This window comes from Actinorectispora metalli, from assembly GCF_056323685.1.
In genome coordinates, this window is sequence record NZ_JBREYE010000001.1 from 2,101,466 (window position 1) to 2,552,435 (window position 450,970).

Annotated in this window: 434 protein-coding genes, 10 tRNA genes and 2 pseudogenes (1 of these 446 only partly in view); 203 read left to right on the forward strand and 243 right to left on the reverse strand. The window is 68.8% G+C overall.

The genetic code is table 11. The annotated features are described in order from the left end of the window. Positions 1-36 precede the first annotated feature (36 nt). Positions 37-1,200 carry an alpha-hydroxy-acid oxidizing protein gene (locus tag ACU6XJ_RS09780; RefSeq protein WP_476308796.1) on the reverse strand — a complete coding sequence of 388 codons (1,164 nt, stop codon included), beginning with the start codon at positions 1,198-1,200 and terminating at the stop codon, positions 37-39. A gap of 111 nt (positions 1,201-1,311) precedes the next feature. Here ACU6XJ_RS09780 and ypfJ point away from each other — a divergent pair, with 111 nt between their 5' ends. Next, positions 1,312-2,250, forward strand: a complete 939-nt coding sequence (gene ypfJ, locus ACU6XJ_RS09785; protein ID WP_476308799.1) for a KPN_02809 family neutral zinc metallopeptidase — start codon at positions 1,312-1,314, stop codon at positions 2,248-2,250. Between the two features lie 60 nt (positions 2,251-2,310). Here the strand turns inward: ypfJ and ACU6XJ_RS09790 are convergent, their stop codons facing one another. Together ACU6XJ_RS09790 and ACU6XJ_RS09795 are read right to left on the reverse strand one after the other, a co-directional pair. Continuing rightward, on the reverse strand, positions 2,311-3,900 hold the full coding sequence (locus ACU6XJ_RS09790; RefSeq protein WP_476308802.1) for a M28 family metallopeptidase: 1,590 nt from the start codon (positions 3,898-3,900) through the stop codon (positions 2,311-2,313). 113 nt (positions 3,901-4,013) lie between these two features. Then, positions 4,014-4,673, reverse strand: coding sequence for a GNAT family N-acetyltransferase (locus ACU6XJ_RS09795; RefSeq protein WP_476308805.1), 660 nt, complete (start codon positions 4,671-4,673; stop codon positions 4,014-4,016). Between the two features lie 56 nt (positions 4,674-4,729). Here ACU6XJ_RS09795 and ACU6XJ_RS09800 point away from each other — a divergent pair, with 56 nt between their 5' ends. Continuing rightward, on the forward strand, positions 4,730-5,710 hold the full coding sequence (locus tag ACU6XJ_RS09800; protein WP_476308807.1) for an NAD(P)H-quinone oxidoreductase: 981 nt from the start codon (positions 4,730-4,732) through the stop codon (positions 5,708-5,710). Here the strand turns inward: ACU6XJ_RS09800 and ACU6XJ_RS09805 are convergent. Further along, positions 5,707-6,906 carry a cysteine desulfurase-like protein gene (locus tag ACU6XJ_RS09805; RefSeq protein ID WP_476308809.1) on the reverse strand — a complete coding sequence of 400 codons (1,200 nt, stop codon included), beginning with the start codon at positions 6,904-6,906 and terminating at the stop codon, positions 5,707-5,709. The genes ACU6XJ_RS09800 and ACU6XJ_RS09805 overlap by 4 nt on opposite strands. Before the next feature lie 210 nt (positions 6,907-7,116). Here ACU6XJ_RS09805 and ACU6XJ_RS09810 point away from each other — a divergent pair, with 210 nt between their 5' ends. Next, positions 7,117-7,695 (forward strand): bacterial proteasome activator family protein, encoded by a 579-nt coding sequence (locus ACU6XJ_RS09810; protein WP_476308812.1) that lies wholly within the window; start codon positions 7,117-7,119, stop codon positions 7,693-7,695. Here the strand turns inward: ACU6XJ_RS09810 and ACU6XJ_RS09815 are convergent. The 5 genes from ACU6XJ_RS09815 to amiA form a co-directional block, all read right to left on the reverse strand. Next, positions 7,692-8,876 carry a nitroreductase family protein gene (locus ACU6XJ_RS09815; protein ID WP_476308814.1) on the reverse strand — a complete coding sequence of 395 codons (1,185 nt, stop codon included), beginning with the start codon at positions 8,874-8,876 and terminating at the stop codon, positions 7,692-7,694. The genes ACU6XJ_RS09810 and ACU6XJ_RS09815 overlap by 4 nt on opposite strands. Beyond that, positions 8,873-10,228: a YcaO-like family protein gene (locus ACU6XJ_RS09820; protein ID WP_476308816.1), complete on the reverse strand. Its 1,356-nt coding sequence runs from the start codon at positions 10,226-10,228 to the stop codon at positions 8,873-8,875. The genes ACU6XJ_RS09815 and ACU6XJ_RS09820 overlap by 4 nt, the downstream gene beginning before the upstream one ends. Before the next feature lie 10 nt (positions 10,229-10,238). Then, entirely contained in the window at positions 10,239-11,003 is a 765-nt protein-coding gene (locus ACU6XJ_RS09825; protein ID WP_476308818.1) for a hypothetical protein, read from the reverse strand. Continuing rightward, positions 11,000-12,442 carry a CocE/NonD family hydrolase gene (locus ACU6XJ_RS09830; RefSeq protein ID WP_476308820.1) on the reverse strand — a complete coding sequence of 481 codons (1,443 nt, stop codon included), beginning with the start codon at positions 12,440-12,442 and terminating at the stop codon, positions 11,000-11,002. Before ACU6XJ_RS09830 ends, ACU6XJ_RS09825 begins: the two co-directional genes overlap by 4 nt. Positions 12,443-12,509: 67 nt before the next feature. Next, positions 12,510-12,617 carry a streptamidine family RiPP gene (gene amiA, locus ACU6XJ_RS09835; protein ID WP_476308821.1) on the reverse strand — a complete coding sequence of 36 codons (108 nt, stop codon included), beginning with the start codon at positions 12,615-12,617 and terminating at the stop codon, positions 12,510-12,512. A gap of 114 nt (positions 12,618-12,731) precedes the next feature. Here amiA and ACU6XJ_RS09840 point away from each other — a divergent pair, with 114 nt between their 5' ends. Then, positions 12,732-13,988: an MFS transporter gene (locus ACU6XJ_RS09840; RefSeq protein ID WP_476308824.1), complete on the forward strand. Its 1,257-nt coding sequence runs from the start codon at positions 12,732-12,734 to the stop codon at positions 13,986-13,988. Here ACU6XJ_RS09840 and ACU6XJ_RS09845 read toward each other — a convergent pair. From ACU6XJ_RS09845 to ACU6XJ_RS09860, 4 genes are read right to left on the reverse strand one after another with little or no spacing between them, the layout of a single operon-like run. Then, entirely contained in the window at positions 13,970-14,755 is a 786-nt protein-coding gene (locus ACU6XJ_RS09845; protein ID WP_476308826.1) for an ABC transporter ATP-binding protein, read from the reverse strand. The genes ACU6XJ_RS09840 and ACU6XJ_RS09845 overlap by 19 nt on opposite strands. After that, complete coding sequence (locus ACU6XJ_RS09850) at positions 14,752-15,759, reverse strand: FecCD family ABC transporter permease (protein WP_476308829.1); 1,008 nt, start codon at positions 15,757-15,759, stop codon at positions 14,752-14,754. The genes ACU6XJ_RS09845 and ACU6XJ_RS09850 overlap by 4 nt, the downstream gene beginning before the upstream one ends. Beyond that, on the reverse strand, positions 15,756-16,739 hold the full coding sequence (locus ACU6XJ_RS09855; RefSeq protein ID WP_476308832.1) for a FecCD family ABC transporter permease: 984 nt from the start codon (positions 16,737-16,739) through the stop codon (positions 15,756-15,758). Before ACU6XJ_RS09855 ends, ACU6XJ_RS09850 begins: the two co-directional genes overlap by 4 nt. Beyond that, complete coding sequence (locus tag ACU6XJ_RS09860) at positions 16,736-17,731, reverse strand: ABC transporter substrate-binding protein (protein WP_476308834.1); 996 nt, start codon at positions 17,729-17,731, stop codon at positions 16,736-16,738. Before ACU6XJ_RS09860 ends, ACU6XJ_RS09855 begins: the two co-directional genes overlap by 4 nt. A 219-nt stretch (positions 17,732-17,950) precedes the next feature. Here ACU6XJ_RS09860 and ACU6XJ_RS09865 point away from each other — a divergent pair, with 219 nt between their 5' ends. The 7 genes from ACU6XJ_RS09865 (at position 17,951) to ACU6XJ_RS09895 (ending at position 22,443) form a co-directional block, all read left to right on the forward strand. Continuing rightward, positions 17,951-18,817: a class I SAM-dependent methyltransferase gene (locus tag ACU6XJ_RS09865; protein ID WP_476308837.1), complete on the forward strand. Its 867-nt coding sequence runs from the start codon at positions 17,951-17,953 to the stop codon at positions 18,815-18,817. Positions 18,818-18,850: 33 nt separating this feature from the next. Beyond that, positions 18,851-19,723, forward strand: a complete 873-nt coding sequence (gene wzm, locus ACU6XJ_RS09870; protein ID WP_476308839.1) for a galactan export ABC transporter permease subunit Wzm/RfbD — start codon at positions 18,851-18,853, stop codon at positions 19,721-19,723. A gap of 15 nt (positions 19,724-19,738) precedes the next feature. Then, entirely contained in the window at positions 19,739-20,548 is an 810-nt protein-coding gene (gene wzt / locus ACU6XJ_RS09875; RefSeq protein WP_476308841.1) for a galactan export ABC transporter ATP-binding subunit Wzt/RfbE, read from the forward strand. Beyond that, positions 20,545-21,468 carry a galactofuranosyltransferase GlfT1 gene (gene glfT1 / locus ACU6XJ_RS09880; RefSeq protein WP_476308843.1) on the forward strand — a complete coding sequence of 308 codons (924 nt, stop codon included), beginning with the start codon at positions 20,545-20,547 and terminating at the stop codon, positions 21,466-21,468. Before wzt ends, glfT1 begins: the two co-directional genes overlap by 4 nt. 99 nt (positions 21,469-21,567) lie before the next feature. Then, positions 21,568-21,726: a hypothetical protein gene (locus tag ACU6XJ_RS09885; protein WP_476308846.1), complete on the forward strand. Its 159-nt coding sequence runs from the start codon at positions 21,568-21,570 to the stop codon at positions 21,724-21,726. A gap of 135 nt (positions 21,727-21,861) precedes the next feature. Continuing rightward, positions 21,862-22,086, forward strand: coding sequence for a hypothetical protein (locus ACU6XJ_RS09890; RefSeq protein ID WP_476308849.1), 225 nt, complete (start codon positions 21,862-21,864; stop codon positions 22,084-22,086). 126 nt (positions 22,087-22,212) lie between these two features. Further along, positions 22,213-22,443: a hypothetical protein gene (locus ACU6XJ_RS09895; protein WP_476308851.1), complete on the forward strand. Its 231-nt coding sequence runs from the start codon at positions 22,213-22,215 to the stop codon at positions 22,441-22,443. A gap of 4 nt (positions 22,444-22,447) precedes the next feature. On the opposite strand, the gene ACU6XJ_RS09900 is transcribed toward ACU6XJ_RS09895, so the two are convergent. Next, the gene (locus ACU6XJ_RS09900; protein ID WP_476308853.1) at positions 22,448-24,388 is read right to left on the reverse strand and encodes a glycosyltransferase; all 1,941 of its coding nucleotides are present in this window, start codon (positions 24,386-24,388) and stop codon (positions 22,448-22,450) included. 72 nt (positions 24,389-24,460) lie between these two features. After that, entirely contained in the window at positions 24,461-25,687 is a 1,227-nt protein-coding gene (glf, locus tag ACU6XJ_RS09905) for a UDP-galactopyranose mutase (protein WP_476308856.1), read from the reverse strand. Positions 25,688-25,849: 162 nt separating this feature from the next. Here glf and ACU6XJ_RS09910 point away from each other — a divergent pair, with 162 nt between their 5' ends. Beyond that, positions 25,850-27,817, forward strand: coding sequence for a DUF6541 family protein (locus tag ACU6XJ_RS09910; RefSeq protein WP_476308859.1), 1,968 nt, complete (start codon positions 25,850-25,852; stop codon positions 27,815-27,817). 455 nt (positions 27,818-28,272) lie between these two features. Here ACU6XJ_RS09910 and ACU6XJ_RS09915 read toward each other — a convergent pair whose 3' ends face one another. The 3 genes from ACU6XJ_RS09915 to ACU6XJ_RS09925 all read right to left on the reverse strand — a co-directional run bounded on the left by ACU6XJ_RS09915 (position 28,273) and on the right by ACU6XJ_RS09925 (position 30,387). Continuing rightward, positions 28,273-28,680 carry a DUF2304 family protein gene (locus ACU6XJ_RS09915; RefSeq protein WP_476308861.1) on the reverse strand — a complete coding sequence of 136 codons (408 nt, stop codon included), beginning with the start codon at positions 28,678-28,680 and terminating at the stop codon, positions 28,273-28,275. A 1-nt stretch (position 28,681) separates the two neighbouring features. Next, a complete protein-coding gene (locus ACU6XJ_RS09920) occupies positions 28,682-29,368 on the reverse strand; it encodes a glycosyltransferase family 2 protein (protein ID WP_476308863.1) in 687 nt (228 codons plus the stop codon). An 80-nt stretch (positions 29,369-29,448) separates the two neighbouring features. After that, complete coding sequence (locus tag ACU6XJ_RS09925) at positions 29,449-30,387, reverse strand: NAD-dependent epimerase/dehydratase family protein (RefSeq protein ID WP_476308866.1); 939 nt, start codon at positions 30,385-30,387, stop codon at positions 29,449-29,451. A 99-nt stretch (positions 30,388-30,486) separates the two neighbouring features. On the opposite strand from ACU6XJ_RS09925, the gene ACU6XJ_RS09930 reads away from it, so the two are divergent. After that, positions 30,487-31,713 (forward strand): MFS transporter, encoded by a 1,227-nt coding sequence (locus tag ACU6XJ_RS09930; RefSeq protein ID WP_476313900.1) that lies wholly within the window; start codon positions 30,487-30,489, stop codon positions 31,711-31,713. Beyond that, positions 31,697-32,452, forward strand: a complete 756-nt coding sequence (locus tag ACU6XJ_RS09935) for a MerR family transcriptional regulator (protein WP_476308868.1) — start codon at positions 31,697-31,699, stop codon at positions 32,450-32,452. Before ACU6XJ_RS09930 ends, ACU6XJ_RS09935 begins: the two co-directional genes overlap by 17 nt. Here ACU6XJ_RS09935 and ACU6XJ_RS09940 read toward each other — a convergent pair. The 5 genes from ACU6XJ_RS09940 to ACU6XJ_RS09960 form a co-directional block, all read right to left on the reverse strand. Beyond that, positions 32,449-33,261, reverse strand: a complete 813-nt coding sequence (locus ACU6XJ_RS09940) for an HAD family hydrolase (protein WP_476308871.1) — start codon at positions 33,259-33,261, stop codon at positions 32,449-32,451. The genes ACU6XJ_RS09935 and ACU6XJ_RS09940 overlap by 4 nt on opposite strands. Positions 33,262-33,567: 306 nt before the next feature. Further along, complete coding sequence (serS, locus tag ACU6XJ_RS09945) at positions 33,568-34,830, reverse strand: serine--tRNA ligase (RefSeq protein ID WP_476308873.1); 1,263 nt, start codon at positions 34,828-34,830, stop codon at positions 33,568-33,570. A gap of 77 nt (positions 34,831-34,907) precedes the next feature. Further along, complete coding sequence (locus tag ACU6XJ_RS09950; protein WP_476313902.1) at positions 34,908-35,360, reverse strand: DUF350 domain-containing protein; 453 nt, start codon at positions 35,358-35,360, stop codon at positions 34,908-34,910. A gap of 116 nt (positions 35,361-35,476) precedes the next feature. Continuing rightward, positions 35,477-36,643 carry a glutathionylspermidine synthase family protein gene (locus ACU6XJ_RS09955; protein ID WP_476308876.1) on the reverse strand — a complete coding sequence of 389 codons (1,167 nt, stop codon included), beginning with the start codon at positions 36,641-36,643 and terminating at the stop codon, positions 35,477-35,479. A gap of 6 nt (positions 36,644-36,649) precedes the next feature. Then, positions 36,650-37,261: a hypothetical protein gene (locus tag ACU6XJ_RS09960; protein WP_476308879.1), complete on the reverse strand. Its 612-nt coding sequence runs from the start codon at positions 37,259-37,261 to the stop codon at positions 36,650-36,652. A gap of 121 nt (positions 37,262-37,382) precedes the next feature. Between ACU6XJ_RS09960 and ACU6XJ_RS09965 the strand changes: the two genes are divergently transcribed. The 4 genes from ACU6XJ_RS09965 (at position 37,383) to ACU6XJ_RS09980 (ending at position 40,088) form a co-directional block, all read left to right on the forward strand. Next, positions 37,383-38,405, forward strand: a complete 1,023-nt coding sequence (locus tag ACU6XJ_RS09965) for a septum formation family protein (protein WP_476308881.1) — start codon at positions 37,383-37,385, stop codon at positions 38,403-38,405. A gap of 11 nt (positions 38,406-38,416) precedes the next feature. Beyond that, positions 38,417-38,761, forward strand: coding sequence for a metallopeptidase family protein (locus tag ACU6XJ_RS09970; protein WP_476313903.1), 345 nt, complete (start codon positions 38,417-38,419; stop codon positions 38,759-38,761). Positions 38,762-38,838: 77 nt separating this feature from the next. Continuing rightward, positions 38,839-39,495 (forward strand): hypothetical protein, encoded by a 657-nt coding sequence (locus tag ACU6XJ_RS09975; RefSeq protein WP_476308884.1) that lies wholly within the window; start codon positions 38,839-38,841, stop codon positions 39,493-39,495. A gap of 5 nt (positions 39,496-39,500) precedes the next feature. After that, positions 39,501-40,088, forward strand: coding sequence for a class F sortase (locus ACU6XJ_RS09980; RefSeq protein ID WP_476308887.1), 588 nt, complete (start codon positions 39,501-39,503; stop codon positions 40,086-40,088). Between the two features lie 3 nt (positions 40,089-40,091). Here ACU6XJ_RS09980 and ACU6XJ_RS09985 read toward each other — a convergent pair whose 3' ends face one another. Together ACU6XJ_RS09985 and pheA are read right to left on the reverse strand one after the other, a co-directional pair. Further along, positions 40,092-40,712, reverse strand: coding sequence for a histidine phosphatase family protein (locus ACU6XJ_RS09985; RefSeq protein WP_476308890.1), 621 nt, complete (start codon positions 40,710-40,712; stop codon positions 40,092-40,094). Continuing rightward, positions 40,709-41,623 (reverse strand): prephenate dehydratase, encoded by a 915-nt coding sequence (gene pheA / locus ACU6XJ_RS09990; protein ID WP_476308893.1) that lies wholly within the window; start codon positions 41,621-41,623, stop codon positions 40,709-40,711. Before pheA ends, ACU6XJ_RS09985 begins: the two co-directional genes overlap by 4 nt. Before the next feature lie 131 nt (positions 41,624-41,754). Between pheA and ACU6XJ_RS09995 the strand changes: the two genes are divergently transcribed. Next, positions 41,755-42,345, forward strand: a complete 591-nt coding sequence (locus ACU6XJ_RS09995; protein WP_476308896.1) for a macro domain-containing protein — start codon at positions 41,755-41,757, stop codon at positions 42,343-42,345. Positions 42,346-42,388: 43 nt separating this feature from the next. Here the strand turns inward: ACU6XJ_RS09995 and ACU6XJ_RS10000 are convergent, their stop codons facing one another. After that, a complete protein-coding gene (locus ACU6XJ_RS10000) occupies positions 42,389-42,877 on the reverse strand; it encodes an Hsp20/alpha crystallin family protein (RefSeq protein ID WP_476308898.1) in 489 nt (162 codons plus the stop codon). 160 nt (positions 42,878-43,037) lie between these two features. On the opposite strand from ACU6XJ_RS10000, the gene ACU6XJ_RS10005 reads away from it, so the two are divergent. Both ACU6XJ_RS10005 and ACU6XJ_RS10010 read left to right on the forward strand, forming a co-directional pair. Further along, the gene (locus tag ACU6XJ_RS10005) at positions 43,038-43,616 is read left to right on the forward strand and encodes a DoxX family protein (protein WP_476308900.1); all 579 of its coding nucleotides are present in this window, start codon (positions 43,038-43,040) and stop codon (positions 43,614-43,616) included. A 30-nt stretch (positions 43,617-43,646) separates the two neighbouring features. After that, a complete protein-coding gene (locus ACU6XJ_RS10010; RefSeq protein WP_476308902.1) occupies positions 43,647-44,291 on the forward strand; it encodes a response regulator in 645 nt (214 codons plus the stop codon). Here the strand turns inward: ACU6XJ_RS10010 and ACU6XJ_RS10015 are convergent. Genes ACU6XJ_RS10015 through ACU6XJ_RS10030 form a run of 4 tightly spaced genes read right to left on the reverse strand, consistent with a single transcriptional unit; the run spans position 44,283 to position 51,323 of the window. Further along, on the reverse strand, positions 44,283-45,449 hold the full coding sequence (locus ACU6XJ_RS10015; RefSeq protein WP_476308905.1) for a GAF domain-containing sensor histidine kinase: 1,167 nt from the start codon (positions 45,447-45,449) through the stop codon (positions 44,283-44,285). The two genes, ACU6XJ_RS10010 and ACU6XJ_RS10015, sit on opposite strands and share 9 nt — an antisense overlap. Before the next feature lie 8 nt (positions 45,450-45,457). Then, positions 45,458-48,799 carry a thiol reductant ABC exporter subunit CydD gene (gene cydD / locus ACU6XJ_RS10020; protein WP_476308907.1) on the reverse strand — a complete coding sequence of 1,114 codons (3,342 nt, stop codon included), beginning with the start codon at positions 48,797-48,799 and terminating at the stop codon, positions 45,458-45,460. Further along, positions 48,796-49,803 (reverse strand): cytochrome d ubiquinol oxidase subunit II, encoded by a 1,008-nt coding sequence (gene cydB, locus ACU6XJ_RS10025; protein WP_476308910.1) that lies wholly within the window; start codon positions 49,801-49,803, stop codon positions 48,796-48,798. The genes cydD and cydB overlap by 4 nt, the downstream gene beginning before the upstream one ends. An 11-nt stretch (positions 49,804-49,814) precedes the next feature. Continuing rightward, positions 49,815-51,323, reverse strand: coding sequence for a cytochrome ubiquinol oxidase subunit I (locus ACU6XJ_RS10030; RefSeq protein WP_476308912.1), 1,509 nt, complete (start codon positions 51,321-51,323; stop codon positions 49,815-49,817). Between the two features lie 337 nt (positions 51,324-51,660). Between ACU6XJ_RS10030 and ACU6XJ_RS10035 the strand changes: the two genes are divergently transcribed. Next, on the forward strand, positions 51,661-52,257 hold the full coding sequence (locus ACU6XJ_RS10035; RefSeq protein ID WP_476308915.1) for a TMEM165/GDT1 family protein: 597 nt from the start codon (positions 51,661-51,663) through the stop codon (positions 52,255-52,257). 4 nt (positions 52,258-52,261) lie between these two features. Here ACU6XJ_RS10035 and ACU6XJ_RS10040 read toward each other — a convergent pair whose 3' ends face one another. The 3 genes from ACU6XJ_RS10040 to ACU6XJ_RS10050 all read right to left on the reverse strand — a co-directional run bounded on the left by ACU6XJ_RS10040 (position 52,262) and on the right by ACU6XJ_RS10050 (position 55,118). Then, positions 52,262-52,948, reverse strand: coding sequence for an IclR family transcriptional regulator (locus ACU6XJ_RS10040; RefSeq protein WP_476313905.1), 687 nt, complete (start codon positions 52,946-52,948; stop codon positions 52,262-52,264). Positions 52,949-53,022: 74 nt separating this feature from the next. Continuing rightward, a complete protein-coding gene (gene fahA / locus ACU6XJ_RS10045; protein ID WP_476308918.1) occupies positions 53,023-54,228 on the reverse strand; it encodes a fumarylacetoacetase in 1,206 nt (401 codons plus the stop codon). After that, on the reverse strand, positions 54,225-55,118 hold the full coding sequence (locus ACU6XJ_RS10050; RefSeq protein ID WP_476308920.1) for a hypothetical protein: 894 nt from the start codon (positions 55,116-55,118) through the stop codon (positions 54,225-54,227). Before ACU6XJ_RS10050 ends, fahA begins: the two co-directional genes overlap by 4 nt. A 69-nt stretch (positions 55,119-55,187) precedes the next feature. On the opposite strand from ACU6XJ_RS10050, the gene ACU6XJ_RS10055 reads away from it, so the two are divergent. The 3 genes from ACU6XJ_RS10055 to ACU6XJ_RS10065 all read left to right on the forward strand — a co-directional run bounded on the left by ACU6XJ_RS10055 (position 55,188) and on the right by ACU6XJ_RS10065 (position 58,270). Next, a complete protein-coding gene (locus ACU6XJ_RS10055) occupies positions 55,188-56,381 on the forward strand; it encodes a homogentisate 1,2-dioxygenase (protein WP_476308923.1) in 1,194 nt (397 codons plus the stop codon). 237 nt (positions 56,382-56,618) lie between these two features. Then, a complete protein-coding gene (locus ACU6XJ_RS10060) occupies positions 56,619-57,407 on the forward strand; it encodes a DUF2470 domain-containing protein (protein WP_476308925.1) in 789 nt (262 codons plus the stop codon). A gap of 104 nt (positions 57,408-57,511) precedes the next feature. Next, entirely contained in the window at positions 57,512-58,270 is a 759-nt protein-coding gene (locus ACU6XJ_RS10065) for a CPBP family intramembrane glutamic endopeptidase (RefSeq protein WP_476308928.1), read from the forward strand. Here the strand turns inward: ACU6XJ_RS10065 and ACU6XJ_RS10070 are convergent, their stop codons facing one another. After that, positions 58,271-59,185, reverse strand: a complete 915-nt coding sequence (locus ACU6XJ_RS10070; protein ID WP_476308931.1) for an SDR family NAD(P)-dependent oxidoreductase — start codon at positions 59,183-59,185, stop codon at positions 58,271-58,273. It lies immediately after the preceding gene. Between the two features lie 13 nt (positions 59,186-59,198). Then, complete coding sequence (locus tag ACU6XJ_RS10075) at positions 59,199-59,711, reverse strand: DM13 domain-containing protein (protein ID WP_476308934.1); 513 nt, start codon at positions 59,709-59,711, stop codon at positions 59,199-59,201. A gap of 224 nt (positions 59,712-59,935) precedes the next feature. Between ACU6XJ_RS10075 and ACU6XJ_RS10080 the strand changes: the two genes are divergently transcribed. Next, on the forward strand, positions 59,936-61,123 hold the full coding sequence (locus ACU6XJ_RS10080) for an arginine deiminase (protein ID WP_476313907.1): 1,188 nt from the start codon (positions 59,936-59,938) through the stop codon (positions 61,121-61,123). A 205-nt stretch (positions 61,124-61,328) separates the two neighbouring features. After that, entirely contained in the window at positions 61,329-61,877 is a 549-nt protein-coding gene (locus ACU6XJ_RS10085) for a ferritin (RefSeq protein ID WP_476308937.1), read from the forward strand. Positions 61,878-62,086: 209 nt separating this feature from the next. Here ACU6XJ_RS10085 and ACU6XJ_RS10090 read toward each other — a convergent pair whose 3' ends face one another. The 4 genes and pseudogenes from ACU6XJ_RS10090 to ACU6XJ_RS10105 all read right to left on the reverse strand — a co-directional run. Further along, positions 62,087-62,878: a hypothetical protein gene (locus ACU6XJ_RS10090; protein WP_476308939.1), complete on the reverse strand. Its 792-nt coding sequence runs from the start codon at positions 62,876-62,878 to the stop codon at positions 62,087-62,089. Continuing rightward, on the reverse strand, positions 62,875-63,375 hold the full coding sequence (locus tag ACU6XJ_RS10095) for a SigE family RNA polymerase sigma factor (protein WP_476313909.1): 501 nt from the start codon (positions 63,373-63,375) through the stop codon (positions 62,875-62,877). The genes ACU6XJ_RS10090 and ACU6XJ_RS10095 overlap by 4 nt, the downstream gene beginning before the upstream one ends. Before the next feature lie 246 nt (positions 63,376-63,621). Further along, complete coding sequence (locus ACU6XJ_RS10100) at positions 63,622-64,581, reverse strand: DUF5926 family protein (RefSeq protein WP_476308942.1); 960 nt, start codon at positions 64,579-64,581, stop codon at positions 63,622-63,624. A gap of 148 nt (positions 64,582-64,729) precedes the next feature. Next, positions 64,730-65,500 (reverse strand): annotated as a pseudogene (locus ACU6XJ_RS10105) (glycerophosphodiester phosphodiesterase); the annotation flags it as partial. A 26-nt stretch (positions 65,501-65,526) separates the two neighbouring features. Here ACU6XJ_RS10105 and ACU6XJ_RS10110 point away from each other — a divergent pair. Further along, positions 65,527-66,741, forward strand: a complete 1,215-nt coding sequence (locus tag ACU6XJ_RS10110; RefSeq protein ID WP_476313911.1) for a cytochrome P450 — start codon at positions 65,527-65,529, stop codon at positions 66,739-66,741. Here ACU6XJ_RS10110 and ACU6XJ_RS10115 read toward each other — a convergent pair. The 4 genes from ACU6XJ_RS10115 to ACU6XJ_RS10130 are packed head-to-tail and all read right to left on the reverse strand — an operon-like array spanning position 66,665 to position 69,282. Continuing rightward, the gene (locus tag ACU6XJ_RS10115) at positions 66,665-67,522 is read right to left on the reverse strand and encodes a DUF4328 domain-containing protein (RefSeq protein ID WP_476308944.1); all 858 of its coding nucleotides are present in this window, start codon (positions 67,520-67,522) and stop codon (positions 66,665-66,667) included. The genes ACU6XJ_RS10110 and ACU6XJ_RS10115 overlap by 77 nt on opposite strands. 32 nt (positions 67,523-67,554) lie before the next feature. Continuing rightward, positions 67,555-67,905: a rhodanese-like domain-containing protein gene (locus tag ACU6XJ_RS10120; protein ID WP_476308946.1), complete on the reverse strand. Its 351-nt coding sequence runs from the start codon at positions 67,903-67,905 to the stop codon at positions 67,555-67,557. Between the two features lie 43 nt (positions 67,906-67,948). Continuing rightward, positions 67,949-68,767, reverse strand: coding sequence for a hypothetical protein (locus ACU6XJ_RS10125; RefSeq protein ID WP_476308948.1), 819 nt, complete (start codon positions 68,765-68,767; stop codon positions 67,949-67,951). Between the two features lie 5 nt (positions 68,768-68,772). After that, the gene (locus ACU6XJ_RS10130; protein ID WP_476308951.1) at positions 68,773-69,282 is read right to left on the reverse strand and encodes a SigE family RNA polymerase sigma factor; all 510 of its coding nucleotides are present in this window, start codon (positions 69,280-69,282) and stop codon (positions 68,773-68,775) included. Positions 69,283-69,479: 197 nt separating this feature from the next. Here ACU6XJ_RS10130 and ACU6XJ_RS10135 point away from each other — a divergent pair, with 197 nt between their 5' ends. Continuing rightward, positions 69,480-70,376: a serine hydrolase gene (locus ACU6XJ_RS10135; RefSeq protein WP_476308952.1), complete on the forward strand. Its 897-nt coding sequence runs from the start codon at positions 69,480-69,482 to the stop codon at positions 70,374-70,376. A 42-nt stretch (positions 70,377-70,418) separates the two neighbouring features. Here ACU6XJ_RS10135 and ACU6XJ_RS10140 read toward each other — a convergent pair whose 3' ends face one another. From ACU6XJ_RS10140 to ACU6XJ_RS10180, 9 genes are all read right to left on the reverse strand, one after another. After that, positions 70,419-72,047, reverse strand: coding sequence for a solute symporter family protein (locus ACU6XJ_RS10140; RefSeq protein ID WP_476308955.1), 1,629 nt, complete (start codon positions 72,045-72,047; stop codon positions 70,419-70,421). Next, the gene (locus tag ACU6XJ_RS10145; RefSeq protein WP_476308957.1) at positions 72,044-72,403 is read right to left on the reverse strand and encodes a DUF485 domain-containing protein; all 360 of its coding nucleotides are present in this window, start codon (positions 72,401-72,403) and stop codon (positions 72,044-72,046) included. The genes ACU6XJ_RS10140 and ACU6XJ_RS10145 overlap by 4 nt, the downstream gene beginning before the upstream one ends. Before the next feature lie 132 nt (positions 72,404-72,535). Then, a complete protein-coding gene (locus ACU6XJ_RS10150; protein WP_476308960.1) occupies positions 72,536-74,302 on the reverse strand; it encodes a sodium/solute symporter in 1,767 nt (588 codons plus the stop codon). A 15-nt stretch (positions 74,303-74,317) separates the two neighbouring features. Then, positions 74,318-74,653, reverse strand: a complete 336-nt coding sequence (locus ACU6XJ_RS10155) for a hypothetical protein (protein ID WP_476308963.1) — start codon at positions 74,651-74,653, stop codon at positions 74,318-74,320. A 102-nt stretch (positions 74,654-74,755) separates the two neighbouring features. Further along, positions 74,756-75,568, reverse strand: coding sequence for a LytR/AlgR family response regulator transcription factor (locus tag ACU6XJ_RS10160; RefSeq protein ID WP_476308965.1), 813 nt, complete (start codon positions 75,566-75,568; stop codon positions 74,756-74,758). A gap of 288 nt (positions 75,569-75,856) precedes the next feature. Continuing rightward, positions 75,857-76,750 carry a S49 family peptidase gene (locus ACU6XJ_RS10165; RefSeq protein ID WP_476308966.1) on the reverse strand — a complete coding sequence of 298 codons (894 nt, stop codon included), beginning with the start codon at positions 76,748-76,750 and terminating at the stop codon, positions 75,857-75,859. A gap of 46 nt (positions 76,751-76,796) precedes the next feature. Next, a complete protein-coding gene (locus tag ACU6XJ_RS10170) occupies positions 76,797-78,050 on the reverse strand; it encodes a sensor histidine kinase (protein WP_476308969.1) in 1,254 nt (417 codons plus the stop codon). A 141-nt stretch (positions 78,051-78,191) separates the two neighbouring features. Continuing rightward, positions 78,192-79,055, reverse strand: coding sequence for an Fpg/Nei family DNA glycosylase (locus tag ACU6XJ_RS10175; protein ID WP_476308973.1), 864 nt, complete (start codon positions 79,053-79,055; stop codon positions 78,192-78,194). 36 nt (positions 79,056-79,091) lie between these two features. Then, positions 79,092-79,529 (reverse strand): DUF983 domain-containing protein, encoded by a 438-nt coding sequence (locus ACU6XJ_RS10180; protein WP_476308976.1) that lies wholly within the window; start codon positions 79,527-79,529, stop codon positions 79,092-79,094. A 388-nt stretch (positions 79,530-79,917) separates the two neighbouring features. Between ACU6XJ_RS10180 and ACU6XJ_RS10185 the strand changes: the two genes are divergently transcribed. Together ACU6XJ_RS10185 and ACU6XJ_RS10190 are read left to right on the forward strand one after the other, a co-directional pair. Then, positions 79,918-79,993: transfer RNA gene (locus tag ACU6XJ_RS10185), tRNA-Gly, on the forward strand. An 89-nt stretch (positions 79,994-80,082) separates the two neighbouring features. Next, a complete protein-coding gene (locus tag ACU6XJ_RS10190) occupies positions 80,083-80,430 on the forward strand; it encodes an MmcQ/YjbR family DNA-binding protein (RefSeq protein ID WP_476308979.1) in 348 nt (115 codons plus the stop codon). On the opposite strand, the gene ACU6XJ_RS10195 is transcribed toward ACU6XJ_RS10190, so the two are convergent. Then, positions 80,401-80,928: a DUF1990 family protein gene (locus tag ACU6XJ_RS10195; protein WP_476308982.1), complete on the reverse strand. Its 528-nt coding sequence runs from the start codon at positions 80,926-80,928 to the stop codon at positions 80,401-80,403. The genes ACU6XJ_RS10190 and ACU6XJ_RS10195 overlap by 30 nt on opposite strands. Positions 80,929-81,007: 79 nt before the next feature. Here ACU6XJ_RS10195 and ACU6XJ_RS10200 point away from each other — a divergent pair, with 79 nt between their 5' ends. Together ACU6XJ_RS10200 and ACU6XJ_RS10205 are read left to right on the forward strand one after the other, a co-directional pair. Next, positions 81,008-81,355 carry a PadR family transcriptional regulator gene (locus ACU6XJ_RS10200; protein WP_476308985.1) on the forward strand — a complete coding sequence of 116 codons (348 nt, stop codon included), beginning with the start codon at positions 81,008-81,010 and terminating at the stop codon, positions 81,353-81,355. After that, positions 81,355-82,338 (forward strand): hypothetical protein, encoded by a 984-nt coding sequence (locus ACU6XJ_RS10205; protein WP_476308987.1) that lies wholly within the window; start codon positions 81,355-81,357, stop codon positions 82,336-82,338. The genes ACU6XJ_RS10200 and ACU6XJ_RS10205 overlap by 1 nt, the downstream gene beginning before the upstream one ends. Positions 82,339-82,397: 59 nt before the next feature. On the opposite strand, the gene ACU6XJ_RS10210 is transcribed toward ACU6XJ_RS10205, so the two are convergent. The 3 genes from ACU6XJ_RS10210 to msrA form a co-directional block, all read right to left on the reverse strand. Next, positions 82,398-82,862: a HEPN domain-containing protein gene (locus ACU6XJ_RS10210; RefSeq protein WP_476308990.1), complete on the reverse strand. Its 465-nt coding sequence runs from the start codon at positions 82,860-82,862 to the stop codon at positions 82,398-82,400. A gap of 36 nt (positions 82,863-82,898) precedes the next feature. Next, the gene (locus tag ACU6XJ_RS10215) at positions 82,899-84,041 is read right to left on the reverse strand and encodes a DUF262 domain-containing protein (protein ID WP_476308993.1); all 1,143 of its coding nucleotides are present in this window, start codon (positions 84,039-84,041) and stop codon (positions 82,899-82,901) included. Positions 84,042-84,113: 72 nt separating this feature from the next. After that, positions 84,114-84,776 (reverse strand): peptide-methionine (S)-S-oxide reductase MsrA, encoded by a 663-nt coding sequence (msrA, locus tag ACU6XJ_RS10220; RefSeq protein ID WP_476308995.1) that lies wholly within the window; start codon positions 84,774-84,776, stop codon positions 84,114-84,116. 125 nt (positions 84,777-84,901) lie between these two features. Here msrA and ACU6XJ_RS10225 point away from each other — a divergent pair, with 125 nt between their 5' ends. Both ACU6XJ_RS10225 and ACU6XJ_RS10230 read left to right on the forward strand, forming a co-directional pair. Continuing rightward, positions 84,902-86,023: a hypothetical protein gene (locus ACU6XJ_RS10225; protein ID WP_476308998.1), complete on the forward strand. Its 1,122-nt coding sequence runs from the start codon at positions 84,902-84,904 to the stop codon at positions 86,021-86,023. Continuing rightward, complete coding sequence (locus ACU6XJ_RS10230) at positions 86,016-89,741, forward strand: FkbM family methyltransferase (protein ID WP_476309001.1); 3,726 nt, start codon at positions 86,016-86,018, stop codon at positions 89,739-89,741. Before ACU6XJ_RS10225 ends, ACU6XJ_RS10230 begins: the two co-directional genes overlap by 8 nt. Before the next feature lie 49 nt (positions 89,742-89,790). On the opposite strand, the gene ACU6XJ_RS10235 is transcribed toward ACU6XJ_RS10230, so the two are convergent. Together ACU6XJ_RS10235 and ACU6XJ_RS10240 are read right to left on the reverse strand one after the other, a co-directional pair. Beyond that, the gene (locus tag ACU6XJ_RS10235) at positions 89,791-90,039 is read right to left on the reverse strand and encodes a DUF397 domain-containing protein (protein WP_476309004.1); all 249 of its coding nucleotides are present in this window, start codon (positions 90,037-90,039) and stop codon (positions 89,791-89,793) included. Further along, positions 90,036-90,893, reverse strand: a complete 858-nt coding sequence (locus ACU6XJ_RS10240; RefSeq protein ID WP_476309006.1) for a helix-turn-helix domain-containing protein — start codon at positions 90,891-90,893, stop codon at positions 90,036-90,038. The genes ACU6XJ_RS10235 and ACU6XJ_RS10240 overlap by 4 nt, the downstream gene beginning before the upstream one ends. A gap of 372 nt (positions 90,894-91,265) precedes the next feature. On the opposite strand from ACU6XJ_RS10240, the gene ACU6XJ_RS10245 reads away from it, so the two are divergent. Further along, positions 91,266-91,421, forward strand: a complete 156-nt coding sequence (locus ACU6XJ_RS10245) for a hypothetical protein (protein WP_476309009.1) — start codon at positions 91,266-91,268, stop codon at positions 91,419-91,421. Positions 91,422-91,892: 471 nt separating this feature from the next. Further along, entirely contained in the window at positions 91,893-92,141 is a 249-nt protein-coding gene (locus ACU6XJ_RS10250) for a hypothetical protein (RefSeq protein WP_476309012.1), read from the forward strand. 56 nt (positions 92,142-92,197) lie between these two features. Here ACU6XJ_RS10250 and ACU6XJ_RS10255 read toward each other — a convergent pair whose 3' ends face one another. Beyond that, positions 92,198-94,000, reverse strand: a complete 1,803-nt coding sequence (locus tag ACU6XJ_RS10255; protein WP_476309014.1) for a gamma-glutamyltransferase family protein — start codon at positions 93,998-94,000, stop codon at positions 92,198-92,200. A gap of 17 nt (positions 94,001-94,017) precedes the next feature. Then, on the reverse strand, positions 94,018-95,328 hold the full coding sequence (locus ACU6XJ_RS10260; RefSeq protein ID WP_476309017.1) for a UDP-glucose dehydrogenase family protein: 1,311 nt from the start codon (positions 95,326-95,328) through the stop codon (positions 94,018-94,020). 225 nt (positions 95,329-95,553) lie between these two features. Between ACU6XJ_RS10260 and ACU6XJ_RS10265 the strand changes: the two genes are divergently transcribed. Together ACU6XJ_RS10265 and ACU6XJ_RS10270 are read left to right on the forward strand one after the other, a co-directional pair. Then, the gene (locus ACU6XJ_RS10265; protein ID WP_476309021.1) at positions 95,554-96,516 is read left to right on the forward strand and encodes an aldo/keto reductase; all 963 of its coding nucleotides are present in this window, start codon (positions 95,554-95,556) and stop codon (positions 96,514-96,516) included. A 348-nt stretch (positions 96,517-96,864) separates the two neighbouring features. Next, complete coding sequence (locus ACU6XJ_RS10270) at positions 96,865-97,623, forward strand: SDR family NAD(P)-dependent oxidoreductase (RefSeq protein WP_476309024.1); 759 nt, start codon at positions 96,865-96,867, stop codon at positions 97,621-97,623. Position 97,624: 1 nt separating this feature from the next. Here the strand turns inward: ACU6XJ_RS10270 and ACU6XJ_RS10275 are convergent, their stop codons facing one another. Next, entirely contained in the window at positions 97,625-99,508 is a 1,884-nt protein-coding gene (locus ACU6XJ_RS10275) for a TM0106 family RecB-like putative nuclease (protein WP_476309027.1), read from the reverse strand. Between the two features lie 227 nt (positions 99,509-99,735). On the opposite strand from ACU6XJ_RS10275, the gene ACU6XJ_RS10280 reads away from it, so the two are divergent. The 5 genes from ACU6XJ_RS10280 to ACU6XJ_RS10300 all read left to right on the forward strand — a co-directional run bounded on the left by ACU6XJ_RS10280 (position 99,736) and on the right by ACU6XJ_RS10300 (position 103,239). Next, entirely contained in the window at positions 99,736-100,212 is a 477-nt protein-coding gene (locus ACU6XJ_RS10280; RefSeq protein ID WP_476309030.1) for a DUF6474 family protein, read from the forward strand. Positions 100,213-100,306: 94 nt separating this feature from the next. Continuing rightward, positions 100,307-100,867, forward strand: coding sequence for a hypothetical protein (locus tag ACU6XJ_RS10285; RefSeq protein ID WP_476309033.1), 561 nt, complete (start codon positions 100,307-100,309; stop codon positions 100,865-100,867). Positions 100,868-100,948: 81 nt separating this feature from the next. Beyond that, the gene (locus ACU6XJ_RS10290; protein WP_476309036.1) at positions 100,949-101,668 is read left to right on the forward strand and encodes a YcnI family copper-binding membrane protein; all 720 of its coding nucleotides are present in this window, start codon (positions 100,949-100,951) and stop codon (positions 101,666-101,668) included. After that, positions 101,665-102,195, forward strand: a complete 531-nt coding sequence (locus tag ACU6XJ_RS10295; RefSeq protein ID WP_476309038.1) for a copper resistance CopC family protein — start codon at positions 101,665-101,667, stop codon at positions 102,193-102,195. The genes ACU6XJ_RS10290 and ACU6XJ_RS10295 overlap by 4 nt, the downstream gene beginning before the upstream one ends. A 21-nt stretch (positions 102,196-102,216) precedes the next feature. Then, the gene (locus ACU6XJ_RS10300) at positions 102,217-103,239 is read left to right on the forward strand and encodes a copper resistance D family protein (protein WP_476309041.1); all 1,023 of its coding nucleotides are present in this window, start codon (positions 102,217-102,219) and stop codon (positions 103,237-103,239) included. Between the two features lie 221 nt (positions 103,240-103,460). Here the strand turns inward: ACU6XJ_RS10300 and ACU6XJ_RS10305 are convergent, their stop codons facing one another. The 3 genes from ACU6XJ_RS10305 to ACU6XJ_RS10315 all read right to left on the reverse strand — a co-directional run bounded on the left by ACU6XJ_RS10305 (position 103,461) and on the right by ACU6XJ_RS10315 (position 106,305). Further along, positions 103,461-103,766, reverse strand: coding sequence for a hypothetical protein (locus ACU6XJ_RS10305; protein WP_476309042.1), 306 nt, complete (start codon positions 103,764-103,766; stop codon positions 103,461-103,463). A gap of 248 nt (positions 103,767-104,014) precedes the next feature. Continuing rightward, the gene (locus ACU6XJ_RS10310; RefSeq protein WP_476309044.1) at positions 104,015-104,926 is read right to left on the reverse strand and encodes a phosphotransferase; all 912 of its coding nucleotides are present in this window, start codon (positions 104,924-104,926) and stop codon (positions 104,015-104,017) included. Further along, entirely contained in the window at positions 104,923-106,305 is a 1,383-nt protein-coding gene (locus ACU6XJ_RS10315) for a helix-turn-helix domain-containing protein (protein WP_476309047.1), read from the reverse strand. The genes ACU6XJ_RS10310 and ACU6XJ_RS10315 overlap by 4 nt, the downstream gene beginning before the upstream one ends. A 224-nt stretch (positions 106,306-106,529) precedes the next feature. Here ACU6XJ_RS10315 and ACU6XJ_RS10320 point away from each other — a divergent pair, with 224 nt between their 5' ends. From ACU6XJ_RS10320 to ACU6XJ_RS10330, 3 genes are all read left to right on the forward strand, one after another. After that, a complete protein-coding gene (locus tag ACU6XJ_RS10320; protein ID WP_476309049.1) occupies positions 106,530-106,796 on the forward strand; it encodes a hypothetical protein in 267 nt (88 codons plus the stop codon). A 4-nt stretch (positions 106,797-106,800) separates the two neighbouring features. Then, positions 106,801-107,148: a hypothetical protein gene (locus ACU6XJ_RS10325; protein WP_476313913.1), complete on the forward strand. Its 348-nt coding sequence runs from the start codon at positions 106,801-106,803 to the stop codon at positions 107,146-107,148. A 653-nt stretch (positions 107,149-107,801) separates the two neighbouring features. Continuing rightward, positions 107,802-108,455 carry a TetR/AcrR family transcriptional regulator gene (locus tag ACU6XJ_RS10330; RefSeq protein ID WP_476309051.1) on the forward strand — a complete coding sequence of 218 codons (654 nt, stop codon included), beginning with the start codon at positions 107,802-107,804 and terminating at the stop codon, positions 108,453-108,455. A 13-nt stretch (positions 108,456-108,468) separates the two neighbouring features. On the opposite strand, the gene ACU6XJ_RS10335 is transcribed toward ACU6XJ_RS10330, so the two are convergent. Beyond that, positions 108,469-109,680, reverse strand: coding sequence for an amino acid deaminase/aldolase (locus tag ACU6XJ_RS10335; protein ID WP_476309054.1), 1,212 nt, complete (start codon positions 109,678-109,680; stop codon positions 108,469-108,471). A gap of 131 nt (positions 109,681-109,811) precedes the next feature. Between ACU6XJ_RS10335 and ACU6XJ_RS10340 the strand changes: the two genes are divergently transcribed. After that, positions 109,812-111,134, forward strand: coding sequence for a D-arabinono-1,4-lactone oxidase (locus ACU6XJ_RS10340; RefSeq protein ID WP_476309057.1), 1,323 nt, complete (start codon positions 109,812-109,814; stop codon positions 111,132-111,134). Between the two features lie 57 nt (positions 111,135-111,191). On the opposite strand, the gene ACU6XJ_RS10345 is transcribed toward ACU6XJ_RS10340, so the two are convergent. Further along, positions 111,192-111,821: a hypothetical protein gene (locus ACU6XJ_RS10345; RefSeq protein ID WP_476309060.1), complete on the reverse strand. Its 630-nt coding sequence runs from the start codon at positions 111,819-111,821 to the stop codon at positions 111,192-111,194. 510 nt (positions 111,822-112,331) lie between these two features. Beyond that, positions 112,332-112,414: transfer RNA gene (locus ACU6XJ_RS10350), tRNA-Leu, on the reverse strand. A 195-nt stretch (positions 112,415-112,609) separates the two neighbouring features. Between ACU6XJ_RS10350 and ACU6XJ_RS10355 the strand changes: the two genes are divergently transcribed. From ACU6XJ_RS10355 to ACU6XJ_RS10390, 8 genes are all read left to right on the forward strand, one after another. Further along, on the forward strand, positions 112,610-113,761 hold the full coding sequence (locus ACU6XJ_RS10355) for a DUF3662 and FHA domain-containing protein (protein WP_476309063.1): 1,152 nt from the start codon (positions 112,610-112,612) through the stop codon (positions 113,759-113,761). A 51-nt stretch (positions 113,762-113,812) separates the two neighbouring features. Then, positions 113,813-114,262, forward strand: coding sequence for an FHA domain-containing protein FhaB/FipA (locus tag ACU6XJ_RS10360; RefSeq protein WP_476309066.1), 450 nt, complete (start codon positions 113,813-113,815; stop codon positions 114,260-114,262). After that, the gene (locus ACU6XJ_RS10365) at positions 114,259-115,626 is read left to right on the forward strand and encodes a PP2C family protein-serine/threonine phosphatase (protein ID WP_476309068.1); all 1,368 of its coding nucleotides are present in this window, start codon (positions 114,259-114,261) and stop codon (positions 115,624-115,626) included. Before ACU6XJ_RS10360 ends, ACU6XJ_RS10365 begins: the two co-directional genes overlap by 4 nt. Beyond that, positions 115,626-117,071 carry an FtsW/RodA/SpoVE family cell cycle protein gene (locus tag ACU6XJ_RS10370; protein WP_476309071.1) on the forward strand — a complete coding sequence of 482 codons (1,446 nt, stop codon included), beginning with the start codon at positions 115,626-115,628 and terminating at the stop codon, positions 117,069-117,071. The genes ACU6XJ_RS10365 and ACU6XJ_RS10370 overlap by 1 nt, the downstream gene beginning before the upstream one ends. Next, positions 117,068-118,546, forward strand: a complete 1,479-nt coding sequence (locus ACU6XJ_RS10375) for a peptidoglycan D,D-transpeptidase FtsI family protein (protein WP_476309074.1) — start codon at positions 117,068-117,070, stop codon at positions 118,544-118,546. The genes ACU6XJ_RS10370 and ACU6XJ_RS10375 overlap by 4 nt, the downstream gene beginning before the upstream one ends. Positions 118,547-118,549: 3 nt before the next feature. Continuing rightward, on the forward strand, positions 118,550-120,124 hold the full coding sequence (locus ACU6XJ_RS10380; RefSeq protein WP_476309076.1) for a serine/threonine-protein kinase: 1,575 nt from the start codon (positions 118,550-118,552) through the stop codon (positions 120,122-120,124). Next, positions 120,121-121,995 carry a Stk1 family PASTA domain-containing Ser/Thr kinase gene (gene pknB, locus ACU6XJ_RS10385; protein ID WP_476309079.1) on the forward strand — a complete coding sequence of 625 codons (1,875 nt, stop codon included), beginning with the start codon at positions 120,121-120,123 and terminating at the stop codon, positions 121,993-121,995. The genes ACU6XJ_RS10380 and pknB overlap by 4 nt, the downstream gene beginning before the upstream one ends. A gap of 92 nt (positions 121,996-122,087) precedes the next feature. Then, positions 122,088-122,477: a nuclear transport factor 2 family protein gene (locus ACU6XJ_RS10390; protein WP_476309082.1), complete on the forward strand. Its 390-nt coding sequence runs from the start codon at positions 122,088-122,090 to the stop codon at positions 122,475-122,477. Between the two features lie 90 nt (positions 122,478-122,567). Here the strand turns inward: ACU6XJ_RS10390 and ACU6XJ_RS10395 are convergent, their stop codons facing one another. Genes ACU6XJ_RS10395 through ACU6XJ_RS10410 form a run of 4 tightly spaced genes read right to left on the reverse strand, consistent with a single transcriptional unit; the run spans position 122,568 to position 125,289 of the window. Further along, positions 122,568-123,215: an aminodeoxychorismate/anthranilate synthase component II gene (locus ACU6XJ_RS10395; RefSeq protein WP_476309084.1), complete on the reverse strand. Its 648-nt coding sequence runs from the start codon at positions 123,213-123,215 to the stop codon at positions 122,568-122,570. 49 nt (positions 123,216-123,264) lie between these two features. After that, a complete protein-coding gene (locus ACU6XJ_RS10400; protein ID WP_476309087.1) occupies positions 123,265-123,423 on the reverse strand; it encodes a hypothetical protein in 159 nt (52 codons plus the stop codon). 10 nt (positions 123,424-123,433) lie between these two features. After that, a complete protein-coding gene (locus ACU6XJ_RS10405; protein ID WP_476309089.1) occupies positions 123,434-124,558 on the reverse strand; it encodes a class E sortase in 1,125 nt (374 codons plus the stop codon). Next, positions 124,555-125,289, reverse strand: a complete 735-nt coding sequence (locus tag ACU6XJ_RS10410; RefSeq protein WP_476309092.1) for a DUF881 domain-containing protein — start codon at positions 125,287-125,289, stop codon at positions 124,555-124,557. Before ACU6XJ_RS10410 ends, ACU6XJ_RS10405 begins: the two co-directional genes overlap by 4 nt. Positions 125,290-125,468: 179 nt before the next feature. Here ACU6XJ_RS10410 and crgA point away from each other — a divergent pair, with 179 nt between their 5' ends. Together crgA and ACU6XJ_RS10420 are read left to right on the forward strand one after the other, a co-directional pair. Then, positions 125,469-125,735 (forward strand): cell division protein CrgA, encoded by a 267-nt coding sequence (gene crgA, locus ACU6XJ_RS10415; RefSeq protein WP_476309094.1) that lies wholly within the window; start codon positions 125,469-125,471, stop codon positions 125,733-125,735. 319 nt (positions 125,736-126,054) lie between these two features. Beyond that, positions 126,055-126,468: a PH domain-containing protein gene (locus ACU6XJ_RS10420; protein ID WP_476309098.1), complete on the forward strand. Its 414-nt coding sequence runs from the start codon at positions 126,055-126,057 to the stop codon at positions 126,466-126,468. An 11-nt stretch (positions 126,469-126,479) separates the two neighbouring features. Here the strand turns inward: ACU6XJ_RS10420 and ACU6XJ_RS10425 are convergent, their stop codons facing one another. Together ACU6XJ_RS10425 and ACU6XJ_RS10430 are read right to left on the reverse strand one after the other, a co-directional pair. Then, the gene (locus ACU6XJ_RS10425) at positions 126,480-127,361 is read right to left on the reverse strand and encodes a rhomboid family intramembrane serine protease (RefSeq protein ID WP_476309101.1); all 882 of its coding nucleotides are present in this window, start codon (positions 127,359-127,361) and stop codon (positions 126,480-126,482) included. An 18-nt stretch (positions 127,362-127,379) separates the two neighbouring features. After that, entirely contained in the window at positions 127,380-127,919 is a 540-nt protein-coding gene (locus tag ACU6XJ_RS10430) for a peptidylprolyl isomerase (RefSeq protein WP_476309103.1), read from the reverse strand. 105 nt (positions 127,920-128,024) lie between these two features. Between ACU6XJ_RS10430 and ACU6XJ_RS10435 the strand changes: the two genes are divergently transcribed. Both ACU6XJ_RS10435 and ACU6XJ_RS10440 read left to right on the forward strand, forming a co-directional pair. After that, positions 128,025-128,555, forward strand: a complete 531-nt coding sequence (locus ACU6XJ_RS10435; RefSeq protein ID WP_476309106.1) for a hypothetical protein — start codon at positions 128,025-128,027, stop codon at positions 128,553-128,555. A gap of 179 nt (positions 128,556-128,734) precedes the next feature. After that, positions 128,735-129,292 (forward strand): DUF2020 domain-containing protein, encoded by a 558-nt coding sequence (locus ACU6XJ_RS10440; RefSeq protein ID WP_476309109.1) that lies wholly within the window; start codon positions 128,735-128,737, stop codon positions 129,290-129,292. Positions 129,293-129,630: 338 nt separating this feature from the next. Here ACU6XJ_RS10440 and ACU6XJ_RS10445 read toward each other — a convergent pair. The 6 genes and pseudogenes from ACU6XJ_RS10445 to gyrB all read right to left on the reverse strand — a co-directional run bounded on the left by ACU6XJ_RS10445 (position 129,631) and on the right by gyrB (position 136,149). Next, a tRNA-Ala gene (locus ACU6XJ_RS10445) sits at positions 129,631-129,703 on the reverse strand. 35 nt (positions 129,704-129,738) lie between these two features. Then, positions 129,739-129,855, reverse strand: a pseudogene (locus tag ACU6XJ_RS10450) (DLW-39 family protein); the annotation flags it as partial. A 288-nt stretch (positions 129,856-130,143) separates the two neighbouring features. Further along, positions 130,144-130,218 (reverse strand) — tRNA-Ile (locus ACU6XJ_RS10455). A 61-nt stretch (positions 130,219-130,279) separates the two neighbouring features. Then, positions 130,280-131,101, reverse strand: coding sequence for a DUF3566 domain-containing protein (locus ACU6XJ_RS10460; RefSeq protein WP_476313915.1), 822 nt, complete (start codon positions 131,099-131,101; stop codon positions 130,280-130,282). Between the two features lie 517 nt (positions 131,102-131,618). Beyond that, the gene (gyrA, locus tag ACU6XJ_RS10465; protein ID WP_476309111.1) at positions 131,619-134,135 is read right to left on the reverse strand and encodes a DNA gyrase subunit A; all 2,517 of its coding nucleotides are present in this window, start codon (positions 134,133-134,135) and stop codon (positions 131,619-131,621) included. A gap of 43 nt (positions 134,136-134,178) precedes the next feature. Next, complete coding sequence (gene gyrB / locus ACU6XJ_RS10470; protein ID WP_476309114.1) at positions 134,179-136,149, reverse strand: DNA topoisomerase (ATP-hydrolyzing) subunit B; 1,971 nt, start codon at positions 136,147-136,149, stop codon at positions 134,179-134,181. A gap of 292 nt (positions 136,150-136,441) precedes the next feature. Here gyrB and ACU6XJ_RS10475 point away from each other — a divergent pair, with 292 nt between their 5' ends. Beyond that, positions 136,442-136,903, forward strand: a complete 462-nt coding sequence (locus ACU6XJ_RS10475; RefSeq protein ID WP_476309117.1) for a pyridoxamine 5'-phosphate oxidase family protein — start codon at positions 136,442-136,444, stop codon at positions 136,901-136,903. A 1-nt stretch (position 136,904) separates the two neighbouring features. Here ACU6XJ_RS10475 and ACU6XJ_RS10480 read toward each other — a convergent pair whose 3' ends face one another. The 3 genes from ACU6XJ_RS10480 to ACU6XJ_RS10490 all read right to left on the reverse strand — a co-directional run bounded on the left by ACU6XJ_RS10480 (position 136,905) and on the right by ACU6XJ_RS10490 (position 139,063). Further along, entirely contained in the window at positions 136,905-138,122 is a 1,218-nt protein-coding gene (locus ACU6XJ_RS10480) for an RNA polymerase sigma factor (RefSeq protein WP_476309121.1), read from the reverse strand. Between the two features lie 4 nt (positions 138,123-138,126). After that, positions 138,127-138,480 (reverse strand): YciI family protein, encoded by a 354-nt coding sequence (locus ACU6XJ_RS10485; protein WP_476309123.1) that lies wholly within the window; start codon positions 138,478-138,480, stop codon positions 138,127-138,129. Between the two features lie 67 nt (positions 138,481-138,547). Further along, entirely contained in the window at positions 138,548-139,063 is a 516-nt protein-coding gene (locus tag ACU6XJ_RS10490; RefSeq protein ID WP_476309126.1) for a GbsR/MarR family transcriptional regulator, read from the reverse strand. Between the two features lie 93 nt (positions 139,064-139,156). Here ACU6XJ_RS10490 and ACU6XJ_RS10495 point away from each other — a divergent pair, with 93 nt between their 5' ends. After that, positions 139,157-140,050, forward strand: coding sequence for an ABC transporter ATP-binding protein (locus ACU6XJ_RS10495; RefSeq protein ID WP_476309129.1), 894 nt, complete (start codon positions 139,157-139,159; stop codon positions 140,048-140,050). Further along, on the forward strand, positions 140,047-141,651 hold the full coding sequence (locus tag ACU6XJ_RS10500; RefSeq protein ID WP_476309132.1) for an ABC transporter permease: 1,605 nt from the start codon (positions 140,047-140,049) through the stop codon (positions 141,649-141,651). Before ACU6XJ_RS10495 ends, ACU6XJ_RS10500 begins: the two co-directional genes overlap by 4 nt. A 19-nt stretch (positions 141,652-141,670) precedes the next feature. Here ACU6XJ_RS10500 and ACU6XJ_RS10505 read toward each other — a convergent pair whose 3' ends face one another. The 7 genes from ACU6XJ_RS10505 to dnaA all read right to left on the reverse strand — a co-directional run bounded on the left by ACU6XJ_RS10505 (position 141,671) and on the right by dnaA (position 149,355). Continuing rightward, positions 141,671-142,255, reverse strand: a complete 585-nt coding sequence (locus ACU6XJ_RS10505) for a maleylpyruvate isomerase N-terminal domain-containing protein (protein ID WP_476309135.1) — start codon at positions 142,253-142,255, stop codon at positions 141,671-141,673. A 17-nt stretch (positions 142,256-142,272) separates the two neighbouring features. Then, complete coding sequence (locus tag ACU6XJ_RS10510) at positions 142,273-142,809, reverse strand: DciA family protein (RefSeq protein WP_476313916.1); 537 nt, start codon at positions 142,807-142,809, stop codon at positions 142,273-142,275. Between the two features lie 166 nt (positions 142,810-142,975). Continuing rightward, on the reverse strand, positions 142,976-144,145 hold the full coding sequence (gene recF, locus ACU6XJ_RS10515) for a DNA replication/repair protein RecF (protein ID WP_476313918.1): 1,170 nt from the start codon (positions 144,143-144,145) through the stop codon (positions 142,976-142,978). Positions 144,146-144,210: 65 nt separating this feature from the next. Continuing rightward, positions 144,211-145,197, reverse strand: a complete 987-nt coding sequence (gene gnd / locus ACU6XJ_RS10520) for a phosphogluconate dehydrogenase (NAD(+)-dependent, decarboxylating) (RefSeq protein WP_476313920.1) — start codon at positions 145,195-145,197, stop codon at positions 144,211-144,213. Between the two features lie 37 nt (positions 145,198-145,234). Then, positions 145,235-146,377: a DNA polymerase III subunit beta gene (gene dnaN, locus ACU6XJ_RS10525; RefSeq protein WP_476309137.1), complete on the reverse strand. Its 1,143-nt coding sequence runs from the start codon at positions 146,375-146,377 to the stop codon at positions 145,235-145,237. Positions 146,378-147,021: 644 nt separating this feature from the next. Next, complete coding sequence (locus tag ACU6XJ_RS10530) at positions 147,022-147,633, reverse strand: GrpB family protein (protein ID WP_476309140.1); 612 nt, start codon at positions 147,631-147,633, stop codon at positions 147,022-147,024. Between the two features lie 42 nt (positions 147,634-147,675). Then, on the reverse strand, positions 147,676-149,355 hold the full coding sequence (gene dnaA, locus ACU6XJ_RS10535) for a chromosomal replication initiator protein DnaA (RefSeq protein ID WP_476309143.1): 1,680 nt from the start codon (positions 149,353-149,355) through the stop codon (positions 147,676-147,678). 799 nt (positions 149,356-150,154) lie between these two features. On the opposite strand from dnaA, the gene rpmH reads away from it, so the two are divergent. The 9 genes from rpmH to ACU6XJ_RS10580 all read left to right on the forward strand — a co-directional run bounded on the left by rpmH (position 150,155) and on the right by ACU6XJ_RS10580 (position 157,072). Next, positions 150,155-150,292 carry a 50S ribosomal protein L34 gene (gene rpmH / locus ACU6XJ_RS10540; protein WP_476313922.1) on the forward strand — a complete coding sequence of 46 codons (138 nt, stop codon included), beginning with the start codon at positions 150,155-150,157 and terminating at the stop codon, positions 150,290-150,292. Positions 150,293-150,309: 17 nt separating this feature from the next. Further along, positions 150,310-150,747, forward strand: a complete 438-nt coding sequence (gene rnpA, locus ACU6XJ_RS10545; protein WP_476309146.1) for a ribonuclease P protein component — start codon at positions 150,310-150,312, stop codon at positions 150,745-150,747. After that, positions 150,744-151,025 carry a membrane protein insertion efficiency factor YidD gene (gene yidD / locus ACU6XJ_RS10550; RefSeq protein WP_476309148.1) on the forward strand — a complete coding sequence of 94 codons (282 nt, stop codon included), beginning with the start codon at positions 150,744-150,746 and terminating at the stop codon, positions 151,023-151,025. The genes rnpA and yidD overlap by 4 nt, the downstream gene beginning before the upstream one ends. 132 nt (positions 151,026-151,157) lie before the next feature. Then, the gene (gene yidC, locus ACU6XJ_RS10555; protein ID WP_476309150.1) at positions 151,158-152,204 is read left to right on the forward strand and encodes a membrane protein insertase YidC; all 1,047 of its coding nucleotides are present in this window, start codon (positions 151,158-151,160) and stop codon (positions 152,202-152,204) included. Between the two features lie 69 nt (positions 152,205-152,273). Beyond that, the gene (locus ACU6XJ_RS10560) at positions 152,274-152,852 is read left to right on the forward strand and encodes a Jag family protein (protein WP_476309153.1); all 579 of its coding nucleotides are present in this window, start codon (positions 152,274-152,276) and stop codon (positions 152,850-152,852) included. Positions 152,853-154,107: 1,255 nt separating this feature from the next. After that, entirely contained in the window at positions 154,108-154,851 is a 744-nt protein-coding gene (rsmG, locus tag ACU6XJ_RS10565) for a 16S rRNA (guanine(527)-N(7))-methyltransferase RsmG (protein WP_476309155.1), read from the forward strand. Between the two features lie 104 nt (positions 154,852-154,955). Next, complete coding sequence (locus tag ACU6XJ_RS10570; protein ID WP_476309158.1) at positions 154,956-155,852, forward strand: ParA family protein; 897 nt, start codon at positions 154,956-154,958, stop codon at positions 155,850-155,852. A 96-nt stretch (positions 155,853-155,948) separates the two neighbouring features. After that, the gene (locus tag ACU6XJ_RS10575) at positions 155,949-156,914 is read left to right on the forward strand and encodes a ParB/RepB/Spo0J family partition protein (RefSeq protein ID WP_476309161.1); all 966 of its coding nucleotides are present in this window, start codon (positions 155,949-155,951) and stop codon (positions 156,912-156,914) included. A gap of 83 nt (positions 156,915-156,997) precedes the next feature. After that, positions 156,998-157,072: transfer RNA gene (locus tag ACU6XJ_RS10580), tRNA-Arg, on the forward strand. A gap of 879 nt (positions 157,073-157,951) precedes the next feature. On the opposite strand, the gene ACU6XJ_RS10585 is transcribed toward ACU6XJ_RS10580, so the two are convergent. Both ACU6XJ_RS10585 and ACU6XJ_RS10590 read right to left on the reverse strand, forming a co-directional pair. Continuing rightward, positions 157,952-158,911, reverse strand: a complete 960-nt coding sequence (locus ACU6XJ_RS10585; protein ID WP_476309164.1) for a D-alanine--D-alanine ligase family protein — start codon at positions 158,909-158,911, stop codon at positions 157,952-157,954. Positions 158,912-158,963: 52 nt separating this feature from the next. After that, entirely contained in the window at positions 158,964-160,292 is a 1,329-nt protein-coding gene (locus ACU6XJ_RS10590) for an aminotransferase-like domain-containing protein (protein WP_476309167.1), read from the reverse strand. 203 nt (positions 160,293-160,495) lie between these two features. Between ACU6XJ_RS10590 and ACU6XJ_RS10595 the strand changes: the two genes are divergently transcribed. Next, the gene (locus ACU6XJ_RS10595; protein WP_476309169.1) at positions 160,496-161,134 is read left to right on the forward strand and encodes a GNAT family N-acetyltransferase; all 639 of its coding nucleotides are present in this window, start codon (positions 160,496-160,498) and stop codon (positions 161,132-161,134) included. Positions 161,135-161,271: 137 nt separating this feature from the next. Here ACU6XJ_RS10595 and ACU6XJ_RS10600 read toward each other — a convergent pair whose 3' ends face one another. The 9 genes from ACU6XJ_RS10600 to ACU6XJ_RS10640 form a co-directional block, all read right to left on the reverse strand. Continuing rightward, positions 161,272-162,414, reverse strand: coding sequence for an N-acetylmuramoyl-L-alanine amidase (locus ACU6XJ_RS10600; RefSeq protein WP_476309170.1), 1,143 nt, complete (start codon positions 162,412-162,414; stop codon positions 161,272-161,274). Positions 162,415-162,668: 254 nt separating this feature from the next. Next, positions 162,669-162,989, reverse strand: coding sequence for a thioredoxin (gene trxA / locus ACU6XJ_RS10605; protein WP_476309173.1), 321 nt, complete (start codon positions 162,987-162,989; stop codon positions 162,669-162,671). A gap of 46 nt (positions 162,990-163,035) precedes the next feature. After that, the gene (trxB, locus tag ACU6XJ_RS10610) at positions 163,036-164,046 is read right to left on the reverse strand and encodes a thioredoxin-disulfide reductase (protein ID WP_476309176.1); all 1,011 of its coding nucleotides are present in this window, start codon (positions 164,044-164,046) and stop codon (positions 163,036-163,038) included. Positions 164,047-164,153: 107 nt separating this feature from the next. After that, on the reverse strand, positions 164,154-164,954 hold the full coding sequence (locus tag ACU6XJ_RS10615) for a hypothetical protein (RefSeq protein WP_476309178.1): 801 nt from the start codon (positions 164,952-164,954) through the stop codon (positions 164,154-164,156). Next, complete coding sequence (sigM, locus tag ACU6XJ_RS10620; protein ID WP_476309180.1) at positions 164,951-165,562, reverse strand: RNA polymerase sigma factor SigM; 612 nt, start codon at positions 165,560-165,562, stop codon at positions 164,951-164,953. Before sigM ends, ACU6XJ_RS10615 begins: the two co-directional genes overlap by 4 nt. Positions 165,563-165,617: 55 nt before the next feature. Next, positions 165,618-167,192 (reverse strand): protein kinase family protein, encoded by a 1,575-nt coding sequence (locus tag ACU6XJ_RS10625; protein ID WP_476309183.1) that lies wholly within the window; start codon positions 167,190-167,192, stop codon positions 165,618-165,620. A gap of 131 nt (positions 167,193-167,323) precedes the next feature. Next, positions 167,324-169,042, reverse strand: a complete 1,719-nt coding sequence (gene murJ, locus ACU6XJ_RS10630; protein ID WP_476309185.1) for a murein biosynthesis integral membrane protein MurJ — start codon at positions 169,040-169,042, stop codon at positions 167,324-167,326. A gap of 55 nt (positions 169,043-169,097) precedes the next feature. Continuing rightward, a complete protein-coding gene (locus ACU6XJ_RS10635) occupies positions 169,098-171,290 on the reverse strand; it encodes a DUF6049 family protein (protein ID WP_476309188.1) in 2,193 nt (730 codons plus the stop codon). Continuing rightward, a complete protein-coding gene (locus tag ACU6XJ_RS10640; RefSeq protein WP_476309189.1) occupies positions 171,287-171,811 on the reverse strand; it encodes an NUDIX hydrolase in 525 nt (174 codons plus the stop codon). Before ACU6XJ_RS10640 ends, ACU6XJ_RS10635 begins: the two co-directional genes overlap by 4 nt. Positions 171,812-172,000: 189 nt before the next feature. On the opposite strand from ACU6XJ_RS10640, the gene ACU6XJ_RS10645 reads away from it, so the two are divergent. Together ACU6XJ_RS10645 and ACU6XJ_RS10650 are read left to right on the forward strand one after the other, a co-directional pair. Continuing rightward, positions 172,001-173,440 (forward strand): CCA tRNA nucleotidyltransferase, encoded by a 1,440-nt coding sequence (locus ACU6XJ_RS10645; RefSeq protein ID WP_476313924.1) that lies wholly within the window; start codon positions 172,001-172,003, stop codon positions 173,438-173,440. A gap of 72 nt (positions 173,441-173,512) precedes the next feature. Further along, positions 173,513-173,692, forward strand: coding sequence for a hypothetical protein (locus ACU6XJ_RS10650; RefSeq protein ID WP_476309191.1), 180 nt, complete (start codon positions 173,513-173,515; stop codon positions 173,690-173,692). Here ACU6XJ_RS10650 and ACU6XJ_RS10655 read toward each other — a convergent pair whose 3' ends face one another. After that, complete coding sequence (locus ACU6XJ_RS10655) at positions 173,693-175,009, reverse strand: MFS transporter (protein ID WP_476309193.1); 1,317 nt, start codon at positions 175,007-175,009, stop codon at positions 173,693-173,695. It abuts the gene before it with no gap. Between the two features lie 69 nt (positions 175,010-175,078). Between ACU6XJ_RS10655 and ACU6XJ_RS10660 the strand changes: the two genes are divergently transcribed. After that, positions 175,079-175,651, forward strand: a complete 573-nt coding sequence (locus ACU6XJ_RS10660) for a YqgE/AlgH family protein (protein ID WP_476309195.1) — start codon at positions 175,079-175,081, stop codon at positions 175,649-175,651. Positions 175,652-175,950: 299 nt separating this feature from the next. Here ACU6XJ_RS10660 and ACU6XJ_RS10665 read toward each other — a convergent pair whose 3' ends face one another. Next, positions 175,951-176,364: an SdpI family protein gene (locus ACU6XJ_RS10665; RefSeq protein ID WP_476309197.1), complete on the reverse strand. Its 414-nt coding sequence runs from the start codon at positions 176,362-176,364 to the stop codon at positions 175,951-175,953. Between the two features lie 321 nt (positions 176,365-176,685). Here ACU6XJ_RS10665 and leuS point away from each other — a divergent pair, with 321 nt between their 5' ends. Next, positions 176,686-179,562: a leucine--tRNA ligase gene (leuS, locus tag ACU6XJ_RS10670; RefSeq protein WP_476309199.1), complete on the forward strand. Its 2,877-nt coding sequence runs from the start codon at positions 176,686-176,688 to the stop codon at positions 179,560-179,562. Between the two features lies 1 nt (position 179,563). Here leuS and ACU6XJ_RS10675 read toward each other — a convergent pair whose 3' ends face one another. After that, on the reverse strand, positions 179,564-180,301 hold the full coding sequence (locus tag ACU6XJ_RS10675) for a TetR/AcrR family transcriptional regulator (protein ID WP_476309201.1): 738 nt from the start codon (positions 180,299-180,301) through the stop codon (positions 179,564-179,566). A 125-nt stretch (positions 180,302-180,426) separates the two neighbouring features. Between ACU6XJ_RS10675 and ACU6XJ_RS10680 the strand changes: the two genes are divergently transcribed. Next, positions 180,427-182,607: an MMPL family transporter gene (locus ACU6XJ_RS10680; RefSeq protein WP_476309203.1), complete on the forward strand. Its 2,181-nt coding sequence runs from the start codon at positions 180,427-180,429 to the stop codon at positions 182,605-182,607. Between the two features lie 70 nt (positions 182,608-182,677). Here the strand turns inward: ACU6XJ_RS10680 and ACU6XJ_RS10685 are convergent, their stop codons facing one another. Further along, on the reverse strand, positions 182,678-183,076 hold the full coding sequence (locus ACU6XJ_RS10685) for a VOC family protein (RefSeq protein WP_476309204.1): 399 nt from the start codon (positions 183,074-183,076) through the stop codon (positions 182,678-182,680). A gap of 33 nt (positions 183,077-183,109) precedes the next feature. Next, complete coding sequence (locus ACU6XJ_RS10690; protein ID WP_476309206.1) at positions 183,110-183,988, reverse strand: helix-turn-helix domain-containing protein; 879 nt, start codon at positions 183,986-183,988, stop codon at positions 183,110-183,112. A 59-nt stretch (positions 183,989-184,047) separates the two neighbouring features. On the opposite strand from ACU6XJ_RS10690, the gene ACU6XJ_RS10695 reads away from it, so the two are divergent. Then, a complete protein-coding gene (locus tag ACU6XJ_RS10695) occupies positions 184,048-184,968 on the forward strand; it encodes a ribokinase (protein ID WP_476309209.1) in 921 nt (306 codons plus the stop codon). A 32-nt stretch (positions 184,969-185,000) separates the two neighbouring features. Next, positions 185,001-186,647 (forward strand): phosphoenolpyruvate--protein phosphotransferase, encoded by a 1,647-nt coding sequence (ptsP, locus tag ACU6XJ_RS10700; protein ID WP_476309211.1) that lies wholly within the window; start codon positions 185,001-185,003, stop codon positions 186,645-186,647. Between the two features lie 347 nt (positions 186,648-186,994). On the opposite strand, the gene ACU6XJ_RS10705 is transcribed toward ptsP, so the two are convergent. Together ACU6XJ_RS10705 and macS are read right to left on the reverse strand one after the other, a co-directional pair. Further along, positions 186,995-187,654 carry a response regulator gene (locus ACU6XJ_RS10705; protein WP_476309213.1) on the reverse strand — a complete coding sequence of 220 codons (660 nt, stop codon included), beginning with the start codon at positions 187,652-187,654 and terminating at the stop codon, positions 186,995-186,997. Then, the gene (gene macS, locus ACU6XJ_RS10710) at positions 187,651-188,835 is read right to left on the reverse strand and encodes a MacS family sensor histidine kinase (protein WP_476309215.1); all 1,185 of its coding nucleotides are present in this window, start codon (positions 188,833-188,835) and stop codon (positions 187,651-187,653) included. Before macS ends, ACU6XJ_RS10705 begins: the two co-directional genes overlap by 4 nt. Positions 188,836-189,058: 223 nt before the next feature. Here macS and ACU6XJ_RS10715 point away from each other — a divergent pair, with 223 nt between their 5' ends. Next, positions 189,059-190,258, forward strand: coding sequence for a diguanylate cyclase (locus tag ACU6XJ_RS10715; RefSeq protein WP_476309216.1), 1,200 nt, complete (start codon positions 189,059-189,061; stop codon positions 190,256-190,258). Between the two features lies 1 nt (position 190,259). Here the strand turns inward: ACU6XJ_RS10715 and ACU6XJ_RS10720 are convergent, their stop codons facing one another. Further along, positions 190,260-191,462, reverse strand: a complete 1,203-nt coding sequence (locus tag ACU6XJ_RS10720) for an AI-2E family transporter (protein ID WP_476309219.1) — start codon at positions 191,460-191,462, stop codon at positions 190,260-190,262. Positions 191,463-191,609: 147 nt separating this feature from the next. Here ACU6XJ_RS10720 and ACU6XJ_RS10725 point away from each other — a divergent pair, with 147 nt between their 5' ends. From ACU6XJ_RS10725 to ACU6XJ_RS10735, 3 genes are all read left to right on the forward strand, one after another. Further along, positions 191,610-193,886 (forward strand): hypothetical protein, encoded by a 2,277-nt coding sequence (locus tag ACU6XJ_RS10725; protein ID WP_476309220.1) that lies wholly within the window; start codon positions 191,610-191,612, stop codon positions 193,884-193,886. 215 nt (positions 193,887-194,101) lie between these two features. Further along, entirely contained in the window at positions 194,102-194,875 is a 774-nt protein-coding gene (locus ACU6XJ_RS10730) for a hypothetical protein (RefSeq protein ID WP_476309222.1), read from the forward strand. A 213-nt stretch (positions 194,876-195,088) separates the two neighbouring features. Next, the gene (locus ACU6XJ_RS10735) at positions 195,089-198,907 is read left to right on the forward strand and encodes a beta strand repeat-containing protein (protein WP_476309224.1); all 3,819 of its coding nucleotides are present in this window, start codon (positions 195,089-195,091) and stop codon (positions 198,905-198,907) included. 134 nt (positions 198,908-199,041) lie between these two features. Here ACU6XJ_RS10735 and ACU6XJ_RS10740 read toward each other — a convergent pair whose 3' ends face one another. Then, positions 199,042-199,899 carry a GGDEF domain-containing protein gene (locus ACU6XJ_RS10740; protein WP_476309227.1) on the reverse strand — a complete coding sequence of 286 codons (858 nt, stop codon included), beginning with the start codon at positions 199,897-199,899 and terminating at the stop codon, positions 199,042-199,044. 71 nt (positions 199,900-199,970) lie between these two features. Here ACU6XJ_RS10740 and ACU6XJ_RS10745 point away from each other — a divergent pair, with 71 nt between their 5' ends. The 5 genes from ACU6XJ_RS10745 (at position 199,971) to ACU6XJ_RS10765 (ending at position 202,617) form a co-directional block, all read left to right on the forward strand. After that, complete coding sequence (locus ACU6XJ_RS10745; protein WP_476309229.1) at positions 199,971-200,261, forward strand: hypothetical protein; 291 nt, start codon at positions 199,971-199,973, stop codon at positions 200,259-200,261. Positions 200,262-200,541: 280 nt separating this feature from the next. Beyond that, a complete protein-coding gene (locus tag ACU6XJ_RS10750) occupies positions 200,542-200,850 on the forward strand; it encodes a hypothetical protein (RefSeq protein ID WP_476309232.1) in 309 nt (102 codons plus the stop codon). A 74-nt stretch (positions 200,851-200,924) separates the two neighbouring features. Next, entirely contained in the window at positions 200,925-201,347 is a 423-nt protein-coding gene (locus ACU6XJ_RS10755) for a helix-turn-helix domain-containing protein (RefSeq protein ID WP_476309234.1), read from the forward strand. Continuing rightward, positions 201,344-202,222, forward strand: a complete 879-nt coding sequence (locus ACU6XJ_RS10760; protein ID WP_476309236.1) for an alpha/beta fold hydrolase — start codon at positions 201,344-201,346, stop codon at positions 202,220-202,222. Before ACU6XJ_RS10755 ends, ACU6XJ_RS10760 begins: the two co-directional genes overlap by 4 nt. Beyond that, entirely contained in the window at positions 202,219-202,617 is a 399-nt protein-coding gene (locus ACU6XJ_RS10765) for a DUF4180 domain-containing protein (RefSeq protein WP_476309239.1), read from the forward strand. Before ACU6XJ_RS10760 ends, ACU6XJ_RS10765 begins: the two co-directional genes overlap by 4 nt. On the opposite strand, the gene ACU6XJ_RS10770 is transcribed toward ACU6XJ_RS10765, so the two are convergent. The 14 genes from ACU6XJ_RS10770 to ACU6XJ_RS10835 all read right to left on the reverse strand — a co-directional run bounded on the left by ACU6XJ_RS10770 (position 202,589) and on the right by ACU6XJ_RS10835 (position 214,095). Beyond that, the gene (locus ACU6XJ_RS10770; RefSeq protein ID WP_476309241.1) at positions 202,589-202,882 is read right to left on the reverse strand and encodes a YciI-like protein; all 294 of its coding nucleotides are present in this window, start codon (positions 202,880-202,882) and stop codon (positions 202,589-202,591) included. The genes ACU6XJ_RS10765 and ACU6XJ_RS10770 overlap by 29 nt on opposite strands. A gap of 16 nt (positions 202,883-202,898) precedes the next feature. After that, the gene (locus ACU6XJ_RS10775) at positions 202,899-203,702 is read right to left on the reverse strand and encodes an alpha/beta hydrolase family protein (RefSeq protein ID WP_476309243.1); all 804 of its coding nucleotides are present in this window, start codon (positions 203,700-203,702) and stop codon (positions 202,899-202,901) included. Between the two features lie 73 nt (positions 203,703-203,775). Further along, on the reverse strand, positions 203,776-205,002 hold the full coding sequence (locus ACU6XJ_RS10780; protein ID WP_476309245.1) for a cytochrome P450: 1,227 nt from the start codon (positions 205,000-205,002) through the stop codon (positions 203,776-203,778). A 29-nt stretch (positions 205,003-205,031) separates the two neighbouring features. Further along, positions 205,032-205,841 carry an ABC transporter permease gene (locus ACU6XJ_RS10785; RefSeq protein ID WP_476309248.1) on the reverse strand — a complete coding sequence of 270 codons (810 nt, stop codon included), beginning with the start codon at positions 205,839-205,841 and terminating at the stop codon, positions 205,032-205,034. Next, positions 205,838-206,797, reverse strand: coding sequence for an ATP-binding cassette domain-containing protein (locus ACU6XJ_RS10790; RefSeq protein ID WP_476309251.1), 960 nt, complete (start codon positions 206,795-206,797; stop codon positions 205,838-205,840). Before ACU6XJ_RS10790 ends, ACU6XJ_RS10785 begins: the two co-directional genes overlap by 4 nt. Before the next feature lie 28 nt (positions 206,798-206,825). Further along, positions 206,826-207,671, reverse strand: a complete 846-nt coding sequence (locus ACU6XJ_RS10795; protein WP_476309254.1) for a DUF4097 family beta strand repeat-containing protein — start codon at positions 207,669-207,671, stop codon at positions 206,826-206,828. Positions 207,672-207,743: 72 nt separating this feature from the next. Further along, on the reverse strand, positions 207,744-208,265 hold the full coding sequence (locus tag ACU6XJ_RS10800; protein WP_476309257.1) for a YlcI/YnfO family protein: 522 nt from the start codon (positions 208,263-208,265) through the stop codon (positions 207,744-207,746). 135 nt (positions 208,266-208,400) lie between these two features. Next, positions 208,401-209,453 carry an LLM class flavin-dependent oxidoreductase gene (locus ACU6XJ_RS10805; protein ID WP_476309260.1) on the reverse strand — a complete coding sequence of 351 codons (1,053 nt, stop codon included), beginning with the start codon at positions 209,451-209,453 and terminating at the stop codon, positions 208,401-208,403. Positions 209,454-209,613: 160 nt separating this feature from the next. Further along, positions 209,614-210,987: a replicative DNA helicase gene (gene dnaB / locus ACU6XJ_RS10810; RefSeq protein ID WP_476309263.1), complete on the reverse strand. Its 1,374-nt coding sequence runs from the start codon at positions 210,985-210,987 to the stop codon at positions 209,614-209,616. A gap of 519 nt (positions 210,988-211,506) precedes the next feature. Further along, entirely contained in the window at positions 211,507-211,959 is a 453-nt protein-coding gene (rplI, locus tag ACU6XJ_RS10815) for a 50S ribosomal protein L9 (protein WP_476309266.1), read from the reverse strand. A 19-nt stretch (positions 211,960-211,978) separates the two neighbouring features. Then, positions 211,979-212,218, reverse strand: a complete 240-nt coding sequence (gene rpsR / locus ACU6XJ_RS10820; RefSeq protein WP_476309269.1) for a 30S ribosomal protein S18 — start codon at positions 212,216-212,218, stop codon at positions 211,979-211,981. A 95-nt stretch (positions 212,219-212,313) separates the two neighbouring features. Beyond that, the gene (locus tag ACU6XJ_RS10825; protein WP_476309272.1) at positions 212,314-212,805 is read right to left on the reverse strand and encodes a single-stranded DNA-binding protein; all 492 of its coding nucleotides are present in this window, start codon (positions 212,803-212,805) and stop codon (positions 212,314-212,316) included. Positions 212,806-212,825: 20 nt separating this feature from the next. Next, positions 212,826-213,122: a 30S ribosomal protein S6 gene (gene rpsF / locus ACU6XJ_RS10830; protein WP_476309275.1), complete on the reverse strand. Its 297-nt coding sequence runs from the start codon at positions 213,120-213,122 to the stop codon at positions 212,826-212,828. Positions 213,123-213,252: 130 nt separating this feature from the next. Next, on the reverse strand, positions 213,253-214,095 hold the full coding sequence (locus ACU6XJ_RS10835; RefSeq protein WP_476309278.1) for a hypothetical protein: 843 nt from the start codon (positions 214,093-214,095) through the stop codon (positions 213,253-213,255). Between the two features lie 52 nt (positions 214,096-214,147). Between ACU6XJ_RS10835 and ACU6XJ_RS10840 the strand changes: the two genes are divergently transcribed. The 3 genes from ACU6XJ_RS10840 (at position 214,148) to ACU6XJ_RS10850 (ending at position 216,551) form a co-directional block, all read left to right on the forward strand. Then, positions 214,148-214,303, forward strand: coding sequence for a hypothetical protein (locus ACU6XJ_RS10840; RefSeq protein ID WP_476309280.1), 156 nt, complete (start codon positions 214,148-214,150; stop codon positions 214,301-214,303). Between the two features lie 137 nt (positions 214,304-214,440). Further along, positions 214,441-215,211 carry a deoxyribonuclease IV gene (locus ACU6XJ_RS10845; protein WP_476309283.1) on the forward strand — a complete coding sequence of 257 codons (771 nt, stop codon included), beginning with the start codon at positions 214,441-214,443 and terminating at the stop codon, positions 215,209-215,211. Then, the gene (locus ACU6XJ_RS10850) at positions 215,208-216,551 is read left to right on the forward strand and encodes a glycosyltransferase family 87 protein (protein ID WP_476309286.1); all 1,344 of its coding nucleotides are present in this window, start codon (positions 215,208-215,210) and stop codon (positions 216,549-216,551) included. Before ACU6XJ_RS10845 ends, ACU6XJ_RS10850 begins: the two co-directional genes overlap by 4 nt. Here ACU6XJ_RS10850 and ACU6XJ_RS10855 read toward each other — a convergent pair. Both ACU6XJ_RS10855 and ACU6XJ_RS10860 read right to left on the reverse strand, forming a co-directional pair. Then, complete coding sequence (locus tag ACU6XJ_RS10855; protein WP_476309289.1) at positions 216,520-216,852, reverse strand: hypothetical protein; 333 nt, start codon at positions 216,850-216,852, stop codon at positions 216,520-216,522. The genes ACU6XJ_RS10850 and ACU6XJ_RS10855 overlap by 32 nt on opposite strands. A gap of 44 nt (positions 216,853-216,896) precedes the next feature. Further along, positions 216,897-218,480 (reverse strand): glycosyltransferase family 87 protein, encoded by a 1,584-nt coding sequence (locus tag ACU6XJ_RS10860; protein WP_476313926.1) that lies wholly within the window; start codon positions 218,478-218,480, stop codon positions 216,897-216,899. A gap of 1,176 nt (positions 218,481-219,656) precedes the next feature. Between ACU6XJ_RS10860 and ACU6XJ_RS10865 the strand changes: the two genes are divergently transcribed. After that, positions 219,657-220,106: a hypothetical protein gene (locus tag ACU6XJ_RS10865; protein ID WP_476309292.1), complete on the forward strand. Its 450-nt coding sequence runs from the start codon at positions 219,657-219,659 to the stop codon at positions 220,104-220,106. Positions 220,107-220,180: 74 nt separating this feature from the next. Here ACU6XJ_RS10865 and ACU6XJ_RS10870 read toward each other — a convergent pair whose 3' ends face one another. Together ACU6XJ_RS10870 and ACU6XJ_RS10875 are read right to left on the reverse strand one after the other, a co-directional pair. After that, entirely contained in the window at positions 220,181-222,481 is a 2,301-nt protein-coding gene (locus tag ACU6XJ_RS10870; protein WP_476309295.1) for a transglycosylase domain-containing protein, read from the reverse strand. 569 nt (positions 222,482-223,050) lie between these two features. Further along, a complete protein-coding gene (locus ACU6XJ_RS10875) occupies positions 223,051-223,455 on the reverse strand; it encodes a DUF5318 domain-containing protein (protein WP_476309297.1) in 405 nt (134 codons plus the stop codon). A gap of 193 nt (positions 223,456-223,648) precedes the next feature. On the opposite strand from ACU6XJ_RS10875, the gene ACU6XJ_RS10880 reads away from it, so the two are divergent. After that, positions 223,649-224,209 (forward strand): PadR family transcriptional regulator, encoded by a 561-nt coding sequence (locus ACU6XJ_RS10880; protein WP_476309299.1) that lies wholly within the window; start codon positions 223,649-223,651, stop codon positions 224,207-224,209. A gap of 79 nt (positions 224,210-224,288) precedes the next feature. Then, positions 224,289-225,380: an inositol-3-phosphate synthase gene (locus ACU6XJ_RS10885; protein WP_476309301.1), complete on the forward strand. Its 1,092-nt coding sequence runs from the start codon at positions 224,289-224,291 to the stop codon at positions 225,378-225,380. A gap of 49 nt (positions 225,381-225,429) precedes the next feature. On the opposite strand, the gene ACU6XJ_RS10890 is transcribed toward ACU6XJ_RS10885, so the two are convergent. Then, positions 225,430-226,863, reverse strand: a complete 1,434-nt coding sequence (locus tag ACU6XJ_RS10890; protein ID WP_476313928.1) for an amidase — start codon at positions 226,861-226,863, stop codon at positions 225,430-225,432. Positions 226,864-227,138: 275 nt separating this feature from the next. On the opposite strand from ACU6XJ_RS10890, the gene ACU6XJ_RS10895 reads away from it, so the two are divergent. The 3 genes from ACU6XJ_RS10895 (at position 227,139) to ACU6XJ_RS10905 (ending at position 231,552) form a co-directional block, all read left to right on the forward strand. Continuing rightward, positions 227,139-228,353 (forward strand): MFS transporter, encoded by a 1,215-nt coding sequence (locus ACU6XJ_RS10895; RefSeq protein ID WP_476309302.1) that lies wholly within the window; start codon positions 227,139-227,141, stop codon positions 228,351-228,353. A gap of 236 nt (positions 228,354-228,589) precedes the next feature. After that, positions 228,590-230,641, forward strand: a complete 2,052-nt coding sequence (locus ACU6XJ_RS10900) for a PhoX family protein (protein WP_476309305.1) — start codon at positions 228,590-228,592, stop codon at positions 230,639-230,641. Between the two features lie 224 nt (positions 230,642-230,865). Continuing rightward, positions 230,866-231,552 (forward strand): SDR family oxidoreductase, encoded by a 687-nt coding sequence (locus ACU6XJ_RS10905; protein ID WP_476309308.1) that lies wholly within the window; start codon positions 230,866-230,868, stop codon positions 231,550-231,552. A 119-nt stretch (positions 231,553-231,671) separates the two neighbouring features. On the opposite strand, the gene ACU6XJ_RS10910 is transcribed toward ACU6XJ_RS10905, so the two are convergent. Next, a complete protein-coding gene (locus tag ACU6XJ_RS10910) occupies positions 231,672-233,000 on the reverse strand; it encodes an amidohydrolase family protein (protein ID WP_476309311.1) in 1,329 nt (442 codons plus the stop codon). Between ACU6XJ_RS10910 and ACU6XJ_RS10915 the strand changes: the two genes are divergently transcribed. Continuing rightward, positions 232,999-233,184 carry a hypothetical protein gene (locus ACU6XJ_RS10915; protein WP_476309313.1) on the forward strand — a complete coding sequence of 62 codons (186 nt, stop codon included), beginning with the start codon at positions 232,999-233,001 and terminating at the stop codon, positions 233,182-233,184. The genes ACU6XJ_RS10910 and ACU6XJ_RS10915 overlap by 2 nt on opposite strands. A gap of 5 nt (positions 233,185-233,189) precedes the next feature. Here the strand turns inward: ACU6XJ_RS10915 and ACU6XJ_RS10920 are convergent, their stop codons facing one another. The 3 genes from ACU6XJ_RS10920 to ACU6XJ_RS10930 all read right to left on the reverse strand — a co-directional run bounded on the left by ACU6XJ_RS10920 (position 233,190) and on the right by ACU6XJ_RS10930 (position 235,645). Beyond that, positions 233,190-234,221 carry a nitric oxide synthase oxygenase gene (locus tag ACU6XJ_RS10920; protein WP_476309316.1) on the reverse strand — a complete coding sequence of 344 codons (1,032 nt, stop codon included), beginning with the start codon at positions 234,219-234,221 and terminating at the stop codon, positions 233,190-233,192. Positions 234,222-234,377: 156 nt separating this feature from the next. After that, positions 234,378-235,019, reverse strand: a complete 642-nt coding sequence (gene trmB / locus ACU6XJ_RS10925; RefSeq protein WP_476313930.1) for a tRNA (guanosine(46)-N7)-methyltransferase TrmB — start codon at positions 235,017-235,019, stop codon at positions 234,378-234,380. A 134-nt stretch (positions 235,020-235,153) separates the two neighbouring features. Then, complete coding sequence (locus ACU6XJ_RS10930) at positions 235,154-235,645, reverse strand: hypothetical protein (protein ID WP_476309318.1); 492 nt, start codon at positions 235,643-235,645, stop codon at positions 235,154-235,156. Between the two features lie 251 nt (positions 235,646-235,896). Between ACU6XJ_RS10930 and ACU6XJ_RS10935 the strand changes: the two genes are divergently transcribed. After that, entirely contained in the window at positions 235,897-236,409 is a 513-nt protein-coding gene (locus ACU6XJ_RS10935; protein ID WP_476309320.1) for a universal stress protein, read from the forward strand. A 20-nt stretch (positions 236,410-236,429) separates the two neighbouring features. On the opposite strand, the gene ACU6XJ_RS10940 is transcribed toward ACU6XJ_RS10935, so the two are convergent. Together ACU6XJ_RS10940 and ACU6XJ_RS10945 are read right to left on the reverse strand one after the other, a co-directional pair. Further along, positions 236,430-237,185, reverse strand: coding sequence for a hypothetical protein (locus ACU6XJ_RS10940; protein WP_476309323.1), 756 nt, complete (start codon positions 237,183-237,185; stop codon positions 236,430-236,432). A gap of 5 nt (positions 237,186-237,190) precedes the next feature. Further along, the gene (locus tag ACU6XJ_RS10945) at positions 237,191-238,153 is read right to left on the reverse strand and encodes an ABC transporter ATP-binding protein (RefSeq protein ID WP_476309325.1); all 963 of its coding nucleotides are present in this window, start codon (positions 238,151-238,153) and stop codon (positions 237,191-237,193) included. A 325-nt stretch (positions 238,154-238,478) separates the two neighbouring features. Here ACU6XJ_RS10945 and ACU6XJ_RS10950 point away from each other — a divergent pair, with 325 nt between their 5' ends. Further along, positions 238,479-238,913, forward strand: a complete 435-nt coding sequence (locus ACU6XJ_RS10950; RefSeq protein ID WP_476309328.1) for a PPOX class F420-dependent oxidoreductase — start codon at positions 238,479-238,481, stop codon at positions 238,911-238,913. Here ACU6XJ_RS10950 and ACU6XJ_RS10955 read toward each other — a convergent pair. From ACU6XJ_RS10955 to ACU6XJ_RS10970, 4 genes are all read right to left on the reverse strand, one after another. Continuing rightward, entirely contained in the window at positions 238,910-239,716 is an 807-nt protein-coding gene (locus ACU6XJ_RS10955; protein WP_476309331.1) for an HAD family hydrolase, read from the reverse strand. The two genes, ACU6XJ_RS10950 and ACU6XJ_RS10955, sit on opposite strands and share 4 nt — an antisense overlap. A gap of 34 nt (positions 239,717-239,750) precedes the next feature. Beyond that, the gene (locus ACU6XJ_RS10960; protein ID WP_476309333.1) at positions 239,751-240,410 is read right to left on the reverse strand and encodes a response regulator; all 660 of its coding nucleotides are present in this window, start codon (positions 240,408-240,410) and stop codon (positions 239,751-239,753) included. A 45-nt stretch (positions 240,411-240,455) separates the two neighbouring features. After that, positions 240,456-241,658, reverse strand: a complete 1,203-nt coding sequence (locus ACU6XJ_RS10965; RefSeq protein WP_476309335.1) for a sensor histidine kinase — start codon at positions 241,656-241,658, stop codon at positions 240,456-240,458. Positions 241,659-241,790: 132 nt separating this feature from the next. Next, positions 241,791-242,246 carry a hypothetical protein gene (locus tag ACU6XJ_RS10970; RefSeq protein ID WP_476309337.1) on the reverse strand — a complete coding sequence of 152 codons (456 nt, stop codon included), beginning with the start codon at positions 242,244-242,246 and terminating at the stop codon, positions 241,791-241,793. A 168-nt stretch (positions 242,247-242,414) separates the two neighbouring features. Here ACU6XJ_RS10970 and ACU6XJ_RS10975 point away from each other — a divergent pair, with 168 nt between their 5' ends. The 6 genes from ACU6XJ_RS10975 (at position 242,415) to ACU6XJ_RS11000 (ending at position 250,820) form a co-directional block, all read left to right on the forward strand. After that, positions 242,415-243,920: a dynamin family protein gene (locus ACU6XJ_RS10975; protein WP_476309338.1), complete on the forward strand. Its 1,506-nt coding sequence runs from the start codon at positions 242,415-242,417 to the stop codon at positions 243,918-243,920. Next, positions 243,917-245,737, forward strand: a complete 1,821-nt coding sequence (locus tag ACU6XJ_RS10980; RefSeq protein ID WP_476309341.1) for a dynamin family protein — start codon at positions 243,917-243,919, stop codon at positions 245,735-245,737. The genes ACU6XJ_RS10975 and ACU6XJ_RS10980 overlap by 4 nt, the downstream gene beginning before the upstream one ends. Positions 245,738-245,846: 109 nt before the next feature. Beyond that, positions 245,847-246,605: a DUF6802 family protein gene (locus ACU6XJ_RS10985; RefSeq protein WP_476309344.1), complete on the forward strand. Its 759-nt coding sequence runs from the start codon at positions 245,847-245,849 to the stop codon at positions 246,603-246,605. 439 nt (positions 246,606-247,044) lie between these two features. Then, positions 247,045-248,859, forward strand: a complete 1,815-nt coding sequence (locus ACU6XJ_RS10990) for a phosphoenolpyruvate carboxykinase (GTP) (RefSeq protein ID WP_476309347.1) — start codon at positions 247,045-247,047, stop codon at positions 248,857-248,859. A gap of 109 nt (positions 248,860-248,968) precedes the next feature. Further along, on the forward strand, positions 248,969-250,180 hold the full coding sequence (locus ACU6XJ_RS10995; protein ID WP_476309349.1) for a helix-turn-helix domain-containing protein: 1,212 nt from the start codon (positions 248,969-248,971) through the stop codon (positions 250,178-250,180). Positions 250,181-250,436: 256 nt separating this feature from the next. Beyond that, on the forward strand, positions 250,437-250,820 hold the full coding sequence (locus ACU6XJ_RS11000; protein WP_476309351.1) for a hypothetical protein: 384 nt from the start codon (positions 250,437-250,439) through the stop codon (positions 250,818-250,820). Here ACU6XJ_RS11000 and ACU6XJ_RS11005 read toward each other — a convergent pair. Then, positions 250,786-251,454: a response regulator transcription factor gene (locus tag ACU6XJ_RS11005; protein ID WP_476309354.1), complete on the reverse strand. Its 669-nt coding sequence runs from the start codon at positions 251,452-251,454 to the stop codon at positions 250,786-250,788. The genes ACU6XJ_RS11000 and ACU6XJ_RS11005 overlap by 35 nt on opposite strands. After that, the gene (locus tag ACU6XJ_RS11010; RefSeq protein ID WP_476309356.1) at positions 251,406-252,647 is read right to left on the reverse strand and encodes a sensor histidine kinase; all 1,242 of its coding nucleotides are present in this window, start codon (positions 252,645-252,647) and stop codon (positions 251,406-251,408) included. The genes ACU6XJ_RS11005 and ACU6XJ_RS11010 overlap by 49 nt, the downstream gene beginning before the upstream one ends. A 156-nt stretch (positions 252,648-252,803) precedes the next feature. Between ACU6XJ_RS11010 and ACU6XJ_RS11015 the strand changes: the two genes are divergently transcribed. After that, positions 252,804-253,952: a serine hydrolase domain-containing protein gene (locus ACU6XJ_RS11015; RefSeq protein ID WP_476309360.1), complete on the forward strand. Its 1,149-nt coding sequence runs from the start codon at positions 252,804-252,806 to the stop codon at positions 253,950-253,952. Between the two features lie 20 nt (positions 253,953-253,972). Then, positions 253,973-255,460: an alpha/beta fold hydrolase gene (locus tag ACU6XJ_RS11020; RefSeq protein ID WP_476309363.1), complete on the forward strand. Its 1,488-nt coding sequence runs from the start codon at positions 253,973-253,975 to the stop codon at positions 255,458-255,460. An 878-nt stretch (positions 255,461-256,338) separates the two neighbouring features. Here the strand turns inward: ACU6XJ_RS11020 and ACU6XJ_RS11025 are convergent. Both ACU6XJ_RS11025 and ACU6XJ_RS11030 read right to left on the reverse strand, forming a co-directional pair. Further along, positions 256,339-257,904, reverse strand: coding sequence for an alpha/beta hydrolase (locus ACU6XJ_RS11025; protein ID WP_476309365.1), 1,566 nt, complete (start codon positions 257,902-257,904; stop codon positions 256,339-256,341). A gap of 136 nt (positions 257,905-258,040) precedes the next feature. Next, positions 258,041-258,937, reverse strand: coding sequence for a septum formation family protein (locus ACU6XJ_RS11030; RefSeq protein ID WP_476309368.1), 897 nt, complete (start codon positions 258,935-258,937; stop codon positions 258,041-258,043). Positions 258,938-259,193: 256 nt separating this feature from the next. On the opposite strand from ACU6XJ_RS11030, the gene ACU6XJ_RS11035 reads away from it, so the two are divergent. Then, on the forward strand, positions 259,194-259,484 hold the full coding sequence (locus tag ACU6XJ_RS11035) for a DUF3311 domain-containing protein (protein WP_476313932.1): 291 nt from the start codon (positions 259,194-259,196) through the stop codon (positions 259,482-259,484). Then, on the forward strand, positions 259,481-261,142 hold the full coding sequence (gene mctP / locus ACU6XJ_RS11040) for a monocarboxylate uptake permease MctP (protein WP_476309371.1): 1,662 nt from the start codon (positions 259,481-259,483) through the stop codon (positions 261,140-261,142). The genes ACU6XJ_RS11035 and mctP overlap by 4 nt, the downstream gene beginning before the upstream one ends. Positions 261,143-261,171: 29 nt before the next feature. Here the strand turns inward: mctP and ACU6XJ_RS11045 are convergent, their stop codons facing one another. From ACU6XJ_RS11045 to ACU6XJ_RS11090, 10 genes are all read right to left on the reverse strand, one after another. Then, positions 261,172-261,849 (reverse strand): glycoside hydrolase family 25 protein, encoded by a 678-nt coding sequence (locus ACU6XJ_RS11045; RefSeq protein ID WP_476309374.1) that lies wholly within the window; start codon positions 261,847-261,849, stop codon positions 261,172-261,174. Between the two features lie 266 nt (positions 261,850-262,115). Next, positions 262,116-263,030, reverse strand: a complete 915-nt coding sequence (locus tag ACU6XJ_RS11050) for an ROK family protein (protein WP_476309377.1) — start codon at positions 263,028-263,030, stop codon at positions 262,116-262,118. Between the two features lie 33 nt (positions 263,031-263,063). Continuing rightward, positions 263,064-263,633, reverse strand: coding sequence for a DUF7158 domain-containing protein (locus ACU6XJ_RS11055; protein ID WP_476309379.1), 570 nt, complete (start codon positions 263,631-263,633; stop codon positions 263,064-263,066). A gap of 106 nt (positions 263,634-263,739) precedes the next feature. Further along, positions 263,740-268,068: a glycoside hydrolase family 38 N-terminal domain-containing protein gene (locus ACU6XJ_RS11060; protein WP_476309381.1), complete on the reverse strand. Its 4,329-nt coding sequence runs from the start codon at positions 268,066-268,068 to the stop codon at positions 263,740-263,742. 123 nt (positions 268,069-268,191) lie between these two features. Beyond that, positions 268,192-268,965, reverse strand: a complete 774-nt coding sequence (locus ACU6XJ_RS11065) for an amino acid ABC transporter ATP-binding protein (RefSeq protein ID WP_476309384.1) — start codon at positions 268,963-268,965, stop codon at positions 268,192-268,194. Next, on the reverse strand, positions 268,962-269,786 hold the full coding sequence (locus ACU6XJ_RS11070) for an amino acid ABC transporter permease (protein WP_476309386.1): 825 nt from the start codon (positions 269,784-269,786) through the stop codon (positions 268,962-268,964). The genes ACU6XJ_RS11065 and ACU6XJ_RS11070 overlap by 4 nt, the downstream gene beginning before the upstream one ends. A 61-nt stretch (positions 269,787-269,847) precedes the next feature. Then, a complete protein-coding gene (locus tag ACU6XJ_RS11075) occupies positions 269,848-270,678 on the reverse strand; it encodes a transporter substrate-binding domain-containing protein (protein ID WP_476309388.1) in 831 nt (276 codons plus the stop codon). Between the two features lie 227 nt (positions 270,679-270,905). Continuing rightward, complete coding sequence (locus tag ACU6XJ_RS11080; protein ID WP_476309390.1) at positions 270,906-271,706, reverse strand: transporter substrate-binding domain-containing protein; 801 nt, start codon at positions 271,704-271,706, stop codon at positions 270,906-270,908. 262 nt (positions 271,707-271,968) lie between these two features. Further along, positions 271,969-272,778 (reverse strand): ABC transporter substrate-binding protein, encoded by an 810-nt coding sequence (locus ACU6XJ_RS11085; protein ID WP_476309393.1) that lies wholly within the window; start codon positions 272,776-272,778, stop codon positions 271,969-271,971. 174 nt (positions 272,779-272,952) lie between these two features. Next, positions 272,953-274,380 (reverse strand): M20/M25/M40 family metallo-hydrolase, encoded by a 1,428-nt coding sequence (locus ACU6XJ_RS11090; protein ID WP_476309395.1) that lies wholly within the window; start codon positions 274,378-274,380, stop codon positions 272,953-272,955. 140 nt (positions 274,381-274,520) lie between these two features. Here ACU6XJ_RS11090 and ACU6XJ_RS11095 point away from each other — a divergent pair, with 140 nt between their 5' ends. Next, entirely contained in the window at positions 274,521-276,770 is a 2,250-nt protein-coding gene (locus ACU6XJ_RS11095) for a WD40/YVTN/BNR-like repeat-containing protein (protein WP_476309398.1), read from the forward strand. Here the strand turns inward: ACU6XJ_RS11095 and ACU6XJ_RS11100 are convergent. From ACU6XJ_RS11100 to ACU6XJ_RS11115, 4 genes are all read right to left on the reverse strand, one after another. Continuing rightward, the gene (locus ACU6XJ_RS11100; protein WP_476309401.1) at positions 276,749-277,771 is read right to left on the reverse strand and encodes an ABC transporter ATP-binding protein; all 1,023 of its coding nucleotides are present in this window, start codon (positions 277,769-277,771) and stop codon (positions 276,749-276,751) included. The two genes, ACU6XJ_RS11095 and ACU6XJ_RS11100, sit on opposite strands and share 22 nt — an antisense overlap. After that, complete coding sequence (locus ACU6XJ_RS11105) at positions 277,768-279,252, reverse strand: ABC transporter permease (protein ID WP_476309404.1); 1,485 nt, start codon at positions 279,250-279,252, stop codon at positions 277,768-277,770. The genes ACU6XJ_RS11100 and ACU6XJ_RS11105 overlap by 4 nt, the downstream gene beginning before the upstream one ends. 53 nt (positions 279,253-279,305) lie before the next feature. Next, complete coding sequence (locus ACU6XJ_RS11110; RefSeq protein WP_476309407.1) at positions 279,306-280,289, reverse strand: iron ABC transporter substrate-binding protein; 984 nt, start codon at positions 280,287-280,289, stop codon at positions 279,306-279,308. A 171-nt stretch (positions 280,290-280,460) separates the two neighbouring features. Beyond that, on the reverse strand, positions 280,461-281,438 hold the full coding sequence (locus tag ACU6XJ_RS11115; RefSeq protein ID WP_476309408.1) for an alpha/beta hydrolase: 978 nt from the start codon (positions 281,436-281,438) through the stop codon (positions 280,461-280,463). Between the two features lie 469 nt (positions 281,439-281,907). Here ACU6XJ_RS11115 and pdhA point away from each other — a divergent pair, with 469 nt between their 5' ends. The 4 genes from pdhA (at position 281,908) to ACU6XJ_RS11135 (ending at position 286,080) form a co-directional block, all read left to right on the forward strand. Then, a complete protein-coding gene (gene pdhA / locus ACU6XJ_RS11120; RefSeq protein ID WP_476309411.1) occupies positions 281,908-283,146 on the forward strand; it encodes a pyruvate dehydrogenase (acetyl-transferring) E1 component subunit alpha in 1,239 nt (412 codons plus the stop codon). Beyond that, positions 283,146-284,177 carry an alpha-ketoacid dehydrogenase subunit beta gene (locus ACU6XJ_RS11125; protein ID WP_476309413.1) on the forward strand — a complete coding sequence of 344 codons (1,032 nt, stop codon included), beginning with the start codon at positions 283,146-283,148 and terminating at the stop codon, positions 284,175-284,177. Before pdhA ends, ACU6XJ_RS11125 begins: the two co-directional genes overlap by 1 nt. A gap of 13 nt (positions 284,178-284,190) precedes the next feature. Next, entirely contained in the window at positions 284,191-285,552 is a 1,362-nt protein-coding gene (locus tag ACU6XJ_RS11130) for a dihydrolipoamide acetyltransferase family protein (protein WP_476309415.1), read from the forward strand. Positions 285,553-285,633: 81 nt separating this feature from the next. Next, entirely contained in the window at positions 285,634-286,080 is a 447-nt protein-coding gene (locus tag ACU6XJ_RS11135) for a YunG family protein (RefSeq protein WP_476309417.1), read from the forward strand. Positions 286,081-286,166: 86 nt separating this feature from the next. Here the strand turns inward: ACU6XJ_RS11135 and ACU6XJ_RS11140 are convergent, their stop codons facing one another. Continuing rightward, positions 286,167-286,784 (reverse strand): SCP2 sterol-binding domain-containing protein, encoded by a 618-nt coding sequence (locus ACU6XJ_RS11140; protein WP_476309420.1) that lies wholly within the window; start codon positions 286,782-286,784, stop codon positions 286,167-286,169. A gap of 95 nt (positions 286,785-286,879) precedes the next feature. Between ACU6XJ_RS11140 and ACU6XJ_RS11145 the strand changes: the two genes are divergently transcribed. Next, entirely contained in the window at positions 286,880-287,557 is a 678-nt protein-coding gene (locus ACU6XJ_RS11145; RefSeq protein WP_476309422.1) for a TetR/AcrR family transcriptional regulator, read from the forward strand. 43 nt (positions 287,558-287,600) lie between these two features. Here ACU6XJ_RS11145 and ACU6XJ_RS11150 read toward each other — a convergent pair whose 3' ends face one another. Together ACU6XJ_RS11150 and ACU6XJ_RS11155 are read right to left on the reverse strand one after the other, a co-directional pair. Further along, entirely contained in the window at positions 287,601-288,455 is an 855-nt protein-coding gene (locus ACU6XJ_RS11150; protein WP_476309425.1) for a MaoC family dehydratase, read from the reverse strand. A 19-nt stretch (positions 288,456-288,474) separates the two neighbouring features. Continuing rightward, entirely contained in the window at positions 288,475-289,824 is a 1,350-nt protein-coding gene (locus ACU6XJ_RS11155; RefSeq protein ID WP_476309428.1) for a 3-oxoacyl-ACP reductase, read from the reverse strand. 60 nt (positions 289,825-289,884) lie between these two features. Here ACU6XJ_RS11155 and ACU6XJ_RS11160 point away from each other — a divergent pair, with 60 nt between their 5' ends. Further along, positions 289,885-291,204: an acetyl-CoA C-acetyltransferase gene (locus tag ACU6XJ_RS11160; RefSeq protein WP_476309430.1), complete on the forward strand. Its 1,320-nt coding sequence runs from the start codon at positions 289,885-289,887 to the stop codon at positions 291,202-291,204. Between the two features lie 46 nt (positions 291,205-291,250). Here the strand turns inward: ACU6XJ_RS11160 and ACU6XJ_RS11165 are convergent, their stop codons facing one another. Both ACU6XJ_RS11165 and ACU6XJ_RS11170 read right to left on the reverse strand, forming a co-directional pair. Next, positions 291,251-291,865, reverse strand: a complete 615-nt coding sequence (locus ACU6XJ_RS11165) for an SIMPL domain-containing protein (protein ID WP_476309433.1) — start codon at positions 291,863-291,865, stop codon at positions 291,251-291,253. A gap of 113 nt (positions 291,866-291,978) precedes the next feature. Beyond that, entirely contained in the window at positions 291,979-293,796 is a 1,818-nt protein-coding gene (locus tag ACU6XJ_RS11170; RefSeq protein ID WP_476309435.1) for an APC family permease, read from the reverse strand. A 202-nt stretch (positions 293,797-293,998) separates the two neighbouring features. On the opposite strand from ACU6XJ_RS11170, the gene ACU6XJ_RS11175 reads away from it, so the two are divergent. The 4 genes from ACU6XJ_RS11175 to ACU6XJ_RS11190 all read left to right on the forward strand — a co-directional run bounded on the left by ACU6XJ_RS11175 (position 293,999) and on the right by ACU6XJ_RS11190 (position 301,207). Continuing rightward, complete coding sequence (locus ACU6XJ_RS11175) at positions 293,999-295,192, forward strand: AAA family ATPase (RefSeq protein ID WP_476309436.1); 1,194 nt, start codon at positions 293,999-294,001, stop codon at positions 295,190-295,192. A gap of 842 nt (positions 295,193-296,034) precedes the next feature. Beyond that, a complete protein-coding gene (locus tag ACU6XJ_RS11180; RefSeq protein ID WP_476309439.1) occupies positions 296,035-297,900 on the forward strand; it encodes an NHL domain-containing thioredoxin family protein in 1,866 nt (621 codons plus the stop codon). Between the two features lie 123 nt (positions 297,901-298,023). Then, complete coding sequence (locus ACU6XJ_RS11185) at positions 298,024-298,344, forward strand: GroES family chaperonin (RefSeq protein ID WP_476309442.1); 321 nt, start codon at positions 298,024-298,026, stop codon at positions 298,342-298,344. A 988-nt stretch (positions 298,345-299,332) separates the two neighbouring features. Further along, a complete protein-coding gene (locus ACU6XJ_RS11190; protein ID WP_476313934.1) occupies positions 299,333-301,207 on the forward strand; it encodes a VanW family protein in 1,875 nt (624 codons plus the stop codon). A 141-nt stretch (positions 301,208-301,348) separates the two neighbouring features. Here the strand turns inward: ACU6XJ_RS11190 and ACU6XJ_RS11195 are convergent, their stop codons facing one another. Then, complete coding sequence (locus ACU6XJ_RS11195; protein ID WP_476309445.1) at positions 301,349-303,193, reverse strand: acyl-CoA dehydrogenase; 1,845 nt, start codon at positions 303,191-303,193, stop codon at positions 301,349-301,351. 207 nt (positions 303,194-303,400) lie between these two features. On the opposite strand from ACU6XJ_RS11195, the gene ACU6XJ_RS11200 reads away from it, so the two are divergent. The 3 genes from ACU6XJ_RS11200 (at position 303,401) to ACU6XJ_RS11210 (ending at position 305,387) form a co-directional block, all read left to right on the forward strand. Next, the gene (locus ACU6XJ_RS11200; RefSeq protein WP_476309448.1) at positions 303,401-303,811 is read left to right on the forward strand and encodes a GNAT family N-acetyltransferase; all 411 of its coding nucleotides are present in this window, start codon (positions 303,401-303,403) and stop codon (positions 303,809-303,811) included. Positions 303,812-303,984: 173 nt separating this feature from the next. After that, a complete protein-coding gene (locus ACU6XJ_RS11205) occupies positions 303,985-304,941 on the forward strand; it encodes an esterase/lipase family protein (RefSeq protein WP_476309451.1) in 957 nt (318 codons plus the stop codon). Positions 304,942-304,988: 47 nt separating this feature from the next. After that, positions 304,989-305,387: a hypothetical protein gene (locus ACU6XJ_RS11210; RefSeq protein WP_476309452.1), complete on the forward strand. Its 399-nt coding sequence runs from the start codon at positions 304,989-304,991 to the stop codon at positions 305,385-305,387. Here ACU6XJ_RS11210 and ACU6XJ_RS11215 read toward each other — a convergent pair. Then, complete coding sequence (locus ACU6XJ_RS11215) at positions 305,378-305,617, reverse strand: hypothetical protein (protein WP_476309455.1); 240 nt, start codon at positions 305,615-305,617, stop codon at positions 305,378-305,380. The two genes, ACU6XJ_RS11210 and ACU6XJ_RS11215, sit on opposite strands and share 10 nt — an antisense overlap. Before the next feature lie 151 nt (positions 305,618-305,768). Here ACU6XJ_RS11215 and ACU6XJ_RS11220 point away from each other — a divergent pair, with 151 nt between their 5' ends. Continuing rightward, positions 305,769-306,518, forward strand: a complete 750-nt coding sequence (locus ACU6XJ_RS11220) for a maleylpyruvate isomerase family mycothiol-dependent enzyme (protein WP_476309457.1) — start codon at positions 305,769-305,771, stop codon at positions 306,516-306,518. Positions 306,519-306,835: 317 nt separating this feature from the next. Here ACU6XJ_RS11220 and ACU6XJ_RS11225 read toward each other — a convergent pair whose 3' ends face one another. Then, entirely contained in the window at positions 306,836-307,864 is a 1,029-nt protein-coding gene (locus tag ACU6XJ_RS11225) for a pentapeptide repeat-containing protein (protein ID WP_476309459.1), read from the reverse strand. A 521-nt stretch (positions 307,865-308,385) separates the two neighbouring features. On the opposite strand from ACU6XJ_RS11225, the gene ACU6XJ_RS11230 reads away from it, so the two are divergent. Together ACU6XJ_RS11230 and ACU6XJ_RS11235 are read left to right on the forward strand one after the other, a co-directional pair. Continuing rightward, positions 308,386-308,616: a hypothetical protein gene (locus ACU6XJ_RS11230; RefSeq protein ID WP_476309461.1), complete on the forward strand. Its 231-nt coding sequence runs from the start codon at positions 308,386-308,388 to the stop codon at positions 308,614-308,616. 302 nt (positions 308,617-308,918) lie between these two features. Further along, a complete protein-coding gene (locus ACU6XJ_RS11235) occupies positions 308,919-309,959 on the forward strand; it encodes a DUF6414 family protein (protein ID WP_476309462.1) in 1,041 nt (346 codons plus the stop codon). Positions 309,960-309,975: 16 nt separating this feature from the next. Here the strand turns inward: ACU6XJ_RS11235 and ACU6XJ_RS11240 are convergent, their stop codons facing one another. Then, a complete protein-coding gene (locus ACU6XJ_RS11240; protein ID WP_476313936.1) occupies positions 309,976-310,602 on the reverse strand; it encodes an HAD family hydrolase in 627 nt (208 codons plus the stop codon). Here ACU6XJ_RS11240 and ACU6XJ_RS11245 point away from each other — a divergent pair. After that, positions 310,492-311,232 carry a tyrosine-type recombinase/integrase gene (locus ACU6XJ_RS11245; RefSeq protein WP_476309465.1) on the forward strand — a complete coding sequence of 247 codons (741 nt, stop codon included), beginning with the start codon at positions 310,492-310,494 and terminating at the stop codon, positions 311,230-311,232. The two genes, ACU6XJ_RS11240 and ACU6XJ_RS11245, sit on opposite strands and share 111 nt — an antisense overlap. A gap of 94 nt (positions 311,233-311,326) precedes the next feature. On the opposite strand, the gene ACU6XJ_RS11250 is transcribed toward ACU6XJ_RS11245, so the two are convergent. Continuing rightward, positions 311,327-311,397: transfer RNA gene (locus ACU6XJ_RS11250), tRNA-Gly, on the reverse strand. A gap of 67 nt (positions 311,398-311,464) precedes the next feature. On the opposite strand from ACU6XJ_RS11250, the gene dcd reads away from it, so the two are divergent. Next, on the forward strand, positions 311,465-312,040 hold the full coding sequence (gene dcd, locus ACU6XJ_RS11255; RefSeq protein WP_476309467.1) for a dCTP deaminase: 576 nt from the start codon (positions 311,465-311,467) through the stop codon (positions 312,038-312,040). Here the strand turns inward: dcd and ACU6XJ_RS11260 are convergent. The 6 genes from ACU6XJ_RS11260 to ACU6XJ_RS11285 all read right to left on the reverse strand — a co-directional run bounded on the left by ACU6XJ_RS11260 (position 311,994) and on the right by ACU6XJ_RS11285 (position 316,757). Next, on the reverse strand, positions 311,994-313,007 hold the full coding sequence (locus ACU6XJ_RS11260) for a cation diffusion facilitator family transporter (protein ID WP_476309470.1): 1,014 nt from the start codon (positions 313,005-313,007) through the stop codon (positions 311,994-311,996). The genes dcd and ACU6XJ_RS11260 overlap by 47 nt on opposite strands. Positions 313,008-313,183: 176 nt before the next feature. Further along, entirely contained in the window at positions 313,184-314,326 is a 1,143-nt protein-coding gene (locus ACU6XJ_RS11265; RefSeq protein WP_476309474.1) for a glycoside hydrolase family 76 protein, read from the reverse strand. 27 nt (positions 314,327-314,353) lie between these two features. Then, the gene (locus ACU6XJ_RS11270; RefSeq protein WP_476309476.1) at positions 314,354-315,010 is read right to left on the reverse strand and encodes a TrmH family RNA methyltransferase; all 657 of its coding nucleotides are present in this window, start codon (positions 315,008-315,010) and stop codon (positions 314,354-314,356) included. Then, a complete protein-coding gene (locus tag ACU6XJ_RS11275) occupies positions 315,007-315,636 on the reverse strand; it encodes a LemA family protein (RefSeq protein WP_476309479.1) in 630 nt (209 codons plus the stop codon). Before ACU6XJ_RS11275 ends, ACU6XJ_RS11270 begins: the two co-directional genes overlap by 4 nt. A gap of 6 nt (positions 315,637-315,642) precedes the next feature. Further along, entirely contained in the window at positions 315,643-316,239 is a 597-nt protein-coding gene (gene pyrE / locus ACU6XJ_RS11280; RefSeq protein WP_476309481.1) for an orotate phosphoribosyltransferase, read from the reverse strand. A 254-nt stretch (positions 316,240-316,493) separates the two neighbouring features. Then, positions 316,494-316,757 carry a hypothetical protein gene (locus ACU6XJ_RS11285; RefSeq protein ID WP_476314113.1) on the reverse strand — a complete coding sequence of 88 codons (264 nt, stop codon included), beginning with the start codon at positions 316,755-316,757 and terminating at the stop codon, positions 316,494-316,496. Between ACU6XJ_RS11285 and ACU6XJ_RS11290 the strand changes: the two genes are divergently transcribed. The 4 genes from ACU6XJ_RS11290 to ACU6XJ_RS11305 all read left to right on the forward strand — a co-directional run bounded on the left by ACU6XJ_RS11290 (position 316,681) and on the right by ACU6XJ_RS11305 (position 319,776). Further along, on the forward strand, positions 316,681-317,214 hold the full coding sequence (locus ACU6XJ_RS11290) for a DUF4360 domain-containing protein (RefSeq protein ID WP_476313938.1): 534 nt from the start codon (positions 316,681-316,683) through the stop codon (positions 317,212-317,214). The genes ACU6XJ_RS11285 and ACU6XJ_RS11290 overlap by 77 nt on opposite strands. Before the next feature lie 248 nt (positions 317,215-317,462). Beyond that, entirely contained in the window at positions 317,463-318,098 is a 636-nt protein-coding gene (locus ACU6XJ_RS11295; RefSeq protein WP_476309483.1) for a DUF4360 domain-containing protein, read from the forward strand. A gap of 181 nt (positions 318,099-318,279) precedes the next feature. Next, positions 318,280-318,909, forward strand: a complete 630-nt coding sequence (locus ACU6XJ_RS11300) for a DUF4360 domain-containing protein (protein WP_476309486.1) — start codon at positions 318,280-318,282, stop codon at positions 318,907-318,909. A gap of 222 nt (positions 318,910-319,131) precedes the next feature. Further along, positions 319,132-319,776, forward strand: a complete 645-nt coding sequence (locus ACU6XJ_RS11305; RefSeq protein ID WP_476309488.1) for a DUF4360 domain-containing protein — start codon at positions 319,132-319,134, stop codon at positions 319,774-319,776. Between the two features lie 77 nt (positions 319,777-319,853). Here ACU6XJ_RS11305 and ACU6XJ_RS11310 read toward each other — a convergent pair whose 3' ends face one another. The 4 genes from ACU6XJ_RS11310 to ACU6XJ_RS11325 form a co-directional block, all read right to left on the reverse strand. Continuing rightward, positions 319,854-320,657 carry an SDR family NAD(P)-dependent oxidoreductase gene (locus ACU6XJ_RS11310; RefSeq protein ID WP_476309491.1) on the reverse strand — a complete coding sequence of 268 codons (804 nt, stop codon included), beginning with the start codon at positions 320,655-320,657 and terminating at the stop codon, positions 319,854-319,856. Positions 320,658-320,709: 52 nt separating this feature from the next. Next, positions 320,710-321,438, reverse strand: coding sequence for a type III secretion system chaperone family protein (locus ACU6XJ_RS11315; protein ID WP_476309493.1), 729 nt, complete (start codon positions 321,436-321,438; stop codon positions 320,710-320,712). Between the two features lie 192 nt (positions 321,439-321,630). Beyond that, entirely contained in the window at positions 321,631-324,237 is a 2,607-nt protein-coding gene (gene clpB, locus ACU6XJ_RS11320; RefSeq protein WP_476309495.1) for an ATP-dependent chaperone ClpB, read from the reverse strand. A 354-nt stretch (positions 324,238-324,591) separates the two neighbouring features. Then, a complete protein-coding gene (locus ACU6XJ_RS11325; RefSeq protein WP_476309498.1) occupies positions 324,592-325,347 on the reverse strand; it encodes a pyridoxamine 5'-phosphate oxidase family protein in 756 nt (251 codons plus the stop codon). Between the two features lie 509 nt (positions 325,348-325,856). Here ACU6XJ_RS11325 and ACU6XJ_RS11330 point away from each other — a divergent pair. Then, positions 325,857-326,960 (forward strand): globin domain-containing protein, encoded by a 1,104-nt coding sequence (locus ACU6XJ_RS11330; RefSeq protein ID WP_476309500.1) that lies wholly within the window; start codon positions 325,857-325,859, stop codon positions 326,958-326,960. A 292-nt stretch (positions 326,961-327,252) separates the two neighbouring features. Here ACU6XJ_RS11330 and ACU6XJ_RS11335 read toward each other — a convergent pair whose 3' ends face one another. The 6 genes from ACU6XJ_RS11335 to ACU6XJ_RS11360 all read right to left on the reverse strand — a co-directional run bounded on the left by ACU6XJ_RS11335 (position 327,253) and on the right by ACU6XJ_RS11360 (position 333,758). After that, positions 327,253-327,678 (reverse strand): heat shock protein transcriptional repressor HspR, encoded by a 426-nt coding sequence (locus tag ACU6XJ_RS11335; RefSeq protein WP_476309503.1) that lies wholly within the window; start codon positions 327,676-327,678, stop codon positions 327,253-327,255. After that, entirely contained in the window at positions 327,675-328,844 is a 1,170-nt protein-coding gene (gene dnaJ, locus ACU6XJ_RS11340; protein WP_476309505.1) for a molecular chaperone DnaJ, read from the reverse strand. Before dnaJ ends, ACU6XJ_RS11335 begins: the two co-directional genes overlap by 4 nt. 22 nt (positions 328,845-328,866) lie before the next feature. Continuing rightward, positions 328,867-329,592 carry a nucleotide exchange factor GrpE gene (grpE, locus tag ACU6XJ_RS11345; protein ID WP_476309508.1) on the reverse strand — a complete coding sequence of 242 codons (726 nt, stop codon included), beginning with the start codon at positions 329,590-329,592 and terminating at the stop codon, positions 328,867-328,869. After that, positions 329,589-331,439, reverse strand: a complete 1,851-nt coding sequence (gene dnaK / locus ACU6XJ_RS11350; RefSeq protein ID WP_476309511.1) for a molecular chaperone DnaK — start codon at positions 331,437-331,439, stop codon at positions 329,589-329,591. The genes grpE and dnaK overlap by 4 nt, the downstream gene beginning before the upstream one ends. 316 nt (positions 331,440-331,755) lie before the next feature. Beyond that, positions 331,756-332,796, reverse strand: a complete 1,041-nt coding sequence (locus ACU6XJ_RS11355; RefSeq protein ID WP_476309512.1) for a 5-oxoprolinase subunit C family protein — start codon at positions 332,794-332,796, stop codon at positions 331,756-331,758. Further along, entirely contained in the window at positions 332,793-333,758 is a 966-nt protein-coding gene (locus tag ACU6XJ_RS11360) for a 5-oxoprolinase subunit B family protein (protein ID WP_476309515.1), read from the reverse strand. The genes ACU6XJ_RS11355 and ACU6XJ_RS11360 overlap by 4 nt, the downstream gene beginning before the upstream one ends. Positions 333,759-334,270: 512 nt before the next feature. Here ACU6XJ_RS11360 and ACU6XJ_RS11365 point away from each other — a divergent pair. Next, complete coding sequence (locus ACU6XJ_RS11365; RefSeq protein ID WP_476309518.1) at positions 334,271-336,577, forward strand: (Fe-S)-binding protein; 2,307 nt, start codon at positions 334,271-334,273, stop codon at positions 336,575-336,577. Between the two features lie 56 nt (positions 336,578-336,633). On the opposite strand, the gene ACU6XJ_RS11370 is transcribed toward ACU6XJ_RS11365, so the two are convergent. The 3 genes from ACU6XJ_RS11370 to ACU6XJ_RS11380 form a co-directional block, all read right to left on the reverse strand. Continuing rightward, positions 336,634-337,539, reverse strand: coding sequence for an esterase/lipase family protein (locus tag ACU6XJ_RS11370; RefSeq protein ID WP_476309520.1), 906 nt, complete (start codon positions 337,537-337,539; stop codon positions 336,634-336,636). A gap of 342 nt (positions 337,540-337,881) precedes the next feature. Then, positions 337,882-338,649 (reverse strand): sugar phosphate isomerase/epimerase family protein, encoded by a 768-nt coding sequence (locus ACU6XJ_RS11375; protein WP_476309523.1) that lies wholly within the window; start codon positions 338,647-338,649, stop codon positions 337,882-337,884. A gap of 154 nt (positions 338,650-338,803) precedes the next feature. After that, on the reverse strand, positions 338,804-339,481 hold the full coding sequence (locus ACU6XJ_RS11380; RefSeq protein WP_476309526.1) for a DedA family protein: 678 nt from the start codon (positions 339,479-339,481) through the stop codon (positions 338,804-338,806). Positions 339,482-339,568: 87 nt separating this feature from the next. Here ACU6XJ_RS11380 and ACU6XJ_RS11385 point away from each other — a divergent pair, with 87 nt between their 5' ends. Continuing rightward, on the forward strand, positions 339,569-340,960 hold the full coding sequence (locus tag ACU6XJ_RS11385) for an FAD-binding oxidoreductase (RefSeq protein ID WP_476309528.1): 1,392 nt from the start codon (positions 339,569-339,571) through the stop codon (positions 340,958-340,960). Positions 340,961-340,969: 9 nt separating this feature from the next. Here ACU6XJ_RS11385 and ACU6XJ_RS11390 read toward each other — a convergent pair whose 3' ends face one another. The 4 genes from ACU6XJ_RS11390 to ACU6XJ_RS11405 form a co-directional block, all read right to left on the reverse strand. Further along, positions 340,970-341,635: a VTT domain-containing protein gene (locus ACU6XJ_RS11390; RefSeq protein WP_476309530.1), complete on the reverse strand. Its 666-nt coding sequence runs from the start codon at positions 341,633-341,635 to the stop codon at positions 340,970-340,972. 36 nt (positions 341,636-341,671) lie between these two features. Continuing rightward, positions 341,672-341,884: a hypothetical protein gene (locus ACU6XJ_RS11395; protein WP_476309532.1), complete on the reverse strand. Its 213-nt coding sequence runs from the start codon at positions 341,882-341,884 to the stop codon at positions 341,672-341,674. After that, positions 341,881-342,813: an ROK family protein gene (locus ACU6XJ_RS11400; RefSeq protein ID WP_476309534.1), complete on the reverse strand. Its 933-nt coding sequence runs from the start codon at positions 342,811-342,813 to the stop codon at positions 341,881-341,883. The genes ACU6XJ_RS11395 and ACU6XJ_RS11400 overlap by 4 nt, the downstream gene beginning before the upstream one ends. An 83-nt stretch (positions 342,814-342,896) precedes the next feature. Continuing rightward, a complete protein-coding gene (locus ACU6XJ_RS11405) occupies positions 342,897-343,490 on the reverse strand; it encodes a SigE family RNA polymerase sigma factor (RefSeq protein WP_476309537.1) in 594 nt (197 codons plus the stop codon). A gap of 85 nt (positions 343,491-343,575) precedes the next feature. Here ACU6XJ_RS11405 and ACU6XJ_RS11410 point away from each other — a divergent pair, with 85 nt between their 5' ends. Beyond that, positions 343,576-343,857, forward strand: coding sequence for a YciI family protein (locus ACU6XJ_RS11410; RefSeq protein ID WP_476309539.1), 282 nt, complete (start codon positions 343,576-343,578; stop codon positions 343,855-343,857). Between the two features lie 773 nt (positions 343,858-344,630). Here ACU6XJ_RS11410 and ACU6XJ_RS11415 read toward each other — a convergent pair. Then, positions 344,631-344,915, reverse strand: coding sequence for a DUF427 domain-containing protein (locus ACU6XJ_RS11415; protein WP_476309542.1), 285 nt, complete (start codon positions 344,913-344,915; stop codon positions 344,631-344,633). 153 nt (positions 344,916-345,068) lie between these two features. Between ACU6XJ_RS11415 and fbaA the strand changes: the two genes are divergently transcribed. The 5 genes from fbaA (at position 345,069) to ACU6XJ_RS11440 (ending at position 349,517) form a co-directional block, all read left to right on the forward strand. Continuing rightward, positions 345,069-346,103, forward strand: a complete 1,035-nt coding sequence (gene fbaA, locus ACU6XJ_RS11420) for a class II fructose-bisphosphate aldolase (protein ID WP_476309544.1) — start codon at positions 345,069-345,071, stop codon at positions 346,101-346,103. Positions 346,104-346,314: 211 nt separating this feature from the next. Beyond that, entirely contained in the window at positions 346,315-346,953 is a 639-nt protein-coding gene (locus tag ACU6XJ_RS11425; protein WP_476309547.1) for a TetR/AcrR family transcriptional regulator C-terminal domain-containing protein, read from the forward strand. 45 nt (positions 346,954-346,998) lie between these two features. Continuing rightward, complete coding sequence (locus ACU6XJ_RS11430) at positions 346,999-347,424, forward strand: DUF3151 domain-containing protein (RefSeq protein ID WP_476309550.1); 426 nt, start codon at positions 346,999-347,001, stop codon at positions 347,422-347,424. Between the two features lie 27 nt (positions 347,425-347,451). Further along, on the forward strand, positions 347,452-348,120 hold the full coding sequence (locus tag ACU6XJ_RS11435; RefSeq protein ID WP_476309552.1) for an SRPBCC family protein: 669 nt from the start codon (positions 347,452-347,454) through the stop codon (positions 348,118-348,120). A gap of 317 nt (positions 348,121-348,437) precedes the next feature. Next, on the forward strand, positions 348,438-349,517 hold the full coding sequence (locus ACU6XJ_RS11440; RefSeq protein ID WP_476309555.1) for an FUSC family protein: 1,080 nt from the start codon (positions 348,438-348,440) through the stop codon (positions 349,515-349,517). A 76-nt stretch (positions 349,518-349,593) separates the two neighbouring features. Here ACU6XJ_RS11440 and ACU6XJ_RS11445 read toward each other — a convergent pair whose 3' ends face one another. The 3 genes from ACU6XJ_RS11445 to ACU6XJ_RS11455 all read right to left on the reverse strand — a co-directional run bounded on the left by ACU6XJ_RS11445 (position 349,594) and on the right by ACU6XJ_RS11455 (position 351,446). Further along, positions 349,594-349,842 carry a hypothetical protein gene (locus ACU6XJ_RS11445; protein WP_476309558.1) on the reverse strand — a complete coding sequence of 83 codons (249 nt, stop codon included), beginning with the start codon at positions 349,840-349,842 and terminating at the stop codon, positions 349,594-349,596. 11 nt (positions 349,843-349,853) lie between these two features. Beyond that, complete coding sequence (locus ACU6XJ_RS11450; protein ID WP_476313940.1) at positions 349,854-350,453, reverse strand: HNH endonuclease family protein; 600 nt, start codon at positions 350,451-350,453, stop codon at positions 349,854-349,856. Between the two features lie 309 nt (positions 350,454-350,762). Continuing rightward, positions 350,763-351,446: a hypothetical protein gene (locus tag ACU6XJ_RS11455; protein ID WP_476309560.1), complete on the reverse strand. Its 684-nt coding sequence runs from the start codon at positions 351,444-351,446 to the stop codon at positions 350,763-350,765. Between the two features lie 89 nt (positions 351,447-351,535). On the opposite strand from ACU6XJ_RS11455, the gene ACU6XJ_RS11460 reads away from it, so the two are divergent. From ACU6XJ_RS11460 to ACU6XJ_RS11485, 6 genes are all read left to right on the forward strand, one after another. Next, a complete protein-coding gene (locus ACU6XJ_RS11460; RefSeq protein ID WP_476309562.1) occupies positions 351,536-352,825 on the forward strand; it encodes an adenylosuccinate synthase in 1,290 nt (429 codons plus the stop codon). A gap of 81 nt (positions 352,826-352,906) precedes the next feature. Further along, entirely contained in the window at positions 352,907-352,987 is an 81-nt protein-coding gene (locus ACU6XJ_RS11465; RefSeq protein ID WP_476313942.1) for a putative leader peptide, read from the forward strand. 151 nt (positions 352,988-353,138) lie between these two features. Continuing rightward, positions 353,139-353,978 carry an ABC transporter permease gene (locus tag ACU6XJ_RS11470; RefSeq protein ID WP_476309563.1) on the forward strand — a complete coding sequence of 280 codons (840 nt, stop codon included), beginning with the start codon at positions 353,139-353,141 and terminating at the stop codon, positions 353,976-353,978. Next, complete coding sequence (locus ACU6XJ_RS11475; protein ID WP_476313944.1) at positions 353,975-354,685, forward strand: ABC transporter ATP-binding protein; 711 nt, start codon at positions 353,975-353,977, stop codon at positions 354,683-354,685. Before ACU6XJ_RS11470 ends, ACU6XJ_RS11475 begins: the two co-directional genes overlap by 4 nt. Continuing rightward, on the forward strand, positions 354,672-355,700 hold the full coding sequence (locus ACU6XJ_RS11480) for an ABC transporter substrate-binding protein (protein WP_476309566.1): 1,029 nt from the start codon (positions 354,672-354,674) through the stop codon (positions 355,698-355,700). The genes ACU6XJ_RS11475 and ACU6XJ_RS11480 overlap by 14 nt, the downstream gene beginning before the upstream one ends. Next, positions 355,697-356,827: an LLM class flavin-dependent oxidoreductase gene (locus tag ACU6XJ_RS11485; RefSeq protein ID WP_476309569.1), complete on the forward strand. Its 1,131-nt coding sequence runs from the start codon at positions 355,697-355,699 to the stop codon at positions 356,825-356,827. The genes ACU6XJ_RS11480 and ACU6XJ_RS11485 overlap by 4 nt, the downstream gene beginning before the upstream one ends. Here the strand turns inward: ACU6XJ_RS11485 and ACU6XJ_RS11490 are convergent. The 3 genes from ACU6XJ_RS11490 to ACU6XJ_RS11500 are packed head-to-tail and all read right to left on the reverse strand — an operon-like array spanning position 356,781 to position 358,629. Continuing rightward, positions 356,781-357,215 (reverse strand): GNAT family N-acetyltransferase, encoded by a 435-nt coding sequence (locus tag ACU6XJ_RS11490; RefSeq protein WP_476309572.1) that lies wholly within the window; start codon positions 357,213-357,215, stop codon positions 356,781-356,783. The two genes, ACU6XJ_RS11485 and ACU6XJ_RS11490, sit on opposite strands and share 47 nt — an antisense overlap. 54 nt (positions 357,216-357,269) lie before the next feature. Beyond that, complete coding sequence (locus ACU6XJ_RS11495) at positions 357,270-357,482, reverse strand: hypothetical protein (protein WP_476309575.1); 213 nt, start codon at positions 357,480-357,482, stop codon at positions 357,270-357,272. 40 nt (positions 357,483-357,522) lie between these two features. After that, positions 357,523-358,629, reverse strand: a complete 1,107-nt coding sequence (locus tag ACU6XJ_RS11500; protein WP_476309577.1) for a glycerophosphodiester phosphodiesterase — start codon at positions 358,627-358,629, stop codon at positions 357,523-357,525. 267 nt (positions 358,630-358,896) lie between these two features. Between ACU6XJ_RS11500 and purD the strand changes: the two genes are divergently transcribed. Together purD and ACU6XJ_RS11510 are read left to right on the forward strand one after the other, a co-directional pair. After that, positions 358,897-360,159 carry a phosphoribosylamine--glycine ligase gene (gene purD, locus ACU6XJ_RS11505; protein ID WP_476309580.1) on the forward strand — a complete coding sequence of 421 codons (1,263 nt, stop codon included), beginning with the start codon at positions 358,897-358,899 and terminating at the stop codon, positions 360,157-360,159. A gap of 23 nt (positions 360,160-360,182) precedes the next feature. After that, positions 360,183-361,349 carry an aminotransferase class I/II-fold pyridoxal phosphate-dependent enzyme gene (locus ACU6XJ_RS11510; RefSeq protein ID WP_476309583.1) on the forward strand — a complete coding sequence of 389 codons (1,167 nt, stop codon included), beginning with the start codon at positions 360,183-360,185 and terminating at the stop codon, positions 361,347-361,349. On the opposite strand, the gene ACU6XJ_RS11515 is transcribed toward ACU6XJ_RS11510, so the two are convergent. Both ACU6XJ_RS11515 and ACU6XJ_RS11520 read right to left on the reverse strand, forming a co-directional pair. Beyond that, positions 361,333-361,971, reverse strand: a complete 639-nt coding sequence (locus ACU6XJ_RS11515; protein ID WP_476309586.1) for an HAD family hydrolase — start codon at positions 361,969-361,971, stop codon at positions 361,333-361,335. The two genes, ACU6XJ_RS11510 and ACU6XJ_RS11515, sit on opposite strands and share 17 nt — an antisense overlap. Positions 361,972-361,992: 21 nt before the next feature. Next, on the reverse strand, positions 361,993-362,934 hold the full coding sequence (locus ACU6XJ_RS11520; protein ID WP_476309589.1) for a threonine aldolase family protein: 942 nt from the start codon (positions 362,932-362,934) through the stop codon (positions 361,993-361,995). Between the two features lie 223 nt (positions 362,935-363,157). Here ACU6XJ_RS11520 and ACU6XJ_RS11525 point away from each other — a divergent pair, with 223 nt between their 5' ends. From ACU6XJ_RS11525 to ACU6XJ_RS11580, 12 genes are all read left to right on the forward strand, one after another. Then, on the forward strand, positions 363,158-363,676 hold the full coding sequence (locus ACU6XJ_RS11525) for a SigE family RNA polymerase sigma factor (protein ID WP_476309592.1): 519 nt from the start codon (positions 363,158-363,160) through the stop codon (positions 363,674-363,676). A gap of 623 nt (positions 363,677-364,299) precedes the next feature. Further along, positions 364,300-364,491 (forward strand): hypothetical protein, encoded by a 192-nt coding sequence (locus tag ACU6XJ_RS11530; protein ID WP_476309594.1) that lies wholly within the window; start codon positions 364,300-364,302, stop codon positions 364,489-364,491. Positions 364,492-365,544: 1,053 nt separating this feature from the next. Continuing rightward, on the forward strand, positions 365,545-366,132 hold the full coding sequence (locus tag ACU6XJ_RS11535; RefSeq protein WP_476309596.1) for a TetR/AcrR family transcriptional regulator: 588 nt from the start codon (positions 365,545-365,547) through the stop codon (positions 366,130-366,132). Positions 366,133-366,265: 133 nt separating this feature from the next. Then, on the forward strand, positions 366,266-366,796 hold the full coding sequence (locus tag ACU6XJ_RS11540) for an RNA polymerase sigma factor (RefSeq protein WP_476309599.1): 531 nt from the start codon (positions 366,266-366,268) through the stop codon (positions 366,794-366,796). Next, positions 366,793-367,494: a hypothetical protein gene (locus ACU6XJ_RS11545; RefSeq protein ID WP_476309601.1), complete on the forward strand. Its 702-nt coding sequence runs from the start codon at positions 366,793-366,795 to the stop codon at positions 367,492-367,494. The genes ACU6XJ_RS11540 and ACU6XJ_RS11545 overlap by 4 nt, the downstream gene beginning before the upstream one ends. Before the next feature lie 206 nt (positions 367,495-367,700). Then, complete coding sequence (gene purB, locus ACU6XJ_RS11550) at positions 367,701-369,131, forward strand: adenylosuccinate lyase (protein ID WP_476309604.1); 1,431 nt, start codon at positions 367,701-367,703, stop codon at positions 369,129-369,131. A 22-nt stretch (positions 369,132-369,153) separates the two neighbouring features. Beyond that, complete coding sequence (locus tag ACU6XJ_RS11555) at positions 369,154-369,969, forward strand: MOSC domain-containing protein (protein ID WP_476309606.1); 816 nt, start codon at positions 369,154-369,156, stop codon at positions 369,967-369,969. An 18-nt stretch (positions 369,970-369,987) separates the two neighbouring features. Continuing rightward, positions 369,988-370,806 carry an MOSC domain-containing protein gene (locus ACU6XJ_RS11560; RefSeq protein WP_476309609.1) on the forward strand — a complete coding sequence of 273 codons (819 nt, stop codon included), beginning with the start codon at positions 369,988-369,990 and terminating at the stop codon, positions 370,804-370,806. A gap of 171 nt (positions 370,807-370,977) precedes the next feature. Continuing rightward, on the forward strand, positions 370,978-371,826 hold the full coding sequence (locus tag ACU6XJ_RS11565; protein ID WP_476309611.1) for a helix-turn-helix domain-containing protein: 849 nt from the start codon (positions 370,978-370,980) through the stop codon (positions 371,824-371,826). Beyond that, complete coding sequence (locus tag ACU6XJ_RS11570) at positions 371,786-371,983, forward strand: DUF397 domain-containing protein (RefSeq protein ID WP_476309614.1); 198 nt, start codon at positions 371,786-371,788, stop codon at positions 371,981-371,983. Before ACU6XJ_RS11565 ends, ACU6XJ_RS11570 begins: the two co-directional genes overlap by 41 nt. Beyond that, positions 371,967-372,863, forward strand: a complete 897-nt coding sequence (locus ACU6XJ_RS11575) for a phosphoribosylaminoimidazolesuccinocarboxamide synthase (RefSeq protein ID WP_476309617.1) — start codon at positions 371,967-371,969, stop codon at positions 372,861-372,863. The genes ACU6XJ_RS11570 and ACU6XJ_RS11575 overlap by 17 nt, the downstream gene beginning before the upstream one ends. 104 nt (positions 372,864-372,967) lie before the next feature. Continuing rightward, positions 372,968-373,897: a DUF2334 domain-containing protein gene (locus ACU6XJ_RS11580; protein ID WP_476309618.1), complete on the forward strand. Its 930-nt coding sequence runs from the start codon at positions 372,968-372,970 to the stop codon at positions 373,895-373,897. On the opposite strand, the gene ACU6XJ_RS11585 is transcribed toward ACU6XJ_RS11580, so the two are convergent. After that, on the reverse strand, positions 373,839-374,477 hold the full coding sequence (locus tag ACU6XJ_RS11585; protein WP_476309620.1) for an MBL fold metallo-hydrolase: 639 nt from the start codon (positions 374,475-374,477) through the stop codon (positions 373,839-373,841). The genes ACU6XJ_RS11580 and ACU6XJ_RS11585 overlap by 59 nt on opposite strands. 21 nt (positions 374,478-374,498) lie before the next feature. Next, the gene (locus ACU6XJ_RS11590; RefSeq protein WP_476309622.1) at positions 374,499-375,500 is read right to left on the reverse strand and encodes an NAD-dependent epimerase/dehydratase family protein; all 1,002 of its coding nucleotides are present in this window, start codon (positions 375,498-375,500) and stop codon (positions 374,499-374,501) included. A gap of 123 nt (positions 375,501-375,623) precedes the next feature. On the opposite strand from ACU6XJ_RS11590, the gene purS reads away from it, so the two are divergent. The 3 genes from purS to purL are packed head-to-tail and all read left to right on the forward strand — an operon-like array spanning position 375,624 to position 378,855. Then, positions 375,624-375,863 (forward strand): phosphoribosylformylglycinamidine synthase subunit PurS, encoded by a 240-nt coding sequence (gene purS, locus ACU6XJ_RS11595; protein ID WP_476309625.1) that lies wholly within the window; start codon positions 375,624-375,626, stop codon positions 375,861-375,863. Next, the gene (purQ, locus tag ACU6XJ_RS11600; RefSeq protein WP_476309627.1) at positions 375,860-376,543 is read left to right on the forward strand and encodes a phosphoribosylformylglycinamidine synthase subunit PurQ; all 684 of its coding nucleotides are present in this window, start codon (positions 375,860-375,862) and stop codon (positions 376,541-376,543) included. Before purS ends, purQ begins: the two co-directional genes overlap by 4 nt. Continuing rightward, positions 376,540-378,855, forward strand: a complete 2,316-nt coding sequence (gene purL, locus ACU6XJ_RS11605; RefSeq protein WP_476309630.1) for a phosphoribosylformylglycinamidine synthase subunit PurL — start codon at positions 376,540-376,542, stop codon at positions 378,853-378,855. The genes purQ and purL overlap by 4 nt, the downstream gene beginning before the upstream one ends. A gap of 90 nt (positions 378,856-378,945) precedes the next feature. Here the strand turns inward: purL and ACU6XJ_RS11610 are convergent, their stop codons facing one another. Beyond that, entirely contained in the window at positions 378,946-379,968 is a 1,023-nt protein-coding gene (locus tag ACU6XJ_RS11610) for a pentapeptide repeat-containing protein (protein WP_476309633.1), read from the reverse strand. Between the two features lie 19 nt (positions 379,969-379,987). After that, on the reverse strand, positions 379,988-381,019 hold the full coding sequence (locus tag ACU6XJ_RS11615) for a pentapeptide repeat-containing protein (protein ID WP_476309636.1): 1,032 nt from the start codon (positions 381,017-381,019) through the stop codon (positions 379,988-379,990). A gap of 464 nt (positions 381,020-381,483) precedes the next feature. Here ACU6XJ_RS11615 and ACU6XJ_RS11620 point away from each other — a divergent pair, with 464 nt between their 5' ends. Beyond that, positions 381,484-383,574: a putative bifunctional diguanylate cyclase/phosphodiesterase gene (locus ACU6XJ_RS11620; protein WP_476309639.1), complete on the forward strand. Its 2,091-nt coding sequence runs from the start codon at positions 381,484-381,486 to the stop codon at positions 383,572-383,574. A 71-nt stretch (positions 383,575-383,645) separates the two neighbouring features. Here the strand turns inward: ACU6XJ_RS11620 and ACU6XJ_RS11625 are convergent, their stop codons facing one another. Continuing rightward, entirely contained in the window at positions 383,646-384,695 is a 1,050-nt protein-coding gene (locus ACU6XJ_RS11625) for a glucose 1-dehydrogenase (protein ID WP_476309642.1), read from the reverse strand. Then, positions 384,692-386,575 (reverse strand): glycoside hydrolase family 15 protein, encoded by a 1,884-nt coding sequence (locus ACU6XJ_RS11630; protein ID WP_476309645.1) that lies wholly within the window; start codon positions 386,573-386,575, stop codon positions 384,692-384,694. The genes ACU6XJ_RS11625 and ACU6XJ_RS11630 overlap by 4 nt, the downstream gene beginning before the upstream one ends. A gap of 192 nt (positions 386,576-386,767) precedes the next feature. Here ACU6XJ_RS11630 and ACU6XJ_RS11635 point away from each other — a divergent pair, with 192 nt between their 5' ends. The 4 genes from ACU6XJ_RS11635 to ACU6XJ_RS11650 all read left to right on the forward strand — a co-directional run bounded on the left by ACU6XJ_RS11635 (position 386,768) and on the right by ACU6XJ_RS11650 (position 389,347). Continuing rightward, positions 386,768-387,586 (forward strand): DUF2382 domain-containing protein, encoded by an 819-nt coding sequence (locus ACU6XJ_RS11635; protein ID WP_476309648.1) that lies wholly within the window; start codon positions 386,768-386,770, stop codon positions 387,584-387,586. A 99-nt stretch (positions 387,587-387,685) separates the two neighbouring features. Further along, on the forward strand, positions 387,686-388,063 hold the full coding sequence (locus ACU6XJ_RS11640; RefSeq protein ID WP_476309651.1) for a sterol carrier family protein: 378 nt from the start codon (positions 387,686-387,688) through the stop codon (positions 388,061-388,063). Positions 388,064-388,163: 100 nt separating this feature from the next. Further along, on the forward strand, positions 388,164-389,015 hold the full coding sequence (locus ACU6XJ_RS11645; protein WP_476309654.1) for a helix-turn-helix domain-containing protein: 852 nt from the start codon (positions 388,164-388,166) through the stop codon (positions 389,013-389,015). Then, on the forward strand, positions 389,012-389,347 hold the full coding sequence (locus tag ACU6XJ_RS11650; protein WP_476309657.1) for a hypothetical protein: 336 nt from the start codon (positions 389,012-389,014) through the stop codon (positions 389,345-389,347). Before ACU6XJ_RS11645 ends, ACU6XJ_RS11650 begins: the two co-directional genes overlap by 4 nt. A 34-nt stretch (positions 389,348-389,381) precedes the next feature. Here the strand turns inward: ACU6XJ_RS11650 and ACU6XJ_RS11655 are convergent, their stop codons facing one another. Beyond that, positions 389,382-391,373, reverse strand: a complete 1,992-nt coding sequence (locus ACU6XJ_RS11655) for an alpha/beta hydrolase (protein ID WP_476309660.1) — start codon at positions 391,371-391,373, stop codon at positions 389,382-389,384. Further along, positions 391,370-391,687 (reverse strand): hypothetical protein, encoded by a 318-nt coding sequence (locus tag ACU6XJ_RS11660; protein WP_476309662.1) that lies wholly within the window; start codon positions 391,685-391,687, stop codon positions 391,370-391,372. Before ACU6XJ_RS11660 ends, ACU6XJ_RS11655 begins: the two co-directional genes overlap by 4 nt. Positions 391,688-391,806: 119 nt before the next feature. Between ACU6XJ_RS11660 and ACU6XJ_RS11665 the strand changes: the two genes are divergently transcribed. The 3 genes from ACU6XJ_RS11665 to purM all read left to right on the forward strand — a co-directional run bounded on the left by ACU6XJ_RS11665 (position 391,807) and on the right by purM (position 395,544). Beyond that, complete coding sequence (locus tag ACU6XJ_RS11665; RefSeq protein ID WP_476309665.1) at positions 391,807-392,535, forward strand: maleylpyruvate isomerase N-terminal domain-containing protein; 729 nt, start codon at positions 391,807-391,809, stop codon at positions 392,533-392,535. Between the two features lie 204 nt (positions 392,536-392,739). Further along, positions 392,740-394,266 carry an amidophosphoribosyltransferase gene (gene purF / locus ACU6XJ_RS11670; protein ID WP_476313946.1) on the forward strand — a complete coding sequence of 509 codons (1,527 nt, stop codon included), beginning with the start codon at positions 392,740-392,742 and terminating at the stop codon, positions 394,264-394,266. Between the two features lie 189 nt (positions 394,267-394,455). Then, a complete protein-coding gene (gene purM, locus ACU6XJ_RS11675; RefSeq protein WP_476309668.1) occupies positions 394,456-395,544 on the forward strand; it encodes a phosphoribosylformylglycinamidine cyclo-ligase in 1,089 nt (362 codons plus the stop codon). Positions 395,545-395,867: 323 nt separating this feature from the next. Here purM and ACU6XJ_RS11680 read toward each other — a convergent pair whose 3' ends face one another. Then, entirely contained in the window at positions 395,868-396,059 is a 192-nt protein-coding gene (locus tag ACU6XJ_RS11680) for a DUF3073 domain-containing protein (protein ID WP_476309671.1), read from the reverse strand. A 264-nt stretch (positions 396,060-396,323) separates the two neighbouring features. Here ACU6XJ_RS11680 and ACU6XJ_RS11685 point away from each other — a divergent pair, with 264 nt between their 5' ends. Next, positions 396,324-397,202, forward strand: a complete 879-nt coding sequence (locus tag ACU6XJ_RS11685) for a DUF8083 family protein (RefSeq protein WP_476309674.1) — start codon at positions 396,324-396,326, stop codon at positions 397,200-397,202. 51 nt (positions 397,203-397,253) lie between these two features. Here the strand turns inward: ACU6XJ_RS11685 and ACU6XJ_RS11690 are convergent, their stop codons facing one another. From ACU6XJ_RS11690 to ACU6XJ_RS11700, 3 genes are all read right to left on the reverse strand, one after another. Further along, a complete protein-coding gene (locus ACU6XJ_RS11690; protein WP_476313948.1) occupies positions 397,254-398,201 on the reverse strand; it encodes an asparaginase in 948 nt (315 codons plus the stop codon). Continuing rightward, positions 398,198-398,761: an RsiG family protein gene (locus ACU6XJ_RS11695; RefSeq protein ID WP_476309676.1), complete on the reverse strand. Its 564-nt coding sequence runs from the start codon at positions 398,759-398,761 to the stop codon at positions 398,198-398,200. The genes ACU6XJ_RS11690 and ACU6XJ_RS11695 overlap by 4 nt, the downstream gene beginning before the upstream one ends. A 99-nt stretch (positions 398,762-398,860) precedes the next feature. Beyond that, positions 398,861-399,712 (reverse strand): beta-keto acid cleavage family enzyme, encoded by an 852-nt coding sequence (locus tag ACU6XJ_RS11700; RefSeq protein ID WP_476309679.1) that lies wholly within the window; start codon positions 399,710-399,712, stop codon positions 398,861-398,863. Positions 399,713-399,818: 106 nt separating this feature from the next. Here ACU6XJ_RS11700 and ACU6XJ_RS11705 point away from each other — a divergent pair, with 106 nt between their 5' ends. Continuing rightward, the gene (locus ACU6XJ_RS11705) at positions 399,819-400,499 is read left to right on the forward strand and encodes an HNH endonuclease family protein (RefSeq protein WP_476309682.1); all 681 of its coding nucleotides are present in this window, start codon (positions 399,819-399,821) and stop codon (positions 400,497-400,499) included. On the opposite strand, the gene ygfZ is transcribed toward ACU6XJ_RS11705, so the two are convergent. Beyond that, positions 400,496-401,578 (reverse strand): CAF17-like 4Fe-4S cluster assembly/insertion protein YgfZ, encoded by a 1,083-nt coding sequence (ygfZ, locus tag ACU6XJ_RS11710; RefSeq protein ID WP_476309685.1) that lies wholly within the window; start codon positions 401,576-401,578, stop codon positions 400,496-400,498. The two genes, ACU6XJ_RS11705 and ygfZ, sit on opposite strands and share 4 nt — an antisense overlap. Continuing rightward, complete coding sequence (locus tag ACU6XJ_RS11715; protein WP_476313950.1) at positions 401,575-401,946, reverse strand: Fur family transcriptional regulator; 372 nt, start codon at positions 401,944-401,946, stop codon at positions 401,575-401,577. The genes ygfZ and ACU6XJ_RS11715 overlap by 4 nt, the downstream gene beginning before the upstream one ends. A 141-nt stretch (positions 401,947-402,087) precedes the next feature. On the opposite strand from ACU6XJ_RS11715, the gene ACU6XJ_RS11720 reads away from it, so the two are divergent. After that, positions 402,088-402,936, forward strand: a complete 849-nt coding sequence (locus tag ACU6XJ_RS11720; RefSeq protein WP_476309688.1) for an aminodeoxychorismate lyase — start codon at positions 402,088-402,090, stop codon at positions 402,934-402,936. Here ACU6XJ_RS11720 and ACU6XJ_RS11725 read toward each other — a convergent pair. The 10 genes from ACU6XJ_RS11725 to ACU6XJ_RS11770 all read right to left on the reverse strand — a co-directional run bounded on the left by ACU6XJ_RS11725 (position 402,918) and on the right by ACU6XJ_RS11770 (position 409,169). Next, positions 402,918-403,772 carry a 5-oxoprolinase subunit C family protein gene (locus tag ACU6XJ_RS11725; protein ID WP_476313952.1) on the reverse strand — a complete coding sequence of 285 codons (855 nt, stop codon included), beginning with the start codon at positions 403,770-403,772 and terminating at the stop codon, positions 402,918-402,920. The two genes, ACU6XJ_RS11720 and ACU6XJ_RS11725, sit on opposite strands and share 19 nt — an antisense overlap. A 17-nt stretch (positions 403,773-403,789) precedes the next feature. Further along, positions 403,790-404,410, reverse strand: coding sequence for a 5-oxoprolinase subunit PxpB (gene pxpB, locus ACU6XJ_RS11730; RefSeq protein ID WP_476309691.1), 621 nt, complete (start codon positions 404,408-404,410; stop codon positions 403,790-403,792). Then, positions 404,410-405,051, reverse strand: coding sequence for a heme-binding beta-barrel domain-containing protein (locus ACU6XJ_RS11735; RefSeq protein WP_476309693.1), 642 nt, complete (start codon positions 405,049-405,051; stop codon positions 404,410-404,412). The genes pxpB and ACU6XJ_RS11735 overlap by 1 nt, the downstream gene beginning before the upstream one ends. 158 nt (positions 405,052-405,209) lie before the next feature. Next, positions 405,210-405,779 carry a peptidoglycan-binding domain-containing protein gene (locus ACU6XJ_RS11740; protein ID WP_476309696.1) on the reverse strand — a complete coding sequence of 190 codons (570 nt, stop codon included), beginning with the start codon at positions 405,777-405,779 and terminating at the stop codon, positions 405,210-405,212. A 144-nt stretch (positions 405,780-405,923) separates the two neighbouring features. Then, entirely contained in the window at positions 405,924-406,229 is a 306-nt protein-coding gene (locus tag ACU6XJ_RS11745) for a DUF1416 domain-containing protein (protein ID WP_476309698.1), read from the reverse strand. 2 nt (positions 406,230-406,231) lie between these two features. After that, on the reverse strand, positions 406,232-407,077 hold the full coding sequence (locus ACU6XJ_RS11750; RefSeq protein ID WP_476309701.1) for a sulfurtransferase: 846 nt from the start codon (positions 407,075-407,077) through the stop codon (positions 406,232-406,234). Positions 407,078-407,108: 31 nt separating this feature from the next. Continuing rightward, positions 407,109-407,537 carry a DUF4395 domain-containing protein gene (locus ACU6XJ_RS11755; RefSeq protein ID WP_476309702.1) on the reverse strand — a complete coding sequence of 143 codons (429 nt, stop codon included), beginning with the start codon at positions 407,535-407,537 and terminating at the stop codon, positions 407,109-407,111. A gap of 78 nt (positions 407,538-407,615) precedes the next feature. Beyond that, complete coding sequence (locus tag ACU6XJ_RS11760) at positions 407,616-407,711, reverse strand: putative leader peptide (RefSeq protein WP_476309705.1); 96 nt, start codon at positions 407,709-407,711, stop codon at positions 407,616-407,618. Between the two features lie 200 nt (positions 407,712-407,911). Then, the gene (locus ACU6XJ_RS11765; RefSeq protein ID WP_476309707.1) at positions 407,912-408,334 is read right to left on the reverse strand and encodes a TlpA family protein disulfide reductase; all 423 of its coding nucleotides are present in this window, start codon (positions 408,332-408,334) and stop codon (positions 407,912-407,914) included. A gap of 22 nt (positions 408,335-408,356) precedes the next feature. Continuing rightward, positions 408,357-409,169, reverse strand: coding sequence for an LmeA family phospholipid-binding protein (locus tag ACU6XJ_RS11770; RefSeq protein WP_476309709.1), 813 nt, complete (start codon positions 409,167-409,169; stop codon positions 408,357-408,359). 193 nt (positions 409,170-409,362) lie between these two features. Here ACU6XJ_RS11770 and ACU6XJ_RS11775 point away from each other — a divergent pair, with 193 nt between their 5' ends. The 6 genes from ACU6XJ_RS11775 to pstB all read left to right on the forward strand — a co-directional run bounded on the left by ACU6XJ_RS11775 (position 409,363) and on the right by pstB (position 415,312). Next, complete coding sequence (locus tag ACU6XJ_RS11775) at positions 409,363-410,178, forward strand: winged helix-turn-helix transcriptional regulator (RefSeq protein WP_476309711.1); 816 nt, start codon at positions 409,363-409,365, stop codon at positions 410,176-410,178. A gap of 20 nt (positions 410,179-410,198) precedes the next feature. After that, complete coding sequence (gene mshD, locus ACU6XJ_RS11780) at positions 410,199-411,155, forward strand: mycothiol synthase (protein ID WP_476309714.1); 957 nt, start codon at positions 410,199-410,201, stop codon at positions 411,153-411,155. Between the two features lie 220 nt (positions 411,156-411,375). Next, on the forward strand, positions 411,376-412,485 hold the full coding sequence (pstS, locus tag ACU6XJ_RS11785) for a phosphate ABC transporter substrate-binding protein PstS (protein ID WP_476309717.1): 1,110 nt from the start codon (positions 411,376-411,378) through the stop codon (positions 412,483-412,485). A 43-nt stretch (positions 412,486-412,528) separates the two neighbouring features. Further along, positions 412,529-413,608: a phosphate ABC transporter permease subunit PstC gene (pstC, locus tag ACU6XJ_RS11790; RefSeq protein WP_476309720.1), complete on the forward strand. Its 1,080-nt coding sequence runs from the start codon at positions 412,529-412,531 to the stop codon at positions 413,606-413,608. Next, complete coding sequence (gene pstA / locus ACU6XJ_RS11795) at positions 413,608-414,525, forward strand: phosphate ABC transporter permease PstA (protein WP_476309722.1); 918 nt, start codon at positions 413,608-413,610, stop codon at positions 414,523-414,525. Before pstC ends, pstA begins: the two co-directional genes overlap by 1 nt. A 10-nt stretch (positions 414,526-414,535) precedes the next feature. Continuing rightward, a complete protein-coding gene (gene pstB / locus ACU6XJ_RS11800; protein WP_476309724.1) occupies positions 414,536-415,312 on the forward strand; it encodes a phosphate ABC transporter ATP-binding protein PstB in 777 nt (258 codons plus the stop codon). 61 nt (positions 415,313-415,373) lie between these two features. Here the strand turns inward: pstB and ACU6XJ_RS11805 are convergent, their stop codons facing one another. The 7 genes from ACU6XJ_RS11805 to ACU6XJ_RS11835 form a co-directional block, all read right to left on the reverse strand. Then, positions 415,374-415,634, reverse strand: a complete 261-nt coding sequence (locus ACU6XJ_RS11805) for a hypothetical protein (protein WP_476309727.1) — start codon at positions 415,632-415,634, stop codon at positions 415,374-415,376. 652 nt (positions 415,635-416,286) lie between these two features. Continuing rightward, positions 416,287-416,943 carry a phosphate signaling complex protein PhoU gene (phoU, locus tag ACU6XJ_RS11810; protein WP_476309729.1) on the reverse strand — a complete coding sequence of 219 codons (657 nt, stop codon included), beginning with the start codon at positions 416,941-416,943 and terminating at the stop codon, positions 416,287-416,289. Positions 416,944-417,107: 164 nt separating this feature from the next. After that, positions 417,108-419,921 (reverse strand): LCP family protein, encoded by a 2,814-nt coding sequence (locus tag ACU6XJ_RS11815; protein ID WP_476309731.1) that lies wholly within the window; start codon positions 419,919-419,921, stop codon positions 417,108-417,110. A gap of 225 nt (positions 419,922-420,146) precedes the next feature. Further along, positions 420,147-421,040 (reverse strand): GGDEF domain-containing protein, encoded by an 894-nt coding sequence (locus tag ACU6XJ_RS11820; RefSeq protein WP_476309734.1) that lies wholly within the window; start codon positions 421,038-421,040, stop codon positions 420,147-420,149. A gap of 179 nt (positions 421,041-421,219) precedes the next feature. Continuing rightward, positions 421,220-421,696, reverse strand: coding sequence for a hypothetical protein (locus ACU6XJ_RS11825; protein ID WP_476309736.1), 477 nt, complete (start codon positions 421,694-421,696; stop codon positions 421,220-421,222). Beyond that, positions 421,689-422,828 carry a tRNA dihydrouridine synthase DusB gene (gene dusB, locus ACU6XJ_RS11830; RefSeq protein ID WP_476309738.1) on the reverse strand — a complete coding sequence of 380 codons (1,140 nt, stop codon included), beginning with the start codon at positions 422,826-422,828 and terminating at the stop codon, positions 421,689-421,691. The genes ACU6XJ_RS11825 and dusB overlap by 8 nt, the downstream gene beginning before the upstream one ends. A gap of 63 nt (positions 422,829-422,891) precedes the next feature. Continuing rightward, positions 422,892-423,458: a superoxide dismutase family protein gene (locus tag ACU6XJ_RS11835; protein ID WP_476309741.1), complete on the reverse strand. Its 567-nt coding sequence runs from the start codon at positions 423,456-423,458 to the stop codon at positions 422,892-422,894. Between the two features lie 105 nt (positions 423,459-423,563). On the opposite strand from ACU6XJ_RS11835, the gene ACU6XJ_RS11840 reads away from it, so the two are divergent. Next, a complete protein-coding gene (locus tag ACU6XJ_RS11840) occupies positions 423,564-424,043 on the forward strand; it encodes a DUF6328 family protein (RefSeq protein ID WP_476309743.1) in 480 nt (159 codons plus the stop codon). On the opposite strand, the gene lysA is transcribed toward ACU6XJ_RS11840, so the two are convergent. The 7 genes from lysA to ACU6XJ_RS11875 form a co-directional block, all read right to left on the reverse strand. Beyond that, entirely contained in the window at positions 424,040-425,380 is a 1,341-nt protein-coding gene (gene lysA / locus ACU6XJ_RS11845; RefSeq protein ID WP_476309745.1) for a diaminopimelate decarboxylase, read from the reverse strand. The two genes, ACU6XJ_RS11840 and lysA, sit on opposite strands and share 4 nt — an antisense overlap. Positions 425,381-426,253: 873 nt before the next feature. Further along, positions 426,254-426,751, reverse strand: a complete 498-nt coding sequence (locus ACU6XJ_RS11850) for a hypothetical protein (protein WP_476309747.1) — start codon at positions 426,749-426,751, stop codon at positions 426,254-426,256. Between the two features lie 391 nt (positions 426,752-427,142). Then, positions 427,143-427,811 (reverse strand): hypothetical protein, encoded by a 669-nt coding sequence (locus ACU6XJ_RS11855; protein WP_476309749.1) that lies wholly within the window; start codon positions 427,809-427,811, stop codon positions 427,143-427,145. Next, positions 427,783-428,409 carry an RNA polymerase sigma factor gene (locus tag ACU6XJ_RS11860; protein WP_476309751.1) on the reverse strand — a complete coding sequence of 209 codons (627 nt, stop codon included), beginning with the start codon at positions 428,407-428,409 and terminating at the stop codon, positions 427,783-427,785. The genes ACU6XJ_RS11855 and ACU6XJ_RS11860 overlap by 29 nt, the downstream gene beginning before the upstream one ends. Next, complete coding sequence (locus ACU6XJ_RS11865; RefSeq protein ID WP_476309754.1) at positions 428,399-428,644, reverse strand: hypothetical protein; 246 nt, start codon at positions 428,642-428,644, stop codon at positions 428,399-428,401. The genes ACU6XJ_RS11860 and ACU6XJ_RS11865 overlap by 11 nt, the downstream gene beginning before the upstream one ends. Positions 428,645-428,883: 239 nt before the next feature. Continuing rightward, complete coding sequence (locus ACU6XJ_RS11870) at positions 428,884-429,909, reverse strand: tetratricopeptide repeat protein (protein ID WP_476309756.1); 1,026 nt, start codon at positions 429,907-429,909, stop codon at positions 428,884-428,886. Positions 429,910-430,158: 249 nt separating this feature from the next. Continuing rightward, on the reverse strand, positions 430,159-430,593 hold the full coding sequence (locus tag ACU6XJ_RS11875; RefSeq protein ID WP_476309759.1) for an NUDIX hydrolase: 435 nt from the start codon (positions 430,591-430,593) through the stop codon (positions 430,159-430,161). Positions 430,594-430,754: 161 nt separating this feature from the next. On the opposite strand from ACU6XJ_RS11875, the gene ACU6XJ_RS11880 reads away from it, so the two are divergent. The 5 genes from ACU6XJ_RS11880 to ACU6XJ_RS11900 all read left to right on the forward strand — a co-directional run bounded on the left by ACU6XJ_RS11880 (position 430,755) and on the right by ACU6XJ_RS11900 (position 433,929). Then, positions 430,755-431,516, forward strand: coding sequence for a TauD/TfdA family dioxygenase (locus tag ACU6XJ_RS11880; protein ID WP_476309761.1), 762 nt, complete (start codon positions 430,755-430,757; stop codon positions 431,514-431,516). Between the two features lie 428 nt (positions 431,517-431,944). Then, a complete protein-coding gene (locus ACU6XJ_RS11885; RefSeq protein WP_476309764.1) occupies positions 431,945-432,286 on the forward strand; it encodes a hypothetical protein in 342 nt (113 codons plus the stop codon). A 13-nt stretch (positions 432,287-432,299) separates the two neighbouring features. Continuing rightward, on the forward strand, positions 432,300-432,653 hold the full coding sequence (locus tag ACU6XJ_RS11890; RefSeq protein WP_476309766.1) for a hypothetical protein: 354 nt from the start codon (positions 432,300-432,302) through the stop codon (positions 432,651-432,653). Between the two features lie 10 nt (positions 432,654-432,663). Then, positions 432,664-433,221, forward strand: coding sequence for a phosphotransferase family protein (locus ACU6XJ_RS11895; protein ID WP_476309768.1), 558 nt, complete (start codon positions 432,664-432,666; stop codon positions 433,219-433,221). A gap of 345 nt (positions 433,222-433,566) precedes the next feature. Further along, positions 433,567-433,929, forward strand: coding sequence for a tyrosine-type recombinase/integrase (locus ACU6XJ_RS11900; protein ID WP_476309770.1), 363 nt, complete (start codon positions 433,567-433,569; stop codon positions 433,927-433,929). 66 nt (positions 433,930-433,995) lie between these two features. Here the strand turns inward: ACU6XJ_RS11900 and ACU6XJ_RS11905 are convergent. Further along, positions 433,996-434,068, reverse strand: a tRNA-Lys gene (locus ACU6XJ_RS11905). 58 nt (positions 434,069-434,126) lie between these two features. Further along, entirely contained in the window at positions 434,127-434,777 is a 651-nt protein-coding gene (locus tag ACU6XJ_RS11910) for a TetR/AcrR family transcriptional regulator (RefSeq protein ID WP_476309773.1), read from the reverse strand. A gap of 91 nt (positions 434,778-434,868) precedes the next feature. Between ACU6XJ_RS11910 and ACU6XJ_RS11915 the strand changes: the two genes are divergently transcribed. Together ACU6XJ_RS11915 and ACU6XJ_RS11920 are read left to right on the forward strand one after the other, a co-directional pair. After that, on the forward strand, positions 434,869-436,089 hold the full coding sequence (locus ACU6XJ_RS11915) for a lipase family protein (protein WP_476309775.1): 1,221 nt from the start codon (positions 434,869-434,871) through the stop codon (positions 436,087-436,089). Then, the gene (locus ACU6XJ_RS11920) at positions 436,086-437,024 is read left to right on the forward strand and encodes an SMP-30/gluconolactonase/LRE family protein (protein WP_476309778.1); all 939 of its coding nucleotides are present in this window, start codon (positions 436,086-436,088) and stop codon (positions 437,022-437,024) included. Before ACU6XJ_RS11915 ends, ACU6XJ_RS11920 begins: the two co-directional genes overlap by 4 nt. 103 nt (positions 437,025-437,127) lie before the next feature. Here ACU6XJ_RS11920 and rox read toward each other — a convergent pair whose 3' ends face one another. Next, positions 437,128-438,555, reverse strand: a complete 1,428-nt coding sequence (rox, locus tag ACU6XJ_RS11925; RefSeq protein ID WP_476309781.1) for a rifampin monooxygenase — start codon at positions 438,553-438,555, stop codon at positions 437,128-437,130. A gap of 329 nt (positions 438,556-438,884) precedes the next feature. Between rox and ACU6XJ_RS11930 the strand changes: the two genes are divergently transcribed. After that, positions 438,885-439,727, forward strand: a complete 843-nt coding sequence (locus ACU6XJ_RS11930) for a poly(ethylene terephthalate) hydrolase family protein (RefSeq protein WP_476309783.1) — start codon at positions 438,885-438,887, stop codon at positions 439,725-439,727. On the opposite strand, the gene ACU6XJ_RS11935 is transcribed toward ACU6XJ_RS11930, so the two are convergent. Both ACU6XJ_RS11935 and fgd read right to left on the reverse strand, forming a co-directional pair. Then, the gene (locus ACU6XJ_RS11935) at positions 439,724-440,296 is read right to left on the reverse strand and encodes a cysteine hydrolase family protein (protein WP_476309786.1); all 573 of its coding nucleotides are present in this window, start codon (positions 440,294-440,296) and stop codon (positions 439,724-439,726) included. The two genes, ACU6XJ_RS11930 and ACU6XJ_RS11935, sit on opposite strands and share 4 nt — an antisense overlap. A gap of 10 nt (positions 440,297-440,306) precedes the next feature. Continuing rightward, positions 440,307-441,308, reverse strand: coding sequence for a glucose-6-phosphate dehydrogenase (coenzyme-F420) (fgd, locus tag ACU6XJ_RS11940; protein ID WP_476309788.1), 1,002 nt, complete (start codon positions 441,306-441,308; stop codon positions 440,307-440,309). A 104-nt stretch (positions 441,309-441,412) separates the two neighbouring features. On the opposite strand from fgd, the gene ACU6XJ_RS11945 reads away from it, so the two are divergent. Further along, the gene (locus ACU6XJ_RS11945; RefSeq protein WP_476313954.1) at positions 441,413-441,856 is read left to right on the forward strand and encodes a GNAT family N-acetyltransferase; all 444 of its coding nucleotides are present in this window, start codon (positions 441,413-441,415) and stop codon (positions 441,854-441,856) included. On the opposite strand, the gene ACU6XJ_RS11950 is transcribed toward ACU6XJ_RS11945, so the two are convergent. After that, complete coding sequence (locus ACU6XJ_RS11950; RefSeq protein ID WP_476309791.1) at positions 441,840-442,550, reverse strand: lysophospholipid acyltransferase family protein; 711 nt, start codon at positions 442,548-442,550, stop codon at positions 441,840-441,842. The two genes, ACU6XJ_RS11945 and ACU6XJ_RS11950, sit on opposite strands and share 17 nt — an antisense overlap. Positions 442,551-443,268: 718 nt before the next feature. Between ACU6XJ_RS11950 and ACU6XJ_RS11955 the strand changes: the two genes are divergently transcribed. Then, on the forward strand, positions 443,269-443,472 hold the full coding sequence (locus ACU6XJ_RS11955) for a cold-shock protein (protein ID WP_476309794.1): 204 nt from the start codon (positions 443,269-443,271) through the stop codon (positions 443,470-443,472). A gap of 152 nt (positions 443,473-443,624) precedes the next feature. Here the strand turns inward: ACU6XJ_RS11955 and ACU6XJ_RS11960 are convergent, their stop codons facing one another. Further along, entirely contained in the window at positions 443,625-443,939 is a 315-nt protein-coding gene (locus tag ACU6XJ_RS11960) for a hypothetical protein (protein WP_476309797.1), read from the reverse strand. A gap of 915 nt (positions 443,940-444,854) precedes the next feature. Between ACU6XJ_RS11960 and ACU6XJ_RS11965 the strand changes: the two genes are divergently transcribed. The 9 genes from ACU6XJ_RS11965 to ACU6XJ_RS12005 form a co-directional block, all read left to right on the forward strand. Continuing rightward, positions 444,855-445,094, forward strand: coding sequence for a hypothetical protein (locus ACU6XJ_RS11965; protein WP_476309800.1), 240 nt, complete (start codon positions 444,855-444,857; stop codon positions 445,092-445,094). A 624-nt stretch (positions 445,095-445,718) separates the two neighbouring features. Then, positions 445,719-445,791 (forward strand) — tRNA-Glu (locus ACU6XJ_RS11970). A 45-nt stretch (positions 445,792-445,836) separates the two neighbouring features. Continuing rightward, positions 445,837-445,910: transfer RNA gene (locus ACU6XJ_RS11975), tRNA-Asp, on the forward strand. A 40-nt stretch (positions 445,911-445,950) separates the two neighbouring features. Next, positions 445,951-446,024, forward strand: a tRNA-Phe gene (locus ACU6XJ_RS11980). 492 nt (positions 446,025-446,516) lie between these two features. Then, positions 446,517-447,929 (forward strand): sugar transferase, encoded by a 1,413-nt coding sequence (locus ACU6XJ_RS11985; protein WP_476309803.1) that lies wholly within the window; start codon positions 446,517-446,519, stop codon positions 447,927-447,929. Positions 447,930-447,982: 53 nt separating this feature from the next. Continuing rightward, complete coding sequence (locus ACU6XJ_RS11990; protein ID WP_476309807.1) at positions 447,983-449,263, forward strand: methyltransferase domain-containing protein; 1,281 nt, start codon at positions 447,983-447,985, stop codon at positions 449,261-449,263. Then, complete coding sequence (locus tag ACU6XJ_RS11995; RefSeq protein WP_476309809.1) at positions 449,260-450,048, forward strand: sugar phosphate nucleotidyltransferase; 789 nt, start codon at positions 449,260-449,262, stop codon at positions 450,046-450,048. The genes ACU6XJ_RS11990 and ACU6XJ_RS11995 overlap by 4 nt, the downstream gene beginning before the upstream one ends. Beyond that, positions 450,048-450,704 (forward strand): PIG-L deacetylase family protein, encoded by a 657-nt coding sequence (locus ACU6XJ_RS12000; RefSeq protein WP_476309812.1) that lies wholly within the window; start codon positions 450,048-450,050, stop codon positions 450,702-450,704. Before ACU6XJ_RS11995 ends, ACU6XJ_RS12000 begins: the two co-directional genes overlap by 1 nt. A gap of 1 nt (position 450,705) precedes the next feature. After that, on the forward strand, positions 450,706-450,970 hold the 5' end (the start) of the coding sequence (locus ACU6XJ_RS12005; RefSeq protein WP_476309815.1) for an NAD-dependent epimerase/dehydratase family protein. Its footprint extends 755 nt past the window's final position; the window shows 265 of its 1,020 coding nt (coding positions 1-265); the start codon lies at positions 450,706-450,708; its stop codon lies beyond the right edge, outside the window.

A 450,970-nucleotide genomic window follows, 5' to 3' on the forward strand; every position in this document is an offset into this window, starting at 1 on the left:
GACGGCGGCGCCCGTGGCGCCGCCCCGCCGCTCGTTTCAGACCAGCACCGTCCGGTCGAGCTTGTCGACACCCGCGATGCCCGCGTGGCCCAGCGTGATGTCCAGCTCCGCCAGCAGACAACGCAGCACGTGTTCCACTCCTCGTCTGCCGCCCATGGCGAGCCCGTAGGCCCACGGGCGTCCGATCAGCACCGCCTTGGCGCCGAGGGCGAGCGCGATCACGATGTCCGCGCCGCTACGGATGCCCGAGTCGAACAGCACCGGGGCGCGGCCGCCCACCGCGTCCACCACATCGGGCAGGCAGTCCAAGGCCGCGACCGCGCCGTCGACCTGGCGGCCGCCGTGGTTGGACACCACGATCCCGTCCGCGCCCGCGTCCAGCGCCGAGACCGCGTCCCGCGGGTGGCAGATGCCCTTGACCAGGATCGGCAGCTCGGTCCAGCTCTTGATGGTGGCCAGATCCGCGAAGGTCAGCCCCGGGTGGGCGAACATGCCGCCCCAGGCCGCGATGGCGGCGAAGCGGGCCTCGTCGCTGGTGTCCGGATCGCCCGGCAGCAGGTCGCGGAACACCGGATCGGACAGATAGTTGGCGACGCCGTTCAGCGAGAGGAACGGCAGGTGCGCGGTGGCCAGGTCGATGGGCCGCCAGCCGAGGCCCATCGTGTCCACCGTGACCACGATGGCCTGCGAGCCCGCCGTCTCGGCGCGCTTGACCAGCGACCGGGCCACCTCGGGGTTGTTCGGCCAATACAGCTGGAACCAGCGGGCACCCGCCTCGGGGGTGGCCGCGATCGTCTCCATGGTCAGTGAGCTCACCGTCGACACCACCGCGCCGACGCCCTGGGCGCCCGCGGCGGCGACCTGCCCGCCCTCGGCGTCGGCGTGCAGCATGCCGCTCACGCCGATCGGCGCCAGCAGCACGGGCGCGGCCAGTTCGGTGCCCAGCACGGTGGTGGCCAGTTCCCGCTCGGTGACCCCGGTGAGCATGCGCGGCATGATCCGGCGTTGTCCGAACGCGGCCCGGTTGGCCTCGTCGGTGCGCCCGGTTCCCGCGGCGGCGGCGACGTAGCCGAAGGCCTGGGCGGAGACCGCGCCGCGAGCGGCGTTCTCCCAGCCTTCCGCGGTCATCGGAAGATCGGGTCGCCTGCCCGCCAGTGAGCCGCCGTAGATCTCGTGCTGGAAGTTCGCGAAGTTGGCCACGGGCCATTTCTACCGCCAGGTAACAGCGAGTGGAACCACCTTCGTCCATCCGTCGCGTCGGCGCCTGCTGCCCTACGCTTTGGTCAACACGGCGAGGGCACGGGAGGAACTGTGCGCTTCAACGAGGATGCCGAGATCGACACCTCCCAGGTCGAGGACCTGCGCGGCAGCGGCGGCGGGATCGGCGGCCGGGTCGCGCTCGGCGGCGGCGGGGTGAGCCTGGTCGGGCTGCTGTTGTACTTCCTGCTTTCCGCACTCGGCGGCGGAGGGGGCGGTGGGGGCGGTTTCAACCTGCCTTCCGGCGGTTCCGGGCTGTTCCCCGATCTGCAATCGGGGCAGCAGGCGGACAACGCCCAGTTGGAGTCAAGCTGCCGCACCGGGGCGGATGCCAACAAGGACGAGGCCTGCGCACTGGCGGCGGTGATCAACTCGGTGCAGGGCTACTGGACCGATCAGTTCGCCCGCTCCGGGCAGACCTACCGGCCCGCGAAGACGGTGTTCTTCCGCGGCGCGGTGAACTCCGGGTGCGGCAACGCGACCTCCGACGTCGGCCCGTTCTACTGCCCGGCGGACGGCAAGGCGTATGTGGACCTGTCCTTCTTCGACGAGCTGACCACGAAGTTCGGCGCCGAGGGCGGCACCTTCGTGGAGGCCTATGTGCTGGCCCACGAGTACGGCCACCACGTGCAGAACCTGCTGGGCACCTCGGACCGGGTGGGCCGCGAGACGGGGCCGCGCTCGGACGGCGTCCGGCTGGAACTCCAGGCGGACTGCTACGCCGGGGTGTGGGCCAACCACGCGACCACGGTGCCGACCAAGTCGGGCAAGCCGCTGATCGCGGAGATCACCCAGGACGACATCAACCGGGCGCTGGATGCCGCCGGACGCATCGGCGACGACTTCATCCAGGAGAAGCTGGGCGGCGGACAGGTGGACCCCAGCAAGTTCAGCCATGGCACCTCGCAGCAGCGGCAGAAGTGGTTCACCACCGGCATCCAGTCCGGCGACCCGGCGCGCTGCAACACCTTCGACACCAACGACCTGGGCTGACACCCGAATGACAGCGGCGCCTGCCGAGAAGGCAGGCGCCGCTTCGTTGTCAGCTGTGGATCAGGCGACCGCGTGGTTGCAGTCCAGGCTGCCGGGGGCGTGGTTGTGCAGGTGGTTCTCCTGCACCTCCATCAGCCGGGCGCCAAGGCCCCGCTGCGCCGCCGTGCGCGACTCGATCCGCGACTGGCGGGACGGGACGCCGTTGACCGACTCCGTGGAGATGGCGTAGGTCGCCAGCACGAAGGCGACCGCCTTGGAGTTGCGCTCCAGCGCGGTCCGGTCAAGGTTGCCCAGGTTGTCGCAGGCCTGGTGGTAGCAGGGGTCGTAGGCGACGCCCGCCTTGCCGCCCCACTTGGCGGCCTGCGCCTCGGTCATGATGCCCTCGGCGCCGGTGAACAGACCACCGGAGGGGATGCCCGCCGCGATGAACGGGCCGTAGTCCGAGCGACCGCTGAAGTCGGTGCCTTCGGTCTGCACCTTCGTGGCCGCGAAGTAGTCCTGGAACGCCTTCTCGATCTGCGCGGAGCCGTACGGGCCGGGGCCCGCGCCGGACTTGTCGGAGTCGTCGCCGTCGTAGATGAAGTAGGCGGCGTTGGGCGAGCCGATCATGTCGAAGTTCAGGTAGAGCGCGATGTCCACCTGCTGCTCGAACGGCAGCGACTTGACGTACTCGGTGGAGCCGATGAGGCCGAGTTCCTCCGAGCCCCACCAGGCGAACCGGACCGCGTTCTTGACCTTCGGCGTGCTGCCGAGCTTGGTGGCGACCTCCAGCAGCGCGGCGGAGCCGGTGCCGTTGTCGTTGATACCCGGCCCTGCGGGCACGCTGTCGAGGTGGGCACCGGCGAACACCACGTCGTCGGTGCGACCGGTCCTGGTCTGCGCGACGACGTTGCGACCGATCTTGTCCTCGGTCTTGGACAGCACGATCAGCTTGACGTTCGCGCCCTCCTTGCCCGCCAGCGTGGTGCCGATGGCCTGGCTGACGCCCACCGTCGGGACCTTGCCCGCGTTCGGGTCGCCGAGGGTGCCCTGGAGGGCGCCTTCGACGTTGTTGGAGACGATCGTGCCGACGGCACCGGCCGCGGCGGCGTTCTGCTGCTTGACCGCGAAGGCGCAGCTGCCGCGGCGGACCAGCGCGATCTTGCCCGCGTAGCTCTTGCTCGAGAAGTCGGAGGCCTCACAGCCCGGCGTGGCGTCCTCGGGAACCACGGCCAGCGGCGCGGTGACACCGGCCGCGGGGGTGGCGGGCGAGTAGGTCATCACGCCGTGCTCGACCTTGGCGGCGTCGACCTCGAGGGAGGAGGACTCCACGGTGAAGGACTTGTACTTGTACTCCGGGGTGCTCACGTCGAAGCCGAGCGCCTTCATCTTGCCGACCACGTAGTCCACGCTGGCGTCGTAGCCGGTGGTGGCGGAGGCCCGGTTGCCGCCGTTGCGGTCGGCGATGCGTTGCAGAGCGATCAGGTGCCGGTTCACCCCGTCCCGGGTCACCTTCTTGGTCAGCGACTTGGCCAGCGCCGGACCGTCCGGCGTGGCCGCGGTGGGCGCCGCCGTCGCGGGCAGGCCAGCCACCAATGCGATCCCCGCGCATGCGGCTACTGCGACGCTGGCGATTTTGGGCGCGCTCAGCCGCCGTCTTGGTTGTTGCATGTCAGCTCCTGTGGCGATGCGGACAAGCCGGGGCGGGAGCGGATCTGTGTAGCAGGGAACACACTCCCGCCGGTCGGCCCACACTGACCTGAGAAAAAGCCGTGGTCAAGTAGCTATGGGAGCATGTTTCCCGCGCCCAACATCGGCAAACAGCCGGAAAGCGCGGCCACCTGCAATTTCCACTGTGGACGGTTCTTCTCGAACTGGTCACGGTCCAGCAACAGCCTGGTCTCGACCGCGGCTCGGCCCCGGCGGACTCTCGTCACGGTGCCGTCTTCGCGGTAGCCCAGCTTGCGGCTGACGGCGAGCGAGGCGGGGTTGTCGGTGAACGCTTCGGAGCGGGCGCTCCGCGCACCGAGATGGCCGAAGGCGAGATTCAGCACCGCCGTCCGCATCTCGGTGCCGTAGCCCTGTCCCTGGAACCGCCTGCCGAGCCAGGAACCCGAACTCACCTCGCGGAGGACGGCGAAGTTCTTCGCGGACAGGCCCTGGGTGCCGATGACCCTGCCGTCCAGCCGGACCAGGAAGTTGACCGTCCAGTCCTCGGCGGTGAGCCCCGCCCGCTGTGACCAGTGCCACCGGAGGATGCCCAGCCCCAGCTCCGCGGCGGGGACGTCCGTCCACGGCTCTATGAAGGGCATCTCCTCGGCCGGGTGGATACCGTCGAGGGCCAGCTTGGACAGCTCCAGCAGGCCCTCGTCCTCGTCGGGGCGCAGTTCGAGGCGCGGCGTGCGCAGCACCAGTCGGCGCAGCGGCCAGGGTTCGTGCTCCATGCCGCCCGAGTCTGGCCCGCCTGCATCCGGTTGGCAGCCGAATTAGGCTCGGGCCCGTGCATGCGATCTCTATCGTCGAACCAGGTGGGCCGGACGTTCTCCAGTGGGTCGAGCGGCCCGATCCTACGCCGGGGCCGGGTGAGGTGGTGGTGCGGGTCGCGGCGAGCGCGGTGAACCGCGCGGACCTGCTGCAACGGCAGGGCTTCTACCCTCCGCCGCCGGGTGCCAGCGAGATTCCGGGGCTGGAGTGCTCGGGCACGGTGGACGAGGTCGGCGACGGCGTGACGGACTGGAAGCCCGGCGATGAGGTGTGCGCGCTGCTCTCGGGTGGCGGCTACGCCGAGAAGGTCCTGGTGCCCGCGGGCCAGCTGATGCCGGTGCCCGAGGGGGTGGGGTTGGTGGAGGCCGCCGCGCTGCCGGAGGTGGTCTGCACGGTGTGGTCGAACGTGTTCATGATCGCCGACCTGCGGGCGGGCGAGGTGCTGCTCGCCCACGGCGGTGCGGGCGGCATCGGCACCTGCGCCATCCAGCTGGGCAAGGCGATGGGCGCGACGGTGGTGGTGACCGCGGGCTCGGCGGACCGGCTGGCCCGCTGCCGCGAACTCGGCGCGGACCTCGCCATCGACTACAAGACGCAGGACTTCGTGGCGCAGGTGCGGGAGAGCACCGGCGGTGCCGACGTCATCCTGGACAACATGGGCGGCTCCTACCTCGCCCGCAACGTGGACGCGCTGAAGACCGGCGGCAGGCTGGTGGTGATCGGCCTCCAAGGCGGCCGCAAGGGTGAGCTGGACCTGGCCAAGCTGCTGGGCAAGCGGGCTTCGGTGACCGCGACCGGCCTGCGTGGGCGTCCGGTGGACGGGCCGGATGGCAAGGCGGAGATCGTCTCGCAGGTGACCGAGCGGGTGTGGCCGCTGGTGGGCCAAGGCGCGCTGCGCCCGATCATCCACGCCAGGCTCCCCCTGTCGGAGGCCTCGAAGGCGCACCGGGCCCTGGACGAGGGTGGCGTGTTCGGCAAGGTGCTGCTGGTCGCCTAACGCAGTTCGGCGACGGCACGCACCAGCTGGTCGACCTCGACCGCGGTGGTGTAGTGCGCCAGGCCGACGCGGACGGCGCCGCCGACCTCGCCGACGCCCAGTGCCGCGAACACGCCGTGGTGGCCGGGGTCGGCGAAGGCGCAGACGCCCCGGTCGGCGAGGTGCTCGACCGCGTCGGCCGCCTTCACCCCGGACACGGTGAACGCCAGCGAGGGCACGCGGCGCATGGCGTCGCCGATGACCATCACGTGCCGGAGCGAGCGCAGTTCGTTGATCAGGTTGGCCAGCAGCCCGGCCTGGTAGGCCTTGACCGAGCTCAGCGAGGTGAGAATCCGCTCCCGGCGCGACCCGATGCCCGCGTCGTCCAGCCCGGAGAGGTAGTCCACCGAGGCGACCAGGCCCGCGAGCAGCGGGTAGGCGTGCGGGCCGAGTTCCAGCCGCTCCGGGCCGCGGGCGCCGGGCTCCAGGGCGGCGGCAGGCAGCCGGTCCAGCAGGCCCGCGTCGCGGAAGGCGAGCGCGCCGACGGGCGGGCCGCCCCAGGCGGAGGCGTTGAGCACGATGACGTCGGCGCCCATGGACGCCATGTCCAGCGGCACGAACGGCGCCGCCGCGGCGGCGTCCACCACGACCAGGGCGTTGACGTCCTTGGCGGCGTCGGCGATCTGGCGGATATCGGGCCGGGTGCCGACCGCGCCGGAGGCGGCGGTCACCGCGACCACCTTGGTGTGCCGGGCGGTGAGCTGGCGGTACTGCCAGCTGGGCAGCTCACACGTCTCGATGTCCACCTCGGCCCACCGGACGGTGGCACCGGCCCGCTGCGCGACGCGCTGCCATGGCGCGACGTTCGCTGGGTGGTCCAGCCGGGAGAGGACCACTTCGTCACCGAGCAGCCAGCCGTCGCCGAGCGCGTCGGCGAGGCGCTGGAGCAGGGCGGGCGCGCTGGGACCGAGCACCACGCCCGCGGGTTCCGCGCCCACCAGGTCGGCGATGGCCCTGCGGGCGGCGTCTACGATGGCTTCTGCACGCTGCGAGGCGGGGAAGATGCCGCCGGGCCCGGAGACCGGGGCGCGCAGCGCGGTGGACACCGCGGTCGCCACCTGTTCGGGGACCTGCATGCCCGCCGGGGCGTCCAGGTGGACCCATCCATCGCCCAGCGCGGGGAACAGACCGCGCACCGCAGCGACATCGAAGGCCATGGAGACACCGTACGTAGGAGGACTGGACCGCCATTCGCGGGGGCGGACAACGCTATCGGCGCAAGGCCCCGCTGGGAACGATTAGATTGGTGACGACACGGTCATCCACCCGTAAAGAGCACATTTCGACGGGTTTCGTTCGCGCGGCGTATGCGTGCGCACAAGGCGCCGGTCAGCGGTCCCCCACCTCGGATGAGGAAGTATGGACATATGAGCGACGAGGAGGAGAGCCGCAACGTGGAACGGGACGAGCAGGTCATCGTGATCGGCCAGGACGGCAAGCCGGTGGGTGCCATGCCGCTGCCGCCGAACATCGCGGCGCTCGCGTCGGGTGACGAGCAGGGCAACGGCGGGGCCGATGTCAGCGACATGATCGAACAGCCCGCGAAGGTCATGCGTATCGGCACCATGATCAAGCAGCTGCTGGAGGAGGTGCGGGCGGCTCCGCTGGACGACGCCAGCCGGAACCGGCTGCGGGAGATCCACAAGTCCTCCATCCGCGAGCTTGAGCAGGGCCTGGCGCCCGAGCTTCGGGACGAGTTGGAGCGGCTGTCACTGCCGTTCACCGATGACTCGACCCCGTCGGACGCCGAGTTGCGGATCGCGCAGGCCCAGCTTGTCGGCTGGCTGGAGGGGCTGTTCCACGGCATCCAGACGGCGTTGTTCGCGCAGCAGATGGCGGCCAGGGTGCAGTTGGAGCAGATGCGCCGCGGCGCGCTGCCGCCAGGCACCGGCGGCAAGGACAAGCCCGGCGCGGACGGCCCCGGCGGGCACGGCCAGTACCTCTAGCCGATCGCCAACGCGTGTAGCAGACGGTGCCGCCCGGCGGTGGTGTGCAGGACGACGTCCAGCCAGCACCCCGCCGGGCGGGCAGGCCGCCCCAGCCGCTGCGCGGCCAGCCAGGCCCGGTGCGCCGCGATGCCCGCCTCGATGTAGGCCGTCGCCTCGGGTTCGACGGCGCCGAGGATCAACAGCAGCGTGTTCACCGCCGCCACCTGCGGCTGCCCGCAGGATCTCGCCGCCAGCGCGTTAGCCAGGTCCGGGTGATCGGACGGGTGAACCAGCAGCGTCCGCACCCTCTCCAGCCCGCGCGCCTGCGCGGTGATCGACTTCTGCTCTTCTACGTTCGGCGCTGAGACGTCCACAGTGGACTTTGTCAATGCCGACCAGTCCGCGCTGTGGCGCCCGGCCAGGTTTTCTGGCACCCATGGCTGGTCCAGTCGGGGCGCCAGTGTGAATTCCTTCTCGGCGCCGCCGCACAGCTGCCGGAGCGCCGCCGACACGCCGTCCGGGACGGTGACGCGGTGGTCCGGGACCGGACGCTGCGTCTGTCCACTGTAGATATCCACAGGGCTGTGGATGAAATTGTGGATAACTTCGGTGTGGACCAGGGCGAGTGGGAATTCGCTTGCGGCACACGGCCAAAACACTTCGGAGCCGTTCCAGGGGAGCGCCGCGATGCGGGCGAGTTCGGCTCCATCCCCAGGCAGCTCAATGGAAGTATCCACAGCGCACACAGCGGCCGCCGCTTGGACCGCGGCGATGGCGTGACCGAGGTCGAGCAGCAGCACCGGAAGGGACCGGGGGCCGTAGCGCCACGTGGTTCGCTGCGGCACCAACGACAACACCAGCCCGGTCGACTCCGCCTCGGACGGGCCTGCCGGGATGAGGGTGTGGTCGACCGGGTCGTACCGGTATGCCCGGCCGTCCGTCAGCACATGCGCGTCGACCGGGTAGCGCCCGCCGGCCGAGGGCACCCGCCGCAGCCGCACGCCCCCTTGCGTCCGTTGCGGATCGCTCGCCAGCGAGAGGTCGAGCAGTCCGCCGATTCCGGCGTCCGGCCAGCGCGGCAGGGAGATGCCCGCCGCCTCCGTCCATCTGCGGCGTTCGGATGGTCGCCGGGTGAGGTCGGTGTGGCCGGGGTCGGCGCCGCGCCAGGCTTCGCGCAGCGCGGCGAGGACGTGGTTCACAGCATCGGCGGCGGGTCGAGCAGCAGTCCGTCCGGTCCGGCGAGCGGGTTCGCGCCCGCCGCCCAGCCGCGGCTGTCGATGGCCTGCCGCCAGCGCGGCAGGCCGAGGTAGCGGAATGCGGCCGGTGCGTTGGGCACCAGACCGGAGGCCGCGACCCGGACCACGCGCAGCGGTGTCTCGGCGATGTCGGGTGTGGTCAGGTCCGCGCGGATGACCCGACAGCCGCTCGCGTGCAGGCTCGCCAGCAGGGCAGGCAGATCGCCTCGCGGCAGATCGCCGACGCCGATCTCCTTGCCTGGCATGGTGAAGCGGGCGAGCAGGCGGTGCTGGGTGCGGGGGTCGAGCCAGACCTGCACCTGGGCGCCGAGATCGCGGACGCGGCCGAAATGGGTGCCCGCGTCGTCGCGGTAGTCCCGGTTCGGTCGGTGCTCCAGGTAGAGGCCTTCGGCGAGGACACCTGCCCTGATCGCGGCGAACACCCAGCCGTCCTGGTCCAGCAGGCCCTGGGTGAACACCCACGTGTGCACGGCCTCCAGCACGGCCTTCGTGCAGGCCGCGGCCGGGTCGAACCGGGCGGCGCCGCCGCCCGCAACGATGCCGGTCACCTCGTCGAGCACCACGGCGGCGACACAGGCCACCGGGTGTTCGGTGGGCAGTTCCACCAGGTGCACGCGGAGCCTGCTGCCCGCCAGTTCGGCGGCAAGACCCGGCACGGAGTCCACCGAGATCGCGGTGGTGGGACCGCCGAGGTGCCACCACAGTTCCAGCGCGTCCCGTTCCAGCAGTTCCAGCAGCCCGCGTTCGAAGGCGTCCTCGATGCCCTGGCCGGTGGCGATGCCCGCGTAGTTGAGGTGGTGTGTCCTCGGCCTGCCGCGCCGCTGTCCACTGTGGAAGTTCAGGTAGGCCCAGGAGGCCGGGAGGAAGCAGCGGTCGCCGGTGGCGACCTCCTCCCCAGCGACCCAGTCCAGTTCCTCCTCCGCGGTGAAGGGGCGATAGGGGAAGCCCGGCGACTCGTACTGCCAGTCGGCGAAGAACGGCAGGTCATCGGGGCCGAGTACGCGGTGCCCGTCGGCGATCAGCTGTTTGGCGCTGGTGCGCGGGAGATCCGGTGCCACCCGGTTGCCGCAGTAGCGTTCGACGGCCTCGCCGATGGCGGCGATGCGAGCACCGTCGGCGTCGCCGAAGGTGGTGCCAAGGCTGACCCGGTCCGCGGGCCAGGCGCCGAGCCTGCGGGCGTCGGCGACCTCGGCGGTGACGCCGCGGTAGCGGGCGGGCATGCCGGGCAGCGGGTCGACGTCCACCAACCTGCGCACGATGCCGGTCAGCGGATCGACCAGCGATTCGATGTCCATCCGTTCCTCCTCAGGGTGCGCTGGGCGGCACTGGGAACACCGGGTGGTCGGTGATCGCCGCGGTGTCCAGGTCCACCACCCGCAGTCGTCGGGCCACCGGCAGCGGCCTGGGGTTGAGCGATCCCGTCCTGGCGGGTGCCCGAGTGGCCCAGGCGCGTAGATCGGCGGTTGCCAAGGCGGCGACCAGGGTGATCTCCGCAGGCGTCAGGGCGTCGTCGCCGGTGACGGCGTTCTGCGTCCAGTAGGCGCCGAGCCGGGTGTGGCCGGAGCCCGCGGCGGCCAGCCTCCGCGCCTTCACGTCGCGGTGCGGGACGCCGATGGGTTCCAGCAGCAGGTGCCTGCCCTCGCGGCTGACGCGCTGCCAGCCGATGTCACGGTCCGCCAGGACATCCAGGTCCGACCACCAGTCGGGCGCCGGACCGTCGTGCAGGGCGCACACCGCGTGCACGCCCGCGAGCCGGTCCCCCTCGGCGGCCACCGGTCGGGCACCCGCGGCGAGCAGGTGGTCGATCACCGCGTCGGCCAGCCGCCGCTCGGCGAGCACGGCGACCAGCGCGCGGTCGGCAGGCCAAGGTTGCCGGGCGCCGAGGTAACCGGCCTGCCGGAACGGCTCCAGGTCGGGGCACGAGGTGCCGTCCGCCAACGAGTTCCTGATCCGGGCCAGGGTCTCCGCGGGCAGCGCCACGTCGTACAACTCGCCGTTGGGTGCGCGCAGGCTCGTGCCGCCGTCGGGCCCCCTGAACAGGGCTGCCCCCGGCACCAATCGGTCGGTCATCGGTCTCCTTGGGACAGCGCCGGTTCCGCGGCGATGGCATCGAGCAGTGCGTCCGCCGCCACGGCGTCCGCTCCTGGCGGGTACCAGGGCAGTTCGGCGGTGGCGCCGAGCACCTCGCGGCGGTCGGGCCGCAGCCGGGTCGCGGTGGCGGCGTCCTCACCGGTGTGTGGATTGCGGGCGAACTGCGGCCAGCAGTGGCCCGCCACCTGGGCGGTGAGCACTGTGCCGGGCGGCAGGACCAAGCCGACCGGCCCCAGGTCGATGTCCACTTCGGACACCTGTCCGGGCTGGTGGGATCGGCGGCAGACGGCCAAGCCGATCGGGGTGTCGCCCGCGGTCAGCCGGACGACCCAGTCGGCGTCCGGGCTGTCGGTGCGGACGCGGAGGCGGAAACGGCAGGTGCCGCGAAGCTCGCCTGCGGGCAGCGGCGCTGAGTGCAGCACCGCCGACGCGGTGTCGTTGGCAGGGAAGGGCCGGGTGGGGTCGGCGAGGAATCGGCCGCGCTCGACGCTCCACGCGACGGGCAGCGCCGGTTCCGAGATCGCGGCCGAGCGCCAGCCGCCGTGGGCGTCCACCGCGAGCCAGGACCGTTCGCCGGTGAGGCCGCCGCGCAGGCAGGCCCGCGCCCACCGCAGGTAGGCCGCGCCGATCCGCTTGCCCGCCAGCGCTGCGCCGGGGCGGTCGGCGTCCAGCCGGTGACCCCAGGGGCCCAGCAGCAACCGGGTCGGGCCGCCCCAGGTCCGCGCCAGTTCGACCGTGTCGGCGGAGAACGGGTCGTAGAGGCCGCCGACAGCAAGCAGCGGAACGTCCAGTGTGGACAGATCGGCCCACAGCGGGCCGCGACGGGATGCCTGCCAGAGGGCGGACCAGCCCGCGGGGGACTCGCCGAGAAGTCGAGCGGGCAGTTCGGTGACGGGAAGGCGTGCGAGCACCCAGGCGTGTTCGGGCGCGGGAGTCCGAGGCTGACTGCTGCCGCCGTGTTCGGTCCACCAGCCGACGCGGCAGGCCAGCTTGGCCGCACCGCCGTCGGATCTCGCCGTTTCGCCCGGTCCCAGTGCGGGCACGGCGGCGATGACGCCCGCGATCCGCCCCGGCAATGCGATCGCCGTGGTGATGGCGCAGAACGCGCCGTAGGAGGCGCCTGCCACCAGCAGCGGACCGCAGAAGTCCTGGGCAAGCGTCCACTCGCCGAGCGCGGCGCCATCCGCGCGCTCGTTGGCGTAGGGCAGAAAGTCGCCGGTGGAGTCGAAGCGACCGCGGACATCGGCGAGCACACAGGCGAAGCCGTTGCGGGCCCAGCCCTTGGCCTCGCCGAGCAGGTTCCGCCGTCCGTAAGGCGTTCTGATCAGCACCGTGGGATGACGGCCCTCGCCCGCGGGCAGCACGACGGTGGCCGCGAGGTGCGCCCCCGGCACCTCGATCCGCCGCTGCTGGATCACCGCTGTCCTCCCGGTAAGCGGTGGCCGCCGCACCCAGCGTGCGGCGGCCACCGGTGTTACCCGACCGTCAGTCCTGGTCGTCCGCGAACGGGTTCTCGACCAGCGCGTTGCTGTGGCTGGCGGAGTTGTGCGGCAGCTCGCGCTCCGCTTCGACCTTGACGAACACCTGCTCCATGTGGAGATCACCTCCTTGTCGGCTAACCCGTAACGAGCTAAACATAATGAAAGTCGTTTTCAACATAGGCCAACCGGAGTAATCATGACAACCATTGTCGATTAGGATGCCCGCATGACTGAACAGGCGTTGCGTCACGACGCGGACTTCCGGCGGTACCTGGCCGCCAGGGTGATCTCGGTGGCGGGCACCCTGATCACCGCCGTGGCGCTCCCGGTGCTGGTGTACCGACTCACCGGGTCGGCGGCGTGGACCTCGGCGGTCGCCGCCGCGGAAGCGCTGCCCTATCTGCTGTTCGGGCTGTTCGCGGGGGTGATCGCGGACCGGGTGAACCGGCGGGCGCTGATGGTGCTCGCCGATGTGGGCAGCGCGCTGCTGCTGGCGAGCGTGCCGCTGGCGTGGAGCATGGACGCCCTCGGCGCACCACACCTGCTGCTGGTCGCCTTCGGCACCCAGGCGCTGTTCGTGTTGTTCGACTCCGCCAACTTCGGCGCGCTGCCCACGCTGGTCGGACGGGCCCGCGTGACGGAGGGCTTCGCCACCCTGTTCGGCGCGACGACCACGGTCGAACTGCTGGTCCCGCCGCTGGCCGGACTGCTGGTGACCACGGTGGCGCCCGCTCCGCTGCTGGCGCTGGACGCGGTGAGCTATGTGGCCTCGGCACTGCTGATCCGGTCCATCGTGCGCCCGCTGTCCGCGCCGGACCGGGCCGGACGTCCGCGCTCGGTGTCCGAGGTGTTCGGCGATGTGCGGGAGGGCCTTGGCTTCCTGTGGCGGCACCGGTCGGTGCGGATCATGACCCTGGTCGGCACCGCGCACGCCGCCGCGGGCGGCGCGTGGCCCGCGATGATGGTGCCGTTCGCGGACACCGTGCTCGGCGTCCCCGCCGCTGGCGATCTCCGGCTGGCGGTGCTGGTCAGCGCCTGGGGCATCGGCGGTCTGGTGGCGGCCAAAGCGGTCGCGCCGCTGACGCGACGGTTCGGCGCAGCCCGGCTCGCCCTGTTCGCGCTGCCCGCCTCCTTCGGCTGCGGGCTGCTGGTGGTGTTCAGCACGCACTGGCTGCTCACCGCGGCACTCGCCACCACCTGGGGCGCCGCCTACGGCACCGTGGTGGTCAACGCCATCGGCTACCGGCAGCAGGCCACCCCCGATCACCTGCAGGCCAGGGTGAACACCACGGCCCGCATGCTGGCCTGGGGCGTCGGCCATCCCGCCGGTGCCGCGCTGGCCGGGGTGGTGGCCGTCGCGGCGGGGCCGACCGCGGGACTGGGCGCCGCGATCGGCCTGCTGGGCATCGGGGTGATCGCGGCCTGGCTCTCACCGCTGCGCACCGAGAAGCCCGCCGCGGTGCTTCAGAGCACGGCGTCGTAGGCGCAAAACGGAGCCCCGGAGTCCGCGTCCCGCCAGACCCGTCCGCGCACCCCGAAGACATCCGCCAGCAGCGTCGGGTCCACCACCTCGGCGGCCGGGCCGTCGGCGTGGACCCGGCCGTCGGACAACGCGATCACCCGCTCGGCGTACCGGGCGGCCTGCGCGAGGTCGTGCAGCACGGCGACCACGGTCAGGCCACGTTCGGCCCGCAGCCTGCCCACCAGGTCGAGCACCTCAAGCTGGTGCCGGACGTCCAGGTACGTGGTGGGCTCGTCCAACAGCAGGATCGGCGCGTCCTGGGCCAGCGCGAGCGCCAGCCTGACCCGTTGCCGCTCCCCGCCCGATAGCCGGTCCAACCGCGCGTCGGCGTAGGCATCCACCCCGGTCGCCGCCATCGCGCCGCGGACCTGCTGGTCCTCGTCCACGCGGAGCATGCCCAGCGGACCGCGTGCGGCATAGCGGCCCTGGCGGACCAGCTGCCGCACGGTCAGGCCCGGCACCGACGGCATCGCCTGTGGCAGCACGGCCACCCTGCGGGCGATCTCCCGGCGGGACAGGCTGGTCAGCGGTCTGCCGTGCAGGTCGACGGTGCCCGCGGTGGGCTGCTGAAGGCCTGCCAGCACCCGCAGCAGGGTCGTCTTGCCGCAGCCGTTGCGGCCGACCAACGCGACCGATTCGCCCTCCGCGATCGACACGTCCACTGTGGACAGCACGGTTCTGGTGGCGAAGGCGACGGTCACGCCTCGGGTGGCCAGCACCTCGGTCATCGGCTTCCCTCCATCAGGGACTGGGACATGCGGCGGGCCACGACCACCAGGACCACCGCGCCGAGCAGCGCGGTGATGGCACCGGTGGGCACCCCGATGCGCTGGGGGCCGTCGGCGGGGACGAACTCGGTGACGGCCTGCGCGAACGCGTCGGCCGCGCAGACCGCGGTGGCGCCGAGCAGGGCGGCGGCGGGCAGCAGCCTGCGATGGTCGGCGCCGAACAGCAGCCGCGCGGCATGCGGGGCGAGCAGGCCGACGAACGCGAGCGCGCCCACGGCGGCCACCGCGGCGGCGGTGGCCAGCACCGCCAAGCCCAGCACCAGGCTTCGCCAGCGGCCCACCGCGAGGCCGACGCCGCGGGCGTGGTCGTCGTGCACAGCAAGCACATCCAGCACGGGTGCCAGCAGCAGACCGCCGACGAGCACCACCGCCGACCAGGGCAGCACCGCGCTCGCGTGCTCCCAGGTGCGGCCGGACAGCGAGCCGACCAGCCAGCGGGCGGCATTGCCCGCAAGCTGCGGCTTCGCGGTGAGCAGCACCAGGCTCAGACCGGCGAGCACCGCGGAGACCATCACGCCGAACACCGTGATGCGCAGCGGATCGGCCCCGGTGCGCAGGCTGACCAGCCACAGCAGGCAGCCGCCGACGACACCGCCCGCGCCCGCGGCCAGGGTCAGTGCGACCGGCGAGGAATCCAGGCCGCCCAGCACCGTGCCCGCCACCGCGCCCAGCACCGCCCCGGAGCCGACACCGGTCACCTCGGGCGAGGCCAGCGGATTGCGCAGCACCGCCTGGAGCACCACACCGGCACAGCCGAGGCAGGTGCCCGCGGCGATGCCGACCAGCACCCTCGGCAGCCGAAGCTGCTGCACGATCATCACATCGAGGTCGGCGCCCACCCCGAACGCCGCCCGCAGCGCGGTCCACGGCGGCACCGCGATGCCGGTGGCCAGCGCCGCGGTCGCGGCCAGGGCGAGGAGCAGCACCAGTGCCGCCGTTCTCATACCGCCGCCTTTCCCCGCAGGAGCAGCACCGCGCCGCTGAGCACGGCGATGACGGCGGTCAGGCCGCCCACCGGAAGCTCCACCGGGTACAGGAGGGTGCGGGCGACCAGGTCGGCGATCACCACCAACAGCCCGCCGGTCAACGCGGAGAACACCAGCCACAGCCGGGCATCCGCCGCGGGCGCCAGTCGGCGGGCAAGTTGCGGTGCGAGGAAGCCGATCCAGGCGATCGGGCCCGCCGGGGCGACGGCCACCGCGACCAGCGCGCAGGCGATCACCAGGATCCGCAGCCGCGCCCGGTCCGGCCGCAGCCCCAACCCGGCCGCCGTCTCGTCACCGAGCCGGAGCACATTCAGCGCGGGCACCGCGAGCACCACCAGCGGCACCGCCGCGATCAGACCGGGCAGCGCCAGCCCGACCTGGTCCCAGTTGGCGCCGGTCAGCGAACCGAGCAGGTACTTGAACAGCAGCCCCTGCTCACGGGTGTCGGCCAGCGACACGGCGGTGAGCATCAGCGCCTGTAGACCGGCGCTGACCCCGGCACCGGTCAGCAGCACCGCCGCCGCTCCGCCCGCGCCGCGCACCGCGAGCAGCGTCAGCAGTCCGCCCAGCAGCGAACCCAGTAGGGCGGCGGCCACCGGTCCGCCCGGCAGCGGCAACCGCCAGACGAGACACGTCGCGACCGCGGCCGCCGCCCCGGCGGAGACCCCCAGCAGTTCCGGCACCGCCAACGGGTTGCGCAGCGACTCCTGCAACAGCAGCCCCGCCGCGCCGAGCGCGGCGCCCGCCACCAGACCGAGGACCAGCCGCGGCGCCCGCAGCAGCACCACCACCGCGTGCTCCAACGCCGTCTCCCCCGCGAACGCCGAGGGCAGTCGGTTCAGGCCCACCAGCGGCTGTCCGAGGCACAGGGCGGCGACGCCCAGCACCACCGTGACCGCCAGCAGCAGCAAAACCCACGAGCGGTGACCGATGTTCACCGAGAGGGGGCCGCGGAAACGGTGGTCAGTGCCTCGTTGACGATGGCGGTGAGGGAGCGGGTGCCGCGGCCGGAGCCCCACAGCTTCGGTGTGACCTCGTGCACCTGGTTGGCCTTCACGGCGTCGACCTGCTGCCAGACCGGGTTGGCGGTGAGCTGTTCGGAGAGCTTCTTGTCCTGCGGTGAGAACAGCAGCGAGTGGATGAACACCACCTGCGGCTGCTTGGCGAGGATCTCCTCGACGCTGAAGATGCTCGCCGTCTCCACATCGGTGCCCTTGGCGGACCAGGGATAGCTGAAGAGTTGGGCGAACAGCTTGCCGATGAGCGAGTCCGCAGTGTCCACGCCGATCGAGTCGGCGCTACCCCACAGGACCACCACCGTGCGGCGGTCGAGGCCCTTCTCCTTGCTCACCCGCACCGCGTCGGCGAGCGTGGTGCGGAACTTCCGCTCCGCCTCCACCGCCTGCGAGGTCCTGCCGGTCAGCGCCCCGAGGTTGCGGAGGTAGCCGACCGAGCCCTGCCAGTCCTTCGGGCTGACAGTCCACAGTGGAGCGAACTTCTCCACCGCGGGCCGCAGGGCGTCGTGCGTTCCGGACAGGCCGATCACCAAATCGGGCCGCAGCGCCGCGATGGCCTCGACGTTCTCACTGCCGAAGCTGCCCGGCACCACCGGAACGCTCTTGCCGTCCTCGCCGAGCAGCGCGGCATGCGTGATCAGCGTCGGGTTCGAGGTGCCCGCGGGCCGGATGCCCAACTCGGTGAGCGCGTCATCGCACAGTCCGGTGAGGCAGACGATCCGCTCAGGCGCCTTGGGCAGCGTGAGCTTGGTGCCCGCAGGGTCGGTGATACCGAGTGCTGGCTCCAGCGGTGCCACCGAAACGTCCACCGCCTCGGCGTTGCCCGCGACCGGCCGGTCCGGTGCGGGTGCCGAGGTGCACGCGGCCAGGACACTCGTCGCGAGCAGCACGGAAACGGCGAACAGGGACCGCACGGACAACCTCCGGAAATCGGGTGAGCCCGCGCCCATCGCGGGCGGGCTCGTCAGACCGTGACGATAACCGTTTTCAAATCCATTAGGCCAGAACGTTTGCTAGGCCGTTATGCGGGTGAGCCAATAGGCGGAGGCCACATTGCTACCCCGCGATGAGCGTCACAGCGGCTGCCATACGATTTGCCCCAATCCGCTTGTGGATTGCGAGAGGAGCCCCCCGTGCTCGACCGGATCCGCCACTCAGACGCAGTGGAATACGTCCGCCACGCGCTGCGCGGCAAACTGGTGCGCGCGATCGAGGACGCGATCCGGCCGTACCACCACGAGCAGTTGGCCGCCGTCGCCGACGCCCGCCACCAGCTTGACGAGCTGCGGATGGAGGTGTCCCAGCTGCGCCAAGAGGTGCGCGACACCGAGCACCGCTCCCGGCGGGACATCGAGGTCGCCGCCGAGCGCGAGGCCGCGGCGAGCACCTGGGAACTGGTGCGGGCGGAGATGCCCAAGGCGCCCACCTTCAAGGACATGCGCGGCACCCTGGAGTACGGCCTGTCGCTGGCCCCCGAGGAGGGCATGGCGCTGGAGTTCGGCGTGTTCACCGGCGGCACCCTCAAGCTCATCGCCACCGCCCGCGAGGGCCGCGGCGTCTACGGCTTCGACTCCTTCGAGGGCCTGCCGGAGACCTGGCGCAGCGGCTTCCCCACCGGCACCTTCGACACCGACGGCCTGCCCGACGTCTCGGGCGCCGAACTGGTGGTGGGCTGGTTCGACGACACGCTGCCCGGCTTCCTCGCCGAGCACCCCGGCCCGGTGTCGTTCCTGCACGTGGACTGCGACCTGTACTCCTCAACCAAGACCGTGCTGGAGCTGGTCGGGCCGCGGCTGCGGCCGGGCAGCATCGTGGTGTTCGACGAGTACTTCAACTACCCCAGCTGGCAGGAGCACGAGTACAAGGCCTGGATGGAATACGTCGAGGCCACCGGCATCGAGTTCAGCTACGAGGGGTACACGATCGACCACGAACAGGTCGTGGTGCGCATTACCAAGACGCCCACCGCCGGAAACGTTCCGGATACCGACCGCGCATAAAGCCGACAGCCCGCCGCCGGTACCCTCACGCCTGTGCAGTCAGCCAGCACCCTTCCCCATCCGGAAATTCCCGTGGTGTCCTCCAGTCGCACCTGGCGAATGGCGTTCACCGATCTGAAGCGCGCCTGGAACCAACGCGCCCTGTGGGGCCATCTCGGCCTGCAGGACATCAAGCAGGGCTACCGCCGCTCGGTGCTCGGGCCGCTGTGGATCACCATCAGCACCGGTGTGATGGCAATTGCCCTCGGCATCCTGTTCGCGGCGCTTTTCGACAAGGACATCGCCGAATTCCTGCCCTACGTCACGGTCGGTTTGATCTGCTGGACCTTTTTGTCCAACTGCATCAACGACGGCTCGATGGTGTTCATCTCCAACGAGGGCCTGATCAAACAGCTGCCCGCGCCGATCTGCACGCACGTCTTCCGGCTGGTGTGGAAGCAGGTGCTGCTGTTCGCGCACAACCTGGTCATCTACTTCGTGATGATGGCGGTGTTCTGGCGGCCGTTGAACCTGTGGACACTGCTGGCCATTCCGGCATTCGCGGTGCTCGTGCTGACCGGCACCTGGGTGTCGATTCTGATCGGTGTTCTCGCCACCCGGTTCCGCGATATCCCGCCGATCATCAACAGCCTGGTGCTGCTCGCGTTCTACATGACGCCGATCGTGTGGAGTTACGACGAACTGATCAACAGCGCCAGCGAGACGATTCGCGAACGCGCCAAGCTGGCGGAGTTCAATCCGCTCATGCACTTCATCGAGGTGATCCGGCAGCCGATGTTGGGTCATATCCGGTGGGAGGACTACGGACGTCACTGGATCGTCGTCGGAGCGTTTACGCTGGTCGGATGGGGACTGGCACTTGTCTTCCTGCGCAACTACCGTGCCCGCGTGTCGTACTGGGTCTGAGTGAGGCCGTAATTCATGGTCAGCATTGACGTCTGGAACGCATCGGTCGACTTCCCGATCTTCGACGCGAAGACGAGGTCGCTGAAGAAGGCCGTCCTGGGCAAGGTCGGCGGCAAGATCGGCACCGACCAGAAGGTGCCCGTCATCGAGGCGCTGCACGACATCACGCTCTCGTTGCGCCACGGCGACCGGGTCGGCCTGGTCGGGCACAACGGCGCGGGCAAGTCCACGCTGCTGCGGCTGCTGTCCAACATCTACGAGCCCACCCGCGGCAGTTCGCGGATCGTCGGCAAGGTGGCGCCGGTCTTCGACCTCGGCGTCGGCATGGACCCGGAGATCTCCGGCTACGAGAACATCATCATCCGCGGCCTGTTCCTGGGCATGAGCCGCAAGCAGATGGAGTCGCGGGTCGACGAGATCACCGACTTCACCGAGCTTGGCAACTACCTGCACATGCCGTTGCGCACCTATTCCACCGGCATGCGGGTGCGGCTGGCGCTGGGCGTGGTCACCTCGATCGACCCCGAGATCCTGATCCTGGACGAGGGCATCGGCGCGGTGGACGCCGCTTTCCTTGAGAAGGCAAGGGACCGGCTCAACGACCTGGTCAAGCGGTCGGGCATCCTGGTGTTCGCCTCGCACTCCGACGAGTTCCTGATGGAGCTGTGCACTACCGCCATCTGGATGGACGAGGGGCGGATGAAGATGCAGGGCGGTCTGCGCGAGGTGCTCACTGCCTACAAGGGCCGGGACCCCTTCGAGGGCATGCCGGCGGAAGCCCGTGCGCGGCTGGAAGAGCCGCTGACCGCAGGGAATGGTGCATGAGTACGAACGACAGCCAGCCCAGCGACGTGCTGCTGCCGACAAGCTCCGTGGTGGCGGTGGTCGTCACCCGGCACCGCAAGGAACTGCTGGCGGAATCGCTGAAGGCGATGGCCACCCAGACCCGGCTGCCCGACCACCTCATCGTGGTGGACAACGGCCCGGACGATCCGGCCTGCGAGATCGTGGAGTCCTGCCCGCTGCCCACCACCTACCTGCCATCGCACCGCAACCTGGGCGGGGCGGGTGGCTTCGCGCTGGGCATGCTGCACGCGTTGGCGCTCGGCGCGGAGTGGGTGTGGCTGGCCGATGACGACGGCCGTCCCGCCGAGGACACCGTGCTGGCCACGCTGCTGGACGTCGCCGAACGCCGCAAGCTCGCCGTCGTATCCCCCGTTGTGGTGAACATCGACCGCCCGCAGCAGTTGGCGTTCCCGCTGCGCCGCGGCCTGACCTGGAAGCGGCAGCGCAACGAGCTTGGCGTGGAGTTCCTGCCCGGCATCGCCTCGTTCTTCAACGGCGCCCTGTTCCGCGCGAGCACCCTCGACGTGGTCGGCGTGCCGGACTACCGGCTGTTCTTCCGCGGCGACGAGGTGGAGATCCACCGCAGGGTGGTCCGCTCCGGCCTACCGTTCGGCACCTGCCTGACCGCGGCCTACGCCCACCCGGACGGCTCGGACGAGTTCAAGCCGATGCTCGGTGGGCGGTTCCACGCGCAGGACCCGGACAACCCGGTCAAGCGCTACTACACCTACCGCAACCGCGGCTACCTGCTCTCCCAGCCAGGCATGCGCAAGATCGGCATGCTGGAGGTCTTCCGCTTCGGCCTGTACTTCATCGGCCAGAAGCGCGACCCCAAGGCCTTCCTCGAATGGCTGCGCTTGGTCCGGCTCGGTCGCCGGGAACGCTTCTTCCGCTTCTGACCCCAACCTCCTCCGCGTTCCGGCGTCTACCTTTCGGGTCGCACGAGCGTGCCGACAGGTCGATACAGTCGGCGGCGACCCGCGGGGGCTGGGGGTGTGATGCTGGAGTTTCGGCTGCTAGGGCCGGTGGAGGCCAGTCGCGACGGTCGCCGGGTCGAACTGGGCGGACCCAAACCCCGAACGCTGCTGGCCGCCCTGCTGCTGGCCAAGGGCAGGCTGGTGCCCGCCGCCAGGCTGGTCGACCTGATCTGGGGGTGACCGGCCGCCCAGCCGGGGCGCCGCCGTGTTGCACACCTACGTCTCCACGCTGCGCAGGCGGACACCTTCGGCACCGCGCTGATCCTGCGCACCCTCGGCGAAGCACTGCTGGCCCGCGGCGAGGCGGGCCGCGCCGTGGCCGAACTGAACGCCTCCCTGGCCATCTGGATCGAACTCGAACTCCCCGAATGGCAAGCCAGAACCCTCCACACCCGGGCAGCCGCCAACCAGGCGCTGGGCAACGCGGCAGAGGCGACAGCCGACCTCGCCGAGGCGATGTGCATCGCCGAACGCATCGGCAGCCGCGAGGCTGGCGAATGGAAGGGCACCCGAACCTGTGAACTACGGATTGTCCAGTAGGACCGCGAACTGCCTGCTACCTCCGCGAGAGGCTGGCTTTCCGTCAGCTTTGCGCTGAGGGCGCACGGCGTGCGCTGTCGGCGAACTTCACTGGCCGGGAGGTGATCTCGCTGGTGTGCTGGTGACATGGCGAAATCAGAGCGGAACCTCATCATCCATCTGGCGGGCGCGGGCGATCCGCTGGTGATCCCGCTGGATCAGCAGACCGCCGACGACCTCGGGCCGCGGCTCACCGAGTTGGTGTCGGCGGGCAGCACCGAGCAGCTCACCTCGGCCGACGACCGGCTGGTGACGATCAACTACGGCCGGGTGGCCGCGGTTCAGATCGAACACAGCCGACGCGGGCCGGGCTTTTAGAGGCCTACAGGTCGTAGAGCCGCTTCCAGTTGTCCCGGCTGGTCAGCTGGGGCAGGGCGGAGCGGTACCTGCGCTGGATGACGGGCGCCTGGCGGTAGAGCCTGCTGATGATCGAGGTGCCCTCGCGGGCCAGCGACAGCATCAGCTTGCGGTCCTGCCGCCGGATGCGCACGCCCTCCTGGGAGGCGTCGGTGACGACCGCGGTGTTGAACAGCGAGAGGTGCCACCAGGTGGCGTCCTTCTCCGACACCGCGCCGAGCCGGTGCGGGTACTTCGACATCAGCACGTTGATCAGGCGCTTGATCAGCACCGCCCGCTTGAGGGTCGGCTCGGGGCCGGCCGGGATCAGCGGGAAGTCGCTGGCCCGCAGCCCCGGTACCGAGGAGGCGGGGTGCCGGATGGTCTCCGGGTACTGGGCACGCAGCTTGCGGATCTCCGCCGCCGCGGCGACCCCGCCGTCACGCAGGATCTCGGGTCCGACCAGGAAGTCCTCCACCGCCTTGATCAGGGTGGCGGCCAGGCCGTACTGCATCGAGATCAGGTAGCGCACCAGCTGCGCGAGCAGCGTGCGGCAGACCTGCTTGGGCGGGAAGTCGCTGTGCATCGCCGCGGTGATCAGGGCGTTGCGCAGGTTGAAGTACCGGTGCCAGTCGTCCCAGTCCTTCCAGCTGAAGTCGGCGTGCCAGACGCCCGCTCCAGGCAGGGTGACGGTGGCGAAGCCGCGGGCGCGGGAGCGGTAGCCGTACTCGATGTCGTCCCACTGGAAGAACATCGGCAGCGGGTAGCCCGCGTCCTTGACGATCTCCGACGGGATCAGGCAGGACCACCAGCCGTTGTAGCCCGCGTCCACCCGGATGTCCTGGTGGTTGGGCAGGCCGGTCTCCTCATCCTCGCCGGTGAGGTCGGCGGCGGACAGCGCGTTCTCGGCGATCTGCGCCGGGGCCAGCCGCGGCAGGTTGGCGCTCTCCGCGCCGACGTGCAGCTGGTTCGGGTGCAGCAGGTACAGCATCTGCGCGCCGACGATCACCGGCTCCACCGTGCGGTTGGCGAAGGCGGTGGTGCGGATCATGGTGTCCGGCTCGACCAGCACGTCGTCGTCCATGAACAGGACGTTGGCGTGCTCGGCCTGGCTGATCTCGGTGACCTCGTACAGGCCGCGGGTGAAGCCGCCCGCGCCGCCCAGGTTGGGCTGGCGGATGTAGGTCAGCTTGGCGCCAAGGTCGGCCTGAAGCTCGGCGAAGCGCGGCCGGGACTCGACCGGGTCGGTGCCCTGGTCCACGACGTAGACCCGGTCCAGCATGTCCAGCGGCTCGGGGTCGCCCGCGATGGCGGCCAGCGTGTTGAGGCAGTCGTCCACCCGGTTGAAGGTGCAGATGACCACCGCGGTGGGCCGCAGCTTCTCGGGCGGCTCCACCGTCCAGCGCAGCTTGTCGACCGCAAGCTGCTCCTCACCGGTGGTGAACTCCAGCCAGATGCCGCCGCCGTCAACGAACTTGTCGATCTTCGCGGAGAGGGTGACCACGTGCTCGTGGGCCTTCTCGACATGCTCGACGGCAACCACGCGGGGCTGTGCCTCGCTGTCGGAGGCGACGAGCGAGAGGGTGCCGGAGCCGGTCACCCTGGCCTCGACCCTGACCTCGGGGATCGCCGTCCAGCGCTGCCAGTAGCTGGCAGGGAAGCGGCCGAAGTAGGTGTTGGTGGACACCGCGGCGTTGGGTTCGACGACGAGGCGGTGGCGCTCCCGCCTGGCCAGGCCCGCGGTCACCTCCGCGTACAGGTCGTCCGGAACGAGGTCCGACGGTCCAGAGAAGAGCCCTCGCTGGACGGTGAGTCGGGCTGGGGCGTCGTGTTCAACGAGCACGGGGGCTTCCTTCCCCGAGCCGGTGGGCTCGGGTGTGGCGTTCGAGGTCGGGTTCTTCGTGCTTGCTGAAGTCTTACCCGGCATCGGCTCCTCAATCCTTCGTCGTCTGCTTCGGTGCCGACATCACCTCTGTGGGGGTGACGTCCTGGCGTCGGTTCAGTCGTCGAGCGAACCGGTGAGCGCCTTGCCCTCGGTGAAGTACGGGGCGATCTTGTTGTCGTACATGCTCAGCGCCGACCCGATGGCCATGTGCATGTCGAGGTACTTGTAGGTGCCGAGCCTGCCGCCGAACAACACGTTGTTGGTCGCGGCCTCGGCCTTGGCCAATTCGCGGTACCGCTCCAGCTTGGCGCGGTCCTCGGCGGTGTTGATCGGGTAGTACGGCTCGTCGTCCTTCTCCGCGGCCCGCGAGTACTCGCGGACGACCACCGTCTTGTCCTGCGGGTACTCCCGCTCGGGGTGGAAGTGCCGGAACTCGTGGATCCGGGTGTAGGGCACGTTCTCGTCGGCGTAGTTCATCACCGAGGTGCCCTGGAAGTCACCGGTCGCCACGACTTCCTGCTCGAAGTCCAGCGTGCGCCAGCCCAGCCAGCCTTCGGAGTAGTCGAAGTAGCGGTCCAGCGGGCCGGTGTAGATCACCGGGGTGCCCGCCGGGATCTCGTCCTTGACGTCGAAGTAGTCCGTGCTCAGCCGAACCTCGATGTTCGGGTGGTCGGCCATCTTCTCCAGCCAGGCGGTGTAGCCATCGACCGGCAGACCCTCATAGGTGTCGTTGAAGTACCGGTTGTTGAAGTTGTAGCGGACCGGCAGCCTGCTGATCACCGCGGCGGGCAGTTCCTTCGGATCGGTTTGCCACTGCTTGGCCGTATAACCCCGAATGAATGCCTCATAGAGCGGGCGGCCGATCAGCGAGATCGCCTTTTCCTCGAAGTTCTGGGCATCCTTGGAATCGATCTCGTCGGCCTGCTCGGCGACGAGCGCGCGGGCCTGCTCCGGCGTGAGGTACTTGCCGAAATATTCACAGATGGTCGCGAGGTTCACCGGCATCGGATAAACCTTGCCCTGATAGATCGTGAACACGCGATGCTGGTAGTCGGTGAACTCGGTGAACTGGTTGACGTAATCCCACACCCGCTTGTTGGAGGTGTGGAAGAGGTGCGCACCGTAGCGGTGCACCTCGATACCCGTTTCCGGCTCCGCCTCCGAGTAGGCGTTCCCGCCGATGTGCGCGCGCCGGTCCAGAACCAGGACACGCTTATCCAGCTGACTGGCCACGCGTTCCGCGACCGTCAGGCCAAAGAATCCAGATCCAACAACAACCAGATCGAAGCCACCGAAGCTCACGGTCGTCGAGGCTACCCTGTGCCGCTTTGCGTCCGGCATTCAGGCATACCTGCACCTGCGTGAGCACAAATGGGCTGCTCATGTCCGCTCCGAGGTGGACGCAGCGTGATGAAGCGAGCCAACTAGCCTAAGCCGAGCGTGTTTTCGATCAGATGACCAGAGCGTTTCGTTTCACCCGCGAACCAACGAGGTGCCTCGACGATGAGTTGGCTGTCCGCCCTGCCCGTGGCGCTGGTCGCCGTCGGTGTCTTCGTGTTGCCGGGCCTGCCCGCGAGCTACGCGCTGGGTCTGCGCAGCCTCGCTGCCTGGGCCGCCGCCCCGGTGCTCACGGTGGCCATCGCGGGCCTGTCCGCGGTCGCCTGCGGCCTGGCGGGCATCGACTGGTCGGTGTTGCCGCTGCTGGTCGTCTCGGTCGGACTGGTCGCGGTGCTGTTGCTCGGCGCGCTGCTGGTCCGGCGCCGGTTCCGGCTCAGCCTGCCGCCCGACCCCTGGCGGGTCGGGGTCGGCGCCGCCGCCGGACTGCTGGTCGCCGTGGTGGCGGGCTCGATCGCGGTGGTCCTCGGCATGACCGCGCCGGACGCGCTCTCGCAGACCTACGACGCGGTGTTCCACTACAGCGCCATCAAGTTCATTGTCACCGAGGGCAACGGCTCCTCGCTGACCGTCGGCGGCATCGCGGCCTCGGGCACGCCGGATGTGTTCTACCCGGCGGCCTGGCACGACCTCGCCGCGGTCGTCGCCCAGCTTTCCGGTGCTCCGATCCCGGTGGTGGCCAATGTGGTGACGGGCGTGGTCGCGGTGGTGATCTGGCCGCTGTCCTGCATGTTGCTGGTCCGCCAGCTGCTGGGCCGCTCGGCCACCGCCGTCGGGGTGGCGGGTGTGCTCAGCGTCGGCTTCAGCGCCTTCCCGTGGGGGCTGCTCGGCTTCGGGGTGCTCTGGCCCAACACACTCGGTCTGGCGCTGGTGCCGGTCGGCTTGGCCGCGCTGGTGTCGGTGTGCGGGCTGGCGCGTGAGGACGCGCTGGGGCGCATCCGGTCGGTGTTCCTGCTGGCGGTCACCGCCGTTGCGGGCGCGCTGTCCCACCCGAACTCGCTGTTCTCGCTGGCCGCGATCAGCCTGGTGCCGGTGACCGTGACGGTGCTGGTGCGCGGTTGGCGCGGCTACCGCGCAGGCCGCCGCTTCCGGGCGGCGCTGCTGGTCGGCCTGTACTTCGGCGCGGGCATCCTCGCCGCGTTGGTGCTCAGCCGGTCCTCGCTGCTGGGCAGGGTCCGCGGCATGGACTGGCCCGCGTTCGAGACCCCGCCGCAGGCCATCGGCGAGGTGGCGCTCAACGCCACCAACGGCATGCACGCCTCCTGGGTGCTTTCGATCCTGGTGTTCGTCGGGTTCCTCGCCTCGTGGCGGGAGACCAGGCTGCGCTGGCTCGCTCCCGCGCACGCGGTCACCGCGCTGCTCTACATGTTCGCCGCCGCCCTGGACACGCCGCTGTCCTCGCTGCTCACCGGCTTTTGGTACAACGACTCGTTCCGGCTGGCGGCGATGGTGCCGATCACCGGGGTGCCGCTGGCGGTGATCGGCGTGGTGGCCATCGCGGAGTGGCTGCGCACCAAGACCGCGGTGCTGCTCCGCCACGACCCGCCCGGCTGGCTGCGACCCGGCGTGATCGGCGGTGCGCTGACCGCGGTGATGCTGCTGCTCACCGGCGGGATGTACGCCGCGGAGCACGGCAAGCGCGTGTCCGGCACCTATGCCTCTGGGGATGAGCGGGCCAGGACCGGCCTGATCACCGACCGCGAGATCGCCTTCTACGACCGGATCGCCCAGCGGCTGCCCGCCGACGCGGTGGTGGCCAACAACCCCTGGGACGGCAGCGCCCTGCTGTGGGCGCTGGACGACCGGCGGGTGCTGTTCCCGGTGCTGGACAACCTGATGAACGACGACACCCGCAAGCTCGCCGAGAACCTGCGCGAGGTCTCCCGCGACTCGAGCGTCTGCCAGGCCGCCCAGCGCGCGGGCGTGCACTGGCTGATCATCGGCGACCACTGGTTCTGGCCCAAGGACGGGCGGGTCAAGCTCTACCCGGGAATCACCGACCCGATGGGCCGCCCGGGCTTCCGCTTGGTCGAGCAGGACGGCCCGCTCAAGCTCTACGAGATCACCGCCTGCTGAACCAACGCTCGCGCCTTTAGGGGCTCGACCTGCGCATCCACTCAGAATCAGGTTTGGTGACACCGCTGGCCTAGCGTTGAAATCGAGTTCGCGACGCGAGGTGGATTTCCAGAACCGCCGCGCCACGACTCCGACGAGACGGAGGCGCTGATGTCATCGGCCACACATGATGAAAACGCATCCTGGCATGCGGTTTTGAGCTCTCTTAAACTCGCCGACAGCGAGCGGAACCATCTCGCGTCGCGTGTGTTGCGAACACACGACGAGCAGCGTCATCCAGGTCCTGCGAGATGGTGCGACCTGGATCCGGCCTGTCGGGCAGCGTGGGCCATCTCCAGGCGGTGCAGACCCGATGATGAATAGGCCACCGTGTCAGGTGTTCTGCCGAGAAACCGACGAGCGACCGGCCTGGTCGGCTGGTCGCTCGTGAGACGACTTTGGTGATGGGCCGAACTTCAGACGTCGCTGGTGTTGGGAACCGAGGGGGATGGCACGACGCGCTCGGTGGCGGGGATCAGGCCGCGGTCGCGGTTGAACTGTTCGGCGTCGCGCAGCGCGATGGCGCGGGCCAGGTCGGTGAGGCGCTGGTCGCTGCCGCGGAAGCGGAGGTAGGTGTTGAACACCGTGAAGACGAAGGCCATCACCAGGGCGTAGAGCACCAGGTCGGTGCCGCGGCCGACGCCGACGAAGTGGGCCAGCCTGGACACGTCGTCCGGGCGCAGCACCGCGTAGACGTTGATGCCAACGAAGATGATCAGGCCGATGCGCTTGGTGGCCTGCATGCGCACGCCGTGGCGGCGGCGGGCGAACAGCAGCAGCACACCCGCGGCGGCGACGATCAGCAGAAACTGGATCAGCATCATCTCAGGCCCCCCGCTGCCGCACGGACAGGTCGAACAGGATGTTCACACCGTTGACCAGCGACTGTCCCTTGGACATCGAGTACTCGGTGTAGAGGATCGTGATCGGCACTTCCTGGATCCGCCAGTCCGAGCGGGACAGCTGGGAGACGATCTCCGAGGCGTGTGCCATGCCGTTGAGGGTGATGCGCAGCCGGTCGGCGACGTGCCGGGTGAAGACCCGCAGGCCGTTGTGCGCGTCGGTCAGCTTGAGCTTGCGCGAGGACGGGCTGAGCGCGACCACGGTGCGCAGCACCACCCGCTTGAGCCACGGGATGTGTGCGTTGCGCTCGGCGAAACGGGTGCCGAGCACCACGTCCACCGTGCCGGTGCGGGCCACCTCGACCATGGCCAGCGCGTCCTCGACGCGGTGCTGGCCGTCGGCGTCGAAGGTGACGAAGTACTCCGCTCCCTCGCGCGCCCTGGCGTAGTCCATGCCGGTCTGCAACGCGGCGCCCTGGCCGAGGTTGACCGGGTGGCGCACCAGGTGCGCTCTGGTGGTGCTGATGGCCTGGGCCGACCCGTCCACGCTGCCGTCGTCCACACACACGATGTTCGGGAAGGTGGACAGCGCGTTGTTGACAACGTCGGCGATGACCTTCGCCTCGTTGTAGACGGGGATGATCAGCCAGACATCATGGTTGTCGGCCACCTGCTAACTCCCAAGTCGCAGTTCACACGGTGGAAACGACAGTAGCCAAGCTGCCGGGCGCGGCCGCCATCGGCCCGTTGCTAATTCTGCCCCCGGAAGTGCTCCACCGTCAGCCTCACGCCATCGGCGATGTCCACCGCGGGCTGCCAGCCGAGGTCGCGGCCCGCGGCAGAGCAGTCCAGCGCGGATGCCCGCAGGTCACCGAGCCTGGCCGGGGCGAACTCCGGCTCGTCTGGCACGCCCGCGGCCGCGGCGACCAGGCTGTGCAGTTGCCGGTCGGAGGTCTGCACGCCGGTGCCGATGTTGTACCGGCGGCCGCCACCCGCCTCGCCGGAGGCGGCGACGAAGGCGGCCACCACGTCCTCGACGAAGACGTAGTCGCGGGTGTTGCCTCCGTCACCGAAGACCTTGGTGGGGCGGCCGTGCAGCAGGTGCTCGGCGAAGATCGCGACCACGCCCGCCTCGCCGTGCGGGTCCTGACGGGGGCCGTAGACATTCGCCAGCGCCAGATGCGTGCACTCGATGCCGTACAGCTGGCGGTAGGTGTTCAGGTACACCTCGCCCGCCACCTTCGACGCCGCGTACTGCGACTTCGGGTTGATCGGTGAGTCCTCGGCGATGGGCAGCACCTCGGGGGTGCCGTAAATGGAGCCGCCGGAGGAGGCGAAGAGGATCTTGCGGGTGCCCGCCTCGCGGGCGGCCTCGGCGACGTTGACGGTGCCCAGCACGTTCTGCGTGGCGTCCATCAGCGGCTGCGCCACGCTGACCCGCACGTCGATCTGCGCGGCCAGGTGGAAGACCACCTCGGGCCGGGCCGCGGCGAAGACCTCGCGCAGCTTGGGCTCGGTGATGTCCACCTGGTGCAACTCGCACTTTCCGCTGCGCAGCGCGGCGGCGAGGTTGTCCTCCCGCCCGCGCCGCAGATCGTCCACCACGGTGACCTGGTGCCCATCGCGGATCAGGCGGTCGACCAGCGTCGATCCGATGAAGCCGGCTCCGCCGGTGACCAGGGCTTGCACGAAAGGCACCTTCCCGCAGACGTGTGACGCGTTCCGTGCGGGCCATCGTAGGCGAACGGCTTGACCCTGACGCCGCGTCAGGGTCGGACCGTGGACGGCATGAGAGTGATCGCGCTTTTCCTCGCAGGCGACGCGTTGTCCGCGCTCGGCAACGCCATCGCCGGGATCGCGCTGCCCTGGTTGGTGCTGACCAGGACCGGCGACGCATCGTCCGCGGGCGTGGTGGCCGCGGCGGTGGGGCTGCCCGCGCTGGCCGCGGCGGTGTTCGGCGGGGTGCTGATCGACCGGATCGGCAGGCGCCGGGTTTCCATCGGCGCGGATATCGCCTCGGCGCTCTGCGTGGCCGCGCTGCCGCTGGTGGACGCCGCGGTGGGGCTGACGCTGGGCTGGTTCGTGCTGCTCGGGGTCGCGGGCGCGATCTTCGACGTGCCGGGCATGACCGCGCGGGAGACGCTGATTCCCGCCGTCGCCCGCGGCGCGGGTCTGCCGGTGGAGCGGCTGGCCGGGCTGCGCGAGTCGGTGACGGGCACGATCATGCTGTTCGGGCCGGGTGTCGGCGGGCTGCTGCTCAGCGTCATGGACGGCTCGTCGGTGCTGTGGGTGACCGCGGGCTGCTCGGCGCTGGCCGCGCTGCTGACCTGGCTGCTGCCGAAGGCGGTCGGCGCGGCGCCCGCGGCGACGACCAGGGGCGGAAGCTGGATGGCGGATCTGCGCGAGGGATACCGGTTGCTGCGCCGCGACCCGGTGCTGGCAGGCCTGAGCGTGCTGACGACAGCCGCGGTGTTCGTGCTGGTGCCGTTGCAGGCACTGCTGCTGCCCGCGCACTTCAGCCGCACCGGCACCCCGCTTCAGCTGGGCGCGGTGGAGATGGCGATGGTGCTCGGCGCCATCTGCGGTGCCGCCGGGTACGCCTTCGCGGGCCACCGGGGGCGCCGCTGGTCCTGGTTCGCGGGCTCGCTGGTGGCCATCGCCGCCGCCATGTTCTGGCTGACCTCGCTGCCGCCGTTCTGGTGGCTGGTCGGCGCCGCGTTCACATTGGGGCTGGCGAGCGGGCCGTTGCAGCCGCTGCTCACCGCGGTCGACGCCGACCGGGTGCCGGACGCGGCCCGTGGCCGCGTGATGGGCTTGCAGAACGCCGCGGTGTTCGCCGTCGCCCCGGTCGGCATGCTGCTCGGCGGTTATCTGATCGACGGCGTCGGCATCGGCGCGGCAGGCTTGGCCATCGCGTTCGGCTGGGCCGCGGCCGCCGTGCTGGGGCTCGCGCTGCCGGGCCTGCGGCAGATGGACGCCGCCAAGGAGGTGAGCACCGGTGCTGACCATCGGTGAACTGGCGAAACGGGCGGGCACCACGGTGCGCGCGGTGCGGCACTACCACGCCCAAGGCCTGCTGGCGGAGCCCGAGCGCGACCACTCCGGCTACCGCCGCTACGGCGCGCGGGCGCTGGTGCGGCTCACCCGCATCCGCAAGCTGCGGGATCTCGGGCTGCCACTGGAGCGGATTCGGGAGCTGCTGGATGCGCCGTCGACCTGGCCGGACGAGCTCGCGGCGCTGGACGACGAGCTGGCCCGCAGGCAGGAGCAGTTGGCGCGGCAGCGAGCCAGGATCGCTGAGCTGCGGGCGGGCAACGTGGACCCCGAACTGCCCGCTGTCTTCGCGAAGGTGTTCGCCGAGGCGATCGCCGCAGGGGTGTCACCCGAGGTGATCGAGCAGGAGAAGGAGGCGATCCTGCTGGCGCTGGCGATGAACCCGGATTCGCTGGCGGAATTGACCGAGGAGTACACCGGCGTCACCGGTGCGGCCGCGGAACTCGGCTGGGAGCTCACCACCAGGGTGCATGCCGTCGGCGCCCTCGATCCGGACGATCCCGCGGTCTCGGAACTGGCCGACGAGCTGTACGCCTACGTCTGCGAGCACCAGCCGGATGTGGTGGCCCGCACCAAGGCCGAGCTGGATCAGCCCTCGAGCAGGCTGGCGGATTCGATCTGGCATGACTGGCTGACCGGCATGACCCCGGCGAGCAGGCGGCTGATCCAGCTGGTCGAGCAGCGAATGTCGAAGGGCTAGAACCAGCGCTCCAGCACCAGGGCGACGCCGTCCTCGGTATTGGGCGCGGTGATCTCATCGGCGATGGCCAGCAGCTCCTGGTGGGCGTTGGCCATCGCGATGCCGTGGCCCGCCCAGCGCAGCATCTCGATGTCGTTCGGCATGTCGCCGAAGGCCGCCACGCCTGCCGGGTCGACGCCGTGCAGTTCGGCGACCATCGCCAGCCCGGTGGCCTTGGTGACGCCGCGCCGGGACAGCTCGATCAGGCCGGAGCTGGTGGAGAAGGTGACGTCCACGGCGTCGGAGAGCACCGCGCGGGCCGCCTCCGCCATCGGCTCGCTGCGCATCCGCTCATGGCGGACCAGCATCTTGATCGCCGGGTGGCCGAGGACCTCGGCCCTGGATGCCGCGGAGTGGTCCGGTTCCGGCCAGGCGTGCTGGTAGCCGGGCTCGGCGAGGAAGTGGCGGTCGCCAAGCTCGTGGCCGGTGGCGCCGACCCGCTCGACCGCGACGGCGCAGCCCGGCAGCGCCCGGTGCAGCTCGTGCGCCGCGTCTTGAAGGAGCACCGCGTCCAGGGTCTCCGCGTGCACGATGCGGTCGCTCGCCAGGTCGTAGAGCACCGCGCCGTTGCCGCAGACCGCCATGCCGCTCAGGCCTGCGGCATCGGCCACCGGCGGGATCCACCGGGGCGGCCTTCCGGTGCACAGCACGAACGGAATGCCCGCGGAGATCACGCTCCGCACTGCCTTCGCGGTCCGATCGGTCACTCGCTCCATGGGGTCGAGCAGGGTGCCGTCAACATCGGAAGCGATCAACAGCGGCTGTTCCATCCTCCTATCCTCCATGCTCGGGGCAAGAGCTGAATGAACGTTTTGTAGCCGTTATGCGAGCAACGCTCAGCCACGCGGGAGGTTCCTCCGGTCGGCGGAAGCGCTGCCACCGAACGCGGCGCACCGGGCGAGGGCGCCAACTGTTACTCGACCGTTACCAAGGGGATCTACGGAAACCGCGAGACCAAGCCGATGAGAAACATGAAGCGCCTTCGAGATCTGCTCGGGAGTATCCCGGGTTGGTCCGGTGGGTGCCGACGTCTTCGGCCGCGCACAGCGGAACAAGCTCGTTGAATGAGTGCGCGGCTAGCCGCGCGGCTTGAGGATCTCCTGACCGCCGAGGAACGGGCGCAGAGCAGCGGGCACGCGCACCGAGCCGTCTTCAAGCTGGTGGTTCTCCAGGATTGCGACCAGCCACCGGGTGGTGGCCAGGGTTCCGTTCAGCGTGGCCGCCGTCTGCGGGCGGCCGTCCTCATCGCGGTAGCGGATGTTGAGCCGCCGTGCCTGGAACGTGGTGCAGTTGGAAGTCGAGGTCAGCTCGCGGTAGGTCTGCTGGCTGGGCACCCACGCCTCGCAGTCGTACTTGCGGGCGGCCGAGGCGCCGAGGTCGCCCGCGGCGACGTCGATCACCCGGTACGGCAACTCGACCTTGGCGAGCATCTCCTCCTCCCAGGCCAGCAGCCGCAGATGCTCCGCGGCGGCCTCATCGGGACGGCAGAAGGAGAACATCTCCACCTTGTTGAACTGGTGCACGCGGATGATGCCGCGAACGTCCTTGCCGTAGGAGCCCGCCTCCCTGCGGTAACACGATGACCAGCCCGCGAAGCGCTTCGGGCCTGCGCCGAGGTCGATGATCTCGTCGGCGTGGTAGCCGCCCAGCGGCACCTCCGAGGTGCCAACCAGGTACAGGTCGTCATCGCGCAGCCGGTAGACCTCAGACGCGTGCGCGCCGAGGAAGCCGGTGCCCTCCATGATCTCCGGACGCACCAGCGTCGGCGTGATGGCCAGCGCGAACCCGGCTTCCACCGCCTGCTGGGCGGCCAGGTTCAGCAGCGCCAACTCCAGCCGCGCGGCGTCGCCGGTGAGGAAGTAGAACCGCGAGCCGGACACCTTGGCGCCGCGTTCGGTGTCCACGCCGAGGGCATCGCCAAGCTCGACGTGGTCGCGGGGGGCGAAGCCGAACTCCGGGCGCTCGCCGACCTCGCGCAGCACCACGTAGTCGTCCTCGCCGCCGGGCGGAACCCCGTCGGAGACGACGTTGGAGACCCTGCGGTGGGCCTCGGTGAACGCCGCACCGGCCTCGTGCTGCTGGGCCTCGGCCGCCTTCACCTCGGCGGCCAGCTCCTTGCCCTTGGCCAGCAGGGCGTCCCGCTCATCGCCGCGCGCCTTGCCGACCTGCTTGCCAAGCTGCTTCTGCTCGGCGCGTAGGGAGTCGGCCCTGGACACCGCGGCACGCCGCCGCTCGTCGGCGGACAGCAGCGCGTCCACCAGCGTCGGGTCTTCACCCCGGGCTCGCTGCGACGCGCGCACGGCCTCGGGATTCTCACGAAGCGTCCGTAGGTCGATCACGGCTGGTCAGCCTAGCCCTTCCGAGCCGGCCATTTCGCACGCGGTGGGGCAGGCCGTGCCCGCCCCACCGCGCAAGATCATGAGATGGCGACCGCGACGACCAGTCCGAGGGCGAAGTGGGCCGCGGCCACGACCAGGCTGACCGGGGTGAACACGTCGGCGCGCAGCACCGCGCCGATGTCGATCCTGGTGACCCACTCCAGGACCCGCACCGCGAGCACCTGCACGATGATGCCGACCAGGCCGAAGACCAGCGACAGCAGCAGACCCTCCGCGAGCCTGCCGGAGGCCGACCAGATCGCCACCACCACGATCAGCGCCATGCTCAGCAGACCGGCCGAGGTCACCACAACCGCGTTCGGCGCGCCCGCGCGAACCAGCTGGTTGAGCTTTCCCGGGGTGGTCAGGTCGATGGCGTAGAAGCCCACGAGCATCAGCACCAGTCCGACGATGGCGTACAACGCGATGGCCCCGACGCCGCGCCCGAGGGCGCTCGCGAAGCCCGCGTCCAGCGCCAGGCTGCCCTGCACCGCAAGCGAGGAAGTCACCTGCTCGCCTCCCAATCCGTTTACTTATCCACTGTGGACGATTTGGCCGATGTGCCTTGATGCTGCCCGACTCGCCGACACCCAGCGAATCGGGTGGGTCACGAGTCTCTGAACAGGTGCGGAACGAACGCTGCCCCGTCGTCGGTGACCAAGCCGGTGGTCTCCCTGATGCCCAGCCCGGCCGCGGCGTCGCCGACGATCCAGGCACCGAGCACCGGGCGCATGCCGTCGAACTCGCCAAGCGGATCGAAAAGCTGGTAGACGAAACCCTCCTCGCCGTAGACGCCACCGGTCGCGGTCTCGTAGCCGGGCGCCACGATCTGGATGTTGGCGCCCTCCCGGCCCAGCTTGGGCTTGCGCACGTACTCGGTGAGCACGCCGGGGTGGTCGTTGAAGGTGGGCAGCAGGTTGGGATGCCCCGCATACATCTCCCACAGCACCGCCAACAGCGCCTTGTTGGAGAGCAGCATCTTCCACAGCGGCTCGACCCACAGCGTGGCGGGCAGCGTCTGCACGGCGTGACGGCCGAACGGGTCGTCGACCATCCACTCCCAGGGGTAGAGCTTGAACACCCCGAACATGGCCGCGTCCTCGAGGTCGACGAACCGGTTCAGCACCGGGTCCCAGCCGATCTCCTCGATGGCCAGCCCGATGGTGTCGATGCCGGCCTCGGCGGCGGTCTCCTGGAGGTAGGCCACCGTGATGTGGTCCTCGCCGGAGGCGTCCGCGGCGGACCAGGTGAAGTGCAGCTGACCGCTCGGCAGCGTGCCCGCCACCTCCCGCCAGCGCTGGACGAGCCGCTCGTGCAGGGAGTTCCACTGGTCGGCCTCGGGGTCGACCTCGGACAGCCAGTGCCACTGCACCACCGAGGCCTCCAGCAGCGCCGTCGGGGTGTCGGCGTTGTACTCCAGCAGCTTCGCCGGGCCGGTGCCGTCGTAGCGCAGGTCGAAACGACCGTAGATGTGCGGATCGCGGCGCCGCCAGGACTCGGCGATGCCGGGCCAGACCCATTCCGGGATGCCGAACTCCTTGTACCGCTCGGCGGTCACGATGGAGTCCACCGCCTCCAGGCACATCGAGTGCAGCAACTCGACATCCGCCTCAAGGCCGTCGATCTCGTCGGCGGTGAAGGAGTAGAAGGCCGACTCGTCCCAGTACGGCCGCACCGCGCCGCCGGGGCCGACGGCGGGGGTGTCGAAGACCAGGCCCTGCGCGCGGACCTTGGCGAGCCAGTCCTGGCGCGGGACGCGGCGTTCACGACGCACGAGGAGTCAGCTCCCGCTCTTGCCTCGGATGCCGAAGCCGCCGCGCTGGATCGAATTGCCCTTGGGGGTGGTGATGGTGGCGTCCTTGGGACGCACCGATGAACCCCCGGACACCTTCTGGCCGTAGCCACCGGAGCCGCCGTAGTGGTACCGGTACTGGCGACCGCCGGGCAGGAAGAAGATACCGCCGCTGTGATATCCGCCGTGCGACCGCACGTAATCGTCGTCGCAGTTGTCCTCGTCGATCACCACGTTGTTGTTGTCGACGCAGTGCGCCTGCACCTCATCCGGTGTGCTGGCGGCGGCATAGATGCCCGCGACCAGCACCGCGACGCCCGCGGTGGCGACACCGCCGATGACGTACTTGCGGCGCCGCTTGCGCTTGCGTTGCTCCTCTTCGGTGCGATGAAGCTCCGCCGCCTCGAACTGCTGCCGGGCGCGCTGCTCGGCGACGGTGGGCGGGCGGGGCTGCGCGGTCGCCGGGTCCTGGTAGCGGACCTGCCCCTGGCCGGGCGGCGGACCGGGCGGTGGCGGCACGAAACCGCCCGGGGCTCCAGGCGGCGGAACCTGCGGCTGATGAGGCGGCGGCCAACCGCCGCCGTGTGGTTGATCTGTCATACCCACCCTCCCGGCGCGGAGGCTACCGATAATCCCGACACTACGTGGCCCGATAACTCGAAATGAGATCTCAGCGCCTACGTTTCGAGTGAACCGGCCCGACCACGGCATGATGGACGTGATGACGCGACGCATGTTCGGCTCCCGAGCACCGGCCCAGGCGAAGGGGACTCGCCTGGTGATGGTCGGCGCCTTCGCGGGGGCGCTGGTGGTGCTGGCGATCAGCACGGTGCTGTCCTGGCAGGTCACGGGCGACGGCGCGGAACCGCGTCGCGGACCCCTGCTCGGCCGGGGGCCATCCACCCGGCCGATCGTGATGCAGGTCTCCATCGGGGACTGCCTCAACTGGACCAAGGCCGACTCCGGGGACATCGCGGCGGTCTCCTGCGACGAGCCGCACCTGTTCGAGGTGACAGGGGGCGCCGATCTGAAGGACTCCCACCCCTCGAACGCGCCCTACCCGACGGACAAGCAGTGGCAGGAGATCAAGCAGGAACGCTGCGGCCCGATCTCCACCCAGCACCTCGGCGGCAAGCTGGACCCGTACGGCAAGTTCAGCGTCGGCGCGTTCACCCCCAGCGAGGAGGGCTGGCGCGGCGGCGACCGGGCGATGCGCTGCGGGCTTCAGATGGCGGGCCCTTCAGGTGCGCTGTACCCGATCACCGGCAAGGTGGCGGGCCAGGACCAGTCCGACATCCAATCCCCCGGGGTGTGCCTCGGCATCGAGGGCAAGGCGCTGAGCGATCCCATCGCCTGCGCGAAGCCGCATGCCTACGAGGTCGTGGGCACCGTGGACCTCAAGGCGCTGTTCCCGCCGTCGGGCGGCTACCCGGCCGAGTCGAAGCAGGCGGTGGAGATCGAGAAGGTCTGCGCGAAGGCGGCCGCCGACTACGCGGGTGCGGAGAAGCTGCAGAAGGCGGTCACGGACAAGAAGATCACCGTCACCATGGACACCCGCAAGCAGGAAAGCTGGGAGGCCGGCTCGCTGAAGGTGAACTGCAAGATCGGCGCCGCGCTGCCGGACGGCAGCGGGCTGGCCCCGATCACCGGCAGCATCAAGGGCGAGGTCGTCGTGGGCAAGGAGGCCGCGCCCACCGGCCAGCGCTCGCTCGCGCCCGGCGTCCCCGCGAACCCCGGCGGGTGAGCGAGGTGCCGATGCAGGTCTCGCGGGCCGAGTTCGAGGAGCTTGTCGGCGAGGCATTGGACCAGTTGCCGCCGGAGTTCGCCGCCGCCATGGATAACGTGGTGGTGCTGGTGGAGGACCGCAACGCCGAGGACCCCGGTCTGCTGGGGCTTTACGAGGGCATCGCGCTCACCGAGCGGGACTCCTACTACGCGGGTGTGCTGCCGGACCGGATCTTCATCTACCGCGAGGCGATCCTGGACATCTGCCAGACGCGGGAGGACGTGGTGGACGAGGTGCTGATCACCGTCGTGCACGAGATCGCGCACCACTTCGGCATCGACGACGAGAAACTGCACGCCCTTGGCTGGGGCTAGCAGCGCGTTACAGCCCGCCACGTGCTCCTGATCACACCCACACGTATTTTGCCAGGCCACCGGCCTTGTGGTGAAGTTTGCTCACATTCATCCCCGCGCGGCCATCCCGCCGCGGGGTTCGTGATCTCACCCTGGGGGACGAGAACGTGCAGAAGCAGACCACCAGACTGGCGTCCGCGCTGATCGCGGGCGCTGTGCTCACCTTGGGCATGGTGTCCATCGCGGACGCGACCGCGCCCGCCGCGCCTGCCGCCGCGGTCGAAGCGCCCACCAAGACGCCCGCGGAGCGGGCCAAGGAGCTCAACGCCGCGGGGCTGAAGGTCAAGGCCGAGGCGGAGCAGGCCAAGGCGGCGGCCGAGAAGGCCGCGAACCCGGCCGAGGCGAAGGCGGCCATCGACGCCGCCACCAAGGCCAAGCAGGCGGCGGACAAGGTGCAGTCGGACGTCCAGGCCTTCCTCGACGAGAACCCGGCGGGCAGCACCCACCAGGACCGCATCACCGCGGGCCGGGGTCTGCACGCCGCCAACCTGGCGGAGGAGATCGCCGCCGAGGCCATCGCCATCGCCACGCCCAAGCTGACGCCCGCCCCCACCACCGCACCCACCGGTGCTCCCGTCCCGCAGCCGGAGCCGAGCACCACGCCCGCTCCGGGCAACGGCGGCACGGAGCCGCAGGTCAAGGTGAAGCCGGTGGGCGGCGTCGAGACCGGCGGCGGCGCCACCGCGCAGGGCTGAGGCGAATGCGCGTGTTCCTCGGCCAGGGCCGCCGCGTGATCGCGGCGGTCCTGCTCGCGTTCGTCCTCCCGATCGCAGGGTGCGGCGCTGCCGACAAACCCGCCGACACCCCGGCCGTCACCTCCGCGCCGTCCGAGACCTCGGCACGCGTCGAACCCGCCGAGGTGGAGGTGCCGCGGATCGCGGCGAAGTCCTCGCTGGTGCCCGTCGGCCTCAACCCCGACCGAACCATCGAGGTCCCGCCGGTCGACAAGCCGATGCAGGCCGCCTGGTACGACCAGGGACCCATGCCGGGCGAGACCGGCCCCGCGGTGATCCTCGGGCACGTGGACGGCAACAAGCAGCCCGGCATCTTCTTCCGCCTGCGCGAACTCGCGGTCGGCGACGAGGTTTTCGTCGGCCGCGCCGACGGCAGCAGGCTGCGGTTCACGGTGTACCGGACGCAGCAGGTGCCCAAGCGGGAGTTCCCCACCGACGAGGTCTACGGGGACACCGCCGGACCGGAGTTGCGGCTGATCACCTGCGGGGGCAGCTTCGACGCCGCCGCCCGCAGCTACCGGGACAACACGATCGTCTACGCCAGGCCCGCCTGAGCCTCAGCCCAGCTGCATGCCGGTCCAGGTGAGGCAGCGCCAGCCGCTTGGCTCACCGGGATCGGCCTCCAGCACGATGGTGCCGCAGTTGGGGATGTAGGCCATGCCCGCCAGCGACTGGAGGTTGCCCGCCAGCCGCGGCGCCGCCAGCCGGAGCGCGCCACCGTGGCTGACCACCACGATCACCCCGTCGGAGTGGTTCGCGGTGATGGCCTCGACGGCGGGCACGAAGCGGTCCAGCAGGTCCTGGCCGCTCTCGCCGCCGGGAATCCGGGCGTCCAGCTGGTCCTCGAGCCAACCCGCGAAGGTCGTCTCGAAGGTCTGGAGCGCCTCCAGGCCCTCCTCGCCCTCGAGGTCGCCAAGCTGGATCTCGTGCAGGCCGTCCCGCACCTGGACCTCCAGCGCGTGGCGGCGGGCCACCTCGGCCGCGGTCTGCTGGGCGCGGGTCGCCAGACTCGCGTAGACACCCACCACCGGCTCACCGGCCAGCGATTCGGCGAGGTCCTCCGCCTGGCGGCGGCCCTCGTCGGTCAGCGGCGGGCCCGGCGGGCGGGAGTCCAGGGCGCGAGCGACGTTGGCGGGTGTCTGACCGTGGCGGGCCAGAACCAGTCTCAGGGTGCTCACGCCTGCCGTCCCTCCCGCACTGACGACAGCCACTGCCGCGCCGATTCGAAGTCGCCGTCCCCGGCGCCACCGGCGTCGGGGTGGTCCGCCCTGGGATAGGAGCCCAGGAAGCGGATCTCCGTGCAGCGGCGGCGCAGCGCCATCAACGCCTCGCCGATTCCTGCCTCGGCCACATGGCCCTCCAGATCGAGGAAGAAGCGGTACTCCCCCAGCCTGCCCTTATAAGGTCGCGATTCGATGCGCGTGAGATTGATGCCACGGGTGGACAACTCGGTGAGCACCTCACCCAGCGCGCCCGGCCGGTCGGCGGTGACCGCCATCAAAGAGGTGCGGTCCGCGCCGGTCGCCTCGGGCAGCGCGGCTGGGCGGCGGACGAGCAGGAAGCGGGTCACCGCGTCGGACACATCGGCGATGTTCTCGGCCAGCCTCGCGAGCGGGAAAAGCTCGGCGGCCAGCGGGGAGGTGATCGCGGCGTCGACCTCACCGCGTTCGACGAGCTTCGCCCCGGCCGAGGTGGAGGCGGCGGGCAGCACCGCGGCCTCGGGCAGGTTGCCCGCCAGCCAGTCCCGCACCTGCGCGGCGGCATGAGGATGGGTCGCGACGGTGCGCACGTCGGCGGCCGCGGTGCCGGGGCGGACCAGCACGGTGAAGCGCACCGGCAGCAGCACCTCGGCCACCGCGACCAGCGGTTCGGCCGCGGCGAACGCGTCGAGGGTGGCGGCGACCGAGCCCTCCACGGAGTTCTCCACCGGAACCACGGCAGCGTCCGCCCGGTCGGCCCGCACGGCGTCGAAGGCCGCCGGGATGGTCGGGAACGGCAGCAGCGCCCGGTCGGCGATGTCGGCGGTGAGCAGTCGGGCCGCCTGCTCGGTGAAGGTGCCCTCCGGGCCGAAGTACGCGATGCGAGTCACAGCGATGAGCCTACGGTCCACCGATTCCGGTCCCGATGACGCACCGCGACAGCCAGGTCGGTGGAGATCACCCTGACGGCGGGCAGCTTTACCCGTTACCTGCGGCGTTGGTTTGATGCCATGCTTAGCGTGTGACCGCCGATTCGCACCCTGTCACGGACGGCGAGGGTTCTGAGTTGCGGCTCGTGCTGTGCGCGACCGATTCGACGCTCGCCGACGCCTGGCGTTCGGTGGCGCAGGGCAGACGCGGCCTGACCGTGCACGAGGGGTCGATCTTCGACCTCGAGCCGGACGCCGTGGTGAGCCCGGCCAACTCCTTCGGCTGGATGCGCGGCGGCATCGACGCGAGCTACGCGCAGGCCTTCCCCCAGATCGAGCAGCACGTGCGCAGCGCGGTGCTGGCCTACCACGGCGGTGAACTGCCCGTCGGGGACGCGCTGGTGGTGCCGACAGGGGTTGGCAGTCCGCCCTGGCTGATCAGCGCGCCCACCATGCGCACGCCCGGCGAACGACTGCCCGCCGACACCGTGCACCCCTACCTCGCGGCGCGGGCGGTGCTGCGGCTGTGGCGGGAGGGCAGGCTGGAGGACGGGCGGCCGGTCCGGCAGGTGATCAGGACCATCGCGATGCCCGGCCTTGGCACCGGGGTCGGCGGGGTGTCCGGGGGCATCTGCGCCCGGCAGGTGGCCGCCGCCTGGGACGAGGCCTTCGCCAGGGTATGACCGAGGGCGCCCACTCGGTGGACGCCCTCGACACTCGGGGCCGTTACTCGGCCGAGCCCTCGACCTGCTTCGGGGCCGCGGTGCTGCGGACCGGGATCTTGGCGGGCTGCGGTGCCGGGCGGTGCACATCGCGCACCCGCACCTTGAGCAGTCCGCGGTCGTAGTCGGCCTCGATCTGCTCGGCGGTGACCCCGTCGGGCAGGGTGAACTCGCGGCGGAACCGGCCGGTGCGGATCTCCCGCACCACGGAGCCCTCCTGCTCGGCGGTCTTCTCCTCGGTGCGCTGACCGCTGATGATCAGCCTGCCGTCGTCGACCGTGACGTCGACGTCGTTATCCACGTCGACCCCCGGCAGTTCCAGGGTGACGACCACATCGTTGCCGTCCTTGGCGATGTTGGCGGCGGGCACGAAACCGGCGCCCGCGGGGTTGCCCGCGAAGGCTCGACGGGCCAGTGCGTCGAACTCGGTGTCAAGCTGGCGGACCAGCGAGGTGAACGGATCCCAGACGGATCCCCGAACGGCAATCGCCATTGCGATCCTCCTTGTCGAACGCCGGCGTCGCAGCGTCGGCGTTAGCACTCGGCTGTCATGAGTGCTAACGGATGGCCGCGCCGCTGTGTTCCCGCCGCCGGCGAGCGGGTACCCGATCGGGGGGATACGTTCGGTACACCATCCGCAAGGGAGGCAGCACATGCTGATCCGCAGACTCGCCCGGCCGATGCTGGCGTCGATCTTCATCGCCGGTGGCCTTGAGACACTGCGCAATCCGAAGCCTCAGGTGGAAGCGGCGCGTTCGTTCCTGGTGGGTCTGGTCGAGGTGACACCGGAGCCGATCAGGGAACAGGCGCCGACCGAGCCGGAGTCGCTGGTGAAGCTGGACGCGGCGATCAAGGTGGCCGCCGGGGTCGCGTTGGCCTGCGGGTTCGCCCCCCGGGTGGCCGCGGTCGCGTTGGCGGGGAGCCTGGTGCCGACAACCCTGGCCGCCCACGCCTTCTGGCGGGTGGAAGATCCCGCGGAGCACTCCTCGCAGCGGGTCCACTTCCTGAAGAACCTCGGCCTGCTCGGCGGCTTGGCGTTGGCCGCGGTGGACACCGAGGGCAAGCCGTCGATGGGCTGGTGGGCCCGGCGATCCGCCCGCAAGCTGGGCGAACGATCGCAGCAGGCGCTGGACGCGCTGACCGAGGCGGGCGAGCGCACCTCGGACTCCGCGCAGCACGCGGTGCAGGTCACCTCGAAGCGGGCGCGGAAGTTGGCCCGCCAACTGACCTGACACGGCGGCGGTGCGTCGTACGGTAGTGCCATGCCGGTTCGGGTGCTGCTTGTCGACGACCACGAGGTGGTCCGGCGGGGCTTGCGTGATCTGCTCGGAGAAGAGACCGATATCGAGGTGGTCGCCGAGGCCGGGAGCGTGGCCGAGGCCATCGCCGCGGCGGGTGCCTGCGCGCCCGATGTGGCGGTGGTGGACATGCGACTGCCCGACGGGGACGGGGTCTCGCTCTGCCGGACCCTGCGTGACCTCGGCGAGCAGCCGCCGCGCTGCCTGGTGCTGACCGCGTTCGACGACGAGCAGGCCCTGATGGGCGCGATCCTGGCGGGCGCCAGCGGGTATCTGCTCAAACAGGTCCGCGGCCAGGACCTGGTGACGGCGATCCGCGAGGTGGCCGCAGGGCGGTCGCTGCTGGACCCGGTGACCACGGCGCGGCTGCTGGGCAGGATGCGCGACGCCGCCGAAGACCACGCCGAGACCGATGTGCTGGCGGGGCTGACCGAGCAGGAGCGCCGGGTGCTGGACCTCATCGGCGAGGGTTTGAGCAACCGGCAGATCGCGCAGCGGCTGTTCCTCGCGGAGAAGACGGTGAAGAACTACGTGACCTCGGTGCTGGCCAAGCTGGGCATGGAGCGGCGCACCCAGGCCGCCGCCTGGATCGCCCGCCACTCACGCTGAGAGCGGCACCTCCCAGGTCACCGTGGTGCCGCTGCGCGGTGACGAGGTGATCATGCACTTGCCGCCCGCCGCGGCGGCCCGCTCCTCAAGGTGTCGAAGGCCCCGGCGGGTCACGCCCCGCGGGATGCCGCAGCCGTCGTCGATGACCTGCAGCCGCAGACCTTCCTCGGCCTGCCGAAACCGCACCAGCACGGACCTGGCGCCGGAATGCCGCACCACATTGGACAGTGCTTCGCGCAGCGCCGCCCTGGCGTGGTCGGCGACGGGCACCGGCACCCCGTCGAAGGAGCCCGCGGTCTCCAGCCGCGGTGAGCGGCCGAGCAGTTCGGCGGCGATGGCCACCTCGGCGCGCACCGAGTCCAGCAGGTCGGGTGCCCGCGCCGGTCCGGTCGCCGGGTCGGGGTCGGCGCTGCGCAGGGCCTTCACGGTGGCCCGCACCTCGGCGATGGTCTGGTCGAGTTGGTCCACGGCGTCGGCCAGCCGCCGCTCCTCGCCTGGCTCCAGCCTGCCCTCCAGCCTGCGCACCAGCAGTTCCAGCTGCACGCCCGCCGCGTAGAGCCGCTGCACGATCACGTCGTGCAGGTCGCGGGCGATGCGTTCGCGTTCCTGGTAGACGTCCACCCTGCGGCGGGCGGTGGCGCCCTCGGCGAGCACCAGCGCCAGGCCCGCCTGCGCGGCGAACGAGGTCAGCACGTCGAGGTCGAGGTCGGTGAAGGTGGCGGCGCCGCGCCGCCGGTACACCGCGAGCGCGCCGAGCCTGCGTTCCCTGGTGCCGAAGGGGGCGACCGCGAACGGCCCGTAGCCGCGCAGCGTCAGCGGCACGAACGGCGCGGTGCGCGGGTCGCCTGTGAGGTCGTCCACGACGACGGACACCCCGCTGCGTGCGGCGCGGGCGGCCACCGAGCGAGGGGAGAGCACCTCGCCGACGGGGTCCTCGATATCGGTAGGGCTGCCGGGGCGCGGAATGCGGTGCGCCGCCTCCACGGTGAGGCTGCCGTCGGGGTTGCGCACCATGGCCAGCCCGAGATCGGCCTCGGCCAGCGCCGCGGCGTGGCGGACGACCAAGGGCAGCACCGCGTCCGGGTCCTCCCCGGACAGCGCTGCCGTGGTGATCTCGGTGGAGGCGGCCAGGGCCCTGGCCGCGAGCGTGGGATGCATGGTCAGTCTCAGCTTACGAGCTCTCCTTCCAGGTCGACCTCTGCCAGTTCGCAGTGTTCGGCCGGACCCAGTAGCAGCTCCGGCAGGCCGCGGTAGCCGCGGACCAGCCCATCCCGCACCTCGATCAGCTGATCGGCGGGCTCGGCCTCGATCGGCCGGTGTGTCACGTGGATCACGGTTCGCCCGGCCAGCGCGGTGCGCAGCCGACCCAGCAGCGCGCGGGCGGTCGGCTCGTCCAGGTGCGCGGTCGGCTCGTCCAGCAGCACCAGATCGGCCTCGCGGGCCCGCAGCACGGTGCGGGCGACGGCCAGCCGGGCAGCCTCCCCACCGGACACCGCCTGCCCGCCGACGCCGAGGTGGGTGTCGAGCCGGTCACCCCACTCGGGCAGCCCTGCGACGCGCAGCGCGTCCCGCAGCGTCTCGTCGTCGGCCGCCGGATCGCCCAGCCGCAGGTTCTCCCGCACGGTGGTGGACACCAGGTGCGCCTCCTGCGGGCACCACGCGACCCTGCGCGGCAGCATCGCCGTGCCCGCGGTGGGGCCGCAGAACCCGAGCAGCAGGGCCAGCAGCGTGGACTTGCCCGCGCCGGACGGCCCGAACACGGTGACCGCGCTGCCTGCGGGTATGGACAGGTCGATATCGCGCAGCAGCGGCGGCTGCCCGTTGCCCCAGGCCAGGTTCACGCCGCGCAGCAGCACCTGCGCATCGTCGTGCCGGTACACCGGCAGCCGGGGGTCCCGCCGGGCCCCGAGCACGCCGCCGAGCCTGCCGACCGCGGCCCGCAGCGGCAGCCACTGGGCGGCGGTGGCGGGTAGTCCCGACACGATCTCCGCCGCCGCCAACGGCAGCAGCACCACCAGCGGCGCGTACACCGGGTCCAAGGCGCCGCCCGCCACGGCCCGCGCGGCGAGCACCGCACAGCCGAGCACGGTGGCGCCCAGCACCAGCGTGACCAGGCCACCGGCGGCACCGACGCCGAGCGCGGCCCGGCGCGCGGTGCGGGCCAGCCCGCGGTCGGCGTCGGCCAGGTCCCGGCGGATGCCCCGATGCGCACCGGTGGCCAGCAGGTCCGCCGCCGCGTCCAGCAGTGTGTGCGTCCGCCTGGCCACCGTGGCGCGGCCGTCGGCGAGCCGCAGGCTTGCCCTGCGCTGCACGAGCAACGCCGTGGCGGGCCCCCCGAGACCCGCCACGGCCAGCCCGGCCGCCAACAGCAGGCCCGCCGAGGGCAGCACGGTCGCCTCGATCGCGACCGCCGCCATCCCGGCGAGCAGTGCCACCAGCGGCGGCAGGAAGACCCTCGGCACGCCGTCCCGCACGGCGTCCACATCGTCGGCGAGCTTTTGGGCGGTGCGGTGCGCCGAGCCCATGCCGAGCACCCGCACCGGCCCCAGGTCGGTGAGCTTGTCCCACAGGCGTTCCCGCAGCCGGTTCGCCAACCGGAAGGCGGCGTCGTGCGAGACCAGCCGCTCGGCGTAGCGCAGCCCGGCCTTGCCCAGCGCGAGCACCCGCACCGCGACCACGGCGACGGTCAGCGTCAGGATCGGCGGCTGGCCCGCGGCCTTGGCGATCAGCCAGGCCGCGGTCGCGGTGAGCGCGATGCCGCCGGTCACCGCGGCGGCGCCCAGCACGGCACCTGCCAGGCCGCGCCTGCTGATCAGCAGGCGCCACGGGAATCTGGTGCGCCGCCGGGCCGGGTGCTCCCGTCGCGGCGCGGTGATCGCGTCCTCGGTGGACGGCGCGAGCCCGCCCACCGCCTTGCGGTGGGTCGCCAGCAGCACCGCCACCCCGCCGGCCGCCGCCTGTTCGACAGCGGACATCACCCGGGAGGCGGTGCCCGCGTCGAGGTGGGCGGTGGGCTCGTCGAGCAGCAGCACCGTCGCGCCGCGCCGAACCCGCAGCAGCGCCCGCGCCACCGCGACCCGCTGACGCTCCCCTGTGGACAGTTCCGCGATCCGCCTGCCCAGCAGGTGCGTCGCGGCCACCTGCTTGGTCACGGCCACCAACTCGGCGGGCAGCGGCGGCCCGCCTGGTTGGTCGGCGATCGCCAGCTGCAACTCCTCGGCGACCGACACCGCGGCGAACGCAGGCCGCTGCGGTACCCACGCCAGCCGCGCCCGCCGGCCGTCCACATCGGACGGATCGGTGCCGTGCACGGAGATCCGACCGCTCTCCGGCGGCACGAACCCCAGGATCGCCGCGAACACCGTGGACTTCCCCGACCCCGACGGCCCCAGCCCCGCGGTGCCCGCCAGCCGCACGATCTCCCCCGCCCGCACGGCGAGGCTCAGGCCTTCCGGCACGGTCCGCCCCCGCCGCCGTACGCGAAGATCCTCCACCTCCAGCGCGATGTCACCGCCGGATCTTGTGCCGCGCTCACGCCCCTCGCGGCGGTCCTTGAGGAGCGTGTCGACTCGGGTGATGGCCTCCAAGCCGTCCTCGCTGGCGTGATGGGCGGCGCCCGCGGCACGCAGCGGCAGATAGCACTCGGGCACCAGAACCAGAACCAGCAGCCCGGTGGCGAGGTCGAGGTGGCCGCCCGCCAGACGAAGGCCGATGCCGACGGCGACCAACGCCACCGAGAGGGAGGCGAGCAGTTCCAGGACAAGCGCGGAGCAGAACGCGATGCGCAGCGTCTTGGTCGTGACCCGGCGGTGATCCTCGCCGAGGCGCCGCAGCAGCCCGCGCTGGGCGCCCGCCCGGCCGAAGGCGCTGAGCAGCGGCAGCACCCGCACCAGTTCCACCAGCCGCGTCGAGAGCCTGGCGGTGGTGTCGGCGACGCGGGCGGCTCGCTGCTCGGTGAAGCGGCCGATCAGGGCACCGAACAGCGGGATCAGCGGCACCGTCACCGCGACGATCACCGCCGAGGTGGGGTCGTCGCGCAGAATCCACAGCCCCACCAGCGGCGGGACCACCGCGGCCGTCACCAGGGCGGGCAGGTAGCGGGTGAAGTAGGCGTCCAGCGCGTCCAGGCCACGGGTCGCCAACTCGGTCAGCGCGGTCGGACCACCGCCGCGTTCGGGGTCGCCGATCCACTCCGGGCCTTCCCGCAGGGCGTGGTCCAGCAGCGCGGCGCGCAGTTCCTCCTTGGCGCCCACCGCGGCGCGAGCGGCCGCGGTCTCGGCCGCCCAGGTGCACAGCGAGCGCACCACGATGGCGGCGGCCAGCAGCCGCAGCCACTCGGCGAGCCGCGTCGAGCCGTGCGCGGTGACGAGGTCGGCGAGCAGTCCGGACATCGCGATCGCCTGGGCGATCAGCGCGACCGCGTTCAGCACCGAGAGGCCGCCGGTGACGCCGAGCGCCAGCCGGGCGGAGCGGGACAGCCGGGGCAGCGCGCCGAGCGGGCCGGTCATGGCACGTGGACCGGGGGCAGGTGCCGGGTGCTGATCCGGCGGCGGAACACCCAGTAGGTCCAGCCCTGGTAGACCACCACCGCGGGCGCCCCGATGGCGGCGATCCAGGTCATCACCGTCAGCGGGTAGTCGCTGGCCGCCGCACCGGCCACGGTGAGGGTGAACGCCGGGTCCAGTGTGGACGGCAGTACCGCGGGGTAGAGCGAGCCGAACAGCACCGCGATGGTGGCGGCGATGGTGAGGCCGAGCAGCCCGAACGACACGCCTTCCCGGCCGTTGCGCAGCGCGTACACCGCGAACAGGCCCGCGAGGACGACCAGCGCGGCGAGCAGCAGCGTCCCCCAGCCGCCGTGGCGCAGCGCGATGGCGATGACCAGCACGCCGACGGGCAGCAGCGCCACCGGACCCAGCCAGCCCGCCAGGCGGCGGGCGCGGTGCCGGATGTCGCCGTCGGTCTTCAGGCTGAGGAACACCGCGCCGTGGACCAGGCTGAAGCCGAGGAAGGCCAGCGCGCCCAGCAGGTTCTCCACCGTCAACAGTGCCGCCGGGCCGCCGATGAGGTCGCCGCGGGCGTTGATCGGCAGGCCGGTGACGGTCGCCGTGATCACCAGGCCCCAGCACAGCGGGGGCACCCAGGAGCCGATCTGGATGACGCGGTCCCAGTTGCGGCGCCAGCGGTCGCTATCGACCTTACCGCGGTACTCGAAGGCAACCCCGCGGCCGATCAGCGCCAGCAGGATGAGCAGCACCGGCAGGTAGGCGGCCGAGAGCAGGGTGGCGTACCAGTCGGGGAAGGCGGCGAAGGTGGCGCCGACGGCCACGATCACCCACACCTCGTTGCCGTCCCACACCGGGCCGATCGTGTTGATCATGACCCGGCGCTCGTTCTCTTCGCGGGGCAGCACGCCGAGCAGCATGCCGACGCCGAAGTCGAAGCCCTCCAGGAAGAAGTAGCCCAGCCAGAGGAGGGAGATCAGGCAGAACCAGAACGTGGGCAGATCCACGACAACCTCCCCTAGTAGGCGAACGCCAGCACGTCGTCGTCCTTCGGCTCGCGTTCGGCGGGCGGCTTGCCGAAGTCCGGCAGCACCCCGCCGACGCCCGCCTTGGCGTACCGCGCGATGAGGAACACCTCGACCACGAACAACACGGCGTACACCGAGGTCAGCGCGATCACCGAGATCAGCATCTCGGCGACCGAGACGCCGGAGGACACGGCCTGCGCGGTGTACATCCACACCCCGTCCACCCCCGACGGGTTGGGCACCACCACGAAGGGCTGCCTGCCGTACTCGGTGAACAGCCAGCCGAAGATGTTGGCCAGGAACGGCATCGCGATGCCCAGCAGCGCCAGCCGGGTGAACCAGCGGTTGGACGGCACCCTGTTCCGGCGGGTCAGCCACAGCGCCAGCGCCGCGGCGAGGGTGGCGACCGCGCCGAAGCCGATCATCAGCCGGAAGTTCCAGTAGGTGGCGGGCAGGTCGGGCACGTAGTTGATCGGCTTGCCCGCGTGCTCGCCGAGCCAGGGCTGGTCGGGGTAGTGCGTGCCGTAACGCTGCTGGTACTCCCCGACGAGGTCCTCCACGCCCTTGATGCGGGCGTCGAAGTTCCCGCTGGCCAGGAAGGACAGCAGGCCGGGCACGGTGATGCTTTTGACGTTCTCGCAGTTGGGGTCGCTCACGTCGCCGACGGCGAAGATGGAGAACCCTGCGGGCTCCTCGGTGTGGCAGAGCGCCTCGGCGGCGGCCATCTTCATGGGCTGCTGCTGGAACATCAGCTTGCTCTGGAAGTCGCCGGTGAGCGCCACCGCGGCGAAGGCGAACACCCCGACCCAGGCGCCCAGTCGCAGCGAGGAGAACCACACCTTGCGGTCGGGGTCGTCCACGGGGCTGTTGCGGTGCCTGCGGGCCAACTGCCAGGCGGCGATGCCCACCAGGAACGCCCCGGCCACCGCGAACGAGCCCGCGATGGTGTGCGGGAACGCCGCCAGCACCGTCGAGTTGGTCAGCATCGCCCAGATGGACACCAGCCGGGGCTTGCCTGCCTCGTCGATCACGACGCCGACCGGGTGCTGCATCCAGGAGTTGGCGGCCAAAATGAAGTAGGCGGAGGCCACCGAGGCCAGCGTCGCGGCCCAGATGCAGGCCAGGTGCACTCTCTTCGGCAGCCTGCCCCAGCCGAAGATCCACAGGCCGAGGAACGTGGACTCCACGAAGAACGCGACCAGGCCCTCGATGGCCAGCGGGGCGCCGAAGACGTCGCCGACGAAGCGGGAGTAGGCGTTCCAGTTCATGCCGAACTGGAACTCCTGCACGATCCCGGTCACGACCCCCATGCCGAAGTTGATCAGGAACAGCTTGCCCCAGAACTTGGTCATGGCCAGGTAGCGCTCGTTGCCGGTGCGGACCCAGGCGGTCTGCATCCCGGCGACCAGCACGCCGAGCCCGATCGTCAGCGGCACCATCAAAAAGTGGTAGACGGTGGTGATCCCGAACTGCCACCGCGCGATATCCAACACGTCCACGATGACCATGCTCCGGGGCGCGGACGGTCACCGGAAGGTGCGGGAGTCCTGTGGTGACGGGACCAACGTCCCGCACCCCCCATCGTGGGAATGGCGTGGGTCACGGCCCGGACGGGTAGCCGTATACGCAGGTTACGATGGGTGCGCCTGAGGGGAGTAGTTCCCGCGGCCACCGCTTGGACACGGGTGGCCCGGCGAGGTGATCGACACACTGATCCGCCATCGGATCCGGTCCCTCACCCAGCGCGTTCTGGGCGAACGAGACCTCCGGCCGAGTAGCAATGCTCGGTCGGGGTCACGATGCCCTCCCGTCCGAGCCCGGACGTTGGAGGTATGCGTGGAGTTCTCCGCAATCGCCCTGCTCAAGGCATTCGCCGTGGTGCTGCCCGCCGAACTGCCGGACAAGACCATGGTCGCCACCCTGATCCTCACCGCCCGCTACCGCGGCCTGCCGGTGTACCTCGGTGTGATCGGCGCCTTCGCGGTGCAATGCGTGATCGCGGTGGCCTTCGGCAGCGTGCTGACACTGCTGCCGGACTGGGCGGTGGCCACGGTGGTGGCGGTGCTGTTCGGCATCGGCGCGATCATCCTGCTGCGGGAAGGTTTCAGCCGGGAGGACGACGAGGAGGACGTGCGCACCACCGCCCCGGTCACCTCGGGCCTGCGGATCGCGGCGATCTCCTTCGGCGTGCTCTTCGCCGCGGAGTGGGGCGACGCGTCCCAGCTGGCCACGGCCGCGCTGACCGCGAGCACCGGCTCACCCGTCGCGGTCGGCCTCGGCGCGTTCCTGGCGTTGGCCACGGTCGCGGGGGCGGCGGTGCTGCTGGGCAAGCGGATCGCCGACCGACTGCCCAAGCACCTGCTGCAACGCATCGCGGGCGGTGTCTTCACCGTCTTCGCACTCATCGCCGCCGGGCAGGCACTGGGGGTGTAACGGACTACAGGAGTGCGGCGGCGACCCTGGCGGCGGCGTCGACCACATAGGGGCCGACCTCTTCGACGTCCAACTGCTCCAGGGTGACCACCCCGACGCTGGCACGCAGGCCCGGCACGCCGCGCACGGGAACGGCCAAGCCGTAGGCGCCGCTCTGCAACTCGCCCGCGGTGGCCACCCAGGACGGACCACCGGGCGGCAGGTCGATGGCGCGGCCCGCGGCGCCGCGCTTGATCGGGTGGCGGGCGCCGACCCGGTAGCCCACGTGGTAGGCCGTCCAGGACGGCTCCACCACGGCCACCGCCTGCGCCTCGCTGCCGTCGGCCACCGTCAGGTGCGCGGTGGCACCCGCCCGCTCGGCCAGTCCGCGCAGCACCGGCAGGGCGGCGAACCGAAGCTGCGGCAGCACCCTGGAGGCCAGCCGCAGCACGCCGAGGCCCAGCCGGACCCGGGAGCCCTCGCGGCGGACCAGGCCACGCGCCTGAAGCGGACCGAGCAGCCGGTAGACGGCGGCCCGGCTGGCGCCGATGGTGGTGGCCAGGTCGGAGATGTTGGGGGCGTCGCTGTCGGCGTCCGCCACGGCCTGCAACAGCGCGAGGCCGCGCTCCAGGGTCAGCGAGCTTTCCTTGCTCGGCGCGGGCGTCGGCGGCTCGCCGGGATCGCCGGATCTCGCCCGCCCGGCCGTTGCCAGCTGCGCGGAGCCGGGGAGCTCACCCGGCCGATATGGCCGGGCGGCTCGCCGGGCGGGCGGAGGGTTCACGTCGTCTACTCCTGCGTTTCCACTGCCGGCGCCACAGTGCCGACAACCTCGGACAGGCCAACGATCGAACCACCCTCGCCGGGTGCGGTTCCGGAGATCACGATCGTGTCACCATCGGCCAGGAAGGTGCGCTCGCTGCCGTCGGAGAGAGTCACCGGCTCCTTGCCGCCCCAGGTCAGTTCGAGGAAGCAGCCGCGCTGCTCCTTCTCGGGGCCTGAGACCGTACCGGAGGCGAAGAGGTCACCCGGCCGCACGGTCGCGCCGTTGACCGTCAGGTGCGCCAACTGCTGGGCGGGCGACCAGGACATCTCGGCGAACGGCGGCGTAGACACCACCGTGTCATTCCAGCGCACCTCAAGGCGCAGGTCGAGACCCCACGCCTCATCACCGGTCAGATAGCCCAACAGCGGGTTGGGCGGCGGGGGCGGGCTGACCTTGGCGTGTGCGAAGGCCTCCAGCGGGGTGACCCAGGCGCCGACGGAGGTCAGGAAGCTCTTGCCGAGGAACGGGCCGAGGGGCTGGTACTCCCAGGCCTGGATGTCGCGGGCGGACCAGTCGTTGACCAGCACCACGCCGAAGACGTGCTCGGTGAAGCGGGAGACCGGCACCCGCGAGGTCACCGGGCCGCCGCAGACGAAGCCGACCTCGGCCTCGATGTCCAGCCGCCTGCTCGGGCCGAAGGACGGCGCGTCCTCGTCCGGCGCCTTGCGCTGCCCCGCGGGGCGGACCACATCGGTGCCGGACACCGCGACGGTGCCCGCCCGGCCGTGATAGCCGACGGGAAGGTGCGTCCAGTTCGGCAGCAGCGGCGCGCCGTCCGGCCGGAAGATCCGTCCCACGTTCTCCGCGTGGTGACGCGAGGAGTAGAAGTCCACGTAGTCGGCGACCGTGAAGGCCAACCGCTCACGCGCCGAGGACAGCGGGACGAGTTCCGCGCCCCGCGGCGCCGAGTTCGCCGCCACCATCTCGGAGATCCGCGACCGCAGTTCGCTCCACAGCGGGCGCCCGGCGGCGAGCAGCGGATTCAGCGAGTCACCCGCCACCAGTTCGGTCAGGCGGTCGCCCAGCGCGAGGCCGCGCAGGGGCAACGCGGAGTCGCCGACGCGGACGGCGATGACCGCCGCGTCGTTCGTCTCCACCACGCCGTAGGGCAGGGTCTGCGGCCCGAACGGCTGGTCCTTGCCGAACGCGGGATCGGAAATCCAGCTCACAGGAGACCGAGTCCTTCCAGATCGTGCACGGGCTCCGCCAGCGAGCAGGAGCCGTAGGAGGCGAACACGCCGCGCACGGCCTGCGCGGCCTCATCGGACAGCGCCTTGGCCTCCGCCGCCAGCGCCTGCGCGTCTTTGCTCTCGAGCGCTTCCCGGACGTCCTTGCCCGCCAGTGCCCTTGCGGTGGCCACCAGCAGGTTCAGGAAGCCGTGGTGGGTGTACCCCGTCGTCTCGTCGGTGTGCCGCACCGCGTTGTGCAGGCCCGCGGTGGCCTTGAACGGGACGCCGATCCCGCTGGCCACGGCGAGGAAGTCGGCGACCTCGTCGACGCTCGGGAAGGCCTCGGCGGTGACACCGCCGCAGCGCAGCTTGGGCCAGCAGTTGTGCTCGGCGACCCTGGCGATGCCCGCCAGCCAGTCGGCCCGGTTACCGGGCTGTTCCGAGTTCACACTCGGACGCCGGGGCTCGACGACCCGGATGGCGTCCTCGGGAACGAACTCGCTCACCCGCTCCAGCCAGACATCGTCCACATCGGAGGGTGCGGGCATCTCGACCATGCGGAGCGCGAGCAGTTCGTTGCGCGATTCCACAATGGACACAGCCTTCGGCACACCCCCGAGGCCGGTGTCGATCACCAGCGAAAGGCCGACCGGCTTGACCGGCTTCGCCTTCACCAACTCGGTGATCAACTCGGGCAGGCGCGATGCGGGGCAGAGGAAAAGCCCCATCACCCCCGACCACGGACCGGTGCGTCCTTCGAGGTGGCCGCGGACCGCATCGGGCATGGGCGCACTGCCCGGCGGGAACAGCGCGGCATCGTCGACAAGCCTTGCCAACAGGGGCGGAGTACCGCGGGGACCGGGGGCACGGAGTTCTACGGCGCTTGACACGGGTGACACGCTAGTAGCGTACCGGGAACTGAACAAAGGTGTCCGACTATCGTACGCCTGGGAGGAGCCATGCCCTACTACCGCAGCGTCGGGGAGATCCCCCGCAAGCGGCACACCCGATTCCGCAAACCAGAAGGTGGGCTGTACGCGGAGGAACTAATGGGCGTGGAGGGCTTTTCCTCCGATTCGGCCCTTCTCTACCACCGCCACCTGCCCACCGCGATCGTCAACTCGGAGACCATCCCCGACATCCGCGGCGGCACCCAGGACAACCTCCCGCTGAAGCCGCGGCACTTCCGCACCCAGGATCTGAAGTGGGAGAACCCCACCGCCGTCGACGCGATCACCGGCCGCCGACAGCTTGTCGCCAACGCCGATGTCTCGGTGGGCTTCGTGGCGGCCACCGCGCCGAGCCCGCTCTACCGCAACGCGGCGGGTGACGAACTGCTGTACGTGCAGAGCGGTGCGGGCACCGTGGAGACGATCTACGGCGCGCTGCGGGTGTCCGACGGCGACTACGTGGTGCTGCCGACCTCATGCACCTATCGAGTCGTTCCGGACAACTCGGATGGGGAGCCGCTCCGGCTGCTCACCATGGAGGCGACCGGGCACATCGGCCCGCCGCGGCGCTACCTGTCCACCAAGGGCCAGTTCCTTGAGCACTCCCCCTACTGCGAGCGGGATCTGCGGGGCCCGGTCGAGCCGCTGCTCGCCGAGGGCAGCGATGTGGACGTGATCGTCCGGCACCGGGCGGGCCTGACCCGGTTCACCTACGCCGAGCACCCGTTCGACGTGGTGGGCTGGGACGGCTGCCTGTACCCGTGGGTGTTCAACATCCGGGACTTCGAGCCGATCACCGGGCGCATCCACCAGCCGCCGCCGGTGCACCAGACCTTCGAGGGCCCCAACTTCGTGGTCTGCTCGTTCTGCCCGCGCAAGGTGGACTACCACCCCGAGGCGGTGCCGGTGCCCTACAACCACGCCAATGTGGACTCCGACGAGTTCATGTTCTACGTAGGCGGCAACTACGAGGCGCGCAAGGGATCGGGCATCAACCTCGGCTCGATCTCGCTGCACCCCTCCGGCTGCACGCACGGCCCGCAGCCGGGAGCGGTGGAGGCCTCGCTGGGCGCCGACTATTTCGACGAGACCGCGGTCATGATCGACACCTTCCGCCCGCTCCAACTCGGCGAGGGCGCCGCTGCCTGCGAAGATCCGCGTTATGCCTGGTCCTGGGCCAAACGCGGTCCCGACTGGAGCTGATCAGCCAGGGCAACCACCGGCCGGTACGCATCCCGTACCGGCCGGTAGTTTTTAGCCCATTCCCAGTCGATCACTCGATCCGCTACGGCCGGTTGGGTTATTGACGACATAACCACGCACATCACTGGCAGACTGTTTGTGAACTCCGCACACCCACCCCTTTGCCAACCTCGTTCCGAAGGTCACTTCCCAACCCAACCCAAGTCAAGTTAGCCTTGCCTAACTTGGAGGTGAGTCGTGGCGCAACTCGATGATCGGCGCCCGCCGACGCCGGATGTGGCGGAGCGGGCCAGGACGATCGCGGCTCGCGGCGGCAAGGCATGTCTGCTGCCCGCGAGCGGAGGCGCGGGAGACCCTGCGAACAAGGTGGTGCCGATCCTGCACCATGTGCACACCGATGGCAGGGCCGCGCTGTTGCTGCCCGACGATGACCCGTTGGTGGCCACCGCGTGGCAGGCGCCGCGCGGCGAGGTCACCGTGATGCTGGAGATCGCCGACCAGGCGCCGGTGCGGTTGCGCGAGCCGGTCCGCGGCCTGCTGTGGATCACCGGGTGGCTGCGGCCGCTGAACCCGGTGAGCGCCCGCGCCAACGCCATCCGGGTCGCCGAGGAGCGCCCCGACCCACGGCTGTTGGACATCGGGCACGGTGCGACGCTGCTCCAGCTCATGCCGATCACCATGGTGCTGGCCGATGCCGAGGGCACCGATTCGGTCTGCCTGAGCGGTTTCGGCGCGGCGATGCCCGATCCGTTCTGCAGGCTGGAGGAGGGCTGGCTGCGTCATCTCGAAGTCTCCCACCGGGATGTGGTCGGGATGCTGGCCAGGCACCTGCCCGAGCACCTGCGCGGCGGCCATCTGCGCCCGCTGGGTCTCGACCGGTTCGGACTGCGGCTGCGCGTGGAGGCCGCGGGCGGCGATCACGATGTGCGCCTTGCCTTCTCGAAGCCCGTGCACACCCCGCAGGAACTCGCGGTGGAGCTGCGAAGGTTGGTGGGCTGCCCGTTCCTCGCGAACGTCGGCGGTTAGTGCCCCGCACAACGGAGTAACCAATCCGAGAGCTCGGGCCCCTGGTGCGCTTGCGGACCGGGGGCTCGATGCCGTGATCACCCTGATGGCCTACCGTCTGGCTGATGAGCACCGAGCAGGTCCCGCGGCGGGCGATCATCACCGAACTGGTGATCGTGTTCGCGGTGACGCTGGGGCTCTCCGCGCTGCGCAGCCTGCTGTCGCTGCTCAACTCGCTGTTGCAGCCCAAGCCGTTGAAGGACCAGTCGGTCGCGCTGCACGTCTCCCGCTCCAAGCTGGAACTGCTCGACCTGGCCATCCAGCTGACCGGGGTGATCCAACTGCTGGCCTGGGGCGCGCTCGGGCTTTACCTGCTCTGGCGCGCGGGCGTCGCACTGCGCGCCATCGGACTGGACCGCACCCGCCCGCTGCGGGACGCGGGCTGGGGTGCCGGGCTCGCGACGGTGATCGGCCTGCCCGGCCTCGGCCTGTACCTGGTCAGCCGCGCCGTCGGCGCCAACCTCACGGTGCTGCCCACGGCGCTGGACGACACCTGGTGGCGGGTGCCGCTGCTGATCACCTCGGCGATCGGCAATTCCTTCGCCGAAGAGGTACTGGTGGTGGCCTACCTGCTGACCCGCCTCGGCCAACTCGGCCTCGGTCGCGGCAGGTCGCTGCTGATCTCCGCGGTGCTGCGCGGCGCCTACCACCTGTACCAGGGCTTCGGCGGATTCGTCGGGAACCTGGTGATGGGCCTGGTCTTCGGCTGGTGGTGGCAGCGCAGCAGGCGGTTGTGGCCGCTGATCATCGCGCACGCACTGCTCGACATCGTGGCCTTCGTGGGGTACGCCCTGCTCCGCGGCAAAGTCTCCTGGCTGCCCTGATCAGTTCGCCAGGATCCCGTACCGCATCTTGGCCATCATGTTCTCCGCGCCCGCCGGAATCCCCGATGCGGTGAACAACTCGTCAACCCGGCCCGCCAACTCGGCGGGATCCCACCGCCGCCCGCCCGCGGTGATCTCGGCGACCGAGGTGAACGGCTGGTAGATCTCCACGCTGTCGCCCTGCACACCGAACACCTTGCCGCTGATGTGGCCCGCGCCCTCCGAGCAGAGGAAGGCCACCAGCGGCGCGACGTTCTCCGGCGCGAAGAAGTCGAAGTCGCCGCTCCCGACCGACTCCGCGCGTCGCGACCTGACCTCCGCGGGCAGCAGGTCCTCGGTCATCCGGGTGATCGCCGAGGGCGCGATCGCGTTGGAGGTCACGCCGTGCCGGGCCATCTCCATCGCGGTGATGGTGGACAGTGCCGCGATGCCCGCCTTGGCGGCGCCGTAGTTGGCCTGGCCGAAGTTGCCGAGGATGCCCGAGGTCGACGAGGTGTGCACGATCCGGCCCGCCCTGCCCTGCTCCCGCCAGTACTGGCAGGCGGCCCTGGTCGGCGCGAAGTGCCCGCGCAGGTGCACCCGGATGACCTCGTCCCACTCGGCGTCGCTCATCTTGGCCAGCGTGCGGTCGCGCAGGATGCCCGCGTTGTTCACCAACGCGTCCAGCGTGCCGAACTCCTCGACCGCGACCGTGATCAACTCGCCCGCGAAGGCGCTGTCCGAGACGTCCCCGGCCGCGAGCACGGCATCGCCGCCCGAGGCGGTGATCTCGTCCACCACCGCCTCGCCCGCCGCGTCGTCGAACTCGGCGACGACCACCGAGGCCCCCTGTGCGGCGCACTCCAGCGCCTCGCCGCGGCCGATGCCCCGGCCTGCGCCCGTCACGATCACGACCCTGCCGTTCAGAATCCCCATGCCGCTACTTCTACTACAGCGACAGCGGCGCGGACCCGAAGGAGACGTTGAACCGGTCGCACCAGATGCTCACGCTGCGCAGACCCGCCAGGTCGGCGTCGGCCGGAATCGCGTAGTTCTGGTTGCCGTTGGTGGCCTTGAGCTTGCCGAGCGAGACGTACCGGCCGTCGTCGTACTTCGCCCAGTCCCCGCCCGCGTCCTGGTCGGTCAGCCAGAGGTGCAGGTCCGGCCCGTCGCTGCTCGCCAGTCCCTCCAGCCGCAGCACGCGGGAGCCGTCGGCCAGCCTCACCACCCGCGCGCTGCCGGAGGTCTCGTGCTCTTGGCTGACGAACTGCCCGGAGGCCAGTTCGACCGGCTCCGCCGCGGGTGCCGCGACCGGCTGGGACGAGGTCTCCGACATCGGGGCCGACACCGGCGCCTGCACACCCGGCAGTGCCTCGTCGAGGGTGCTGCTGGTGAACAGCTTCCACGGCTGGAACGCCCACAGACCGACGCCGAGGACGGCTACCGCTGCGATTATCGCCACTCGGAACCAGGTTTTGCGCAACAAACCAGGCTTGAGGTCCGTTTTCTGGTTCACGATTCGCCTCTCGAACTTCCGTTCACTGTGTACAACCACAATTCTCGCCCGATCTGACGTCCAAAAACCCTTACCGGACGGTTACGCTCGCGATCGTGAGCTCTCATTCACTCGCCTCGAGCGGCCCGCTGACCAGCACCGTCGTCCGGAAGCCCGGCGTCGTGCCGAGAGTGGACAGCGAGGTCGGGACGCTGCGCACGGTGCTGCTGCACCGCCCTGGCGCCGAGCTCAAGCGGCTGACGCCGCGCAACAACGACCAGCTGCTCTTCGACGGCATCCCGTGGGTGGACCGCGCCCAGGAGGAGCACGACGCCTTCGCGCGCACCCTCTCCGGCCGAGGCGTCGAGGTGCTGCTGCTGGCCGACCTGCTCGTGCAGGCGCTGGACGACCCGAGGGCCAGGGCGGCCGGGGTGCACACCGCGGTGGACGAGAAGCGGCTCGGCCTCGACCTGGCCGACACGCTGCGCTCGCATCTGTCCACACTGGACGCCGCCGCGCTGGCCGATGTGCTGATGCACGGCATGACCTTCGAGGAACTGCCCGCCGCCGAGGGCGCCTCGCTGGTGCGTCGCATGCACCACCCCCACGACTTCGCCATCGGGCCGCTGCCAAACCTGCTGTTCACCAGGGACTCCTCGGTCTGGGTCGCGAACAGGGTGGCGATCACCTCGCTGGCCCTGCCCGCCCGCAACCGGGAGACCGCGCTCACCGACCTGATCTACGCCTACCACCCGCGGTTCGGCTCCACCCCACGTGCCTACGGCAAGCACTCGGCTCCGCTGGAGGGCGGCGACGTGCTGCTGCTGGCCCCCGGGGTGCTGGCCATCGGCGTCGGCGAGCGGACCACCCCCGCGGGCGCGGAGTCCTTCGCCCGGTCGGTGTTCGCCGACGGCCTGGTGCACACCGTGCTCGCGGTGCCCATCGCGCAGGAGCGGGCCAGCATGCACCTGGACACCGTGTGCACGATGGTGGACGCCGACGCGGTGGTGATGTACCCGGCGATCCGGGACAACCTCTCCGCCTACCCGCTCCGCCCCGACGAGGACGGCCGGGTGCTGGTCAGCGGCCCCGAGCCGTTCCTGGAGGCCGCGGCGAGCGCGATGGGCATCGACCGGCTGCGGGTGATCGACACCGGGCTGGACCCGGTGACCGCCGAACGCGAGCAGTGGGACGACGGCAACAACACCCTCGCCCTCGCGCCCGGCGTGGTGGTCGGCTACGAGCGCAACGTGGAGACCAACGCACGGCTGGCGGACGCCGGTATCGAGGTGCTGGAGATCAGCGGCTCCGAGCTTGGCTCCGGCCGCGGCGGCCCGCGCTGCATGTCCTGCCCGATCGACCGCGCCCCGCTGCGCTGAGCTCGAGTCGCGGCGTCGGAGAATTCGGTACATAATGGAATTTGCCGCCGTGCGCGAACGTCATTTAGGTAAGGCGAATATAAATTAGGGACGGCTAACCCAAGTAAGGTTTGACCAAACTAAGTCGGGTTATTTTTTACACCCGGGCGGCGGATCACAGCGGCATAAAGTCGCCCGGCATGCGCAGGTGGCGTATGGTGCGAACATGTCCCGAGCAACCACCACACTCACCAAGTTCCACGAGCTGCTTCAGGCGCAGATTCGGAATGAATTCACCGCCTCCCAGCAATACATCGCGGTCGCGGTCTGGTTCGACGACCAGGATCTTCCGCAGCTGGCCAAGCACTTTTACAAGCAGGCTCTCGAAGAGCGCAACCACGCGATGATGATCGTGCAGTACTTCCTCGACAACGACCTCCCGGTGACGATCCCGGGCGTTGACGAGGTGCGCAATGACTTCAGCAACGTGGTCGAGCCGGTCGAGTTGGCGCTGCAGCAGGAGCGCACCGTCACCGAGGAGATCACCTCGCTGGCGCGGGCCGCCCGCGAGGAGGGCGACTACCTCGGCGAGCAGTTCCTCCAGTGGTTCCTCAAGGAGCAGGTCGAAGAGGTCGCCGCCATGACCACGCTGCTCCAGGTCGTGGAGCGGGGCAAGGACAACCTGTTCCACATCGAGGAGTTCCTGGCCAGGGAGCACGTCGGCAACGGAGGGGACGACTCCACCGCGCCGCGCGCCGCGGGCGGCAAGCTCTAAGACCGGTGAGACGGGGGAGGGTGCCTGTCCGACAGGCACCCTCCGAACCCTGCCCCGACCGCAAGCCCAGGATGGGCCGCTGCCCGCTGCGCTCACGCTGTCCCGCGTGGGCGGGTGAGGCAGCACCCGGAGCCCATTGCGCTCGTCGGGATTTCGACTTGGGGTTCACCGCGCTGTTCGCACAACGCATCGGCGAACCAGCGGCGGTCTCAGCCGCCGCAGCCGTACTCCGTCATGCCCAGCGTGATCTCCTCGACCCTGCTCTGCCGCATCTGGAAGTTGTACAGCCGCTCGGGACCGAGTTCGACCACCCAGTTCCCATGCTCCGCATCACCGAAGTCGCCCTTGCGCAGCTTCGGGTACGCCGCTTTGAGCTGCTCCAGCGTCGAGCCGATGACCGCGCCCTCCGGGGTGCGCATTCCGGTCGAGGCGTGGATCCAGGTGACCTTTCCCCCGAGGACGAAGGTCGCCGTGCCGCGTGCCCCCGGCGGCCCGCTGTCCAGCAGTTCGAAGGAGACGCACGGCGTCTTCGAGGCAGGCGGCTTCGCAGGCGCGTCCACCTCGCCGCTGGACCGCAGCTGGTCGTAACTCATGCCGAGAGCGAGCCGTCCGTAGCCGTTGTGGCCAAGCACCTTGTCCGTCCTGGTCTGCCCGCTGGTCGGTGTGGTCGTGGTGCCGCGCGGCGCCGCCGAGGTCGGCGCCACGGACGAACCGCCGGGCGGGACGGCAGGCCCCGAACCGGGTGCGGCGCTCGGCGTCGAGGTCGGCGCGGAGGCGATGGCCTGCGGCATCGGCCCGTGCACCTGCCGCAGGTCCGCGACGGCGACGCCGCCCGCGATCACCGCGGCCACCGCCAGCGACACCCCGCCCGCGAGGCCCGCCTGCCTGCGCCTGCGCCGCTTCTTGGCGCCCGCGAGGATCCTGGCATCCGTTCCCGGTTGGGCGGTCACCGTCAACCGATCGTCGGTGAACAGCCGCCGCAACTCGTCATCGAGGTTCAACGCACAAAACTCCCCTCGCCCGCCAGCGCGCCGAGTTTGGACTTCAAGCTGCCCATCGCCTTGCTGGCCTGGCTCTTCACGGTGCCTTTCGTGACGCCGAGTGCATCCGCGATCTCCGCTTCCGACAGTCCTTCGTAGAACCGCAGGACCACCACCGCCCGCTGCCGCGGCGGCAACTCGCGCAGCGCCTGCCACAGCGGCTCGTGTTCCAACCGGTCGGCATCGGTCACCCCGCGAAGATCGGGAAAGTCCGCGACCAGGGTTTCCCGCCTGGTGCGCCGCCAGCGGCTGACCGAGGCGTTGGCCATCGACCGCCGCACGTAGGCATGCGGCTCCACGCCGGTGCGCATCAGCCCCGGCCAGCGGGAGCCGACCTTTTCCAACACGGTCTGCACCAGGTCGGCGGCATCATGCGGGTTCCCGGTCAGCGCGTGGCCGTACCTGAGCAGAGCGGGCAGCGCGGCCCGAACGAAGTCGGCGAAGTCTTCTTCCACCAGTTTCTTTCTGACCGAGTGGTCCGACTTCCCTGGGAGGGGTGCCGGAGCGAACGCGGCATCGCATCGCCCGGCGATTGGCACGCACCCCAGGACCGACACCGCGGCTCCCTCCCCCTGCTTCGGCGGGATGTTCCCACCGGTTCCGGTTACACCACGTTCGAAGCGGCGAAGAGGTTGCCATCGGCAATGAAATCGGCCCCCGCTTCAAGTTTTCTCAAAGCGGGGGCCGGTTCGTTCAGAAAGCGATCAGCGGATGGTGATCTGCCTGCCGCGCAGCCCGTCGCGGGCCCTGCGCTCGGCTTCGTTCAGCGGTTCGTCGGCCAGCGAGGCGACCGCGTCGGCCAGTCGCTTGCCGAGGTCGGCGGCGGGCTGGGCCCACTCGCGGGAGTGCAGCTCGCGGTCCAGGTCCCACACCGGCACCAGCAGACCGTGCGCGCGGAAAGAACCCGCGTACCGGCTGCCCTCGCCCAGCGCGAGCTCACCGCGGGCGGACAGCCGTGCCATCGCGGGCAGCAGCTGCTCCTCGGGCTCGGGCCGCACCCAGCGCAGGTGCGCCTTCTCCTTGGCGTCCACCCAGTACGCGGCACGCACGCCCTCGGCTTCCAGCCGCTCTGTGGGCAGGATCGCGGCGTTGGCCCGCTCCAGCGACAACGCCACCTCGCCAGTGGGCTCGGTGTCGCCCGGCACCCACCACGCGAAGTCCTTGTGCACCTCGACCTCGAGGTCGGCATCGGCGGACAGCAGGTCCTGCAGGCGTACCGGCTCGGTGTTGTCCGGGCCGACCACCGGCAGCACATCGCCGGGCTGCGCACCGCGCAGCCAGTGCAGTGCCCGCGCGACATCGGCGCTCACATCGCCGGAACGGGTCTGCACCTGAAGTCCGACGAACGCCGTGCCGTCGTTGCGCATGAGCGCGGCGGCGGCCATCGGCAGCACGGTCGCCAGCGTCACCGGCGCCGCTTCCGCGTCGGCCAGGGTCAGCTTCGCGATGGCCGACGGCACGAACTCGCGCAGCGCCACCAGTTCGCATTCGGCGGCGAGCCCGGCGAAGGGCCGGGTGACCATCACATCGCCGGTGCCGCCCGCGAGACCGTGGCACGCCTTGTACCGCTTGCCGGAGCCACAGGGGCAGGCCTGCCGCGGGTTGACCCCGTCGCCTTCCGTGCGGATCTTGCCCGCGCGCTTGACCGCCGTCCTCTTGGACACCGGTGTCCTCCTTGCCCATACCTCGAAGAATTCCTCGCCCAGCCGGGCTCAGGGCGGCAGCGGTCGGCTGTCGAGACTCGCGCCACACTGTGGCGACCGTAGCCGACCCGGCGGAGGTGAGCAGCGACCGGGTGGCGGCAGGAGCGTTGGTCGCCAAGTAGTCCACGCCCAGCCGCTCGCACAGGTCCACGTCCCGCGAATCGTCCACCGTCCAGCAGTAGCTGCGGTTTCCACGCGCCGCCACCCTGGCCGGATAGCCGGGGTCGGCGTGCAGCAGGTGGATGCCGGGGCCCGCGATATCGGCCCAGGGCGGCAGCGATCCGTCCCGGTACCGCGCGGGCAGCCGCTCGAACAGCAGCACGGTGGGCAGGGCGGGGGCGATCTCCCGCACCCTGCGGACGGCCCCCGAGGAGAAAGACATGACCACAACGGGTGAACTTCGCTTGCAAGTGGGCTTGGCGAGCCCGAACCGGGCCAGCAGCGCAATCAGCTTCGCCTCGACCAGCCCCGCGTAGCGCACCGGGTGCTTGGTCTCCACGAACAGCGTCAGCTCACGTCCGCCGTCCGCCCGCAGCCGGAGCAGGTCCTCCAGGGTGAGCAGCCCGTGCCGCCGCGCGTCGTCGGGGCCGTAATCATGCCTGCCGAGCGTGGCCAGGGTGGCGGCGCTGACCGCGCCGGTACCGTCGGAGGTGCGGTCCACCGTGCGGTCGTGCACACAGACCAGGTGCCCGTCGCGGGACAGCCGGACGTCGCACTCCAGTCCGTCCGCGCCCTGCTCGATCGCCAGCCGGTAGGCGGCCAGGGTGTGCTCGGGCGAATGCGCCGACGCACCGCGATGAGCGATGACGGCAGGCACGTCGTCGACAATGGTCGAGCCGGGTGTACAGCACGTGAAGACCGGCCCAAGCGCAGTCGACATTTCACCCGGGAGGACCGCTGACCACACTGTTCGACCCCGCCGACACCGAGTTCCTCGCCGATCCCTACCCCTGGTTCGCCCGCGCCCGCGAGGTGGCCGAGGTGCACCCGCACCCCGGGCTGGGGATGCCGGTGGCGGTTTCGCACCGGGCGGCGGCCGCGGTCCTGCGGCACCGCGGCCTCGGCCGGATCTGGGCGGACGTACAGCCCGCGGCGGACTTCCCGGCCTTCAACCTGCTGCACCGCAACTCGCTGCTGGAGACCTCGCCACCCCGCCACACCAGGCTGCGCAACCTGGTGTCGAACGCCTTCGCCCGCGGCCACACCGCACGGCTGGCGCCGCTGATCACCGCGGTGGCCGAACGTCTCGTGGCCGATCTGGCCGCGGCATTGGCCGACGGCGGGCAGGCGGATCTCATCGCGGGCGTGGCCGGGCCGCTGCCCATCGAGGTGATCGCCGACCTGCTGGGCGTGCCGCACGCCGACCGCGCGCTGCTTCAACCGTGGTCCAACGCGATCGTGAAGATGTACGAGTACGGCATCCCGGATGCCACCCGGCGCTCGGCCGAGCGGGCGGCCGCTGAGTTCGTCGAGTATCTGCGCGGCGTGGCGGCGCGACGGCGCCGGACGCCCGCCGATGACCTGATCAGCGATCTCGTCGCGGCGGAGGGCGACGGGCTCAGCGCCGACGAACTGGTAGGCACCGCGGCGCTGCTGCTGATGGCGGGCCACGAGGCGAGCGTGAACCTGGTGGGCAACGGCATGCTGGCGTTGTTGACCCGACGCGAGCAGTGGCAGCGGTTGGTGGCGGGCGAGGTCGCCGCGGAGACCGCGGTGGAGGAGCTGATCCGCTTCGATTCGCCGCTACAGCTTTTCGAGCGCACCGCCCTGGCGGACCTGGAGATCGGCGGCCACCCGGTGCGGGCGGGCGAGAAGATCGGCGCGCTGCTCGGCGCGGCGGCTCGCGATCCAGCGGTGTTCGCCGCCCCCGACGAACTGGACCTGGGCCGCACTCCGAACCCACACCTGGGCTTCGGCGCGGGCATCCACTACTGCCTCGGTGCCCCGCTGGCCCGCTTGGAGGCGCGGATTCTGCTGCTGGTTCTGGCCCGAAGACTCCCGGGGCTGCACCTTGGCGAACCGGTGGTGCGCAGGCCCGAATTCGTCATTCGGGGGCTGCGGTCGCTTCCGGTGTGGCTTGAGGTACGAAACAGAGCCTGCGCCCTGGCGCGACCGGACTGAGCAGCGTGGTGATCTTCCTGATGAACCGCGCCGTCAACACCGCCAGCGCCACCGACACCGCGTCGGTGACGATGTGCAGCACGATGCCGTCCGCCTTGGCCTGCGCCCCGTCGCGAAACGACCACAGCACGCACAGCAGCGCGAACCCTCCCGCGGCCACCCAGCAGGCCCACCAGCCCGCGAGCTGCCGCGAGGGCCGGGCCGGGTCGCTCGCGGGCAGGCCGAGCGCGGTGTGTTCCAGCTCGGTGAGGATGGCGCCCGCCAGCAACAGGTTCAGGCCGGGCACCAGCAGTGCGCAGTACACCTGCCAGTTGGGGCGGTAGGAGCTCAGCCGGGCCTGCTCCGCCGCGACCTGCCGGGCCCGCAGCACCCACAGCAGCACCGTGACCGCGGCCAGACCGGACAGCACAAGCGACAGCACGCCCGCGCTGGTCACCACCGCGTCGGAGAAGGCGACGGTGCCCACCGTCAGCAGCTCATCCCGGCTACGCAGGACCAGCACATACCGCCAGCCCTCGGCCAGGGTCAGGATGCCGAGGAACCCCGCCGCCAGCCACAGCGCCGGTACCGCGAGCCTGGCCAGCGCCTGCATGCGCTCCACCTCGGTGGGCGGCGGGTACAGCGCGCCGGGCGCCGCGGTGGGCCGCCGCCAGGCCAGCGGCGGAAATCCCCAGCGCGGGGTGGCCGGGTAGGACGGCGGTCCGAGGTAGGGCAGCCGCCGCCGGATCTCGCGCGGCGGCCGAGTGGGCGTCGGGATACTCGCCACCCACTCGATGCGCATTCTTCGCTGCTGCCCTGGGTGCATGGCGGTCCTCAGATGACCTCGGGCGTGCCGGAGTCGCTGACCATCGGCTTCCCCGCGGCAGCCCAGCCCTGCATGCCGCCGCCAACGTTGACGGCGTCCCAGCCGTTGGCGTTGAGGTAGGCGGTGACCCGCGATGAGCGGCCGCCGCCGCGGCAGACGGCGTAGATCTCGCCGTCGGCGGGCAACTCGTCCAGCCGCTGGGCCAGTTCACCGAGGGGGATGTGTACTGCGGTCGGCGCGTGCCCGGCGTCCCACTCGTCCTGCTCGCGCACATCGAGGAGCACGGCGTTCTCGGGCAACTCGGCGGGCAGGTCGGCGGCCTCCACGGTCGGCACCTGCTGACGGTCCTGGGGAATCACGCCCCGATACTCCCACGCCGCGGTGTTGCACCGGCGTGAGCCGTCACGCCCGTTGGGCCAGCGCCTCCGCCAGCGCCTTGATCTCGGTCTCGTTGATCGGGGGCGATACGGCGGTCGGCTGCCCGGGGAGGCGGCTCGTCACCGCGCCGATCCCCGCCTCCACGGTGACCTGGTACCGCGTTCCCGAGGGCTGGAAGACCTCCAGTTCCCACTGCCAGGTGTAGGGCTGGGTCACCGGGTAGAGCAGCAGCACGGAACCGTTCGCCGTGGTCTTGCGCTGCAGCGTGCAGGCCCGGCTCGCGAGCCCGCGCAGCGCGGCCTCCTCCGGGCGGCCGTCGAACTGGGTCTGGCTGAGCCGAAGCTCGGCGTCCTGCCCCCTGAACTGGAAGTAGGCGTATCGCCCGCCCTGGAGCAGCAGGCCGTCCTTGGACCTCACCAGTCGGGGGCCCAGCACCGTGGAACCGAGTGTCGCGGTGACCATGTCCACGAACGCCTGCTGCCCGTTCCTGGACAGGACCGGCGTCTCCTTCAAGGTGCGGATCGCCGACGGGCAGCCGTCGGGGGAGATCGTGTCCGTCGGGCGCGGCAGCTGCACCGCCGACCAGCCGTCGACGCCCGGGCTCGGCGGAGCGGAGGAGGACGCGGCGGGCACGGAGTCGGGGAACAGGCCCGCCCCCAGCGCCGCCGAGCCGAAGCCGATCCCCGCGACGGCCAGCACCACACCCGCCGAGGCCAGGGTGCGGTGCAGGGCGACACGTCGCTTGCCGCGCCGGATGACGTCGTGCACATCGGGACGCGGAGCGGGTGCCGGGCCGTCGGCGATCCGGCGGAGCCGCGCTCCGATCTCCTGCTCGTCCTGCATCCCCATCATCCTGCCTTGACCTCCCCCACCGACTCGATTCGCGCGTATGCCTGCCGCAGGGTCGCCAGCCCGCGGGCGGTCTGGCTCTTCACGTTCCCGATGCTGCACCCCAGTGCCGCGGCCACCTGCTCGACCGCGAGGTCCTGCACGAACCTCAGCACCAGCACCGCCCGCTGCTTGGGTGGCACCTCTTGCAGGGCCGTGAACAACACCTGTCTGTCATCGGTGCTCCGATCGCCTGCCTCCACCGGTGATTCGGGGATGTCCTCCATCAGCAGTTCGCGGGACCGCCGCCGCTTGCGGTCCTTGAGGAACAACCGGGTGAGCACCGTGCGCAGGTAGGCGTCCGCGGTCTCCATGCGGACATGCGGCCACCGCGCGTAGACCCGGACGAAGGCCGACTGCGCAAGCTCCTCGGCCTCGGTCCAATCTCCGCTCAGCGCGTAGGCGATACGACGCGCGTGGTCGAACCGAGCCGCGTAGTACTCGGTGAACTCGGCATCGCGCGCCCCCAACGCCCGCCTCCTGTTCTGTGCTCACCCGCTCATAGCCCGCAGGGCACCGACGGGTTGCACATCCGAGGCAGATCGCCCGGACGTCTTTGCGATCGCAAGGGTATCCGCTTTCCGATGCGGACGCAGTAGCCCGCGGACCGGGAAAAGGTTGCACCCCGATCGTGCAGCTTTCCCTGTTCACACCGGCTATCCGGGGTATGAGGAAGTCAACGCTGCGGATCGCGATCGGTCTGCTGGTGGGCGCGTTGCTCGTGACAGGCCTGTCCTACGCCGCTCTCGACGACACCGCCGCGCCGCAGTCCGCGGCGGCGGACGCTCCGTTCGCCGTGCCGGAATCCGCTGCCGCAGAGGCGCCGTCGCCGTCGCAGAAGTCGCCGACCCGGCCCGCGACACCACCACCCAGACCCCCAAGCACCAGCGCCGCGAAGGTCATGGCGGGCCACGCGGGGAGCAAGTACGGCATCGCGGTCTTCGACATGAAGTCGGGTCGGATGCTCGCCGAGCACAACAGTGGCCAACGCTTCAGTTCAGCGTCGCTGGTCAAGCTGCTGATCGCCCTCGACGCGCTGGACGCGGGCGCGTCGGAAGACCGGGTCCACCGCATGCTGGCGGCCAGCGACGACGGCATCGCCAGCGGGCTCTGGAGCAACCGCGGCCAAGGGTCGATCGTGACCCGGATGGCCTCCCGGCTCGGCCTGGACTCCGTCCGCCCGCCTGCCAGAGCGGGGTTCTGGGGCGATACCTCGATCAGCGCGACCGACCTGGTCACCGCCTACCGCTACCTGCTCGGCCGCGCGGCGCCCGAGCACCGCGCGCTCGTCCTGGACGCGCTCGACAAGGCGCCCGCGACCGCCGCCGACGGACTCGACCAGCACTTCGGCATCCCGCGGGCATCGGACGGCCTGCGGTGGAAGGTCAAACAGGGCTGGTCCTGCTGTTACGGCGGACGGATCGCGCACACCAGCGGGATCGTCGGCGCGGACAACCGCTACCTCGTGGTCGTGCTGAGCTCACACCCCCGGAGCCTCAGCCACGACCAGGCCGGACGCCGTCTGACCGAGGTGACCACCGCGGTGTTGGCGTCGCTGCGCTGAGTCCCGGTGGAGGCGCAGGGGCCTCCACCGGGGCTCTGCCGGTCAGTGCACCACGGCCTTCTCGGCACCCGCGCCGGTCAGCGCGCGCACCTCCATCTCGGCGAACTTCGCCTCGTCGGCGCGCTCCCTGGCCAGCACCGTGCCGAGGTAGCCGAACAGGAAGGACAGCGGGATCGAAATGATGCCCGGGTTGTTCAGCGGGAACCAGTGGAAGTCGACGCCCTTGATCATGGAGTCGGCGCGTCCGGAGACCACCGGCGAGAACACGATCAGGATCACGCACACCGCGAGGCCGCCGTAGATGCTCCACAGCGCCCCGCTGGTGTTGAACCGCTTCCAGAACAGCGAGTACAGGAGCGTGGGCAGGTTCGCCGACGCGGCGACGGCGAAGGCCAGCGCCACCAGGAAGGCGATGTTCTGCCCGTTGGCCAGGATGCCGCCGACGATCGACAACAGGCCGATGACCACCGCGGTGCGCCGGGCCACCTTCACCTCGGCGTCCTTGTCGTCCACCGTGCCGCCCTTGATCACGTTGGCGTAGATGTCGTGGGCGAAGGAGGCCGACGCGGTGATCGTCAGGCCCGCGACCACCGCGAGGATCGTCGCGAATGCCACCGCGGCGATGAACCCGAGCAGCAGCGTCCCGCCAAGCTCGAAGGCCAGCAGCGGCGCCGCCGAGTTCACCCCGCCGGGTGCCTTCTTGATCGCGTCCGGTCCCACCAGCGCCCCGGCTCCGTAGCCGAGTACCAGCGTGAACAGGTAGAAGATGCCGATCAGCCAGATCGCCCAGACCACCGAGCGACGCGCCTCCTTGGCGGTCGGCACGGTGTAGAAGCGCATCAGGATGTGCGGCAGACCCGCGGTGCCCAGCACCAGCGCCAGCGACAGCGAGACGAAGTCCAGCCGGGTGATGTCGGTCTTGCCGTACTGCTTGCCCGGCCCCAGGATCGAGGTGTCTCCGCCGACCTTGTCCACCGCGGCGCCCAGCAGCCCGGACAGGTTGCCCTTGAACATCGCCAGCACCCACACGGTCATCACCGCGGCCCCGCCGATCAGCAGCGCCGCCTTGATGATCTGCACCCAGGTGGTGCCCTTCATGCCGCCGACCAGCACGTAGAGGATCATCAGCGCGCCGACCAGCGCGATGACCAGCGACTGGCCGTCGAAGAAGGTGCTCTTGTCATCCGGCACGTTGAGCAGCAACGCGATCAAGCCGCCCGCGCCCGCCATCTGCGCCAGCAGGTAGAAGAACGACACCGCGAGCGTGGACGTCGCGGCGGCGGTGCGGACCGGCTTCTGCCGCATCCGGAAGCTGAGCACATCGGCCATCGTGTAGCGGCCGGTGTTGCGCAGCAGTTCGGCGACCAGCAGCAGGGCGATCAGCCAGGCCACCAGGAAGCCGATGGAGTAGAGGAAGCCGTCGTACCCGTTGACCGCGATTGCCCCGGCGATACCCAGGAACGAGGCGGCGGAGAGGTAGTCGCCGGAAATCGCGATGCCGTTCTGCGGTCCGGTGAATGCCCGGCCCGCGGCGTAGTAGTCGGCCGCGGTCTTGGTGTTGCGGCTGGCGCGGAAAACGATGACCAGGGTGATGGCCACGAACAGCAGGAAGATTCCGATGTTCAGCGCGGGAGTGCCGATCGCCTGGGCGAGAGTCGTGCCGGTGTTCACGGTGCTTCTCCTTCGACCCGCTCACGAATCTTCTTGGCCAGTGGGTCGAGCTTGGCGTCCGCATAACGCACGTAGAGCGTCGTGATGAGGAACGTCGACACGAACTGAAGCAGGCCGAAGACCAAGCCGATGTTGATGTTGCCGATCACCTTGGTGCTCATGAAGCCGTGCGCGTAGTCGGCGAGCAGGACGTAGAGCAGGTACCAGCCAAGGAACGCCGCGGCCATGGGAAACACGAACCGCCGCAGCCGCCTGCGAAGCTCGATGAAGTCCGGTCCGGCCGCCTCCTCGGTCCACGGCGTCGGTCCCGGCGGTGAGCCGCCGTCCTCCCCCGGTTCCCGGATGCTCTGACTCATCAGTCCTCCCAGCGCCGCATTGCGTATCCGAGGACCGAACTCTAAAGAGATCGCGTACACAAATCCAAGAGGGAAAGCGCTCATGGTTCAACCGCTGGCCCATCAGAGTGAACTGCGATCAAATTCCGGTCACTATTTCCGGTGTTTTCCACGCCGCAGCCGGTAGATCTCGTCCGCCACTCCGAAGCGCTTCACGTCCCGGTCCCGAATTTGCAGCCGCTCCGGGGCGTGCATCCGCAGCATCACCCTCGCCACGTCGGCGGGCCGGGAGTGCTGGGTCGCCCGCGACACCATGATCATCGTCAGGAACGCCGCGGGCACCGTGATCAACGCGGGCTGGGCGAGGAAACCCTGCCATCCGGTGCCGCCCCCGGTGACCAGCGAGATCGCCACGCACAGCAGCGCCAGCCCGCCGCCGACCACCATGCCGACGGCGACTCCGGTGGCGGTGAGCTTGCGCCACCAGATGCCCAGCACCAGCATCGGGCAGAAGGTCGACGCCGCCACCGCGAACACCAGCCCCACCGTCACCGCGAGGTCCTGGGTCGGCACCGTCAACGCGATCAGCACCGGCACCACGCAGGCCAGCACCGCGCCGATGCGGAAATCACGCACCACGCTCTCGGTGAGCACCCCCGCCACGCTGACCACCAGCCCGGACGCCGCCGAGGTGAACGCCGCGAACGCGCCAGCGGCGGTGAGCGAGGCCAGCGCGATGCCCGCCCAACCGTCCAGCATCGCACCGGGCAGCATCAGCACCGCGGCGTCGGTCTCACCGGTGATCAGCAGGTGCGGCACGTACATCCGGGAGAGCGCGCCGAAGATCGCGGGCGAGAAGTAGAAGACGCCGAGGAAGGTCAACACATACAGCGTGGTCCGCCGCGCCTGGGTGCCGTCGGTGTTGGTGTAGAACCTGGCCAGCACATGCGGCAGGCCCATGGTGCCGAGGAACGTGGCGATGATCAGCGAGTAGATCCGCAGCAAGGCGCCGAGATCACCCTCGGCGGGGCGCATCCAGTCGGCGTTGTCCATCTCCAGCGGCGCACCCACCACCGTGGGCACCTCGCCGCCCGCGGCGAAACGGAGCGTGGTGCCCGCCTTCACGATGAAGTTGTCCTGCGCCCAGATACCCGGGCCGGACGTCCGCTGCCCGTTGACCGTGCCGTAGCTCTCCACCAGCGTCGGCCGGTTCACCCGCAGCGCGACATCGGTCCGGACGTCGACGGTGGTGTCCTTGACGAACACCGGCGGCGCCTGCGCGGTCAGCGGACGGACCGGCGCGTCATCGGTGAGGAAGACGATGCACAGCACGAACGCGGGCAGGCTGATCGCGAACAGCTTCAGCCAGTACTGGAACGCCTGGACCAGCGTGATCACCCGCAGGCCACCGCCGAGGATGCCGACCACGACGATCATCACCACGATCGCCACACCCAGCCAGAACGGCCTGCCGGTGACCGCGCTCAAGGTCAGCCCGGCGCCCTGGAACTGCGGCACCAGGTAGAGCCAGCCGATGACCACCACGAAGCACGTGCACAGGTTGCGCAGCCGAGGAGAGTTCAGCCGGGCCTCGGCGAAGTCCGGCAGCGTGAACACCCCGGAGCGCCGCAGCGGGGCGGCTACGAACAGCAGCAGCGCGAAGTAGCCCGCGGTGAAGCCAACCGGGTACCAGAGCGCGTCGATGCCGTCGGAGAGCATCAGGCCCGCGATGCCGAGGAACGATGCCGCGGAGAGGTACTCGCCGCTGATCGCGGCGGCGTTGTAGCCGGCCCGGACTCCCTTGCGCGCCTGGATGAAATCCGAGGTGTAGGAGGAGTTGCGGGAACCGAAAAAGCTCAGGCTCAGGGTCGTCAGCGCGAACGCGCCGATGGTGACCAAAGTCCAGAGGTCGTGACCCATCCCGTTCGCACGCTCTCAGTTCTCCACCATGTTCACGAAGTCGCGCTCATGACGTGTTGCCCGCATGTTGTACCAGCGACCGGCGACGAACATCAAAGGGAACGGCAGCCCGATCAGCAGCAACCACGGTAGCCGAAGTGTGCCGATGCCTTTTTCCGCCACCATCGGAAGGAAGTGGAAAAGCGCCGGAAGCGCACCCAACAGCCCGAACACGAGCAGCGCCGCGGCCAATGAGGTCTTCAGCTGTGCCCTGACCAGATCGCGTACCAGCTTCTCCCCGATGCTGGTCTGCTCCTCGACATCGCTGAGCGTGCGCATGACCCTGCGGGCGCCACGCCGGTCGGCGAGCACCACCCGCACCCGGCGGGGAGCGCCGACACCGGACACGGCCCGGGGCGACTGCCGTCCCCTGACCGGCTCGCCACCCGAGCCACGGCCATCCCGATCCACGTGCTACCAACCACTGCGGGGTGCTCGGACGAGCCGGTCCTTCAGCTCACGAGTGTGCCGCCTGCTGACCGGGAGCTCCTTGGCGCTCGGGCCGTCGCCGACGATGACGGAGTAGCCGGACGATGACATGCGCAGCTCCCTGATCAGGGGCAACGCCACCAGAAACGACCGGTGGATGCGGATGAAGCCCAGTTCGCCCCAGGAGTCCTCAAGCTGTGCCAGCGGTATCCGCACCAGGTGGGTCCGACCGTCGGTGGTGTGCAGCCGCGCGTAGTCGCCCTGCGCCTCGACCCAGCGCACGGTGGACACCGGCACCAGGGTGGTCCGGCCGCCCAGTTCGACCGGGATGACCTGATCCGGTTGCGCGCCCTGCAACTCCTTGCCCTTGCCGAGCCGGGTGCGCTGGATGAGCCGCATGACGCGGTCGACCCGTTCTGGCTTGGGCGGCTTGACGATGTAGTCGAGTGCGCCGAGTTCGTAGGCGTTGAGCGCGAGATCCTCGTGTCCGGTCACGAACACCAGCGCGGGTGGCTCCTTGAACGCGGTGAGCACCCGGCCCAACTCCATGCCGGAAAGGCCGGGCATCTGGATGTCGGCGAAGACCGCGTCCACCGGGCAGCCGCCCGCCCGAGCCCGTTCCTTGAGTTCGGGGTCGTCGCTGCGAATGAGCCGAAGGGCCTCGGCCGCGTCAAAAGCCTTGAGCACACGCCGGACCAGCGAGTTCTGCTGCAATAGATGCACCAGCTCGCCAAGGCCATGGGCCTCGTCATCTACCGCGAGCACGATCAAGCCCGCGGTGCTGTCCTGAGTACTCACTGTAACGCGATCCTGCCAATCTTCGGGGGCCGCTGTCCATGGTCCCGCGCCAGCCCATCAGGGTGAGTCTGAAACACCTTCACCCAGTCATCACATCGAACTCGCACCCCTTCCTTTTGAGCACTCAGAAACATTCGGTCTGCTCAGCACCTACGTTCGCCGTCCACTTAAGACATTAGGCAATCGTTTTCCATTCCGGCAGGGGTGATCAACACCGAGAATGGGAATGTGACGCCGCCGTAACCCGTTCGGGGCAGCCAAACGCGGGGTCCATCGATTGCCGTTCGATTACAGACCGAACCGGGACCACATCGCACGGTGGTCAAGCTCCTCGAGAACGGCGATCGCCGCCGCGGCCATCCCCAGCTCACCGGTCCCCCTGCCCATCGCGGCCGCCGCATTGCCAAGACCCAGCTTGGCCAGCAACGGCTTCTTGGGCTCTACCATGGTGATCTCGACCTCACCGAACCGCTTGGCGATCACCTCGCGCAGGCCGCCCAGCCCGTCGACCAGGCCGTTCTCCGCGGCCTTCGCACCCGTCCAGACCTCACCGGAGAACAACTCCTCGTCGGAGGCCGTCCCGAGCTTGTCGCCGCGGCGGGACCGCACCCAGCCGACGAACTGCTCGTGCAGCTCACCCTGGAGTCCCTTGAGCCAGGCCACGTCCTCCGCCTTCTCGGCCCGGAACGGATCGAGCCGCACCTTGTGCTCGCCCGCGGTGTAGACCCGGCGCTCGACGCCGACCCGCTCCAGCAGCCCGGCCAGCCCGAACCCGGCGCTCACCACGCCGATCGAGCCGACCAGCGAGGTGGCGTGCGCGTAGATCTCATCGGCCGCGCAGGCCAGCCAATACCCGCCGGAGGCGGCGACGTCCTCGCAGAAGGCCAGCACCGGAACCTTCTTCTTCTCGGCCAGCCCGCGGATGCGGTCGGCGACCAGCGCGGACTGGGTCGGCGCCCCGCCGGGTGAGTTGATGGACAACGCGACGGCGGCCAGCCGGTCCTGCCCGAACGCGCGGGTCAGCGCGGATTCGACGTTGTTGAGGTTGATCGTCGCCCTGGCCATCGGCGAGGGCATCGGCATGATCGCCCCGTGCAGCTTCACCACTGCGACAACCGGGAGCCGCTCGACGCGGTCACCGAAGACGGGGAGTCGGGAGGCCAGCCTGTCCGTCACATTCATACGCCCAACCCTACGGCCGATTCCGCCGTCCTGTCGGGGTGAGGAGTCAACCGGCGCGCTCCGGCTGGCCCTCGGCGAAACGTTCCTCGGCGGCGGTCACCGCGGGGCGCACCCCGGGACTGAACTTGGGCACCCGGATGGTCACCTTCATGCCCGCGCCGATGTTGGTCTCCACGATCAGGCTGTAGTCGTTGCCGAACGCGGCCCTGATCCGGTGGTCGATGTTGCCCAGCCCGACGTGCGCACCCGTGAGGTGGCTGTTGGTGAGGTCTTCCTTGAGTTTGTCCGGGTCCATGCCGACCCCGTCGTCCTCCACACTGATCAGCGCCTCGGCCCCGTTGTCGGCGGCGATCACGCTCACCGTGCCGCCGCCCTTCTTCCCGGCGAGGCCGTGCCGGACGGCGTTCTCCACCAACGGCTGCAGCGCGAGGAACGGGACAACGACCGACAGCACCTCGGGCGCGATCTGCAACCGAACCCGCAGCCGGTCCGGCCCGTAGCGGGCCCGCTCGAGCGTCAGGTACCGGTCGATGTTGCGCAGTTCGTCGGCCAGCGTGGTGAACTCGCTGGAGGTCTGGAAGGAGTAGCGGGTGAACTCGGCGAACTCCTGCAACAGCTCGCGGGCCTGCTCCTGGTCGGTGCGCACCATCGAGGAGATCGTGGTGAGTGCGTTGTAAATGAAGTGCGGCGAGATCTGCGCCCGCAGCGCCCGAACCTCCGCGACCGCCAGCCGTTCGCGGGACTTCTCCAACTCGGAGAGCTCCAACTGCGCCGCGACATAGCGGGCGACGTCGTCGGCCGCGCGGATCAGCCGCTTGGCGCTGATCGCCGCCGCGGCCACCACGATCAGCGTGCCCGCCGTCTCGCCCTCGACGTCCAGCGGAGAGATCACCGCGTTGCGCATCGGGCACTTGGGCCGGGAGCAGTGCAGGTCACCGTGTTCGACGAACTCCCGCTTGCCGGTGGCCAGCGCCCGGCCCACCTGTCCGCGCAGGTCGTCGTAGTGGTGAGCGGCATCCCCCGCCCAGGTCAACAGCGTGCCCTCGGCATCGGTCACACCCACCGCGACGCAGGCCAGCAATTCGCGCAGGTGCGGAATGGCCTTGTCGGTGGCCGACTGCTCCAACCCGACCAGCCGCAAATCGTGCGCGGCCTTGGACATCCGGTCCAGCGTGGTGAGGGTGGCGTCCTCGACGGAGGTGCTGACCCGCCTCGCGCGGCACAGCAGGATGAACATGCTGAGCACGGCAAGGGCAGCGAAGGTGGACATCACCGTCCGCTCGGTCAGCAACTCGCGCATCGTTCAAGGCTCCGGCGTATCGGCCCTGTGTCCGCACTACTCACGGGGACTGCTCGTCTGGTCTGGTTTCACGCTGGTTATCCCGCGCGTGATGCAGTGTGACAGGCCATCGGCGGAGCGTGCTCTACCGGGCTGTGCCCGCTACTTCAGCAGTCGTGACATCCGCCGATCCGCCAACGGCTTTCCACCTGTCTGGCAGGTGGGGCAGTACTGGAGGGACCGGTCGGCGAAGGAGACCTCGCGGACGGTGTCCCCGCACACCGGGCACGGCAGCCCGGTGCGGGCGTGGATGCGCAGCCCAGACCGCTTCTCTCCCTTGAGCCGCGCGGCCTCCTGCCCGACGGACCGCTCCACCGCGTCGGTGAGGATGCGACCGATGCTCTCGTGCAGCCGGTCCAACCCGGCCTCGTCCAGCCTGCCCGCCGTGGCATACGGCGACAGCCGCGCCAGGTGCAGGATCTCGTCGGAATAGGCGTTGCCGATGCCCGCGATCACGTTCTGGTCGGTGAGCACGGTCTTGATCCGCTCGGTCCGCTTGGCCAGCAGTTCTTCCAGCTCATAGCGGCTCAGCGCCAACGCGTCCGGCCCGAGCCTGGCGATGCCGGGCACCTGCGCGGGGTCCTCGACCACGTACACCGCCAGCCGCTTCTGGGTGCCCGCCTCGGTGAGGTCAAAGCCCGGTGCGTCCCCGGGTTTGCCGAGGTGCACCCGCAGCGCGAGCGGTCCCTTGCCCTGCTTGGGCGGCACCGCGCCGAGGCCGTCCGACCAGCGCAGCCAGCCCGCCCTGGACAGGTGCACCACCAGATGCAGGCCGTCGCAGTCCAGGTCGAGGAACTTGCCGTGCCGGGCGGCGCCCGTGACGGTGCGGCCGTGCAGCGCCGTCCACGGCGGGTCCACGGTTTTGAGCACCGTCAGCGAGGCGACGTCCACCCGGCCGACGGTGCGACCTACCGCATGCTCGCCGAGGTAGTGGACGAGCGCCTGCACTTCGGGAAGTTCTGGCACCTGTCCAGTGTGACCACAGGGCGCCGCCGCGCGCGACTATTCGACGGGCTGCAGCGGTCCGCTCATGTCCGGCATCGCGTACACCTCGATGTTCCGCGCGATGCGGGACACCTCCTGGCGAACGGCGAGCACGCCGCGGACGATGCCGACCCAGCGCTCCGGCGGGTGGTCCTCCAGGTCGCCGGGTGTTTCCGCGACGACGGTCCACGGCCTGCGGAGTGCCCAGCGGGCCGGGAAGAAGAGGATCACGATCGCCAACGCCAGCAGCAGCCAGGGCGGCACCACGACCTGGTCGGGTGTCCACACCACGAACACGACCACGAGCAGGCCGACCAGGGAGCCCATGATGAGGCCCGGGGTCTGCCCGCCGTTGACGTCATGTTCGAAGTCGTCGGCGGTGGCGGGGTTCCGCCACTCCAATCGGGCGCGGACCGTCCACATACGACCGTCCGCCCCACGTACCAGCCGCGTCATCACCGCCTCCTCAACCGAGCACGTCTGTCACCGAGACGCCACGACCGGTTACTGCGCGTGATTCAAAGGTACCGTGTGAGCGGTAGGCCTCGAGGGTGAAACTCCGGCGCACGACACCTCCGACAAAACGTACTTGATGGATACAGGGCGTAAGCCCTTATCCTGCCCGTTCAAGATCACCGCGCATCAACCGGGGTGCGGTCATCCGGTCGGCGGCACGGCCATGCACGCGCCGTGACACACCGATCACCTTCCAGCCCACCAGATGTTGCCGCGGCCGGGAAGCCCCTGTGTCCCGGATCTCGGCGACCACCAGATGGCTACCCCACCGCCACCGGGTTAACGGCTGTTCCGCTAGAGTGGATGCCGCAGCGCCCCCGGGCCGCGTGCGGACGTAGCGCAGTTGGTAGCGCATCACCTTGCCAAGGTGAGGGTCGCGGGTTCGAGTCCCGTCGTCCGCTCCACGAAACCCCGCCGCTTTCCCGCGGCGGGGTTTTTTGTCGGTCCCCAAAGGCATCATGGTGCGAGACCCGCTGCCCCTGGAGTTCGCCACATGCCCGTCGACCTGGACACCGTCCGCCGCATCGCGCTGTCGCTGCCGGAGACCACCGAGAAGGTCGCCTGGGGCATGCCCACCTTCCGCGTCCGCGACAAGATCTTCGCCTCGGTCGGCGACGACGACACGACCATGGGCCTCCGCGCGAGCCGCGACGAGCGCACCGCACTGATCGCGAGCGAGCCCGAAAAGTTCTTCCTCAAAGCGGGCCACGACGACAACTACGACTGGATGCGCGTACGACTGGCCAGGCTCGATGCGGACGAACTCACCGAGTTGCTCACCGACGCTTGGCGCTCCCGCGCACCCAAGCGGCTAGTGCAGGCCTTCGACGCCGCGTCGTAGCGCCCGCACATAAGCCGCGGCGGCCATCCGCTGCGCGAGCCTGCCCACCGGCCCGGCCAGCCGGGTGTACCAGTTCGCGGGCCGGGAGAACGCCGTCACGGTGAACCACACCTCGTCCTCGTCGTCCAACTCCACGACAAAGGACTCCTCACCGGTCGCCGGATGCCCAGGCAGCGTCCCGTACCCGAACCCCGCCCGCCGCGGCTCGTCCACCACCCACACGACCCGGCACGGCGCGAGCACCGGCCCGATCGCGACCACGACCGTCACCCCAGGCCGCTGCTCGGCCTCCGCCGGATACACCGCGAGCCCCGCACCCCGATGCGCCGTCCACCTCCGCAGCAACCGAACCGCCGCCGCGAACGTCTCCGCTCCCCGCCCGATCGGCCCCCGCCGCAGTACGACGTTGAATCCCGCGGGCAGCGGCGCCGTCCTGGTCCCACCCACCGCCTCGTAGCTCAGCTCCGCCGCCAACGCCCGTTCATAAACCCGCTCCACCCGCCTCACCCCCACAGTCTCCCGGCAATCTCACCCGACGTCCTCCCGATATATATCGTCAAGAGGTATATTCGGTCTCATGAGCGGCCGAGGCCTCACCCAACAGGCATTCCTGGTGCTGACAGCACTCGCGGGCGAACCCCGCCACGGCTACGCGATCGTCCAGGAGATCAAGACACTCTCCGACGACCGCGTCCAGCTCCGGGTCGGCACCCTGTACGGGGTGCTGGACCGCCTCACCGCCGATGAGCTGGTGGAACGCGACCGCGACGAGGTGCACCAGGGCAGGCTGCGCCGCTACTACCGCCTCACCGACAAGGGCGCCCGCGAGCTCGCGCTGCACGCCGAACTCCTGGCCGCCGAGGCCCGCGAGGCAACCACAAGACTGGCCGCCCGCGGCCTGCGTCCGGCAACGGGAGGCCTGTGATGACCCGCCTGGAAGCCCGCTACCGCAAGCTCCTCCGCATCCTCCCCGCCTGGTACCGCGCCCAACGCGAAGAGGAAATGGTCGCCACCTTCCTCGCCGAGGAACACGATGAACTCGCCCTGGAATACGGCTGGCCAGGCTGGCCCGAGGCCGCAAGCATCGCCACCCTCGCCGTCCGCACCCGCCTGGCCGCCACCAACGCACCCCAAACCGCTGTGGCCTGGGGCTCTGCCATCCGCCTTTTCGCCGTCCTAGGCTTGGTCGTGCACGCGGTGCTCGCCCTGCACAACCACCTGTTGGCGGTGGCCCAGCACTACCTGTTCCCCCTGCCCGCCGACGCGGCCCTGCCCGACCCCGACCCCACCTGGCTGACCGTGACCTTCACGGTGCTGACCTTCATGCCACTCGCCGCCCTCGCGGCCCTGCACCAAGGCAACCGGACCGCGGCCAAGACGCTGGCCGCCCTGTCCCTGCTGCCCCCGGTCGTGGACGCGATCGCATTCAGACCGGCGTTCCCATTCAGCGTGCGGCTGAACCTCACGCTGCTGATCCCGGTGATCTGCCTGTTCCTCGGCTTCCACAAGGAAGCCCCCACCCCGCACCGGCCGTCCTGGCTGAAGATCGCCGCAGTGGTGGCAGGCCTCCTGGCGGCCGTCACCGCCGCCACCCTCGTCCTGGTACGCGCCGGCCTGACCTGGCTCCCGGTAGACACCCTCAGCGCCCTGCTGATCGTCGGCGCCCTGCTCTACCTGACCGGCCTCTTCGGCCCGCCGACCCCCGACTGGCTACTCGCCCTGTCCCTCTCGGCAGCCACCCTCCTGACCACCCAGCTCACCTGGCTCCCGTGGCTCCCCACCGAAAGCACGCCCATCCTGACCTTCTACGCCACCCAATTCGCCGTGGTCTCTACCCTGGCGGTGACCCTCTATACCCGAGCCCAAACCGAACTACGACGCAGCGAAGCCACAGCCGAATCGACCTGATCGGGCTAGTTCCGGTCAGCACAACGTCGGTTGAAGCAGCGGAGCGGACTGGGCAGGACCTAACGTGGATCAAATTTCTCGACGAACCACTCGACCACTCGATCCACCAGAGGTATGAAGTCAAGAGCTTTGCGGGCAGTTATGCCCTCAGGCTTCCCGTGCGCGATCTTATTTCGTTTCTCCACAAGCAAACCTATCTCGCGCTTGAGCAATTCATCGTCCGCCTGGAATATTGACTCAAGATCCTCGGCCCACTCGGCGTCGAACTTGCGAGCCGCATCCACCAAGGCCCTTGGGCTAGGATTTCTTCCACGCTCCAACCAACTGACCGCAAAAGAGGCCACCCTTGGGGCCGCCTTACTGCCGATTAACGCCTTGCTGCACTCGTCGACTGCCGCCTCCAAGTATCCACAAGTTCGAATTACCAGAAACGACGCCAAGGCTTGTGTCACCTCATCGGGTTGATCTCGAGCTGGGAGGCGCACCAGCTTCTCAACCTTCTCCAACCCACGTCTCAGGTTCACAAGCGTTTGACTAGGCCACGCACCCGACCACATGATTTACATCTCGGCCATTGCCGAGGTGGCAATGCTCAGCCGAGTTCTCACACTCTCCTCATCAGCCGTCGAGCGACTCGTCGCAACAAGCATGTCCTCGTCTTCTATGAGCCTCGAAACAACATCGGCCAACTCGCCGGGACCAGGCGCACCAGCTGATTGGTCCAGGCGACGCATCAACCCAACAAAGATCGCCTCGGTGAGAGCGGCGTTAACCTGAGCGCTGCGAGGGCGCAGTGCGCTTCTACCCGGCCCTTCAACCAGAAGCTGAGCCGCCTTGGAGAAGAGATTGCCCAGTCGCTCGGTATCGAGGCTAGCGAGTTTTCTGTTCGCTGCAGCGAATCTATTCAGAAAAGTCTTTAGTGGTCGAGCGTAGTGATCGGCAGATGTATAAAGTGCCAGTATGCGCAGGATGAGCTCTTGATCTCGAACCCGAGGCGATTTCCGACCGTAGAGCTCTCGCCAATACGGGTTTTGGTTGAGTTTCTCCAGATAGTCGATGAATTCGCCAGCATACAATGCCACCCGTATCTCATGCGGAGTAAGCTGCGTTCCCCCGGAGTTCAGTCTTTCAAAAATCTGATAGACAACTTCCAGCGACTCCTCGGTTGCGTCGCTGTCAACAATAGTTGCCTGGAAGAACGAGTTATCCAGGACACGTCTCTGATCATCCCGGAGGGACTTGTAAGTAAGCCCCTTGTACTGCTCCCCAACATTCTGCAGCGCGAACTCTTTCCCTGCGTACATTCCGCTGTAGAAGTGCTGCAATGTTCGTAGCCGCTGCTGCCCATCCAGCACGAGGTATCTACTGTCAGCCTGCTTTACGAGGAATATTCCTGGAATTGGATAGCCAAGCAGTAGAGATTCGACGAATCGATCCATCTGCGGCCGGTTCCACACAAACGAGCGCTGGAAGCCGGCAGACGATATGCGCTCGTCCTCGTGCCCGAAGGTCGGGATAAGAATATCTTCTTTGTTCAAGCGACGGACTAGTCCGTCGACGTCAAAATCCTGGGTCGAATAGATTACGGACGCGGGCTTATCCTCCGCATCATTAAGATCTTCCTTTTCTTGCGGGGTTAGCGCGTCAGGCTCCCGACCAGGATCATCGTTCTCTGACGTAGCGAGCGAAGCTTCGGCAGGCATGGCGCAACGATACGGCTCGTGGGAAGTAGGAGCACATCTGCATGCACCTGCCGGACGTCCGTCGGGATCACGTCAGTTCTGAGCGTTGCCTAGGCCGACCGGGCACGTCACGCCAGTTCCACCCACTCCGCAATACCCGTTCGGTACCTTCTTCAAATATTGCTGGTGGTAGTCCTCGGCGTAGTAGAACTCGGCCAGGGGTGCGAGTTCGGTGGTGATGTGGCCGTAGCCGGTGGTGGACAGGGCCTGTTGATAGGCCGTGCGGCTGGTTTCGGCGGCGGTGGGTTGGTCGTCGGCGGTGAAGTAGATCGCGGAGCGGTACTGGGTGCCGATGTCGCCGCCTTGGCGCATGCCTTGGGTGGGGTCGTGGTTTTCCCAGAAGACGCGGAGTAGGTCGGGGTAGCTCACGGCTGAGGGGTCGAAGACGACGAGGACTACCTCGGTGTGGCCGGTGAGGCCGGAGCAGACCTCTTCATAGGTGGGGTTGGGTGTGTGGCCGCCCGCGTAGCCGACAGCTGTGGAGTACACGCCCTGGGTCTGCCAGAACTTGCGTTCGGCGCCCCAGAAGCAGCCCATGCCGAAGACCGCCGTGGTCAGGCCGTCGGGGAATGGGGGTTTGATGCGACGGTCGGGGTACACGGCGTGGAACTCGGGCACGGCCAGCGGGTCGGCCCTGCCGGGTAGCGCGGTGTCAGGTTCAACCATTCGTGTCTTGTCTCGGCCGAAGATGCCCATGCCTCCACAGTAGTTCGGGTTCGGGCGGGGCGGAGGCGAAAACTTGACTAGTCGGGTGAGTGCCGGTTACGGGGCTGCGGCAGAATGTGGCGCGTCTACCCACAGACAGGGAAGGGGGTGCCAGGGTGACCTGGCAAGACGAGCTGCGGAAGCTTGACGAGGAGCTCGCGGCAGGCAGGGTTTCCGCCGAGGATTACCGCCGCCGTCGGGACGAGATCGTCAGCACAGCCTCCGGGGCGCCTGGTGCGCCACAGGCAGGCCAGCCGCAGAGTCCCTTCCCTCCCCCATTCAGGTGGGAGACCCAGACTCCCGGCCAGCAGCCGCAGGGTGCGCCCGGCGGCGCCGAGGCCACCCAGGTGTTTCCGGCCGCACAGCAACAGCAGCCTTCGGCTCCGAACTCCGATGCGACGCAGATCGTGCGGGGTCCGGGCGGACCGCCTCAGCAGCAGCCCAATGCCGACGCGACTCAGGTGGTGCCGGGGGGCACCAATCCCTACACCGGTCAGGGCGCGCACCAGTGGCAGGCCGAGGATGCCGCTCCGCCGTGGGCCAGTTCGGACATGCCTCCGTTGGACTCCGGTGCGGGCTGGATGCGGCAGGGGCCTGAGGTCTTCGAGTCCGACAAGAAGGGCGGCGCGGGCAAGGTCATCGGCATCGTGGTCGCCGTCCTCGCGGTGATCGCCATCGGCCTCGGCGTGTTCTTCGCCTTCGGCAACAAGGACAACGGCGGTGGCGGGAACACCACGGCCGCGTCGCCGACCTCGACCAGCCCCGCCAAGCCGGTCGACCCGTTGTTGGCCGATCTGCCGGGTCAGGCGTCGGTTCTGGGCAACGTCAAGACGTTCCAGGACTTCGCGAACCTCAAGGCCCTCACCGAAGAGGAAGTCGCCGCCTATCAGACCGGCAACGCCGGCAGCACCAGGGCGGCGCTGAGCCAGAACCCGAAGTATTCGGTGATCCTGATCGTCACCGAGATGAGCAGCGAAGCAGCCGCCCAGAAGGCGCGGGACGAGCTCGCCACCCTGCAAACCACCAGCTACGCGCAGACCGCGATCGAGCCGCAGCCCGGTGTCAAGGGCAGCACCACCGACACCTCGGAACCTGGGCCGTTCCTGCGGCGGGCGCACTATGCGAGCGGCAAGTACCTGATTCGCATCGAGGTGCGGGGTTCGGACAAGGCCGAGGTGGACCAGCACTTCAACCAGGTGATCGCGGACGAGATCCGCAAGAAGCGGGCCGATGCCTGATAGCGACGCGGGCCGGTGCGCGTGCACGATCGTCGCGCGCAACTATCTGCCGGCCGCCAGGGTGCTCGCGGACTCCTACCTCCGTGAACACCCTGGCAGGCGCTTCTTCGTGCTGCTGGTCGACGCGCTGCCCGCCGAGTTGGGCACCGAGGCCGAGGGGGTGGAACTGCTGGGGCCGGGCGATCTCGACCTGGACCCGGCCGAGTTCCGCCGGATGGCGACCGCCTACACGGTCACCGAGCTGTGCACTGCGGTGAAGCCGTGGCTGCTCCGCGGCCTGCTGTCGCGGTTCGACACCGTCACCTACCTCGATCCGGACATCGAGGTGTTCGCGCCGTTCCCCGAGGTCGATGAGCTGGCGGCGGAGCACGGCATCGTGCTCACCCCGCATGTGCTCGCGCCGATGCCACGGGACGGGCTGCGGCCGACCGAGGGCGACATCATGGCCTCCGGGGTGTTCAACCTGGGGTTCATCGCGGTGTCCAGGGCGGCGGGCGGGTTCCTGGACTTCTGGGCCGAGCGGCTGCGACACGACGCGATCTCCTCGATCACCGAACAGCTCTTCACCGATCAGCGCTGGGTGGACAACGTGCCCGCGATGTTCGGGCACACCGTGATCGGCGATCCCGGCTTCAACGTCGCCTATTGGAACGTCTACCAGCGCCCGCTCGAACGCGGTGCGGACGGCACGCTCACCGCGGGCGGGCGTCCGCTGCGCTTCTACCACTTCAGCGGCTACCGGCCGGAGAAGCCGTGGCTGCTCAGCACCCACTTCGCGGACAAGCCGCGGGTGCTGCTCTCGCAGCAGCCGGTCCTGGCGGGGCTCTGCGCGGGCTACCGGGACAAGCTGCTCGCCGCGGGCTACGCCGAATCGCTGGAGTCCATCCCCTACCGCTGGAACACCATGCGGGACGGCTCGCGGATCACACCGATGCTGCGCAGGACCTACCGCTCGGCATGGGTGGCCGCGGAGAAGAAGGGCGAGGACCTCCCGCCGACGCCGTTCGACGACATCGATCCCAAGGCCTTTCTGCGGTGGGCCGCCGAGGCTGCGACGCCGGAGCAGGCCGCAGTGGGCCAGAACCGTTGGGCGATGGCGGTGTGGCAGAACCGGGCCGACCTTCAGGTGGCCTTCCCCGATCCGCTGGGCCGCAACGCCGACACCTACCGACAGTGGTGTGCCACCTCGGGGGTGGTCGAGGGCGAACTGCACCTCGACGCCGTGCCGGTCCCGCCCGCCGTGGCGGAGGTTCCGGTCAAGGACGCCCTCGGCGTCAACGTGCTCGGCTACCTCACCGCCGAACTGGGTGTCGGCGAGATGGGCAGGCTGGTGCACGAGGCGATCGCCGACAGCGGGGTGGACGTCGCCACGGTGGTGGAGGAACACACCGTGGTCAACCGGACGGACCACCCGCTGCCCGAGCGGGCCCGGCCGGGCAGTCCGGACTTCCCGATCAGCGTGCTGTGCGTGAACGCGGACATGACCGAACCGACCCTGCGGCTGCATCCCGGGCTCGCCGAGGGCAGGCACGTCATCGGTGTCTGGTCCTGGGAGCTTTCCGAGTTTCCCGAGTGGATGCGCCGGGCGTTCGACCACGTCGACGAGGTCTGGACGATCAGCGAATTCTGCAGGCAGGCCATCGCCGAGCACGCTCCGGTACCGGTGAAGACCATCCCGGTCCCCGTCCGTGACCCCGGAACGCCCGCTCCGCGCATTCGCAAGCCGGGCGAGCCGGTGCGTTTCCTGTTCGCCTTCGACTTCAACAGCATCGGCGCCCGCAAGAATCCGTGGGGGTTGGTCGAGGCTTTCCGGCTGGCATTTCCGGAACGCGATGATGTCCGACTCGTCATCAAGGTCATCAATGGCAGGCTTCATCCGCAAAACGCGGAACGGCTGCGCGCCGCGGTGGCGGGTGACGAGCGTATCGAGCTGATCGAGTCCTACCTGTCCACGGAAGAACTCGCCGCCTTGTACGACCGGGCCGATGCCTATGTGTCGCTGCACCGCAGCGAGGGTTTCGGGCTGACGGTCGCCGAGGCGATGGCGCGCGGACTTCCGGTGATTTCCACCGGCTATTCGGGCACCGCGGAATTCCTGGACGCCACCACCGGCTGGCCGGTGCCCTACCGCCTGGTGAAGGTCGGGCCGGGCTGCTACCCGTATCCGGAGACGGCGGTCTGGGCCGATCCGGACCTTGACGCGGCGGCCGCGGCGCTGCGCGAGGTCGCGGACAACCCCGATGAGGCGCTGCGTCGCGGTCAGGCCGCCAGGGAGCACATCCTGCGCAGCAGGCCGATGAGCCGCACCGCCGCGTGGATGCGGCAGCAGCTGGACGAGGCTTACCGAAACAGGCAGCAGCGGCAGCCGGGCCTTCGGGTCGTCACCGGTGACGATCCGCTGGCGCCGCTGCGGTCGGCCAGAGAGGCGCTGCGCTGGCGCCCCGACACCGCGGCGCCGTCGAAGTCGCCGCTGGCGCCGGTGGTGCGCAAGGCCGTGCTGCGCGCGATCGACCACTACGACGTGCACCAGCGCAAGGTGATGGGCGCACTGGCCGACGGGGTCGAACACACGCTCGACGGGCTGGTCCGCAAAGTGGACGAGTTCCAGGCGGGCCTGACCTCGCTGCGCGCCAGCGGCACCGAGGAGCTCGACGCCCGCCTGTGCGCGGTGGAGTCCACGCTGCGCACCGAGATCGGCGAACTGCGTGCGGAACTCGCCCGGCAGGACACCGCATTGCAGTCCACCGAGGCCGGTCTGCACCGCGGTGCGGAGCTGCTTGATCAGCTGCACGCCCGGCTGGACGAGGCGGACAAGCACACCTTCGACCGGTTCGTCGACCGGGACCGGCGCTCGGATGAGCAGGACCGGCACGCCCAGGGGCTCACCGAGGCGATCCACCTGTTGAAGGGCGAGGTCGCGGCGCTGCACGAGGCGGCGGCGACCCGGCATGTGCCGATCCCGCCGGGCAGCGAGGTGGTGGTCTGCGACGCGGGTTCGCTGCTGCTGCCCGTCGACGATGTCGTGCTGCCCTGGCTCTCGCACCACCGCAGCTGGGAGCGGGCCGAGGCTGAGCTATTGGAGCGCCTGGCGGGCGACGGCACGTTCCTGGACATCGGCGCGCACGTCGGCTACCACACGCTGCGCCTGCTGCGGCGGACGCGGCAGTCCGGCCGGGTGGTCGCGGTGGAGGCCAACCCGACCACCGCCGACTACCTGCGGCGCAACCTGGCGGTCAACTTGCCGCCGTCGGTTCTCGAGCGGGTCACCGTGCTGCCGATCGCGGCCTGGGACAGCGACACCACGGTGACGCTGGAGCAGGGCGAGGCAGGCAACAGCGGTGACTTCAGGGTGCGGGTGGGGGACGCCGCGGCGTCGCAGGTGCCTGCTCACAGGTTGGATGCGCTGTCCGAGGTCACGGACGGGCGCGTCGGGCTGATCAAGGTCGACCTGCAGGGCCGCGACCACCGCGCGCTCGCCGGGCTCTCCGGGGTGTTGGAGCGCGACCGTCCACACGTGGTCTGCGAGTTCAGCCCGGAGGCGATGGTGGATCTCGGTGACGATCCCGCCGAGGTGCTCCGCCTCTACCGGAGCTGGGGTTACCGGATACTGCCGGTGGAGCCCGCGGCGGAGTCCGAGCAGGACGATGCCGAACTGGTGGCTGCCGCTCGGGCGGCCGAGGCCGGGTTCATCACGCTCTGGCTGCGCCCGGAACGGTAACGCCGAAAACGATGGCCGGACGTGCTGGCACGTCCGGCCTGTTCAGTTCTCAGAAACGAAACTCACCGTTCTTCGCCGCACCCACGAATGCTTCCCATTGCGGCGGCAGAAAGAGCAGCGCCGTCCCCAGGGGGTCCTTGGAGTCGCGCACAACCATTCGGCTGGTGAGAAAAGCAACCTCGACACACTCGCCTTGATTGCTACTTCTACTGCTTTTCCGCCAATTGATGGAACGGTACCTGGAGACATGCATCGCCTCCGTCAAAACGCCCTCCACCATCGGATTCAGCGTTCTCATTTCTCCTGCTCCTTCACTAGGCTGCGAATCAACGCGAGCGATTGGCCGGGAGATAGAGCTGACGCCTGCAAGTGGTCGAACAGCAGTGAATACCGGGCTATCTCGACCTCTTTTTCCAAGTAGAGGTTGCCGGTTTGCATGGGAAGGTAGACGACGTCCGGGTCACCCTGTTCGGGAAAACCCAGCACGCTGAACGGACCATCGATGGCCGGATGCGCGCCCGATTCGAAGGGCAGCACCTGGATGGTCACGTTCGGCTCGTCGGCGGTGGCGAGCAGCTGGCACAGCTGTTCGCGCATCACCTTCTTGCCACCGACCAGACGGCGGAGCACGGCTTCGTCGAGGATGGACCACATCCTCAGCGGATCGGAGCGAAACAGAACCTCCTGCCGGGTCATCCGGAGCTCCACCCACCGCTCCACATCGGTGGCGCGATGCGCGGGCTCCGCGACGGCGAGGGCATGTGCGTATGCCCGGGTCTGCAGCAAGCCCGGGACGAGTTGCGGCTGAAAGGTGCGGATCGAGCTCGCGGCCGACTCCAGCCCCACGTAGGCCCGCAGCGAGTCGGGCATAATCGAGGCGAAGGAATCCCACCAGCCCTTCTGCTTGGCGTCCTTGGCCAGCAACAGCAGCTGCTCGGCCTCCTCGCCGTTGACGCCATAGAGCTCAAGCATGGCCTTGACATCAATGGGGCGGGCAGCGACCCGAGCCATCTCGATGTGGCTGATCTTGGCCCGCGAGAAGCCTATTCCGAGGCGGTCGGCAACCTGCTGATGAGTGAGATTGGCGGCTTCTCGCAACCTACGCAGTTCAGCCGCGAGCCGCCTCCGACGCACGGTTGGGCTTGCGGCCACGCGTACCTCCTTGTATCGACGTGGGACCGGAGTAATGACTCTCGGCCCATCATTTGCAGCAGAGCGTTACAAGTCTGGCGTGGTTAGGCGTGTAACGCCAGTAACTGATACACGCTGAGTGACTTTCCACTTCGAGCGTTCGGAGTACTCTAATTCTGAGCGCTCAATGCTAGTATGAAAGCCCGTCTTCTCCACGCGCCGGAAACAATCTCCGATTAGGCGCTTGACCAGCCCTGTGAGCTGGCAATGTCGAGACGCTCCCAAGCCACCGAAGGGGCAATGATGTCCGGTTTTCCAGGTCGCCGATACGAAGTGCGCTGCCATGACGCCCTGGACCGGCTGAGCAAACTGCAGGTCCGCGGTGGCGCAAATGTGATCTTTATCCAAGCACCACCCGCCGAGTGCGCCATCCTCACGGTCCAGGAGGCCCAGGAGCTGTGCGCGGCCCTCCAAGCCGCCTGCCGCGACGCGGGTGTGACATCGGCGGGCGAGGCGACTTCCCAGGGCTCGAACGGCTTCCACGGCTGACACACACCGCTTAATACCATCCGTCGGAGTTGATCAGTGCGGCAAGCCGGGCCTTACCCGAGTCAAGCCGGGGACCAGCGGAAAGATTCCTTCCTGCCGTCGAACGGGCAGCGTGTCGAGGACTCGGCCACTCCCTCGCAACTCGCGACGGCCGACCTGCGAGGGGCGATCGTTACTTTAAGTTAATTTTTAATCCGTCAAGGGCCACTTATCGGTGACCAGCTGAGCGTTGTTCATATTTTTCCCCACCGCAGGTGGAAGTAGTTGCACGAAGCAGATCCCAGAATGACCCTTTCTGCGCTCCTTGATAACCCTTTTCGGGCTTATTAGTGGATCACTCTTCTGTGTTTCCGGTTTTTGTTCGGCCCGGGGTTTCGCACTAGCTTGACTCCGCCGAACCCAGTCAGCCTCCCGCAGGCTGGGCGGAAATTTCTTCTGCAGGAATTACACGAGAACTTGGAGAGTGCGGACATGCGCAAGATTGGTCGCGCCGCCGCCGGTGTGCTCGCTGCTACCGCCGGCTTGATGACCCTGGGTGCCCCGGCCTTCGCCGACAGCCACGACAACGACGGCGTCAACGCCGTCGACGACAACAACATCAACGCCGTCAACGTGCAGCTGTGCGGCAACGAGGTCGCGGTCATCGCCGTGATCGCGGACGTCCTTTCGCCTGAGGCCAACAACTGCGTGAACTCCCCGCTGCTGGACCACACCAAGTGATCTAGCCGCAAGTCTTTCGGGGCGCCAGGTGTCATACCTGGCGCCCCGAGATATTTTCAGCGCCCGACCGCGTATCCCTGCGCACCACGGGCATTCGCCGCGGCGCGCAGCAGACCCGTTTCCGGGTCGCGCGACACCGCCGAGAGCCTGCCCAGCGCCCACGGCCCGGCGTCGACCACCTCGTGGCCCCGCCCGCGCAGCGCCGCGAGGTTCTCCGCGCCGATCCTGGACTCCACGACCAGCCGTCCCGGCGCCCAGTTGCGCGGGTAGAACGAACTGGGGAAGGACAGCGAGTGCCAGGCGGGTGCGTCGATGGCCGCCTGCAGGTTCAGGCCGCCGACCGTGTGGGCGAGCCAAAAGCACACCTGCCACTGGTCCTGCTGGTCACCGCCGGGTGTGCCGAACGCCAGCACCGCCTTCCCACCGCGCAACGCGAGCGAGGGGCTGAGCGTGATCCGGGGCCGCTTCCCCGGCACGAGCGAACTGGCCAGGCCGGGCTCCAGCCAGCACATCTGCGCCCGCGAGCCGAGGCAGAACCCCAGTTCCGGGATCAGCGGCGAGGATTGCAGCCAGCCGCCCGACGGCGTCGCCGAGATCAGGTTGCCCCAGCGGTCCACCACATCGATGTGCACGGTGTCGCCCCGGGTCCGGCCGGTCGGCGAGACGGTCGGCTCGCCCAGCCCGCGCTCCGTCCCGCCCTCGGCGAGGCCCGCGCCGGCGCCGTCGGCGACGAACCCCGGCAGCCGCGGCGCGAGGCCGCCCGGGGAGCCGGGCCGCAGTTCCCGGTCGGCGCGGTCCCCGACCAGCCGCCGCCGGTCCGCGGCGTACTCGGCACCGAGCAGGGTCCGCAGCGGCACGTCAGGCACATCGCCGTACCAGGCCTCGCGATCGGCGAACGCCAGCTTCGCGCATTCCACCGCGAGGTGAACGGTCCGTTCCGTCGGAACGCCGTCCGCATAGGACAGGTCGGCGGCGAATCCGTCCAGCATGCGCAGCTGCTGGGCCAGCACGGGGCCCTGGCTCCAGGCGGGCAGCTTCGCCAGCGTCCAGCCGCCCGCCAGGTCGACGAGCACCGGGTCCTCATAGCTCGCCGACCACCGGGCCAGGTCATCGCCGGTGAGCACGCCCGCGTGATCCCGACCGGAGTCATCCCGCACCGGCTGCCGGCAGAAGCGGTCGATCTCCGCCGCGACGAACCCCTCCGACCAGGCCCGCCGCGCCGCCTCAAGCTGCCGCTCCCGATCCGCCCCGGCGGCCTCGGCCTCGCGCAGCAGACGCTCGAAGGTGTCCGCCAGCACCGGGTTGCGGAACCGGCTGCCCGCCGCGGGCGGGCGCCCGCCTGCCAGCCACAGCGCTGCCGAGGTGGGCCAGTGCTCGGTGAACATCGGCGCCACCGAGCCGATCGTCGTACAGATCCGCTCTACCAGCGGAAACCCGTTGCGGGCGTAACCGATGGCGTAGTCCAGTACCTCCCGCAGCGACAGGGTGCCGTAGTCGCGGAGCAGGACCAGCCAGCCGTCCCAGGCGCCCGGCACGGTGGCGGCCAGCAGCCCCGTGCCGGGCACCAGGTCCAGACCGAGGGAATCCCGGTAGTGCGCGATGGTCGCGTCCGCGGGCACGACACCCTGCCCGCACAGCACCCGCGGCGGTGCGCCCGCCGGGGCCAACAAGGCGGGCACCTCGCCACCAGGGCCGTTCAGATGCGGTTCGACCACCTGGAGCACGAACCCGGCGGCCACCGCCGCGTCGAAGGCGTTGCCGCCCTTCTCCAGCACCGCCATGCCTGCCGAGGAGGCCAGCCAGTGGGTGGAAGCGATCATGCCGTGGGTGCCGGTGAGTTCCGGTCGAGTGGTGAACACCCCTCGACGGTAGAAGCTCAGCGCACGGTGGCGCGACCCACTCCGGACCAGGAGATGCCGGAGCGGCGCAGCACATCGGGGTCCAGGTGGTTGCGGGTGTCCACCACGACCTTGCCGAGCAGTTCCTCGGCGAGCCGGGCCCAGTCCAGCACGCGGAACTCCGGCCACTCGGTGAGCAGCACCAGCGCCGCGGCGCCCTTGGCCGCCTGGTACGGGTCGTCCACCACTGTGACCATGTCCGTCGCACCCGCCACGGCGGCGGGCACCCCCGGGTCGTAGGCCGTGAGCTCGGCGCCCTCGGCGGCAAGTTGCTGCGCCACCGCCAGCGCGGGCGAGTCACGCAGGTCGTCGGTACCGGCCTTGAAGGTCAGGCCGAGCAGACCCAGCCGCACGCCATGGAGGCTGCCGCCGGGCTCGATGCCGCAGGCCGCCCGCACCTTGTCGACCATGCGGTCCCGCTGGCGGGTGTTGGTCTCGATGGTGGAGCGCAGCAGGGAGAAGTCGAAGCCCGCGGCCGCGGCCACCTGCATCAGCGCGTGGGTGTCCTTGGGCAGGCAGGAGCCACCCCAGCCCGGCCCGGGCTGCAGGAAGGACTGGCCGATGCGGCGGTCGTAGCCGATGCCCTCGGTCACGTCGGCGACATCGGCGCCAAGCCGCTCGCACAGTTCGGCGACGGCGTTGACGTAGGAGAGCTTCATGGCAAGGAAGCAGTTCGCGGCGTACTTGACCATCTCGGCGCTGGCCGCGTCGGTGAGCACCGTGGGCGCGCCGAGCCTGGCGTACAGGGCGGCCACCCGCTCCGCGGCATCCTGGGCGTCGGAGCCGACCACGATGCGGTCGGGGTTGAGGAAGTCGTGCACGGCGGAGCCCTCGCGGAGGAACTCGGGGTTGCTGACCACGGCGATGTCGTCGCGGCCGAGCAGGCCGCCGACCCGCGCCGCGGTGCCCACCGGCACCGTGGACTTGTTCACCACGACGCAGCCGCGCGGCAGCAGTTCCCGCACCTCGGCCGCGACCGACTCCACCGCGGCCAGATCGGCGGCGCCGCCCTCGCCCATCGGCGTCGGCACGCACAGGAACACCACCTCGGCGTCGTCGACCGCGTTGCGCGCCCCGACCACGAACCGCAGCCTGCCCGCGGCCAGTCCTTCGGCGACGAGTTCCCCGAGGCCCGGCTCCAGGATGCCGACCTGGCCATCGGCCAGCCGTGCCACCTTGGCCTCGTCCACATCCGCGCAGATGACCTTGTGGCCGAGAGAGGCCAGACACGCCCCCGTGGTGAGGCCAACGTAGCCGGTACCCACAACCGCGATCCGCCTGGCGAACACCCGAACACCACCCCGTCTTCTGCGCGCCGATTTCTGCCGATTACCGCGAGACACACCCAAGCACCCGGCCAAGGCGGGCGCATGGTGACACATCCAGGTGTCGTTTAGCCCAACTGGACACGACCATGATGCCCAGCGGCGAGGTCGGGTGGGCGGGATTCGGTGCTTGCTTCGGCAAAATCCGGCGGTGACGCGGATGTGACCTTGGACGTAGGGTCACGTCTCGTGGAGCAACGACGTCTCGGCGACTCCGGCCTCGCGGTCAGCGCGGTAGGGCTGGGCTGCAACAACCTCGGCAGGCCCGGCACTCCGACCGAGCACCTGGACGGGGTGCGGGCGCTGGTCGAGGCCGCGCTCGACGCGGGCGTGAACTTCTTCGACGTAGCCGATGTCTACGGCGCTCCCCGCGGTCAGAGCGAGGAACTGCTGGGCAAGGCGCTGGCGGGCCGCCGCGACAACGCGGTGATCGCGACCAAGTTCGGCATGGACATGCAGGGCGCCAACGGCGCGGACTTCGGCGCGCGGGGCTCGCGGCGCTACCTCCGGCGGGCCGTGGAGTCCTCGCTGCGCAGGCTCGGCACCGACTGGATCGACCTGTACCAGCTGCACCGGCCCGATCCTGCGACGCCGGTCGAGGAGACCCTCGGTGCGCTGGACGACCTGGTGCGCGAGGGCAAGATCCGCTACGCCGGGCACTGCAACCTGGCGGGCTGGCGACTCGCCGACGCGGCATGGACCGCATCCACCGCCCACCTCGCGCCCTTCGTATCGGCGCAGAACCACTACTCGCTGCTGGAGCGGGAGGTCGAGCGCGAGGTCATTCCGGCCTGCCGCCGCTTCGGTGTCGGCCTGCTGCCGTACTTCCCGCTGGCCAACGGGCTGCTCACCGGCAAGTACCGGCAGGGCGCCGCCGCGCCCGCCGGGAGCAGGCTGGTCGGTCGGCAGCGGCTGCTCAACGAGGCGCCCTGGGACCGCATCGAGCGGATCAGGGCGTTCGCCGACCAGCGTGGGGTCTCGATGCTGCGGGTCGCCATCGGCTGGCTGGCCGCTCAGCCCACCGTGTCCTCGGTGATCGCGGGCGCCACCACCGCGGCGCAGGTCAGGGACAACGCGGCCGCGGTGGAGTGGGTGCCGACGCCCGCGGACCTCGCGGAGATCGACGCCTGCTGCCCGCCGGGCACTCGGTAACGATCCGTGACAATCGGTTTCGCCCCGTGGTGCCGTCGTGGCACTCAACCGGCCGACGCGCGGACCGCAGCCCTCCGACCAGGCTTTTCGGCTATGGAGCTGTTGGGTGTCACCGCATTGTTCGTCGGGGCGTCGCTGTCCGTGAGCCTGCCGCTGATCGTCATTCACCTGCTGGTGGACCGCCGCAGAGACGCCGCTCCCCGCGACTGACGAGCAATCCACCACAACGCCGTTGTCGCCATTCGCCCACCAACTAGGGTCCTGACACGGACAGGCGGCTCGCCTGTCCGTTTCAGCGCGCCCGGGAGATCGACGGGTGGCAGGCGAGAAGGACAACGGAGGAGCGGAATGGAGATCACCACAACCGCGGCAGTCGTGACCGGCGGTGCCTCTGGCCTCGGCGGGGCGACCGCACGCGCACTGGCCGCGCGGGGCGCGCAGGTGTTCGCGCTGGATCTCCCGACAGCGGTGAAAGAGGCCGAGCCCGTCTCCGGCGTGACCTACGTCGAGGCCGACGTGACCGACACCGACCAGGTGCAGGCCGCCGTCGACCAGGCGGTCGCCTCCGGGGTGCCCCTGCGCGTCGCGGTGAACTGCGCGGGCGTCGGCTGGGCGGGCCGAGTGCTCGGCAAGCAGGGCCCGCACGATCTCGACCTGTTCCGCAAGGTCGTCGAGGTGAACCTGATCGGCACCTTCAACGTGCTGCGGCTGGCCGCCCAGGCCATCGCCGCCACCGAGGCCGACGAGCAGGGCCAGCGCGGCGTCGTGATCAACACCGCCTCGGTCGCCGCCTTCGACGGCCAGATCGGCCAAGCCGCCTACGCCGCGTCCAAGGGCGGGGTGGTGGGGATGACCCTGCCCGCCGCCCGCGACCTGTCCTCGGTGGGCGTCCGCGTGATGTGCATCGCACCCGGCATCATCGACACCCCCATGCTGGCGGGTGTGACCGAGGAGTTCCGCGCCACGCTGGCCTCCGGCGTGCCGTTCCCGAAGCGACTGGGCAGGCCCGACGAGTACGCCCAGCTTGCGGTCGCGATCGTCGAGCACGACTACCTCAACGGCGAGGTCATCCGCATGGACGGCGCCCTGCGCATGGCGCCCCGCTGAGCTACTGCGCGTCGTCGGCCGGCCGGGGCGCACCGCCCCGCCGCCTGCGGCGCCGGGTCGACGCGGGCTGGGGTTCGGTGGACGCCTCCGGCGGCTCGCCCGCCGCGTCGACCCGCTTGGTGGTCCGGCGGGCGGCGCCGTTGCGGGTCGCCGCGGAGGTGCGCTTGCGGGTGGGCGCCTTGACCGGCTGCACGGGCAGCGGCTCCGGGGCCGCGGGCTGCACGACCTCGGTCACCGGCACCCGGGGCGCGAGGTCGCCCGCGAAGGGCAGTTGGTAGACCGATTCGGCGCTCATCCACCGACGCAGGGTCCAGGTCGCCCGGACATCGTCCTCGTTGTACTGCAGCAACCGTTCCCGCTGGTCGAACCGGGGTTCACCGCCGTCGATGCCGACCGCGTCGCGGTACCAGCGCATGGAGTTCTCGCCGCCTGCCTCCGGATCCCGCCAGGCGAAGCCCGCGGCGGGCGCGATGGTCTTGAGGCCCTTGCCGTGGGCGCAGAGGAACTGCTCCCGCACGATGCCGAAGAGGTCCACCCACTGCGGCGAGGCGATGAACGCCTTGATCGTGTCCGACTGCGGGATACCGGGCTGTCCGGCGAAGCGCTCGGTGGAGGCCAGCATCCAGCGGTTCTCGGCCAGTTCGTTGTAGCAGTAGGCGCGGAAGCTGTAGCCGCGTGCCCTGGCCCGCAACCGGATCGAGGTCAGCCAGTTCCAGAACTCCGCGAAGGAGCGGCCCTCGTCCGCGCAGGGCAGCGGGTCCCAGGTGACGAAAGCGCGGTAGCCGTGCGGTTCACCGACATCGGCGCCGGAAAGCCAGCAGCCCCACATGTAGGCGCCGGAGTCACCGAAGCTCTCCATGTCCACGTCGACCTCGACGTCGGCCCTCGGCACCTCGACCCGCTCCACCCTGCGCACCAGGGTCAGGTCAGCGAGCCACGCCCTGGCCAGCAGCACCGCGTCCGCGAAGGGCATGCCCACCATAGGTGTCGGCGGCTCGCCCGCCGGGTCGAGTTCGGCCAGTCGGTCCACCGTGGTGATGCCGACGGCCCGCATCGCCACCGCGTCCTCGCCGCGCAGCACCAGACTCACATCCCGGGCCTCGCGCAGCGTCTGCTCGCAGCTTGCCCACCACGGGCAGGTGCGGCAGTCGACGATGCGGGACGCCCTGGCCAGCGGTTCGGCGCCGGTGGCCGCCGCGGCCGCCACCGCCAGCCGGTCGGCAAAGCGGGCGTCGTACTCGGCCAGAGCGGTGCGCCCGCCCGGCCAGGTGGGTGCCTCGAGGTCGTGCCAGAGCACGGTGTCGGCGTCCAACCCGATCACGCCCGCCAGCGCCCGGCCACCCGCGGCGAAACCCGCCGCTTGGAGCATGCGCACGGCGTGCGCCAGCCGAAGCTGGTCACGGGGCTGGGGTCGGGCCTTGCGCAGCGGGTCGGTCCGGGCGCCGCCGGGCAGCGGCTCGGACACCGGGGAGGTCTTCGCCCCCTGGCCGGGGTCGGTCACCTTGTGCCGCACCACAAGCACCGGCACATAGCCGTTGCCATCCCGCACCAGCAGGTCGATGCTGCCGCGGCGACCGCCGACGGCATCTCCCGGCAACGCGGCCGCCCAGATGTAGCGGGCGCCCGCCCGCATCGCCGACAGCGTGCCGCGTTCTCGGTCGGAAAAGGGCATGTCGGTGGGAATCTCGGTCCAGTCCGGACCCGCCAGGCGGGCCAACCGGTCGGCCACCGCCCTGCGGTGTGCCATGGCATCGGCTCGCCGTTGCAGCCCGGCCGGATCCGGTGGCGCCTTGTCCACATCGACCATCGCCGGATCGTGGTCGAGGTGCACTCGTCGACGGCATCTCGTCACGACACCGGAATCGAGCATCACCGCGGAACTCACGTCAGCAGCGTAAATGTCCACACCCTCGTTCGCGCCTGGCGGCACGGTGATCTTTTGAACCCGGTGCGGCCGGAAAGGCACGCTCTGTAGCGCTCATGCCCCGGTCGGCGCAGTGTCGATACGGATGCCGCACCATTCGCTCTGCGCCGCGCAGCGTGGCCTTCCCGCTCCAGCGGCGTTTGGCTCGCTACCCTGCCCGCAAGGCGAAGCTCGAGGAGGTGCCGATCATGGCAAGCGGTAAACGGCGGCTTCCGCAGCTCACGCCGGGACGAGCCAAGAACCTCGTCGGGCTGGCCAAGGTGCTCGGGCCGGTGCTGCTGCCGTTCGTGCTGCGTGCGGCGACGACGCTGCGGGAGGGCTACGACCGGCGGCGGGCCAGACAACTCGGCGTGGACATCGCCGAACTGGCCGCCTACTCCGGCCGCGGCGCGACGTTGCAGGCGAGGATGGCGGGAATCACAGCGGCCCTTGGCGACCTGCGCAAGCGGGAGAAGGAGGGCGCGCCGGGCGGGAACGGCAAGCCCGAGGACCTTGCCGACGCGCACCGTCTGATCACGCAGAGCGAGAACCGGTTGGCCGCGCTGTCCGCCGCGGTCGCCGCCGCCGAGCGGATGCCCAGCGGCCGCAGGCGTTCCACCCACCGCGCGGTCGCGGCCGAACTCGACCGCATCGAGCAGGACCTGCTCAACTGGCTCGGCGTCTGATCGAGCCGGGCTGATCACCGCGAGGCTGTCTCGCAACCCACCAGCAACCACCGCGGGCTGTCTGCGCGCCCTGTCGTCGGCATAGGCTGACCTCGTGCCCGCACCAACCCGCCGCAGTTCGCCGCCGGTCAGCGGCCCGCTGCGCGCGGGTCGCGGCATCCTCATCGCCGGGACCGCGGCCGCCATGTCACTGGCGGCGCACGCGCTCGCCGACGGGAACACGCCCAGCATCGCGGTGACCGTGCTCGTCGCGCTGCTGCTGGCGGGCGCGGGCACCGCGCTCGCCGACCGGCAACGCGGCATCGTCGCGGTCACGGTGACGCTCGGGACCTTCCAGTTGGTGCTGCACGCGGCGCTGGAGAGCATCGCGCACCGGCACGTCGCCGCGTCCGCGCTGGAGTCCTTCCTCCCCGGCCCGATGCTCGCGGCCCACCTCGTCGCGACGCTGCTCACCGCGGCGCTGGTCACCAGGGCGGAGACCCTGGTGTTCGCGGTGGCCGCCGCGCTGCGGATGCTGCTGCCGCGGCGGATGCCCGCCGCACCGGTGGCCGTGGCCTGCGGCGCCGTCATGGTCCGCACCACCGCCGTCGGCTACCTGCTGGCGGTGCTGTTCCGCCGGGTGCTCGGGCACCGTGGCCCTCCTATCACCTCCTGATCCCCAGTCATTCGTTAGTCACCGCGACCACGCCTGAGCCGTCGGTCGCGTCGAATCGAGCTTTGGAGATTACGGAGAGACATGTCCACGACAAGGATCGTGCGGATCGCCTCCGCCGCCACCGCAGGCCTCGCGCTGCTGCTCGCCACCGGCGGTATCGCCGCGGCACACGTGACCGTTCAGCCCGGTGAGGCCGCGAAGGGCGGTTACGCGAAGCTCGCGTTCCGGGTGCCCAACGAGTCCAGCACGGCGGGCACGGTCAAGCTGGAGGTCAAGCTGCCCGACGGGCACACGCTGACCTCGGTGCGGACCAAGCCGATGCCCGGTTGGACCGCCGCGGTCACCAAGCGGACCCTCGACAAGCCGATCGAGTCGCACGGCGCGCAGATCACCGAGGTGGTCGACACCATCACCTGGACCGCCCAGGCAGGCGTGCGGATCGGGCCCAACGAATTCAACGAGTTCGAGGTCTCCGCGGGCAAGCTTCCCGAGGATAAGGACCAGCTGGTGCTGGCGGCCACCCAGACCTATGACGACGGCAAGGTCGTGAAGTGGGACGCCCCACCGCCCGCCGAGGGTGCCGAGGAGCCGGAGTACCCGGCGCCGGTGCTCAAGCTGACCGCGAGCAAGGAGGCGGGCGGCGACCACCACGGTGGCACGACCGATGACGCCGCGGCGAGCGCCGCGGGCACGGATGACACGGCGCGGCTGCTCGGCGGCGCCGGCCTCGCGGTCGGGGCCCTCGGGCTGGGTGTCGGTGTCGGCGCGCTGCTCCGCAAGCGGGGTGGAGGCTCGGCATGAGGCGGTTGCTGACCGCGCTGGCCGTGGCCGGGCTCGCGTTCCTCGCGAGCCCGGTGCAGGCCTTCGCGCACAACACGCTGGTCAGCAGCGACCCGGCGAACGGAACGACATTGGCCGCCACCCCGCGCGAAGTGCGCCTGGTCTTCGACCAGCCCATTCAGCGGGGCTACAACCGGGTGTCGGTGACCGGGCCGAACAACACCTCGTGGGCCACCGAGGGCGCCGTGGAGGTCAACGGCAACGCGGTGCTGGCGAGGCTGGCTCCGCTGGGCCCGGTCGGCGAGTACACCATCGGCTACCGGATCGTCTCCGCCGACGGCCATCCCGTGATGGGCGGCGTCAAGTTCACGCTGGAGAATGCGGGCACCGGCCAACCGGTCACCACGACCGCGCCACCGTCACCGGCCGGTGACGATAAGCCAACGACAACGTCAACGGCCGCTCCTGTCTGGCCGTGGATCGTTGGAGCAATCGTGCTGCTGGCCGCGGGTCTGATCGCGGCACTCCGGTTCGGCCGGGAACGCTAACGAGCAAGGGACGGGAGTCGGGTGAACGCAGTCAGCCTCCTCACCGACCGCAGGTTCATGCTGGTCGGCGGCGTGGTCGCCGTGACCGGCCTCGGCCTGCTCGGCGGGACGCTGGCCACCGCGCCCGACCCCGTGCCCGGCATCGCGACGCCGAGCCCGGTGGTGACCGTCGGGCTGCCGGTGGCGAGGCTGCTGGTCAACGTCTTCGCGGTGGCCGCGGTCGGGTTGGGGGCACTGGGCTTCCTTCTCCGCGGCGAACGCGGCCGGAGCCGGGAGGCCGTGCTCACGCGGATGCGGCAGGCCATGGTGTGCACGGCCGCGGGCTGGGCGGTGGCCACCGTGGTGCAGCTATGGCTGCGGGCAGCCGAAATCGTGCCGTCGGGGCTGGGTCTGAGCAGCACCGAGTTCCTCCGCTACATCACCACGTTGGCGTTGGGCCGGGCGCTGCTGCTCACGTTCGTCTGCGCGGTCGCCTACGGGGTGCTCGCGGTGTTCTCGACACGGTCGAACAACCGGGTTCCTGCCGAGTTGAGCCTGGTGCTCGGCCTGCTCGGGGCCATGCCGGTCGCGTTGTCGGGGCATCCGGCCGATGCGGGCAACCACGAGCTGGCGCTGGTGTCGATGGGGCTGCACGTGGCCGCGGCCTCCGCCTGGGTCGGCGGACTGGGCACGCTGCTGTTGTTCGTCACCCCCTTCCGGGGGCTGCTGGCCTCGGTCATGCCCCGGTTCGCCAAACTCGCCGCACTGTGCCTGACGGTGGTGGCGATCAGCGGGCTGGCCAACGCCGCGGTCCGGCTGACCACCATCCCGGACATGCCGCTGATCTCGGCCCTGTTCGGCACCGGCTATGGGCAGTTGGTACTGGCCAAGGCCCTCTGCCTGTTCGCGCTGGTCGGCCTTGGCGGCTATCTGCGGGACAAAATGGTGCCCGCGATCGCGGCGCACCGGACCGTGCCGCTGCTGACCTGGGCGGGGGCCGAACTGGCCATCATGGGCCTCGCGATCGGCATCGCGTCGGCCATGAGCACGGCTCAGGTGCTCTGAATTGTTCAACGTGGAACTACCAGTCCACAGGACTGCCCACAGGTCTGTGGATAACTTCACGCGATCTGTGGATGTTTGTGGAGAATTCGGCGGGTTCAGCGCGACCGATTACCGCTCGGCGCAACAATCCGACCGTTCACCGATAGCCATCTCTCGAGACCTCAAGAACGTGGTTGGTCTCGTGGAGGCACACCGTCTCGACCCGCCCCATCGGCAAGTGGTCAGTCCCGTTCGGTGAGCTGAGCCGAGGGCCTGCGCTCGCGCAGCGACTCCAGGTCCAGCACGGCCCGCCTGCCTCGGTGCTCCAACTCCCGGCGGTCGATCCAGCCCGCGGCGTAGTGGCGGTAGGACTGGGCAAGCATGACAAGCTCGGCGAGGTACTCGGCGGAATGCCTGCGGTTGACCTCGGACAGCCCGGTGAGCAACGGCAACTGGCTGTCCACCACCTGGTCCAGCAGAGCGGCGGCACGCAGCGCTCGCCGCGCCCGCCAACCAAAGAGCCGGTAGCGCTGGCCGAACTTCGTCATCTGCCAACCCCCGTCGCGCAAACGGCCACCCCACCGCGGGAAACCGAAATGCAGGCCACCAGGAACCTGTAGCACCAAGTGCTACCAGTTTGTCTGACCATCGCCATCGGCTTTCAACGCGTTACGCGCGATCGTGTCTCGACTCCGCACATATCTCACGCAACGTCGCACGCCTGCGCAAGATCACCCGATCCTACCGCCACGATCGAGTCGGCGAGTCACCGATGTGAGGGTGGAGGCCGCGCAGGCTAGAACGGCGTCCAGCGGGTGACATCGTCGCCCGCGCGCAGGCAGTCCAGCCGTCGGCGCAGTTCGACCCGGACGTCGGGATTGCTGCGCAGGATGGGCAGCACGCTGGTGGCGAGCTTGAGTTCGCGCACCTCACGCAGCACCGCGAACCCCGGCCAGCCCAGCACGTCGAAGCCGTAGCCGTCGGCGAACTTCTGGTAGTCCGAACGCGGCCTGCCCAGCCGCAGGTGGCCGACCGCCATCGGGGTGAAGTCCCACTCCCTCGGCCCAAGGCAGGCCGAGTCGAGGTCACAGAGCACCGGCCCCGCCGGACTGGGAATGATGTTGCCCAGCCTGGCATCGCCGTGGATCACGCCCTCCCCCAACGCGTACCGCAGTTCGCGGAGCCTGCGCTCGGCCCGCAGGCAGCGCTGTTCAAGGAAGATGCGGTCGCCGGGGTCGAGTTCCTCGGCATCCGCCAGGCGCCGCCGGACATCGTCCAGCGGACGCCAGGTGGGCAGCGCGAAACCCGGACGCGGCAACTCGTGCATCTGCCGCACCAGCCTGGCCAGCCCGTCGGCCACCGGCCGAGGGCCGTCGTCCCGCACCGCCTGCCACAGCGTGGCCACGTGTGCGCCGACCCGCAGCGGCTGCGTGATTCCCGGCAGCAGCCGCACGGCGGGAAATCCGTGTTCGGCGAGCCACCGGGCCACATTCACCACGTTGGTCGCGCGATGTGCCAGCGAGGGCGTCAGCACTATGCGGACCACGACGGGGTGCCTGGCCAGGCGGAACACGCCGTTGTTCACGAATCTGAGCAGCCTGGCGCCAGAGGAGTCCAGACCGGCGACCTCACACACCGCGTGCAGGGCCGCGGTGAGCTTCTCCCTGGTGTACCGGCCGTTCAAGGTGGCCCCTGGCTGGGTGCTCACGTCGTCCTGAACTGCTTGATCCGCTCTGCGAGGTCGCGGGCGTCCCCGTTGTTCTTGTAACGGGCCGCTTCCAGCTGTAGCGGTTCGATGCGGTCGATAACCCGGTGCGACTTGACCTGCTCGCCGAGCCTGAGCGCCTGCTCACCGACGTGCAGACCCTCGTGCAGGTTCCCCGCCTTGATGTGGGAGGTGGCCAGCATGCTCAGCCCGAAGACGTGGCTGCGCTGCATGTTCTGCTGGTAGCCGTCGGTGCACTTGGACAGCGCGGTGACGGCCAACGGGGCCTGCTTGGCCCGGTTCTCGTCGAACTCGGCCAGCGAGTAGTGCACCGAGCCGATCATCCCGTACAGGTCCGGCTCATCGAAGAACCGCACCCAGTCCGGGGTGTCGTCGTTGCGGGTCGCCCTGGCGAACTCGTCCTTCGTCCGGCCAAGCATGGTCATCGCCTGGTCCGGCTTGTTGAGCATCGCGTACGCCCAGGCCTCGTTGGCACACAGCACCGCGACGGTCAGCGCCGAACCCGACTCCTGCGCGGCCAGCTGACCGAGCTGGAACAGCTTCAACGCGTCGTTGGGCGCGTCGTGGTGCAAATAGACCCTGCCCATCCGGTACAGGATGTTGGCCACCAGCGAATCGTGCTTCGCCTCCTTGGCGTAGCCGAGCGCCTGGCCGAAGTGATCCCGGGCCGGGTCGAGCAGACCGGTGTCGAACGACGTCCAGCCCGCCAGGCTGTGCAGGTCCGCAAGAGCCATGAACAGCCGCTTGCGCACCTCGTCCGTCCCGGGCCGCGCCTTGAGCAGCTGACGCGCCCAGGACAGCTGTGCCACCACCGCATCGCGGCAGAAACCACCGCCGTACTGGTAGTCCAGCGACCGCAGCGCCGTGGTGGCCGCCTGAATCTGCCGGACATCGGTCATCCCGATCCGGTTGGGGGCCGGGGTCTGCGCCGTACTCGGCACCCACGTTCCCTTGTCCGCGCCGAATACCGCAGCACCCATCGTGACTGCTGCGGCATGCGCGAGAAACTTCCTTCGCTTCACCGACTCGTCCTCCTCGGCCTCCTGGCATCCGCCCGATCCGGCACTCCGCGCTGCGGTGGTCTCGTCATAGGCCAGACCCATGTACCCACGGGGGACGCCAAGGCCGTCCGCGATCCGGGCCAGCACGTCGTAAGCCATGACCTGGCGGCCCTTCAAGATCTCCGACACCTCGGACTGTGACTGGCCAGTGAGCGCCGCTATCTGCCGCTGGGATACCCCATGGCGGCACAGCAACCGGTAGACAGAGCTGATGTCTCGGGCCGCGAGTACATCCCGCATCTCCTGCTTCTCCCAGACATCGGGTGTAACAGGAGAGTCCCCGGAACCGATTGTGTTCATTTAGCGCCCCTTCCGCTCCGCTGGGCGTCAACCGCAGAGTAAAGGCATGACTCTGGCTCGGTGAAGACCACATCGGCGTAGCTGATCGGCCGCACTGAAGTCAACTGACCGTTCGTCGTCAAACCCGCACCGGTTGGCGCTGGAACCATCCCCGTCTCCGGCCTGCGGCGGCAATGTAGTCATCCGTAAGCGATACGTACGAGAACTCCAGGAGAGCTTAGGTCGTGACGCGAGCCGCCCCGATTGCCTGCGAGGACGCCGAAGCGGCGTTCGACGACAGCGGGGAAGCAGCGCACGACCGGCCCGCCTGGCAGGTGGACTGCCGCGACGTCGGCAACCGCAGGCGCCTGCTGACCGTTCTCGTCGACGCGGACAGGGTGGTGCTGCTCGGACCACCTGGTGAAACCGCGGTGTTGTCGACGGACGAGGTCGACGGCCTGCGGGCAGCACTACGCCATGCGGCTGCGGAAATGAAAGGTGACGGTGACTGAAGTCGTGGACGAGATACTCGGCCAGGTACTGCGCAACGCGGTGTGGGAACGACTCGACCGGCTCACCGACCTCGCCAACCGCGCCGACGGGCCATCGCTGGTATCGGCGGCCCGCACCGAACTTCCCCGCATGACCGACTTCTGGCGTGAGCTACTGGCCGCGCACGAGGCGGACGGGCGGGGGAATTGCCCCGAGTGTTCGACTCGGTGGCGTCAGCACAGATCTCCCTGCTCGGTATGGCGCTCTGCCTACGAGCACCTGGTTGCCGGTGGGCTTGTCCGCAGGCCCGGCAGGCATCTTCGCCCCACCACCATCGAACCCCCGACGAGGATGGCGGTGGGAGCCAGGTAAGGGCGGACGGCACCGAGTCCCGGGCACCCCCCGAGCCTGGACCCGACTCGGCAAGCCGTCTCGTGGTGGCCGGCGGTCTTGTGATGCGCTCCCCCGACCGCAGGGCATTGACCGCCGGCCGCTGAAAACCTTGCTGACAACTGCATAGCGGAGACGGAGACCGCCGAAAGTTCTCGGCCCCGACCAGGTGACCGTTGCACGGTGCTGCCGAACCCCTCCCCCGACCAGTACCGGTATGCGGCCGCCTCGTGGCGGCGCCCATCCCCCGAGTGGGCGCCGCCACAGCTATCTCCTCGTCTTCGCGTCCAGTTGATCTCGTGGGCCCGTCCACGAGATATCGAGTGGGCAGTGGTCGCCTCCCGCGACCGCTGCCCACTGGCCTATGCGTTGCCGGGCGCGCCCGAAGGGGTCGGACGTCCGACTGGTGGGAAGATGGGCCAAACAGGTGTTTCGATTCAGTCACGAAGAGGAGTATCGACAGGACCATACGGAGTCAATGGGTCTACAAATGATCTAGCTGAAACGGCGTCGGGCCACGCTGCCCCCATGGGAGCGGTCAGGCTGCGCGGCAACACCGACGATCAACGCGATTCGCACTCACTTTGGATACTTCGGCTTCACGCGAAAGATATTCATAGCCTGAACGGGGCAAAATGAATTCCAAGCGCGCGCCTAAGGAGCAACCTGTGTCCGCTGACCTCGCCCCGCTACGCCGCCGACCGGTGCAACAGCGCAGCGCGCAGCGTGTTGAGAGAATGCTCGACGCCTGTGCCGAGCTGATCCAGGAGCTCGGCTACGACGGCGTGACGACCACCCTCATCGCCGAACGGGCCGGTGTCGCGGTGGGCTCGCTCTACCAGTTCTTCCCGGACAAGCGCGCCGTGGTCCAGGCTCTGACGCTGCGCAACCTGGAACGTTTCCTCGCGGGAGTCGAGGAGCGGTTCAGCAGCGAGAACTTCGCGCACTGGTGGGAGGGCATCGACGCGATGTTCGACATCTACATCGGGATGCACCGCGACGTGCCCGCCTTCGGCCAGCTGCACTTCGGCGACGTGGTGGACCTTCGGCTGCTGGACGAGGCCAAGGACAACAACACCGTCATCACCGACGGGCTGACGGCGCTGATCGCCGAGCGCTTCGACCTGCCCGCGGACAAGCTGCGGATTCCGATGGCGGTGGCGGTGGAGGCGGCCGACGCGGTGCTCAAGCTCGCCTTCCGGATGCATGCCGACGGGGACGAGACGGTGGTCGGCGAGGCCAAGGAGATCGTCCGCGGCTACCTGGCGAAGCGCTTCAGCGAGAGCTGACCGAGCATCGAATTCAGCCGAAGGCCTGTTGTTCGCCCCGGTAGGTGGGCACGCCTGCGACCAGCTCGCTCCCGCTGACCAAGTGGTAGGTCGCGAACCGCTCCGCGAGCTCACCGGCCTTGGCGTGCCGGAACCACACCCGGTCGCCGATCTCCAGCTCCCGTGCGGCCGCGCCCAGCACCGGGGTCTGCACCTCGCCCGCGCCTTCCATCTCCCGCAGCCGCAGCCCGGCAGGCAGGTACGGCGACGGCGAACGGTCCTCTCCCGGCGGCCCGGAGGCGATATACCCGCCCCCGAACAGCGTGGCCATCCCCGGTGCGGGCTTGCGGACCACAGGCAGCGCGAACAGTGCCGCGGGTTCTGGGCGGAACCGCCGGTAGTGGTCGAACAGAGTGGGGCCGATCAGCCCCGATCCGGCCGCGAGTTCGGTGACGGCGGGCTCGGCCGCGGTGAGGTGCAGGCTGCCGGTGCCACCGCCGTTGACGAACTCCAGATCCACCACCGAGCGGACCGCGGCCACCATCGCCGCCCTGCGCTCGGCCAACTCGGCGAACGACCGGCGCTGCATCGCCCTGATGGCCAGCCCCTTCAGCGGACGGCGCAGCGGCTCGTCGCCGAGGCCCGCGATCTGGCCCTCGTAGGCCATCAGTCCGACGAGGGTGAACCCCGCCCGCTTGGTGGCGGCGACGGCGAACTCCGCGGCCTGGGCCGGCGTGTGCACGGGGGAGCGCAGCGGACCGACATGGGGATTGCGCAGCCCCCACCGCTGGAACGGGCGCCAGGAGACATCCAGTTCGAGGCATATGCGCAGGTCGGGACGCGGCCGGTCGAGCACGCTGTCGATGTGATCCAGCTGTGCCACGCTGTCGACCATGATCGTGATCTTGTCGGCGGCATCCTGGTTGGAGGCCAGTGCGCGCAACGCGGCGCGGTCGGCGGTCGGATAGGCGACGACCACGTCGTCGGCGGTCCCCGTCTCGACAAGCCAGAGCGCCTCGGGCAGCGAGTACGCGAGCACACCGGAGTAGCCGGGGGCACGCAGGGCCCTGGCGATCAGCTCACGGCAGCGGACCGACTTACTGGCGATGCGGATGGGTCTGCCCGCGGCGCGGCCCGCCATCTCCGCCGCGTTGGCGTCGAAAGCGTCGAGGTCGACGATCGCGAACGGCGGCTCAAGCTGCCGGGTGATCGCGTCGTAGCGGAGGCGCTGCTGCGGTGCGGACACGAGGTCAACTTTGACAGGTCACCCTTCCAAAATGAAGGAAATTCACTTAATTTGTCCCGGTTGCAACCGTGTGGAGACCCGTCGCCGCCTGCCTGGTAGAGATGGGGCCTCGACGTCAGGGGAAGGTGGCCGTGACCCGATCTGCCACAGCGACTTGGACGAACTGGGCGCGCACGGCCGCCGCCATGCCCACCAGGGTCGCCCGGCCGGAGAGCGTCGCCGAGATCTCCGCGGTCCTCGCCGCGGCCGCCGCGGACAACCTCCCGGTCCGCGCGGTGGGCAGCGGCCACTCCTTCACGCCTGCCGCGGTGACCGACGGCGTCGCGGTCGACCTGTCCCGCTGGTCGGGCGTGGTGCACGCCGATACGGACACCGGGTTGGTGACGGTTCGCGCGGGCACCCCGCTGCACCGGTTGAACGCCGAACTCGACGCACTCGGCCTGGCCATGGCCAACCTCGGCGATATCGACCGGCAGACCATCTCGGGTGCGATCTCCACCGGCACCCACGGCACCGGCGCCCGGCTGGGCGGCTTGGCCACCCAGGTGGCGGCCCTTGAGCTGGTGCTCGCCGACGGTTCGGTGGTCGCCTGTTCGGAAACCGAGCGGCCCGCGTTGTTCAAGGCCGCCCAGCTCAGCCTCGGCGCCCTGGGCGTCATTTCCACGGTGACACTGCGCTGCGTGCCTGCCTTCGCCCTGGCCGCGGTCGAGCGCCCGATGTCGATGACGCGGGTGGTGGCGGAGTTCGACGCGTTGGCCGCGGCCAACGACCACTTCGAGTTCTACTGGTTCCCCTACGGCGACCAGGCGCTGGTCAAGCTGAACAACCGGCTGCCCGCGGGCGAGCGGCCGCGGCCGCTGCACCCGGCCCGCCGCTGGTTCGAGTACGAGCTTGTGGAGAACCGCCTGTTCGGACTGCTGTGCCGGATCGGACGGGCCGCGCCCGGCACGGTGGCCGGGCTGAACCGGCTGTCCAGCAAGGTGCTGTCGGAACGCGGCTACAGCGACCGCTCGCACCGGGTCTTCGTCACCCAGCGGAACGTGCGCTTCGTGGAAACCGAGTGGGCGATACCCCGGCCCGCCGTCCGCGAGGTGCTCGCCGAGTTGAAGGCCGCGGTGCCGCTGTTGCGGGACCCGGTGATGTTCCCGGTCGAGGTGCGGGTGGCCGCGCCCGATGACATCTGGCTGTCCACCGCCTACGAGCGGGAGACGGCCTACATCGCCGCGCACCAGTTCATCGGCATGCCCTACCGCGAGTGGTTCGACGTGGTGGCGCGAATCTGTGCGGCGGCGGGCGGGCGCCCGCACTGGGGGAAGCTGCATTCGCTGGGTGCCGGCGAACTGGCCGAGCGTTACCCCAGGTTCGCCGACTTCCAGCGGCTGCGCGCCGAACTCGACCCAGCGGGCCGGTTCCGCAACCCCTACACCGACCGCGTTTTCGGCGCGCCGGGCTGAGGAGAGCCTGCCGGGAAAGGAGGGGTCGTCCCCGGCAGGCTCAGGGCGCTTGGGCGCTCAGCCCAGCTTGGGCAGCGCGGCGATGAGCCGTTCGTAGACCTGCTCGTTGGCCAGCCTGGTCGGCGCGGTGTCGGTGGTCAACGCGTCGGTGGTGATCCGACCGGACAGCGACAGCTCCAGTTCGCCCCGCGGGCCCGCGCTGAGGATCGAGACGCCGTACTGCCTGGCCCGCGCGATGCAGTTGCCGAGGAAGTCATCGGTGCCGGTGACCTGCGAGGGCAGCACCAGCGCCGTGTTGGTGAATCGGGCGAAGGGCACCACCGCGGCCAGCGCGGTGCGCCAGTGCCTGCCGGGCATGACCACACCGGTGATCCGCACCGCGGGCGGCGGCACCTTCCCCACAAACTCGGGCCACACCCAGGTGGCCACCGTGGTGCGGTCGGTCATCGGGATCTGCTGGTGGCACAGCCGCTCGGCGTGTACTTCCGGAATCAACTCGGCGACCACCGCGACCCGGCGCCCAAGCAGATTCATCGGCGGCAGGACGGTGCCCGCCCACCCCATTTTCTTGACGGCCTGTCCGGCAAGCAGCTCGGGCGGCGCGGGCAGCTGAATCTGCCCCTGCGCCGCGCCTGCCGCCGACCGCGATGCCCCCTGAACCGCGGTAGGCCCGGTTGTCTGGCTCACGTGCTTCCTCCCCTCCCCTGCTCATCACGGCGGCCCAGCCACCATGACGACTCCTGGCGAACGAGTTGGTGCTCCCTAGTGGCTACCAGCTCAAATCGCCCAAGCCGTCCACCATTCGGCAACGCTGCGACCGACGGCACCTTGCGATCGATAACCGGTCGGCGAGCGGTCACCGGACTTCTGCCCGGCAATACGGCCATCCGTGTGAGCGCTAAAGCTGAACGGTCAACAACCCCACAACCCACCTCCCCGACGCCCGCCCCCAACACAACACCGAGCGCAACGCCAACGCGAAACTGCCACCCACGCAACGAAGATCCGACAGCACCAGCCGGGAGAAATGAATCACAACAAAACGACAACCAGAACCGTGCTGGTGTCAGAAGAAGTAACCACGCTGGAAGGCGAGAGCTCGCACCGTGGGGGTTTGGGGGGCTCGGCCCCCCAAAATAATCTAAGCCGACCCGGCGAAGTTGCGAAGCAACGAGCAGGGTCGGCCAGAGGCTTACGTGGGCGAGGAGGGAGTTGAACCCTCACGTCCTTACGGACACACGGACCTGAACCGTGCGCGTCTGCCATTCCGCCACTCGCCCAGAGTGGTGTCGTTCGGCACCGCCGAACGAGGCTGCGAAAGACTAACACGGGCGGGAGAGTGGTTTTCAGGGGGCCACCCGGCTTGTGCTCGTGCGTCCTATCAAGTGCGGGTATGCATGGGGTTGGGCTTCGGCCGTGTAGGGGCCCCTCCGGATCGATACGATCGGAGGGGAGTCATTCGTGTGGAGGTAGCCGTGGGAGTCGTCGAGCGCTTCGAGCGTCGGCTCGAGGGCATCGTGGGCAACACCTTCGCGCGGGTGTTCGGCGGAACGGTGGTCAAGCAGGAGGTGGCGCAGCGGCTGCAACGCGAGGCCGAGATACACATCCGGGAACTCGCGGGCGGCAGGCTGCTGGCACCGAACTACTACGAAGTGGTCCTCGCACCCGCCGATCACGAGCACCTGGCAGAAGGCGACGAACAGCGGATAACTCACCTGCTCTCCGAGTGTGTACGGGAGCATCTGCAGGAGCAGGGGTGGGATACCTATGGTGACGTCGTAGTCTCACTGGCACGCTCTGAGACGCTGCACACCGGACAGATCCGTATCAGCTCGACCGTCGACCCGGACGTGAAACCGGGTCAGGGGAGAGCACCACATCGCACTGCAGGAGACCGACCCATGAGCCAGCCACCCGGCCACTACCCTCCAAGCGACCCCTACGGGCAGCAGCAGGGACAGCAGGGCCAGCAAGGTTACGGTCAAGGCCAGTACGGAGGGGATCCGAACTACGGCGGCGGCCAATACGGCGGATACGACCAACAGGGCTACGGAGCACCGACGCCCGGGTACGGTCAGCCGCAGCAGCCGGGGTACGACCAGGGGTACGGCCAGCAGCAGCCGCAGCAGGGTGGCTACGCCCAGCCCGGCTACGACCAGGGGTACGGCCAGCAGCAGCCCGGCTACGACCAGGGTTATGGCCAGCAACAGCAGGGGTATGACCAGGGCTACGCCCAGCAGCCCGGTTACGACCAGTACGGCCAGCCGCAGCAGGGCGGCTACCCCCAGCAGGGCTACGACCAGGGTTACGACCAGGGCGGCTACGGCCAGCAGGCCGCGGTCAACCCGACGTTGGTGCTGGAGGACGGCTCGAACCGGTCCTACAACCTTCAGCAGGGCAACAACGTCGTCGGCCGCGGGCAGGAGGCGAACTTCCGCCTTCCCGACACCGGCGTGTCGCGGCGGCACCTGGAGATCAGCTGGGATGGCCGCAATGCCATGCTTTCGGACCTGGGCTCCACCAACGGCACGACCGTGAACAACAACCCCGTCCAGCAGTGGCAGCTGGTGGACGGCGATGTGATCCGGATCGGCCACTCCAGCCTGACGTTCCGGCTGCACGGCTGAGTCGGACGGTCGATCTGGAGGCGAGAAAGACGACAGGGGCGGTCCTCACACGTGCCAGAGCTGATCTTGCAGTTGACCAGAGCAGGGTTTCTCGCCCTGCTCTGGTTGTTCGTGCTGGCCGCTTTGCGCGTTGTCCGGTCCGATCTGTACGCCGCGTCCGGTCTGCGGGTGGCCTTCACGGGCTCCCGGCCGGGCAAGGTACGCGGTAAGTCCGCCCGCCAACTCGTGGTCACCCACGGCGCGCTGGCGGGCACCCGGATCACGCTGGACGGCAGGCCGATCCTCATCGGCAGGGCCGACGATTCAACGCTGGTGCTCGACGACGACTACGCATCTACCAGGCACGCGCGCATCTCGCTGCGTGGTACCGATTGGTACGTGGAAGATCTAGGCTCGACGAACGGCACCTACCTCGACCGAGCGAAGGTCACGGCTCCCACCCGCGTCTCGCTCGGAGTCCCGATCCGCATTGGTAAGACGGTGATCGAGCTGCGCTCATGACCTTGGTCCTCAGATACGCCGCCCGCAGTGACAGGGGCCTGGTTCGATCCAACAACCAGGACTCCGTCTACGCCGGTCCGCGGCTGCTTGCTATCGCCGACGGCATGGGCGGCCACGCCGCGGGCGAGGTGGCCTCCAAGGTCATGATCGCCGCGCTGGCCCCGCTCGATGACGATGAACCCGGCGAGGATCTACTCGGCCAGCTGCGGGAAGCGGTGCTGGCAGGCAACTCGGCCATCGCGGAACTGGTGGCGGCCGACCCCGACCTGGACGGGATGGGCACCACGGTCACCGGGGTGCTCTTCGCGGGCAGCCGCCTCGGGCTGGTGCATGTGGGTGACTCGCGTGCCTACCTGTTGCGTGACGCCGCGCTCAACCAGATCACCCACGACGACACCGTGGTGCAGTCGCTGATCGACGAGGGCCGGATCACGCCCGAGGAGGCCGCGACCCACCCGCACCGCTCCTTTCTGCTGAGAGCGCTCACCGGGCACGACGTCGAGCCCAGCCTGGCGATCAGGGAGGCCAGGCCGGGCGACCGGTACCTGCTCTGCTCCGACGGCCTGTCCGGGGTGGTCAGCCACGAGACGCTGACCGAGGCGATGCGCATCCCCGATCCGCAGGCCTGCGCCGACCGGCTGATCGAGCTCGCGCTCAAGGGTGGCGGGCCGGACAACGTGACGGTGATCGTCGCCGATGTGGTGGACATCGACTACGGCGAGGACGCGCCGATCGTCGGTGGCGCCGCGGGTGACGGCAGCGAGGAGCCCCAGCCGGACTCCGCGGCAGCCCGCGCCTCGGCGACCACCCGGCCGCGGCCGCAGCCCGCGCCGCCGCCCGCACCACCGCCGGGGAAGCCGCCGCGCTCCCGCAAGCGCAAGGTGCTGACCGCGGTGTTCCTGCTCGGCATCATCGCGATGCTGGTCGGCGGCGCGATCGTCGGCTGGGAACTCGTGATGCGCCAGTACTACGTCGGCGCGAACGACGAGGGCGAGGTCGCCGTATTCCAAGGTGTGCGAGGTACCGCGCTGGGCATCCCGCTGCACCGGCAGGTGCAGGGGTCCTGCAAGGCGGACACCGAGTGCGAGCACATCACCCTCAACGACCTCAAGCCGTTGGCCAGGGAGAACGTCCGTCGGGGCATCGAGACCCCGGAGGGCAGGGACCAGGCCGAGGCGACCATCGTGATGCTACGCACCAACCAACTGCTGCCGCTGTGCCAGCAGGAGGGCCAGACCACCACGACGCCCGCGCCGCCGCCTGAGCCACCGCCCGGTGACCCGAACGCCCAGAACCCGACATCGGTACAGCCGACGCCGTCGCGCCCGCAGCAGCCCGGTGTGGACTGCCGGAAGGTGAGCTGATGACGGCACCGGCCACCGGCGCTGTCTCTTCCCCGGTGCCCGCGCCAGAGGTGCCCACCCGCCGGGGTACCGAGCTTGCCCTGTTGGCCTTCGCCGCGGTCCTGGTGACCGGGGCGATCATGCTGGTGGAGATCAACCAGGAGCAGGAGCTGACCAGGCAGCTGCTCTACTACGGGCTGGCCTACCTGGCGCTGTTCGCGGGCGCGCACTTCGCGGTGCGGCGCTGGGCGCCCTATGCCGACCCGCTGATCCTGCCCTGCGCGGCGTTGATCAACGGCCTCGGCCTGGTGATGATCCACCGGCTGGACCTCGCCGAGGCCGAGGAGGCCACCAGGCTGGGCGAGCAGGCCTTCGCGCTGGCCCCCAAGCAGATCGCCTGGACCACCATCGGGCTGCTGTTCTTCGTCACGGTGCTGGTGTTGGTGCGAGACCACCGGATGCTGGCCCGCTACGGCTACACCTGCGGCTTCGTCGGGCTGGCCGCGCTGGCGCTGCCCGGTGTGCTGCCGTCCAGCCTGTCCGAGGCGGGCGGTGCGAAGATCTGGCTGAAGTTCGGCTTCTTCGCGATCCAGCCCGGCGAGTTCGCCAAGATCCTGCTGATGGTCTTCTTCTCCTCGTTCCTGGTGTCCAAACGCGACCTGTTCATGGCCGCGGGACGCCGGGTGTTCGGCATGGACCTGCCGCGGGCCCGTGACCTCGGCCCGGTGCTCGCCGCCTGGGCGCTGTGCGTCGGCGTGCTCGTGCTGGAGAAGGACCTCGGCACCTCGCTGCTGTTCTTCGGCGTGATGCTGGTGATGCTCTACATCGCCACCGAGCGGGCGGCCTGGCTGATCCTCGGTGGCACGCTGTTCATCGGCGGCTGCCTCATCGCCTACCAGCTGTTCTCCCACGTGCAGCGGCGCGTGCAGAACTGGCTGGACCCCAGCAGCACCTACGACAAGGTCGGCGGCGGCTTCCAGACCATGCAGGGCCTGTTCAGCATCGCCACCGGCGGCTTCGGCGGCTCCGGGCTGGGCAACGGGCGCCCGGACATCGTGCCCGCGGCGGCCACCGACTTCATCACCGCGGCGATCGCCGAGGAACTCGGCGTCGTCGGGCTGGCCGCGGTGCTGATGATGTACCTGCTGCTGGCCACCCGCGGCATGCGCAGCGCGCTCGCGGTCCGGGACACCTTCGGCAAGCTGCTGGCGGCGGGCCTGTCCTTCGTCATCGCGTTGCAGGTGTTCGTGGTCGTCGGCGGCGTCACCAACCTGATCCCGCTCACCGGCCTGACCGCGCCGTTCCTGTCCTACGGCGGCTCATCGCTGGTCGCCAACTACGCCTTGATCGCCCTGCTGCTGCGGATCTCCGACGCGGCCCGGCGACCGGCGAACTCGGTGCGGCCCAAGACACCCCAGCCGCCCATCGCCGAGGCACACACCGAACTTGTGGAGCGCCCGCGATGAACACCCCGCTGCGCCGAGTCGCGCTCGCCGTCATGACGATGATCGTGTTGTTGCTGGCCAACGTCACCTACATCAACGTCTTCAAGGCCGACGAGTACCGCAACGACAACCGGAACAAGCGCGTCCTGCTGGAGGAGTACGCCCGCGAGCGCGGGAAGATCCTCTCCAGCGACCAGGGCGTGCTGATCGCCAGCAGCACCCCGACCAACGACCGGCTGGCGTTCCAGCGCTCGTACGCGGCTGGCCCGGTGTACGCGCCGGTGACCGGCTACTACTCGGTGCACCACGGGTCGGACGGCCTGGAGAAGGCCCAGGACGACGTGCTCAACGGGTCCGACATCCGACTGTTCGTGCGCAGGCTGTCCGACCTGATCACCGGTCGGGACCGCCGGGGCGGGCACGTGGTCACCACCATCAACCCGCGCGTCCAGCAGGTCGCCTACGACCAGCTCACCTCCCGCGGTTACACCGGTTCGGTGGTCGCGATCAAGCCGAAGACCGGCGAGATCCTGGCCATGGTCAGCACCCCGTCCTTCGACCCCAACACGCTGGCCGCGCACGACTTCACCACGGCCAACAAGGCGTGGAAGGAGCTGAACGGCAGCGCGGGCAAGCCGATGCGCAACCGCGCGACCCAGGAGATCTACCCGCCTGGGTCCACCTTCAAGCTGATCGTGGCCGCGGCGGCGCTGGAAGACGGCATGACCAAGGACACCCAGCTCACCGCCGCGCCGGAGATCACGCTGCCGGGGTCGACGAACAAGCTGGAGAACTTCAACCGCAACCCGTGCGGCGGCGCCGCAACCGCTTCCCTGATCGAGTCGCTGGCCCGCTCCTGCAACACCGCCTTCGCCGAACTCGCGGGCAAGGTCGGCGAGGACAAGCTGCGGTCGATGTCGGAGAAGATGGGCATCGGCACCGAGGAACTCACCATTCCGCTCAAGGTCACCCGTTCGACACTCGGTGATATCCCCGGCGACGCGGCGCTGTACCAGAGCGGCATCGGACAACGTGATGTCGCCCTGACCCCGTTGCAGAACGCCATGATGGTGGCCACCATCGCCAACGGTGGTGAGCGCATGAAGCCGTACCTGGTCAAGTCCATCCTGGGCCCGAGTGGACTCTCGCCCATCGATGAGACGGGCACGGACGAGCTTGACCGGGCGATGTCCACCGCCACGGCGACCACGCTCAAGGAAATGATGATCGCCTCCGAGGAGCGCACCCAGGGCGGCGGCAAGATCCCCGGCGTGGTGATCGCATCCAAGACCGGCACCGCCGAACACGGCGCCCGCCCCAAGGAGACCCCGCCGCACGCCTGGTACGTGGCCTTCGCGCCGGCGGACAACCCGGAGATCGCGGTCGCGGTGCTGGTCGAGGACGGTGGCGACCGCTCGCTGGAGGCCACCGGCGGCTCCAAGGCCGCCCCGATCGGCCGCGCCGTCATCCAAGCCGCTCTGCAGGGGGGTGGCTGAGCCATGTTCGCCCCCGGCCAGGTTCTGGCCGAGCGCTACCGCCTGGACCGGCGCATCGCGGTGGGCGGCATGGGCGAGGTATGGGAGGCCTCGGACGTCAGGCTGGACCGCAAGGTCGCGGTGAAGCTGCTCAAACCGGAGCTCTGCGGCAACGCGGAGTTCCTGCACCGGTTCCGCACCGAGGCGCGGATGACCGCCTCGCTGAATCACCCGAACGTGGCGGCGGTGCACGACTACGGCGAGACCGCCGCGGTACCCGGCGGCGTGCAGGACACCGCGTACCTGGTCATGGAACTGGTCAACGGCGAGCCGCTGGCCGCCATCCTGCAGCGGCAGGGCCGGATCAGCCCCGAGCAGACGCTGGACGTGCTGGAGCAGGCGGGCAACGCGTTGCAGGCCGCCCACGAGCGCGGGCTGGTGCACCGCGATGTCAAACCCGGCAACGTGCTGGTGACCTCGAACGGCAAGGTCAAGCTGACCGACTTCGGCATCGCCAAGGCGGCCGACGCGGCACCCGTCACCCGGTCCGGGGTGGTCATGGGGACCGCGCACTACATCGCCCCCGAGCAGGCCACCGGGCACGACGCGGAACCGGCGAGCGATGTCTACTCTCTCGCCGTTGTCGGCTACGAATGCCTGGTCGGGCACCGGCCGTTCCTGTCGGAGAACGCGGTCACGGTGGCGATGATGCACATCCGCCAACCTCCGCCGCCGCTGCCGCAGGAGATTCCGCCCGGTATCCGCGCGCTGATCGAGGCCACCTTGGTGAAGGACCCCCGACAGCGTTACCGCAGTGGCGGAGAGTTCGCCGCCGCCTGCGTCGCGGTGCGCGCCATGCAGCCCCTGCCCACCCCGTCCGGCATGCTCGCGCCCGTGGGCATGCGCCCCGCCCAGCCGGTGCCGCCCGGCCCTCCGGACGCCAACACCCCGCCGATGGGCACGCCCGCGGTGCGGCCGGGGCGCCGCGATCCGGTCGGCCGGTCCTCCCTGCCCAACCTGCGCCCGGTGTCCCCCGCGCCGGGTCACCCCGCCATGGGCGGCCAGCAGACCCCGCCGTCACCGCAGCTGCCGATGCCCGCGATCCCGATTCAGGGCACCGCCAACCGGCTCTCCCCGGTCTTCCCCCCGCCCCAGCAACAGGCGGCGCGGTCGTTCAACCGGACCGGCATGTGGGTGGTCTTAGGCGCTCTGCTGCTCCTCGTCATACTTGTGCTCGGCCTGCTCGGGGTCCGGCAGGCATTCGGTTCTCGGACCCCGTCCAGGCAGGAAGGCCAGGCTCCGGCGAGCAGCATGCTGAACGAACTCGCGGTTTCCGGCGGTACGCAACGGTGGGGCTCGCGACTCGCGCCGCCGCCGGGAGAAACGACCGGCTTCACCGCGGGCTCTGGCGATCACGGGCAGGTTTCCGCTAGGGATGCCGATGTTCGACAGAGCGAGATGGGATTGGCACCGGTGTCCTCGGCCGGCCTGTCAACCGGTACGGCAAGCTATCTCGTCTGGAACGTGTACATCGTTGGTGGGCGCATACAGGGCAGAATGGGACCGCAACTGATGAGAATCGGGAACTCGCACCAATGACGACTCCTAAGCTGCTCTCCAACCGCTACGAGCTCGGTGAGACGCTTGGCTACGGTGGGATGTCCGAGGTCCACAAGGGCCGGGACGTCCGTCTTGGCAGGGACGTTGCCGTCAAGGTGCTGCGCGCCGACCTGGCCAGAGACCCGCAGTTCCAGATTCGCTTCCGCCGCGAGGCCCAGAACGCCGCCGCCCTCAACCACCCGGCCATCGTCGCGGTCTACGACACCGGCGAGACCCAGAGCGAGTACGGTCCGCTGCCCTACATCGTCATGGAGTACGTGGACGGGCGGACGCTGCGCGACATCGTGAAGTCCGAGGGCCCGCTGGACCCGACGCAGGCCATCGAGGTGATGGCCGACGCGAGCGCCGCACTGGACTTCAGCCACCGGCACGGCATCATCCACCGCGACGTCAAGCCCGCCAACATCATGATCACCCGCACCGGCGCGGTGAAGGTGATGGACTTCGGCATCGCCCGCGCGCTGGCCGACGGACAGGCCGCGGTCACCCAGACCGCCGCGGTGATCGGCACCGCCCAGTACCTCTCCCCCGAGCAGGCCCGCGGTGAGGCGGTCGACGCGCGCAGCGACGTGTACGCGTCGGGCTGCGTGTTGTTCGAGCTGCTCACCGGCGAGCCCCCCTTCACCGGTGACTCCCCGGTGGCGGTGGCCTACCAGCACGTCAGGGAGGACCCGCCGACCCCGTCGGACCTGAACCAGAACGTGCCCGCCGCGCTGGACGCGGTGATCCTCAAGGCGATGAGCAAGAACCCGGCGAACCGCTACCAGTCGGCCGCCGAGATGCGCGCCGACCTGGTCCGGGTGCTGTCCGGGCAACGACCGGTCGCCCCGATGGTGATGAGCGACGCCGACCGCACCTCCATGCTCGGCTCCGACGCGGCAACGCAGCTGGTCGGCGAGCGGCACCAGCCTGCGGATTCCTACGAGGAGCCGCGCCGCAAACGGGGCTGGGTCATCGCGCTGGTCGTACTGCTCTGCATCGCCGTGCTGGCCCTCGCCGCCTACATCGCGACCAACTTCTCCGGCACCGGCGCCTTCGACATGCCCAACGTGATGAACCAGGAGAAGGCCGCGGCGCAGAAGACGCTGACCGACGCGGGCCTCGTGGTGGACATCGCGAACGCACCGTCGGATGAGGACAAGATCGGCAAGGTCATCGCCCAGAACCCGACGGCGGGCACCAAGGTCGAGCCGGAGCAGACCGTCAAGCTGACGATCGGCACCGGACCGGGCAAGGTCAACGTGCCGTCGCTGACCGGCATGACCGTCGACCAGGCGAAGGCGGAACTGGACCGCCTCGGGTTGAAGCTGGCTTCCGGGGCACCCGCAACCGAGGAGACCGACGACAGCGGCAAGGTGGACAAGGTCGTCGGCCAGGACCCCTCCGCCGACACGTCGGTGGCCAAGGGCACCGCGGTGTCGATCACCATCGGCAAGGCCCCCGACCTCATCTCGATCCCCGATGTGACCAACCAGCCCTTCGAACAGGCCAGCAGGAACCTGACCAACGCGGGATTCAAGGTCGTCCGCAACGATGTCGAATCCCCGAAGGAAAAGGGCATCGTTGTCACCCAGTCTCCTCAAGGCAACCAAAAGGCCAAGAAGGGCACGACCATCACGCTGGGCGTGTCCAAGGGCGACGCGCTGGTCATGCCGGACCTGCGGGGTATGGACCCGGATGATGCTGAGCAGGAACTGAAGGCCATGGGCTGGACCGGCGAGTTCCGGGTGGAGAAGATCCGCCCGACGAACGCCAACGAGATCGGCAAGGTCAAGGACCAGAACCCGAGGGCGGGCGCGCAGCTGGCCAAGACCCAGACCGTGGTGGTCCAGGTGCCGGACATCACCTGACGCCGGCAGATCACAGCCGAGCGGGGCGCCACCGGTTTCCGGCGGCGCCCCGCTCGGCGTTGCGGCCGCGGTGCGTTGATTAGGCTGCAAGGGTGGAGAAGGTTGCCGTCGACGAACTGCGTGCCGTGGCGCAGCGTTACCTGCGGCTGCTCGCCGCCGGTGATGTCAACGGTGTGCTCGAGCTGTTCGCCGCGGACGGGCAGGTGAGCTCACCGCTGTGTGGCCGGATTCCGGCGCGGGAGTTCTACCCGCAGCTTGCCGCCGACGCGCAGCGCTGCGCCATCACGCCGATGGACCTCTACCTCTCGGCCGACCACGAGCGCAGGGCCGCGGTGCATTTCCGCTACCACTGGACGCTGAGCGCGGCCGAGCCGACCAGCTGGGACTGTGTCGACGTGCTCGAGCTGACCGAGGCCGGTCTGATCTCGCACCTGCGGATCATCTACGACACCCACCCGATGCGGCTGCGCATCGCGGGCTGAGGCAAGCCGGTCGAGGGTCGCAGGCAGACTGCCTGCTCGCGCAGTCGGTGCGCAGCCACACTCGGCCTCGCGCCGGTGAGCCTCGAGCGGCTAGCGGTGGTCGGCCGCCGCGGCCAACTGGCGCATGCCGTTCTCCAGTTCGAAGACCGTGGACTCGGGCACGTCCAGGCCGCAGCCGCGCAGCCAGGTGGCCAGCATCCGGTGGCCGCCCTCGGTGAGCACCGACTCCGGGTGGAACTGCACACCCTCGATAGGCAGCTCGCGGTGCCGCATGCCCATCACCACCCCGGATTCGGTGTGGCCGGTGATCTCGAAGGCCTCCAGTGGAATGGTGTCCTCGCGGACGGCCAGCGAGTGGTAGCGGGTGGCGGTGAACGGATTGGGCAGTCCCGCCAGCACACCGACCCCGGAATGCAGCACCTGGCTGGTCTTGCCGTGCAGCAGCTCGGGGGCGCGTTCGACGGTCGCGCCCCAGACGGCGCCGATGGCCTGGTGGCCGAGGCACACGCCGAGCAGCGGCGTGCGCTTCTCGGCCGCCGCCGAGATGATCTCCATGGTGCGGCCTGCGCGTTCCGGCGTGCCGGGGCCGGGGCTGACCAGCACCCCGTCCACCTCGTCCAGGAGGCTGGGCTCGACGACATCGTTGCGCCGCACCACGCAGTCGGCACCGAGCTGGGCGAGGTACTGCACGAGGTTGTAGACGAAGCTGTCGAAGTTGTCGACGACCAGGATCCGCACCCGGCCACCCTATCCGCCGCGGGTCACCGGGCGGCAGCGAGTTTCGCGCTCAGGAGGCTGTGGTCACGTCGTTGAACGGCAGCAGCGGCTCGAGCTTGGGGAAGACGTAGAAGAACAGCAGCCCCACCACGGCCGCGACGAGGATCAGCGCCTCGATCACCTTGACCGCGGTCGGGCCCGGCAGGTGCCGCCAGATCCAGCCGTACATGTCCAACTCCTCAGGGGGCGGTCAGCTCGTCGGGCCGCTTGTCCGGGTTGGCCGGGTCCTTCGGGTACTCCTTGGTGAAGACCCCGTGGATGATCAGCCGTTCCTTGGCGGAGAAGGGCGGGTGGCAGGTGGTCAGCGTGAGCAGCGGAAGCTGCTGGTTGGCGGTCAGCTTGCTGTCCGGCTTGTTCGGCACCGGCAGGATCACCCTGGTGTTGCTCGGCCGCACGATCTCCTGGCCTGCCAACCCGGTGTAGTCCCCGGTCAGCTCCGGCAGATCGGCGCAGCGCGGGTTGCTCGCCTTGGCGTTGTCCTCGCCGGCCATCGGCAGCACCCGGTAGACGTACCAGCTCACTTGCGTCTCGATCAGGATGGAGTCGCAGGAGCCGAGCAGGTCGAGGTCGTTGAACGGGGAGCCTTTGCCCACCCGGTGGCCCGCGACGGCGAAGTTGCCCGGCTGGCCGGGGAAGGCGCTCTTCTTGTAGTGGCCGGGACCGGCGGCCAGCGTCTTGTCGTCGGTGCCCTCCAGCACGGTGAACACGAAGTCCGGGCCGAAGGAGGGGATGTAGAGCTTCGCGAAGCCCTTGCCGTCCGGCACGCTGATGTGCGTGCCGCGCTCGGGATTCTTGCTCCACTCGTCTTCCAGTGCGGAGGTGGCCTGCTTCTGCTCACCGGCGGAGAACATGTCGGTGATGTAGACCTCGTAGACCACGAAGAGCAGCACCACAAGCCCCGCGGTGATGAGCAGCTCACCGAAGGCACGCACCACCGCGCGCCCGGGCTCCCTGCGCGGCGGGGGCGCGGGCTCCTCGGCCCGGCTCACCTCGCCGTCGGGCGGCTCCACCGGCGGAGGCGGCGGGTTCTGCGCGTGTCGGGGATGCCGGTAGAAGTCCTCGCTGCCCGGCTGGGCGGACACCCTCGGCAACCGCGTCGTCTGTTCCGAGGGCTGCGGCGGCTGGCCCTGCCCTCGGGGTGCGGGCGGGAGGTTCCAGCCCGGCTTCGGCGCGCCTACGGGAGCGGGGTCGAACCCCTCCGTGATCCGCGGTCCGCCGCGGCCCGCCCGAGGACCACCTGCCTGCCGCCCGGCATCCTCCGGACGCCAGTGGTGCCGACCCCTTGGCGGTTGGCCGTGTGTCACCGAGGCACCTCCTGCACCTTCTCCAGCCGCAATGTTCCGGTGTAGCCCGGCACCCTGAGATCCGTGTCCCGCTCCACGCGGTAGCCAAGACCGTAGGCCTTCACGTACTGACGGAAGACACGCACCCCGGGCTCGGCGTCCAGTTCCGCGGTCATGCGCTCGGCGTTGCCGATGGCGGTGATGACGTAGGGCGGAGAATAGGTCCGGCCGTGTAGCAGCAGTGTGTTGCCGATGCAGCGCACCGCCGAGGTGCTCACCAACCGCTGGTCGGCCACTGCCACGGCTTCGGCACCGCCCCGCCACAACGCGTTCAGCACGCTCTGCACGTCCTGCTGGTGCACCACGAGTGCATCGGGCTCCACATCGCTCGGGTAACGGCCGTCCGGTCCCCGGCCCGCGTCGGTGAGCGTGACCCGCACGCCGCGGCCGCGCAGCGCCGACAGGCCCGCCGGGGATTCCAGTGTGCCCGCCCGGTCGCGTTGGGCGCGAACGCCCGCGTCGGATCCCGCCTCATCGGAACCAAGTCGTTCCAGTTCCGAGCGCAACGTGGCCAGCTGCTGCTCGGCAGCGCCGACGCGGGATTCGGACTCGCGGATCAGGCTGCTCAACTCGGTGGTGCGGCCGCCGCGCAGGTCATAGCCGTCGGAGGCGTTGTGGCTGACCGCGAACAGCGATCCGGCGAGCAGACAGACGGGAACCACGGCGAGATGCCAGATATCCGGCCTGCGCACCAACCGGCTCCTTCCGGCGGAGGATTGCGGAGAAGAGTTTGCCCAATGGGCTCCTGCAAAACCAGCCGCATCGATTACGTTAACGTGTCCTTGGGCTTTGCGTTGTGCACAGGTATGGCATGAGGCAGGCCACAGGGCATACTTCATTCGCCACGATCCACGGTCTTAACGAGGACACCATGCCGAAGTCGAAGGTCCGCAAGAAGGACGTCTACACGCCGCCGCCGGACAAGCGGACTCCGGTGAAGGTGAAGGGCATCGGCCCTTCCCACCCGCTGTACGTCGGCGTGATGCTGGCCGTGCTGCTGATCGGCCTCGCCTGGATCGTCGTGTACTACCTCGCCGCCGAGAAGATCGACTTCATCAACGAGCTTGGGCCGTGGAACTTCGCCATCGGCTTCGCCTTGATGATCACCGGCCTGCTGATGACCATGCGGTGGCGCTGACCTGTTTTCGAGCGGCATTCGGCGGCCGGGTTTCGGGCAATTCACCCAGGGTTACCTGGCGTGTACCGATACCCGGTCGGCCGCTTGCGTTGTCTCCCACAGGTGCAGCAAGTTCCACGCAGCGTGACTGAACTACATAGGTGTAAGCCATCCCCACTGGGGATAACTTCTGTGGATAGATGCTGGTAAGCGAAGCGCCGCCGGTAGCCGCCCTCAGTTATCCACAGGCTTTACAGCCTCCTGATCGGTGGTTTCCCACCATCTGGCAGTCTGCAACTACACCCTGTTACGAACTCCTCACGCGTCAGGCGAGGTCGAGGTGGCGGAATCGCGATCGTGGGCACCCGAGATGGGTTTCGTGGTGACCGGCTGGGTGCTGACCGCCGCGGCGGTCGCCTGGCTCGTGTTTACCGACGATCCGCGGGCCCGGCTGCTCGCGGGGGCGGGTGCGCTGCTGCTGGGTGCGCTGTCCTGCCATGCCGGTGTGTTCCGCCCGAGGCTGGCCGCGGACAGCGAGGGCGTAGTGGTCCGCGGTCTTGGCGGCCCCCACCGCTGGGCTTGGAGTCAACTCCAGCACCGGGTGGCGCGGACCCGCAGGCTCGGCCGTGAGGTCGCGGTGCTGGAACTGGACGCCTTCGAGCCCGCGGAGCACCTCATCGTGCTGACCAGGCTGGACCTCGGCGCCGATCCGGAGGATGTCGCCGACGAGCTGACCAGGCTGCGTTCCACCTGATCAGCCGCTGATCACCCGCCCAGAAACGGCGACAGCCTGGACACGGCGATCGCGATGAGACCCGCCAGCGCGAACAGCAGACCGACCGATGCCGTGGTCTGCAGCAGGTTGCGCTGCCGCGGCGGCGCGTAAACCATCGCGCCGGTCGCGATGGCGCCGATCACCAGACCGCCGACGTGGGCCAGCAGCGAGATGTTCGGAATCGTGAAGCTGATGAACAGGTTCAGCGCGATCACCGTGAGCGCGGGCCCCGGGCTGACCTTCAGCCGCAGCGCGGCGAGGACGATGCCGCCCATGAGACCGAACACCCCGCCGGACGCGCCCGCGGTTCTGGCCAGCGGGTTCTCGAACAGCATCACCGCGGCGCTGCCGCCGAACAGCGACAGCAGGTAGACCGAGAGGAAGCGGACCCGGCCGAGCACGGTTTCCAGATCCCGGCCAAGCACCCACAGCGCGAACATGTTGAGCAGCAGGTGGATCGGGCCGTAGTGCAGGAACCCGTTGCCGAGCAGCCGTCCCCATTCACCGTCCGCGACGAGAACCGGCATCAGGAGCCACTCGGCGAAGAACCGGGAGGCATCGTTGTTGAGCGCACTGCCCGCCTGCACGGCTGTCAACGCGTAGACCAGCAGGTTGATCACGATCAGCACCGGCGTGACGAGCGGCCTTGCGGGTTCGGCGCCCGCGACCGTGACCGCCCGCCGGGTGTCGCGTTGGCCTTCGTGCACGCAGTCCACGCACTGGTAGCCGACGGCCGCCTCACGCAGGCAGTCGGGACAGGCGGGCCGCTCGCAGCGCACACAACGCAGCCCGGTCACCCGGTCCGGGTGTCGCGCGCAGGTCAGCTCGGTCGGCGGGCCGCCGTAGGCCGGAAGGTCCGGTGGAACACTCACCTGTTCAACCTACGCAGTTCAGGATTCGGCGGTCTCGACGGTGATCGATTCGATGACCACCTCGTTCACCGGGCGGTCACCGGGACCGGTTGCGGTGCGCGCGATGGCGTCCACGACGTTGCGCGACTCCTGGTCGTCCACCTCGCCGAAGATCGTGTGCTTGAAGTTCAGGTGCGGGGTCGGGGCCACCGTGATGAAGAACTGCGAGCCGTTGCTGTTCGGTTGGCCGGGGTTGGCCATCGCGAGCAGGTAGGGCTTGTTGAACTGAAGCTCCGGGTGGAACTCGTCGTTGAAGTTGTAGCCCGGTCCGCCGCGGCCGGTGCCGGTGGGGTCGCCGCCCTGGATCATGAAGCCGTTGATCACCCGGTGGAAGATCGAGCCGTCGTAATAGGGCCCGGTGGCCTCGCCCTTGGCGTTGGGGCCCTGGTACTCCTGGGTGCCCTGCGCCAGCCCGACGAAGTTGCGGACGGCCTTGGGCGCGTGGAACGGCAGCAGGTTGATGCGGATATCGCCCTGCGTCGTGTGCAGAGTGGCGGTCACTTGGTTGCTGTCAGTCACTCGTTCATCGTGCCATCTTGAGCGAAAACCACCGTGCAGGGGGAGGATGGAGACGCCAGAGGCAGTTCACGTACCCGCCCGAACGGGCGGCCGAGGAGAAAGCCCATGGACGAGGTAAAGCTCATGACCCAGGCAGGCGAAAAGATGGGCCACGCCGTAGGGACCGGCATCCGGGCGGTCCGAGAGGGCGCCACCGCCGCGGGCCAGGCTTCCCGCCGAGCGGCCCGCCGGGCCGAGGAGCGGCTGACCGACCAGCTGGAGTCCTCCCAGACCCTGCTCCAAGACCGAGCCGCCGAGGTGGGCAAGACCACCCGCCGCGCCCGCAAGCAGCTGGCCAAGCACCAGAAGCAACTCCGCAAGCAAACCCGCAAGGCCCGCCAGGACCTCGCAAAAACCCTCAACGTGGGCCCCCGCCCCAAACGAGGCCGCTTCTTCCTCCTCCTAGCCGTCTTCGCAGGAGCAGCAGGAGTGGCCGCCTACGCGGTCCTCTCCCGTCGCCCCCAACCAGTCCGCCTGGAGGACGAACCGCTCCCCAAGGACACGGAGGACAAGCCGGCAACCCCCGACGACGTCCAAATCCCCCGTCTCCGCGAAGCGGAAAAGAACGCCAAGGCACCCACCGACCAACACTGGTGACCTAACGGCAAACACAAGGCTCCCCGGCCACCCGGCCGGGGAGCCTTGTACATAACCCAGCAATCCCTCGACCCGAGAGCATGATCGAGTGCCTGAGCATCCGAATTGCCCACGGTCCGGGCTTTTACGGGGTGACCCGGTGGTTGGGCCCGAATGTTGGGGCTGGTTGACTGGCCTGCATGAGGCGAATCCTGGTGGCGCTGGGTCTCGTGTTGGTGGCCGGCTGCGGAGCCAACAACATCACTGATGGGCAGCAGGCGGACGGTTCCGGTTCTGCCGCCCCCTCGTCCGACGCCTCGACAGGCTCTCCGACCTCCGCGCAGGCGAAGCCCCCTGCACTGCCCAAGCCGGGTGCGACCGGGCCCTGTCCCTACATCGCGCAAAAGATCGCCGAAGACACAAACGGCCAAAAGGTCGCGAAGACCCGAATCTCCGAGGGCCAACCTCCTGCCTGCTTCTTCTACAGCAGGACCGGCGAGCTACAGCTACAGGTTTTTGTCTTCAAAACCGCCAGTGACGCCGAAGCCCGAGCCGCCGTAGATCGAGCCGCGCCCGTAGCCGAGTCCTCGAAAAGGAGCGTTCTCGACTGGCAGGGCGGAAGCCTCGCGAAAGACGACGGCTCAGTAGTGGCAGTCTCCAAGGGCCCCAACGCCGTAGTGGTGATATCCAATCAGCGGACCACGGTACGACCCGCGAAGGTCGCCGAGCATGTGATCACCACGTTGAAGCTCGGCTGACCCGCGAAGCAAGGCAAGTAACTACAAGCCACGTCGGAAACCACATACCGATTTGTCGACATATCGACAAACCCACAAATACCCCAAGCGATAGAACTCGCCCAGCAGCGTCACAAACCGCCCAAGTCGGGCAGCCAGTTAGCCAGAGCGAACGCCAGCCTCATAGGTGCCACGTTGGTGTCAACAAACTGGACCACGCTGGGTCGGAAGGAACTCGCACCGTGGGGGGTTTGGGGGGCTCGGCCCCCCAAAATTATGACGGCCGACCAGGCGAGGCGGCGAAGCCGCCGAGCATGGTTAGCCAGAGGTCGCCGCCGAGCATGGTCGGCCCGAGGTCGTGGAGCCGAGGGGAATCGAACCCCTAACCCCCGCCTTGCAAAGGCGGTGCTCTGCCAATTGAGCTACGGCCCCTTGGTGGGCGAGCAATGCTCGCCCGGCCATCAGCCCTCGGTCGGGGCCGTGGCCTCACGCCACAGGTCCGCCTCGGCCTTCGCGGCACGACTGCGACGAACCAGCAAAAAGACTGCACCAGCGACTGCTGCGAGAGCAATCAGCTTCTTCACCACGGTCAAGTCTCCTCAATGAGCGGGAAGTGATCCTGCCAAGCCAGGCTACCCGCTCCCCAACGCAGGCGTCGGGCCCAGTTCTGCCGTTTGAAGCAACCCCAGAGAAAGATCCCGAACGCCAAGCCAGCCGAAGTCGTCGGGAACTTGGGAACCGCCCGCCACTCGGTGGCGGGGGTCCAGGGGGCAGAGCCCCCTGGCTGGGGTTTGGGGGCTTGGCCCCCAAAATCATTACGATCTGGTGAGGGTCGGCGCTTCCCGCCGACACACCCCACCCAATCCAGATCGTGGGCCTAGGTGGACTTGAACCACCGACCTCTTCATTATCAGTGAAGCGCTCTAACCGAGCTGAGCTATAGGCCCTCGTGCAGGCGGGAACATTACCTCACCGCCTGCCGGACTCCCAAATCGGGGGTCCGCGTCGTCACTCCCGTTCCGACAGCGTGAGTTCCACTCCGCCAACGAGATCGGCCGCGATGTTGTAGACGAAGGCGCCAACGGTGGCCAGCGCGGTGAACAACACGATGTTGACCGCTCCGACGATGGAGGCGGCTCCGAACACGCGGCCCGCGCTGATCAGCTGCTCGCCACCGCCGCCGTCCTCGGGGCGCACCAGGTCGCCGTAGGCGCCGTTGAGCTGGTTCCAGGTGCCCATGCCCTCCAGCACGATGTAGAGCACGCCGACGGCCACCAGCCAGACGAAGAACAGCACCACGGACAGCACCAGGGCGAGTTTGAGCACCGACCAGGGGTCGACGCGCTTGACCTGGAGGCTGGCCCGGCGGGGTCCTCGCGCGGTGCGCCGCACGGCGGAGGCCGCGGCACCGGTCCTGGTGGCGCCGGACCCACTGGCACCGCTGTAGCCGCCCTGGCCGCTCTCTCCGAGCGTCACCGAGGTGCGACCCAGGGTGCCGATACCGCCGAGGCCCTTGAGCGCGGCGCCGGACATGCCCATCGCCGCGGCGGCGATCGAACCGGGGTCGGGGGTGTTGTTGTCCCGGACGTCCATCTTCTCGGTGGCCGCGCCCTCGGCGATCCGCTGCGTCTCGTCGTTGCGCTCCGACTCGCGCAGCCGCTCGAATTCACCTGTCGACTCCGGCGGCCGCTCGCTGAAGTCGGAGGAGACCCGCTGCCATGGCGGCAGGCCGCCCGCGGCGACTGCGATGTCCTCGTCGGAGCGGTTGGGCTCCTGCCCCGATTCGGCGGACGGTTCCACCGGATCAGGTGACGGAAGCTCGCCCGTCACGGTGTCCGGAGCGTCCGGCGGATCGGTGACGTCGAGCGGTTCCGGCGCGTCGACCACGTCCTGGAATTCGCCGCCCTGCTCGGCGGGCGCCGCCGAGTCGGTCTCGGTGATCTCCGTCCGGTCGACCTCCGCCGCGGGCTCCGGCTGCTCGTCCGAAACGGGTCGCTCGGTGTCCACGGCGTCGTCGACCCGCTCCTCAGCCTGCGACTCGGTGCTCTTGTTGATCACTGGTAGCACCGTAGTCGGCTCGATGACACCTGCCCGGTCCACCGGCAGGTCATCATCCGCCTGAACAGGCACATCAGCCGTCCCGGTGGCGGGCTCGGCCTCCGTATCGGCCGCCGAGTCCGCCGCGGGTTCCTGGCTCGGCTCGTCGGTGGGCAGCGAGCCGGTCCACTCGTGAGACCCCAGAGCCTCTTCCTCGATGATCGAGGTCTGCTCCGTTTCGCCGGTCCCTGTCTTGGCGGGCTTGTCCGAAGGTGTCACGAGTGGTCCCTAGCTTGAGTTGTGCGCGGTGTCAGTTGGCAGGCTCGCTGCCATTGCCACCGATTGTGTCTGGCTCCGGCTCATCGGCATTCCGGGCCACGGCCACCAGAGTGGTGCCTTCGGCGAGGTTCATCAAGCGAACACCCTTCGTCTGCCTGCCGGCCTTCCGAACTTCCTTCGCGTTCGTCCTGATCACACCACCCGTGGAGGTGATCGCGAAGATCTGGTCGGCGAGGTCCACGATCAGCGCTCCGACCAGCCTGCCGCGACGCCGGTCGTACTGGATCGTCAGCACGCCCTTACCGCCACGGCCCTGTACCGGATAGTCCTCGATTGGCGTCCGCTTCGCATATCCGCCGTCGGTCGCCACGAGCAGGAAGTGCTCCTCGTTCTGCTTGACGACGTTCATCGCCAGCAGCTCGTCACCGGAGTTGAACCGCATGCCCAGCACGCCCGAGGTGGCCCGGCCCATCGGCCGCAGCGCGTCGTCGGTGGCGTGGAAACGGATCGACTGGCCGTCGGCGGACACCAGCAGCAGGTCGTCATCCGCCGAGCAGAGCGCCGCGCCGACCAGCTCGTCCTCGTCCTTGAGGTTCACCGCGATGAGGCCGCCGGTGCGGTTGGAGTCGAAGTCGCTCAGCTTGCTCTTCTTCACCAGACCGGACTTCGTGGCCAGCACCAGGTACGGCGCCACCGTGTAGTCCTTGATCTGGATGACCTGCGCGATGGACTCCTCCGGCTGGAACGCCAGCAGGTTGGCCACGTGCTGCCCTCGGGCGTTGCGGTTGGCCTCCGGAAGCTCGTAGGCCTTCACCCGGTAGACCCGGCCCTTGTTCGTGAAGAACAGCAGCCAGTCGTGCGTCGAGGTGATGAAGAAGTGCTCGACGATGTCGTCCTGCTTCAGCGTCGCGCCCTGCACGCCCTTGCCGCCGCGCTTCTGCGCGCGGTAGAGGTCGGTCTTGGTGCGCTTGGCGTAGCCGGTGCGGGTGATCGTGACGACCACGTCCTCCACGGCGATGAGGTCCTCCATGGACACCTCGCCGTCGAAGGGGACGATCACCGTGCGGCGGTCGTCACCGTGCTTCTCCACGATCGCCAGCAGCTCGTCACGGATGATCTGACGCTGCCGCTCGGGCTTGTCCAGGATGTCCTTCAGGTCCGCGATGATCCGCTCGAGCTCGGCCAGCTCGTCGATGATCTTCTGCCGCTCCAGCGCCGCCAGCTTGCGAAGCTGCATGTCCAGGATCGCGGTGGCCTGGATCTCGTCGACGTCGAGCAGCTCCATCAGGCCGGTTCGCGCGATCTCCGCGGTCTGCGATCGCCGGATCAACGCGATGACCTCGTCCAGCATGTCCAGCGCCTTGACCAGGCCGCGCAGGATGTGCGCCCGCTCCTCGGCCTTGCGCAGCCGGAAGCGGGTGCGCCGGACGATGACCTCGACCTGGTGCCGGACGTAGTGCCGGACGATCTGGTCCAGCCGCAGCGTGCGCGGCACGTTGTCGACGATGGCCAGCATGTTGACGCCGAAGCTGTACTGCAGCTGGGTCTGCTTGTAGAGGTTGTTCAGCACCACCTTGGCCACCGCGTCGCGCTTGAGCGTGATCACGATGCGCCTGCCGATGCGGTCCGAGGACTCGTCGTTGATCTCGGCGATGCCGGTCAGCTTGCCGTCGCGGGCCAGCGCGGCGATGTTCTCGATCAGGTTGTCCGGGTTGACCTGGTAGGGCAGCTCGGTGACGACCAGGATGGTGCGTCCCTTGTTGTCCTCCTCGACCTCGACCACCGACCGCATCCGCACCGAACCGCGGCCGGTGCGGTAGGCGTCCTCGATGCCGGACCGGCCGACGATCAGGCCGCGGGTCGGGAAGTCGGGGCCCTTGATCCGCTCGATCAGCGCTTCCAGCAGCTCCTCGTCGGTGGCCTCGGCGTTCTCCAACGCCCAGACCACACCGTCGGCGACCTCCCGCAGGTTATGCGGCGGGATGTTGGACGCCATACCGACCGCGATGCCCGAACCGCCGTTGACCAGCAGGTTGGGGATGCGGCTCGGCAACACGGCGGGCTGCATGGTCTTGCCGTCGTAGTTCGGCACGAAGTCGACGGTGTCCTCGTCGATATCGGCCAGCATCTGCATCGACAGCGGCGTCATGCGGCACTCGGTGTACCGCATGGCGGCGGCGGGGTCGTTGCCCGGCGAGCCGAAGTTGCCCTGCCCGTCGACCAGCGGGTAGCGCAGCGACCACGGCTGCGCCATCCGCACCAGGGTGTCGTAGATGGCCGAGTCGCCGTGCGGGTGGTAGTTCGCCATCACGTCGCCGACCACGCGCGCGCACTTGACGTAGCTGCGGTCCGGGCGGAAGCCGTTGTCGTACATCGAGTACAGCACCCGGCGGTGCACCGGCTTCAGACCGTCGCGGACGTCGGGCAGCGCGCGGCCCACGATCACGCTCATCGCGTAGTCGACGTAGGAGCGCTGCATTTCCTGCTGGATGTCGACCGGCTCGATGCGGTCGTGGTCGCCAGACGGTGGCAGCGTGGTCTCGGTCACTTAGCGTCCTTCTTGAATGCGGCTCATGGGGATGGGCTGGCGACTACACGTCGAGGAAGCGGACGTCCTTGGCGTTGCGCGTGATGAACGACCGGCGGGCCTCGACGTCCTCGCCCATGAGGATGGAGAACAGCTCGTCGGCGGTGGCTGCGTCATCCATGGTGATCAGCTTCAGGGTGCGGGTCGCCGGGTCCATGGTGGTTTCCCACAGCTCGGAGGCGTTCATCTCGCCGAGACCCTTGTAGCGCTGGATGCCGTCGTCCCGCGGGATCTTCCGGCCCGCTTCCGCGCCCGCGGCCAGCAGTGCGTCCCGCTCGCGGTCGGAGAAGGCGTACTCCGGCTCGCTGCGCGGCCACTTGATCTTGTACAACGGCGGCTGCGCGAGGTAGACGTGCCCGTGCTCGACGAGCGGCCGCATGAAGCGGAACAGCAGGGTCAGCAGCAGGGTCTGGATGTGCTGGCCGTCCACGTCGGCGTCGGCCATCAGCACGATCTTGTGGTAGCGCAGCTTGCCGATGTCGAACTCGTCGTGGATGCCGGTGCCCAGGGCGGTGATGATGGCCTGGACCTCGGTGTTCTTCAGCACGCGGTCGATGCGCGCCTTCTCCACGTTGATGATCTTGCCACGGATCGGCAGGATCGCCTGGTACATGGAGTCGCGGCCGGACTTGGCGGAGCCGCCCGCGGAGTCACCCTCGACGACGTAGACCTCGCTGCGGGCGGGGTCGGTGGAGCGGCAGTCGGCCAGTTTGCCGGGCAGCCCGCCGATATCGCCCGCGGACTTGCGGCGCACCAACTCGCGGGCGCGGCGCGCGGCCAGTCGGGCCTGCGCGCTGGACGCGGCCTTGGTGATGATGACCTTGGCCTCGGCGGGGTTGCGCTCCAGCCAGTCCGCGAGGTGCTCGTTGCACATGCGCTGGACGAAGGACTTGACCTCGGTGTTGCCCAGCTTGGTCTTGGTCTGGCCCTCGAACTGGGGCTCGGCGACCTTGACGCTGACGATCGCCGCCAGGCCCTCGCGGACGTCGTCGCCGGTGAGCGCGCCGTCCTTCTCCTTGATCAGCTTCTTGTCCTTGGCGTACTTGTTGATCGTGGAGGTCAGCGCGGCGCGGAAGCCTTCCTCGTGGGTACCGCCCTCATGGGTGTTGATGGTGTTGGCGAAGGTGTAGACCGAGGAGTTGTAACCGTTGTTCCACTGCATGGCCACCTCAACCTCGTGACCCTGACCCTTGCCCTCGAAGCCGATCACCTTCTTGTGGACCGGGTCGCGGGTGGCGTTGAGGTGCCGGACGAAGTCCTCCAAGCCGCCGGGGTACTGGAACTTGCGCTCCCGGATGGTGGCGGTGTTGCCCTCAGCGTCCTCGGTCGCGTCGGCTTCGCTGATCCGCTCGTCGCGGAAGATGATGAGCAGGCCCTTGTTCAGGAACGCCATCTCCTGCAAGCGGCGGGCGACGGTCTCCGCGCTGAAGGTCGTGGTCTCGAAGACGTTCGGGTCGGGCCAGAAGGTGATGATCGAGCCGGTCTTGTCGGTCTCTTCGCCCTTGTTCAGCTCGTGCACGGGCTTGGAGTCCTCGTAGCGCTGACGCCAGACGTGGCCGTGGACGTGGATCTCCACCTCCAAGGCGGAGGACAACGCGTTGACCACGGAGACACCCACGCCGTGCAGACCACCGGAGACGGCGTAGGACTCGCCGTCGAACTTGCCGCCGGCATGCAGGGTGGTGAGCACGACCTCCACGGCCGGGCGCTTCTCCACCGGGTGCATGTCGACCGGGATGCCACGGCCGTCGTCGACGACCCGCACTCCGCCGTCGGGCAGCAGCGTGACCTCGACCTTGGTGGCGTGACCTGCCATCGCCTCGTCGACGGCGTTGTCCACGACCTCCCAGACGAGATGGTGCAGACCTCGCTCACCGGTGGAGCCGATGTACATGCCGGGCCGCTTGCGGACCGCGTCGAGGCCTTCGAGCACGGTGATGGACGAAGCGCTGTACTGGTTCTTCTTCGCTGCCACGGGCCTCGACGTCTCCTCGGGAAACTGCGTCTGTTCCAGGCTGGCGGCCGACCGCGAACGCGGGGCACTCGCACAGCCTCCCTGAATCTTACCGGGCCACCTACTCAGAAGGGCTATTAGGACACCCCTGAGAAGGTCACAGAGGCCGGAAAAAGATTGAGGACGAGTCGCGAGGGCCGGAATGCTCACTCTGAACCGCTCACGCCCATTCGGGCACGGCTGCCGATTCGAGCCCCGCTCGGCCTCCCATCAGCCTGCCCGAACTGTCAGGGACGGATGGGACGCTCAGGACATGGCGATCTGGCATGACTTCGAACGGGAAGCTCCCGACCTCGCGGCAGCGGTGAAGGCCCGATTCACCGCCACCAAGCACCACGTGATGGCGACGCTGCGTCGGGACGGCGCACCCCGGGTCAGTGGCACCGAGGTGGACTTCCGCGGGGAGAACCTGCTCATCGGCTCCATGCCGGGCGCGGTGAAGGCCGCCGACCTGCGGCGCGACCCGCGGGTCGCCTTCCACGCCAACCCGGGTGACGGCTCGATGGCGGGCGGCGACGCCAAGCTCGCGGGCCGCGCCATCGAGGTGACCGACCCGGACCGGATCGAGGAGTTGCTCGGCGAACCGCCCCAGCAGCCGATGCACCTGTTTCACGTTGAACTGTCCGAGGCGGTGCTCACCTCGGTGTCCGGCGACGAGTTGATCGTCCAGCACTGGACACCGGGCAACCCGGTCCGCGAGACCCGTCGCCGCTGAGTCAGACCGGCGGGGACAACAGGAACTCCCGCTCGACCTCGTTGCCGGTCAGCTCCGCCGCCCTCGCCCGCTCCGACGCGGCCTCCGCGGTCCGGCCGAGCCGGTGCAGGAACTCCGCCCGCGTGGCGGGCAGCAGGTAGTAGCCGCGCAGGCGGGGGTGTCCGGCCAGCCGGTCCAGTTCGGCGAGGCCCGCTTCGGGGCCGTCGACCTCGGCCACCGCCGCGGCTCGGGCCAGCGCGGCCACCGGTGACGGAAAGCGGGTGAGCAGCGTGTCGTACAGCGCGACGATCTGCTGCCAGTCGGTCTCCTCCGCCGAGGCCGATTCGGCATGCACCGCGGCGATGGCGCCGTGCAGTGCGTACTGCCCCGGTGCGGCCGCCGAGGTGCGCAGCATCGCCCGCTCGACCAGCGCGAGCCCTTCGGAGATGGCGGGGCGGTCCCACCGCGTGCGGTCCTGCCTGCCCAGCGGGATGAGCCTGCCCTCGATGTCCAGGCGGGTGTCTCGCCGGGCGTCGGTGAGCAGCATCAGTCCGAGCAGGCCCAGCGCCTCCGGCTCATCCGGCATCAGCGTGACCAGCAGCCTGCCCAACTCGATGGCCCGCACCGCCAATTCGCGCCGGGACAGCGCTTGGCCTCGGGCCGCGGTGTGCCCCTCGGTGAACAGCAGGTAGAGCACCGCGAGCACCCCGGAAAGCCGGTCGGGAAGCTCGGGTCCCGCGGGCACCCGGTAGGGGATGCCCGCCGCGCGGATCTTCTTCTTCGCCCTGGTCAGCCGGGCGGCCATGGTGGGTTCGGCGATCAGGAACAGCCTGGCCACATCCGGGGTCGGCATGCCGCAGACGAGCCGCAGCGTAAGCGCCACCCTGGCATCGGCGGCCAGCGCGGGGTGGCAGCAGGTGAAGACCAGCCGAAGCCGCTCGTCGGGAATCTCCTCCGTCACCGGCTCCCCTTCGCCCGGCACGATCAGCAGCGGCAGCTTCCGGGCCAGCACCCGCTCGCGCCGCAGCCGGTCCAGCGCCTTCCGGCTCGCGGTCCTGATCAGCCAGGCGGCGGGCTTGTCCGGCACGCCGTCCCGCCGCCAGGCCTCGACCGCCTTCGCGAACGCGTCGGCGGTGGCCTCCTCGGCGAGGTCGAAGTCACGCGCCTGGCGCACCACCGCGGCGAGCACGGTCGCCCACTCGCGGCGGTACACCTGCGCCAGCACGTCCTCGGGTGACACGGTCTCAGCCGACGGGCACGGTCTCGACCGGCCGAACCTCGATCGCGGTGCCGCACATCGGGCAGTGCCTGGCGATCTCCAGCGCGTCGTCCAGGTCGGCGGCCTCGACCAGGTAGTAGCCCCCGATGTGTTCCTTGAGCTCGGCGTAGGGCCCGTCGGTGATGAGCAGTTCATCGCCCCCGGGCCGCAGGGTCGTCGCGGTGCCCGCCGCGGCGAGGCGGTTGGACGACCACTCGATGCCGCGCTCGTCCAGGTAGCTCCAGAACTTGTGGTGCGCGGCCATCGCCTCGCGCAGTTGCTCCTCGGTGAGCTCGGGGTCCTCCAGGCCAGGCGCGACGAGCATGAGCATGTACTTCATGTTGGCCTCCTTTCGCCTATCCGACGAACGGCGCGAGGCCGGAATCGACAGCTCGCCCCGAGATTTTTCAGCGATCCGCCTCGGCCGCCCGTCGCTCGGCCCTGAACTTGCGCCAGCGCTCGAACATGCCGTTCATCTCGTCGTGCAGGAACTCGAAGAACAGCACCGTCTCGGTGAGCCGTCGGCCCGCCTCGGTGTGCTCGCCGAGGGTGGCCGCACCGTCACGAAGACTGTTCTCCCAGCGGGTCAGCAGCTGGTCGCGTTTCATGATCGCTTCATGCCAGGTGTCGTCGTGCACCACATAGACGTCTCGCCTGGTGCCCGGCTCGCGTTCCTTGCTGACCAGGTTGACCTGGCTCAGATACCGCACGCCACCGGAAATGGCCGCGGGACTGGCCTGCAACGCCTCCGCGAGTTCGGCCGCGGTCAGCCTGCCGGAGTCGGTGGCGAGCAGTGCGGTGAAGATCCGAGCGGCCATCCGCTGCATCCCGGCCTCGGTGAGCAGCGCGGCGAAGCGCTCGATGAACCTCGACACCGCCGCGCTGTCCCGCGAGTCCTGCTCTTCGGCCGCCAACCCTGTCACCGCGCCATCATCTCCTTCCGAGCCGTCCGCTTCCCGAGTTTATATGCGTTCTTAACTTTCAGTAATTCATGAATGCAATGTAGCTTTTGAACCATGACGACAGCGATCTCCGTGTCGGGCCTGTCAAAGTCCTTCGGCCGGACACGCGCGCTCGACGGTCTGGAACTGACCGTCACCACTGGGGAGGTCCACGGCTTTCTCGGCCCGAACGGGTCCGGCAAGTCCACGACCATCCGAGTCCTTCTCGGCCTGCTCCGCGCGGACGCGGGCACCGCCCGGTTGCTCGGCGGCGACCCCTGGAAGGACGCGACACGGCTGCACCGCAGGTTGGCCTATGTGCCCGGCGACGTCGCGCTGTGGCCGACGCTGTCCGGCGGCGAGGTGATCGACCTGCTGGGCCGCATGCGCGGTGGCCTCAACCGCGAGCGCCGGGCCGAACTGCTTGAACGCTTCGACCTGGACCCGACCAAGAAGGCCCGCACGTACTCCAAGGGGAACCGACAGAAGGTGGCGCTGGTGGCCGCCCTGTCCTCCGACGTCGAGTTGCTGATCCTGGACGAGCCCACCGCGGGCTTGGACCCGCTGATGGAGGCGGTCTTCCGGGAGTGCATCTCCGAAGAGCGGGCCCTTGGCAGAACCGTACTGCTGTCCAGCCACATCCTCGCCGAGGTCGAGGCGCTGTGCGACCGGGTCAGCATCATCCGCAACGGCCACACCGTGGAGACCGGCACCCTCGGTGAGCTCCGCCATTTGACCAGGACCTCGATATCCGCCGAGCTCGCAACCCCGCCGAACGGCCTGACCGGCCTCACCGGGGTGCACGACCTGGACGTGCGGGGGAACCACGTGCGCTTCGAGGTGGACACCTCCGAGTTGGACGACGCGCTGCGCTTGCTCACCCGGTCGGGGGTACGGAGTTTGACCAGCCAGCCGCCCACGCTGGAGGAGCTGTTCCTCCGCCACTACCAGGACCAGGTGACGCGGTGAACGCGCTGACCGGCACCGGATCGATGATCCGGTTGGCGCTGCGACTGGACCGGGTGCGGCTGCCCATCTGGATGCTGGCGCTGTCGGGCCAGGTATTCGCGACCGCCTCGGCGTTCGCCGACCTCTACGCGACTCCCGAGTCGCGGCTGGGCCTGGCGCAGGGCATCGGGAAGAACCCGGCTTTGCTCGCGCTGACCGGCCCGGCGTTCAACCTCCATGAGATCGGCGGGCTGGTCGCCTGGCGGCTCGGGGGCTTCCTCGGCGTTCTCATCGCGCTGATGAGCCTGCTCACCGTGGTCCGGCACACCAGGACCGACGAGGAAAGCGGCCGTTCCGAACTGCTCGGCGCCGGTGTGCTCGGCAGGCACGCCGCGCTGACCGCGAGCCTGCTCGTCACGCTGGGCGCCAACGTGATCCTCGGTCTGCTGATCGCGGCCGCGCTGGCCGCCAACGGCGAGCCGACGGCCGGTTCGCTGGCACTCGGTGCGGCCTTCGCCTCCGTGGGCTGGGTATTCGCCGGGATAGCGGCGGTGGCCGCGCAGCTCACCGAGAGCTCGCGGGCCGCCGCGGGCATCGCGGGCGCCCTGCTGGGAGCCGCGTTCCTGCTCAGAGCCGCGGGAGACACCGCGGGCGAGGGCGACGGCCTTGGCTTGCTGTCCTGGCTCTCGCCGATCGGCTGGGCGCAGCAGGTCCGTGCCTTCGCGGACGAACGCTGGACCGTGTTCTCGCTGCCGCTGGCCACCGTGGTCGTGCTGGTGGCGGGAAGTTACCTGCTACAGAGCAGACGGGACGTCGGCGCCGGGTTCTTCCCCGCACGCACCGGCCCGGCATCGGCGGGGCGCCTGCTGAGCAACCCGGTCGCCTTGGCGGCCCGGTTGCAGCGGGGTTCGCTGCTGGGCTGGTCGGCGGGCTTCGCCGTGGTCGGTCTGGCGTTCGGCAGCGTGGCGAGCGGCATAGGCGATCTGCTCGAGGGCAACCCGCAGCTGGAGCAGATGATCGCGTTGCTCGGTGGCCAGAAGGGCCTGGTGGACGTCTACCTGGCCACCACCATGGGCATCATCGGGCTGGTGGCCGCCGTCTACGGGGTTCAGGCGACGCTGCGGCTGCGCACAGAGGAGACCGAGCTCCGCGCCGAACCTGTGCTGGCCACCCGCACGAGCAGGACCGGCTGGGCGGTGAGCCACCTGGTCTTCGCCTTCCTCGGCACCGCGGTGCTGTTGACCACGGCCGGGCTCACGGCGGGCCTGGCGCACGGAGTGCGCACCGGCGACGTGGCTGGGGAACTGCCGCGCGTCCTCGGCGGCGCCCTCGTCCAACTGCCCGCGGTCTGGGTGTCGGCGGGCATCGCGATGGCGTTGTTCGGACTGGCACCCCGACTTGTCGTGCTGTCCTGGGGCGCACTCGTGGTGTTCCTGCTGCTCGGCCAGCTTGGTCCGATGCTGCGGCTTGACCAGTGGGCGCTCGACCTCTCGCCGTTCACCCACGTGCCGAAGCTCCCCGGCGCCGAGGTCTCCGCCGAGCCCCTGGTCTGGCTGACCGCCGTGACCCTGGCTCTCACCGCGGTTGGGCTGGCGGGCTTCCGACGCCGAGACCTCGGCTGAAGCACAGGCGGCACCGGCCCTACCTGGTGGGGCTGGTGCCGTCCCATTCGGACAGTGGCGCGCAGTGCCAGCGCCAGCGCTCCTGCCGGGGATGACCCTCGAGTTCGGTGCGGCCGTTGGCCCACAACAGGGTCTGCCACGGATCCCGGTCGGTCGGTGCCCAGGGAAAGATCCGGCGCAGGGTCCGCTCGGCCAACTCGGCCGTCGGCGTGAAGTCGATGCCGAATGCGCGGCCCGCATCGTGGGTGTGCACCAGCACCTCATCGCAGGTCATGCCCGCGAAACCCGAAGCATCGGCCAGCCCCCATGGGTGGAAGCCGCGGGCCTGCGGCGGCGTGGCATCGACCAGCGCCGCGAGCACCGCGGCCGATGCCGTCATCGTCCTGATCAGCTCGGCGGGCTCGATCTTGTGCTGCACCACCGGCTCGAAGCTGTCGAAGCGCTGGGTACCGCCCGCCAGGTCCATCGCGTACCAGATCGAACTGCCCGCGATGTGGGCGATCGTCTGGGCCGCCGTCCAGTCCAGCCCCGGCACCGGCGCCTGCCAGTCCCGATCGGCCACTGTGGACAGGAACCGGGCGGATTCGGCCGCCGCGGCCAACACATCGGCACCCCGCATGGTCAGCCGTAGGTGTCCCGGGGACCGCGCCCCGACACGTGTCGCGGACCCTTGCGCCAACTCGGCGCCGACGGGCCCTGCACCTTCAGCCGCTTCACCACGTTCGGGCCGACGCCCGCGGCGATGCGTTGCAGCAGTTGGCGCTGCAACAGGCGAAGCTGGGTCGCCCACGCGGTCGACTCGGCCTGCACCGTGAGTTCACCGTCCCGCAGCGCAATCGGGACCGCGTGGTCGGCGACCTCGTGGCCGACCAGCTTCGCCCACCGGCCGAACACCACCCCGCCGGAAAGCTTGTCCGACCAGCCGCGATCAGCGGCGATCCGGGAGGCGAGCTTGCCGAGCGGCTGGGGGTCACGATCATCGGCGCCCGCACCGGACCACCCCCGGCGCCTACGGGCCCGAAGCTGCCCGGTAGTCTTTGATCGTCCGGGAGCACGACCCCGGGCCTTCGCCGACTCCCGGGCAGCCTCCAGCGCGGCCCTGGCCAGATCGGAGCCCCGAAGAGACTGTGCGTTACCAGAGGTAGGCGGGTTGGAAATACCGCCACCTGGGTTATCGACATCAGGGGCCTTCACTTGCTCGGTTACCGATTGAGACTCCTCCGTGACCGAGTTATCCACACCATCCACAGGTTTATCCCCAGTTGTGTTACCCGTCACACAGCTCGGGCTCACCGAATGTCGCTGATTATCCGAATTGCTGCCGTCAGCTGACACGCGACACCTCTCCCTCCCGAACCTCGTACCGGTGACCGGACAGCTCGTCCGGGACATCCTCAGCCACCGCCGCGGTCACCAGAACCTGCTCGGCCGAGGCGGCCACCTCGGCGAGGCACCGCCGCCGCCGCCGATCCAGCTCGGCGAAGACATCATCAAGGATGAGCACCGGCTCCACCCCATCGCCACGCAGCAACTCGAACCCGGCAAGTCGCAGCGCGAGCGCGAAGGACCACGACTCGCCATGGCTGGCATAGCCCTTGGCCGGGGTCTCGCCGAGGATCAGCTCCAGGTCGTCGCGGTGCGGCCCGATGAGACACACGCCGCGTTCCAATTCCTGCTGCCGCACCTTGTCCAGTTCGGCGAGCAGCGCATCGTGCACGACCTCGATATCGGCCCGCGCACCGTCCGGCCGTCCGTACTCATCGGGCAGTGAGCCTGCGATACAGCTGCGGTAGACGATCGCCGCCGGCCGCGATTCCGGCGCGACCCCGGCATACGCGGCGGCCAGATGCGGCGCGAGGTCGGCCACCAGATCCAGCCGGGCCGCAAGGAGTTCCGCGCCGTGTCGGGCGAGGTGGCCGTCCCATACCTCCAATGTGGACAGATCCGCGGCGGCGTCACCGGTCCGGCCGCGGCCGCGCTTGGCCATGCCCGCCGACTTGAGCAGCGCGCTGCGCTGCCGCAGCACCCGGTCGTAGTCCGCGCGCACGCCCGCGTACCGCGGCGCCCGCGACACCAGCATGTCGTCAAGGAACCGCCTGCGCTCCGTGGGATCACCGCGCACCAGCGCCAGGTCCTCCGGCGCGAACAACACCGTGCGCAGAATCCCCAGCACCTCACGCGGCCGGGGCACCGGACCGCGGTTGATCCGCGCCCGGTTGGCCTTGCCCGGCGTGATCTCCAGCTCCACCAGCAGTTCCCGGCCGTCGTTGACCACCGCCGTCCGGACCACCGCCCGGTTCGCGCCGATCCTGACCAGCGGCGCGTCGGTGGCCACCCGGTGCGAACCCAGCGTCGCCACATAGCCGATCGCCTCGACCAGATTCGTCTTGCCCTGACCGTTCTGGCCGATCAACACGCTCGGCCCCGGCTCGAACGCGAGGTCGGCGAGCTCCCAGGACCGGAAGTCGGTCACCTGCAGATGCCGGACGTACAGCTGCTACTCCTCCATGCCGTCGTCGGGGTGGGCACCTGTCAGGCACCCACCCCGACGCAAAAGCGCTACTTGACCTCGCCGGAGCCCGAGGTCGGGCCCGCCTTGTGCACGGCGTGGCCGCCGAACTGGTTGCGCAGTGCGGCGACGGCCTTCATGGCGGGCGAGTCGTCCTGGCGGGAGGCGAATCGGGCGAACAGCGCCGCGGAGATCACCGGGGCGGGCACCGAGTGGTTGATCGCTTCCTCGACGGTCCACCGACCCTCGCCGGAGTCCTCGACGTAGCCGCGCAGCTCGGACAGCTTCGGGTCCTCGTCCAACGCCTTGACCAGCAGGTCAAGCAGCCAGGACCGGACGACCGTGCCCCGGGTCCACGCCTTGAGCACCGCGGGCACATCGGTGACCTGCTGGGCGGCGGTGAGCAGCTCGTAGCCCTCGGCATAGGCCTGCATCAGTCCGTACTCGATGCCGTTGTGCACCATCTTCGCGAAGTGACCAGCACCGACCTCGCCCGCGTGGGCGAAGCCCTCCTCGCGCGGTCCCTCCGGACGCAGCGCGTCGAAGATCGGCATCGCCCGCTCGACCAACTCGGCCGCGCCGCCGACCATCAGGCCGTAGCCGTTATCCCGCCCCCATACCCCGCCGGAGACTCCACAGTCCAGATAACCGATGCCCTTCACGCCGAGCAGCTCCGCGTTGCGCTGGTCCTCGGTGTACCGCGAGTTGCCGCCCTCGATCACCAGGTCGCCGTCGTCGAGGTGCGAGGCAAGCTGCTCGATCACCTGCCGGGTCGGTTCGCCGGAGGGCACCATGACCCACACCGTCCGGGGCGCCTCCAGCCGCTGCGACATGGCCGACAGCGACTCGACATCGCTGACCTTCGCGTCCGTGGCGTAGCCGATCACCTCATGGCCCGCGGCGCGCAGCCGCTCGCGCATGTTGAAGCCCATTTTGCCGAGCCCGACGAGTCCGAGCTGCACGGTTCCTCCCGTAGTGCCCTGTGCCATTTCGTGTCGGTTCCAGTCTTGCGCAGCAGCGGTACCGCCGGGGCGGATCGAGTCGCCGCGATGCGGCGACTCGGCTCACCTTTTCTCAGCCCGGCAGGCGGACCGGCATCAGCAGGTACAGATAACCCGCCTGCACCTCGCCGTCGCCGTTGACCGGCTTGAGCAGCGCCGGGCGGCTGGGGGTGGTGAAGCACAGCTGGGCGCGGTCGGTGTGCAGCACGCCGAGCCCGTCCAGCAGGTAGCCCGGGTTGAACGCGATGGTCAGCGGGTCGCCGGTGAGCTCGACCGGCAGTTCCTCCTCCGCGCTGCCCTCATCGTCGCCGCCTGCGGTGAGGCGCAGGCCCGCTTCGCTGAACTCCAGGCGGACCTGGGTGCCGCGCTCGGCGACCAGCGACACGCGCTTGATCGCCTCGACCAGCGGGGCGACGTCGACGATCGCGTTGGCGCTGTGCTCGCTGGGCAGCAGCTGGCGGTACTTCGGGAAGTCGGCGTCCAGCAGCCGGGTGGTCGTGCGGCGACCCGAACCGGACAGGCCCATCAGTCCGTCGGTCGACCCCAGCGAGAGCTCGACCTTCTTGCCCGCCGAGCCGAGGGTCTTGGCCGCCTCGGCCATGGTCCGGGCGGGCACCAGCACCGAGGTGTCGTCGACCGAGCCGGTCGGCTCCCAGGTGAACTCCCGGATCGCCAGCCGGAACCGGTCGGTGGCCACCAGGGTGACCTGGTCGGAGTTGATCTCCAACCGGATGCCGGTGAGCATCGGCAGCGTGTCGTCTTTTCCGGCGGCCACCGCGACCTGGGACACCGCCGAGCCGAAAACATCCGCGGAGACCGCGCCCGCAAGTCCGGGCATCGCCGGCAGCTGCGGGTAGTCCTCGACCGGCATGGTGGGCAGGCTGAACTTGGAGCTGCCGCAGGTGATGTTGACCCGGGAGCCGTCAACGGTGATCTCCACCGGATGGTTCGGCAGCGCCTTGGTGATGTCGGCCAGCAGCCGACCGGACACCAGCACCCGGCCTGCGTCGGCGATGGTGGCAGGCACTCCGACCTCGGTGGACACCTCGTAGTCGAATCCCGAGACGGTCAGTGCCTCGGCGTCACCGCCATCGGAACCGGAGCCCGCATCGAGGAGGACCCCACCGAGCACTGGCACTGGCGGGCGAGACGGCAGGCTGCGCGCCACCCAGGCGACAGCGTCCGCGAGGCCGTCGCGCTCGACGCGGATCTTCATGGGGATTCCTTTCCAGTCGTCCCGCAGCACATCTCGAGTGCGGGTCGAGTCGGCACGCACCGCACCGGTAGCCGGGGGCCAGGGCACGGCGGGGCCTAGAGCAACCCGGTCGCCGTGATGCCTGAGCCTCCCCGTTCCGGCGCGGCAGGTTTCCCAACCGTAGAACGTGATCGGCCTCGGCGTCATCCGGGGCGGATTCCTTCACCGGAAAGCTCTCCACCGCCCCGAGCCGAGCTGTCCCCACAATCCACCGCCCCTGTTTCTGGTGGTTTTTCTTCTCAAGGGACAAAGCTGATGACAGTAATAAGCCCTGTGAGTTCTGTGGACAACGCCGATTGTCCCAGGCCACACGGCCGCGTCGGCTGTGGAGCGAGCAGGTGGTCAACCGGTGGATGGATCGGCCGATCGGTGCACAACTTCGGCCCTTCGCCAAACGCTCCACAGTTGCCCCCAGCTGTCCACACAGATGTGCACAGGAAGCGTTGATCAACTAGGGGCAGTAGTGCACAGCCTGTGTGTGGATAACTTCTGCCCGGACGGATGACGATTGTTATCCAGCGCACAGGAAAACGTCCGCCTACCAGCACATTTCCTGCCTGTGGGTAGGCGTGCGGGCACCCTTGGTCGGCGTCGGCGAGCACCTTTTATCGGTGGGGCGGTCGGTCCGGCCCGGGCGGCTGTCCAATAAGAGGTGCGGCGCGGGACAGGATCTCGTCGATCACCGCGCTCTTGGCGTCGGCGTAGTTCTGCATGTACCTCCACCGCCTGCCCGCGAGTTCCCGCTTTGTCCGTGCGTACAGGTCGCGGTCGGCCTCATCGGCCCGCAGCCGGTCGCGGAAGCGCAGGGTGCGGTCGATCTCCGGGCTGTCCGGGGAGTACACGTGCAGATTCAGGTCGGTGTCCTGGCCCTTGAACAGCCGGTGCTGCTCCCAGTCCGGCTCGCGGATCACCAGCCGGTACCCGACCGTGGTCAGCGCGGGGACGTAGGCGTCCTCGTCGGCGGAGTCGGGCACCGCCAGCAGGATGTCGATGACCGGCTTCGCGCACAGCCCCGGCACCGAGGTCGAGCCGACGTGTTCGAGCAGCACGACCCGGTCGCCCAGGGCGGCGCGGATTCGTCGGGCCTCGTTCTCGAAGCTCGCGGGCCAGCCCGGGTCGTAGTCGGAGAGCGTGACCGTGGAGTTCAACTCCGGCGGTGCGGCGATGTAGGCGGCGGCGATCTCGTCATCGGTGACGGGTACCCGGGGTTCCGGCACGACTGCTCCTTTCATAAGGCAGTCGGCCGGCTTAACCGCGGGTCAGCCGCGAGCGCGCTGCTTTATCCGGGTGGTGAGTTCCTGGACCTGGTCGTAGATCCGGCGCCGCTCCGCCATCTCCTTGCGGATCTTCTTGTCCGCGTACATGACCGTGGTGTGGTCGCGGCCGCCGAAGGTCTGCCCGATCTTGGGCAGCGACAGGTCGGTGAGCTCTCGGCACAGATACATGGCGATCTGACGGGCCTGCGCGAGCGCCTTGGTCTTGCCGGGGCCGCAGAGATCGTCGATGGTCACGCCGAAGAACTCGGCGGTCACCGCCATGATCGTGGACGCGGTGATCTCCGGTACCTGCGAGTCGGGGATGAGGTCGCGGAGCACGATCTCGGCAAGTTGCACGTCCACCGGCTGCCGGTTGAGCGAGGCGAACGCGGTGACGCGGATCAGCGCGCCCTCCAGCTCGCGGATGTTGCGCTCGATCCTGGCCGCGATGAACTCCAGCACCTCGGCGGGCGCCGCCAGCCGGTCCTGTGCCGCCTTCTTGCGCAGGATCGCGATGCGCGTTTCCAACTCGGGCGGCTGGATGTCGGTGATCAGTCCCCACTCGAACCGGGTGCGCAGCCGGTCCTCCAGCGTCTCCAGCCGCTTGGGCGGCCGGTCGGAGGACACCACGATCTGCTTGTTCGAATTGTGCAGGGTATTGAAGGTGTGGAAGAACTCCTCCTGAGTTCCTTCCTTGCCCTCCAGGAACTGGATGTCGTCGACCAGCAGCACGTCGACGTTGCGGTACCGGTGCTGGAAGGCGACCTTGCGGTCGTCCCGCAGCGAGTTGATGAAGTCGTTGGTGAACTCTTCGGTGGAGACGTAGCGCACCCGCATGCCGGGGAACAGCCGCTGGGCGTAGTGCCCGACCGCGTGCAGCAGGTGGGTCTTGCCCAGGCCGGACTCGCCCCAGATGAACAGCGGGTTGTACGCCCGGGACGGCGCCTCGGCCACCGCGACCGCCGCGGCGTGGGCGAACCGGTTGGATGCGCCGATGACGAAGGTGTCGAAGGTGTACTTCTCGTTCAGCTTCGTCTGCGAGTTGGGGCGGCTGGGCGCGGTGTTGGAGTTCCCGGCGAAGGTCGGCCAGATCTCGTGCACGCTGGCGAGCGCCTCGCCCTCCTCATCCACATCCGAGGCGTCGGAGGCATCCGGCTCTTCCTCGGCCGCGGCGGGCGGCTCCTCGGTTTTCGGCGGAGCACCCGGGTCCGCCGCAGGCGGCTGCTCGAAAACCTCGGCGGGCATCGGAGCCATCGGCACCGAGTTGACCGGGTTGGCACCAACCGAGTTCACCGAGTTCGCCTGCGCGACGGGGGCGGGCATCGGAGGCGGTAGCGTCGTCGCCTGCGTGCCGTCGCTTCCGATCGGAGAGTTCATGGCGGCCGACTTGCCGTCCGGCGAGATCAGCGGCCGCAGCGGGGACGCGGTGTCCACCTTGACCGCCAGCGAGACCGCCCGGCCGAGATGCCGGGACAGGGCCTGGGTGATCGGTTCCCGCAGCGCGCGCTCGATGGCTTCCTTGGCGAAGTCGCTCGGCGCGGCGAGCAGTGCGGTTCCGTCCAGCAGGCCGATCGGGCGGGTCACCCGCATCCACGCCCGTTGCTGGGGAGACAGAGTGCCCGACGAAAGCTCTTGTACTACCTGGTCCCAGACCAGACCTAGTTCGGTTTGATAGTCGGACATGGGTTGGCTCCCCTCCCCTCACCGGCACATTACCCACCGGTAGGTGGGCCCCCTTCTCGTGGTCCCTGCCGAGGGGCGATCGGCAAGGTCACCATGGTGGACGCCATCGAGTGAAGCATCCACACACTTGTCCACAACTGTGCACGAAGGCACGGCGAAGCGCCGAGTTCCCCTCGATTGGGTTCGCTGTACCACCCGTCTCGACCGTCCGGTCCCTCTCTGCCGGACGTCCGAACCGCGGTGGGGCACGCTAACAAGGGCTGGGCGCTGCCACAAGACGTGGCGCCATGGCAAGCACTGAGCGGTCATCGGTATGTCGATGAACGGTTGTGCGGAGCGTAACCCGACCTACCCGGTGGAGCAGCAACGACAGCGTAGCCGATCTTGGGCGTGTTTGGATATTGAGTGCTCAGAACATCTTGGCGCGCAGCATGATCGGCCACGGAACCGTTACTGGTCCGATCTCGCGGCGAATCGAAACCGATTGCGGAAAGCTGTCAAAGTGGCGCCCGTTCGCCGTTCCGGGGGCATCTGCCAAAGATCACTCTGCTGCGTGGCCTGCGCAGTTGGGCCACCGCTCGGGTAGGACAGACTCGGGAGTCGGCACCTGCACCGACCCGCGATTTGAGAAGCACGGCCGGGGTGCGTACCCTCATACGGTCACCGCTTTCGTAGCGGGCGATTCATGCTGTGCCTGTTCCGCCGCGATGTCGAGCAGCGGGCCCTGGTGGCCGTCGCTGGAGGATCATCGTCGTTCGGGCACTACCAGACCTGCGTTAGTAAGCACTGGAGAGCGACCGTGAGCAAGCGTACGTTCCAGCCCAACAACCGTCGGCGGGCCAAGACCCACGGTTTCCGTCTGCGCATGCGTACCCGCGCCGGCCGCGCCGTTCTGGCTGCACGCCGCCGCAAGGGACGCATCAACCTGTCCGCCTGAGCGTTTCGAGGTGCGCCGTGCTGTCGGCGGCTGCTCGGCTGCGGAAGAGCCAGGACTTCGACCTGGTGGTTCGCCGAGGCCGCCGCTGCGGACGGCCTCGGCTGGTGGTGCACGCCCTGGTCGGCCCGGCACCAATGCCGTCCGCCGAGCGTTCAACCGAGGTGAGCACTTCACAGCCCGGCGAGTTCACACCCACCCGAGCAGAGCCGGTTGGCCCTCGGGTGGGTTTTGTCGTGAGTAAGGGTGTCGGCGGCTCCGTCGTCCGGCACCGGGTGGCCCGTCGACTGCGTCACCTGATGCGGGATCGGCTGGCAGACCTCCCCGCCGACGCACAGCTTGTCGTGCGGGCGTTGCCGCTGTCCGCCGAGGCGCCCTCCGCAGACCTGGCCGCCGACCTGGACTCGGCGCTGCGCAAGCTCCGGCTGCTCCCGCCCGCCGAGGCGGCCCGCCGATGAGCACGCACCCGGCGCCGGAGGCGGAGAGCCCCGGTCGGCCCGGTCCCGTCGCATGGGGGCTGTTGATCCCGGTGTGGCTGTACCGCCGGTTGATCTCGCCCCTGCTGCCGCCGACCTGTCGGTTCCACCCGACCTGCAGCACGTACGCGGTCGAGGCGCTGACAGTGCACGGCGCGCTCCGCGGTAGTTGGCTGACCGTCCGCCGCCTGCTGCGTTGTGGTCCCTGGCACCCTGGAGGCCTGGACCCCGTTCCGCCCAAGACCCGGAGGAAGCCATGACCGATACTGGCTCCCTCCCGGTTATGCCTGGTGCCGTGACCGAAGGCCGACTTCTCGGTCATCGGCTGAGACCGGGTGGTTCACCACACGCTTGATCAAACGGGTCGCAACGCCCCTGCCGAGGAGTAGGTCTTGCTCAACTTCATCTATTACCCGGTGTCGGCCATTCTGTGGTTCTGGCACAAGGTGTTCGGGTACGTCCTGGCACCCGACAGCGGGTTCGCGTGGGCGCTGTCGGTGGTGTTCCTGGTCTTCACGCTGCGAGCGATTCTGTTCAAGCCGTTCGTGAGCCAGGTGCGCTCCATGCGCAAGATGCAGGAGTTCGCTCCGCAGATCAAGAAGCTCCAGGAGAAGTACGGCAAGGACAAGCAGCGGCTCGCGGCGGAGATGCAGAAGTTGCAGTCCGAGCACGGGGTGAACCCGCTGGGCGGCTGCCTGCCCATGCTGGTGCAGATCCCGGTGTTCATCGGCCTGTTCCACGTCCTCAACTCGTTCAACCGGCCGTTCCTCTCCCCCGAGCAGAACCGGACGACCGCGAACTACGTGTTCGGCGCGGACGAGGTCAACTCGTTCCTCGACGCCCGCCTGTTCGGTGCCCCGCTGTCGGCCTACATCACGCAGGCATCCGACCGGCTGGCGGTGTTCGGCGCGGAGGTCACCCGCTGGGACATCGGCTATGTCGCGGTGCCGCTGATGATCGTGGCCGGTGTGTTCACCCACCTGACCGCCCGGCACTCGGTGGCCCGGCAGTCGGAGGCCGCCGCGGCCAACCCCCAGGCCGCGATCATGAACAAGCTGACGCTGTACTTGTTTCCGATCGCCGCGGTCGTCGGTGGTCCGTTCCTGCCGCTGGCAGTCCTGATCTACTGGGTCAGCAACAACATTTGGACGCTGGGCCAGCAGTACGTGGTGTACCACCGCATCGACGCCGAGGAAGCGGAGAAGAAGGCGGCCGCCGTCGAGAAGCGGCAGACGCTCGGCCCGAAGCCCGGCCAGAAGCCGACCGCCAAGCCCAAGCGAGCGGCCGACCCGGCAGGCAAGGAGGCTGCGGAGCCCGCGGCGAACGGAAGCTCGCCTGCGCCCGCGGAGCCCAATGACGCGAAGCCGAACGAGGTTCCCGGCGTCATCGAGGACCGCACGCGGCCGAAGAAGAGGCAGCCGAACCGCAAGCGCCGCTGAGGCGCACACAGACCACCGGTGTGCCTCCGGTCCCGAGTACTTCGGTACCGGCCGGGGCACCCAAGCAGGATGCGAGAGGAGACACAGGTGTCGGAGACACTGCAGGCGTCCGAGGAGATCGCGGAGGCCGAGGTTTCCACCGGCGAGGAATCGGAGGGTGCGGACGGCGCCCCAGCGGACCTCGAGGAGTTGCTGGTCCGCGAAGGCGACATCGCCGGCGACTACCTGGAGCGGTTGCTCGACCTGTTGGACTACGACGGGGACATCGACCTGGACGTCGAGGCGGGCCGGGCGATCGTCAGCATCGACGGCGGTGACGACCTCGAGCGTCTGGTCGGGAACCGCGGCCAGGTGCTGGAGGCGCTCCAGGAGTTGACCCGCCTGGCGGTGCAGCAGTCCACCGGTGCTCGCAGCCGACTGATGCTGGACGTCAGCCAGTGGCGGGCCGCTCGCCGCGAGGAGTTGGGCGAGCTTGGCAAGAACGCCGCGAAGAAGGCGCTGGAGACGGGCAAAGCGGTACGACTCAGCCCGATGACTCCCTTTGAGCGCAAGGTCGTGCACGATGCGGTCGCCTCGGTCAATGGCGTCAGCAGCGAGAGCGAGGGCGAGGAGCCCAGCAGGCGCGTGATCGTGTTCAAGACTGGCTGAAGGTAAACGCGGAATCACATCCGGGCCGTTTCACGTGAAACGGCCCGGATTTTTTGTTTCCGGCTGCCGAGGTACGACAGACTAGAGACAGCCCGGTAGTCGGCAGGCGGTACACCGCTGGTGCGCTCGCAGGCCGCGACCGGGCGCCAGCGCAGATCTGGCCCGGCGAGCCAAGCACGGTCGAGGATCGGCTGCGACTCCCCACTGCCGACGAAGCAGCGGACGGAGCGGTCCGTTGATCACTCGCCGCATGCCTGCGCTGTGGTCCAGGGCGCGGAAGGAAGACCCTCGATGGACGATGACCCGCTCGTGCTCTCGCGGCCGGTTCACGCCCGCAGCCGGGTCGCCTGTGACGTTTCCACGGTCGTCCGTATCGGTCCAAGCTCAGGAGCCGCCCGCGGATCGCGCGTCCTGCCAACCCCAGCCACGATCGACCGGGCGGCCCCACACGGGAAGCTGGGCTTGTGCGCGGTCGATCTCCAATGCGGTCGTCCAGCAGCAGGCGAAATGGGTTCTGCTCTCCACCGCCGCAACCGGCGGCCATTTGCGGACAATCGGTCCCGTCGGCCAAGCCGCGAGCCCTGGCGACTTGGCGGTGGATCACCGGCCGACAGCGCTGGCGGACGTGAGGCTAGATACCGGTGGCCTGTCACGGTCGATGCGCTGGCCGCGAAGCCGGGCGTTGTCGAGTGCGCCCCCGACGATGTTCCCCGCGCCTTCTCTGTCATCGCGCATGAGCTGAGCGACCAGCCAAAGGCCGTACCCCTCACAGTCCGCGAGTGTCGCCCGCGAACCCGGTGGGATCGTTGCCTCGGTGATCGATATGCGCGGCACTGGACAGACCGGCTTCATCCTCGCTCGGTCACCGCGACGTCGGTCTCTGCTGAACTGCTTGGCCCGAACCTTCGCATTTGGTCGCATGGCGCCTCCACGATGGGACGAGGCCCGCTCATCAGCTGCGGGCAGAAGGCGACTGGATGGGGGCTGCCTGAGACACGCGACGACCAGCGGCGGTGTGTCGTCCGCGCGGACCTTCTTCGGGGTGGCGGCCTGGCAGGTGACTGGGCTGCCCGCCACGGCACCGCGCTGGACGAACGCTCAGCTGAGATCCGGCGCCATGGCGGTTGGTGGGGTACAGATGTAGAAGTTGCCGACGGGCCGGCGTCGACGGGCCCTGTTGCGCATTGCCGGCCTCTCCATTGCCACACCCCTCGAGTTTCACGTGAAACACCTACCCTTCGGATGGTCCTCCCCCATGAATCAGCACGGATTCCCGCAATTGACCGAGCCGGAATCGGAGAACCTCCGAAAAACCATCACGCCGGTATCGGCTGAAGCCGTGTTTGGCGATAGGCTTCCGCTCGCCATCCGGTTCGCTGAGCTACTTGCTCGGCATGGCGTGGAACGCGGACTTATCGGCCCGCGTGAGGTGGACCGCCTGTGGGACCGGCACCTGTTGAACTCAGCCGTCGTCGCGGAGCTACTCCCCGAAGGATGTCGCGTGGTGGACGTTGGTTCCGGGGCTGGATTCCCCGGAGTTCCGATTGCGATCGCACGACCGGACCTGGATCTGGTGCTTCTCGAACCAATGGCGCGGCGAGTGGCTTGGCTGGAGGAAGTCGTGGCGGTGCTCGGACTCGGCGCCACGGTCCTCCGCGGCCGAGCGGAGGACCCCACGGTCCGGCAGCAGCTGGGAGAACGAGAGGTCGCCACTGCCCGCGCGGTGGCACCACTGGGCAAACTCGCAGGCTGGTGTCTTCCGCTGGTGAAGCCGGGCGGTCGGCTGCTGGCGCTCAAGGGAGCCAGCGCGGGTGAGGAAGTCGCCCGGGACGCGCGAGAGATCGGCGCGGCCGGCGCCGGTGATCCCGAAATCGTGGTGTGTGGGCAATCGACATTGGACGTACCGACGACCGTGGTGGCTCTTCCCCGCGTTCAGCCACCCAGACATCGATCGAACCGGAGCAACGGTCCCGGTCGTCGGGCAAGGAAGGAACAGTGAACGTGTACCGCGAGTCGAACGGATCGACACATGTTCCACGTGAAACCAGGCAACGCCCGCCAGTTGGCAATGGGTTTGCCCCGAGTGAGGAGGTGCGACGCCCTGTGAGCCATGCGCCTGATGAGCCGTTCTGGACCCCGATCGCGGAGGAGGCGCAGCGGGCCGCCAGGGTGCTGCACCCCGAATCCCTCCAGCTTCCGCCGCCCACCCACCGCCGCGTGATGACGGTCGCCAACCAGAAGGGCGGCGTCGGCAAAACCACCAGCACGGTCAACATGGCCGCGGCCCTCGCTCTGCACGGCCTGAAGGTCCTGGTCATCGACCTCGACCCGCAGGGCAACGCCAGCACCGCGCTCGGTGTGGAGCACCGATCCGGCACTCCCTCGGTCTACGAGGTGTTGATCGGCGAGATCAGCATCGGCGACGCCGCGGCGGTGTCGAACCAGTCCGACAACCTCGTATGTGTGCCCGCCACGATCGACCTCGCCGGCGCCGAAATCGAGCTGGTGTCCATGCCCGGACGCGAGTCGCGACTCAAGGAAGCCCTCTCCCCCGAGGCGCTGGACGAGCTGAAGCCGGACTACGTCTTCATCGACTGCCCGCCGTCGCTTGGCCTGCTCACGTTGAACGCCATGGTCGCCGCCGCCGAGATCCTGATCCCGATCCAGTGCGAGTACTACGCGCTGGAGGGCCTGAGCCAGCTGCTGCACAACATCGAACTGGTCCGCGCGCACCTCAACCCGGCGCTGCATGTGTCGACCATCCTGCTCACCATGTACGACGGGCGGACCAAGCTTGCCGATCAGGTGACCGCGGAGGTTCGCAACCACTTCGGCGACCACGTGCTGCGTACTGTGATCCCCAGGAGCGTCAAGGTCTCCGAGGCACCGGGCTTCGGGCAGACCGTGCTCGCCTACGATCCAGGTTCACGGGGAGCGATGAGCTACCTGGACGCGGCCAGGGAGTTGGCGGTCCGGGGAGCAGAGACCAAGGCAGTCTGAGGGAAGATGACTCACGTCGGCTCAGGGGGCTGAGCCGGTGCGGGTGTCCCGCAGGAGAACGAGTGCGGGTACGCCCGTAAGAGAGAGGGAGTCTGTATGACCGAGCGCAAGGGTGGCCTAGGCCGCGGCCTGGCGGCACTGATCCCCCAGGGCCCGGCGCCAATGCCGGGTGCCGCTCCGGCAGGCGGCACGGTCCCCAGCCCGGCCACCATGGCGCAGGTCAGCCCCACGGGCAACGGCGCAGAGCCCGTCGCGGGCGCGGTGTACCGAGAGATCTCGATCGCCGCGATCAAGACCAACCCCAAGCAGCCCCGGCAGGTCTTCGATGAAGAGGCGCTTGCCGAGCTCGAACACTCGATCCGCGAGTTCGGCCTCATGCAGCCGATCGTGGTTCGTGAGCTCGGCAAGAACACCTACGAACTCGTCATGGGCGAGCGCCGCCTACGCGCTTCCAAGCAGGCGGGCCTCACCAAGATCCCGGCCATCGTCCGGCAGACCGCCGACGAGGCGATGCTCCGCGACGCCCTGCTGGAGAACATCCACCGCGTCCAGCTGAACCCACTCGAAGAGGCGGCTGCCTACCAGCAGCTACTCGACGAGTTCGGCGTGACCCACGAGCAACTGGCCACCCGAATCGGCCGCAGCAGGCCGGTCATCACCAACACCATCCGCCTGCTGAAGCTCCCCCTGCCGGTGCAGCGCCGCGTGGCGGCAGGCGTGCTCTCGGCAGGCCACGCCAGGGCGCTGCTCAGCCTCGAAGACGCGGGCACCCAAGAGGACTTGGCCGCTCGCATCATCGCCGAAGGCATGTCGGTCCGAGCCACCGAGGAAGCGGTCACCCTCGCCAAGAGCGAAACCCCGGCCAAGCCCAAGCCCGCCCCCCGCAAACCCATCCAGGCCCCCGGCCTCCAAGATCTGGCCGACCGCCTCTCCGACAAATTCGAGACCCGCGTGAAGGTCGAACTAGGCCGCCGCAAGGGCCGAATCGTCGTCGAATTCGGTTCGGTAGACGATCTCGAACGCATAGTCCAAATGATGTCCACCGATACTCCGAATGGGTGAGGAAACCTGCCTACACAACCACTCCACCGACTTTCGTCACGGTGACGATCTAGTTCACCACCAAGATCACCCGTGAACGATCGGCCCCCGTAGCTCAGGGGATAGAGCACCGCCCTCCGGAGGCGGGAGCGCAGGTTCGAATCCTGCCGGGGGCACCACCAGACGCCGCATCCAAGCGGACCACCATCACGCCGACCACGCCACGCCGACTCTCTCAGCCTCCCCAATTCGTCGAGCGCATTCCTCCGCCGAGCCACGGCCTCAATGTCGGTACTCAGCTTCGACGTATCCGCCCGAGCCGTTCTCAATTCAGCGCCGCGAGGACTATCGAGCGCTTGACGGCAAGCTTGCTTCCCACGTTGGCCAATGGAGCCCGACCCGGTTCGGCACACCCAGCCAGGCCCGAGGCCCACAAAGGCTCGCTCACCCACCGAGGGACCAGTCGATGTCCTGACGCGCAAGATCAGGTCGAGCACTGAACGCGTGACAACTGATGCCGGTTGCGGCTCCCACCGAGAAAGCTGCCCGAAGCCCTCACCCCGAGGCCACTACGCGTTCTCAACCCAGTGAGGGCAGCCCCCACCCTCCCTCAGGGGGGCGAGCCCTGCTCCAGCCTATCGATCATGGTCGTGATTGGAAGGGCGTGAGCTCAAGTTGTGGATAAGCGGCGTGCCTGTGGACAACTCGCCGAGATTTGGTGGCCATGGCGTGGGAAGCTGTGGGTTTGGTGGTATGACGGCGATGCTCGGCCGGGTCGCGAAGTGCACACGGGGCGCGGGCTCACGTGGAGGATGTCGCCGTCCGGGTGTTCACGCCGGGCGTCCAACCGGGGGCTGTGGCCCGCACGACCGCCACCAAGCAGGACACGGCCGTAAGGGGCGGCTGCGCGCGCAAGTCGGTGGGGTTGGGCGTGAGGAGGGGCCAATGAGCAGGTGGAGATGTGTGAGAAGGGGCTTGGCCTGCTGCGGGTGGACGCCGATGTCGCCAGGGCGGCTTGTGCGCTGGCGCAGGTCAGGGGGCGGGGCTGAGGGCGATGTTCAACGTGAAACGTTGGGTCGGGTGATGGCCCGTTCCACGAGGTCGGCGAAGACCTGGCCCAACGACAGGTGAGCGGCGTCCACCGCCATCGGCAGCAGAGACGTCTCGGTGAGGCCTGGGGAGACGTTCACCTCCAGGAAATGGGGCGTGCCGTCGGGGCTCACGATCGCGTCGGTTCGGGAGAGGTCGCGGAGACCGAGAAGGCGGTGGGCTGCCACCGCCAGGTCCATGGCCGCGGCGGCTTGGGGCTCCGAAAGGCGGGCCGGGGCGTGGTAGTCGGTCAGGCCCGCGGTGTAGCGCGCAGCGTAGTCGTAGACGCCGTTCTCCGGGACGATCTCCACCGCGGGCAGGGCCGTGGGGCCATCAGGCGTGTCGATCACGCTGATGGCCACCTCGACACCCTCGATGAACCGCTCCGCCAGCACCGTCTCGCCGTAGGCGAAGCAGCCCATCATGGCGGCGGGCAGATCCGCCAACTCGCGCACCACTCGGGCGCCCAGCGCCGAGCCGCCCTGGTCCGGCTTGAGCATCAGCGGCAGCCCGAGCCGCGCGACCAGGGCGTCCAGCACCGGCTGGGCGCCAAGCTCGCGGAAGGTGGCATGGGGCAGCACCACCCAGTCGGGCGTGGCGTGCCCCGCTGCCGCCAACTCGGCCTTCGCGGTGGGCTTGTCCCAGGCCCGGCGGCAGGCCCGCGGGCAGGTGCCGACGTAGGGCACCTCGAGCATGTCCAGCACGGTCTGGATGGCGCCGTTCTCGCCCTCGCCGCCGTGCAGGGTGATCACCACGGCATCCGGGCGGTGCTCGCGCAGCCTGGACAGAAGCTGGCCGTCGGCGTCCCACTCGATGACCTCGACGCCTGCCGACCGGAGCGCGGCGGAGAGCCTGCGGCCCGATCTGACCGAGACCTCCCGCTCATGCGACAGCCCTCCGGACAGCACGGCAACCTGGCGATCAGCCACGGATCAAAGCTCCCTGTTCTGGTGTGCAAACGTCCACAATGGACCGGGTGGGTCAGGCGGTGTCCGGGGACGGCGATTGCGGGCCTGACAGCAGCCGCGTCCCGACTGAACCGAACGTCCGCAGCATCTCCATTTCACCCTCCAGAACGCCCGCCAGGCGACGAACGCCCTCGCGTATGCGTTCCGGGGTGGGGTAGCAGAACGACAGCCGCATCTGGCGGCTTCCGAGGCCGTCCGCGTAGAACGCCGTGCCGGGCACGTACGCCACCCGCTTGGTCACCGCCCTGGGCAGCATCGCCTTGGTGTCCACGCCCTCCGGGACGGTCAGCCAGACGTAGAAGCCGCCGTCCGGCACGTTCCAGTGGCAGCCCTCCGGCAGGTACTGCTCCAGCGCCGCGATCGTGGCGTCGCGGCGCTCACGGTAGGCCTCGCGGTAGGTCTTGATCTGGCCCTTCCAGTCGTGCACGGCCAGATACCGCGACACCACGGCCTGGGTGAACGCGGGCGGGCACAGCGTGGCCGACTCGGCGGCCAGCACCAGCTTCTCGCGAACGGCGTGCGGGGCCAGCGCCCAGCCGACTCGCAGGCCGGGGGCGAAGGTCTTGGAGAACGACCCGAGGTAGACCACGTTGTCGGGCTCGGAGGAACGCAGCGCCGGGTAGGTCTGGCCGTCGAAGCCGAGGAGCCCGTACGGGTTGTCCTCGACCACCAGCACATCGTGCCGCGCGCAGATGTCGAGGATCTCGGCCCTGCGGTGCACGGCGAGCGTGACGCCGCCGGGGTTGTGGAAGTTGGGGATCGTGTAGACGAACTTGACCCGGCGTCCCTGCGCCTTGGCGGCGTTCAGTGCCTGGCGGAGCGCCTCCGGCACCAGGCCGTCCGCGTCCATCTCCACGTGCACGACCTGCGCCTGGTACGCCGAGAACGTGCCGAGTGCGCCGACGTAGGACGGGGCCTCGGCGATCACGAGGTCACCGGGGTCGCAGAAGATCCTGGTGACCATGTCCAGGGCCATCTGGGAGCCCACCGTCACGGTGACGTCGTCGGGGTGGGCGGAGATACCCTCCAGCGCCATCACGTCGCAGATCTGCTCGCGCAGCTTCGGGATGCCCTGGGCCGAGCCGTATTGCAGGGCGAACTGGCCGTCTTCGGCCACCACCCGCGCGACCTCGGCGGACAGCGACTCCAGCGGCAGGGCGGCGAGATAGGGCATGCCCCCGGCCAGCGAAACCACCTCGGGGCGGCTGGCTACTGCGAAAAGCGCTCGGATCTCCGATGCCGTCATGCCCGCGGTGCGTGCCGCGTAGCGACGCAGGTGCGGGTCGAGACTGCGGTGGCCTGCGGTGGCGGGCCTGGACTCGGACGATCCGGAGGGGTTCATCACGCTCTTCCCATGGCTCCTGGAGGTACTATCGGTTCAATTGTCCGGTGATCTTGGGCCGGTCGGCCCACGGCAAGCGTTCGTCCGAGTCTAATGGGCGACGCCGAACCGGGGGTTGTGCCTTCCAGCACCGACAGTCATGGACATATTCTGGACATGGTGCCCGCCGCAGCGGGTAGCCCGTCATGCCAGCGGGAGGTCAGTTGTCGCGACGCGTTGTCGGCGTCACGCTGGACAACCTCGACCACCTGCCTCGGCGGTGCCGGGGCTGTGTGTTCTGGGAACTGGCCCCGCACGCCAAGCAGCAGGCCGAGGAGTTCGGCCAGACCGACCTGGAGAAGGAAGCCTGGCTGTCCAGCGTCCTGCTGGAATGGGGCTCCTGCGGGCGGATCATCTACCACGACGGAATACCCGCGGGCTACGCGCTCTACGCCCCGCCTGCGGCGGTTCCCAGGTCGGCCGCCTTCCCCACCGCGCCGGTCAGCCCGGACGCCGTGCTGCTGACCGCGCTGTACGTGATGCCGGAGTTCGTCGGCGGCGGGCTGGGCCGGGTACTGGTGCAGGCGGTGGCCAAGGACCTCACCCGACGCGGTGTGAAGGCCATCGAGGCCTTCGGCAACGCCAAGATCGAGTCCACCTCGACCTGCGTGCTGCCCGCCGACTTCCTGACCAGGGTGGGCTTCAAGACCATCCGCCCGCATCCGCACTGGCCGCGGCTGCGCCTGGAGTTGCGTTCGGCGCTGACCTGGAAGGAAGACGTCGAAGCGGCCCTGGAACGCCTGTTGGGCTCGGTCACCATCTCCACGGTGCCCAGCGCGGAACCGTCCTACCGGCCGGTCTGAACCCCGACCCGGTGGTCGACGGGCGTCCCCCTATGAAATAGCCGCGCCCCCGCCTTCGGCGCTCGAGTCGCCGAAGGCGGCGTTGGCGAAGAAGCCCCGGATGCAAGCGGCCTTCGTTGCCGCCATCCAAGCGGACGCTAGCTGGACTTGGTGAGCTCGTGGCGGAGCAGGTCCTGGAAGGTGAAGGTGCCGGTCGGCTGGTCGTCGTTGCCGAGCAGGTAGAGCCGCTTGACCGCGACCAGGATGCCCTCCGCGACCACGTCCCGGAACGCCGGGTCCAGCAGTCGCCGCCGGTCCTCGCCGTTGGTCAGGAACCCCACCTCGATGCGCACCGCGGGCATCCTGGTCAGCCGCAGCACCTCCCAGGTCTTGGGGTGGCTGCGGCAGTCCAGCAGCCCGGTGCGGGCCGAGAGCTCACGCTGGATAAACCCGGCCAGCGCCTCGCCCACGGTGGAGGTGGTGCCGTTGCCGGTACCGAAGTGGAAGGTCGCGACGCCCTGCGCCAGCGGGGAGGAGTTGGCGTCGGTGTGCAGCGAGAGGAACAGGTCGGCGGCGGTCTCGTTGGCGAACATCGCCCGGTCCGCCTCGGCCGGGCAGGCGGCGGGACCGCGGGAGAGCAGCGCCTCCATCCCGGTGGCCACCATCCGGCCCTCGAGCCTGCGGGCCAGGTCCCACATCAGGTCCGCCTCGGCCACTCCGCCGACCACGATGCCCCGATCCGGGCCGCCGTGGCCGGGGTCGATGACGATCCGCTTGCCGCGCAGCAGCGGGCCCGCGGTGCGGACGCGCTCCTGCTCGCGGAGGAAGACCGGGCGGCCGCCGCGCACCTTCGGCATGAGCTGGCGCAGCGCGCGCAGCGTGGCCGGGCCGCACAGGCCGTCGACGGACAGCCCGTAGTCGCGCTGGAAGCTGCGCAGCGCCAGTTCGGTCTGCCTGCTGAACACGCCATCGGCGCGGCCTGCGTCGTAGCCCATCTCCAGCAGCCGCTCCTGGAGGGCGAAAACGTCATCGCCGGTCATCGGGGCGGAGACGAGGTAGGCGAGGTTGCGGTCGCCCAGCCGCCAGCGGGCGTCGTGCAGTGCCCGGTAGGTGGCGGGTCCGACGATGCCATCGGTGATCAGGCCGCGCTGCTGTTGGAAAGCGCGCACCGCCTGCTCCATCGCGGCGTCGAACACCTGGGGAAGTCGACCGTTGTCCGGGGCCAACAGTCCGAGCGTCGCAAGGGTTTTCGCGACCTCCGTAACGGCGGGGCCGGTCTCACCACGGCGCAGCAGCTGCATGCACCCCTCACTTACAAGCTCGGGCGCCGACTGGGAGGTTGTCGGCGCAGGGCGGTCCATATTCTGCCTTGTCCCGCTTCGGCGGACGCCTACGGCCATGCCTGTCCGCTGCGCGGGCGTGTTGTGCCTGCACGCGGGCTGTAACCGGGCTGAAACACCGACGACCTTCCATCGTGTGTTTCAACGATGGAAGGTCGTCGGTGTCGCTCAAATCACACGCATAAATCCTATGTGGTGAGTCACAAGCTGTCGCGTCAGAGACCCAGGTCGGTGATCAGGGCCGCCTTGGGCTTGGCGCCCACGATCTGCTTGACCGGCTTGCCACCCTCGAAAAGGATCATGGTGGGCACCGACATGATCTGGTAGTCGCGGGCGATGCCCGGGTTCTGGTCGATGTCGAGCTTGGCGACGGTCAGCTTGTCGGCGTGCTCGGCGGCGATCTCCTCCAGCACCGGGGCGACCATCTTGCAGGGACCGCACCAGGTGGCCCAGAAGTCGACCAGCACGGGCTTGTCGCTCTGCAGGACGTCCTCGGCGAACGAGGAGTCGGTGACGGTCTTGGTGTTGCCTGCCATGCGTTCTCCTAGCGGTTGGGCGGGACGGATGCTCCGTTGCCTTGGGTCAGCTCACCGGGACGGCTTCCGCGCCCGCCCCGTAGCCGCCGCCGACGTGCTCGGCGGTCGGGGCGTGCTCGGCGAGCCAGCGTTCGGCGTCGATGGCCGCCGCGCAACCGGAGCCCGCGGCGGTGATGGCCTGCCGGTAGGTGCGGTCCACCAGGTCACCGGCGGCGAAGACGCCGGTCAGGTTCGTGGCCGTGGTCGGGGCCTGGACCAGCACGTAGCCGTCCTCGTCGGTTTCGACCTGGCCCTTGACCAACTCGCTGCGCGGGATGTGTCCGATCGCCACGAAGAAGCCGGTCACGTCGAGGGTGGACTCCTCGCCGGTGCGGGAGTCCCGCAGCCGGGCGCCCGCGACCTTGCCGTCGCCGAGCACCTCGGTCACCACGGTGTTGGTGCGCCACCGGATCTTCTCGTTGGCCTTCGCCCGATCGAGCATGATCTTGGAGGCGCGGAACTCCTCGCGCCGGTGGATGAGCGTCACGGTGCGGGCGAAGCGGGTGAGGAAGGTGGCCTCCTCCATCGCCGAGTCACCGCCGCCGACAACGGCGATGTCCTGGTCGCGGAAGAAGAAGCCGTCGCAGGTGGCGCACGAGGACACCCCTCGTCCGAGCAGCTCCTGCTCGCCGGGGACGTTCTGGTAGCGCGGGGCCGCGCCCATCGCCAGGATGACCGCCCGCGCCCGGTAGGTCACGCCGTTGGCGAGCACCGTCTTGACCTCGCCGGTGAGGTCGACGGACTCCACGTCCTCGGCGCGAAGCTGGGCACCGAAGCGGCCCGCCTGGGCACGCATCTCCTCCATCAGCTCCGGGCCCATGATCCCCTCGCGGAAACCCGGGTAGTTCTCCACCTCGGTGGTGGTCATCAGCGCACCGCCGTACTGGGTGCCCTCGAAGACCAGTGGCGCCAGCTGGGCGCGCGCGGCGTATACCGCGGCCGTGTAACCGGCAGGACCCGAACCGACAATGATCAGTTCGTGTACCTGGCCGGACTGCTCCTGTGCCTGCGCCGTCACCTTCAGCCTCCGATTCCGTTGACGCACCGCTCAACGTGATCCTAGGTGCGGGAATTCCCCGCGGAGGGCTGGGTCACAACAGAGCTGTCAAACGGGAACTCCGGCTCTCAACGGCCGCCGATGATGTTGTCGCCGAGTTTGGACGGCGTGTCCGGCCCGCAGTCCTGACCGACGACCAGCAGCCGCAGCGCGCCGGGCCGCCCGCCGGGCAGCACCAACAGCACGCCCTGGGTGTCCCGCAGCTGGACCTGGCGGACGCCGAGGGGGTTGGCGGTGGCGGGGATGCCGTTTGCCGCCAGGCAGCCGCTCAGCCGCTCCTGGTCGGCCAGCGGCCCGAAGTCCCTGGCGCCGATGACACCGCTGGGCAGCCGGTCGAGCTGTCCGTTCAACGCCAGCGGCGCGTCGGTGCCGGTGGGCGGGGTGGCGGTCGTGGACGCTCCCGGTTTGGCCACCGGGGTGCCCTGCTCCTGGTTGAGCCCGGTGCCCGCGACGAAGGCCACCCCGATGGTGGCGGCGGCCGCGGCGAGCAGGCCCGCGCCCCAGCCCAGCCGCTTGTTGCGGCGGCGCCGGGCGGCGTCCAGCGAGGTCACGTTCGAGTGTTGGACGGGTGTTCCGGTGGCGGGGGTCGCGGGACCGAAGGCGACCTCCCCCTCATAGCGCAGCGCCGCCTCCAGGCGAGCCGCCACATCGGGGGGCATCGGCACCGGCGGGACATCGCGCAGGCTGTGTACCTCCGCCGCGGCGGCGTCCAGCGCGGCGAGCACGGCCCTGGCCTCCGGATCGGCCTCCACCAGTGGACGCAGGGTCGCGGTCGTGCCGGGGTCCAGCACCCCGGCGTGCAGATCGGCCAGCACATCGTGGGACCAAGGCCCTGCCGGCGCTGGATCGCGCGGCGCGTTGCCGGTCATCGGCCCTCCCGTTGCCCTGTGCTGGTGCGAACGTGAGGTGGGACGTTCGCAGTTGCACTCGGGTTCCGCAGGTGTCCCAAAAGTTTCGCCAGCTTCAGCCTTCCCCTGGCGCACCGGCTCTTCACGGTTCCCTCCGCGACGCCGAGCAGTTGCGCGGTCTCGGCGACCGAATACCCCTCGACGTCCACCAGCACGATCGCTGCCCGCTGCTCCTCCGGCAGTTCGGCCAGCGCCTCCGCCACCTCGAGCCGGGTCTCCCGGTCCGCCATCGCGTCGCGGCGCACCACCGGCTCGCCGGGGCCCGCCTCGGGCAGCGGCACGGTCGGCCTGGCCTGCCTGCGGCGGATCCGGTCCAGGCAGGCGTTGACCACGATCCGGTGCAGCCAGGTGGTCACCTGCGATTCGGCGCGGAAGGAGTGTGCCGCGCGGAACGCCGAGATCAACGCCTCCTGCAGCGCGTCGGCGGCTTCCTCGTGGTCGCGCATGGTTCGCAACGCCACCGCCCACAGCCGATCCCGGTGCCTGCGCACGAGTTCGGTGAAGGCGTGTGGGTCACCGGCGGAGTGGGCCGCGAGGAGGTCGGCATCCGTAGCTGCGGCGGCGGTCACGCGGGGAGGATAACGCCGGCCGGGATGCCATCCGCGAACGGGCGATCATCTGCCGCTACCGGACGGGAAGGAAGGTGATCTCGGAGATCTCCGACAGGACTTTGCCGTCGTCCGCGGGCGCCAGTTCGGTGATCCAGATCAACACGTAGCGGGTTTCCTGCGACGCGTCCAGGCTGATCGAGGACTGGCCCGCCTTGAGCACGCCCTGGCCGAGCAACGCGGCCTCATCGACCTTGTCGACCTTCTCGCTCTTGGCGGCCCGCACTTCGATCCTGGTCTGCGCGCTCTGCGAGTCGATCAGCACGGTGGACAGCTTCTGCGGCTTGTCCAGGGTGAACATGATGCCGATGCCCGGCTTGGAGGTCGGGAACTGCTGCTTGTACCACTGGGTGGCCCAGGTGGTCCCGGTCTTGCCGTCGATGACGCGGTCCACGTTGCGCGGGTTGTCCGGGTCGTTGGTCAGGTCGAAGACCTCGACGTTCTTGGGCTTCACCTTGTTGCTGTTGTCCGGAGCGGAGGCCTCGCCGCTCACCCCCGTGCCGACGATCGGCGGGTTGGTGGGGCCGGAGTCGCTGAACATGTTGAACACGCTCATGCCGATCCAGGTCAGCACCGCGATGGTGGCCGCGGCCAGCGCCATCATGGCGTAGCCCAGCTTGCGGCGGCGTTCCTGATCGGGTGCGGGGTCCTCGGTGCGCCACAGGGTGTTCTGCGCGGAGGCGTTCACGGTGGCGGTCAGCGGGGCGCGGTTGGGGCCGATCACCGTCTGCTGGGCGGCGATCCGCTCCGCCTCGGTGTGCGTCGAGATGACCTGGCGCAGCACCTGCAGGATTGCGGCGGCGGTGCGGACATCGCCGGTGCCCGCCATCGAACCGGGCTCGGCGACGCTGCGGACCGCGACGGTGGACAACTCGATCGGCACCGTGGGCCGCAGGGTGCGCGGCGCCACCACCGTGCCGTCCGGTCCGACGGGTGCGCGCTGGAGGGTGTCCGGTCCGCCGGGCAGCGCCCAGCGACCGGTAAGCATCATGTAGAGCACCGCACCCGCGCCGCGGACGTCCTCGGCGGCGGTGGTCTCCGGCCGGGGGCCGGGGAAGGCCAGCCGCATCTCGCCGTCCTGGGTGACCCTGATCCGCTGCGGGTGGTCGATGCCCAGCACCAGGCCCGCGTGGTGCGCCGCGTCCACAGCGGACACCAGCGGCTCCAGCAACTTGGCGGCGGCCAGTGCGGGTAGCGGCCCGTCGGAGACGAGGTCGATCAGGTCGGTGCCCTGGGTCCACTCGGCGACCACGATGCCCAGGATCGGGCCGTGCTCCTCGATCCCGTGGCCAGGGCCGAGCACGTCCAGCACCCTCGCGGCACCGGGGTGCACGAAGCCCGCGGCGTGCATGGCCCGTTCCAGGGTGCGCCGCACGCCCGCGGCGGCCTCCGGGTTCCCCGGCTCGCCGACCAGGATGGTCAACGCGACATCGCGTCCGAGCGCACCGTCCTTGGCGCGCCACAGCGAGGCGCCGCACCGTTCGTCGGTGCCGCAATGGGAAAGCAGGCGGTATCGGCCCTCACCGAGGACTGCCCCCGGCAGCATCCCGGGGGCAGCACCGGCCAACGTCTGGCTCTGCTGCGGCTCCACGGTCTCCGTGTACCCCTTTGCGTTCCCATCGCATGCGAAAGCTGCGCTTTCGTTATCCCCTCCGTGGCGCGGAGGCGTCGTGGAAACGCACCTGCACCAGGGTCTGCACTGAGCCTACGTGAAACTCTGCGTCAACGGCGACGCAAACGTGCAGAGATACGCGACAGGGCGGGCAGTAGTTCCTCCACACGTAGCAACACGCTCAGCCCGAAGATCGTCGCGCCACCCGCCAAGCCGCCCGCCACCAGCACGAACCATGCCGTCCAGAACTGGTTGAGTGCGGGTGTGGCGAGTGCGTCGACGCCGAGGCCGGCGAGGAACGCCACAAGTCCGCCCACCACCGAGGCGACCAGCACTTTCGTCACTGTCTGTAGCAAACGGGCGCCGCCCAGTCGTCCCAGTCGGGCGCGCAACCAGACCTCCCCGACCACCACTCCGAACAGGAACGTCAGCGAGTTCACGAACGCGAGGCCGTGGACCACGTTCTCCGGCGACAGCAGCACCGGGCAGAGGTAGGACAGCGGCACCTTGACCACGGTCATCATGATCATGATCAAGGTGGGGGTGCGGGCGTCCTTCATCGCGTAGAACACCCTGAGCTGGATCATCACCATGGCGAAGGGCAGCAGCCCGAAGGCCGAGGCCGCCAGCGCCTCACCGAGCCGCGCGGCGTCCGCCGCGGCCCGGCCGGTGAACAGCGCCTCGCCGATGTAGGGCCCGAGCGCGGTCATCAGCGCGCTGATAGGGATCAGCATCACCGCCGACATCCTGCTGCCCAGCGACAGGTCGGAGATCACGTCGGTGCTGCGGCCGTCGGCGGCGGCCCGGCTCATCCTCGGCATGATCGCGGTGAGCATTGACACGCCGAGCACGCCGTAGGGCAGTTGCAGCAGCAGCCAGGAGTTCGCGTAGATCGTGACGCCACCGGGGTCGGCGGCGGTCAGCACCCGGTTGACGACCACGTAGCCGATCTGGCTGATCGCGACGTAGCCGACAACCCACATGGCCAGGCCGCCGAACTCGGTGAGCCGGGAGTCCCAGCCCCACCGCCAGCGCAGCCGGAACCCGGTGCGCAGCAGCGCCGGGATCAACACCACCGCCTGCACCACCACGCCGAGCGTGACGCCCAAGCCCAGCACGAGCAGGTGCACGTCGGTCATCCGCACCGGGTCGACCACAAGGTCGCCGGGGATCAGGGTGTAGACCCCGATGGTGGCGATGATGATCAGGTTGTTCATCACCGGCGCCCACGCGCCGGGCCCGAACACGTTCCTCGAGTTCAGGATCGCGGTCAGCAGCGCGCCGATGCCGTAGAAGAGGATCTCCGGCAACAGCAGGTACGCGAACGCCGTGGTCAGCTCGGGGTTGGCCTTGCCGGTGGAGTCGTCGACGTACAGCGCGGTGAGCAGCGGGGCGGCCAGCACCGCGAACACCGTGGCGATGCCGAGGGTGGTCGCGGAGATGGTCAGCAGCCGCTGGGTGAAGGCCTCCCCGCCGTCGGCGTCGTCCTTCTGCGCCCGCACCAGCACCGGCACCACCACGCTCGCGAGCACCCCGCCGAGCAGCAGTTCGTAGACGATGTTCGGGAAGGTGTTGGCGAGGGTGAAGGAGTCGTTGACCAACGCGAGGCCTACGACCGCGGCGAGCAGGATCTTCCAGGCGAACCCGGTGATCCGGCTGATCAGCGTCGCGATGGCCATCGAACCGCTGGCCTTGGCCAGCGACGGCGCCGCGGGCTCGGTGCCGGTGACCGCCGGTATCTGTTCGGTCGGCTGCTCGGTGGCGTTCCCGATGGCGGGAATCCGCTGGGTCGGTGTGTCGTCATCCGGCCTGGTGTTCACTTTGCTCACCCGTGCTCGCCTCACCTTGAACTGCTTCGGCCCGCGATCCGGGCGGCGAGGCCGCTCAGACCGGCTGGCCCTCGCTGAGCTCGGTCCGCGCCGTGTCGACCGGTTCGGGTTCGGCCGCGCGTCTGCGGGCCGCCCGGACCCGCCGGACGATGCGGATCAGCGACAGCGCGATCAACGCGACCGCCGCGGTGCCAGTGAGCGCCAGGGTGATCGTGCCGTATGCGGTGGAGCGCAGTTGCAGGCGGCTGGTCTCGCCGAGCGGAGTGCCGCCCGGGGTGGTCAGCGAGGCGTCCACCACGAAGTTGCCGGAGCGCACCACCTCGGCGGGGACCAGCAGCGGCAGCGTGCCCTGCGCCGGGATCGGTTTGCTGCCCTGCGGGTTGACCCGCAGCCCCTGCGTGTTGGACAGCACCACGCGCACGTTCACCGCCACCGGCAGGTCGTTGCGGATGGTCAGCGGCAGCGGGCTGTCCGAGGACGCCAGGCTGTAGGCGGTCTCCGGCTGGATCACCTTCACCCGGTCCCGCAGCGCGACGAGTTGGTTGTGCACCAGGTCCGCGGCCGCCGCGGCGGCGGGCGGGTCGCCGCGCCAGCGGCTGGACACCGCGCCGAGCATGCCCAGCTCGTACGGCGCCATCAGCTCGTCGGGGCTGACGCCCTTGGACTGGTCGGTCCGCATGGCCTCTTTGAGGTCCTTGGCGGCATTGCGGTCGGCGGTCACCACCCCGGTGACCTGCGGCGGGATCTCGCTGGTCGCGGCGTTGACGGGGTAGCGCGGCGGCACGGTCTGCTGCGCGGTGATCGCCGGGATCAGATCGATGAGGTGCCGAGGGACCGCCCGTCCGCCCTCGATCAGCCCACGCGCGGTGCCGAGCAGTTCGGCCAGTTCGCCGACCGGCGCGGACCAGCGCAGCGGCGGGGCCAGCACGGTGGTGCCCGCCGGCGGGCGCTGGTCGGGGGCCCAGGCGCGGAAGGCCAGTCCGGCGATGGCGTTCTGGGCGGCGAGGTCGGGCTCGACGCCCGGTGCCTGTCCGCCCGCGGTGCGACCCAGCGCGGCGGAGAGCATCGGATCGGTCTTGACCACCAGCGGGCCCGGCGCGGACACCTCGGTGCGCAGCCGCACGGTCTGCGCCGGGTCGTGGCTCTCCAGCGTGTGGGGGTCCAGCAGCACCGCCTTGGCGTCGTTGCGGACCAGGTTCGTCAGCGTGCCGGTGTCCAGCATGCCGTCGGCGGGCCACACCACCTTCGGCATCGGCTGCACGCCGAGCGCGTCCAGGATGGCCTTGTCCTGGTTCAGCGCGAGGTCGACGAGGTCGGGCAGGTTCGCCCTGGACAGCGCCACCAGGTCGGCGCCCGAGGAGGGCAGCGTGATCACGCACCGCCCGGCGGCGACCGCTTTGAGCTGCGCCAACCACTGGGTCGCCGCGGTCCGGCCGGTGCCCTCCACGGTCTCCCCGCCCGCACCGCGCACCCGGTACCCGGCGCTCATCGCGGTGGTGGTGGTGATCAGGTCGGGGTCGATGGCCAGGCACAGCGCGTTGCCCGTCGGCGAGCCCGCGGGCACCTGCTGTTGGAGCGCCTGCACCAGGTTGAACAGCCGCCCGCCGGGTGCCAGCGAGGTCGCCAGTTCGTCGTCGGTGAGCACCGCGGGACCGTTCGGCGGCTGCGGGATCAGCCTCGGCTGGTCGGCGATCGGCCACAGCACCGTCAGCCCGACCGGGCCCGGCGGCGGGGCGGTCTCGCCCAGCACCGGGAGCAGCAGGTCGGTGCGGGCCAGCCGCGCGGTGGAACCGCGTTCGGGCTTTCCGTTGACGTTGACCAGTAGCTGGTAGACGCCCTGTTCGGTGATGCCCAGCGCGTCCAGCGGGGTCGGCAGCTCGAAGGTGGCGTTCTGCCCCGGGTCGAGTTGGCGGGCGATGCGGCGGAAGTCACCGTTGCCCGAGTTCGCCCCCGGCTCCTCGGTGACCGCTGCGGTGATCTTGTCGGCGGTGTTCAGGCGCGGGCCGCGTTGGAGCCGGACCTGCACGTCCTCGACCCGCCTGCCGCTGGTGTTGCTCACCTTGCCGGTGATCGTGACGGTGCGCGGCGCGCCGGGGCCGACGATCCGGGGGCTCATGCCGGTCAGCTGTAGGCGTAGCTGGTCCGGTTCGCCGAACGCGGGCTGCGCCGTCGTGATGGCAGGGGCGCTCAGGGCGGCGATCAGTGCGGCGAACAGAGCCGCGGTCGTCCGATGGAGCAGGCGGATCACGTCTTCTCCCGCATCAGTGCTCGCCCCGTGAGACGGTCGACCGCCTCGATCGCCTTGCGCACGATGCGGCGCTCGTCGGCGTAGGCCAGCAGCCGGTCCAGCTCGCCGAGGGGTACCCACGCCACCTCGGTGACCTCCACGTCCTCGTCGGAGAGTTCGCCGCCGACCGCCTCCAGCAGGAAGTGATGCACCGTCTTGTGCACCCGGCGGCCCTCCGCGACGAACCAGTAGTCGATGGTGCCCAGCAGCGCGAGCACCCGGCCAAGGATCCCAGTCTCCTCGGCCACTTCTCGGACCGCGGCCTGTTCGGTGGTCTCGCCGCGTTCGATATGGCCCTTGGGCAGCGACCAGAGCAGGCGGCCCTGCCGGTCCAGTCTGCCAATAAGCGCGGCGAGCCCCTTGCGGGAGTCCACCACCAGCCCCCCGGCGGAGGTCTCGTCCACCGTCAGCAGCCGGTTGCGACGCCGCCGGGTGCGGCGCCCCGGTTTGCGTTCGCCGGAACGGCCGGACGACGGGGGCATATCAGCGATGGTAATGGGCTGTGCCACCGGCGGTTCCCGCATTGCCACCAAAGGTTGTGCGGGCACCCAGGACAGCGGTTGCCCCGTCCTGGTCGAGCAGCCACCGGGGTCGCCGGGATACCCTGGCCCGCTGTGTCCAGCCCCATCGCAAGCCGCCCCCAGCGGGAGTCCGAGAACCCCCGCCGTCACATCAGTCCCGCCCGCCGCGCGGGCGCACAGCAGAATGCCGTTGTGGAACTCCTTCGGGTAGCCCCGGTCGCCGACGAACTCGCGCGGCGCTTCACCGCCGCCGGACACCAGCTTTACCTGGTGGGCGGGAGCGTGCGGGACGCCATGCTCGGCAGGCTGGGCACCGACCTCGACTTCACCACCGACGCCAGGCCGGGGCAGATCCAGCAGGTGCTCTCGGGCTGGGCCGACGCGATCTGGGACACCGGCATCGCCTTCGGCACCATCGGCGCCTCCCGCGACGGCGCCACGCTGGAGATCACCACGTTCCGCGCGGACAGCTACGACCGGGTGACGCGCAACCCGGAGGTCGTGTTCGGCTCCTCCATCGATGGCGACCTGGTGCGCAGGGACTTCACAGTCAACGCGATGGCCGTGAAGCTGCCCGAACGGCAGTTCGTCGACCCGCGTGGCGGGATGGAGGCCCTGGTCGCCAAGGTGCTGGACACCCCGGCCACCCCGCAGGAGTCGTTCGCCGACGATCCACTGCGCATGCTGCGGGCGGCTCGCTTCGTCGCCCAACTCGGCTTCGACCCGGCGCCCCGGGTGGTCGAGGCGATGCGGGAGATGGCAGCCGAGATCGGCCGGATCACCCCGGAACGGATCCAGGCGGAGCTGTCCAAGCTGATCTGCGGGGACGCGGCGCGGCGCGGCATCGAGCTTTTGGTCGACACCGGGCTCGCCGACCACGTGCTGCCCGAACTGCCCGCCATGCGGCTGGAAATCGATGAGCACCATCAACACAAGGACGTCTATCACCACTCGCTGGTTGTTCTTGATCAAGCCATCGATCTCGAGGAGGACGGCCCCGACCTGATCCTCCGGCTGGCCGCGCTGCTGCACGACATCGGCAAGCCCGCCACCAGGCGGTTCGAGTCCGGCGGCGGGGTGAGCTTCCACCACCATGAGGTGGTCGGCGCCAAGATGACCCGCAAGCGCCTGCGGGCCCTGCGGTACCCCAAGAACGTGGTGGAGGACGTCGCCCAGCTGGTGTACCTGCACCTGCGCTTCCACGGCTACGGCAAGGGCGAGTGGACCGACTCCGCGGTGCGCCGCTACGTCACCGACGCCGGTGAGCTGTTGACCCGGCTGCACAAGCTGGTGCGCGCCGACTGCACCACCCGCAATCGCCGCAAGGCGGCGAACCTCCAGCGCACCTACGACGAGCTTGAGGAGCGCATCCAGCGCATCGCCGAGGAGGAGGACCTGGCCAGGGTGCGGCCGGACCTCGACGGCAACGAGATCATGCGGCTGCTCGGCCTGCCGCCGGGGCCGCTGGTCGGCAAGGCGTGGCAGCACCTCAAGGAGCTGCGGCTGGACCGCGGACCGCTGAGCAGGGACGAGGCCGAGGCCGAACTGCTGCGCTGGGCGGCGGAGCAGGGGGTCGAACCACCCGCCTGACCGGCGGCTGTCCTGCCCGGAATGTGTCCGCTAGCCTTTTCGGAAAGATCTTTTCCGACATTCGGGGGCATTGTGAACAGGCGTGTGCAGGGCTCGCTCGCTGTGCTGCTGGCGTTGTCGCTGGTGCTGGTCGGCGGTTGCGGCAGCGGCAAGAGCAAGAAAAAGAAGAAGACCAAGGGCATGGAGATCACCCAGCAGGTCGCCGCGGCGCCGATGGACACCAACATCGGGGCCTGGCAGATCCTGCTGTAACTAGCCCGCGGCGGGGCTCGGCGACGGGCTCCGCCGCTCGGCAAGCAGGTAGCCGCCCATCCCGAGCAGGTACACCGCGGTGACGCCGATCAGCAGGCCGGGCGCGTAGCCGTTCGGCGGCACCAGGAACGCCGCGACCGCCGTCGCGATGACCTGGCTGACGTTGAACAGCGTGTCGTAGAGGGCGAAGACCCGGCCGCGCACCTCGTCGCCGATATCGATCTGCGCCGCGGCGTCCACGTTCAGCTTGATCACCTGGCCCGCGGCGCCCACCACCAGCGCGGCCGCCAGCAGGCTCTCGATCTGCATCGTCAGCCCGAAGACCAACTGGGCGCCCGCGGCCACCACCAGCGACCAGCACACCAGGGTTCGCCTGCGATATCGGCGGCTCAGCCACGGGGTGACGAACGCGGCGATGAGCATGCCGCCCGCCACCGCCACGATGGCCTCGCCGAAGCCCGCGATGCCCGCCCGCAGGATGCCGCTGTCGGTGAAGTGGTTGCGCATCAGCAACAGCACGGCCAGCATCGAGGCGCCGAAGGCCAGCCGGTGCGCCATCAGCCCCACGAAGCCCGCCGCCACGCTGGGCGTGCGCGCGGTCGCCCTGGCCCCGTCCCGGAACCCCAGCGCCACCGCCTTCAGCGCCCGGTCCGGCTCGTCCACCTCGTCCGGCCCCAGTCGGCCGCGGGCGAACCGCATCGCGACCAGCGCCGAGAGCAGGGAGCCCACCACCGCGGCGCAGGTCACCAGCGAGGAACCCGCGTTGTCCGCGCCGAAAAGCTGCCGCAGCCCCAACGCGCATCCCGCGCCAGCGGCCGCGACGCCGGTGCCCAGGGTGGTCGCCAGCGCGTTCGCGCCGACCAGGTGGGAGCGATCGATCACATGGGGCAGCGAGGCGGACAGCCCGGCGTTGACGAACCGGCTCACCGCCATCACCAGCAGCGCGCCGACATACAGCGGCACCCCGGCCAGCCCGGAGCCCACCGCGGCGGCGGTGAGCAGGATCAGCCCGGCGCGCAGCAGATTGGCGAACAACAGCACCTGCCTGCGGTCCCAACGGTCCAGCAGCGCACCGGCGAATGGGCTGATCAGCGAGTACGGCAGCAGCAGCACGGAAACGCCCGCCGCCACCGCGATCGGGTCGGCCTCGCGCTCCGGGTTGAACAGCACGGCGCCGCTGAGCCCGGCCTGGAAGATGCCGTCGCCCCACTGCGCGGTCAGCCTGGTCAGCAGCAGGCGACGGAAGGCCGAGTTGGTCCAGATGTGGCTGGAGTCGAACTCTGCCTGTCCGGCAGCGGCAACCGCAGGCGAACTCACCGGGTGAGCTTAGAACCACTCCGGCCTGCTGACCGCAGCCCGCGGGCAGACGATGGGATCATTCGTGATGTGCAATCGGATGCCGACGTCGAGCCGGGCAGTCTCCTGGTGGCCGCACCTGGGCTGCTCGACCCCAACTTCCGCCGCACGGTGGTGTACATCATCGATCACCAGGACGAGGGCACGCTCGGCGTCGTCCTGAACCGGCCCAGCGAGGTCGCGGTTGCCGATGTGCTCCCCGGCTGGGGCCCCTACTCGAGCAGACCGCAGGCGGTGTTCGTCGGCGGCCCGGTCGAGCAGAAGCGGGCGCTGTGCCTTGCCGCGATGCGGGCGGGCGAGGACGCCGACCAGGTGGCGGGCGTGCAGAGCGTGAACGGGCCCGTGGTGCTTGTCGACCTGGACGCCGAACCGGATGAGTTGGCGCCGAAGGTGCGCGGACTGCGGGTGTTCGCGGGGTACGCGGGCTGGGGCAGCGAGCAGTTGGCCGACGAGGTCGACCGCGGCGACTGGATCGTCCTGTCCGCGCTGCCCGACGACATCATGGTGCCGGGCAGCCTCGACCTGTGGGGGCAGGTGCTGCGCAGACAGGGGATGCCGCTGTCGCTGCTGGCGACGCACCCGCTGGACGTCAAGCTGAACTGAGCGGCCGCGCCGGTCACGGTCGGGCCGCGCTTGGGAATCGTCCGTTGATCGGCGGACCGCGGCCGGGCGAGGCTGGACACGTGAGGCGCATTCAGGCGGTAGCGTTGGGCACGGTGGGAATGGCCGCGGTGCTCACGGCCGCGTCGGTCTCGGCGCCCCCGGTTCCCCGACAGCCGCCGCCCGATCCGTGCGCCACTCGGCTGTGCCCGGCGCACCTCGGCGTACCCGATCCCGCCCTGATGTGGGTGCCGCCCGGAGTCCCGCCGCAGCCGGTCGTCCCCGACCCGGCGGCGGCGCCGTCAGCCGGTGGCGGAGCAGACCCCGCCGCAGCAACCGCCGCAGGCACGCTGCTTCGCGGGCTGGGGGACCGTGACGGCCGCGCGGTTGCCGAGTACGCCGCCCGCCACCACCAGGCCAAGAAGTCCGGCAAGGCCGATGACGCCGACGACGAGGACCGCGGCCGTGGTCGGCATCGCCAGGACGCCCGCTCCCGCTAGCAGCCCCACCGTGCCGCCGACCAGGACGGGCAGTCCCGCCACCCGGTTGGCCAGCCGGAACGCCTCGTCGCTTGCCAGGCTGGCCGGGGTGCGGACGCCCGCGAAGCGGTTGCGGGGCAGCGTGCCGCGCAGTCCGCGCACGCCCACGAAGACCAGCAGCCCACCGCCGAGGATCAGCAGCAGCCCGAGGGGCAGCCGGAGCACAGCATCAGTCACACCGAAAGGGTAGGTCGCCCCCGCGGGCGGTCCGCCGCACACCCTCCCCCGGTGTGCTTGGCGTCTCCATATACCGCATCGGAACGCGACACACCGCGCTCGGAACCCACCTTCGGGCGATAGTCGTTAGGCGGGCGCGCTATCCTCACCTCGTGAGCAAGCCTCGTCTGCTCCTTAGCCAGCCGCGCTGACCAGCCACGACAGGCAACGGTCAGTGCGGCAGCCCCTCATGCCCATGCGTTTGGGCTGAGGGGTTTTGCGTTATTTGGGCGAGAGGCCCACCCACCACACGAGCTTTGAGGTAGTACGGAAGGACATGCGATGAGCGAGGCCGCCGGCCAGGACAGCGTTCCGGCCCACCGCTACACCGCAGCGCTGGCCGGTGAGATCGAAGGCCGCTGGCAGGAACGCTGGGCAGCGGAGGGCACCTTCCAGGCGCCCAACCCCAGCGGTCCGCTCGGCGATCCGGAGGCCGCCGCGGGCCGCCGCAAGTCCTATCTGCTGGACATGTTCCCCTACCCCTCCGGGGCCGGGCTGCACGTCGGCCACCCGCTGGGCTACATCGGCACCGATGTGCTGGGCCGCTTCCAGCGGATGACCGGTTACAACGTGCTGCACACGCTGGGTTTCGACGCCTTCGGCCTGCCCGCCGAGCAGTACGCGGTGCAGACCGGGCAGCACCCGCGCAAGACCACCGAGGAGAACATCGAGACCTACCGCGCCCAGCTGCGCAAGCTGGGCCTGGCGCACGACCAGCGGCGCTCGGTGGCCACCATGGACGAGAAGTACTACCGCTGGACGCAGTGGATCTTCCTGCAGATCTTCAACTCCTGGTACGACCCGGACGCCGGGCTGAGCCGGGGCAAGGCCAGGCCGATCAGCGAGCTGATCGAGCGGTACGTCTCCGGTGCCAAGCGCACGCCGGACGGCCGTCCGTGGGATGAGCTGTCCGCCGCCGAGCAGGCCGCGATCGTCGACTCCCACCGGCTGGCCTACCCGGCCGAGGCGCCGGTCAACTGGTGTCCCGGCCTGGGCACGGTGCTGTCCAACGAGGAGGTCACCTCCGACGGGCGCAGCGAGCGCGGCAACTTCCCCGTCTTCCGGCGCAACCTGCGTCAGTGGATGATGCGGATCACCGCCTACTCCGACCGCCTGATCGACGACCTGGACCGGCTGGACTGGCCGGAGTCCATCAAGCTGATGCAGCGCAACTGGATCGGCCGCTCCCAGGGCTGCCGGGTCGGGTTCGCCGTCGACGGCTCGGACCGGGCGATCGAGGTCTTCACCACCCGTCCGGACACGCTGTTCGGCGCCACGTTCATGGCGGTCGCCCCGGAGCACCCGCTGCTGGCGGACCTGACCGCCGAGGCGTGGCCGCAGGATGTGGACCCGCGGTGGACCGGCGGCGCGGACACCCCGGCCGAGGCGCTGGCGGACTACCGGCGGCTGGCCTCGACCAAGTCCGAGCTGGACCGCCAGGAGAACAAGGACAAGACCGGGGTGTTCACCGGCAGCTTCGCGGTGAACCCGGTCAACGGCGCCAGGATCCCGGTGTTCGCCGCCGACTATGTGCTGATGGGCTACGGCACCGGCGCGGTGATGGCCGTGCCCGGCCAGGACCAGCGGGACTGGGACTTCGCGGAGGCCTTTGGCCTGCCGATCGTCCGCACGGTCGCGCCGTCGGAGGGCTTCGACGGCAAGGCCTTCACGGGCGAGGGCGTCGCGGTCAACTCCGCCAACGACGCGGGCCTGGACATCAACGGGCTGGGTGTCGCCGATGCCAAGAAGGCGACCGTCGAATGGCTGGAGGCCAACGGCCACGGGGCGGGCGCGGTGCAGTACAAGTTGCGGGACTGGCTGTTCTCCCGGCAGCGTTACTGGGGCGAGCCGTTCCCGATCGTCTACGACGCCGACGGGGTGGCCCGCTCGGTGCCGGAGAGCATGCTGCCGGTCGAACTGCCCGATGTGGACGACTACTCGCCCAAGACCTTCGACCCCGAGGACGCCGACACCGAGCCGCAGCCGCCGCTGAGCCGGGCGACGGAGTGGGTCGAGGTCGAACTGGACCTGGGCGATGGCCCCCAGCGGTACCGGCGCGAGGTGAACACCATGCCCAACTGGGCGGGCTCGTGCTGGTACTACTTGCGGTACCTGGACCCCACCAACGACGAGGCCTTCTGCGATCCCGAGGTGGACCGCTACTGGCTGGGTCCGGATGTGGCCAATCACGGCCCGGCCGACCCCGGCGGCGTCGACCTGTACATCGGCGGCAAGGAACACGCCGTCCTGCACCTGCTGTACGCGCGGTTCTGGCACAAGGTGCTGTACGACCTGGGCCACGTCAGCAGCGAGGAGCCGTTCCGGCGGCTGTACAACCAGGGCTACATCCAGGCCTACGCCTACGCCGATGAGCGCAAGGTCTACGTGCCCGCCGGGGAGGTCGTCGAGGAGGACGGCCACTACTTCTGGGACGGGCGGGAGGTCCGCCAGGAGTACGGGAAGATGGGCAAGAGCCTGCGCAACGTGGTGACCCCGGACGAGATGTGCGAGGCCTACGGCGCGGACACCTTCCGCCTGTACGAGATGTCGATGGGCCCGCTGGACGTGTCCAGGCCCTGGGCCACCAAGGACGTCGTCGGCTCCTACCGGTTCCTGCAGCGGCTGTGGCGCAACCTGGTCGACGAGAACACCGGGCAGCCGCGGATCACCGACGACGAGGTGTCGGAGGAGACGCTGCGGGCGTTGCACAAGGCGATCGCCGGGGTGCGCGAGGACTACCAGGGGCTGCGCTACAACACCGCGGTGGCCAAGCTGATCGAGCTGAACAACCACATCACCAAGGCGTACTCGGCTGGCGCGGGCACGCCGAAGGCGGTGGCCGAGCCGCTGGTGCTGATGCTGGCGCCGCTGTGCCCGCACCTGGCCGAGGAGCTGTGGACCCGGCTGGGCCATGACGGGACGCTGGCGTACGGGCCGTTCCCCCAGGCCGACGATCGGTACCTGGTGGAGGACATGGCCGAGTACCCGATCCAGGTCAACGGCAAGCTGCGGTCCAGGGTCGTGGTGCCCGCGTCCTCCGATCAGGAGCAGGTGCGCAGCGCGGCGCTGACCGAGGAGAAGATCGCGGCGCTGCTGGACGGCAAGGACCCGCGCAAGGTGATCGTCGTTCCCGGCCGTCTGGTCAACATCGTGGTGTGATCTACAGCGGTAGTCCCGCGGATTTGGCCAGCTCCAGCAGCAGTTCCTCGAACAGCTGCTCGGAGTTGGCCAGCCGGAACGGGAAGCGGCCGAAGACCTCCAGCGCGACGTGCCCGTACAGGCGCATCCACCACTGCAGGATCAAAAAGATCGTGCCCGCGTCCAACTCCGCGGCGGTGACCTGCGCACCGCTGTCCCGCAGCACCCCCGCCAGCGTCTCGCGGTAGGCCTCGAGATCGGCGACAAGCTCCGGCGGAATGGTCTCCTCGGGCCGCAGGTTGGTGGCGAGCACCCCGTAGTCGGCGAGGATCATGGCGACGGCGCCGAGGAAGACCTTCGCGAACGGGTCCTGCGCGGGATGGGTTCGCACCCCCGGCCGGTCCGGGTTGGTCGAGGCGAAGACGAGCTCGAACTCCTGCGGGTGGTCCAGCGACCAGCGGCGGTAGGCCCGGCAGATGCCGAAGATCCGGCCGACGGGGTCGTTGAAGTCGATCGCGTCCACGGCCGACCGGAGCCGGGCGGTGAGGTCGGTGCAGATGTCCTTGCAGACCGCGTGCAGCAGCTGTTCCCTGGAGTCGAAGTAGCGGTAAAGGGCGGGCGCGGTGATGCCCAGTTCCCTTGCGATGGCCCGCAGCGTCACGGCCTGCATGCCCTGCTCGACGAGAAGGGCCCGAGCCGCCATGCGGATCTCCCGCTCGGTGCCAACGCGGGCGATCTGCCTGCGGGTGGCCTCGGTCATAAGACACCTTGATTTCGTTGTCAGCGCAGTTGGCGAAGGCTACCGTGAATGGCTAGTTAACGACGTACACAAACGCCCCTCGGCAGCGTGTCCGATCATGATCTGCTGAGGTCGGAAGGCTTGCCGTGTTCGAGAACTGGGGAAGCCTCGTCCATCGGGGCCGCTGGCTGGTCACCCTGCTCACCGCCGCCATCACCATCGCAGCGGGCCTATGGGGAGTCGGAGTGTTCGACCGGCTCTCCCAAGGCGGCTATGAGGACCCCGGCAGCGAATCGATCGCCGCTGGGAAGCTCGCGCAGTCCGAACTGGGCGGCGCGGGCGGCGATGTGGTGGTGATCTACCGACCGACCGGCGGCAGCATCGACGACCCCGCGCTGGGCGAGCGGATCAACACCACGCTGGCAGGCCTGCCCGCCGACTCCGTCACCAAGGTCGTCTCCTACTGGAGCACCAAACAGCCGCAGTTCCGCGGCAAGGACGGCACCAGCGCCATCGCGCTGATCACGCTGGCCGGGCCGGTGGACGACTCCGGCGCCAAGATGCGCGCCTACGAGCGGGTGTCCGACCGGTTCGCGGTCGCGGGCACCTCGCATGAGCTTGCCGGGCTGTTCCCGACCATGACGGAGATCAGCAAGGCCTCCGAGCGAGACCTGCTGCGGGCCGAGACGATCTCGCTGCCGGTCACCCTGGTGCTGCTGGTGGTGATCTTCGGCGGGCTGGTCGCGGCCTCGCTGCCGGTGGCCGTCGGCGGACTCGCCATCCTCGGCTCCCTCGGCGTGCTGCGGCTGCTGGCCGAGACCTCGGAGGTCAACGCCTTCGCGGTCAACGTCGCCACCCTGCTCGGACTGGGCATGGCCATCGACTACGGCCTGTTCACCGTCGGCCGGTTCCGGGAGGAACTCGCCGCGGGCGCCACCCCGGCGGCGGCCGTGCGGCGGACGGTGGCCACCGCGGGCCGCACCATCCTGTTCTCGGCGACGCTGCTGGTCGTCGCGCTGGCAGGCCTGCTGTTGTTCCCGCACAGCTTCCTCAAATCACTGGCCTACGGTGGGATGTCGGCGGTCGGCATCGCCGCCGTGTTGTCGATGACGCTGCTGCCCGGCTTGCTCGCGATCCTCGGCACCCGCGTCAACGCGCTGTCGCTGCCCCGGCTGCGTCGCAGGGCGACCGCGGACGAAGGCGCCGGCTGGGCGAGGCTGGCGGCCCGGGTGATGCGCCGCCCGCTCGCCTTCGCGGTGCCGATCATCGCGGTGCTGGTGCTGCTCGGAGCGCCCTTCCTGGACGTCCGCTTCGGTGCGGTGTCGGAGAAGGTACTGCCCGAGGGCAACCCAGCCCGCGCCTCGGCCGAACTGCTGCACCGCGACTTCCCGCAGGTGGACTCCGATGCCGTGCAGATCGTGCTGCGCGGCAAGGCGGGCGCACCCGACCCGGCGACCGTGCAGACCTTCGCCGCGGAGGTGTCGCGGGTGGAGGGCGTTGCCGACGCCGCACCCGCGGGCTCGGGCGGCAGCACCGTGCTGGTCAAAGCGGGGCTTGCCGAGGACCCGCTGTCCGACCAGGCGAAACAGGCGGTGCAGCGAATCAGGGACCTGCCCGCGCCCGCCGACACCGAGGTGCTCGTCGGCGGCACCACCGCCGTGGTCGGCGACAGCGTGCAGGCCATCCGGGACGGACTGCCGCTGATGGCGACGCTGCTGGTGTTGGCCACCCTGGTGCTGATGTTCCTGGCGTTCGGCTCGGTGGTGCTGCCGGTCAAGGCGGTGCTGATGAGTGGGCTGTCGCTGTCGGCCACCTTCGGCGTGCTGGTCTGGGTCTTCCAGGACGGCCACCTCGCGTCCTGGCTCGGCGTCACCCCGGGGCCGCTGGAAGCGGGCGTGGTGGTGCTGATGGCCGCGGTGGTCTTCGGCCTGTCCACCGACTACGAGGTGTTCCTGCTGTCCAGGATGGTGGAGGCCCGCGCCAAGGGCATGAGCACTCCGGAGGCGGTGACCACCGGCCTGGCCAGGACCGGCCGGGTGATCAGCGCAGCCGCCCTGCTGCTCATCGTGGTGACCGGCGCCTTCGCGTTCTCCGATGTCGCCGTCATGCGCTTCGTGGGTGTCGGCATGATCCTCGCGCTCGCACTGGACGCCACCGTGGTGCGGATGCTGCTGGTGCCCGCCGTGTTGCGGCTGCTCGGCGACGCATCGTGGTGGGCGCCGGGGCCGCTGCGAAAACTTCAGCGGAAAGCAGGTTTGCACGAAGGCGATCCGGGGGTATCCGACCGTCGAGTCGAGGACGAGCGGACCCCTGAACCGGTCCGCTGAACGGTCCCGCTCGGGGACGTGAAGGTGGGAGCTGCCCGACCCCCAGGGGCAGTTCCCACCTTCCGGTTTCTCACCCCTGCGGCCGGTAGGTGCCGAAGTTCCACACGTTGCCCTCGGGATCGCGGGCCGAGTAGTCGCGCGAGCCGTACTCCTGGTCGGTCAGCGGGTAGACGATCTCCGCACCGGCCGTCACCGACCGCTCGTGGTGGGCGTCGGGGTCATCGACGATCACATAGACCGCACCCGTCCCCGGTTTGGCCGCCAGGTCGGCGGTGCTGCCCTGCTTGACCGAGCCGAGCATCACCATGCCGTTGTCCCAAGACAGTTCGGCGTGCGCGATGGTTCCGTCCGGACCAGGGACCACCGAGACCTCGGTGAAGCCGAAGGCCTTGGTGAGGAATTCGATGGCCGCGGGCGCGTCCTGGTATTGCAGGCAGGGGATGACGCTCGACGGCAGCTTGTCCGCCATGTGCGCACCTCACTTTCTCGTTGTCATCTGACGCTAGGCGTGGGCGGCGGCGAGTTCTTGGAGGAATGTGACCTCGGGGTCGGCGAGCGTGCCGAGCATGCCCGGGAGTTGGCTGCGCCGAAGCTGCCGCGGGGTCAGCCCGGTGAACTCGCGGAACTCGCGGTGCAGGTGCGACTGGTCGGCGTAGCCGCAGTCGGCCGCGATGCGCGCGGGATCGACATCGGCGCGCAGCAACCCCACCGCCCGTTCGAAGCGCATCACCCTGCCGACCTGTTTCGGCGTCAGACCCACCTGCTCCCGGAACTTCACCGCCAGGTGCCTGCGGCTCCAGCCGGTCTCCGCGCACAGGTCGCCGACCGGGCACCGGCCGCGGGAGGACAGGAGCAGCCGCCAGGCCTCCGCGACCTCGGGAGCGGTCGACGGCCCCTCGTCGAACAGCCTCAGCAGCACGGCGTCCAGCAACGCGAACCGGGCTGCCCAGTCCGGCAGTTCGGCCAGCCGGTCGGGCAGGTTGCGGTGGGTGCGTCCCAGCACGTCCTCCAGCGCCACCACCTGGTCGGCCACCTCGTGCATCGGGGCCTTGAAGAGCCGGAACGCGGCGGGCGGGGTGAGATCGACCTGCACCCCGTGCTGCACGCCCGCGTGCTCGGTGATCGCCGGTCTGGTCCCGAACGCGGCGACGAACGAGGTGAGCTGCGCGTCCGAGCTGGTCAGCAGTGTGATCGGAGCGCCGAAGCTGATGATCAGCGCGGTGCGCGCGGTGGGTACCTCCAGCCTGCGCAGCGGTCGCGGCGTCCGCTCCCGGTAGCCGAGGTAGCTGCGCACGTGGCGGGCCAACGCGGGGTGCGGCGGGCGGGTCGCCATTGCCCACCAGCCCAGTTCCGAATCGTGTTCGGACACCGTCACCGCCATGACGGGCAGTGTGGCACCGGGGTCCGACATCCGCCCCGTCCGCTCCGTAGGCTGGCCCGGTGGCGGACATCGTGGTGATCGGTTCGGCGAACGCGGATCTCGTCGTCAAGCTGGAACGTCGGCCCGGGCCCGGCGAGACGGTGCTCGGCGCCGACGCCACGACGATTCCCGGCGGGAAGGGCGCCAACCAGGCGGTGGCCGCGGCGCGGCTGGGCGGTTCGGTCGCGCTGCTCGGAGCGGTCTGTGATGACCCCTACGGCGCCTTGCTGCGCGAGTCGCTGGCCTCGGCAGGGGTGGACACCGGCCTGCTGCGCGCCGTGGATCGGCCCACCGGCATCGCGATGATCACCATCACCCCGGACGGTGAGAACGCGATCGTGGTCGCGCCGGGCGCGAACTCCGCGGTCGGGCAGGGCGATGTGAACGCGGCGGCGGATGCCATCGCCGCGGCCTCTGTGCTGCTGGCCTCGCTGGAGGTTCCGCTGCCGAGCGTGGCGCGGGCGGCGATGATCGCCGGGATGCACGGCACCAGGGTGGTGCTGAACCTCTCGCCCGCCGCCAAGATCAGCCGCGACACCATCGCGCTGCTGGACCCGCTGATCGTCAACGAACACGAAGCCGCGCTGCTGCTGGATGTCACCGGGGGCGACCGGGAACCGGAGGAGTTGGCGGCCGGGCTGCTGCACCTCGGCGCCCGCTCCGTGGTGGTGACTCTGGGCTCGGCGGGTGCGCTGGTGGCGGATCGCAGCGACCTGGTTCGGGTACCCAGTCCTCGGGTCGAGCCCGTGGACACCACCGGTGCGGGGGACGCGTTCGCAGGCGCCCTCGCGCTGCGGTTGGCCGCGGGCGACGGTTTGGTCCACGCGGCAGGCTTCGCCGCGCGCGTCGCGGCGATCTCGGTGACGCGGCTGGGCGCACAGCCGTCGTATCCGACGCTGGAGGAGTTGCGGGGATGGAACGGAAACGACTCACAACTCTGATCCGCCGTTCGAAGCTGTGTATGGTCTAGACCATGGCGCGGAGATTCAACGGGGTCGGGGTGAGTCCGGGCAAAGCGGCCGGACCGGTGGTGCGCGTGGTCACGACACTGACCGAACCGTCGGCGGCGCCCGCCCCTACCGATCCCACCGCCGAAGCCGCCCGGATCGCGCCCGCCGCACTGGCCGTGGCGACCCGGTTGCGGGACCGCGCCGCCCTGCTCGATGGCGAGCCGCGAACGCTGCTGGAGACCACGGCCGTGATGGCCACCGACCCGTCGCTGGTCTCCGCCGCGGAGAAGCTGGTGCGCGAGAACGGCGTGCCCGCACCCCGCGCCGTGTACGACGCGGCAGGCGGTTTCGCCGCAGCGCTCTCCGCCGCCGGTGACTACCTGGCCGAGCGGGTCAAAGACGTGCTGGATGTCCGGGATCGGATCGTGGCCGAACTGCTCGGCGTCACGCCGCCCGGCGTTCCGGAGCTGAACCGGCCCAGCGTGCTGGTGGCCAAGGACCTCGCGCCCGCCGACACCGCCGGTCTGGACCGCGCGCTGGTGCTCGCGATCGTGACCGAGGAGGGCGGGCCCACCAGCCACACCGCGATCCTCGCCCGCTCGCTCGGCATCCCGGCCGTGGTGGCCTGCCAGGGACTCGGCGGGGTCGAGGAACTGACCGCGCTGATCGTCGACGCCGACAATGGGATCGTGGAGGTACCGGACGGAGCCGTGGACACCCTCGCCGCCACCGCCGCCGCCGAGCAGGTGCGGTGGAGCGGACAGGGCCGCACCGCCGACGGGCACCGGGTGCGCATCCTGGCCAACGTCGGCTCCGCGGCCGACGCGCAACGCGCCTCCGAGGCGGATGCGGAGGGCGTCGGCCTGTTCCGCACCGAGTTCTGCTACCTCTCCGCCACCGAGGAACCGTCCGAGCAGACCCAGCGCGCGGCCTATGCCGCCGTGCTCGCGCCGTTCGCGGGCAAGCCGGTCGTGGTCCGCACCCTGGACGCGGGAGCGGACAAGCCATTGGCCTTCCTGAACACCGAGACCGAGCCCAACCCGGCGCTGGGAGTCCGCGGGCTGCGGCTGTCCCGCCGCGCCACCGGGGTGCTGGACCGGCAGCTAGCCGCGATCGCCGCGGCGGCGCAGGACACCGGCGCCGAGGTGTCGGTGATGGCGCCCATGGTCGCGGTCGCCGAGGAAGCCGCCTGGTTCGCCGAGCGGGTCCGGGCCGCGGGCCTGCCCAGGGTCGGCGTGATGATCGAGGTGCCCTCCGCCGCGCTGCTCGCCGCCGATCTGCTGGCCGAGGTGGACTTCGTCAGCCTCGGCACCAACGACCTCGCCCAGTACCTGTTCGCCGCGGACCGGATGCTAGGCGGCCTGGCCGCGCTCAACGACCCGTGGCAGCCCGCGTTGTTGCGGCTGATCCGGATCGTGGGCGACGCGGCGACCGAAGCGGGTAAACCCGCGGGCGTGTGCGGAGAAGCCGCGGGCGATCCCTTGCTCGGATGCGTGCTCGCGGGCCTCGGGGTGACGAGCCTCTCCTGCTCCTCCGGCGTGCTCGCGAGGGTCGGCGCCGCGTTGGAGTCGGTGACCATCGACGAGTGCAGGCGGGCCGCCGCACAGGCGCTGGCGTGCGCGGACACCGCCGCGGCAAAGCAGGCGGCGGCCGCGGTCCTGCGGGCGTGAAGAAACGTCAACGCGGTCACACTGTGTAAATGTGGAATGGCGTTGAGCAGGAACCTCACTGCGCGCCAGCACTCCATCACAACTGGTGCTGACCTGCGGAAAGTTTCACCCGTTCAGCCGTAGCGTTGATCACCTGGTGACTGCGTAGGGTTACGCAACCTCGTCAACGGGGGTGTGGCGTTACTCGGCGGTCATCGGGTCCGCCGTAGGTACCGGCATCGGGGCATGCCGGTCCGCGAGCGGTTCCTCTTGTCGCGGGAGCAGACAGTGGGAGCCGACCGGTCCGTTAGCGGACCAAGCCTCGGTCCGGGCGCGGAGTGATTCGGGGATCTCCCGCCCGGACCGGGTCAGTGCTCCTCGTCCAAACCGTGCTCGATGGCGTACCGCGCCAGTTCCACCCGGTTGTGCAGCTGCAACTTCCGCAGCGTCGACTGCACGTGGTTCTCCACCGTGCGGTGCGAGATCACCAGCCGCGTCGCGATCTGGCGGGCGGTGAGCCCTTTGGCCACCAGCCGCAGCACCTCGGTCTCCCGGTCGGTGAGCTGCGGGGCCTGCCCGTCCTCGGGAGCGGCCGCCATCCGCCGGTACTCGCCGAGCACCATGCCCGCCAGCCCGGAGTTGAACACCGCGTCGCCGGACGCGGTCCGGTTCACCGCGTCCACCAGCTCCTCCACCGAGGCGGACTTGACGAGGTAACCCGAGGCCCCCGCCTTGACCGCCTCCAGCACATCGCTGTGCTCGCCGCTGGCCGACAGCACCAGCACCTTGGTGCCCGGCAGCTCGCCGGTGATGTCACGGGTGGCGTCCACCCCGGACTTGCCGCCCAGGTTGAGGTCCATCAGCACGACGCGGGGCCGCACGGTCCGCGCGATGCGCAGCGCCGATGCCGGATCACCCGCGGTGGCCAGCACCGCGAAGCCGCGTTCGGTGAGGTCTCTTGCCACCCCGTCCCGCCACATGGGGTGGTCGTCCACGACCATGATCGAGATCTTGTCGGTGTCGTTCATCGTGATCTCACCGAGCCGGGCCTGTGCTGCCTGCTCTTCCGAGGCCGTGGCACTCGGATCTCCCACTCGGTTCCCTCCCCGTCGGCGGTGTGTAGGGACAACGTGCCTCCCAGGTCGTCCACCCGTCCTCGCATGGAGCGGGCGACGCCCATCCGGCCTTCCGCGGTGGCGGTTCTCAGCCGACCGCGCGGAATGCCGGGACCATCGTCGCGCACGCTGAGCACGATTTCACTGCCCAGATCCTCCAACAACAGCCAGGCCTGGGCGTGCGGCCCCGCGTGTTTGTCCACGTTGGTCAGCGCCTCGGCGACCACCGCGGCCAACTCGGCGGCCACCGTCTGCGGCACCATGACCCGCGTCGCGGGCACCGAGACGTGCACCGCCTGGGTGGCCATCAGCTGCAGCCGTGACCGCAGGTCCACCTCGCCAAGCTCGTTGGACTCCTCCGGCGCCGCCGCCACCAGCGCCCGCAGCGCGATCTCCTGCTCGCCCGCCAGCTTGGCCAACTCCGCGGCCTCCCCGCCGACCTCGGCGCCCCGTCGCCGTACCCGGGCCAGGACTTGCAGCACCCCGTCGTGGATGGTGCGGGCCAGCCGTTCTCGCTCGGCCGTCGCCGCCTCGGCCTGCAACGCGCGCTGTAGCCGCTGCGCGGACACCCGCGCGGCCTGCGAGGCCAGCCCCAGCACGAAACCCAGCCCGAGCAGCAGGAACGTGTCATGGGCGAGGTCGGTGTTGAAGTAGCCGCGCACCGCGACCTGCATGGTGGCCACCGCCGCCCCCGCCAGCGCCCCGGCCGCCGGACCGCCGTGCAGCGCCAGCGCGATCACCGGCCCGCTGGACCACACCGTGGTGATCAGCAGGTGGCCGGTCTCCAACTGGCGGGCCGACAGCGCGAACGCGCCAAGGGCCATCAGCCCCAGCGTCAGCGCCAGGTCGGGCAGCACCACGCTCCAGCGGCGCAGCCTGCGGTGCATGTAGCAGTAGGAGACCACCGCGGTCCACACCGCCATCGCGGCCAGGATGCCCCAGGCCAGCCGGGGCCGGGCGTAGCCGTCGTGGTGGGCGAGCACCACGCTGCCCGCGAAGATGAAGCTGATGATGCGCAGCGCCACCGCGGCCCGCCACAGTGCGCGGGTCGTGCTCAACGTCCAGTGGCCGTCATACCTTGACGTCTCCGACAAGGCATCCCCCTGTTCGCATTGTGTGACCCGGCGTCGGGAGACAACCCACGGGTGGGTGTCTTCTGCTGGTCTTCGTGTTGTGTAAGGCTGAACTACCTTTAGGGTGGCCGAGCGGTGTGCGGTGCGTGGAGGAGCAGGCATCGCTGCTGTTCGAGCGCCGTTGGCGTGAATCACATTACTTGCCGTCGAGGTGCTCGCGTACCCGGTCTGCGAAGGGTCGGCCTTGTTCAACTGGCCACTGTGGAGGCTGCGTCCCGCGGCGCTCATCTACTGGCTCGCGGTGGAGACCGCGGCGATCATCGCCGTGGTCCATGTGGTGCGGGTGGGAAACGTGCCAACCCCCGCGGAGATCAGCAGGTTCGCCGCGATCGCCATCACCACCGCGATCGTGTTGGTCGGCACCGCGGTCATGATCGCGGTGCGCCGTGGCGAGACCTACCGCAACCCGTGGGCCATTCACACCTGCTACCTGCTGGCGGGCGTGTTCACGCTGCCGCCCAACCTGCTCGTCGTGCTGATGCTCGGACCCGCCCTGCACGGGGTGCTCGGAGTCCGGGCGGCGCCGCACCGCTGGATCTTCCTCACCGCGGCCACCGCGCTGGCCACCTTCGCCAGCAGGCTGACCGCGGGTTGGAGCGAACCCCGCTGGGATGTGCTGACCTACATCGCGGCCAGCGCCGTGATGCTGCTCGGCAGGGTCGTGCTGGTGTCGGTCGGCCTTCGGCTGCGCTCCCCCAAGGCCACCGTGGAGGACGTGCTCGGCGACCGGCTGGACCTGCTGCTGGCCATCGTCGCGGTGAACCTGGGCGGACTGCTGGCGATCGCCGTGGAAAGCGCGCCGGTGCGGGCGCTGCTCGCCGTCGCGCCGATGGCCTTACTGGAGTTGGCCAGCCAGATCCCGCAGTGGCGCAAATCGGCGCAGCGGGACGCCAAGACCGGTCTGGCCAACGCCGACCACTGGGAACGCCTGACCCGCGAGGAACTCACCCGCAACCGCATCCGCAACCTGCCCGCCGCGCTGCTGCTGCTCGACCTCGACCACTTCAAGCGGGTCAACGACCAGATGGGGCACCTGGCGGGCGACGCGGCGCTGGCGGCGGTGGCGTTGATGCTGCGGCACAACATCCGCCGCGGCGATATCGTCGGCCGCTTCGGCGGCGAGGAGTTCGTGGTGTTCCTCCCGGACGCCGACCCCTCGGTGGCGCATGCCGTCGCGCAGCGCGTCCGGGAGGCCGTCGCGGCCATGCAGATCCCGCTCACCTCGCAGAACGGCGTGCCCCGCGAGCTGTCCGGCCTGACGGTGAGCATCGGGGTGTCCACCACCGGCCGGTTCGGCTACGAGCTTTCGAACCTGCTCGTAGCCGCCGACGCGGCCCTGCTGTCCGCCAAGGGCGCGGGCCGCAACCTCGTCACGATGGCCTGAGCTACTCCCGCGACTTGCGCAGGCCCTTGGCCGCGTCCTTCGGGTCCTCGGTGCCCTCGACCACGTCCTTGACCTCTTCGCCCGGCGGCTCCGCCTGCTTGGGGTTGAGCGCCTGCTCCGGCGTGATCCGGTCGTCCTCGCTGCTCAGCGAGCGGATCGCGGAGTTCAGCACCGCCACCAGCGGCACCGCGAGCAGCGCGCCGGGGATGCCGCCCACCACGACGCCCGCGGCGATCGCCAGCACCACGGCCAGCGCGTGCAGCCGCACCGCCCGGCCCAACAGCAGCGGCTGGAGCACGTGACCCTCCAGTTGCTGCACGAGCACGACCACCGCCAGCACCAGCAGCGCGGGCACGAAGCCGTTGGCCACCAACGCCACCAGCACCGCGACCAGACCGGACACCGCGGCACCCACGATCGGGATGAAGCCACCCAGGAACACCAGCGCGGCCAGCGGAATGGCCAGCGGAACCCCGATGATGGCCAGGCCGATGCCGATGCCGACGGCGTCCACCACGGCCACCAGGGCGGTGGCCCGGACGTAGCCGACCAGCGAGGCGAAGGACCTGATGCCCGCGACGTCCACCCTGTCCCGCACGTAGCGGGGGACGATGCGCAGCACGAACTGCCAGATGCCCCTGCCGTCGTGCAGGAAGAAGATCAGCGTGAACAGGGCCAGCGCGAAGCCGGTGAGAAGCTCGCCGACGGTGCCCGCGGTGGACAGTGCTCCCGAGGTGATCGCGCCCTGGTTCTTCTGGATCCCCTCGGTGATCTTGTCCAGCGTCGAGTTGATCTGCTCATCGCTGATGTGCAGTGGTCCGGCGACCAGCCACCGCCGGATCTGGTTGATGCTGTCGATCAGGTTGCGCTGGAGGTCGGGCAGACCGGTGGTGAACGCGTTGATCACGAAGGTGAGCACGCCGCCGACCACCGCGAGGCCGCCGATCAGCACGATCGCGGTGGCAAGCCAGCGCCGCAGCCCGAGCCTGGTGAACCGCTCAACGGCAGGCGCGAGCAACGCCGACAGCAGCAGCGCCACCGCGACCGGTATCACCACCATGTGCAGCCGCATGACGAGCATGCCCAGGACGATCAATGCTCCGACAACGGCAAGAAAACGCCAGCTCAGGGCCGCTGCCACCCGAAGAATCGGTGGCACCGTCGTGGTCACGTCCGCCCTGGTGGGTTGCTGCGAGTCGCTCACGGAAGCCAACTTATCCGCTGCCGCGGCGTGATAGGTGCCGGATCGCTCGACACGCGAGCTGTGTCTTTGGTCAACTCATCGACGGAGTGAAACCGCGGCGGCGTCTCCTACTCCAGTGATCAGCACAGCAGGCCGGGGTGATCAGGGGTGAGCGCGGTGACCGACTACGTCCGACCGGACGAGCTGAACGAGAACGAACGCGAGGTCTGCCTGGCCTTCGCCGCGGGCAGGCGGCTGGACCTGCGCGCCGACCCCGGCCGCCGGGACCGCGTGGTCCGGGCCGGGGTGCTGATGGGCCTGCTCACCGGCCTGTACAAGATTCCGATCACCGCGGTGCCCGCCCTGCGCCTGTGCGGCGCCCGTATCACCGGACGGCTGCTGCTGGAGGGCGCCGAGATAACCCACCTCATCGAGATCACCGCGAGCACCTTCGAGCAGACCCCGGTACTACGGATGGCCAAGCTCGCGGGGCTGCGGCTGCGCGGTTGCAGGCTGCCCGGCCTGAAGGGACGCAACCTGCGGGTGGACAGCGATTTCGTGTTGGAGGCGGGGTCCAACTGCGTTGGCACCCTGGATCTCACCGACGCGACAGTTCAGGGCACGCTGCGCCTTGCGGGCTCGGTGCTGCGCGATGAGCGCAACGGCCTCGCGTTGCTCGGGGCGCGGCTGAACGTCACCGGTTCGCTCCAGGCCACCGCGTTGCGGGCGACCGGTGAGGTCCGGCTGCGCGGTGCGAAGATCGGCGGCAGCGTGCACCTCGGTGGGGCGCACCTGATCAATCCCGGAAAGCTGGTCCTCGAGGGCACCGGCATGAACGTCGCGGGCAGCCTGCTCTGCGACGGTGACGGCGGCGGCCACTTCACCGCCGAGGGCAGGCTGATGCTCGCCGGGGCCAGGGTGGGCGGCAATGTCGTCTTCTCCGGCGCGCGCTTGATCTCGGCGGGCCACACCGAGCCCAAGGTGCTGGTCATGCCGCGCGGCACCGCGGATGCCAGCGCGGCGCTGGTCGGCGACCACATGGAGGTCGAGGGCAACGTCGAACTGGACGACGGCTTCACCAGCGCGGGCACGATCCGGCTGCCGGGGGCCGCGGTCCGCGGCTACCTGCGGCTGTCCGGGGCGACCCTCGGCAAACCCGAGGGCATCACCGAACTGGTGGAGTTGGCGGCGGCCAGTCGGACACCTGGGGCACGACCGGAACCCGACCACGACGCGCACCACCTGCTCGACCGGATCCCGGTGGCGCTGCTGGCAGACGGCATCCGCATCGGGGGCGACCTGGAGGCACGCGGCACCGCGCCGCGCAGGCTGGCGGTACCGGGCATTCCGGCGCTCGCGGCCTACGGCCAGGTTCGGTTGGTGGACGCGGAGATCCGCGGCAGCGCCAGCCTGTCCGGGGTGAAGCTGGACGCGCCGGGCATCGACGTGCTCTTCGCCGACCGGCTGCGGGTGCGCGGCACGCTGTTCCTGCGGCATCTGCGGGCGCGAGGCTCGCTGCGGCTGCAGAACGCGCACATCGGGTCCACCTTGGACTGCTCGGGGGCCAAGCTGACCGAGGCGCGGCGCAGGCCGGACGGCTCGGTCAAGCCCTCGCTGGACGCACGCGTCGCCGCGATCGGCAAGGACCTGCTGTGCAGCTACGGCTTCGTGGCCACCGGCGGAGTGCGGATCAGGCTGGTCGAGGTGGGAAAGGTCGTGACCTTCACCGGTTCGGCGCTCGGCGGGGACGGCAATGCCGTCGCGTTGAATGCCTACGGCCTGCGCGCCGAGCAGATGGTGCTGCGTTTTACCGAGCCGCCCAAGGGAAGAGTGCTGCTCAACCGCGCGCGTATCACTCGAGTGAGTGATTCTCCGCAATTGTGGGCGGCGACCGGCGGGCTGGATCTTGAGGATTTTTCGTATGACTCCATCGCGTCCCGACCTGACGTCGGGGTTGTGGAACGACTGCGCTGGCTGCGCGACGCGGTGCCGGAGTTTGCCCCTGGGCCCTATGAACAACTGGCAAAGGTTTACCGGTCCTGCGGTGACGAGGAACGCGCGGAAATGGTCCAGGTGGCCAAACAGCGGCGACGGCACGCCAGCCTCGGCGCTGCGGGCCGGGTGTGGGGACGGTTGCAGGAATGGACCGTCGGCTACGGCTACCGGCCATGGCTGGCCATGCTGTGGCTGGTGGTGTTCTGGCTGTTCGGAGCCCTGTGGTTCGGCGAACACCGGCTGGAGAAGCTGGATCACGACCAGAATCCGGTGTGGAACCCCTGGGTGCTTTCCGCCGACCTATTGCTGCCGATCGTGAATCTTGGTCAGGATGGGATGTGGCGGATAACCGGTGAATCTCAATGGGTAGCCGGCGTACTCGTCACTGCGGGGTGGATTTTGGCCTCCACTGCCGCCGCTGGGGCGACCCGCATATTGAAGCGAGGTTGACGGCGAGTGATTTTGTGGCATCTGACACAAAGTGCACTACGCCATTCAGGCGATCTTTGTTCCCCATAGATGCATCGGGGGCCTGCGCCCTGAAATGGTGTCCGCTGTCGATGTTGGTGGCGTGGGTTTCACCGACCAGCGCACCATCGACAAGCACCACGGCCGCAACGCTTGCGGCATCTACACATCCCGCAAGGCGAACCGGAGGACACTGCGTGGCTCGGCTGGACCAGCGAGAGGGAGCGGCGATCAGCCGTCTTCGCTTTCTGGTGCACGCCCTGCTCGTGGCGGGCGGGGTCATCGCGGGTTGGCTGCTCCTCGACGGAGCCGCCATGGCCGCGACGCCCTCCACCTACGCGCCCGCCGCCTCCGACACCTCGGACCTGCCCGCGAAGCTGGACAAGTCCGTCTCCGACGGGGTCGCGGTGCTGGACGGTGTTGTCGGCGAGGTCCGCGGTGGACTCCGCGAGACGCTGGCTCCGTTGCAGCCCGCCCTGCCGCCGAGGCCTCGGCCCGACGGCCAGCTTCCCGGCCCGGGTCTGCTCGACCCGATCACCGACGAGATTCCCGAGCACGGCAACGTGCTGCCGGGTACCGATAACGACTCGGAGCACGCACCGGCACCGTCGCCCTTCCTGCCCTCCGACGGCGAGGCACTGCTTCCCGCACCGGCGCAACCGGTCGCGGTGGAGCAGTCCGCAGGGGTTTCCACGCGTAACGATATGGTCAAGCGCGGTGCCAAGCGTGGCATCGCCGCGGAGCGGAACGCCGCCGACAGGCAGCAGACCCCGCAGCCGGTGTCGCCGCGCAAGTCACCCGTGTACTCGCCATGCAGCGGCTCAGGTTCGTCCTGGTCAGGAGGCAGTGCGCAGGGAATGCCCTCGGTTTTCACCACCGCAGAGGATCGTGCGGAGGGCTGTCCGACCAACGGTGCCGCCGAGTCGATCTGTACCGAGCCCGACCGTCAGCCCGGGTCCGACCCCGACTGAAAGCCTTTGCCGCGGAGGAGTGATCGACCTCGGTGGGCAGAACGTTCGCCTTCCCGACTCGTTGTCCTCCCCGTGCCTGCCCGGGTGATTTCGCCGTGATGCGAAGTTCGCCCAAACCCCATAGACGCGAGTGGTCGCTGCCCCGACTTTATGTCCGGCCGCTCGTTCAATCCCCCTCCCTCTCGCGGGGAGGGGAAACGGAAGGAGAACCCGATGCAGACCTGGGCGAAGCGCGGTATGCATGCCGCGCTCGTCACCGGTGGCATGCTGATGCTCGGAGCGGGCGTAGCCTCTGCCGCCGAGTGCTGCCCGGACCGGCCGACCTCCCCACTCGGCGGTTCCATCGGTGTCCCCGTGCACGTTGCCAACAACGCGCTGGGCACACCGTTCGGGCAGTACGATGCACCCACCATTGACGAAGAGCTGTCGCTGAGCACGGATGACCTTGCGAAGCACTCCCCCGAGCAGCTCCGTGGGCCTTTGAACCAGGTGACCGGCACGCTGAACAACGCAGCGGCGCCGATCACGAACGAACTGCAGGCACGCAACCCGCTGCAGAAGTACGTTCCGCAGGGCAGCCCCCTTGACTTCCAAGGAAACAAGGGGCGCGTGGACCTGCTCGTGCCGGTGGACATCTCCGGAAACGCCCTCGCATTGGGCGGCCCGGCCACCGTGCACAACGACTCGCACCACAGCTACCAGAGCGGCCGCGGCATCCGCACCAACGGTGACGGCGGCTTCCTCGGCGGCAACGCCGGTTCGCTGAGCTGGGCCGCTCCGGTCCAGGTCACCGGCAACGCCATCGGTGCGCTGGGCGGCGACGCCAAGTCGTACAACAACTCCTCGCTCGACGCCACCACCGGTGGCGGCGTGCAGACCGGCGGCAAGCACGGCGCGCTGGCGGGCAACATCCTGGGTGGCTCGTTCGCCACCCCGATCCAGGCCAGCGGCAACGCGATCGGTGGCCCGGCAGGCACCGCCGCGACGCACAACAAGGCCAGCAACTCCGCGACCGCGGGTGGCATCCACGGCACCAACGGTGAGCAGGGCTTCGCCGCGGGCAACATCATCGGCGGCGGCGCGGCCACCGGTGGCGAGCTCAACGGCAACGCCCTCGGCCTGCTGGGCGACGGCACGGCCAAGTCGCACACCAGCACCGACGCCAAGACCGGCGCCAAGGACGCGAACGGCTTCTCCACCTGGACCACCGCTCAGGACGCCGCGGCGTCGGGCAACGTGGTGCGTCCGGTGTTCGGCGGACCGCTCGGCCTGAACGGCAACTCCGGCAACGTGCTGGGTGACACCACCGCCAAGGGCTCGCAGAGCAGCACCAGCGACGCCCAGGGCGGCAAGGTCAACACCCACGGTGGCGACGCGTTCGCCTCCGGCAACATCGTTGACGGCCCGGTGGCGTTCCCGCTGCTCGGCTTCGGCAACGCCGTCACCGTTGGTGGCGACGCCGATGCCAAGCACACCAACGACGTCAAGTCGGCGGCGGGCGGCGACATCTACAGCAGTGGTGACGGCGGCTTCCTCGCCGGAAACCTCGGCAGCGCCCCCATCAGCGGCCCCGGCGACGCCTTCGGCAACGCCGGTGCGGTGCTCGGTGACGCCAAGGCCGAGGGCACCAACAACGCCTCCGCCTCGGCGGGTGGCTACACCGGCACCCGCGGCTTCGACTCGGTCGGCTCCGGCAACATCGGTGCCCTGCCGCTGTCGAACCCGGTGCAGGGCTTCGGCAACTCGCTGTCCGCACTGGGCGACGCGGAGGGCAAGGCCACCAACAAGAAGGGCTCCTCGGCGGGCGGCGACCTGAACTGCGTGGACGACGCGGGTCTCGGTAGCTGCAACGTCGTTGGCGGCACCATCGCCAACCCGATCGAGTTCTTCGGCAACGCGGGCACGGTCGGCGGCAACAGCAACGGCTCCGGCGCCAGCGAGACCCACTCCAAGGCGGGCGGCAGCATCCTCGCCACCGGTGAGGGCGGCTACGTTGCGGGCAACGTGCTGAACCCCGCGGTCGGCCGCGCCACCCAGGGCTTCGGCAACGCCGGTTCGGTGCTGGGCAACGCCAACGCCGACGGCGAGGGCAACACCTCCGCCACCTCCGGCGGTGACATCACCTCCAACGGCCGTGACGGCTTCGTCGCGGGCAACGTGGGTCACCTGCCCATCGGTGGCGCGGGTCAGCTGTTCGGCAACGCGGGCACCGTCGCGGGCGACGCGGTCGCAGGCGGCGGCAACCACACGAAGACCAACGCCGGTGGCGACATCACCACCGACGGTTCGGACGGCGTCGTGACCGGCAACGGTCTCGCTCCGGCCGTGAACCCGCTGCTGCAGGGCTTCGGGAACGCGGGCGGCGTGCTCGGCGGTGACGCCGCGGCGTTCGGTGGCAACTACACCAAGTCCGTCGCGGGCGGCGACGTGACCACCACCGGCAACGACGGTGTGCTGGCGGGCAACGTCGGCAACCCCTCGGTCGCCCCCGCACTGCAGGGCTTCGGCAACGCCGGTTCGGTGCTGCAGGGCTCCGCGGACGCCTACGGTGACAACGCCGTCAAGCACGTGACCGGCGGCGACGTCGTCACCGACGGCGCGGACGGCCTGCTCACCGGCAACGCCGCCAGCCCGGCGGTCGGCGCCGCGCTGGCCGCCTTCGGCAACGCGGGCACCGTCCTCGGCAACCACGCCGATGGCGCGGGCAGCAACCTGTTCGGCCAGCAGACCGGTGGCAGCGTCGAGACCGACGGTGCCAACGGGGTTGGCGCGGGCAACGTCCTCGCGGTGGCTCCCACCGTGCTGGGCCAGGCCTTCGGCAACGCGGGCACCGTCCTCGGCGGCACCTCCGGTGCTTCCGCGGACAACGTGACCGGGCAGGTCAACGGCGGTGACGTCTACAGCGACGGCACCGACGGCCTCGCCTCGGGCAACGTCGGCTCGGTCGTTCCCGCCGGCGCGCTGCAGGCCTTCGGCAACGCGGGCGCTCTCATCGACGGGGTGGCCGATGCCTCCGCGGCGAACAAGACCGCTCAGGTCGCCGGTGGCGACATCGCCACCAACGGTGTCGGTGGCGTGCTCGCGGGCAACATCGGCGAGCTGGCCGCTCCGCTGGCCAAGCAGTTCTACGGCCACCAGGGTGGCGAGGGTGCCGCCGCGGACGCGGTGAACGCCTTCGGCCAGAAGGTCGCGGGCAGCCACAGCACCGACGGTGACCACAAGAAGCTGTCGGGCCTGAACAAGCAGCTGCGTCTGGACCCCAACGGGTTCCAGAACATCTCCGTCGACACCGTGCGCGAAGCCATCGCGCACCGCGTGGACGTCAAGGATGTCGCCGCCGCGAAGGAGGCCGCTGCCGAGGTCGCCAAGCCGCTGACCATCGTCACCGAGGGTCTGCCCGGTGCGGGCGAGCTGCCCAGCATCCCGGAGCTTGCCGCGCTGAAGGGCCTCGCCCCGAAGCTCGGTGCCCCGGCGCTGCCGAACCTGCCGGTCAACGCTCCGCAGCTGCCCAAGCTCGGTGCGCCCGCTCTGCCGAAGCTGCCGGTCGACCCGACCGCGCTGCCCGGCAAGCTGCCGGTGGCCGTTCCTTCGGTGCCCGGCTCGCTGCCGAGCGTCCCGAACCTGCCGGTGAACGGCGTCGCCCCGCGTAGCGGTGCGGTGCCCGGCCTGCCGAACCTGCCGGTCGACCCGGCCTCGCTGGTCGGCAAGCTGCCCATCAACGGCAACCTGCCCAGCGTGCCCGAGCTGCCGGTCGCTGCTCCGCAGCTGCCCGGTCTGCCCGGCGGCAAGGCTCGTAGCGGTGCCATCCCCGCCGTTCCGCAGCTGCCGGTGAACCCGGCGGATGTGCTCGGCAAGCTGCCCGCTCTGGACGGTATCGGTGCCGACTCGCTCTCCGACCGGCGCGCTGAGCTGCCGCTGGAGAACGTGCAGGTTGGCACGCTGCCCACGCTGCCGCAGGGCCTTCCCGCCCTGTCCAACGTGGACAGCGAGAAGCTGATCAGCGAGCTGCGGGGCAACCTGCCGCACGTGTGATCCGCACGCTGTCGTACCAGGGCTTGACCGTGGGCGGGTGTCGCTCGCGAGACCCGCACCCCTGGTGACCGACGACAGCACGCGAAGCAGAGGCGCCCCCGGAGGATTCACTCCGGGGGCGCCTTGTCGTCCGCTCAGGTGTTGCCGTGCAGCCGCCGCTCGGCGTGGGTGAGCATGTCGTGCACGCCGATCGCGCCGTCGCTGGTCACCCAGGAGACCCGGATCGCGGGCCGCACCCGGCTGCCGCCGATCTTGAGCGGTCGGCCCGCCAGTTCCTGGATGCGCTCGGCGATCACCTCGCCGGTGCCGTGTGGATGCTCGGCCACCACCGCGAATTCCACGCCGCCGTAGCGGGCCACGGTGTGATCGTCCCGCAGTCCCTGCCGCAGCCTGCCCGCGATCATCGCCAGCAGGTCGTCCCCGCGGCCGAAGCCGTGCTGGGAGTTGACGGCGGAGAGGTGGCGGACGTCCAGTAGCACCAGGCTGGTCAGCGTGCCGTGGGTGCGGGCGCGGGTGAGCGCCTGTTCCAACCGGTCCAGCAGCAGCGCCCGCGCGGGCAGGCCGGTGACCGGGTCGATGAGGCCTCTGCCGTGCGGCACATCGGCGTGCACCGGTTGCAGCAGCATCAGGACCCGTCGCTGCCCGCGGTGGTGCACCGGGTGGTAGTCGGCCCAGACCCTGCCGTGCGGCAGACCGTCGACGCCTGCCACCAGGGAAAGGGTGAGGGTGGCTCCGGTGCGCAAGACCTGGTCGGCCAGTTCGCGTTGCGAGGGAAGCGAACCACCGGAATCATCACGGAGGCTCCAACCCGCGGGGCGGGTGCCGTCGAGCAGATCCTGTCGGCGCAGCCCGAGCAGGGTCGCGGCAAGCTCGTTGGCGGCGACCACCTCGCCGAGTTCGTCCTGCAACACCACGCCAACGGGTAGCTCTGCGACGAGTTCGTCCCAGACCGCTCCGTACCGGCCCGGTGCCGCCATGTGCACGGCACTCACTTGGCTCCGACCTTCCGCCGAATGGAGGCTTTACAAGAGCCTCCCCCCAGCCCGGGGCTCAGATCAAGGGAGTGAACGCCACCTGGACAGGTGATGTCGGATCAGGTGGTGTGCACAAAGAGTTAGTTGTGCCGTGCATTTCTGCCCGGCAAAACCGGCATCACGATTCGAGCACGCTCAATTCGGCGGTGAAGAGCCCTGCTGTGCGGGTGAATCGTGCTGCACGGCGTCACGGTGTGTTGATCACTTTGCCGTTTGACACGCAGACGATCAACCATTCGGGTAAACGCGATCCCGCGCCGCCGCTCGGCGTCCTGGCTGGTGAGAGCGGGCGCGATCGGACTGTGCCGCTGGCGAATTGACGCTGTCGACGATCACGAAACGGGCGCGGATCGATCGCATCGGAGGAGTTCGATCGATCTCCCGGCCTTCTTCCTGCGAAGATCAACCGAATAGGACCCACCCCAGCGGGTGACGGCGGACAGCCTAGACTTACCTCCGATTGGCGCCGTTCCAGTGAATCCAATTGGGCGATTCTCGGCGGAAGAAAGGTGACCTCGATGCCTGGGTTCGACATGGTTGAGTGCCCGAAATGCTATGGCTCTGGTCTTGATCGCGCCGGCCGCGCGTGTGGGAGGTGCGGTGGACTTGGACAAATCCCGCGCAGGTAGTGAGCTTGCGCGGGGCGAACCCTGTGAGCTGTGCGATGACACCGGCGTGATGAGCTTCCAGCAGCCGGTGCTGCGTGACGGCGAATGGGTTCTCGGCACGGTCACACACCCGTGCGTCAACCTTTGCGGCGACCGATGGGCCGGCTATCAGGAGCCGATGCAGGGCGCGTTGCGCAATGTGCCCCGTCTGCCGCCGCCGTTCGGGCCGTCGTTGGCCCGTGGCCAGGTGCTGGATGTCCCCCGCTCCGAGTTGGAGCCGAAGCCCGATCAGCCGGAATAACGCATCCTTCCTTAAGTGAAGCTCTGATACAGTCGTTTAGGGAAGTTTACAGCGTCTTCGGTTTGGTGGGGATCATGTCTCAGGAGCTGTACTCGGTCGAGCAGGTGGCCGACCAGCTAGGTCTGCATGTGCGGACGGTGCGGAACTACGTGCGTGAGGGACGGCTGAAGGCCGTTCGGATCGGCAAGCAGTACCGCATCGCCCGCGCCGACCTCGAGGCGCTCATCGGTCACTCCGTCGCGGAACCCGAGTCCAAGGTCCATGCCGAGGTATCCAGCATCGTGCAGCTGGAGGACGTCGGACCGGCCCTGGCCGATCGCCTGTCCACGCTGGTGATGGCGTTGGCGGGCAGCGACCGCGGCGGTGATCAGCCGCTGCGCGTGCAGACGGTCCACGACCGGGAGCGATCCCGGATGAAGATCGTGCTGCTGGGCGGCCCGGCCACCACCGCGGAGATGCTGACGTTCATCGACGGGTTGGTCCAGGGGGAGACATGAGCCGCGACATCTACCGAACAACCGCGGGCGCCAAGCAGGTCCGCGGGCGCTACCTGGAACTGCTGGACCGCTGGCCGGTGCCTGCCCGGCGGCTGACGCTGCCAACGGACCAGGGCGAGACCTTCGTCCTCGCGAGCGGACCCGAGGACGCGCCACCTGTGCTCGCGCTGCCAGGCTCCGGCGGCAACACCGCGAGATGGCTGTCCGAGATCGCCGTGCTGTCCCGGCGGCTGCGCGTGTACGCGGTGGACGTCCTCGGCGAGACCGGCCTCAGCGCACCGTTCCGCTTCGCACTCGACTCCGACGCCCCCGCCCGCTGGCTGGACGACGTGCTGGCGGGACTGGCCCTGCCGCGGACCGCCTTCCTCGGCGAATCCCTTGGCGGCTGGCTGGCCATCGACTACGCGATCCGGCGCCCCGAGAGGGTCGGTCGGCTGGTGCTGCTCAACCCAGGCGGCCTTGGCCGCCAAAAGGTCCTCGCGCCGCTGATGGGTGGCCTGCTTGGTCTTGTTGGCGATGGCGGCAGGCGCCGAGGGTTCTTCCTCGCCGTGGGACCGGTTGCCGACATCCGGTTCGATGACCTGATGAGCACGCCATCGGCCGAGTTCGGCCTGCTCACCATGCGCCACTTCAGGCCCCGCATGGAAAAGCTGCCCACCTTCGGCGAGAACGCCGTGCGGACGCTGAACACGCCGATACTCGCCGTGCTCGGCGAGCGTGACCGGATGCTCGACTCACGCACCACCGCCGCTCGGCTGGCGGCCGCGCCACAGGCGACCATCCGCCTGCTGCCGAAGGCGGGCCACCTCTTGGCCGGGCAGTCCGAAGCGGTGGCGGACTTCCTGTTCGGTGTGACCTCCGGAGCACACGCATGAGCGGCACCGTCTCCCAACGACACGGCCACCCGGTGCTGGTGATCGCCGACGACGGCCTACCGGTGGCGCACGAGCAGGACGCCGTGGACCTCATCGCGAGTGCCGCGGAGCACGGGGCGGACCTGGTGGTCATCCCGGTGGACCGACTCGACCCGAGATTCTTCACCCTGAGCACGCGTCTCGCGGGCGAGATCGCCGGGAAGTTCGCCCTCTACGGAATCGGGCTGGTGATCCTCGGCGACATCACCGCCTATACCGAGACCAGCTCGGCGCTGCGTGACCTGGTGCGCGAAACCCGGCGCCGCGGCAGCCTCTGGTTCGTGGCGGACCTCGCCGAGTTGGACGCCCGACTGGAGCGGACCCCGGTCAGACCGGAATCGCTCCATCACCGATGACGACGGTCCACGGCCGCACCGACCACGAGGTCACCAGGCCGTTGCGCACGTAGGGGTCCTGCTCGGCGAACCGCTCCACCACCGACCGGTCCTCGGTGCGCCAGACCAGCAGCGCCCGGTCGACCGGCTCGGTGAGCGCGCCCGCGAGCACCAACTCGCCTTGCTCGCGCGCCTGCCGAGCCAGCCCGAGGTGCTCCTCGCGCAGCGCCGCCCGCCGCTCCAGGTAGTCCGCCGCGAGTTGGTACTCCAACACGAAATGCCCCACGCCCGCCTCCCAACGATCAGCCCCAGCCTATGTCCGCGAGCCTCCGTTGGAACCACGCGGTCAAGCCTGCGTCCACGTCGCGGGTCAGCGGAAGCTGCGGCGCGGGCTCGATGCCGGGTTCGTCTGCGAGCGGATGGGCCAGCCCGGGGATCGACAGCAGTTCGGCCCGCTCCCCCAGTGCGGCGACCAGGTCGAGCGCATCGGCACGCAGCGCTGGGTGATCCAGCTCGCCGCTGGCGACCAGCAACGGCGCGCGACCGGCGATGATGCCCGCCTTGGCGACGAAGTCCATGCTGTCGACGGCTTTCTCGGACTCGGCGTCATAGGGGTAGTCGCCCGGGAACAGCTCCACGACGGACCGCATCCGGATGGCCGCGTTCACCACGGCGCCCGCGAAGACCGGGATCTCGGTGTCGGCCAGGATCCGCAGCGCGACGGCCCCGCCCAGCGAGCCGCCGAGCACCCCGATCGGGCCGTCCCCGACCGGCAGTCGCGTTCGGATCTCCGCCAGTGCGGCCGGGAACTCCTCGGCCGCCTGCCGGGCGAATGGATACAGGAAGGACATCAGCACGTCCTCGCGCATCAGCTTCAAGCCCGCGTCCATGCTGCCGTCGACCATGCGTGCCCCGCACATCGGCATGCCGAGGTGCACCCGCCACGCGGGCAGGCCGTTCATCGGCAACGCGGCCGCGAACGCGGCGTCCGACCTCGGCGCGTCCAGCATGTGCCAGGTGACGATCAGCGGCGCGGGACCGCCACCGGCAGGCGGCAGCGCGGTGAACGGCACGCCCGCGGCCGTGCCCGTGATCGGTGAGTGCATACGGCCACGGTAGATCCGTGCCCCCGGGCCGGGAACCGGTTACGCCACCGGCCGAATCAGCGGGCCTCACCGTTCACCCCGCCGTTTCGGCCCAGGTGACGGGCAGTTCGTGGACGCCGTAGATGTTCATGTCGGTCCTGAGCTTCACCTCCGCGGCGGGGATCGCGAGCGTGAGGGTCGGGAAGCGCCGCAGCAGCCCGGCGAACCCCGCGCGCATCTCGATGCGGGCCAGTTGCTGGCCAAGGCATTGATGGATGCCGTGGCCGAAGGACAGATGCCCGCGGGCCTTACGTCGGATGTCCAGGGCGTCAGGGTTGTCGAAGCGCCGGGGGTCGCGGTTGGCGGCCAGCAGCGATACGACGACGGTCGACCCCTCGCCGATGGTTTCACCGCCGAGTTCGAGGTCCTCGGTGGCGTAGCGGTAGAAGATGTCGGCCACGGACAGATAACGCAGGAGCTCCTCGACGGCATCGGGCAGCAGATCCGGGTCGGCGCGCAACTCGGCCAGCTGCTCGGGGTGCTCCAGGAGCGCGAAGGTGCCCAATCCCAGCATGTTGGCGGTGGTCTCGTGGCCCGCGAGCAACAGCAGGAAGGCCACACCTGTCAGCTCCTCGATGGTGAGGTCGTCATGGCGGGCCAGGTCGGACAGGATGTCCTCGCCGGGCGCGGCGCGTTTGCGCGTGACCAGTTCGGTCAGGTACGTGTTCAGCGCGCCCCACGCGGCCATCTTCTCGTCGAGCGTCACGTCCCTGAGCAGGAATTTGGCGGAGTTGACCTGGAAATTCTCCCGGTCCGCGTAGGGGACACCCAGCATCGCGCAGATCACCAGCGACGGCATCGGCAGCGCGAACTCCTTGACCAGGTCGACCGGCGGGGTCAGGCGCGCCATCTCGTCCAGTTGCCGTTCGGTGATGTCGGAGATCTGCTCTTCGAGCTGCTTCATGCGTTTGACGGTGAAGGCGCCGGTGAGCCTGCGCCGCAGCCGGGTGTGGTCCGGCGGGTCCATGGCGACGAACAGGCCCGGCATCTGCGGGGACGGTTCGGTGGCGACGGGCATGCCAGGGGTCTCGAAGGGCATGTGGAGGATGCCGATGTCCTGCCGGGAGCTGAACCGGGTGTCGGCCATGAGTTGGCGGACCGCGTCGTAGCCGGTGACGAGCCAGCCCTCATGACCGTCCGGGAACGCCATCGGACTGACCGGGCGAGCCTCGCGCAGCCGGGTGATCTGGCGGGGCGGGTCGAAGGGGCCCGCATCGCGTTCCATCGGAAGGCCCTGCGGGATGGGAATGGTGTGCGTCATCGGATTGTCCTTCGTGGCGGGTTGGGCGGTCAGCGGGAGAACTCGCGGTTGAACAGCCGCTTCGACCAGAGGTATCCGCCAAGGGCGATGACGGCGCACCAGGCGAGCGCGATCCACGCGTTGTTCCCGATCGGCTTGTCCATCAGCAGGCCGCGCAGGGTTTCGATGATCGGGGTGAACGGCTGGTACTCGGCGAACCAGCGCAGCCCGGCGGGCATGGAGTCGGTGGGGACGAACCCGCTGCCAAGGAAAGGCATCAGCACCAGCGGCATGGGCAGGTTGCTCGCGGTCTCCACGCTCTTGCTCACCTGGCCGAGCGCGACGGCGAGCCAGACGAGCGCGAACGCCACCACCACCAGGAAACCGGCCGTGGCCAGCCACCCGCCAACCCCGGCGGCGGGCCGGAAGCCGACCAGCAGCGCGACCCCGATCACGATCGCCAGGCTGAGCATCGCCTGGATCACGCTGCCCAGCACGTGTCCGGTCAGCACCGAGACGCGGGCGATGTGCATGGTGCGGAACCGGGCGATGATGCCCTCGGTCATATCCATCGCGATCGAGATCGCGGTGCCCTGAACCGTGGCCGTCACGGTCATCAGGATGATCGCGGGCGCGACATAGTTGACGTAGTCGGCGCGCCCGCTCGCCACGCCGCCGATCCCGGCGCCCAACGCGCCGCCGAACACGTAGACGAACAGCAGCAGGAAGACGATCGGCATCCCGACGAGCATCAGCGTCATCGACGGGTACCGCAGCATGTGCTTGAGGTTGCGACGCAGCATCGTCGCCGAGTCGCGCAACGGGTAGAACCGGAGGCCCGCGTGGGCAGCGGTGCTCATCGGGTGGTCACCTTCTCGTTCTTGGGGTTGCCGGTGAGGGCAAGGAAGACGTCGTCGAGATCGGGGGTGTGCACGGACAGCTCGTCGACCTGGATGGCCCGGTCGTCGAGGCGGTCGATCAGGGTCTTCAGCGACCGGAGGCTGCCGTCACTGGGCACCCGCAGGGCGAGCGCGTCACCGTTGGGCGAGGCATCGCCCAGCACAAGCGCGGCCGCGTCGAGGTGACGCTGGTCGGCGAATCGCAGGCGAACATGTCCACCGGGAATACGGCGCTTGAGCTCATCCGGGGTTCCCTCGGCGACCAGCCTGCCGTGGTCGAGAACCGCGATCCGGTCGGCCAGCTCGTCGGCTTCCTCCAGGTACTGGGTGGTCAGGAAGATGGTGACGCCGGTGGCCACCAGGTCCCGGACGATCTGCCACATGCCCCGCCTGCTGCGCGGGTCCAAGCCGGTGGTCGGCTCATCGAGGAAGATCACCCGCGGGCTGCCCACCAGCGTCATCGCGAGGTCAAGCCGCCGACGCATACCCCCGGAATACGTCGCGACCGGCTTGCCCGCCGCGTCGACCAGATCGAACTGCTCGAGCAGTTCGGCGGCGCGCCGCTTCCCGTCACCCCTGGCGAGGTGGTGCAGGTCCGCCATCAGGAGCAGGTTCTCCTTGCCGGTGAGCAGGTTGTCCACCGCCGAGAACTGGCCGGTGACACCGATCGCGGCGCGCACCGCGTCGGGCTCGTCCGCGAGGTCGTGGCCCGCGACCCGGACGTCACCGGCGTCGGCGCTGATCAACGTGGACAGGATCTTGACGGTGGTGGTCTTCCCGGCGCCGTTCGCGCCGAGCAGCGAGAACACCGTTGCCCGCGGGACGGTCAGGTCGATGCCATCGAGCACGACGTGGTCGCCGAACGACTTGCGCAGCCCGGTCACCGCGATCGCGGGCTGGGATTGCCTGGTGGTCATGATTTCCCCTCAGTGATGTCGGATCAGGTCAGGAACGGCGGATCGTGATGCCGCCGAACGAGGTGCGTGCGCGCACCTCGACGGTCTCGTCTGACTCCTCGGGCCGGGCCGCGTTGTCCAAGAGGTTGCGCACCTGCCCGAACCCGGTGTTCACCTCGAGCCAGGCCGCGGTGTTCTCGGCGATGCCGATCTCCAGGTCGCCCATCGCGGTCCCGATCTCGACCGAGCCGCGGACCACCTCGCCGAGGCGGATGTTGCCGTTGGACGTCTTCGCGTCGACACCCGCGCTCGCCCGGTCGACGGAGATGTCGCCGTTCGCCGAACGCACCCGCACATCGCCCGTGACCGTGTCGATCACGGTGTCGCCGTTGGAGTTCTTGACGACCGCGGAGCCGTCGATCGCACCGACGCGCACCTTGCCCGAGCCGGTGTGGATCTCGGCGTGGCCCGCGACGCCGTCGGCGGTGACGTGACCGGCCGCGGTGTCCACCCGTAGTGGACCGGTCCGCTCCAGCCGAACGTTCCCGGTGGAGGTCTTGAACCTGCACTCCCCGAGCAGGCCCATGCCGCTGAGATCCCCCACCTGTACGTCGCCGGACACCTGCGAACCGCTGGGCAGGTCGATGGACACCTCGACCGACCTGCTCTTGCGGGAGAAGTCGAAAGCGCGTGATTTCGGCCCGATCACCTGGAGCACGCCGTTCGCGTAATCGACGCGGACCCGCTGGGCGGCTTGCACATCGGACTCGTCCGACGGATCGCTTGGACGCACGTCGACGGCGGTGTCGGTGCGCTCGCTCGCGCTGATCCGCACATTGCCGACGCCAAGCTCGAGCGTGACGGAAACCGGTTGAGGCGTCTCGAATGTGGGCATGGCTGTCCCCTCGTCATGAGTAGGTGACACATCCCCGCAGGTCGGGGCGTGGTGTGGTGGAAAGCGGTGCGGTTAGCGCACCCAGCCGGTGAAGCTCTGCTTGCTCCACTTGCCGCCGTCGCGCTGCTCGGGGCGCTGCTCGCGATCGGATCGCTGCAAGGCGGTCGAGGCCGCCCGGACCAACCAGGCGTTGACCGACCGCCCCTCCTTGGCAGCGGCCTCCTCCACCGCGGCCTTGAGCTGCTCCGGGAGACGCAGGTTGATCCGCGAGCTGGGCCCGTCCTCGGCGATCAGCGCACCGCCGCCCACCGTCTCCGGCTCACCCTCGGTCGCGTCCCCGATCGGCTCGGCGGGCGGCACGGTCACGACGAAGTCCGGATCGCGTCCGCGCAACCGCAGCTGCACCGACCCCGGCGCCAGATCCTGCGTGACCTCGTCCGCGGCGGCGGACAGCGCCTCCAGCAACGTCATCCGAATCGCCGACTCCAGCGACCCGGACAGGCGCTCGACCAGCGCACGCGCCTCGTCACCACCGGCTTCGGCAAGCGTGGCGAACTCACGTCCGAGGTTGCTCACATACGGGGTCAGGTCCATGACGCCATCGTGGCACAACTATGGCACCACTGCAAGCCAACTTGGCTCAGCTTGGGTGTCACGCGGCACCAAATGGCACCTCGGGCTTGAAATGCCCGTCAAACAAAGGCGGGTACGTGCGGCAGGCGGGTCCGCTCAGGTGAGGAGTTTCGCGAACTTGGCCATCTCGGTGGGCGGGTCGATCACCGGCTGGATGAGCAGTTCGTCGATGCCTGCCTGCTCGAGGGTGGTGATGCGGGCGAGGAGCTCGTCGCGGGTGCCGACGAGGGCCAGGGTGTTCATCAGCGAGGGCAGGACCAGGTCCCGGTCCTGCGGTGCGATGCGTCCGAGGTAGTTCGCGTAGAGCTTGGTGTGCCGGTCCGGTGCGGTGGCGGTGGTGCCGCGCCGGTCGAGGAGGCGCCGCACCGCCGCGCGTTCCTCGGGGCCTAGTTGCTCGGTGAAGGCGGGCGTCTCGGCAGCGGTGTCAGCGGCGAAGGCCAACAGCGACAGGACGAGGTGACCGGTCGCGTCACGGGCTGTGTCGCTGTCGGGGTCCTCGTCCTCGTCGAGTATGTGGAGCGCGGTGACCAAATAGGAGTCGGTGCGGTGGGGTGTGCCTTGGGCGGCGTGACGGCGGGCGTCGTGCAGCGCGTGCCAGGCGGCGGGGTCCAGCAGACCGAAGGACATGAGGCCGGTGCCACGGCGGCCTGCGACGGCGGCGGCCTTCGGTCCGAGCGCGGCCACGACGAACTCGATCGGGTCGGTGGTGTTCACGTGCGCCCCGCTGTGCAGGAACCGGATGTCGCGGACCCGGTCACGTTCGCGGTACTCGGTCGAGCGTCCGGCGCACAGGTCCTGCAGTGCGGCGGTGAACTTCTCCAGGGTGGCCGCCGTGGTCGGCGGCATGCCCAGGGTGCGACGGGCGGTGTTTCCGGTGCCGACCCCGCAGCTGATCCGGCCCGGTGCCAGGGCGTTGAGGCTGGCGAACCCGCTCGCGGCGGCCGGGGCCGAGCGCAGCGCCGGTGAGGTCACGCCGATGCCGAGCCTGATGCGGCTGGTGGCCTTCGCGCACAGTCCCAGGGCGACAAAGGGGTCGCCGTGGACCATCGGGGTGTCATTGACCCAGAAGCTGTGCAAGCCCAACTCCTCGGCCAGCACGGCGAGGTCCTCCACGCCGGGGTGTGCGGTGACCACGACGCCTGCGCGCACGATGCCTCCAACGTGCTGGTCGTTGCTTCGGCCGGTCGGATGGTGAACCGGGCGGCGAAACGTCCTGCCGAGCGCCGCACTGTCTCAGCTCCGCTTCACAATGAAAGGGAAATGAAGCGCGGTGGGAGATGAAGTCGGTTTGAGACGCTACAACCCGCGTTCAGCTTTGGGCCATGTCCACGAAGCGGCTGTAGTGCAGCTGGTGGGCCACGGTGATGGTGCTCGTCGGGCCCGCACGGTGCTTGGCGAGGATCAGGTCGGCCTCGCCCGCCCGCGGGTCGTCGCGCTCCCAGGCGTCCGGGCGGTTGATCAGGATGACCATGTCGGCGTCCTGTTCCAGGGAGCCGGATTCACGGAGGTCGGACAGCATCGGACGCTTGTCGGTGCGTTGTTCGGGGCCGCGGTTCAGCTGGCTGATCGCGATCACCGGCACCTCGAGCTCCTTGGCGAGCAGCTTGAGCTGCCGGGAGAACTCCGAGACCTCCTGCTGCCGCGACTCGACCCGCTTGCCCGAGCTCATCAGCTGCATGTAGTCGAGCACGATCAACCGCAGGTCGTGCCGCTGCTTCAGCCGCCTGGCCTTCGCCCGGATCTCCATCATGGTCATGTTCGGCGAGTCGTCCACGAACAGCGGCGCCTCGCTGATCTCGCTCATCCGCCGCGCCAACCGCGTCCAGTCCTCGTCATTCATGCGCCCACCACGCATATCACCCAGCCGGATGCGCGCCTCCGCGGACAGCATGCGCATCACGATCTCGGTGCGGCTCATCTCCAGCGAGAAAATGACGCTGGTCATCCCATGCTTGATCGACGCTGACCTGGCAATATCCAATCCCAGCGTCGACTTGCCCACGCCGGGCCTGGCCGCGATGATGATCATCTGGCCGGGGTGCAGGCCATTGGTGACGGCGTCCAGGTCGGTGAAGCCGGTGGGGATTCCCAGTGCGGCGCCGCCGCGGGAAGCGATGGCGTCGATCTCGTCCATCGTGGGCTGCAGAAGCTCTTCGAGCGCGATGAAGTCGTCGCTGGTCCGCCGCTCGGTGACCTCGTAGATCGCCGCTTGGGCCCGGTCCACCACATCGTCGATCTCGGCGCCCTCTGCGCCGTTGTGGCCAAGCTGCACGATGCGGGTGCCCGCCTCGATCAGCCGCCGCAAGATCGCCTTCTCCGAGACGATCTCCGCGTAGTAACCCGCGTTCGCCGCGGTGGGCACGGTGGCGATCAGCGTGTGCAGATACGGGCCCCCGCCCACCCTGAGCAGCTCTCCGCGCCGCTCCAACTCGGCCGAGACGGTGATCGGGTCGGCGGGTTCACCGCGGCCGTAGAGGTCCAGGATGCAGTCGTAGACGGCCTGGTGCGCGGGCCGGTAGAAGTCGCCGGGGCTCAGCACCTCCACCACATCGGCGATGGCGTCCTTGGAGAGCAGCATGCCGCCGAGCACGGACTGCTCCGCGGGCAGATCCTGCGGAGGCTGTCGGTCGAACCCCCCTGGCCCGCTGCCCATCGCGGGACCACGATCGTCGATCAGTGCCACCGGATCTCCCCTCCCCACCGGATTCACGGCGATGTTGTCGCACCTATGTTCTATGGCCGTCGAAGCGAAGCCAAGCACCAACACGGCGATCTACACAGGGCGCGAGCGGGGACGCTAGATCCCCCGACCGGAGCAAGCAAATGAGGCTGTGGGCAAACCTGTGAGTAGGTTGTGGATGCCTCGGGATGACTGGCCACAGGCTTCCGGCGACCTGTGGAGAACCTGGGGACAACTCGGCTCGGTGGCCGGAATTCCGCACCTCAAAGGGTGTGTACAACTTGTGGAGAAAATGACTCCAAATGGGTTCGGCGTGTTGCCTGTGACGCCCTGCATGGCGTGTCGCGGAGCAACTGTCACATCTTGATCGTCGTCACGCACTATTGCGCCGAAAGAGTGAAAGCGCCGCCCGTTCGGAAGAATGAACGGGACGGCGCTTTCCCAGCGTGATCTATTTGACGCGGCAGCAACGGGATGGGCGGGTGAGGTCACTCCGCCGAGCCCGCTGGGGCGTCACGAGTGTCAACTCGCTGTGACCTGCAGGTTCAGTGCGAACTTGACCTCGGGGTGCAGCCGGACGGTCACCTGGTGCTTGCCGACGGTCTTGATGTGACCGGGAAGCTCGACGATGCGCTTGTCCAGCGTGGGGCCACCGGCGGCCCGGATCGCGGCCACCACATCAGCGTTGGTGATCGAGCCGAACAGCTTGCCGCTGCCCTCGGCGGCCTTGGCCGCCAGCTTCACGGGGCTGATGCCCTCCAGCGCGCCCTTGAGCTCGCGGGCGTGGTCCAGGTCGCGGACCCGACGGGACTCCTGGACCCGGCGGATCGTCTGCACCTGCTTCTCCGCACCGCGGGTGGCCGCGATGGCCATGCCGCGGGGCAGCAGGAAGTTGCGGCCGTAGCCGTCCTTGACCTCGACAACGTCACCAGGACCGCCGAGGCCGCTCACGTCAGTGGTGAGGATGAGCTTCATTCCTCTGCACTCCTGTCAATCAGCGGGCGGTCGAGGTGTAAGGGAGCAGGGCCATCTCACGGGCGTTCTTCACCGCGATGGCGACGTCGCGCTGGTGCTGGCAGCAGTTGCCGGTCACACGACGGGCCCGGATCTTGCCCCGGTCGGAGATGTACTTCCGCAGCAGCGTGGTGTCCTTGTAGTCGATCAGCTGCGCGGACTTGTCCTTGCAGAACGTGCAAACCTTCTTCTTAGGCTTGCGAACTGGCGCCTTGGCCATGGTGTCGTCCTCCTGTTACGGACGCGGTTGTGGGCTCGGTCAGGGCGGCGTGCTGCCGCCGGTTGAGCACCTGTGGTCTTCGTCTTCTGCGGTGTCTAGAACGGCGGTTCGTCGGAGAACCCGCCGCCGGAACCGGCGGGCGGGGCCGAACCCCACGGGTCATCGGCGGGAGCACCGGAGCCGCCGCCTGCGGGCGCCCCGTAACCACCGCCACCGCTGCCGCGGCTGACCTTGTTCACCTTCGTCGTGGCGTAGCGCAGCGAGGGGCCGACCTCGTCGACCTCCATCTCCACCACGGTCCGCTTCTCACCCTCGCGGGTTTCGTAGGACCGTTGGCGCAACCGCCCCTGGACGATCACCCGCGAACCGCGGGTGAGCGACTCGGCGACGTTCTCCGCCGCCTGACGCCAGATGTTGCACCGCATGAACAGCGCGTCGCCGTCCTTCCACTCGCCGCTCTGGCGGTCGAAGGTGCGCGGCGTCGAAGCAACCGTGAAGCTGGCAACCGCAGCTCCGGACGGGGTGAACCGCAGTTCGGGGTCCGCCGTCAGATTGCCGACAATGGTGATCGTCGTTTCGCCTGCCATTGGTTGGCGACTCCCGCGACTCAGGCTGCCCGGACGGTGCGCCGCAGCACCTTGGTGCGCAGCACGGACTCCGTCAGGTTCAGCTGGCGATCCAGTTCCTTGACGGCTTCGGGCTCGCAGTTGATGTCGATCAGCGCGTAGATGCCCTCGGTGCTCTTGTTGATCTCGAAGGAAAGCCTGCGCTTGCCCCAGACATCGAGCTTCTCGACGGTGCCGTTCGACTCGCGGATCACGTTGAGGAACGTGTCCAGCGACGGCGCAACGGTGCGCTCATCGAGGGTGGGATCGAGGATGACCATCATCTCGTAATGACGCATGAGGACCACTCACCTCCTGTGGACTCGGCGGCCACGGGCTCTCCGTGGCAGGAGGGTCGTCGCGTCAGCAACCTGACAAGGCTAACAACTCCCCGCGGGCGGCTCTCGGCCGCCCCCGGGAGGAGGCTGGTCAGCCGTTCAGACGGGAGCGCGTGCGACGCAGCAACACGGTCCGCACCAATGCCGCCGCGACCATGGCCAGTGCCAGTGCGGCGAACACGATGGGCGCCGCCACCCGGCCGTTCAATGCCAGCGGCACCGACACCGCGCTGCCCGCGTTCATCACGCCGTCGCGGTTGTTCTGGTCCCAACCCAGGATGCCGAACTCCGGCACATGGCCCATGCCCTCGCCGTAGCGGAACGCGGGCGACGGTGCGAACTGCCCTGGCAGCGCGTACGGCAGGTTGGTGTAGTCGTACATCGGAACCCGGCCGTTGCGGAACTGACTCAGGAAGCCGTTCGGGTTGAGTACCGCCCCGTTCTCCGAGGCGCCGGGTATCGGTGCCTGCGGTTGGCCCGGCACGGGCTGGCCCGGCGGGACCTGCGGCTGCGTGCCCGGGTTGCCCGGACCTGGCGGGGTGCCGGGAGCGGGCTTGCCGGGGCCACCTGGGCTGCCGGGCAGGATCTGCTGGGCGGCGCCGCCGATGGCGTCGACACCCTGCTGGACGGGCTCGACGACCTTCTGGATGACACGCATCAGGACGCCGCACTCACCGCCGAGTGCCTTGGTCACGCCGCCGGTCACGGTCGCGATGACCTGCCCGAGGACGGGGATCTCGCGAAGACGCTGGTTGACCTTGGTCGCGATCGTGCCGCCGGAGACGGCGGTCTCACCCGAGGCGGGCATCGCGCCCAATGGGATCGGGCCCTTGCCGGTGAAGACCTGCATCGCCTCGTCGACCACGAGCGGTCCGAGGATGGGAACGGCGCGGATGATGCCGCCCACCCGTCCGGACACCGCGGCAGGACTCATCTGCACCGCCTGGCCAGGTTCGCCACTGACCGTGGTCTTACAACTGCCCACCGTGAGTGGTGCGGCGGCTGTAGACGTGCTGATGGCAGCGAAAGCACTGGAAAACACCAGCACGAACACCGCAGCGGTCAAGGTGAAGAACCTGCGCATGCCCATGAACCTCCATGGTGGCTACCGGCTGGTAACTCACGACCGTACGCTGATTTAGTGACGCCGGCTACGGCCGGCCAGTCGAATTTTAGGCCGTTTGGCGCAAAACGGTGTCCGCCCGGTCGTTCTCTCTGCGCGTACATCCCGGTGTATCGCGGTGCGAGAGTGTCGGAGCCGACCACTACCCTCGTGCGCATGCGTATCGGGGCCCACGTTCGTGACGACGACCCGCTCGGCGCGGCACTGCGGCGCGAGGCCGATGTCGTCCAGTTCTTCCTGGCCGATCCACAGGGGTGGAAGAAGCCCCAGCCGCACCCGCAGGCCGACCAGCTTCGGGACAGCGAGCTCACCGTGTTCGTGCACGCGCCCTACGTGGTCAACGTGGCGACGCTGAACAACCGCATCCGCATCCCCTCCCGCAAGCTGGTCAGCCAGCACGCGGAGGCCGCGGCGACCGTGGGCGCTGCCGGGCTCATCGTGCACGGCGGCCACGTCAGCAAGGGCGACGACCCGGCCGAGGGCTTCGCCAACTGGCGCAAGCTGTTCGAGCGGCAGGCCGAGGCGGGCGGCTTCGCGGTGCCGATCCTGATCGAGAACACCGCGGGCGGCGACTTCGCGATGGCGCGCAAGTTCGACATGCTGGCCAGGCTGTGGGACGAGGTCGGCGAGTTCGGCGCGGGCTTCTGCCTGGACACCTGCCACGCGCACGCGGGCGGTGAGGCGCTGCTCGGCGTGGTGGAACGGGTCAAGGCCATCACCGGGCGGATCGACCTGGTGCACCTGAACGACTCCCGTGACGAGTTCGGCTCCTGCCGCGACCGGCACGCCAACATCGGCAGCGGCATGATCGAGCCCGAGCTTCTCCTCGCCGTCTGCGCCGAGGCTGGCGCGCCCGTCGTGGTGGAGACCCCGGCCGAGGGCCAGTCCGCGGACATCGAGTTCCTCCGGGGCAAGCTTCCGCGGTGACCCAAGGCAGCCTCGTCAGCGCCACCGCCGAGCGGCCCGTCCTGCTGCCGCGGCGGCCGACGCGGTTCACCGGCGCGGGGCTGGCCATGCTCGTGGTGCTGTGCGGGCTGACCCTGTTGGCGGGCTTCGCGAACAAGGACCGCTGCACCGGCCCGGAGTTCGACGACCGCGGCCGCAGCGGACCGGCGTATGTCGAACGTGCCTACGGCGAGATGTGCTACTCCGACATCCAGCACCTGTGGATCGGCCGGGAGATCAACCGCCACGTCTTCCCCTACGTCGAGGGCGGCATCAGCCCCGACGGCGAGCTTTACGGCGGCTCGGTGGAGTACCCGGTGCTGACTGGCGTGCTGATGTGGGCGGGCGCGTCGTTCGCCGACAACGACGCCGATTTCCTGGCCGTCTCCGCGCTGCTGTTGGCGCCCTTCGCCCTTGCGGTGGCCTGGCTGCTCGGGCGCATGACACGGTGGCGCGCCCTGATCTGGGCGCTGGCGCCGCCGCTGGTGCTCTACGCCTTCCACAGCTGGGACCTGCCCGCGGTGGCGGCCACGGTGGGCGCGCTGTATCTGGCGCGCCAAAGGCGTTTCCTGCCCGCGGCTGTGCTGCTGGGCCTCGGTGCCGCGGTGAAGCTGTACCCGGGGATCTTCGTGCTGCCGCTGGCGCTCTACGTCTACAGCCACGGCCGAGACGTTCGTGGCGCGCTGGCCGTGCTCGCCGCTGGTGCGGGCACGGCGATCGCGGTGAACCTGCCGTTCATGGCGTTCGGCTACGAAGGCTGGCGGGCCTCCATCACCTTCCAGCAGCTTCGCCAGGTGGACATCACCACGAACTCGCTGTGGTTCTGGGGTTTCCGCCCCGCGTCCAACCCGGAGAACGAGGGCTTCCAGGCGATGGTCGACTGGCTGTCGCCGCTGATGATCCTGGTGTCCTTCGCGGTGGCCATGGCGTTGGGCTGGCGCCGGTACCGCAGGGACGGCAGCTTCCCGCTGATCGCCGTGTGCGGCGCGATGCTGTGCGGTTTCATGCTGCTGCACAAGGTGCACTCGCCGCAGTACACGCTGTGGCTGCTGCCGTTCCTGGTGCTGCTGCGGGTCGGCTGGGGCTGGATCGCCGCCTACCTCGTCGCCGACGCCGCCCTGGGCATCGGCATCTTCCGCTGGCTGTACCTGGTGCAGGCGGGCGAGCCGATCGGCATCTACGACGGCCCCGCCGCCCAGTCCGTGATCATGGGCGTGTGGGGCCAGGTCGCGCTGCTGGGTTGCCTTTTCTTCCTGTTTCTACGCAGCGATGAGGTGCCGGAAACCGACCTCAGCAGGCCGGCGCGTGCCGCGCACTGGTGACCACGCTGTCTCGTGAGATCACCTCGAGGTGCGAGGCCCGGCCGTTCGGCAGTTCGACATCGGTCTGCACCACACCGAGGTAACCCACGGCGCCCCCCTTGACCGTCTTGCCGTTGAGCTTGATGACGAACGGCGTCAGGTCATCGCCCTCGGCCTTGCGCCAGACGTTGACGAACACCCTGGGCTGCGGTTCACAGCGCAACTCGCCGATGCGGGCCTCGACCGTCGGTGCCGCACCGAACGCGGTGCCCGCGGCGACCATCACGAGACCGCCGACCAACGCCGCCAACCGAACAACCATCCCGAAACGCTCCATTCCTCGCCGACCCTGCCCGGTCGGCGAGATTAGCGCCCCGCACCCGCGGGCGACGGCTCCTCGACGGCCTCGTCGCCCGATCTCACCCGACCGTGATCGGCGGACCGCCCACCCAACCGGAACCGATCCGGCGCGTCCTCCAGCACACCCCCGGACGGATCGTCGTCCCCGGCCTGCCGCACCTTGTCCGACTCGGGCCGGTAGATCTCCCGGATGACCAGCACCACCATGGCGATGACGAACAGATCCCGCAGGACCACCGCCCCCAGGAACCAATCCTGCGGCAGCCCCTTCTTGTCCTCGCCGAGGTAATAGAACATGCGCGGCGCCCACACAAAGGCGTCGACCGCCATCCAGGCCAGCAGCAGCCGCCAACGCGGCAACGCGAGCACCGCCAACGGAATGAGCCACAGCGAGTACTGCGGACTCCACACTTTGTTGGTGAGCAGGAAGGCCGCCACGACAAGGAAAGCCAACTGCGCGAACCGCGGCCGCCGCGCCGCGGTCAGCCCGATCCAGCCGATCCCCGCACAACACACCAGGAACAACACCGCCGTCACCGTGTTCAGCACCGTCGGCGGCTGCCCGTGCGCCAGCGGCCCGTCAAAGCCCTGCCAGCCGGTGAAGTACGAGACGACGTTGTAGATGGAGTCCGGATCGGCCCCACGCGAGGTGTTCAGCCGGAAGAACTCCCGCCACCCCGCCGGATAGTTCAACGCGATCGGCAGGTTCACCGCGAACCACGCGACGACCGCCGCCAAGGTGGTCTTCAGCCCATCCTTGAGCTTCCCGCTCCGCAGACACAGGATCAGCAGCGGCCCGATCAGGAACAGCGGATACAACTTGGCCGCGCCACCCAGCCCCAGCAAAACCCCGGCGAGCCAAGGCCTCTTGCGCGCCCAAGCCAACATCCCGGTCGCCGCGAACGCCGTCGCCAACGCGTCGAAGTTCGTGAACACATGGACCGCGACCAGCGGTGAGACCGCCGCGATCGCCGCGTCCCACTTCCGCCGCCTGGTGAGCCCCACCACCGCCCAGATAGTGATCATCCACGCCGCGGTCAGCCACAGCACGGTGATGTCGAAGTAGATGACCACCGGCAACGTCGAGGGCAGCAGCCCAGAACTCGACAACACCAGATACCCGTTGGTCAGCTTCGCGTTGAGCCATTGGAACAGCCCCGTGAGGACGGGGTATTCCATGTACCGCACCTGGGCCTGCGGCGTCCCCTCGTTGTCCACCCACGAGGTCGCATACGGAAAGCCACCCTTGTCCAACCGCTCCGCGGTGTAGAGCGGAACGGTGTCGGAGTAGCACATCGCGGTGTACTGCCGACTGTCCCGCCAGTCCAGCTGCAACACCCCGGCAGTGTCGGTATAGGTCTGCACACACGGCGCCTTGGCCAAATACCCCAACGCCAAGAACGTCACGGCAAGCAGCAGGATCACCCGAAGCGGCGTCCAAAACCATGCCCGCCCAACCACCGCATGCTCCCCCAGCGGCCCCCCGAACACCCTCGAGGCCAACCGCGCCAACGGCTCCGTCCGACTGGCCACCACCCGATCCCCGGGCCCCAAAGACTCCGTGTCAATCCGCGAAGCGACCGCCGTCATCCCCGGCTCGTCCTCCGCCGCCCCCACCCCACTGATCCCTCTGGACACGCGCGGATCGTACGCCGATCAACCTACGGTCCCATACCCCCACACGCCCAGAAGCGGTACGGATTGCGATGGAAGTACGATTAATTGGGGATCCGGTTGTGTTTAATGCACGCAATAGTTTCCACTTTCAGTGGCGGCGGTCACCCGAATTACTCCGTCCTTCTGTTGATTTGCGACGGACCGGCTGCTTACCCTCCTCGCCGGAGGTGGAAGGCGCTCCGGGGGGAGCGCGAGTATGGCCGGGGGATACGTCAGTCAACTGTGTTCGCCCCAACCCGTTGCCAGGTGGGCTTGGGTTATCGCCATGGGCATGCGGCATGTAACGACGATGAATGGGTAAATCCATTGATGCGGGGCCCGAAGGGGGGCGACGACTTCCGTCGTGGCGATTTTCGGTCAAGTTGTGTTCCGGAATCGGCGATCACGGCTCCGTTTACGCGGGACCGGCCTTGCGTGAGCAGAGAAAGCTTCCACCCGAACGGCAAGGGGACGGATGCATACGCGCGTGTGATGACAGATGCATTGCGAGCCGCACGATATGGGGAGTGAATTGTGCTCAGATGCGATACGGCGGTGAAAATGATCGCGGCAAGAAGTGCGGCATTGATGCTGGCTTTCGTGTCGGTGTGCATGCTTCCGGGCTGCGGGGCGATCACCGGCGAGCGTGATGCGAATGAGGAGATGAGAAGTCGCGCTCCTCGACTGTCCGACTCGTTGCGAGTGGCTGCGGTAGATGGCGAACTCTCCGACGCCGAGATCGGCGAGAAAGCGAGTGAGGAAAAGGTGAAGTCGTCGACGTTAAGCGTTCAGGAGATTTGGTCGACGTCGCATTGCTATTCTCTGCGGAGAGGCAGAGTCTTGTTGGATCAAGTGCCCGCTTACTCGTTGTGCTATCAATTCTCCCTCACGGGTGTCGGTTCCGGTCGGCCCGACGTGAAGTACGCGGAGGCTGACGTCTGTCGCCGAACCACATAATTCAAATCCCTGGTTCTTTTCTGGCCGACCAATAGCTGGATAGGTACGTGCCCACCTTCCGGACGGAGGGTGGGAAATAATGCTCGCCTCGTTTTTCTGGCGTCCAGATCCTTGGCCGCAGGAGTTCGATGCTGTCGATGAAAGGTATATCAAATGTTCAAGAAAATTACCGTCGCGTTGGTGCTTTCGGTCTCCACTCTTTTCCTCGTCCCCATGGGATCAGCGGTGGCGCATGCCAGGGACTGCGCGGGTGGCGCGAATGGATTCGTAGACATTCCGGACGACCTCGACGGCTCGGATGCGGCCCGTGTCCAAATTGAGGGGACGGGAAGTGTGTTGCTGCTCGAGTTCGGCAATGTGCGAGGCCAGAACAGAGGTTGGGCCAGGTTCGCGGGCAGCAGTGTCATGAGCCTCCACGACGACGACAAGGTGTGGATGGACTGGTCTCAGGACGGTGGCCGGACCTGGCTGCAGTGCGGCCCGTTCGGTATCACCAAGAACAGATACTCCATCACTTCCGCTGCCAAGAACACACACCCGAACTACAAGTTCCGTGCCGGCGCTTCGCACAAGGGGGCCATCTACCTGACCCGCTGGGTCTAGTTGATCCGGCGAGGAAACCGAAGGGGCTTCTCCGTGGCTGTGGAGAAGCCCCTTCGACACGTCCGATCGTCCAGCTAGAAATCCTCGCCCGGTCCGGGTTTGCCGCGGCCGTCGCCGGGGCCCGGTCTTGGCGGCGGGAACTCGCCGTCGGTCGGGTTGGTTCCACCAGGTCGGGTCGGCGTGGTTGTGCTGGTGCACGGGTTGAAGATTCCACCGCACGGCCGGTTCGGCTTGGTCGGGAAGCCGGGGGCGTTGGAGTCGGTCGGGAAGGGGAACGTCGAGCCGGGGAGATTGCTCGGCTCCGTGGACTCGGAAGGCGAGTTCGAGGTGGACGTCTCGGACCGGTACTTGCCGATCGGGTCGACCGGCGGGAAGTTGACCACCTTCTTGTCGCGGAGGTAGCTGTCCATGAAGAGCCGCCAGATGGCGCCGGGCTCGTCCTTGCCGTAGATCCGGTGGCCCTTCCGCCCGCCGTAGTTGCCCTCGATGGGTTGGGCGAGTTCCGAACCGACCCACACCGCCGCGGCGACCTGCGGGGTGTATCCGGTCATCCAGGCGTCGGAGTTGTCCGCGGTCTTCTGGAACTGGTGGGTTCCGGTCTTGCCCGCGGCGGGACGGTTCCTGTCCAAGGTCAGCTTCGAGTACGGCAGCACCCCTTGCATCGCCTCGGTGGCGTTGCTGACGACGTCCTTCTCGAGGGCCCTCGTGGGCTCCTCCAGGGTCAGCTGGATCTCGCCGTCCTCACCCTTGGCGGACTTGATGAAGTGGGTGGGGTTGCGCATTCCCTCGTTCGCGAAGGTGGCGTAGGCAGTGGCCATGTCGATGACCCGCACGGGGTACATGCCGAGCGACATACCCGCTTCCAGCTCGCCACCCTGGGGGTTGACCAGCTGTTCCTGCTTGCCGACCTTCTTGGCGATGCCCATATCGTGTGCGACCTGCTTGACGTTGTTCAGGCCGACGTCGATACCAAGGTGCACCAGCGACGTGTTGACGGACTTCTCGATCGATTCGCGGACGGTGCAGTGCTTGCCGCAGGGGCTCTTGCCCTCGGAGTTGTTGAACGGCGTGGCGCGGATGGTCTGCGGGGAGCTTCCGTCGTACTCCTGGCCGAGACCGATGCCCTTCTTCAGGGCGGCCGCCATCACGATCGGCTTGAACGACGAGCCCGGCTCCTGCCTGGATTGGCTGGCGTAGTCCAGGCCCGCGCCGTCCTCGCCGCCGTAGTAGGCCAGCACGCCGCCGGTCTTGGGATCGATCGCGACGATGGCGGTCTTGAGGTATTCGGGTTGCTGGGTTTCCTTCATCACCTTGGCGACGGAGTCCTCCAAGGCCTTCTGCGCCTTGGGATCGATCGTCGTGGTGATCTCGTAGCCCTTCCGGCTCACCTGCTCCCAGGAAACGCCAAGGGAGTCGATTACCTCGGCCTCGACCTTCCGCTTGATGAACAGCCTGGACCCGGAGACACCGTTGCCTTCGTCGGGCTTGCGGGGCAGCACCTTGGGGAATTTCATGGCATCCCGCTCGGCCTTGGGCAGAGCCCCCATCTCGACCATGCCGTTGAGCACGTAGTTCCACCGTGCCTCGGCCTGCTCCGGATCCACGGCGGGATCCCAGTCGGTGGGGCGCTGGATGACCTGTCCGAGCACGGCGGCCTCGGCGATTGTCAACTGGTCGGTGGACTTGTCGAAGTAGGCCTTGGACGCGCTTTCGATGCCGGTGGCGCCGCGACCGAAGTAGATGATGTTCAGGTAGGCGTAGAGGATCTCGTCCTTTCCATACGCCTGGTCCAGCTTGGCGGCGATGCAGATTTCCTTGAACTTCCGCCAGTAGGAGGCCTCGTCGTCGCCGGTGGCGTTCTTGACGTACTGCTGGGTCACCGTCGAGCCGCCGCCCGATCCGCCTGTTGCCTGCTTCCAGACGGCACGGGCGATACCGGTGGGTGAGAAGCCTTTGTGCTCGTAGAACTCCCGGTCCTCGGCAGCCAGCACAGCCTGCTTGACGTGATCGGGGATCTTCTCCGGAGGGACCACGTTCCGGGCGCCGTTCTGGCTGATCTTGGCCAGGTCGTCGCCGTTGGAGTATTTGAGCGTGACGACCTTGTTGCTCTTGTCGATCAGCGTCTGGGGCCGTTCGACCTCGAAGAAGATGTAACCGAGGATGAAGGCGACCAGGGGGCCCGCTACGCCGATGATGGCGGCGATGACGCTGTACTTGCGGACGCGGCGCCACAGGAGGGCGCGTTTTTCGGCCTGGAGTTCTTCTTCGGTTTTGCGCCGCTTGCTTGGGAGCGGTCGGACGGGAAGGTCCGGCGGTGCGTCGGGAGGCCCTGGCATCGGGTCGCGGTGCGTGAGCAAGTCGTTTCCACCCGCCATGAGTTGGGTCCTGGCGCGGCCAGGACGGGGTGCTCCCCCGGGTGGTGTGCTCAGTGGCGGTGGTGCCATGCCCGTGCCTCCCGGCGGGGTGCCGGGGCCGCGGCCCATGGGTCGGTTCGGGCCGCCCGGTACGCCCTGGCGTCCATTGGGTACGGGGGCTCCGGGCGCGCCGTTCATCCGGCCGGGTGGTGGCGGCACAGGTGCGCCTGCCGGGGCGGGGCGGGGCGGTTGGGGTCGCGGGCCGCGCTGGGGGCCGCCGGCGGCGGGCGGGGGCTGGCGGTTGGGCGCGGGGCGCGGGGGCGGTGGGGGTTGCGGGGCGCCGCGCGGTGGGGCGGGCTTGGCAGGGGATTCGTCGTCATCCCAGCTTGGCGACCAGGCACCGGTGCTCTCGTTCGGCTGCTCTGGTGCGCGACCGGGGGGTCGCCCCGGCTGCCTTCCCGGGCCGGGCCGCTGGTTGTGGCTGTCGTTCACGAGTTATTGCCTCCCAGACCGGCGTCCTGCGCGGTCCACCGCTGAGTCGTCGACCGGCGCCGGGACGGCTCCGTCCCGGTTGCTCCAACACGAGCTGGTCACTCGGCGGCAGTCCTTCGACGAGAACCGGGGGCGCTGTGGCCACCCGTTCCCAAGACGTATGACTGCACCAGGTGGTTCCAACTGCACGTCCGGCAAACTTCGACGACGTACACGGTGAACTCTTCGAACAGTGTCGCCATGCGGGTGAGTTCTTCAAGAGCGCGAGCGGATCCCGATGCGTGCTTGAGCTCGTCTCCGTAGACCCAGAACACCTGGGTGAGCTGCTCTTTGCGGCATACGGGGCAGGTGACCGCACTCGGCTGGCCGTGAAACTTCGCAGCCCGCAGCAGGTAGGGGCCTGCGTCACAGACCTCCGTGACCCCGAGACGACCTGCGTAGACCTCCGCGAGCAGCGCACGGCGCTGCAACGCGTAGTCCACGACCTGTCGTTGGGTTCGCACCCTGACAGGGTACGTGCCTGTCCAGGGCGATCTATGGGCCGTTCAGGGCAGCAGTGGCCGCCGTCATGACCGATCTTGCCGGTCCGCCGTCCGATGATCGGAGTTCTGGGGTCCGCGCGCACCCTGCCAGATGTATCGGTCCGATATAAGCTGGTGTCCTATCGCGGGGAGCGAATGCGGAGGAGGCATCGCGGTGCTGGAACTGGCCATTCTCGGGTTGCTGCATGAGGCGCCCATGCATGGCTACGAGCTCCGGAAGCGGCTGCACAACCTCCTTGGGGCATTTCGGGCGTTCTCGTACGGCTCGCTCTATCCGACACTGCGCAAGCTGCTCAGGGCGGGGCTTATCGCCGAGGAGAGCGACGAGGAACACAGTGCGACCTCGCCGACCTTGGCCTGGGGAAAACGGGCTCGCCGCGTGTACAAGTTGACGGCTGAGGGCAAGGAGCGCTTCGCCGACCTTCTCGCCGACGGTGGGCCGCAGACCTGGGAAGACGACTGCTTCGGCGTCCATATGGCGTTCTTCTCCCGGACTCCCGCCGAGGTGAGGATGCGGATTCTGGAGGGACGGCGCCGTCGGGTCGAGGAACGTCGGGAGGGGTTGCGGTCGGCGTTGGCCAGAGCGGGTGAGCAGATCGACCGTTACACCCGAGAGCTGCACCGGATGGGGTTGGACAGCTCGGAACGCGAGGTGCGGTGGCTCAACGAGCTCATCGCGCACGAGCAGGCCGAGCAGCGCACAGCCGAGGAATGAACACCGGCGTCCGATTGCTACCTGAAAAGAACAGTGATCGGGCCGAACTGAACAGCAGAAGAAAAAGGAGGACCCGGCCATGAGCGGACACCGCCGCACCGTGCGGGTGGCCATTGTTGGGGTTGGCAACTGCGCTGCGTCGCTGGTGCAGGGCGTGCACTACTACCGCGACGCCGATGCCGACGCCCGGGTTCCGGGTCTGATGCACGTCCAGTTCGGCGAGTACCACGTGCGTGATGTGGAGTTCGTGGCCGCGTTCGATGTGGACGCCAAGAAGGTCGGCCGGGATCTGTCCGAGGCGATCGTGGCCAGCGAGAACAACACGATCAAGATCTGTGACGTGCCGCCCCTCGGCGTGACCGTGCAGCGCGGGCACACCTTCGACGGTCTTGGCGAGTTCTACCGCGAGATCATCACCGAGTCGGATGAAAACCCGGTGGATGTGGTCACCGCGTTGAAGGACGCGCAGGCGGATGTCCTGGTGTCCTACCTTCCCGTCGGCTCGGAAGAAGCCGACCGCTTCTACGCGCAGTGCGCCATCGACGCCGGGGTCGCGTTCGTCAACGCCCTGCCCGTGTTCATCGCCTCCGACCCGGAATGGGCGCAGAAGTTCACCGACGCCAGGGTCCCGATCATCGGCGACGACATCAAGTCCCAGGTCGGCGCCACCATCACCCACCGGGTGTTGGCGAAGCTGTTCGAAGACCGCGGAGTGGAACTACTGCGCACGTATCAGCTGAACTTCGGCGGCAACATGGACTTCATGAACATGCTCGAACGGAGCAGGTTGCAGTCCAAGAAAATCTCGAAGACCCAGTCGGTGACTTCCCAGGTGCCGCACGAGATGGAAAAGGCCGCCGTCCACATCGGGCCCTCGGATCACGTGCCGTGGCTGGACGACCGCAAATGGGCCTACGTCCGCCTCGAAGGCCGCGCCTTCGGCGACGTGCCGTTGAGCATGGAATACAAACTCGAAGTCTGGGACTCCCCCAACAGCGCCGGTGTGATCATCGACGCCATCCGCGCCGCCAAGATCGCCAAAGACCGAGGCATCGGCGGACCCATCCTCTCCGCCTCCAGCTACTTCATGAAGTCCCCACCCGAGCAATACTCCGACAGCGAGGCGCGGGACAAGGTCGAGCAGTTCATCCGCGGCGAAATCGACCGCTAGGACGGTGGGCACCCGCGAGAGGCGGGTGCCCACCGTTATCCGTTGAGCCTCAGGGCTTTGGCGGCATCGTCGGGAGGTACCGCGGTGGCTTGCGGGCCTTGCTCGCCTGCTCGTAGGCGGCGCCGAGGGCGAGCACCTTGGCGTCGGACCAGCGGGACCCGAACAGCGAGAGGCCGAGCGGGAGCGGGCCGGTGAAGCCCGCGGGGATGCTGACGTGCGGGTACCCGGCCACGGCCGCGGGGGTGGATGAGGGGATGACGTCGTTGTCCCCCCGGACGCAGTCCGTCGTCCAGGCCGGTGGGTTGGTCGGCGCCGCGATGGCGTCGAGGCGGTGGGCGGCCATCGTCTCGTCAATGGACCGCCGCGCGAGATCGGTCAGGTTGGCGCGCAGTTTCTGGTAGCCCGGGTCGTCGGGACCGGGGGCCTTGACGGCCGCCTCGAAGAGCTCCTGGCCGGGGAAGCAGGTCCGTTCGAGTGGGTCGTTGCGGTTGTACTCGATGAGCTCGTCGAGGGTCTGCGGGACACCGGGGCGGGTGGCGAGGTAGGCCTCGATATCGCGGTGGAACTCGGTGAGCAGCGCGGGGAACTCGTCCCTGGCCAACTGGTCCTGGTAGGGCGGGGTGACCTCGACGACGGTGGCGCCGTTGCGGCGCAGCAGGTCCGCGGTTCGGGTGAGCATGGCGTCGACCTCGGGGCCGAGGTCGAGCCGCCAGAGGCCGATGCGAGCGCCCCTGAGTCCGAACTCGTCCAGTGCGGACACGTAGTCGGTGGTCTGGTCGGCGGGGTAGTCGGCGGTCTTCTCGTCGGCGGGGTCGCGGCCCTGGAGCACCGAGAGGGTGGCCGCGGCGTCCACGGCGTGTCGAGCCATCGGGCCCGCGGTGTCCTGCTCGCCCGAGATCGGCACCACCCCGGCGCGGCTGACCAGGCCGAGGCTGGGCTTGTAGCCGACGACGCCGGTCATGCCCGCGGGGCAGACGATCGACCCGTCGGTCTCGCTGCCGATGGCGACCTGGGCGAGGCTCGCCGCGACGGCGACCGCGGAGCCCGAGGAGGAACCGCAGGGGTTGCGGTCCAGGACGTGCGGGTTGTTGGTCTGCCCGCCGACCGCGGACCAGCCCGAGGTGGGCTTGGCGGAGCGGAAGTTGGCCCACTCGGAGAGGTTGGCCTTGCCGAGGACGACGGCCCCGGCCGCGCGCAGGCGGCGGACCAGGGTGGCGTCGGCGGTCGGGTTGGGCTTGCGCAGCGCGCGTGAACCGGCCGTCGTGGGCATGGTCGCGGTACCCACATTGTCCTTGACCAGCACCGGGATTCCGTCGAGGAGGCCGAGCGGTCGGTGGTGGCGGTGGCGGCGGTCGCTCTCGGCGGCCTCGCGCAGAGCGGCGGGATTGGTGGTGATCACGGCGTTCAGGCGGGGGTTCAGCCTGCGGATGCGCTGGAGGTAGGCGCCGGTGAGCCGGACGGAGGTGAGGTCGCCGTCGGCCATCCGGCGCTGCGCCTCCGGGATGGTGAGGCGGTCCAGTTCGGCTCCCCCCAGCGGCGCGGTACCCGCGGTGGCGGGCAGCGCGAACAGCGAGGTCAGGATCGTGATGAGGGTCGGCAGCGCCAGGCTGCGACGGGCTACGAAGGGCACACCTCAACAACATCCGGCGGCGCACCCACCGTCAATCACCCATCTGCCCGCGTCGGTGGCGGACATCGGCAGGCGGTGTGTGAGGCACTTTATATTTGAGGCCGATGTAAATTTGTTAGCGTTGCTAAGTGACTTCTGATGGGGTTCGGCTGCTGGACGTGTTCAAGGGGCAACCGCGTGCGGTGTGGGTGACGGCGTTCGGGGCGGTGATCGCGTTCATGGGTATCGGGCTGGTGGACCCGATCCTGCTGTCGATCGCCGAGGCGCTGCACGCGGGCCCCGAGCAGGTGACGCTGCTGTTCTCCTCCTACCTGGGCGTCCAGGTGCTGGCCATGCTGCTGACCGGGGCCAGTGCCGCGCGGTTCGGCGCCAAGCGCACCCTGTTGGGCGGGCTGACGCTCATCGTGATCGCCGCCGGGCTGTGCGCGCTGGCCGACACGATCCCGCAGCTGGTGGCGCTGCGGGCGGTGTGGGGGTTCGGCAACGCCTTCTTCATCGCCACCGCCCTGAGCGTGATCGTCGGCGCGGCGTCCGGCGGGCAGCAGGGGGCGATCCTGCTGTACGAGGCCGCGCTGGGCATCGGGCTGTCCGCGGGGCCGCTGGTGGGCGCGGCGCTGGGCAGCATCTCCTGGCGGGGGCCGTTCGCAGGTACCGCCGCGCTGATGGGCATCGCGTTGATCTCCTGCGCGTTGTTCCTGCCCAAGGACGCACCCGCGGGCGAGCGGGTGAGCCCGCTGGCACCGCTGCGGGCGTTGCGTCACCGCGGGCTGCTGCGCACCTCGATCGGCTCGGCGCTCTACACCGCCGCGTTCTTCGCGGTGCTGGCCTGGTCGCCGTTCGTGCTCGAGGCCAGTGCCGTGGAGGTCGGGCTGATCTTCTTCGCCTGGGGTGTCTGCGTCGCAGTCGCCGGCGTGTTGTTGGCGCCGCGACTGGCGGCGGTGCTGGGTGAGCGACGGGCCACCGTGCTGGTGGTGATCGGCTACGGGCTGCTGCTGGCCGTGATGGCGGTGCCGAACAAGCCGCTGCTGATCGCCTGCGTTGTGGTGTCCGGGCTGCTGTCGGGGCTGCTGAACACGCTGTTCACCGGTACGGCGATGAGCGTGAGCGACGCCCCGCGGCCGGTGGCCAGCGCGGGATACAACTTCTGCCGGTGGCTGGGCGGGGCGCTGGCCGCCACCCTGGTCGGGCACATCGCGGCCTGGCTGGGCTTCGTGCGGGCGCCCTTCCTGATCGCCGCGGCGGCCTGTCTGGTCGCGGCCGTGGTGCTCGGACTGCCCGGCAGAGCCGAACGGGATTCGCACCGGGTGCCTGCCATGGCCGCCCTGGTCGGCGAGGAGCTTTAGGGCACGTCACCTGCCCGACATGATCCGTTTGCCGTGAACGCGGAGTGAATGGGCGCTGACATGCGGTGGGAAGCTATCCAATCGTGATCTGCGGCGCGGTAGTTCGTTTGGCGTTCACCTTCACGTCTAGGAAAAACCGTTTCACCGGCCTACGGTTCGGCCGTTCCCACCGCAAAGCTTCTGGAGGTCCTGTGTCCTCACGGCCCGAGCTGGGGCGGGTCGTCCCGCTCCCTCTGTTGCCCAACCACCCCCTGGGCAGATCCGCGGTCACCTGTGAGTACCGCTGTGGCAATGCCTGTTCCCACGACGCGCCCAACACCTCGGACAACCCGTACTTCGGTGATGTCGTCGCCGAGGTGGTCAGCCGCCGGGGTGCGCTCAAGACCGCCGCCGTGCTGGCCGTCGCCGCGACCGGTGTGAGCGCCGCCGCCGGTTCCGCCGCCGCCGCGCCGTCGGCCGCTGGTGCGGTGGCCGACGCCGAGGCCAAGGCCGGTCGCCCGACGCCGGGCACCAACTTCACGCCCGTCGCGCCCAACACCAAGGACGCCGTGACGGTGCCCGATGGCTACGAGCAGCAGGTGCTGATCCGCTGGGGCGACCCGGTGCTGCCCGGCGCGCCCAAGTTCAACCTCGACGACCAGAGCGCGAAGGCCCAGGCCCAGCAGTTCGGCTTCAACAACGACTTCTGCGGGCTCGTGCCGCTGGACCGGGGCGGGCGCACCGAGCGCTTCCTCATGGTCAGCAACCACGAGTACACCAACGAGAACAACATGTTCCGCACCTGGGACCCGAACAACGCCACCAAGGAGCAGGCGGAGATCGCCTGGGCCGCGCACGGCCTCTCGGTGGTCGTCGTGGAGCGGGACCGCCGCTCGGGCAAGCTCGAGGTGAAGCTCGACAAGCACTACAACCGGCGCATCACGCTCACCACGCCGTTCGAGGTGCGTGGGCCTGCCGCCGGTTCGGACTACCTGAAGACCTCCGCCGACCCGACCGGTCGCAAGGTACTCGGCACGCAGAACAACTGCGCGGGCGGCGTCACGCCGTGGGGCACGATCCTGTCCGGCGAGGAGAACTTCAACCAGTACTTCGCCAACGCCGACAACGTCCCCGACGCGAAGGCCAAAGAGCGGAATAGCCGCTACGGCATCAAGGGACTGGCCAGCCTGCGCAAGTGGGAGCGCTACGACAAGCGCTTCGACGTGGCCCAGGAGCCCAACGAGGTCAACCGGTTCGGCTACATCGTGGAGATCGACCCGCACGAGCCGAACTCGGCGCCGATCAAGCACACCGCGCTCGGCCGGTTCAAGCACGAGGGCGCCAATGTGCACGTCACCCGCGACGGCCGCGTCGTCGCGTACATGGGCGATGACGAGCGCTTCGACTACATGTACAAGTTCGTCTCCGACGGGCGGATGAAGCGCGGCGACAGCAAGCGCGCCCGCGAGCACAACAAGACGCTGCTGGACTCCGGCACGCTCTACGTCGCCAAGTTCACCGGCGACAGCCCGGCGGCGGAGATCGACGGCTCGGGCACGCTGCCCAAGGACGAGGCTTTCGACGGCACCGGCAAGTGGATTCCGCTGGCCCACAACAAGACCAGCTTCGTGGAGGGCTTCACCGCGGAGGAGGTCTACATCTTCACCCGGCTCGCGGCCGACAAGGCGGGCGCGACCAAGATGGACCGCCCCGAGGACGTCGAGCCGCACCCCTACACCGGCAAGGTGTACGCGGCGCTGACCAACAACACCGACCGCGGTGCCACCGGCAAGCCCGGCGTCGACGAGCCGAACCCGCGCATCCGCAACAAGCACGGTCACGTGCTTGAGCTGACCGAGGACCGCAACGACGCCACCGGCACCACGTTCACCTGGACGCTGCTGCTGGTCTGTGGTGATCCCAACGCTAAGGACACCTACTTCGGCGGGCAGGTGGACCGGAGCCAGATCAGCCCGATCTCCTGCCCCGACAACGTGGCCTTCGACCGCTGGGGCAACCTGTGGATCTCCACCGACGGCAACCAGCTTGGCAGCCATGACGGGCTGTTCGCGGTGCCGGTGGCCGGTCCGGAGCGCGGCAAGGTTCGGCAGTTCCTCACGGTGCCCGCGGGCGCGGAGACCTGCGGTCCGGTGATCGAGGAGCGCTTCGTGCTGGTCTCGGTGCAGCACCCCGGCGAGGACGGCACCGTCGCCGCCCCGCAGTCGCACTGGCCCGACGGCGGCACCAGCGTGCCGCGCCCGGCTGTGGTCGCGGTGCGCAAGTCCGACGGTGGCCGCATCGGCTGTTAGCGATCTCGCTTTCGCCCGCGGCGGTGAGCCGCTGCCGCGGGCGAAAGCCAGCGTCCTGAGTCGGAGGTTTGTTGCCCGTATTTCGTGATCCGGATGGTTGCAGGCAAGGCGGCGAAAAACCGCTTGTACCGGGTGTACCGGGGTTTTTCGCCAACGCCGCCTGCGGCCATCCGGGCGCGGAAGACGGGTGACGAACCTCCGACTCAGGACGCTAGGGTCGGGGTATGGGTGATCGTCCACTTGCTCTGATCACGGGTGCCTCTCGCGGCATCGGCGCCGCTGTCGCGCGGGCCCTGGCACCCGCGCACGACCTGTTGCTTGGCGGCCGCGACGAACAGGCTTTGGCGGCGCACGCCGAGTTGCTGTCGGGCGCGCGGCCGTGGCCGCTGGACCTCACGGACGAGCAGGCGCTCGCCGCCGCCTGCCGGGACATCGACCGGCTGGACGTGCTCGTGCACAGCGCGGGCGTGGTCGAGTTGGGCTCCATCGCGGACACCCCGGCGGAAAGCTGGCGGCGGACCCTGGAGCTCAACGTGGTCGCGGTGGCCGAGCTCACCAGGCTGCTGCTACCCGCGCTGCGGGCGGCGGGCGGGCACGTGGTGCTGATCAACTCCGGTGCGGGCCTGAACGCGAACGCGGGCTGGGGCAGCTACGCGGCCAGCAAGTTCGCCCTGCGAGCCTTCGCCGATGTGCTGCGGGCGGAGGAGACGGCGCTGCGAGTCACCTCGGTGCACCCCGGCCGGGTCGCCACCGACATGCAGCGCGGGGTACGCGCCGCCGAGGGCGGCGAGTTCAACCCCGACGACTACCTCACGCCAGACTCGGTGGCCGACGCCGTCTTCGCCGCGGTGTCTGCGGGCGAGGACGCACACGTCACCGAGGTGGTCGTCCGCCCCAGACCGCGTGGCTGAGCCACGCCTCGCCGACCACCCGCGAGGCTGATGCCGCATCGCGGCACACCCGTCGCGTGGCGGGCACGCAGTCGCGCCCGCGAGGCTGATGCCGCGTTTGAGCCGGGTTGCGGGAGCGGCTAACGCAGTCGTGCCGCGGCCTTGCGGGCGTCGTGCAGGGCTTGGGCCTGATCCACCCTGGTCGGCACCCCGCCGTCCACCACCTGCTCGCCCGCCACCCACACCGAGTCGACGCAGCGGGAACCCGCCGACCACACCAGGTTCGACAGCAGCTGCGGGTCCGGCACGTCCAGCCCGGCGCAGAACGCGGGATCGTCCACGCCGACATGCACCAGGTCCGCCCAGCGCCCGGCCTCCAGGGCGCCGATGTCGTCGCGGCCGAGCGCCGCCGCGCCCTCGCTGGTCGCCATCAGCAGCGCGTCCGTGGCGGTGAGCGCCGACGCGTCCGAGGCCGCGAGCCTGGCCAGCATCGGCGTCAGCTTCATCTCCTCCCACAGGTCAAGATCGTCATTGCTGGCAGGCCCGTCGGTGCCCAACCCGGTCGCGATCCCGGCCCGCCGCATCTCGGTGATGCGGGCCATCCCCGAGGCCAGCTTGGCGTTGGACCCCGCGCAGTGCGCGACGCCGACGCCGTGGCGGGCGAACACCTCGATGTCCCGGTCGGACAGGTGCACCGCGTGCGCGGCCAGCACCCGGCCTTCCAGCAAGCCGATGCTCTCCAGCAGCAGCGGCACCGAGCCGTGCTCCGCCCGCTGCTTCACGTCCTCGTCGGCGGCCTCCGCCACGTGGATCTGCACCAGCGCACCGCGTTCCCGGGCTGCCGCACCGACCTGCGCCAGCGCCTCGGGCGGCAGCATGTACGCCGAATGCGCCGCATAGCTGACCTCGATGCGCTCGCCGGGTCCGAAGCGCAGACCGTCCCGGTCGATCCAGTCGCTGATGCCCTGGATCATCTGCCCCCAGGTGCCCAGCCGCTCCCACGCGGGCACATCGATGACGGCGGGCCCGATCACCGCGCGGGCACCGGCGGCCAGCACCGCATCGACCATGTGCTCGGCGTAGAAGTACATCTCCGTGCTGGTCGTGACGCCCGCGCGGAGCATCTCGACGCTGCCGATGAGCATCCCCGCCCGCACGTCCTCACCACGCATACGCGCCTCGGCGGGCCACATGTGCTCGTGCAGCCAGCGCAGCAGCGGCAGGTCCCCGCCGACGCCGCGCAGCAGCGTCATCGGCGTGTGTGCGTGGGTGTTGACCAGGCCGGGCAGCAGGATTCCGGTCTGCCGGGCGGCCACCGCCCCCGGCGGCAGCGGGGGCGCGGTGTCCTCCGGCCCGCAGTAGGCGATCCGTCCGTCCGCGCCGATATCCACCGCGCCGTCCCGCAGCACCGTGCACGCGGGGTCACAGGGCAGTACGACGGGTGCGGTGAACCGAGAAACCGTTGCCATGACTGTGATCCTGCCGGCATCCGAACCCGACTCCGCGCGTGTTGTTCACCGCTCGTTCGGCCGCGCCTGCCACGCTGTGCGCGTGCTGCAGAAGACCTCCAAGATCATCATCTCCCTCGTTCTGATCGCACTGGTGCTTGGCGCCGCGATGGGCATCGTCCAGGCGTTCATGGGTCCGGTGTGACCGGATCACGCGCTGAACCGGTACCGCTCGCCCGCGCGCAGTCGGGCCAGCCGTAGCTGAGCCTCGGCGTGGTGGTCGGCGATGGTGACGCCCGCCGCGTCGAAGGAGTGCAGCACCGCCCGGTTCAACTCGACCGCCGCGCGGTCCCGCCACAGGCTCCGGTCGGTTCTGGTATCCAGGCCGAGCCGGGTCGCGACCCTGCGCGCCGCGGCGTAGCCCTGTTCGTCGCCGAGATTGCGGTTGGCGATCTCGGCGCCCACGTACCAGGTGTTGAACACCGTCGGGTAGCCGACGCCGCCCGCGGTCAGCCGCATGTTGCTGATCACCGGCACGGCGTGCCAGGACAGCCCCAGTTCGGCGAACCAGCCGAGTTCGGGATGTCGCAGCGGCACCCGGAGCACCGCGTCCGGCGGCAGGGCGAACAGCGTGGTGCCGCCGTCGGGGCTGTCGATGACGAGCGGGAGCAGGTCGAAGTCGCCTCGGTGTCGAGGGTGCCGCCAGCCGAGCCTGGCCACCTCCTCGGTGAAGCCGGTGTAGCGCGGATCGCCCGCGATCCGGCCGCCTGCGCTGGGATATCCGGCGTAACGCACGAGTTGGTCGTTGCGGACGGCCGCGGCATCGGAGGCGAAGACCGAGACCAGCGGTCGGATCCGGCCCGCGTTGGTGGCGATCCGCAGGTGTTCGACGCACGCCGCGGCCACCTGGGCGGCGGCCCGCACCTCGCGGAGGTCGCGCACGCCCACCCGCTGCCACGGAATGCCGCCCGCGCACCAGCCGCTGCCGCGCAGTGCCCTTCTGGCCGCGTAGCCGAGTTCCCGCGCGGTGTGCCGATACGTCCCCGTTGCCGCGATTTCGGCCCGTACGGAATTGAGCCTGCGGACGCAGTTGCCCGCCCGCGGGTTATTGGTGAAGAATTCGAGCAGAAAACGTTCCGCTGCCGTCTCGATTCCTTCGTCTGTGCCGTCGATCTCCGATCGGCTGAGGTCAGCGCCCTGGTGCGTGGCAACCGACAGACTGATCACTCTGGTGGTGTCCACGGCCCGGAAACGTAGTTCTCCAACCCGGTGACGCGTCACTGCCAGACGGGCATTAAATACACAATCCACTCGCTACACCTGTGAGTGAGCAATTCACTCGAGGTAGTCGTTGCGGTCGACAGCCGAAACTTGAGCCTGCAAACGGGTAGGAATGTTTCACATTCGTTCGAACATCACGTCCCGCACCTCGCGGCCTTCCTCCCGCGCGCGGCGTTCGAACTTGGTGATCGGCCGCCACTCCGGACGCGGTGCCCAGCCGCCCGGTTCGGCCGGGAAGCGGTTGCGCAGCGTCGGTTCCGCGGCGCAGACCGCCATCATCTGGTCGGCGTAGTGCGTCCAGTCCGTCGCCAGGTGCAGCACCGCCCCCGGCGCCAGTCGGGAGGCCGCCAAGGCGATGAACGGCGGCTGCACCAGTCGCCGCTTGTGGTGGCGGTTCTTCGGCCACGGGTCCGGGAAGTAGATGCGGATGCCCGCCAGCGAGTCCGCGGGCACATGCTCCTCCAGCAGCGTGATGGCGTCCCCGCGCAGCAGTCGCAGGTTGTCCACCCCCAGCCGCTCGGCATGCAGCAGCAGTTGGCCGTGGCCCGGTTTGTAGACCTCCACCGCGACGTAGTTGGACTCCGGTGCGGCCGCCGCGAGCGCCGCGGTGGCATCGCCCATTCCGGAGCCGATCTCCAGGATCACCGGGGCGGTGCGCCCGAACCAGGCGTCGAAGTCCAGCGGGCCGTCGAGTTCGCCGACAGTGCGGCCCAGGGTGGGCCAGTACTGGTCCCAGGCCCGCTGCTGGCCGCTGGTCATGCGTTCGCCACGCTGGACGTAGCTGACCACGCGCCGGAAGTGGCTGGGCAGGAAACCGGTGTCGCCGATCGGAGAACTCACGCCCTCCAGTGTCCCTTAGCGGCCGATCGACGCAGGCAGGCGCCCTGCTCGCGTCAGGCGGCGTGCGGGGTGTGCACCGTGTCGAAGGACTCCAGAACCGTCACCAACGCATCCACCGAGGTCGGCAGGACTCGCGGGCTATGCATGTGCGCCGGGATGACGTCCAACCTGCCCGGGTGCCGATCGGTGACCACGACCGTGGTGGGAGTGCGGCCGAGGCGGTCGCTGGGCTCGAACTCCCAGTACCCGCTCTCGCCCTCATCGGCCCACGGCACGAAGATCCAGCCCGGTCGGGCGGAGAGCACCTCGTGCACCCGGTCCTCAAGCTCGAAGCCCGCGGCTCGCGACGGGAGGTCGGCGTTGGCCAGGGCGCGCAGCCACCACGGCGCCGGTGGGCGCTGGTAACGGGAGACCCGGCGGTACAGCCCGAGGACCTCGTGCTCGGGAGCGCGGTGAATCCAGGCGGTTCTGGCGACGGCGGGGGATCTCGGTGGCCGCTGGACGGGCAGGCTCTCCAGGGCCTCGGCCCACTGCAGACCAAGCATCGGCGTTACCGAAGGCGTCAATTCGAGTCCGGTCTTCACCGCTCACCTCTCATCACCAAGGCAGCGAAAAATTGTGTGCTCACCCAGATCGCACGGCCTGGACCAGGCAAATGTCCCAGACTTGTGATTGGGCTCACTGCCCATTAACACAATGTCTACGCTCTTTAACCTGCACGCCACGAATTACCCGAAAAAGGGACTGATCACGCTGTGATCTGGACAACAGCCACCGGTCGCGCTTCCCTGGACACATGGGAGAGCAGGTGGTGGAACACGTGAAGCTCGACGGAGGTGTTGCCGTCGGGTTGGACGGCTCGGCCAGTTCGCAGCGGACCCTCCGGTTCGCCGCCGACGAGGCCAGGCTGCGTGGGAAGAAGTTGCATGTGGTGCGGGCGTGGTCGCTGCGCACGGTGTCCAGACCCCCGGGCTGCCCGCCGGGCGCCATTCCCAGCCTGAGCGACTACGCCGCCTGGCTGGAGCAGCAGACCAGGGAGCTGATCGCGGGAGAGCTGGGCGAGGAACACGATGTCGACATCCGCATCGTGCACACCTCGCCGACCAGGGCGCTGATCCAGGCCTCCGGCGGGGCCGACCTGCTGGTGGTGGGCTACCGGGGCCGCAGCGGTCTCGGTGGGTCGGCGCTGGGTCCTACGGCCGAACAGTGCGTCAAGCACGCGCATTGCCCGGTGCTCGTGGTGCGGCCCTCGATCCCGGAACAGACACGACGGCGCCGCGTCCTCGGATCACCCTCAGGTGTCCGTTGACGCGGCGCCGAAGGTGAGACTCAGGCGTCCCGGCGGTTGGTGACCACGATCGAGATCACCAGCATGCCGATGCACACCGCGGCGAAATAGGCGAGCGCCCCCCACGGTCCGTAGGGCATCTCGACCACCGGCGGCCCGTTCTGGTCGCCCGCTGTCCTGCTGCCCGCCGTGATGAAGTGGTTGGCGGCGGTGAACGGCATCCAGCCCTGGATGTCATCGCCGACCTTCGGCAGCAGCGACACCAGGCCTTCGAGCACCAGCGCCCAGATCAGCAGCAGCGAGATCGCGCCCGCGGTCTGCCGGATCAACGCGCCGACCGCGATGGCCAGCACGGCGGTGAGCGCGTACACCGCGCTGATGCCCGCGACGTTGCGCCAGTCCTGCGAGGTCTCCAGCGCCAGCGGCGACGCCGGGTTGATCAGCTCGACGATGCCGAGCGAGCCGAAGGCGGACAGCAGGCCGATGATGCCCGCGAGCACCGCGACAACGGCGGTCTTGGCCAGCAGCACCTTGGTGCGGCTTGGGTTGGCCAGGAACGTCACCTTCATGGTGTTGAAGCGGTACTCGGTGGTCACCGCGAGCGCGGCGAACACCAGGATCACGTACAGCCCGAAGGTGTAGCCGAACTGCGTCATCGAGACGGTCATCGGCTCGCCCTCGGTGACGGCGGCGAGGAAAGCGGCGAAGCCGATGGTGAGCACGAGCGCGGCGCCGGAGCACCACCATGGCGAGCGGGTGGAGGCGAGCTTGATGCGTTCGACCGCGAGCAGCGTCATGACGATCACTTCCCTGCCTTGACGAGGCTCTCGTCGAGAGCGTGCTTTCCGTTCGGCGTCTCCGCGTCGTGCGCGTGGTACTCCACGGAGTCGCCGGTGATCTGCATGAACGCCTGCTCCAGCGAGCCGCGCTGCGGGGCGAGTTCGTGCAGCACGACGCCCTCCTTGGCGGCCAGTTCACCGATCTTGGCGCTCTCCACGCCGTGCACCAGCAGCGTCTCCGGGTCCGGCTCCTCGATCCTGGCGTCCTGCGCCAGCAGCACCCGCTTGAGCAGCTCAAGCTGCGGCGAGCGCACCAGCACGTGTGCCTCGGTGGCGCTCTCCACGAACTCGGTGGTGGTGCACTGCGCGATGAGCTTGCCCCTGCCGATGACGATCAGGTCCTGGGCGGTCAGCGCCATCTCCGAGAGCAGGTGGCTGGAGACGAGCACCGTGCGGCCCTCGTCGGCCAGCCGATGCATGAGCTGGCGGATCCAGTGGATGCCCTCGGGGTCGAGGCCGTTGACCGGCTCGTCGAAGAGCAGGATCCTCGGGTCGCCCAGCATGGCGGCGGCGATACCCAGCCGCTGGGACATGCCCAGCGAGAAGCCGCCCGCGTTCTTGTTCGCGACCGAGGTCAGGCCGACGATGTCGAGCACCTCGTCGATGCGGGTCTTGGGAAGTTTGTTGGAGCGGGCCAGCCAGGCCAGATGTGCCCGCGCGGACCGGTTGGGGTGCACCCACTTGGCGTCCAGCAGCGCACCGACCTGGCGCAGCGGCTGCTTCAGCTCCCGGTACGGGTGGCCGTCGATCAGCACCCGGCCCGCAGTGGGCCGGTCAAGGCCCAGGATCATCCGCATGGTGGTGGACTTGCCCGCGCCGTTCGGCCCGAGAAACCCGGTGACCCTGCCCGGTTTCACGGTGAACGACAGATCGTTCACTGCCACGGTCGGCCCGTAGCGCTTGGTGAGGCCTACCGCCTCGATCATGTCTTCTCCCTGCTCGATGTTCTGCCACGAGACCGCCGTCCCGCCCCCCGAAGGCGGGACGGCGGTTCCCCCTCGCTGGTCTTGCCGGTCCCCCGACCGGCATGCCATCACCCTGACGCAGCGACAGCGCAAGCGCGTCATGCTGAAGTCGCGTCCACTGTCGAACTCAGGTAGGACATTGCCGCAGTTCAGCGCCTGCGACATCGGTGAGTACCCGGAGCGTGACCCCGGCAATCGCGAGCCCGCTCACTCCGGGAACGCCCCAGCCCGCTTCGGGGTTCCCGTCCCCTCTGCGTGGTTTACCTGCCTTGGCTACGGTGGCCGCGTGACTTACACGGAGGCACCCGAAGGCTGGTGGCGGGAGTTCATCACCGCGCGGCCCGCTCGCACCGGCAAGCTCGCCGTGGTCCGCAAGGACGGCTCACCACATGTGGCGCCGGTGTGGGTGGACCTCGACGGCGACGAGGTGGTGTTCATGACCGGCCGGAGCACGGTGAAGGGCCGCTCGATCCTGCGCGACGGCCGGGCCGCGCTCTGCTTCGACGACGAGCGCCCACCGTTCCACTTCGTCACGGTGACAGGCTCGACAAGGACCGAGGAGGACCCCGAGACGCTGCGGTACTGGGGCGCCCGGATCGCCGCCCGCTACATGGGTGCCGACCGCGCCGAGGAGTACGGGGCGCGCAACGGGGTCCCCGGTGAGCTGGTCGTGTGGCTGCGGCCGGAGCGCATCGTGGCGAAGGTCGGCGTCGCCGACTAGCCGAAGTAGCGGTTCAGCACGGTGGCCACGCCGTCGGCATGGATGGTGTCCGTGACCTCCCTGGCGACCTGTTTTACCTCGTCAGGAGCCTGACCCATGGCCACCGAGTGACCCGCCCAGGACAGCATCTCCACATCGTTGTAGCTGTCGCCGATGGCCAGCGTGTCGGCCACCGGGATGCCCAGCCGCGCCCGCAGCGCCTCCAGCGCCGAGCCCTTGGACACCCCCGTGGGCAGCACGGTCAGCCAGGGCAGCGCGTGGTCGATCACCCACCGCGCACCAGGCAGCAGCACACCGTGGATGCGCTCGGCCATGGCGTGCACGCTGCCATGCGGCCACCACACGATCAGCCGCGGCGACGGAGTGGCCACCAGGTCCTCGCGGTCCACGATGCGCAGGTCACCGGTGAGGCCGTAGTCGCCGACCTCCGCGGTGACCAGGTGACCCAGGCCGGGCCGTTCGGTGGCGAACACCGCGCCGGGCAGCACCTCGCTCAAGGTCCGCAGTGCCGGGCCCGCGTCGAAGGCGTGCTGGGTGGTCACCTCGCCGGTGGCGAGGTCCATCCGCACCGCGCCGTTGGAGCACAGCGCCACCCCGGCGGAAAGCCCAAGCTCCTTCACCACGGGAACGGCGCCGAGGGCGGAGCGACCGGTCGCGATCACCACTGTCGCGCCCGCGGCCACGGTCCGGCGGACGGCGACCTTCACCGCCTCCGAAACCGGGCGTTCCGGCATTGCCAGGGTCTCGTCGATGTCCAGTGCCACCAGCCGGGGTCGCCACGGTGCGATCTGTTCTGCCTGCATCGATCCCACCCTAAGGCGTCGACGCGATCGGGGCTCACTGCTCGCCCGGCGACACCAGCCCGGTCTCGTAGGCCAGCACCACGGCCTGCACCCGGTCCCGCAGGTTCAGCTTGGACAGGATGCGCCCGACGTGGGTTTTGACGGTGGCCTCGGAGAGGAAGAGCTTCCCGGCGATCTCGGTGTTGGACAGGCCCTTCGCGATGAGCACCAGCACCTCGCGCTCCCGCTCGGTGAGCACGTCGAGCACCTTGACGTCGCGAAGTTCGGCGGCGCCGGGAGAGCCGAGGAAGCGGGACAGCAGGCGCCGGGTCACGCTCGGCGACACGACCGCGTCGCCGCTGGCCACCGCGCGCACCGCGGAGACCAGGTCGCCCGGCGGGGTGTCCTTGAGCATGAAGCCGGAGGCGCCGTTGCGGAGCGCGCTGAGCGCGTACTCGTCGAGGTCGAAGGTGGTCATGACGAGCACCTTCGCCGAACCGGCCTCCACGATGTGCTTGGTGGCCTCCACACCGTCGAGCACCGGCATCCGGACGTCCATCAGCACCACATCGGGCCGCAACTCGGCCGCCATCTCGATCGCGGTCTTGCCGTCACCGGCCTCGCCGACGACCTCCAGGTCATCCTGGGCGCCGAGCACCATGCGAAAGCCCATCCGCATGAGCTCCTGGTCGTCGACTAGCAGCACCCGCACCATGCGCGTCAGCCTAGAAGGCCGCAGGGTCGGCGGCGACCGACACGCCTAGCCCGTGCCGGACACCTCCACCGCCGACGGCGGCGGCACGTTCAGCGGCAACTCGGCGTGCACCCGCCAGCCGCCGTTGACCCGCGGCCCCGCGGACAGGTGCCCGTTGAACACCGCGGCCCGTTCCCGCATGCCGATCAGCCCGTTGCCGCCGGAGGCCAGCCCGGCGGACGGCGTGCCGTGGCCGTCGTCGGTGACGTCGACCTCGACGTGGGCCTCGAAGCGGCGCACCGTGACGGTGGCTGCCGCCCCTGGCCCGGCGTGCTTGAGCGTGTTGGTCAGCGCCTCCTGCACGATGCGGAACAGGCCAAGGCCGACACCGGTCGGCAGGGACTGGAGGTCACCGTCGAGCCGCAGTGTCACCGGCAGCCCGACCTGCCGCATCTTCTCCACCAGTTGGGACAGCTCCACCGCGGTCGGCTGCGGGGAGCGTTCGGTGCCCTCGCGCTCGTTGCGCAGCACCCCCAGCAGCCTGCGCAACTCGATCAGCGCCTGCCGCCCGGTGTCGGAGATATTGCCCAGTGCCTGCCTGGTCAGCTCGGGCTGCCGGTCGATGGCGAACGTCGCGCCGTCGGCCTGCACCACCATCACGCTGACCGCGTGCGCCACCACATCGTGCAGTTCGCGGGCGATCCTGGCCCGCTCCTCACCGATCGCGATCTTGGCCTGCTGGTCCCGCTCGAACTCGAGCATCCGCAGGCGGCGTTCCTGTTCGAGCTGGTAGGCGCGGCGGGCGCCGACGAACTCGCCGAGCACCCAGGCCAACGCGAAGATCATGATCGGCCCGAGCACGATGGCGCGGTTCTCGGGGATGACCCGCCAGAACAGCCAGCCGGTGGTGCCCAGCGCCAGCCAGCCAACGTACAGCGCCGCGGTGCGGCGGTTGGTGTAGACGACCAGCGAGTAGAGCATGATCGCCAGCGCGAAGTCGGCGGGCCGCGCCACCTCCTGGCTCTGGTGTGTGAACAGCTGGAGGAAGCCGCCCGCCAGCACCACGTAGGCGGCGAAGGTGATGTGCCCGCGGCGGATCGTCAGCGGCAGGACCAGCAATAGAGCGACGGCCCAGAGCGCGGCGTCGGAGGTCCGCCCGTCGCCGGTCTCCGCGACCAGGAACGGCAGGTCGAACAACGCGATGAACGCGGCGAGCAGCGAATCGCCGATCACCGGGTGCCGTCGCAGGAACAGGCTCAACCTCCGCACCGGGAAAGCGTAGGACCGAAGTCCCAGGTGAGCCGTCAGCCCGCAGGGCGATTTCGGGTCATACGCAGGTCGGATGCGGACGTGAAACGGCGGGCGCCCGATGTCCGGACGCCCGCCGTGGACGGTGTCGAATCAGCGGATGGGGTTGCGCCGGGTGTCGCCGCCGGGACCGACGGGGTTCTGGTCCGTCGTGATCTGGGTGGGCACCCGGCCCTCCTTGGCGCTGCTCAGCCCTGGCGAGGGCTCGTCGTCGTGCACCGCGTGCTCGTACTGGTGCGTGAGCTCCTCCTGAAGCTGCTGCTCCCGGTGCTTGCGCCGGATCTTGCTCAGCACGACCATCGTCGCGGCGTGAATCGCCGCCAAGACGAGCAGCAGAATGCCGATCTGCGCCACGATGGTCTGCGCCGCGGTGCCCGCGTCGATGTCCCAGCCTGAGATCAGGGCGACGACGCCGAGCCCGACGAGGTGGAAGAGCACGCCCACGAGCCGGTTCACGCCGTTGGCCGCCTCGCGGTCGTAGTAGACCTCGCGCAGATAGGCCCGCCCGCTGGCCATGATCAGCTGCCCGTCCAGGACCACGAGTATCACGCCGAATAGGAGAAATGTCAGAAAGCCGTTGTCACCCACTCCGACTCACCCTCTCTTGGCACGCATGACAAGGTGCCTAGACCTGCCCACCGGGGGATTCCCGCCGCCGTTCGGCAGCAAACCTCGTGTCGCTTTGTCGAGTAGCGGGGCGCACGGGAAGATTGCGCCATGACGCAGCAGAGGTGGCCGGGCCCGCTGTCGGCCGCGGTGGCCGAGCTGTGTCTTCACCTGGTGAACCACGCCGACCCGGCGTTGCGCGGCGGGTTCACCGCCGTGCTGGACCGCCTGCGCTCCCCGCTTCAGGTGGCCGTGGCGGGCCGCATCAAGTCCGGCAAGTCCACTGTGGTCAACGCCCTGATCGGGCGCAGGGTGGCGCCGACCGACATCGGCGAGTGCACCCGCCTGGTCACCCGTTTCCAGTACGGCACGGTGGATCGGGTGGAGGTGGTGCGCACCGACGGTTCGCGGCAGGCGCTGCCCTTCGGACCCGCCGGCACCATCCCGGCGGACCTGGGCACCGATCTGGCCGCGGTCTCCCACCTGGAGGCCTACCTGACCAACGACGTGCTGCGCGATCTGACCGTGATCGATACCCCCGGCCTCGGCTCCCTGGACACCGAATCGGCGGGCCGCACCGCCGAACTGCTGGACGAGGTGTCCCGCAGCGCGCTCACCGGCGCGGAGGCTGTGCTGTACGTGGTGACCCAGACCGTCCGGCGCGACGATCACGAGGTGCTGGCCGCGTTCGGCGCCGCCACCGCGCACCGGGAGGCGGGTCCGGTGAACGCCGTCGCGGTGCTCAACAAGGCCGACACCATCCCGCCCGAGTCGGTCACCGGCTCCGACGGCGATGTGCTGCGCGCCGCCGAGCTGCTCGCCAAGCGGCAGGCCGCCGCGCTGGGACCGCGGGTCGCCGCGGTGCTGCCGATGATCGGGCTGCTCGCCGAGACCACCGAGAGCGGCGAGTTCACCGCCGCCGATGCCGAAGCGCTGCACCGGCTCGCCGCGCTGGACGAGGCGGCACGCAAGACCATGCTGCTCTCCGCGGACCTGTTCACCGGCTGGGAGTGCGACATCCCGGTGCCGGTGCGGACGCGGCTGCTGGAACGCCTTGACCTATACGGCATCGAGCGCGCGCTGGCCGCGATCGAGGCCGACCCGCAGCTCACCGCGGGCGCGCTGCGCACCGTGTTGTTCGACGCGTCCGGGCTGAACCCGGTGCGCGCCAGGGTCGACGCCGTCTTCCGCCGCCGCGCCGACGGCATCAAGGCCGCCGCCGCGCTCGCTTCCCTGGCTGCCCTGGCCGCGACCGTGGACCGCCCGGTGGAGCGGGCCAGGGTGCGTGACGGCATCGAGGCACTGTTGGCCAAACCGGAAGCGCACCAGCTTCGGCTGCTGGAGGCGCTGACCGCGATCAGCTCCGGCGCGGTCGAACTGCCCGCGGGCCTCGCGGAGGAGGTGATCCAGTTGGAAAGCGGCACGGACCCCGCCGACCGGCTGGGCATGACGGGCAGGCCGCGCGCCGAGCTCATCGCCTACGCGCTGGAGCGCGCGGGCTGGTGGCGGTCCTTCTCGTCTTTCGGTGCGACTCCCGCGCAGAGCAGGATCGCCTACGTCGTGCACCGCGCGTATTTCCTGCTGTGGCAGCAGCTTCGAGCCGGGAGCGGCGCATGAGCCTGCCCGCGGTCACCCTGCCCCAACAGGTCCGCCAGGCCAGAGCGGAGCTCACCGAGCTGCTCGCCGACCTCGACCCGGCGGCGATCCCGGCGCTCGGCGCGGAGGCACCGATGCCCACCGTGGTGGTGGTCGGAGAGACCAACCGCGGCAAGAGCTCGCTGGTGAACGCGCTCATCGCGATGCCGGGACTGTCCCCTGTGGACGCCGAGACGGCGACCGGCTGCTACCTCGTGCTGTCCCACGGTGACCGGCTCACGGCACAGGCCCGCTACCCCGGCGACACGCCCGCGGTGTCCTTCCCCGCGGAGGACCTGCGCCGCTGGGTCGGGCTCGAGGAGCTGCCGGAGGGCGTGCTGCCGCCGCGGTACGTGGAGCTCACCGCGCCGGTCCCGCTGCTGGAACGGCTGACCCTGGTGGACACCCCCGGCGTCGGCGGACTCGATGCGGCACACGGCGAACTCGCGGCCGAGGCGGCGGCATCGGCCACCGCCCTGCTGTTCGTGGTGGACGCCTCCGCGCCCTTCACCGAAGGCGAGCTGCGGTTCCTGCGCACCGTGTCGGAGCGGGTCGAGACGGTCGTCTTCGCGCTCACCAAGACCGACCGCCACCGGGGCTGGCGCGAGATGCTCGCCGCGGACCGGTCGCTGCTCGCCGAGCACGCGCCGCGGTTCGCCGATGCCCGCTTCTTCGCGGTGTCGGCGCGATTGGCCGAACTGGCCGCGACCGTGCCTGCCGAGCAGGCGGCGCTGCTGAGAACGCAGTCCGGCGTCGCGGAACTGCAAACCGCGCTGTGCGAACTCGTCGCGGGCCGCGCCGCCATGCTCACCGAGGCCAACGGGCTGCGGGCGCTGAGCTCCGAGCTGGACCGGCAGAGCGTCCGGCTCACCGCGCTGGGCCGCGGGCTGGCGGGCGGCGAGCAGGAGGCGGACGCGCTTCGGGAACGGCGTGAGGAACTGGCCGCGCAGCGCCGCTCGTCCACCAGGGGCTGGCAGCTGAGGCTGCGTGGCGAGGTGCAGCGGGCGCGGGTCGCGGTGACCCACGAGGTGAGCGGCCAGATCCGCGAGCTCCAGACCTGGTTCCGGGGTCGGATCGACGCCGCCGACCGCGCCGGGCTGGCCGTGTTGCCGCAACTGGTGGACACGGCGTTGCAGGTGGTGTCCGGCCGGGTGAGCGGGTCGCTGAACGAACGCATCGCCACGCTCACCGACACAGTGCTGGCCGAGCTGTTCACCGTCGACGAGCTCTCCTTGATCAGGGCACAGTGCGTGCGGTCCGGCACGCCGATCCTCGCGTTCCGCCCGCCGGAGAAGCGCCCGCCCAGCGCCGAGGACAAGCTGCTGGTGTTCATGGGCGTGTCAGGGGGCCTTGGCGTCGGCAGGCTGGCCGCGATGCCGCTGGCGGGCCTGAGCATCGGGGTGCTCAACCCCGTCGTGCTGCCGGTGACCATCGCGCTCGGCCTCGGCGCTGGCTGGTGGATGGCAAAAACGCGCAAGAACAGTGCCGACAAACAGCACCTGAAGCAGTGGCTCAGCGATGCCATTGCCGACGCGCGCTCCACTCTCGATCAGCTGGTGGCCGAGCAGTTGATCGAGGCAGAACAGCAGCTCTCGCTCGCCTTGGACGAGGCGATGTCCCGCCGGATCGCCGCGATCGAGGACGAGCTTCGCGAGGTGGACCGGGCGCTGCGCCTGGACCAGGCCGAACGCAACCGCGAACTCGCACTCAACGCCAAACGCCTCGCCGAGGTCGAGGCGGGTCGCCGCCGCTGCGAGCACCTGCTCGGCCGGATTCGCGAGCTTCGCGACCGCCGGTGACCGCCACCGAACAGGTGGGCGTGCCCTCGGTCGTTTGAAGGGCGGAACCAAACAGGCCTACCGTGAGTCCTAGGCGCAGGCAGTTGCCGATGCTGGATAGGGGCTTGCGATGTACGTGGACGAGAACGCGGGCAGCGACGGCGACGTCAAGGTGACCGTGGCAGGCGAGGAGTACACCGCCGAGGCCAACACCGACTCCGACCACGACGGCGTGGACGAGACCGCGATGGTCGAGACCGACGGCGGCTACCTGGCCTTCTCCGACACCGACCACGACGGCGACGCCGATGTGATGGTCGAGCTCAACGAGCGCGGCGAGGTCGTCAGCCAGGCCCGCTTCGACGAGGCCGTCGGCGAGTGGGTGCTGGTGGAGCCGGGGCAGCCGACGGGCGTCGAGGGCGAGACGGTCCGGCACACCGGCGGCGCGATGCGGGTCGACACCGCGGAGGGCGCCCGGCAGGTCGGGGCCCCGACCGAGGACACCGATGGCGACGGGCGACCGGACACCGCCATCGTGCGAGGTCAGGACGGTGGCGCCGTGCTCTACACCGACGTCGACGGCGACGGCACCGCCGATATCGCCACCGAGATCAGCGCCGATGGCGAGGTCACCGTCTCCAAGCACACCGGGCCGGGCCAGTGGACTCAGGTGGAGCACGGCCGCATCGGGGACGACGGCAGCTACGAGACCTCGGCCGCGAATGTGGCGGGCGATGACGCGTGGCGGGACGGTGATATCCAAGGTATCCAGGCCGCGTCGCCGACCACACCGGTGCGAATTGATCCGGCCACCGGAACATGGGTCGACGACGCTCCCAATAACGCGGTCGACGATCACCGATCGGACACCGGGCGCCAATGGGGCTGATTCGAGCGTCGTCACTCTGCGCGTTGTAAGCAATGTCGCTTTGTTAATTTCGTAAAATATCGGCGCTGCGGCGGGGTTTCACCCCGGGTGCTGCGGGTCACGCCGCACAGGTTGTCTAGACCACCTGCCACCAGCCGTTATGCCAGTGCTTGTGATCAGGTAAGGAAGATCACTCAGGTACTTCGTTTAGCTGTTGTCCATTCACCCGTCTGCCGTTGGTAAACGGGTTCTGAATCGATTCCCTAATCGTTTTTGTGAGGGAGCCGACAGCTTCGGGTTGGGGGAGCGGGTATCCGTGCGACTAGCCTCGCTACATCCCCTTTACAAGGCCAGGCCCGTCGCCCGGGCGGGGCGGAGCATTTCCGCCGGGCGGCGGTCTTCGCCTTTCCGGCAGAGCGTTCGGTACGGGCAGCGGCGCCCAGTCAGGAGACGAGACGTGATGACAACTTTGACCATCCCCGGTCTCGACACGGCACCAACCACGCATGGGCGCCTCCTGTCCTGGGTGCGTGAGGTAGCCGAGTTGACCACCCCCGACGAGGTCGTGTGGGTCGACGGTTCAGATGAGGAATGGACCCGACTCACGGACAAACTCGTGGAAGCGGGCACGTTCACCCGCTTGGAGAAGAAACAGAACTCGTTCTGGTGTGCCTCCGACCCCAATGACGTGGCGCGGGTCGAGGAACGGACGTTCATCTGCTCGGCGGATGCCGCTGACGCCGGGCCGACGAACAACTGGATGCACCCGGACGAGATGAAAGCGATCATGACGGAGCTCTACCGGGGCTGCATGCGTGGTCGCACCATGTACGTGATTCCGTTCTGCATGGGTCCGCTGGACGCGGAGAAGCCCATGCTCGGTGTGGAGATCACCGACTCCGAGTACGTCGTGGTGTCGATGCGCGTGATGACGCGGATGGGTTCCAAGGCGCTGGCCCTGTTCGGCGACGACGCGGACTTCGTGCCCGCCCTGCACTCCATCGGCGCTCCGCTGGAGGTCGATCAGGAAGACGTGCCGTGGCCGTGCAACGAGACCAAGTACATCGTGCACTTCCCCGAGGAGCGCATGATCTGGAGCTACGGCTCCGGCTACGGCGGCAACGCCCTGCTCGGCAAGAAGTGCTACTCGCTGCGCATCGCCTCGGTGATGGCGCGCGACGAGGGCTGGCTCGCCGAGCACATGCTGATCCTCAAGCTGATCTCCCCGGAGAACAAGGTCTACTACGTCGCCGCGGCCTTCCCGAGTGCCTGCGGCAAGACCAACCTCGCCATGCTTGAGCCGACCATCCCCGGCTGGAGGGTCGAGACCCTGGGCGATGACATCGCCTGGATGCGCTTCGGCGAGGACGGCCGCCTGTACGCGGTCAACCCCGAGTACGGCTTCTTCGGTGTCGCGCCCGGCACCAACTGGAAGACCAACCCCAACGCCATGCGCACCCTGGACCGGGGCAACTCGGTCTTCACCAACGTCGCGCTGACAGATGACGGGGACATCTGGTGGGAGGGCATGGAGGGCGACCCGCAGCACCTGACCTCCTGGAAGAAGCAGGACTGGACTCCCGAGTCCGGTGAGCTGAGCTCGCACGCCAACTCGCGCTACTGCACGCCGATGGCGCAGTGTCCGGTGCTGGCCCCGGAGTGGGAGGACCCCAAGGGCGTCCCGATCTCGGCGATCCTGTTCGGTGGCCGCCGCGCCACCACGATCCCGCTGGTGACGGAGTCCCGCGACTGGCAGCACGGCGTGTTCATGGGCGCCACCCTGTCCTCGGAGAAGACGGCGGCGGCGACCGGCAAGGTCGGCGACGTGCGCCGCGACCCGATGGCCATGCTGCCGTTCATCGGCTATCACGCGGGCGACTACTTCAACCACTGGGTCGGCATCGGCAAGGAGGCCGACGCCACCAAGCTGCCGAAGATCTTCTACGTGAACTGGTTCCGCCGGGGCGAGGACAAGCGCTTCCTGTGGCCCGGATTCGGCGAGAACAGCCGCGTCCTGAAGTGGATCATCGAGCGCATCGAAGGCAAGGCTGCCGCTGTGGAGACCGCCATCGGCCACGTCCCCACGATTGATCAGCTGGACGTGTCCGGCCTGACCGATGACCTTGCGGACATCGAGGCTGCGTTGCAGGTCGACCCCGAGGAGTGGAAGGCCGAGCTTCCGCTGATCGAGGAGTGGTTCGACAAGATCGGCGACAAGCTCCCCACCTCCATGCGAGATGAGCTGGAGGCTCTGAGGCTCCGCCTCGGCGCCTGATCAAGAGTGTTGATGGCCCCGCAGGCAGCTTGCCTGCGGGGCCATTCTCTTTTAGGTGTCGGACTGCACGCGTACCTTTGGTGTCACAGCCGAAACGGAAGGTGTTCCGATGGCAGCCACTGAAACCACGATCGGTGACCGCATTCGGAGATTTCGCGGCAAGCTCATGACGCAGCAGGAACTCGCCACCGCTGCGGGTGTGAGTGTCGACGTGATCCGAAAACTGGAACAGAACCAGCGGCTTACGACCTCGATCGGCACACTGCATAAGATCGCCCGAGCATTGGATGTGGACACCTCGCTGCTACTGGCCAAAGGCGTCCAGATGCCATCAGGTGACCCGGCAGAAGGCATCGTGGCACTTCGGCGCGAGCTGACTTCCGTTGACGACCTGCTCGGCGAGGTTCGTGGCGAAGCTCTGTCGATGGCTGAGGCGAGGAGAACGGTCGCCTACGCGTGGGGTGCCTATTGGAACGGCGACTACGACTCTCTTGGCGCCTTGTTGCCATCCGCCATCTCTGCGTTGAAAGCAACAGTGCACGCCGCAAGCTCAAGTGAGCGCGGCACCGCACATGAACTCATAGCTCGTCTCTACTGGGTAGCCGCTTGCTCACTTGTCCACTTGGGACAGTCGGATACGGCCTTCCTGGCAATCCGCATGGCGCTCCAGACCTCCGAGCGAGGCAATGATGCATTGCTGAACGCGGCACTTCGTTCTTCGGTCGCTTGGCAGTTGCTTACTCAAGGCCGATACGACGAGTCGATGCGGTTGGCGACTCACGCGGCCGAGACCGTTGACCACAGCGGTGAGATGCCTCCTGAGCAGCTTTCGGTCTTTGGGAATCTGCTTCTGACCGCTGCAACAGCGGCAGGAAGGGCTCGCCGTGTGGATGAGGCGTGGAACCTCATGCGATTGGCCGCCGAAGTCGCGGAGCGTCTCGGGCATGATCGCAACGACTACGAGTCGGCCTTCGGTCCAGCTCAGGTGATCATGCAGTCGGTAGACGTGCATGTTGTCACGGAAAACTTCCCAGCCGCACTCGATGCTGCCCGAGAGATGCCAAGAGATGTCGCGCTACCGCTGGCCAGTCGTGCTCGGCACTTTGCGGACCGTGCTTATGCGCACGCACGCCTAGGCCACTATCAGCAGGCCCTTGACGTCTTGCTCACCCTGGAGCGGGTTGCGCCCGCGTGGACGCGGCACCAGACGCTGCCGAAACTCGTGCTCATCGAGTTGGCCGAGAATTCGCGCGGATGGGCGAACCGGTCGGCTCTACTCGACCTGTCGCAGCGATTGGACATACAACTCTCACCTATTTGAGCGATGCAAGTAGGACTTCCTGTCCTACCCTGAATTGAATATTCAGTCATACCGTCTCATTTATGGCTGGAGAATATGAATGGCGGACCTGTGCCGAGGAAGAGACCGCTCATGCGTATCCCGCGTGGCTGGTGTCCGATCTCGGGGCCAGTTGGGTGCGCTCCGCGTGCGGTCAGGCAGCCCGGCTGTTTGCCCTTTCCAAGGGGAAGGTCTCGACTGACTGCCGCTGTACGGCGTGCTCGCTATGTCTCGCCCGGTGACCAAGCTCGGCCTGGAGGATCTCCTGGCCGAGCTTCGACTTCGAAACTGGACGCTATTCATCTTCGGGCCTCGGGATTTCCCCGACATCGTCGCCGCTACCTTTCGCCATTCCGACTGCATCGACGTTCTGATCATTCGCGGCGAGGAAGACGCCACCGCCTACCGCACGGTCATCGACCCCGACATCAGCATCTTCCAACCGCGACTTCTGTTGTGGAAATACCACGCGTGCGCCCTCTGGACGCTGCGCATGGTCTTGGCGCTCGGCCCGCCATCGTCGCGCGTTCACCCGGAGGCGCCCGACCAGCGCTGTGGCCTGCCGACCAACCTGCCCAAGCCGATGGTCATCCGCCCGCTTGGCTGGTCGTCCCATCATTGAGGTAGGCCAACACCGCGAGCACCCGGCGGTTGTCGTCCTCCGAGGGCGGCAGCCCGAGCTTGTCGAAGATGCCGGTGATGTGCTTGCTGACCGCCTTCTCTGTGACGAAGAGGGCTCCCGCGATGGCGTTGTTGGAGCGGCCCTCCGCCATTAACCCCAGCACCTCTCGCTCGCGCGGTGTCAGGGTGCCGACGGGGTTCTGACCACCATGTTTGGCCAGCAGCCTGGAGATCACCTGCGGGTCCATCGCCGTGCCGCCGCCTGCCACCCTGCGCACGGCGTCCACGAACTCCGCGACGTCGGCGACACGGTCCTTGAGCAGATACCCGACTCCGCCGCCCCGGTCGGAGAGCAGCTCGCGGGCATAAAGCTGCTCCACGTACTGCGAGAGCACCAACACCGGCAGATTGGGCACCGCCTTGCGGGCCTCGATCGCCGCCCGCAATCCCTCATCGGTCTGCGTCGGCGGCAGCCGCACATCCACCACCGCGACCTCGGGGCGCAGCCGCAGCAACGCGTCCAGCAACAGCGGCCCAGTCCCGACGGCGTCGACCACGCTGAAGCCGTGTGCCTCCAGCAGCCGGATCAGTCCGTCCCGGAGCAGGACGGAGTCTTCGGCAACGACAACTCGCACGGTATCTCCAAGATCGCTGTTGTTCCGCCGCCGACCGGACTGGTCAGCGCCAGGGTGCCGTCGAAGGCCGCCAGCCGCTGCCGAATTCCACGCAGCCCGCTCCCGCCTCGTTCGCAGGCACCGCCGCGCCCGTCGTCGCCCACCATCACCCGCAGCGTGCCCGCGTTGTGCCGCAGGCTGATCCACGCCCGCTCCGCCCCGCTGTGCTTGATCACGTTGGTGAGCAGCTCGGATACCGCGAAGTACACCGCGGACTCCACCGGCGCCGAGGCCCGCCCGGACAGCGTCAGCCCGGTGTGCACGGGGATCGGCGTGTCCAGCGCGAGCGCCTCCAACGCGCCGACCAGGCCCCGGTCGGACAGGACCGGCGGATGGATGCCGTGGATCAGCTCCCGCAACTCGCCCAACGCCTGCCGCGCCGCGTCGCGCGACTCCAGCACAAGCTCCCGCGCCTGATCGGGACGCCGCTCCAGCAGTTCGGCGGCCAAGCCCAGGTTCATGGCCAGCGACACCAGCTTCACCTGCGCCCCGTCATGCAGATCGCGCTCGATCCTGCGCAACTCCGCCGCCTGCGCGTCCACCGCCGCCGCCCGCGAGGCGGTCAGCTCCGCGACCCGAGCGGACAGCCGCAAGTCAGCTGCCTCACCCAGCAGGCGCTCCGCGAGCCGCGCCGCGAACAGCGGCGACCGCACGGTCGCCTGCCAGGCCAGAGTGGCCATCAACGCACCCGCAGGTACGAACGCGAACGCCACCGGCCAAGAGCTGATCACGATGCCGTAGTTCATGTACTTCGGATCGAGCGCGAAGTAGTAGATCGGCATGGTGAGACAGGCGTAGGCGCTGAACCAGGTCACCGCCAGCGAGATCGCCATGCCCACCCCGAACGCGGCATGCGCCGGAAACCAGAGCAGCTCGCGTACGCCCAGCCCGCCGCTGGCTGCCGGCGCCCGCACGGGATGGCCCAGCACCCGGCTCGCCCACAGCCGCTGCCCACTCACCAGCTTCGCGGCAAGACCGAGCAGGCCGCGAACCGGCCGGGCCGTGACCCCGCAGTGCGCCAGCAGCAGCGCCACCGCGAGCACCGGCACCAGACCGCTCACCACCAGCGCGAAGCAGTACATGCGCAGGGCGCCGCCCGCCGCCGCGAGACCCCCGCGCAGCGAGCCCGCCAGCCGCGACACGTTCTCCCCCATGCCCCCATTCTCGTCCGCCCAACGCTGATCGGCGGTAGTGCCAGCACCACTTCCGGGGTGGGAAAACGACCGCTCGCTTCGGGGAGATCACTCCATCGCCGCCGGACGCCCGGACGGGCAGCGTTGGCGGCACCGACCACAGAACTGGGGGACCAGATGCGAACAACGCGAACGCGGCTGACCGCCGCGCTCGTCGCCGCGACCCTGAGCACCTCGCTGCTCGGCACCGTCGCCGCCGCAGAGCCCGCGAGCGAATTCCAGCGGGACGTCAACGAGGTGGTCAAGGCGGGCTCACCGGGCGTGCTGGCCAGGATCGACGACCGGCACGGCACCCGGCGTGCCCGCGCGGGCGTCGCCGAACGCGGCACCGACCGCAAGATGCCGCACAACGCGCACTTCCGCGCGGGCAGCTTCACCAAGGCCCTGACCGCCACCGTCGTCCTGCAACTCGCCGCCGAGGACAAACTCGACTTGGACGACACCGTGGAGACGTGGCTGCCCGGCGTGGTCCGCGGCAACGGCAACGACGGCAGCCGAATCACCCTGCGACAGCTTCTCCAGCACACCAGCGGCCTCTTCGACCACCTCCGCGCCGAGGAGTTCAACGCCTTCCTCGGCTCCGCCGCGGAGTTCGAACGGCAGCGCTTCGAACACCGGACATCCGAGCAACTCATCGCGATGGCCATGCGGCACAAGCCGCTTTTCGAACCGGGCACCGGCTGGTCCTACTCCAACACCGGATACGTGCTGCTGGGCATGGTCATCGACAAGGCGACCGACGGCGACTGGCGACGTGAGATCACCAACCGCATCATCCGCCCATTAGGCCTGCGCGAGACCACACTGCCCGACCAAGACCCGCACCTGCCCCGCCCACACGCACAGGCCTACATGGCGTTCCCGGATCGCCCCGAACCGGTGGACGTCACCTCCATGAACATGTCCTGGGGCCCCGCCGCGGGCGAGTTGATCAGCACCGCGGCGGACGTGAACACCTTCCTCGGCGACCTGCTCGGCGGCAGGCTGCTGCCCCCCGCCCAACTGGCGCAGATGCAGACCACCGTCCCCACCAACTTCGAGGACGGCTACTGGAACGGCTCCCGATACGGCCTCGGCCTGGCCTGGATGAAGCTGACCTGCGGCGGCGGCTACTGGAGCCACGGCGGCGACGTCCTGGGCTTCACCACCCGCGACGGCGTCAGCACCGACGGCACCCGCCGCGTGACGGTCTCGGCGACCCAGCAGAGCGGCGACATCGACAACGCGGCCAACCGCGTCATCGACCACGCGATGTGCGCCAAGTGACCACGAAACGGAGACCCACCATGAAGATCCGCAAGGCAGTGCTGGGTGCCGCGGTCGCGGCGTTCGCGCTGACCGCCCTCACCCCGATCGCCCAGGCCCACGACGGCTTGGACCGCTACCACCGCCAGAAACTGAACTGGAAGTCCTGCAACCACGAGGAACTCGACAAGGCAGGCGCCCAGTGCGCCGACGTCACCGTCCCACTGGACTACAGCAGGCCCGACGGCCGCACCATCACCGTCGCCATCTCCCGCCTGCGGGCCACCGACACCCGCAACCGCATCGGCGTCATGCTGCACAACTCGGGCGGCCCCGGCGGCCCAGCCATACAGATGCCGTTGGAGACCCGCGAGGCCATGACCGAGCAGGTCCGCACCCGCTACGACCTGATCGGCATGGACCCGCGCTTCATCGGCCGCAGCACGGGGCTGAGCTGCGGCTGGCCCGGCATCGACATGTTCGGCTCCGCAGGCCTGACCAGGCAGCATTTCGACCGCCAAGTCGAGATCAGCAAGGAGCGGGCCCGCCAATGCTGGGACCGCAACTCCGACGTCCTGCCGCACGTCTCCACCCGCAACACCGCACGGGACATGGACATCGTCCGCGCCGCCCTCGGCGAGCGGAAGATCTCCTACTTCGGCTGGTCCTACGGCACCTACCTGGGCAGCGTCTACACCCAACTGTTCCCGCACCGCACCGACCGGTTCGTGCTGGACAGCGCGGTGGACTACCGCCGCTACAGCCCCAGCTTCGCCCACACCGGCCCCGCGAACGAGGCCGCCCTGCACGAGTGGGCCGACTGGGCCGCCACCCAACACGACAAGTACGCCCTAGGCCGCACCCGCGCCGAAGTCCTGGCAGGCATCGAACGCGTCATCCACACCGCGGCCCATAAGCCACTGAAGATCGGCAAGTACACCCTCGGCCACGAGTTCGTCCCGCTGATGCTGTTCGGCCCCGTGGCCGACGCCCGCCAGAACGCCGAGCTGGCCGACATCGTCCGGCTACTCCACGACGCAGCCGCGGGCAAGCCCGTCACCCCGAAACCGGAACTGGAGTTCTACCTCCGCCTGCTCGACTCGACCGAGGGCGGTGACTACGCCTCCTGGCAATCCGCTGTTCTCTGCGGTGACGTCGAGGCCGAGCGCGAGCCCGAGCGGTACTGGCGGAACATCGAGCGCACCAGGAAGACCCAACCGATCTTCGGCCCGATGGTGAACAACGTCAGCCCGTGCACGTTCTGGCGGGAAGCCCCACGCGAACGCCCGACTCGCATCCACAACGATGTACCGGCCCTGATCGTGGCCTCCACCGGCGACACCAGAACCCTCTACGAAGAGGGCGTCCAACTACACCGCGACCTGCGCGCCTCCCGCCTGGTCACCCTGGAGGCCCGCCTCCACGGCGTATTCGGCAACCTGCCCAACCGCTGCGTGGACGGCGCCATCAACTCCTACTACCTGACCGGCAAACTCCCCGACCGCAACCTCACCTGCACCGTGGACTGATCCGTGATCACCGGGGGCGGGCCGGCTGCTTCGGCTCGCCCTCCAGGCGGTGCCCATCGCTCGGCTGGTCAGCGGAGGGTTCCCATGCAGCCTTCGCATCGACTGGTCGCGGACAGCTTTGTGTTCCCACCCGTGGCATGAACAGGATCGGCCTCGCTGATCTGGTCCCACACGTGTTGACCCGGCGAGATGATCCAGCCCCACTTGGGCGGCTTGACCTTGGACTCGGTGAGGTGGATGCAAGTTCCGGGCCGGTGAGCCTTGCCGGCCTGTTTGATGAGGATGGTGTCCGGGGCGAACTGGGGCTCCGTCGAGGGAGTCTCCTGGCTCGCCCCGTGCCGGGAGTGACCGTGGGCAACGCAGCATGGATCACCCAACGAGGCACAGTCTGGACAGTCATTGTTCACGCCCGCCAGTATCGGGCGAGCGATCGCAGCCCGTGCGGGCTTTGGCCCAACCGGCGGGGATTTCTTGACGCGTGCCATCGCACGGCGGCTATTGGTTGCCAGTTCAAACTTTCCGGAAACCTGGCTATGGCCAACCGATAGGGATCTAATGCGTCTCTACGGTGTAGGAAGTAACGCAGCTCACACCTGCGAGCCGGTGCTTGCCGAAGAGCGCCGGGGAGCGGGAGCTAAGAAGGTCGCCATGTTCCACGCCGGACTGGCAATGCTGGCACTGGCCGTCTCTGCCGTTGCGATGGTGCGGATGTCCCCATCCTGGCGCGGCCACGGAGATGGCGTAGAGCTGACCGACACCGGGACAGCGGGAGATTCCACGGCCCCCCGACCGAGGAACCTCCCGGCCAGCGACTGATCGAAGTCGCCCTGCAGGTGGCGGCCGGCGCCCTGCGTTTCCGGCCGCCACCACATTCACCCCTATCGCGGCAGCGGCCCTGCTGCCCGGTGCCAGCGCGGCACCTCGTAGACCGGGCTTCCCGCGGTCGCAGGCTGGCGGGCGGTCGGATCGGGGATGGGCATTCCCGCACAGGTCAGGTCCTTGCCCGGCAGCACCCCGTCGACCAGGTGCGCCTCCACGATGTCGTCAACGCAGGCGTTCCCGGAGGCGTAGATCCCGTGATCACCCTCGCCGGTCACCGTCAGCATCACCGAACCGGCCAGCTTCGCGTGCGCCCGGCGCGCGCCCTCGATCGGCGTCGGCGCATCGTGCACCGACTGCACCATCAGGATCGGCGGCGCGCCCGCCCCGGTGGGCCGCTTCAACTCCAGCGGCGGCCGCTGCCACGAGATGCACGGCGCGTGTACTTGCAGCCAGCCCGCCAGCGGGTACTTCGGACCGAGCCGCTCGGCCTCGCGGATGAGGAAGGCCCGGTCGCCCCGCCACGGGGTGTCGTTGCACAGCGTCGAGTACAGCGTGGCCAGCGCGGGACCGCTGAGCTGGTCGATGATCGAACCCTGTCGGATCACCACCGTGCCCGCCTGCGAGTCCACCGCCGCCCGGACCGCGGCGAAGTCGGTGGCAAAGTCGGCGAAGGTGTACTTGCTGTACATGCCGGTGAACAGCAGCAAGTCGAGGTCCAGCGGCCCGAACTCGCCGCCGCCCTCGATCGTGAGCTTGCGCTCGGTCAGCTTGGTGCGGGCGTACTCGTAGCTGCGCCGGACCTCCTCGGCGGTCGTCCCGAGGTGGTAGCGCGACTCGTGCTTGGCCACCCACGGCGCGAAGTCCTGGCGGAAGCGACGCTCGAAACCCTGGCCGAACACGCCGAAGGCCTGCTGCCAGGAGGCGGTGAACTCGGTGTTGGAGTCCAGCACGAACTTGTCCACGCGCTGGGGGTAGTAGGCCGCGTAGTGCGAGCCCATCCAGGTGCCGCCCGAGTAGCCGAGCCAGCTGATCTTCTCCCGGCCCAGCAGGTGACGGAGCAGGTCGTAGTCCCGCATCGTTTGCTCGGTGTTCACGAACCGCCCGAACTCGCCGGAGCGGACCTGACAGGTCTTCGCCATCAGCTCGAACCCGCTGTAGATCAGGTCGAGGTTGCCGGGGCTGCGGTCGCGTGGGTCGTAGTCGGGGTACCGCGCGTCACCGCAGCTCACGTTGGTCGAGTCGCCGGTGCCCCGGACGTCGATGCCGATGATCTCCAGGTTGTCGACCAGCTTCTTGCGGTGCAGGAATCCCAGCGGCATCAGCCTGCCCGGCGCGCCGGGGCCGCCCGGGTTGGTCAGCACCGAGCGCCTCGGTTCGCCCGCCGCGGGCCGCAGCCTGCTGACGGCGATCACGATGTCCTGCTTCTCGCCCGCGTTGTTCCAGTTCCGCGGTGAAGAGAACGAACCGCACTCCAGCCGCTCCGCTCCCGGGGGCAGGCCGGGTGGCGGACCACCGGGGAAGCACGGCTTCCAGGCGATCTTCTGTTCGAGATATCTCTCGGGCACCACCGGATCGGCCTGGGCCGAACCGGCGACCGCCAGCGCCGACAGCGTTGTCAGCACGGCTAATAACGACATTCCACGTCTGCGCATCGAATCCCCCCGCTGCGGACCGCGGCCGCGGACAGTGTCGGCCGCCACCCTTCACTCCACTGGAGAAGGAGGATCCGGCGCCAATGCCTTTCGGCGGCAGGCGTGATCAGCCCGGAAGGGGATCGCTGCCGATGCCGCGAAGGCGGCCGTTGACGGGCTTCTCGGCCTCCGCGTAGCAGACCACCGTGGTGTAGCCCTGCGCCCAGCTGACCTGGGAGGGCAGCCGCCAGGTGCTGGTGATGTCGGCGCGGCGGTCGGTGGCGAGGTAGTCGGTGACCACCCGCCTGCAATGTTCCTGGGCCGCCTTGTTCATCTTGTCCTTGGGCGGCAGCGAATCCTGCGACCGGCCCAGGACGAGCGCGCCGGGCACCGCCTCGGCCAGATGCGGCTGCTCGCAGCCGACGCTGTTGAGCCGCGCGTCCCGGCTGGGTGAGCCGGAGGTGCAGGTCTGGAAAGCGTGGAAGCCTTCGGCGGCGAGCGCGCCGCGAAGCTGGCCGGTGCGCTGCTTGGACTCGCCGTCCGGGCCGATCTCGATGGCCGAGCAGAACAACCAGCGGTCGCCCTTGGCCCATTCGCCCGCCGACGGCCAGAACACCCAGGCCTGCACGCGGGTGGCGTCGAAGTCCCTGCTGCCCAGGTAATCCGGCAGCGCCTCGCGGCAGCGGGGGATGGACACGGTAGACAGCGCCCCGTCACCGGGGAACGGCGCCGAGGCGTCCTCGGGCAGTGTCTGCACCGAGGCGATCTCCATATCGTGCGGCTGGCTGCAATCGACCTGGATGAACTTCTTGGCCGTCATGCAGGAGCCCACCTCGGGCACGGTCGCCGGGCTCTGGTGCTGGGGCTGCCGGGTGCCGTTCACCGAGTCACGCGCATCGGGTTGAAAGGCGTTCTCGTCATGGGCGGGCCGCCCGCAGCCGGAAAGCAACAGGACGCCGAGCAGACCAAGGCAGGCCACCGTCGCACGAACAGCCGAGTGCGGCGGCCGTAGCGCCATGCCCATGGTGATCCCTTCAACTCTTACGGGGCCACCGTACCGCCTGCATGTCGCAACCTGCTCACGTTAGTTCCTCAACACTGTGCGACGGATCGGCACCTTTGTGTGACCAACAGGTTAGGGCGTTCGCGACAGGACTACAACGAAGCGGCCGATCACCGGGGACCAACGACCGTATAACGCTTAGGGTGTGCGCACGCATTTCCCTGCGGGCAGGCTCGTCGTGGAGCCTGCCCGCCAGGCGTTGCTTGGGGAGGAAGTCATGCCCGGTGCACCTCGGCGGTCCCCAGCGGGCGACCGCGCCGGACTACGGGTCTCCGCGTGGAACCTGCTGTTGCTGGTGCCGCTCGTCTCACTCGTGACCCCGCTGTTCAACCGCAAGGACCCGCAGCTGTTCGGTATGCCGTTCTTCTACTGGATCCAGTTCGCCTTCATCGTCGTCGGGGTGCTGTGCACCATGACCGTGTACCTCAAGACCAGGCAGGCGCCGGTCGTCACCGGCAAACCGGACCGCCTCGGCGTTGACGACCTGGACGAGGGGGACCGCAGGTGAACGGCTTGCAGTGGACCGAGATCATCGTCTTTTCGGTGCTCTTCGCGGTGGTCACCGTGCTGGGCTTCGTGGCATCCCGCTGGAAGGCGGGCGACACCCTCAACCACCTCGACGAATGGGGCCTCGGCGGCCGCAAGTTCGGCACCTGGATCACCTGGTTCCTCATCGGCGGTGACCTCTACACCGCCTACACCTTCGTCGCGGTGCCCGCGCTGCTCTTCGGCGCCGGTGCGATGGGCTTCTTCGCCCTGCCGTACACGATCATCGCCTACCCGCTGGTGTTCCTGCCGCTGCTGCGACTGTGGTCGGTCTCCAGGGTGCACGGCTACGTCACCCCCGCCGACTTCGTGAAGGGCCGCTACGGCTCCCAGACCCTGTCGCTGCTGGTCGCGATCACCGGCATCTTCGCGACCATGCCTTATATCGCGCTCCAGCTCATCGGGCTGGAGGCGGTGCTGCGCACCATGGGCTTCAACAGCAGCGGCTTCCTCGGCCACGCCCCGCTGTTCATCGCGTTCGTGATCCTCGCCGTCTACACTTACCAGTCCGGCCTGCGTGCCCCGGCGCTGATCGCGTTCGTCAAGGACATCCTGATCTACATCGTGATCCTCGTCGCGGTGATCTACCTGCCGCTCAAGCTCGGCGGCTGGGAGTCCATCTTCGGTGCGGCCGAGAAGAAGCTGAGTACCCCCGATCCGGCCACCGGGCAGCCCGCCGGGTCGATCCTGCTCGGCCCCAACAACCAGCTTCAGTACGCGACGCTGGCCCTGGGCTCGGCGCTGGCGTTGTTCCTCTACCCCCACGCGGTGACGGGTGTGCTGGCCGCCAAGGGCCGCAATGTGATCAAGCGCAACATGTCGGCGCTGCCCGCGTACTCGCTGCTGCTGGGCATGCTGGCGCTGCTGGGCTACATGGCCATCGCCGCGGTGACCAAGCCGATCACCAACAACGCCACCGGCCGGCCGGACAGCAACACGATCGTGCCGGTGCTGTTCGACCAGCAGTTCCCGTCCTGGTTCACCGGCGTCGCCTTCGCCGCGATCGGAATCGGCGCGCTGGTGCCAGCGGCCATCATGTCCATCGCCGCGGCCAACCTGTGGACCCGCAACATCTACAAGGAGTTCATGCACAAGGGCGCCACCCCGGAGCAGGAGGCCAAGCAGGCCAAGCTGGCCTCGTTGGTGGTCAAGTTCGGCGCGGTCGCCTTCATCGTGTTCATCGACCCGCAGTACTCGATCGACCTCCAGCTCATCGGCGGCGTGATCATCCTCCAGACGCTGCCCGCGGTGGCCATCGCGCTCTACACCCGCTGGTTCCACCGCAGGGCGCTGATCGCCGGCTGGTTCGCGGGAATGGCCTGGGGGATGTGGATGCTGTACCAGATCCCCAACGCAAAGACCGGCAAGGCGCACTTCGGCGGCTCGGCGCTCACGCTGGACAAGCTGTCACTGCTGGGCTGGCACCCGTTCCCGGACTCGAAGGTGCAGATCTTCGTGGGATTCGTGGCGCTGCTGGGCAACCTGGTCACGGCGGTGATCGCCACCTGGGTGCTGCGTCGGATGCGGGTGTTCAACGGAACCGACGAAACCGCAGTTGGGGATTACCACGCCGACGATGGCGATCCGAAACTGAAGCCGATCGCCGGCGTGGCCCACTAACGCTATTTCGACGGCGCTCCCGCGGATATTCAGTTCGCGGGAGCGTCTGCCGTCTCGGCCGCTCCGCTTCCCGCCGCGAGATCGGGAACGACCAGGCTGTTGAAATCCGCACCCGGCACCGTGGCGTTTCGATCGACATTCCCCGAAATACCGGGGACGGAACCGCTGCTGGTGTGCTGGTGCAGCACCAAACGCGGGTGTGACCAGCCGGGATTGCCCGGCTTGCCGTTGTAGCGGGCGATCCAGAGGTGCAGGTTCTGGTCGTTCCAGTCATTCGGACGGAGAACGTTGGTGAACCAGTCCAGATTCGCGTAGACGAGCATGTCGGTCATTCCGGTGCGAGCCCGGAAGCGGGTGACGAACTCGCTGACGAACGCGTTGGCCCTGCCGCGCAGCGCCGCGTCCTCCATGTCCAGCATCGGCACCAGCGCGCCCGGCTTCATCAGGTGGTGCCGCTCCAGCACCGAGGCGAAGTGCTCCACCTGCGCCGGAATGCTCGCGTTGCGGGCGAAGTGGTACCCGCCCGGGATGATCTGCACCGAGCGCGCGCCATCGGCGTTGCGGCCCAGCGTCGGGTCGGTGTAGCTGGTGGACTCGGTGGCCTTGATGCATGCGAAACGGATGTTGTTTCCTGCGACCGACCGCCAATTGATCGGCGGTTTGCCATCGACATTGTGGTGAGAAATGTCGATACCGTAAACCGTCACGGTGAACGTACCCCCTCGAGGAAAGCGTGCGCGACCGCGGTACTGCCAGGCAGGGACAGTACTCGCGGGTCGGCTGGTCCACGGTCATGGCGCGGCCGCCGACCCTGCCGCGCCCTCATCCACCTCCCCCAGTGGCTTTTCGGCGCAATGGCTATGCACAGAGTGCTTCCGCCCGGTGGATTACGTCAAGGTCATTCCCTGAGAGTGTTTACCGTTTAAGGGAGTTGACCTGATCGGCCTAATCCAGAAGTCGCAACCCGATTTTCTCAACTGCGACCATGAATCAGCCCGGCCGCTCCGATGACACCGGCGTCACCACCCAGCTGAGCTGGGACGACCCGAAGGCCGTCCAGATAGCCCAGCCGCGCGTGGGTCTCCAATGCTCGCTCGATCGGGTCGAACAACAGGTTGCCCGCTTTGGCCACCCCGCCGCCGACGATGACCATGTCCAGGTCCAGCAGCGCCGCCGAACCCGCGATGCCAAGACCCACCGCTGTGCCGCTGCGCCGGAAGGCCGCCAGCGCGACCTCGTCACCCGCCGCGGCCGAGGCGGCCACCATCTCCGCGGTGGCCTTCTCCCCGGGCGCCCGCCAGCCGGTGACCTCCGCCCACCGGGTCAGCGCCGGACCACTGGCCACCGTCTCGATGCAGCCGCGGCCACCGCAGGTGCAGGGCTCACCGTCGGGCTCCACCACGATGTGCCCGATGTGCCCGGCGTTGCCGGTGCGTCCGCCGTAGGGCTTGTCGTCGAGCACCAGCCCGCCGCCGATGCCGGTGGACACCACGATGCCCAGCACCGAGCGCGCGTCGCGGCCCGCTCCGATCCAGTGCTCGCCGAGTGCCATGCACAGCCCGTCCCCGGCCAACTCGACCTCGACACCTGGCACGAGCTCACGCACCCGCTCCAGCAGCGGGAACGCCTGCCAGCCGTCGATGTTGATCGGGCTGACCGTGCCCGCCACCGAATCCACCGGCCCCGCGCTGGCCACTCCGACACCCCGCAGCGCGGGGCGGTCCGCGAGCACGGGCTGGACGGCCGAGACCAGCGCGTCCCAGACCTGGTCGGCCGTTCCGGTCGGGGTCGCGGCCCTGTTGTGCCGGTGGATCGTGCCCTGGTCGTCCACCAGCGCGGCCGCGATCTTGGTGCCGCCGACGTCGATCGCGAGTACGGGATCAGCCATGCACGCATTGTCCGTGGTGCGGGTGGTCGACGCTCAGTGCCGGTGCGTGTTGTCGGGCTGCCGCGGATCACCGGGGTGCTCGTAGCCGGGGGCCAGCCGCACGGCCTCCGCGCGGCGCAGGTCCAGCCACTCCACGAACGCGGCCCGCCGCGCCGCGCCAAGCAGCCGCGCCTCGATGTCCGCGCGGACCTCGCCGAACTCGGCCGCCGCGGGGAACACGTCCGGGTTGCGCCGGAAGTAGCCCGCGACCTCTGCCTCAGGCACCGTCACCCCCGCGGTCACGGCGGCGAACACGGCTCGGGCGGTGACGTCGTTGGTCACCAGCGCCGCGGCGACGCTGCCAAGCTCCAGCAGCGCCGCACCGCTGGGCGCGATCTCCGCGACTCGCGGGCCGTCGGGACCGAGCCCCCTGCGGTGCGCCTCCGCCGCGACGACGCGCTCGGCGGCGATCAGCTGCACCAGCCAGCGCCGAAGCTGGCGGCCCTCGCTGGTGCCCGCCGCGGGCAGCCTGCCCGCGGGCGTGCGCTGCCGCAGCACGGCTTCCCTGTCATCCACATCGGACACCGGCACCGCGATGTCGTGCACCCATGCCGCGGCGTTCATCGGGCGATCACCTCGATCCGCGCCGGCACTGCGAAGTCGTGCACCCGCGCCGCGACGGTCACCGATTGCACCTCGATCCGCGCCGCGTGTACCCATGCCGCGATGCTCACCCGGCTCCCACCTCGATCCGCGCCGTCGCCGAGTACAACAACCGCCCGCCGCCGCCGACCTTCACCAGCGCCCACCAGCTTCCCGGCGCCACCCAGGGCGGCACCGAAACACCGAAGCGCAGGTCCAGCCTGCCGCCCGCGGGCACCTCGCCGCCGACCGCCCACGGCCCGAGCCACTCCCAGGTACCCCAGGGGCTGATCAGCCGCGCCTCCACCGGCAGCGCCGTCGCCGCACCATTGGCCAGCGTCACCACCAGCTCGCCGCGCTCCCCGGGCGCGACACGCACATCCGCAGGCCCGCCGACCAACCGCAGCAGATCACCGGGCGCGGCATCGGGCCAGTCGAGGATGTGCACCCCGGGCAGTTCCACGCCGAGCAGGTTGGGATGCCACTCCGGCACCACCACCGTCGCCACGTCCTCGACGGGCTGGTGCCAGCTGGGCGGAAGTTCCGGATCGGTGAGCTGAAGCCTGGCCCGCACCAGGTGCAGCCCCGGCCGCGCGCTGCCGGGCGCGGCGATCCGCACCGGCTCGGTGAGGTGCTCACCAGGGCCCAACTCGAACGCGAGCCGGGGCGGATCGGCCGTCCAGCCCTCGCTGACCAGCACCTCCACCGTTCCGCGCAGCGGCCCATCGGTGCGGTCGCTCGCGACGCTGAGCCGCACGCTCCGCTGGTCGCCCGCCTCGATCTCCAGCGCCCGCTCGGACAGACTGACCGCGGCGGGCAACCCGCCCAGCGGCGCGGGCCCGGTGTTGTACAGCCAGTACCGGGCGTACAGGGGTTGGGCCGGTTCGGCCTCGGGCGCCAGCGGCACCGGCACATCAACAGGCGGGGTGAGTACCTCCGGGGTGGTCAGCACGGTGGCGATCTCGAAGCCCCCCAGCGGAAGCCGCAGCGTTCCGTCCTCCGCCGCGGTCAGCATGGGCTCACCGGGCTGCTCCAGCAGATCGGCCCGCACCGGCTCGGAGAACCGCAGCACCGAGGACCCGACCTGCGCCGTCACACCCTCGCCGAGGGTCTCCACCAGCCGCAGTGCGAGCCGCACACCGGGATCGGCCGCCTCGGCGCTGCCCTTGGTCAGCGGGTTCCCGGCGGCCTTCACCGCTCCGAGCACCACCGACCGCGCCGGGTCGACCCGCAGCAGCGAACCGTGGCCAGGCAGCACTCCCTCCGCCGCCGGTTCGACCGGCACGGCCAGCAGCGGCCGCGAATAGGCCGCGCCCGCCGCTCCGATACCCGCTGTGCGCCAATCGCCCTCGCCGCTGGCGATGGCGTACTCGAAGGTGTGCGACCAGTGCTGAAGCTGGAAGTTGGAGCCGTCCGGCACGGTGCGCCGCGGCGGGTTGATCCACACTCCGGACGGCCAGCCGGTGCACGAGCGCATCAGCGAGGCATGCAGCGTGCCGTCGCTGGTCACCGCGAAACCCGGGATGCCCCGATTCAGCATCGCGACCGTGCGGCCTTCGGCGGTGCCGGGATCGGACGGCCGCTGCGCGACGGCGATCTCGTGGTCGTCCAGGTCCGCGACCACCACGTCGATCGCGGTCTGCAACGCCTCGCGGTCGGCCCCGGCGATGATCAGCGTCGGCAGGGCGCGGGCGTCCCGCAGGTCGGCGCCGGGCACCCAGACCTCCGCCAGCGGTCGCTCCGCGGGCACCCACACCACGGCGGTGCCCGCCGTCTCCAACTGCCGGTTCAGCTCCTCGGTGTACTCCGCGCCCGCCCGCCGCAGCACCTCGGCGGTGAAGGAGTTCTCCGCGGGCCCGCCCAGCGCGATGCGGGTGTCCGGCAGGTTCGAGTCCACCGACAGGTCGCCGTAGCGGGGACCGCCCCCAACACCGCAGGTCGAGGTGACACCGCTGCGGCCCAACGCCACCGCCAGCCGCCTGCCCAACTCCGCCGTCTCGCGGCGGCCCGGTGCGACCAGTTCCGCCACCGAGATCGGCCTGGCCACGTCATTCACCCTGACGGTGGCCGTCGCGGAAAGCCCGAACCAGGTCAGCGCCGGGTTGTCCAGCGTCCACGGGTGCTTGCCCGCGTCCACGTCGATCAGCCCGAAGCCCCGGCCGATCACCGCGTCGCCCACCTCGCTGACCGGGAGCGCACCCGGCACCGCGCAGGGCCAGCGCACCCGCAGCAGTTGGTCGGCGCCGTGGAACTCCGACACCACGGTGGACAGCTCCACCCGGTCGACGCCCTGCCAGAGGGTGATCAGCTGCCGATATCGCACGCTGCCCAACTGGCCGAGTACCTCGATGCGCTCGCCGATCGGACACCGCAGCAGCCGCACCGACCTGGCGGGCGAGGAACCCGAGGCGACCACCGGCCCCTTGGGCAGCAGATGCCACGGGCCCTCCCCGAAGCGGGGGTGGCTCGCGTACTCGTCGTAGAGCGCCAGTTCGTTGCCGACCTTGCCCTCGGTGATCAGCTCGCGGCCCTCGCCCAACTCCACCAGGCTGTGCACGCAGCCGCCCCGGTCCGGGTCGACGGCGAGCAGGTAGTGGTCGTTGGCGATCTCGGTGCCCTCCGCCTCCCGCCAGCCCGCGTCCGCGCCCTGGGCCTCGCGCAGAGTGAAGGTGCGCCAGCCCAGCGAGGGCACGTCCTTGGCGACGAAGCTCACGCTGTGCCCGTCGTGCTCCACCAACGCGGGCAGCACGGTGCCGTCCTCGGCCACCACCTCCACCGACCCTGCGGGCTCGTTCAGGCGCACGGTGACCAGGTCGGTGCGGTCGGCGCTCAGCGAGTTCCACACCACCACCCGGTGCCCGCTGCCCCGCACCTGCGCGCTCAGCACCCGCAGCGCGTTGTCCCGCGCGCCCACCGCCAGGTCGTGCGCCTCCCGCCAGCCGCCGAGCAGGTCGATGTAGACCTGATCGCCCTGCGAGCCGGTGATCCCGTCGTGGTGCGCGCCGTAGATCAGCTGCACCCACGCCTTGGCGAAGGCGGCGTCGGGGTAGCGCGCCCCGGTGAGCAGATTCGCGAACACCGCGAAGCGCTCGGCCTCCAGCAGAGCCAGTTCGGCCTCCCGCTGGGCCTGCTTGGTGTCGATGTAGGAAACGTCCTTGCCGGTGTAGATCGGGTTCATATCGCGGGTCTGCGGGCTCGGCTCCTCGGCCCGCTCCGCGAGTTCGGCGCGGACCGCGGCGAAGAAATCCCTGGGCAGCGAGCAGACGAACTTCGGCCACACGTACCGCTGCGACCAGTCGCGGTGGATGCGGGTGACCCACTTGTTCGGCGGCGTGTAGTCGGTGCCGACCGGGAGCAGCACGTTGCGGGTGGTCCCCACCTTCTGTAGGCCGAGGAACAGCAGGTAGGTCGCGGCCTCGGCCTGCGCCAGCGACACCGAGGAGTCCATCCACCAGCCCGCCGAGTAGTGGTCGGCCATGTAACTGGTGAGCAGGCCCCGGCCCGATGGGGAAATCCACTCGAACTCGCTGGCGAACTGCATCCGCCGCGGGTCACCCTTGATGCCGTCGCGGGACTCCATCGGACCCCACTGGTGGAACGGCCCGCGAGCCCAGGAGCTTGAGCTCAGACCCGCGTCCGCGGCCAGCCCGGGAAACGCCGGGTCGTGGCCGAACACGTCCAACTGCCAGGCCGTCGCGGGCTGGGCTCCCATCACGTGCCGTTGGAACCCGAGCCCGTGGATGAAGTTGCGGATGGTGTTCTCCGCCGTGGTCAGGTTCGTGTTCGGCTCGTTGTAGGTGCCGCCCATGATCTCGACGCGGCCCTCCGCGATCAGCCGCCGCAGCACCGCCCGGTCGTGGGGGTGGGTGTCCCAGTACGGCTTGAGGTAGTCCACCTCGGCCAGCACGAACTTGTACACCTCGTCCCGCAACGCGAGCTCAAGGTGCGCCTTCACCAGGTCGAACCCGGCGAACTGGAAGGAGTTGCGCGGCGAGCCGGGGAAGTCCAGCGCGTCCCAGTCGCTGGTGTAGGCGGCCTGGGTGTTCCACCACACCGGGTCGTAGTGGAAGTGGCTGACCATGTGCATGGTCCAGCCCGGTTCGGCGACCCGAAGCTGGAACGAGGCGGAGGCCTGCTCATCGCCCTGTTCCACCAGGGCCAGCCCGGTGAGCACGTCCCCGGTGGCGGCGCCGGGGGTGGCAACCCCGATCTCGATGGTGTCGCCAAGCGGCTCGGCCTCGGTCTTGGCCGCGATCACCGAGGTGACGGTGCCCGGACAGCCGATGCCCGCGCCCTCGATCCGCGCGGTCACCTCGCCGCGGGCGCCGTCCACGGCGATCCGCACGACCTGGAGTGGGTCTTGCTCGGTCCCGATGAACAGACCGGTTGCTTCCGCTGACACGATCCGTAGCGACATGGATATGACCATGAATGCCGAGATCGTCCCGGACAAGTGCAACAGGCTGCACCAACCGGGTGTTATCACGCGTTTCGCCACCAAAAGCCCCTCGGCGGGGACTTTTGGTGGCGAAAGCCGCTTCTAGAGGACGACCTCGGAGGCGTGCACCGGGTCGAGGACGCGCTTGAGGAAGGCCTGCGTGCGGGGGTGCTTGGGGGCGCCGATCACGTCGGCGGCCGGTCCCTCCTCGACGATCTTCCCGTCGTCCATGAACAGCACGCGGTCGGCCACTTCGCGGGCGAACTGCATCTCGTGGGTGACCACGAGCATGGTCATGCCGTCCTCGGCCAGCGCCCGCATCACCGCCAGCACATCGCCGACAAGCTCCGGGTCCAGCGCCGAGGTCGGCTCGTCGAACAGCATCACGTTCGGCTTCATCGTCAGCGCCCTGGCGATGGCCACCCGCTGCTGCTGCCCGCCGGAAAGCTGGGCGGGCATGGCGTTCTCCTTGTCGGACAGGCCGACCCGCGCCAGGTTCTCCTTCGCGAGCTTCTCCGACTCGGCCCGGTTCGCCCGCAGCACCTTCCGCGGCGCGATGGTCAGGTTGTCCAGCACCGAGAGGTGGCTGAACAGGTTGAACTGCTGGAACACCATGCCGACGCTGCGGCGGGCGGTGTCCAGGTCGGTGTCCGGATCGGTGAGCTCCTTGCCGTTGACGTTGATCGTCCCGTCGGTCGGCTCCTCCAACATGTTCACGCAGCGCAGCAGCGTGGACTTGCCGGAACCGGACGGCCCGATCACGCAGACCACCTCGCCCCTGCGCACCGCGAGGTCGACACCCTTGAGCACCTCGAGCGGACCGAACGACTTCTTCAGTCCGGTCACCTCGATCACCTGGTCGGGCTGGCTGCTCATGCGGACACCTTCAATCCGGTCGCTTCCGGCGAGCTGATCTTCTTACCGCCGGTCCGCTTCTCCAGATGCCGGGACAGCTGGGACAGCGGCAGCGTGATGATCAGATAGCACAAACCCGCCGCCAGCAGCGGCGTCATCGAGCCGGTCGCGTTCATGCCCTCCCGGCCGTACTTGGTCAGTTCGAACTCCGGCCTGGCCAGCCCGATCAGGTAGATCAGCGAGGAGTCCTTGGTGAGCAGGATGAGCTCGTTGGTCAGCGGCGGCAGGATGATTCGGAACGCCTGCGGGATCACCACCGTCACCGTGGTGCGGGTCGGCGACATACCCAGTGACCGGGCCGCCTCGACCTGCCCCTTGGGCACCGCCTGGATACCCGCGCGGATCGTCTCGGCGATGTAGGCCGAGCCCACCAGACCGAGCGCGAGCATGACCGTGGAGTAGGTGTCGAACCGGAGCCCGAATGCCAGCGGGATGCCGAAGCCCAGCGCGATGAACACCAGCAGCGCCGGCACACCGCGGAAGAACTCGATGTAGATGGTGGCCAGCCACCGGTAGGGCGGCACCGACGACAGCCGCATCAGGGCCAGGATCAGGCCGAGCAGCAGGGCGAAGGCGAAGCCGAGGATTGTGTAGGTGATCGTGTTGATCAGCGCGGTGGTGATGATCTCCGGCCAGAGCGGAGGCAGGGTGCTGAAGTCGAAGAACGCTCTGGTGATCTCGCCCCAGTCCGCCACGAGGGCGAGCACCAGCACGAGGACGGCGAGGAGGCCGTACTGCACCCGGCGGAAGACCTCGGCACGTTTCCGCTTGGACAGTGCCATTGAAGCTCCTTGAAGAGGTGAGCCCAGGCGGATCGCCTGGGCTCCGACATACGGACTCTAGTTATCCCTGCTGGTCGGGCTTGACGCCGAACCACTTGACGTAGATCTTTTCGAACTCGCCGTTCTTCTTCGACTCCTGCAGGATCTCGTTGACCTTGTTGCGGAGCGCGTCGTTGCCCTTGCGGATGGCGAGGCCATAGAACTCGTTGGTGTCGAACTTGGCGGTGGTCTTCGTGTCCGGGTTGTTCTTCACGAAGTCCAGCAGCACGCCGTTGTCGTTGATGGCGGCGTCCACCGCGCCGGTCTTCACCGAGTTCGCCTGGAGGGCGAGGTCTTCGTATTCGCGGACCTCGAAGCCGAACTCGGCGGCCCGTTCCTTGGCGTAGATGGCGCCGGTCGTCGCCTGCTGCACGCCGAGACTCTTGCCGCGCAGGTCGGCCAGGGAGGCGATCGGCGAATCCGCCTTCACCATCAGCTGCTGGTCGGCCTCGAAGTACGGGTCGGAGAAGTCCATGACCTTCTTGCGGGTGTCGGTGATCGTCATCGCCGCCGCCGCGAGGTCGCACTTGAGCGTCTTGAGGTCTTCGCCGGATTCGATTCCTTCGAACGCGGTGTCGATGATCTCCTGTTTGACGCCCAGCTTGTTCGCGACCAAATCCACCAGGTCGACGTCGAAGCCGACCTCCTTGCCGTCCTGATTGAACTGGAAGGGCTTGTAGGGCAGGTGGGTGCAGGTGGTCAGCTGACCCTGCTTCACGAAAGAGATGCTTCCGTCCGACGCGTTCGAGCCCGAGTCGATTCGCTGTGCGCAACCGGCCATCGCGAGCGCGAGCACTGGCAGCAGGATGATTGCGGGATGACGCCTTCTCCTCGCCACGTTATTACCTCTCATAACCTGATTCGATTGAGATACCGGATCGTGCCATCTGTTTGAAGGCCACGCATCCCCCGAATGGTCGCGTAAACACCGGGGATGGGCCGGAAGTTAACGCGCATCAGTGCAGGACAATGGGGGTCGTTCACATTGGAAATTGCAACTCGCCTGTTTGTTCGATGCCTATGGGTGGGGCTCGCGCTCGGAGTTCGACATTCAGCGGTCCGAGCGCTCGGCATGGCCGGTCAACCCTGCGCCGGTTTGCGGCCGAACCACTTCTCGTACAGCCGCTCGTACTCGCCGTTGCCCTTGATCTTCTCGAGGACCTGGTTCACCTTGCGGAGGAGCTTCTCGTTGCCGGACCGCACCGCGAGGGCGTACTGGTCGTTGGTCTCGATCTCCTGCACGACCGCGAGGTCGGGGTAGCGCCGGACCAGGGCCAGCGCGGGACCGTTGTCGTTGATGGCGGCGGCGACGGCGCCGGACTTCACCGCGGCGACGAGCTTGTCGAAGTCCTCGTACCGGACGATGTCGATGCCCGCGCCGCGGGTGGCCGCGTAGTCCTCGCTGGTGGTCTTGCTCTGCACCGCCAGCTTCTTGCCGCGAAGCTGGGCGTAGTCGGTGATGTTGGAGTCCTTGCGGACCAGCAGCGCCTGGCGGGCGGCGAAGTAGGGCTCGGAGAAGTCCATCAGCGGCCTGCGGTCGTCGCGGATGCTGATGGCCGCCGCCGCGATATCGCACTGCTCGTCGTTGAGCGCCTCACCACTGCCGATCAGCTCGAACGGCACGTTCTCGACCTTCTGCTCGACGCCGAGGTCGGTGGCGATCAGGCCGACCAGATCGATGTCGAAGCCGACGATCTTGTCGCCGTCCATGGTCTCGAAGGGCTCGAACTCCAGGAAGGTGCAGGTGGTGAGCTGGCCATCCGTCACGAGGGGCACCTGGTTGCCGGACTTGCCGGTGTCGCCCGCGCAGGCGCTTACCGCCGCCGCCAGTGCCATGGCGGGCAGCAACGCGAGAATCGGGTGCCGCCATCCCTTAGCCAAGGCGTCACTCCTCGTAGCGTGGTTCTTCCGAGCGAGGGGGATACTGCCATCCGTCGAGTGGGTCGCCTAGCACTCTATCGGTCACATATTCATTACGGAACGCACATTTTCACACGTATACGCCCAGGTGAGTGGCATCTTAGGGCCGTTCGGGCGAGATCAGGTTGAGACCTCAGATAAATGCCGAGTGACTCTCGTGTATGGGTAGGACAACAGAGAGTGACAATCGCCCGGTCCAGGGCTCGGTGGTGGTACGGAAGAATCAGCCGCGATCAGGCTTCTTGCCGAGCCACTTCTCGTAAACCCGGTCGTACTCGCCATTGTCCTTGATCTTGGCGATGAAGTTGTTGACCTTCTGTAGAAGTTCCTCGTTGCCCTTGCGAACGGCGATCCCGTATTCGTCCTCGGTCTCGATCTCCTCGGCGACCGCCAACTCCGGGTTCTTCTTCGCATATGCCAGGATCGATCCGTTGTCGCTGAGTGCCGCGTGCACCTTGCCCGCCTTGACCGCGGCGAGTTGCGCGATCGGCTCCTCGAACTTGACCAACTCCACGCCCGCGCCGCGTTCGGCGGCGTAGTCCTCGCCGGTGGTGGCGGCCTGCACCGCGAGTTTCTTGCCCCGCAGTTGGTCGAAGCGCTCTATTCCGGAGTCCTTCTTCACCAGCAGTGCGAAGTTCGCCGAGAAGTAGGGGTCGGAGAACTCCATCAGCGGACGCCGGAGTTCGGTGATCGTCAGCGAGGCGGGCACCACATCGCAAAGCTCGGCGTTGAGCGCCTCGCCGGTGTCGATGAGTTCGAACGGCAACTCGACGATCTTCTGCTGGAGGCCGAGTTCGGCGGCGAGCAGGTTGCCGATGTCGACGTTGAAGCCGACGATGTCCGAGCCTTCCTTGAACTGGAACGGCTCGACCTCGAGGAACATGCAGGAGGTCAGCTGGTTCTCCTGGACCAGGGCGACACCGATACCGGACCTGTCCGCCGTCCCGCCCCCGCAGCCGCTCACCGTCGCGGCCAATGCCAGTGACAGCGCGGCGGACAGTAACGCCTTGGACGGACCCCAGTTATGCGCCATGACCATTTACTCCCGAAGTGCAGGTTTCTCGGAGTGATCCGATCCTGCCATTCAGGGGACAAACGGTACACACTTCTGGGTCACGTGTCTGTCACGGTGGGCGCAAAAAGAATAAGACAGCGCTTTCCTATGTCACCCATAGGAAAGCTGGAATGCCAACCGTCACAGTGATCATTACTTTCTGCTGTGCGCGTCCAGAAGGCAGGCAATACCGGCGGTCACTTTCGCGGCGAATGCGAGGTGCAATGATTCGTCCGGTACGTGTGCATTACTGTCCGGTCCTAGGGCACCGGTCACCACGAACTGCGCATCCGGATAAGTCGCGTGCAGCAGCCCCATGAACGGAATGGATCCGCCTTCGCCAAGGGTCCGCCACGGCGCGTCGAAGATCTCCCCGCTCAGCTCATCCATCGCGGCGGTCAACCAGCCCGCGAAAGCGGGTGCGTTCCAGCCGTCGGCATGCTCGGTGCGGCTGAGCTCCACGGTCGCGTTGTAGGGCACGTCGGTGGTGAGCGCCTTCTCGATGGCCGCCAGCGCGGCCGCCGAGTCGGCGGTCGGCGGCAGCCGGAAGCTCAGGGCAAGCGAGGTGTAGGGCCGCAGCACATTGCCCGCATCCGGCACCGCGGGCAGCCCGTCGGCGCCGGTCACCGACAGGGTGGGCCACCAGGTGCGACCCAGCAGCAGGTCGAGATCATCCGCGCTGACCGGCCGGGTCTCGCCCGACAGCGGGAACATCCCGGCCAACACCCCCGGCGCGATACCCGCGGTCTCCTTGGCCTCGCTCAACCGGTCGGCGGGAACCTCCACCCGAAGCTCCGGCAGCAGGATCTCGCCGGTCGCCGAATCCTCCAGGCGGTCCAGCAGTTGCCGCAGCACCCGGAAGGAACTGGGCACCACGCCGCTGGCCATCCCGGAGTGCTGCCCGCTGTCCAGCACCCGCACCGTCAGGCAGACCTGCGCGAGCCCGCGCAGCGAGGTGGTCAGCCACATCCGCTCGTAGTCGGCGGCCCCGGAGTCCAGGCAGACCACCAGGTTCACCTCGCCAAGCCGCTGCGCCAGCGACTCGAGGTAGAAGGGCAGATCGGGGCTGCCGGACTCCTCGCCGGTCTCCAGCAGCAGCACACAGCGAGCATGCGAGCCGCCGTGCACGCGCAGCGCCTCCAGCGCCGTGACCGCCGCATAACCCGCGTACCCGTCGTCCACCGAGCCGCGGCCGTACAGCCTGCCGTCGCGAACCACCGGGGTCCACGGGCCAAGGCCTTCGCTCCAGCCGCCCAGCGGCGGCTGCTTGTCCAGGTGCCCGTACAGCAGCACGGTGCCCTCGTCCTCCGCGCCCGCGGTGGCCGGAACATCCACCAGCAGTACCGGGCTGCGGCCCGGCAGTCGGACCACCTCGGTCACCGCACCGGGCAGTTCGCGGGTGGCGACCCAGTCCCGCACGTGCGCGATGGCCGCGTCGAGTTGGCCGTTCGCCGCCCAGTTCTCATCGAAACCGGGGGACAGGGCCGGAATCGCCACCAGATCCGACAGGCTCGGCAGCACCGTCGAGTCCCAGAGCCGGTTCACCGTTTGCTTCAGAGCTGCACAGTCCACGGCAGGCATCCTGTCATGGGTGGTCTGCTATGGCGTTGTGCTTTAAGCAGGTCGGCGACGTTTCCATTTTTCGATGGTTGCCCGCTAAGGGGACATGACCCCCGGAAGGCGGTGGAATCGGCACACATCGCGCCCTACCGTGCGCGGGTATGCGAATCCGGTGGTTCCTGCCCACCTCGGCAGTGCTGATCTCGGCTCTTCTCGGCGGCGCCCTGGTGCCCGCGACCGCACTCGACCCGCCCCCCGGCACCGGCCAGCCCGGCGAGTACCGGCCTGTCCGCGGCCCGTCCGCCCCCGCGGAGCACCGCTTCCTGCAGAAGGCGATGCCGGGCGGCACGATCCCGCGGCACGCCTACGCCGTCGCGGCCGAGCAGGCCCGCGCGCTTCCCGCCCTCGGACCCGCCTGGCGCGGCCTCGGACCGACCAACATCGGCGGCCGCATCATCGGCCTCGCCCTTGATCCGCAGCACAAGGACACCGTGTATGCGGCCGCGGCCAGCGGCGGACTGTGGCGCTCGACCGATGCCGGGCAGACCTTCGCCCAGGCCTGGCCCGACGACCTCACCCAGGCCATGGGCTCGGTGGTCACCGCCGCAGACGGCACGCTCTACGTCGGCACCGGCGAGCCCAACCCCGGCGGCGGCAGCGTGACCTACGAGGGCACCGGCGTCTACCGCTCCACCGACGGGGCACGGACCTGGCAGCCGGTGGGGCTGCCCGACTCCGGGGCCGTCGGCGCCATCGCGGTCGACCCGGCCAACCCTGGCCGGCTGCTGGTCGCCGCGACCGGATCGCTGTACTCGGCGGGCGGCGACCGCGGCGTGTACCTCACCGAGAACGGCGGCGGCACCTGGCGGCGGGTGCTGGCACCGGACACCGAGTTCACCGGCGCCACCGAGGTCACCATCGACCCGACCGATCCCCGGCGGGTGTACGCCGTGATGTGGGATCACCGCCGCACCCCGGAGAAGCGGACCTACGGCGGCATCGGCTCCGGCGTGTTCCGCTCCGACGACGCGGGCCTCACCTGGAAGCGGCTGGCGGGCGGACTGCCCGCGCCGTCGGTCGACGTCGGCCGCATCGGCCTCGGCGTCGCCCCGGGCGAGCCGGGCAGGCTCTACAGCATCGTGATCAAGACCGACGGCCTGTTCCAAGGCATGTACACCTCCGCCGACGCGGGCGAGAGCTGGCAGCAGCTTCCCACCACGAAGGCGCTGAGCGATTCGCAGAACACCTTCGGCTGGTGGTTCGGCAAGGTGTGGGTGAACCCCAAGGACGCCAAGCACGTCCACCTCGCCGGTGTGCCGCTGGGCACCTCCCGTGACGGCGGGCAGAGCTGGACCTTCGACAGCTCCTCCATCCACGTCGACCACCACGCGATGGTGTGGGACGCGCGCTACCCGTCCCGGGTGTACCTCGGCAACGACGGCGGCGTCTACCGCTCGGACACCGACGGCAACGGCGGCTGGGTGAAGGCACGGCACGAGCCGTACACCCAGCTCTACAGCGGGGCGATCACCCCGCAGGACACCGGGCGCATCTCCGGCGGCAGCCAGGACAACGGCTCGCTGCGGTCCTGGGGTCAGGGCGGTTTCGACGAGATCCTCGGCGGCGACGGCGAGGAGAACCTGATCAACCCGCGCGACAAGAACAACGTCTTCGCCTGCTACCAGTACGGCAACTGCTTCCGCTCGGTCAACGGCGGCGACGACATGGTCTTCTTCACCCCGGCCACCACCGCCGACCGCCGCAACTGGTTCACCCCGCTGCAGTTCGACCCGAACAACCCCGACGTCATGTACTACGGCGGCAACAAGCTGAACCGCTCGGTCGACAACGGCCGCACCTGGACCGTGATCAGCCCCGACCTCACCGGCGGCCCCGGCAAGGACAGCTACCCCTACGGCACGATCACCACCGTGGCCGCGGCGCGCTCGGACGCGAACACGCTGTGGGCGGGCACCGACGACGGCCGGGTGTGGGTGACCAGGGATCTCGGCAAGACCTGGTTCAAGGTGCTCGCCGACCAGCCGTGGGTCACCAGGGTCGCGGTGGACGATCACCACCCCGGCACCGCGTACGTGACGCTGTCCGGCTACCGCTCGGGCTCCGACCGCCCGCATGTGCTCGTCACCCGCGACTTCGGCCAGTCCTGGACCGACCTCACCGGTAACCTGCCGCAGGCACCGGTCAACGACGTGATCCTGGCGGGCCGCAACCGCGTCATCGTCGCCACCGACCAGGGCGTGTTCGGCAGCCTGCTCGGGTTCGGCGGCTGGCACCGGCTCGGCACCGGGCTGCCGATGGTGCCGGTGGACGACCTCGAGTACGACCCGGCCAACCGCAGGCTGGTGGCGGCCACCTTCGGCCGCGGCTTCTACGAGTTGTCGGTGCCCTGATAGAAGTTCGCCCGGCCCGCGACCGACAGCGACACCCGGTCGCCGGGCCGGGCGGTCACCGCGCCTTGCACGCGGGCCCGCACGTCCTCGGCCCGGCCCGGCACGTCCAGCAGCACGGTGGCGTCGTGGCCGTGGAAGATGATGTCCCGCACCACCGCGTCCCGCCCGCCCGCGGTGAGCAGGATCTGCTCCGGTCGCAGCACCGCCTGGCCTGATCCGTGGGCCTCCGTCCGCAGGGGCACCGCGCCGAGTGCGGTCTCCACTCGGTCGCCATCGGCCTTGCCAGGCAGGGTGATCGCCTCGCCGACGAACAGGGCGACGCCCAGGTCGGCGGGTGCGGAGTACACCTGCTGCGGGGTGCCCGCCTGCGCGATCCGGCCGTCCCGCATCACCGCCACCAGGTCCGCTGTGCCCAGGGCTTCCTCTTGGTCGTGGGTGACCAGCAGCGCTGTCGCGCCGCTGGCGTGCAGCGCGGCGCGGACGTCGATGCGCAGGCCTGCCCGCAGCCCGGCGTCCAGCGCGCTGAACGGCTCGTCCAGCAGCACCAGCCTCGGCCGCGGCGCCAGTGCCCTGGCCAGCGCCACCCGCTGCTGCTGCCCGCCGGAAAGCTCCGCGGGCATTCTGGCGTCGTAACCGTCCAGCCCGACCAGCGCCAGCAGTTCCGCGACCCGGTCGGCGCGTTGCGCCCGCGTCGTCCGCCGCAGGCCGAACGCCACGTTGTCGGCCACCGACAGGTGCGGGAACAACGCACCCTCCTGCGGCACAACGCCGATGCCCCTGCGTTCCGGGGGAAGGTGCGTGATCAGCGCGTCTTCGATATGCACGGTGCCGGCGCTCGGCGGGTGGAAGCCCGCCAGCACCCGCAGCAGCGTGGTCTTGCCGCAGCCGGACGGGCCGAGCACGCAGGCCAGCGTCCCGGACGGCACCGTGAGATCGACGCCGTCGAGCACCCGGTCGGTTCCGTAGGCGGCAGCGAGCCCGCTGATCACCAGGCCGCTCATGCGTCCACCCGCTCTCTTGTCCGCAGCACCCGGTCCAACGCCACCGCGGGCAGCGCCGACACCAGTACCAGCACCGCCGCGAACGGTGCCGCGCCCGCGTAGTCGGTGATGGCGGTGCTCGTCCACAGTTCGGTGGCCAGGGTGTCCATCCCGGTGGGCCGCAACAACAACGTCGCGGGCAGTTCCTTGGCGCAGGTCAGGAACACCAGCGCCGCCCCGGCCACCACACCGGGCGCGGCCAGCGGCAGCGTCACCCGCCGCAGGGTGGACAGCCTGCCGTTGCCCAGCGACCGGGACACCTCCTCCAGCACCGGCGGCGCGCCCGCCACCGCGGTGCGCACCGCGCCGATCGCCACCGGCAGGAACAACACGGCGTACGCCAGCACCAGCAGTTCGGGCTCCTCGTAGATCCAGGGCAGCACCCGGATGCCGAGGAACACCATGGCCAGACCGACCGTCACGCCGGGCAGCGCGTGCCCGGCGTAGGCGGCCAGTTCCAGCCCGCGCACGCCCGCCGACCGGTGCCGGGCGCTGAGCACGCCGACGGGGATGGCCAGCAGCGTGGTCAGCACCGCGCCCAGCGCGGACAGTTGCAGGGTGTTCAGGGTGGCCGCGCCGAGATCGGGCAGGTCCAGCGAGGCGGTGCCGATGGTGAGCCAGTGGCCGAGGCTGCCCACCGGTACGCCCAGCGAGACGGCCAGCACCACCACCAGGAACGCCAGCGCGGGCACGGTCCAGGCACCGAGGCGCACCGGTTCGGCGCGACGGGCGGCGCCGCTTCCGACGCGGGTCGCGGCCTTGCCCCTTGCCCGCAGTTCCGCCCAGGTCAACAGCACCGCCAGGAGTACGAGCACACAACCCAGCACGGCGGCGGGTGTGCGGTCGAAAGATGCCCGGTAGCTGGTGTAGATGCCGAGGGTGAACGCCTCGAAACGCATCAGCGACACCGCGCCGAAGTCACTGAGCACGTACAGCGCGACCAGCAGCCCGCCCGCGGCCGCCGCGGGTCGGACCTGCCGCAGCGTCACCGACCAGAACGTCCACAGTGGACCACGGCCGAGCGACCGGGCGACCTCCTCCAGCGCGGTGTCGGCGGCACGCAGCGCGGCGGCCACCGGCAGCAGCACGTAGGGGAAGGACACCGCGGTGAGCACCAGGAAGGAGCCGGTGAACCCGGCCAGCGAGGGGAACTGCGAGATCCAGGTGAAGCCCGCGACGTAGGAGGGCACCGCCAGCGGCAGCGCGAGCAGCACGCCCCACACCCGGCGACCGGGCAACTCCGCCCGCACCACCAGCCAGGCGCAGGCCACCCCGATCACCACGCAGGCCAGCGTGACCGCGCCCGCGAGTGCGATGCTGCGCACCGCCAACTCGACCGTGCGGTCCCGCAGCAGGATGTCCAGCGCCTCCGCCGCTCCCCGCTCCAGTGCCCTGACCACCAGGTACACCAACGGGGTCAGCGCGACGACCGCGGCGGCCACCGCCGCCCCGATGAGCAGCGGCGGGCTGCCGCCGAACCGCGGTCGGAGCGAGGTCAGGACAGTCCCGCTTCCCGCAGCAGCGCCTGGGTCTGTTGCAGCGAGGCAAGCTCGCTCAGGTTGATGTCGGCGCCGCCGATCTCGGACAGCGGGGGCAACTGGTGCTTGGTGGAGGACACCCCGGGCACGACCGGGTACTCGGCGGTCTTGTCGGCGAAGTACTGCTGGGACTCCTTCGACAGCAGGAACTCCACGGCCTTGATCGCGGCCTGGCTGTCCTTGCTGTTCTTCAGCACGCCCGCGCCCGCGACGTTGACCAGCGCGGCCGGGTCCTGGCCCTTGATGTAGTGCAGCCGGGCGGTCACCTTGTCGGCGCCGTCCCGCGCCGCCCGCTCGAACCAGTAGTAGTGGTTGACCAGCCCCAGCGCGATCTGTCCCTTGTCGACCCCGTCCAGGATCAGGTTGTTGTTGCCGAAGCGCTGCGGCTCGTTGGCCTTGAACCTCAGCAGCCAGTCCTTGGCCGCCTGCTCACCGCGGATCAGGCGCAGCGCCGTGACGAAGGACTGCCAGGAGGCGTTGGTCGGCGCGTAGCCGATGCGGCCCTTCCACTTCGGGTCGGTCAGCGCGTCGACGCTCGGCGGCAGATCGGCCGCCGCGACCTGGCCCGGGTTGTAGGCGACCACCCTGGCCCGCGCCGACGTGGCCACCCAGCTTCCGTCCTTCGCGCGGTAGCCCACGGGAACGGTGTTGAGTACCGACTCGGGCAGCGTGGCCAGCATTCCCTTGCCCGCCAGCAGGCCGAGCGCACCCGCGTCCTGCGAGAAGAAGAGGTCGGCCTTGCTCGCGTCGCCTTCCTCCGCGAGCTTCGCGGCCAAGTCGGCGGAGTCGCCGTAGCGGACCTCCACCGGTACCCCGGTGGCCTCCTTCAGCTTCTCCAGCAGCGGGCCGACCAAGCCCTCGTTGCGGCCGGAGTACACGGTGAGCGTGCCCGCGCCGGAGTCGTCGCCGCAGGCGGTCAGGGGAGCGAGCAATGCGAGCACGAGACCGGCTGTCGCGATTGCACGACGACGAACGGGGATTTGGGGGAACACCTGACCTCCACGCGTGATCCGGCGTCCGGGAAACGCCTGGAAGGCAGCCTAAGCAAACTAAGGATGACCTAAGCCGTTCGTGATGGACCTGTTGCCCGATTCGCCTGCTCGTGTGATCGGTTACCGCAGTTCAGGCAGCAGCGTCCGCAGCGACGCGGTGAACTCCCGCTCCCAGTACGGCCAACTGTGCGTGCCCGTGCCATACAGATTGATCTTTGCGCGCGGACCGAGGCGACCTGCCAGCGCCACGGAGTGCTTGCCGAGCGCTTCCTCCAGTCGGTCGGGCTTGGTACCCGGCGGGTCGAGCGGTCCGGGTCGCCCGTCGCCGCTTGCCAGGTACACCGGCATGCCGCGCAGCCGGGCGGCGAGGTCGTAGGGGTTGTGCCGCGCCCAGATCCCGCGGTGTCTGTCGACCGCGCCCCACAGGTCATCGACGCGTTCGCCCTGCCCGCTGACCAGCGCCGACACCAGTTCCGGGCCGCCGTCGGGCAGCAGCGTGTGCACCACTCCGCTGTAGGAGGCCGCCGCGCGGAACATGCCGGGATGCCGCGCCGCGTAGGACAACGCGCCGAAACCGCCCATGGACAGGCCTGCGATCACCCGCCGATTCCCGGCGCCGTAGTCGCGTTCCAGCAGTTCCTTCAGTTCGCGGAGGTGGAAGGTCTCCCAGCGGGGAGCGCCGCCCTGTCCGCGGTTCCACCAGTTGCTGTAGAAGCCGATCGGTCCGCCCGCGGGCATCACCACCAGCACATCCCGCAGGCCCTCGATGCCCGCCAGGTCCACCGCCTCGCTCCAGGCGGCATGGCCGCGGTCGCCCTCGCAGCAGCCGTGCAGCAGGTAAAGCACCGGCCACCGCCGGTCACCGCGGGCGAAGTCCACCGGCAGCAGCAGGCGGACCTTGGCGGTGGACTCCAGCGCGGCCGAGGAGACCGTCAGTTCGACCAGTCGGTCGCCGACCTGCTCCTCGCGGACCACCCTGGCCCCTTCGGAGGTCGAGCCCGCGATGCCCGGCGTGATCGGCGCGCTGAGCGTGGCCGCGGTGAACACGGCGACCGCGACCGCCGCCGCGATCCGGTGTCCTGCCCGCACAGCCCCCATATCGCCCCCTTGCCGGAAGGCGAACAGCCTAAGCCCCCCGAATGAGGTAGCGGCAGAGTCCACAACGGTTATTCGGCGTTGCCGGAAAAGACCATGGCCGTTCGCCTATGGGTCACCCGTGCGACGCAGGATGCCCACTTGGTGAGCATGCCTTCCCGCCAACTGAGTAATCCCCAGAGCAGGGCGGGCGTCCGTGCTGGGTGACCAAGCCGTTATGTTCAGCACCGCCCTCCGCCGTTGCGGCTGGTATTGCGTGCCGCGTGGAGGCCTGGATTGGGCGATGGGTTACGGGCGTCACTGTGGCCGCCCTCACGAAAGGGGGCAGATCCGTGTCAGGATGGCGTTTGAGTGAACCGTCAACGCTGACGGCGTATCGGCTGCCCCGACCGGGTGGGCCGAATCTGGTCAGCGTGGCCGTGCGAAGGTCGCCACAAGTGGCCGGAGCGGCCTGGACACGAAGGGGAATGGCATGTCATCGCCGGAGTACTGGACAACCCCAGTGCCCGACGGGGCCGATCAGCCCGGGGCAGCACCAATGGGAGCGCCAGCCGCAACATCGGCCGCACCCACGGCAGAGCAAGTGATCGCCGGATTGCGCGCGACGAGTGAGGGCGGTGCGGACCTGGTCCAGCTACTGAACCCCGAAGGCGAGCGGGTCAGTCATCCCGACTTCGATATCGAGGTCAGTCCGGAGGACCTGCGCAGCCTGTACCGGGACATGGTTCTCGTCCGCCGCTTCGACCGCGAGGGCAACGCCCTCCAGCGGCAGGGCCAACTGGGTCTGTGGGCGCCGCTGCTCGGCCAGGAAGCCGCCCAAGTCGGCGCGGGACGCGCGATGCGCCCCACCGACATGGCCTTCCCCAGCTACCGCGAACACGGTGTCGCCTACTGCCGAGGCGTCGACCCGACGCTGCTGCTCGGCGTGTGGCGCGGTGTCGACCAGGGCTCCTGGGACCCGCTGGAGCACCGCTTCCACCTCTACACCATCGTCATCGGCAACCAGGTGCTCAACGCCACCGGCTACGCCCTCGGCCAGAAGTTCGACGGCAAGGTCGGCGATGACGACGGCGAAGCCACCATGACCTTCTTCGGCGACGGCGCCACCAGCCAGGGCGACGTCCACGAGGGCTTCGTCTGGGCATCGGTGCACGACCTGCCGGTCGTCTTCTTCTGCCAGAACAACCAGTGGGCCATCTCCGAGCCCATCGAGAAGCAGAGCAGGGTGCCGCTCTACCAGCGCGCCCGCGGCTACGGCTTCCCCGGCCTCCGGGTGGACGGCAACGACGTGCTGGCCTGCCTCGCGGTGTCCCGGTGGGCGTTGGACCAGTGCCGCCACGGCAACGGACCGGTGCTGATCGAGGCGTTCACCTACCGGATGGACGCCCACACCACCTCCGACGACCCCACCCGCTACCGGCTCTCCGACGAGGTCGAGGCCTGGAAGCTGAAGGACCCCATCGAGCGGGTCCGGGTCCACCTGATCAAGCAGCAGTGGGCCGACCAGGACTTCTTCGACTCCGTGCAGGCCGACGCCGACGCGCTCGCGGCGCGGTTCCGCGACTACTGCGTGAACCTGCCCAACCCGCCGCACGAGCGGATCTTCGCCAACGTCTACTCCGAACCAAACCCCGTGCTGGAAGCCCAGCGGGCCGAGTTCCTGGAGTACATGGAAGGCTTCGCCGACTCGAACGCCGGGGGTGGACACTGATGGCGGCACCAGCGATTGACAGGCAGCAGGACACCAGCGGCGAACAGCCATCGGCGGTCCAGACGATCTCCCTGGCCAAGGGCCTCAACATGGGCCTGCGCGCCGCGATGGAACGCGACCCGAAGGTCGTGCTCCTCGGCGAGGACATCGGCAAGCTCGGCGGCGTCTTCCGCGTCACCGACGGCCTCCAGAAGGACTTCGGCGAGCAGCGCGTCATCGACACCCCGCTGGCCGAGTCCGGCATCATCGGCACCGCGGTCGGTCTGGCCATCCGCGGCTACCGCCCGGTGTGCGAGATCCAGTTCGACGGCTTCATCTTCCCCGGCTTCGACCAGATCGTGAGCCAGGTCGCCAAGCTGCACTACCGCAGCCAGGGCAAGGTCAAGGTCCCGATCGTGATCCGGGTGCCCTTCGGCGGCGGCATCGGCGCCGTCGAGCACCACTCGGAATCCCCGGAGTCCTACTTCGCGCACTGCGCGGGCCTGCGCGTGGTGTCCTGCTCCAACCCTCTCGACGCCTACTGGATGCTCCAGCAGGCCATCGAATGCGACGACCCGGTGCTGTTCTTCGAGCCGAAGCGGCGTTACTGGGAGAAGGCCCAACTCGACCCCACCGCCACCCCGGAGTCGCTGTTCGCCTCCCGGGTGCTGCGGCGCGGCAGCACGGCCACCGTGGTCGCCTACGGCCCCATGGTGAAAACCTGCCTGGACGCGGCGAAGGCGGGTGAGGAGGACGGCCTCGACCTGGAGGTCATCGACCTCCGCACACTGTCGCCGCTGGACCTGGACCCGGTGTTCGAGTCGGTGCGCCGCACCGGCAGGCTGATCGTCGCCTCCGAGGCGCCGAGCGAGTCCTCGATCTCCTCCGAGATCGCCAGCCGGGTGCAGCAGGAGTGCTTCTACTCGCTGGAGGCCCCGGTGCTCCGGGTCACCGGCTTCGACACTCCCTACCCGCCGAGCAAGTTGGAGGAGGAGTACCTCCCCGACCTCGACCGGGTGCTGCACGCCGTAGACCGTTCCCTGGGCTGGTAAAGGACAAGCAGGAATGCCGCAGAACAAGCAATTCCCCTTGCCCGACGTCGGCGAGGGACTGACCGAGGCAGAGATCCTCAACTGGCACGTGAAACCCGGCGACGAGGTCACGGTCAACCAGGTCATCGTGGAGATCGAGACCGCCAAAGCGGCCGTCGAACTGCCCTGCCCCTGGGCGGGCAAGGTGGTCGACCTGCTGGTGCAGAACGGCCAGACCGTCGAGGTCGGCACCCCGATCATCGTCATCGACACCGACCCGAACGGCGCACCCGCCCCCGAGACCCCCCAGTCCGGCAGCGCCTCCACCGAGGCAAAGGGCGCCAAGATCGGCGAGGAGTCGGCCGACGGCCGCATCGCCACCCTGGTCGGCTACGGCCCCCGCTCGGTGGCCGCCAAGCGCAGGCCCCGCGGCGGCGTGCCCGCCCCGGTCGCCTCCGCGCCCCCGGTAGCCGAGCCCGCGCCCCCATCCGTGAACGGCACCCACCCCGAGCCGCCCGGCGGCTACGTCCCGCTGGCCAAGCCCCCGGTCCGCAAGCTGGCCAAAGACCTCGGGGTCGACCTGAAGGCGCTGTCCGGCAGCGGCCCCGAGGGCGTCATCACCCGCGAGGACGTTGAACGCGCCGCCACCCCGTCCACTGTGGAATCCGCACCAGCACCGGCGGCCTACAACCCGACGACCCGCGAACGCAGGGTTGCCATCCGCGGCGTCCGCAAGGCCACCGCTCAGGCGATGGTCGACTCCGCTTTCACCGCCCCGCACGTCACGGAGTTCCTCACCGTCGACGTCACCCCCATGATGGAGTTCCGGGCGAAACTGAAGTCGCACCCCGAGTTCCGCGACGTCAAGATCACCCCGCTGACCTTCGCCGCCAAAGCGGTCTGCCTGGCCATCCGCCGCACCCCCGACGTCAACGCCGTCTGGGACGAACAGGCGCAGGAGATCGTCTTCAAGGAGTACGTCCACCTAGGCATCGCCGCCGCCACCCCCCGTGGCCTGGTGGTCCCCAAGGTCCGCGACGCCGACCGCATGTCCCTGAAGGAACTGGCGGTGGCCTTGGACGACCTGGTCACGGTCGCCCGCAGCGGCAAAACCACCCCCGCCGCCATGCAAAACGGCACCTTCACCATCACCAACATCGGCGTCTTCGGCGTAGACACCGGCACCCCGATCATCAACCCCGGCGAATCCGCAATCCTGGCGTTGGGCGCCATCAAGGACACGCCCTGGGTGGTAGATGGCCAACTCGGAGTTCGCAAGGTCTGCCAGCTGTCCCTCAGCTTCGACCACCGGGTCGTCGACGGCCAACAAGGCTCCCAGTTCCTCGCCGACGTCGGCGCCCTAATCGCCGACCCCGCCCTCGCCATCACGTACTAGCCGCCTTTCGTGGGGCCGTCCCCAATCAGGGCGGCCTCACGAAAAGCATGCGACGACGCTGATCAGCTGAAGTCTGGGAAGTTGAGCCTCTACGTGCGGATCACCGGAGGAACGACGACGCTGACGCTGGCCGCGATAGAAGAGGCGATCAGAGCTTCCTGGTGCGAGGAGACGGTGGACCCCTCCAAGCCTTGGGACCCGGACAACCCTGCGCGAGGCCACTGTGGATTGTCGGCGGTCGTCCTGTGCATGCTGTTCGGCGGCGAGCTACTCGAAGCCGAGGTCTACAGCGGAGACTGTCGGGTCAGCATGCACTACTGGAATCGCCTGCCCGGCGGCATCGAAGTCGACCTCACCCGGGAGCAGTTCCGCGACGGCGAGGTGCTGACCGAACCCTTGGTGCGGCAGCCCAACCACTCACCCGAGGCGCGGATGTACGCGAAGTACCAACTCTTCGCGCAGAAGGTGGCGGCGCGGCTGGAGATCGACCCGAAGATCCTGACGAGCAACAGCGCCCGACCCCAGTAAGGGGCCGGGCGCCGTCGCAGTCGGGTAGCGGGCCACTGCCACCCGACTGGTCCTTCATCCTGCCGTCGGTGTCAACGGCCCGGCCATCAGGCTTTCGGGATCTGGAACAGGTTGCTGAGGCCTGCGGCGAAGCCGAGGTCACCCTGAAGTTTGATCTTTCCTGTCATGAACATCACAGGCGCCGAGGCGTTGCCGGACACCAGCTTCAGGAACTCGACCGGGCCGAGTTTGATGCTGACCCGAGGGTCTCGCTGGGCGTCCTTGTTGACGGTGCACTTGCCGTCCTCGATCACCGTCTCGTAGCGGTCGTAGCCGCTCTCGCCCGCGCCGCCGGTGATCTTCCAGTGCACGACCGCCTTCGCCGAGCCCGCCCGGTCGGCTTTGAAGTGGTCGCCCATCCGCCGGAAGACCTCGTCCAGCACGGGAACGCGCAGTTCGGGACGGGACATCACCTCGTCAAGCTGGTCGGACGACGCCTTGGAGATCAGGCGCGCGAAGGACTGCTCGTCCATCCCGGACAGGTCGTCGGCGGCCCCCTCCGCGGCCAGCGAGGACGAGAGGTCGAGCAGCGTGGCGAACTGCTGCCTGCTGAGTTTCTTCGGGTCCACCTGTCCGAGAATCTGCAGCGGAGTGGTGTTCTCCGTCACCTCCACGCCGAGGCTTGCGGCGAGAGATTCCAGCTCGGCGGCGTTCACGTCGGCCATGGGGCGCTCCTTTGCATAACCTACTCGCGAGTAAGGCTACGTGCGAGTAGGTAAGCTGGCAAGGTTCGCCCGTACGATCGGCCGAGGAGGTGCACATGTCAGCCATCGAGGAGCTTCCAGCCGGCGAGCTGGACGAACGCAGGCCAAGGCGGCTACCGCGCGCGGTGCGCGAGCAGCAGATCCTGGACGCCGCCGTGCGTGTCTTCTCCCAGCGGGGCTACCACGCCGCCTCCATGGACGAGATCGCCGACGTCGCAGGCATCTCCAAGCCGATGGTCTACTCCTACCTCGGCTCCAAGGAAGACCTCTTCGCCACCTGCATCCGACGGGAGGCGACTCGGCTGATGCAGGCCATCGCGGCCGATGTCGAGGAGGGCCAGAGCCCCGACGAATCGCTGTTCCTCGGCCTGCTGTCCTTCTTCACCTACGTCGGCGCCCAGCGCGACAGCTGGCTGGTGCTGCACCGCCAGGCCCGCTCCCAGGGTGGCCCGTTCGCGGCAGAGCTGGCCGAGATGCGCTCGCGGGCGATCGAGCTCGTGGCCGCGCTGCTGGTCAAGCGCACGACGGAGGAAGCAACCGCCGCGGCCAAGAGCGAGGGTGTCGCGCTGGCCGCCGCACTGGTCGGCGCCGCCGAGTCGATGGCCGACTGGTGGCTGGACAACCCCGATTCCGGCACCGCCAAGATCTTCGCCGCCAGGCTGATGAACCTGGTCTGGATGGGCTTCGGCGACCTCATCGAGGGCCGTACCTGGCACCGCACGCCACAGAAATGACAAAGGCCCCGGTGCGAACACCGGGGCCTCGCTGTCAGCGGCCTCAGACCGGACGGATGGTGCCGTCCAGGTGGGGTTTGCCCTTCTTGGCGTCCCGCAGCGTGAAGCCGAAGCCCGCCGCCTCATCCCAGGTGGAGAACGCCACCTTGGCGGGCAGCAGCACCGGCAACTTGAACCGCACGTCCACCGTGTAGGCGTCCGGCAGCCTGCCCTCGAACGCGGCGAGGCAGCGGGCCTTGGTCCACATGCCGTGCGCGATTGCCCGCGGGAAGCCGAACAGCTTGGCGGTCAGCCCGTAGAGGTGGATCGGGTTGCTGTCACCGGATGCCGCGGCGTAGCGGCGCCCGATGTCGTCCGGCACCGTCCACACCGCGGACGGCTCCGGAACATGCTCCCGGTCGGTCTCCTTCTTCTTCGCACCGTCACCGCCGCTGCCGCCGCCACGGATCAGATACGTGCTGATATCGGTCCACACCAGCTCGTTGCCGACCTGCGCCTCGGTCACCAGGTCGAACTGCTTGCCCTTGTCATGAGCCCGCAGGTCCTGCGTCCGCAGCTGGATGGTGAGCGGCTCGGAGACTCCCACCGGCCGGTACTGCGTGATCTTGTTCGCGATGTGCACCATGCCGGGCAGCGCGTAGGGGAACGAGCCGGCCGACATCAGCTGGATGGACATCGGGAACGCGAGGATGTGCGGGTACGTCACCGACAGCGTGTCGCGCACGCCGAACCCGCACACCCGGTTGTAGTTCGCGAGGTGTTCGGTGTCGACCTTGAGGTCGCGCCGGATGTACTCGGTGTCCGGCAGGTTCCCGCCGCGCTTGAGGAATCCCGTCAGCAGGGCCTTGGGAAACAACAGCGACAGGTTCGGCGAGGACTGGAGCTCCTGGACGCCCATGGGTGTTACCTCCGTGTCCTCAGGCGCCGAGCAGGCTCTGACCGCAGACCCGCACCACGTTGCCGTTCACGCCACCGGAGGCGGGGCTGGCATACCAGGCGATGGTCTCCGCGACGTCCACGGGCAGACCGCCCTGGGAGAGGCTGTTCATGCGGCGACCGGCCTCCCGGATAGTGAGCGGGATCTTGGCGGTCATCTGCGTCTCGATGAAACCCGGCGCGACGGCGTTGATCGTGACGTTCTTCTTCGCGTACTCCGGGGCGTAGGCGTTCACCAGGCCGATGACGCCCGCCTTGGAGACGGCGTAGTTGGCCTGGCCGACGTTGCCCGCGATGCCGCTGATCGAGGAGACCGTGATGATCCGGCCGCCCTCCTTGAGCACCTTCTTGCCCAGCAGCGCCGCGTTGATGCGCTCCTGGCTGGTCAGGTTCACCGCGATGACGGAGTTCCAGTGGTCCTCCTTCATGCCGCCGATCGTCTTGTCCCTGGTGATACCCGCGTTGTGCACGACGATGTCGACGCCGCCGGATTTGAAGTACTTGACCAGGTCCTCGGGGGCCGAGTCGGCGGTGATGTCGAGCTCGAGCGACTCCCCGCCCAGCTTGTCCGCGACCTGGCGCAGCGGCTCGGCGGCCTGCGGCACGTCCAGCGCGACGATCTTGGCTCCGTCGCGGGCCAGCACCTCGGCGATGGCCGCGCCGATGCCCCGGGAGGCGCCGGTGACCAGGGCGACCTTGCCCGCGAGCGGCTTGTCCCAGTTGGCGGGCTCGCTCACCTGGCCGCCGCCGATGCGGATGACCTGTCCGGAGACGTAGGCCGACTTGCCCGAGAGCAGGAACCGGAGGGTGGAGGCGACCGAGTTCTCCGCGCCGGGTGCGACGTAGACGAGTTGCGCGGTGCCGCCCCGCTTGGCCTCCTTGCCCGCCGAGCGGACGAAGCCCTCCAAGGCCCGCTGCGCGATGCGCTCACGCGGGTCGGTGGTGTCCTCCGGTGTGGTGCCCAGCACAACGATCCGGCCGGACGGCGCGAGGTTGCGCGCCACCGGGTGGAAAAAGTCGTAAAGCTCGCGCAAGCCTTCGCTGGTCTTTATGCCACTGGCGTCAAAAACCAAGGCGGCGTATTTCGCGCTGACCCTGCCCTCGGCATTGCGCCGCGCCTCGGTGTGCACCTCGGCCTGCACCGACTTGAGCACCTCTTCGACAGACTTGCTCAGCCGTCCGTCGGTGCTGGACCCGAGCAGAACAGGTCCGGCCAGCACCGGCTGGCCAGGCTTGTAACGGCGCAGGGGCGTGGGATTGGGCAGACCCAGCTTGCCGACAATGAATTTGCCGACGCCCGATTTGGCGAACTGCTGATACCGATCCGTCATGTGTGATGCCTCCCTACTCGCGGGTAAGCCTACTCGCGGGTAGGTTATTCTGGCCAGGAGATGACTCACATCGGCTCAGGAGGACCAATGGCCTCAAGCGTCCGACGAGTGGCGATTCTGGGCGGCAACAGGATCCCGTTCGCGCGGTCCAACGGCGCCTATGCCACCGCGTCCAATCAGGACATGCTCACCGCGGCGCTGGACGGCCTGGCGAGCCGCTTCAGCCTGCAGGGTGAACGGCTCGGCGAGTTCGTCGCGGGCGGGGTGCTCAAGCACGCCCGCGACTTCAACCTCGCCAGGGAGACCGTGCTCGGCAGCACCCTCTCGCCCGAAACGCCCGCCTACGACATCCAGCAGGCCTGCGGCACCGGCCTGGAGGCCGCCATCCTGGTGGCCAACAAGATCGCCCTCGGGCAGATCGACGTGGGTGTGGCCGGTGGCGTGGACACCACCAGCGACGCGCCGCTGGCGCTGAACGACCGGCTCCGCCGCATCCTGCTGGAGGCCAACCGGCAGAAGAGCCTGGGCGGCAGGCTCGGCGCCGTTTCCAAGATCCGCCCCGGCCACCTGGCGCCGGAGCGGCCGGAGAACGCCGAACCGCGCACCGGCCTGTCCATGGGCGAGCACCAGGCGATCACCGCCCGCAAGTGGGGTATCTCCCGGGAGGCCCAGGACGAACTGGCGGCCGCCAGCCACCAGAACCTGGCCAAGGCCTACGAGGAGGGCTGGCTGGACGACCTGCTGACGCCGTTCCTCGGCGTCACCAAGGACAACAACCTGCGCGGTGACTCCACGGTCGAGAAGCTCGCCAAGCTCAAGCCCGTCTTCGGCACCCGCGGCGAGGGCGCCGAGCAGGCCACCATGACCGCGGCCAACTCGACCCCGCTGACCGACGGCGCCTCCGTGGTGCTGCTCGCGAGCGAGGAGTGGGCCAAGGCCAAGGGCCTGCCGGTGCTGGCTTACCTGACCTACTCCCAGACCGCGGCCGTGGACTACATCCACGGCGGTGAGGGCCTGCTGATGGCTCCCGCCTACGCGGTCCCGAGGATGCTCAAGCAGGCGGGCCTGAGCCTCCAGGACTTCGACTACTACGAGATCCACGAGGCCTTCGCCTCCCAGGTGCTGTCCACCCTGGCGGCGTGGGAGAGCCCGGAGTTCTGCAAGGAGAAGCTGGGCCTCGACGAGCCGCTGGGCTCGATCGACCGCGGCAAGCTCAACGTCAAGGGCGGCTCGCTGGCCGCTGGCCACCCATTCGCCGCGACCGGCGGCCGGATCGTGGCCAACCTGGCCAAGCTGCTGGACAAGAAGGGCTCGGGCCGCGGCCTGATCTCCGTCTGCGCGGCGGGCGGCCTCGGCGTGGTGGCGATCGTCGAGAAGTAGACAGCGTGACGACAAGGGCCCGGCTCTCCGCCGGGCCCTTATCGCGTCAGTCCAACAGCGCCCAGGTCGTCTGGCACTCCACATTGACCGTCACCGGCTGCGGCTCCAGGTTCAACTCGCCGACTCCGCCTGCCGACTCGGCGTAGCCCATGGCCTGCGCGCTCCGGTAGACCGGGCCGCCGTGGTCTAGCCCGCCGTCGCTGATCTTGATCAGCTGGCCCAGCCGTCTGCCCAGCGCTGCGGCATAGCCCTCGGCCCTCCGCCGGGCGTCCTCGACCGCCGTCTGCTGAGCCTCGCGCACAGCCTCCACGTCATCGGCGAGTTCCCACTCCGGCCCGTGCAGCGACGAAGGACCGGCGCCGATCAGCGCCGAGAGCAGATCGTTGAGCAGCGCCGGGTCGTTCACCCTGATCCGGTAGTTCTGCTCGGCCTGCCAGCCGACGGCCTTGCCGTCCTCCCAGGCGGTGTTCACGGACAGATGTCTGGACCGCACCTCGATGCCGTCGGCCTCCAGCCGCGTTTCGATCGCCGCCACCCGCGGGCCGAGACGCTCGACCGCCGCGGACCGCTCGCTCGCCGTCTCGGCATAGCCGACCGACAGGAGCGCCCGCTCGGCGACGCGCTCCACTTCTCCGCTTCCTTTGGTGATTACCTCAGCCACGCCCGCCACCCAACCCGCAGCCGGGCGGGTCCGCAATGGCTGAACGTTCGATCGCCTCGTATCGGTCTTTCTAGCAAAGAAGCTATAAACCTTGATACGACAGCATTGAGGCGCTAGAGAGCGAGCCGCTGCTGGAGTCGGCACACGCCGGCGCCGGTCCGGCTGCTCACCGCCGCGGCGATCCCCCTGCCCTGGCCGTTGTACAGCAGCCGGTGCCACCACCGCTGCGGCCGCACCTCGCCGATCAGCACCAACACGTGCTTCTCCGACATGGAGCCGACGTACTCGGCGATGGTCGCCCCCAACCCGCCTGCGACAGGCGTGAGCAGGACGAGTTCGGTCTCGGGATGCCACGCCTCCCACTCCCGCTGCAGCCGCCGAGCCGCCTGCGGGTCCTCGGGATCGGCGACGTGCACGGCCACGACTTTGCGCCCCAGCGACATCGCGGCCGCCAGGCTGCCGGAGGTGACCAGCGACAGACTCGCGATCGGCACCACGACCACGGCGTCCTCACGCCGCGGCGCCACCGGGGTCCGGCCGAGCCCGAGTTCCTCGCCGATCCGCCGGTACTGCCCGTGCACCAGCCGCAGCAGCACCACGATCAGCGGCAGTACCACCACGATCAGCCAGGCGCCGTCGGAGAACTTCACCGCCGTCACCACCACGGCAGCCACCGTGGTCAACCCGGCTCCCGCCGCGTTGATGGCCAGCCGCCACCGCCAACCGGGCGAGCGGTGCGTCAGCCAGTGCCGCACCATGCCCGTCTGGCACAACGCGAAGCCGACGAACACCCCGATGGCGAACAGCGGCACCAGGATGTCCAGCCTCCCGCCCGAGGCGACGAGCAGCACGGCGGTCAACACCGCCAGCGCCAGGATGCCGAACCGGTGCACCAGCCGCGCCCTGCGCAGCCCGAAGGCATGCGGCAGGAAGTGATCCTTCGCGAGTTTCGCCGCCAGCACCGGCATCCCGCCGAAGGAGGTGTTGGCCGCCAACGCCAGCAGCACAACGGTGGTGAACTGCACGACGTAGTACCCGGCACCGCCGCCGATCGAGCCCTCGACCAGCAGCGACAGCACGGTGCGGTCCGCCACCGGCCGCAGGTCGAACACCTCCACCAGCGCGGCGAGCCCCAACAGCAGCGTGCCCAGCACGATCCCGAGCAGCGCCTCGGCCCGCCCCGCGAGCCTGCTCCGCGGCGCCCGGAACGACGGCGTCGCGTTGGCGATGGCCTCCACCCCGGTCAACGCCGCACAGCCGTTGGCGAAGGCCGCCAACACCAGCAGCGCCCCGACGCCCGCCACGGTCTGCGTCTGGGTGGGCGCGGGCAGCGGGCTCAGTGGCTCACCGCGAACGAGCCCGATCACGATCACCGCGAGCACCATCGCCACGAAGACCGCCGCGGGCACCGCGAACGCCCGAGCGCCCGCGACCACCCCGCGCAGGTTGACCGCGGTGATCAACGCCAAGGCCGCAAGGCACAGCTCAGGCGTCCACGGCAGCAGCGCGGGCACCGCGGAGGTCAGTGCGGCCACCCCCGCCGCGATGGATACCGCCGCGTTGAGCACGTAGTCCACGATCAACGAGGCCGCCGCCACCAGCCCCGCCTGCTGCCCCAGATTGCGCGTGGCCACCGTGTACGCGCCGCCGCCGTCGGGATAGGCGGTGATCACCTGCCGGTAGGCCAACACGAGCACGGCGAGCAGCGCCACGATCATCCCGGTCACCGGCAGCGTCCAGGAGATACCCGCGGCTCCGGCCACCGCCAGCGCCACCACGATGGCCTCCGGCCCGTAGGACACCGAGGCCAGCGCGTCCAAGCCGAGCGCGGCGACCCCGCTGACCGCGCCGAGCCGGAACCGGTCCTCCGGCGGCGGAAGGTGTTGGGGCACCGAGCGTTTCAAGCGGGTCTTGGCGGCGGTGATCGTCACGATCCGCACTGTGCGGTCGTGCGAGGTCCGCTTCGTGAACCGTTGACGCCGTCCTGAGCCTGGCGACCCCGATCTCCACGCGATCCTGACACCGGCGTGAAGTGCTTCACCACTGCGGCAGTCGGGTAGGTGATGCCCGACACGCCTACCGCTGTCTCGTTCAATATCGGGCTCGCACTAGAAACCCGGATACGGTCCAAGGATGGATCCGGTGCGCAATCCCTTCGCTCCCGGGGCGGGCCAGCGCCCGCCCGAACTGGCGGGCCGGGATCGGGAGTTGGACGCCTTCACCGTCGTGCTGGAGCGAGTGGCCAAGGGCAGGCCGGAACGCAGCCTGGTGCTGACCGGCCTCCGGGGCGTCGGCAAGACAGTGTTGCTCGGCGAGCTCAAGTCGATGGCCATGCGCCGGGGCTGGGGCACCGGCAAGATCGAGGCGCGACCCGAAGCGGACCTGCGCCGACCGCTGTCGGCCGCCCTCCACCGCGCCGTGCGTGATCTCGCGGTGCGCCACCGCGCGCCGGACCGGGTCGAGTCGGTACTCGGCGTGCTCAAGGCCTTCGCACTGCGCGCCAACCCCGCCGACGCCAAGATGCGCGACCGCTGGCAGCCCGGCATCGACGCCCCCGCCGCCAGCGGCCGGGCCGACTCCGGCGACATCGAGATCGACCTCGTCGAACTGTTCACCGACGTGGCCGAACTGGCCGCCGACGTCGGCACCGGGGTGGCGCTGCTCATCGACGAGATGCAGGACCTCCAGCCCGAAGATGTCTCGGCGCTCTGCGCGGCCTGCCACGAGCTGTCCCAGTCCGGCGCCCCACTGGTCGTCGTCGGCGCAGGCCTGCCGCACGTGCCGGTGGTGCTGTCGGCGAGCAAGTCCTACTCGGAGCGGCTGTTCCGCTATGTGCGGATCGACCGGCTGGAGCGGGAAGACGCCGAGCGGGCCATGCTCGCCCCCATCAAGCGCGAGGACGCCGAAATCGAGCAGGCCGCGCTGGACGCGTTGTTCGAGGTCTCCGGCGGCTACCCCTACTTCGTGCAGGCCTACGCCAAGGCGGCCTGGGACGCCGCCCCGCGCGACCCCATCACCGCCGACGACGTCGCGGTCGCCGCACCCGAGGCGGAGACCGAACTGGCGGTGGGCTTCTTCGGCTCCCGCTACGAACGCGCCACCCCCGCCGAACGCGAGTACCTGCGGGCCATGGCCGAGCTCACCGCAGGCAAGGACGAGTCCGTGAGTACCTCCCGAGTCGCCGACCACCTCGGCCGCAAACCCTCTTCCCTGTCCCCACCCCGCGACAGCCTCATCAAGAAGGGCCTCATCTACTCAGCCGAACGAGGCCTCATCGCCTTCACCGTCCCCCACTTCGGACGTTTCCTCCTAGGCAGGGAGGACTAGGACTTCTACCCACAGGTAACGAGCTCCCCCTCACACCCGTTTGTACGGCCGAAACGAAAGAGTGCCGATGATTCGTCGGCACTGTGCCTGAGCTCACCGGATAATCGGGTGCCACAGACGAGTTCTTGACGCATACTTGTCTTGTAGATACGGAGCTAGGAAAACCTGAGGGGACGTAGCCCAGATGAACCTCGTCGCGAAGATTCGAGCCCGGCGTGCGGACGCTCGCACTCGTGCGGCCGTTCGACGCGCGGTGGAAGGTGCCGCCACCCCGGCACTCCGGCACGAGCTGACCCTGATCGCCCAGAGCCAGTTGACCGCCCTCCGCTGATTGCAGGGACCCGCGGCGGACGTCTGGAGTCGTGACCAGACAGCCCTCCTGCCGCGGTATCAGCGAGCGGCAACAAATGGAAACCCCCGGCGCCCCTCCCGCGCGCCGGGGGTTTCTTCTATCCGCAACTCGATCTTCACCCGTTCCGGTGACTTGAGTCACAAGCCCCGATAGGTGTAACGCCTCTACTCATAGTGGCGATGATCCAAGTGACCCCGTGGTGCTGTCGGACCCCCGACCTGGCAGCGCCGCGGGGTTTTCCAATGCCCGCCCATGGACCGCTCGGGCGCAGGCACCCGCAGCGGCGCCCTCTGCGGACGCGCATGGCGGCCCGTACTTCGTCGGCGCGACTTAGGCGCAGGCTTTGGCTTTGGCCGTGGAGATCGTGATGTCCTCGTTGCCCAAGTTGGGATAACCCTGACCTCTTATTCGCAGGACGGCCAGGGGACGTTCCACTGAGCTGGGTCACAGGTGGGAACAGCAGCCTGAGCTCGCGGTGTTTACTCCGCATGTGACTGCACCGAAGCGCCGGGCCCGGGTTCGTGCTCCAGAGCTGATCGGCCGCGGCTGGTTGAACACCGGGGGCGAGCAGATCAGCCTTGCCGGTCTGCGCGGCAAGGTCGTGCTGTTGGACTTCTGGACCTTCTGCTGCATCAACTGCCTGCATGTGTTGGATGAGCTGCGGCCGGTAGAGGCCGAGTTCGCCGAGGTGTTGGTGACCATCGGGGTGCACTCGCCGAAGTTCGCCCATGAGGCCGACCCAGCGGCGCTGGCGGCGGCTGTGGAGCGGTACGAGGTGCACCACCCGGTGCTGGACGATCCCGAGCTCACCACCTGGCAGGCGTATGCGGTCAAGGCGTGGCCGACGCTGGCCGTGGTGGACCCCGAGGGTTACCTGGTGCACGTGGCCGCGGGCGAGGGGCATGCGGAGTCGCTGCGGCGGGTGATCTCGCAGCTTGTCGCTGAACACGAGGCCAAGGGCACGCTGCGTCGGGGCGATGCGCCCTATGTTGCGCCGCCGCCCGCCGAGTCGGCGCTGTGGTTCCCCGCGAAGGTCATCGCGCTGCCGAGTGGCAACCTGCTGGTGAGCGATTCCGCCCGGCACTCGCTGGTGGAGACCGACGCAGGCGGTGAAGAGGTGCTGCGGCGGATCGGGTCGACCCTGCGCGGGCGGCAGGACGGTCCCGCCGGGACGGCGAGCTTCTCCGAGCCCGCGGGTCTGGCGCTGCTGCCCGCCGCGGTCGCCGAGCGGGTCGGCTACGACGTGGTGGTCGCCGACACCGTGAACCACCTGCTGCGCGGCGTCCGACTGGCCGACGGCGAGGTCACCACCTTGGCAGGCACCGGAAAACAGTGGCGGGACGGTTCCGACGCGGGGGCCGCGGTCGAGACCGACCTCACCAGTCCATGGGACGTCGCCTGGTGGGAGGCCGCGGGCGGGGTCGCCATCGCCATGGCGGGCAACCACACGCTGGGGTTCTTCGACCCCGTAGAGCGCACTGTGCGGCGGCTGGCGGGCACGACCGTGGAAGGGCTGCTGGACGGCAAGGCAGAGGAGGCCTTCTTCGCGCAGCCCTCCGGTCTGGCTGCGGAGGCCGGGCCGGAGGGCAGGCTGTGGCTGGCCGACGCCGAGACCTCGGCGCTGCGGTGGCTGGAGGCGGACGGGACCGTGCACACCGCCGTGGGTACCGGGCTGTTCGACTTCGGGCACCGGGACGGGCCCGCCGACCAGGCCCTGTTGCAGCACCCGCTGGGTGTCGCCCTGCTACCCGACGGCAGCGTCGCGGTGCTGGACACCTACAACGGTGCCGTGCGCCGCTACGACCCCCGCGAGCGCGAGGTGTCCACGCTGGCCACCGGCATCGCCGAACCCTCGGGCGCGGTCGTGGTGGACGGCGAGTTGGTCGTGGTGGCCTCCGCCGACCACCGGTTGGAGCGGCCGGTCCCGCCGGGAATCAGCGCACGGCTGGTGGCGGGTGCCGAGCAGCAGGTCCGCCGCCCGGCCACCGAGATCGGGCCCGGGCAGGTGGAACTCGAGGTGGTGTTCACGCCGCCGCCGGGCACCAAGCTGGACGAGCGGTACGGGCCGTCGACGCGGCTGGAGGTGACCAGTTCACCCGCCGGGCTGCTGGACGCGGGCGCGGGCGACGATATCCCGCTGCGGCGGGTGCTCACTGTTTCCCCGGATTTCACCGAGGGCGTGCTGCAGGTGGTGGCGCAGGCCGCGAGCTGTGACGACGACCCCGCGCAGGAGCACCCCGTGTGCAGGCTGACCCGCCAGGACTGGGGCGTGCCGGTGCGGGTGGTGCCCGGTGGGCCGAACCGGCTCCGGCTGATGCTGGGTGGCGAGGTGGATCAATTGGACGCCACCTCGTAGACGCTATGAGTTCATCCTCACCCGGAAGGGTGAACGATTATCGAAATGTAATTGATTTTGGACGCTTCGTAATAACGGACGGCCCCGGAAAGCCCGCCGATTGAGCGAAGTAAACTTGGAGCCGTGCCGGACGCCAAGCTTGAGATTCAGATGCTCCATGACCGCGTCATGGTGCTCATTTCCTCCGAAGAGGGCGAGCGGCGCAGCAGCGGCGGCATCGTGATCCCGGCCACGGCCCAGGTGGCCAAGCGGCTGGTGTGGGGCGAGGTGTTCGGGGTGGGCAACCACGTCCGAATGGTCAAGGTCGGCAACAGGGTGCTCTTCAACCCGGACGACCAGTTCGAGTTCGAGGTCCAGGGCCAGACCTATTTGGTCATGCGCGAACGCGATCTCCACGCGGTGGCGACAGAAGGCTCCGACCATGGAACCGGCCTGTATCTGTGACGTCTATGAGTAGTAGTTGGATGTCGAACGGGAGAGTGGACGGGTAGGCCGCGCACCCGAAGGCCGTGCACGTCGACCGGAAAGGGGAACGGTGCCCGAGGAGCACAAGGCATCGGAGCCGAATGTCGAGCGCACCGCGGTGCTGGCATCCGTGGACGCGGAGGAACCTGCACCGTCCGCGGACGCACCGCTTCCTACGGATTCCGCTCCCGATGAACCCGCCGACACCGCGGAGCCGTCGCCCGAGCCCGACGCCGAGCAGGCCGAGGTGACACCGGAGGCCGAACCGGCGGACCAGGACGAGGCACCCGCAGTCTCCGACGAGGAGCCGGTGCAGGACGCCGAGCCGGAGCCCGAGGTCGTCGCGGCGGCGGAACCCGCCGAACCAGCCGAACCGGTTGATGAGGCGCCGGTCGCCGAGGCGGCCGCGCCCGAACCTGAGCAGGCGGCGGAAGCCGAGGAGCCCGAGCCCGCCACCGTTGTCGAACAGCCCGTGGCCGAGGCACCGGAGGAGCAGACCGCTCCGCCCGCGGTGGAGGCCGCGGAGCCCGCCCCGCCGGTGGAGCAGCTTGGCGTCGAGCCCAGCTTCGCGGGCACCATCGGCTTCGACCCCACCGACCGGATCGAGGCACCGGCGCCCGCCGAGGCCACGCAGGCGGCGAGCGCGCCCGCGGACAAGTCGGAGCCCGAGACCGTCAGGGACACGGCGCCCGAGCCCGCGCGACCGGTGCAGCCGGAGCGGCCCGCCGAGACCACCATGCGCATCGACCGGGTGCCGCCCGCGGCGCAGACCCCGCCGGTGCGGCAGGAGCAGCCCAACGAGCGGACCTCCCCGCTGGGCACCCCGCTGCAATCACCCCGGCCGCCCGTCCCCGCCGAGACCACCGCCGAGCAGACGCTGTGGAACGCGGGCACGCTGCCGGTGACCGGCCAGCCGACGATCCCCGCGGCCCAGTCGCCGCGGGGGCAGGCGCCGGGCAGGCCGCCGATGCGCAACGTCGCCCCGGAGGGCGCGGGCGAGGTCACCATGAAGTTCGACCGAACCGAACTGCTGCGCCGCCCGGGCCAGCAGCCGCAGCAGGGCAGGCAGACCCCGCCGTCGGGACTGCGGACCCAGCGTTTCGCGGAGCCCGCGCCCGCGCCGGTACCCGCCCAGCGTCGGGACGACGAGCCGCCATCGGACGCCAGGAAGATCGCGTTGCGGCGCGGCGGTTTCGCCGCCGCCATCGCGCTGGGGGTGCTTGGTCTGCTCTACGGCATGGACCTGGCGATCTCGCAGGGCGAGGTCCCGCGCGGCGTGCAGGTCGCGGGCGTCGAGGTCGGCGGCATGAGCCGCTCGGCCGCCGAGCAGAAGCTGCACGAGCAGCTTGACCCGCGGCTGACCAAGCCGATCTCGGTGAAGGCAGGCGAGATCAGCGCCTCGCTGGACCCGAAGTCCGCGGGCCTCCAGCTGGACTGGCCCGGCACCATCGAGCAGGCAGGCGAGCAGCCGCTCAACCCGTTCACGCGCCTGTCCTCGTTCTTCACCACCCGCGAGGTCGGCGTGGTGTCCAAGTCCGACGGCGACAAGCTCAACGGAGCGCTGGAAAGCCTGCGGCCGCACACCGACCGGCCGACCGAAGAGGGCACCATCAAGTTCGAGGGCGTCGAGCCGGTCGCCGTGGACCCCAAGCAGGGCCAGAAGCTCAACGTCACCCAGGCCGCGCAGGTCGTGCTCGGCGGCTGGGCCAACGGCGAGCAGCTGCCGCTTCCGGTCGACCCGGAGCCGGTGAAGACCACTCCGGAGGGCGTCCGCAAGGCACTCGAGGAGTTCGCCCGGCCCGCCGTCTCCGCCCCGGTGAAGATCGTCGGTGAGGGCAAGGACGCGGTGCTCAAGCCGAAGGACATCGCCCAGAGCCTCGGCTTCGAGCCCGGCGAGAACGGTGGCCTCAAGCCCAAGGTGGACGTGAAGAAGGTCGCCGAGGCCGCGAAGCCGCAGCTTGCCTCCACGGAGCAGCCGGGCAAGGACGCCAAGATCAACCTGGTTGCCGGTCGGCCCACCGTGGAGCCGTCGGTGGACGGCCGCGGCGTGAACTACGAGAAGTCGCTTGAGCCGTTGCCCCAGGTGCTGACCAGGGCGAACGACCGGCAGGTCACCGCGATCTACGAGGACCAGCCCGCCAAGATCACCACCGAGCAGGCCGAGAACATGGGCATCAAGGAAGTGATCGGCGAGTTCACCACCAAGGGCTTCGCCCAGGACTCCGGCGTCAACATCCGCCGGGTCGCCGAGCAGGTGAACGGCACCATCGTCAAGCCGGGCGACGTGTTCAGCCTCAACGGCCACACCGGTCCCCGCACCCAGGCGCAGGGCTACGTCGAGGCGGGCGTGATCGACCACGGCGCCCCCGGCCGGGCCGTCGGCGGCGGTATCTCGCAGTTCGCCACTACCATGTACAACGCCTACTACTACGCGGGCATGCAGGACGTGTTCCACAAGGAGCACAGCTACTACATCAGCAGGTACCCGGCGGGTCGCGAGGCGACGGTGTACGACGGGCTGATCGACCTCAAGTTCAAGAACGACGCCAAGACCGGCGTGATGATCCAGACCGAGTGGACGCCGTCCAGCATCACGGTCCGGATTTGGGGTACTAAGCGCTACATCGTGGAGCCGGTGTCCGGCCCGCGCACCAACCCCACCGAGCCGCACACCATCACCAAGGGCCCCGGCGAGCCGTGCCAGGCCAGCCAGGGGACGGGCGGTTTCAGCATCACCGACACCCGGGTGCTGCGCGATGTGAACAGCGGTTCCGAGGTGCGCAGGGAGCCCCGCACGGTGAAGTACAACCCCCAGCCCAAGGTGGTCTGTTCACCAGTCTGACGCCGACTAGCGAGTTCGCTAGAAAGCCCTAGACAACGAGAGAGGGCCTCGCCGACACCGGCGAGGCCCTCTTTCATCGGGGCAAAGAGAAAGGAGCCAGGGCGCGTGCCCTGGCTCCGATCCCATCCCCTTGACGAGCGGCTAGAACGCGGCTTCGTCCAGGTCCATCAGCGCGTTGTCGGTGATCTCCACCGTCTTGCGGCGGGCGGCCAGTTCGGGCAGCACGTTCTTGGCGAAGAACGACGCCGCGGCCACCTTGCCCTCGTAGAACGCCTTGTCCTTGGCGGAGACCTCGCCGTCCAGCTTGGCCAGCGCGACCTCGGCCTGCTTGAGCAGCAGCCAGGAGATCACGATGTCACCGACGCTCATCAGCACGCGAACGGTGTTCTGGCCGACCTTGTAGAGGTTGCGCTGGTCCTCCTGCGATGAGGTCAGGTAGCCGACCATCCCGCCCATCATGCCCTGGAGGTCCGCCAGCGCGGTGCCGAGCAGCGCCCGCTCCTCCTTGAGCCTGCCGTTGCCGCTCTCGGCGTCGATGAAGCCCTGGACCTCGTTGTTGATGAAGCCCAGCGCCCGGCCTTTGTCGCGGATGATCTTCCGGAAGAAGAAGTCCAGCGACTGGATGGCCGTGGTGCCCTCGTACAGGCTGTCGATCTTGGCGTCTCGGATGTACTGCTCGATCGGGTACTCCTGAAGGAAGCCGGAGCCGCCGAAGATCTGCAGGGAGTGGGTCAGCATCTCGTACGCCCGCTCCGAGCCGACACCCTTGACGATGGGCAGCAGCAGGTCGTTGACGGCCTCCGCCACCGCGACGTCCTCGCCGTCGGCCTTGCCCTGGATGATCCGGTCCTGGAAGGTCGCGGTGTAGAGGTAGACCGCGCGCAGACCCTCCGCGTAGGCCTTTTGCAGCATCAGCGTGCGGCGCACGTCGGGGTGGTGGGTGATGGTCACCCGCGGCGCTGTCTTGTCCAGCATCTGGGTGAGGTCCGCACCCTGCACGCGCTCCTTGGCGTAGTCCCTCGCGTTCAGGTAGCCGGTGGACAGGGTGGCGATGGCCTTGGTGCCCACCATCATTCGGGCGTACTCGATGACCTGGAACATCTGCGCGATGCCGTCGTGCACCTCGCCGAGCAGCCAACCCTTGGCGGGCGTGCCGTGCTGGCCGAAGGTCAGCTCGCAGGTGGTGGAGACCTTCAGGCCCATCTTGTGCTCGACATTGGTCACGAAGGCGCCGTTGCGCTCGCCGAGCTCACCGGTCTCGCTGTCGAAGTGGAACTTCGGCACCAGGAACAGCGACAGGCCCTTGGTGCCGGGCTTGGCCTCGATGCCGGGGCCCTCGGGGCGAGCCAGTACCAGGTGCATGATGTTCTCGGTCATGTCCTGCTCGGCCGAGGTGATGAACCGCTTCACGCCGTCTAGGTGCCAGGTGCCGTCCTCCTGCCGGACCGCCTTGGTGCGGCCCGCGCCGACATCCGAGCCGGCGTCGGGCTCGGTGAGCACCATGGTGGCGCCCCAGCCGCGCTCGATCATCAGCTCGGCCCAGTGCTTCTGCTCTTCGGTGCCGTTGCGGTGCACGATGGTGGCGAAGCTCGGACCGGCCAGGTACATGAAGACGGCCGGGTTGGAGCCCAGCACCAGCTCGGCGGCGGCCCACTGGATCGACGGCGGGATGCCCTGGCCGCCCAGCTCCTCGGGCAGGAACAGCCGGTACCACTCGCCGTCCCAGATCGCCTGGTAGGACTTCTTGAACGCCTCGGGAATCTGCACCGAGTGGGTCTTGGGGTCGAAGACCGGCGGGTTGCGGTCGGATTCGGCGAACGAATCGGCCAGCGGGCCCTTCGCCAGGTTGTCCAGCTCCGCCAACACGCCACGAGCGGTGTCCTCGTCGGCCTGCTCGAAGACGCCCTTGCCAAGCCGCTCCTGCACCTTGAAGACCTCGAAGAGGTTGAACTCAAGGTCGCGGACATTGCTCTTGTAGTGGCCCATGCCTGCTCCCGTAGCCGCGACTGATAGTGGTCGGCGGTAGTTACCTACTGACTAGTAACATAAATGATATTACTGGCCAGTAACTTAGGCAAGCGGGATTGCTCACAGTCCGGGCACTCTTTGGTGGCCGAGTCCGATTCGGAGCGGCCGCACCGGGCGCCGGAAAAGCGCTGTGGACCGTGATCGCAGGTCCGTATCGTCCCCCTTGTGGAGATCAGAGAGATCGCCGATGAGGCAGCCGTGTTCGCCGCGGCCGACCTGTTCGACGAGCCGCTGCGCCCGGACGCCGTGGCCCGGTTCCTCGCCTCGGACCTGCACCACCTTCTGTTGGCCTACGTCGACGAACGGCCGGTCGGGATGGTCACCGGGGTCGAGTTGACCCATCCCGACAAGGGCACCGAGATGTTCCTCTACGAGTTGGGCGTGCACCGCGACTTCCGGCTGCGCGGCATCGGAAAGGCGCTGACCACCGCATTGCTGGAGCTGTCGAGAAAGCGCGGCTGCTACGGCATGTGGGTACTGGCCGAGTCCGACAACCCGCCGGCACTGGCCACCTACCGCTCCGCGGGATCCAACGACGAGACGCCAAGCACCACCTTTGCCTGGCCGACTGAGTGAATAAGGCAGGCGCCCCCTGATCGCTGCTCGAAACGCTGCGTAAACGCTAGGCTGTTTGGGTGAAATGTAGGCCACAGGGCTATCTGGAAAGCTGACATTCCAGATATACCCCCTCTAGTTACTTGGTGGTAACACGACCGGCCGCGGCGCGGCCCGAAGGCGAAGGTCAGGACATGAGGTTTGCGACTTTGGTCACGGCTGTCGCGGTCACGGTCGGCCTGCTGGGCTCCGGTGTCGCAGCGGCCGAGGAGACGGCGAAGTACCCCGTGCAGTTCTCGCCCGCCTCAGGTGCGAACGGCTACCTCAAACCGGGCCAGCCGCCCGCAGGCGCCAACGACTGGAACTGCAAGCCCAGCGCGGCCCACCCCGAGCCGGTCGTCCTCGTGCACGGTCTGTCCGCGAACATGGGCGCGAACTGGGGAACCATGTCCCCGCTGCTGGCCAACAAGGGCTACTGCGTCTACGCCCTGACCTACGGCCGCAACCCGCTGGCACCCGCGGGATTGCTCCAGGAGGTCGGCGGCCTGCGCAAGATGGAGGACAGCGCCGCGGAACTCTCCGCGTTCGTCGACAAGGTGCTCAAGTCCACCGGGGCGTCCAAGGTCGACATCGTGGGCCACTCCGAGGGCAGCCTGATGCCCAACTACTACGTGAAGTTCCTCGGCGGCAGCGCGAAGGTCAAGCACTACGTCGGGCTCACCCCGCTGTGGGCGGGCACGGACCTCATCGGCCTCGGCACCCTCAACGACCTCGGCACCCGTTTCGGACTCGACCCCGTGCTCGCCGCGCTGCTCAACCCGCTGTGCGAGTCCTGTCGCCAGTTCCTCAAGGGTTCGCCGTTCTTGCAGAAGATGAACGCGGGCGGCGCCGCGGTTCCCGGCGTGTCCTACACGATGATCATGACGAAGTACGACCAGCTGGTGATCCCGTACACCAGCGGAAACCTCGCGGGCGCCAAGAACATCGTGCTCCAGGACGGCTGCTCGCAGAACACCGCGGAGCATGTCGCCGTCGGTTTCGACCCCAACACCGCGCAGCACATCCTCAACGCACTCGACCCCGCGAACGCCAAACCCGTCACCTGCTACCCGATGACACCGCTCGGCGCCCCGAGCAATCCTGAGGTGTGACGGATCGAGTACTCGGCCCGGCCGGATACGGCAGTCTCCGGCTGGGCATGACGGAACCGGAAGCGCTGCGAACGGATCTGCTCCGCGACGGACGGGGCGGCCCCCGCTGTAGCCGCTACCACTTCACCGCCGAAGAAGGCGGACTCGCGGGTCGTGGCGGGGTCTACATCTCGCCTTGGCGCGGCGTCATCTCCATCTGGGCGACGCGGCGGATGAGAACGCCGGAGAACCTCGGCATCGGTTCGACGCTGAGCGAGGCCACCGCCGCTTACCCGGGGCTGGTGCCACTGCCCGACCGGCCCCGCACCCATGCCGCGCCCGCGGGCGCGGGAGCCCGGTACCTGTTCGTGTTCGACCGTTCCGACCGGCTGGTGGCGTTCGCGTTGCAGGCCGCCGAGCTCGCGGCAGGCCCGGATCTCACGGTATGCGCGGCGGATCAGCCCTGAGCGATCCCGCTGTTGACCGCGTGCGTGCTGCTGTCGGGGTGCCGAGGGAACACCATGGACAGCGGGTCCAGCGACCGGCCCGCGATGGCGCCGCTGCCCACATCGGCGATCACCGAGTTTGAGCTGGAGTGCCCGTGGACTGTCTCCGCCTGCGCGACTCCGGAAGCTCCGAGCACGGCGGTGGTCGCGGCGAGGCCGCTGAACATGATGCGAGCGGTTGACTTCAACACGGTTGGCGATGTTGCCGTCTCCGAACCCGAGCTCCGGTGGCGCCGCGCACTGTTGTACCCGGACAGGTGAGCGCAACCGCTCATCCCGGTGAGAAATGTCAGACCTGTCCGGTGTGATGCCCGGGTAACCGATCGACTCCAGGGGGAGCGAGTGGAGATCACCCGACATATCGAACTGCTCGCGGCGGAAGGGGAACGCTTCGCCAAGGCGGCGGAACGCGCGGGGCTCGACGCCCCGGTGCCGACCTGCCCCGGCTGGGACGTCCGCGAGATGGTCCGTCATCTGGGCGGGGTGCACCGCTGGGCCGCCGCGACCGTCCAGCAGGAACTGACCGATCCGATGAGCCAGGACGAGGAGAAGGCGGTCTTCGCCTCCCACCCTGGCGACGATGGGCTGCTCGGCTGGTTCCGCGCGGGCCATTCCGCGCTGGTGACAACCCTCGCCGCGGCCGACCCGAACCTGGCCTGCTGGTCGTTCCTGCCCGCGGACACACCGCGGGCGTTCTGGGCCAGGCGGCAGGCACACGAGACCGCGATCCACCGCGTGGACGCCGAAAGCGCGATCGGGGCACCGACTCCGGTCAACCCCGAACTCGCCGCGGACGGCCTCGACGAGTTGCTGTTCGGCTTCTTCGGCCGCCCGAACAGGCTGCCGACCGAGACCATCGGCACCCTGGCCGTGCAGGCCACCGACACGGACCTGCGGCTGCACGCCGTGCTCAGCGCGGCGGGTGTCCGGCCCGCGGCGAGTGACGCGCCTGCCGACTGCACGGTGCGCGGCCTCGCCTCGGACCTGTACGCCTACCTCTGGAACCGCCTGCCCGAGGCGCCCCTGGCGGTTGAGGGCGATCCTCGGGTGCTCGAAGAATGGCGCTTGTCAGCCCACGTCCGTTGGAGCTGACAGTGCGTTGTTGTTCCGGTGCTGGTGCGAGCACCGGGCATGGTCTCCCGTCGGGATGACAGCGTGCGGTCGCGCAAGGCTCCGGTCCGAGAACGGCGGAGTCAGCGCGACCCCCAAGCCGCACCATCGCTACGCCGAACCGGCCTGGCGTCCATGCGGACCCCGCCCGTCGCCTCCGGTGAGGCCACACCGCGGAGCGCATTCGGCGCCCGGCATCCGTCTCGCACTGCCATGGCTCGTAACGTCATCGCGGCCTCCTCCCGCTGCGTTGCGATTTGCCTGTACACCTATTCCGACGCGCGGCAGCCCCCCGAGGTTCACTTGCTGTCAGCACCCGGAAACGACTCGGCCGCCCGCCGCAGAGTCGCCCACCCACGCTTTCCCTCGATGGGCTCCTCGACCCAGCCCTGCGGCCAGCGCCGCCGCGGCTCGCGATCCGTCCTGGTCACAGCCCCTTGGAGGCGGGCCTCGGTATCGCTGCCGAAGTCCACCTCACCCTCGAACCGAGTGCCTTTGAACACGACACCCTCACCGCCGAAAACGACCCGCCGAAAGTCGGCTATCCCCAGAAACCTCCCGTCGCGGAAATCCGCGCCATCGACAAAGAGGGTGCCCCGAAACGGCGCCGCCCCCACAAAGGTGGTGCCACAGAACAACGCCGACTCGACGACACAGTTGGTCAACGCGAACCGCTCCAGGGTCGCCCCGCTCAAGTTCAACTCGATGCCACCCCAGAACGTCTCCACCGGCGCGCGCAGGTCCGGCCCCGGCCGCAGATGCCTGGCCAACATCACCTGTGCGGCCAGCCGAACCTCACGTTCCTGCTGCGGCACCCGATCCTCCACGACCCGCTGACCGGCCGCGGTCCGCCGACGCAGACCCACTCGACGATCGCTCCCCTCGGAGAGCGCGGGCATGGGTACCGCGCCCACCTGAAACGGCATCCGCAGATAAGCGCAAACCAGATTCACGATGCTCTGCCGGTGCGCGGGCGCGTCCTGCGCCAGCCGTTCCAACGCGTACAGCCCAGCCAGTCGGACCGGCGCCTTCTCACTCCCCAACTGATCGGCGGCCTTGCCGTACAACTCCGTCACCCGCCGCTCGGTGGCGTCGTGGTCCTTCTGCTCCAGATCCAACTCCGTGGACCGCTGCCGCCGAGCCGCCAGCAACAGCGCCGCGACCCCACCCGTGCCCACCACCAGCGTCGACGCCGTCCGAATCACCTCAAGCCGAACGTTGTCCCTCGGCTCCCCACTCCCCAGCCGCCACCACAACAACGCCACCGCCCCCACCGCCACCAGAACAAGCACGCCGCCCCACACCGCGATCGTCCGCGTGGCCAACACCCGATGCTTGCTAACAGTATGTGATCCCACGGTGACTCATCGTCCCGCAAAGCGCGCATCCCCGAAACGGCCTCAGCCCGGTGTGATGGCACGCGGAGATCGCGGACAAGAGAACGGGCTGTCCCCAAGATCGGGAACAGCCCTGTGATCTGCGAAAACAATGCTGGAGCGGGTGACGGGAATCGAACCCGCGTCTACAGCTTGGGAACCCGATTCACCCTGCGCCGTCGATGTCCTGACCAGCATCCGCCGATGGACCAAGTGGCATGGGTTGACCCCTATTGACCGGGGCTAATGGCACGTTAATGGCACGTGATCTTGTCTATCTCTTTGCCCCCAGACCCCTGCCATTCTTCGACATGAAGCCATCTCCAGCGGGCGGCTGTGCCGGGTCAAGGAACGCCTTCCCACCTTGACCCGTGCGGGCGACCGTGGTCACCGTCGTGTGACGGAGGAGGGCGTGCTCGGCCTCAGTGCGAGAGACTGTTGTGATGGCGCCTCGACTAGCCGAACTACGTGCGATGTCGGAAGACGAAATCGTCAATGCTTATGACCAACTGGCCCAAAGGACGTTTGTCGGGACCAACTTCTACTTGGACGAGCTGAACCGCCGTGCGAGCGCGGAGGCCGCACATGCGGCCCTAGAAGAGGCTCGGCAGGCGCGTCGGATGGCCAAGGCAAACATGTGGGTCGCGTTGGTGGCCGTGCTCGCTACGCTCGCTCTAGGCGTCATCCAGATAGCAAGCGGTTGATAGCTGGTGGCAAGCCTGTGGGCTGGTCGACGCCGTCAAGGCGTTGAGCTGTCCATGGGCGCGGCAGCCGAGCGCCCTGCACCGCGGTTCAGATGGCAACCTGGCGCTCGTCCCGACCGGACTACCGGACTTGCGTTTTCGGATCGGGCGCCATGCGGTAGCACGAAGGCCAACCGCGCGGTCGGCGACCCGAGCACGGCGCCAGCCGCGCGCAGCGGTCGCCGTTTCGATACGGCCCCGGCCTGCGGCGCGCTCCGCGCGCCGCCTTGATCCCATAGAGCCAAATTCGGCAAGGTGTCAATATGAACGAGCTGCTACCGCCAGTACTACGAGAGTTCTTGTACGTTGACACCGACCGGGTTCGGTCGTTGCTCGCACAGCTTGATCAGGGTGTCGCAGAAGAGGCACGACAGACATCGAAAGATGACCGCTTCACTGAGGCAGGGATCAAAGGTTACATCGGCGGTCGTCAGGCTTGGACTTCAGAGGAATCCCTTAGCAAATCACTAGCCGACGCAGTTTTTCCGTCTCTCGAAATTCTACTTGAAACGCATGGATTTTTGCGGGACATTTCTGACATGGTCACCAGCTCGGAGTTTTGGGAAAGTGATTTGCAAGCTGAAATTCCAACTGGCTCGATGGTGCGGATTACCTCAAATGGCAGGCTGTTCGATTCTCGATATGTCGCAGACATAATTGGTGGGTTTGCGACAACCGCTCGAGGGCTTCAATCGATTGGCCTGGTAGAAGAGGGTCTATCCGAGGCCGGAGGTGTGCAGGTGTCCAAGAAGCAGCGCGGTAGAGGAGGGACTCTTGCACCCCGGCAAGACGGCAAGGATACTGGAGTCTTGCACGAGATGGAGAATCTAGTTCCAACTTTCTCCAAGCAGCTTGAAGAGCACTTCGGGCTCAGCTCGGAGTATTTGCGAGGAATTATTCGCATTTGTCGGGGCATGTACAGTCAGGGTTTGCATTTGATGCTAGAGCCTGTGGCGGGCGGACGAGCTGTAATAACGGCACGCCTCCAGGACGGTCGCAGTTATCTTGACAGTGATCGCGAAGTACTATTTTCAAGATACAGCTCAGAAATGCAGGAGTGGACCTTGGTAGGCACCATAGGCCGACACTCTCAACCGCCATCTACGTCACAGCCTGAGATCCCGGACCTGTTTTCAGGCGGAATAGTCAATCGCGCACAAATGGCTTCCTACGTAGGCTCTGTCCTGGAGTTGACCGGTCAGCTCGGTTTTGCGGATCGTCCCCAGTATCCAGGTTTTACAATGGTCCCTCTAGCGGCGTACCGCACTATCCCGGTCTGGCTAGATGCATCGGCTAAGGAGTGAGATGACTGTGGACGGGTCAACCTGCTTTTTCTGAGGCGCGGACGAGGGACTGCATAGACGTGTCTACTGCATCTGCTCCCGCCTCGGCAAGATTGGTGTATTTTCCTGATTTGTTGGCGAAGCCGATGGTTGAAACACCAGTGGCGCGCCCGGCTTGTATGTCAGTGACTGAATCACCGATGAGTACCGCTTCGTGAGGCATGATTTCTAGCGCATCGATTGCTCTCCGAACAAGTGCAGGTTCAGGTTTGAGATCTAGTACATTTTGATCAGTCCGTGCCGAGACGAAGGAAATTCGGCTTACTAGATCATGAAGCTTGAGGTAAGTTTCGACTGCTGCGATTGCGTTATTGCTGACGATGGCTATTCGTCGATCGGCTGCGTGGCAGGCGGTGATGAACTCGGTTGCCCCTGGCGTGGAAATAGCTTTCGTCACAGCTGCGGTCTCCTCGGCTCGAAATGCAGCTTCGATGAGGGGTAAAAGGTCTGGTTCTTCGACAGCGGTAAAGCGAAGAACATTGTGTCGGAAACGATGGCCGCGAAGGCTTATCGGCTGCTGCGAGCGATTCTCAATACTGCGGTGGAAGAAGATCGTATTCTGCCGCGCAATCCGTGCAAGGTTCGTGGTGCGGATAAAGAAAATCCAGCGGAACGTCCATTGCTCACCGTTGCCCAGGTGTTCAAGCTAGCTGCTCGGGTGCCTGAGCGGTTCCGGCTCCTGGTGCTCCTCGCCGCGTTCGCCACGCTGCGGTGGGGTGAAGTCTCAGCGCTTCGGCGGTGCGACGTGGCGCCTGATGGTTCCTGGGTGCGGGTGACCATCGCTCATACAGAGGTGAAGGGCAGGGGCATCGTCGTTGGGCCGCCGAAGTCGCGAGCTGGTGTGCGCACGCTGGCGGTGCCTGCGGCGATCCGGCCGGAGGTCGTCAAGCACTTGGAGAAGTACGAGGGCCTGGCGGAGAGCGCGCTCCTCTTCACTGGGGAGAAGGGTGGGCCGGTCCGGAGTGGCAACTTCTATCAGCGGGTGAAGTGGACGAAGACCGTGGCTGATCTCGGCCTCGCTGGTCTCCACTTTCACGACCTGCGGCATGCGGGCAACGTGTGGGCCGCGCAGGCGGGAGCCAGCACGAAGGACCTCATGGCACGGATGGGGCACGACGACATGCGGGCCGCGCTGATCTACCAGCGGGCCACCAGCGAGGCAGACCGCAAGATTGCTGGCCAGCTCAGCGGCCTTGTTGATCAGCACCGTGGCGGGAAGCCTGCGTCCGACTAATGGCACGTTAATGGCACGCGGTGATCGAAAACGGCGGAAGGGCTGCCTCCCAAGATCGGGGGACAGCCCTTCTGACCTGCTAAGACTTGCCTTGAGCGGGTGACGGGAATCGAACCCGCGTCTACAGCTTGGGAAGCTGTCGTTCTACCATTGAACTACACCCGCAGTGCGTCGATCAGCATACACAACAGGCACTTGGCGGTGTCGGGGCTTGGGCATCTAGGGTGGGCCCGTGCTGTTGAGTGACCGGGACCTGCGTAAAGAGATCGAGTCGGGCAGCCTTGGGCTGGAGCCGTTCGATCCCAAGCTGATTCAGCCGTCCAGCGTGGACGTGCGACTGGATCGGCTGTTCCGGGTGTTCGACAACACCAAGTACACGCATATCGACCCGGCGATGCGGCAGGACGAGCTGACCTCGCTGGTGGAGATCGCCGACGACGAGGCGTTCGTGCTGCACCCTGGCGAGTTCGTGCTGGGGTCCACCTACGAGATGGTGACGTTGCCGGAGGACCTGGCCGGGCGGCTGGAGGGCAAGTCGAGCCTGGGCAGGCTGGGGCTGCTCACGCACTCGACGGCCGGGTTCATCGACCCCGGCTTCTCCGGGCACATCACGCTCGAGCTGTCCAACGTGGCGAACCTGCCGATCACGCTGTGGCCGGGGATGAAGATCGGCCAGTTGTGCCTGTTCCGGTTGACCAGCCCGGCCGAGCATCCCTACGGCTCGCAGCAGGCGGGGTCCCGCTATCAGGGGCAGCGCGGACCTACTCCTTCGCGGGCGTACCTGAACTTTCAGCGGTTCGGGCGCTGACGCGGTCCCACACCGCCGCGTAGCGCTCCATCACCCGCTTGCGGACCGTCGGGTCGGTGCGGGGCATTGGTTCGAGGAAGATCTCGTCCAACTCGGTGAAGGTCTCGCGGAGTTCGTTGTCCAGGCGCAGGCAGGTCTGTTCCAGATCCGATGCCGAGAGGCGGTCGTCGAAGTCGATCCTGGCGCAGAGCAGCGCGCGGTCGGTGCCGGTGACCATGGTCAGCAGGTCCACGATCACCTCCACCTCCGGCTGGGCGGACAGCCAGCGGTGCACCGCGCCGACGAGTTGGGGGTCGGCCTGACGTCCGATGAGCAGGCCGAGGTTGGTTCGGCCCAGGACGTAGGCGACGGCGGCCAGCAGCACGCCGATCGCCAGGGAGGCCAGGCCGTCCCACAGCGAGGAGCCGGTGAGGTGGTGCAGGCCGACGCCCGCGAAGGCCAGCAGCAGGCCCGCCAGGGCTGCGGTGTCCTCCAGCAGCACCGTCTTCACCGTGGGGTCGTCGGACAGGCGGAGGTAGGCGAGCCACGAGCGGTTCTCCGCCGCGGACTCGGCACGCACCTGGCGGATGGCCTGGAACCAGGAGACGAGTTCCATCCCGAAGGCCAGGGCCAGCACGAGGTAGGCGATCCACGGGTCGACCTGTTCCTGGGGCTCGCCGACGATGGCCCGGACGCCTTCCACGATGGCGAACACCGAGCCGGAGGCGAAGATGCTCACCGCCGCCAGCAGGGACCAGAAGTACCGCTCCTTGCCGTAGCCGAAGGGGTGGCGGTGGTCGGCGGGACGTTCTGAACGACGCAATGCCGTCAGCAGGAAGCCTTCGGTGATGGTGTCGGCGACCGAGTGGCCCGCCTCGGCCAGCAGGGCGGCGGAACCGGTCAGCACCCCGGCGATGGCTTTCATGACGGCGATGCCGAAGTTCACGACCAGCGCGAGAACGACGGTGAGTCTGCTTTCGGACGCCACGCGATCACGCTACGGCGCGAGGTCCCGCGGTGCAGCGGGAACAAAACGGGGCCGGCCCTTCCTCCCCAGTAGGCCGGCCCCGCTGCTCTCCCCTCGGATACCCGGTACCTATAGAGACGGGCGGTCCGGTGGTGAGGTTCCGTTGGTGGCACCAGGTGTCACCCGAATGGCGCAACTCAGCGTTCCAGTCGGGCCGCGGCCTCCATCACCATCCAACCGGAGAGCTGCACCGACAGGTCGTACTCGGCCTGTCGGCGGCTCCATTCGGCCTGGCCCGCCAGGAAACGCAGCCGCGGCGGCCTGCACGCCGCGACCGTCCAGTCCGGTCCGAACAGCGGGCCGTCCTCCACCACGCAGCGGGTGTCCCAGCAGGCCGCGGCGGAGTCGGTGACCATCCGGGCCGCGCACTCCGCGGCGGCGGACTCGGCGGCGGACGGCTCGTCCTCGGCCAGCCGCACCGCGGCCATCGCCAGGTAGCGGGCCAGGATGCCGGTGAACAGGCCGCCGTCGCCGCCGCTGTGGCCATGCAGCGCACCGGAGGCCGAGCGCAGGTGCGTGGCCACCGCGTCGATCGTGCGGACCGCGGGCCCGCGCCACCGCCGGTCGCCGGTGACCCTGGCAAGCTCGACGCAGGCACCGAGGAACACGCCCTGGCAGTAGGTGTAGACCGCCCTCTCGACCTCGCCGAGGCTGCCGTCGGGGTTGATCCGCACCCCGTCCCAGACCAGGCCGGTCGCCGGGTCGACAAGGGTGCGCTCCATCCAGTCCACAAGGGACTCCGCCAGCCTGAGGTCCTCGGTGCTGCCGTCCTCGCCCAGTTGCGCCAGCAGGATCGCGGCGGGGCCGTTGGCGGGGGTGTTCTTGAAGTTGTCGCCGACCTTCCACCAGATGCCGCCGCCACCGGCCGGAGACCACCCCGCGCGCAACTGCTTGGCGATGGCGTCCAAGGCGCGGGGGCGGGCGATGCCCGCGACGGCGTCCGCGCGCCGCAGCGCGAGGCCCATCCAGGCGATGTCGTCGTAGTACTCGTTGATCCAGCGCAGCAGGTTGCGGACGCGGACACCGCGCAGGAACGCGCGGATCTCGCGTCGCCGGTCGGGGTCGGGCGCGCGGAACTCGGCGTCGATCAGGCAGTCCAACAGATGCGCCTGCCACCAGTAGTTCCAGCCGAGGTGCAGCACGTCACGCAGCGGCGCTGGCCAGCCCACCACGCCGAGCAGCGTCGTCGGCAGGAACCACAGCTTGCGCAGGTGCCTGCGGCGCACCGCCTGCTCGGCCGCCGCCGCCCGGTCCGCCCAACCGCCGTCCGCTGAACTCATGCCCTCAATCCTGGGCTCAGCGGGGGCTCACCACGCGGCATCCAGGTCGGCGTGTCGGGTCACCCAACTGTGCATGACGATGCCCGCCGCGACCCCGGCGTTGATGGAACGGGTGGAGCCGAACTGCGCGATCGAGACCAGCATCGACGCCGCCTCGCGGGCCTGGTCGGTCAGGCCCGGCCCCTCCTGGCCGAACAGCAGCACGCACCGCCGCGGCAGTTCGGTGCGTTCCAAACGGACCGATCCCTCAGTGTTGTCCACCGCCACGATCCGCAGGTCCCGCTCGGCGGCGAAGGCCGTCAGCGAGCCGATGTCGCCGTGGTGGTGCACGTGCTGGTACCGGTCGGTCACCATCGCGCCGCGGCGGTTCCAACGCTTGCGGCCCACGATGTGGACCGCCCGCGCCAGGAAGGCGTTCGCGGTGCGCACCACGGTGCCGATGTTGTGATCGTGCTGGAAGTTCTCGATGGCCACGTGGAAATCGTGTCGACGGGTGTCGAGTTCGGCGACGATGGCCTCCCGCCGCCAATACCGGTAGCGGTCCACCACGTTCCGGGTGTCGCCCTCGGCCAGCAGATCGGGGTCGTACCAGTCCCCGGCAGGCGGCTCGCCCGGCCACGGACCGACGCCCACCGGCTCACCGAAGACCCATTCCGTCGGGCCGGTGGCTTCCTGCTCGTTCACCGGCGACGTGATTCGTCGGCGGCGAACTCCGCGGGCGGCAGCACCATGCCCGGTTGCCTGCCGCGGACGGACCCCACCGGCTCCGGGATGTCCAGCAAGGCCGATGGCCGGAATCCGCACAGTCCCGCCAACCGCCCCCAGCGGCGCACCCCGCGGTTGTACGTGCGGACGGTGTCGTTGTAGACCCGACCGCCCTCGGCGATCTTGCTCTCCGTTTCGGCCAGCTGGTGCCGCAGGTGCAGGAAGCTCTCGTCCCGGCTCAGCGGCCGGTCGGCGAGTTCGAGCAGTTCCCGTGCCGCCGCGGAGAGCAGGCGTTCCGCGTGGCTCAGCTCGTCGGCCCCGGCGGGCGACTGCCGCACCGCGACGGCTCTGCAACGGCACTCGATGACGCGTTGGATGGCCGCCTGCGCGACGGGAGCCGTTGCCTTGACCGTTTCGACCAGGTTGGGGATCAGGTCGTAACGCCGCTGTAGGTCGACGTCGACGCATGCCCAGGTCTCCTCCACGGCATGGCGGAGGCGGAGCAGTCTGAGCAGGTCGGTCACCCAGAACAGACCAATGGCCACGACGACGAAGATCAAGATCAACGTGAGCGAGGTGTCCATCCAGCGCAGGTTACCGCCCACGGGAACTCAGTGTGGGTCGAGTCCGAGGTCGGCAAGGCCGAGCAGGTACCGGTACTCCAGGCCCTCGGCCTCGATGACCTGCTGCGCGCCGGTGGCGCGGTCCACGACGGTGACCACACCCACGATCTCCGCCTCCGCGGCCCGCAGCGCGGTGACCGCGGTCAGCACGCTGCCGCCGGTGGTCGAGGTGTCCTCCACGGCGAGCACCCGGCGGCCGCGCACGTCCGGGCCTTCGATCTGCCGCTGCATGCCGTGCTCCTTGATGGCCTTGCGGACCACGAAGGCGTCAAGACCCGCGGGCGGTGTTTCCACCGCGGCGGTGTGCATCATGGCGGTGGCGACGGGATCGGCACCCAGTGTCAGCCCGCCGACCGCCGTGTAATCCCAGTCCGCGGTGAGCTGTCGGAGCAGCTTGCCGATCAGTGGGGCGGCCGCGTGGTGCAATGTCGCCCGCCGCAGGTCGACGTAGTAATCGGCCTGTTTGCCGGAGGACAGGGTGACCCGCCCGCGCACCACGGCCAGCTCGTTGACGAGCCGGGCGAGTTCGGACTTGGCCTGCTGGTCGATCTCCACAGAGTTGCTCACGAGCAGCAAGCTTCGCACAGGTGGCGGCCTCACCTCGCCGCTCCGCAGGACGGCGGCACCCGGCTCGGCCGAAAGCATCATTTCCCGGCCGTTCGGCGGCTTAAGTTAAGTTGCCTTTCAAACTAGCCAGATAAGTTCAGTTGTTTAATTTAGCAAGGCATTCATTCTCATTACGACGAGGACGCGACCAGATCACGAAACGGGATTCTTATTCAAGGGACGCGCGGACCAACTTAAGTGTTTCGCCGGCGAAGCTGATGGGTTTAAGCCGTTCAGCGGGTACAGTAAAACACGGCGCGCGCATAGAGTTGCTTGACCCTGCAAAGGATCGACGGATCCTGCTTATTGATCGTGAACCGGAGGGCATTCATGTTCAAATTATTGGCTGCCGCAGGTGCAGTATTATTCTTGATTTCCACGCCCGCAGCCGCGGAAGAGGCGCCGCCACCTGACAAGATTGTGGTCGACGTCGAGACGGTAAATGGTTCGGGCTGCCGTCCCGGCACGGCCGCGGTCGCCGTCGCGCCGGACAACACCGCATTTACCGTGACCTACAGCGAATTCCTCGCCGAGGTCGGGCCTCAATCCCAGCCCATCGACAACCGGAAGAACTGCCAGCTCGGCCTGAAGGTGCATGTGCCGCAGGGCTTCACCTACGCCATCGCGCAGGCTGACTACCGCGGATACGCCCACCTGGAGAAGGGTGCGACCGGCATTCAGCGGTCCAGCTACTACATCCAGGGCACCTCGCCGACCGCGCGGGTGACCGAGAACTTCGCCGGTCCCCTCAACAACAACTGGCAGGTTACCGACAAGACCGACGTCGCGGAGCTGGTCTGGGCGCCGTGTGGCGTAAGCCGGATCTTCAACGTGAACACCGAACTGCGGGTCAGCGCGGGTTCCTCTGACCCTGGCAGCACCAGCTACATGGCCATGGACTCGACCGACGGCAGCATCCGCACGGTCTACCACTGGCACTGGAAGAAGTGCTGAGAACCGCAAACCGAACCCATTACTTAATGCGGCAGCCCTGCCACAACTGCCGCTGAGAATCCGTTTTCCGTTGGCGCGGACGATACGGAACTCTCACAAGAATGGGCCAGCCTGGCTGCACCGATGGATGTGAGCGCGTTCGGTGTGGTCAACGCATGCCCGCCTAGTCTCGAAATTCATCCTGCGCTCTACCTGAATTTCAGCGCTGACCTCCTGCTGGTCATTCGCGAGGGTAAAGGGAGGGAACAATGTTCCATGCTCTGGCTGCCATCGGCGTAGCCCTGACACTGATCAATCCGCCGTGGTACGACGAGGAGTTCGTGCCGCCGCCCGACAAGGTGACCGTCCAGGTCGTGACCGTCAACGGCTCGGGTTGCCCGAAGGACACCGTCCAGGTCGCCGTCGCCCCGGACAACACCGCGTTCACCGTGACCTACAGCGAGTACATCGCCCAGGTCGGCGTCGGCGCCAAGCCGACGGACAACCGGAAGAACTGCCAGCTGAACCTGAAGGTCAACGTTCCGCAGGGCTTCAGCTACGGCATCGTCAAGTCCGACTACCGCGGCTACGCACAACTGGCCAAGGGTGCCACCGCCCAGCAGATCGCGGGGTACTACTTCCAGGGAAGCTCGTCGACGGACCGGAAGACGCACAACTTCAAGGGCCTGCTCGAGGACAACTGGCAGGCGACGGACGAGGTGGAGTTCACCCAGGTCGTGTGGTCGCCCTGTGGCGAACTGCGCAACTTCAACATCAACACGGAGTTGCGGGTCGCCGTAGGGTCCTCGGACCCCAAGACCACCACCAGTTACTTCACGATGGACTCGACGGACGGCTCCGTCAAGACCACCTACCACTGGGCGTGGAAGAAGTGCAACGCGTAAGCGATTTCCACGGCAATTGATCGACACCTCTCTTTGAATATTGGCAGTGCGCAACTTAAACGCGCATAACCGCAAGTGACCGCATTGCGCCGTTTAGTCGGTGGCAATGAATGAATGTTGCGATAGATTTCCCCTAACCCCTGCAAGCTCGCCTTGTAGAGAAGTACTGGGAGGGCATCAAATGTTTAAACTACTGGCAGTCGTCGGCGCGGCGGCATTAAGCCTCGTCGCATCGCCTGCAGTCGCCGACCAGTCGGCGGATACCCCACCACCGGGCAAGATCACGGTCCAGGTCCTGACCGTGAACGGCTCGGGCTGCCCGAAGGACACCGCCGCGGTGGCGGTCGCGCCGGACAACACGGCGTTCACCGTGACCTACAGCGATTTCCTCGCCGAGGTGGGCCCGGAATCCAAGCCGACCGACAACCGGAAGAACTGTCAGCTGGCGCTGCAGGTTCACATCCCGCAGGGCTTCACCTACGCGATCGCCCAGGCCGACTACCGGGGCTACGCGCAGTTGGCCAAGGGTGCGACCGGCTTGCAGCGGGCCAGCTACTACATCCAGGGCACCTCGCCGACCTACCGGGCCGACAAGGACTTCTCCGGCCCGTTCCAGAACAACTGGCAGGTCACGAACAAGACCGAGGTCGCGGAGCTCGTCTACGCGCCCTGCGGTGAGAGCAAGATCGTCAACGTGAACACCGAACTCCGGGTGAACGCGGGCAGCTCCAAGGGCACCAGCTACATGGCCATGGACTCCACCGACGGCAGCTCTCGCACGGTCTTCCACTGGCACTGGAAGAAGTGCTGATTCTCGGGTGACCTTGAAGCGCGGCGGCCTACTCCACGGAGCGGTCGCCGCGCGGGTACCCCCGGCGAAAACGCGCGACATCCTGGGGGTCTGCGCGGGCATGTGAAATGCGGTAAACCCTGCGAACCACCGTTGTTCACTATTTCACCGTGAATTCGGCCTATTGGCCGGCACCACACGCATGCCCGCGGTTATTCCATTGCCTGATACGAGGAGGGAACCATGCTTCATTTCCTGGCGGCTGTCGGGGTTGCGTTATCCCTGGTGAATCCACCACCACCATGGTTTGACCCCGACTTCGTACCGCCGCCGGACAAGGTGACGGTGCAGGTGGTGACCGTCAACGGCTCGGGTTGTCCCAAGGACACCGTTCAGGTCGCGGTCGCTCCGGACAACACGGCGTTCACCGTCACCTACAGCGCCTACATCGCCAGTGTGGGTGTCGGGTCCAAGCCGACCGACAACCGGAAGAACTGCCAGCTCAACCTGAAGGTGAATGTGCCCTCGGGATTCACCTACGGGATTGCCAAGGTCGACTACCGCGGCTACGCGCAGCTTGCCGCGGGTGCGACCGCCAAGCAGGTTGCGGGCTACTACTTCCAAGGCCAGTCGGAGACGGTGAAGAAGGAAGAGGACTTCAAGGGCTTACTTGAGGACAACTGGCAGCGGACCCACGAGATCCCGATCGCCCAGATCGTCTACCACCCCTGCAACGAGGTCCGCAACTTCAACATCAACACCGAGTTGAGGGCGGCCGTCGGCACCTCGGATCCGAAGAAGACCACCAGCTACATCGCGATGGACTCGACGGATGGCGACCTGAAGACCACGTACCACTGGGCGTGGAAGAAGTGCGAGCAGAGCTAGGCAGGCACTGAGCGGCAGGTGGCATTCACCCGGGCCAAGCGGGTGAATGCCACTCCTGTCCCCGGTCCGCGTTCGGACTAGGTCCGGCCGCGGCCGGTTCCTCGCGACGCCGCCCAACGGACGAGCGGTCGCGGAAGGACCGTACCAAGGGCGACGAGCACTTTGTACCGTTTGCTCGGCACCGAAAGCACCCGGCCGCGGCGAAGATCGGCAAGGCAGTCGTCGACCACCCGGTCCGCCTCCAGCCAGAAATGCTTGGGCGCATCGGACATGGTGATGCCCGCCCTGGCGTGGAATTCGGTGCGGGTGAATCCCGGGCACAGCGCGATCACCCGGACCGGCGTCTTGGCCAGTCCCGCGGCGAGCCCCTCGGAGAACACCGTCACCCACGCCTTGCTCGCGGTGTAGGTGGAACCCCGGCCGGGGAAGAAGCTCGCGACGCTGGACACGTTGATCACCGCGCCCCGCTGCCGTTCGAGCATGCCGGGCAGCGCCGCGTGGGTCAGTTGCAGCACCGCGGTGACGTTGACGTCCAACTGGGCCTTCAGCGCGGTGTAGTCCGCGTCGGCGAACTCCGAGGAATGCGCGAAGCCCGCGTTGTTGACCAGCAGATCGATCGGTGCCTTTGCGGCCTTGCCGCCGCGGGTGCCCGCGCCCGCGGCGCAGCGGGTGGCGACCCGCTGGCGGGCTCTGCCGTCGGAGAGGTCCGCCTGCAACACCTCGACGCCGATGCCGTGGCGGGTGGAGAGTTCCTCGGACAGCGCGGTCAAGCGGTCGCCGTCCCTGGCCACGAGCACGAGGTCGTAGCCGTCGGCGGCCAGCCTGCGCGCGAACGCCGTCCCGATGCCTGCGGTGGGTCCCGTGATCAACGCGGTGGGCATGTCACTAGACGCTAGCCCAATCGGAACCCGTTCGGGCAGCCCGATTTCACCTTCAGCGGCGTGGAGTGGGGCGGTAGACCTCGCCGTCCTCGGACTCGATGTCGTTCTCGTCCTCGTCCGGGTGCCCGGGGTCGCCGTCGAAGTCCACGTTGGCGGGGTCGACCAGATCGGCCAGTTCGCCGAGGTCGCGGAGCAGGCGTTCCAGCCTGGCCGGGCCCGCGTTGGGTGCCGCGGCCGCGGCCACCCAGGCGTCCTCCAGCCAGACCACGGTGACGTCGTGCCCGATCTCGTCCGAGGCGTCCACCAGGTCCGGGGTGATCAGCGGCCGGGCGCTGACCATGTCGGAGACGAACGCGAAGCGGTCGCCCACCGGGCCGAGCAGGTCGAGGCCGGACTCACCGGAGATGGTGACGCTCGGCATCCACAGCTCGACCACGGTCGGCAGCGGGCGCCTGCGGTGCACGGCCACGATGACCGCGGTGACCTTGCCGCCCTGCTCGTAGTCGAAGACGTGGACCATCCGCCTACCGTCGGCGGTGAAGGTGGAGCCGGTGACCACATCGCGGCCGACGCCGACCTCGCCGTAGGCCATGACTCCGTTGCGCCACCGGGCGGGCAGCGCAACGTCCAACTCAGTGAATTGCCAGCCACGCAGCGAGGCCCAGCGTTTGCGCTCTCTGTTCCGTGCCGAGCGCTGGGCTCGATCGGTGGCGAGCAGCGCCGCGCCAGCCACGGCAGCGATCACCGCGACGGTGAACCAAATCCACGCCGGTATGCCCACAAACGAAAAGCGTAGCGGCGAGATCGCGATGTGCGAAGATCAAGATCCTTGATCGGGTCAGATTGTGCGGATTCACTCTGCCCGGTGGACGGTTCCGTACGGTGCGAAAGTCCCCCGGCAAGCGTTTGCCGAGGGATTTCCGCGTCGGACGCCCGTTTTGTTCCCGACCTGTCGCGTTGTATGCGTGACCGCTCAGGCCGGAATTTGCTCCTTCTGGGTGACGACCAATCCGGTGCGGTCGTCCTTGAGATCGACCAGCACGGAGTCGCCGTCGCGGATCTGGCCCGCCAGCAGCTCCCTGGCGAGCTGGTCTCCGATGGCCGACTGCACCAGCCTGCGCAGCGGCCGCGCGCCGTAGACGGGGTCGAAGCCGTTGAGCGCCAGCCAGTCCCGCGCCGCCGTGGTCACGTCGAGCTGGAGCCTGCGCTGGGCCAGTCGCTTCGCCAGCCTGCCCACCTGGATGTCCACAATGGACGTGAGCTCCTCGGTGGCGAGCTGGTGGAAGACCACGATGTCGTCCAGCCGGTTGAGGAACTCCGGCTTGAAGTGGTGCTGCACCACGGACAGCACCGCGTCCTTGCGCTGCCGCTCGTCCATGGTGACATCGGCGATGATCTGCGAACCGAGGTTGCTGGTCAGCACGAGGATCGTGTTGCGGAAGTCCACCGTCCTGCCCTGCCCGTCGGTCAGCCTGCCGTCGTCGAGCACCTGCAACAGCACGTCGAAGACGTCGGGGTGTGCCTTCTCCACCTCGTCCAGCAGCACCACCGAGTAGGGCCTGCGCCGGACCGCCTCGGTCAGCTGGCCACCCTGGTCGTAGCCGACGTAGCCGGGCGGGGCGCCGACCAGGCGGGCCACCGAGTGCTTCTCGGCGTACTCGCTCATGTCGATGCGGATCATGGCGCGCTCGTCGTCGAACAGGAACTCGGCCAGCGCCTTGGCCAACTCGGTCTTGCCGACGCCCGTCGGGCCGAGGAACAGGAACGAACCGGTCGGCCGGTCGGGGTCGGCAACGCCCGCACGCGCCCTGCGGACCGCGTCGGAGACCGCGCGCACCGCCTCCTGCTGGCCGATCACGCGCCTGCCGAGCTCGTCTTCCATGCGCAGCAGCTTGGTGGTCTCACCCTCCAGCAGCCTGCCCGCCGGGATTCCGGTCCAGGCGCTCACGACATCGGCGACGTCGTCGGCGGTGACCTCCTCCTTCAGCATCACCTGGACGCTGCCGGTGGCCACGGTCGCCGCGGCGGCTGCCTCGAGCTCCTTCTCCAAGGCGGGGATGCGGCCGTAGCGCAGTTCGGCGGCCCGGCCAAGATCGCCGTCCCGCTCGGCCCGCTCCGACTCGCCGCGGAGCTGCTCGAGCTGCTCCTTGAGCTCGCGCACCCGCTCGATGGCGTCCTTCTCCCGCTGCCAGCGGGCGGTCAGCTCGGCCAGCGTCTCGCGGCGATCGGCCAGCTCGGCGCGCAGCGCGGCCAGCCGCTCGCGGGAAGCGGCGTCGCTTTCCTTGGCCAGCGCCATCTCCTCGATCTCCAGCCTGCGGACCGCGCGCTCCACCTCGTCGATCTCGACGGGGCGCGAGTCGATCTCCATGCGCAGCCGGGACGCGGCCTCGTCGACCAGGTCGATGGCTTTGTCCGGCAGGAAGCGGGCGGTGATGTAGCGGTCGGAGAGGGTGGCCGCGGCGACCAGCGCGCCGTCGGTGATCCGCACGCCGTGGTGCACCTCGTAGCGCTCCTTGAGGCCACGCAGGATGCCGACGGTGTCCTCCACGCTCGGCTCGCCGACCATCACCTGCTGGAAGCGGCGCTCCAGCGCGGCGTCCTTCTCGATGTGCTGCCGGTACTCGTCCAGGGTGGTCGCGCCGACCATGCGGAGCTCGCCCCTGGCCAGCATCGGCTTGATCATGTTGCCCGCGTCCATGGCGCCCTCGCCGGTGGCGCCCGCGCCGACGATGGTGTGCAACTCGTCGATGAAGGTGACGACCTGTCCGTCGGAGGCGGTGATGTCCTTCAGCACGGCCTTGAGCCGTTCCTCGAACTCGCCGCGGTACTTCGCGCCCGCCACCATCGCGCCGAGGTCGAGCGCGACCACGCGCTTGCCGCGCAGCGACTCCGGAACGTCGCCCGTCACGATCCGCTGGGCCAGTCCCTCTACGATCGCGGTCTTACCGACGCCCGGCTCGCCGATCAGCACCGGGTTGTTCTTGGTGCGCCGGGACAGCACCTGCACGACGCGCCGGATCTCGGCGTCCCGGCCGATCACCGGGTCGAGTTCGCCCTTGCGGGCCCGGTCGGTGAGGTCGACGCCGTACTTCTCCAGCGCCTGGTAGGTGCCCTCCGGGTCGGGGCTCGTCACCCTCGCCGAGCCGCGGACCTTGGTGAAGGCGTCCCGCAGGGCCTCGGGGGTCGCGCCGTTGCGCCGCAGCAGGTCGGCCACCGGTCCGCCCTCGGCGGCAAGGCCGACCAGCAGGTGCTCGGTGGAGACGTACTCATCGCCCATCTCGGTGGCCAGTTGCTGGGCATGGGTGAGCGACTTGACCGCGGTGGCGGAGAACTGCGGTGCGGAAACCGTCGCGCCGCTGGCCGTGGGCAGGCCCGCGCTGAGCCGGTCCAGTTCGGCGCGCACGGACGCCGCTTCGGCGCCGACCGCGGCCAGCAGTGGAGTGGCGATGCCGTCGCTCTGCGCGAGCAGCGCGCCCAGCAGGTGAGTGGGGGTCACATCGGGGTTGCCTGCCACCGTGGCGGCCTGCACCGCAGCGGAAATGGCCTGCTGGGTCTTGGTAGTCGGGTTGAAAGCGTCCATCCCTCACCTCATCGGCACGAACAGTCACGGGGTCGGTGCCTGTGTCACTGCCTAGTGCACGACCCGCCACCCTGCACAACGTTGGAAAAGTTGAGTCGGTTCCACTCAAGTATGTCGAATCTCCTGGACGCAGGAACCGCCGGGGTGATGGTGTTCCCACCTTGAGGTCTCGGCAGGGTGAACTCGGCCGAAGTTATCCACACCCGGTGCCGAGTTACTCACAATCCGCAGGTCGCCATCCACAGAGAGCTGCCGAGCGGTGACCGAAAGATGTACATCGGGTGCCGATGCTTTGGGGCCTTTCGCCACCGGAAGCCCGGCGTTCCCGGGGCTTCCGGTGGCGAAAGCCGCTGATCATCGGATCGAGGGTGCGGGCTCCTCGGCGGCATGCCACGGGCGGGGCATGCCCTTGGCGCCGAAGTAGTCGCCGCCCTTGCGTTTGGTGTCGTCGGTGCCCCAAGGGCGGTCACGGTCCATCGGGACCATGCGGGGAATGTGCTTGCGGCAGTGGATGTAGGCCTCCTCGACCTTGACCACCACCCAGCGCTCGGGAGTGCGACCGCGGGCGAGGTCCTGCGGCAGCCCCGGATGCTCCGCTCGCAAATCCGAGTCCTCGACGATGCGGGCGTGGCCGTTGACGTGCAGCCCGATCAGGTCGCGGACGAAATCGATCATGAGGATGCCGACATGCGGGTTCTCGCTGATGTTGCCGAGACTGGCCAACACGCCGTTACCGCGATATTCCGGATAGGCAAGTTGATGTTCATCCAGCACTTGGATAAAGCCCGGTGGACCGGCGCGAAGCGACGAATCGCATTCGCCTGTTGCATCTGCCGTTGCCACGAACGCCATTTCCATTCGGCCGATGAATTCGATCATGGTGTCATTCAATCGATCCAGCAGCTGGTCCTGGTAGAACTTTTTCGCTCGCTGTGTTGTTCCGTATGCGCTCTGCAACAGGTGCTCGCCCGCCGAGCCGGGTGGTCGTGGGCCATGATCGCCACGGTGATCGTCGGTGAGCGGGTTGAACGGGATGGCGAGCTGGTCGCGGGACACCGGCCGTGGCTTGCTCACCTGATCAGCCTGCGTGATGGCGGCGATCGCCGCCACCGCACCGGGTACGGGGTCGGTTGGTAAGGACGGAGCGGCCGGAGGCGCGCTGGGTCCGCTATCGGGTGAACACAGATCATCCGAAGACGGCGTGTCGGCGGGTCGGGGGTTCCCACCGGTTGCCGGGTCGGATGAAGTACCCGATAGTTCGGCTAGTTCCAGTTCGAGCAGTTCCGGCCCGGCCGTCCCTGTCGGGGTTAGGACGTCGGGGGTCACGGAGACACGGTGACACGGTACGGCGAAAAGATGCATTACCCGGCAAGCGAACCCCCCAAAAGATCTATTGCTCCATCACAAAATGTGATGTGCATCCACTCGAAGGTGGCATCAAGGTCTCGGAGTGGCAAAATCAGGGCTAGGGTTCACTCGTCGGGGGATGCTTGTCGACATAAACACGCCGTGACTGGCGTGTGCCCTAGCTATGGAGACTGCGCCCGACTATGACCGCAAACGCTGTCGTGAGCTCTGTTCCTTCGCCCCGCCGGGAGCCCCCGGCCGGTGTCACCGCCATGGTGCGCTTGATCCGCGAGAGCTTCGCGGTGGTCGAGCCACGCGCCGAAGAGGTGGCGCAGTTCTTCTACGGCATGCTGTTCAGCCTGGCCCCGGCAACGCGCGAGCTGTTCCCGGTGAACATGGAAGTGCAGCGTAGCCGACTGCTCCGAGCGCTCGTGCACGTGGTCCAGATGGTCGATCGGCCCGACGAGCTGGTGCCGTTTCTCCAGCAACTGGGCCGTGATCACCGCAAGTTCGGCGTGCTCGGCGCCCACTACGAAGCCGTCGGCACCTCGCTGCTCGCTGCGCTGCGGCGTTTCGCGGGCGACGCGTGGACCCCGCAGGTGGAGCGGGCCTGGGCCGAGGCGTACACGGTGATCGCCCAGACCATGCAGCAGGCGGCCTCCGCCGACGAGGGCCCAGCCTGGTGGAACGGCTACGTCGTCGAGCACGAACGGCTGGCCTGGGACCTGGCGGTTGTGCGGGTCCAGCCCGAATACCTGGTGCCCTACCGGGCAGGCCAGTACGTCAGTGTCGAAGTGCCGCAACGCCCCCGGCTGTGGCGCTACCTCTCACCCGCCAACGCGCCCCGCGAGGACGGCGTGCTGGAGTTCCACGTCCGGGCGGTGGAGGGCGGCTGGGTCAGCCGCGCCATCGTGGGACACGCCCAGCTTGGCGACGTGTGGCGGATCGGGTCGCCGATGGGCCGGATGAGCGTGGACCGCGAATCCGGGCGGGACCTGCTGATGATCGCGGGCGGCACTGGCGTCGCGCCGATGCAGGCCATGCTGGACGACATGACCGCCTGGGGCGAGAACCCGCGCGTGCACCTGTTCGTCGGCGGTCGGCGCCGCCAGGACCTGTACGCGCTGGAGTCGTTGCAGCGGATGGCGATGACCAACCCGTGGCTGACGGTGGTGCCGGTGCTGGAGAACGAGGCCGATGTGGCCAACGTCGAGCACGGCACGCTGGTCGACGTGGTCACCCGCTACGGCGCGTGGGCCGACCGGGATGTGCTGGTCGCGGGATCACCGCAGATGATCAGGGCGACGGTGTCGCGCATGCTGGTTGCTGGGACGCCTTTGGATCGGATCTCGTACGATCCGTTTACGTTGGATTGATCGTGCTCGGCGTTGTGGTCGTGGCTGGGTAGCGGGCTCTCAGATCGCCGCTGGCTCCGGGATCCCCTCCTTATGACCAACACCGGTCACGGCGTCGGGGCTGTCCTCGCCAGCGACGATCTGAGAGCCCGCGGGTGGTTGCGTTTGTTGGGTCAACAGCAACAGCGACTTCGTCGCTACGTCACGATGCGTCGGCGCCGCCGCGACCTGCTGGGGGTCCGTCGTCGGTGGTCCGGTTTGGTGGGACTGTGGCTGTCCGTAGACGCAGGTGTGGTGACGGCTACAGGTGTGGTTAGGGCTTCTTGGGGCGCCAGATGACCAGGGAGGTCTCCTGGCGCAGGGGGACGAGGTCGCGGCGGTAGGAGCGGTGTACCGCGGCGGCCGCTCGGTCGGCGGCGCCGTAGGCCGCCGCGAGTTCCTCGGTCAGGTCGGCCACCTTGGCCTGCAACAGGCCAACCTGCTGCTCAAGCTCGATGATGCGCTTGATGCCCGCCAGGTTCACGCCGTCCTCCTGGGACAGCCGCTGAACCTCGCGCAGCAGCGCGATGTCCCTGGTGGAGTAGCGCCGGCCGCCGCCGGGGGTGCGGCCCGGCGAGACCAGGCCCAGCCGGTCGTAGGTGCGCAGCGTCTGCGCGTGCAGCCCGGAAAGCTGGGCGGCAACGGAGATCACGAACACCGGGGTGTTCTCGTCGGTACCGGGCGGGAACGGGATGGTCATCCAGTCCTCCCAAGCAGTCCGTTCAGCTCGGCTCGCGGATCATGCCCCGCGGTCGCCGCCGCGTAGGACTCCAGTGCCTCCTTGGCCTTGCCATCCAAAGTGGACGGAATGGCCACCTGGAGGGTGACCAGCAGGTCGCCGGTCCTGCCGTCGCGCCGGTGCACGCCCTTGCCGCGCACCCGGAGCGTGCGGCCGCTGGCGGTGCCCGCGGGCACCCGGACCGACACCTTGCCGTCCAAGGTAGGCACGCTCAGCGTGGTGCCAAGGGCCAATTCGGGGAAGGTGACCGGCACCGCGATGGTCAGGTCGTCACCCTTGCGGCCGAAGATCTTGTGCGCGTTGACGTGCACCACGACGTACAGATCCCCCGCGGGCGCGCCGTTGCGGCCCGGTTCGCCCTGGCCCGCCAGCCTGATCCGCTGGCCGTCGTTGACCCCCGGCGGAATGCGCACGGTCAGCGTGCGGGTCCTGGTGCTCACCCCGTCACCGCCGCACTCGATGCACGGCTCGTCCACGATCCGCCCGCTGCCGCGGCAGTCCCGGCACGGCTCGCTGAACGCGAACGTGCCCTGGGTGGTGCTTACGAAGCCGGACCCCTCGCAGGCGGTGCACCGGCGCGGGCTGGTGCCCGGCCGCGCCCCGCTGCCCGAGCAGGTGGCGCAGCTTGTCGGGCTGGTCAGCCGCAGCGGCACGGTGGCGCCCTGGACCGCCTCGGTGAAGTCGATGCGCACCGAGGTCTCCACATCGGAGCCCCGGCGCGGTCGCGGCTTGCCCGCGCCCGCCCGCTGGTTGGCGAACAGACCGCCTAACAGGTCGCCGAGCCCACCCGCCGTGCTGGGGCCCGCCGTCCCGCTGAACAGGTCGTTGAAGTCGAACCCGCTGGTGTTGAAGCCCCCGGTGTTGAAGCCGCCACCCGGCCGGTAGCCCGAGCCGAACAGCCGCCGCGCCTCGTCGTACTCCCGCCGCTTGCCCGCATCGGAGAGCACGCCGTAGGCCTCGGAGACGGCCTTGAAACGCGCCTCCGCCTTCACATCCCCCGGATTGGCGTCGGGATGCAGCTCCCTGGCCAGCTTCCGGTACGCCTTCTTGATCTCCTCCGCCGAGGCGTCGGAGGAGACGCCCAGCTCGGCGTAGAAGTCCTTCTCGATCCAATCCCGCGCGGTCACTGGGCGCCCTCCTCTCGCTCGGTCAGTTCTCCGGTTCCGCCTGTGCCGCTTGGCCGTTGTCCACCGCTCCGCCGGGATCATGATCGGTCACGGCGACCAGCGCGGGCCGCAGCACACGCTCCCCGAAGCGGTAACCGCGGCGGAGTACACCCGTCACGGTCGGCTCGGTGACCTCGGGCGAGGTGGCGTGCTGTACGGCCTCGTGCACGCTCGGGTCGAACGGCTCGCCCTCGTGCCCGAAGGCCTCAAGGCCCGCCTTGCCCAGCGTGGTGGCGATCTTGTCGGCGACCGCCTTGAGGCCGCCGGTCAGGTCGCCGTGCTGCTCGGCGCGCTCGAAGTCGTCCAGCACCGAGAGCAGGTCGCCCGCCAGCGACGCCCTCGCCGCGGTGGCCACCAGCTCCCGGTCACGCTCGACGCGCTTGCGGTAGTTGGCGTACTCCGCGGTGATGCGTTGCAGGTCGGCGGTCCGTTCCTCGAGTTGCCGTTGCAGGTCGCCCAGTGCCTGGCCCGCTTCTTCCACGGCGGCCGGGGCGACCCCGTCGGTGGTCGGCTCGGCCGAGGAACCGGTGCCGGGCGGGCCTGCGTGCTTGCCCCGCAACTGCGACCCTCCCTCCTGCTCTGTCGCATCCGATCCGGTGGGCGGCGTGCGGACCTCCCCCGTCTGGGGGTCGATCCGCCGCCGGTCCCGCACCACGACCCTGGGCTGCTCGCCCTCGGTCTCGGCGATGTGTGACTTGTCCGCACTCACTTCTTGGCGTCCTCGTCGACGATCTCGGCGTCAACAACGTCATCGGCCTTGGCCTGCGCACCGTTGGTGTCGCCCGCCGGACCGCTGCCGTCGGCACCGGCCGCGGCCTTGTCGGCGTAGAGCGCCTGGCCCAGCGCCTGCGACTCGGTGGCCAGCTTCTCCATCGCGGCCTTGATGGCCGGGATGTCGTTGCCCTTCAGGGCATCGTTCGCCTCGCCGATGGCGACGTTGACCTTCTCCTTGATGTCCGCGGGAAGCTTCTCGTCGTTGTCCTTGACGAACTTCTCGGTCTGGTACACCAGCGTCTCGGCCTGGTTGCGGACCTCGGCCTCCTCGCGGCGGCGCTTGTCCTCCTCGGCGTGCGCCTCGGCGTCCTTGACCATCCGGTCGATGTCCTCCTTGGGCAGCGCGGAGCCGCCCGTGATGGTCATCGACTGCTCCTTGCCGGTGCCAAGGTCCTTCGCGTTGACGTGCACGATGCCGTTGGCGTCGATGTCGAAGGTGACCTCGATCTGCGGCATGCCCCTCGGCGCGGGCGGCAGGCCGGTCAGCTCGAACATGCCCAGCTTCTTGTTGTGCGCCGCGATCTCGCGCTCACCCTGGAACACCTGGATCTGCACCGAGGGCTGGTTGTCATCGGCCGTGGTGAAGATCTCCGAGCGCTTGGTCGGGATCGTGGTGTTGCGCTCGATGAGCTTGGTCATGATGCCGCCCTTGGTCTCGATGCCCAGCGACAGCGGGGTCACGTCGAGCAGCAGGACGTCCTTGACCTCGCCCTTGAGCACACCGGCCTGCAGCGCGGCGCCGACGGCGACCACCTCGTCCGGGTTGACGCCCTTGTTGGGCTCCCGGCCGCCGGTCAGCTCCTTGACCAGTTCGGCGACCGCGGGCATGCGGGTGGAACCGCCCACCAGCACCACGTGGTCGATGTTGGCGACGTTGATGCCCGCGTCCTTGATCACGTTGTGGAACGGCGCGCGGCAGCGGTCCAACAGGTCGGAGGTGATCCGCTGGAACTCGGCCCGCGACAGTTGCTCGTCAAGGAACAGCGGGTTCTTGTCCGCGTCCACGGTGATGTAGGGCAGGTTGATGCTCGCGTTGGACGAGCTGGACAGCTCGATCTTGGCCTTCTCCGCGGCCTCGCGGATGCGCTGCATGGCCATCTTGTCCTTGGCCAGGTCGATGCCCTGGGACGCGCGGAACTTCTCCACCAGCCAGTCCACGATGCGCTGGTCCCAGTCGTCACCACCGAGGTGGTTGTCACCGCTGGTGGCGCGGACCTCGACGACGCCGTCGCCGAGTTCCAGCAGGGACACGTCGAAGGTGCCGCCACCGAGGTCGAAGACCAGGATGGTCTGCTCCTTCTCGCCCTTGTCCAGCCCGTAGGCCAGCGCGGCCGAGGTGGGCTCGTTGACGATGCGGAGGACGTTGAGGCCCGCGATCTGGCCCGCTTCCTTGGTGGCCTGCCGCTGGGCGTCCTCGAAGTAAGCGGGGACGGTGATCACCGCGTCGGTGATCTCCTCGCCGAGGTAGGCCTCGGCGTCCCGCTTGAGCTTCATCAGCACCCGGGCGCTGATCTCCTGCGCGGTGTACTTCTTGCTGTCGATCTCCACCGACCAGTCGGTGCCCATGTGCCGCTTCACCGAGCGGATGGTGCGGTCGACGTTGGTGACCGCCTGGTTCTTGGCGGGCTGACCGACCAGCACCTCGCCGTTGCGGGCGAAGGCCACGATCGATGGGGTGGTGCGCGATCCCTCGGAGTTGGCGATGACCGTCGGCTCGCCACCCTCGAGAACCGCGACGACCGAGTTGGTCGTTCCAAGGTCGATGCCGACCGCACGAGCCATGGGTTACTCCTCCAAGCTTCTCGACACCCTTTTGCCTGTTCAAGTGCGCGTTCGGCGCTACCTTGAGCAGTGGTGACTCAAGTTTACCGACGCCGATGATAGCGCGTCGGCGCCAAACTTGAGCGGGGGGTGCTCAACCTTACGAGCGGTTCAACGTGCGGCGGTTTCGAGAGGTTCCCGGGTGTGAGCGGAACGGGTCTCGGACGTAACCCGAGTGGACGGGGTGCTGGCCGGCGGGGTGAATCGCGCGGCGTGCCGGCCAGCACCCGTCAGGGGCCATCGCTTCGCTGGGCAGAACGAAGCGGGCCCGCGGGCTCTAGCCCCGTTGGGCAGAACGGAGCGAGCCCGGGTCTTGCGGCGTCTGGGGATCCAGTCGTTCGAGCCTGGCCGGATGGAGGCGCCCACTAATTTCTTTCGCAAGTACCTGCGCCTGGGTTACGTCGATCTCGCGAAACTTAATGCTGTCGCGACCTGGCCTGCACTGGCCGAGCTTCCACAGCGCGGCCCGCGCCACCGTCGCGATCACCACGAAGCCTCCCGAGGTCGGCCCGTCCGGACCGAGCACCACCGGCAGATCCCCGTTCACGTTGACCCCGCCCACCGGGTAGGGGCCGTCCAGCAGGTTGGACGGATGCCCGCCCGCGACCCCGCCATTGCGCCTGGCCCACTGGAACTTGGGCCCGTGCAGCCGCACGCCGGTTCGGTTGGAGTTCAGACCCACCTTCCACTTCGAGGCCGTGAACAGGCTCCAGTCGCCCGGTGTGAGGAAGTCCGGGTCGGCGTGCGGCCCACGGATCACCTCGATCTCCCAGTCTCGGGCGTAGCGCGGACGCAGTTCGGGAGGCAGCCGGAAGGCGTCCGGACGGCCCGCGTCGCCCGCCGGGATGTGCAGCTGGTCGTCCGGCAGCAGCGCGCGTCCGGAGAGGCCGCCGATCCCCGCCGCCGCGTAGGTGGAGCGGGAGCCGAGCACCTCCGGCACCACGAAGCCGCCGGAGAACGCCAGGTAGGCGCGGAACCCGTGGCCGCCGCCCATGGTGACGACGATCTCCTGCCCCGCCTTCACCCGAATCCCCTGCCAGGTGGGCATGGAGACGCCCGCGACCTCGAGCGATATCGCCTCGGCTCCGGTCACCGCGACCACCCCGTCGCAGAGCGCGGCGACGTGGATGCGGCCCAGCGGGATCTCCAGCGCAGGCGCCGAGTCCGCGTTGCCCACCAGCAGGTTCGCCGTCCGGTGCGCCACCGGGTCCATCGGACCGGACCAGGCGAAGCCCTCGTGTTGAAAGCCCCGCCTGCCGGGCAGGTCCTGGATGGTGGTGAACAGTCCGGGCTCGATGACTTCCAGCGCTGGGATCACGGCACCTCCACGAGGGCCGAGGCGGCCTCACGGTGCAGGCGCAGCCGCTCGGTCTCCTGCCGGGCCGCGGCCTCTCGGGCCAGATAGGCGCCGACGTCGAAGGGCCGTTCCTCGATTCGGTACCGGTAGTCGTCGTCCAACACCGCGCGCCGCAGGTCGGCGAGCTCCCCCTGCTCGACGCGCTCGAACCTGACCCGGTCGCCCGCCCTGATCAGCAGCGGGTCGCGGCGGAACGCCTCGTTCAGCCGTCGCATGTCGAAGATTTGCAGCGTGCGGCCGATGAGCTGGTAGCCGCCCGGCGATTCGAAGGGGTGGATGGACAGGCAGGGCCCGCCGAAGCACACCGCGCCCTCGCCGGTCCACGCGCGCGGCGGGTTGTACTTGGGCGCCGACAGCTGGACGGAGGGGTCGAGCGCGACCAGGAACGGCAGGCCGGGGATGAAGCCGTTGCACGCGTTCCACCACTCGGTGCGCAGGATCGCGGCGTAGAGCGCCTCGCGGTCCGGCAGCCCGTTGTAGCGGACCAGGTAGTCGATGTTGTTGCCGCCCTCGCAGTTCGGGGCGTCCACCCTGGTCGTCGCGAGGTAGCGCTGGATCGCCTCGCGGGACCGGTTGTCGTCGAACGCGATGGGGAGGGTGACCAGCCTGCTCGGCACCACCAGGTGGTCGATGGCGGGTACTTCGGCGTGCACCGAGGACAGCACCTCGATCAGCGTCCGGTGCTCAAGGACCGAGGGGTCGAAGCAGAGCAGCAGCGAGCGCAGTCCCGGCACCGTTTCGACCAGCCCACGCAGTCCGGCCTCGGCGAGCTTGTCCACCACCGCGTGGACGAAGAAGTTCAGCCCGAGGTCGAGGTCGTGCGTGCCGTACTCGACGAGCAGGGAGCAGTCGCCCGCGATCCGGTACGTGATCTCCGGTTGCTGCGAAGTTCCGTGGTGGCGCTCGATGGTGGGGGCCGCCATGCGTTGAGCCCTTCGGGTCGGCTTCGGTCCTTAGTACAACTTTCAACTAGTAGTTATTCCCTCCGTGTCAAGTGACTGCGGATTTCCGCTGATGTGATGCAACTGTGATGCAGGGCACAAGTGGGTGAAGATCGAGTGGCGGAGCGCGTTGATCAGCCCCCTGGAGGACCGACGCTGAACACCACATTGGAGTGATGCGCGTCGCGTCGACTCTGGTGCGTGATGTCCTGGTGTACGGATCGACAGGCCTCGGGAGAAAAGGCCTGGTTGGCGCACCGTGGGCGGTTGGACCCGCGGAGTTCTGAGGCTTGCCTTCGTGACCCAATTCGCCGCGCGACCTGCCGTCGAGCACCCTATGCTTCTTGTTACTCACCGGTAACCAAGATCGAGGCGGTGCGATCGCCCCGGATGCGGTGTGATACCTGGTGTTGGCGGAACCGCGTGCTACCTACTCGCCAGTAGGCAGGCGTAGTCTCGCGCCACGCACATTTCGGACGGAGGGCAGCTGAACAATGGGTGCGCTGCAGCTCGCGCTGGGACTGATCTGCGTCGCCATCACGCTTGTCGCGGTGGTTCTCGGCGCCAAGACCGTGGCCAGGATGGTGCGCACCATCCGGCTCGGACAGTCCGACCCGACACGGAACGGCCCCTTCGGCGCCCGGATCGGCACGCTGTTCAAGGAATTCCTCGGCCACACCAGGATGCTCAAGTGGAGCACGATCGGTGTCGCCCACTGGTTCGTGATGATCGGCTTCGGCTCGCTCTTCCTGACCCTGGTCGAGGCCTACGGTGAGGCGTTCTACCCGCGCTTCGAGCTTCCGATCATCGGCCACTGGACGATCTGGGCGGTCTTCGTCGAGCTCGTCGGCCTCACCACGGTGCTCGGCATCCTGACGTTGATCGTCATCCGTCAACTGCACCACCCGCGCCGCGCCGACCGGCAGTCCCGCTTCGCGGGCTCCAACTTCTGGCAGGCCTACTTCGTCGAGGCGATCATCCTCGGCGTCGGCATCTGCATTTTCCTCATCCGCGGCTTCAAGGCGGCCAACGGGCTGAGCCACCACCCCGACTGGGCCACCCCGATCAGCAACGGCCTCGGCGCGGTGCTGCCAGCCAACCTCAATTGGATCTCGATCGCCGCCACGCTCAAGATCGTCATCTCGATGACCTGGCTGATCGTCATCTCGCTCAACATCACGATGGGTGTGGCCTGGCACCGATTCACGGCGTTCTTCAACATCTACTTCAAGCGCGAGGACGACGGCGGCGTCGCGCTCGGCGCGCTGAAGCCGATGATGAGCGGCGGCAAGCCGCTGGACTTCGAAGAGGCCGACCCGGAGAAGGACGTCTTCGGCGCGGGCAAGGTGGAGGACTTCAGCTGGAAGGGCTGGCTGGACTTCACCACCTGCACCGAGTGCGGCCGCTGCCAGTCGCAGTGCCCGGCCTGGAACACCGGCAAGCCGCTCTCGCCCAAGCTGGTGATCACCTCGCTGCGCAACCACGCCTACGCCAAGGCGCCCTACCTGCTCGCGGGCGGCGCCAAGGACATGGCGGGCGACGAGGTCGGCATCACCGGCGACGACGCCGAAGCCCGGCTGGCCACCATCCCCAAGGACGCGCTGGCCGAAGCCGAGCGTCCCCTGGTCGGCGAACTGGACGCGCTCGGCATCATCGACCCCGAGGTGCTGTGGTCCTGCACCACCTGCGGTGCCTGCGTCGAGCAGTGCCCGGTGGACATCGAGCATGTGGACCACATCGTGGACATGCGCCGCTACCAGGTGCTGATCGAGTCGAACTTCCCGTCCGAGCTCGGCGGCATGTTCAAGAACCTGGAGAACAAGGGCAACCCCTGGGGCCAGAACGCCAAGGACCGCCTGGCCTGGACCGAGGACCTGGACTTCGAGGTGCCCGTCTTCGACGGCGAGTTGGCCGACGACGTGGAGTACCTGTTCTGGGTCGGCTGCGCCGGTGCCTTCGAGGACCGCGCCAAGAAGACCACCCGAGCCGTCGCCGAACTGCTGCACATGGCGGGCGTCGGCTATGTGGTGCTCGGCCCGGAGGAGACCTGCACCGGCGACCCGGCCCGCCGCGCGGGCAACGAGTTCCTCTTCCAGATGCTCGCGCAGCAGAACGTCGAGGTGCTCAACTCCGTCTTCGAGGGCAGGCAGCCCGGCAAGCGCAAGATCGTCGCGACCTGCGCGCACTGCTTCAACTCGCTGGCCAACGAGTACCCGCAGCTCGGCGGCAACTTCGAGGTCGTGCACCACACCCAGCTGCTCAACAAGCTGGTCCGGGAGCGGCGCCTGGTGCCGGTGGCGCCGGTCGCCCAGGACGTGACCTACCACGACCCGTGCTACCTGGGCAGGCACAACAAGGTGTACTCGCCGCCGCGTGAGCTGGTCGGCGCCTCCGGTGCGACGCTGCGCGAGATGCCGCGGCACGCCGACCGGTCCATGTGCTGCGGTGCCGGTGGTGCCCGCATGTGGATGGAGGAGCGCATCGGCAAGCGGATCAATGTCGAGCGGGTGGACGAGGCACTGGGCACCGCGCCGCAGAAAATCGCCACCGGCTGCCCGTTCTGCCGGGTCATGCTCACCGACGGCGTCACCGCCCGCCAAAGCGACGGCAAGGCCGCGGAGAGCCTCGAGGTCATCGACGTGGCGCAGCTGCTGCTGGCGTCGGTGAAGCGGAGCCCCAACGGCCAGAGCGGCACCGAACTCGGCGGCGAGGCGGAGGCCGACGGCGAGGCCGACACCCCCACCTCGGAGACGCCGACCGGCACGCCGCTGTCCGAGGAGGACAAGACTTCGGCGGGCTGACGTGTGAGACGAAAGCGGCCCCGACCGGGCAACCGGTCGGGGCCGCTTCCGTCCCATCAACCCCCGAGGGCGGCCTTGGCGTAGTCGCGCAGCTCGGGCTCTTTGAACACCAAGCGCTTCTGGCCGATGTTGGCCCAGATGAACGAGGTCAGCAGCCCCGGCAGCTGCCTGCCGAGCTCCGGCCACAGGATCGGCATGAACAGCTCCGAGCAGACCGACTTGCGCACCCTGGCGGGATCGGCGGGACCCTCATGGGTGAGTGCGTCCAGCGTCAGCTCGTAGGCCACCGCGTGTACGGCGAGCTCCAGGTGCTCGGACAACCGGCCAGGACACGCCTGCGCCAAGTCGATGTGTGCCGCCCCCGGCAGCGCACTGGCCTCCTTGCCCGGCGCCGCGGCCTCGTCAGCGGTGGAGTAGATCGAGGTGAAATCCGGTCCCGCGGGCATCGCCCCGCCCGCCAGCAGGGCCTTCGACCAGTTGGAGCCCCAGCCGAACTGCCAGAACGCCTCCGGGCAGCCCGCGGCGAACGGCCCGACCACCTTGCAGTACAGGGTGCCCGTCTTGGACCCGTGGAACGGTGAGCCCAGGCTGATCGCGTCGTCGACCTTGGACGCGATGTCCGGCCAGAACCGCGTGACCCAGGCCGGGTGCAGCCCGCCCTGGCTGTGCCCGACAGTGGAGACCTTGCGCCCGGACCGCTGGTGCACGGTGCGGATCGCGTGCACCACGTATTCGGAGCTGACCTGCATGTCGTTCCAGCCGCGCTTCGGGTAGTCCACCCAGCAGGAGGGGAATCCCTTGGCACGCAACGCCGCCGCGTAGTTCCACGCGAAGTTCTCATCACCCTCGACCGTGGTGCCCGGAATGAAGAGCACCGGCGTCCGGGTGGCGTTGTCGACCGCGTCGTCGCAATGCAGAGCGGCCTCAAGCTCCGCGACCGGAGTGAGCAACGCAGGCCCCACCGGAGCAGCCGAGGCAACTCCAGCCACCATTCCACTTGTGATAAGAGCACTGACCAAAGCCAACGCCACTACGCCCGAACGGCGGATTATTTGCATGCCGGGAGCGTATGAAGGTGGTGTGATCGGAGCAATAGTGTATCGATCAAGTGTCGACAAGTTAGGTATTTGAGCAGGTAGAAAGCTCGCATGGAGTGCCCGAAATTGTGAGATTTTCTGGTAATAACACTGATCAGATGTGATGGATTACAACGCGCCTTCAAATCCGGAAAGGTGAGTTACCAAGGAGGTGGGGCAGTGCTTCGAAACCGAGGAGCCGGGGGCCTTGTCGTTCGATCCGTTGAGCTACTCGACCTCTGAGAGCCAGCTCACCAGGGCTGCCGCGTCTCGGCGGAAGGCGTCCTCGCTGTCGTCCTGGACGAACTCCAGCATCGCGAAACGGTCGGTGCCATCGGCTGCCAAGTGGGCGAGCACGGGCTGCCAGAGGTCGGCGCGGTCCGCCAGCGGCAGCCTGGTGTCGTAGCCGTCCTCTCCCCAGGAGAAGACATGCGCCGCGCGCAGCCGTGGCAGCAGAGCGTCCACCTCGGATAGACACTGCGAAAGCACCGGAAGCTCCCGCGGCTGCCAGTACGGCACCACAGTCGTACTGTCCACTTCGGACAAGAGCTGAAGTGTCGACGCGAGGTCGTCGGTGAGGGACTGGGAGTGGTACTCCACGGCGATGGCGATTCCCGCCTCGCCCGCCGAGTCGGCGCAGCGCCGGATGTCGTCCACGACGCGCTGTCGCAGGGCGGGGTCGGTGTCCGTGGGGTCGGCCATGCCCGCCCAGATCCGGATCGCCGGGGCGCCGAGGGCGCGGGCGCTGGCCAGTACGTCGGCGAAACCGGCGGGGTCGCTGTGGCCCGACTTGTGGTACGAGCCGTAGCCCTCCACAAGCAGGCCCGCGGACGCGCACAGGTCGCGGGCGCGTTCGGCGGCACCAAGGTCTCCTGCGGGGACGTGCACATCGCCCGCCCAGGTCACCGCGCGCAGGCCCGCCTCCGCGGCAAGCTCCACCACGCGGGGCACGTCAAGCTGGCGGAAGGTCACCGAGACCAGGCCGGGGATGATCACGCGAACCTCCAGGAGCGGTTAAGTGATAACGATTATCATCTTAACCACGTCTGGACGTGTTCGGTAACCGTGCTTGTCGGGTTTCCGGGCAGCGGCGCCGCTGCCCGACTGAGAACTGTCGGGCAGCCCGAGCACGGCTGACGGCAAGCCGCCGCTAACCGTCGCGGCGAGTCGAGGCCTGTTCCTCCGCGACGGGCTTGTGGATGTCCTGCCGGTAGCGCCACAGGCCGTACAGCGTGCCGCCCACGATGAACGCGCCGAAACCGATCATCGCCACATTGCTCAGCCACGGGTACTGCTCCAGCACGCCGTGCGCGTAGTAGCCGATCAGGATCAGGACCGGCACCCACGCGATGGCGCCGAGGACGCTGGCCGCCAGGTACCGGCGGCGGTTCATGCCCGCGGCGCCCGCGATGATCGGCGCCAGCGTGCGCACCCACGGCAGCCAGCGGGCCAGCACGATCGCCCAGAAGCCCCAGCGGTCGAGGAACCGTTTCGCGCGGTCCAGGTTCTCCTGGTTGAGTACCCGCCCGCCCTTGCGGGCCAGCAGCCGGGTGCCGGTCTTCGCGCCGATCAGGTAGCCGACCTGGTTGCCCGCCACCGCGGCGCCCATGGTCGCCACCGACAGCGCCCATGCGTGGTAGTCGTGCGTCTGTTCGGCCAGCACCAGGCCCGCGGTGAGCAGCAGCGAGTCACCGGGCAGGAAGAGCCCGATGATGAAGCCGCACTCCAGGAACACGAAGCCGACGACGACGATCCAGACCATCGCAGGGCCCGCATCCGCCAATCGCCCGATGGCCAGGAGGCCTGCGGGAGCAAGAGCGGTGGTCACGGGGGCGAGCCTACGTCTTCGCGTCGCTCGTCACTGCCGGAACCCTGGATATGGCTTCAGCGAACCGACAGCGTCTAGCCTCGAACGATGGACTCCCTCATCGTCGACCTGTTGGTCGAGGCCCTGGGCAGCGACGGAGTTCTCACCGACGCGGACGTGCTGGAGGGCTACCGGCGGGACATGACGCCGACCGCGCCCGCGGGTATGCCGATCGCAGTGGCGCGGCCCAGGGACACCGAACAGGTGCGGGCTGTGGTCCGGGCCTGCGCGCGGACCGGCACCCCGATCGTGCCGCGCGGCGCGGGCAGCGGGCTGGCGGGCGCGGCCAACGCGGTGGACGGCTGCGTCGTGCTGTCCACGACCAGGATGAACAACATCCTCGAGGTCGACGCCGACAACCGGCTGGCCGTCGTGCAGCCGGGGGTGGTGAACCTGGACCTGCGCAACGCCGTGGAGAAGCACGGCCTGTTCTATCCGCCGGACCCCTCCAGCTACGACTGGTGCACCATCGGCGGCAACCTGGCCACCAACGCGGGCGGACTGTGCTGCGTGAAGTACGGCGTGACCACCGACTCGGTGCTCGGCCTCGAGGTGGTGCTCGCCGACGGCGAACTGCTGCGCACCGGCAGGCGCACGGTCAAGGGCGTCGCGGGCTATGACCTGACCAAGCTGTTCATCGGCAGCGAGGGCACGCTCGGCGTGATCACCTCGGCGACACTGGCGCTGCGGCCGCTGCCGCAGGCCCCGGCCACGCTGGTGGCCACCTTCGGCAACACCCTGGCCGCGGGCCAGGCGGTGACCAGGATCGTCCGCGAGGGGCTGGTCCCGTCGCTGATGGAGATCATGGACACCGCCTCCATCCGCGCCGTCGAGAAGTACCTGCACACCGATCTCGGCGTGGCGGGCGGGGACGACGTCGCGCTGCTGCTGTGCCAGTCCGACTCCGGCGGGGAGGCCGCCCGCCGGGAGATCAGCGCGATCGAGCAGGTCTGCCGGGACGTCGGCGCCGACCTGGTGCACGCGACGGACGATCTGGCTGAGGGCACCATGCTGCTCACCGCCCGCCGGGCGGTGCTGCCCGCCCTGGAGGTCTACGGCACCTGGCTGACCGACGACGTCTGCGTGCCACGCACCCGCATCGCCGACCTGATCCAGGGCTGCGCCGAGCTGGCCAAGGTGCACGAGTTGCGGATCGCCGTCGTCGGCCACGCAGGCGACGGGAACATGCACCCGACGATCGTCTACGACCCGTCCTCGGAGCGGGAGACCGCCGCCGCGAAGAAGGCCTTCGGCGAGATCCTGGAACTCGGGCTGCGGCTGGGCGGCACGGTGACCGGCGAACACGGCATCGGCAAGATCAAGAAAGAGTGGCTGGCCACCGAGATAGGACCGGTCGGGATGCGCGTCCATCGCGCCATCAAAGCCGCCCTCGACCCGGAGAACCTGTTCAACCCCGGGTCGATGTTCGACCAGACCTGAGCGCCCTGCCTAGGCGGCGGCGCGGGCCTTGCGGCGCTCGCGGAACGTCTCGATGATGATCGGCAGGATCGACAGCACCACTATTCCGATGATCATCGCTTCGAGGTTGTTCTTCACGAACGGGATGTTGCCCAGCGCGAAGCCCAGCAGCGTCACGCCCGCGGCCCAGGCCACACCGCCGATGATGGAGAACGTGAAGTACTTGCGGGCGTCCATCCGGCCCACACCCGCCATCGCGGTGATGAAGGTCCGCACGATCGGCACGAACCGGCCGAGAACGATCGCCTTGGTGCCGTAGCGCTCGAAGAACTCGTGCGTCTTGGCGACGTACTCCTTCTTGAACAGCCGCGAGTTGGGCTTGTTGAACAGCGCGGGCCCGGCCCGGTAGCCGATCCAGTACCCGACCACGTTGCCCAGCACCGCGCAGATCACCAGCAGGATGCAGACCAGCCAGATCGGGGTGCCGATGGCACCGGTCGCGACCGCGAGGCCCGCGACGAACAGCAGCGAGTCACCGGGCAGGAAGAACCCGACGAGCAGCCCGCACTCGGCGAAGATGATCAGGCACACGCCGATCAGGGCGAACGGGCCGAGAGCACGGATGATGTACTCGGGGTCCAGCCATTCGAGCAGGCTGGCCTGGTTGGCGGTGGCAGAGGCGAGGACGCTCGTCACGGTTGTCAACGGTACAGGGGCATCCTGTGTGCCCGGTCAGAGGATCGTGATGATGGCGGCGACCACACCCGCCGCCAGTCCGAGGCCCACCGCCAGCAGCAACACCCACCGGCCCGCGGGCTCCCGCCGGGCGGTCCGCTGCGCGGAGGGCTGCCACTGCGGGGCCACGGTGGGGTAGGCGGTGCCGGAGGAGTTCACCGCCTGCGCCCGCAGCGCCTCCTTCAACAGGCGCTCCGGGTCTTCGCTCATCGCTCCTCCAACAGGTCGAGGGCCAGCAGGGCCGCCCCGAGGCAGCCCGCGGTGTCACCCAGCTCCGCGAGCCGCAGTTCCGGCCGCCGGTGGAAGGTAACCAGTTCATCCAGCCTGCGGCCCAGCGGTTCGGTCAGCAACGCGCCCGCCCTGGCCAGCCCGCCGCCGAGGATGACCGCCTGCGGCCCGAGCAGCGCCGCCACCACCAGGATGCCCTTCGCCAGCGCCTCGACGGCCTCCGCCCAGATCTCGGCTGCGATCGGGTCGCCGTCCCGCATCGCGGCCACCACATCCGCCGCACCGGGAACGGTCCTGCCCGCGCGCTGCGAGTACCGACGGGCGACCGCGGCCGAGGACGCCACCGCCTCCAGACAGCCGGTCGAGCCGCAGCCGCAGGGCTCGCCGTGCCCGACGTCGATATGGCCGATCTCGCCACCGAAGCCGTCCGCGGAGTACATCCGGCCGCCGAGCAGCAGCGCGCCCGCGATGCCGGTACCGATCGGCAGCACGACCGCGTCGGTGAGTCCCCTGGCGGCGCCCAGCCTGGCCTCGGCCAGACCCGCGGCCCGCACGTCGTGGCCGAAGGCGATCGGCAGGCCGGTGCGTTCGGTGAGCAGCGGCTGGAAGGCCACGTTCCGCCAGCCCAGGTTCGCCGAGAACACCCCGGTGCCGGTGGCCTCGTCGACCACGCCGGGCACCACGACGCCGACCGCCGTGACCGGGAAGTCGAACTGGCTGCGGAACGACTGGACCGTGGCGACCACCGAGTCAACGACGGCCAGCGCGGTGGCCATGCCGGTGTCGGCCTTGGCGGTGGGGATGCGGTGCTCTCGGAGCACGGTCGTTCTGCCGTTGTTCGCGCTGACGAGCGCCGCTTTGGTGTCGGTGCCGCCGACGTCGACCGCGATCACGTACCTGGTGTTGGCCACGTCTGGAAATCTTGCGCCGGCTTCCGCCGCAGGTCGAGAGCTGAACCGTTATGAAAGGGCGAAACCGCGGAATCAGCCGGAATTCAGCCCGCCATGATCTTCTGCAGCGCGTCCAGGGCCCGGCTCGCGGTGGACTTCACCGTGCCGCGGGAGATGCCGGTCGCGTCGGCGATCTCCATTTCGGACAGCCCTCCGTAGTACCGCAGCACCAGCACCTCGCGCTGCCGCGGCGGCAGCTTGCCCAGCGCCGCCACCACGGCCTGGTGCTCGGCGGTCAGCATCGCCAGCGACTCCGCCGAGCGGGCCGTTGTCGCGTGCGGGGGCGTGTAGTCGCGGGCGGTTTTGCGCCTGCGCAGCACCGAACGGCTGCCGTTGACCACCGCGGTGCGCAGGTACCCGACCGCCGCGGCCGCATCGCGCAGTTGCGCCCAGTGCCGGTGCAGCCCGGTGAAGGCCTCCTGCACGACGTCCTCCGCGGTGGCCGCGTCGTCCACCAGCAGCACCGCGAGCCGAACCATCCGCATCCGGTGCTGTCGGTACAGGTCTTCCAAGGTCAGTGCCGGGGTCGGTGCCGCGGCGGGCTCGGCGTCGAGCGTGCGGATATGGCCGAGCGTGCGCTCCACCGTCTGCTCGACCGGCTCGACTTCCTGTCCCACCGTGGTCCACCCCTCTTTCACGAGGACGACCTTACCCACGTCAGGTCGCAGCGGTCTCGCGTGTTCTGGTAAAGACACCCGCGTCGGGTCTGGCGGAGGAGGATCAGTGGCACGGTTCACGGTGGAGTGGGTTTTCGCGGTCGACGCCGAGGAGCGCAAGAAGCACGTCGAAACGCACCGGGCGTACCTGCGGGGACTCGCCGCGGAGAACAAGGTGCTCGCCGCGGGCCCGTACCTCGACCAGCGGGGCGCCCTGCTGGTCTACGACGTGGCTGATGAGGCGGAACTGGAGCGGGTGCTCGCCGAGGACCCGTACACGGCGGCGGGCGTGATCGGAGAGACCACGATCCGTGAATGGAATCCGGTCACCGGCTGCTGGGTGCGGTGAGGTTTCCCGGAAGGGGCACACCTGCCCTTGTGTGCCCCTCACCGAGATAACTGCCATGACCGACCAAAATCACGGTGCGGCCACGGTACTCCAGGTAGTTGATCACGTACGGTTGGTGATAGCCGCTGTTAGGACGCCTCCGGTCCGGCGTGGACTGTCCTATTTGGGCCGTTTCCGCTGGTAGATCAACGGCTCGGATCGCGGCGAGCCCAATCGGTTTCGAATTTATCTCCCTGTGATCTGTCGACACGGGCGTAAAAACTCATCCCATCGTGTGATCGAACCCACAGGACGGCGTTTTCGCGCGATTGCGCCGTGGCAAATGCGGAGTGGCCTACGGGAGTGCGGTCCTGAGCGCTCAGAATCCGGCGCGTGACGAGGTGGTCCTGTGAAACTGAGGGTGACATCTCTTTCGCGATTCCGAGAAATGCACCGTGCGGCCCGATCCCGCCCGGTACGCGGCCGCACAGGCGAGGCTTCCGCTCCCCTGATGACGTTGGCCGCTGCGGAATGCAGTCGCCCGATACCGTGAGTTCCGCAGGTAAAGACAACTGCGCGAAGTTGCAGGCAAAAGCGACTAAAAGCGCCGCGATGGTTGGAAGTCGATATAGTCGCCGCTCCGAAAATACCGCGTCGGATATTCGTGCCCGGTATTTCCGGCATTGTCGACCATCGGGGTCCGCATCAGCACCAATGCCACCGCCGGCGGCTGTAACGACACACGATACGAGGTGGGCGCCGGGTACTCCGGCGCCCACCTCTCGCGCAAATGCTCAGTCCTGAACGGTCACGCCGCGCCAGAACGCGAGGTGATCCTTGATGTTGCCCGCTTCGGCTTTGGGCTCCGGGTAATACCACGCGGCGTCCGGGTTCTCCTCCCCGTCGACGACCACGGTGTAGTAGCTCGCCGTTCCCTTCCACGGGCACACGGAGTGGGTTTCCGAGGCGCGCAGGAACTTGTGATTGACCGATTCCGGTGGAAAGTAGTGGTTTCCCTCGACGATGACGGTGTCCTCACTCTCCGCGAGGACCTTTCCGTTCCAGGTGGCAGTGGCCATGTCACCGAGTATCCACGGCTTTCCCGGGTCGGACCGGTCGATCTTCGCGGCCTGGCCCAGAGGGGACAGCGAGGTGCGGCAGCGGCTTAGGATGCACCACATCGCAGCACAGCGCTGCAACCAGCCGTCGCGCTGCCTGAGGAGGACGATTCGATGCCCATCGCCAGCCCCGAGGTCTACGCCGAGATGCTGGACCGGGCGAAGGCGAACGAGTTCGCCTACCCCGCCATCAACGTCACGTCGTCGGAGACGCTCAACGCCGCGCTGCGCGGCTTCGCGGAGGCCGAGAGCGACGGCATCATCCAGGTTTCCACGGGTGGGTCCGAGTTCCTGTCCGGCACCAAGCTCAAGGACATGGCCACCGGCGCGGTCGCGCTGGCCGAGTTCGCCCACGTGGTGGCCGCCAAGTACCCGGTGAACATCGCCCTGCACACCGACCACTGCCCCAAGGACAAGCTGGACGGCTTCGTCCGCCCGCTGATCGCGGTGTCCGAGGAGCGGGTCGCCCGCGGCGAGAACCCGCTGTTCCAGTCGCACATGTGGGACGGCTCGGCGGTGCCGCTGGAGGAGAACCTCCAGATCGCCACCGATCTGCTGGACCGCTGCGCCAAGGCCAACATCATCCTGGAGATCGAGGTCGGTGTGGTCGGCGGCGAGGAGGACGGCGTCGCCAACGAGATCAACGAGAAGCTCTACACCTCCGCCGACGACTACCTGCGCACCGTCGAGGCGCTGGGCGCGGGTGAGAAGGGCCGCTACCTGCTGGCCGCCACCTTCGGCAACGTGCACGGCGTCTACAAGCCGGGCAACGTCAAGCTGCGTCCGGAGATCCTCAAGCAGGGCCAGGAGGTCGTCGCCGACAAGCTTGGGCAGCCCGCGGGCGCCAAGCCGTTCGACCTGGTCTTCCACGGCGGCTCCGGCTCGCTGCTCGAGGAGATCCACGAGGCGCTGTCCTATGGCGTGGTCAAGATGAACATCGACACCGACACCCAGTACGCCTTCACCCGTCCCATCGCGGCGCACATGTTCAGCAACTACGACGGTGTGCTGAAGATCGACGGCGAGGTCGGCAACAAGAAGGTCTACGACCCGCGCAGCTACCTCAAGGCCGCCGAGCAGGCGATGGCCGCACGCGTCGCGAAGGCCTGTGAGGACCTCAAGTCCGCCGGTCGGATGCTCGCGGGCTGATCAACCGCGGATACGACGAGCAGCGGGAGAGCCGTCCACCCCCAGTGTTGCCGCGGCCGGCTCTTCCGCTGCTTCTTCTTCCGGCACTCCCCGATCTACACTCCCTGAACAGTGTTCAGGTGGGTCGTCGCCAAAGTTACTTGGGCGGTGTTCAAGTATCAAGGCCGTGGCCCCGGCGAGATGCGATCGAAACCCGGGTTGGAGCTCGACGATGCCGTTGCGCAAGGCCGATGTCATCAACGCGGCGCTGGAACTGCTCGACGAGACGGGGCTGGACGATCTGAGCACCCGGCGGCTCGCCGACAAGCTGGGTGTCCGGGCGGGCGCGCTGTACTGGCACGTCGAGAACAAGCGCGTGCTCCTCAACGCGGTGGCCGAACGTATCCTCGGCGAGGCCCTGCCGGTGGCGCCCCTGACAGGCCAGTGGCACGAGCAGGTCGCGGGCCTGGCCCGCGGGCTTCGGGCGGCCATGCTCAACCACCGCGACGGGGCCCGGCTGATCGTCGGCTACGCGGCAGGCCCCAACGCACTGCTGTTCATGAACGCCATGATCGGCGCGGTCCGCTCCGGCGGGGCCGCGCTGGATGTCGCGGGCTACGGCGCCGACATGGTCACCAGCCTGGTGACCGGCTTCGTGCTCCAGGAGCAGACCAGGGCCCAGCACCAGGACTGGGAGGGCCTTGAAGAATCGGGGCAGGAGATGAGCTTCGAGGACTACCCTCACCTCGGTGAGTGGATCGGCATGCTGCAGGAAACCGATAAGGGCGATCCGGTGGAGAACCAGCGCCTGATGTTCGACGCCGAACTCGAGTTGGTGCTGGCGGGGCTGCGCGTCAGGATGAACGGCTGACGATCGCCCGATAGACCCAGCACACAGACAGCGCTGTCCGGCAGGATGTCGGGCATGAGCTTGCACGGCAACCTTCTCGGCCCCGAACCCACCCAACTTCCCGAGCGCCCGCAGCCGCAGGCGGATCTCGACGGCGGCGCCGACCCGACCGAGGTGGCCAGGGCGCATCCCGACTTCTGCGCGGCCTGGGCGGCGCTGGCCGAGCGTTCGCTGGAGACCGGTCAGGACGTGTCCGCCTACGCCTTCGCCCGCACCGGCTACCACCGGGGGCTGGACCAGCTTCGCCGGGCGGGCTGGAAGGGCCACGGCACGGTGCCGTGGTCGCACGCTCCCAACCGCGGCTTCCTGCGGGCGCTGGCCGCGCTGTCCAAGGCGGCGGAGTCGATCGGCGAGGACGACGAGGCCAAGCGGTGCCGGGACTTCGTAGCCGACTGCGACCCGGAGGCGGCCCGCCTGCTTGGTCTGGCCTGAGCGCACCCCATCTGCCATGGAGGCGGCATGAGCGACCTCGCGGTACCACCGGAGAAGATCAACGAACTGCCGCTGGACCCTCCCGGTGAGGAGCCCGGCGGGAGCAACTACTACTCGTTCCGCACGGTGTGGCGGACCCGCGGCACGGTCGCGGAGATCCGCGACATCTTCGCCGACCCGACCGAAATGCCGCGCTGGTGGCCGTCGGTCTACATCAACGTCGACCAGCTTGAGCCGGGCGACGATGACGGTCGCGGCAAGATCATCTCGCTGTACACCACCGGCTGGCTGCCCTACACGCTGCGCTGGCGCTTCCAGATCGTGGAGATCGACGACCGGCGCTGCGTGTTCCGGGCTTGGGGCGACTTCGTCGGCACCGGCAGCTACGAGCTGACCCAGCACGGCGACGAGGTCGAGGTGGTCTGGGTCTGGCGGGTGCTGGCGGACAAGCCGCTGCTCCGGCGCTTCTCCCGCCTGCTCAAACCGGTCTTCGCCGCCAACCACGAATGGGCCATGCGGCAGGGCCTGAAGGCACTGCGGCTGGAGCTGTTGCGGCGCAGGGCCACCACGCCGGAGGAGCGGTGGGCGGTGCCGGCCCCGGCGCCCCGCACCAACGCCCTGCCTGGCCTGCTCGCCGCGGGCGCCGCCGCCATGCTGCTGCTCGTCCTGCGGTTGCGCCGCCGCCAGGCGGGCTGAACGCTCCACCGCGCGGTGTTGCGCGACGAGATGCACCGCTCCTGGCCGCACGCGAGGCCAGGAGCGGCTCGTCCGCGGTGAGCCGCCGCGGCGACCTGCGTTGATCCGGGAGAGGACCCGACCGCGATCGACCGGGCCATGGTTCGACCCACTGGAGCGGCATCCGCACTTGGTGCCGGGGCCTTGAGACCGGCCGGGCCCGCTTGCACACCGGGCGCCTTCGGCTTCTCGCGGTCTCGGCCCGGCTGAGTTCGCCGACGGGATGGTCTGCGTCGCGATCACGTGCCTGAAAGGTGAGAACCTGGCACATTGAGCGCGTGCGGTCACTGAAGGATCAGCTGCAGTCCCGGTACCAGCGGCTATCGCGGTCCGCGCTCCCCATCCTCCAGTGCGCCGTCGCCGCGGGCCTTGCCTGGCTGGTGGCCACCGAGCTGGTCGGCCACGCCCGTCCGTTCTTCGCCCCGATCGCGGCCGTGATCAGCATCGGCGTCTCCTTCGGCCAGCAGCTTCGCCGCGTCGTGGAGCTCATCGTGGGGGTGGCCGTCGGCATCGCCATCGGCGACCTGGTGATCAGCGTGATCGGCTCGGGAACCTGGCAGATCATCCTGGTGGTGGCCGCCGCGATGACGGTGGCGGTCATGCTGGACCGCGGCTCGGTGATCGTCATGCAGTCGGGCACTTCCGCGGTGCTGGTCGCCACCCTGCTGCCGCCAGGAGCGGCGGGCGGACTGGACCGCTTCGTGGACGCCATGGTCGGCGGCGTGATCGGCCTGCTGGTGTTCTCCCTGCTGCCCGCCAACCCCATCCGCGTCGCGCACCGCCACGCCAGGGTGGTCCTCGGCGAACTCGCCGACGCGCTGGGCGGCGTCGCCGACGCCATCGCTTGGGACGACCCGCGCCAAGCCGCCGAGGTGCTGTCCAAGGCCCGCAGCACGCAGGCCGCCGTGGAGCAGGCGTATTCGGCGCTGGCCTCCAGCAGGGAGATCGCCACCTTCGCCCCGCTGCGCTGGCCTCGCCGCCGCGAACTGGACCGTTACCTGGAGGCCGCGGTCCAGGTGGACCACGCGCTGCGCAACACCAGGGTGCTGGCCCGCCGGACGCTGGCGGCCCTGCGCGACGGCGAACATGTGCCCGCCGAACTCGCCTCGGTGCTCCGCCAGGTGGCCAAGGGCGTCCTCGTGCTCCGCGACGACCTCGCCGCGGGCGAACCACCCCTGCGCGCCCGCCGCGTGATCACCGCCGCCGCCGGCCTGATCGGCGCCCACCTCGCCGACGACGACGGCTTCTCCACCCGCGTCGTCTATGCCCAGGTCCGCTCGATCATCATCGACCTGCTTCGCGCCACCGGCGCCACCCGCGAGGAGGCCATCGCCGCCCTCCCCGCCATCAACACCTGACCCCCGACTTGGTGTCCTCAGTCTGAAAATGACGACGTTATATCTGGACTTAGGACACCAAGTCGGAGTTTGGACGCTACCCGAGTGGGCGGGTGGAGAGGTTCACCAGCAGGGTGTGCATGACCTCGTGGTCGCGGGGGTCGTGCAGCCTGCACGACGCTCCGGTCACGGAGTACCACTCCGACGTCCCGGGATAGCGAACCGTGGCGCGGAGGTTGCCCTCGCTGTCACAGGTGGTGCGCAGTTCCAGGTCGCCGGAGACGGTGCCGACCTCGTCGGTCAGCACGCCGGGCACGGTCTTGACGGTGGAGCTCAGCTCGGCCATGCCCGCATCTTTCAGGAGGAGCAGGTGTTCAGCATGCTCTGCAGAGCGGACTTCTCCGCGGACTGGAGCTTGAGGCCCCAGTGGTACTTGGTGCGGATCCACATCTTCGAGTAGGTGCAGTGGTAGCCCGTCAGGGACGGCTTCCACGCCGAGGGGTCCTTGTCGCCCTTGGCCTGGTTGACGTCGTCGGTGACCGCGATCAGCTGCGGGCGGCTCAGGTCGTTGGCGAAGGACTGGCGCGTGCTCGTGGTCCACGAACTCGCACCGGAACGCCAGGCCTCGGCCAGCGGCACGATGTGGTCGATGTCCACATCGGACGCCGCGTGCCAGGTCGCGCCGTCGTAGGGGCTGTACCAGCTGCCCGAGGTCGCGGCGCAGCTGCTGTCGGTGACGACGCCGCTGCCGTCGCGCTTGAGCACCGTCTCGCGGGTGTTGCACGCGCCCGAGATGGTGATCCAGTGCGGGAAGAGGTCGCGGGAGTAGCCCGTCATGGAGCCCTCGGTGGCCACGGTCAGCGCGTTGAGCTCCGCCTGGGCCGTGGACTTGCTCGGGATGTTGGGCGGGGTGGCGCTTGCCGGGCTGCTGGCGGTCGCCGCGAGTGCGGCGGCCATCAGCGCGGCGGGCAGGACGCGGCGCAGGATACGGGTGGCGAGCAAAGCAGCCTCCGGATGTCCTTGCAGCCCAGGGCAACCAGCGGTCTGCGAAGCCTGACCGTCGCGCAGCCCCAGCTCTGCGAGTGACGGATGGGACTTATCGACCGTCCGCCATCACAGTTGCGTCAGACGGACCGCCTGATGTCGCGCACATGGATTGATCTATAAGACTCAGTAACCATTACGAGCTGGGCTCGGGTAATGATTTTCCTGGTTGCCAAACCCTCACGTCCAGCCGAAAAGTGTTTCGCTATAAGGCCATTCGGGTTATGCGTGTTTGGCGGGCCCGCGCGCCAGCCGAAGATCCTCGGTGTGGCGATACCACGTCCAGCGCTCCATCGGCCGCGGATGCGCCATCCCGTCCGAGAGGACGGTGGCCGGTTCGCAGCCGATCTGCACAGCGCGCCCGCGGGCCTCCGACACCCGCGTGCCGAACAGCTTGCGGCGCGTCACCCGCACCGCGACACCCGCCGAATCCGGCCGGACCTCAAGCCGGTCGGCAGGCCCGCGCAGCACCACTTCGTCGTCGCAGTAGGCCACGCCCTGAACTGGCCCAATCACGCCAAGGCCGAGCAGCACGCCGCCGACATCGTCCCGAATCACCGGAACAAGATCAGGATCGCCCGACCGGGCGATCTCCACGGCCTCCGGGGTGGACTGTGGCAGGCCCCACAGCCGGGCGGCCGGTGATTTTGCCCGCGCGGGCACGAAACCCACCACAACCTCGCTCAACAGCTCTTTTCGGAGCAGTCGCAGCACCACGCAGGCCAGGTCAGCATCGGTTCCGAGCACCACGAGACGGCGACCGGCGAGCGTGGCGAGCACCGGGTCGACGGTGTCCCGACCGGGCAGCGCGGACACCTCGGTCACCGCGAACCGACTACTCTCCGTCAACAAGTCGTACGCTGTGTCCCCGACGGTGTTTCCGCAGGCCAATGCGACCGTGTCCACACAAGACTCCTGGATTACCCTCGTGCACCGGCATCTCACCCAGTAGCCGGCTCGGCCCTGGGTCACGGCTGACAACGGGGAGTCTCACATTGCCTGCGATCGTCGTCATCGGAGCCCAGTGGGGCGATGAGGGCAAGGGTAAGGCCACCGACCTGCTCGGCGAGCAGGTGCAGTGGGTCGTGCGATACCAGGGTGGCAACAACGCGGGCCACACCGTCGTCCTTCCCGACGGCCAGGACTTCGCCCTGCACCTCATCCCGTCCGGCATCCTCACCCCCGGCGTCACCAACGTGATCGGCAACGGCGTGGTGATCGACCCCGGTGTGCTGCTGGAGGAACTCGCGGGCCTGGAGGGTCGCGGCGTGGACACCTCGCGGCTGCTGCTCTCCGCCGACGCGCATCTGATCATGCCGTACCACGTGGCCATCGATAAGGTCACCGAGCGCTACCTGGGCAAGGCCAAGATCGGCACCACCGGTCGCGGCATCGGGCCCTGCTACCAGGACAAGGTCGCCCGCGTCGGGGTGCGCGTGCAGGACCTGCTGGACGAGAAGATCCTGCGGCAGAAGGTCGAAGCCGCCCTGGACTTCAAGAACCAGGTGCTGGTGAAGGCCTACAACCGTCGCGCGCTGGACGCGGACGAGGTCGTCGACAAGGTGCTGGAGCAGGGAGCCCACTTCTCGCACCGCATCGCCGACACCCGCCTGCTGCTCAACCAGGCGCTGGAGCGCGGCGAGAACGTGCTGCTGGAAGGCTCGCAGGGCACGCTGCTGGACGTCGACCACGGCACCTATCCCTTCGTCACCTCCTCCAACCCGACCTCCGGCGGCGCCTGCGCGGGCTCGGGCATCGGCCCCACCCGCATCACCACGGTGGTGGGCATCCTGAAGGCCTACACCACCCGCGTCGGCTCCGGCCCGTTCCCGACCGAACTGCACGACGAGTCCGGGGAGCGGCTGCGCAAGACCGGCGGCGAGTTCGGCGTCACCACCGGCCGCTCCCGGCGCACCGGCTGGTTTGACGCGGTGATCGCGCGCTACGCCTCGCGGGTCAACGGCATCACCGACTACTTCCTCACCAAGCTGGACGTGTTGTCCGGGCTGGAGAAGGTGCCGGTCTGCGTCGCCTACGAGGTGGACGGGCAGCGGGTCGAGGAGATGCCGATGACGCAGACCGACCTGCACCACGCCATCCCGGTGTACGAGGAGTTGCCCGGCTGGTGGGAGGACATCAGCCGCTGCCGCGACTTCGACGAGTTGCCCGCCAACGCGCGGTCCTACATCGCACGGCTCGAGGAGCTTTCCGGCGCGCGCATTTCCGTCGTCGGCGTCGGCCCCGGCCGGGAGCAGACAATCGTGCGGCATTCACTCGTCGGCTGAATTTTGCGTCAATTATGTCTGTGCGGCGGTGTCGAACTCCGGTTCGTTGACACCGCCGCCGCCCCGTGTCACGATCGACTCGTGAATAAGCGCTGTGATCTGGTGGCGCGGCTGCACGTCGACCTCCGACGGCAGGCCAGCGCGGTCTGTTGCGCTTCTTGATCGCCCGCTGACGCAATCGCGTCTGCTGTGGCCCGCATCTCTTTTCTGTTCGGCTGAGTTCCAGCTCGCCGGATTCTTTGGCACTCCCTTTTGTCGCATTCATCGCGCGCATTTCCCGGCGTATCCGCGCGCCATTGTGTGAGGAGCCAAGGTGTCGACGACACCGCTGTTGGAAAAGCCTCCCCCGACCGTTCCCGCCACCCCCGTCACCATCCCCACTCCCCGGCGCGGCCTGCCCGGCTGGGCGCTGCGCTGGCTGAACCCGCTGGGCATCCTGGCGGCCTGGCAGTTCGCGAGCGGTACGGGCTTGCTGCCCGCCGACAAGCTGGCGGGCCCCGACGCGATCCTGCTCGCGGTCTGGGACCTGACGCTCAGCGGCGACCTCCCGGAGGCCTTCGCCGTCTCGCTGCGGCGCGTGCTGATCGGCTTCGCCATCGGCGCGGCGGCCGGGCTGCTGCTCGGCTTGGCCTCGGGCCTGTCCCGGTGGGGCGAGGTGCTCCTCGACCCGCCCGTGCAGATGCTCCGCACGTTGCCGTTCCTCGGCCTGATCCCGCTGTTCATCCTGTGGTTCGGCATCGGCGAGCCACCCAAGATCGCGCTGGTCGTCCTCGGCGTGAGCCTGCCCCTGTACCTGAACGTGCACGCCGCGATCAAGGGCACCGATATCCGTCTGCTGGAGGCGGCCACGGTGCTCGGTCTCACGCCCGTCGAACGCATCCGGCACGTGGTGTTCCCCGCCGCGCTGCCGCAGACCCTGGTCGGCCTTCGGCAGAGCCTGGGCATCGCCTGGCTGTCGCTGATCGTCGGCGAGCAGGTCAACGCCGAAGCGGGTCTCGGCTACCTGATCAACAACGCCAGGGACTTTCTGCGCACCGATGTGATCGTGGTCGGCCTGCTGGTCTACGCCCTGCTGGGCCTGGCCACCGACGCGCTCGTCCGGCTGGTGGAAAGGAGGGCACTGCGGTGGCGACCCCAGCTGACTCCGGCCTGAGCAATGCCGTGGAGATCCGGGGCCTCACCAGGGCTTTCGGCCCGCGCACGGTGTTGGACGGCCTGGACCTGACCATCGCCCGCGGCGAGTTCGTCGCGCTGCTGGGCCGCAGCGGCTCGGGCAAGTCCACCCTGCTGCGCGCGCTGGCGGGCCTGGACGAGGCGGGCCGGGACTTCACCGCGACCCGGCTGTCGGTGCCCGGCTCGGTCGCGGTGGCGTTCCAGGAGCCGCGGCTGCTGCCGTGGCGCCGCGTCTGGCAGAACGTGACCCTCGGCCTTCGCCCGGCGGGCCGCGCGATCGCCAGGCAGGCCTTGGACGAGGTGGGACTGGCGGGCCACACCGACGCCTGGCCGCTGACCCTCTCCGGCGGTGAGGCCCAGCGCGTGTCGCTGGCCAGGGCGTTGATCCGGCGGCCCGAACTGCTGTTGCTGGACGAGCCGTTCGGCGCGCTCGACGCGCTGACCCGCCTGACGACGCACCACCTCGTCGCCGACCTGTGGCAGCGGCATTCGCCCGCGGTACTGCTGGTCACCCACGACATCGACGAGGCACTGACCCTGGCCGACCGGGTGCTGGTGCTCGGCGGTGGCCGGATCATCGCCGAGCACACCGTGCACCAGCCGCGCCCGCGGCGCCGTTCGGCGCTGTCCGGTCTGCGCGGGCAGCTGTTGGCCGACCTGGGGGTGAGCGATCATGCGGCGGCGTAGGCGGCTGGGCATCGCCGCGATGGTGGTGATGCTGACCGGCATCTTCGGAGCGGGCTGCGGCGCCGAAAAACCCGCGCCGGACCGGACCGTGCCCGCGGCGGTGGGCGCCGGGGAATTGGCGAAGGTGACGCTGCGAGTCGGCGACCAGAAAGGCGGCGACCGGTCGCTGTTGGTGGCGGCCGGGCAGCTTGACGACCTCCCGTACCGGATCGAGTGGTCCACCTTCGCGTTCGGGCCGCCGCTGCTGGAGGCCGCCGCCGCGGGCGCCATCGACATCGGCACCGTCGGCAACACCCCGCCGATCTTCGCCGCCGCTGCCAAGGCGAAGGTCTCCGTCGTCGGCGCCACCCGTAACCAGGTCAAGGGCGACGGCATCCTGGTACCCGCGGGCTCCGATCTCCGCGACCTGGCGGGCCTGCGCGGCAAGACGATCGGCGTCGCCAAGGGAAGCTCGGCGCACGGCGTGCTGCTCAACGCACTGAAGAAGGCAGGCCTGCGGCCCACCGACGTCACCATCGCCTACCTCACCCCCGCCGACGCCTACGCCGCGTTCACCCAGCGGCGGATCGACGCCTGGTCGGTGTGGGACCCCTACACCTCGCAGGCGCTGCTCCAGGCGGGCGCCCGGCAGCTTGTCGACGGCACCGGACTCAGCAACGGCTACGGCTTCCACGTGGCGAGCAACGCCGCGCTGGCCGACGCCGCCCGCAACACCGCGCTGAAGGACTTCCTGATCCGCCTGGCCAAAGCGGAGCGGTTCGCCGACGCCCACCGCGGTGAGCGGTCGGAGGTGTGGTCGCGGGAGACGGGGCTGGCACCTGAGGTGGCCAAGGCGGCGGCCGACCGGGGCATCGCGCTGCCCACCCCCCTGGACGACGCGCTGACCCAGTCCCAGCAGCAACTTGCCGACGCCTTCGCCGACGCGGGGGTGCTGCCCGGCCGCATCCGCTTCGCGGACTTCGTCGACACCCGGTTCGAACAGGACGTGCACGCACAGAACGGAGTTGGCCGATGAGCATCACCCTGCACTGGTTCCTGCCGACCGCGGGGGACGGCCGCGGGGTGGTGGACGTGTTCCACTCCGCCACCGAGCGGTCATCGTCGGTGGCCCGCGACCCGGACATCGACTACCTGGCGCAGGTGGCCAGGGCCGCAGAGCAACAGGGCTTCACCGGGGTGCTCACCCCCACCGGCACCTGGTGCGAGGACGCCTGGCTGACCACGGCGGCCCTGCTCGCGCACACCGAGCGGCTGAAGTTCCTGGTGGCCTTCCGCCCCGGCGTGCTGTCACCGACGCTGGCCGCCCAGATGGCCGCCACCTACCAGCGCATCTCCCGAGGACGGCTGCTGCTCAACGTGGTCACCGGCGGCGACGCGCTCGAGCAGCGGCGTTTCGGCGACTGGCTGGACCACGACGAGCGGTACGCGCGCACCGACGAGTTCCTGGAGATCGTCCGCGCCACCTGGACCGGGCGGCCGCTGGACTTCGACGGCCGGTACTACCGCACCGCGGGCGCCACCGTGGCGCTGCCGCCGGACCCGGTGCCGCAGGTGTACTTCGGCGGCTCCTCCGCTGCGGCGCTTCCGGTCGCGGCCCGCCATGCCGACGTCTACCTGACCTGGGGCGAACCGCCCGCGCAGGTCCGGGAGAAGATCGAGGCGGTGCGCACACTCGCCGCCGACCACGGCCGCGAACTCCGGTTCGGCATCCGCCTGCACGTGATCAGCCGCGACACCTCCGAGCAGGCGTGGGCCGAGGCCGACCGGCTGCTCGCGGGCCTTGACCCGGCCGCGATCCGGCGGGCGCAGGAGAAGCTTGCCGCCAGCGAGTCCGTCGGCCAGCGGCGGATGGTGGCGCTGCACGGCGGGAGCAGCGCCAACCTGGAGATCCACCCGAACCTGTGGGCAGGCATCGGCCTGGTCCGCGGCGGGGCGGGCACGGCGCTGGTCGGCAGCCACGCCGAGGTCGCCGAGCGGATCGCCGAGTACCACTCGATCGGCATCGAGGAGTTCATCTTCTCCGGCTACCCGCACCTGGAGGAGGCCTACTGGTTCGGCGAGGGCGTTCGCCCGCTGCTGGCCGCGAAGGGCCTGCTCAGTCCTGCTGCTGAGCCCGCCAGCTCACCAGCGGCAGTTGCATGAACCGCCCGTCGGGGATGTCGGCGAAGCCGTACCCCCGGTAGAGCTCATGGGCATCCGCGGTGGCCAGCATGACCCTGCGGACCCCATAGCCCTTCGCCCGGTCCAGCGCGGCCTCCACCACGGCCTTGCCGATCCCCCGGCCGCGGTGGCCGTCCAGCACGAACACATCCGCCAGCCAGGCGAAGGTGGTCCGGTCGGTGACCAGCCGGGCGAACCCGATCATCGCCCCGTCCTGGTCATAGACGCCGAGGCAGTCCGAGTTCTCGATCGACCGCTCGACGGTCTCCCGCCCGACGCCCTTCGCCCAGTAGGACTCCTCGCTGAGATACCGGTGGACCACATCCACGTCGATGCGGCCCCGGTCGTCACTGATCTCGAACTCCGCCACCCCAGTCCCTCCCGAAAGTTCCGGTCAGAGCTCCACCCTAAGCGCCGGTGTCCCTCAGGGAGGCGCCGACAGGGCGAGCAGCGTCGACAGGTGGAGCAGGTTGCAGGCGCCCAGCTCGCAGGCCAGCAATGCGCCGAGGTCGCAGGGGTTGCAGTCGCAGTCCCGGCAGCGCTTCTTCCGTTGACGGTCGTCGATCCCCGCCGAGTCGGCGTCCGGCTCCTTCACCGCTCCGCCCGGAAGCGTGATGTGACGTGCAAGAACCGACATCACATCACGCCATCCCGTTGGTGTGCGGGCGATCTGCGGATCAGGCTGCGTGACGAAGGGAGTTGCCGGCCTCGACCGCGGTGTCGGGGTTGTCCGAGAACAGTCCGTCGATGCCGGTCTTGAGGAAGACCTCGTACTCGGCGAAGGCGTTGCCGTAGGCGGCCGGGTCCGTCGACGAGCGGTGGTCGGCGGGCAGGAAGCTGTTCTCGTTGCGGAACGTCCACGGGTGCACCACCAGCTTCGCCGCGTGCGCGTCGGAGACCAGGGTGGTCGGCTTGGTGAGGAAGCCCTTGGCGTCGCGCGGGATGATCAGGGCCTTCTCCGGGCCGAGACCCGAGGCGTAACCCGCGATCTCCTTCAGGCCCGCGGGCTTGATCAGGTCGGCGTAGGTGCGCTTGTCACCAGCCACCACGAAGTCGTAGGGCGCGCCCGCCGCGGAAACCAGCTGCACCAGCGGCACCCGCAGCTGCTTGCGCAGCTCCTTGAGGTTGCTCACCTCGAAGGACTGCACGAACACCTTGGCCCTGGGGTGGTTGAGGCCGTTGCGGTTGAGGGCCCGCACCAGCGCGGGTTCCAGCGGAAGCTTGATCTGCTGGAAGTAGGTGGGGTGCTTGGTCTCCGGGTAGATGCCGATGTCCCGGCGCAGCTCCCTGGACAGCTTCTTGGCCAGGTCGATGACCTCTTGGAGCGTCGGCACCTGGTACCGGCCGTCGTAGAGGGTGTTGCGCGGCCGGATCTGCGGGATGCGTTCCTTGGCGCGCAGCGTCTTGAGCTCGGCGAGCGTGAAGTCCTCGGTGAACCAGCCGGTCAGCGGAGAGCCGTCGATGGTCTTGGTGACCTTGCGGTCGGCGAACTCCGGCCGCGCCGAGACGTCGGTGGTGGCGCTGATCTCGTTCTCGTGGCGGGCGACGAGCACACCGTCCTTGGTGGACACCAGGTCCGGCTCGATGTAGTCGGCGCCCATCCGCGCCGCCAACTCGTAGCTGGCCAGCGTGTGCTCGGGGCGGTACCCGGAGGCGCCGCGGTGGCCGACGACGACGAGACCCACCTTCTCGCCGGAGGCGGCGGGAGCGGCGGAGGCCGAGATCAGCGGCACACCCGCGAGCAGGGTCGTGGTGGCGAGAGCGGCGATGGCAAGCCGGGACATGCCTCTCAGCCGTGAAGTGGACGACACAGGTCAGCCCCTCTGTTCTGGTGAAATCGGGCAGCCGGCCCCCAGCGGTCGGCGTACCAACTCTTTCCGCAGAGTGCGACCGTGCGCTAGCGGCCCGATGGCGGAAAGACGACGGTGTGGTGAACGGCAACCGTGCAGGTGGTAACGGATTCGCAACGCCGCCGCTACGCATAACGGTTGAACCAGGTGACCCAGAGGTGGTAGCGCCGGTCTTCCCGCCTCCGTCTACTCTGGCCATTCGTGCGCGTCCTCGTGATTGGGTCCGGAGCCCGGGAACATGCCATCGTGTTGGCGTTGTCCCACGATCCCGCGGTGACGGCGCTGGCCTGTGCCCCCGGCAACGCGGGCACCGCAGCGCTGGCCGAGCCGCTGGGTGTCGACATCACCCAGCCCGCCGCCATCGCCGCCGTCGCCACGGCCTGGAAGGCCGACCTTGTCGTGGTCGGACCCGAGGGCCCACTGGTCGTTGGCGCCGCCGACCTGGTCCGACAGGCGGGCATCCCCTGCTTCGGCCCGTCGGCCGCCGCGGCCAGGATCGAGGGCTCCAAGGCCTTCGCCAAAGACATCATGACCGCGGCGGGCGTGCCCACCGCGCGCAGCGAGGTGGTCGACAACCCGGCCCGCCTGGACGCCGTGCTGTCCCACTTCGGCTCCCCGTACGTGGTCAAGGACGACGGGCTGGCGGCAGGCAAGGGCGTGGTGGTCACCTCCGACCTGGAGCGGGCCCGCGCGCACGCCTGCTCGCTGCTGGACGACGGGCACCCGGTGCTGCTGGAGGCCTTCCTGGACGGCCCGGAGGCCTCGCTGTTCTGCCTGGTCGACGGCACCACCGTGGTCCCGCTGCTGCCCGCGCAGGACTTCAAGCGCGTCGGCGACAACGACTCCGGCCCCAACACCGGCGGCATGGGCGCCTACGCGCCGCTGCCGTGGGCCTCACCGGACCTGGTGGCCGAGGTGGTCAACAAGGTCGTGCAGCCGGTGGTGGAGGAACTGGATCGCCGCGGCACCCCGTTCTCCGGTCTGCTCTACGCGGGTCTCGCCCTGACCGGCGACGGGCCGCAGGTCATCGAGTTCAACTGCCGCTTCGGCGACCCCGAGACCCAGGCCGTGCTGTCCCTGCTCCGCACCCCGCTGGCCGGGCTGCTGCTGGCGGTGGCCAACGGCACGCTCGCCGAGCAGCCCGCGCTGGAGTGGGACCCGGGTGCCGCGGTGACCGTGGTGGTCGCCGCCGAGGGCTACCCCGACCTGCCGCGCACCGGCGACGTCATCACCGGCGCGGAGTCCGATGGCGTGCTGCACGCGGGTACCCGGCGCCGCGATGACGGCGCGATCGTGTCTGCGGGCGGCCGGGTGCTGTCGGTCGTCGGGCACGGCGCGGACCTCGCCAAGGCCCGCGCGGACGCCTACCGACGGATCGAGGGTGTGCACCTGACCGGCTCGCACCACCGCACCGACATCGCCGAGCGCGCGGTGCAGGGCAAGGTGTCCGTTCCCGGCAGCTGAGCTCGAAGTGGCAGGCTGAGCACATGCTCGACTCCGCAAGCACCCTGTCGGTGGCTCGGCGCGCGGCGGTGCCGCCGTTTTACGTGATGCAGATCGTGTCGGCCATCGCCGAACGCGCCCGCACCCACGGCGACGTCATCTCGCTGGCCGCGGGTCAGCCCTCGAGCAAGGCCCCGGAGCCGGTCCTGCGAGCCGCGACGACCGCGCTGCGCGGAGAACCGCTCGGCTACACCGAACCACTGGGCATCCTGGCCCTGCGCCAGGCGCTGGCCGACCACTACCGCACCCGCTACGACCTGTCGGTGCGGGCCGACGACGTGGTGGCCACCACCGGTTCCTCCGGTGCGTTCCTGCTGGCTTTCCTGGCCGCCTTCGACGCCGGTGACCGCGTCGCGCTGGCCACCCCCGGCTACCCGGCGTACCGCAACATCCTCACGGCGCTGGGCTGCGAGGTGGTCGAGCTGCCTTGCGGGCCGGACACCCGGTTCCAGCCGACGGTGGAGATGCTGGAAGCGCTGGACCGGCCGATCGACGGGCTGATCGTCGCCAGTCCCGCCAACCCGACCGGCACCGTGCTGGAGGCCGCCGAACTGGCGGCGTTGAGCGCCTGGTGCGATGCCAACGGGGTGCAGCTGGTCAGCGACGAGATCTACCACGGCATCAGCTACGGCGGGCCGCTGCCCAGCGCCTGGCAGTACTCGCGCGAGGCGATCGTGGTCAACTCCTTCTCGAAGTACTTCGCGATGACCGGCTGGCGGTTGGGCTGGATGCTGCTGCCCGAGCGCTACCGCACCGCGGTCGACGCGCTGACCGGCAATTTCACCCTCTGCCCGCCCGCGCTGGCACAGCACGCCGCGGTCGCCGCCTTCACCGCCGACTCCTATGCCGAGGCCGACGGCCACGTGGCCCGCTACCGCGTCAACCGCGACCTGCTGGTGGCGGGCCTCGCCGGGCTGGGCATCGACAAACTCGCCCCCGCCGACGGCGCGTTCTACGTCTACGCCGACGTCTCCCACCTGACGAGCGACTCCATGTCGCTGTGCCGCAAGCTGCTCGCGGACACCGGCGTGGCGATCGTTCCCGGCATCGACTTCGACCCCGCGAACGGCGGCCGGTTCATTCGGATGTCGTTCGCGGGCGCCACAGCCGATATCGAGGAAGCGCTGGTCAGGCTCAGAAACTGGTTGTGAGCAGCCCGTATCGGGGCAGCTTGTCGCGGATCTCCTTGGGACCCGGCCACAACTCGGCGTGCAGCCCGGCGGCCAACGCGCCGTCGATGTTCTCCTGCCGGTCGTCCAGGAACAGGCACTCCCGCGGCTCGGCGCCGATCTCCGCCACCAGCACCCGCCAGATCTCGGGCTCGGGCTTGGCCAGCTTGAGGTCACCGGAGAACAGCATGTGCGTGAAGGCCTCGACGAACGGCTCCTGCCGCAGCCGCCTGCCGAAGGTGTAGGGCGCGTTGGACAACAGCGCCAGCGGGACACCCGACGCGTGCAGTTCCCGCAGCAGGTCCAGCGCGTCGGGGTCGACGTTGAGCCAGCCCGCCTGGTCGATCGCGTCGATCTCAGCCACGAGTTCATCCGTCACGGAGACACCGAGGTCGGCGGCGACCGCTCCCCAGTACTCACCGGGCGTGCAGCCGCGGTCGTAGCGCCTGCGGTGCGTCCAGTACACCTCGGCCAACGCCTCGGGACCGACGCCGAGTTTGGTCGCCAACTTGGGCAGGGCGTGGGTGGCGTGACAGAGCACCTCGCCGTAGTCGAAGACGACCCAGCGGATGGTGTGGTCGAGGACCGGTTCGGTGGTGGCCATGCTGTCGACGTTATTGCCGCCTCAGGCCGCGGCGAAACGTCGTAGGACCTCGGTCACATCAGCGGCCGATACATCCCGGTGCGTGACGAACCGCAGCCCGCTGCCCAACGGCAGCGCCAGCACCCCGACCCCGTTGAGGTCGAGGCCCGCCGGGGGCTCGGCGAGCACGATGTTGGTCTCCGGGGTCCGGGTCCGCCAGCCCAGTTCGGCCAGACCCTCGGCCAGCACGCGGGCGTTCTCGTGGTCCACGGCGAGGTCGCCGATGCGGTCCAACGCGACCATGCCCGCCGCGGCCAGCACCCCGCCTTGGCGGACTCCGCCGCCCAGCATCTTGCGCAGCCTGCGGGCGTCGGTGACGAACTCGGCCGAGCCCGCGACCAGCGAACCCACCGGCGCGCCAAGGCCTTTGCTGAGGCAGACCTGCACGGTGTCGACGCCGCGGGTCAGGTCTTTGACCTCCACGCCGAGCGCGACCGCGGCGTTCCACAACCGCGCCCCGTCCAGGTGCACCGCCAGGCCCTCGCCCCGCGCGATCGCGACCAGCTCGGCCTGCTCAGCGGGTGGCGTCACGGCGCCGCCCGCGAAGTTGTGCGTGTTTTCCAGGCATAGCAGCGTTGTCCGCAACGCGTCGTAGGGCTCCTCCGCGCTCGCCGCCGCGCGGACCACCTCGGGCGACGGCCTGCCGGGCCCGTGCCACTCCAGCGGCTCGGGCATCCCGCCCGCGAGCCAGGCCGGGGTGCCGAGTTCGGAGCCCAGCACATGGGACTGCTGCGGCGCGAGGAACCGGTCGCCGCGTGTCAGGTGGCTCATCAAGGCGATCGTGTTGCCCATGCACCCGGTCGGCACCCACAACGCGGCAGGCACGCCGAGCAGGTCGGCGACCCGCTCCTCCAGCGCCCGCATGGTGGGGTCGCGGTCGAGCACGTCGTCGCCGACCTCCGCTTCCGCCATGGCGGTCCGCATGAGGGCATCGGGTCGGGTTACGGTGTCTGAGCGAAGATCGATTGGCTGGGTAGAGGACACCCGTCGATTGCATCACAGCGGCAGGTAGCATCTGGCCCGTCCGGGGCGGCAGGCCCGTGAGCAGGCAGATCGTTCCGGAGAAATTTGTCGGGACTTTTGTGCAACCCGGTGAGAGCCGTCTTCCGTCTTCCGGGTGCGGACATGATGAGCGGAGAGTGTCCGCGTGGACCAGCGCGAGGAGCAAGAGTTCGCGGAGTACTTCGCGGCTCGACGGGACGCCGTACGTCGTACGGCCTACCTGCTCTGCGGTGACTGGCATCGCGCGGACGATTTCGCCCAGACGGCGTTCGTCGCCCTGCATCGACGCTGGCGCAAGGTGAGGGACAAGGGTGCCCTCGATGCCTATGTGCGGCGGACGCTGACCAGGGCGGTGATCGACGAATCACGGCGTCCGTGGCGCCGAGAGCGCGCGGTTGAGGAGCTGCCGGACGTACCGGTTTCCTCGCCGGAACTCGGTGACCAGGTCGCCGTGCGGGAGGCTCTGCTCGCCGGTCTGCGGCGGGTGCCACCGCGTCAGCGGGCGGTGCTCGTGCTGAGGTTCCTGGAGGGGCTGGACGTCGCGGCGACCGCCGAGACGCTGGGGTGCACCGAGGGAACCGTGAAGAGCCAGACGGCTCGCGGGCTGGACGCCCTGCGGGACGTGCTGGGTGACACGCTGGACGACCTGCGGTCGGCCACCTGAGGATGACGGTGTCGAGGAGGTGGGTGTAGGTGGACGAGCACAAGCTCGCGGACGTGTTCCGTGACGCGGTGGGCGATATGCCGCCCGCGTCCTTCACCGAGCACGATGTGCGGACCGCCTCACGCCGTGAAACCGTGCGCAGGCGCAACTCGATCGTGGCCGGCTCCGCATTTGGTGTGGCAATTCTTGTCGGTGCTATTGCCGTCGGCGGAGATCTGCTCCAAGGTAATAGGGGAACAAACGTCGCCGCATCGAGTTCGGCGGAGTCGGACACGGGTAAGGCACCGGATCAGCCCTACACGATGTCCGGCCCGGAGGATTCCGAGAGAAAACTCGGCGGGCCGCTTCCAGGCGGACCCCCGCCCCACAGTTTCCCGGAGGATCCGCCCAAGCAGGGGGGCGGAACTTCTGGGAGTGCCGATCCCGGGATCGGCAGCACCCGTGGCGGGTGCGGACCGGCGGACCGGGAGCTTGCTGCTGCCCTCGCTAGCGAGCTCCCGGCCGCTGCCGGCCCCGGCGGATACCGCCCCCTCCCGGCAGGCGGCCAATGCCCCCCCGACTCCCGAGCGGGCGGCTATCTCATCAGGCAGGACGGCCAGTACGGCTTCATCAGCGCGGTGCTCATGCCCGCCGAAGCCTCCGCCGACCAGGGCCTTGGACCCCGCGACGAGCCCAACGGCACCCGCGGCTACGCGGTCCGCACGGCAGCAGGCAAGATCCTCCTGATCCGCAGCGACCCCGCCGAAGCAGGCGCCCAACCCCCCTACGCCGACCGCCTCCAGGCCATCGCCGAAAAGCTGGGCACCTCCTTCTAACCGGCCCCAACCCTGACGACCCGGGTTGCCGCCCTCGCACGACGCACCCTGACACACAGCTTGTCCCACCGCTGCCATCACCAGCCGGAACGTTCCGAGTTGGCACCGAAGGTCGGTTTGCGGCAAGAGCACAAGCCGCCATTGGTGCTGTCTTCTCTGTGCACGTGTTGTCGCTGCGGCAACTATCCCCGCCGAATTTTTGCGGGTTATTAACAAATCGCAGTAGATATCCCACCCGACTCCACAATTACCCCACGCCGAAAACCTATCCCGAGAACTTCTCACCTGTCGGCTTCACCAGCACGCCCTATCCGCTCAAATCGGACGCCGATGCCTACATGCCTGCCGCGGCCCTCTCAGCTGACGTCCCACCCGCGTCATCCCACCGCCCGGCACCGGACGCGCCCGTCGTCCGACACCGGACGCGCCCGTTGCCCGCTCCCACGACCGGGCAACGGGCCCAGCCGCCTTCGGCGATGTGATCCCTGCCGAGGGCGGCAGCGGTCCCTGCCGAAGTGACACACAAGTGACACCCTTCGACCCTTTTGACAGTGCGGGACGTTCGGTGAGACGCCTCCAACCCTTACGGCACTGTGCGGCGTTCGGTGATACCCCTCGACCCTTACGGCACTGTGCGACGTTCGGTGAGAAGCCTCCGATCCTTACGGCGGTGGGACCCCTTCGACCCTTACAGCGGTGGGACCCCTTCGACCCTTTCAACACCTTGCGGCCTTGGTGGGACCCCTTGACCCTTATGACACCTTGCAGGTGCTCGGCGAGACCCTTCTGCCCCCTTCGACACCCGGCAGACTTCGGTGAGACCCTGGCCCGACGGGTAACCCGGTGTTTCATGAGAAGCTGGCGTCTCTGGCGAAGCCAGTGTCGGAGCCCCGTGAGCACGCCGAGACTCGCTAGGCTCGATTCGGGGGATGCTTCTCCCGAAAGGTCATGATGTCGCCCTGCGTCGACATCATGACGACACAGGGGCGCATGATGACGCCCCGCGTTGGGTCGGAAAGCCGCAGGTCGTTTCGGGCCGGCACCATTTCCGGCATGAGCTCCGGCACGACTCCCAAGGGTGAACGACGGCGGCAGGCGTTGGTCGTGGCAGCTGCTCAGCTACTCACCGAACGCGGCTTTGAGGGTCTGAGCCACCGGGCCGTCGCCGAGCGGGCGGGTCTGCCGCTGGCATCCACCACCTACTACTTCTCCTCGCTGGAGGAGCTGATCACCGCGGCCGTCGAGTACGAGGGCCGTGCCGAACTCGCCGGGGGCCGGGCGCGCCTGGAGCGCTACGGCGACGGCGAACTCACCTTCGATGCGCTGGTGGAGTTGGTCCTCGACCTGTTGCTCGGCCCGGACTCCAAGGACGGCGGCATCGAGCCGGTGCTGCTCCGCTACGAGCGGCTGGTGGTCACCCCGCGCAGGCCCTACCTCGCCCCGCTGATGCGTGAACTCGGCGGCCAGCTGGACCAATTGCTTCAGACCATCTTCACTCGATCGGGCAAGAAAGTGGATGCTGACCGTCTCCATCAGTTGATCGCGATCGTTGACGGTGCCGTGGTCAATGCCTTGATCGAAAGCAACCCCAGCCCTCGCGCCGCCGCCGAACGCATGCTCCGGTCGGTAATGACCGCCTGAAAGATTTCGATTTTCGGGTGCAACCTCTCAGCGCCGGCGCGCGTGAGGATGGTTGGGCAGGTGCAGCGGGTCTCCCTCACGCCGCGGCGGGGCGGACCGGCGACGCATGTCCGGACAACAGGAGGGAGCGGGCATGCGAACCGAGGCAGAGCAGCGGTTTCGAGAGTTCGCGCGAGACCGTGCCATGCCGATGCGCCGCTTCGCCTACCTCCTCTGTGGCGACTGGCACCTTGCCGAGGACCTAGTGCAGAACACGTTGACCAAGCTCTACCAGGCCTGGAACCGAATCGAGCGGCAGGAGACCGTTGACCGTTACGCGCGAACGGCGCTGCTGCGCTGCTGGCTGGACGAGCGCCGAAGGCCATGGCGCCGCGCCGAACAACGCGACGGCGCCGTACCCGAGGTTCCGGAAAGCTCGGCCGACCCGGCCGTCCTGGTCACCACCTCAGCCCGCCGGGAGCAGGTGCTCGCCGCGTTGGCGCAGGTCCCACAGCGGCAGCGCGCGGTGCTGGTGTTGAGGTACTTCGAGGACCTGTCCGTAGCCGAGACCGCTGCGGTGCTCGGCTGCGCGGAGGGCACCGTCAAAAGCCAAGCCGCTCGCGGCATCGATGCCATGCGCAAGGTGCTGGGAGACGAGCCAGAGTTGATCAGGGAGGCTTCGTGAGCGAGCAGCAGCTTCGGAACGACATGCACGCCGCGGTGGCCACCGAGCCGCCCCTGGGTTTCGACCCCGACCAAATCGTGTCGCGGCTGTGCCAGCGCACCAAGGTCCGTCGCGCGGTGGCGCTCAGCGTGACCGCGACGTTCACCGTCGCCGCCCTGGTCGCGGTACCCATGTTCATGGTGCAGGACGCCAAGTCGGTCCGGGCGGCGATGGACCACACCCAGCGCCCCCGTGCCCTCACCGACGTCAGCGACGAGCAGGTCTGGCACTTCAAGACCGAGCGAGCCGCCACCTTCGCCGACTTCGGTACCCGCGAACTGATCGAGTCCAAGTCCGAAGGCCCCCGCGGCCCGGCCACCCGCCGCTGGCGCCTGACGCTGAAGACGGGCGAGGCCCTGCTGATCGCGATCTGGTCAGGCCCGGCGAACAGCCCCGCCTTCCCCGTACCCAAGACCTGCGCCCTCCCCGGCTGCGAGTCCCACACCAACCCGGACGGCAGCACGCTCCTGTCCCAGCAACCCCTCGGCGACGTGCTGACCAGGTCGATCGCCCGCCTCCGCGCGGATGGCAAGGCTCTGGCGATCACCCTCAACGCCGAACAACCCAACCTCCCCGCACCGCAGGCCCAACTCCTGACCCGCTCCATCAACCAGGACTACTTGACCCAACTCATCGCCAACGCCGACTTGTACCTCTAGCGAGGCCAAGGCGAGTAGGGGAGGACTCGCCTCGCCAACGGGCGCCCGTCCGGCGCCCGACTGGGGGTCGGCTCGCGCCGTGATCGGGGGTGGATCACGGCGCGAGCCGCTCCCTTGCGGGTGGATGGGCTGTGGGTGTGGCTTAGCTGACTTGGGTGGTAGTGGACCGGGTGGGGCCTGGCTGGGAGGACGTAGGCTGACCCGACGTGACGACCAAGCCTCGTATTCCGAACGTGTTGGCCGGGCGGTATGCCTCGGTGGAGCTTGCGACCCTGTGGTCTCCCGAGCACAAGGTGGTGGCTGAGCGGCGGCTGTGGTTGGCGGTGCTTCGGGCGCAGGGTGAGTTGGGCATTGAGGTTCCGGCGGGCGCGGTCGAGGCCTACGAGCGGGTGCTTGAGCGGGTTGACCTGGAGTCGATCGCGGCGCGGGAGCGGGTTACGCGGCATGACGTGAAGGCGCGGATTGAGGAGTTCAACGCGCTTGCCGGGTTTGAGCAGGTCCACAAGGGGATGACCTCGCGGGACCTGACCGAGAACGTGGAGCAGCTGCAAATTCGGAGCAGCCTGGAGCATGTGCGTGGGCGGGTCGTCGCGGTGCTCGCTCGGCTGGGGAGGTTGGCGGCCGAGAACGCGGAGTTGGTGATCGCGGGGCGGTCGCACAATGTGGCGGCTCAGGCCACGACGCTGGGGAAGCGGTTCGCGACCGCGGCCGAGGAGCTGTTGGTTGCCTACGGGCGGCTGGATGAGCTGATTCGGCGGTATCCGCTGCGTGGGATCAAGGGGCCGGTGGGCACCGGGCAGGACATGTTGGACCTGCTGGGCGGTGATGCGGGGAAGCTGGCGGAGCTGGACGCGCGGGTGGCCGAGTACCTGGGGTTCGCGGGCACGCTGGACAGCGTGGGGCAGGTTTATCCGCGGTCGCTGGATTATGAGGTGCTGACGGCGCTGGTGCAGCTTGCGGCGGGACCGTCGTCGTTGGCCAAGACGATTCGGTTGATGGCGGGGCATGAGCTGGTGACCGAGGGGTTCAAGGAGGGGCAGGTCGGGTCCAGCGCGATGCCGCACAAGATGAACACGCGGTCTTGTGAGCGGGTCAATGGGCTGGCGGTCATCTTGCGGGGTTACTCGGCGATGACCGGGGAGCTTGCGGGCGATCAGTGGAATGAAGGGGACGTTTCCTGTTCGGTGGTGCGGCGGGTTGCCTTGCCGGATGCGTTCTTCGCGTTTGACGGGTTGGTTGAGACGTTTTTGACGGTGTTGGACGAGTTCGGGGCGTTCCCTGCGGTGATCGCTCGGGAGTTGGACCGGTATCTGCCGTTCCTCGGTACCACCAAGGTGCTGATGGGGGCGGTGCGGGCAGGTGTCGGGCGGGAGACGGCGCACGAGGTGATCAAGGAGCACGCGGTGGCTTCGGCGCTGGCCATGCGGGGTGGGTCGGAGCGCAACGAGTTGCTGGACCGGCTGGCCGCCGATGAGCGGTTGCCGTTGGGGCGGGGCGAGTTGGATGGGCTGCTTGCCGATCGGCTGTCGTTCACGGGTGTGGCGGCTTCGCAGGTGGAGCGGGTGGTGGCGCGGATTTCCGAGGTGGTCAAGCGGTATCCGGAGGCGGCGGCCTACACGCCGTCGCCGATTTTGTGACGGCGTCTTGCTGGGGGGAAGCATGTCGGGTCGAGTGGAGGCCTTGATCTATTACCCGATCAAGGCCTGCGGCGGGGTCGAGGTCGAGTACTGCGAGGTGGGGCCTGCCGGGTTGCGTGATGACCGGGTTTTCATGGTCACCGATGCGAATGGGCGGGGTCGGACACAGCGGGAGGTGCCGCTGCTGGCGGCGGTGCGGCCGAGGCTGATCGACGGGGTGCTGGTGCTGGCCGCGCCGGGGATGCCGGAGGTGGAGGTCCCGGTGGCGTTGGACGGGGTGCGGGCGGACATCACGGTGTTCACGCACTCGGGCGGCGGCGTTGACCAGGGCGACCGGGCGGCGCAGTGGTTCAGCGAGTTGCTTGGCGAGTCGAGCAGGTTGGTGCGGACTCCCCCGGACCATCGGCGGTTCTCCAACGGCGTGGTGGAGGGGCCGATCGCGTTTTCCGACAGCGGGGCCGTGCAGATCACCTCGCTGTCCTCTGTGGACGATCTGAACGCGCGGATCGTCGCGGACGGTGGTGAGCCGGTGCCTGCGACGCGGTTTCGCACCAACATCATGGTGAGTGGGTGGGATCAGCCGTATACCGAGGACACGGTCCTGCGGGCCGAGATCGGCACGGCCGAGTTGAGCTATGAGAAGACGTCGGTGCGCTGCAAGGTGGTTCTGGTGGACCAGGAGACCGGGCGGGCCGGGGGCAAGGAGCCGATTCGGACGTTGGCCCGGTACCGGCGGGTGCCCGAGGGCGGGGTCAACTTCGGCAGCAAGTACGCGGTGTCGCGTGAGGGCGTTATCAAGGTCGGTGACGAGATCCGGGTGACCGCCTGGTCGGGGTGAGGGTTCGGGAGGCAGCAGTTGTCCGCTCGCGTTGAGTCGTTGATCTACTACCCGGTCAAGGGCTGTGCCGGGATACCGGTGGAGCACGCCGAACTGGGACCGATGGGACTGCGCAACGATCGGCTGTTCATGCTGGTCGATCCGGATGGCGACTTCCTCAGCCAGCGTCGGGTCACCGAGATGGCGGTGATCCGGCCGGAGCTGCTGGACGGTGGGGCTGGCTTGGCGCTGTCGGCGCCGGCCGCTGATGATTTCGAGCTTGACGTGCTCTTCGACGGACCTCGGTTGACGGTGAACGTGTTCGCCTACACCGGGGATGGTGTCGACCAGGGTGATGAGGTCGCGGATTGGTTCTCTGAGGTGATCGGCGAGCCGTGCAGGCTTGTGCGGGTGCCGCCGGACCACGCGCGGGTCGCGAACGGCCTGAGCAGCGGTTCGGCCGGTTTCGCCGACGGCCAGGCGCTGCTGGTGACCTCGGTGTCGTCGCTGAAGGAGCTGAACCGGCGGATCGAGCGGGGCGGTGAGCGCCCGATCCCCATGGAGCGCTTCCGCCCCAACCTGGTGGTGGACGGCTGGCCCGAGCCGCATACGGAGGACAAAGTGCTCCGGATGAGCGTCGGCGAGGTCGAGTTGGGCCACGAGAAGATCGCCATCCGTTGCAAGGTCACCATGGTCGACCAGCAGAGCGGGCGGACGGTCGGAAAAGAACCCATCCGGACGTTGGCCAGGTACCGCCGATCGTCTGAAGGCGGCGTCACCTTCGGGTGTAAACAGGCGGTCCTCACGCCGGGCGTGGTCAAAGTCGGCGACGAGGTGAAGGTGCTCAGCCGGCTGTAGCTAGGTAGGTTGCACTTGACCATCGGTCAAGCAAGCCCCCCGATCAGGTAATAGCGCTTCAACCCCGAACAGGGCCAAGGTTTGCCCCGCCTGCAATTGAGGGGGAGCCTCGACATGCCTGGAAGGCCCGCAAGCCACCGCCACGCCTCAATCCGAATGAGGAGATTGGGGATGGAACTCTTTCGCATCCGCCGAACTTGCCAATTGAGCGGACAGGACGTGGCGGACGTGATGGGGTTCTCCGGAGCTACCTTGTCACGGATAGAGGCAGGCACGCGACCCATCTGTCGCGACGACCTGATCACCATGCTGCTGTTCTTCAAGGTGCCTGCCCAGCAGCGCAAAGCGCTGATCAGACTGCATGCCGAAATCGATCATCCAGGCCTACTGAAGGATGAGGTCACGCTCCCGGTCCACCCGTACGTAGGTTTTGAAGCGAAGGCGTCAGAGATCTTGCATTACGAGAAGTGTCTCGTGCCTGGACTTCTGCAAACCCCGGACTACGCGCGAGCGGTGATTCAAGCCCCGTCCATAGGGGAGCGTGAAAAGCGAGTGGGCGAGCGAATGGCACGTCTTCAGGTGGTGCGGAGCAACCAGCTCCGCAGATGTCTGATCTTGCTCCATGAAGCGGTCCTACGCCAGAACATCGGCGGTCCTGCGGTGATGGGTGATCAGCTGTCGCATCTCGCGGCGCTTTCCGAGCGTCGGATGGCCGACATTCGCATAGTGCCGGACGGCATCGGATACCACCCAGGCCTAGGAGGAGCGTCTTTCGTCATCCTTGGATTCAAGGAGAGTCCTTCGCTGGTGTACTTCGAGCTCAAAGTCCATAGTCTTTTCCTCGACGACCAGGAGTCAATCGAGGCCTATACAGTGGCCTTCGAGGACATCCAGGCGAAGGCGCACGGCACAGAGCAGTCGATCAGCATCCTCCGGGAGGCGGCTCGCGAGCTGGCTGTCGCCGAGGGAAGGCTGCGGCATGCTCAACACGCCCCATGGAGCACGTTGGCGCAAAAGTAGCTACACCGATCAGGACCACTGCGTCGAGGTAGCACGGGGTGTCCATCAGGTGGGCGTTCGGGACTCCAAGGACCGCGAGGGGCCGGTGCTGGTGTTCACCGATGGGGCTTGGCGGACGTTCTTGCAGGTAGTCTCCGGGCGTGGTTGCGCTCTCTGACTATCCGCTGATCGCCAAGGGCAAGGTTCGGTCGATCCACTCCGTGGACGACGATCATCTGCTCCTCGTTGCCTCAGACCGCATCTCGGCGTTCGACTTCATCCTTGAATCGGAGATCCCGGACAAGGGGCGCGTGCTCACCGCGATGTCCGTCTTCTGGTTCGAGCTGCTCGCCGACCGCGTCGACATCGCCAGCCACCTCGTCGCCTGGGACGATCCGCGCATCCCCGCTGAGGTTGCGGGCCGGGCGCTGCTGGTCAAGCGGCTGGAGATGCTTCCGGTGGAAGCCGTGGCCCGTGGTTACCTCGCCGGGTCCGGACTCATCGACTACCTCGAAACCGGCGCCGTCTGCGGGGTCGCCCTTCCCGACGGGCTTTCCGAAGCGTCCAGGTTGCCCGAGCCGATTTTCACCCCCGCCACCAAGGCCGAGATCGGCGAGCACGATGAGAACATCGCCTTCGACGCCGTCGTGCGGACCATCGGCGCGGAGCGCGCCGCCGAGGTGCGCGATGCCACGATCGCCATCTACCGGGCCGCCGCCGAGCACGCCGAAAGCCGGGGCTTGATCCTGGCCGACACCAAGTTCGAGTTCGGTCTTCGTGACGGCACGCTGGTACTCGGCGATGAGGTGCTCACGCCCGACTCCTCCCGCTACTGGCCCGCCGACGAATATGAGCCTGGCCGGGTCCAGCACGCCTTTGACAAGCAGTTCGTGCGCAACTACCTGCTCTCGCCCGCCTCCGGGTGGGACCGCAAATCCGATACTCCGCCGCCCGCCCTGCCCGATGACATCGTGGCCGCGACCCGGGAGCGCTACATCGAGGCCTACCAGCGGATCAGCGGGCGGAACATCAACGACTGGCCTTCCCCCACGGAGTGATCTTGCGTCACCTGGGTGAGGGTTAGTCCGCTTGGTTTCACCTTGTCACCTGACAGCCAGCCTGCGGTTAGGCCACTGTCACCCGGGTGATGCGTCATGGAAGGGTGACTGCGCACCTCGAACAGCAGCCCGGCCGCTTGGTCGTCTCAGTGTCCGGGGTGACCGATGCCACCCTGGGCGCCTGTACCGAGCTTGCCGATGAAGCGGACCGCCGACGCGTTCCGCTTTCCCTTCTCGTCGCGCCCAAGCCCGCCCACGCCGAGCGGCCCAAGCCCGACTCCCCGGCCATCGAGTGGCTGCGCAGCCGCCGCGCGGTCGGGGACGCGATCCTCATGCACGGCTACGACCATCGCGCCACGCCGCTGGGCAACTGGCTGACCGGCCTGAACGCCGTCGGCACCCTCGCGGGCGGGGTCTGGCGCAAGGCCGAGTTCGCCGCGCTGCCCGCGCACGAAGCGGGGCTGCGGCTGATGGCGGGCAACGCGATCATGGAACGCCTCGGGCTGGCCACCAGTTGTTTCGCGCCGCCGCGCTGGTACGCCTCGCCCGGCACCCGCGTCGCGCTCCAGCGGCACGGCTTCGACCTCTGCGCCGACGCGGCCGCTGTGCGCAACCTGCGCTCCGGTGCGCTCGCGGGCGGGCGCATCCAGGGCTTCGGGCGCGGGGACACCGCTGAACCCTGGTGGTGTTGGACGCTGGTGCTGGGCACCGAGCGCATCGCCCGCCGGGGCGGGCTGGTCCGCATCGCCGTGGACGGCATCGACCTGCTCAAGGTCGGACCCAAGCAGGCCCTGCTGGACGCCATCGACCTCGCGCTGCACCACGGGGCGCTGCCCACGACCTACCCCAGCCTGGTGGGTATGGCCAGTGACGCCAAGCGCGGTGCCGCGGGCGTGCCCAACCGGTTCGACGCCGACGACGAGCCCGAGCGCACCGAACTCGTGGAGCAGTACGAGCGGCCGCGCGGCGTCGAGGTCAGAGCTCGACGGACAGCGCGGCAGGCAGCAACTGAATCGTCGTCCGCTCCGGCTTGAGCTGCTCGAACCACCGGACGTGCATTTCCGGACCCGCCAGGGTCTTCTCGTGGATCGGCACGGCCACCCTGGGCTTCACCTCGCGGAGGAAGTCCACCGCTTCGCTGACCTTCAGCCACGGGGCGCCCGTCGGCATGCCGAGGACGTCGATGGCCCGGTCGGGGACGGTGAACGAGTCGCCGGGGTGGTAGAAGGCACCCTCGTCGATCACGTAGCCGACATTCGGGATGATCGGGATGTCCTGGTGGATCACCGCGTGGTCGCCGCCGACCGTCTCGACCTTGGCGCCGCCGAACTCGAGGGTCTCCCCGGGTTCGACCGATCTGGCCGGGATCTGCAACCGCTGGGTGACTTCCCTGGCGGTACCTGCGTCGACGATGAGCTCGGCGTCGGGGTTGGCCGCCAGCAGTGTCGGCAGGCGTTCCTCGTCCAGGTGGTCGGGGTGCTGGTGGGTGACCAGCACGGCGTCCAGGTTGTGCACGGTCTCGAAGCCCGCCGCGTAGGTGCCGGGGTCGATCAGCAGCCTGGCCGACCCCGTGTCCACCAACACACAGGCATGGCCGAAGTGGATCAATCGCATGATCTCCTCCTCGGCCCGACCCTAACCGAGTCGCGCCAACACTTCCTGTTCAACCGCAAGGGAAAGCCCGGCCTTGCGTTCCCGGTCGGGGTCCAGCGAACGCTCCTGCTCCAAGGCCCCGGCCACGACCTCATCGACGGAACGGAACGTCAGGCCCGCGTCGATGGCGGGCTGCGCATCGTGGTCGGCCATTCCCCGGTGCGTCGCGGGCAGCCACAGCGGCAGTGAGCGCGGACCCGCCCACGGCTGGACCTCGTTCGCGGTCAGCACCTCCGGGCTCGCGGGCGCGAACTCCGCCTTGCCGCCCGTCGCGTCGGCGATCTCCCCGAACACCTCCAGCAGGGGGCGCGGCCTGGTGATCGCGTCGAAGGTGCCGGTCAGGCGCTGCTCGGCGCCGAGAACCACCCACTCGGCGAAGTCCCGCACATCGATGTACTGGGCGGGCTGGTCGGTGTCCGGCACCAGCACCCGGCCGCCCTGCTCCAGGCGCCATGGCCAGTAGCCGAAGCGGTCCGACCAGTCGCCGGGACCGGTGATCAGGCCCGGCCGCGGGATGAACGCCTTGTCGCCGATGGCGTCGCGGACCGCGTTCTCGCTGGCCACCTTGATAGCCCCGTAGATGTCGGGCCCGTCCTCACCGGCGAGCATCTCGCGGGTGCCGTGCTTGGCCAGCGGCGCCAACAGCGGGGCGTCGGTGCCCTGGCCGGGCTTGCTGTGGTCGCCGTAGACGCTGATCGAGGACACGAACGTCCAGTGACCGGCGCCCGAGCCCAGCACCCGCAGCGCATTGGACACCCACTCGTGGGAGATGGCGGCCACGTCCACCACCGCGTCGAAACGCTCACCCGCCAGCACGTCGAGTCCGTCGGGCGAATCGCGGTCGACCTTGATCAGCTCCGCTCCGTCGGGCACCGCCCCGGACGTGCCGCGAGCGGCACAAAACACCTGATGACCGCGCTTCACCGCGACCTGCGCCACAGCCCGCGACACGAAGACGGTCCCACCCAGAATCAGCATTCGCATGGCCTCAGCTTCCCCGGTGAGGGTGAGTCTGGCCACGCGTTCCCCGCTCGGCGAACGAGTGACGGTTCACCAACGGTTAAGCTCCTGCGGTAATGCCTCGTCCCAGGCTGGGAGCGTAAGCAAGTGGCTCGTGTCATCGTCGACGTCATGCCCAAGCAGGAGATCCTGGACCCCCAGGGCCAGGCGGTAGCCAAGGCGCTGCCGCGACTCGGCTTCGAGGGCATCTCGGACGTCCGCCAGGGCAAGCACTTCGAGCTGGAGGTCGACGACTCGGTCGACGACGCCACGCTGGAGAAGATCGCCGAGACCTTCCTGGCCAATCCGGTGATCGAGGACTGGAGTGTGCGGCGGGTGCAGGCATGACCGCCACGCGTATCGGCGTCGTCACCTTCCCGGGTTCGCTCGATGACGTGGACGCATTGCGCGCGGTCCGGTTGGCCGGTGCCGAGCCGGTAAAGCTCTGGCACGCCGAGCACGACCTGCGCGACGTCCAGGCCATCGTGCTGCCCGGCGGCTTCTCCTACGGCGACTACCTGCGCTGCGGCGCCATCGCCAAGTTCGCGCCCGTGATGACCGAGGTCATCGCCGCCGCGGGGCGTGGGGTGCCGGTGCTGGGCATCTGCAACGGCTTCCAGGTGCTCTGCGAGGCAGGCCTGCTGCCGGGGGCGCTGACCCGCAACTCCAAGCTGCACTTCGTCTGCCGGGACCAGTGGCTGAAGGTGGAGAACAACAGCTCCGTCTGGGCCTCCCGCTACGAGGTCGGCGCCGAGGTGCTGATCCCGCTGAAGTCCGGTGAGGGCGGCTACGTCGCCGACAAGGACACCCTGGCGCGGCTGGAGGGCGAGGGCCGGGTGGTGTTCCGCTACGTCGGCGAGAACCCCAACGGCTCGCTGAACAACATCGCGGGCATCAGCAGCGAAGCAGGCAATGTCGTCGGTCTGATGCCGCACCCCGAGCACGCCATCGAGGCGCTCACCGGGCCGAGCGACGACGGCCTCGGCATGTTCCTTTCCGCTCTCGACGCACTGGTGGCAGCAGCGTGACTTCAACCCAACCGCTCGTGGACACCGTCGAACACGCGCAGTCCACACCGGACCAGCCGCAGCCCTACCAGGAGCTGGGGCTGAAGGACGAGGAATACGCGAGCATCCGCGAGATCCTCGGACGGCGGCCCACCGGCGCCGAACTGGCCATGTACTCGGTGATGTGGAGCGAACACTGCTCCTACAAGTCCTCCAAGACGCACTTCAAGCACTTCGCGGAGAACACCACCGAGGAGATGAAGTCCAAGATGCTCGCCGGGATCGGCGAGAACGCGGGCGTGGTGGACATCGGCGACGGCTGGGCGGTCACCTTCAAGGTCGAGTCGCACAACCACCCGTCCTATGTGGAGCCCTACCAGGGCGCGGCCACCGGCGTCGGCGGCATCGTGCGGGACATCCTGGCCATGGGCGCGCGGCCGATCGCGGTCGCCGACCCGCTGCGCTTCGGCCCGGCCGACGCACCCGACACCAAGCGCGTGCTGCCCGGTGTCGTCGCGGGCGTCGGCGGCTACGGCAACTGCCTCGGCCTGCCCAACATCGGCGGCGAGGTCGTCTTCGACGCGACGTATGCGGGCAACCCGCTGGTCAACGCCCTGTGCGTGGGTGCGATGCGGGTCGAGGACCTGCACTTGGCGCACGCCTCGGGTGTCGGCAACCAGGTGATCCTCTTCGGTGCCCGCACCGGCCTTGACGGCATCGGTGGGGTGTCCGTGCTGGCCAGCGAGACCTTCTCCGGCGACGAGACGAGCGGCGGGCGCAAGAAGCTGCCCAGCGTGCAGGTCGGTGACCCCTTCATGGAGAAGGTGCTCATCGAGTGCTGCCTTGAGCTGTTCCAGCAGGGCCTCGTGGTCGGCATCCAGGACCTCGGCGGCGCCGGACTGGCCTGCGCCACCTCCGAACTCGCCTCCGCGGGTGACGGCGGCATGCGGGTCAACCTGGACACGGTTCCGCTGCGTGCCAAGGGCATGACGCCCGCCGAGATCCTCTCCAGCGAGTCGCAGGAGCGCATGTGCGCGGTGGTGGAACCGTCGAAGGTGGACGCGTTCATGGCCATCTGCGCCAAGTGGGACGTCACCGCGACAGTGATCGGCGAGGTCACCGAGGTGTCCGAGGAGGAGCGCGCCGCGGGCGGGCGCCTGGTCATCACCTGGCACGGGGAGACCGTGGTCGACGTGCCGCCGCGCACGGTGGCGCATGAGGGCCCGATCTACCAGCGGCCATTGGCCAAGCCCGCCGAGCAGGACCTGATCACCGCGGACAACGCCAACACCCTGCCGCGACCGTCCACACCGGACGAGCTGAAGGAGACGCTGCTCAAGCTGATCTCCTCGCCGAACCTGTGCTCGCGGGCCTGGGTCACCGACCAGTACGACCGCTACGTGCAGGGCAACACCGTGCTGGCGCAGCCGTCGGACTCCGGCATGGTCCGCATCGACGAGGAGACCCACCGCGGGGTCGCGGTCTCCACCGACTGCAACGGCCGGTTCGTGAAGCTCGACCCCTACGCGGGCACACAGCTTGCGCTGGCCGAGGCCTACCGCAACGTCGCAGCGGGCGGCGCGACCCCGATCGCGGTCACCAACTGCCTGAACTTCGGCTCGCCCGAGGACCCCGCGGTGATGTGGCAGTTCTCCGAGGCCGTCCGCGGACTCGCCGAGGGCTGTCGTGAGCTGGGCATCCCGGTGACGGGCGGCAACGTCAGCTTCTACAACCAGACCGGCCGCACCGCGATCCTGCCGACGCCGGTGGTCGGTGTGCTCGGCGTGATCGACGATGTGCGCCGCCGCCTGCCGACGGGGATCGGCGCCGAGAACGGCGAGACCCTGCTGCTGCTGGGCGAGACCCGCGAGGAGTTCGGCGGCTCGGAGTGGGCGCATGTGGTGCACGAGCACCTCGGCGGCATCCCGCCCCAGGTCGACCTGGCCCGGGAGAAGCTGCTCGCCGAGATCCTGGTCGCCGGTTCCCGCGACGGCATGCTGTCGGCCGCGCACGACCTCTCCGACGGCGGCCTCGCGCAGGCCGTGGTGGAGGCCGCGCTGATCGGACAGACCGGCTGCCGCATCGTGCTGCCCGCCGACGCCGACCCGTTCGTCTGGCTGTTCAGCGAGTCAGCGGGCCGTGCCCTGGTTGCCGTGCCGCGCACCGAGGAACTCCGCTTCACCGACATGTGCACCGCCCGCGGACTGCCGGTCACCAAGATCGGCGTGGTCGACTCGGAGTCCGGCGCGGTGGAGTTCCAGGACATCGCCTCGTTCACCCTGGACGAGCTACGCACCGCCTGGGAGGGCACCCTTCCCGCGCTGTTCGACTAGCGAACACCCGCACCAGGCCTGTCAGACCCCTGGTCTAGGTTCGAAATTGGGGGTACCCGACCCGAAATCGGCGGCGATGGCGGCTGTCCATCACCCCGCGGAGCCGGTGTGCGGGGTGTCGCGCTCGCGGTGGTTCCGCATGATCAGAGTCCGCCTGCCGTCCTTCACCTCGATGCGCCAGAACTGGCCGGGTTTGAAGACGACCAGCGGACTTAGTGCCACGCCTCCGAGCGCGATCTGGCTGGGCTCCTTGGCCAGTTGCAGGTCGGCGAATCTATCGATGTAGGCGTCGGTGAGCTGGAGGCGGTGCCGGAATTCGACGTCCAGTAGGGAGAGGCCGCCGTCGAAACGGGCATCGTCGAACTCCAGTCTGCCGAAGAAGATCGCACCGGAGAACAGTGCCGGTCCCCGGGTGAAGATCTCGCGCATCCTGGAAATCCCGTAGAAGCGGCCGCGGCGGGCGATGAACTGGCCGATCAGCTTCCGCTCCAGGTTCAGGTAGTCCAGGGTGGCGCCGGTCAGGTCCAGGTCGTAGTAGACCGGTTCGTCGTTGTCGTCCCGCGGCGGCAGCAGGGCGGCGATCAGGCGCTGCGCGGTGAGCCGCACTTGGCGCTCCCGCTCCGCGTCCTCGATCCGCTCGACCGTCCACGCCCCCTTCGGCTCGACCCGAGCCTGCTCCGGGTCGTGTGGCTTGTTCTCATACCGCGGGTGGTCGAACGGGCGCCGCAAATAGGCGCACAGCACGTCCAGCGCGGTCTGCGTGTAGCTCGGGCGGGATCTCGCCAGACCTGCCAGCGCATGCATCGCACCCAACCTGACCTGGTCGGCCTCGCTGCCCAGCAGTTCGACCGCCTTGGCGAAGCGCTCATCGGCGACGCGCTCCTGGTCGTGCTCGTGGCGGCCCTCCTCGATCTGGCGCCTGCGGTCGTTGAGCCACAACGCGTACAGCGCCACGATCGAGCCCGCGGCCAGGCCGCCGGTCTTGATCGCCTCGACCGTGCTCACGCCGTCGAGCAGCAGCCAGGTCGCGATGGCGGCGAACACCAGCACCGCCGCGGTGATCGCGATGGGCAGGCGCGCCGAGCGCAGGCCGCCGAACTTCCGTTGACGCATGGGACCGATCCTGCCGCGTTCAGTCCGTGGTGGGTGGCGGAATCGCCGGAGTGCCCTCGGCGAACTTCGCGTCGGTCAGGTCCGGTTCCCGGGCGAAGGTGGAGTTGTCGAAGGAGACCGGGCCGTCGAACACCGCCCCGCCGAGGTTGACCTCCTTGCGGAAGGTCGAGTTGATGAAGCTCGCGGGTCCGGACACCCGGGCGCCCACCAGCCAGGCGTTGCGGTGGAAGGTCACGCCCTTGCAGTCCAGCCGGGCGGGCAACCTGCCGCTGCCGAAGCTCGCCTCGGTCAGCCAGGCATGGCCATGGATTTCGCAGCCGTTGAACCTGGTGACGCTGAACAGCCGGGCGTACCGCAACACCAGCTCACCGATCTTGCGGCTGGTCAGGTTGAAGTACTCCAGCGTCGCGCCGGTCAAATCCAGGTGATAGGGCGGACCGTCCTCCGTCCTGCGCGACAGCAGTTGGTAGATCAGCCGCTGCGCGGTGAGCCGCACCTGAAGCTCGCGTTCGGCGTCTTGATCCACGGGTTTCTCGTCGTCGTCGCGGTAGCGGGGATGGTCGAATGGGCGGCGCAGGTAGGCGCACAGCACGTCCAGGACCGTCTGGGTGTACTCCGGGCGGTTGCGGGCCAGACCGCCCAGGGCATGCAGGGCGCCGACGCGGACTTGGTCGGCCTCGTTGCCCAGTAGCTCAACGGCTTTCGCGAAGCGCTCGTCGGCGACGCGCTCGCGGTCGTGTTCGCTGCGGTCGCGCTCAAGCTCGTGGCGCTGCTCCTCGACGCGGCGGCGACGGTCGTTCAGCCAGAGTGCGTAGGCGGCAACGATCGAGCCCGCGGCGAGGCCGCCGGTCTTCACCGCCTCCACCGTGCTCGTGCCGTCGGAGACCAGCCAGCCGGTCACGGCGGCGAACGCGGTCAGCGCCGCCAACAGACAACCCGCGAGTTGGCCCGGCATGCCGTCGGCGGCCCGGCGGCGGTAGCCCAACGTGAGCACTAGGACCGCGCCGCCGCCCGAGATCGCGGCCAAGGCGAACAAGATCTTTACGAGCATGACCACGATTCTGCCGGGCGCCGCCGGTCGGTCGATGCGAGGAAGAGTGAAACGCCTCAGCGCCGTAACCGTGTGTGACCAGCACAAATCGGAAGCGATGTGGTCAGCCTGATTGTCAAGCCTGTTGATGCGTGGTGGATTTTCACCGTGGAAAAGCACCCGCCTGGCCTGCGACAACGGCCGATGGCGCTATTGGGACTGCCCTTTTCGACCCATAGTCGCCTGTGCCTGAATGCCATAATTTGGGCAGAGTTGTTGCTGTTGAGGTGTACCCGAGGTGAACAGGCGCCGTTATGGGACCGATCTTTGCGTTCCGATGGTCACTTCTGGCAAGTTAAGTCTTCGCTGAGACGGCGAACCGTCTTATGCTCCTGATCGCCAGAGTCACCCGATCGAGGGATAAGGGGTCTGTTGGTGCCCAGCTGGAGCCGTCCGCGACGCGGCGTATCCGTCGGACGTCGACCGTGACTGCTGACCCCACCCGATCAGCCGCACAGAAGAGCCCCCGGCGCCGCGCGGCGACGAAGGTCGTCCGTGGCGACCTCGCCGCCTCGTGGCGGGAACACCTGAACTGGTCCGGCATCGAGGTGCCGGAAGCGGCCCTCCAAGGACTTACGGAACAGCTGCTCGAACTGTTCAACTCCACGACCTTCGATTCCGTTGCGGCCCGCAGACTCGGTGCGGAGCTCGTCACATCGGGACTGCACGCCCCCAGCGCGCTGGGCCGCACCATCGCGTTCCTCGGCACCGAACTGCCCGAGCGCCTCGACGTGGACCGGCAGCGGCTGGCCAAAGTGCAGGGCGCCGTCGCCGACGGCTTCGCCGCCGAGTTGAACAAGGCGGGCGGCACCGCGGAGCCCGCGCCCGCCAAGAAGGCGCTGCACGCCGCGGAGGCGCAGTTCCGGGCCGTGTTCAGCCAGGGCCCGCTGGGCATCCTGATCGCCGATGAGAAGGGCCGCGTCCAGGAGAGCAACGCCGTCGCCCAGCGCACGCTGGGCAAGCGCGCCGAGGACCTGCGCGGCCGCAGCCTCATCGACCTGATCCACGCCGAGGACCGCCCGACCGTGCGCGAGCAGTGCGCCGAACTCGGGCGCGGACTGCGGGACCGGGTCCGCACCGAGGCCCGCACGCTCGGCAAGCAGCTCTGGGTCGAGCTCACTGTCTCATTGGCGCACACCGAGGACGGCGGGGTCGAGCGGGTCGTCGTGCTGGAGGACGTCACCGAGCGCCGCCGCATCCACGAGGAGCTGCGCTACCGCGCCACCCACGACCTGCTCACCGAGCTGCCCAACCGGGCGCGGCTGGTGGAGCGGGTCGCCGAGCTCGCAGAAGACGAAGCGGTCCGCCGGGTCGGCCTGCTCTACCTCGACCTCGACCGGTTCATGCTGATCAACGACAGCCTCGGCCACCAGGAAGGCGACCGGCTGCTCAAGGCCGTCGCCGAACGGCTGCGCGAGTGCGCGCCTGGCGCCGACCTGGTGGCTCGGACCGGCGGCGACGAGTTCGCGATCCTGCTGGCCAACACCACCTGCGCCGACGACGTGGTGCACCTGGCGCAGAAGGTGCTCCGCGCGCTGCGGCTGCCGATCACCATCGGCGGCCACGAGCTCGCGGTCTCCGCGAGCATCGGCATCGTGGAGCGCCCGGTGGCGGGCATCTACGCCGCGGAGCTGCTGCGGGATGCGGATATGACGCTGTACTGGGCCAAGAACGAGGGCCGCGGCCGGTGGACGCTGTTCGACCCGGACCGCAAGGCCCACGACGTGGCCCGCTACACGCTGTCGGCCACCATGCTGGCCGCGTTGGCCCGCAACGAGTTCTACGTCGACTACCAGCCGCTGGTGCGCCTGAGCGACAAGGCCGTGGTGGGCGCCGAGGCGCTGATCCGGTGGAAGCACCCCGAACTCGGGCTGATCCCGCCGGACAAGTTCATCGGGCTGGCCGAGGAAGGCGGCATGATCGTGCCGCTGGGCCGGTGGGTGCTGGAGCAGGCCTGCACGCAGGCCGCGGGCTGGCAGGAGCGCTTCGGCGATTCCGCGCCGTTCGTCAGCGTGAACCTCTCCGCCCGCCAGCTTCTCGACCCCGGCCTGGTGGCCGATGTGGTCGGCACGCTGCGCGCCAGCGGTCTCCAGCCGGAACGGCTTCAGCTGGAGCTCACCGAGAGCGTCGTGCTGAGCACCTCCGACGAGGCGCTCAACGCCATGCGGGCGCTGTCCCGGCTGGGGGTGCGGATCGCCATCGACGACTTCGGCACCGGCTACTCCAACCTGGCCTACCTGCGCGACCTGCCGGTGCACGAGCTGAAGATCGCGGGCTCGTTCATCGCGGGCCTGCGCGGCGGGCGCAGCAGCGACGAGGTGGACTCCAACATCGTCTCCGCGCTGGTCACGTTGGCGCACAACCTCAAGCTGACGGTCACCGCGGAAGGCGTGGAAACGCCCGCCGAGGTGGCCAGGCTCAGCGACCTCGGCTGCGACCTCGGCCAGGGCTGGTTCTTCGCCCGCCCCGGCCCGCCGGAGAACGTCGACCAACTCCTGGTGGCCGCAACCCGCTGAGCTTCCAGGCGATACTCCCGGTTCAGCGCCCTGAACCGGGAGTCCTGGGGTCGCAGGACGGGTTTAGGGCGCTAAGCCGGTGAACCCAGGTCGATCACGACTTTGATGTCGTCTCGCTCCCGCTCCAGGGCGGTGGGCCACTCCGCCAAGGGAACCCGGCGGGTGATCAGGCCGCGCAGCCACTCCGGGTCGGCGTCGGCGAGGGCCGCCGCGCCTTGGTGGTAGTTGCGCAGGCCCGCGTTCACGCTGCCCACCACCACGTCGTTCTCCAGTACCAGCTCGTTGTTGAGCTTCCCCGGCACCTGCACGGTGTGGTGGGCGCTGGTGATGCCGGTGAGCACCGTGACCGCGTTGGGCGCGGTGCCGCCCAGCACGCCGAACACCACCTCCGGCGCGCCGGTGCACTCGATCACTACATCCGGCTCGACGTCCACCGTGGTCACCGACTCGCGGTGGTACACAGCGCCCAGCCCACGCACCAGCTCCGGTTTGGGGCCCTCGCTGACCCGGTCCAGCACATGCACCTCCAGGCCGCGCTGCCTGCCCATCAGCGCCGCAAGCAGCCCGATCGGCCCCGCCCCGGTCACCAGCGCCACGCGCGGCTCGAAGTAGCTGCGGCTGCCGATCAGCTCGGCCTGCTCCCAGGCCTTGGCCACCACCGACGCGGGCTCGGTGAGCACCCCGAGCTCGCCAAGGGCGGCCGGGACCTTGACCGCGAAGCGGGTCTCCACCGTCCAGCGCTGGGCACCGTAGCCGTCCAGCTCCTTGATGCCGCGCTCGGTGTACTGGCCGTTGCGGCAGAAGTCCCACTGGTCCCTGGCACATGCCCCGCAGGGCTCCGGATCGGGTCTGCGCACCACGCCCATCACGAGATCGCCCACGGCGAAACCGCTGCCCGCGGGCGCCGCCAGCACCCGGCCGAGCGACTCGTGGAAGCCGACCATGGCCTCCCGGCCGCGGGGCAGCGTGCCGTAGCCGTCGCGGACGATCTCCACGTCGGTGCCGCACACCCCGACGAGCAGGCCCTCCACCAGCAGCTCATCCGCGCCCGGCGCCGGATCGGGCAGTTCCTCGACGCCGGAGAGCTCCGGCTTTCCCGGCACCACCATCGCCGCCTTCACCGCGCCGCCTCCCCGTTGTGCCTGTCGCGTTCGTGCCGCACATGCCCGCCGAACAGTTGGGCGGCGCTGTTGACCAGCGCTAGATGGCTGAAGGCCTGCGGGAAGTTGCCCGCGAACCGGCCCGCCTCGGCGGCGATGTCCGGGTCGGCGTGGTACTCCTCGGCGAACAGCCCCACATCGTTGGCCAGGCCGAGCAGCCTGCCGAACATGGCCTCCGCCTCGTCCCGGCGCCCGGCCATGGACATCGCGTCCACCAGCCAGAAGGAGCAGGCCAAAAAGGCGCCCTCCTGGCCGACAAGGCCGTCCACCTCCGAGAAACCGGGGTCGGTGGAGTAGCGGTTGACCAGGTCCCCGTGCCGAAGCTCGCGGTCGATGGCCGCCACAGTGGACACCACGCGGGGATCGTCGCCGGGCAGGAAGCCGACCGAGGGGATCAGCAGGGTGCTGGCGTCCAGTTCGTGGCCGCCGTAGTACTGGGTGAACGCGCCGCGGTCGGCGTTCCAGCCCTTGGCCAGCACCTCAGCGTGCACCTCGTCGCGCAGCTCCTCCCAGCGCCGCACCGGACCGGGCAGGTCGTGGTCGCGCACCGCCCGCACCGCGCGGTCGAAGGCCACCCACACCATCACCCTGCTGTGCGTGAAATGGCGGTCGGGGCCGCGCACTTCCCACAGACCCTTGTCGGGCAGGTGCCAGATCTTCTCCAGGTGCGCCATCATGCCGCGCTGCAGTGCCCAGGAGTCCGCGCTTTCGGTTTGGCCGCGTTCGCGGGCCAGGTGCAGGGCGTCCATCACCTCGCCGTAGACGTCAAGCTGGCGTTGGCGGTACGCCAGGTTGCCGACCCGCACCGGCTTGGCGCCGCGGTGGCCGGGCAGCCAGTCGCACTCCCACTCGATCAGATGCCGCTCGCCCTGGACGCCGTACATGATCTGCATATCCGCCGGGTCGCCCGCGATGGCCCGCAGCAGCCAGTCCCGCCAGGCGATGGCCTCCTCGGCGCAGCCGAAGTTGTCCAGCGCCAGCAGCGTGAAGGTGGCATCGCGCAGCCAGCAGTACCGGTAGTCCCAGTTCCGCTGCCCGCCGTGGGTCTCCGGCAGCGAGGTGGTCGGCGCGGCGACGATGCCGCCGCTGGGGGCGTAGGTCAGCGCCTTGAGCGTGGCCAGCGAGCGGGCCACCAGATCGGCGTGCGGGCCGGTGTAGTTGATCCGGCCCACCCACTCCCGCCAGAAGTCCTCGCTGTCCCTGGTCTCCTGCTCGGGGTCCAGCGGTGCGGGCAGGTCGCGCTCCGATGGCACCCACTGCATCAGCCAGGACAGCCGCTCGCCCTCGTGGATGGTGAACACCCCGGCGTGCGCGCGTTCGCCGGGCACCCGGTTCGGCAGCCGGTCGCCGCGCAGCACCACGGTGTGCGGGCCCGCGATGGCCAGGATGCACTCGTCGTGGTCGGTGCGGGTGCGCCGCACCCAGGGCGTCGAGTCGCCGTAGGCGAAGCGGACCACCCAGCGCATGCGGATCTCGACGCTGCCCCGCAGGCATTCCAGGACGCGGACCACGCAGGGTTCGTCATCGGCGTTCTTGGGGTGTGGCGGCATGCTGTCGGTCAGCCGCACCACGCCGTCCTCGGTGTGGAACTCGGTGTCCAGCACCAGCGTGTGGTCCCGGTAGGCCCGCCGGACCTCGGTCACGGGCGCGGTGGGGGCGATCAGCCAGCGGCCGCTCTGCTCGTCACCGAGCAGCCGGGCGAAACAGGACGGTGAGTCGAATCGGGGCAGGCAGAGCCAGTCGATGGAGCCGTCCTTGCCGACCAGCGCCGCGGTGCGCAGATCGGACAGGAGCGCGTAGTCCTCGATACGGCCGGGCTCGGTGTTGATGCCGTCGGTCACAACGTGACGTTATGGGCCGCGGGCGATCTTTGCTACCCGGAGGAAATTCGGAAACGGCGTTACTAAAAGTTCACCTACAGGTATGGGGACAGGTGCTCCTGCGGTAACCCGATCGTGGCCCTGAGCGGTCGTTCAGCGTATCCGGCCTGGTCACCGGGCAAACGATGGCGGAGACCAGTTGGAGGCGGAAACATGATCGACCAGAGGAACGTACCGCAGATTCTCGGCCACTCGGTGTGCGACGCCCGTGGCGAAAAGATTGGCACAGCCGGGCAGGTTTACCTCGACGACGCGACCAACAAGCCGGAGTGGGTCACCGTTCGGACCGGCTGGTTCGGCACGAAGGAGAGCTTCGTCCCGTTGCAGAAGGCCAGCATGCAGGGTGACACCCTCCAGGTCGGCGTTACCAAGGAGGCTGTGAAGGACGCGCCCACCGTCGACACCGACGGCGGCCACCTCTCGGCCGAGGAAGAGCGCCAGCTTTACCGGCACTACAACATCGACTACGCGATGCCGCGTCAGACGCGGGGGCAGCAGCAGACCGCGCCCACCACGGCGGCCGCGGGTACCCGGCAGCAGGCGGCCAAGCCCGCTCCCGGTCGAGGCCGGGAACGCGACGACGCGATGACCGTGTCGGAGGAGCAGCTCAAGGTCGGCACCGAGCGGGTCGAGACCGGCCGGGTTCGGTTGCGCAAGTACGTGACCACCGAGGAACAGCAGGTCACCGTGCCCGTGCGCAAGGAGCAGGTGCGGCTGGAGCGTGAGCCGATCACCGAGGCCAACCGCGACCGTGCGATGAGCGGACCGGAGATCACCGAGTCCGAGTACGAGGTCACGCTGAGCGAGGAGCGCCCGCGCGTGGAGACCGAGGTGGTCCCGAAGGAGCGCGTGCGTTTGACCAAGGAGACCGTCACCGAGGACCAGACGGTGTCCGGCAAGGTCCGCAAGGAGCACGTCGACGTCGACGAGCAGGCCCGCGACCGTGATCACCAGCGCCGTGACCGGCGTTGACGCATCCGGCATCGACTGAAACCTCCCGCGAAGAGCGAGTGCAGCACCTGGTCCTCATGGGCCGGGTGCCGCACTCACTTTGTTGGCTACCGTGAAGGTGTGCCGCCTCGAACCCGGGTCGATCCCTTGCAGTTGCGCACCGCCGTCGAGGCGGTGCTGCCGTGGTTGCGGGGAGGCGAGCAGCCCGCGCGGCCCGAATTGGCGGCCGCGGTGCGGCTGAGTCTCCGGACGCTGGAGCAACTCGCGCCGGGGCGCAGCGTGGAGGTGAGGGTGCCGCCGTTCGCGGCGGTGCAGTGCATCACAGGGCCCGCGCACACCAGGGGCACGCCGCCGAACGTGGTGGAGACCGACCCCCGGACCTGGCTCGCACTGGCGACCGGGTTGCTCACCTGGCGGGAGGCGGTCGCCGATGGGACCATTCGTGCCTCCGGTGCGCGTGCCGATCTCGCCGATTATCTGCCGCTGCTGCGCTATTAATTTGCCATTGGCAGACGTCGTTCTCATGGTGTATTTACATAGAAACGGCTTTTATCTTAGCTTTGAGCCAATCCCGCTATTCCCGCTGCGGAGGTAAACGGTGGCACCACTGGAAAGTCCAACCGTCCGCCGACGCAGGCTCGGCCTTGAGCTGCGCAAGTACCGTGAAGCGGCGGGGAAGAAGATCGAAGAGGTCGCCGCCCATTTGGAGCGGTCGACCGCGACGGTGAGCCGGATCGAGACCGGGCGGCAGCCGGTGCGGGCCGTGGATGTGTCCCGCATGCTGGAATTCTATGGCGTGAACGGAGAACAGGCCGCCACATTGCTCGAGCTCACCACCGAGGCCAAGGAACGCGGCTGGTGGGACGCCTACCGCGATGTGCTGCCGCAGACCTATGTCGGTCTCGAGGCCGCCGCCCGGACGCTGCGGGAGTTCCAACTCCGGATCATCCCCTCCCTGCTCCAGACCGAGGAGTACGCGCTGGCGCTTACCAAGGGCATGCGCCCCCACGCCGCGCAGAGCGAGTCCGAGCGCAGGGTGGAGGCGCGGCTGATCCGCCAGCAGCGGGTCACCGCCGAGGACCCGCTGCGGATCTGGGCGATCGTGGACGAGGCGGCGCTGCGCGGCATCGTCGGCGGCCCCGACGTGATGTACCGCCAGCTCACCTACCTCGCCGAGGTCTGCGAACTGCCCCAGGTCACGGTGCAGGTGCTGCCCTACGCCGCGGGGGCGCATCCCGGCATGGGCGGGCCGTTCGTCATCCTGGAGTTCGCCGATCAGAACGATCCCCAGGTGGTGTACGTGGAAAGCCTGCGCCAGACCATGATCCTGGAGCGGGTCGCCGAGGTCCGCGACTACGCAGAAGCCTTCGACCAGCTTCGCGCCATGGCGCACAGCCCGGAGGACTCGGTCGCCTTCCTGCACCGCATGATCGCCGAGCTAGCCCCGTGAGGAGCACCCTGCTGATCGGCGTGCTCGTGCTGGCCGCGGGCTGCTCCGGCGAGGTCGGCTCGGTGATCGCCGAGGGGCCGACCAAGATCCGGGTGCAGTGGCTGGTCGACTCCGATAACGCCGAGGTCGAGGTGGTCACCGGATTGGACGACGACGCGGTACGGGAATTCTGGCAGTCCGGCACGCAGTTCAAGGTCAACCGCTCCGCCTTCCCCGAGGGCACCAAAGTGGGCGACGAGCTGAACTGCACCGTCACCATCCGCCAGGAGCCCGCCAGCGAGCGCAAGCCGGTATCGCTGAAGGACTGCACCAAGGCTGATATCGCGGGGTGAGAGCGGCATGGATCATGTGCCGCATCCACTCCGTTCAGAACAGACGGCCGACCGTGTTGTCCCAGGCGCCGCCGAGTCCCTCGACGCCGTCGCGGATCAGCTCGCCCGCATCGCCCAGCGTGCCCACCGTGGCGTCCACGACGTCCTTGCCCGCCTCCCTGGCGCCGTCCAGCAGTTCCCCGCCCGCGCCCGAGAAGTCGCCGTCCAGGGCCTTGTCGAAGGCGTCGCCGCCCGCCTCGATGAACTCGCCGCCCGCGTCCAGGGTCTCCTTGACCACGTTGCCGCCCGCGTCGATCACCGGCCCGATGCCGGGCAGGTCCGAACCGGGCAGTTCCGGCGGCAGCGGGTCATCCTGCCAGCGCTGGCCGGTCACCTCGCCGTAGCCGCCGGTGGCGATGTTGCCCAGGTTGCGCAGCGACTCCGAGCCAGGGTCGTAGTAGCGCGAGTGGGCGGAGGGGCCGAAGGTGTCGTCGGGGGTGCCGAAGGACTTCGCGCCGAAAGAGTCGTCGTAGGGGCCGGTGGAGGAACCGTCGGCGGTGAACCAATCGCCGCTGGTCAGCTGGACGACCGGATCGTGCTCGGTGGCGCCCGCCCAGACGTGGCCGTTGCCCGCGGAGAGCTGGTCGGCGTTCGACGCCCCGACCCCGGGTGAGCCGACGAAGGCGATGTCGTCGGCGGCCAGGCCCTGCATGCCCGCATGGCCCACCACGGTGCTGCCGTAGCTGTGGCCGATCACGGTCAGGTGCTGCCGGTGCCCGCCGACCTCCGCAGCGGCGCGGTAGCCGTTCACGTCCGCCACCAGATTCGGCGCGCCCTGCCTGGCCTGGTCGTCCTGGGACACCTGGAGGCTGGTGATCGCGTCCGGCGCGTCGTAGCCCAGCCACTGGATGGTGGCGTGCTTCCCACCGGGATTGCTCGCGTCCATCTCGGCCCGCAGGTCCGCGGCATGCCCCAGCGCGAAGTTCTCCAGGCTGGAACCGGTGCCGGGCACGGCGACCGCGAGGTGGTCGGCGGTGTCGGGGTTGCCGAAGGCCACCGCCATGCCGCCCTGTCCGCGGGGGCCGTCCGGCTCCCAGCCCAGCACGTACACGCCATCGATCCCCCGCTCGCCCGCCAGTCGCTCGGCCTCCTGGAGGCGGTCGTTCGCGAACCGGGCGTTGTCGGCCTGCCGCTTGGCGTCCTGGCGCTCGTCCAGCAGCCGGGACAGCTCGAGGTCGTTGGCCTCGCGCAACTGCTCGCCATCGGCGTCTGCGGGCAGGCCCAGCGCCTCGGCCCTGGCCCGGATGCGCTCGTTCAGGGCCTGCACGCGGTCGTTGAAGCGCTGCTGGTCGGCCGCGATCCGACGGCGGTTGGCGTCGCCCCGCACCGGCGTCGGCAGCCCGCGCAGCCTGCCAAGCTCGTCGAAGCGGGTCACCATCAGCCGCTGCCGCTCGCCTGCCGACAGCGCGGCCCACCAGCGGGCGACCTCACGCGGGTCTGTGTTCAGCGGCGGGATGCTCACCGACTGCGCCGCCAGGTTCTGCCAGGACGCGCTGCCGGCCGCGACGGAGGCGAAGCCCGGCTCGGAGCGGCCCAGCTGACCCGCCAGGGAGCGGAGCAACTGCTCCCAGCTGTCGGAGATGGCGGTGAGCTCCGCGGCGATGGTGTCCGCGAACTGCCGTTCCCTGCGCTGCGCCTCGGGGCTCTGCTCGGCGGTGCGTGGCCGGTTGCGCCAGGCCGCGATGAGTTCGTCGGCTTTGCCCCGCACGCTGCCGTAGCCGCTCGCGGCGGCCCGCACCACCTGGACACCGTCGGCGAGTCGGGCCGATGCCGCGGTCACCGCGGCGGCGCCGGCCTCACCGCGCGCCTTGAACGCATCGGCGGCCCCGCCCGTCCAGGACTGCCCGCCCTCGCTGCCGCCGCGCTTCACCGCACCGCCCGCGCGGTCCAGTGCGCTGATGGCGCCGGTCAGCGGATCGGCCGCGGCGGCGATCCTGGCGGCGTCGCCGGTGGCGAGCCTGCGGTAGATGGCCTCGGGGTCGCTCATGCCGCACCGCCCGCCTTGCCGAAGGTGTCCCGCAGCGCGAGGTCCGTCTCCTGGTAGGTGTCGGCGGTGCTGACCAGGCCGTTGCCGGTCTCCAGCAGCCAGGCCGCGCCCTTGCGCAGGTCCTCGGCGTGGGTGCCGCCGAAGCGGGCCAGCGCCGTGGCGAACTCGGCGGCCGCGGGCAGTTCGCCCAGCGCGGCGGAGTCCAGCTGGACGTGGCCGAGCAGGTAGCCGCCGTCGTCAACGGCATCGGCTCCGGAGAAGAAGTGGGTTGATGCCGTCCGCAAGGACGCCGGGGTCACCTGGAAGTCAGTCATCGCAAGCCTCCGCATCGTCGCCAGGCTCTGACGTCGGCACGCCGCGGGTCGGTTCCGTTGCGGGCGCAAAGGATCTCCCAGTTGCGCGCACACCCCTTGGACACGGGACAATGCGCGCTGTGAGCGCGCAGTGGACGCCGGAACGCTGGACCGAGGCCGCCCGCGCGCAGGCCCGCCTGTTCCGGGAAGCGGTGGGGGACGTGCAGCCGGGGCTGCCGGTGCCGTCCTGCCCCGGTTGGGACTTCGCCACCCTCACCCTGCACGTCGCCCGGTTTCTGCACGTAGCCACGGACTACCTGCGCAGCGGCAGCACCGAACAGCTGCCCCCGCCGCCGCGGCGCGAGGTGCCTGATCCGCTGGCTTACCTGGACGAACAGCTCGCGGTGGCGGAGACGGTACTGTCCGCGGTACCAGGCAACCGCCCGGTGTGGACGTTCTCGCCGACCGCGCCCCGGCTGGCCTGGTTCTGGCACCGCCGGGTCGCCCACGAGCTCACCCTCCGCCGCTGGGACGCCCAGTCCGCGCTGCGCACGCTCGTCCCCACCGACCCCGAACTGGCCGCCGACGGGGTGGACGAGGTCCTGGGCACCCTGCTGGCCGCCAAGTACACCGCCGACGTGACTCCGGCGACCACAGGCACGGCGCTGGTGTCGTGTACCGACACCCCTCACCGCTGGCTGGTGCGGTTCGCCGAGGGCGGAGTGCCGGAAGTCACCCCACCCGATGGTGAACCGGTGGTGGACGCCGCGGTGCGCGGCCGGGCGAGCACCGTGTTCTACGGGCTCCGCGGCCGGATCGAACTGCCTGGCACCGGAGCCCAGCCGATACTCGACGCGCTCCGCGTCTGATCCGTCACCGCAGGTCACGGGCGATAGTGACCAATTCGTTGTGCGCGCAAGGCGTTGGGCGCACCTGGGCTACCACTTATCGCGTTTCCGGGTAACGCACGTGACATCAGCCGGTGAACACTGCGCCGTTCGACTTACACTCGGAGTGCAGTCGGACTCCGACCCCCAGCAGTGCGAGGGAGTTTTTCGGTGGTATCCGTACCGGTGACCCCGGCAGGCCACGGCGACAAGGCAGCAGCCATCGAGAACGACATCCCGCGTGAAGAGTGCGGTGTCTTCGGTGCCTGGGCCCCCGGCGAAGAGGTCTCCAAGCTCGCCTTCTACGCCCTGTACGCGTTGCAGCACCGCGGCCAGGAAGCAGCGGGAATCTCGGTGGGCGACGGCACCCAGGTCGTGGTGTACAAGGACCTGGGCCTGGTCAGCCAGGTCTTCGACGAGCAGGTGCTGTCCTCGCTGCGCGGACACGTCGCCGTCGGGCACTGCCGCTACTCCACGACCGGCTCCACAAGCTGGGAGAACGCCCAGCCCACCTTCCGCACCACCTCCGCGGGCACCAGCCTCTCGCTGGCGCACAACGGCAACCTGGTCAACACTGCCGACCTGCTGGCCCGCGTCCGCGAACTGGACCTGCTGCCGCGCACCAAGGACGGCATGCTGGCCACCAGCGACACCGACCTGATGTGCGCGCTGCTCGCGGGCACCGCCGCCGACAAGGGCATCGAGCAGGCCGCCGCCGAGCTGCTGCCCACCCTGCGCGGCGCGTTCTCCCTGGTGTTCTCCGATGAGTCCACCCTCTACGCCGCCCGCGACCCGCAAGGCGTTCGCCCGCTGTGCCTCGGCAGGCTGGAACGCGGCTGGGTGGTGGCCAGCGAAAGCTCCGCGCTGGACATCGTCGGCGCCAACTTCGTCCGCGAGATCGAGCCCGGCGAGCTCATCGCCATCGACCAGAACGGCCTGCGCAGCACCAGGTTCGCCAACCCCGAGCCCAAGGGCTGCATCTTCGAATACGTCTACCTGGCCCGCCCGGACGCCAACATCTCCGGCCGCTCGGTGCACGCCACCAGGGTGGAGATCGGCAGGCGGCTGGCCGCGGAGTTCCCGGTCGAGGCCGACCTGGTCATCCCGGTGCCCGAGTCCGGCACGCCCGCCGCCATCGGCTACGCGCAGGCCTCTGGCATCCCCTACGGCCAGGGCCTGGTCAAGAACTCCTACGTGGGCCGCACCTTCATCCAGCCCTCGCAGACCATCCGCCAGCTGGGCATCCGGCTCAAGCTGAACCCGCTGCGCGATGTCATCCGCGGCAAACGGCTTGTGGTGGTGGACGATTCGATCGTCCGCGGCAACACCCAGCGGGCGCTGGTCCGCATGCTGCGCGAGGCGGGCGCCCTCGAGGTGCACGTCCGGATCGCCTCGCCGCCGGTCCGCTGGCCCTGTTTCTACGGCATCGACTTCGCCTCCCGCGCCGAACTCATCGCCAACGGCCTCGACCTGGACGGCGTCCGCCAGTCGATCTGCGCCGACTCACTTGGCTACGTTTCGCTGGAGAGCCTGATCGCCGCCACCGAGCAGCCCAAGAGCCGCATGTGCTCGGCCTGCTTCGACGGCAACTACCCGATCCCGCTGCCCGATGAGGCACTCATGGGCAAGCACCTGCTGGAAAGTGTGGACATCAAGCCGACGCCGGTGCTGTCCAACGGCTACGGCGCCGAGGAGGCGCTCCGCAGGCCCTGACGGGGTGTGCGACATCCGACACGCCGATCCCGCCACAGTGGTCTATGCCAGGCGAACCCGCCTGACGTATCGATTCACCGTGCACTGAACACCCCGACCGTCCTCGCCGCGCGGACGCGGAAGCGACTAGCGTGTTCACTCGCCTGCTACCGCAGCACGCGACCAGCGACAAGATGGAGTTCTTCTGCCGTGACACCGCCGACCGAGAGCAATGCCACCTATGCCGGCGCAGGCGTGAGCATCGAGGCCGGTGAGGAGGCCGTGGAGAAACTGCGGCCGTGGGCGGAGAAGGCGAGCCGCCCCGAGGTGCTCGGCGGCATCGGCGGCTTCGCGGGCCTGTTCCGGCTCAAGCTGGACCGCTGGAAGGACCCCGTCCTCGCCGCGTCCACCGACGGCGTCGGCACCAAGATCGCCGTCGCGCAGGCGCTGGACATCCACGACACCGTGGGCATCGACCTGGTCGCGATGGTCGTCGACGACCTGGTCGTCTCCGGCGCCGAACCGCTGTTCCTGCAGGACTACATCGCCGTCGGCAAGGTCATCCCCGACCGCATCGCGAGCATCGTCAAGGGCATCGCCGACGGCTGTGTGCAGGCAGGCTGCGCCCTGCTGGGCGGCGAGACCGCCGAGCACCCCGGCATGATGGCCGACGGCGACTACGACGTCTCCGCCACCGGCATCGGCGTGGTCGAGGCCGATGCGGTGCTCGGCCCGGCGCGGGTGCGTCCCGGTGACGTGGCCATCGCGATGGGCTCCTCGGGTCTGCACTCCAACGGCTACTCGCTGGCCAGGCACGTGCTGCTGGAGATCGGCCGGATGCCGCTGGAGGGCCAGGTCGAGGAGTTCGGCCGCACCCTGGGCGAGGAGCTTTTGGAGCCCACCCGCATCTATGCCAAGGACTGCCTCGCGCTGGCCGCCGAGACCGATGTGCGCACCTTCGCCCACGTCACCGGCGGCGGGCTGGCGGGCAACCTGGCGCGGGTGATCCCGCCGGGTCTGACCGCGGTGCTGGACCGCGGCACTTGGACGCCTGCCCCGGTGTTCATGCTGCTGGCGCACCGCGGCAAGATCGAGCGCGCCGAGATGGAACGCACCTTCAACATGGGCGTCGGCATGGTGGCCGTGGTGGCCCCCGAGGACGTCGACCGCGCCCTGGCCGTGCTCACCGCCCGCCACGTGCCCGCCTGGGTCGTCGGCGAGGTGTGCAAGAGCAACACCGTCGACGAGGTCGGCACCGAAGAACGCGTCCTCCTCCGCGGCAACCACCCCCGCTTCTGACCGGACCGGTTCAGCGACCGACCTCCCGCTTGAGGCTCGGTCGCTGAATGCTGTCCTGGTGCGGGCATGAGGCAGCGCAGATCGTCTTGCGGGGTCGATTCAGCGGCTTGAGCCCGGATTCCGGGTCCAAGCCACCGAACCCGTGACCGCGGCGTTCTCCGGGCAGCGTGGAGCGCCAGAGGCACGCGGGTGGCCGAGTGGTGTGCTCGGTTGATCGGTGATCAAAGAAGCGACGCGGATAGCACTGCGCTGGGACACATCCCCGGGGCAGCCACTACCCGCGCTACCTCTTGCTGCGAAAGACGTCCTGCTGTAAAGCGGTGTCAACGCCGGTAGTCGTCATACCCGTCGTCGTGCGCTTCGTCCAAGCGGTCGTCGTCAGACGTGTGGTTTCCACCGCGGGTCTCCGGTCCCGACAGCTCACGCTGCAAGGCGGCGAAGTCCGTGGTGGGGGAGCTGTACTTGAGCTCTCGGGCAACCTTTGTCTGCTTGGCCTTTGCTCGGCCGCGCCCCATGGCTCGACCCCCTCGCACAGGGGCGGGGCGGCCGGGGGAAATCGGCGGCCCCGCTCAACTCGACATCTTTTCCTAGTAACTACCGTACCGTGTCGACCGGGTTTGATGCGACGTGGCGCCCGCAGTACACGTGCGTGATGTTGGCCTAACTTTCTCCTCCGCTCACGGAGTCCGTTTCGGACGGCCACGCCGAGGTGTCCCGAGGCACTCGACCTCGCCTCAACTCGGGACAGGGCAGCGGCATCCGGCCGGAATCGTGGCACTATGCGCGGCGTGCCGCGTCCCTTCGTTGCCTACCTCCGGGTGTACGAACCCCTCGATGCGTTCGACGCGCCGATGCGGGCCAGGCTGCGCCGCAGCCTCCAGATCGGCGGACTGCCCTCGGCGGGCGTCGGCGACCGTGAACGTCAGGTGTGGCTGCAATCACAGTTGGCAGCTCCGGTCCGCCTGCTGCCCGCCGACCGCAGCGCGGGTCCGATCGATGTGCTCGTGCTGTACCCGGAGCAGTTGGCGCCCGAAAACGAGGCGTCGAGCAATGGCCCACTGGTATGCCCACTGGATCTCCGCCAACGCAGCGCGGCGGGTCTCGCGGGCTTCCTTTCCGAGGCGCCCGCCGCACTGCGGGCCGCGGTCTTCCCGGTGCCGGAGGAGACCGTGCGGGCCAGGGTGGCGGGCGTGCTGTCCGAACTGCCCGCCGCCGCGCACGTGGTCACCTCCACTTGGAGCGTGCCGCTGCCCTGGTTCGCCCTGTTCGACCCGAAGGCCAGGCACGTCGAACTCGCGCCGCAGCATGATCCCGGCCGCCAGGTGTGCTGGCGCAGCCCGATCTCCGAGGTGCGTGAGCGCGGCAGGCACGCCCACTCCATCGTCGACGAGGCACTCGGCCCCGATGGCCCCGCACAGCTGCTCCAGCACGCCCTGGACTGGCTGGAGCACTTCCACCCGGGTTCGGCGGTGGAACTGGACTACGGCGGCCTCGTGCAGCTGCTCACGGACGAGGACCTGGCCGCCGACACCTCGGCGGAGGACGTGCACGCGGCGATCTCCGCGCTGGCCGACGGCGAGCCCGAGGAGGTCGCCGCCCGTTACGGACGGCTGCGGGAGTTCTGGGGCGGCCTGGCCGCCCACGAACGCGAGAACTAGAGGCTCCGCAATCCGGCAGGCACGGCAGGCATGCCCTATCGACGGAGCCTCTTAGCCGAACAGCCCGTCCAGCACCCGCACCACGCCCACCGGACGTCCACCGCCCAGCAGCGGCAGTTCGGTGAGCTCGTCCAGGCCCGGCACGCCGAGCGCGCGCAGGCCGGCGACCAGCACCGGGAAACGGGCGCGGGCCGCGCCGTCGTCGATCTTCACCGCGACCGCGCCGAGACCGGGCGCGGCGGCCACCCAGACGCCCTCGGCGCCGCCCTTGCTGAGCACGTCGGGCGCGGCACCCATCAGCCGGGTGTCCTCCCGGTCGGTGCCCGCCACCAGGAACGGATGCGCCCGCATGGCATCGGCCACCCGGCGGGTGTCGGTGCCTTCCGGATCGCCGACCAGCCGCAGGAAGGTGCGGGCCAGCGCGGTCAGCGAGATCGCGAAGACCGGGGCTCCGCAGCCGTCCACCCCGGTGGCCGCGACATCCTCGCCCGCCAAATCCGACACGGTCTCCCGAAGCTGCTTTTGCAGCGGATGGGCGGCCTCGGGGTAGGAGTCGGTCGGCCAGCCGAGCTGTGCGCAGGTGGCGAGCATGGCGGCGTGCTTGCCGGAGCAGTTCATGGCCGCCCTGCGGGCCGCGGAGCGCCGATCCGGCAGCGCGTCGACACCGGAGACGTACAGCGGGGGCTCGGCGGGGCAGCGCAGATCGTCCTCGGTCAGACCGCTGCGGTCCAGCATCGCCAACACCCGGTTGACGTGGGCGTCCTCGCCGTTGTGGGAGGCGGCGGCCAGCGCGAGGTCTTCCTCCGAGGGCAGGCTCAGCCCGGCCCGGAGCATGCCGACGGCCTGGGCGGGCTTGTTGCTGGAGCGCGGGAACATCGGCTCGGTGACCTCACCGATGACGCGCACCGGGCGGCCATCCGGATCGAGGAGCACCACCGAACCGTGGTGCGTGCCCTCGCGGAAACCGGACCGGACGACCTCGACAAGCGGGCTGCTCAGGACTCCTCCTCGCGCTCCTTTGCGAGCAGCTCGTCCACGGAGGCCTGACCATGCTGGTAGCGGCGGGCGATCTCGGCGTTGAGCCGATCCACCACCGCCTGCACTTCGCGACGACGCTGCGACACCGATTCTTCCTCGGCAATGTAGCTGCGCAGCGCCTCATTCAGTTTCTGCTCGGACAGCGATGTGACGTCCGACAAGTCCACGGAGGACACCAGTGCCTCCACATGCCGGCGGTGTGCCTCCGCGCGGGAAGGCTCCAGAGTCTGGTAGCGCCCGAGCCCGGTGGCGGGGCCGAGGGCGTTGCGCGACAGGATGCCGACGAGTTGCTCGACGACCGACGCACTGCCGTTGACGCTCCTGCGCTGCTGTTCGGCCCGGACGATGTCGATCCGGGCGTGCAGCAGGCGCCGGAGGTAGGACAGGTCGGTCTCCTCCTGCGCTGCGTCGTCTCGCAGGGCGCGGACCTCGTCCAGGGCACCCTGCTCAATACCTTCGGTGAAGTCCGGGGCCAACACTCGGTCGATGCGACGCCGACCGCCCGGACGTACCTCGATCACGACACCATCCTGTCCGATGATGCGCCCAAGGGTAAACACCTAAATGCGCAATTCATCCCCCATAAGACGTGATGTGACACTTGCGTCGGCGACGAGCGCTCAATTTCCATGCCGTACCCCCAGAATTTGGCGTACCTCGTCGGCGCCGAGTGCGGGTCGTCCGGCGGTGGCGGCCAATCCGACCGCCCTGGCGACTAGTTGCGCATTGTCCTTCACCCGTTCACCGCGTGCGTAGGAAAGCGTGTCCTCCATCCCGACGCGCACGTGCCCACCCGCTGCGAGCGAGGTCAGCATCACCGGGATGCTCGTGCGGCCGACGCCGGTCGCCGAGAAGGTGGCGCCTTCGGGAAGCCGGGGCAGTGCCGCGACAAGGGTGGCCGCGTCTCCGGGCATACCGCCCGGAACGCCCATTACGAGATCCACGTGCACATGGCCGCCCGCCGGTGCGCCGTACTCGTCGAGCAGTCGGCGCAACGAGCTCAGTTGGCCTATGTCGAAAATCTCATATTCGGGCACGATGCCCCGCTCCTGCATCGCCCGGTGCAGATCCACGATGAACTTCCAGCGATTGAGGAAAACCTCATCACCGAAATTCACCGTACCCATCGTGCAGGACGCGGAATCCGGCATGGCCTCCAACACCCGCAGCCGATCGGACTCCGGATCGGTCACCGAACCGCCGGTGGAAAGCTGGATGACGAGGTTGGTCTCCGACCGCAGCGCCGCCACCGTCTCCCGGAGTCTGCCCAGGTCAAGGGTGGGTTTCGCGTCCTCGTCCCGGATGTGGACGTGGATCATCGCCGCGCCCGCCTGTTCGCAGTCCTTCGCCGTGGCGACCAGCTCGTCCAGCGTGACCGGCAGGTTCGGCACGGAGGCCTTCTCGTGCTCGGCGCCGGTCGGGGCGACGGTGATCAGGGTGCCTGCGGAAGCCTGGCGTGACTGCGTTGTCATGGCAGCGATCCTGACACACCAGTGACGCGGCGGAGCCCGGGAGTTTTCACCCGCCTGCCGTGGACGGAGTGTCCGACAATGCTCGGTGATGATCAGGAAAACTCCGATGCTGTTGGCGCTCTTGGTGATCGCCGGTTGCTCGCTGCCCATCCCCGCCGTCATCGGACCACCCGACCTGCGGGTGCCGGGCGGCACACTTGAGACGGCCCAGGCGGGTACGGCGCTGGCCGCCCTGCCCGTCCGCGAGGACTCCTCCCTGGCGGGCTACGAGCGCAGCTGCAAACAGGGCGATGCCTGCGTTTTCGGCCCGGCGTGGACCGACGACGTCGAGGTGGAGGGCGGCCACAACGGCTGCGGCACCCGTAACGACATCCTCAAACGCGACCTCACCGAGGTGCGGTTCAAGGACGGCAGCACCTGTGTCGTCACCGCCGGGCACCTCCGCGATCCCTACACGGGCGAGGAGATCGACTTCAGCAGCCGCCGCGGCAACGAGGTGCAGATCGACCACGTCGTGCCGCTGGCCGAGGCGTGGCGCAGCGGCGCCAAGGAGTGGACCGTGCAGCGGCGCACCGCGTTCGCCAACGACCCGCGCAATCTGCTCGCCGTCGCGGGGCCGACCAACCAGAGCAAGGGCGACTCCGACCCCGCGGAGTGGATGCCGCCCGCGGCGGCCTACCACTGCTCCTACGCGCGCATGGTGATCACGGTCAAGCAGGTGTACGCGCTGTCGGTCTCCGGGGCGGAACGCTCGGCGTTGCAGCGGGCGCTGAGCGCCTGCGGCTAACCGCGCAGCCGCTCCACGGCCGCCCGTCCCGCCTGCTTCTCCTGCTCGGCGGGCACTGAATCGGGATCGATCGCGGCAGCCGTGACGCGGTCCTCGGCACCTGCTTGCAGCTCCGTGTCCACCGCCACCGACTGCTTGACCAGCGCCAGCGCGATGTTGCCCAACTCGTGGTGCCGCACCGCGGAGCCGACCCGGCCCACGGTCCGGTCGCCGAGGGTGACCGGATCACCGGTGAGCGGCAGCGCCTCGGTGGAGCCGTCCAGGTGCAGCAGCACCATCTTGCGCGGCGGGCGGCCCAGGTTGTGCACCCTGGCCACCGTCTCCTGCCCGCGGTAGCAGCCCTTCTCCAGGTGCACCGCCCGCGGAATCCAGCCGACCTCCTGCGGAATGGTCTTCTCGTCGGTGTCCACACCCAGCCTCGGCAGCAGCGCCTCGACCCGCAGCGCCTCGTAGGCGAGGCTGCCCGCGGGGTGCACGCCCGCCGCCGACAGCCGCTGCCACCACTGCGCCACCTCGGCCCTCGGCACGAGGAGGTCGGCGGCCTGTCCGGTCGGCCACGGCATGCGCCGCACGAAGCCGCCACCGGGCAGCGGGTTGATCCCGTACGGCTCGGCGGGCAGTTCCAGTGCGGTGTCCACCGCGGGGCCGAGCAGGGAGATCACCGCGAACTCAGCCGTTGCGTCGCGGGGCTCGACCTTCGACCAGAACCGCATCTTGTCCAGGTAGGCCAGCAGATCCGCGACGTGGTCCGCCTCGGTGTCCAGGTACACGGTGCCGCCGGTGTTGGCGAGCACCGCGTGGTGCTCCACCCTGCCCTGCACCGTCAGCACCAGCGCCTCGGTGCCGAGATCGTCCGCCAGTTCGGTCAGGTGCTGGGAGGTCAGCGAGTGCAGCCAGGACAGCCGGTCCTCGCCGGGAATGGCCAGCACTCCGCGGTGCGAGCGGTCCACCATGATCGCCGACCGCGCGGCGGCGCGCTGCTCGGCGAACGGGTCGCCGAAGTGCCATGGCACCCCGGCATCCCGGCTGTCCTCGGGCGGCGGCACGGCGCCGGGGACGGCCAGTACCGGTGATGTCATGTCTGCTCCTGGCAGTTCTTGCAGGTACCGGACAGCGCGAGGTGGGTGGCGTCGAGTTCGAAGCCGGTCCTGCTGCGCAGCGTCGCGGCGAGGTCGTCGAGCAGGCCGGTGTCCACCTCGTCCAGTCGCTCGCAGCGGTGGCAGACCAGGTGGACGTGCTCGTGGGCCTGCGTGGAGTAGGTGGGGGCGCCGTGCCCGAGGTGGGTGTGCCGGACCAGCTTCAGCTCGGTGAGCAGGTCCAGCGCGCGGTAGATCGTGGTGATGTTGATCGTCGGCGCGGTCCGCTGGACGTGTCGGCACACCTGCTCCGGGGTGGCGTGGCCCAGTTCCCGGACAGCGTCCAGGACAAGCTGGCGCTGCGGCGTCATGCGCAGTCCGCGGGCGTGCAGCGTGCTCCGCAGCGCGGCCGGGTCCTGCTTCGTGGTGGCATCCACGACACCGATCGTACGAGCACCCCGCCACCCACGGGCGAGGCGATTGGCGTCATCCGTCCGGGTTAGGCTGCCGGCATGCGTGTTCTGGCCTGGCTCGACGGCTCTCTCGGCGACCCCGATGTCCCCCAGATCCCAGTGGACGACGTCGGCCTGATCCGCGGCGACGGCATCTTCGAGACGCTCCTCGTCGTCGACGGCAAGCCCCGCGAGCTCGCGGCGCACCTGGACCGGCTGGCCAATTCCGCCGAGATGATGGACCTCGCGCTGCCCGCGCGAGACGGCTGGGAACGCGCCGTGGAGGCCGCGCTCGGTGCCTGGCAGGGCGGCCGGGAGATGGTGCTCCGGCTGGTCTGCACCCGCGGCGCCGAACGCGGCTCGGAGCCGACGGCCTTCGCGCTGGGCTTCGAACTCGGCGAGACCCAGCGCAGGCAGCGCCAGGACGGTGTCGCGGTGCTCACCCTGGACCGTGGCCTGGCCCCCGACCTGCCGGACCGCGCGCCGTGGCTGTTGCTCGGCGCCAAGACGCTGTCCTACGCGGTGAACATGGCGGCCCTGCGGTACGCCACCGAACGCGGCGCCAACGACGTGATCTTCACGGCGAGCGACGGCTCGATCCTGGAGGGCCCGACCTCCACCGTGGTGGCGGTGGAGGGCAAGACGCTGCGCACCCCGCCGTCGAGCACCGGCATCCTGACCGGCACCACCCAGGCCGCGTTGTTCCGCGCCGCCGAGTCGGCGGGCTGGGCCACCAAGGTGGAACCGCTGGTGCTGGACGACCTGCTGGCCGCGGACTCCCTGATGCTGGTCTCCAGCGTCCGGCTGATCGCCCGCGTGCACACCATCGACGGTGTCCCGCTGGCCGACCAGGACCGCGCCATCGCGGTGCACCAGGAGCTCGTCGGGCTCTACGAATCCCTGTACTGACCCAGCCGCACGGTGCTGCCCGGCCTGGCCTGCGCCAGCAGCGGCAGCGCCGCGGCGGGCACCACCCCGAGCACCGGGTAACCCCCGGTCGTGGGGTGATCCGCCAGGAATACCACCGGCTGCCCGCCGCTCGGCACCTGGACCGCGCCGGTCACCACGCCCTCGCTGGGCAGCTCCGCCGCGGCGAACTCGGGCCGCCTGACCAGCGGATCACCCTGCAACCGCAGGCCGATCCGGTTGCTCTCCGCCGACACCGTCCACACCCGGTCGCCAAGCTGGGCGGCGGCGTCGGCGAACCAGTCGTCCCTTGGCCCGAGCACCACGGGGACCGTCAACTCGTCCGGCACCGCCGTCGGTGCCAACTCGTCCGCGCCGACCGGCAGCCCGCAGTGCTCCCCCAGCGGAAGCTCATCGCCCGCGGCCAGCGGCGCGGGGCCGATGCCGGACAGCAGGTCGGTGGACCGGCTGCCCAACTCCGGCGGCACCGCGATCCCGCCGGAGACCGCCACCATGCTGCGCAGACCACCCCGCGGCGTGCCGAGCCGCAGCTCATCGCCCTCGTTCAGGTGCAGCGGGCGGTGCGAGTCGGCGGTCCGACCGTTGACGGTCACGTCGATGGCGGGGCCGGTGACCGCGATCGTGCAGGAGCATTCGGCCCGCAGTCGCAGGCCGCCGAGCAACACCTCGAGGCCCGCGGCGGTCTCCTCGTTGCCGACCAGCCGGTTCGCCTGCACCAGCGCGGGCTGGTCCAGCGCACCCGAGGGCGGCACGCCCAGCGCGGCGTAGCCGGGGCGGCCGCGGTCCTGGATCAGCGCCTGCGGGCCGGGTCGCAGCACCGTCACCCGCCGCGCTGTCACGACCGCACCTCGAAGCGCACCCGGTCGCCCGGCGTCAGCAACGCGGGCGGCTCCCGGTGCGGGTCGAACAGCCGCTCCTCGGTGCTGCCGATCAGCCGCCAGCCGCCGGGTGACGAGCGCGGGTAGACGCCGGTGAACTCGCCCGCGATGCCCAGCGAACCGGCGGGGATGCGGGACCGCGGCGAGGCCAGCCGCGACTGGCGCAGCGGTTCGGGAAGTCCGGTGAGGTAACCGAAGCCCGGTGCGAACCCACAGAACGCGACTGTGTACTCCGCGCCTGAATGCGCCGCGACTACGTCCTCGACGGCCATCCCCGCCGTCTCCGCGACCAGGTCGAGGTCGGGCCCGTCGTAACGCACCCCGATTCGCACCACCCGGCCCGACCGAGGCGGCGCCGCGTCCAGGTCGATGCCGTTGACGGCGGCCCGCACCGACTCCAAGGCGCGCGGGTCGCGGGTGGTGATCAGGACGGTGCGTGCCGCGGGCACCAGTTCGACTACATCGGGCAGCTCGCCTTCGTCCACCGCAGCACGGAGACCGGTATGCACGGCTTGCGCCTGCGCCAGGGTGTCCACCTCGACCAGCAGCCCGTCGAGCCCGCACCGCAGCAGGCGCATCAGCCGACGATGCGTTGCAGCCGGGCGGAGATATGCGGCTGGAGTGGCTGTCCGACCATGGCGCGCTCCTCGACGTAGGCCAGGTCGCCGCCGTCGACGATGCCGTAAAGCCGCTGCGAGCCGGTGACCTCCTTCGCCGTGGAGGTGCGGGCCAGCGCGTCGGTGGTGATCTCCCAGGAGGTCTGGGTGCGGGCGGCGCCGTAGAAGAGCTCCATGATCCCGGTCGCGTGGGTGAGCAGCACCTCGACGCCGTCCTCACCCTGTGGGCGCCACCAGCCGACCTCGCGGGCGGCGGGGCGGATCACGCCGCCGTTCTCGTCCAGCAGCCAGGCCCGCGACTCGTAGGAGACGAACGGCCTGCCGTCGTGGGCGAAGGTGATCTGCTGCCCGTACCGGTAGGGCCCCTTGATCGTCGGGTATACGGCCTCGCCCTCGCCCCGCCAGACGCCGATCAGCGGCAGCAGCGAGAGACAGGCATCGTGCAGTTCCGGCCCGAGCCGGAGGTTGGCGGTGTCGCCCGGAATCGGCAGATCATCCCACTGGGGCAGGTTGCGGTCGCGGGTGCGCGCGGCGCGCTGCTCCGCGGCCTGGATGGCGGCATCGCCGCTGCCCGGTTCGGGCGTCTTGGTCGGTTCCCCCATCGTCAGCGGATGTCGCTGTACAGGCGGTACACGACGTAACCCGCGAACCAGGTGGTTCCCACGGCGGCCAGCACGATCAGACCAGTAAAGAACAGCTCCACCCGGCCAGGATACTGCGGGGGCGGGCCGCATCGGACGTCCCACCCCCGTTGCGGACATCACCCGCCGCAGCTCCAGCGCCCGGCGACGGACACCGCCCGGTGCAGCGCCTGCCAGGTGTCGGACCGGACCACTCCGTCGGCGGACAGCCCGACCGACTCCTGGAACCGGGTCACCGCCGCGACGGTGGCGGGGCCGTAGGCCTGCTCGACCTGCGGCACGCTCGCGCCGATGCGGTTGAGCAGTTCGCGCAGCGGCCCCATCAGCGTCTGATCCGTGTCGCCGGGCCGCAGCGTTTCTTCCGGCGGGTAGGTGCCCTCGGTGCGGCAGGGCGGCAGCACGCCGACCAGCGCCCGCCAGGTGTGCAGGTCGACCGCGGCGTCCGCGGGCGCGATGCCCGCCCGCCGCTGGAAGTCCAGCACCGCGAGTTCGGTGTCGGTGTTCAGATGCCCGGTGGCCTCGATCCGGTAGTCCCGGTCTGCCAGATTGAGCTGCAACCCGTACACCTCCGCCCGCACGTCGCCGCCGAACAGGTTCGGCAGTCGGTTGGCGAACGCGTGCGAGTCGTCGGCGAGCGCGCTGCCCGGCAGCAGCATGAGCAGCGACAACACCAACAGGACCGTGCGCATGTCTCCCCTTTCCTTCCGGCGCTGTTTCAGCGCCTACGGGAACAGAGGGGAGTCGAGGCTCCGCTGATACCGATCAACGGTGAAATTCACTCCAAAGCGAAAGGGCGGACCGGTCCCGATCCGCCCCTTCGCTTTTCGCCTGAATCAGGCCACCGACACCTGCACGCTGTGCAGGCCCGGACCTTCGGGGCTCACCGTGGCCTCACCATTGCCGGAACGGTGCAGCGCCCGGATGGTCCAGGTGCCCGGCGCGGCGAAGAAGCGGAAGTCGCCATCCTCCGAGGCGACGACCTCCGCGGTGAACTCGCCGGTGGAGTCCAGCAGCCGGACGAATGCGCCGCCCGCTGCCTGGTCACCGGTCACGACCTTGCCGGTCAGCACCGTCTCCTTGCCCGCGTCCACGTTGGCGGGCAGGGCGGCGGTCTGCTCGGGAGCTCCGCATCCACTCATCGTCAGGACTCCTTTCCAGTACCGAGCTCGATCGGCACGCCCACCAGCGAGCCGTACTCGGTCCACGAACCGTCGTAGTTCTTCACGTCCTGGTGGCCGAGCAGCTCACGCAGCACGAACCAGGTGTGGGAGGAACGCTCACCGATGCGGCAGTAGGCGACCGTCGCCCGGGAACCGTCCAGACCGGCCTCGCCGTAGATCTCGCGAAGCTCATCGTCGGACTTGAAGGTGCCGTCCTCGTTGGCCGCCTTGCTCCACGGCACGTTGATCGCCGAGGGGATGTGGCCTGCGCGCTGCGCCTGCTCCTGCGGCAGGTGGGCGGGAGCCAGCAGCTTGCCGGAGAACTCGTCGGGCGACCGCACGTCGACCAGGTTCTTGGTGTTGATCGCCTGCACGGCCTCGTCGCGGAAGGCGCGGATGCTCAGATCCTGCTCCTGCGCCTTGTACTCGGTGGCCGCGCGCTGCTTGACGTCCTTGACCAGCGGGCGGCCGTCGAGCTCCCACTTCTTGCGGCCGCCGTCGAGCAACTGCACCTTGTCGTGGCCGTAGAGCTTGAAGTACCAGTAGGCGTAGGCGGCGAACCAGTTGTTGTTGCCGCCGTACAGAATGACGGTGTCGTCGTTGCCGATACCCTTGGCGGAGAGCAGCTTCTCGAAGCCCTCGCGGTCGACGAAGTCACGCCGGACCTGGTCCTGGAGCTCCGTCTTCCAGTCCAAACGCACCGCACCGGGGATGTGACCGCCTTCGTAGGCGCTGGTGTCCTCGTCCACCTCTGCGATGACAACGCCGTCGGCGTCGAGGTTCTGCTCGACCCATTCGGCCGAGACCAGGACCTTCTCACGGCTCATCTACGACTCCTTGATCTCTTCGGATTGCTTCTTACTGTGGACGTGGCACGAACCGGGTCAGCAGCAGGTAGAGCTGGCAACCGAGGCAGAAGTTGAAGGCGGCGTTGAGGAACGCGGCGATCAAAGCGAACGCCGTCGCGGTCTGGCCGAGTGCGGTCAGGCCCGACAGGTAGCCGATGGTGCCCACGAGCGCGAAAGCGAACCCGACGCCCTGGGCGAAGCGGACGGGCGCGGCGTCCTCGCGGTCGGCGGTCGGCTTCAGCCGCGGCGCGAGGGTCTTGCGGTACAGCAGCGCGTACGGCGCGAAACGCAAGCCCGCGAACGCGCCGAGGGCGAACACCAGCGCCTGCGCGGCAAGCAACCACCCGCTGCCGGTCAGCAGCACGATGGCTAACACCGCGGTGGTGATCCAGGCCGCGAAGCGCGGGCCGCGCGGATCGACTGGGGGATCTGTTGACACAGTGCCTCCTGACGGGAGATGGGGGTTGACCGTCAGTGGCGGGAGCGGCGCCGTGGGCGCGCGAGAACTACCGCCGCGTCAGCGCGGCAGACACAGGCTGCTGTCGACGCGGCACAGATCGACTGCGCGTCGTTTGGTCAGCAGCTTGGACATGACCCGGAGATTACCGGACATCCGTTACTCCATGGGAGGGATGTTCGTCACCCGTGACCTCGGAATTAGCGTCGCGGCGCCGCTGTTCGGCCGGCTTCGGAAGGCGGTGATCGCGGCGCCGTCCGCCCGGCGTGAGCACTGCCGTGTTCATCCCTTACCTCCGGCCTGTCCGACACACCGACGGTAACGGCGAATGGGCGCGCGGTAACCGCCATGCGGGTTCATTGCGGAAGGTGGGCGCGCAGGGCGTCGAGTAGGGAAGCGGGTTGGGGCACCCCGGAAACCCGCAGCAGTTCCCGCCCGCTCGGATCGACCGCGATCGTGGTCGGCGTGCTCAGCACGGACAGTTCCCCGGCCAGCCGCGGGGATTCCGTGACATCAAGCTCGGTATGCGACAGCCCAGGGGTCTTCGCCGCGAGATCGGCCAGGACCACCCGGGCCTGGCGGCAGGGCGCGCAGAACGTGGTCGACACCTGGAGCAGCGTCACGCCCTCCGGCCGCACGGATACGACGTCGCGCACCGCGTCCGACAGCGGCGGCCCCTGATCACGCGCCGAGCGCACCCTGCCCTGCCGGGCGCGGTACAGCAGCCCGAGCACACCGGCCACCGCCAGTGCGCCGACAAGCATCGCCAACCCGGTCATCGCCTCAACTCCCTCAGCCCTCTCAACGAGGCGGCTGGGTCACTCCATTCCCACTGATCACGACATCGGTGGCCTCGCCCTCGACGACCAGGGTGCCGGTCTCCGCGCTGATCGCGGTCGGCGCGACCTTCAGCGGCAGCTGTCCGGGGTCCAGCTTCATGGCGAAGGCGGCCATCACCGAGCGCTGCACCTGCTCGGGCAGCGAGATCGTGCCGATCCCGTTCGGGTTGAGTTCGAGTTTCCGCGGGCTCACCACGACCTGCCCGTTGATGAGCGACACGGTGCCGTACACGGTCACCTCGGTTTCGGTGCCCGCCACATCGGTGGTGCCGACCAGCTTGATCTGCGCGGTCGTGCGGTCCTTTTCCTTTTCCGGCGCGGTGGTCGTGGTCGGGGCGTCCTTCGGCTCGACCAGTTCGTCCGGCTCCGCCGGTTCCGCGCCCGGCTCGATGCGCAGATCGGGAATGCCGATCAGCCTGCCGACGTCGGTGGCCCTGATCTTGACCTTGCCGACGACCTTGTCCACCCGCACCGAGGTCGGACTGGTCACCTCGGACAGCGGCAGCCGGGCGTGCAGCAGGTTGGCGTGCACCTCGACGTTGTGCAGCTGTCCGACGGCCAGGCCGCTGCTTTTGACCTCGATGTTGCGATAGTCACCCGACGCGGCCTGCCAGAGGAACGGGAAACCGTACACGCGGACGGCCGGATCGTCCTGAAGCCGCAGTTCCTCCCGCATCTTCTGGGAGAGCCCGTACTCGGCGGCGGCCGCCGCGCCGTAGTCGATCCCGATGAATAACCCGGTCAGTACCAGCAGGGAAATGATCAGTTTTTTCACAACTACCCGTCTCGTTCTTGTCGCGGGACGCCACCAGTGTCCAGGTTCTGGGCGGTGAGGTCCTTCTCGACCGGGTCACATAATGCTGCTACCCCTGTTTCTCTGCGTTAGTCTCGCCGATATCCGCAGGCAACGGCGTCGGGAGAGTCGTTGCGCGTGGCGGCCCCGACCCCTATCGAGGAGGTGGCCGTCTTTGAGCGTCGACCTACTGCTGCTCACCGCGGACCGGGATCCCGAGTCCGTACTTCCAGCCCTCGCGCTGTTGCCGCACAACGTGCGTCCGGTCGCCCCCGAGGTCTCCGCACTGCTCGACGCGGGCCCCTATGACGTCGTGCTCGTGGACGCTAGAGCCGATCTGGTCAGTGCGCGAAGCCTCTGTCGCCTTTTGGCAGGCTCTGGCACGGATGCGCCGGTCGTGGCGATCATCAACGAGGGCAGCCTGGTCGCGCTGAGCGCCGAGTGGGGCCTGGACGACATCCTGCTGCCCGCGGCGGGCCCGGCCGAGGTGGATGCCCGGCTGCGGCTGCTGCGTGCCCGCCGCTCCGCCGCCAAGCAGGCCGACGACACCGGTGTGGTGATCGGCGACCTGGTGATCGACGAGGCGACCTACACCGCCCGCCTGCGCGGCCGCGCGCTCGAGCTGACCTACAAGGAGTTCGAGCTGCTGAAGTACCTCACCCAGCACGCGGGCCGGGTGTTCACCAGGGCACAGCTTCTGCAGGAGGTCTGGGGCTACGACTTCTTCGGCGGCACCCGCACGGTGGACGTGCACGTACGGCGGCTGCGCGCCAAGCTCGGCCCCGAGCACGAGGGAATGATCGGCACCGTCCGCAACGTGGGCTACAAGTTCGTTCGTCCAGCCCGCGGCTCCTCGCCCCGCCGAACGAGCATGGCGGAGGCGGCAACCGAGCCCGCCCTCGATAGCGAAACCGACCGCGTGGTGTCTACCGACGACTGGCAGTCCATTTACCAAGCGCTTGATCAGGAGCTGTCTCCCCATCGTGACTAGATCGAGATAATGTCAGTGGGGTGACTCATCTGACATGGCGGAACGGCCTGGACCCGGCCGAGGCCGCCGAGGTGGTCGAGCTTCTGTCGGCCGCCGAGAAGCACGACGGCGTGGCCGCCGTCGGGGAGTCGGTCCTGCTGAGACTGGCCCGACACGGGCCCGCCGAGGTGCAGGTCGAACCCGTCCAGGGAGACGTCGAAGGCTCGGAGCACTACATCGCCCGCCTCCCGGGCGGAGTGCTGGCGGGCTACGCGCACTTGGACACTGCGGGCGACGCCGATGGCCGTCTGGTCGCCGAACTCGCAGTGCACCCCGAACACCGGCGCCAGGGTGTCGGCACGGCGCTGGTGACGGCGCTGACCGAGCGCTCCGGCACGCCCTCGGGCGCCGACCGGCTCCGGGTGTGGTCGCACGGCCTGGTGCCGGGTGCGGAGGCGTTGGCCGAGAAGTTCGGCATGCCCAAGGCGAGGGTGCTGCTGCGACTCGGTCGCTCGCTCGCAGGCGACCTCGGGGAGCCGAAGCTGCCCGAGGGCGTGCGGATCAGGACTTTCCGGCCGGGGCACGACGAGGCGGCGGTGGTCGCGGTCAACAACCGGGCCTTCTCCTGGCATCCCGAACAGGGCGGCTGGACCGAGAGGGACGTGCTGCTGCGCGAGGAGCAGGACTGGTTCGACTCCGAGGGCTTCCTGCTCGCGGTGGATCAGCGGGACCAACTGCTGGGCTTCCACTGGACCAAGGTCCATCCGACGAACGGCGCAGCGCCCGCGGTCGGAGAGGTCTATGTTGTCGGGGTGGATCCCGAAGCACAGGGCGGCGGACTCGGCAAGGCGCTTACGTTGGCTGGACTACACCACCTGGCGGGCCGTGGGCTGCCGAACGTGATGCTGTATGTCGAAGCCGACAATTCAGCCGCCGTCCGCGTGTATGGGTCATTGGGCTTCACCCAATTGGCTGCCGATTGTCAGTTCTCCTGGTGACGGTGCGTTGGTACATTTGGGTCACGGAATGAAAACGCGCAGGTCACGGGCATGATATGGACTCACTCGAACGGCGGTATGAACTACCACACCATGTGGCTTGTTCACCCTCAGTTCATCTGAAAACGCCCGTAAGTCAATCGCTGATCCCTAGCGTCCTACATGGCGGCCGGCAATGCCGCTAGACACCCCAGTCTTCGCTATCGGTGGAGGATTTCACGTGAAGACCAAGCGGCCCAGCGCGGTGCTAGGCCTCATCGCGGCCAGCGCCCTCGTTTTGACGGCCTGCGGCAGCGACAACAACCCCGGCACGTCCAACGCTGGAGGGAACGGCTCCAGCGTCGAGTGCAGCGGCAAGCAGCAGGTCACGGCCGAGGGTTCGTCCGCTCAGGCCAACGCCATGGAGGAGTTCAACGCCGTCTACACCGCCAAGTGTGCGGGCTACACGGTGTCCTACAACCCGACCGGCTCCGGCCAGGGCATCGCGCAGTTCACCGCGAAGCAGGCCGACTTCGGCGGCACCGACTCGCCGATGAAGGAAGCCGAGGTCGTCAAGGCCACCGAGCGTTGCGCGGGCAACCCCGCCTGGCACCTGCCGCTGGTCTTCGGCCCGGTCGCGGTTGCCTACAACCTCCCCGGTGCCAGCGGAATCGTGCTCAAGCCCGACACCGTGGCCAAGATCTTCACCGGTGCGATCGCCAAGTGGAACGACCCGGCCATCGCCAGTCTGAACAGCGGCGTCTCGCTGCCGGACAAGAAGATCACCGTGATCTACCGCGAGGACGAGTCCGGCACCACGGACAACTTCCAGAAGTACCTCAAGGCAGCCGCCAAGGACGCCTGGGGCAAGGAAGCGGGCAAGAAGTTCAACGGCGGTGTCGGTGAGGGCAAGGCCAAGTCGGCCGGTGTCGCCGGTGCCGTGAAGTCCACCGAGGGCGCCATCACCTACGTCGAGTCCTCCTTCGCCACCCAGAACAGCCTGGGCATCGCGAAGATCGACAGCGGTGCGGGCCCGGTCGAGCTGAACGACACCACCGCGGGCAAGGCCATCGCCGCGGCCAAGCTCAAGTCGGGTGCCAGCGAGCACGACATGATCCTCGACCTGGACGCCCTCTACGCCTCGAAGGAGGCAGGCTCCTACCCGCTGGTGTTGGTCACCTACGAGCTGGTCTGCTCCAAGGGCTACGACGCCGACACCGCGAAGGCGGTCAAGAACTTCCTGAAGATCGCCGCGAACGACGGACAGGCGAACCTCAGCAGCAGCGGCTACGTCCCACTGCCGGAGGAGTTCCGCAAGAAGGTACAGGCGTCGATCGACGCGCTTGCCTGATTGCCGTCAACACCCTCGATGACACTCTTGAGCGGAGAACGCCATGAGCGAATCGACGCTGGCGGGCCGCCCCAAGTCCTTCCCTTCGGGGAAGGCTCGGGGCGGCCCGCCGACGTCCCCGGAAACCCCGGAGGCTCCCATTACCACCGCTAGCCCTGTCCCCGGCCGCGATCCTGGCGGCGTGCCCTCGCAGACGACAGTCTCCCGGCCAGGGGACCGCATCTTCCGCGGCATCGCCGTAGGGTCCGGCGCTTTCATCATCGCGTTGATCGCCGCGATCGCGATCTTCCTGCTGCTACAGGCGATTCCGTCGCTGTCATTGAACGAGGTCAGCTTCCTGACCAGCCGCGCGTGGGAGACCGGTGATCCGGAGCACCTGCGGTTCGGCATCATCGACCTGCTCTGGGTGACCGTCGCCGCGTCGTTCCTGGCGCTGGTGATCGCGATGCCGATCTCGCTGGGCATCGCGCTCTTCCTGACCCACTACGCGCCGCGCTCGCTGGCCAGGACTTTCGCCTACCTCGTGGACCTGCTGGCCGCTGTGCCGTCGGTCATCTTCGGCCTCTGGGGAATCAAGGTCCTGGTCCCGGCGATCACGCCGTTCGCGGAGTGGCTGAACCTGAACCTGGGGTGGATTCCGCTGTTCGCGGAGGGCAACGTCTCCATCGCAGGCGGCGGAAACATCTTCGTGGCGGGCATCGTGATGGCCGTGATGATCCTGCCGATCATCACCGCGGTCAGCCGTGAGGTCTTCGACCGCACTCCCACCACCCATATCGAGGGTGCGCTGGCGCTGGGCGCCACGAAGTGGGAGATGGTGCGCACCACGGTGTGGCCCTTCGGCAAGGCCGGTTTCGTCTCCGGTTCCATGCTCGGTCTGGGGCGTGCGCTGGGTGAGACGATCGCCGTGCTGCTGATCCTCTCCGGCACCACCAACGCCCCGAACTACACGTTGTTCGACGGTGGCGCCACGATCGCCTCGAAGATCGCCTCGGCGTCGTCGGAGTTCAACAACGAGCTTTCCGCGGGCGCCTACATCGCGGCGGGTCTGGTCCTCTTCCTGTTGACCTTCGCCGTCAACGCGCTGGCCCGGTCGGTCGTCGCGGGCAAGAAGGAGTACTGATGACCGCCACCGGAAACCTGGACATGGAGCGCCCGGCGCTGGCCCCGGCGTTCCGCGGTATCAGCGCGGCCCGCAAGGCGAAGAACCACGTGGCGACGATCCTGATGGCACTGTGTTTCGCCATCGCGATCGTGCCGCTGGTGTGGGTGCTGCTGTCGGTGGTCAGCCGAGGCCTGGAACCCATCCTCGGCGCGGAGTGGTGGACCCACTCCCTCAACGGGCTGCGCCCGGCGCAAAGCGGCGGCGGCGCGTACCACGCGATCATCGGCACCGTACTGCAAGGCCTGGTCACCACGCTGCTGTCGGTGCCGGTCGGCGTGATGGTCGGTGTCTACCTGGTGGAGTACGGCGCGGGCAGCAAGCTGGCCAAGGCCACCACGTTCATGGTGGACATCCTCACCGGTGTGCCCTCGATCGTGGCGGGTCTGTTCATCTACGCGGTGTGGATCTCGATCCTGGGGTTCAACCGCAGCGGTTTCGCCGTGGCGCTGGCACTGTTGCTGCTGATGATCCCGGTGATCATCCGCACCACCGAGGAAATGCTGCGGATCGTGCCCAACGAACTCCGCGAGGCCTCCTACGCCCTCGGCGTGCCGAAGTGGAAAACGATCCTGCGGATCGTGATCCCCACCGCCCTGTCGGGCATCGTCACCGGCATCATGCTCGGCATGGCCCGCGTGATGGGCGAAACCGCCCCCGCGCTGATCCTGGTCGGCTACGCGGCCAGCATCAACTTCGACCTCTTCGAAGGCAACCAGGCCAACCTGCCGCTGCTGATCTACACCCAGTTCTCCAACCCCACCGACGCCGGTGTGGACCGAACCTGGGGCGCCGCACTGACCCTGGTGCTGATCATCATGCTGTTCAACCTGGCGGCGACCGCGATCTCGCGGCTGTCGGCCATCAAGACGAAGTGAGCCGCTAACCATGGCCAAGCGCATCGATGTCAAGGATCTGAACATCTACTACGGCAAGTTCCACGCCGTGGACAGCGTCACCCTCCAGGTGCCGCCGCGTAACGTCACCGCCTTCATCGGCCCATCGGGTTGCGGCAAGTCCACCGTGCTGCGCTCGCTCAACCGCATGCACGAGGTCATCCCCGGCGCCCGCGTCGACGGCAAGGTCCTGCTGGACGGTGAGGACATCTACGCCGCATCGGTGGACCCGGTGGACGTGCGCCGCACCATCGGCATGGTCTTCCAGCGCCCCAACCCGTTTCCCACCATGTCCATCAGGGACAACGTGGTCGCGGGTCTGAAGCTGCAGGGCGTGCGCGGCAAGCGCGAACTGGACGAGGTCTGCGAGCGTTCGCTGCGGGGCGCGAACCTGTGGACCGAGGTCAAGGACCGGCTGGACAAGCCTGGTGGCGGCCTCTCCGGCGGTCAGCAGCAGCGACTGTGCATCGCCCGCGCCATCGCGGTGCAGCCGGACGTGCTGTTGATGGACGAGCCGTGCTCGGCACTGGACCCGATCTCCACCCTGGCGATCGAGGACCTGATTACCGAGTTGAAGAAGGACTTCACCATCGTCATCGTCACCCACAACATGCAGCAGGCTGCCCGCGTGAGTGACCAGACGGCGTTCTTCAACCTCGCGGGCGTCGGCCAGCCGGGCCGACTGGTCGAGGTGGACGACACGGAGAAGATCTTCTCCAACCCCAACGAGCGCGCCACCGAGGACTACATCTCCGGACGCTTCGGCTGATGGCCTGGACCGGTCGGGCGGTGCGAATGGTCGCGCCGCCCGGCTGGTCCGGCTGGCTGGCTCAGTGTTGGCCGAAGGCGTAGGGCCAGAACTGGATCATGCCCGCGCCGAGGCTCCTGGAATGGCAGCCGATCAGCACCGCGGCCATGACGGACATCAACAGGCCCATTACCGTGAAGGCTCGGCCGACGATGCGCTCCCGCTCCCGCAGGTAGTACACGCCGAGCCCCAGCATGGCGACGCCGATGACGATCGTCGGGTACGTCAGCTCAATCGAGATCGCGAAGAGCAGGATCGCGCTCGCCGCCAAACCGATGGGCACGAGCGTCTGCTCGCGCCTCGTTTCCAAATCCCCCATCGCTTTTCCCCTCTGGGTCCGGCTCGCGCCGGGGCACCCTGGTTTCGCAGGCGGCGGCCGCTGCCCCTCGCCGATCGGCCCCCCCGATCGACGTGAGGCGGGGTCCGGGACCCGGCCTCCACCATCTCGAAAAGGTTACGCCGCAATCTCGCTTCGGAGAAGCGCGGTTGCTCGTGCAATGTGCTTTCAGTGTGCGGGTTGCTGCTGACGGGTAACTTCAGAAACTGATCATTACTGCGAAAGTGATTTACATGATCACCGGTTTACACCCGTATACCGGCGTCATCTCCGCTGTTCAATTTCATGATCGACACGCTGTCTACCAGCATCTTTCGCATCCCAGCCGCTTCGATACCGTTCGGTGACTGTTGCACCGAATGGGTTACCGATAAGCTGGCTGCACCCTCGAAAGGGATATCGAGAACAATACTGCGCTCTGTTAGCGAGCGATCGTGATGCGGGTGTTGCCTCTTTTTTGGGAAACCCTGATCAAGGGCCAACCGGGTGACGAATCCGGCCCTGCGGACATTTCCCGAGCACACAACGGGCGGCCCCGGGACAGCGAACAGGGCCCACCCGATCCGGATGAGCCCTGTCGTGAAACGAAGTGCGGGGTTCAGTTCTCCTCTGGCTGCGGCAGCCTGCCGGTCACCACGAAGACCATCTGCCGGGCGACCGCCACCGCGTGGTCGGCGAACCGCTCGTAGAAGCGGCCGAGCAGGGTGATGTCCACCGCCGCGGGCACGCCGTGCGGCCAGTCCTTGTCCATGATCACGGTGAACAGGTGCTTGTGCAGGTCGTCGACCTCGTCGTCGTCTTCCTCGATCTTCGCGGCAAGCTCGACATCGCCGTGCCGCACCACCTGCTCCGCCTCGGCCGCGAGCTTGACGCCGACCCTGCCCATCTCGGCGAAGTAGCCGCGGACCTCGTCCGGCAGCACCGGCTGGGGGTGGCGGCGGCGCGCGGCCTTGGCCACGTGCAGCGCCAGATCGCCCATCCGCTCCAGGTCGTCCGCGATGTGGATCACCGAGACCACGGTGCGCAGATCACCCGCGACCGGAGCCTGCAACGCGAGGAGGGAGTACGCATGCTCCTCGGCGGCGGCCCGTGCCTCGTCGAGCTTCACATCGGAACTGATTACCTCTTCGGCCAGCCCGAGATCGACATCCAGCAGGGCCTTGGTGGCCCGTTCCATCGCGGAGGCGGCCATCTGACACATCGTGCCAAGCCGTTCCCCGATCACTCCGAGCTGCTCATGGTAGGCCTCACGCATGGAGAGCAGCCTACGGCCTCAGCATCGCGCTGCTGACATCATCGGATGAATGACACGTGAATGTACGGGCGGATTGCGCCGGTCGCCGCAAGCCGCTGACCGGCGGAAACCGGGTCGACACTCACCGTGATGGCGGCATGGGGTCACAGTTCGGTACCAGCTGTTCAGCCGCAGGTCTCCTCGGCGGGAACGACCCCCGACGGGCCCTTGCGGGGCGGCTGGCCGTTCTCGCCCTTGGGCTCCACGATCTGGCCTTCGAACGAGCTGCCGAGCACCAGCAGGATCGCACCACCCAGCGACTCGTCCTCCTCCAGCACCGAACCCGGCACCGAGGCGGCAACGGTGCGCGCGGCGTCGACGCGGGACGCGGAGTACCTGATGACGGTCTTGGGGATGCTCTCGGTGTTCTCCACCCGGACGACGCGATAACCGAAGGACTGCAGCGAGTTCGCGGTGAGCTGGCCGGAGCCGTCCTTCCCGCTGCCGTTGAGCACCTGGACCCGGATGCCGTCGGGCGCCACCAGGCCGGGATCGCCGGGCTTGTGGCCCGCCTGTGGCAGCGGGTCGGAGCCGTCGCCCTGGGCCTCGCCCGGCAGGGCCTTGTCCTCGATCATGGCCTGGAACAACGCGTTCGCGTCCTCGGTGCGCAGTTCCTCGTTGCCGCGTCCGTTGGCCTCGCCGACGGACGGCACCGAGATGAAGCCGAGCCTGCGGTTGTCCAGCCCGCGCACCGCCCGGCCCAGCACGAGCAGGTCGTCAACGGAGACGTTCTCGGTCAGCGTCGAGGAGTTCAACGCGGAGCCGAGGTCGGAGAGCTTGCCGGGACTGAGCATCACGCCGTTGGACAGCGCCGCCCGCAGCAGAGCGGACAGGAAACGCTGCTGGCGCTCCAGCCTGCCGTTGCCCGCGGTGTCCCCCGCCAGCTTGTCGGCACGCACGAAACCCAGGGCCGCGTCGCCGCCGAGCACCTGCCTGCCGGCGCCGTCCACGACGGTGCCGAGCACCTCGTCGCGCATCGGGCCCTCGGCGCACACCGGAACGCCGCCAACGGAGTCCACGACGCCGCGGAAACCGTCGAAGTCCACGCCGAGGAAGTGGTTCACCGACAGCCCGGAGATCTGCTGCACCGCCTTGGTCACGCAGCGGGGCCCGCCGACGGCGTAGGCCGAGGCCAGCTTGACGCGTTTGAGCGCGGGCGCCTGCTCCGCGGTGTAGGTCTTGCTCTCGGCGTCCCAGCCCTGACAGGCGGGCAGGTCGATCTCCAGGTCGCGCTGGAAGGACACCACAACGACCCGGTCCCCACTCGCGGGCACGTGCGCGAGCATCACCGTGTCCGCGCGGGCGCCCTTGACCTCGCCGGTGTCCTCGGCCTCCGCACCGGGGCGGCTGTCGGAACCGACGATGAGGAAGTTCTCGTCACCGGACTGCGCGGCGGCGTTCTTGACCGAGGGCGAGTCCTCGTCCAACGCGCCGACCTCGCGGAAGCCGGTGTCGACCCAGAACGCCGTTGCCCAGGCCAGGCCCGAGATCAGGAAGAGGACAGCGGCAACGGCCATCGCGGTGCCGCGCAGCGCTCTAGCGGCCCGCCCTCCTGGGTGGAATCTGCGACCTGCCGCTCGGTTTCCCTCTGCGGAGGCCGCTCTTCGTTTTTCCGCGGCCCGGCGCGCTTCCGCTGCCTCCACCACCTCGTCTAAGTCCGGCTCGTCGTTGGCCCACGGCAGGAACCGCGCCAGCTTCTTCCGGCGCGTTCGCTCGGCCTCCACGATCTCGTCGTGGACGGCCGAGAACCGCGCCAGGGTGGCGTCGATTGCCTTGCGGCGATCATCGAGCTCTTCGCCGCTCTCGTTGAGTGAGGCGCCACTGGACTGCACCGCGTCCGCGGCCAGCTGGCGTCCATCGGGTCGGGGGAGGCCGGGGGGTTCGACGACGTCGGCCGGGTACTGGGGGGTCGGGGGTTGCGGCGTGCGCTCAGTACTCGGCGGCCGGATCGGAGGCTGGCGTCTCGCCGGGCCTGCCAGCGCGTCGGGCACATCGGCTGCCCGCGCACCGGCCTCGGCGGCTTGACGCCCACGGGGCGGGCGACCGGCCTGGTCGGCTGGTCCGCCACGCACCGGGCGGTCGGAGATCTGCGGCCGACCCGGCGTCGGGGGAAACGCCGGAATCTGCGGCAGCGCGCCACCGGCACCACGGGACGGTGCGGGTCGGCGACCGGTGGGCGGGTGTTGCTCGGCGGGCGGCGGCGTCGGGCGCTGGGTGCGTCCGCTCGCCTCCCGCAGGGCACGCAGCGTCTCGGGCAACTCGTTGCGCCCGGTGCCCTGGGGGCTCATCGGGGGGTACGAGGCGCCGCGAGGCGGCTGGGTGCGCCGGGTCTGGGGTGGCTGGGTCCGGCCACCCGTCGCGGGCGGCAGCCCTCGGCGGGCCTCGCCTCCCGGGGCGGGCAGGTCGGGCCTGCTCTGGTTCGCGGGGCGAGGCTGCCGGAAAGCGGCGGAGAGCCCACCGCCCGGCACCGGCGGCCTGTTCACGCCGCCCGGTGGGGTCAGCGGCACCGCACGCGGCGGTTCGGCGGCAGGCGGCTGCGGAGCACGCGGCGGGGCGGGCGGCGGCAGCCGCGGATTGCTTGGCGGGTTCGCGCCACGGTGGCCGTAGGCGGGCGGCTCGGGTGCCGCGTGCCTTGACCGCGTCTCGCCCGACTGCGGGGCGGGGCGCGGGTTGCGTCCGGTGGAGGGGAACTGGTGCCGGGTGCCGCCGGTCTGCGGCTCGGGCGGCGGAACCGGCATCGAGGGAACCGATGGGGTCGCACCCTTACCGTGCTTGGCGATCAGTTCGGAGACGCTGGTGCCGCCCGCGTCCTCCGCGGAGCGACGCCTGCGACCGGTGGGCTCGTCCTGGCCGTGTCGTGCGCGCCGACCGCCGGTCTCCCCATCGTGGGTAGACGAGCCTCGGGGATCGAAACCGCGGCGGCGGGGATCCTCCGGCACTCGGTCTCCTTCCCGGCTCAGGTGATCACGCAGGTACGCATCGAAAGCGATCGGGGCGGCTGAAGCGGTGGCGTGCTCACTCAGCTACGAACACCAGACACCCGGTGCACGCGATATTACGGATACTTGGGGACGCTGACGAGCACTAGAAGAACGTTAATTACACTCCGTGTGCAGAAATACGCAGTGTGCCTACGCCGGAAGAGTGAAAGCGGCTCAGTTTCGTTAATAACCGACTGCTCTGGGTTGGCTAACGGCTCTCCTCCCAGCGGCCGCACCGGCCAGGGCCACTCGGCCGTCTTTGGCGCGGTAGGCCACCGCATTGCGGCCGGAGTGCTTAACCGAATAGAGAAGACTGTCAGCATTGAGCAGTTGCTGCTCCCCGGCCTTGCGAGCCCGCCTGCCGCGGTTGGCGCTGCCGGGTTCGTGGGCCACGCCGATGCTCACGGTCACCCGGAGCCCCTCGGTGATCTCGTGCCAGGGGTACCGCGCGACCCGCGCTCTGGCCCGCTCGCACACGGCGATCGCGGTGTGCTCGTCGGTGCCAGGCAGCACCAGCACGAACTCGTCTCCGCCGAAACGGGCGCAGAAGGCACCCGGCTCAAGGTCCTGCTGGAGCAGGTCCACCACGAGTTGCAGCACGCGGTCGCCGACCAGGTGGCCGTGGGTGTCGTTGACCTGCTTGAACCAGTCGAGGTCGATCAGTGCCACGCTCAGGTCGCCGGGCTGCCCGCCCTGATCGGCCAGCAGGGACACCAGCCGCTGGTCGAGATAGCGCCGGTTGTAGGTGTCGGTCAGCGCGTCACGCAGGCTCTGCTCCCTGGCCTCGGCATGCTCCCTGCGGAGCTTGGCCACCTCCCGACGCAGCTGTTCGGGGATCCGCACCGGCTGACTGCCGTCCAGATCCACCAGTTCCAACGCCGACCGCAGATGCCGGTACGCCAGCTCCCACTGGCCGTGCTGGGCATGGTTGGCCGCGAGCGACTGGTGGAGCTGGAACAGTTCGGCACCGGCGGGCTCGGGCCGGCAGGTCGTTTCACGGCCGCTTCCGGTGCCGGGCTCAGCGGTGCCGTCGCGGACCGGTTCGGAGTCCGCGAAGTCGGGACGGAGTACGGTCACCGCGTTCACCTCCCTCTGTTCGTGGTGTCGTCGTATCTGACGCGCCGCTTGAGGAGCGAGGCCGTCACAAGCCTGGTTTTCCCTCTAAGGGCTGACTCACCTCTGCTCCGAAACGGTGACTGTGAGTGATTCGTATCGCAACCGATGTGAGATCGAGACAGATCACTCAAAACGCAGTTTTATTTACTGCACGGGGCAAATCCGTACACCCGGCCGTCAAGCACAGTGACGTGCTTCAGCCCGATTTGATTACCGAACGTAGCTGAGTTGCGCTGGGCGGTGACCAATACCGCAACGCTGTACGTCCTTCCGCGCAACGGCGCGGTGCCTCCCGGCGGTTGCCAGTCCGGTGTCCCGCGGAGCGTTTTCATGCTTGGCTCGATGACCAACGTGACGCCGTCGAGCGAGCAGTCCGGCGCTCCAACTCCCGGGTACCCGGTGCGCACGAAGAACTCGTCCTGAGCCTCGGTGCCCGCGGCCGCCGCCCGGTTCCACTCGTCGAAGTAGGTCCGGATGAGCTCGCCGTCCGCTTGAGCGGCATCCGCGGGCGGGGTCCGGTCGGCGCCATCGAACCGGTCGGTCAGTAGAAGCGCCCCGCCGCCGACCGCGAGACAGGCCAGCACGATGGCGACTGCCCACCTCCGCCGATCAGCCACCGGAGTGCAGCAACTCCGCGCCCGCGGGCACCGAGGCGTCCTCGGGATCGTCCAGCCAGCCCTCGGGCAGCACCACCCGGCCCGGCGAGCCCTGCCTGCCCCTCGGCTCCTCGGCGTTGTCCGGGAACGGCGCGTCCTGGTCGAGCAGGCCGGTCAGGTCGGTGAGCTCACGCAGGTTGCTCACCAGCCCGAACCGCTGCCGCAGCGCGGAGCCCACCGGGAACCCTCGCAAGTACCAGGACATGTGCTTGCGCAGGTCACGCAGGCCCTTGTCCTCGCCCATGTGCTCGGCGAGCAGTTCGGCGTGGCGGCGCAGAATGGCAGCGACCTCGCCCAGGTTGGGCAGCGGCGGCGGTGGAGTACCGCGGAAGGCCGCCTGCAACTCCCCGAACAGCCACGGCCTGCCGAGGCAGCCGCGGCCGACCACCACCCCGTCGCAGCCGGTCCGCTCGACCATCCGCACCGCGTCGGCCGCGCTGAAGATGTCGCCGTTGCCCAGCACAGGGATGCTCGTGACCGCCTGCTTGAGGGTGGCGATCCGGTCCCAGTCGGCCTGCCCCGAGTACCGCTGCGCCGCGGTCCGCGCGTGCAGCGCGACCGCCGCGGCGCCCTCGGCCTCCGCGATCCGGCCCGCGTCCAGGTAGGTGATGTGCTCCTCGCTGATGCCGACGCGGAACTTCACCGTCACCGGGATGCCCGCGGGCTCGGCCGCCCGCACCGCCGCCCGCACGATCTCGCCGAAGAGCCGCCGCTTGTAGGGCAACGCGGCACCGCCGCCCTTGCGGGTCACCTTGGGCACCGGGCAGCCGAAGTTCATGTCCACGTGGTCGGCGAGGTTCTCGTCCACGATCATCTGCACGGCCTTGCCCATGGTGATCGGGTCGACACCGTAAAGCTGCATGGACCGCGGATACTCGTCAGCGTCGAAGGTGATCATCTTCAGCGTCTCGGGGTCGCGCTCGACCAACGCCCTCGTGGTGATCATCTCGCAGACGTAGAGCCCGGCGCCGTAGCCGCGGCACAGCCGCCGGAAGGCCACGTTGGTGATCCCCGCCATCGGCGCGAGCACCACCGGCGGGTCGACCTGGAACGGGCCGATCCGCAGTGCCGGGCGATCCGATGGCGTCTGCATTACCGTCCATTGTCACAAAGCTGCCCCTCGCCCGGTGGCGAGGGGCAGCGGATGGACGGGTGGTCAGAACGGGTGGTTCACGCAGCCCAGCCGGGCACCGGCGGTACCGGCGTGGCCGTCATGGGTCTTGGTCTTCTCCGCGTGGATCACGATCGACGCGGCGGGACGGTCGCCGAACTTCCAGGCGACCCTGGCCTGACCCTTGCCATAGCCGTTCTTGTCGGTGGTGAAGTCGAGCCAGATCTCGTTCTCCGGATTGGCGTACTTCGAATCAACGGAAGGCTGAACCGGATCGACCACATTCTGGAAGTGGGGCCCGGAATCGGCGGGCTGCGGACCGCAGCCCTTCACGTGGACGTGCGAGCCGTAGGTCCGGTTGGGCACCAGCCCCCGAACCCAGACGGTCACGCTCGTACCGCCGTTGCGCTGCTGCGAGACGACGGTGACGCCCGCGCCGACCGGGACGAGTTCGGCGTTGTGCGTCACGGCTTTCGCCTCAGGGGTGTACTCCTGAAATCTCGCGTTGGTGACGTCGAAGGGAGCTTCATCGGACGGGGGAGGTGCCGCGGAGGCATGGGCTCCTGCGGTGAACAACAGAACCATTGCGGCACCGGCAAGAAGGGAACGCATGGTTGTCACTCTTGCGCAACGAATGCACGTCGGCCAACCAGAAATGGGTAAACCTTTTTCACAAAACGCTGGCGTACCTGCGCGAGTCGGAGCTGAGGAGCACGTATGAGCGAACCGGAGGATTCCGATCAGCAGCGGCTCGCCCGCAACCTCAACGAGCTGCTGCAGGAATTGCGGGTGGCGCAGGCAGGCGTGCAGATCCTGTTCGCGTTCCTGCTCGCGGTGGCCTTCGCCGACGGTTTCGACGACACCGACGGGTTCCAGCGCATCACCCACCTGGTGACCATGCTGCTGGCGACGCTGGCAGCGGCATTCCTCATCGCGCCCGCGGCCTGGCACCGCGTCCTGTTCCGCTATGGCCGCCGCGAGAAGATCGTGGCGATCGCCAACCGGTTCGCCATGATCGGCCTGGTGTTCATGGCACTGGCCATGGCGGGTGCGGTGCTCATGGTGGCCACCGTCACCGTCAGCAAACCCCTGGCGATCTTCATCGCGGCGGTGTCAGCGCTGCTGTTCGGCTTCCTGTGGTTCCTCCAGCCGTGGCGTGAACGCGGCGGTGAGGAGCCCCACGACCCGCCGGACTAGCCGACGTCCCTGCGCAGCAGGTCCTCCTCGCTCTCGCGGCGAACCAGCAGCCTGCTCTGCCCATCGGCGACCGCCACCACGGGCGGCCGTCCCACGGCGTTGTAGTTCGAGGCCAGCGAGTGGTGGTACGCACCGGTGCACGGCACGGCCAACAGGTCGCCGGCGTGGATGTCGGCGGGCAGTTCGATGTCCTTGGCGAGGATGTCGCCCGCCTCGCAGTGCCTGCCCACCACGGTCACCGTCGCGGTGCCCGCCGTGGAGTGCCGCCCCACCAGCTGCATGTCGTACCGCGACCCGTACAGCGAGGGCCGCATGTTGTCACTCATGCCGCCATCCACCGCGACGAACGTGCGCACACCGGGCACGTGCTTGACGGTGATCACCCGATAAAGCGTGACGCCCGCCTGAGCGACGACCGACCGCCCAGGCTCGATGGTGATCCGCGGCGCGCGCAGGCCGTGCGCCGTGCACTCGTAGTTCACCGCGCACCGCAGACGGTGCGCGAAACCGGTCAGGTCGAAGTCCGGCTCGCCCGGCAGGTAACGCACCGCGTGCCCACCGCCGAGGTTCAACTGCGGAAGCACGATGCCGTGCTCGTCGCGGATGGCGGCCATCAGCCCCACCATCCGGCGGGCCGCGGCCTCGAAGCTGGCCACCCGGCTGATCTGCGATCCGATGTGGCAGTGCAGCCCCACCAGCTCCAGACTCGGCTGCGCGAGCACCAGCCGAACGGCCTCCGCCGCGGCCCCGCTCGCCAGCGAGAACCCGAACTTCTGATCCTCCACCCCGGTGGCGATGGCCTGATGCGTGTGCCCGTCGATGCCCGGCGTGACCCGGACCAGCACCTGCTGCCCGTACCGCGCGATGGACCCGAGCTGGAGGATCTCGTCCGGCGAGTCCACCACGATCCGCCCCACGCCATAACTCATGGCCGCCTTGAAGTCCTCAGGCGTCTTGACGTTGCCGTGCAACACGATCCGCTCGGCGGGAAAGCCGACGGACCGGGCGATGGCCAGTTCACCCGCGGAGCAGACATCCAGCGACATGCCCTCCTCGGCCATCCAGGTCGCCATCGCGCGGCACAGGAAGGCCTTGCCCGCATAGGCGATCTCGAAGTCCGGGAGCGTGTGGCGGTAGGCCTGGCAGTGCGCCCGGACCTCCGCCTCGTCCACGATGTAGCTGGGGGTGCCGAACCTCGCTGCGACGTCGCTGAGCGGGACACCCCCGACACTGATCTCCCCGAACCCGTCGTACCGGGTACTGGCAGGCCAGACCTCCGTGTCGAAATGCGCCCGCAGCGAAGGCCGCAGCGTCGGTATCAAATCGGCGAGGGTCACCGTTTCCCTCCTGGTTGGGACTCCTCAAATACGCGGCTGGACGCCGCAGCACCGAGGAAACGCCCGCCCGGACACACCCTGACCCAATGCGGACACGACCATGACACTCACACCCCCGTTGTTAGCGCTCCATTGACACCCAAGTGGCCGCCACCACAGCCATCTCCACCCCAAACCGTCTCGCGTGGACCGAGAAGCTCGGGACGTGTTCTCCACACTCGATGGCCCATGAAGTGCGAGGTGAGTCAGCCGCACCGGCCGTCAGGCTCAAGGTGGACCTTGCCAGTGCTCACTCGAACCCTGGTCTGCTTCCGCTCAAGGCAAGCAGGCTGGAAACCGAGGAGCGCGCCCCGGGGATTTGGGGGCTTGGCCAAAAATGACGGCCGACCCGGCGAAGGTGGCGAAGCCACCAAGCAGGATCGGCCGAGGTCGTGGGCCTCCAGGGGCTCGAACCCTGAACCTACAGTTTCAAGATCAGTATCTATCGATGGCTGTCGTTCTTCGTCAACACCTGTTCTGAACTGCGCGGATAGGTAGATCACGTTAGCTGATGGTTGCTCTCACCTTGCGTTGCCTACCGTCCAATGTGGGGGGTAAACCGGGGGTTTGATCTTTGATCTGTTCTCCCACAGTGGGGGTCTCGCTCCATCCCGTCGACCTGGCTCTGCCCGATCACGTGCCGTCAAGGGGGCGCTTCTCGGTCCTCCGGCGGGCTCGGTGCGAACTGCCCCCTTGACGGCACGTGATAGCCCTCGTGGAGGTCGACGGGATGGAGCGCAGACCACCACGAAACGCAAGCTTGGCGTGTCCCCCTCCATCCTGTTGGCCTGCCCGTCCGGCGAGGACATCCAATCATGTTTCCCATTAGCCAATTTAAGGCCTTTTCTTGTTCCGATTGGAAGAAACAAGGCCGAGTATTCCAATGAGGTGTAACACGAACGCCAATCCAATAAGTATATACATAATTATCCGAAGAAAAATTGGATACGATGTCGTGGAGAATGCGAATCCTGTTGTTCCGATAGCCCCTGGTAGCAGTCGCTGGCTAATTCTTCTGGCTAGGTCGGAAGAGCGATCAAAAATCAGTTCAGCCAGGCGGGGAATGAGAGCCGTGGCAGCTAGAGCACCAAGACCGCCAGTTATCCACGGGACCGTCTGCTCGTTTGGTCCTTTGAGCAACGCATAGAACGCTGCGATCTCACCACCGATGCCAAAGGTTAGTCCCACCACAACTGCCGAAGCTGCATATCTCCGGTGCTCGGGCTCTGATGTATCGCGTCTAACGAACTGGTCAGCAATTACTACCACCGCCAGGACGGGGATGACCTGAACGGCAGCATTGGCGAAGTGAGGAACGCCGTAGTCAGCCATCCAGAGAGGATCTCATCTTAGTTCGTCTAGTGCATGCCGGTTCAGGTTCGAGTGAGCTTACCGTTCCATCTGGCCCTGTCGGTGGCTGGCGGAGTTCCGCGTCCACCGACCGAACAGGATTCGGTTTTCGTTCCTGCGGTTCCCTCCGGGGGACGCTCGCCGTTCTCCCGCAAGCGGGCCGACCCCGGTTCCACCGTCCGCGCCCCGTGGCCGCTAGGCCGCGTTGGGCGCGGACATAAAGACTGCCGGGGTTGGCTCCGCGTGGCGGGTCAGGCACGAAGGCGAGCGGCCCCCGGAGGGGGCCGCCTTGAACAAGAAAAGAAACTCTGAACACCACATGATCGCCTGCAACTTGGCACTCATCCCAGGCTGGATCTGCGATCACGTCGGATCAAGCGTGCTTCCGCCAAGTGCCCTCGTCGCTACTGCTAAACAGTGTCCAGGTCCCTAACCGAACCCTTCGCATATCTTCCCGTAGATCGACAAGTCGCCTCATCAGAGAGAGACATTTCTTTTCGTTTTCTTCATCCGACACTGCGTTGAACCTCGCTGCGACCGTTCGTATCCTAATGATTAGGTCTTGCAACACTTCAGCTATGCGATCAATGTCGCAGTCGGCGTTGGTTTGTGCAAATGATTCGTTGATCAAATCAAGCTTCAAGCCAGCAAGCAGGTCGCCACATTCGTGAATCTGTGATCCTATACCGGCTGGCAGATATGGAAACACGTCAAGCTCGATATCTACCAGCTTGTCGAATGCTTGATCAATAAAGTCTTCTAAACCGGGCTTGAGTGTTTGCTCGATAGAGCGCATGGAATTAGAGATCGCCACGATTTTGCGTGGTGGACGTGCGTTGCCAGCACGATCGTCGGCGTCGAGGACGACGCTTCGCGTGCATTGTTGTTCGGGGCCAATGATTGCGGTGAGTCCAGCGTCCCAGTCCCACTTGGCCAAGGCCGTATCCAGTTGCGCGAACGCGACGTCCAGGGCGCACTGGACATCAGGTGTCGGATCAGTACTCTCGGGACCATCAAGCATCGGCTGAGTCTGCCCGTTCATGATTGGGCCCTCCCAGAAGGTCGCCGTACTGGGCACTTATCGTTCTGACGGCTCGCTCGGCGTTCTTTCGCACCGCACCTGGAGTGGTGCCGAGTTCAGCAGCGATCTCAGCGGTGCCCAATCCTTCGGCTTTGAGGATCATCACCCTACGTTGCATCACGGGTAGCCCAGCGAGTACTTGCTGTACGAATGCCACCTGCTCCCTGGCTTCGTGTTCGAACTCAGGAGTGTGAAGAACAGGCTGTTCCAGCAGCGAGTGGTCATCTGTAGAACACCAGCGCCGATCAGGTTTGACCATGCGGAAGAATTTTCTGTGGGCTACGCGCCGGACCCACGAATCCGGTCTTTCAATTTCGTCCCATTGTTGCCAGGCATCAGTGAAGGCCGCTTGCACGACATCCGCAGCTTCCTCGGGGCTAGCTCCCAGCGCGATCATTTGACGGGCCAATTTGGGTGCCTGAACCTTATAGAACGAGCCGAACTTCGTACGGCGGCACGTATCGCACTCAGCCGAACCCTGCGCGTCCGCTTGAGTAATAGCTGAAGGCCCCACTTCGCCGATGGGTCGGTTGGACTGGGTATGGGAGTCATCGTCCACCGCGATTCTCCCGCGCATTCCCGCCCGCAATACCGATCCTCACTACCGTCTTGCTGTCTGCATCACTCCCCGTCAGCGTCGATCCAGGCGGCATACCCTGCACCATCCTTGCCCATGTGGCATGGCGTGCGACGATCGCCCGCTGCTTCAGGTATTCGCCAATCCACCACCGGGCCAACGCCGCCAAGGTGCTCGCTAGTACCAGGACCGCAGCGATGATCACTGGATCGTCCACGCCCGATCCGCCCTCTCCTCGTGCGGTACGACCCGAATGCCGCTCCGCGATACCTGTAAGTGCGTGAGGCAGGCCCTAGTGCGACATCGGGCAGTTCAGGCACGCGGACAAACGCTACCTGTCGTGCTCGGGACTTTGGGCCAGAGGGCAACGGCCATGTTTATGCGGGGAGGGCAGATGCCGCTGATGCGTGCCCAAGTTCCGGAGGTCCGGAGGACCGGTTTCTTGAGCGCTCAAAACTAGCGTGGGTCGACAGGTGCGAGGAGGTGGTTCAGGCGGAGCAATGATGCCTGACCGTCATCCACAGCGCTGAGCAGATTTCCTTCTTCGGCGGTACGAAGAGCTCGTTGAATTTGGTGTGGGAGGCGGCGTGCTTCAGCGAAGCTGATGGCGTTTCGGAGAGCTGCTTCAGCTTCAGTTCTGTGGTTATTCGCGAGATGCACTTGGCCGGTTGTTACCTGTTCAATGACGTGCCATTGAGGCGCCACCGGTTTGGTGTCTGGGCTGACGGAGCTCATACACTTGGCAGCTTCAGTTGGTCGATTGGTGGAAAGCAACCCGCGAAGTCGGATTTCGTGGAAGGTGAAGGAGTTGAGCAACATCGACTCAGCATAATGATCATTTAGAAAGCGCTCGTAGGCAGCGAGTGCTTGGTCAAAGAGTTCGGCGTTGTGCTGCTCACCAGCTGCGCGCGCGAGGAAGGCCAAAGCCGCACCCTGGCCTTCGGGATGGGGTGAGAGCTGGATCGCGCGAAGAAGGCGCGCAATTGCGGCTCCGTGGTATTCCGCCTTGCGAAGTTCGTTGCCGTGCATGCGGAGGGCGTGGGCAAGGAAGCGGGCATCGTCCAGACGCTCTGCGACGAGCAGAGCCTTGCCGGTCCACCTGGCCGCAGCTGCCAAGCGCTCCTCTGGAAGAACGGTTCCGAGTGAAACGCCCAGGGCAAGGCGGGCTTGGCCGAGCAAGACTAGGGTTTCGCGTTCGGTGATGCCTTCGACTGCTCGGGCTTCGAGGCGGGCGACCAATGGCCACAGTTCGTTGACTGCTTCGATGGCGCGGCCTGCTTGGCGGGCGATCTCGGCTAGGCGGATGGTGGAGTCGGCGAACTGCAGCATGGCGGCGAAGTCGGCGTCGTTGGTTTCGGTGACGCCTAGGACGTGAGTGGGCAGGCCGAGGACGCGGGCGATGTGGCGTCGGGTGCCTACGTCGTTGATCGGACGACGGCCGGTTTCGATCATGCAGACGTAGGTCTTGTCGTAGCCGAGCATGGCGGCTAGACGCTCTTGGCTGAAGTGGTTGAGGCGGCGGTACGTGCGGAGAATCGTGGCGAGGTCCTGGCTGCGGAGAGCCGCGGCGGCTTCCGGGGCTGACCACATCCACACGGCAGGTGCCAGTCTCCGAGCGGGAACCGCGGGCGGGGCCAAGCGGGCGCTCGCGTGGCATGTCGGACACACGGGTTCGCTCGCGATGCTACTCATGGATGCCATGCAGGATTCACAGCATGCGCCCATTGCTGCCTACCGGACGAATTCGGGAGACTGCTCGCGCAGATGCGCGAACCAGGTTGCGATGGAACGCTTGTACCCGTCCGGCATGAACAGCGTTGGAACTTCGTCCTCGGTAAAGAGGGCGACCTCTTTGTGCTCGTGGGAAAGCACCGGATCGGCTTCGCCCCTGAGGTAGCAGCCGTAGGTCACGATGAATACGTTTTTCTTAGCTACGGTAATATGGTACATCCACGTATCGAGGATCGGTCCGGTGGTCACCTTCCATTGGGCTTCTTCGGCGATCTCTCGTGCTACGCATTCCTCCGGGGTCTCGCCGAGTTCGAGGCGACCACCCGGTAGTTCCCATTCTTCCCGCTCATTCTTCAACAACAAAACCTTTCCGCCGCGAACCACAACGCCCTTCACGGAGATGGGGAACGTTCGCTGGACGGAAGGCTGATTCATGAGCGGGTTCTCCCCTGTCGCAGACAGCTGCCTGTCAGCAACGTAGCACTGGTGCTACGGCGGTAGTGGGCGACTCGGGGTTGACAACCTGTCACTGGACGCGGCCGGAACTTGCCGGTCTTCTTGGGTGCGATCACTCACTGTTGCAGGAGGTTACGGCCATGATCGACCAGTTGGAGCGCTATCGCGTCGCCCGTACTGGCGCGGTCTTCACTGACACGCTCGCCGAGCACGGCCTGGTTTTGGTCGGCGGCATCGCCGATAAGGCGGAGTTGGTGGAGCTGGCTCGAACAATCGCGGTTGTGGTTCCACATCCGGATAGTGGACCCGATGGCGTGACCACCATTAGCAACTCCGCAGAGGAGCGGCCAACTGCCGGGCTCGTGGCCTTCAGCAGCCAGGCGTTGAACCCACATACGGATAGGTCGGGAGTCTGCAACCCTCCTCCGTTGCTTCTGACCTGCTGCGGCATGCCGGCTGACTCCGGTGGGGAGAGCGTGCTTATCGATGGGCTTGCCGTGTACGAGGACCTTGCCGAGAACGATGCTGAAGCGCTGCGCGTGTTGCGCACGCCGCGGTCGTTGCTGTTCGGCGGGGCGGCTGGCTACCTGGGCTCGGTGTTCACCGATGTTGGCCGCGGACGGGTCGCCATCAGGCTGCGCTTCGATGATTTGGCGCGGTTCTCGCCAGAGGTCGAACGGGTGTTGCCTGTGCTGCGGACGGCGATCGACCGACATTCGCTCATAGTTGGCTTGCAGAGAGGTGACGGCTTTGTGCTCAACAACTCTCGGTGGCTTCATGGCCGAACAGCGTTCTCAGGCCAGCGCGTCGTTTACCGCATCAACGGAATTCCTAACACCAGGTTCGGACTCCCCAAAGGCTTTCGCCCGGCGAGGGGCGTGATGTGCTCGTTGGCTGCTTGAACGATTTCTTTCCCCAGACCCCGGCCGGGGTGAGATGTCTTCCCCTGGCTTGCCCCGGCCGGCCCAAACTCAGGAATTCTCATGAGCACGCGTCTATTCACCTTGTGGTTCACCAGCACCCATGATGACCTGGAACACGCGATTACCGACGAGGAAATCGCTAACCGAGAGTCTGGGCTTCACGCTGCTGTTGAGGCGGTGTGCGGCTCACAGGTTCTGATCGCACCGTGTGTCTATCCGATAGGGCGCCGCTGCAATCAGTGCTGGCGCTATGTCCGTGCTCGTGCGACTTTGCGCGAGCTTGAATCTGGCCACGCTCGACCAAACCGGCTCTCCAGGTTGCTGACAGGCGTGGCCAACTGGCTGGTAGGAACGGGGGCCTCCCCCGACGTTCCCGTTCCTACCGGCCGCTCCCCTCGGAGTGTCCGATGACGATCACTATCGAGGATGCGATCTCCCGCTATCCGGAGTTGGCGCTCGTCAACGACTTGCGAGTGGCAGGGTGGAAATTTCTTCCGCTGTTTGATGATGTGGGCGAGCTCGCGGGTATCGATGGGTACTTCGACCGTGGCGCCTACTGCGATGCCATCCGCATCCGAAACGAACGCGAGACAACGGCTGTCCGGGTGTCCTCGGCGGGTGCTGGCGATGAGGGCGGCATCGTGTGGCAGTACTCGGGTCGGCTGGCTGATGCGGTCGCTGAGCTGCTGGCCCTGCCCAGTCCTGGTGATCGGCTTGCTCCAGCGCTGATCATCGCTCGTTGGCTCTAGCCTGGAGGCCGTGATGCCTGAACGACCCGTCGACGCGGCACCCGCGCACGTCCTGTTCGGTTCGGACTCCATCCGGAGCGTGCTGGAACAGGCGTGTGAGCGGGTCGGCTTCAGTGCGGCCGGTGCCGAACTGATGCGGCTTGGTGAGAACGCGTTGTTCCAACTCGTCGACCAGGCGGTGGTTGTACGTATCGCTCGGACGATGGACTACTGGGACGACGTGAACAAGGAAGTGCACGTCGCCGAGTGGCTGGGCGCATCCAACTTCCCCGCCGCGCGCGTGGTCGCCGTCGAACAGCCGATCTCGGTCCATGAGCATCCGGTGACGTTCTGGCAGCTGATACAGGCGTCGTCCTGGCGCTCGTGAGGAAGTGTCGGTGCTTGGTGACCTGCTTCGGCAACTGCACCAGCTGGCCGCCCCGGTCGGGTTCAGGCTTCCGGAGGACGCCCCGCTCGGGCGGGTTGAACGGCGGATCGAATCGTCCCCGGTGCCTGTGGTTGACAAGGAATTCCTGCTCGCTCGCTGTAACGAGATCAGGACCGCCGTCGCGCTCCTCCGGTTCCCGCTGGCCGCAGGGCCGATCCACGGGGATGCGCACATCAAGAACCTGATGGTGGTCGGCGACCAGGCGGTGCTGATCGATTTCGAGCGGTTTGGGTGGGGACAGCCGGAGTGGGATCTTTCGATGACCGCGACCGAGTACCGCTCGGCGGGCTGGTGGACTGACGCCGAGTTCAAGAGCTTCTCGTCGGCGTACGGATTCGACGTCACAGACTGGGCGGGCTTTGAGGTTCTCCAGGCAGCTCAGGAGATCAAGATGACTACCTGGCTGATGCAGAACGTCAAGGAGTCGGACAAGATCGCGGCTGAGTACGAGATCCGGATGCGGACGATGCGAGGGCTTGATCAGGGCGGCAACTGGACGCCGTTCTGATCAGGCGGCAGTGTCCTTAACCAGTGATGTGAGATCCAGCTCGGGGTAATGCCGTAGCACCTGCTCGGCGAACGCAGCTGTTCGAGAATCGCGCGGGTGAGTTGCTGACAAGTCGCGGTAGAAGTCGGTGAGGTACCGAACATAGCGGGCGGACTTGATTGGGCCAGCCAGGTCCACCGCGGTGGATGCGAGCGAGACAGCTTCGTCAAGGCTGCCAGCGGTGAGCACGCCTGCCGCGGAGACCATCCCGATGAACGCCCGTGTTCTGGGTGGCGTGTCCGCAGGTTGAACCGCGAGTTCAGCGAATGATTTGGCCTGCTCGGGTATGCGCAGGTCGCGAAAGCAGTGGGCAGCTTCGCCAGCAAGTTCCGCCGCGTTGAAGTACGTAATCGGCAAGCCAAGCTCGGAGCGACAAGCGGCCCGATCTTTCCCAGCACCACTGGGACGTTTCGGGAAGCATCCAACGTCCGAAACCGGGCATGGCGACCGTTCATCGAGCGGGCGGGCTACGAATGGGTCACCTTCCGCACCTTCCGCAAGACCGTTGCAACTCTGCTCGATGACGCGGGCCTGACCGCTCGGCAGATCGCCGACATCCTCGGCCACGCTCGACCGTCGATGACGCAGGATGTCTACATGGCGCGGCGGACGGTCAACCGCGTGGGAGCCGACGCGCTCGGCCTAGTGCTGGGTGACGGTGAGAAGTAAGTCGGGGGTAAACCGGGGGTTTGATCTTGATGAGATGACCCCCGGCGCCCTGGCCAGCGGAAAGAGTGGGCCTCCAGGGGCTCGAACCCTGAACCTACAGATTAAAAGTCTGCTGCTCTGCCAGTTGAGCTAGAGGCCCTTCACCGCACAAGGGTACCCAGGCCGCTCGGAGTTGCGAACAGCACCGGTCGTGGGTCTCAGACTTCGGGGTGGGGAGTACGGCGGCGGACCTTCGCCTCGACCTCGGCAGCGTCGACGGTGTAGGTGAGGAAGAGGCCGACGAGGGTGTGGAACAGCAGATCCACCTCCTCCTCGACGGGCATCGGGTTGGCGAGACGGTGCAAGGCGAAGCCGTCGGCCACCGCGACGAACGCCTTGACGGCCTTGCGCGGTTCGCGGATGTTCAGGGCGGTGAGCAGCGGCACGGCCGCCTCCTGGAACGCGGCCATCGACTCGATCACGACGGTTCGCAGTGCCGGGTTCCGGGCCGCCTCGACGTAGACCTCGTACTGAGCCACGGTCACGCCGGACCGACCGGACACGAGGGCGTCGGTGACGCGGTGGGCGATCTCCAGCGTGGAGGGCGCGCCTTCGGTGGCCTCCTGGAGCAGGGTGGTCAGCGCCCCGACCCGCTGCGTGACGTGGTAGCGAAGCGCTTCCTCGATCAACTGCTGGCTGGTCTTGAAGTAGTACCCCGCCGTCGCGGGCGGCAGCCCGGCGCGCGCGGAGACCGCCCGGTGGGTGACGGCTTTGATGCCGCCCTCGGTGATCAGATCGATAGCCGCGTTGAGCAGGCTTTCGCGTCGTTCGCGGCTGCGTGCTTGCTTGCCGGGCGAAACAGTGACCATTGACATACCCCAACTCGGGTTTGATACTTCCGTATCACTCAGATTTTATACATATGTATCACTTTATCCGCACTGCTCCGAGGAGGAGCCGATGGGGTTTCGACGTTGGACAACCGTGTTGCTCGCAGGTTTCGTGATCATCTCCCTGGGGACTGGGGTGAGCGCGGCTGGTCCAGCGGCGCAATCGGCCGCGGAGGTCTCGGAGTCCTCGGTCCCTCCTCCTGCGGAGGACCCGTTCTACCAGCCCCCGGACGGCTTCGAATCGAAACGACCCGGGGCGATTCTGCGCCAGCGAGAGGTCAAGGTCAGCACCTATCTCATTCCGACCCCCGTCAAGGCCTACCAGGTCTTGGTGCGGACCACCGACTCGCAGGACCGGCCGGTGGCCACGGTCAGCACGGTGATGATCCCGCTCAACGCGCCCAGCGGCAGGCGATCGCTGCTGTCCTACCAGAACGCCATCGACAGCCTTGGCTCCCAGTGCAACCCGTCCTACCAGCTGCGGACCGGCACCCAGTTGGATGCGAGCGGCGTCGCCACGGCGTTGCTCAGGGGATGGGTGGCGGTCCAGACCGACTACCAGGGACCACGGACGTCGTTCATGGCAGGCCCGATGGCCGGATACGCGGTGCTGGACGGAATCCGCGCCGCACTCGCCATGCCCGAGGCAGGGTTGGAAGCCGAGTCCCCGGTGGCGGTCTGGGGTTACTCCGGCGGGGGGCACGCCACCGCGTGGGCCGCTCAGAACCAGCCGCGCTACGCCCCCGAGCTGACCGTTGACGCCTGGGTGGCCAACGCCTTCGCCGGTGACCTCCAGAAGGTACTGAAGGGACTGGACGGCGGACCGTTCTCCGGATTCGTCCTGGCCGCGATGGTCGGGCTGGCCCGTGAGCACGATCTCGACGTGTTCAACGACAAGGGCAAGCAACTCATGGAACGGATCGGCGACGACTGCGTGATCGAGCTCGTAGCGGGCAACCCGTTCAAGCGCGTCAACGACTACACCACCACTGATGTTTACACCGACCCCAAGGTCGCGAAGGTGATGGCCGAGAACTCCGCAGGCGCCACGGCGCCCCTGGGTGCTCCCGTCCTCGTGCAGAACTCGAAATCGGATGAGATCATTTCGCCCGACTTCAACCGTGGCACGGTGGCCGCCTGGTGCGCGGCGGGTGCGAACGTCGAGTACCACCTGTCCAACTTCCCGGGGCACATCGCCTACGCACTCGCCAGCGTCCCCCAGGCGATGATCTGGATCGAGGGCAGGCTGCGTGGCGAGCCCACCACCGGCAACTGCGGGAGCACGTCATGACCGTTCGGTGGCGCACCACGGTCATCGCCACAGCCGTGCTGGGGTCGCTGATGTGCGCGCCGAGCGCGGGCGCCCAGAGCCCGAGCGAGTCCTGTCGTCCCTGGCAGGTGCGTCCGGTGGTCACCGGGATGGACAAGCAGTTGGAGAACCTCGCGTTCGACGGCCGCGGCGGACTCCTGGTTTCCAAGACGGACTTCGACAACCCGGGCTCGATTGAACGCGTCACCCCCGACGGCAATCACAGCACCCTGGAGCCGGTCAGCGGTCCAGGCGCGATCACCGTGCGCGGCAACGAGGTCTACTTCAACACCGGCCACCTCACCCGCGACGGCCTGCTCGGTTCGAAGACCGGCACCATCGATGTGCACAACCTCGACACCGGGCAACGCCGGACCTGGGCGACCAACCTCACCATGCCCGACGGCGGAACCATCCTGCCGAACGGCGACGCCGTGGTCAGCACCCTGATCGGCCCCAGGACGGGACTGTGGCTCGTCCGCAAGGAGTCACCGGCGGCGCCTCAACCGTTCGGGCCCGATCTGCTCGGCCCCAACGGCATGGTGGTGAGCAACGACGGCCGTTCGTTGTACGTGGTCGCCACCGCCGACCCCCTGCACCAGATCGTCAAGATCGACCTGGCCGCACCGGAGAAGGAACCCACTCGGATCCGAATCGGCGCGCCATGGCCGCTGACCATCTCCGACGACATCACCATCGACACCGACGGCAACCTCTACACCGTCGGTGAGCACGGCATCGCCTACCGCATCCACCCGGAGACCGGTGCGGCCTGTGCGATCGCCACCGGAGTGCACCTCGGTTCGTCGTTGCGCTTCGGTGCGGGTCCGGGGTGGGATCCCGGCAGCCTCTACACCACCGGCTTCGATGGCGCGATCCGCCAACTCATCCCACCGCGGGCCGACCGAACAAGCTGACAACGACGTCTCACGCGATTCCGGAACGAGTGCGGCACACGGCAAACGGCCGTGTGCCGCACTCGCTTCATGGGTCACCACCGGAGTGGACCGGACATCCGGCTCAGACGGTGGCGGTGCCGAACCACTTGGGCAGGGTGGTGAGCAGATCCTGTTGGTCCTCGCCGACCCAGGCAACGTGGCCGTCCGGGCGCAGGAGCACGGCGGGTGCGTCCAGTTCCTCGCTGACGTCCACGACGTGGTCGACTCGGTCGGTCCAGCCCGCTACCGAGATGGTGCCGGTCTGGTCGAGGAGCAGCCCGCGGCCTGCGTGCATGAGTTCGTAGAGGCGGTTCCGCTTCAGCGGAATGTCCCGCAGACGCTTGCCGAGCAGTGGGTGGCCCTCGCCGAAGTCGTAGTGGACGTCGATCGCGGTGATCTTCTCGATCAGGTGTCGGTTCACCTCCTCGAACTCCATCAACTCGGACAGCAGCCTGCGGACTGCTTGGGGGCCGGGCTCGGTGGACATCAGCTCCATCTGGGCGCGGGTGTTGTCGAGTACGGCGGCGGCTACCGGGTGGCGTTCGTCGTGGTAGCTGTCCAGCAGGCCCTCCGGGGCCCAGCCGTTGATTTCGGCGGCCAGTTTCCAGCCGAGGTTGAAGGCGTCTTGGATGCCGAGGTTGAGGCCTTGGCCGCCTACCGGTGGGTGGATGTGAGCGGCGTCGCCTGCCAGCAGTACTCGGCCGGTTCGGTAGCGCTCGGCCAGGCGTGTGGCGTCGCCGAAGCGGGAGAGCCAGCGCGGTGAGTGGACGCCGAAGTCGGTGCCCGCGAACGCCCGGAGCTGTTGTTTCACCTCCTCGAGGGTGGGCGGGACCGAGCGGTCCTCTGTCACGCCCTTGGCAGGTACGACGACGCGGAACACTCCTTCTCCGAATGGGCCGACGCCGAAACGCTTCTCGGTTTTGCGGATCTCGGTGACAACGGCGGCCACCGTTTCCGGCGACGCGGTCAGCTCCATCTCGCCCAGCAGCGTCTCGACCCTGGTGGGTTCGCCGGGGAAGGCGACGCCGAGGAGTTTGCGCACCGTGCTGCGGCCGCCGTCGCAGCCGATGAGGTAGCGCGAGCGCAGTTGGCTGCCGTCGGCAAGTTCCGCGGTGACGCTGTGCTCGTCCTGGCTCAGGCCGACCAACTCGCAGCCGCGCCGGATCTCGGCGCCAAGCTCGGTGGCGCGCTCGGCCAGCAGACGGTCGGTCGTGGGCTGCGGGATGCCGAGGACGTAGCCGTGCGCGGTGTCCAACCGCTCGGGCGATGGCTTGGCGATGGCGGCGAAGAACCCGCCGACCGGGTACTGCTTGCCGTGGGCGAGGAAGCGCTCCAGCAGACCGCGCTGGGCCATCACCTCGATGCTGCGGACGTGCAGGCCGAGCGATCGGACGTACTTGGGCTGCTCCGTCTCCTTCTCCAGCACGAGTACGTGCACGCCCTGCAGGCGCAACTCGCCCGCGAGCATCGAGCCGGTCGGTCCGCCGCCGACAATGATCACGTCAAACACGAAAATCCCCCATTCACAGGCTTCGGCCGGCGAATTCTGCGGCATGACCCGGGTCTTGCCGCAAGGCCCCCAGTGCGCTATATGTTGGAAGTGGCAGGGAGCGGACGTTCTCCTTGCCTATCTTTTTGTCCGCCCCGGACCGGGCGAGTTTTTCCCGAGGCTGTGCCGTCGACCCGCCTGCCTGGGGCTTCTACCTGGGCTTTGTGGATCTGTGACGGATCACAGACCCGGTTGGGAAATCGTGGAAATGTAACCATTCTGACGCTTGGGTCAGTGGGGAAAAATCGGTCGCTGTTGGGCTGACACAGTCGTCTGAGGATGGTGCCGAGATGCTCAGGTCATTGCGGGTGGGTTTGGTGGCGGTTGTGGTTGCCGCGCTTTCGCCGTTGGTTGCGGCGGGGTCGCTTGCGGATACCGCCGCGGCGGTCACTTCGCCTCGGGAATACGAGAAGGCTGGGCCGCACAGCGTCACGAAGGTGCAGGGTGGGCCGGACCACACCTTGTACTACCCCACTGATCTCGGGGCGAATGGGCAGCAGCACGCCGTGTTGATCTGGGGCAACGGCACGGGTGCCACGCCGGAGCCCTATGACGGGGCGCTGCGGCATTTCGCCTCGTGGGGGTTTGTGGTGGCGGCTGCCAACACCACGCAGTCGGGGACGGGCCGGGAGATGCTGGCGGGGGCGCGGTTCCTGATCGCCGAGGACAAGCGGCAGGGCAGCGTGTTCTACGGGAAGATCGATGAGGAGCATGTCGCGGCCGCTGGGCACTCACAGGGCGGCGGCGGTGCGATCGCCGCGGGCAGCGATCCGCTCGTGGACGTCACGATCCCCGTGCAGCCTGGGCCGCAGGGTTCGGTGCCCGCGCTGAAGGGACCCAGCTTCTTCATCGCGGGGCAGGCCGACTTCATCGTGCCGTCCTTCTACGCACGGAGCCGCTACGCCCAAGCCGAGCAGGTGCCCGCTGTCTTCGGCGAGCTCAGGGGCGCCTCGCACTTCCTGCAAGGGGAGACCCGGTTCCGGCTGGTGGGCGCGACGACCGCGTGGCTGCGGTATTGGCTGTCCGGTGACGAGAAGGCCAAGAGCGTGTTCTTCGGCTCGAACTGCGGGCTCTGTGCGGACAAGAACGGCTGGTCCTCGGTGGCCCACAACAAGAAGGCGCAGGGGAGTTAGCCCAGGATCTCCCGGCTGGTGAGGGGACCGGCGGTGGCCATCGCCAAGTTGGCCAGCGATGCCTGATGGATCTCCTCGGTGGCGGCCGCGACACAGTCGCTCACCACGTGAACGGTGAAGCCGAGGTCGGTGGCGTGGCGGGCGGTCTGCTCGACGGTCAGGTTGGTCGCCACGCCGGTGATCAGGAGGGTGTCGATGCCCTCCGCCCTGAGCTCTTCGGCCAGGTTGTTGCCTGCCAGGCCGGAGAGCTTCTGGTTGTCGACCGTGCGGCCGGTGTCCGCGATCTCCGGGATGATCTGGGCGCCCGAGGCGTCGGGGCGGAAGGACTCCTGGGCGTCGGCCACGGCGCGCATGAAGGCTGTGTTGCGGACCAGGGTGCCCTCGCCGGGCGGGATGGTGAAGCGGGTGAAGATCACGGGGCGGGCCACCGCGGCGTGGAAGGCGGCGGCACGGTCGACCACGCCGCTGCGGGCCACCGGGTCGGCGAGCATGGGGCCGAAGAAGCCCTCCGGTTTGATCACGTTGACCTGCCAGTGCAGGGCCAGTACCGCCGCCCGGGAGAGATCCATGGCCGCGAGCCTAGAGGGAGCGCAGGCGGGGTAGCAGGTGTTCGGCGAACGAGGCCAGGAACCTCGTCTGGTCTTGGCCGGGGCCATGGAACACCAGGTGGTCGAAGCCCGCGTCCACGTAGGTCTTGATCTGGGCGATGGCCTCGTCAGGGTCGGCGGTGGCGATCCAGCGGCTTGCCACCTTTTCTATGGGTAGCTCGTCGCCTGCTCGTTCCATCTCGGTCGGGTCGTGCAGGCTGTGCTTCTGCTCGGCGGACAGGGCCAGCGGGGCCCAGAAGCGGGTGTTCTCCACGGCCAGCTTCGGGTCGGGGTCGAAGGAGAGCTTGATCTCGATCATGCGCTCGATCGAGCCGGGTTCGCGGCCCGCGGCGGCCAGGCCGTCCTCGACGGCGGGGAGCAACTTCTCGGTGTAGAGCTCCATGCCCTTGCCGCTGGTGCAGATGAAACCGTCGCCCGCGCGGCCCGCGTACTTGGCCATCACCGGGCCGCCCGCGGCGATGTAGACCGGGACGGGCTGCACGGGGCGGTCGTACACGGTGGCGTTGTTCGTCTGGTAGTACTCGCCGTCGAAAGTGACGCGCTCCTCAGTCCACAGCTTGCGCATCAGCCGCACGGCCTCCCGGAGGCGGGCGAAGCGCTCCTTGAACTCGGGCCATTCGACGTTCGACACGGCCACCTCGTTGAGGGCCTCGCCGGTGCCGATGCCGAGCAGGACGCGTCCCGGGTACAGACAGCCGAGGGTGCCGAAGGCCTGGGCGACCACCGCCGGGTTGTAGCGGAACGTCGCGGTGAGCACGCTGGTGCCCAGCGTCACCCTGGAGGTGCGTTCGCCGACGGCGGCCAGCCAGGACATCGAGAACGGCGCGTGGCCACCCTGGTGGCGCCACGGCTGGTAGTGGTCGCTGACCATGACGCTGTCCAGGCCGCGCTCCTCGGCCTGCACGGCCAGTTCGACCAACTCGCGCGGGGCGAACTGCTCAGCGGACGCCTTGTACCCGATCTTCAGGCTCACCCCTGCTTTCTACCCGCGCGGGCAGGGGTTCGCCAGCCACTGTGATCTGCTGCGGACCGGCGGCACGCCGGATCGTTCGGTGACAGGCTCGAGACGTGAACGATGTGCTGATTCGGGACGCGACCGAATGGGATGTGCCCGTCATCGTCGAGTTGCTGGTCGACGACGTGTTGGGCGCGCGGCGGGAGAGCACCGACGACATCTCGCCCTATTACGCGGCCTTCTCGGCGATATCGGCGGACCCCAACCAGGTGCTGGTGGTGGCCGAGAGCGCGGGGGTCGTCGTCGGCACCCTCCAACTCTCGATCATCCACGGGCTGTCTCGGGGTGGCACCGCCCGCGGCCAGATCGAAGGGGTCCGGATCGCGTCGGCGCACCGTGGGACCGGATTGGGCGAGGCGCTGGTGCGCTGGGCCGTCGACACCGCGAAGGCACGCGGCTGCGGGCTCGTCCAGCTGACCTCGGACCGGCAGCGGGAGGACGCGCACCGCTTCTATGAGCGGTTGGGCTTCGAGCCCACCCACGTGGGTTTCAAGATCGAGCTGTGAACGCCCGCAGTTCGGCCACCTGCTTGGTGAGCTGCTCGGTGATGCGGTGGGTGACCTTGACCATCGCCCGGCGGTCCTTGGCGTCGGAGAGGTCGATCGGCTCGCCCACCGAGAGCTGTACCAGCTTGCGGGGCAGCAGCCGGGGGAACGGCGCCTTCGGCGGCAGCAGGTCGCGGGTGCCCCAGATGGCGACCGGGACCACCGGGACGCCGGTGGCCATCGCCAGCGCGGCCACGCCGGGCTTGGCCTTGCCTGGCCAGGCGTCGGGGTCCTTGGTCAGACCGCCCTCGGGAAACACCACAACGCATTCGCCCGCGGCCAGCGCGTCGATGGCGGACTGGTAGGCGTCCATCGCCTTGACCGAGCCCCTGGTCACCGGGATGTGCCCGCCGCTCGCCAGCACGCGGCGCACCACCGGCACCTTCCACAACTCCGCCATGGCCAGAAAGCGGGGCACCCGGCCGCAGGCCAGCACCAGCTGGGTGACCAGCACCGGGTCGGCCATCGACAGGTGGTTCACGGCCAGCAGCACACCGCCCCGGCGCGGCAGGCGTTCGGTTCCGACCAACCGGTGCCGCAGGAACACCGCGACCACCGGCCACAGCAACTCGATGGCCAGACCGAACCACAGGCCCCGCCCGCGCCGCGGCATGGACACGGTGAACCGCAGCTTCTCGCGGAGCGTCATGGTCATGCCGGAACTACAGCACGCGCCGGTTCCGTGTCTGTCGACCGACCCGGTTGTCCGGTGAGCGGACGGAACACAGCTCGGGTGTCGTCGTCACCCGGAGGGCCGCCGGGGTCCCGCCGCGAAGAAAGCTAGACTTTGACGTCACGACGCCCTGAGATGCCCGTCACTTCCTCGACAGCGAATTGGAGGGGATTGCCGTGGTTCTGTGGAACTGGCTGGCGGTGACGGCCGCGGTCACGGGGATCGCGTTGATGAGTCTTCGCAGGATTTCCCGGTTTGTCCTCCGCCGCAGGAAGATCGCGCGAATCAGAGCGCGACTGGCCCGACACGAGGTTGCGTGGGCCGAGGCGGACACCCAGCCGATGGCCTTTCCGCTCTTGGTGTTGCCGATCGGACTGCAACTTCCGCCGCAGGGAAGGCACCGCAGAGTGGAGCGTCGAAGCGGCGAAAACCTGCACCCCCATTTGGCATAAGCGGCACTGCCGGGAGCGGAGCATACGGGGGCGGCGGGTGGTCCATCGCGCCCGTGTTTTACCTTCCGGCGGTGGGCATCCCGGCGGTAAGGTACCCGTCGAGGTCGTGGTTTCTGTGCACGCGCAACACGCTCGCAGAACAATGACGCGGGTGTGTTTTCTTGCAGGAAGGTTGCCAGAGGAACGCCCCGGCAACGACCCAACGGTCCGCAGGGCGCGGCCCGGTAACAACCTGCGAGGAGGTTTTCATGGCGCAGGGCACGGTCAAGTGGTTCAACTCCGAGAAAGGCTTCGGGTTCATCACGCCTGACGGTGGTGATCCGGACGTCTTTGTGCACTACTCGGAAATCCAGGCGAAGGGTTTCCGGACCCTGGAGGAGAACCAGCGTGTCGAGTTCGAGATCGGGCAGGGTGCGAAGGGGCCGCAGGCCACCAACGTCCAGCTCCTCTGACCTCGCTCTGCAGACCAGGGTCGCGTCGCCTGGAACCCGCCGGGAACCGTGACGGCGCAGCGACATGACAGAGAGGCCCCGCACCGGCTGGTGCGGGGCCTCTCTGCGTCATGTCATCGCAAGGGCTTCGACGTCCGAGGCCGAGCGCGAACTCACTGCCCGCGCTGGCGGAGTTCCCACTCCAGGCGCTGGACGACCCACTCCTGGATCAGCGCCAGCGGTGAGGTGCGGTGTTCCTCGGCGAGTTGCCGAAGCTGCTCACCTGCCGCCAGCGGCAGCCGCAGTTGGTAGACCTGGGCGGCGCCGAAGCGCCGACCGGTGTCGGTGGTCTCCAGCTCGTCGACCGGCGCCAGGGCGGCCAGGTACGACTCGAGCTCGGGATCGGGTGCGAGGGCCTCGTCCTGCCTGCCCTCCGCGTTGCGGTGGCGGGCGGACCGAGAGCCGGGTTTCGAACGTCCGAGGGGCACCACACCACGATAGCCGGCATCCGGGGCCGGTGGTGCTCACGCATCGACGACCGGTGTAGTCCAAGAGAGTTATGACTGGTCGAAGCAGGGCCCGGACATGGAGAGGCCCCCGCGCCAGGGGGAGGAACGCGGGGGCCGGAGGGGATCTCCACAGGCGCTGACCGGGGGTGTGTCAGCACGACCATTGTTGCACGTTCATCAGGCCAATGGGAGTCGTCAGAGCAAAATCCCGTGAAGAAAGCGTCTCGAATAGGTCTTATGGACGCAGTCGGCGATGCGCTAAGTAACCCCGCGTCCCCGGAGGGAATGCCGGTAAGGTTCATGATCGGGACAAAGTGTGACGCAGGACACTCATGATCAGGTTATGACCGAAGCGGACAGCGTGACCCGCCGGTGACCGAACGTATGCGCGTGAATCCGGTCCGCTTGCACCGGCGGCACTGGTCCGGACCTGCTCTGGCGGGTGGGAGAGCCCGATGACGGTCGGTCATCGCGGTCATCCGGTACGACCTGGTATCGCCGTGAAGTCGCACCGTGACCCGGGAAGCCGCATACCAATGCTATGGCCCGAGCGACGGGCTCCACAGCTGAATATTATTCCGGTAGGGCCGAGACACGCATTTCGAGAGGGTCATGCCAATAGGCCTTGGTGGGGCTGGGTCGACACGATTGAATATGCAATTCGACCGACAAGGCATGACGCATATCGAAAAAGCGGAATCCATGTCAATGGGTTGTCCTGACCGCCACCCGAACGGCAGTACGCGGCTTATACCACAACGGGCCTCATTAACACATAGCCGTCTCTGAGCTGCGGCGATTACACAACGTTGTACCCGAATCACTCCGAGGGGGGCTGCGGGTGCATCTCTGGCTATATAGCCTGCCGTCGAAGCCGATGCCGGGGAGGGCGACATGCAAGGTTCACTAGAGGTACGGAAGTTCCTGTTGCAGCACGACGACGCGGCCCAGCGGCACTCGCCGTCGGTGCCCATGCAGCGGGGCGCCGAACCTTCGCGAATCTCGGCGGACCAGGTCCACCGGGCGCGGATGTCGGTAGCCCGGAACGCACTGGACGCCGAGGACTGCCGGTTGCTGCTGGACATGCTGGGCTTGGTGCCCGGCGACGACGGGATCCCCCCAGTTCGGAGGTGAGCACGGTCCCGCGCGGCGGCGAGGACGGCGCTGTCGCGAGAGGCCCAATGGTGGTGAGACGGCTGCGAAGCAGATCGATCCCGGCGACGAAGACTGATCTCACGGCTACGGCAATAGACACAATGGGGCGAGCTCTGCAAAGGGCTCGCCCCACTTATGTTCCGCGAAACGTCGCCCGGTCGGGGGCCGCGCGCGTTACCGCTGGTCACGCCCCAGGCGCACACCCCACGAACGTGCGCCTGGTGCAGAAATAGAACCTACTTTTTCACCCGGAATTTTGCAATCCTGATATTCAGTCACCAAGGGTGATAATTCACGTAATTACTCTCACTCATTTGGTGGAGCGAAATTGATTGCGGTTTAAAATTTCTGACTCTTTGTCGAGACTGCGCTGGGCCGGACGGGCTGCACCGCGGAGTTCCGCTGCTCTGTTGCCACCCGGAGTTCCGCGCCCGCCGCCGCGCCGGGCGCGGAACTCTGGCATGAGCCCCTGATCGGCTCTACCTGCTCCTTCACTCGGAAGACCACCCCCGTTTTGGAAGCGATGGCGGGGTGTCCTATGCTTTGCGTGCTTCCAACGGGCAGCCGTTGGGTGCGAGGTCGGGTCGGTCCCGAGTCGGCCCCGTCCCCATCGTCTAGTGGCCTAGGACTCCGCCCTTTCAAGGCGGCAACGCGGGTTCGAATCCCGTTGGGGGCACGCAGTACACTGTGCCGCGGAAGTTCGCGGTATGGATAGCCACGAGGCCCCGTGGCGCAGTTGGTTAGCGCGTCGCCCTGTCACGGCGAAGGTCGCGGGTTCGAGTCCCGTCGGGGTCGCAACATTTAGCTGTCCGGATCTCCAGCGCCGGGCGCGAACGGCCAGGTAGCTCAGTTGGTACGAGCGTCCGCCTGAAAAGCGGAAGGTCGGCGGTTCGACCCCGCCCCTGGCCACAACCCTGTTTGCAGCGGTCATCACACAACGTGGTGGCCGCTGTTCGCATTTTCGGGCCCTGTCACCGTAATGGGTGACCGATTTGCGAGATTCTGCCCCCGATGGTGGATCAGGAGACACGCTGTGACGGACCGTAGCTGTGCGACCGCAGCAAAGATGGTGAATAGTGCCTCAGTAACAGAGGTAACGGGTTCACTCGTTAGAGCGATTGCCCAGGTGGTGGACGGTTCACGGTGCCGGCCATGGCAGCAGGGAGCCATGGTCGGTCCTGTTTTTGGCGATGTCACGTTCGAGTAACCATTATGCAAAGCGGATATCTCGGTCACGGAACGTCACCAGGCGCAACTACGCCAAAGGGGTCACTGAAACAGGTGACACGGCCCACCGCTGCGTCTTCCGAGTGGACAGGGGAAGGCTTGAGCAGCCAGTTGAGATCGGCAGGACTCGGTTCTGCCACCTCAGTACTCCGGGCGGCCGGTGGTTCCACCGGCATGCCCGTCGCATCATGGGAAGTGCGCTACCGCCGGGTGGTCATCGCCTCCGACCTGGTGGCGGTGCTCCTCGCGGTCGCCATCGGCGGTCTGCTGCTGATCGAGACGGCCCCGCTGATCGCGGGCTACGGCTCGATCGTGATGGCCGCAAGCACCGTGCTCATCGCGGTGCTCGCGCTCTCGCTGAGCAGGGCCTGGGAGTCCAGGGTGCTCGGCCAGGGCGCCGAGGAGTTCCGCAGGCTGGGTCGCGGCTTGTTCAGCGCCATGGTCGTGCTGGCGCTGCTGGCGCTGGCAGCCGACCTCGACCAGGTTCGGCCCTGGGTGTTCGGCGTCGTCCCGGCCATCGGGCTGCTCGCGCTGCCCCAGCGCTATGTGCTGCGCAGGATGCTGCACGCCAAGCGGATGCAGGGCCGCTGCCTGGTCCCGGTGATGGCGGCGGGCTGCGTGCCCGCGGTCGCCGACCTGATCGAGCGCACCCGCCGTGAGCAGTACAACGGCTGGCGGGTGGAAGCGGTCTGCACCCCCGACGGGGTCGGCGAGAACGGCGGTGGCGAGGTCGCGGGCGTGCCGGTGGTCGGCTCGCTCTCGGAGTTCGCGCCGCTGGTCCGCATCGGCGGCTACCGGGTGGCCGCGGTCGCGCCGGACCCGCACTGGACCCCGCGCAGGCTCCAGCAGTTGGCGTGGTCGCTGGAGGGCAGCGCCGCCGAGATGGTGGTCGCGCCGATGCTGATGGAGGTCGCCGGGCCGAGGCTGCATGTCTCGCCGGTGTTCGGGCTGCCGCTGCTGCGGCTGACCGAGCCCGCCTTCACCGGCGTCCGCCGCGTGGTCAAGGAGATCTTCGACCGGGCGGGCGCGTTCGCGCTGCTGCTGATGCTGGCGCCGCTGCTGCTGACGGTCTCGGCGTTGATCTGGCTCGGCGATCGCGGCCCGGTGATCTACCGGCAGCGTCGGGTCGGCAAGGACGGCCGAGTGTTCACCATCCTGAAGTTCCGCACGATGGTGCCCAACGCCGACCAGATCCGCGAGAAGCTGACCGGACAGGACGAGGGGGCCGGGCTGCTGTTCAAGATCCGTCACGATCCGCGGATCACCAGGGTCGGCGCCGTGTTGCGGCGGTACTCCATGGACGAGTTGCCCCAGCTGATCAATGTGCTGACCGGGTCGATGTCGTTGGTGGGCCCGCGTCCGCCGCTGCCCGAGGAGGCCGAGCAGTACGACACCGATGTGCGCCGCAGGCTGCTCGTCAAGCCGGGTTTGACCGGATTGTGGCAGGTCAGCGGCCGCAGCGATCTGTCGTGGGACGAATCGGTTCGGCTGGACCTTCGTTATGTGGAGGACTGGTCACTGGCGTTGGACGCCGTGATCCTCTGGAAGACGGTCTGGGCGGTCGTACGGGGCCAGGGCGCGTACTAGGGGGTCGCGCCCCAACGTCAGTTCACCAACGACGATTCAGGAGACACCCCCTGATGACGCAGACGGACGCGGTCGCAGGCGCTGTGAACTGCAGGCTCTGTGGTTCCACCCGAATGCACAGCGTTGTCGACCTCGGCGCGACACCGCCCTGTGAGCGGTTCCTCGCCGCGTCGCAGCTTGACCAGCCGGAGCCGACGTTCCCGCTGCACCTGCGGGTCTGCCGGGACTGCCTGCTGGCCCAGATCCCGGCGCTGATCACGCCAGAGGACACCTTCACCGAATACGCCTACTTCTCCTCCTTCTCCACCTCCTGGGTGGAGCACGCCCGGTCCTTCGTGACCGGGGCCGTCGACAGGCTGGGCCTTGGCGCGGAGGATTTCGTGGTCGAGGTGGCCAGCAACGACGGCTACCTGCTCCAGCATGTGGTCGCCGCGGGGGTGCGCTGCCTTGGCATCGAGCCGTCGGTCAACGTCGGGCAGGCCGCGCGTGACCGCGGCGTGCCGACGCACACCGCCTTCCTGTCACCGGAGAGCGCGGCGGCAGTGCGTGCCGAGCACGGCCCGGCGAAGCTGGTGGTAGCCAACAACGTCTACGCGCACGTGCCGGACCTCGTAGGGTTCACCAAGGGACTGCGGTGGCTGCTGGCCGACGACGGGTGGCTGTCCATCGAGGTGCAGCACCTGCTCAGCCTGGTCGCGCACACCCAGTTCGACACGATCTACCACGAGCACTTCCAGTACTACACCGTCGCCTCGGCGCAGGCCGCGCTGGCGACCGGCGGGCTGTCGGTGGTGGATGTGGAGCTGCTGCCGACCCACGGCGGCTCGCTGCGGATCTGGGCCCGCCCGGACGAGTCCGCCCAGGCCCCGTCGGCTCGGGTCGGCGAGGTGCTGGCCGCCGAGCGTGATGCCGGGCTGCACGGGCTGGCCGGGCACGACGGGTTCGCGGGCGCGGTCGGGCAAGTGCGCAGGGAACTGCTGCGCTTCCTGCTGGACGCCGCCGCGGCGGGCGAGACCGTGGTCGGCTACGGCGCCCCTGGCAAGGGCAACACGCTGCTGAACTACTGCGGCATCCGGCCGGACCTGCTGACGTACACGGTGGACCGCAACCCGTACAAGCACGGCCGGTTCACGCCGGGCACCCGCATCCCCATCCACGATCCCGACCGCATCGCGCGGGACCGGCCGGACTACGTGCTGGTGCTGCCGTGGAACCTGCGCCAGGAGCTCACCGAGCAGCTTCGCTATATCGCGGATTGGGGCGGCAGACTCGTCTTCCCCATCCCAAGCCTGGAGATCGTGGACCCGGCCCCGCTGGTGGGAGTGAGCGCATGAAGGTCGTGTTGTTCTGCGGCGGCTACGGGATGCGCATGCGCAACAGCGATGCCGACGATGTGCCCAAGCCCATGCAACTGGTCGGACCGCGGCCGCTGATCTGGCATGTGATGCGGTACTACGCGCACTTCGGGCACACCGACTTCGTGCTGTGCCTCGGCTACGGGGCGCACCACATCAAGGACTTCTTCCTCAACTACTCCGAGACCGCGTCCAACGACTTCGTGCTGCGCGACGGGCAGGTCCAGCTGCTGTCCTCCGACATCAGCGAATGGAACATCACCTTCGTGCACACCGGCCAGGACTCCCCGATCGGCGAGCGGCTGCGCCGGGTGCGGCACCTGGTCGCGGATGAGGAGATGTTCCTGGCCAACTACGCCGACGTGCTCACCGACGCGCCACTGGACCACATGGTGTCGCGGCTGACGCACAGCGACGCGGCCGCGTCCATGATGGTCGTCCCGCCGCAGTCCTCCTTCCACTGCGTCGAGATGGACCACGAGGGCAGGGTCAGCGGCATCACGCCGGTCAGCAGGCTGCCGATGTGGGAGAACGGCGGCTACTTCGTGCTGCGGCAGGAGGTGTTCGAGCACCTGCCGGAGAACGGCGACCTGGTCGAGGACGCCTGCGGCGCGCTGGCGAAGCAGAACCGGCTGCTGGCCTACCAGTACCGCGGGTTCTGGCAGCCCGCGGACACCGTCAAGGAGCGGGCCGCGCTGGACGCCGCCTACGCGGCGGGAACCCGGCCCTGGATGCTCTGGGAGCGCTTGGGAGCCAGGATCTGATGCGGGCGCTCGACCTCGCCGACCTCGGCCACCTCGCGGTGCTGGGGGCGCACTGCGACGACATCGCCATCGGTGCGGGGGGCACGCTGCTCACGCTGTGCGCCGCCCGGCCGGGGCTGCGAGTGTCGGCGCTGGTGCTGACCGGTGGCGGCGGGCCGAGGGAGGACGAGGAGCGGGACGCGCTGGCCGCGTTCTGTCCCGGCGCCGAACTCGATGTGCAGGTGCTCGACCTGCCGGACGGGCGCATCCCCGCGCACTGGGAGCGGGCCAAGCTGGCCGTGGAGAACCTGCGGCGGGCGGTCGACCCGGATCTGGTGCTGGCGCCCGCGAAGCACGATGCCCATCAGGACCACCGCGAACTGGCGCGGCTGGTGCCGACGGCGTTCCGCGACCACCTGGTGCTCGGCTACGAGATCGTCAAGTGGGACGGCGACCTCGCCCAGCCCGGCGCCTACCTGCCGCTGGCGGCCGATACCGCGGCGCTCAAGGCCGAACTGCTGCACAAGCACTATCCGTCGCAGCGGGACCGGGACTGGTTCGACGATGAGACCTTCCTCGGGCTGGCCCGGTTGCGCGGAGTGCAGTGCAAATCGCGCTATGCCGAGGCCTTCTTCGTCGACAAGTTCGTGCTCGGCGTCGCGGAAGTGAGGAGTTGACGTGCGCGTTCTGCTGACCGGTCACCAGGGGTATCTCGGCAGCGTCATGGCGCCCGTGCTCGCCGACGCGGGCCACGAGGTCGTCGGCCTGGACAGCGGGCTGTTCGCCGACTGCGTGCTCGGTCCCGAGCAGCCCGACCCCGCCGGGCACCGCACCGACCTGCGCGATGTGCTGCCCGCGCACCTGGACGGCGTCGAGGCCGTCGTGCACCTGGCCGCGCTGTCCAACGACCCGCTTGGCTCGCTGGCGCCGGAGATCACCTACG

What these genes read in the sequence shown, in the direction of transcription:
- ACU6XJ_RS11100 (WP_476309401.1), bottom strand. Translation starts at nt 277,771, where the DNA reads ATGAGCGGCCTGGTGATCAGCGGGCTCGCTGCCGCCTACGGAACCGAC.
- ACU6XJ_RS10755 (WP_476309234.1), top strand. Translation starts at nt 200,925, where the DNA reads ATGTCTCAGGAGCTGTACTCGGTCGAGCAGGTGGCCGACCAGCTAGGT.
- ACU6XJ_RS11685 (WP_476309674.1), top strand. Translation starts at nt 396,324, where the DNA reads ATGCGCGGCGTGCCGCGTCCCTTCGTTGCCTACCTCCGGGTGTACGAA.
- ACU6XJ_RS11130 (WP_476309415.1), top strand. Translation starts at nt 284,191, where the DNA reads ATGCCGCAGAACAAGCAATTCCCCTTGCCCGACGTCGGCGAGGGACTG.
- ACU6XJ_RS11480 (WP_476309566.1), top strand. Translation starts at nt 354,672, where the DNA reads ATGCGGCGGCGTAGGCGGCTGGGCATCGCCGCGATGGTGGTGATGCTG.
- ACU6XJ_RS10000 (WP_476308898.1), bottom strand. Translation starts at nt 42,877, where the DNA reads ATGGCGATTGCCGTTCGGGGATCCGTCTGGGATCCGTTCACCTCGCTG.
- ACU6XJ_RS11680 (WP_476309671.1), bottom strand. Translation starts at nt 396,059, where the DNA reads ATGGGGCGCGGCCGAGCAAAGGCCAAGCAGACAAAGGTTGCCCGAGAG.
- ACU6XJ_RS11840 (WP_476309743.1), top strand. Translation starts at nt 423,564, where the DNA reads ATGAGCGAACCGGAGGATTCCGATCAGCAGCGGCTCGCCCGCAACCTC.
- ACU6XJ_RS09885 (WP_476308846.1), top strand. Translation starts at nt 21,568, where the DNA reads ATGCTGGAGTTTCGGCTGCTAGGGCCGGTGGAGGCCAGTCGCGACGGT.
- ACU6XJ_RS11435 (WP_476309552.1), top strand. Translation starts at nt 347,452, where the DNA reads ATGAGCGACCTCGCGGTACCACCGGAGAAGATCAACGAACTGCCGCTG.
- ACU6XJ_RS11500 (WP_476309577.1), bottom strand. Translation starts at nt 358,629, where the DNA reads ATGTCCCGGCTTGCCATCGCCGCTCTCGCCACCACGACCCTGCTCGCG.
- ACU6XJ_RS09805 (WP_476308809.1), bottom strand. Translation starts at nt 6,906, where the DNA reads ATGGCCTTCGATGTCGCTGCGGTGCGCGGTCTGTTCCCCGCGCTGGGC.
- ACU6XJ_RS10575 (WP_476309161.1), top strand. Translation starts at nt 155,949, where the DNA reads ATGACCGAGCGCAAGGGTGGCCTAGGCCGCGGCCTGGCGGCACTGATC.
- pstC (WP_476309720.1), top strand. Translation starts at nt 412,529, where the DNA reads ATGAGCGAATCGACGCTGGCGGGCCGCCCCAAGTCCTTCCCTTCGGGG.
- ACU6XJ_RS10475 (WP_476309117.1), top strand. Translation starts at nt 136,442, where the DNA reads ATGGCGATCTGGCATGACTTCGAACGGGAAGCTCCCGACCTCGCGGCA.
- ACU6XJ_RS10975 (WP_476309338.1), top strand. Translation starts at nt 242,415, where the DNA reads ATGACGCAGCAGAGGTGGCCGGGCCCGCTGTCGGCCGCGGTGGCCGAG.
- ACU6XJ_RS10180 (WP_476308976.1), bottom strand. Translation starts at nt 79,529, where the DNA reads ATGACGCGGCTGGTACGTGGGGCGGACGGTCGTATGTGGACGGTCCGC.
- ACU6XJ_RS10795 (WP_476309254.1), bottom strand. Translation starts at nt 207,671, where the DNA reads ATGCCCACATTCGAGACGCCTCAACCGGTTTCCGTCACGCTCGAGCTT.
- ACU6XJ_RS10330 (WP_476309051.1), top strand. Translation starts at nt 107,802, where the DNA reads ATGAATTCCAAGCGCGCGCCTAAGGAGCAACCTGTGTCCGCTGACCTC.
- ACU6XJ_RS10800 (WP_476309257.1), bottom strand. Translation starts at nt 208,265, where the DNA reads ATGGACCTGACCCCGTATGTGAGCAACCTCGGACGTGAGTTCGCCACG.
- ACU6XJ_RS11515 (WP_476309586.1), bottom strand. Translation starts at nt 361,971, where the DNA reads ATGGCCACCACCGAACCGGTCCTCGACCACACCATCCGCTGGGTCGTC.
- ACU6XJ_RS11880 (WP_476309761.1), top strand. Translation starts at nt 430,755, where the DNA reads ATGATCGACCAGTTGGAGCGCTATCGCGTCGCCCGTACTGGCGCGGTC.
- ACU6XJ_RS10495 (WP_476309129.1), top strand. Translation starts at nt 139,157, where the DNA reads ATGACGACAGCGATCTCCGTGTCGGGCCTGTCAAAGTCCTTCGGCCGG.
- ACU6XJ_RS11035 (WP_476313932.1), top strand. Translation starts at nt 259,194, where the DNA reads ATGCCCGGTGCACCTCGGCGGTCCCCAGCGGGCGACCGCGCCGGACTA.
- ACU6XJ_RS10915 (WP_476309313.1), top strand. Translation starts at nt 232,999, where the DNA reads ATGACTGTGATCCTGCCGGCATCCGAACCCGACTCCGCGCGTGTTGTT.
- pstB (WP_476309724.1), top strand. Translation starts at nt 414,536, where the DNA reads ATGGCCAAGCGCATCGATGTCAAGGATCTGAACATCTACTACGGCAAG.
- ACU6XJ_RS11635 (WP_476309648.1), top strand. Translation starts at nt 386,768, where the DNA reads ATGATCGACCAGAGGAACGTACCGCAGATTCTCGGCCACTCGGTGTGC.
- ACU6XJ_RS11565 (WP_476309611.1), top strand. Translation starts at nt 370,978, where the DNA reads ATGGAACTCTTTCGCATCCGCCGAACTTGCCAATTGAGCGGACAGGAC.
- ACU6XJ_RS11230 (WP_476309461.1), top strand. Translation starts at nt 308,386, where the DNA reads ATGTCGGAAGACGAAATCGTCAATGCTTATGACCAACTGGCCCAAAGG.
- dusB (WP_476309738.1), bottom strand. Translation starts at nt 422,828, where the DNA reads ATGCAGACGCCATCGGATCGCCCGGCACTGCGGATCGGCCCGTTCCAG.
- ACU6XJ_RS10015 (WP_476308905.1), bottom strand. Translation starts at nt 45,449, where the DNA reads ATGCATCCCACGCTCGCGGCCAGGGCCCTGGCCGCCTCCACCGAGATC.
- ACU6XJ_RS11145 (WP_476309422.1), top strand. Translation starts at nt 286,880, where the DNA reads ATGTCAGCCATCGAGGAGCTTCCAGCCGGCGAGCTGGACGAACGCAGG.
- ACU6XJ_RS11920 (WP_476309778.1), top strand. Translation starts at nt 436,086, where the DNA reads ATGACCGTTCGGTGGCGCACCACGGTCATCGCCACAGCCGTGCTGGGG.
- ACU6XJ_RS09810 (WP_476308812.1), top strand. Translation starts at nt 7,117, where the DNA reads ATGAGCGACGAGGAGGAGAGCCGCAACGTGGAACGGGACGAGCAGGTC.
- ACU6XJ_RS10270 (WP_476309024.1), top strand. Translation starts at nt 96,865, where the DNA reads ATGGAGATCACCACAACCGCGGCAGTCGTGACCGGCGGTGCCTCTGGC.
- ACU6XJ_RS11360 (WP_476309515.1), bottom strand. Translation starts at nt 333,758, where the DNA reads ATGGCGGCCCCCACCATCGAGCGCCACCACGGAACTTCGCAGCAACCG.
- ACU6XJ_RS10065 (WP_476308928.1), top strand. Translation starts at nt 57,512, where the DNA reads ATGAGCACCGAGCAGGTCCCGCGGCGGGCGATCATCACCGAACTGGTG.
- ACU6XJ_RS11295 (WP_476309483.1), top strand. Translation starts at nt 317,463, where the DNA reads ATGTTCCATGCTCTGGCTGCCATCGGCGTAGCCCTGACACTGATCAAT.
- ACU6XJ_RS10935 (WP_476309320.1), top strand. Translation starts at nt 235,897, where the DNA reads ATGGGAGAGCAGGTGGTGGAACACGTGAAGCTCGACGGAGGTGTTGCC.
- ACU6XJ_RS10370 (WP_476309071.1), top strand. Translation starts at nt 115,626, where the DNA reads ATGACGGCACCGGCCACCGGCGCTGTCTCTTCCCCGGTGCCCGCGCCA.
- ygfZ (WP_476309685.1), bottom strand. Translation starts at nt 401,578, where the DNA reads ATGACATCACCGGTACTGGCCGTCCCCGGCGCCGTGCCGCCGCCCGAG.
- ACU6XJ_RS11335 (WP_476309503.1), bottom strand. Translation starts at nt 327,678, where the DNA reads ATGACCATCCCGTTCCCGCCCGGTACCGACGAGAACACCCCGGTGTTC.
- ACU6XJ_RS11910 (WP_476309773.1), bottom strand. Translation starts at nt 434,777, where the DNA reads ATGGTCACTGTTTCGCCCGGCAAGCAAGCACGCAGCCGCGAACGACGC.
- ACU6XJ_RS10995 (WP_476309349.1), top strand. Translation starts at nt 248,969, where the DNA reads ATGGCAGCCACTGAAACCACGATCGGTGACCGCATTCGGAGATTTCGC.
- ACU6XJ_RS10780 (WP_476309245.1), bottom strand. Translation starts at nt 205,002, where the DNA reads ATGACGCACACCATTCCCATCCCGCAGGGCCTTCCGATGGAACGCGAT.
- ACU6XJ_RS09845 (WP_476308826.1), bottom strand. Translation starts at nt 14,755, where the DNA reads ATGACCGAGGTGCTGGCCACCCGAGGCGTGACCGTCGCCTTCGCCACC.
- ACU6XJ_RS11195 (WP_476309445.1), bottom strand. Translation starts at nt 303,193, where the DNA reads ATGGGCCACTACAAGAGCAATGTCCGCGACCTTGAGTTCAACCTCTTC.
- ACU6XJ_RS11570 (WP_476309614.1), top strand. Translation starts at nt 371,786, where the DNA reads ATGCTCAACACGCCCCATGGAGCACGTTGGCGCAAAAGTAGCTACACC.
- ACU6XJ_RS11095 (WP_476309398.1), top strand. Translation starts at nt 274,521, where the DNA reads ATGCGAATCCGGTGGTTCCTGCCCACCTCGGCAGTGCTGATCTCGGCT.
- ACU6XJ_RS10905 (WP_476309308.1), top strand. Translation starts at nt 230,866, where the DNA reads ATGGGTGATCGTCCACTTGCTCTGATCACGGGTGCCTCTCGCGGCATC.
- ACU6XJ_RS11735 (WP_476309693.1), bottom strand. Translation starts at nt 405,051, where the DNA reads ATGGGGGAACCGACCAAGACGCCCGAACCGGGCAGCGGCGATGCCGCC.
- ACU6XJ_RS10765 (WP_476309239.1), top strand. Translation starts at nt 202,219, where the DNA reads ATGAGCGGCACCGTCTCCCAACGACACGGCCACCCGGTGCTGGTGATC.
- ACU6XJ_RS11955 (WP_476309794.1), top strand. Translation starts at nt 443,269, where the DNA reads ATGGCGCAGGGCACGGTCAAGTGGTTCAACTCCGAGAAAGGCTTCGGG.
- ACU6XJ_RS11010 (WP_476309356.1), bottom strand. Translation starts at nt 252,647, where the DNA reads ATGGGGGAGAACGTGTCGCGGCTGGCGGGCTCGCTGCGCGGGGGTCTC.
- ACU6XJ_RS11615 (WP_476309636.1), bottom strand. Translation starts at nt 381,019, where the DNA reads ATGCTCGTAAAGATCTTGTTCGCCTTGGCCGCGATCTCGGGCGGCGGC.
- ACU6XJ_RS09825 (WP_476308818.1), bottom strand. Translation starts at nt 11,003, where the DNA reads ATGACCGACCGATTGGTGCCGGGGGCAGCCCTGTTCAGGGGGCCCGAC.
- ACU6XJ_RS11070 (WP_476309386.1), bottom strand. Translation starts at nt 269,786, where the DNA reads ATGGCACTGTCCAAGCGGAAACGTGCCGAGGTCTTCCGCCGGGTGCAG.
- ACU6XJ_RS11760 (WP_476309705.1), bottom strand. Translation starts at nt 407,711, where the DNA reads ATGTCCGGTAATCTCCGGGTCATGTCCAAGCTGCTGACCAAACGACGC.
- glf (WP_476308856.1), bottom strand. Translation starts at nt 25,687, where the DNA reads ATGCCGGACGCAAAGCGGCACAGGGTAGCCTCGACGACCGTGAGCTTC.
- ACU6XJ_RS11385 (WP_476309528.1), top strand. Translation starts at nt 339,569, where the DNA reads ATGGACTCCCTCATCGTCGACCTGTTGGTCGAGGCCCTGGGCAGCGAC.
- purQ (WP_476309627.1), top strand. Translation starts at nt 375,860, where the DNA reads ATGACCGCCACGCGTATCGGCGTCGTCACCTTCCCGGGTTCGCTCGAT.
- ACU6XJ_RS10735 (WP_476309224.1), top strand. Translation starts at nt 195,089, where the DNA reads ATGCAGACCTGGGCGAAGCGCGGTATGCATGCCGCGCTCGTCACCGGT.
- ACU6XJ_RS11750 (WP_476309701.1), bottom strand. Translation starts at nt 407,077, where the DNA reads ATGAGCCGTGAGAAGGTCCTGGTCTCGGCCGAATGGGTCGAGCAGAAC.
- ACU6XJ_RS11950 (WP_476309791.1), bottom strand. Translation starts at nt 442,550, where the DNA reads ATGACCATGACGCTCCGCGAGAAGCTGCGGTTCACCGTGTCCATGCCG.
- ACU6XJ_RS10150 (WP_476308960.1), bottom strand. Translation starts at nt 74,302, where the DNA reads ATGGGTCACGACCTCTGGACTTTGGTCACCATCGGCGCGTTCGCGCTG.
- crgA (WP_476309094.1), top strand. Translation starts at nt 125,469, where the DNA reads ATGCCGAAGTCGAAGGTCCGCAAGAAGGACGTCTACACGCCGCCGCCG.
- ACU6XJ_RS11265 (WP_476309474.1), bottom strand. Translation starts at nt 314,326, where the DNA reads ATGAGTTCAGCGGACGGCGGTTGGGCGGACCGGGCGGCGGCGGCCGAG.
- ACU6XJ_RS10890 (WP_476313928.1), bottom strand. Translation starts at nt 226,863, where the DNA reads ATGGCCGACGGCGACCTCACCTCCGTCCGGCTCACCGGCGCCTACCTC.
- ACU6XJ_RS11835 (WP_476309741.1), bottom strand. Translation starts at nt 423,458, where the DNA reads ATGCGTTCCCTTCTTGCCGGTGCCGCAATGGTTCTGTTGTTCACCGCA.
- ACU6XJ_RS11555 (WP_476309606.1), top strand. Translation starts at nt 369,154, where the DNA reads ATGTCGGGTCGAGTGGAGGCCTTGATCTATTACCCGATCAAGGCCTGC.
- ACU6XJ_RS11875 (WP_476309759.1), bottom strand. Translation starts at nt 430,593, where the DNA reads ATGAATCAGCCTTCCGTCCAGCGAACGTTCCCCATCTCCGTGAAGGGC.
- ACU6XJ_RS10910 (WP_476309311.1), bottom strand. Translation starts at nt 233,000, where the DNA reads ATGGCAACGGTTTCTCGGTTCACCGCACCCGTCGTACTGCCCTGTGAC.
- ACU6XJ_RS10835 (WP_476309278.1), bottom strand. Translation starts at nt 214,095, where the DNA reads ATGAGTCCTGCCGCGGTGTCCGGACGGGTGGGCGGCATCATCCGCGCC.
- ACU6XJ_RS10230 (WP_476309001.1), top strand. Translation starts at nt 86,016, where the DNA reads ATGCCTGATAGCGACGCGGGCCGGTGCGCGTGCACGATCGTCGCGCGC.
- ACU6XJ_RS11030 (WP_476309368.1), bottom strand. Translation starts at nt 258,937, where the DNA reads ATGGGCATGGCGCTACGGCCGCCGCACTCGGCTGTTCGTGCGACGGTG.
- ACU6XJ_RS11610 (WP_476309633.1), bottom strand. Translation starts at nt 379,968, where the DNA reads ATGCGTCAACGGAAGTTCGGCGGCCTGCGCTCGGCGCGCCTGCCCATC.
- ACU6XJ_RS11530 (WP_476309594.1), top strand. Translation starts at nt 364,300, where the DNA reads ATGCCCGCCGAAGCCTCCGCCGACCAGGGCCTTGGACCCCGCGACGAG.
- ACU6XJ_RS10860 (WP_476313926.1), bottom strand. Translation starts at nt 218,480, where the DNA reads ATGACGGCGGTCGCTTCGCGGATTGACACGGAGTCTTTGGGGCCCGGG.
- ACU6XJ_RS11395 (WP_476309532.1), bottom strand. Translation starts at nt 341,884, where the DNA reads ATGAGCGAAGACCCGGAGCGCCTGTTGAAGGAGGCGCTGCGGGCGCAG.
- ACU6XJ_RS11510 (WP_476309583.1), top strand. Translation starts at nt 360,183, where the DNA reads ATGCTCGACTCCGCAAGCACCCTGTCGGTGGCTCGGCGCGCGGCGGTG.
- ACU6XJ_RS10775 (WP_476309243.1), bottom strand. Translation starts at nt 203,702, where the DNA reads ATGCACTCACCGATCACGGGCACGGCCGCGGGCGTGCCGTTCACCGCG.
- ACU6XJ_RS11365 (WP_476309518.1), top strand. Translation starts at nt 334,271, where the DNA reads ATGGGTGCGCTGCAGCTCGCGCTGGGACTGATCTGCGTCGCCATCACG.
- ACU6XJ_RS09840 (WP_476308824.1), top strand. Translation starts at nt 12,732, where the DNA reads ATGACTGAACAGGCGTTGCGTCACGACGCGGACTTCCGGCGGTACCTG.
- yidD (WP_476309148.1), top strand. Translation starts at nt 150,744, where the DNA reads ATGAGCACGCACCCGGCGCCGGAGGCGGAGAGCCCCGGTCGGCCCGGT.
- ACU6XJ_RS11415 (WP_476309542.1), bottom strand. Translation starts at nt 344,915, where the DNA reads ATGGCCACTGCCACCTGGAACGGAAAGGTCCTCGCGGAGAGTGAGGAC.
- ptsP (WP_476309211.1), top strand. Translation starts at nt 185,001, where the DNA reads ATGGCGCGGAGATTCAACGGGGTCGGGGTGAGTCCGGGCAAAGCGGCC.
- ACU6XJ_RS11210 (WP_476309452.1), top strand. Translation starts at nt 304,989, where the DNA reads ATGACGGAACCGGAAGCGCTGCGAACGGATCTGCTCCGCGACGGACGG.
- ACU6XJ_RS10365 (WP_476309068.1), top strand. Translation starts at nt 114,259, where the DNA reads ATGACCTTGGTCCTCAGATACGCCGCCCGCAGTGACAGGGGCCTGGTT.
- ACU6XJ_RS10885 (WP_476309301.1), top strand. Translation starts at nt 224,289, where the DNA reads ATGAGCGGACACCGCCGCACCGTGCGGGTGGCCATTGTTGGGGTTGGC.
- ACU6XJ_RS10615 (WP_476309178.1), bottom strand. Translation starts at nt 164,954, where the DNA reads ATGACCGGCAACGCGCCGCGCGATCCAGCGCCGGCAGGGCCTTGGTCC.
- ACU6XJ_RS10870 (WP_476309295.1), bottom strand. Translation starts at nt 222,481, where the DNA reads ATGGCGGGTGGAAACGACTTGCTCACGCACCGCGACCCGATGCCAGGG.
- ACU6XJ_RS10170 (WP_476308969.1), bottom strand. Translation starts at nt 78,050, where the DNA reads ATGCGCGAGTTGCTGACCGAGCGGACGGTGATGTCCACCTTCGCTGCC.
- ACU6XJ_RS10865 (WP_476309292.1), top strand. Translation starts at nt 219,657, where the DNA reads ATGTTCAAGAAAATTACCGTCGCGTTGGTGCTTTCGGTCTCCACTCTT.
- ACU6XJ_RS10785 (WP_476309248.1), bottom strand. Translation starts at nt 205,841, where the DNA reads ATGAGCACCGCTGCCCACGCGGGCCTCCGGTTCTACCCGTTGCGCGAC.
- ACU6XJ_RS10205 (WP_476308987.1), top strand. Translation starts at nt 81,355, where the DNA reads ATGACCCGCCTGGAAGCCCGCTACCGCAAGCTCCTCCGCATCCTCCCC.
- ACU6XJ_RS10675 (WP_476309201.1), bottom strand. Translation starts at nt 180,301, where the DNA reads ATGACCGAGGCCACCCGCAGGCAGATCGCCCGCGTTGGCACCGAGCGG.
- ACU6XJ_RS11090 (WP_476309395.1), bottom strand. Translation starts at nt 274,380, where the DNA reads ATGCCTGCCGTGGACTGTGCAGCTCTGAAGCAAACGGTGAACCGGCTC.
- ACU6XJ_RS11745 (WP_476309698.1), bottom strand. Translation starts at nt 406,229, where the DNA reads ATGAGTGGATGCGGAGCTCCCGAGCAGACCGCCGCCCTGCCCGCCAAC.
- ACU6XJ_RS10005 (WP_476308900.1), top strand. Translation starts at nt 43,038, where the DNA reads ATGCTGATCCGCAGACTCGCCCGGCCGATGCTGGCGTCGATCTTCATC.
- ACU6XJ_RS11520 (WP_476309589.1), bottom strand. Translation starts at nt 362,934, where the DNA reads ATGCGGACCGCCATGGCGGAAGCGGAGGTCGGCGACGACGTGCTCGAC.
- wzt (WP_476308841.1), top strand. Translation starts at nt 19,739, where the DNA reads ATGGTCAGCATTGACGTCTGGAACGCATCGGTCGACTTCCCGATCTTC.
- pknB (WP_476309079.1), top strand. Translation starts at nt 120,121, where the DNA reads ATGACGACTCCTAAGCTGCTCTCCAACCGCTACGAGCTCGGTGAGACG.
- ACU6XJ_RS11585 (WP_476309620.1), bottom strand. Translation starts at nt 374,477, where the DNA reads ATGCGATTGATCCACTTCGGCCATGCCTGTGTGTTGGTGGACACGGGG.
- ACU6XJ_RS10940 (WP_476309323.1), bottom strand. Translation starts at nt 237,185, where the DNA reads ATGACGCTGCTCGCGGTCGAACGCATCAAGCTCGCCTCCACCCGCTCG.
- ACU6XJ_RS11060 (WP_476309381.1), bottom strand. Translation starts at nt 268,068, where the DNA reads ATGTCGCTACGGATCGTGTCAGCGGAAGCAACCGGTCTGTTCATCGGG.
- ACU6XJ_RS10135 (WP_476308952.1), top strand. Translation starts at nt 69,480, where the DNA reads ATGAGGAAGTCAACGCTGCGGATCGCGATCGGTCTGCTGGTGGGCGCG.
- ACU6XJ_RS11075 (WP_476309388.1), bottom strand. Translation starts at nt 270,678, where the DNA reads ATGAGAGGTAATAACGTGGCGAGGAGAAGGCGTCATCCCGCAATCATC.
- ACU6XJ_RS11160 (WP_476309430.1), top strand. Translation starts at nt 289,885, where the DNA reads ATGACTCACATCGGCTCAGGAGGACCAATGGCCTCAAGCGTCCGACGA.
- ACU6XJ_RS11935 (WP_476309786.1), bottom strand. Translation starts at nt 440,296, where the DNA reads ATGGATCTCTCCCGGGCGGCGGTACTGGCCCTGCACTGGCAGGTCAAC.
- ACU6XJ_RS11245 (WP_476309465.1), top strand. Translation starts at nt 310,492, where the DNA reads ATGGCCGCGAAGGCTTATCGGCTGCTGCGAGCGATTCTCAATACTGCG.
- ACU6XJ_RS09930 (WP_476313900.1), top strand. Translation starts at nt 30,487, where the DNA reads ATGAGAGTGATCGCGCTTTTCCTCGCAGGCGACGCGTTGTCCGCGCTC.
- ACU6XJ_RS11015 (WP_476309360.1), top strand. Translation starts at nt 252,804, where the DNA reads ATGCGAACAACGCGAACGCGGCTGACCGCCGCGCTCGTCGCCGCGACC.
- rplI (WP_476309266.1), bottom strand. Translation starts at nt 211,959, where the DNA reads ATGAAGCTCATCCTCACCACTGACGTGAGCGGCCTCGGCGGTCCTGGT.
- pstA (WP_476309722.1), top strand. Translation starts at nt 413,608, where the DNA reads ATGACCGCCACCGGAAACCTGGACATGGAGCGCCCGGCGCTGGCCCCG.
- ACU6XJ_RS11855 (WP_476309749.1), bottom strand. Translation starts at nt 427,811, where the DNA reads ATGAACGGGCAGACTCAGCCGATGCTTGATGGTCCCGAGAGTACTGAT.
- ACU6XJ_RS10945 (WP_476309325.1), bottom strand. Translation starts at nt 238,153, where the DNA reads ATGATCGAGGCGGTAGGCCTCACCAAGCGCTACGGGCCGACCGTGGCA.
- ACU6XJ_RS10790 (WP_476309251.1), bottom strand. Translation starts at nt 206,797, where the DNA reads ATGACCACCAGGCAATCCCAGCCCGCGATCGCGGTGACCGGGCTGCGC.
- ACU6XJ_RS11995 (WP_476309809.1), top strand. Translation starts at nt 449,260, where the DNA reads ATGAAGGTCGTGTTGTTCTGCGGCGGCTACGGGATGCGCATGCGCAAC.
- trmB (WP_476313930.1), bottom strand. Translation starts at nt 235,019, where the DNA reads ATGACCAGCGGCCAGCAGCGGGCCTGGGACCAGTACTGGCCCACCCTG.
- ACU6XJ_RS12000 (WP_476309812.1), top strand. Translation starts at nt 450,048, where the DNA reads ATGCGGGCGCTCGACCTCGCCGACCTCGGCCACCTCGCGGTGCTGGGG.
- ACU6XJ_RS10055 (WP_476308923.1), top strand. Translation starts at nt 55,188, where the DNA reads ATGCCCTACTACCGCAGCGTCGGGGAGATCCCCCGCAAGCGGCACACC.
- ACU6XJ_RS10705 (WP_476309213.1), bottom strand. Translation starts at nt 187,654, where the DNA reads ATGAACGACACCGACAAGATCTCGATCATGGTCGTGGACGACCACCCC.
- ACU6XJ_RS11765 (WP_476309707.1), bottom strand. Translation starts at nt 408,334, where the DNA reads ATGACCGGGTTGGCGATGCTTGTCGGCGCACTGGCGGTGGCCGGTGTG.
- ACU6XJ_RS11205 (WP_476309451.1), top strand. Translation starts at nt 303,985, where the DNA reads ATGAGGTTTGCGACTTTGGTCACGGCTGTCGCGGTCACGGTCGGCCTG.
- ACU6XJ_RS09970 (WP_476313903.1), top strand. Translation starts at nt 38,417, where the DNA reads ATGCAGGTCTCGCGGGCCGAGTTCGAGGAGCTTGTCGGCGAGGCATTG.
- ACU6XJ_RS10280 (WP_476309030.1), top strand. Translation starts at nt 99,736, where the DNA reads ATGGCAAGCGGTAAACGGCGGCTTCCGCAGCTCACGCCGGGACGAGCC.
- clpB (WP_476309495.1), bottom strand. Translation starts at nt 324,237, where the DNA reads ATGGACGCTTTCAACCCGACTACCAAGACCCAGCAGGCCATTTCCGCT.
- ACU6XJ_RS11190 (WP_476313934.1), top strand. Translation starts at nt 299,333, where the DNA reads ATGCGCAACGTCGCCCCGGAGGGCGCGGGCGAGGTCACCATGAAGTTC.
- ACU6XJ_RS11660 (WP_476309662.1), bottom strand. Translation starts at nt 391,687, where the DNA reads ATGACTGACTTCCAGGTGACCCCGGCGTCCTTGCGGACGGCATCAACC.
- ACU6XJ_RS11020 (WP_476309363.1), top strand. Translation starts at nt 253,973, where the DNA reads ATGAAGATCCGCAAGGCAGTGCTGGGTGCCGCGGTCGCGGCGTTCGCG.
- ACU6XJ_RS11235 (WP_476309462.1), top strand. Translation starts at nt 308,919, where the DNA reads ATGAACGAGCTGCTACCGCCAGTACTACGAGAGTTCTTGTACGTTGAC.
- ACU6XJ_RS10200 (WP_476308985.1), top strand. Translation starts at nt 81,008, where the DNA reads ATGAGCGGCCGAGGCCTCACCCAACAGGCATTCCTGGTGCTGACAGCA.
- dnaK (WP_476309511.1), bottom strand. Translation starts at nt 331,439, where the DNA reads ATGGCTCGTGCGGTCGGCATCGACCTTGGAACGACCAACTCGGTCGTC.
- ACU6XJ_RS11155 (WP_476309428.1), bottom strand. Translation starts at nt 289,824, where the DNA reads ATGACGGATCGGTATCAGCAGTTCGCCAAATCGGGCGTCGGCAAATTC.
- ACU6XJ_RS11990 (WP_476309807.1), top strand. Translation starts at nt 447,983, where the DNA reads ATGACGCAGACGGACGCGGTCGCAGGCGCTGTGAACTGCAGGCTCTGT.
- ACU6XJ_RS10165 (WP_476308966.1), bottom strand. Translation starts at nt 76,750, where the DNA reads ATGAATGTGACGGACAGGCTGGCCTCCCGACTCCCCGTCTTCGGTGAC.
- ACU6XJ_RS10435 (WP_476309106.1), top strand. Translation starts at nt 128,025, where the DNA reads ATGGACGAGGTAAAGCTCATGACCCAGGCAGGCGAAAAGATGGGCCAC.
- ACU6XJ_RS10400 (WP_476309087.1), bottom strand. Translation starts at nt 123,423, where the DNA reads ATGTACGGCTGGATCTGGCGGCACCTGCCGGGCCCGACCGCGGTCAAG.
- ACU6XJ_RS10590 (WP_476309167.1), bottom strand. Translation starts at nt 160,292, where the DNA reads ATGAACCCCTCCGGATCGTCCGAGTCCAGGCCCGCCACCGCAGGCCAC.
- ACU6XJ_RS10930 (WP_476309318.1), bottom strand. Translation starts at nt 235,645, where the DNA reads ATGCTTGGTCTGCAGTGGGCCGAGGCCCTGGAGAGCCTGCCCGTCCAG.
- ACU6XJ_RS10215 (WP_476308993.1), bottom strand. Translation starts at nt 84,041, where the DNA reads ATGCCTGCCGAAGCTTCGCTCGCTACGTCAGAGAACGATGATCCTGGT.
- amiA (WP_476308821.1), bottom strand. Translation starts at nt 12,617, where the DNA reads ATGGAGCAGGTGTTCGTCAAGGTCGAAGCGGAGCGCGAGCTGCCGCAC.
- ACU6XJ_RS10115 (WP_476308944.1), bottom strand. Translation starts at nt 67,522, where the DNA reads ATGCGCATCGAGTGGGTGGCGAGTATCCCGACGCCCACTCGGCCGCCG.
- ACU6XJ_RS10960 (WP_476309333.1), bottom strand. Translation starts at nt 240,410, where the DNA reads ATGGTGCGGGTGCTGCTAGTCGACGACCAGGAGCTCATGCGGATGGGC.
- ACU6XJ_RS11310 (WP_476309491.1), bottom strand. Translation starts at nt 320,657, where the DNA reads ATGCCCACCGCGTTGATCACGGGACCCACCGCAGGCATCGGGACGGCG.
- ACU6XJ_RS11890 (WP_476309766.1), top strand. Translation starts at nt 432,300, where the DNA reads ATGCCTGAACGACCCGTCGACGCGGCACCCGCGCACGTCCTGTTCGGT.
- ACU6XJ_RS10010 (WP_476308902.1), top strand. Translation starts at nt 43,647, where the DNA reads ATGCCGGTTCGGGTGCTGCTTGTCGACGACCACGAGGTGGTCCGGCGG.
- ACU6XJ_RS10085 (WP_476308937.1), top strand. Translation starts at nt 61,329, where the DNA reads ATGTCCCGAGCAACCACCACACTCACCAAGTTCCACGAGCTGCTTCAG.
- ACU6XJ_RS11150 (WP_476309425.1), bottom strand. Translation starts at nt 288,455, where the DNA reads ATGGGCGTCCAGGAGCTCCAGTCCTCGCCGAACCTGTCGCTGTTGTTT.
- ACU6XJ_RS11055 (WP_476309379.1), bottom strand. Translation starts at nt 263,633, where the DNA reads ATGAACGCCGCGGCATGGGTGCACGACATCGCGGTGCCGGTGTCCGAT.
- ACU6XJ_RS10250 (WP_476309012.1), top strand. Translation starts at nt 91,893, where the DNA reads ATGCGCAAGATTGGTCGCGCCGCCGCCGGTGTGCTCGCTGCTACCGCC.
- ACU6XJ_RS11065 (WP_476309384.1), bottom strand. Translation starts at nt 268,965, where the DNA reads ATGAGCAGCCAGCCCGACCAGGTGATCGAGGTGACCGGACTGAAGAAG.
- fbaA (WP_476309544.1), top strand. Translation starts at nt 345,069, where the DNA reads ATGCCCATCGCCAGCCCCGAGGTCTACGCCGAGATGCTGGACCGGGCG.
- ACU6XJ_RS10685 (WP_476309204.1), bottom strand. Translation starts at nt 183,076, where the DNA reads ATGGCGGACAAGCTGCCGTCGAGCGTCATCCCCTGCCTGCAATACCAG.
- ACU6XJ_RS10990 (WP_476309347.1), top strand. Translation starts at nt 247,045, where the DNA reads ATGACAACTTTGACCATCCCCGGTCTCGACACGGCACCAACCACGCAT.
- ACU6XJ_RS11330 (WP_476309500.1), top strand. Translation starts at nt 325,857, where the DNA reads ATGGTGCGCTTGATCCGCGAGAGCTTCGCGGTGGTCGAGCCACGCGCC.
- trxA (WP_476309173.1), bottom strand. Translation starts at nt 162,989, where the DNA reads ATGGCAGGCAACACCAAGACCGTCACCGACTCCTCGTTCGCCGAGGAC.
- rsmG (WP_476309155.1), top strand. Translation starts at nt 154,108, where the DNA reads ATGAATCAGCACGGATTCCCGCAATTGACCGAGCCGGAATCGGAGAAC.
- ACU6XJ_RS11740 (WP_476309696.1), bottom strand. Translation starts at nt 405,779, where the DNA reads ATGCGCACGGTCCTGTTGGTGTTGTCGCTGCTCATGCTGCTGCCGGGC.
- pxpB (WP_476309691.1), bottom strand. Translation starts at nt 404,410, where the DNA reads ATGCGCCTGCTGCGGTGCGGGCTCGACGGGCTGCTGGTCGAGGTGGAC.
- dnaN (WP_476309137.1), bottom strand. Translation starts at nt 146,377, where the DNA reads ATGAAGATCCGCGTCGAGCGCGACGGCCTCGCGGACGCTGTCGCCTGG.
- msrA (WP_476308995.1), bottom strand. Translation starts at nt 84,776, where the DNA reads ATGGGCATCTTCGGCCGAGACAAGACACGAATGGTTGAACCTGACACC.
- ACU6XJ_RS10560 (WP_476309153.1), top strand. Translation starts at nt 152,274, where the DNA reads ATGCGAGAGGAGACACAGGTGTCGGAGACACTGCAGGCGTCCGAGGAG.
- ACU6XJ_RS09910 (WP_476308859.1), top strand. Translation starts at nt 25,850, where the DNA reads ATGAGTTGGCTGTCCGCCCTGCCCGTGGCGCTGGTCGCCGTCGGTGTC.
- glfT1 (WP_476308843.1), top strand. Translation starts at nt 20,545, where the DNA reads ATGAGTACGAACGACAGCCAGCCCAGCGACGTGCTGCTGCCGACAAGC.
- ACU6XJ_RS09850 (WP_476308829.1), bottom strand. Translation starts at nt 15,759, where the DNA reads ATGAGAACGGCGGCACTGGTGCTGCTCCTCGCCCTGGCCGCGACCGCG.
- ACU6XJ_RS10235 (WP_476309004.1), bottom strand. Translation starts at nt 90,039, where the DNA reads ATGAGAACGCTGAATCCGATGGTGGAGGGCGTTTTGACGGAGGCGATG.
- ACU6XJ_RS09820 (WP_476308816.1), bottom strand. Translation starts at nt 10,228, where the DNA reads ATGGACATCGAATCGCTGGTCGATCCGCTGACCGGCATCGTGCGCAGG.
- ACU6XJ_RS09900 (WP_476308853.1), bottom strand. Translation starts at nt 24,388, where the DNA reads ATGCCGGGTAAGACTTCAGCAAGCACGAAGAACCCGACCTCGAACGCC.
- ACU6XJ_RS10825 (WP_476309272.1), bottom strand. Translation starts at nt 212,805, where the DNA reads ATGGCAGGCGAAACGACGATCACCATTGTCGGCAATCTGACGGCGGAC.
- ACU6XJ_RS10125 (WP_476308948.1), bottom strand. Translation starts at nt 68,767, where the DNA reads ATGCAGGACGAGCAGGAGATCGGAGCGCGGCTCCGCCGGATCGCCGAC.
- phoU (WP_476309729.1), bottom strand. Translation starts at nt 416,943, where the DNA reads ATGCGTGAGGCCTACCATGAGCAGCTCGGAGTGATCGGGGAACGGCTT.
- ACU6XJ_RS11495 (WP_476309575.1), bottom strand. Translation starts at nt 357,482, where the DNA reads ATGTCGGTTCTTGCACGTCACATCACGCTTCCGGGCGGAGCGGTGAAG.
- ACU6XJ_RS10845 (WP_476309283.1), top strand. Translation starts at nt 214,441, where the DNA reads ATGCGTATCGGGGCCCACGTTCGTGACGACGACCCGCTCGGCGCGGCA.
- ACU6XJ_RS10375 (WP_476309074.1), top strand. Translation starts at nt 117,068, where the DNA reads ATGAACACCCCGCTGCGCCGAGTCGCGCTCGCCGTCATGACGATGATC.
- ACU6XJ_RS11850 (WP_476309747.1), bottom strand. Translation starts at nt 426,751, where the DNA reads ATGGCTGACTACGGCGTTCCTCACTTCGCCAATGCTGCCGTTCAGGTC.
- ACU6XJ_RS11485 (WP_476309569.1), top strand. Translation starts at nt 355,697, where the DNA reads ATGAGCATCACCCTGCACTGGTTCCTGCCGACCGCGGGGGACGGCCGC.
- ACU6XJ_RS11715 (WP_476313950.1), bottom strand. Translation starts at nt 401,946, where the DNA reads ATGACGCCGCAGCGCCAGCTTGTCCTGGACGCTGTCCGGGAACTGGGC.
- leuS (WP_476309199.1), top strand. Translation starts at nt 176,686, where the DNA reads ATGAGCGAGGCCGCCGGCCAGGACAGCGTTCCGGCCCACCGCTACACC.
- ACU6XJ_RS10190 (WP_476308979.1), top strand. Translation starts at nt 80,083, where the DNA reads ATGCCCGTCGACCTGGACACCGTCCGCCGCATCGCGCTGTCGCTGCCG.
- ACU6XJ_RS09940 (WP_476308871.1), bottom strand. Translation starts at nt 33,261, where the DNA reads ATGGAACAGCCGCTGTTGATCGCTTCCGATGTTGACGGCACCCTGCTC.
- ACU6XJ_RS11540 (WP_476309599.1), top strand. Translation starts at nt 366,266, where the DNA reads ATGCGAACCGAGGCAGAGCAGCGGTTTCGAGAGTTCGCGCGAGACCGT.
- ACU6XJ_RS11140 (WP_476309420.1), bottom strand. Translation starts at nt 286,784, where the DNA reads ATGGCCGACGTGAACGCCGCCGAGCTGGAATCTCTCGCCGCAAGCCTC.
- ACU6XJ_RS11445 (WP_476309558.1), bottom strand. Translation starts at nt 349,842, where the DNA reads ATGGCCGAGCTGAGCTCCACCGTCAAGACCGTGCCCGGCGTGCTGACC.
- ACU6XJ_RS10070 (WP_476308931.1), bottom strand. Translation starts at nt 59,185, where the DNA reads ATGGGGATTCTGAACGGCAGGGTCGTGATCGTGACGGGCGCAGGCCGG.
- ACU6XJ_RS10290 (WP_476309036.1), top strand. Translation starts at nt 100,949, where the DNA reads ATGTCCACGACAAGGATCGTGCGGATCGCCTCCGCCGCCACCGCAGGC.
- ACU6XJ_RS11300 (WP_476309486.1), top strand. Translation starts at nt 318,280, where the DNA reads ATGTTTAAACTACTGGCAGTCGTCGGCGCGGCGGCATTAAGCCTCGTC.
- ACU6XJ_RS09895 (WP_476308851.1), top strand. Translation starts at nt 22,213, where the DNA reads ATGGCGAAATCAGAGCGGAACCTCATCATCCATCTGGCGGGCGCGGGC.
- ACU6XJ_RS11870 (WP_476309756.1), bottom strand. Translation starts at nt 429,909, where the DNA reads ATGCTCGGCTACGACAAGACCTACGTCTGCATGATCGAAACCGGCCGT.
- ACU6XJ_RS09965 (WP_476308881.1), top strand. Translation starts at nt 37,383, where the DNA reads ATGACGCGACGCATGTTCGGCTCCCGAGCACCGGCCCAGGCGAAGGGG.
- ACU6XJ_RS10690 (WP_476309206.1), bottom strand. Translation starts at nt 183,988, where the DNA reads ATGGCGGTGACGGTGTCCGAACACGATTCGGAACTGGGCTGGTGGGCA.
- ACU6XJ_RS10145 (WP_476308957.1), bottom strand. Translation starts at nt 72,403, where the DNA reads ATGAGTCAGAGCATCCGGGAACCGGGGGAGGACGGCGGCTCACCGCCG.
- ACU6XJ_RS11590 (WP_476309622.1), bottom strand. Translation starts at nt 375,500, where the DNA reads ATGCGAATGCTGATTCTGGGTGGGACCGTCTTCGTGTCGCGGGCTGTG.
- ACU6XJ_RS10315 (WP_476309047.1), bottom strand. Translation starts at nt 106,305, where the DNA reads ATGAACACAATCGGTTCCGGGGACTCTCCTGTTACACCCGATGTCTGG.
- ACU6XJ_RS11175 (WP_476309436.1), top strand. Translation starts at nt 293,999, where the DNA reads ATGGATCCGGTGCGCAATCCCTTCGCTCCCGGGGCGGGCCAGCGCCCG.
- rpsF (WP_476309275.1), bottom strand. Translation starts at nt 213,122, where the DNA reads ATGCGTCATTACGAGATGATGGTCATCCTCGATCCCACCCTCGATGAG.
- ACU6XJ_RS11535 (WP_476309596.1), top strand. Translation starts at nt 365,545, where the DNA reads ATGAGCTCCGGCACGACTCCCAAGGGTGAACGACGGCGGCAGGCGTTG.
- ACU6XJ_RS11085 (WP_476309393.1), bottom strand. Translation starts at nt 272,778, where the DNA reads ATGGCGCATAACTGGGGTCCGTCCAAGGCGTTACTGTCCGCCGCGCTG.
- ACU6XJ_RS10855 (WP_476309289.1), bottom strand. Translation starts at nt 216,852, where the DNA reads ATGGTTGTTCGGTTGGCGGCGTTGGTCGGCGGTCTCGTGATGGTCGCC.
- ACU6XJ_RS10305 (WP_476309042.1), bottom strand. Translation starts at nt 103,766, where the DNA reads ATGACGAAGTTCGGCCAGCGCTACCGGCTCTTTGGTTGGCGGGCGCGG.
- rpsR (WP_476309269.1), bottom strand. Translation starts at nt 212,218, where the DNA reads ATGGCCAAGGCGCCAGTTCGCAAGCCTAAGAAGAAGGTTTGCACGTTC.
- ACU6XJ_RS10295 (WP_476309038.1), top strand. Translation starts at nt 101,665, where the DNA reads ATGAGGCGGTTGCTGACCGCGCTGGCCGTGGCCGGGCTCGCGTTCCTC.
- ACU6XJ_RS11700 (WP_476309679.1), bottom strand. Translation starts at nt 399,712, where the DNA reads ATGACAACGCAGTCACGCCAGGCTTCCGCAGGCACCCTGATCACCGTC.
- ACU6XJ_RS11655 (WP_476309660.1), bottom strand. Translation starts at nt 391,373, where the DNA reads ATGAGCGACCCCGAGGCCATCTACCGCAGGCTCGCCACCGGCGACGCC.
- ACU6XJ_RS11720 (WP_476309688.1), top strand. Translation starts at nt 402,088, where the DNA reads ATGCGTGTTCTGGCCTGGCTCGACGGCTCTCTCGGCGACCCCGATGTC.
- ACU6XJ_RS09915 (WP_476308861.1), bottom strand. Translation starts at nt 28,680, where the DNA reads ATGATGCTGATCCAGTTTCTGCTGATCGTCGCCGCCGCGGGTGTGCTG.
- ACU6XJ_RS10955 (WP_476309331.1), bottom strand. Translation starts at nt 239,716, where the DNA reads ATGCAGGCAGAACAGATCGCACCGTGGCGACCCCGGCTGGTGGCACTG.
- pdhA (WP_476309411.1), top strand. Translation starts at nt 281,908, where the DNA reads ATGTCATCGCCGGAGTACTGGACAACCCCAGTGCCCGACGGGGCCGAT.
- ACU6XJ_RS10485 (WP_476309123.1), bottom strand. Translation starts at nt 138,480, where the DNA reads ATGAAGTACATGCTCATGCTCGTCGCGCCTGGCCTGGAGGACCCCGAG.
- ACU6XJ_RS10640 (WP_476309189.1), bottom strand. Translation starts at nt 171,811, where the DNA reads ATGCCCCCGTCGTCCGGCCGTTCCGGCGAACGCAAACCGGGGCGCCGC.
- ACU6XJ_RS11430 (WP_476309550.1), top strand. Translation starts at nt 346,999, where the DNA reads ATGTCGGGCATGAGCTTGCACGGCAACCTTCTCGGCCCCGAACCCACC.
- ACU6XJ_RS11915 (WP_476309775.1), top strand. Translation starts at nt 434,869, where the DNA reads ATGGGGTTTCGACGTTGGACAACCGTGTTGCTCGCAGGTTTCGTGATC.
- ACU6XJ_RS11425 (WP_476309547.1), top strand. Translation starts at nt 346,315, where the DNA reads ATGCCGTTGCGCAAGGCCGATGTCATCAACGCGGCGCTGGAACTGCTC.
- ACU6XJ_RS10980 (WP_476309341.1), top strand. Translation starts at nt 243,917, where the DNA reads ATGAGCCTGCCCGCGGTCACCCTGCCCCAACAGGTCCGCCAGGCCAGA.
- ACU6XJ_RS11125 (WP_476309413.1), top strand. Translation starts at nt 283,146, where the DNA reads ATGGCGGCACCAGCGATTGACAGGCAGCAGGACACCAGCGGCGAACAG.
- ACU6XJ_RS09960 (WP_476308879.1), bottom strand. Translation starts at nt 37,261, where the DNA reads ATGACAGATCAACCACACGGCGGCGGTTGGCCGCCGCCTCATCAGCCG.
- ACU6XJ_RS10440 (WP_476309109.1), top strand. Translation starts at nt 128,735, where the DNA reads ATGAGGCGAATCCTGGTGGCGCTGGGTCTCGTGTTGGTGGCCGGCTGC.
- ACU6XJ_RS11115 (WP_476309408.1), bottom strand. Translation starts at nt 281,438, where the DNA reads ATGGGGGCTGTGCGGGCAGGACACCGGATCGCGGCGGCGGTCGCGGTC.
- ACU6XJ_RS10380 (WP_476309076.1), top strand. Translation starts at nt 118,550, where the DNA reads ATGTTCGCCCCCGGCCAGGTTCTGGCCGAGCGCTACCGCCTGGACCGG.
- ACU6XJ_RS11450 (WP_476313940.1), bottom strand. Translation starts at nt 350,453, where the DNA reads ATGGCCGCCGCACTCGCGGCGACCGCCAGCAGCCCGGCAAGCGCCACC.
- ACU6XJ_RS10760 (WP_476309236.1), top strand. Translation starts at nt 201,344, where the DNA reads ATGAGCCGCGACATCTACCGAACAACCGCGGGCGCCAAGCAGGTCCGC.
- ACU6XJ_RS10985 (WP_476309344.1), top strand. Translation starts at nt 245,847, where the DNA reads ATGTACGTGGACGAGAACGCGGGCAGCGACGGCGACGTCAAGGTGACC.
- ACU6XJ_RS11985 (WP_476309803.1), top strand. Translation starts at nt 446,517, where the DNA reads ATGCCCGTCGCATCATGGGAAGTGCGCTACCGCCGGGTGGTCATCGCC.
- ACU6XJ_RS11930 (WP_476309783.1), top strand. Translation starts at nt 438,885, where the DNA reads ATGCTCAGGTCATTGCGGGTGGGTTTGGTGGCGGTTGTGGTTGCCGCG.
- ACU6XJ_RS11705 (WP_476309682.1), top strand. Translation starts at nt 399,819, where the DNA reads ATGCTGTTGGCGCTCTTGGTGATCGCCGGTTGCTCGCTGCCCATCCCC.
- ACU6XJ_RS09795 (WP_476308805.1), bottom strand. Translation starts at nt 4,673, where the DNA reads ATGGAGCACGAACCCTGGCCGCTGCGCCGACTGGTGCTGCGCACGCCG.
- ACU6XJ_RS11965 (WP_476309800.1), top strand. Translation starts at nt 444,855, where the DNA reads ATGCAAGGTTCACTAGAGGTACGGAAGTTCCTGTTGCAGCACGACGAC.
- cydD (WP_476308907.1), bottom strand. Translation starts at nt 48,799, where the DNA reads ATGACCGGCCCGCTCGGCGCGCTGCCCCGGCTGTCCCGCTCCGCCCGG.
- ACU6XJ_RS11885 (WP_476309764.1), top strand. Translation starts at nt 431,945, where the DNA reads ATGACGATCACTATCGAGGATGCGATCTCCCGCTATCCGGAGTTGGCG.
- ACU6XJ_RS11050 (WP_476309377.1), bottom strand. Translation starts at nt 263,030, where the DNA reads ATGGCTGATCCCGTACTCGCGATCGACGTCGGCGGCACCAAGATCGCG.
- dnaA (WP_476309143.1), bottom strand. Translation starts at nt 149,355, where the DNA reads ATGTCCGACTATCAAACCGAACTAGGTCTGGTCTGGGACCAGGTAGTA.
- ACU6XJ_RS11305 (WP_476309488.1), top strand. Translation starts at nt 319,132, where the DNA reads ATGCTTCATTTCCTGGCGGCTGTCGGGGTTGCGTTATCCCTGGTGAAT.
- ACU6XJ_RS10600 (WP_476309170.1), bottom strand. Translation starts at nt 162,414, where the DNA reads ATGCAGCTGCTGCGCCGTGGTGAGACCGGCCCCGCCGTTACGGAGGTC.
- ACU6XJ_RS09790 (WP_476308802.1), bottom strand. Translation starts at nt 3,900, where the DNA reads ATGCAACAACCAAGACGGCGGCTGAGCGCGCCCAAAATCGCCAGCGTC.
- ACU6XJ_RS09980 (WP_476308887.1), top strand. Translation starts at nt 39,501, where the DNA reads ATGCGCGTGTTCCTCGGCCAGGGCCGCCGCGTGATCGCGGCGGTCCTG.